The sequence below is a fragment of the Sphingobacterium yanglingense genome, from assembly GCF_004363245.1.
In the GTDB taxonomy this organism is placed as follows: domain Bacteria; phylum Bacteroidota; class Bacteroidia; order Sphingobacteriales; family Sphingobacteriaceae; genus Sphingobacterium; species Sphingobacterium yanglingense.
On the sequence record NZ_SNYV01000011.1, the window covers coordinates 980,416 to 1,441,788 of the forward strand.

Annotated in this window: 375 protein-coding genes and 2 tRNA genes (2 of these 377 cut by a window edge); 142 read left to right on the forward strand and 235 right to left on the reverse strand. The window is 40.8% G+C overall.

Annotated features, from left to right (window positions below):
- Together mrdA and rodA are read left to right on the forward strand one after the other, a co-directional pair.
- Window positions 1-1,910: the 3' portion of a penicillin-binding protein 2 gene (gene mrdA / locus CLV99_RS06475; protein WP_133583656.1), read on the forward strand. It extends 61 nt beyond the left edge of the window; 1,910 of the gene's 1,971 nt are visible here — the last part of the coding sequence; its start codon lies off the left edge, out of view; it ends in the stop codon at window positions 1,908-1,910.
- On the forward strand, window positions 1,897-3,171 hold the full coding sequence (gene rodA, locus CLV99_RS06480) for a rod shape-determining protein RodA (RefSeq protein WP_133583657.1): 1,275 nt from the start codon (window positions 1,897-1,899) through the stop codon (window positions 3,169-3,171). Before mrdA ends, rodA begins: the two co-directional genes overlap by 14 nt.
- A gap of 3 nt (window positions 3,172-3,174) precedes the next feature.
- On the opposite strand, the gene CLV99_RS06485 is transcribed toward rodA, so the two are convergent.
- Genes CLV99_RS06485 through CLV99_RS06495 form a run of 3 tightly spaced genes read right to left on the reverse strand, consistent with a single transcriptional unit; the run spans window position 3,175 to window position 5,500 of the window.
- Window positions 3,175-4,032: a nucleoside phosphorylase gene (locus tag CLV99_RS06485; RefSeq protein ID WP_133583658.1), complete on the reverse strand. Its 858-nt coding sequence runs from the start codon at window positions 4,030-4,032 to the stop codon at window positions 3,175-3,177.
- Entirely contained in the window at window positions 4,029-4,646 is a 618-nt protein-coding gene (locus tag CLV99_RS06490) for a YigZ family protein (RefSeq protein WP_133583659.1), read from the reverse strand. The genes CLV99_RS06485 and CLV99_RS06490 overlap by 4 nt, the downstream gene beginning before the upstream one ends.
- Entirely contained in the window at window positions 4,643-5,500 is an 858-nt protein-coding gene (locus CLV99_RS06495) for a DMT family transporter (protein ID WP_133583660.1), read from the reverse strand. Before CLV99_RS06495 ends, CLV99_RS06490 begins: the two co-directional genes overlap by 4 nt.
- A 584-nt stretch (window positions 5,501-6,084) precedes the next feature.
- On the opposite strand from CLV99_RS06495, the gene CLV99_RS06500 reads away from it, so the two are divergent.
- The 5 genes from CLV99_RS06500 (at window position 6,085) to CLV99_RS06520 (ending at window position 11,326) form a co-directional block, all read left to right on the forward strand.
- Entirely contained in the window at window positions 6,085-6,909 is an 825-nt protein-coding gene (locus tag CLV99_RS06500) for a prephenate dehydratase (protein ID WP_133583661.1), read from the forward strand.
- 45 nt (window positions 6,910-6,954) lie between these two features.
- The gene (locus CLV99_RS06505; RefSeq protein WP_133583662.1) at window positions 6,955-8,061 is read left to right on the forward strand and encodes a chorismate mutase; all 1,107 of its coding nucleotides are present in this window, start codon (window positions 6,955-6,957) and stop codon (window positions 8,059-8,061) included.
- Window positions 8,062-9,309 (forward strand): 3-phosphoshikimate 1-carboxyvinyltransferase, encoded by a 1,248-nt coding sequence (gene aroA / locus CLV99_RS06510; RefSeq protein WP_133583663.1) that lies wholly within the window; start codon window positions 8,062-8,064, stop codon window positions 9,307-9,309. It begins immediately after the preceding gene.
- A 75-nt stretch (window positions 9,310-9,384) separates the two neighbouring features.
- The gene (aroC, locus tag CLV99_RS06515) at window positions 9,385-10,482 is read left to right on the forward strand and encodes a chorismate synthase (RefSeq protein WP_133583664.1); all 1,098 of its coding nucleotides are present in this window, start codon (window positions 9,385-9,387) and stop codon (window positions 10,480-10,482) included.
- Window positions 10,469-11,326, forward strand: coding sequence for an ROK family protein (locus CLV99_RS06520; RefSeq protein ID WP_133583665.1), 858 nt, complete (start codon window positions 10,469-10,471; stop codon window positions 11,324-11,326). Before aroC ends, CLV99_RS06520 begins: the two co-directional genes overlap by 14 nt.
- A gap of 45 nt (window positions 11,327-11,371) precedes the next feature.
- Here CLV99_RS06520 and CLV99_RS06525 read toward each other — a convergent pair whose 3' ends face one another.
- Window positions 11,372-13,789: an alpha-ketoacid dehydrogenase subunit alpha/beta gene (locus tag CLV99_RS06525; RefSeq protein ID WP_133583666.1), complete on the reverse strand. Its 2,418-nt coding sequence runs from the start codon at window positions 13,787-13,789 to the stop codon at window positions 11,372-11,374.
- 283 nt (window positions 13,790-14,072) lie between these two features.
- Here CLV99_RS06525 and CLV99_RS06530 point away from each other — a divergent pair, with 283 nt between their 5' ends.
- Window positions 14,073-14,804: a hypothetical protein gene (locus CLV99_RS06530; RefSeq protein ID WP_133583667.1), complete on the forward strand. Its 732-nt coding sequence runs from the start codon at window positions 14,073-14,075 to the stop codon at window positions 14,802-14,804.
- An 81-nt stretch (window positions 14,805-14,885) separates the two neighbouring features.
- Window positions 14,886-15,347: an NUDIX domain-containing protein gene (locus tag CLV99_RS06535; protein WP_133583668.1), complete on the forward strand. Its 462-nt coding sequence runs from the start codon at window positions 14,886-14,888 to the stop codon at window positions 15,345-15,347.
- 242 nt (window positions 15,348-15,589) lie between these two features.
- Here the strand turns inward: CLV99_RS06535 and CLV99_RS23465 are convergent, their stop codons facing one another.
- The 4 genes from CLV99_RS23465 to CLV99_RS06550 all read right to left on the reverse strand — a co-directional run bounded on the left by CLV99_RS23465 (window position 15,590) and on the right by CLV99_RS06550 (window position 17,275).
- Window positions 15,590-15,721 carry a hypothetical protein gene (locus CLV99_RS23465; RefSeq protein ID WP_262708272.1) on the reverse strand — a complete coding sequence of 44 codons (132 nt, stop codon included), beginning with the start codon at window positions 15,719-15,721 and terminating at the stop codon, window positions 15,590-15,592.
- A 52-nt stretch (window positions 15,722-15,773) separates the two neighbouring features.
- Window positions 15,774-16,247 (reverse strand): 23S rRNA (pseudouridine(1915)-N(3))-methyltransferase RlmH, encoded by a 474-nt coding sequence (rlmH, locus tag CLV99_RS06540; RefSeq protein WP_133583669.1) that lies wholly within the window; start codon window positions 16,245-16,247, stop codon window positions 15,774-15,776.
- A 338-nt stretch (window positions 16,248-16,585) separates the two neighbouring features.
- Window positions 16,586-16,670 (reverse strand) — tRNA-Ser (locus CLV99_RS06545).
- 80 nt (window positions 16,671-16,750) lie between these two features.
- Entirely contained in the window at window positions 16,751-17,275 is a 525-nt protein-coding gene (locus CLV99_RS06550) for a YceI family protein (RefSeq protein WP_133583670.1), read from the reverse strand.
- 226 nt (window positions 17,276-17,501) lie between these two features.
- Between CLV99_RS06550 and CLV99_RS06555 the strand changes: the two genes are divergently transcribed.
- Together CLV99_RS06555 and CLV99_RS06560 are read left to right on the forward strand one after the other, a co-directional pair.
- Window positions 17,502-17,575, forward strand: a tRNA-Arg gene (locus CLV99_RS06555).
- 89 nt (window positions 17,576-17,664) lie between these two features.
- Complete coding sequence (locus CLV99_RS06560; protein WP_133583671.1) at window positions 17,665-17,856, forward strand: cold-shock protein; 192 nt, start codon at window positions 17,665-17,667, stop codon at window positions 17,854-17,856.
- 81 nt (window positions 17,857-17,937) lie between these two features.
- Here the strand turns inward: CLV99_RS06560 and CLV99_RS06565 are convergent, their stop codons facing one another.
- Together CLV99_RS06565 and CLV99_RS06570 are read right to left on the reverse strand one after the other, a co-directional pair.
- Window positions 17,938-18,696, reverse strand: coding sequence for an NYN domain-containing protein (locus CLV99_RS06565; RefSeq protein ID WP_133583672.1), 759 nt, complete (start codon window positions 18,694-18,696; stop codon window positions 17,938-17,940).
- Between the two features lie 63 nt (window positions 18,697-18,759).
- Window positions 18,760-19,236, reverse strand: a complete 477-nt coding sequence (locus CLV99_RS06570) for an Lrp/AsnC family transcriptional regulator (protein WP_133583673.1) — start codon at window positions 19,234-19,236, stop codon at window positions 18,760-18,762.
- A 79-nt stretch (window positions 19,237-19,315) separates the two neighbouring features.
- Here CLV99_RS06570 and CLV99_RS06575 point away from each other — a divergent pair, with 79 nt between their 5' ends.
- The gene (locus tag CLV99_RS06575; RefSeq protein WP_211348437.1) at window positions 19,316-20,260 is read left to right on the forward strand and encodes a DMT family transporter; all 945 of its coding nucleotides are present in this window, start codon (window positions 19,316-19,318) and stop codon (window positions 20,258-20,260) included.
- 17 nt (window positions 20,261-20,277) lie between these two features.
- On the opposite strand, the gene CLV99_RS06580 is transcribed toward CLV99_RS06575, so the two are convergent.
- Window positions 20,278-20,757, reverse strand: coding sequence for a GNAT family N-acetyltransferase (locus CLV99_RS06580; RefSeq protein WP_133583675.1), 480 nt, complete (start codon window positions 20,755-20,757; stop codon window positions 20,278-20,280).
- 218 nt (window positions 20,758-20,975) lie between these two features.
- Between CLV99_RS06580 and CLV99_RS06585 the strand changes: the two genes are divergently transcribed.
- The 6 genes from CLV99_RS06585 to CLV99_RS06610 all read left to right on the forward strand — a co-directional run bounded on the left by CLV99_RS06585 (window position 20,976) and on the right by CLV99_RS06610 (window position 27,310).
- A complete protein-coding gene (locus CLV99_RS06585) occupies window positions 20,976-21,278 on the forward strand; it encodes a hypothetical protein (RefSeq protein WP_133583676.1) in 303 nt (100 codons plus the stop codon).
- Between the two features lie 245 nt (window positions 21,279-21,523).
- On the forward strand, window positions 21,524-22,420 hold the full coding sequence (locus tag CLV99_RS06590; RefSeq protein WP_133583677.1) for a hypothetical protein: 897 nt from the start codon (window positions 21,524-21,526) through the stop codon (window positions 22,418-22,420).
- 4 nt (window positions 22,421-22,424) lie between these two features.
- A complete protein-coding gene (locus CLV99_RS06595) occupies window positions 22,425-24,413 on the forward strand; it encodes a TonB-dependent receptor plug domain-containing protein (protein WP_133583678.1) in 1,989 nt (662 codons plus the stop codon).
- A gap of 23 nt (window positions 24,414-24,436) precedes the next feature.
- Window positions 24,437-25,306, forward strand: coding sequence for an MbnP family protein (locus CLV99_RS06600; RefSeq protein ID WP_133583679.1), 870 nt, complete (start codon window positions 24,437-24,439; stop codon window positions 25,304-25,306).
- 64 nt (window positions 25,307-25,370) lie between these two features.
- Window positions 25,371-26,402 (forward strand): cytochrome-c peroxidase, encoded by a 1,032-nt coding sequence (locus CLV99_RS06605; protein WP_133583680.1) that lies wholly within the window; start codon window positions 25,371-25,373, stop codon window positions 26,400-26,402.
- A 107-nt stretch (window positions 26,403-26,509) separates the two neighbouring features.
- Window positions 26,510-27,310: a class I SAM-dependent methyltransferase gene (locus tag CLV99_RS06610; protein WP_133583681.1), complete on the forward strand. Its 801-nt coding sequence runs from the start codon at window positions 26,510-26,512 to the stop codon at window positions 27,308-27,310.
- 81 nt (window positions 27,311-27,391) lie between these two features.
- Here CLV99_RS06610 and punC read toward each other — a convergent pair whose 3' ends face one another.
- The 6 genes from punC to CLV99_RS06640 form a co-directional block, all read right to left on the reverse strand.
- Window positions 27,392-28,555, reverse strand: coding sequence for a purine nucleoside transporter PunC (gene punC / locus CLV99_RS06615; protein ID WP_133583682.1), 1,164 nt, complete (start codon window positions 28,553-28,555; stop codon window positions 27,392-27,394).
- 165 nt (window positions 28,556-28,720) lie between these two features.
- Complete coding sequence (locus CLV99_RS06620) at window positions 28,721-29,470, reverse strand: porin family protein (protein WP_133583683.1); 750 nt, start codon at window positions 29,468-29,470, stop codon at window positions 28,721-28,723.
- Complete coding sequence (locus CLV99_RS06625) at window positions 29,467-30,618, reverse strand: PCMD domain-containing protein (RefSeq protein WP_133583684.1); 1,152 nt, start codon at window positions 30,616-30,618, stop codon at window positions 29,467-29,469. Before CLV99_RS06625 ends, CLV99_RS06620 begins: the two co-directional genes overlap by 4 nt.
- A gap of 43 nt (window positions 30,619-30,661) precedes the next feature.
- Window positions 30,662-31,702, reverse strand: a complete 1,041-nt coding sequence (locus CLV99_RS06630) for a linear amide C-N hydrolase (protein ID WP_133583685.1) — start codon at window positions 31,700-31,702, stop codon at window positions 30,662-30,664.
- Between the two features lie 307 nt (window positions 31,703-32,009).
- Window positions 32,010-33,077 carry a 2,3-butanediol dehydrogenase gene (locus CLV99_RS06635; RefSeq protein WP_133583686.1) on the reverse strand — a complete coding sequence of 356 codons (1,068 nt, stop codon included), beginning with the start codon at window positions 33,075-33,077 and terminating at the stop codon, window positions 32,010-32,012.
- 180 nt (window positions 33,078-33,257) lie between these two features.
- Window positions 33,258-34,160 carry a LysR family transcriptional regulator gene (locus tag CLV99_RS06640; protein WP_133583687.1) on the reverse strand — a complete coding sequence of 301 codons (903 nt, stop codon included), beginning with the start codon at window positions 34,158-34,160 and terminating at the stop codon, window positions 33,258-33,260.
- 153 nt (window positions 34,161-34,313) lie between these two features.
- Between CLV99_RS06640 and CLV99_RS06645 the strand changes: the two genes are divergently transcribed.
- The 4 genes from CLV99_RS06645 (at window position 34,314) to CLV99_RS06660 (ending at window position 36,820) form a co-directional block, all read left to right on the forward strand.
- The gene (locus CLV99_RS06645) at window positions 34,314-34,961 is read left to right on the forward strand and encodes an NAD(P)H-dependent oxidoreductase (RefSeq protein ID WP_133583688.1); all 648 of its coding nucleotides are present in this window, start codon (window positions 34,314-34,316) and stop codon (window positions 34,959-34,961) included.
- A 2-nt stretch (window positions 34,962-34,963) separates the two neighbouring features.
- Entirely contained in the window at window positions 34,964-35,272 is a 309-nt protein-coding gene (locus tag CLV99_RS06650) for a putative quinol monooxygenase (protein WP_133583689.1), read from the forward strand.
- Window positions 35,254-36,237 carry an aldo/keto reductase gene (locus CLV99_RS06655; protein WP_133583690.1) on the forward strand — a complete coding sequence of 328 codons (984 nt, stop codon included), beginning with the start codon at window positions 35,254-35,256 and terminating at the stop codon, window positions 36,235-36,237. The genes CLV99_RS06650 and CLV99_RS06655 overlap by 19 nt, the downstream gene beginning before the upstream one ends.
- 175 nt (window positions 36,238-36,412) lie before the next feature.
- Entirely contained in the window at window positions 36,413-36,820 is a 408-nt protein-coding gene (locus CLV99_RS06660; RefSeq protein ID WP_133583691.1) for a hypothetical protein, read from the forward strand.
- Between the two features lie 21 nt (window positions 36,821-36,841).
- On the opposite strand, the gene CLV99_RS06665 is transcribed toward CLV99_RS06660, so the two are convergent.
- From CLV99_RS06665 to CLV99_RS06675, 3 genes are all read right to left on the reverse strand, one after another.
- Window positions 36,842-39,316: a tetratricopeptide repeat protein gene (locus CLV99_RS06665; RefSeq protein WP_133583692.1), complete on the reverse strand. Its 2,475-nt coding sequence runs from the start codon at window positions 39,314-39,316 to the stop codon at window positions 36,842-36,844.
- Window positions 39,317-39,670: 354 nt separating this feature from the next.
- Window positions 39,671-39,985, reverse strand: a complete 315-nt coding sequence (locus tag CLV99_RS06670; RefSeq protein WP_133583693.1) for a hypothetical protein — start codon at window positions 39,983-39,985, stop codon at window positions 39,671-39,673.
- A gap of 129 nt (window positions 39,986-40,114) precedes the next feature.
- Window positions 40,115-41,011: a helix-turn-helix domain-containing protein gene (locus CLV99_RS06675; protein WP_133583694.1), complete on the reverse strand. Its 897-nt coding sequence runs from the start codon at window positions 41,009-41,011 to the stop codon at window positions 40,115-40,117.
- A 218-nt stretch (window positions 41,012-41,229) separates the two neighbouring features.
- Between CLV99_RS06675 and CLV99_RS06680 the strand changes: the two genes are divergently transcribed.
- Window positions 41,230-44,391, forward strand: a complete 3,162-nt coding sequence (locus CLV99_RS06680; protein WP_133583695.1) for a SusC/RagA family TonB-linked outer membrane protein — start codon at window positions 41,230-41,232, stop codon at window positions 44,389-44,391.
- A gap of 11 nt (window positions 44,392-44,402) precedes the next feature.
- On the forward strand, window positions 44,403-45,824 hold the full coding sequence (locus tag CLV99_RS06685) for a SusD/RagB family nutrient-binding outer membrane lipoprotein (protein ID WP_133583696.1): 1,422 nt from the start codon (window positions 44,403-44,405) through the stop codon (window positions 45,822-45,824).
- A 192-nt stretch (window positions 45,825-46,016) separates the two neighbouring features.
- Here the strand turns inward: CLV99_RS06685 and CLV99_RS06690 are convergent, their stop codons facing one another.
- The 13 genes from CLV99_RS06690 to CLV99_RS06750 all read right to left on the reverse strand — a co-directional run bounded on the left by CLV99_RS06690 (window position 46,017) and on the right by CLV99_RS06750 (window position 64,072).
- Window positions 46,017-47,099, reverse strand: coding sequence for a dipeptidase (locus CLV99_RS06690; RefSeq protein WP_133583697.1), 1,083 nt, complete (start codon window positions 47,097-47,099; stop codon window positions 46,017-46,019).
- A 4-nt stretch (window positions 47,100-47,103) separates the two neighbouring features.
- Window positions 47,104-48,210 carry a D-TA family PLP-dependent enzyme gene (locus CLV99_RS06695; protein WP_133583698.1) on the reverse strand — a complete coding sequence of 369 codons (1,107 nt, stop codon included), beginning with the start codon at window positions 48,208-48,210 and terminating at the stop codon, window positions 47,104-47,106.
- 3 nt (window positions 48,211-48,213) lie between these two features.
- The gene (locus CLV99_RS06700; protein ID WP_133583699.1) at window positions 48,214-48,687 is read right to left on the reverse strand and encodes a RidA family protein; all 474 of its coding nucleotides are present in this window, start codon (window positions 48,685-48,687) and stop codon (window positions 48,214-48,216) included.
- 31 nt (window positions 48,688-48,718) lie between these two features.
- Entirely contained in the window at window positions 48,719-50,050 is a 1,332-nt protein-coding gene (locus CLV99_RS06705) for a gluconate:H+ symporter (RefSeq protein ID WP_133583700.1), read from the reverse strand.
- Window positions 50,051-50,332: 282 nt separating this feature from the next.
- Window positions 50,333-51,487 (reverse strand): peroxiredoxin family protein, encoded by a 1,155-nt coding sequence (locus CLV99_RS06710; RefSeq protein WP_133583701.1) that lies wholly within the window; start codon window positions 51,485-51,487, stop codon window positions 50,333-50,335.
- A gap of 14 nt (window positions 51,488-51,501) precedes the next feature.
- Window positions 51,502-52,695: a thioredoxin family protein gene (locus tag CLV99_RS06715; RefSeq protein WP_133583702.1), complete on the reverse strand. Its 1,194-nt coding sequence runs from the start codon at window positions 52,693-52,695 to the stop codon at window positions 51,502-51,504.
- Window positions 52,696-52,851: 156 nt separating this feature from the next.
- Window positions 52,852-54,297 carry a RagB/SusD family nutrient uptake outer membrane protein gene (locus CLV99_RS06720; RefSeq protein ID WP_162850039.1) on the reverse strand — a complete coding sequence of 482 codons (1,446 nt, stop codon included), beginning with the start codon at window positions 54,295-54,297 and terminating at the stop codon, window positions 52,852-52,854.
- A 20-nt stretch (window positions 54,298-54,317) separates the two neighbouring features.
- Entirely contained in the window at window positions 54,318-58,025 is a 3,708-nt protein-coding gene (locus tag CLV99_RS06725) for a SusC/RagA family TonB-linked outer membrane protein (protein ID WP_133583704.1), read from the reverse strand.
- Between the two features lie 86 nt (window positions 58,026-58,111).
- Window positions 58,112-59,284 (reverse strand): FecR family protein, encoded by a 1,173-nt coding sequence (locus CLV99_RS06730; RefSeq protein WP_133583705.1) that lies wholly within the window; start codon window positions 59,282-59,284, stop codon window positions 58,112-58,114.
- An 81-nt stretch (window positions 59,285-59,365) separates the two neighbouring features.
- Window positions 59,366-59,938: an RNA polymerase sigma factor gene (locus CLV99_RS06735; RefSeq protein ID WP_162850040.1), complete on the reverse strand. Its 573-nt coding sequence runs from the start codon at window positions 59,936-59,938 to the stop codon at window positions 59,366-59,368.
- Window positions 59,939-60,231: 293 nt separating this feature from the next.
- The gene (locus CLV99_RS06740) at window positions 60,232-62,508 is read right to left on the reverse strand and encodes a cation:proton antiporter (protein WP_133583707.1); all 2,277 of its coding nucleotides are present in this window, start codon (window positions 62,506-62,508) and stop codon (window positions 60,232-60,234) included.
- Window positions 62,509-62,625: 117 nt separating this feature from the next.
- Window positions 62,626-63,351 carry a LytR/AlgR family response regulator transcription factor gene (locus CLV99_RS06745; RefSeq protein WP_133583708.1) on the reverse strand — a complete coding sequence of 242 codons (726 nt, stop codon included), beginning with the start codon at window positions 63,349-63,351 and terminating at the stop codon, window positions 62,626-62,628.
- Complete coding sequence (locus CLV99_RS06750; protein WP_211348439.1) at window positions 63,344-64,072, reverse strand: histidine kinase; 729 nt, start codon at window positions 64,070-64,072, stop codon at window positions 63,344-63,346. The genes CLV99_RS06745 and CLV99_RS06750 overlap by 8 nt, the downstream gene beginning before the upstream one ends.
- 286 nt (window positions 64,073-64,358) lie before the next feature.
- Here CLV99_RS06750 and CLV99_RS06755 point away from each other — a divergent pair, with 286 nt between their 5' ends.
- From CLV99_RS06755 to CLV99_RS06770, 4 genes are all read left to right on the forward strand, one after another.
- Window positions 64,359-64,577 carry a hypothetical protein gene (locus tag CLV99_RS06755; protein ID WP_133583709.1) on the forward strand — a complete coding sequence of 73 codons (219 nt, stop codon included), beginning with the start codon at window positions 64,359-64,361 and terminating at the stop codon, window positions 64,575-64,577.
- Between the two features lie 105 nt (window positions 64,578-64,682).
- Window positions 64,683-66,008 (forward strand): amidohydrolase, encoded by a 1,326-nt coding sequence (locus CLV99_RS06760; RefSeq protein ID WP_133583710.1) that lies wholly within the window; start codon window positions 64,683-64,685, stop codon window positions 66,006-66,008.
- Between the two features lie 11 nt (window positions 66,009-66,019).
- On the forward strand, window positions 66,020-66,688 hold the full coding sequence (locus CLV99_RS06765) for an ankyrin repeat domain-containing protein (RefSeq protein ID WP_133583711.1): 669 nt from the start codon (window positions 66,020-66,022) through the stop codon (window positions 66,686-66,688).
- Window positions 66,689-66,699: 11 nt separating this feature from the next.
- Window positions 66,700-67,584, forward strand: coding sequence for a helix-turn-helix domain-containing protein (locus CLV99_RS06770; protein WP_246032707.1), 885 nt, complete (start codon window positions 66,700-66,702; stop codon window positions 67,582-67,584).
- 2 nt (window positions 67,585-67,586) lie between these two features.
- Here the strand turns inward: CLV99_RS06770 and CLV99_RS06775 are convergent, their stop codons facing one another.
- The 3 genes from CLV99_RS06775 to CLV99_RS06785 are packed head-to-tail and all read right to left on the reverse strand — an operon-like array spanning window position 67,587 to window position 71,106.
- On the reverse strand, window positions 67,587-68,018 hold the full coding sequence (locus tag CLV99_RS06775) for a hypothetical protein (RefSeq protein ID WP_133583712.1): 432 nt from the start codon (window positions 68,016-68,018) through the stop codon (window positions 67,587-67,589).
- A gap of 56 nt (window positions 68,019-68,074) precedes the next feature.
- Window positions 68,075-70,456 (reverse strand): endonuclease MutS2, encoded by a 2,382-nt coding sequence (locus CLV99_RS06780; RefSeq protein WP_133583713.1) that lies wholly within the window; start codon window positions 70,454-70,456, stop codon window positions 68,075-68,077.
- Window positions 70,456-71,106: a DUF4296 domain-containing protein gene (locus tag CLV99_RS06785; RefSeq protein WP_133583714.1), complete on the reverse strand. Its 651-nt coding sequence runs from the start codon at window positions 71,104-71,106 to the stop codon at window positions 70,456-70,458. The genes CLV99_RS06780 and CLV99_RS06785 overlap by 1 nt, the downstream gene beginning before the upstream one ends.
- An 83-nt stretch (window positions 71,107-71,189) precedes the next feature.
- Between CLV99_RS06785 and CLV99_RS06790 the strand changes: the two genes are divergently transcribed.
- Genes CLV99_RS06790 through CLV99_RS06820 form a run of 7 tightly spaced genes read left to right on the forward strand, consistent with a single transcriptional unit; the run spans window position 71,190 to window position 77,475 of the window.
- Entirely contained in the window at window positions 71,190-71,879 is a 690-nt protein-coding gene (locus CLV99_RS06790; RefSeq protein WP_133583715.1) for a YggS family pyridoxal phosphate-dependent enzyme, read from the forward strand.
- Window positions 71,880-72,335 carry a GNAT family N-acetyltransferase gene (locus CLV99_RS06795; RefSeq protein ID WP_133583716.1) on the forward strand — a complete coding sequence of 152 codons (456 nt, stop codon included), beginning with the start codon at window positions 71,880-71,882 and terminating at the stop codon, window positions 72,333-72,335.
- Complete coding sequence (locus tag CLV99_RS06800; protein ID WP_133583717.1) at window positions 72,336-73,139, forward strand: DUF3298 and DUF4163 domain-containing protein; 804 nt, start codon at window positions 72,336-72,338, stop codon at window positions 73,137-73,139.
- Between the two features lie 42 nt (window positions 73,140-73,181).
- On the forward strand, window positions 73,182-74,450 hold the full coding sequence (locus CLV99_RS06805; protein WP_133583718.1) for an aspartate kinase: 1,269 nt from the start codon (window positions 73,182-73,184) through the stop codon (window positions 74,448-74,450).
- Window positions 74,443-75,624, forward strand: coding sequence for a THUMP-like domain-containing protein (locus tag CLV99_RS06810; protein ID WP_133583719.1), 1,182 nt, complete (start codon window positions 74,443-74,445; stop codon window positions 75,622-75,624). Before CLV99_RS06805 ends, CLV99_RS06810 begins: the two co-directional genes overlap by 8 nt.
- A 53-nt stretch (window positions 75,625-75,677) precedes the next feature.
- Complete coding sequence (locus CLV99_RS06815; RefSeq protein ID WP_133583720.1) at window positions 75,678-76,667, forward strand: LLM class flavin-dependent oxidoreductase; 990 nt, start codon at window positions 75,678-75,680, stop codon at window positions 76,665-76,667.
- 13 nt (window positions 76,668-76,680) lie between these two features.
- Window positions 76,681-77,475 carry a hypothetical protein gene (locus tag CLV99_RS06820; protein ID WP_133583721.1) on the forward strand — a complete coding sequence of 265 codons (795 nt, stop codon included), beginning with the start codon at window positions 76,681-76,683 and terminating at the stop codon, window positions 77,473-77,475.
- Window positions 77,476-77,480: 5 nt separating this feature from the next.
- Here the strand turns inward: CLV99_RS06820 and CLV99_RS06825 are convergent, their stop codons facing one another.
- The 4 genes from CLV99_RS06825 to CLV99_RS06840 all read right to left on the reverse strand — a co-directional run bounded on the left by CLV99_RS06825 (window position 77,481) and on the right by CLV99_RS06840 (window position 81,591).
- The gene (locus CLV99_RS06825; RefSeq protein ID WP_133583722.1) at window positions 77,481-78,554 is read right to left on the reverse strand and encodes an acyl-CoA dehydrogenase family protein; all 1,074 of its coding nucleotides are present in this window, start codon (window positions 78,552-78,554) and stop codon (window positions 77,481-77,483) included.
- 5 nt (window positions 78,555-78,559) lie between these two features.
- Window positions 78,560-79,162 (reverse strand): nicotinamide riboside transporter PnuC, encoded by a 603-nt coding sequence (gene pnuC / locus CLV99_RS06830; protein ID WP_133583723.1) that lies wholly within the window; start codon window positions 79,160-79,162, stop codon window positions 78,560-78,562.
- A 179-nt stretch (window positions 79,163-79,341) separates the two neighbouring features.
- Window positions 79,342-80,835: a malate:quinone oxidoreductase gene (locus tag CLV99_RS06835; RefSeq protein ID WP_133583724.1), complete on the reverse strand. Its 1,494-nt coding sequence runs from the start codon at window positions 80,833-80,835 to the stop codon at window positions 79,342-79,344.
- Between the two features lie 342 nt (window positions 80,836-81,177).
- Window positions 81,178-81,591, reverse strand: coding sequence for a CBS domain-containing protein (locus CLV99_RS06840; RefSeq protein ID WP_133583725.1), 414 nt, complete (start codon window positions 81,589-81,591; stop codon window positions 81,178-81,180).
- Between the two features lie 284 nt (window positions 81,592-81,875).
- Between CLV99_RS06840 and fabG the strand changes: the two genes are divergently transcribed.
- A complete protein-coding gene (fabG, locus tag CLV99_RS06845; RefSeq protein ID WP_133583726.1) occupies window positions 81,876-82,619 on the forward strand; it encodes a 3-oxoacyl-[acyl-carrier-protein] reductase in 744 nt (247 codons plus the stop codon).
- A 39-nt stretch (window positions 82,620-82,658) separates the two neighbouring features.
- Here fabG and CLV99_RS06850 read toward each other — a convergent pair whose 3' ends face one another.
- On the reverse strand, window positions 82,659-83,171 hold the full coding sequence (locus CLV99_RS06850) for a hypothetical protein (RefSeq protein ID WP_133583727.1): 513 nt from the start codon (window positions 83,169-83,171) through the stop codon (window positions 82,659-82,661).
- Window positions 83,172-83,225: 54 nt separating this feature from the next.
- On the opposite strand from CLV99_RS06850, the gene CLV99_RS06855 reads away from it, so the two are divergent.
- The gene (locus CLV99_RS06855; RefSeq protein WP_133583728.1) at window positions 83,226-84,203 is read left to right on the forward strand and encodes a long-chain-fatty-acid--protein ligase; all 978 of its coding nucleotides are present in this window, start codon (window positions 83,226-83,228) and stop codon (window positions 84,201-84,203) included.
- A gap of 1 nt (window position 84,204) precedes the next feature.
- Here CLV99_RS06855 and ypfJ read toward each other — a convergent pair whose 3' ends face one another.
- The gene (gene ypfJ, locus CLV99_RS06860; RefSeq protein ID WP_133583729.1) at window positions 84,205-85,068 is read right to left on the reverse strand and encodes a KPN_02809 family neutral zinc metallopeptidase; all 864 of its coding nucleotides are present in this window, start codon (window positions 85,066-85,068) and stop codon (window positions 84,205-84,207) included.
- 152 nt (window positions 85,069-85,220) lie between these two features.
- Between ypfJ and CLV99_RS06865 the strand changes: the two genes are divergently transcribed.
- Window positions 85,221-85,799, forward strand: coding sequence for a PhnA domain-containing protein (locus CLV99_RS06865; RefSeq protein WP_133583730.1), 579 nt, complete (start codon window positions 85,221-85,223; stop codon window positions 85,797-85,799).
- A 44-nt stretch (window positions 85,800-85,843) separates the two neighbouring features.
- Here the strand turns inward: CLV99_RS06865 and CLV99_RS06870 are convergent, their stop codons facing one another.
- The 3 genes from CLV99_RS06870 to CLV99_RS06880 are packed head-to-tail and all read right to left on the reverse strand — an operon-like array spanning window position 85,844 to window position 87,466.
- The gene (locus CLV99_RS06870) at window positions 85,844-86,476 is read right to left on the reverse strand and encodes a Crp/Fnr family transcriptional regulator (RefSeq protein WP_133583731.1); all 633 of its coding nucleotides are present in this window, start codon (window positions 86,474-86,476) and stop codon (window positions 85,844-85,846) included.
- A gap of 8 nt (window positions 86,477-86,484) precedes the next feature.
- Complete coding sequence (locus CLV99_RS06875) at window positions 86,485-86,895, reverse strand: DUF6691 family protein (RefSeq protein ID WP_133583732.1); 411 nt, start codon at window positions 86,893-86,895, stop codon at window positions 86,485-86,487.
- Between the two features lie 4 nt (window positions 86,896-86,899).
- Window positions 86,900-87,466: a YeeE/YedE family protein gene (locus CLV99_RS06880; RefSeq protein ID WP_246032708.1), complete on the reverse strand. Its 567-nt coding sequence runs from the start codon at window positions 87,464-87,466 to the stop codon at window positions 86,900-86,902.
- Window positions 87,467-87,605: 139 nt separating this feature from the next.
- On the opposite strand from CLV99_RS06880, the gene CLV99_RS06885 reads away from it, so the two are divergent.
- A complete protein-coding gene (locus CLV99_RS06885) occupies window positions 87,606-89,726 on the forward strand; it encodes an ATP-binding response regulator (RefSeq protein WP_133583734.1) in 2,121 nt (706 codons plus the stop codon).
- 31 nt (window positions 89,727-89,757) lie between these two features.
- Here the strand turns inward: CLV99_RS06885 and ispE are convergent, their stop codons facing one another.
- Together ispE and CLV99_RS06895 are read right to left on the reverse strand one after the other, a co-directional pair.
- Window positions 89,758-90,564 carry a 4-(cytidine 5'-diphospho)-2-C-methyl-D-erythritol kinase gene (ispE, locus tag CLV99_RS06890; RefSeq protein WP_133583735.1) on the reverse strand — a complete coding sequence of 269 codons (807 nt, stop codon included), beginning with the start codon at window positions 90,562-90,564 and terminating at the stop codon, window positions 89,758-89,760.
- Between the two features lie 7 nt (window positions 90,565-90,571).
- Window positions 90,572-91,807 carry a DEAD/DEAH box helicase gene (locus CLV99_RS06895; RefSeq protein WP_133583736.1) on the reverse strand — a complete coding sequence of 412 codons (1,236 nt, stop codon included), beginning with the start codon at window positions 91,805-91,807 and terminating at the stop codon, window positions 90,572-90,574.
- Window positions 91,808-91,990: 183 nt separating this feature from the next.
- Here CLV99_RS06895 and CLV99_RS06900 point away from each other — a divergent pair, with 183 nt between their 5' ends.
- Both CLV99_RS06900 and CLV99_RS06905 read left to right on the forward strand, forming a co-directional pair.
- Complete coding sequence (locus CLV99_RS06900) at window positions 91,991-92,269, forward strand: DUF4342 domain-containing protein (RefSeq protein ID WP_162850042.1); 279 nt, start codon at window positions 91,991-91,993, stop codon at window positions 92,267-92,269.
- 159 nt (window positions 92,270-92,428) lie between these two features.
- A complete protein-coding gene (locus CLV99_RS06905; protein ID WP_133583738.1) occupies window positions 92,429-92,812 on the forward strand; it encodes a hypothetical protein in 384 nt (127 codons plus the stop codon).
- Window positions 92,813-93,095: 283 nt separating this feature from the next.
- Here the strand turns inward: CLV99_RS06905 and CLV99_RS06910 are convergent, their stop codons facing one another.
- From CLV99_RS06910 to CLV99_RS23160, 7 genes are all read right to left on the reverse strand, one after another.
- On the reverse strand, window positions 93,096-93,842 hold the full coding sequence (locus CLV99_RS06910) for a succinate dehydrogenase/fumarate reductase iron-sulfur subunit (RefSeq protein ID WP_133583739.1): 747 nt from the start codon (window positions 93,840-93,842) through the stop codon (window positions 93,096-93,098).
- Window positions 93,843-93,895: 53 nt separating this feature from the next.
- Window positions 93,896-95,812: a fumarate reductase/succinate dehydrogenase flavoprotein subunit gene (locus CLV99_RS06915; protein WP_133583740.1), complete on the reverse strand. Its 1,917-nt coding sequence runs from the start codon at window positions 95,810-95,812 to the stop codon at window positions 93,896-93,898.
- A 17-nt stretch (window positions 95,813-95,829) separates the two neighbouring features.
- Window positions 95,830-96,486: a succinate dehydrogenase cytochrome b subunit gene (locus CLV99_RS06920; protein ID WP_133583741.1), complete on the reverse strand. Its 657-nt coding sequence runs from the start codon at window positions 96,484-96,486 to the stop codon at window positions 95,830-95,832.
- Window positions 96,487-96,499: 13 nt separating this feature from the next.
- Window positions 96,500-97,930, reverse strand: a complete 1,431-nt coding sequence (locus CLV99_RS06925) for an anion permease (protein WP_133583742.1) — start codon at window positions 97,928-97,930, stop codon at window positions 96,500-96,502.
- 82 nt (window positions 97,931-98,012) lie between these two features.
- Window positions 98,013-99,161 (reverse strand): porin, encoded by a 1,149-nt coding sequence (locus CLV99_RS06930; RefSeq protein ID WP_133583743.1) that lies wholly within the window; start codon window positions 99,159-99,161, stop codon window positions 98,013-98,015.
- A gap of 151 nt (window positions 99,162-99,312) precedes the next feature.
- Complete coding sequence (locus tag CLV99_RS06935; protein WP_133583744.1) at window positions 99,313-100,518, reverse strand: NAD(P)/FAD-dependent oxidoreductase; 1,206 nt, start codon at window positions 100,516-100,518, stop codon at window positions 99,313-99,315.
- Between the two features lie 9 nt (window positions 100,519-100,527).
- Window positions 100,528-100,698, reverse strand: coding sequence for a hypothetical protein (locus tag CLV99_RS23160; protein ID WP_162850043.1), 171 nt, complete (start codon window positions 100,696-100,698; stop codon window positions 100,528-100,530).
- A gap of 212 nt (window positions 100,699-100,910) precedes the next feature.
- Between CLV99_RS23160 and CLV99_RS06940 the strand changes: the two genes are divergently transcribed.
- Window positions 100,911-101,378: a PA2169 family four-helix-bundle protein gene (locus tag CLV99_RS06940; protein ID WP_133583745.1), complete on the forward strand. Its 468-nt coding sequence runs from the start codon at window positions 100,911-100,913 to the stop codon at window positions 101,376-101,378.
- A gap of 68 nt (window positions 101,379-101,446) precedes the next feature.
- Here the strand turns inward: CLV99_RS06940 and CLV99_RS06945 are convergent, their stop codons facing one another.
- Together CLV99_RS06945 and CLV99_RS06950 are read right to left on the reverse strand one after the other, a co-directional pair.
- On the reverse strand, window positions 101,447-102,109 hold the full coding sequence (locus CLV99_RS06945) for a response regulator (RefSeq protein ID WP_133583746.1): 663 nt from the start codon (window positions 102,107-102,109) through the stop codon (window positions 101,447-101,449).
- A 4-nt stretch (window positions 102,110-102,113) separates the two neighbouring features.
- Window positions 102,114-103,178 (reverse strand): sensor histidine kinase, encoded by a 1,065-nt coding sequence (locus CLV99_RS06950; protein ID WP_133583747.1) that lies wholly within the window; start codon window positions 103,176-103,178, stop codon window positions 102,114-102,116.
- 414 nt (window positions 103,179-103,592) lie between these two features.
- Here CLV99_RS06950 and CLV99_RS06955 point away from each other — a divergent pair, with 414 nt between their 5' ends.
- Window positions 103,593-104,090 carry an RNA polymerase sigma factor gene (locus CLV99_RS06955; protein ID WP_133583748.1) on the forward strand — a complete coding sequence of 166 codons (498 nt, stop codon included), beginning with the start codon at window positions 103,593-103,595 and terminating at the stop codon, window positions 104,088-104,090.
- 57 nt (window positions 104,091-104,147) lie between these two features.
- Here the strand turns inward: CLV99_RS06955 and CLV99_RS06960 are convergent, their stop codons facing one another.
- On the reverse strand, window positions 104,148-105,035 hold the full coding sequence (locus CLV99_RS06960; RefSeq protein ID WP_133583749.1) for an SDR family oxidoreductase: 888 nt from the start codon (window positions 105,033-105,035) through the stop codon (window positions 104,148-104,150).
- 232 nt (window positions 105,036-105,267) lie between these two features.
- Here CLV99_RS06960 and CLV99_RS06965 point away from each other — a divergent pair, with 232 nt between their 5' ends.
- From CLV99_RS06965 to CLV99_RS06980, 4 genes are all read left to right on the forward strand, one after another.
- Window positions 105,268-107,478: a bifunctional alpha,alpha-trehalose-phosphate synthase (UDP-forming)/trehalose-phosphatase gene (locus CLV99_RS06965; protein WP_133583750.1), complete on the forward strand. Its 2,211-nt coding sequence runs from the start codon at window positions 105,268-105,270 to the stop codon at window positions 107,476-107,478.
- A gap of 38 nt (window positions 107,479-107,516) precedes the next feature.
- Window positions 107,517-109,322, forward strand: a complete 1,806-nt coding sequence (locus CLV99_RS06970; protein ID WP_133583751.1) for a glycoside hydrolase family 15 protein — start codon at window positions 107,517-107,519, stop codon at window positions 109,320-109,322.
- A gap of 162 nt (window positions 109,323-109,484) precedes the next feature.
- Window positions 109,485-109,823: a DUF7218 family protein gene (locus CLV99_RS06975; protein ID WP_246032709.1), complete on the forward strand. Its 339-nt coding sequence runs from the start codon at window positions 109,485-109,487 to the stop codon at window positions 109,821-109,823.
- A 2-nt stretch (window positions 109,824-109,825) separates the two neighbouring features.
- The gene (locus CLV99_RS06980) at window positions 109,826-110,890 is read left to right on the forward strand and encodes a DNA topoisomerase IB (RefSeq protein ID WP_133583752.1); all 1,065 of its coding nucleotides are present in this window, start codon (window positions 109,826-109,828) and stop codon (window positions 110,888-110,890) included.
- Here CLV99_RS06980 and CLV99_RS06985 read toward each other — a convergent pair whose 3' ends face one another.
- The 3 genes from CLV99_RS06985 to CLV99_RS06995 form a co-directional block, all read right to left on the reverse strand.
- Complete coding sequence (locus CLV99_RS06985; RefSeq protein WP_133583753.1) at window positions 110,891-111,124, reverse strand: hypothetical protein; 234 nt, start codon at window positions 111,122-111,124, stop codon at window positions 110,891-110,893.
- A 183-nt stretch (window positions 111,125-111,307) separates the two neighbouring features.
- Window positions 111,308-112,774, reverse strand: a complete 1,467-nt coding sequence (locus CLV99_RS06990) for a glycoside hydrolase family 130 protein (RefSeq protein ID WP_133583754.1) — start codon at window positions 112,772-112,774, stop codon at window positions 111,308-111,310.
- A 212-nt stretch (window positions 112,775-112,986) separates the two neighbouring features.
- Window positions 112,987-113,481, reverse strand: coding sequence for a hypothetical protein (locus CLV99_RS06995; RefSeq protein ID WP_133583755.1), 495 nt, complete (start codon window positions 113,479-113,481; stop codon window positions 112,987-112,989).
- 278 nt (window positions 113,482-113,759) lie between these two features.
- Between CLV99_RS06995 and CLV99_RS07000 the strand changes: the two genes are divergently transcribed.
- Entirely contained in the window at window positions 113,760-114,266 is a 507-nt protein-coding gene (locus CLV99_RS07000) for an RNA polymerase sigma factor (RefSeq protein ID WP_133583756.1), read from the forward strand.
- Between the two features lie 93 nt (window positions 114,267-114,359).
- Window positions 114,360-115,115, forward strand: coding sequence for a non-homologous end joining protein Ku (gene ku, locus CLV99_RS07005; protein ID WP_133583757.1), 756 nt, complete (start codon window positions 114,360-114,362; stop codon window positions 115,113-115,115).
- A gap of 3 nt (window positions 115,116-115,118) precedes the next feature.
- Here the strand turns inward: ku and ligD are convergent, their stop codons facing one another.
- The 5 genes from ligD to CLV99_RS07030 all read right to left on the reverse strand — a co-directional run bounded on the left by ligD (window position 115,119) and on the right by CLV99_RS07030 (window position 119,742).
- Complete coding sequence (ligD, locus tag CLV99_RS07010) at window positions 115,119-117,539, reverse strand: DNA ligase D (RefSeq protein WP_133583758.1); 2,421 nt, start codon at window positions 117,537-117,539, stop codon at window positions 115,119-115,121.
- Window positions 117,540-117,694: 155 nt separating this feature from the next.
- Window positions 117,695-117,913 (reverse strand): hypothetical protein, encoded by a 219-nt coding sequence (locus tag CLV99_RS07015; protein WP_133583759.1) that lies wholly within the window; start codon window positions 117,911-117,913, stop codon window positions 117,695-117,697.
- A gap of 5 nt (window positions 117,914-117,918) precedes the next feature.
- Complete coding sequence (locus tag CLV99_RS07020) at window positions 117,919-118,479, reverse strand: DUF4142 domain-containing protein (protein WP_133583760.1); 561 nt, start codon at window positions 118,477-118,479, stop codon at window positions 117,919-117,921.
- 261 nt (window positions 118,480-118,740) lie between these two features.
- Window positions 118,741-119,445, reverse strand: coding sequence for a type 1 glutamine amidotransferase domain-containing protein (locus CLV99_RS07025; protein WP_133583761.1), 705 nt, complete (start codon window positions 119,443-119,445; stop codon window positions 118,741-118,743).
- Window positions 119,446-119,535: 90 nt separating this feature from the next.
- The gene (locus tag CLV99_RS07030; RefSeq protein WP_133583762.1) at window positions 119,536-119,742 is read right to left on the reverse strand and encodes a hypothetical protein; all 207 of its coding nucleotides are present in this window, start codon (window positions 119,740-119,742) and stop codon (window positions 119,536-119,538) included.
- Between the two features lie 193 nt (window positions 119,743-119,935).
- Here CLV99_RS07030 and CLV99_RS07035 point away from each other — a divergent pair, with 193 nt between their 5' ends.
- The 5 genes from CLV99_RS07035 to CLV99_RS07050 all read left to right on the forward strand — a co-directional run bounded on the left by CLV99_RS07035 (window position 119,936) and on the right by CLV99_RS07050 (window position 125,953).
- On the forward strand, window positions 119,936-120,442 hold the full coding sequence (locus CLV99_RS07035) for an RNA polymerase sigma factor (RefSeq protein WP_133583763.1): 507 nt from the start codon (window positions 119,936-119,938) through the stop codon (window positions 120,440-120,442).
- Between the two features lie 87 nt (window positions 120,443-120,529).
- Window positions 120,530-121,147 carry a hypothetical protein gene (locus CLV99_RS07040; RefSeq protein WP_133583764.1) on the forward strand — a complete coding sequence of 206 codons (618 nt, stop codon included), beginning with the start codon at window positions 120,530-120,532 and terminating at the stop codon, window positions 121,145-121,147.
- Between the two features lies 1 nt (window position 121,148).
- On the forward strand, window positions 121,149-121,310 hold the full coding sequence (locus CLV99_RS23165) for a hypothetical protein (RefSeq protein WP_162850044.1): 162 nt from the start codon (window positions 121,149-121,151) through the stop codon (window positions 121,308-121,310).
- Between the two features lie 303 nt (window positions 121,311-121,613).
- Window positions 121,614-123,740 (forward strand): catalase, encoded by a 2,127-nt coding sequence (locus CLV99_RS07045; RefSeq protein ID WP_133583765.1) that lies wholly within the window; start codon window positions 121,614-121,616, stop codon window positions 123,738-123,740.
- Window positions 123,741-124,057: 317 nt separating this feature from the next.
- Window positions 124,058-125,953, forward strand: coding sequence for a PAS domain S-box protein (locus CLV99_RS07050; protein ID WP_133583766.1), 1,896 nt, complete (start codon window positions 124,058-124,060; stop codon window positions 125,951-125,953).
- A gap of 5 nt (window positions 125,954-125,958) precedes the next feature.
- Here the strand turns inward: CLV99_RS07050 and CLV99_RS07055 are convergent, their stop codons facing one another.
- The 6 genes from CLV99_RS07055 to CLV99_RS07075 form a co-directional block, all read right to left on the reverse strand.
- On the reverse strand, window positions 125,959-126,327 hold the full coding sequence (locus tag CLV99_RS07055; protein WP_133583767.1) for a response regulator: 369 nt from the start codon (window positions 126,325-126,327) through the stop codon (window positions 125,959-125,961).
- A gap of 86 nt (window positions 126,328-126,413) precedes the next feature.
- Window positions 126,414-127,475 (reverse strand): fatty acid desaturase family protein, encoded by a 1,062-nt coding sequence (locus CLV99_RS07060; protein WP_133583768.1) that lies wholly within the window; start codon window positions 127,473-127,475, stop codon window positions 126,414-126,416.
- Between the two features lie 48 nt (window positions 127,476-127,523).
- Window positions 127,524-127,646 carry a hypothetical protein gene (locus tag CLV99_RS23470; RefSeq protein WP_262708273.1) on the reverse strand — a complete coding sequence of 41 codons (123 nt, stop codon included), beginning with the start codon at window positions 127,644-127,646 and terminating at the stop codon, window positions 127,524-127,526.
- A 267-nt stretch (window positions 127,647-127,913) separates the two neighbouring features.
- Window positions 127,914-130,148 (reverse strand): glycosyltransferase, encoded by a 2,235-nt coding sequence (locus CLV99_RS07065; protein ID WP_133583769.1) that lies wholly within the window; start codon window positions 130,146-130,148, stop codon window positions 127,914-127,916.
- A 188-nt stretch (window positions 130,149-130,336) separates the two neighbouring features.
- Window positions 130,337-130,600, reverse strand: a complete 264-nt coding sequence (locus CLV99_RS07070; protein ID WP_133583770.1) for a hypothetical protein — start codon at window positions 130,598-130,600, stop codon at window positions 130,337-130,339.
- A 145-nt stretch (window positions 130,601-130,745) separates the two neighbouring features.
- Window positions 130,746-131,009 carry a hypothetical protein gene (locus CLV99_RS07075; protein WP_133583771.1) on the reverse strand — a complete coding sequence of 88 codons (264 nt, stop codon included), beginning with the start codon at window positions 131,007-131,009 and terminating at the stop codon, window positions 130,746-130,748.
- A gap of 186 nt (window positions 131,010-131,195) precedes the next feature.
- On the opposite strand from CLV99_RS07075, the gene CLV99_RS07080 reads away from it, so the two are divergent.
- Both CLV99_RS07080 and CLV99_RS07085 read left to right on the forward strand, forming a co-directional pair.
- Window positions 131,196-133,427 (forward strand): ATP-binding protein, encoded by a 2,232-nt coding sequence (locus CLV99_RS07080; RefSeq protein ID WP_133583772.1) that lies wholly within the window; start codon window positions 131,196-131,198, stop codon window positions 133,425-133,427.
- Between the two features lie 130 nt (window positions 133,428-133,557).
- Entirely contained in the window at window positions 133,558-134,667 is a 1,110-nt protein-coding gene (locus tag CLV99_RS07085) for a PAS domain-containing sensor histidine kinase (RefSeq protein WP_133583773.1), read from the forward strand.
- Between the two features lie 91 nt (window positions 134,668-134,758).
- Here CLV99_RS07085 and CLV99_RS07090 read toward each other — a convergent pair whose 3' ends face one another.
- The 4 genes from CLV99_RS07090 to CLV99_RS07105 form a co-directional block, all read right to left on the reverse strand.
- Entirely contained in the window at window positions 134,759-135,391 is a 633-nt protein-coding gene (locus CLV99_RS07090) for a YciE/YciF ferroxidase family protein (protein WP_133583774.1), read from the reverse strand.
- Window positions 135,392-135,508: 117 nt separating this feature from the next.
- Window positions 135,509-136,492: a YihY/virulence factor BrkB family protein gene (locus CLV99_RS07095; RefSeq protein ID WP_133583775.1), complete on the reverse strand. Its 984-nt coding sequence runs from the start codon at window positions 136,490-136,492 to the stop codon at window positions 135,509-135,511.
- Window positions 136,493-136,551: 59 nt separating this feature from the next.
- Window positions 136,552-136,935 (reverse strand): YidH family protein, encoded by a 384-nt coding sequence (locus tag CLV99_RS07100; protein ID WP_133583776.1) that lies wholly within the window; start codon window positions 136,933-136,935, stop codon window positions 136,552-136,554.
- A gap of 42 nt (window positions 136,936-136,977) precedes the next feature.
- Window positions 136,978-137,652, reverse strand: a complete 675-nt coding sequence (locus tag CLV99_RS07105; RefSeq protein WP_246032710.1) for a DUF421 domain-containing protein — start codon at window positions 137,650-137,652, stop codon at window positions 136,978-136,980.
- A 306-nt stretch (window positions 137,653-137,958) separates the two neighbouring features.
- Between CLV99_RS07105 and CLV99_RS07110 the strand changes: the two genes are divergently transcribed.
- Window positions 137,959-138,429: a PA2169 family four-helix-bundle protein gene (locus CLV99_RS07110; RefSeq protein ID WP_133583778.1), complete on the forward strand. Its 471-nt coding sequence runs from the start codon at window positions 137,959-137,961 to the stop codon at window positions 138,427-138,429.
- Between the two features lie 178 nt (window positions 138,430-138,607).
- A complete protein-coding gene (locus tag CLV99_RS07115) occupies window positions 138,608-138,835 on the forward strand; it encodes a hypothetical protein (protein WP_133583779.1) in 228 nt (75 codons plus the stop codon).
- 16 nt (window positions 138,836-138,851) lie between these two features.
- Here the strand turns inward: CLV99_RS07115 and CLV99_RS07120 are convergent, their stop codons facing one another.
- The 3 genes from CLV99_RS07120 to CLV99_RS07130 form a co-directional block, all read right to left on the reverse strand.
- Window positions 138,852-139,214 carry a response regulator gene (locus CLV99_RS07120; protein WP_162850045.1) on the reverse strand — a complete coding sequence of 121 codons (363 nt, stop codon included), beginning with the start codon at window positions 139,212-139,214 and terminating at the stop codon, window positions 138,852-138,854.
- A gap of 240 nt (window positions 139,215-139,454) precedes the next feature.
- Window positions 139,455-140,066: a PRC-barrel domain-containing protein gene (locus tag CLV99_RS07125; protein ID WP_133583781.1), complete on the reverse strand. Its 612-nt coding sequence runs from the start codon at window positions 140,064-140,066 to the stop codon at window positions 139,455-139,457.
- Window positions 140,067-140,095: 29 nt separating this feature from the next.
- The gene (locus tag CLV99_RS07130) at window positions 140,096-140,740 is read right to left on the reverse strand and encodes an OmpA family protein (protein WP_133583782.1); all 645 of its coding nucleotides are present in this window, start codon (window positions 140,738-140,740) and stop codon (window positions 140,096-140,098) included.
- Window positions 140,741-140,911: 171 nt separating this feature from the next.
- Here CLV99_RS07130 and CLV99_RS07135 point away from each other — a divergent pair, with 171 nt between their 5' ends.
- The 4 genes from CLV99_RS07135 to chrA all read left to right on the forward strand — a co-directional run bounded on the left by CLV99_RS07135 (window position 140,912) and on the right by chrA (window position 145,478).
- A complete protein-coding gene (locus CLV99_RS07135; protein ID WP_133583783.1) occupies window positions 140,912-141,448 on the forward strand; it encodes a DUF4142 domain-containing protein in 537 nt (178 codons plus the stop codon).
- Between the two features lie 264 nt (window positions 141,449-141,712).
- Window positions 141,713-143,404, forward strand: coding sequence for a BCCT family transporter (locus CLV99_RS07140; protein ID WP_133583784.1), 1,692 nt, complete (start codon window positions 141,713-141,715; stop codon window positions 143,402-143,404).
- Between the two features lie 16 nt (window positions 143,405-143,420).
- Window positions 143,421-144,269 carry a universal stress protein gene (locus tag CLV99_RS07145; RefSeq protein ID WP_133583785.1) on the forward strand — a complete coding sequence of 283 codons (849 nt, stop codon included), beginning with the start codon at window positions 143,421-143,423 and terminating at the stop codon, window positions 144,267-144,269.
- A gap of 78 nt (window positions 144,270-144,347) precedes the next feature.
- Window positions 144,348-145,478: a chromate efflux transporter gene (gene chrA / locus CLV99_RS07150; protein WP_133583786.1), complete on the forward strand. Its 1,131-nt coding sequence runs from the start codon at window positions 144,348-144,350 to the stop codon at window positions 145,476-145,478.
- A gap of 29 nt (window positions 145,479-145,507) precedes the next feature.
- Here the strand turns inward: chrA and CLV99_RS07155 are convergent, their stop codons facing one another.
- Window positions 145,508-146,185, reverse strand: coding sequence for a potassium channel family protein (locus CLV99_RS07155; RefSeq protein WP_133583787.1), 678 nt, complete (start codon window positions 146,183-146,185; stop codon window positions 145,508-145,510).
- Between the two features lie 4 nt (window positions 146,186-146,189).
- Window positions 146,190-147,572 (reverse strand): TrkH family potassium uptake protein, encoded by a 1,383-nt coding sequence (locus tag CLV99_RS07160; protein ID WP_211348441.1) that lies wholly within the window; start codon window positions 147,570-147,572, stop codon window positions 146,190-146,192.
- 149 nt (window positions 147,573-147,721) lie between these two features.
- Here CLV99_RS07160 and CLV99_RS07165 point away from each other — a divergent pair, with 149 nt between their 5' ends.
- The 5 genes from CLV99_RS07165 to CLV99_RS07185 all read left to right on the forward strand — a co-directional run bounded on the left by CLV99_RS07165 (window position 147,722) and on the right by CLV99_RS07185 (window position 155,934).
- On the forward strand, window positions 147,722-148,288 hold the full coding sequence (locus CLV99_RS07165) for an RNA polymerase sigma factor (protein WP_133583789.1): 567 nt from the start codon (window positions 147,722-147,724) through the stop codon (window positions 148,286-148,288).
- 54 nt (window positions 148,289-148,342) lie between these two features.
- Window positions 148,343-149,305, forward strand: coding sequence for a FecR family protein (locus tag CLV99_RS07170; protein ID WP_133583790.1), 963 nt, complete (start codon window positions 148,343-148,345; stop codon window positions 149,303-149,305).
- Window positions 149,306-149,447: 142 nt separating this feature from the next.
- Window positions 149,448-152,735, forward strand: a complete 3,288-nt coding sequence (locus CLV99_RS07175) for a SusC/RagA family TonB-linked outer membrane protein (RefSeq protein WP_133583791.1) — start codon at window positions 149,448-149,450, stop codon at window positions 152,733-152,735.
- Between the two features lie 26 nt (window positions 152,736-152,761).
- Entirely contained in the window at window positions 152,762-154,294 is a 1,533-nt protein-coding gene (locus CLV99_RS07180) for a RagB/SusD family nutrient uptake outer membrane protein (RefSeq protein ID WP_133583792.1), read from the forward strand.
- 203 nt (window positions 154,295-154,497) lie between these two features.
- Window positions 154,498-155,934, forward strand: a complete 1,437-nt coding sequence (locus CLV99_RS07185) for an alanine/glycine:cation symporter family protein (RefSeq protein ID WP_133583793.1) — start codon at window positions 154,498-154,500, stop codon at window positions 155,932-155,934.
- Here CLV99_RS07185 and CLV99_RS07190 read toward each other — a convergent pair whose 3' ends face one another.
- The 4 genes from CLV99_RS07190 to CLV99_RS07205 all read right to left on the reverse strand — a co-directional run bounded on the left by CLV99_RS07190 (window position 155,935) and on the right by CLV99_RS07205 (window position 160,668).
- Window positions 155,935-157,188 carry an outer membrane protein assembly factor BamB family protein gene (locus tag CLV99_RS07190; protein ID WP_133583794.1) on the reverse strand — a complete coding sequence of 418 codons (1,254 nt, stop codon included), beginning with the start codon at window positions 157,186-157,188 and terminating at the stop codon, window positions 155,935-155,937.
- A 1,001-nt stretch (window positions 157,189-158,189) separates the two neighbouring features.
- Window positions 158,190-159,203, reverse strand: a complete 1,014-nt coding sequence (locus tag CLV99_RS07195; protein ID WP_133583795.1) for an erythromycin esterase family protein — start codon at window positions 159,201-159,203, stop codon at window positions 158,190-158,192.
- Window positions 159,204-159,454: 251 nt separating this feature from the next.
- Window positions 159,455-160,069: a cysteine hydrolase gene (locus CLV99_RS07200; protein ID WP_211348443.1), complete on the reverse strand. Its 615-nt coding sequence runs from the start codon at window positions 160,067-160,069 to the stop codon at window positions 159,455-159,457.
- 44 nt (window positions 160,070-160,113) lie between these two features.
- Window positions 160,114-160,668: a nuclear transport factor 2 family protein gene (locus CLV99_RS07205; protein ID WP_133583797.1), complete on the reverse strand. Its 555-nt coding sequence runs from the start codon at window positions 160,666-160,668 to the stop codon at window positions 160,114-160,116.
- Between the two features lie 102 nt (window positions 160,669-160,770).
- On the opposite strand from CLV99_RS07205, the gene CLV99_RS07210 reads away from it, so the two are divergent.
- Window positions 160,771-161,094, forward strand: coding sequence for a MerR family transcriptional regulator (locus CLV99_RS07210; RefSeq protein ID WP_133583798.1), 324 nt, complete (start codon window positions 160,771-160,773; stop codon window positions 161,092-161,094).
- Between the two features lie 277 nt (window positions 161,095-161,371).
- On the opposite strand, the gene CLV99_RS07215 is transcribed toward CLV99_RS07210, so the two are convergent.
- Window positions 161,372-161,815 carry a hypothetical protein gene (locus tag CLV99_RS07215; RefSeq protein WP_133583799.1) on the reverse strand — a complete coding sequence of 148 codons (444 nt, stop codon included), beginning with the start codon at window positions 161,813-161,815 and terminating at the stop codon, window positions 161,372-161,374.
- A 309-nt stretch (window positions 161,816-162,124) separates the two neighbouring features.
- Here CLV99_RS07215 and CLV99_RS07220 point away from each other — a divergent pair, with 309 nt between their 5' ends.
- The 5 genes from CLV99_RS07220 to CLV99_RS07235 all read left to right on the forward strand — a co-directional run bounded on the left by CLV99_RS07220 (window position 162,125) and on the right by CLV99_RS07235 (window position 166,476).
- Window positions 162,125-162,901, forward strand: coding sequence for an ABC transporter ATP-binding protein (locus CLV99_RS07220; RefSeq protein WP_133583800.1), 777 nt, complete (start codon window positions 162,125-162,127; stop codon window positions 162,899-162,901).
- A gap of 6 nt (window positions 162,902-162,907) precedes the next feature.
- Window positions 162,908-164,581 (forward strand): hypothetical protein, encoded by a 1,674-nt coding sequence (locus CLV99_RS07225; RefSeq protein ID WP_133583801.1) that lies wholly within the window; start codon window positions 162,908-162,910, stop codon window positions 164,579-164,581.
- A gap of 109 nt (window positions 164,582-164,690) precedes the next feature.
- Window positions 164,691-164,864 carry a hypothetical protein gene (locus CLV99_RS23170; RefSeq protein ID WP_162850046.1) on the forward strand — a complete coding sequence of 58 codons (174 nt, stop codon included), beginning with the start codon at window positions 164,691-164,693 and terminating at the stop codon, window positions 164,862-164,864.
- Window positions 164,865-165,100: 236 nt separating this feature from the next.
- Complete coding sequence (locus tag CLV99_RS07230) at window positions 165,101-165,541, forward strand: hypothetical protein (protein ID WP_133583802.1); 441 nt, start codon at window positions 165,101-165,103, stop codon at window positions 165,539-165,541.
- Window positions 165,542-165,585: 44 nt separating this feature from the next.
- Window positions 165,586-166,476, forward strand: coding sequence for a hypothetical protein (locus CLV99_RS07235; RefSeq protein ID WP_133583803.1), 891 nt, complete (start codon window positions 165,586-165,588; stop codon window positions 166,474-166,476).
- Here the strand turns inward: CLV99_RS07235 and CLV99_RS07240 are convergent.
- The 7 genes from CLV99_RS07240 to CLV99_RS07270 form a co-directional block, all read right to left on the reverse strand.
- Entirely contained in the window at window positions 166,473-167,729 is a 1,257-nt protein-coding gene (locus CLV99_RS07240; RefSeq protein ID WP_133583804.1) for a WG repeat-containing protein, read from the reverse strand. The genes CLV99_RS07235 and CLV99_RS07240 overlap by 4 nt on opposite strands.
- Before the next feature lie 214 nt (window positions 167,730-167,943).
- Window positions 167,944-168,780: a glycerophosphodiester phosphodiesterase family protein gene (locus tag CLV99_RS07245; RefSeq protein ID WP_133583805.1), complete on the reverse strand. Its 837-nt coding sequence runs from the start codon at window positions 168,778-168,780 to the stop codon at window positions 167,944-167,946.
- Window positions 168,781-168,783: 3 nt separating this feature from the next.
- Window positions 168,784-169,983: a purple acid phosphatase family protein gene (locus tag CLV99_RS07250; RefSeq protein ID WP_133583806.1), complete on the reverse strand. Its 1,200-nt coding sequence runs from the start codon at window positions 169,981-169,983 to the stop codon at window positions 168,784-168,786.
- Window positions 169,984-170,001: 18 nt separating this feature from the next.
- Window positions 170,002-171,654, reverse strand: coding sequence for a SusD/RagB family nutrient-binding outer membrane lipoprotein (locus CLV99_RS07255; protein ID WP_133583807.1), 1,653 nt, complete (start codon window positions 171,652-171,654; stop codon window positions 170,002-170,004).
- An 18-nt stretch (window positions 171,655-171,672) separates the two neighbouring features.
- Window positions 171,673-175,317 (reverse strand): SusC/RagA family TonB-linked outer membrane protein, encoded by a 3,645-nt coding sequence (locus tag CLV99_RS07260; protein WP_133583808.1) that lies wholly within the window; start codon window positions 175,315-175,317, stop codon window positions 171,673-171,675.
- Window positions 175,318-175,440: 123 nt separating this feature from the next.
- Entirely contained in the window at window positions 175,441-176,400 is a 960-nt protein-coding gene (locus CLV99_RS07265) for a FecR family protein (RefSeq protein ID WP_133583809.1), read from the reverse strand.
- A gap of 65 nt (window positions 176,401-176,465) precedes the next feature.
- On the reverse strand, window positions 176,466-177,083 hold the full coding sequence (locus CLV99_RS07270; RefSeq protein ID WP_162850047.1) for an RNA polymerase sigma factor: 618 nt from the start codon (window positions 177,081-177,083) through the stop codon (window positions 176,466-176,468).
- A 191-nt stretch (window positions 177,084-177,274) separates the two neighbouring features.
- Between CLV99_RS07270 and CLV99_RS07275 the strand changes: the two genes are divergently transcribed.
- Window positions 177,275-178,303, forward strand: a complete 1,029-nt coding sequence (locus CLV99_RS07275; RefSeq protein WP_246032711.1) for a lipoate--protein ligase — start codon at window positions 177,275-177,277, stop codon at window positions 178,301-178,303.
- Window positions 178,304-178,424: 121 nt separating this feature from the next.
- On the opposite strand, the gene CLV99_RS07280 is transcribed toward CLV99_RS07275, so the two are convergent.
- From CLV99_RS07280 to map, 8 genes are all read right to left on the reverse strand, one after another.
- On the reverse strand, window positions 178,425-179,552 hold the full coding sequence (locus CLV99_RS07280; protein ID WP_133583812.1) for an efflux RND transporter periplasmic adaptor subunit: 1,128 nt from the start codon (window positions 179,550-179,552) through the stop codon (window positions 178,425-178,427).
- A gap of 7 nt (window positions 179,553-179,559) precedes the next feature.
- On the reverse strand, window positions 179,560-183,882 hold the full coding sequence (locus CLV99_RS07285) for a CusA/CzcA family heavy metal efflux RND transporter (RefSeq protein WP_133583813.1): 4,323 nt from the start codon (window positions 183,880-183,882) through the stop codon (window positions 179,560-179,562).
- Window positions 183,883-184,058: 176 nt separating this feature from the next.
- Window positions 184,059-184,415 (reverse strand): hypothetical protein, encoded by a 357-nt coding sequence (locus tag CLV99_RS07290; RefSeq protein ID WP_133583814.1) that lies wholly within the window; start codon window positions 184,413-184,415, stop codon window positions 184,059-184,061.
- 196 nt (window positions 184,416-184,611) lie between these two features.
- Complete coding sequence (gene pdeM / locus CLV99_RS07295) at window positions 184,612-185,259, reverse strand: ligase-associated DNA damage response endonuclease PdeM (RefSeq protein ID WP_133583815.1); 648 nt, start codon at window positions 185,257-185,259, stop codon at window positions 184,612-184,614.
- Window positions 185,256-187,706, reverse strand: a complete 2,451-nt coding sequence (locus CLV99_RS07300; protein ID WP_133583816.1) for a ligase-associated DNA damage response DEXH box helicase — start codon at window positions 187,704-187,706, stop codon at window positions 185,256-185,258. Before CLV99_RS07300 ends, pdeM begins: the two co-directional genes overlap by 4 nt.
- Window positions 187,690-189,291 (reverse strand): ATP-dependent DNA ligase, encoded by a 1,602-nt coding sequence (locus CLV99_RS07305; RefSeq protein WP_133583817.1) that lies wholly within the window; start codon window positions 189,289-189,291, stop codon window positions 187,690-187,692. The genes CLV99_RS07300 and CLV99_RS07305 overlap by 17 nt, the downstream gene beginning before the upstream one ends.
- Window positions 189,288-190,286: a ligase-associated DNA damage response exonuclease gene (locus CLV99_RS07310; RefSeq protein WP_133583818.1), complete on the reverse strand. Its 999-nt coding sequence runs from the start codon at window positions 190,284-190,286 to the stop codon at window positions 189,288-189,290. The genes CLV99_RS07305 and CLV99_RS07310 overlap by 4 nt, the downstream gene beginning before the upstream one ends.
- A 185-nt stretch (window positions 190,287-190,471) precedes the next feature.
- The gene (map, locus tag CLV99_RS07315; RefSeq protein ID WP_133583819.1) at window positions 190,472-191,236 is read right to left on the reverse strand and encodes a type I methionyl aminopeptidase; all 765 of its coding nucleotides are present in this window, start codon (window positions 191,234-191,236) and stop codon (window positions 190,472-190,474) included.
- Between the two features lie 127 nt (window positions 191,237-191,363).
- On the opposite strand from map, the gene CLV99_RS07320 reads away from it, so the two are divergent.
- From CLV99_RS07320 to CLV99_RS07335, 4 genes are all read left to right on the forward strand, one after another.
- On the forward strand, window positions 191,364-192,218 hold the full coding sequence (locus CLV99_RS07320; protein ID WP_133583820.1) for a helix-turn-helix domain-containing protein: 855 nt from the start codon (window positions 191,364-191,366) through the stop codon (window positions 192,216-192,218).
- A 77-nt stretch (window positions 192,219-192,295) separates the two neighbouring features.
- On the forward strand, window positions 192,296-192,658 hold the full coding sequence (locus tag CLV99_RS07325) for an MliC family protein (protein ID WP_162850048.1): 363 nt from the start codon (window positions 192,296-192,298) through the stop codon (window positions 192,656-192,658).
- A gap of 31 nt (window positions 192,659-192,689) precedes the next feature.
- Window positions 192,690-193,364, forward strand: a complete 675-nt coding sequence (locus CLV99_RS07330) for a suppressor of fused domain protein (protein ID WP_133583822.1) — start codon at window positions 192,690-192,692, stop codon at window positions 193,362-193,364.
- 17 nt (window positions 193,365-193,381) lie between these two features.
- Window positions 193,382-193,897 carry a GNAT family N-acetyltransferase gene (locus CLV99_RS07335; protein ID WP_133583823.1) on the forward strand — a complete coding sequence of 172 codons (516 nt, stop codon included), beginning with the start codon at window positions 193,382-193,384 and terminating at the stop codon, window positions 193,895-193,897.
- Window positions 193,898-193,901: 4 nt separating this feature from the next.
- Here CLV99_RS07335 and CLV99_RS07340 read toward each other — a convergent pair whose 3' ends face one another.
- Complete coding sequence (locus CLV99_RS07340; RefSeq protein ID WP_133583824.1) at window positions 193,902-194,681, reverse strand: aminoglycoside adenylyltransferase family protein; 780 nt, start codon at window positions 194,679-194,681, stop codon at window positions 193,902-193,904.
- A 266-nt stretch (window positions 194,682-194,947) separates the two neighbouring features.
- Here CLV99_RS07340 and CLV99_RS07345 point away from each other — a divergent pair, with 266 nt between their 5' ends.
- Window positions 194,948-195,358 (forward strand): SRPBCC family protein, encoded by a 411-nt coding sequence (locus tag CLV99_RS07345; protein ID WP_133583825.1) that lies wholly within the window; start codon window positions 194,948-194,950, stop codon window positions 195,356-195,358.
- Here CLV99_RS07345 and CLV99_RS07350 read toward each other — a convergent pair.
- From CLV99_RS07350 to CLV99_RS07360, 3 genes are all read right to left on the reverse strand, one after another.
- Window positions 195,348-195,617, reverse strand: a complete 270-nt coding sequence (locus CLV99_RS07350) for a hypothetical protein (protein ID WP_133583826.1) — start codon at window positions 195,615-195,617, stop codon at window positions 195,348-195,350. The two genes, CLV99_RS07345 and CLV99_RS07350, sit on opposite strands and share 11 nt — an antisense overlap.
- A 315-nt stretch (window positions 195,618-195,932) precedes the next feature.
- Window positions 195,933-196,997, reverse strand: coding sequence for a 3-oxoacyl-ACP synthase III family protein (locus CLV99_RS07355; RefSeq protein WP_133583827.1), 1,065 nt, complete (start codon window positions 196,995-196,997; stop codon window positions 195,933-195,935).
- Window positions 196,998-197,166: 169 nt separating this feature from the next.
- A complete protein-coding gene (locus tag CLV99_RS07360; RefSeq protein ID WP_133583828.1) occupies window positions 197,167-197,358 on the reverse strand; it encodes a cold-shock protein in 192 nt (63 codons plus the stop codon).
- Window positions 197,359-197,770: 412 nt separating this feature from the next.
- Between CLV99_RS07360 and glsA the strand changes: the two genes are divergently transcribed.
- Window positions 197,771-198,787, forward strand: a complete 1,017-nt coding sequence (gene glsA / locus CLV99_RS07365) for a glutaminase A (RefSeq protein WP_133583829.1) — start codon at window positions 197,771-197,773, stop codon at window positions 198,785-198,787.
- Between the two features lie 49 nt (window positions 198,788-198,836).
- Here the strand turns inward: glsA and CLV99_RS07370 are convergent, their stop codons facing one another.
- The 12 genes from CLV99_RS07370 to CLV99_RS07425 all read right to left on the reverse strand — a co-directional run bounded on the left by CLV99_RS07370 (window position 198,837) and on the right by CLV99_RS07425 (window position 215,626).
- The gene (locus CLV99_RS07370; RefSeq protein WP_133583830.1) at window positions 198,837-199,205 is read right to left on the reverse strand and encodes a hypothetical protein; all 369 of its coding nucleotides are present in this window, start codon (window positions 199,203-199,205) and stop codon (window positions 198,837-198,839) included.
- A 190-nt stretch (window positions 199,206-199,395) separates the two neighbouring features.
- A complete protein-coding gene (locus CLV99_RS07375) occupies window positions 199,396-201,021 on the reverse strand; it encodes a helix-turn-helix domain-containing protein (protein WP_133583831.1) in 1,626 nt (541 codons plus the stop codon).
- A 67-nt stretch (window positions 201,022-201,088) separates the two neighbouring features.
- A complete protein-coding gene (locus CLV99_RS07380; RefSeq protein WP_133583832.1) occupies window positions 201,089-201,496 on the reverse strand; it encodes a hypothetical protein in 408 nt (135 codons plus the stop codon).
- A gap of 143 nt (window positions 201,497-201,639) precedes the next feature.
- Complete coding sequence (locus tag CLV99_RS07385) at window positions 201,640-202,188, reverse strand: DUF1573 domain-containing protein (protein WP_133583833.1); 549 nt, start codon at window positions 202,186-202,188, stop codon at window positions 201,640-201,642.
- Complete coding sequence (locus CLV99_RS07390) at window positions 202,169-204,304, reverse strand: DUF4838 domain-containing protein (protein ID WP_133583834.1); 2,136 nt, start codon at window positions 204,302-204,304, stop codon at window positions 202,169-202,171. Before CLV99_RS07390 ends, CLV99_RS07385 begins: the two co-directional genes overlap by 20 nt.
- The gene (locus CLV99_RS07395) at window positions 204,291-207,107 is read right to left on the reverse strand and encodes a tetratricopeptide repeat protein (RefSeq protein WP_162850049.1); all 2,817 of its coding nucleotides are present in this window, start codon (window positions 207,105-207,107) and stop codon (window positions 204,291-204,293) included. Before CLV99_RS07395 ends, CLV99_RS07390 begins: the two co-directional genes overlap by 14 nt.
- Window positions 207,100-208,536, reverse strand: coding sequence for a glycosyltransferase family 2 protein (locus CLV99_RS07400; RefSeq protein ID WP_133583836.1), 1,437 nt, complete (start codon window positions 208,534-208,536; stop codon window positions 207,100-207,102). Before CLV99_RS07400 ends, CLV99_RS07395 begins: the two co-directional genes overlap by 8 nt.
- A gap of 14 nt (window positions 208,537-208,550) precedes the next feature.
- Entirely contained in the window at window positions 208,551-209,723 is a 1,173-nt protein-coding gene (locus CLV99_RS07405) for a HEAT repeat domain-containing protein (protein ID WP_133583837.1), read from the reverse strand.
- A 651-nt stretch (window positions 209,724-210,374) separates the two neighbouring features.
- On the reverse strand, window positions 210,375-211,490 hold the full coding sequence (locus CLV99_RS07410; protein WP_133583838.1) for a helix-turn-helix transcriptional regulator: 1,116 nt from the start codon (window positions 211,488-211,490) through the stop codon (window positions 210,375-210,377).
- A gap of 261 nt (window positions 211,491-211,751) precedes the next feature.
- Window positions 211,752-212,681 carry a nucleotidyltransferase family protein gene (locus tag CLV99_RS07415; protein ID WP_133583839.1) on the reverse strand — a complete coding sequence of 310 codons (930 nt, stop codon included), beginning with the start codon at window positions 212,679-212,681 and terminating at the stop codon, window positions 211,752-211,754.
- A gap of 629 nt (window positions 212,682-213,310) precedes the next feature.
- A complete protein-coding gene (locus tag CLV99_RS07420; protein ID WP_133583840.1) occupies window positions 213,311-214,618 on the reverse strand; it encodes a mechanosensitive ion channel family protein in 1,308 nt (435 codons plus the stop codon).
- A gap of 252 nt (window positions 214,619-214,870) precedes the next feature.
- On the reverse strand, window positions 214,871-215,626 hold the full coding sequence (locus tag CLV99_RS07425) for a hypothetical protein (protein ID WP_133583841.1): 756 nt from the start codon (window positions 215,624-215,626) through the stop codon (window positions 214,871-214,873).
- Between the two features lie 226 nt (window positions 215,627-215,852).
- On the opposite strand from CLV99_RS07425, the gene CLV99_RS07430 reads away from it, so the two are divergent.
- The gene (locus CLV99_RS07430) at window positions 215,853-216,080 is read left to right on the forward strand and encodes a PLDc N-terminal domain-containing protein (RefSeq protein ID WP_133583842.1); all 228 of its coding nucleotides are present in this window, start codon (window positions 215,853-215,855) and stop codon (window positions 216,078-216,080) included.
- Between the two features lie 17 nt (window positions 216,081-216,097).
- Here CLV99_RS07430 and CLV99_RS07435 read toward each other — a convergent pair whose 3' ends face one another.
- The 10 genes from CLV99_RS07435 to CLV99_RS07480 all read right to left on the reverse strand — a co-directional run bounded on the left by CLV99_RS07435 (window position 216,098) and on the right by CLV99_RS07480 (window position 234,045).
- Window positions 216,098-217,645: a SusD/RagB family nutrient-binding outer membrane lipoprotein gene (locus tag CLV99_RS07435; RefSeq protein WP_133583843.1), complete on the reverse strand. Its 1,548-nt coding sequence runs from the start codon at window positions 217,643-217,645 to the stop codon at window positions 216,098-216,100.
- Window positions 217,646-217,651: 6 nt separating this feature from the next.
- Window positions 217,652-220,837 (reverse strand): SusC/RagA family TonB-linked outer membrane protein, encoded by a 3,186-nt coding sequence (locus tag CLV99_RS07440; protein WP_133583844.1) that lies wholly within the window; start codon window positions 220,835-220,837, stop codon window positions 217,652-217,654.
- A 313-nt stretch (window positions 220,838-221,150) separates the two neighbouring features.
- On the reverse strand, window positions 221,151-222,398 hold the full coding sequence (locus CLV99_RS07445; protein WP_133583845.1) for a DUF3748 domain-containing protein: 1,248 nt from the start codon (window positions 222,396-222,398) through the stop codon (window positions 221,151-221,153).
- An 82-nt stretch (window positions 222,399-222,480) separates the two neighbouring features.
- Window positions 222,481-223,656: a sialidase family protein gene (locus CLV99_RS07450; RefSeq protein WP_133583846.1), complete on the reverse strand. Its 1,176-nt coding sequence runs from the start codon at window positions 223,654-223,656 to the stop codon at window positions 222,481-222,483.
- A gap of 82 nt (window positions 223,657-223,738) precedes the next feature.
- On the reverse strand, window positions 223,739-225,211 hold the full coding sequence (locus CLV99_RS07455) for a RagB/SusD family nutrient uptake outer membrane protein (RefSeq protein ID WP_133583847.1): 1,473 nt from the start codon (window positions 225,209-225,211) through the stop codon (window positions 223,739-223,741).
- A gap of 2 nt (window positions 225,212-225,213) precedes the next feature.
- Entirely contained in the window at window positions 225,214-228,261 is a 3,048-nt protein-coding gene (locus CLV99_RS07460) for a SusC/RagA family TonB-linked outer membrane protein (protein ID WP_133583848.1), read from the reverse strand.
- A gap of 30 nt (window positions 228,262-228,291) precedes the next feature.
- Complete coding sequence (locus CLV99_RS07465) at window positions 228,292-229,218, reverse strand: dihydrodipicolinate synthase family protein (protein ID WP_133583849.1); 927 nt, start codon at window positions 229,216-229,218, stop codon at window positions 228,292-228,294.
- A 21-nt stretch (window positions 229,219-229,239) separates the two neighbouring features.
- Window positions 229,240-230,790 (reverse strand): sodium:solute symporter, encoded by a 1,551-nt coding sequence (locus CLV99_RS07470; protein WP_133583850.1) that lies wholly within the window; start codon window positions 230,788-230,790, stop codon window positions 229,240-229,242.
- Window positions 230,787-232,430 (reverse strand): ribulokinase, encoded by a 1,644-nt coding sequence (locus CLV99_RS07475; RefSeq protein ID WP_246032712.1) that lies wholly within the window; start codon window positions 232,428-232,430, stop codon window positions 230,787-230,789. Before CLV99_RS07475 ends, CLV99_RS07470 begins: the two co-directional genes overlap by 4 nt.
- Before the next feature lie 4 nt (window positions 232,431-232,434).
- Entirely contained in the window at window positions 232,435-234,045 is a 1,611-nt protein-coding gene (locus CLV99_RS07480; protein WP_133583852.1) for a fucose isomerase, read from the reverse strand.
- Between the two features lie 153 nt (window positions 234,046-234,198).
- Between CLV99_RS07480 and CLV99_RS07485 the strand changes: the two genes are divergently transcribed.
- Window positions 234,199-235,068, forward strand: coding sequence for an AraC family transcriptional regulator (locus CLV99_RS07485; RefSeq protein ID WP_133583853.1), 870 nt, complete (start codon window positions 234,199-234,201; stop codon window positions 235,066-235,068).
- 48 nt (window positions 235,069-235,116) lie between these two features.
- Here the strand turns inward: CLV99_RS07485 and CLV99_RS07490 are convergent, their stop codons facing one another.
- From CLV99_RS07490 to CLV99_RS07545, 12 genes are all read right to left on the reverse strand, one after another.
- Window positions 235,117-236,238, reverse strand: a complete 1,122-nt coding sequence (locus tag CLV99_RS07490; RefSeq protein ID WP_133583854.1) for a TlpA disulfide reductase family protein — start codon at window positions 236,236-236,238, stop codon at window positions 235,117-235,119.
- On the reverse strand, window positions 236,231-237,571 hold the full coding sequence (locus CLV99_RS07495) for a RagB/SusD family nutrient uptake outer membrane protein (protein WP_133583855.1): 1,341 nt from the start codon (window positions 237,569-237,571) through the stop codon (window positions 236,231-236,233). The genes CLV99_RS07490 and CLV99_RS07495 overlap by 8 nt, the downstream gene beginning before the upstream one ends.
- Window positions 237,572-237,582: 11 nt before the next feature.
- On the reverse strand, window positions 237,583-240,879 hold the full coding sequence (locus tag CLV99_RS07500; protein ID WP_133583856.1) for a SusC/RagA family TonB-linked outer membrane protein: 3,297 nt from the start codon (window positions 240,877-240,879) through the stop codon (window positions 237,583-237,585).
- A 52-nt stretch (window positions 240,880-240,931) separates the two neighbouring features.
- Window positions 240,932-242,140 carry a FecR family protein gene (locus tag CLV99_RS07505; RefSeq protein ID WP_133583857.1) on the reverse strand — a complete coding sequence of 403 codons (1,209 nt, stop codon included), beginning with the start codon at window positions 242,138-242,140 and terminating at the stop codon, window positions 240,932-240,934.
- 148 nt (window positions 242,141-242,288) lie between these two features.
- On the reverse strand, window positions 242,289-242,879 hold the full coding sequence (locus CLV99_RS07510) for an RNA polymerase sigma-70 factor (RefSeq protein ID WP_133583858.1): 591 nt from the start codon (window positions 242,877-242,879) through the stop codon (window positions 242,289-242,291).
- Window positions 242,880-243,024: 145 nt separating this feature from the next.
- The gene (locus tag CLV99_RS07515) at window positions 243,025-244,995 is read right to left on the reverse strand and encodes an NHL repeat-containing protein (protein WP_133583859.1); all 1,971 of its coding nucleotides are present in this window, start codon (window positions 244,993-244,995) and stop codon (window positions 243,025-243,027) included.
- Between the two features lie 54 nt (window positions 244,996-245,049).
- A complete protein-coding gene (locus CLV99_RS07520) occupies window positions 245,050-245,682 on the reverse strand; it encodes a DUF4998 domain-containing protein (protein WP_162850050.1) in 633 nt (210 codons plus the stop codon).
- 102 nt (window positions 245,683-245,784) lie between these two features.
- A complete protein-coding gene (locus CLV99_RS07525) occupies window positions 245,785-246,999 on the reverse strand; it encodes a DUF5126 domain-containing protein (protein ID WP_162850051.1) in 1,215 nt (404 codons plus the stop codon).
- 20 nt (window positions 247,000-247,019) lie between these two features.
- A complete protein-coding gene (locus CLV99_RS07530; RefSeq protein WP_162850052.1) occupies window positions 247,020-248,936 on the reverse strand; it encodes a RagB/SusD family nutrient uptake outer membrane protein in 1,917 nt (638 codons plus the stop codon).
- 85 nt (window positions 248,937-249,021) lie between these two features.
- Window positions 249,022-252,471 (reverse strand): SusC/RagA family TonB-linked outer membrane protein, encoded by a 3,450-nt coding sequence (locus tag CLV99_RS07535; protein WP_211348445.1) that lies wholly within the window; start codon window positions 252,469-252,471, stop codon window positions 249,022-249,024.
- 222 nt (window positions 252,472-252,693) lie between these two features.
- The gene (locus CLV99_RS07540) at window positions 252,694-253,758 is read right to left on the reverse strand and encodes a FecR family protein (RefSeq protein ID WP_133583863.1); all 1,065 of its coding nucleotides are present in this window, start codon (window positions 253,756-253,758) and stop codon (window positions 252,694-252,696) included.
- Window positions 253,759-253,816: 58 nt separating this feature from the next.
- A complete protein-coding gene (locus CLV99_RS07545; protein WP_133583864.1) occupies window positions 253,817-254,320 on the reverse strand; it encodes an RNA polymerase sigma factor in 504 nt (167 codons plus the stop codon).
- A gap of 327 nt (window positions 254,321-254,647) precedes the next feature.
- Between CLV99_RS07545 and CLV99_RS07550 the strand changes: the two genes are divergently transcribed.
- Genes CLV99_RS07550 through CLV99_RS07565 form a run of 4 tightly spaced genes read left to right on the forward strand, consistent with a single transcriptional unit; the run spans window position 254,648 to window position 261,147 of the window.
- Window positions 254,648-255,193 carry a sigma-70 family RNA polymerase sigma factor gene (locus CLV99_RS07550; protein ID WP_133583865.1) on the forward strand — a complete coding sequence of 182 codons (546 nt, stop codon included), beginning with the start codon at window positions 254,648-254,650 and terminating at the stop codon, window positions 255,191-255,193.
- Window positions 255,194-255,225: 32 nt separating this feature from the next.
- Window positions 255,226-256,245: a FecR family protein gene (locus tag CLV99_RS07555; RefSeq protein WP_133583866.1), complete on the forward strand. Its 1,020-nt coding sequence runs from the start codon at window positions 255,226-255,228 to the stop codon at window positions 256,243-256,245.
- Window positions 256,246-256,267: 22 nt separating this feature from the next.
- Complete coding sequence (locus tag CLV99_RS07560; RefSeq protein WP_133583867.1) at window positions 256,268-259,618, forward strand: SusC/RagA family TonB-linked outer membrane protein; 3,351 nt, start codon at window positions 256,268-256,270, stop codon at window positions 259,616-259,618.
- A gap of 20 nt (window positions 259,619-259,638) precedes the next feature.
- Window positions 259,639-261,147: a SusD/RagB family nutrient-binding outer membrane lipoprotein gene (locus tag CLV99_RS07565; RefSeq protein WP_133583868.1), complete on the forward strand. Its 1,509-nt coding sequence runs from the start codon at window positions 259,639-259,641 to the stop codon at window positions 261,145-261,147.
- A gap of 204 nt (window positions 261,148-261,351) precedes the next feature.
- Here the strand turns inward: CLV99_RS07565 and CLV99_RS07570 are convergent, their stop codons facing one another.
- From CLV99_RS07570 to CLV99_RS07590, 5 genes are all read right to left on the reverse strand, one after another.
- Window positions 261,352-263,973, reverse strand: a complete 2,622-nt coding sequence (locus CLV99_RS07570) for an alpha/beta hydrolase family protein (protein WP_133583869.1) — start codon at window positions 263,971-263,973, stop codon at window positions 261,352-261,354.
- Between the two features lie 28 nt (window positions 263,974-264,001).
- Complete coding sequence (locus tag CLV99_RS07575; protein WP_133583870.1) at window positions 264,002-265,450, reverse strand: RagB/SusD family nutrient uptake outer membrane protein; 1,449 nt, start codon at window positions 265,448-265,450, stop codon at window positions 264,002-264,004.
- Window positions 265,451-265,464: 14 nt separating this feature from the next.
- Window positions 265,465-268,992, reverse strand: a complete 3,528-nt coding sequence (locus CLV99_RS07580) for a SusC/RagA family TonB-linked outer membrane protein (RefSeq protein ID WP_133583871.1) — start codon at window positions 268,990-268,992, stop codon at window positions 265,465-265,467.
- Between the two features lie 116 nt (window positions 268,993-269,108).
- Complete coding sequence (locus tag CLV99_RS07585) at window positions 269,109-270,218, reverse strand: FecR domain-containing protein (protein ID WP_133583872.1); 1,110 nt, start codon at window positions 270,216-270,218, stop codon at window positions 269,109-269,111.
- A gap of 130 nt (window positions 270,219-270,348) precedes the next feature.
- Entirely contained in the window at window positions 270,349-270,921 is a 573-nt protein-coding gene (locus CLV99_RS07590) for an RNA polymerase sigma factor (RefSeq protein ID WP_133583873.1), read from the reverse strand.
- A 282-nt stretch (window positions 270,922-271,203) separates the two neighbouring features.
- Between CLV99_RS07590 and msrB the strand changes: the two genes are divergently transcribed.
- The 3 genes from msrB to CLV99_RS07605 all read left to right on the forward strand — a co-directional run bounded on the left by msrB (window position 271,204) and on the right by CLV99_RS07605 (window position 277,685).
- Window positions 271,204-272,301, forward strand: coding sequence for a peptide-methionine (R)-S-oxide reductase MsrB (msrB, locus tag CLV99_RS23575; RefSeq protein ID WP_133583874.1), 1,098 nt, complete (start codon window positions 271,204-271,206; stop codon window positions 272,299-272,301).
- A gap of 387 nt (window positions 272,302-272,688) precedes the next feature.
- Window positions 272,689-275,961 carry a SusC/RagA family TonB-linked outer membrane protein gene (locus tag CLV99_RS07600; protein ID WP_133583875.1) on the forward strand — a complete coding sequence of 1,091 codons (3,273 nt, stop codon included), beginning with the start codon at window positions 272,689-272,691 and terminating at the stop codon, window positions 275,959-275,961.
- A gap of 11 nt (window positions 275,962-275,972) precedes the next feature.
- Window positions 275,973-277,685, forward strand: coding sequence for a RagB/SusD family nutrient uptake outer membrane protein (locus CLV99_RS07605; protein ID WP_133583876.1), 1,713 nt, complete (start codon window positions 275,973-275,975; stop codon window positions 277,683-277,685).
- 68 nt (window positions 277,686-277,753) lie between these two features.
- Here the strand turns inward: CLV99_RS07605 and CLV99_RS07610 are convergent, their stop codons facing one another.
- The 4 genes from CLV99_RS07610 to CLV99_RS07625 form a co-directional block, all read right to left on the reverse strand.
- Window positions 277,754-278,170 (reverse strand): hypothetical protein, encoded by a 417-nt coding sequence (locus CLV99_RS07610; RefSeq protein ID WP_133583877.1) that lies wholly within the window; start codon window positions 278,168-278,170, stop codon window positions 277,754-277,756.
- A gap of 158 nt (window positions 278,171-278,328) precedes the next feature.
- Window positions 278,329-279,186 carry a CHAP domain-containing protein gene (locus tag CLV99_RS23370; protein ID WP_246032713.1) on the reverse strand — a complete coding sequence of 286 codons (858 nt, stop codon included), beginning with the start codon at window positions 279,184-279,186 and terminating at the stop codon, window positions 278,329-278,331.
- Window positions 279,105-279,494 (reverse strand): hypothetical protein, encoded by a 390-nt coding sequence (locus CLV99_RS07620; RefSeq protein ID WP_133583878.1) that lies wholly within the window; start codon window positions 279,492-279,494, stop codon window positions 279,105-279,107. The genes CLV99_RS23370 and CLV99_RS07620 overlap by 82 nt, the downstream gene beginning before the upstream one ends.
- 174 nt (window positions 279,495-279,668) lie before the next feature.
- On the reverse strand, window positions 279,669-280,427 hold the full coding sequence (locus tag CLV99_RS07625) for a hypothetical protein (RefSeq protein WP_133583879.1): 759 nt from the start codon (window positions 280,425-280,427) through the stop codon (window positions 279,669-279,671).
- Between the two features lie 511 nt (window positions 280,428-280,938).
- Here CLV99_RS07625 and CLV99_RS07630 point away from each other — a divergent pair.
- Window positions 280,939-281,139 (forward strand): hypothetical protein, encoded by a 201-nt coding sequence (locus CLV99_RS07630; protein ID WP_133583880.1) that lies wholly within the window; start codon window positions 280,939-280,941, stop codon window positions 281,137-281,139.
- Between the two features lie 42 nt (window positions 281,140-281,181).
- Here CLV99_RS07630 and CLV99_RS07635 read toward each other — a convergent pair whose 3' ends face one another.
- Window positions 281,182-282,288 (reverse strand): cell division protein ZapB, encoded by a 1,107-nt coding sequence (locus CLV99_RS07635; protein ID WP_133583881.1) that lies wholly within the window; start codon window positions 282,286-282,288, stop codon window positions 281,182-281,184.
- Window positions 282,289-282,639: 351 nt separating this feature from the next.
- On the opposite strand from CLV99_RS07635, the gene CLV99_RS23175 reads away from it, so the two are divergent.
- The 5 genes from CLV99_RS23175 (at window position 282,640) to CLV99_RS07655 (ending at window position 285,283) form a co-directional block, all read left to right on the forward strand.
- Window positions 282,640-282,786, forward strand: coding sequence for a hypothetical protein (locus CLV99_RS23175; RefSeq protein ID WP_162850053.1), 147 nt, complete (start codon window positions 282,640-282,642; stop codon window positions 282,784-282,786).
- 42 nt (window positions 282,787-282,828) lie between these two features.
- Window positions 282,829-283,833, forward strand: coding sequence for a helix-turn-helix transcriptional regulator (locus CLV99_RS07640; protein WP_133583882.1), 1,005 nt, complete (start codon window positions 282,829-282,831; stop codon window positions 283,831-283,833).
- Window positions 283,834-283,957: 124 nt separating this feature from the next.
- Entirely contained in the window at window positions 283,958-284,281 is a 324-nt protein-coding gene (locus CLV99_RS07645; protein ID WP_133583883.1) for a hypothetical protein, read from the forward strand.
- 160 nt (window positions 284,282-284,441) lie between these two features.
- Window positions 284,442-284,969, forward strand: coding sequence for a MauE/DoxX family redox-associated membrane protein (locus tag CLV99_RS07650; protein WP_133583884.1), 528 nt, complete (start codon window positions 284,442-284,444; stop codon window positions 284,967-284,969).
- The gene (locus CLV99_RS07655) at window positions 284,966-285,283 is read left to right on the forward strand and encodes a hypothetical protein (protein WP_133583885.1); all 318 of its coding nucleotides are present in this window, start codon (window positions 284,966-284,968) and stop codon (window positions 285,281-285,283) included. Before CLV99_RS07650 ends, CLV99_RS07655 begins: the two co-directional genes overlap by 4 nt.
- 26 nt (window positions 285,284-285,309) lie before the next feature.
- Here the strand turns inward: CLV99_RS07655 and CLV99_RS07660 are convergent, their stop codons facing one another.
- The 3 genes from CLV99_RS07660 to CLV99_RS07670 form a co-directional block, all read right to left on the reverse strand.
- Entirely contained in the window at window positions 285,310-286,788 is a 1,479-nt protein-coding gene (locus CLV99_RS07660) for a TlpA family protein disulfide reductase (RefSeq protein ID WP_133583886.1), read from the reverse strand.
- Between the two features lie 11 nt (window positions 286,789-286,799).
- Complete coding sequence (locus tag CLV99_RS07665) at window positions 286,800-288,164, reverse strand: RagB/SusD family nutrient uptake outer membrane protein (RefSeq protein ID WP_133583887.1); 1,365 nt, start codon at window positions 288,162-288,164, stop codon at window positions 286,800-286,802.
- A gap of 80 nt (window positions 288,165-288,244) precedes the next feature.
- Window positions 288,245-291,616 carry a SusC/RagA family TonB-linked outer membrane protein gene (locus CLV99_RS07670; RefSeq protein WP_133583888.1) on the reverse strand — a complete coding sequence of 1,124 codons (3,372 nt, stop codon included), beginning with the start codon at window positions 291,614-291,616 and terminating at the stop codon, window positions 288,245-288,247.
- Between the two features lie 868 nt (window positions 291,617-292,484).
- On the opposite strand from CLV99_RS07670, the gene CLV99_RS07675 reads away from it, so the two are divergent.
- The 3 genes from CLV99_RS07675 to CLV99_RS07685 all read left to right on the forward strand — a co-directional run bounded on the left by CLV99_RS07675 (window position 292,485) and on the right by CLV99_RS07685 (window position 294,276).
- Complete coding sequence (locus tag CLV99_RS07675) at window positions 292,485-292,940, forward strand: transcriptional regulator (protein ID WP_133583889.1); 456 nt, start codon at window positions 292,485-292,487, stop codon at window positions 292,938-292,940.
- A gap of 106 nt (window positions 292,941-293,046) precedes the next feature.
- Window positions 293,047-293,574, forward strand: a complete 528-nt coding sequence (locus CLV99_RS07680; RefSeq protein WP_133583890.1) for an ORF6N domain-containing protein — start codon at window positions 293,047-293,049, stop codon at window positions 293,572-293,574.
- Window positions 293,575-293,682: 108 nt separating this feature from the next.
- Entirely contained in the window at window positions 293,683-294,276 is a 594-nt protein-coding gene (locus CLV99_RS07685; protein ID WP_133583891.1) for a hypothetical protein, read from the forward strand.
- 221 nt (window positions 294,277-294,497) lie between these two features.
- Here the strand turns inward: CLV99_RS07685 and CLV99_RS07690 are convergent, their stop codons facing one another.
- A complete protein-coding gene (locus CLV99_RS07690) occupies window positions 294,498-295,097 on the reverse strand; it encodes a hypothetical protein (RefSeq protein WP_133583892.1) in 600 nt (199 codons plus the stop codon).
- A gap of 923 nt (window positions 295,098-296,020) precedes the next feature.
- Here CLV99_RS07690 and CLV99_RS07695 point away from each other — a divergent pair.
- On the forward strand, window positions 296,021-296,845 hold the full coding sequence (locus CLV99_RS07695; RefSeq protein WP_133583893.1) for a hypothetical protein: 825 nt from the start codon (window positions 296,021-296,023) through the stop codon (window positions 296,843-296,845).
- Window positions 296,846-297,237: 392 nt separating this feature from the next.
- On the opposite strand, the gene CLV99_RS07700 is transcribed toward CLV99_RS07695, so the two are convergent.
- The 4 genes from CLV99_RS07700 to CLV99_RS07715 form a co-directional block, all read right to left on the reverse strand.
- Window positions 297,238-297,720 carry a hypothetical protein gene (locus CLV99_RS07700; RefSeq protein WP_133583894.1) on the reverse strand — a complete coding sequence of 161 codons (483 nt, stop codon included), beginning with the start codon at window positions 297,718-297,720 and terminating at the stop codon, window positions 297,238-297,240.
- Between the two features lie 560 nt (window positions 297,721-298,280).
- On the reverse strand, window positions 298,281-299,366 hold the full coding sequence (locus tag CLV99_RS07705) for a metallophosphoesterase (protein WP_133583895.1): 1,086 nt from the start codon (window positions 299,364-299,366) through the stop codon (window positions 298,281-298,283).
- A 167-nt stretch (window positions 299,367-299,533) separates the two neighbouring features.
- Window positions 299,534-299,755: a helix-turn-helix domain-containing protein gene (locus CLV99_RS07710; protein WP_133583896.1), complete on the reverse strand. Its 222-nt coding sequence runs from the start codon at window positions 299,753-299,755 to the stop codon at window positions 299,534-299,536.
- A complete protein-coding gene (locus CLV99_RS07715; protein ID WP_133583897.1) occupies window positions 299,755-300,396 on the reverse strand; it encodes a DUF2975 domain-containing protein in 642 nt (213 codons plus the stop codon). The genes CLV99_RS07710 and CLV99_RS07715 overlap by 1 nt, the downstream gene beginning before the upstream one ends.
- Window positions 300,397-300,946: 550 nt before the next feature.
- On the opposite strand from CLV99_RS07715, the gene CLV99_RS07720 reads away from it, so the two are divergent.
- Window positions 300,947-302,050: a hypothetical protein gene (locus CLV99_RS07720; RefSeq protein WP_133583898.1), complete on the forward strand. Its 1,104-nt coding sequence runs from the start codon at window positions 300,947-300,949 to the stop codon at window positions 302,048-302,050.
- Window positions 302,047-302,271, forward strand: coding sequence for a hypothetical protein (locus CLV99_RS07725; RefSeq protein WP_133583899.1), 225 nt, complete (start codon window positions 302,047-302,049; stop codon window positions 302,269-302,271). Before CLV99_RS07720 ends, CLV99_RS07725 begins: the two co-directional genes overlap by 4 nt.
- A 281-nt stretch (window positions 302,272-302,552) precedes the next feature.
- Here CLV99_RS07725 and CLV99_RS07730 read toward each other — a convergent pair whose 3' ends face one another.
- The 5 genes from CLV99_RS07730 to rhaT are packed head-to-tail and all read right to left on the reverse strand — an operon-like array spanning window position 302,553 to window position 309,512.
- A complete protein-coding gene (locus CLV99_RS07730; protein ID WP_133583900.1) occupies window positions 302,553-303,593 on the reverse strand; it encodes a GntR family transcriptional regulator in 1,041 nt (346 codons plus the stop codon).
- A gap of 21 nt (window positions 303,594-303,614) precedes the next feature.
- Window positions 303,615-304,967, reverse strand: a complete 1,353-nt coding sequence (locus tag CLV99_RS07735; RefSeq protein WP_317126624.1) for an FGGY-family carbohydrate kinase — start codon at window positions 304,965-304,967, stop codon at window positions 303,615-303,617.
- Window positions 304,968-304,979: 12 nt separating this feature from the next.
- Window positions 304,980-306,254, reverse strand: coding sequence for a sugar isomerase (locus CLV99_RS07740; RefSeq protein WP_133583901.1), 1,275 nt, complete (start codon window positions 306,252-306,254; stop codon window positions 304,980-304,982).
- 56 nt (window positions 306,255-306,310) lie between these two features.
- Window positions 306,311-308,425, reverse strand: a complete 2,115-nt coding sequence (locus tag CLV99_RS07745; RefSeq protein ID WP_133583902.1) for a bifunctional aldolase/short-chain dehydrogenase — start codon at window positions 308,423-308,425, stop codon at window positions 306,311-306,313.
- 13 nt (window positions 308,426-308,438) lie between these two features.
- Window positions 308,439-309,512: an L-rhamnose/proton symporter RhaT gene (gene rhaT, locus CLV99_RS07750; protein ID WP_133583903.1), complete on the reverse strand. Its 1,074-nt coding sequence runs from the start codon at window positions 309,510-309,512 to the stop codon at window positions 308,439-308,441.
- A gap of 170 nt (window positions 309,513-309,682) precedes the next feature.
- Here rhaT and CLV99_RS07755 point away from each other — a divergent pair, with 170 nt between their 5' ends.
- A complete protein-coding gene (locus CLV99_RS07755; protein ID WP_133583904.1) occupies window positions 309,683-310,858 on the forward strand; it encodes an alpha-hydroxy acid oxidase in 1,176 nt (391 codons plus the stop codon).
- Between the two features lie 95 nt (window positions 310,859-310,953).
- On the opposite strand, the gene CLV99_RS07760 is transcribed toward CLV99_RS07755, so the two are convergent.
- The 9 genes from CLV99_RS07760 to CLV99_RS07800 all read right to left on the reverse strand — a co-directional run bounded on the left by CLV99_RS07760 (window position 310,954) and on the right by CLV99_RS07800 (window position 326,595).
- Window positions 310,954-313,749 carry a family 78 glycoside hydrolase catalytic domain gene (locus CLV99_RS07760; RefSeq protein ID WP_133583905.1) on the reverse strand — a complete coding sequence of 932 codons (2,796 nt, stop codon included), beginning with the start codon at window positions 313,747-313,749 and terminating at the stop codon, window positions 310,954-310,956.
- Window positions 313,746-314,666 (reverse strand): alpha/beta hydrolase, encoded by a 921-nt coding sequence (locus tag CLV99_RS07765; protein ID WP_133583906.1) that lies wholly within the window; start codon window positions 314,664-314,666, stop codon window positions 313,746-313,748. The genes CLV99_RS07760 and CLV99_RS07765 overlap by 4 nt, the downstream gene beginning before the upstream one ends.
- 10 nt (window positions 314,667-314,676) lie before the next feature.
- Window positions 314,677-315,978: a hypothetical protein gene (locus tag CLV99_RS07770; protein WP_133583907.1), complete on the reverse strand. Its 1,302-nt coding sequence runs from the start codon at window positions 315,976-315,978 to the stop codon at window positions 314,677-314,679.
- A gap of 8 nt (window positions 315,979-315,986) precedes the next feature.
- Window positions 315,987-318,281 (reverse strand): NHL repeat-containing protein, encoded by a 2,295-nt coding sequence (locus CLV99_RS07775; protein ID WP_133583908.1) that lies wholly within the window; start codon window positions 318,279-318,281, stop codon window positions 315,987-315,989.
- A 10-nt stretch (window positions 318,282-318,291) separates the two neighbouring features.
- Window positions 318,292-319,596: an IPT/TIG domain-containing protein gene (locus tag CLV99_RS07780; RefSeq protein WP_133583909.1), complete on the reverse strand. Its 1,305-nt coding sequence runs from the start codon at window positions 319,594-319,596 to the stop codon at window positions 318,292-318,294.
- Window positions 319,597-319,606: 10 nt separating this feature from the next.
- A complete protein-coding gene (locus CLV99_RS07785; RefSeq protein WP_133583910.1) occupies window positions 319,607-321,214 on the reverse strand; it encodes a RagB/SusD family nutrient uptake outer membrane protein in 1,608 nt (535 codons plus the stop codon).
- A 10-nt stretch (window positions 321,215-321,224) separates the two neighbouring features.
- Entirely contained in the window at window positions 321,225-324,527 is a 3,303-nt protein-coding gene (locus tag CLV99_RS07790) for a TonB-dependent receptor (protein WP_162850054.1), read from the reverse strand.
- A 281-nt stretch (window positions 324,528-324,808) separates the two neighbouring features.
- The gene (locus CLV99_RS07795) at window positions 324,809-325,969 is read right to left on the reverse strand and encodes a FecR family protein (protein ID WP_133583912.1); all 1,161 of its coding nucleotides are present in this window, start codon (window positions 325,967-325,969) and stop codon (window positions 324,809-324,811) included.
- 62 nt (window positions 325,970-326,031) lie between these two features.
- Entirely contained in the window at window positions 326,032-326,595 is a 564-nt protein-coding gene (locus CLV99_RS07800) for an RNA polymerase sigma factor (protein WP_133583913.1), read from the reverse strand.
- 117 nt (window positions 326,596-326,712) lie between these two features.
- On the opposite strand from CLV99_RS07800, the gene CLV99_RS07805 reads away from it, so the two are divergent.
- Entirely contained in the window at window positions 326,713-327,567 is an 855-nt protein-coding gene (locus CLV99_RS07805; protein WP_133583914.1) for an SGNH/GDSL hydrolase family protein, read from the forward strand.
- 168 nt (window positions 327,568-327,735) lie between these two features.
- Complete coding sequence (locus CLV99_RS07810; RefSeq protein WP_133583915.1) at window positions 327,736-328,698, forward strand: SAM-dependent methyltransferase; 963 nt, start codon at window positions 327,736-327,738, stop codon at window positions 328,696-328,698.
- Window positions 328,699-329,034: 336 nt separating this feature from the next.
- Here CLV99_RS07810 and CLV99_RS07820 read toward each other — a convergent pair whose 3' ends face one another.
- From CLV99_RS07820 to CLV99_RS07830, 3 genes are all read right to left on the reverse strand, one after another.
- Window positions 329,035-329,892, reverse strand: a complete 858-nt coding sequence (locus tag CLV99_RS07820; protein WP_133583916.1) for an SDR family oxidoreductase — start codon at window positions 329,890-329,892, stop codon at window positions 329,035-329,037.
- 72 nt (window positions 329,893-329,964) lie between these two features.
- Window positions 329,965-330,540 carry a Crp/Fnr family transcriptional regulator gene (locus CLV99_RS07825; RefSeq protein ID WP_133583917.1) on the reverse strand — a complete coding sequence of 192 codons (576 nt, stop codon included), beginning with the start codon at window positions 330,538-330,540 and terminating at the stop codon, window positions 329,965-329,967.
- A 182-nt stretch (window positions 330,541-330,722) separates the two neighbouring features.
- Entirely contained in the window at window positions 330,723-331,025 is a 303-nt protein-coding gene (locus CLV99_RS07830) for a winged helix-turn-helix transcriptional regulator (RefSeq protein WP_211348448.1), read from the reverse strand.
- 132 nt (window positions 331,026-331,157) lie between these two features.
- Here CLV99_RS07830 and CLV99_RS07835 point away from each other — a divergent pair, with 132 nt between their 5' ends.
- On the forward strand, window positions 331,158-332,159 hold the full coding sequence (locus CLV99_RS07835) for an MBL fold metallo-hydrolase (protein ID WP_133583919.1): 1,002 nt from the start codon (window positions 331,158-331,160) through the stop codon (window positions 332,157-332,159).
- Between the two features lie 355 nt (window positions 332,160-332,514).
- Here CLV99_RS07835 and CLV99_RS07840 read toward each other — a convergent pair whose 3' ends face one another.
- Window positions 332,515-333,081, reverse strand: a complete 567-nt coding sequence (locus CLV99_RS07840; protein WP_133583920.1) for a dihydrofolate reductase family protein — start codon at window positions 333,079-333,081, stop codon at window positions 332,515-332,517.
- Between the two features lie 350 nt (window positions 333,082-333,431).
- Between CLV99_RS07840 and CLV99_RS07845 the strand changes: the two genes are divergently transcribed.
- The 6 genes from CLV99_RS07845 to CLV99_RS07870 all read left to right on the forward strand — a co-directional run bounded on the left by CLV99_RS07845 (window position 333,432) and on the right by CLV99_RS07870 (window position 342,956).
- The gene (locus CLV99_RS07845) at window positions 333,432-334,160 is read left to right on the forward strand and encodes an SDR family NAD(P)-dependent oxidoreductase (RefSeq protein WP_133583921.1); all 729 of its coding nucleotides are present in this window, start codon (window positions 333,432-333,434) and stop codon (window positions 334,158-334,160) included.
- A gap of 296 nt (window positions 334,161-334,456) precedes the next feature.
- On the forward strand, window positions 334,457-335,134 hold the full coding sequence (locus tag CLV99_RS07850; RefSeq protein ID WP_133583922.1) for an RNA polymerase sigma factor: 678 nt from the start codon (window positions 334,457-334,459) through the stop codon (window positions 335,132-335,134).
- 106 nt (window positions 335,135-335,240) lie between these two features.
- Entirely contained in the window at window positions 335,241-336,392 is a 1,152-nt protein-coding gene (locus CLV99_RS07855) for a FecR family protein (RefSeq protein ID WP_133583923.1), read from the forward strand.
- Window positions 336,393-336,657: 265 nt separating this feature from the next.
- Window positions 336,658-340,089 carry a SusC/RagA family TonB-linked outer membrane protein gene (locus CLV99_RS07860; protein ID WP_162850055.1) on the forward strand — a complete coding sequence of 1,144 codons (3,432 nt, stop codon included), beginning with the start codon at window positions 336,658-336,660 and terminating at the stop codon, window positions 340,087-340,089.
- 8 nt (window positions 340,090-340,097) lie between these two features.
- A complete protein-coding gene (locus CLV99_RS07865; protein WP_133583925.1) occupies window positions 340,098-341,492 on the forward strand; it encodes a RagB/SusD family nutrient uptake outer membrane protein in 1,395 nt (464 codons plus the stop codon).
- A 54-nt stretch (window positions 341,493-341,546) separates the two neighbouring features.
- Entirely contained in the window at window positions 341,547-342,956 is a 1,410-nt protein-coding gene (locus CLV99_RS07870; RefSeq protein WP_133583926.1) for a TlpA family protein disulfide reductase, read from the forward strand.
- Between the two features lie 229 nt (window positions 342,957-343,185).
- Here the strand turns inward: CLV99_RS07870 and CLV99_RS07875 are convergent, their stop codons facing one another.
- The 13 genes from CLV99_RS07875 to CLV99_RS23180 all read right to left on the reverse strand — a co-directional run bounded on the left by CLV99_RS07875 (window position 343,186) and on the right by CLV99_RS23180 (window position 359,776).
- A complete protein-coding gene (locus CLV99_RS07875) occupies window positions 343,186-343,977 on the reverse strand; it encodes a phosphatase PAP2 family protein (RefSeq protein ID WP_133583927.1) in 792 nt (263 codons plus the stop codon).
- A 75-nt stretch (window positions 343,978-344,052) separates the two neighbouring features.
- Window positions 344,053-346,464, reverse strand: coding sequence for an outer membrane beta-barrel family protein (locus CLV99_RS07880; protein WP_133583928.1), 2,412 nt, complete (start codon window positions 346,462-346,464; stop codon window positions 344,053-344,055).
- Window positions 346,465-346,569: 105 nt separating this feature from the next.
- Window positions 346,570-347,862, reverse strand: a complete 1,293-nt coding sequence (locus CLV99_RS07885; protein WP_133583929.1) for a sensor histidine kinase — start codon at window positions 347,860-347,862, stop codon at window positions 346,570-346,572.
- Window positions 347,859-348,533, reverse strand: coding sequence for a response regulator transcription factor (locus CLV99_RS07890; RefSeq protein ID WP_133583930.1), 675 nt, complete (start codon window positions 348,531-348,533; stop codon window positions 347,859-347,861). Before CLV99_RS07890 ends, CLV99_RS07885 begins: the two co-directional genes overlap by 4 nt.
- Before the next feature lie 70 nt (window positions 348,534-348,603).
- Window positions 348,604-351,174: a phosphatidylglycerol lysyltransferase domain-containing protein gene (locus tag CLV99_RS07895; RefSeq protein WP_162850056.1), complete on the reverse strand. Its 2,571-nt coding sequence runs from the start codon at window positions 351,172-351,174 to the stop codon at window positions 348,604-348,606.
- An 89-nt stretch (window positions 351,175-351,263) separates the two neighbouring features.
- Complete coding sequence (locus tag CLV99_RS07900; RefSeq protein ID WP_133583932.1) at window positions 351,264-352,634, reverse strand: AcvB/VirJ family lysyl-phosphatidylglycerol hydrolase; 1,371 nt, start codon at window positions 352,632-352,634, stop codon at window positions 351,264-351,266.
- A gap of 105 nt (window positions 352,635-352,739) precedes the next feature.
- Window positions 352,740-353,354 (reverse strand): class I SAM-dependent methyltransferase, encoded by a 615-nt coding sequence (locus tag CLV99_RS07905; RefSeq protein WP_133583933.1) that lies wholly within the window; start codon window positions 353,352-353,354, stop codon window positions 352,740-352,742.
- A gap of 204 nt (window positions 353,355-353,558) precedes the next feature.
- The gene (locus CLV99_RS07910) at window positions 353,559-355,208 is read right to left on the reverse strand and encodes a PepSY-associated TM helix domain-containing protein (RefSeq protein ID WP_133583934.1); all 1,650 of its coding nucleotides are present in this window, start codon (window positions 355,206-355,208) and stop codon (window positions 353,559-353,561) included.
- Window positions 355,209-355,210: 2 nt separating this feature from the next.
- Window positions 355,211-355,489 (reverse strand): hypothetical protein, encoded by a 279-nt coding sequence (locus CLV99_RS07915; protein WP_133583935.1) that lies wholly within the window; start codon window positions 355,487-355,489, stop codon window positions 355,211-355,213.
- A gap of 20 nt (window positions 355,490-355,509) precedes the next feature.
- The gene (locus CLV99_RS07920; RefSeq protein WP_133583936.1) at window positions 355,510-355,842 is read right to left on the reverse strand and encodes a hypothetical protein; all 333 of its coding nucleotides are present in this window, start codon (window positions 355,840-355,842) and stop codon (window positions 355,510-355,512) included.
- 66 nt (window positions 355,843-355,908) lie between these two features.
- A complete protein-coding gene (locus CLV99_RS07925) occupies window positions 355,909-357,141 on the reverse strand; it encodes a DUF4374 domain-containing protein (RefSeq protein ID WP_133583937.1) in 1,233 nt (410 codons plus the stop codon).
- A gap of 33 nt (window positions 357,142-357,174) precedes the next feature.
- On the reverse strand, window positions 357,175-359,532 hold the full coding sequence (locus CLV99_RS07930) for a TonB-dependent receptor (protein ID WP_133583938.1): 2,358 nt from the start codon (window positions 359,530-359,532) through the stop codon (window positions 357,175-357,177).
- A gap of 73 nt (window positions 359,533-359,605) precedes the next feature.
- Window positions 359,606-359,776, reverse strand: a complete 171-nt coding sequence (locus CLV99_RS23180; protein ID WP_162850057.1) for a hypothetical protein — start codon at window positions 359,774-359,776, stop codon at window positions 359,606-359,608.
- A gap of 532 nt (window positions 359,777-360,308) precedes the next feature.
- Here CLV99_RS23180 and CLV99_RS07935 point away from each other — a divergent pair.
- The 8 genes from CLV99_RS07935 (at window position 360,309) to CLV99_RS07970 (ending at window position 372,531) form a co-directional block, all read left to right on the forward strand.
- The gene (locus CLV99_RS07935; protein ID WP_133583939.1) at window positions 360,309-361,490 is read left to right on the forward strand and encodes a putative Ig domain-containing protein; all 1,182 of its coding nucleotides are present in this window, start codon (window positions 360,309-360,311) and stop codon (window positions 361,488-361,490) included.
- A gap of 242 nt (window positions 361,491-361,732) precedes the next feature.
- The gene (locus CLV99_RS07940) at window positions 361,733-362,401 is read left to right on the forward strand and encodes an RNA polymerase sigma factor (RefSeq protein ID WP_133583940.1); all 669 of its coding nucleotides are present in this window, start codon (window positions 361,733-361,735) and stop codon (window positions 362,399-362,401) included.
- The gene (locus CLV99_RS07945) at window positions 362,379-363,548 is read left to right on the forward strand and encodes a FecR family protein (RefSeq protein WP_133583941.1); all 1,170 of its coding nucleotides are present in this window, start codon (window positions 362,379-362,381) and stop codon (window positions 363,546-363,548) included. The genes CLV99_RS07940 and CLV99_RS07945 overlap by 23 nt, the downstream gene beginning before the upstream one ends.
- A 106-nt stretch (window positions 363,549-363,654) precedes the next feature.
- Entirely contained in the window at window positions 363,655-367,128 is a 3,474-nt protein-coding gene (locus tag CLV99_RS07950) for a SusC/RagA family TonB-linked outer membrane protein (RefSeq protein WP_133583942.1), read from the forward strand.
- Between the two features lie 9 nt (window positions 367,129-367,137).
- Window positions 367,138-368,550 carry a RagB/SusD family nutrient uptake outer membrane protein gene (locus CLV99_RS07955; protein WP_133583943.1) on the forward strand — a complete coding sequence of 471 codons (1,413 nt, stop codon included), beginning with the start codon at window positions 367,138-367,140 and terminating at the stop codon, window positions 368,548-368,550.
- Between the two features lie 8 nt (window positions 368,551-368,558).
- Window positions 368,559-369,251 carry a fasciclin domain-containing protein gene (locus CLV99_RS07960; RefSeq protein WP_133583944.1) on the forward strand — a complete coding sequence of 231 codons (693 nt, stop codon included), beginning with the start codon at window positions 368,559-368,561 and terminating at the stop codon, window positions 369,249-369,251.
- Window position 369,252: 1 nt separating this feature from the next.
- Window positions 369,253-370,182 (forward strand): DUF5007 domain-containing protein, encoded by a 930-nt coding sequence (locus CLV99_RS07965; RefSeq protein ID WP_133583945.1) that lies wholly within the window; start codon window positions 369,253-369,255, stop codon window positions 370,180-370,182.
- A gap of 9 nt (window positions 370,183-370,191) precedes the next feature.
- A complete protein-coding gene (locus CLV99_RS07970; RefSeq protein ID WP_133583946.1) occupies window positions 370,192-372,531 on the forward strand; it encodes a hypothetical protein in 2,340 nt (779 codons plus the stop codon).
- 47 nt (window positions 372,532-372,578) lie between these two features.
- Here the strand turns inward: CLV99_RS07970 and CLV99_RS07975 are convergent, their stop codons facing one another.
- The 13 genes from CLV99_RS07975 to CLV99_RS08035 all read right to left on the reverse strand — a co-directional run bounded on the left by CLV99_RS07975 (window position 372,579) and on the right by CLV99_RS08035 (window position 391,985).
- A complete protein-coding gene (locus CLV99_RS07975) occupies window positions 372,579-373,184 on the reverse strand; it encodes a DUF4303 domain-containing protein (protein WP_133583947.1) in 606 nt (201 codons plus the stop codon).
- Between the two features lie 498 nt (window positions 373,185-373,682).
- The gene (locus tag CLV99_RS07980; RefSeq protein ID WP_133583948.1) at window positions 373,683-375,440 is read right to left on the reverse strand and encodes a hypothetical protein; all 1,758 of its coding nucleotides are present in this window, start codon (window positions 375,438-375,440) and stop codon (window positions 373,683-373,685) included.
- 8 nt (window positions 375,441-375,448) lie between these two features.
- Complete coding sequence (locus tag CLV99_RS07985; RefSeq protein WP_246032714.1) at window positions 375,449-376,396, reverse strand: phosphodiester glycosidase family protein; 948 nt, start codon at window positions 376,394-376,396, stop codon at window positions 375,449-375,451.
- Between the two features lies 1 nt (window position 376,397).
- Window positions 376,398-377,678 (reverse strand): RagB/SusD family nutrient uptake outer membrane protein, encoded by a 1,281-nt coding sequence (locus CLV99_RS07990; protein WP_133583949.1) that lies wholly within the window; start codon window positions 377,676-377,678, stop codon window positions 376,398-376,400.
- 4 nt (window positions 377,679-377,682) lie between these two features.
- The gene (locus tag CLV99_RS07995; protein WP_133583950.1) at window positions 377,683-381,018 is read right to left on the reverse strand and encodes a SusC/RagA family TonB-linked outer membrane protein; all 3,336 of its coding nucleotides are present in this window, start codon (window positions 381,016-381,018) and stop codon (window positions 377,683-377,685) included.
- A gap of 36 nt (window positions 381,019-381,054) precedes the next feature.
- Window positions 381,055-382,146, reverse strand: a complete 1,092-nt coding sequence (locus CLV99_RS08000) for a FecR family protein (RefSeq protein ID WP_133583951.1) — start codon at window positions 382,144-382,146, stop codon at window positions 381,055-381,057.
- 60 nt (window positions 382,147-382,206) lie between these two features.
- Window positions 382,207-382,773, reverse strand: a complete 567-nt coding sequence (locus CLV99_RS08005; RefSeq protein WP_162850058.1) for an RNA polymerase sigma factor — start codon at window positions 382,771-382,773, stop codon at window positions 382,207-382,209.
- Between the two features lie 342 nt (window positions 382,774-383,115).
- Window positions 383,116-384,072: a TolB family protein gene (locus CLV99_RS08010; RefSeq protein ID WP_133583953.1), complete on the reverse strand. Its 957-nt coding sequence runs from the start codon at window positions 384,070-384,072 to the stop codon at window positions 383,116-383,118.
- 106 nt (window positions 384,073-384,178) lie between these two features.
- On the reverse strand, window positions 384,179-385,555 hold the full coding sequence (locus CLV99_RS08015) for a DUF5016 domain-containing protein (protein ID WP_133583954.1): 1,377 nt from the start codon (window positions 385,553-385,555) through the stop codon (window positions 384,179-384,181).
- A gap of 32 nt (window positions 385,556-385,587) precedes the next feature.
- Window positions 385,588-387,045 carry a RagB/SusD family nutrient uptake outer membrane protein gene (locus tag CLV99_RS08020; protein ID WP_133583955.1) on the reverse strand — a complete coding sequence of 486 codons (1,458 nt, stop codon included), beginning with the start codon at window positions 387,043-387,045 and terminating at the stop codon, window positions 385,588-385,590.
- A gap of 10 nt (window positions 387,046-387,055) precedes the next feature.
- A complete protein-coding gene (locus CLV99_RS08025) occupies window positions 387,056-390,277 on the reverse strand; it encodes a TonB-dependent receptor (protein ID WP_133583956.1) in 3,222 nt (1,073 codons plus the stop codon).
- Between the two features lie 103 nt (window positions 390,278-390,380).
- A complete protein-coding gene (locus CLV99_RS08030) occupies window positions 390,381-391,364 on the reverse strand; it encodes a FecR family protein (protein ID WP_133583957.1) in 984 nt (327 codons plus the stop codon).
- A 66-nt stretch (window positions 391,365-391,430) separates the two neighbouring features.
- A complete protein-coding gene (locus CLV99_RS08035) occupies window positions 391,431-391,985 on the reverse strand; it encodes an RNA polymerase sigma-70 factor (protein WP_133583958.1) in 555 nt (184 codons plus the stop codon).
- A gap of 182 nt (window positions 391,986-392,167) precedes the next feature.
- Here CLV99_RS08035 and CLV99_RS08040 point away from each other — a divergent pair, with 182 nt between their 5' ends.
- Window positions 392,168-392,557 (forward strand): (deoxy)nucleoside triphosphate pyrophosphohydrolase, encoded by a 390-nt coding sequence (locus CLV99_RS08040; protein WP_133583959.1) that lies wholly within the window; start codon window positions 392,168-392,170, stop codon window positions 392,555-392,557.
- A 3-nt stretch (window positions 392,558-392,560) separates the two neighbouring features.
- Here the strand turns inward: CLV99_RS08040 and CLV99_RS08045 are convergent, their stop codons facing one another.
- Both CLV99_RS08045 and CLV99_RS08050 read right to left on the reverse strand, forming a co-directional pair.
- Window positions 392,561-393,076, reverse strand: coding sequence for a hypothetical protein (locus CLV99_RS08045; protein WP_133583960.1), 516 nt, complete (start codon window positions 393,074-393,076; stop codon window positions 392,561-392,563).
- A 113-nt stretch (window positions 393,077-393,189) separates the two neighbouring features.
- Entirely contained in the window at window positions 393,190-396,066 is a 2,877-nt protein-coding gene (locus tag CLV99_RS08050) for a triple tyrosine motif-containing protein (RefSeq protein ID WP_133583961.1), read from the reverse strand.
- A 231-nt stretch (window positions 396,067-396,297) separates the two neighbouring features.
- Between CLV99_RS08050 and CLV99_RS08055 the strand changes: the two genes are divergently transcribed.
- The 5 genes from CLV99_RS08055 to CLV99_RS08075 all read left to right on the forward strand — a co-directional run bounded on the left by CLV99_RS08055 (window position 396,298) and on the right by CLV99_RS08075 (window position 403,979).
- Window positions 396,298-399,270: a SusC/RagA family TonB-linked outer membrane protein gene (locus CLV99_RS08055; RefSeq protein WP_133583962.1), complete on the forward strand. Its 2,973-nt coding sequence runs from the start codon at window positions 396,298-396,300 to the stop codon at window positions 399,268-399,270.
- A 61-nt stretch (window positions 399,271-399,331) separates the two neighbouring features.
- On the forward strand, window positions 399,332-400,918 hold the full coding sequence (locus tag CLV99_RS08060; RefSeq protein ID WP_133583963.1) for a RagB/SusD family nutrient uptake outer membrane protein: 1,587 nt from the start codon (window positions 399,332-399,334) through the stop codon (window positions 400,916-400,918).
- Window positions 400,905-401,723: a glycoside hydrolase family 16 protein gene (locus tag CLV99_RS08065; RefSeq protein WP_211348450.1), complete on the forward strand. Its 819-nt coding sequence runs from the start codon at window positions 400,905-400,907 to the stop codon at window positions 401,721-401,723. The genes CLV99_RS08060 and CLV99_RS08065 overlap by 14 nt, the downstream gene beginning before the upstream one ends.
- Window positions 401,724-401,912: 189 nt before the next feature.
- Complete coding sequence (locus CLV99_RS08070) at window positions 401,913-402,491, forward strand: hypothetical protein (RefSeq protein ID WP_133583964.1); 579 nt, start codon at window positions 401,913-401,915, stop codon at window positions 402,489-402,491.
- Window positions 402,492-402,707: 216 nt separating this feature from the next.
- A complete protein-coding gene (locus CLV99_RS08075; protein WP_133583965.1) occupies window positions 402,708-403,979 on the forward strand; it encodes an ATP-binding protein in 1,272 nt (423 codons plus the stop codon).
- A 28-nt stretch (window positions 403,980-404,007) separates the two neighbouring features.
- On the opposite strand, the gene CLV99_RS08080 is transcribed toward CLV99_RS08075, so the two are convergent.
- From CLV99_RS08080 to CLV99_RS08090, 3 genes are all read right to left on the reverse strand, one after another.
- Window positions 404,008-404,787 (reverse strand): hypothetical protein, encoded by a 780-nt coding sequence (locus CLV99_RS08080; RefSeq protein WP_133583966.1) that lies wholly within the window; start codon window positions 404,785-404,787, stop codon window positions 404,008-404,010.
- Between the two features lie 38 nt (window positions 404,788-404,825).
- On the reverse strand, window positions 404,826-405,821 hold the full coding sequence (locus tag CLV99_RS08085) for a hypothetical protein (protein ID WP_133583967.1): 996 nt from the start codon (window positions 405,819-405,821) through the stop codon (window positions 404,826-404,828).
- Window positions 405,822-405,945: 124 nt separating this feature from the next.
- A complete protein-coding gene (locus tag CLV99_RS08090; protein ID WP_133583968.1) occupies window positions 405,946-407,175 on the reverse strand; it encodes a BamA/TamA family outer membrane protein in 1,230 nt (409 codons plus the stop codon).
- A gap of 167 nt (window positions 407,176-407,342) precedes the next feature.
- On the opposite strand from CLV99_RS08090, the gene CLV99_RS08095 reads away from it, so the two are divergent.
- Together CLV99_RS08095 and CLV99_RS08100 are read left to right on the forward strand one after the other, a co-directional pair.
- Entirely contained in the window at window positions 407,343-408,077 is a 735-nt protein-coding gene (locus CLV99_RS08095; protein WP_133583969.1) for a DUF6882 domain-containing protein, read from the forward strand.
- Window positions 408,078-408,100: 23 nt separating this feature from the next.
- The gene (locus CLV99_RS08100; RefSeq protein WP_133583970.1) at window positions 408,101-408,589 is read left to right on the forward strand and encodes a hypothetical protein; all 489 of its coding nucleotides are present in this window, start codon (window positions 408,101-408,103) and stop codon (window positions 408,587-408,589) included.
- 75 nt (window positions 408,590-408,664) lie between these two features.
- Here the strand turns inward: CLV99_RS08100 and pepF are convergent, their stop codons facing one another.
- The 3 genes from pepF to CLV99_RS08115 form a co-directional block, all read right to left on the reverse strand.
- A complete protein-coding gene (pepF, locus tag CLV99_RS08105) occupies window positions 408,665-410,539 on the reverse strand; it encodes an oligoendopeptidase F (RefSeq protein WP_133583971.1) in 1,875 nt (624 codons plus the stop codon).
- A gap of 88 nt (window positions 410,540-410,627) precedes the next feature.
- On the reverse strand, window positions 410,628-410,861 hold the full coding sequence (locus tag CLV99_RS08110) for a hypothetical protein (protein WP_133583972.1): 234 nt from the start codon (window positions 410,859-410,861) through the stop codon (window positions 410,628-410,630).
- Window positions 410,862-410,964: 103 nt separating this feature from the next.
- A complete protein-coding gene (locus tag CLV99_RS08115; protein WP_133583973.1) occupies window positions 410,965-412,041 on the reverse strand; it encodes an NAD(P)H-dependent flavin oxidoreductase in 1,077 nt (358 codons plus the stop codon).
- A gap of 106 nt (window positions 412,042-412,147) precedes the next feature.
- Between CLV99_RS08115 and CLV99_RS08120 the strand changes: the two genes are divergently transcribed.
- The 5 genes from CLV99_RS08120 to CLV99_RS08140 all read left to right on the forward strand — a co-directional run bounded on the left by CLV99_RS08120 (window position 412,148) and on the right by CLV99_RS08140 (window position 416,415).
- Window positions 412,148-412,723: a Crp/Fnr family transcriptional regulator gene (locus tag CLV99_RS08120; RefSeq protein WP_133583974.1), complete on the forward strand. Its 576-nt coding sequence runs from the start codon at window positions 412,148-412,150 to the stop codon at window positions 412,721-412,723.
- Between the two features lie 63 nt (window positions 412,724-412,786).
- Window positions 412,787-413,263, forward strand: a complete 477-nt coding sequence (locus CLV99_RS08125; protein ID WP_133583975.1) for a carboxymuconolactone decarboxylase family protein — start codon at window positions 412,787-412,789, stop codon at window positions 413,261-413,263.
- A gap of 61 nt (window positions 413,264-413,324) precedes the next feature.
- Window positions 413,325-414,572, forward strand: coding sequence for a putative DNA modification/repair radical SAM protein (locus CLV99_RS08130; protein WP_133583976.1), 1,248 nt, complete (start codon window positions 413,325-413,327; stop codon window positions 414,570-414,572).
- Window position 414,573: 1 nt separating this feature from the next.
- Complete coding sequence (locus CLV99_RS08135; RefSeq protein WP_133583977.1) at window positions 414,574-415,344, forward strand: TIGR03915 family putative DNA repair protein; 771 nt, start codon at window positions 414,574-414,576, stop codon at window positions 415,342-415,344.
- Between the two features lie 81 nt (window positions 415,345-415,425).
- Window positions 415,426-416,415: a diaminopimelate dehydrogenase gene (locus CLV99_RS08140; RefSeq protein ID WP_133583978.1), complete on the forward strand. Its 990-nt coding sequence runs from the start codon at window positions 415,426-415,428 to the stop codon at window positions 416,413-416,415.
- A gap of 80 nt (window positions 416,416-416,495) precedes the next feature.
- Here the strand turns inward: CLV99_RS08140 and CLV99_RS08145 are convergent, their stop codons facing one another.
- Window positions 416,496-417,284, reverse strand: a complete 789-nt coding sequence (locus tag CLV99_RS08145; protein WP_162850060.1) for a DUF3575 domain-containing protein — start codon at window positions 417,282-417,284, stop codon at window positions 416,496-416,498.
- Window positions 417,285-417,629: 345 nt separating this feature from the next.
- Here CLV99_RS08145 and CLV99_RS08150 point away from each other — a divergent pair, with 345 nt between their 5' ends.
- The gene (locus tag CLV99_RS08150) at window positions 417,630-418,073 is read left to right on the forward strand and encodes a KTSC domain-containing protein (protein ID WP_133583980.1); all 444 of its coding nucleotides are present in this window, start codon (window positions 417,630-417,632) and stop codon (window positions 418,071-418,073) included.
- A gap of 87 nt (window positions 418,074-418,160) precedes the next feature.
- Here CLV99_RS08150 and CLV99_RS08155 read toward each other — a convergent pair whose 3' ends face one another.
- The gene (locus CLV99_RS08155) at window positions 418,161-420,029 is read right to left on the reverse strand and encodes an endonuclease MutS2 (protein WP_133583981.1); all 1,869 of its coding nucleotides are present in this window, start codon (window positions 420,027-420,029) and stop codon (window positions 418,161-418,163) included.
- 479 nt (window positions 420,030-420,508) lie between these two features.
- Between CLV99_RS08155 and CLV99_RS08160 the strand changes: the two genes are divergently transcribed.
- Window positions 420,509-421,342, forward strand: coding sequence for a sulfite exporter TauE/SafE family protein (locus tag CLV99_RS08160; RefSeq protein ID WP_133583982.1), 834 nt, complete (start codon window positions 420,509-420,511; stop codon window positions 421,340-421,342).
- A gap of 22 nt (window positions 421,343-421,364) precedes the next feature.
- Window positions 421,365-421,766 carry a DUF1634 domain-containing protein gene (locus CLV99_RS08165; RefSeq protein WP_133583983.1) on the forward strand — a complete coding sequence of 134 codons (402 nt, stop codon included), beginning with the start codon at window positions 421,365-421,367 and terminating at the stop codon, window positions 421,764-421,766.
- A gap of 217 nt (window positions 421,767-421,983) precedes the next feature.
- Here CLV99_RS08165 and CLV99_RS08170 read toward each other — a convergent pair whose 3' ends face one another.
- The 13 genes from CLV99_RS08170 to CLV99_RS08230 form a co-directional block, all read right to left on the reverse strand.
- Entirely contained in the window at window positions 421,984-423,111 is a 1,128-nt protein-coding gene (locus CLV99_RS08170) for a TlpA disulfide reductase family protein (protein WP_133583984.1), read from the reverse strand.
- Window positions 423,112-423,147: 36 nt separating this feature from the next.
- Complete coding sequence (locus tag CLV99_RS08175) at window positions 423,148-424,692, reverse strand: RagB/SusD family nutrient uptake outer membrane protein (protein ID WP_133583985.1); 1,545 nt, start codon at window positions 424,690-424,692, stop codon at window positions 423,148-423,150.
- 20 nt (window positions 424,693-424,712) lie between these two features.
- On the reverse strand, window positions 424,713-428,318 hold the full coding sequence (locus CLV99_RS08180) for a SusC/RagA family TonB-linked outer membrane protein (RefSeq protein WP_162850061.1): 3,606 nt from the start codon (window positions 428,316-428,318) through the stop codon (window positions 424,713-424,715).
- A gap of 227 nt (window positions 428,319-428,545) precedes the next feature.
- Window positions 428,546-429,715: a FecR family protein gene (locus tag CLV99_RS08185; protein ID WP_133583987.1), complete on the reverse strand. Its 1,170-nt coding sequence runs from the start codon at window positions 429,713-429,715 to the stop codon at window positions 428,546-428,548.
- Window positions 429,716-429,802: 87 nt separating this feature from the next.
- The gene (locus CLV99_RS08190; RefSeq protein ID WP_133583988.1) at window positions 429,803-430,363 is read right to left on the reverse strand and encodes a sigma-70 family RNA polymerase sigma factor; all 561 of its coding nucleotides are present in this window, start codon (window positions 430,361-430,363) and stop codon (window positions 429,803-429,805) included.
- A 129-nt stretch (window positions 430,364-430,492) separates the two neighbouring features.
- Complete coding sequence (locus CLV99_RS08195; protein ID WP_133583989.1) at window positions 430,493-430,810, reverse strand: DMT family transporter; 318 nt, start codon at window positions 430,808-430,810, stop codon at window positions 430,493-430,495.
- A gap of 75 nt (window positions 430,811-430,885) precedes the next feature.
- The gene (locus CLV99_RS08200; protein ID WP_133583990.1) at window positions 430,886-431,446 is read right to left on the reverse strand and encodes a Crp/Fnr family transcriptional regulator; all 561 of its coding nucleotides are present in this window, start codon (window positions 431,444-431,446) and stop codon (window positions 430,886-430,888) included.
- 102 nt (window positions 431,447-431,548) lie between these two features.
- Window positions 431,549-432,013, reverse strand: coding sequence for a GNAT family N-acetyltransferase (locus tag CLV99_RS08205; RefSeq protein WP_133583991.1), 465 nt, complete (start codon window positions 432,011-432,013; stop codon window positions 431,549-431,551).
- A 3-nt stretch (window positions 432,014-432,016) separates the two neighbouring features.
- Window positions 432,017-432,694 carry a CatB-related O-acetyltransferase gene (locus tag CLV99_RS23510; protein ID WP_317126625.1) on the reverse strand — a complete coding sequence of 226 codons (678 nt, stop codon included), beginning with the start codon at window positions 432,692-432,694 and terminating at the stop codon, window positions 432,017-432,019.
- Window positions 432,695-432,839: 145 nt separating this feature from the next.
- On the reverse strand, window positions 432,840-433,595 hold the full coding sequence (locus tag CLV99_RS08215; protein WP_133583992.1) for a porin family protein: 756 nt from the start codon (window positions 433,593-433,595) through the stop codon (window positions 432,840-432,842).
- 13 nt (window positions 433,596-433,608) lie between these two features.
- A complete protein-coding gene (locus CLV99_RS08220; protein ID WP_133583993.1) occupies window positions 433,609-434,901 on the reverse strand; it encodes a TolC family protein in 1,293 nt (430 codons plus the stop codon).
- Window positions 434,902-434,912: 11 nt separating this feature from the next.
- The gene (locus tag CLV99_RS08225; RefSeq protein ID WP_133583994.1) at window positions 434,913-438,011 is read right to left on the reverse strand and encodes an efflux RND transporter permease subunit; all 3,099 of its coding nucleotides are present in this window, start codon (window positions 438,009-438,011) and stop codon (window positions 434,913-434,915) included.
- A 46-nt stretch (window positions 438,012-438,057) separates the two neighbouring features.
- Window positions 438,058-439,206, reverse strand: coding sequence for an efflux RND transporter periplasmic adaptor subunit (locus CLV99_RS08230; RefSeq protein ID WP_133583995.1), 1,149 nt, complete (start codon window positions 439,204-439,206; stop codon window positions 438,058-438,060).
- 224 nt (window positions 439,207-439,430) lie between these two features.
- Between CLV99_RS08230 and CLV99_RS08235 the strand changes: the two genes are divergently transcribed.
- Window positions 439,431-439,892 (forward strand): MaoC family dehydratase, encoded by a 462-nt coding sequence (locus CLV99_RS08235; RefSeq protein WP_133583996.1) that lies wholly within the window; start codon window positions 439,431-439,433, stop codon window positions 439,890-439,892.
- 67 nt (window positions 439,893-439,959) lie between these two features.
- Here CLV99_RS08235 and CLV99_RS08240 read toward each other — a convergent pair whose 3' ends face one another.
- The 4 genes from CLV99_RS08240 to metA all read right to left on the reverse strand — a co-directional run bounded on the left by CLV99_RS08240 (window position 439,960) and on the right by metA (window position 443,428).
- Complete coding sequence (locus CLV99_RS08240; protein WP_133583997.1) at window positions 439,960-440,220, reverse strand: hypothetical protein; 261 nt, start codon at window positions 440,218-440,220, stop codon at window positions 439,960-439,962.
- 125 nt (window positions 440,221-440,345) lie between these two features.
- The gene (locus CLV99_RS08245; RefSeq protein ID WP_133583998.1) at window positions 440,346-441,125 is read right to left on the reverse strand and encodes a LytR/AlgR family response regulator transcription factor; all 780 of its coding nucleotides are present in this window, start codon (window positions 441,123-441,125) and stop codon (window positions 440,346-440,348) included.
- Window positions 441,125-442,147 carry a sensor histidine kinase gene (locus CLV99_RS08250; RefSeq protein ID WP_162850063.1) on the reverse strand — a complete coding sequence of 341 codons (1,023 nt, stop codon included), beginning with the start codon at window positions 442,145-442,147 and terminating at the stop codon, window positions 441,125-441,127. Before CLV99_RS08250 ends, CLV99_RS08245 begins: the two co-directional genes overlap by 1 nt.
- A gap of 333 nt (window positions 442,148-442,480) precedes the next feature.
- Window positions 442,481-443,428: a homoserine O-acetyltransferase MetA gene (metA, locus tag CLV99_RS08255; protein WP_133584000.1), complete on the reverse strand. Its 948-nt coding sequence runs from the start codon at window positions 443,426-443,428 to the stop codon at window positions 442,481-442,483.
- Window positions 443,429-443,620: 192 nt separating this feature from the next.
- Between metA and CLV99_RS08260 the strand changes: the two genes are divergently transcribed.
- The gene (locus CLV99_RS08260) at window positions 443,621-444,145 is read left to right on the forward strand and encodes a TlpA family protein disulfide reductase (protein ID WP_133584001.1); all 525 of its coding nucleotides are present in this window, start codon (window positions 443,621-443,623) and stop codon (window positions 444,143-444,145) included.
- A 51-nt stretch (window positions 444,146-444,196) separates the two neighbouring features.
- On the opposite strand, the gene CLV99_RS08265 is transcribed toward CLV99_RS08260, so the two are convergent.
- From CLV99_RS08265 to CLV99_RS08275, 3 genes are read right to left on the reverse strand one after another with little or no spacing between them, the layout of a single operon-like run.
- Window positions 444,197-445,423, reverse strand: coding sequence for a Glu/Leu/Phe/Val dehydrogenase dimerization domain-containing protein (locus tag CLV99_RS08265; protein ID WP_133584002.1), 1,227 nt, complete (start codon window positions 445,421-445,423; stop codon window positions 444,197-444,199).
- 34 nt (window positions 445,424-445,457) lie between these two features.
- Window positions 445,458-446,585, reverse strand: a complete 1,128-nt coding sequence (hppD, locus tag CLV99_RS08270; protein ID WP_133584003.1) for a 4-hydroxyphenylpyruvate dioxygenase — start codon at window positions 446,583-446,585, stop codon at window positions 445,458-445,460.
- Between the two features lie 30 nt (window positions 446,586-446,615).
- Window positions 446,616-447,773, reverse strand: a complete 1,158-nt coding sequence (locus CLV99_RS08275) for a homogentisate 1,2-dioxygenase (protein WP_133584004.1) — start codon at window positions 447,771-447,773, stop codon at window positions 446,616-446,618.
- Window positions 447,774-448,085: 312 nt separating this feature from the next.
- Here CLV99_RS08275 and CLV99_RS08280 point away from each other — a divergent pair, with 312 nt between their 5' ends.
- Together CLV99_RS08280 and CLV99_RS08285 are read left to right on the forward strand one after the other, a co-directional pair.
- Window positions 448,086-449,060, forward strand: a complete 975-nt coding sequence (locus CLV99_RS08280) for a fumarylacetoacetate hydrolase family protein (protein WP_133584005.1) — start codon at window positions 448,086-448,088, stop codon at window positions 449,058-449,060.
- A gap of 22 nt (window positions 449,061-449,082) precedes the next feature.
- The gene (locus CLV99_RS08285) at window positions 449,083-449,940 is read left to right on the forward strand and encodes a flavin reductase family protein (protein WP_133584006.1); all 858 of its coding nucleotides are present in this window, start codon (window positions 449,083-449,085) and stop codon (window positions 449,938-449,940) included.
- 42 nt (window positions 449,941-449,982) lie between these two features.
- On the opposite strand, the gene CLV99_RS08290 is transcribed toward CLV99_RS08285, so the two are convergent.
- The 5 genes from CLV99_RS08290 to CLV99_RS08310 form a co-directional block, all read right to left on the reverse strand.
- On the reverse strand, window positions 449,983-450,546 hold the full coding sequence (locus tag CLV99_RS08290) for a TlpA family protein disulfide reductase (protein WP_133584007.1): 564 nt from the start codon (window positions 450,544-450,546) through the stop codon (window positions 449,983-449,985).
- 21 nt (window positions 450,547-450,567) lie between these two features.
- Window positions 450,568-451,656 carry an efflux RND transporter periplasmic adaptor subunit gene (locus tag CLV99_RS08295; protein WP_133584008.1) on the reverse strand — a complete coding sequence of 363 codons (1,089 nt, stop codon included), beginning with the start codon at window positions 451,654-451,656 and terminating at the stop codon, window positions 450,568-450,570.
- A gap of 4 nt (window positions 451,657-451,660) precedes the next feature.
- Window positions 451,661-454,816 (reverse strand): efflux RND transporter permease subunit, encoded by a 3,156-nt coding sequence (locus CLV99_RS08300; RefSeq protein ID WP_133584009.1) that lies wholly within the window; start codon window positions 454,814-454,816, stop codon window positions 451,661-451,663.
- Between the two features lie 103 nt (window positions 454,817-454,919).
- Window positions 454,920-456,275, reverse strand: coding sequence for a TolC family protein (locus CLV99_RS08305; RefSeq protein ID WP_133584010.1), 1,356 nt, complete (start codon window positions 456,273-456,275; stop codon window positions 454,920-454,922).
- A 72-nt stretch (window positions 456,276-456,347) separates the two neighbouring features.
- Complete coding sequence (locus tag CLV99_RS08310) at window positions 456,348-456,731, reverse strand: hypothetical protein (RefSeq protein ID WP_133584011.1); 384 nt, start codon at window positions 456,729-456,731, stop codon at window positions 456,348-456,350.
- A 251-nt stretch (window positions 456,732-456,982) separates the two neighbouring features.
- Between CLV99_RS08310 and glmS the strand changes: the two genes are divergently transcribed.
- The 3 genes in view from glmS to CLV99_RS08325 are tightly spaced (at most 37 nt apart) and all read left to right on the forward strand, a layout consistent with a single transcriptional unit that may run on beyond the window.
- The gene (gene glmS / locus CLV99_RS08315) at window positions 456,983-458,824 is read left to right on the forward strand and encodes a glutamine--fructose-6-phosphate transaminase (isomerizing) (protein ID WP_133584012.1); all 1,842 of its coding nucleotides are present in this window, start codon (window positions 456,983-456,985) and stop codon (window positions 458,822-458,824) included.
- 4 nt (window positions 458,825-458,828) lie between these two features.
- Window positions 458,829-461,003, forward strand: a complete 2,175-nt coding sequence (locus CLV99_RS08320; RefSeq protein ID WP_133584013.1) for a DUF4954 family protein — start codon at window positions 458,829-458,831, stop codon at window positions 461,001-461,003.
- Window positions 461,004-461,040: 37 nt separating this feature from the next.
- A protein-coding gene (locus CLV99_RS08325) for an alpha/beta fold hydrolase (protein WP_133584014.1) crosses the window boundary here: on the forward strand, window positions 461,041-461,373 show its beginning. It continues 618 nt past the right edge of the window; the window shows 333 of its 951 coding nt (coding positions 1-333); its start codon is at window positions 461,041-461,043; its stop codon lies off the right edge, out of view.

The following is a 461,373-nucleotide window of genomic DNA, read 5'->3' on the forward strand; positions in this document are numbered from 1 at the left end:
TAATTATTGTAGCCCGTCTGTTCTATCTCCAAATTATAGATGAGTCTTACCTCCTATCTGCAAACAATAACGTACTAAGAAAAAGCGTTGTATACCCAGCAAGAGGGGTTGTTTTAGATAGAAATGGGAAAGTTTTGGTTCAGAATGAGCCGGTATATGACCTCTTGGTTATTCCCCGCGAGGTAAAAGACATCGATACATTATTATTGTGCCGTCTGCTTGAAATTGACAAAGAGGGCTTTATATCACGAATGAATAAAGCACGTTCGTTCTCCCCCTATAGAGCCTCCACTTTTGAAGGAATGATGAGTGCCGAAACATTTGCTGTCCTTCAGGAGCATTTGGATAAATTTAGAGGCTTCCAGACCCAACCCCGTACTGTTCGCCAATATCCTGATAGCGCTGCAGCACAATTTTTAGGCTATATCCAAGAAGTAAATGAAAAAGACATTGAGCGCTCCAACAATTTTTATAAACGAGGCGACTATATAGGTGCTTCAGGGGTAGAACGTTCTTACGAAGAGCTTCTACGAGGACAACGTGGGGTACGTAATCAGATGGTCGATGTATTTGGCCGTGCACAGGGGTCGTTCATGGATGGCAAGTTCGACACACTGGCAGTCTCTGGAGATGGCCTGATATCCTCTCTAGATAAAGATTTACAACTTCTCGCAGAAAAGCTGATGAAGAATAAATTAGGATCAGTTGTGGCTATAGAACCTTCTACAGGAGAGATATTGACCTATGTCAGTAGCCCAAGTTACAACCCTAATTTAATGGTTGGTAGACAGCGCGGAAACAATTACATGAAGCTACTGCTAGATCCGCATAAACCTATGTTTAACAGACCGATTCAGGCGTCTTATCCGCCAGGTTCCGTTTTTAAGGTTGTAGCTGCCCTCACTGCGCTACAAGCGGGCGTTATTACTCCTCAAACTATTTTCAATTGCCCAGGAGGATATCGTTATGGAAATGGTCGAATTATGCGTTGTACACACGTCGATGGCCCTACTGACCTGATCAAATCCATACAACGGTCATGCAATACCTATTACGGTTACGTCTATGCGCGCATGATTGATTCTAGAGGCATGTCCGGTCCTAAAGCTTATGAGCTTTGGCGCGAGGGGCTCAATAAGTTTGGCTTAGGCCATCCCCTAGGTATCGATTTGCCGGGAGAAAAAGGAGGAAACGTCTATCCGGCCAGCTACTATACAAAACGCTTCGGCAGTGAAAAATGGGGATCTAGCTACAGTATCTCCCAATCTATTGGACAGGGAGAGCTTGGTATCACCCCGCTACAGATGGCAAATATAATGGCTATCGTCGCCAACCGTGGTTTTTACTATCGTCCACATCTCATTAAAGGGATAGGAGAGAAAAAAATTATAAAAGAGGAATTTACCGAGAAGATCTGGGCTGGTGTGGACGCGCAACACTACGAATCGGTTGTCGAGGGAATGAGCCGTGCCGTCAATGCAGGGGGAACTGGAGCTTCTGTGCGCATCAATGGTATAGAAATGTGTGGCAAGACCGGCACAGTACAAAACCCACATGGTGAAAACCATGCAGTTTTCTTTGCCTTTGCACCCCGTGTCAACCCGAAAATAGCAATTGCTGTATTTGTCGAAAACGCAGGTTACGGTGGTACTTGGGCTGGCCCTATTGCTAGTATGCTCGTCGAGAAACATATTAGAGATACCATTACCCTACCTAAGCATTTACAAGACCGCATTTTGAATGCTAACTTATTGCCAAAAGTAAAAGTCAAAGCAACCGAGGTAAAGAAAGAGACTTCTCCAGCAAAAAAAGACAGTATACAAGCAACAAAACAGGTTGCTCAGAACAAGCAAAAACCTACCCTATTAGTTCACCATAGCCAAGTAAGAGGAAGATATGAACAACGCTAAAAATAGTTTTTTAGGCCGAATAGATTGGATTACTATCGCTATATGGTTTACCTTATGCCTAATAGGTTGGTTTAACATCCATGCTGCTGTCTATAATCCACAGTATCCTGACATATTTAATCTCGCAACCAATTATGGAAAGCAGGCTTTATTCATATTCACCGCTATAATCATCGGCTTCAGTATACTGATCATTGATCAACGATTTTTCATATCAATTACCCCGATTGTATACGGAGTAGTTATTTTATTATTGATTGCGGTATTACTTGTTGGAAAGAACGTAAACGGTAATCAGTCTTGGATAGACCTCGGTTTTTTTCGCTTACAACCTTCAGAGTTCGGAAAACTTGCTACCTGTCTCCTGCTCTCCTACTACCTCAGCACACAATCCAGTAAGACCCCAAATCTCAAATCCCTTGCTGTTGCATCTAGCATTGTATTATTACCTGTCATTCTAATTAAATTACAACCCGACACCGGTTCGGCACTTGTATTTTTCTCTTTGATTTTTGTTTTCTACAGAGAAGGTTATGTCAATACCAAACTATTATTACTTGGAGGATTAGCTATCATACTTTTTGTTGCGGCTTTAATACTAGAAAACGAATGGATACTAGCAGGAATTATAATAGCAATATGCTCATTATTAGCTTATTTCTATAGAGCAAAACGCAAAAACGTAATCAATATCGCCTTACTTTGTCTCGCTTCATCAATCTATGTATTGAGCGTAGACTTTGCTTGGGAAAACATCCTACAACCCCATCAACGCAGCAGGATTGATATTCTACTTGGAAAAGTGAATGATCCTCGTGGTGAAGGATACAACCTTAACCAGTCACAGATTGCGATCGGATCAGGACAACTATTTGGCAAGGGGTATCTTCAAGGGACCCAAACTAAATACAACTTCGTCCCCGAACAAAGTACTGACTTTATATTCTGTACTATTGGCGAGGAATGGGGATTCGTTGGTTCAGTGACCATAGTTGCGCTTTATATATTCCTTCTCTTTCGTATCATACATATTGCCGAAAGACAGCGAACAGCATTTGCGAGGATATACGCCTATTGTGTTGCTTCAATCCTATTTTTCCACTTCTTTATTAATCTCAGCATGACCATCGGGCTAGTTCCTATCATCGGTATCCCTCTTCCCTTTGTCAGCTATGGAGGTTCTTCGTTGTGGAGTTTTACAATTCTACTTTTTATACTGTTGAAGTTTGACTCGGCACGTAAAGGATTATCGCCAAACTAAGCGCTATATCCGGTTTAACACGTATTGTATTGCCGAATCAATGACTTCTGCTGGATTTGCACAAAACTCCTCATGCAGACGAGAAGCCAATATTGCATTAATAGATAGTGCCCGATGTCCAAACATATTGGACAGAGCATAAATACCAGCAGTCTCCATTTCCAGATTAGTAATATATAGCCCCTCCTTCGTAATAAAAGAATTGGCCTTCTGTATTAAATCAGGATACATATTATGTGTTCGGACAGAGCGCCCCTGCGGGCCATAAAAACCTGGCGCAGTCATCGTAATACCTTTTGGAAGCTCCATTGCAAACTGTTTTAACAGCGCCGGATTAGCACTCCCGATGTAGGGAGAAAAAGAAAGATTTGAAAAATGTCGATTTACCGCCTCAGCCAACTTCTGTTCCGCTGCCGTATATGATTTAACATAGAATTGCATCAACGTATCAAATCCCACTGCAAACTCACTTGCCAATAGCGTACCTACCGGAATATTTCCTTGTATTGAACCAGACGTTCCAATCCGTATAATATCCACCGACCTTAAATCCTCCCGTAATACCTTTGTTGTAAAATCCACATTGATCAATGCATCGATTTCATTCAAGACAATATCAATATTATCCGTCCCTATTCCTGTAGACAAGACAGAGAGGCGCTTACCTCTTAACATACCTGTATGTGTGATAAACTCACGTTTGCCCTTTCTAACTTCGATTGTATCGAAATACTTTGAGACAATAGGCACCCGCTCCGGATCCCCCACCAATATTATAGTATGGGCCAAATCCTCAGGCTTTAGATTCAAATGGTATATACTCCCATCTGCATTCAGAATCAATTCCGTGTCAGCAATCATAGTGTATGCAAGTATTTAAGGTTTATTTTTTCAATCTTATCCAATTTCGACAATACCTGATTGACCTGTGTCTTTCTGATTTCTATAGTTATAACACAATTATTGTCAAATTGTTGATTTAATATATTCACCCCTTCCTCCTTCAACACACGCATTACATCATTCATCTGCAAATAATCAAACCCAATAGCATAGATATCATTTACCGTCTTTTCTTCAATCTGAGCAACAGCCAAGGCTTCTAGCGTAGCATTTTTGTAAGCATTGATTAATCCAGGAACTCCCAAGAGGGTACCACCAAAATAACGAACGACGACCACCAAGACATTTGTCAGATCTTTAGATAATAAAACGTTTAAAATCGGCCTCCCTGCTGTACCCGAAGGTTCACCATCATCGTTAACACGAAAAACACTCCGATCGGTAGTCAGCCGATACGCCCAACAATGGTGCCTAGCTTTGGGGTGCAAAGCTTTCAGCTCTACAATAATTTCTTTCAGCTCCTTTTCATTTCTGAAAGGATACGCATATGCAATAAACTTACTTCCCTTATCTCTAAAAATACCTTCAGAACGTTCTCCAAGAGTTAAATAAGTATCTTCAAATAAACTCACAAATATTTAATTAGTAATATAGATATAACTGCCAATACTAAACCTATCTTATTGACAAGACTCAACTTTTCCTTAAACACCAACACGCCGATCATTGTTCCAACAACAATAACACCAACATTCATTGTAGTAAATACAATAGAAGGATTATCCGGGATAGCTCGATGGGCTTTCATATAGAAAAAAATATTCAAAAAATTGAACAACCCCAACAGACTTCCCCATAGAACGGTTGTCTTACTCGTTCCTTCTCCATTCTTCCATTTCTGAAACAACAATATACTAAAAGCTACCAACATCGCCCCAACAAAAACAAAGAACATCGAATCAATATAAGAAACCTCCTTATGTTGAGCCACTTGTTTAAACAAAACATCAATTATCCCCATACCTAGAAATACCACTGATGGATATAAAATACCGTTCGACTTTTGCCCATCCCCTCCTTTGTTCCAACTCACTGAAAAAACAACAGCCAACAAACCGACACCAATACCGATCAGCGTACCAAAAGAAGCCTGCTCATTAAACAGTAAAAAGGAGGCCAATAAAGGAATGAACAAGGACATCCTCTGCGCTACATCAGTTTTTACAATACCACTATACTTAATGGCTAAAGCAATAAAAATGAAAAGCGTAGGCAATAGTACCGCAAGAGGTATATAAAGTTGATAAGGCAGCTTCACCCATGGAACATCTGTCAAATTGGGTTGAAGCAGAAAATAAGTCAACAAGACAGTAACCGGATAATTCCAAAGGACGATTTGCTGTACATGCAAAGATCTGCTTCGTGCTATCTTTAACAACACAGCCACCGTAACACTACAAACCACACTTAAAACAACATACCACATAATCTATAACGTTAAAAGAGCTACAATACTACTAAAAACCATGGAATAATATCCTTTCGATTAAGCTATTATTTAAGTCTATTGATAAAACAGACTTAAATAACCAAAAAAACTAACGAAATAAACACAATAAACAACAATAAAAACAATCAAAAAAAACAACAAAATCAACGTAAAAAAAACAACAAAAAAACTACTTAAATAAAAGCCTAACACAATCATAAAACCGAATTAAAACAGCATTAAAACAGCAAAACAACAAAAACAACATCAAAAAACAAGAAAAATAACAACAAAAAATACATAAAATAATACACGAAAAACACCATAAAAAAAACAACAAAACACATCGTAAAACGAGAAATAAAATCAAATAAATAAAAAAATATTTGGATATTATTTTTCTATCACATACCTTTGAGCTATCAAAACAGAGACAATGAATACAATGACTACATACAACTATTTTTACTTCTTTTATTTTAGCGATAAGAGCCGGGGCTAGTATGTATAAAGTTCATTACATGAATAGAATATAAAAGGTCCCGGATTGAATCCGGGACCTTTTTCGTTAAGTATTAAATATGAAAACAAAAATTGCAATTCAAGGTGTAAAGGCTTCATTTCATGAAGAAGCTGCATTCAAGTACTTCGGTCAGGACATCGAAACATTAGAATGTAGTTCATTCAAACAGACCTGCGAGATGCTCAAACAAAGCAAAGCGGACTATGTAGTGATGGCCATTGAAAATTCAATTGCGGGGAGTATTTTACCCAACTACAACTTATTACGGGATTACAGATTCCACATCGTGGGCGAAGTTCACCTTAATATACAGCAAAACCTTCTGGCACTTCCGGGTGTCAAACTAAGCGATGTGCAATATGTCGAATCCCACCCCATTGCTATCCGTCAGTGCGACGAGTTTCTCTCGGACCATCCAGGCTGGATTATAAAAGAAGGCTTAGATACAGCAGGCTGTGCAAAAAAAATAAAAGAGGAGCAACTTACCAATACAGCTGCCATAGCAGGAGAATTTGCGGCTAAAATATATGGCCTTCAGATTCTTGAGAAAAGAATTGAAACGAACAAAAAAAACGCAACGCGATTCCTGATTTTGAGCAATGAGGTAGTTGAACAAAAGGGTGCTAACAAAGCTTCTCTTTCCTTCCAGACGGGCAATGCTGTAGGTGCACTAGCTTCCGTTTTACAATGTTTTGCGGAACAAAACGTAAACCTAAGCAAAATACAATCTATGCCCGTAGTAGGACGCCGCAACGAGTATGACTTCTACGTTGACGTGGAGTGGAAAAAGCAGGCCGATTACGACGCTGCGATCCGTAAGGTCCTGAAACACACCGTCAATTTCAGCATCCTGGGCGAGTACATCAAAAACGAAAAAGTATAACACAAACAACATAGTAAGTTTAAAAAATTAAAAATTGAAAATAAGATGAAACATTCATTAGACATCCTTCCTTTACAATCTTGGATAAACACTGGAGACAAACCTTTAATCATTGCAGGACCATGTAGTGCTGAAACAGAAGAACAACTCGTTTCGACAGCACACTTACTCGCAAACACAGGTAAGGTCAATGTATTACGTGCTGGAATCTGGAAACCCCGCACCCGTCCAGGTGAGTTCGAAGGTATTGGAAGTGTTGGTTTACAATGGTTGAAAAGAGCAAAAGAAGAGACTGGATTACTTACTGCGACAGAAGTTGCTACAGCTAAACACGTAGAAGAAGCTCTTGCTGCTGGTGTAGACGTACTATGGGTGGGTGCCCGTTCTACTGCAAACCCTTTCACTGTTCAGGAAATCGCTGATGCATTAAAAGGTGTCGATGTACCTGTATTGGTTAAAAACCCCGTAAACCCAGATCTATCTTTATGGATTGGAGCATTGGAACGTATCAATGGAGCAGGAATCAAAAAACTTGGTGCAATACATAGAGGATTCTCTTCTTTCGAAAAGACAGCCTTCCGTAATGAACCTATGTGGGACATCGCTATCCAATTGAAAACTATTGCCCCTGAATTACCTATTATCAATGACCCGAGCCATATCTGTGGTAACCGCGAACTAATTCCGTACGTTACACAAAAAGCAATGGACATGGATATGCAGGGACTTATCATCGAGTCACATATCGACCCTTCTGTCGCCTGGACCGATGCCAAACAACAAGTAACTCCCGCTGCACTTTCAGATTTATTGGACAATCTTTCAATCCGCCATGCAGCATCAAACAACCCTGCTTTCGACGATAAATTGGCCGAATTGCGTCAGCAAATCGACAAATTGGATGATCAAATCATCAAACAGATCGGTGATCGTATGAAGATTGCGGAGAAAATCGGAGAGTATAAACGTGACAACCATGTTACTATTCTTCAGGTCTCACGCTGGGACGAAATTGTTCAAAAACGTGTACAATTAGCAAGAGCATTAAATCTAAGCGAGGACTTTACGGTAAAATATTTAGAGCTATTGCACAATGAGTCAATCCGCAAGCAAAACGAAATTATGAATGAAAAAGTTAATGCGGAGGTATAAATGAGCCAAACAAGCATCAAGCTCACTCATTCTACGCGACAAATAAGCGGCACGGTACAGCTCACTGGTTCTAAATCAGAGAGCAACCGAGCGCTCATAATACAAGCCATCAGTAAGGGAAAGGTTGAAATAAAAAACCTTTCCCAAGCGGATGATACCGTATTATTAACCAACGCCTTGAAAACGGCCCACCAAGATAGTGATACGTCAAAAACCATAGATATCGGTCCTGCTGGCACAGCTATGCGCTTCCTGACTTCTTATCTCAACTTATTACCAGGCGACTTTATACTAACAGGAACTAAGCGGATGCAGCAGCGCCCGATAGGTATCCTTGTAGACGCTCTGAACAGCTTAGGCACAACTATCGAATACACACAGGTATCAGGCTACCCTCCACTACATATACATGGACCATTAGCGCAATCGGCTACGAGTGTAACTATAAAAGGAGATATCAGCAGTCAATACATATCCTCCCTACTTCTAATAGCTTCCGCTTTAAAGCAAGGACTAAGACTTGATATCCAGGGCGAGCTAACATCAAAGCCTTATGTCACGATGACTTTGGATATGTTGAGGGAAGTTGGAATACAGCACACCTGGACAGACAATAGCATCTATATCGCACCACAAAACGCTATACCAAGCACATTATATATTGAGCCAGACTGGAGTGCGGCCTCCTATTGGTACGCAATGGTTGCTTTATCAGAAAAAGGCGCAATCAGATTACCTGGGCTCAAGCGCTCAAGTCTACAAGGTGATATAGCAATTGCTGAAATCATGACGCATTTCGGTGTAAAGACTACATTTGAAGATAATTCGATCTATCTTGAAAAGGTCGAAATCACTTCTCAAAAGGAACTATTTGATTTCAAATCATGCCCAGACCTTGCACAGACAGTCGTTGTAGTAGCATCAGCACTAAAACGCAATGTTTCATTCACCGGTCTAGAGACCTTAAAAATCAAAGAAACTGACCGAATTGCCGCGCTACAGAAAGAAATTGCAAAATATGGCGCACGGCTTGAAGAAGATGGAACCACCTACCATCTCTACAGCGAGTATGTTGATGACCCAGGTGAGATTGCGATCGAAACCTATGAAGATCACCGCATGGCTATGGCTTTCGCTCCACTTGCTCTAGTATTTAAGCAAATTCGAATAGTAGAACCTCAAGTTGTAGAAAAATCTTATCCTACATTTTGGGATGACCTACGCGAGCAAGGATTTACTATATCCTAAACATTTATTGATATATCGTCTATATTTTTAGCTAAAGTATAGACGATTTAATATATTTACCACAATTATTAAATTATGGCAGGAAATTCATTTGGTGATTTATTCAGGATAACTACGTTTGGTGAATCCCATGGTGCAGCAATAGGTGTCATCTTAGATGGATGTCCCTCAAACATCACAATAGACGAAGCTTTTATTCAGTCCGAACTAGATAAGAGACGTCCTGGGCAATCCAAAATTACCACTCAGCGTAAGGAAAGCGATACTGCACAACTATTATCTGGCGTATTCGAAGGCAAATCGACCGGAACACCTATCGCAATTGTAATTCCCAATGAAGACCAGCGATCCAAAGACTACTCCCACATCAGTGACAAATTCCGTCCCTCCCATGCGGACTATACCTACCAAATGAAATATGGCATACGGGATTATCGTGGTGGTGGGCGCTCATCTGCAAGAGAAACTGCCGCGCGGGTAGCTGCAGGAGCTATTGCCAAGCTATTCCTCAAACAACAAGGGATTGAGATCTTTGCGCATGTATCCGGAGTCGGCAGTATAACATCTCCCAACTTAGATACAGCAGATCTAGCCCGTCTTTTAGAACTCCGCGAAGACAATATAGTCCGTTGTGCCGATCCTGCTACTGCCACCGAGATGATTACCTACATCGATGGTATACGCAAGGCCGGAGATACCGTAGGTGGACGTATCTCTACTGTCATCCGCAATCTACCTGTCGGATTAGGCGAACCCGTTTTTGATAAGTTACATGCTGATCTTGCTAAAGCAATGATGGGAATCAACGCTGTACATGGCTTTGAGTACGGATCCGGATTTGAAGGTTCTAAATATAAAGGTTCAGAACATAACGATATCTTCTCAAAAGAGGGTACAAAAACAATAACCCGAACCAACTATTCCGGAGGCATACAAGGTGGCATATCAAACGGAATGGATGTAACATTCAATGTTGCATTTAAGCCCGTCGCTACCATTATGCGTGACCAACCGACGCTAAACGAAGCCGGTGAAGAAACCGTTATTTCGGGCAAGGGAAGACACGATCCTTGTGTAGTACCTAGAGCTGTTATTATCGTAGAGGCCATGGCAGCCCTCGTTATTGCAGATCATCTATTAAAATATAACGCATATCTAAATGTCAAAAAGTAAGTCTAAATATATTTTAGCTTGTGATATCGGAGGTACACACATTACCTCCGCTATTATCACAAGCGATACATGGTCAATTCTTTCAGAAACAATTGTCAGAAAACCGATAAATTCAGCTCAAAATGCTAAATCGATTTTTCTATCATGGGGAAGTGCTATGAACGAATCTATAGCGCTTTTGGGGCTACCTATCAATCAGATCGGCATCGCCATGCCAGGACCTTTTGACTATGAAAACGGCATTTCTATGATGAAAGGTCAAAATAAATACGACGCACTTTACCAACTCGACATCACCGCAGGTCTACGCGATACACTCACTACACCTACGCTAGAGATACGTTACATCAATGATGCAGCAGCATTTCTACAGGGAGAAATATTTGCCACCGGACGCCATAATGAAAAAAAGATCCTAGGTATCACCCTGGGTACTGGTCTCGGTAGTGCAATATGGCAGCAAGGAGATAAGGCCATAGACGCCGACTTATGGGATACCCCTTATAAAGAACGTATTTTTGAAGAATACCTCGTGACACGCTGGTTTACTCGCAGATTTGAAGAAATCGCTGGACACAAAGAAAACGGATTGAAAGAAATAATAGAAAAGCATAATACCTCCGACAGCTTTCACTTATTAATTGCTGAATACAGAGCGCACCTCTATCAGTTCCTTCAGTATTTTAGCAGCGTAGAATCGTGCAACGACTATATCATAGGAGGCAACATCGCAAAAGCTTGGGATATCATCAATCAGGATGATTATTTCAAGGATTTCAACATCTCTATCGGTATATATGAAGAAAAAGCAGCGCTTATAGGCGCCGCTTCTCAATTTGAATAATATCTAAAGGGCAATTGTGCCCTATAAAGTCAAAAAAAATCCTTTTTAAAACAAATCCGGGAATTGTTGTGGGTTGACATCATTCATAATCTGATATACAGATTCAATGATATCATCCACAGCAGGTTTGGTAAAATAGTCTCCATCAGATCCATATGGCGGACGATGAGCCTTCGCACTCAACGTCAATGGTTGACTATCCAGATGATAGTATCCCTTTTGTTCCTCCAGGATCTGCTGCAATATAAAAGCACTGGCCCCTCCAGGTACATCTTCATCAACCACCAATAGACGATTAGTCTTTTGCAAAGAGTTTGCGCACAGGTGCGTCCGATCAAATGGTTGCAAACACTGTATGTCAATAATTTCTATAGATATACCGATCTTATCTAATTCTAATGCCGCTTCTTGCACCAGTCTCAAAGTCGATCCATACGACACCACGGTAACATCAGTTCCCTCCCTCATAATTTCCGCAATTCCCAATGGCACCGTAAAATCTCCGACATTATCAGGCATCTTCTCTTTAAGACGATATCCATTCAGGCACTCTATCACCAAAGCAGGGTCATCCGATTTCAACAAAGTATTGTACATCCCTGCTGCTTGAGTCATATTACGAGGCACACAGATATGAATTCCACGTAAAGCACCCAGCAGTACTGTCATTGGCGAGCCTGAATGCCATATTCCCTCCAGACGATGTCCACGAGTACGTATGATCACAGGAGCTTTTTGCTGTCCTTTCGTACGATATCCCAACGTAGCCAGATCGTCACTTAGCACAGGCAGAGCATATATTAAGTAATCCAAATATTGAATCTCTGCGATCGGACGGAGCCCTCTGACAGCAAGACCTATACCTTTTCCTATGATGGTCGACTCACGGATTCCCGTATCAAAGACCCGCATATCACCAAATTTATCCTGCAAACCTGCAAACCCTTGGTTTACGTCACCGATCTTTCCTACATCTTCACCGAAAGCCAAGATTCGCTCGTCCTTCTTAAAATTAGCTTCAAAACAAGCATTCAGTACTTCCCGCCCATCGACTATAGCTGCATTTTCACCATAAGCAGCTTCGACAACATCAACATGCAGCGGACTATTGTCCGACTCCACATAAAGCGAACTGTTATATCTATCTTCGTTAAGCTTTTGCTTTTCCTTATACCAGATCAACAACGCCTGTTTCTGTGGAGAATCTTTAAAACGTAATTCTCGTAGCACCTGTCTTACCGTCGAATACACCTCTTTTAAAGATGACTCCGAAGAGCTGATCAAAGTTTTTAAAGGCAACTCGACTACCTCTTCATTGATTTCCGAAAGTAATGAAACAGCCTCTTCAAGTTCACTTTGCAACATCTTACGGTAATCGGACCAAGCTCGACGCTGCTCAATTCGTACAAAATCCTTCGCTTTGTCCTCTATTTCGGTCAATTCATCTTCTGTAGCTATACCTGCATCCAACATCCATTGGCGCATTTTCGTATTACAGTCATAATCGACCTCCCACTGTAACCGTTCTTTCGTTTTATATCGCTCGTGCGAACCCGAAGATGAATGTCCCTGCGGTTGTGTCAGTTCAGTAACATGTACTATACATGGAATATGTTCCTCACGAGCAATTTTTGCAACCTTCTCGTACGTCTCACAAAGACCTGCATAATCCCATCCCTTTACCTTAAAGATTTCAAATCCATTCCCATTTTCATCCCGTTGAAATCCTTTCAGCACCTCAGAAATATCTCCTTTTGTAGTCTGTACTTCATTAGGTACCGAAATACCGTAACCGTCATCCCAAATAGATATTACAGCAGGAATCTGATGCACACCAGCTGCATTTATCACTTCCCAAAACACCCCTTCAGAAGTAGCGGCATTTCCAATATTACAGAAAGCAACCTCATTACCATTCTTCGAAAAATACCCTAGATAAGATAGATCTTTATTATTCCGATACAACTTCGAAGCTAACCCGAGTCCCATCGTACGGGCCATCTGCCCACCAGTAGTTGATATATCAGAAAATGAATTCTTTAGTGCAGTTTGATCTTTCCAGTTACCCTCTTCATCCAACAGACTAGTTGAAAAGTGCGCGACCATCTGACGTCCACCCGACGATATGTCGGCTTCGATATCAGGATTTGCGTACAACTGGGAGAAAAAATTATAAAGCGTACTTATTCCCGATACAAAAGCAAATGTCTGATCTCTATAATAGCCAGAACGCCAATCCCCAGGTTCAAAAACCTTAGCCAACGCTATCTGAGCTAACTCTTTACCATCTCCAAAAATCCCAAACTTAGCTTTACCTGTCAGCACCTCTTTGCGCCCCAACAAACTCACTATTCTACTCTGCACCGCAAACTCATAATCCTTCTTAATAATTTGACGAAAATCATCAAAACTTAATTTAGAGTTCGATAAATCTACGGAGACTTTCAAATCTGTGTTCATCATTAATTTAATGTTCTGTTTCAACAAAAGTAGCAATTTTACTTCTTACAATATAAGTATTAATTTTATTAATCACTTTATCCCCACTGCCAGATAGACTTACACAAATGACATCATTACCTAGCCCTTAAGCCATAGCATTATAGATCCTATACACCTTTCCTCCCTAGCTTTCCATCTATCATCAATTAAACCTTATTATTGTATTAATTTAAAAGAGACTTTAGAATATACGTTATTATTATGTACTTTTAAACGCAACTTTAACGTAATAACACATACATTAATGACTTTAAAAAACAGTGTGGAAAGCGCCGAAAACGGTCTAGGGGACTTAGAAAAAACAGTACTCATCAATGCTTTGATTCAGACGCCAATTAATGAGCGTGATCAAAACTGGGTGGCAACTTTTTTAGAAAACATAGCTGAAGCAAATCTTAAGTTAGGTGCTCCGGAAGTAATAATAGCGAGCGACGGCTTTCCTTACGTACAGCTGGAAACAGTTAATGCGAATGAAAACTTTCAGGCCTTTGTTATCAACAAACAATTACCCACCTTATTGCTACAAGGTTTCGGTATAGTGATCAATGCGCAGAATACCCAACCAGATTGGATATTTACGTATGGTGATATTGCCAACTTCGAACTGAATGACACTTTCTACAGTGATGATAGCATCTTTTCCGTTCACAAAGAAAATGTAGTGATCGGCAGCGACGAAAAGATACTTATAGGCCAACCTTCCGACAATATCCTACCAAAATATATCCGTAAACAACTTAGAGAATTCTTACAACATGCAGGAGTAAACGTACCTAAGACCATGCTTATTGCCCGAAACTTTGAGGACGAAGCACAGGTCAAACAGGACTTAGTTTTCAATTTCACCCCTGCCCAATTCGCAAGCGAACAAGATTTTCAACAGATAGGAAATACTGTAGCTTGGTTTCTGCCTCGCCACTACTCCATCCTATTCATTGATGATATGGCCGTAGAAAATGGTTTTGAAGCAATTTAACACGCTGATAGACCTATTAAGTAAAAAAGGAAATCCAATACGGATAGTACAATAAGATAATACAACAAACTATAAAGAACTATGTACCTGTTCAATGTAAGAGTGTATGGGATATTAATTGACGCAAATGACCGCGTCTTAGTCAGTGATGAACGCACACAGAGCGTAGCATTCACAAAATTTCCCGGAGGAGGTCTAGAATACGGTGAAGGACTATTAGATGCCTTAAAGCGTGAGTTTATGGAGGAATGCAATCTAAAGATTGAAATCGTCCGCCATTTGTATACAACAGATTTTTACGAAAAATCAAGCTTTAACAATAGCCAGATCATATCCATATACTATTTAGTTAAAGCTGTGGATACGTTGAATGTACCGCTAAAAGATAAAGCGATGGATTTCAACAGTGATAACGTACTTGAAAAAGAAGAAGTATTCAGACTCGTTGATTGCAATCAATTATTGAGCAAGCATCTAACCTTTAAAACGGATCAGGTTGCCTGGGAGGTATACAAAAACACAAGCAATTTTCGCAATAGTTAACTTAAGGCACAATCATTTTTTATTTTCAAAAAAGCTTGATTATTCTAAAAATGATTTATAATTTTATAACAACGAAATCAGCCTCATTTTTACATGGAGTTGATTCTCAAACTTGAAGCTCCTTTTCTAGGCGCTCCATTTTATAGTTAGTGTGATTATAAGGCGATATCCCAAATATCGCCTTATTTATTGTTTATCAATAAAATTAAAATTAAGCTCAATAACTTGTATTTCGTCTAATTTTAACCAATAAAATAGGCCAATGCTACGACAACCAATCCTCCTAGTATAATCAGCCATTTTAGGCCTTTTCCACTGTCAGCCCCTTCATCGCTCTTGAACCTGTAGTCCCTTTTATACTTATCCATATTCATACTTACCTCCTTTTATATATCAATGATGCGAAAAATACACAAATTTCACAAATTATTCATGATGATAGGGTTCGCCTTTCATTATTGTAAATGCCCTGTAGACCTGCTCAACGAAAAACAGACGCACCATCTGATGCGAAAACGTGAGCTTAGACAATGACATTTGCGCATTAGCCCTCTCCCTGACTTTTGCAGCAAATCCATAAGGACCTCCAATCAAAAAGACAACGTGCTGCACACTCGTTATCATTTTTTGTTGTAGATAGTCCGCAAATTCCACTGATCTGAATTCTTTTCCCTTCTCATCCAATAAAACCACAAAATCTGTATTTGTCAGATTTTTCAGAAAGAATTCAGCTTCTTTATCCATCTGCTGCATTGCCGACATATTCTTTACATTTTTTACATCAGGCAGTATCGAAATATTAAATGTTATATAATGTTTAAGTCTTTTGAGGTATTTATCAATCCCTTCCTGAATAAACTTATCATCGGTCTTTCCGATACACAGCAAACTAATTTTCATATCGCAAAATTGCAAATTAATAGCCAATAAAAAAGCATCATCCTTTATTGAAATATTTCCAACAGTAAAAGGACCTATACCATTTAATCCCTAGACAAGAGAATTTCCTAAATATGCATAGTAAGAAAAATCTCCAATGACTAGACCAAGTAAAGCGATAATATCGAGAGTAATACTGGCTATAGACCATCTATATAGAAGCTTAAGCGGACTTAAGGCGACTTCAGGGGACTTCAGGGGACTTGACCAAACTATAGAAAGTCAGACATAAAATTCTCCCCCCGATTTTCATCCCTCTAAACGCAAAAAACCTCCATCTTTCGATGAAGGTTTTTCTGCGGAGAGCGAGGGATTCGAACCCCCGAACCTGTGACAGTTAACGGTTTTCAAGACCGCCGCATTCGACCACTCTGCCAGCTCTCCGCCACAAAAGTAGAAATTCTAGGTTGATTTGCAAAATTTATTTCAAAAAAACGCATCAGCAAACCAACAAACCCTGATTATTAACTTTTTACAAACTGTAATTCACCTTCAAACTTAACCTCTTCAGACACCATTACGCCTCCAGTTTCCAATGCAGCATTCCAAGTAAGACCAAATTCGGAACGATTGATTGCTCCCTTTACGGTATACCCTACTTTATCATTTCCCCATGGATCTTTTGCCATACCACCAAACTCTGCTTTGATTACGATAGGCTTTGTTATTCCTTTTACCGTCAAATCACCATGGATCTTGAACTCATCCTGGACATCCCCAACTACGGATGTTGAAACAAACGTAATATCTGGATATTTCTCTGAGTCAAAAAAATCTCCTCCTTTCAAATGTTGATCTCTTTGCTCATTTTTAGTATCAATTGAACTCGCATCAATCTTTACCGTAACCACTCCTTTTGAAATATCATCCGATTCACTATTAATAGATACTTCAAAGTTTTTAAACTGCCCCTTTACTGAAGAGATCATCATATGACGTACTTTAAACTCAATTTCACTGTGCGCCGTATCTAAATTCCATGTTGCCATAATACTATTTTTTATAACTTGTTAATATAATAAACTGTTTTTATCCTTATTTGTTCTTGATAATACAAAGGTAAATACAAGAAATAGCTCCATTCTTAACCTAGATTAAGATTTTAAAAAAATTATACAACTGTAGAGCAAGCAGTTATTATCTAAGGGATAAAAAAAAGAACAATAATTTTGTATTTCACATCCAAAAGCCTACTTTTGTTGCGTTGAAAGCGAGGCGCCCATAGCTCAGCTGGATAGAGCAACGGTTTTCTAAACCGTCGGTCTCAGGTTCGAATCCTGATGGGCGTACAGAATACTCTAGATTACTCTAGAGTATTTTTTTTTGCCATTATTTACCATTTTTTTTACTTATCTTGCAATACTTTAAAAATAACATAATGAACAAAGGCAAAATTAAATTTTTCAATGAAACTAAAGGATTTGGTTTTATTACTCCAGAAGATGGAAGTGCAGATGTATTCGTACACGTATCTGCTCTAAAAAACCAAGTATCTGAAGGTGACGTTGTAACTTTCGATACAGAAAGAACTCAAAGAGGTATCAATGCAGTTAACGTGCAATTAGCATAATATATTACAACAATACTTTCTTAAAAAGGATAGAACATTATGATCTATCCTTTTTTTTGTATAACAATCAACAACACTAGCCTACTTCAGTCTCAAGTAAATATGTTTAACATGTTTATGCCCTCCAGAATCCCGTTCGTCAATTTCAAACTTATTAATGTATTTGATTAAATCATACAATTTATTGAAACCATAATTTCGAGGATCAAAGTCAGGCTTTTTCTTAGAAATAAAGCTACCAAGGGACCCCAAGAAAGTCCAACCTGTTTCATCAGCCAGGTCATCCACACTGTTCACAATAAGCGTCACTGTCTTCTTGTCGACCTTATCTATAGCTTTCTCTGTCGGCTTCCCGTTTTCTTTTACAACAGACTTGACGGCTACCTTAACATCCTCTTCTTTCTCTACAGGCTTCAGAATCTCCAGATAAATAAACTTATTACAGGCTGCAATAAAAGGCTTCGGTGTCTTACGTTCGCCTAATCCAATGACCAACATCCCAGCTTCCCGAAGCCGTGTCGCTAACCGTGTAAAATCGCTATCACTGGACACGATACAGAAACCATTTACTTTTTCAGAATACAAGATATCCATAGCATCAATTATCAACGCACTGTCCGAGGAGTTCTTTCCTGTAGTATAACTATATTGTTGTATAGGCGTGATGGCATTATCCAACAGTACATTTTTCCATCCCGAAAGATGGGGCTTTGTCCAGTCCCCATATATACGTTTTACGGTAGGAGTACCACTTTTAGATATCTCTTCAAGCATCTCCTTAATATTCGCGTAAGGAACATTATCGGCATCTATCAGTACAGCGAGTTTATGGTCTTGCATACATCTTTCTATTTTATGTTTATACTATATTAGTAGCAAAACACATACCATTTAACTCCTCTTCTAGGCTAATATCGTATCCAACGATACATCTAATCCTACTTTCACTAAATCCATCGCGACCATTGTCCTAAAGTGCTTTATATTGTCATTACCGAAGAAAATCCTTCTCGTGAGCAACTCATAATCATGCATCGAAGGAACCACAATTATCAATACAAAATCAGCATCTCCTGTCACATAATAACATTGCTGAACTTCTGGTGTGGCTCTGAATATCGCTTTCGTTGTATCGATATACTCCGCTTTTTCACTTTCCATAATCACCTCAACAAATAACGTAATAGGCCTTCCTATCTTCTCTCTATTCACCACGCTGATATTGCGTTGTATAATCCCCTCTTCCTTCATTCGCTTCATCCGTCGCTGTACAGCAGCCGCAGACAGCCCGACCTGTTGTCCAATATCACGTTGTGGGGTAAAATTATCTTGCTGCAATATCTTCAAAATTGCAATATCCAGTTTATCCAATATTTCCATAATTACGTAACAAATGAAACAAAATTGCACAAATACACCCAAAATTAATTAAAAAACACCGTTAGTATAATCTATTTTTGTGCGACAACACAAAAACAAGAGCATATGCTCGACTTTTATCAACTATATGGCGACATCGACTAATTTTAAGGGATTTGTACTAGCGATCACAGCAGCTACGCTATGGGGAGTTTCTGGCACATTTGGACAATTTCTATTTGAGCAACGTGCTATCAATGTCGAGTGGCTTATTTCTGTCCGAATGCTATCTGCAGGTATACTTTTCTTGTTGTTTTCCATCTTAAAAAAGGAGAATATCGGAGCCATATGGAGAGAAAAAAAAGACAGGCACCAACTATTCGTATTCAGTATCCTCGGAATGCTGGCTGTGCAGTATACGTATTTTGCCGCTGTAAAACAATCTAATGCCGCCACCGCTACCGTTCTACAATACCTAGGCCCTATTTTCATTGCTATATATTTTGCAGTAAAAAACAGGCGACTGCCCGCACCAATAGAGTACCTTGCAATATTTCTGGCTGTACTCGGCACCTTTCTATTGGTTACACACGGTGATCCCAGCACATTGGCCATTTCCAACACTGCCCTTTTCCTAGGCATAGCCTCCGCCCTAGCGCTAGCTTTCTATACGATATATCCACTACGTCTACTCCATAGACATAATTCAGCTTTAGTGATTGGCTGGGCCATGCTCATCGGTGGGCTTATATTATCATTTTTCAAAGCACCCTGGGATGTAGAAGGCATCTGGGATACCTACACCTATTCCTACATCGCTTTTATCATTGTTTTAGGAACCCTTATTCCGTTTTATGCGTACCTCACTGCCGTCAAACAGATTGGCGCCCAAAAATCAAGCTTACTCGCCTCAGCAGAGCCGCTATCGGCAACTATCGTAGCTGTCTTGTGGCTCCAGATCCCTTTCTCGTTAATCGATTGGATCGGAAGCTTATGTATCGTGTCAACTATATTTTTATTGAGCCTAACAAAGTCCAACAGTTAACCCTGTTCTTCTGGTATTCATAAATCCATCCGCAACATGACCATATCCCGTAGCTGTACACCATTTTCAACGATAGGTTGTTCATAGTTGTGGATGAAGAAGTCTTTCTTTATCCCATATTTAACAAAACCATTACGCTCATAGAATCGGATCTGGTCTACACCACAGTCTGCCGTGCCAACAATAAGCTCTTCATAACCTTGCGATCGTGCTATTTGCACGATTTCCTTGATTAATAAAGTACCTATTCCCTTCCCTTGCAGTTCACTACATACAGCAATATTCTTTATTTCGAGTATGCTCTCATCTATCTGATACAAGCAAAATACGGCGAGTTCATCCATGCCATCCCTTAGCACGTATACATTACTATCAAAAACATACTTATCTATCGCATAGCGGGTCTCATCAGCTAGCAATAATAACGAATAAGGAAGTTGAGAATTAGCCTCCACAAGTTCCAAATAGTAGGCAGGATTTAAAGATTCAATATACATCGGACCACTTTAACTCAGTTAAACACCAAACTTACATAAATCAGTTCTAAATAAAACATAATTGCATTAAACTTCCCTTCAATCCTTCCTTTTTATAAAATTCTTTCCGTAGATTTGGGGCACATTAGCAAGCACAAAAGCTAAATACTATTTTGAGACTTTTTTGTACATACATTCTACTAGCTGCGCTGACACTGCAATCTTTCTATCGCAGTATCATGGCTATGGAATATCAGATACACCTACCGGAGTACCTGGCCAAATGTATTAACAAAGACCGTCCTCAATTGCATTGTAATGGCCAATGTGTACTCATGAAAAAAATAAGAGAGAAAGAAAAACAAGAAACCAAAAAGAATCTTGTCGTGTATGAATACAGTGCACTTTACGTACACAAAGACTACACGGTTTTTCAATCTCAGCCCCAAGCTGAGGAACATCCACAAAACGCCTTCTCACCTTATTTGACTAACTACGCTTTTACATACCGTACTTCGGTATTCCGTCCTCCGATTGCTTAATCGAACCTTTCTTTCCAGGTAATACTGTTTTCATGTAGGCCATGCTGGCATTACGCGACCATGTACTTATGTTGCTCTTGCAACAGGTACCTGACCTGTGTTAAAACAACAGCAAGCCTCACATTGTAGCCGTATATATACCTGATTCCAAAATTATCTATTAAAGCTTCCGTATCCGTTGAATGGCACCTCTATAACGGTCTGTACAACAATCCGGAAAGAAAAAAATGATTAAAAATATTCTAATGGAAAAAATTATACTTTTTCTAACAGTGCTTTGCTATGCCCTTACCTCATGTACTAAAGAGAAAACAGACTATGAGGCAGAGATAAACACCATCATTCCCGAACGGACTCAATTCGAGGAGGTCGCCACCATTCAAAACGGCCCCTACACCCTTCGTATCGAGGCATTGGGAGGTAAACTATACAAAGGTTACAACGAGGTTCGTCTCAAGATTAGCAGTCAGGGACAACCTCGAGTATCCGAAGCGACACTCCTTCCGATCCAAACCGGCCTAGACGAGCAAACAGCCACCTGCCCACATCTTCATCAGCTCACGTACAAAGCCGACAACGACTACTTCGAAGGCTATATCGTATTTACAGACGAAAGCAGCGAAATGGCACGCTGGGACCTCCAATTTGGCTTTATAGCAAACAAGCAACAACACAACAGCATACAGCACGTAACGGTACAGAAACAAAGCAACAAAAACCTGAATATGATCAGCTTTATAGGTAGCGATGGAGAGCAGTATATTATTGCACTCGTAGCACCACAGAAGCCCAAAGTAGCCGAGAATGACCTTGTTGCAGGCATATACAAACTTAATAAACCCACTACTGGTTCCACACTGGCTTTCTACAGCCAAGCAGAGGGCTACACCCTAGAATTAGACCCCAGAATGCCAGAACCATCCATGGGCAATCACTCTTCTCCTAATAATAAAGACCTACTGCCAGGCGCAGACGGACTATACCACGGTGTGGTCAATTATACCATGACCGGCAATTGGACCTTAAACTTCATTCTCCTTAACCAGCAGGGGCGCATCATCAAAGGTACCGTAGTGCCCGACGATTTTACTCCAGGCGTAGCAGGTGTAAAAAGCGAACTACATATTGACATCTTATTCTAAAACTATGAAGTGGATATATATTGTTATAACCGTCTTATTAAGCATACCCAACCTCTATGCTCAAAGTACAATTGTACAAAAAGACACAACCAAAGTATTGCAAGAAGTCAACGTAAGTGCAAAGGGCAAGAAGAAGATAAAAACAGATACGAAGCTTGCCGTTTCCGTAGACGAATTTCTCGCGTCTTCACAAAGCATCAGCTTTATCAAACGGGGTGCTTACGCCTGGGAACCTATGCTCAATAACATGAGCTCTGAGCGCTCCTCTGTCACGATAGACGGCATGCACGTATTCGGAGCCTGTACCGACAAAATGGACCCGATCACCTCCTATGTAGAGACCAATAATTTATCAACCGTAGCAATCAAATCTGGGCAAGAAGGCAATCTACATGGAGCTACTGTAGCAGGAAGCATCGACCTGCAACGCAAGAACACCGCATTCGGCCTTGACAAAAAGATGAGTGGCAACTATCAAACTGGGTTCGAGTTCAACAACAAACAATACTTCAACCTCGCCGACCTCTCCTATTCCGGGCAGAAGTTTGCTGCCGATGGTAGCATCTCCTTTCGTAATGCTAAAAACTATTATGACGGTAATAATAAAGAAGTAAAGCATTCTCAGTTCAACAAATTCAACAGCTCCTTAGGTTTAGCTTTTAAAACAGGAGAGCGTTCTGCATTGCGTGTCGATGCTATTTATGACAAGGCTAAGGACGTAGGCTTTCCCGCTCTACCTATGGATTTGTGGCTATCACGCGCACTGATTACCTCGGCATCTTACAAACAGCTTTTTGAAGAAAGCCTAGTGCAGTTCTGGGATACCAAAATCTACTATAATGCCATCGAGCACTATATGGATGATACAACACGCCCTGAAAATCTAGTGCATATGGATATGCCCGGTTGGAGCACCACTTATGGTCTATTATCAAAAATAGCGCTTCAACGAGGAGATTATAGCTCCGAAATACAGCTCAATGCCTACGACAACCTCTCTATTGCCGAAATGCGTATGTATCCGCAGGATCGTAGCAACAGAACCATGTTTGCCTACAGCTGGCCATGGGTTACCACCCGTTTTGCTGGCCTTTCCAATAATAACTCATGGAATCTTTCAGCACGCAGCCATATCATAGTCGGAGGTTCTCTCGGTGTCAATTACAACTACTCCAAGTATGTCGAGTTCAACTGGATATTCCACCCGGGCGCTCCACAAGAAAAAACAAGACTATTACCGGGGCTACATGGCAGTTACCACATGAGTATAGACCGTTTCGATTTCAGCGCTGGTGTAGGTTACGGTCATCGGGCACCTTCCATATCCGAAGCATACGGTTATTACATCTATAATAGCTTTGACCGCTACGATTACATCGGAAATCCAAACCTTAAGAATGAAGTATCGTACGAAACCAACGCCAGCATAGGTTACAAAACAGATCGCTTGGGTATACAGGCCAAAGTGAACTACTTCTATATTCAGGGTTATATCGTAGGCAAGATACTAAGCATGGGTAGCCCCATGAACTACCAGTCCGTGGGCGTCAAGGGATATACAGCGCTAGATCATGCCAATATCTTCAACCTGGCCTTGAGCGGCCACTACGATATCCTTCCCACTCTTCACTGGAAAGGCTCCCTCACCTACGCTCGTGCTACTGATGGCCGCGGAGGCAACCTACCTTTTATCCGCCCATTGAGCTACCAATCTAGTTTACAATATCAACACAAACAATTTGGTATACAAACCTCTATAAACGGAGATGCCATACAACGTGATTATAGCCCGGAGTACGGTGAAGATAAAACACCGGCCTACCAGATCTGGAATCTATCGGCAGACTACAGCCTACCGATACGCAAAGTCAACCTGACCTTGCAGGCCGGAGCAGAGAATATATTGAACGCTTACTACAGCACCTACGCCGATTGGGGCAACATCCCAAGAATGGGTAGAAACATATTTACATCCTTAAAATGCAATTTTTAAAAACAAACTAAAATAAATAACAAATGAAAAACTTAACAAACATCCTATTCGCATCGGCACTAGCTGTAGCATTGACTTCTTGTGAAAAAAGCGAACCAGCTGCAAACAATGTAACCTTGCATTTCAACAACACCTTCAAGGACAAAACCATTGTTCTTGGCGACGCCAATTCTACTCAGGCTACGATCAATACATCAGCTAATGGACAGACACATCAGTTCTCCGAACTAAAGTATGTCATTAGCAATATTCGTTTAGTAAAAACAGATGGACAAGAGGTTCCCTACAACATCAATGATCTAGACAAAGGTGCTACTGTCATCGATCATTCTAAGGCAGCTACCCTAGATTATGTATTATCCAATATACCTACGGGAGACTACAAGCAGTTGAAATTTGGGCTAGGTATCAAACAAGAGATAAATACACTAGATGAAGTTCGATTTCCTAAATTTTATGCCACAGCGAGCGCCAATGACACCAAAATGATGTGGGAATGGGGCACTGGCTACCGATTCACCAAGATTGAAGGATTTTATGGTTCAGATAAGAAGCCTCTTTCTATCCATACCGGCAGTACCCTCGACGGGAAAAGAGAAGATCCTTCAACCTATATACCAGGTGTAAATGCCTATAGAGATATTACACTTTCTCTTTCCGAAACAGCTGTAGTGGGCAAAGGGTCACCTATGATCACTATCAAAGCAGACTTTGACAAATTGCTGAGCGGAAAGACGAACACAATCACCTTAACTTCTGGTCGCGGACCTAATGACAATGCAACCCCCAACATCCATACTGCGGATCAAATGGTCAAATTTGTTGATAATCTAGGTGGCAATAGTAAGAATGACAACTCGGGTATGTTCTCCGTCGTCAGTGTAAAAAACTAAATCACACAAATACCTCGGGTCGCCTATAGTACCTGTAGCGCGGCCCAATTTTATGCTTTAGCTTATGAAACCAACGATCAGCATTCTCTTTCTATCCTTGATTGTATTTGCATTGGCCTGTAGCCGCGAAGACGCAGAAGAGAACCTCAACATCGATAATCCCGAAATACAGCTCGCTATCCCTCTGGACTTCCCTTCATTGAACGAGGCGGTACACCGCAATCCACCTACCCTATACGGCGTCGAACTAGGCAAAAAGCTATTTCACGAAAAAAAGCTAAGCGGTAACAACACCATTTCCTGTGCCAGCTGCCATCAGCAGGCAAATGCCTTTGCCGACAGTCATCCACAAGCCATAGGTATTTATGGCCGTGTAGGTCTACGCAACACCCCACCCCTACAGAACCTCGCTTTTATAAAACACTACAATTGGGATGGCAACAAGCGTGAATTAGAGAAGCAACCCTTGGTACCCATCATTACCCACGAAGAGATGAATTCATCTATATTAGAGGCCATAGGAAAAATCAGCAAAGACCAAGCCTACCAGATACTATTCCGCCAAGCCTTTGGTGATAGTGAAATCACCCCCGATAGAATATATAAAAGTATCGCCCAATACGAATACACGCTACTATCGATCAATAGCAAATACGACAAGATAAAGCGCAACGAAGGCCTGCAATTTAGCGTCATTGAAGCGCGCGGTTATCAGCTATTCAAAAGCAAATGTGCCAGCTGCCACAGCGGCGAGCTCTTTACCGATCAAAGCTTTAGAAATATAGGATTCCCTCTAAATCCCAGCACGGAAGAAGCAGGGCGAGGACGGGTAACTGGTATTCCTGCAGACTATATGAGCTTTCGCGTACCTTCACTACGCAATATTGCATACACAGCACCTTATGGCAGCTTTGGTCAGTTCAAGACACTCCAAGCTGTATTAGATTATATGGCCGAAGACGTATTAGAGGCAGATAATCTAGATCCCATATTAAAAGCCAACGGTAATAGAATACCTATGACAGCGCAAGAGAAATCCGACATCATCGCCTTCCTACATACGTTGAGCGACGAGTCCTTTATAACGCCTCAGTAGCCTATTCTACTTTTTTAGAACACAACTTCACTTTATTGCTCAATAAGATGTAAATTGTGCTGCTGTTATCGCCATTTGGGGTGATAATAAGAACATAAAAGGGTAAAATGAGCACAGAACACAATTATCTGGCGGTGAACCGCCAGTCTTGGAACAACAGAACCGAGACACACCTAAAATCCGATTTCTACGATATGGAGGGCTTCTTGAAAGGAAACACCTCATTGAATAGCATCGAGCTAGACTTATTGGGTGACCTAAACGGAAAATCCATCCTGCACTTACAATGTCATTTTGGACAGGATAGCATCTCACTGAGCCGGCTGGGCGCAATGGTAACGGGGGTAGATCTATCCGACAAAGCCATAGACAGCGCACGCCAAATAGCACAGCAGACTAATGCCGATGCCAAATTTGTCTGTTGCGATATCTATGACCTTCCGAATCATCTAGATGAAACATTCGACATCGTATATACCAGTTATGGTACCATAGGCTGGCTCCCCGACCTAGACAAATGGGCCAAAGTCATTTCTAAATTCCTAAAGCCGGGAGGTAAATTCATCTTCGTCGAATTTCATCCTGTCATATGGATGTTTGATGACAACTTTGATAAAATTGGTTACCGATATTTCAACTCTGGACCTATTATCGAGTCAGAGGAAGGCACATATGCCGACAAGGAAGCCAATATCAGCCAGGACTACGTCTGCTGGAACCACGGACTGGGCGAAGTACTGAACAGCCTGATCAACAATGGTCTCGAATTAAAATCATTTAATGAATTTGATTACTCTCCTTACGATTGTTTCAACAAGACCATTGAGTTTGAGCCCAAGAAATACAGGATAACCCATCTGGACGACAAAATCCCAATGGTATATGCCTTGGTAGCCGAGAAAAAATAACCCGATCATTAGGGGGATATAAAAAGAGAGGGCTTTCGATATACCAAAAGCCCTCTCTTTTTGTATATTACAATACTTTTGCTATTTGGACAATCTAAAACCGATCAGTACAAAAGGTATCGTACCTACCATCACTAAAGCTGTGGTAAGTAATGCGGTACTGGAGAACAAAGACACAATACCACTTGCCAAAAAACACGTACCCAACTGTAAGGCATTCTGTAGTGCCGATGCTTTACCCAAGCTATTAGGAAAAAGCTTCATCGCCTGCGCCACGACAATAGGATAACAGGCGCCATTGGCCAGTGCCATCAAACAGAATGGTACCAATAACCACGCAAGTGTAGGTGTCATAGCCATCGTAACAGCCAATACCCCAATTACCGCAACAGCATAAAGAACCAACAGGAAAGGCAGAATACGTCTTCCTTCTATCTTATCCGACAGTGCCCTATAGCCATATCCACCCAACATAAAAGCGATAGTCTGCGGTACAAAACTAAAACCTATCTGCCCTTCGGTATAACCTAATTCTTTCAAAAAGAATGGAGATCCAGTAAGCCACGCAAAGAATGCACCCGAACAAACAGCATAGATCATCACATTTCCTACATAGGTTTTCGATTGCAACATCTGTATATAAGACTCCCCTTTTTTCTTCGTTTGGTCACCATAAGCAGGTCTTCCTGACTTTAATGTAAACGTATAAGCCATCAATGGTAAAGCAATAATAGCCAAAACAATAAAAATAGAGCGCCAGCTAAAATGATCCAATAAAAAAACTCCTAATAAAGGCGCCAACGCAGGAGATAGAGCCACCAAAGGCATAATAGTCGCAAACACCTTATTGGTCTTCTCGGCAGGATAGTACTCGATTACCAACGCCTGCCAGCTTACCGCAGCCGCACATACCCCTATCGCCTGGACCAACCGCAATACCATCAGTAAAGTCACATCACCAGTAAAAGATATCGCAAGTGAAGCCAATGTAAATATTCCCAACCCCATCAGTATTGATTGTGGCCTGCCAATTTTATCTGCCAGCGGCCCCCAAAGCAACTGCGCTATTGCATACCCCGCCAAAAACAACGTCAAACTGGCACCAATACTATTCTTAGTCGTATCCAAATCAATACGCATTTTATCGAATGCAGGCAGATACATGTCTGTCGCCAAAAAACCTATTACACTCAACCCCGCCAGGTACACCAAAAACAGGAAATTGTTTTTCTCTTTATTCACCATGTATACTATTCATTTTTAATCAAGCTGCAAAGGTAACACAAAAGAGCATCGCAGTCTCCATTTTTCGACCATTTTGACGTTAAGACAACCAAGTATCAAAAATAAAAACAAAAAACGCCACCCCAAAAAAGGAGTGGCGTTTCAAATAAAGTTTAACGATCTCGACTAATTGAACGGCAGGACATACCCTGCAGCAATAGTAAAGAATGTGTTATGCAGCTTGATGGGTAGATGGTCCGTGGGCGCATCAATAACATTGTTCACGCCATAGTTAAACACCCCACGTACCTGCCATGTTGGGTTTATCGCATAGACACCTCCTACATGAACACCAATATCCGTCTTGTTCACTAACTTAGACACGTCAAATGTAGCGCTTGATATCTCAATCTTAGTCGTCGTCGGATCTCCCAGACGTACATACGCATTGTGCACACCTCCTTCAAAAGAGCGGTGCAATGCACGAGCGATTGAAAAGCCACCGAAGAGCGACCATTTTTGATTCAGCTCATAGTGAGCAGACACCGGCAACTCGAGGTACAAATTATTGAAGGAAGATGCTACAGAACCTGTAAAGTAACCTATAAATCCAGGTATCGGTTGATTTTCAAACTCGATCATCGCTTTAAAATTCTCCGCAAAGGCCCTTGTCTTCATCCCTTTATTGACGAGATTCAAGCCCGAAGAAATCATAAGCTTGTCGTTAACCTTATAAAAAGGCACTTCGACACCTATCGAAAATGGATTCACAGGACGATAACTCTCTACCTCACGGATTTCTTGTGGTATAGAGGCCGGTGTCACACCACCGATATGCACCCCAGCATGTATGATCACGCGGTCTATCCCTACCTGCGCGTACGTCGATACAGCCCCCATACAACCTATTAATAGCAATACTATATATCTCATCATTTGATCGTAATCTTAATATCATCCACCAATAACACACTTCCTACAGCGCCCTGAAAGATATCACCATTCTTACTCGAGCTCAACACAATAGCTAACTTATACTTCCCTCCAGCAAATCCTTCCACCTGAGGCACCTTAAGGTACTTAAACGGAATATCGAAACTCTTAAAATCTTTCGAATCAGTCGCTATACCATCGTACAATATTGCCGTCGCAACAATACTCTTCTCTGTCTGCAGATTTGTCCCATCCAGATAGTCCACTCTAGTTCTAGACTTCAGTTCGTCCGCATCATAAAGCACGGCTACCAACGAACAAGTATCTTTCACATTAGGCATCGGTGCACTATTGTGGTCTATAACCTGTTTACCTGGTGTGTAGTGGTAGAATCCTGAAAACGATACAGGTGCCCCTTCTATAGGTCGTCCAAAATGTGTAGAGTTTAACGGGTCGCCCATCACATTCCCCGAATCAAATTCGCCGATGAATATATTACCTGCAGCAATTGGCTTCTTCGCTCCCGCTCCAAAAGTACCCGTAGATTTTGTTTCCAATTTTACAGCTGTCTCTCCACTGTGTGCTGTGGTACTAAACTGCATGGGGTAAAGACCAGGTTGTTTTTTGGCAATCGGCGATATACTAAATACGAAACCCGCATTTCCCGAGTCCCAGGTATCTTGCCTGCGTTCGTCGCGCAGCCCAAAGAACTCGGTGTACTTATTCTTATCGTGGATTGTGTAATGCTCAAAATTATACTCCAACGGCATAAAAGTAACGCGTTCATCGGTCATCGTGACAGTATATTTCTTACTGAATTCTCCATTTTCGGAAGTCACGGTATAAATCACCGGTTCTGTAAAATTCTGTACCGAACCACTTGCAGGCACACTTGTCGCACCCCGACTCAATCCAAATGTAAACGCATAAGCCTTTACATCCACTTTTTCATCGTTTGCAAATAGCTTGACCTCATTATTAGTGATTACCGGTTCGGCGAAAAAGTCACCCTCTTTAGATACTACGGATAGAATATCTGCTTCAATATTGGGCAGCGCTTTCTTGATACAACCTGTAAACAGGGATGGTGTCAAGAGCAACAGCATACCGACCAACGGCCGAAACAGATGTGAAAATGATTTAATGATCATTTGACTGTGCTAATAATTATGTTATAAGATGAACGATTCCTGATTAGATACCAACAAATTGGAAAGGCTTCGCTGCTTTAAAATTAGCATTAGACAATCCATTGAATGTCGAGAACTCTTTCAAGTCTAACATCATAGTCTTAGCTCCCTCAGCCAGATTAAATTTCTTAAGATCTACCCAAAATGTATTAGGCGTAAGCACTGTTTCAAAATAGTAGACCTTGTTTTTCTGATCTGCTACAGATCTCCAACGTGTAGATGATATATTAGGCTCTGCTTCAGAACTTATCCCGAATGGAACTGAACAGTTACGTATCACAGAAAACACACTCGCCACCGAGATACGCGTATCTTCAGTCTGTGGAATAGCATTAATATAATAAGAAGCCCGTACAAAACGATCTGCTGCACGATTAGTACCTGGCAACATTGCAGTTCCCGGTACCCCTTCCCAATACTTGTTCAAAGCCAACTGATCACCAAAAACCGGAGAGTTGGTCATCACGGTGTAGGTCGGGCTATGGTGTATCACCAATTTACCGTTGATATATTCTAGAATAGCGTTATCACCTGTTGCATCCGAGATAGACAAGTGCAGCGTCGTGAACTTTTGCGTCCCTGGGATATAATCACTCACCACAACAAACGACTCTTTCCCTAGATCAAGTACCGCTTCTTGCACTGTAGCATAATTATCTAATACATACTGCGCCCAAGCCGATATAGTCAATCCTTGCTTAGTTCCGGCTGGATTAAATTTCGCATATTCAGACTCGACCAACCAAAGTACATTGGCGACCAAACCTTTTTCGTTCAAACCATCTGTGGTCGCTATATCCCAAGCCGATGCGATTACCGAACCATACTTAGACTTCCATTTTACAGACTGTGGTCCAACTTGACCGTTACGTTCTAAGCCGCGTGGAAATACCCATAGATTAGCAGCAATATCATCCTTCCAGTCCATACTACGTGCTGTAATGATATTACCGTTTGGTCCCTTGTAAACTACGCGTGTACAAGCCCAGGCTTGGGCGCCCAATAAAGCGCAAACCGTCAATAGTGATGCGAATACTTTCTTCATATGTAAATCATTTTGTGACCCACCTACTAGTGGATCGGTTTGTTTTCAATGGTAACTTCTTTTTTAGAAAAATGTGATACCGCTAAACGCAACGATATCCCTTAACTACGACCAAAACTCATAGTCAACTTTCCAAGGCTAAATTAGTATTTTAATCGCATAGCCCATCGTTATTTTTCTACATTTTTAGAAGTATTTTTTATTATTAAGCAAAGTACCTAGCAAATACAGCATAGATTCTGGGATGAATCATCCTACACTATAAAAGGAAAGCCCGAATAAATTCGGGCTTTCCTTTTATAGTGTATTAACCTTTCTGTATATCAACTAGGATTTTCACCTCCGTCGGATCATTCACCAAAGCTTCAAATCCTTTTGCAACGATGTCATCTAGACCTATCTTACTCGTTACAAGCTTTTCCACAGGCATACGTCCACTATCGATAAGTGCAATGACATGTGGGAAAATATTACGATAAGCAATGATTCCTTTTATTGTAATCTCTCGAAGCACCTGCTCCAGGGCATTCGTACTCACGGGCTTTCCAAACAAGGCCACTAAAACTGCCGTACCACCATTTCTTAAACTCTCTATGCCATTAGTGTACGATGCTTGTACCCCGGCACAATCTAGAAAGACATCTACTCCCAATCCTGTAATAGCCTTTACCTTTTGTGGTATCCCATCCTCTTTCGCATTTATAATATGGGTAGCGCCAATAGCTTTTGCTTTCTCCAAACGCTTATCTGCGATATCCGTCACAATTACCGTGGTAGCCCCTGCTGCAAGAGCAGCTTGTACACAGAGCAATCCTATAGGACCAGCTCCAGACACCAACACTGTTTCCCCTATTTTAAGGCCACTTTGCAGCACCGCATATACCGCTACAGCAGCAGGCTCCACGAGTGCTCCTTTTTCAAAAGACATACTATCAGGTATCTTATGTACCATATAATCTTCAACCACCACATAGGACGCGAACCCTCCATTGCTAGAAAGGCCTATAAATCCAAGCGGTTCAGACAGATTGTATTCTCCATTCGGGATAAAAGGACTATCAAAGTTTTTGAAAAGAGGCTCTACAACTACACGGTCACCGGCTTTCAGGTGATGTACGCCCTCTCCAACAGATTCTACCACACCCGAAAACTCATGTCCTAGCGTAGTTACTCCCTGATGCCCATTCAATGGGTACGGTTGATCTACCGGAATCAACTGTGGTCCATGCACATATTCATGCAAATCAGAACCACAGATACCTGCAAACTGAACTGCTATCTTAACCTGCCCAGCTTTAGGTTCTGGAATAGTTGTAGACTCTACCCTAATGTCTTTTGCAGCATACCAGCGTGCTGCTTTCATTGTATTAGCCATATCTTTATCTATTTTATGGTGTTTATATAAAGGTATTGAGAAATAATCCGCTATGCCATGACCTGCTCCACAGAAATAAATGATTTTTATCACCTATTTCTCAAGGTCTGTCACTTGTCAAATTGCGCTATCTCTACCTACTATACAAACACTGCGCCCTGGCTTTTGTTCTTAGTAGAACTAGGCATTCCATTTCTCCTGAAGCAATCCCTCCAAAAGAGCGATTTCGGTTGCATACATCGTCTTTTTTCGTGTTCCAAAATATAATGTATTCTCCAACGGTACTACCCCCTCCCACACTAACTTTATCCTACCACTAGCAATAGCCTCTAAACACAAAAAATCAGGAACTACAGAAAACCCCGTCCCTCCATTCAGACAACGAATAATAGAACTAATATTCGGTACTATATAATTAGGACTAAAGTCGGGGTGCTCTTTAAAGTGCGTCAACCAAAAGTTTTTCAAATGTTCCATGTCCGCCGCTGTGCTATACCACAGCTGACTTTTTAAAACCTTATTTGCCTTCTTTATTTCCTTTTTGGCTAATAACCCTTCTATCTCCTTCGTGTCCGTTTCACTACCAGCTATAAGCACCAATCGTTCTTTTGAAAAAGCATTGTACTCTAAATTTTGCTGATTTCCTTTATGTGGAGTAATAATTAAATCCAACAATCCATTGTCTAGATCCTGCGTCATTTGCGGATACTCACCAAATTTGATAATTAAATTAAATGGTAATTTAGCAATATGTTCCTCCAAGGTATATTGAAAAGTCTCAAAGCACATCCCAACACTAATTGTTGCACGTTCCTCCTGAGAGCGCTTATGAAAATGCTGCTCGGCAAGCTCCAGCTTATTCAAGGGTTCTAGTACGAAATTGTATAATATCTTACCCTTTTCTGTAGGCACCATCTTTCTTGCCGAGCGATCAAACAATTTATACCCAACATACGCTTCCAGAGAGTTAAGGTGCAAACTTACTCCGGGTTGTGAAATAAACAACTCCTGAGCGGCGGCTGACAGCGTACCCTCCTCATATATCGCTCTAAATGTTCTAATCCATTCTAAATTCCAACGCATGATATATAATTTATATAATACAAAGGTAGCACTTTAATCATTAAAGACCGGAAACAACTATAATTAATATTATACATACATATAATATAAGTTATTTTAATGATAAATCATTTTGATTGAACTTTGTGGCATCGATAATTAAAACGATAAGAAATGAAAAAGATATTTATTATAAACGGAGGACAGACATTTGCACACTCAGGTGGTCTATTCAATAATACACTTACTATGTGGACACAAGATACGCTACAATCATTGGGGCATGAAGTTCGCATTACGAATATCAATACTCCTTATATTCCAGAGGAAGAAGCAGAAAACTACAAATGGGCCGATACAATTATCTATCATACCCCGATTTGGTGGTTTCAGGTCCCCAACGGGCTAAAGAAGTACATTGACGAAGTATTCACTGCAGGTCATAATAACGGTATCTATGCCAATGATGGCAGAAGTCGGAAAAACCCGGAAATCGACTATGGCACTGGAGGCCTGATGCACGGCAAGTACTATATGGTTACCAGTTCTTGGAACGCTCCTAAAACCGCCTTTACCTTACCTGGAGAGTTTTTTGACGAACACACGGAGGACGAAGGGGTATTATTTGGATTCCATAAAATGAATCAGTTCATCGGATTGAAAAAGATCAATGGCTTTCATTTTCACGATCTAGAAAAGAACTGTACAGCAGAAAGATTAGCAAACTATCACAGTGAATATATAGAACATTTACAGAACGAATTTACCGATAAAAAAGCCTATCAAACTCCACTCTCACGACTTCAAACAACAAGTAATTAATCATGAATATATACATTACCGCTATCATAGAAGCTAAGTCAACGCAGCGCCAATACGTACAAAACGTACTTCAGCATATGGTCAGAGAAACAAAAAAAGAAGAAGCTTGCTTACAGTATGATTTACATCAAGACAATTCGGATCCAAACCTATTTATATTTTACGAAATCTGGCGGGACCAACAGGGATTGGTCAGACATAATCAGCAGCCTTATATTAAAGAATTTGGCACACTCGTTGATTCCAAACTACAGAAACGCCCCAGTATATATAACACAGAAAATTTAATAAAATGGAATACAGAAAATTAGGAAATACAGATTTAAATCTATCAGTCATTACCTATGGAGCGTTTGCCATTGGCGGCAACATGTGGGGTGGTAATGAACAAAAAGACTCTATCAACTCTGTCAGAGCATCTATAGACCATGGAGTGACCACATTAGACACAGCACCTTTTTACGGATTTGGTTTAAGCGAAGAAATGATAGGACAAGCTATCAAAGGATATGACAGAAGTAAAATTCAACTATTAACCAAATTTGGTTTAGTATGGGATGGTAGCAACAAAGGCCATGGAGAACATTTTTTTGATGCCGAAGAAGCTGGTAAAGCCATTCCAGTATATAAATACACTTCTAAAGCCAATGTCATCAAAGAAGTAGAAGAAAGCTTAACCCGCTTACAGACAGACTATATTGACTTACTACAAGTCCACTGGCCAGACAACAGTACGCCCATTGCAGAAACCATGGAAGCTTTAGAGATATTGATCCAGCAGGGAAAAATACGAGCTGCAGGAGTCAGCAACTACAGTGTAGACCAAGTAAAAGAAGCCCGTCAAACTTTAGATATCGTAAGCAATCAAGTCGGTTACAGCATGCTAAATAGAACGATAGAACATGACCTAGTGCCCTACGCACTGGAAAACAACTTGGGTATCATCGTGTACAGTCCAATGGAAAGAGGTCTATTAACCGGCAAATACTTCAAAGAAGGGCAACTAAAAAACAATGACCACAGAAATGGATACTTCCAACAGTTCGATCTAAAAAAAGTCGAAGCCTTCTTAGCGACACTCACTCCATTAGCCCATGATAAAGGAGTTAGCTTAGCACAGCTGGTATTAAGATGGACAAGTTTACAGCCTGCAATCAGCATCGTCCTGGCCGGTTCTAGAAACGCTGAGCAAGCAATAATCAATGCGAAATCCATGGATATTAGCATTTTTCCTGACGAAATGAGCTTTATCAATCTAGCATTGGCAAAAATCTAATTAAAGAGCACTTAGTAGGAGCAATCAGCAGCTCCTTTGTCAGCACCACTTCATTCAAGTTGTGCTGACTTTTTATATACAGAACACCTATTGCCTTATATCTTGGCATCTTTTTATACAAAAATACGTCACCTGTCAACTACTTGGTGTAAGTTTGCAACTCAATTTTTAAGAAATGCCCTATCAAACTGTATTTACCGAATTCTGTGAACACGTAAAAGAGAGTATTAGTCAAGGAACATTTGCCAAATTAACTTTGGCTAAAACAATAGGCAATACCGAGCTTAAGAATATATACGTACGACTTCATATTTTAGAATCTGGAGGCTACAATTTTGCTTTAACATTCCGCTATAATAGCCATGAGAGCGAACATTTTCACAGCGCTGACGAAGTCTTTACGGTCTTAAGTACCTATATTAAAAATCCATTCACCAACGCATTGCTCTTCACGACAGAAATGGACCTTACATTTAAGGTTAACAAAAAGAGCGCAGGAAGCCTCGTCGAGCAGGCACCTACATTCAAACATGCTTCACCTCCCATGCTAGAGATGATAAAAAGAGGTATTATACAGCTTTAAGACACTCAGACTTATTTTCTGTTAGTTAGAGTCGATATCGAAATCATGTTCTTCGGCGAAGGCCTTCCATTTTTGAAATTTCTTTTCATTTTTAAAAGTTAGGTCTTCGCCATAATAATAAACCAAGCGCTGAGTCGCATATTCGTAATTCGCATAAGCATTCGCCTGTTCGTAGTACTTAATAGCCTTCTTCAAATCCGATTTCACACCCATACCATGTTCATAGATAATACCATAGTAAATACCTGAATACGACTTATCATAATCTTTCTTTAAGTAAGTCAACAAGCTATCATAATCCCGTTGCTGATAAAAAATCTCAGATATTTTATCATAATTATAGTACCGTAGCTTCTCTGCCTTCTGATAAAAGTCCAAGGCCAAATCATAGTTTTGCCGGATATGCTCTCCAAAATAGTATAAATCCCCTAGATTGCTAAGTGCCATTCCATCCCCCAATTCTGCAGCTCTTTCATAGGCTTGAATCGCTTTTTTCATATTAAAGGAATAGCCTATTCCATTGTGATACAAAGCACCAATATTATTCCAGGCTACAGCGTGATTTTGCTGCGTCGCTTTTTCATAATAGAAAATTCCCTTCTGCGGATCGAATAGTGGCTCTATATTGGGATCCGTACACAATAATCCCATTTCCACCCAACTATCTATATCGTCCTTTTGAGCTGCCAACTCAAATAGACGAAACGCTTCTTCATAATTTCTATCTTCTTTTGCTTCAAAAGCCATTTTTTTTATGGTCTCGATAGCCATATATTGCTCGGGATTATGACCGACTTGATCTTTCCAGCGGTTATAAAAGCTAACGAAGTATTCTAAATCTTTACCCCGAAAAGAATACCGATCCAGATAAATCGCACCATACTCAGTAGTCTCAACCTGATGAATACTTTTATCCTCATCCATCCTAAACATTTTGTCGCCCCGATATAGAAATAACATCCCTTCATCTGGTCTATAGTTTAACGGATGTGAAATATAATCATAGCATTCAGAAGACACGCTATCCTCAAAATCGAACAGTTGATAACCGTCTTCTCTTTGAATCGACAAAAATCCATGCTCAAGATAATGAATCTGCTTGATTTCCGATTGAGGAGCGATCAACCACCTATCGCTATTGGCATCAAAAAAGCCTAACCCATTTGCTGTTTCTAAAATAAAAACATTACTCTTGAACCACACATTTGATTCGGCTTTCACTTTGCTGATAGATTCTCCTTCCAGCAAAAAGCACTGTTTCAAACTATCGTAGATATGCCATCTTTTGTCCTTACGGATAGCCAAGGTTTCAAAGCTATCCACCAGAATTAGTTGATCCCCTTCCGTAAGAATAAGATTTCCCGCATTGTCGATCAACCGTCCCTTTTTGTCAAACTTATTTGGCTTTATCCAAAAACACGATCCTGACTTCACAATACTTCCCTCTAGAAATTCGCCCAGATAGACACCTTTTTTCGTATAGTACTTACGTTTGCTTGTACCATTCTGTTTCATAAAAAACAGTTCCGGAAAATAATCATAAGCATAAGCTCTTTCGGCTTCTATCGGAAGAATAAGTCCATCTTCATCACAATAAACACCGAATTTACCATCTTTCTCTACCCCAAAAAAACCATAACTAACTCTTTCTATAGCATCGTATTCAGGGGCAATCAACCAACTATTGGAATAAACTTTTAAAACACCACATTTTCCATCCACTTTTACCTCCCCCAAGGGTTCTTTTGCAAAATCAAACACCTCAGATGCCGCTTCATAGATTGGAGGAACCCTTTCTTTCCCATCACGTTGCAGATAGCCAAATAAATCGTCTTTCTCAACTACCGATATATTATAACAATAGTCAGCTTCAAAGATATCATCATAGATAGCAGGAGCTAAAACATTCCCTTTTGCATCTTTTAAACCAAACTTCCCAGTTTCTTCGAAGACAGAAGATGCAGCTTTCTTATAAGCATGTTCCTCAAAATAGCCAAGCCCATATTCAATCCAATCGGTCTCCAAAATTTCAATAAAGGAAGAATAACCATACCCAGAAAACAAGGTATCGAGCAGTCCAAGGTCTTGCACTTCAATCGCTTTTTTATAAAATACACTTTTTTCCTGTATATCCTCTAACCATTCTTTAGCCTGTACTTTATGTTTTTCTTCGTTCATATTGAACACATCTGTTGCGTTCACTACAAAAGAGTCGTAAGGCAACGCCTCCAAAAACTCAAACATAGTATTGACTGGTTCGTAGTATGCCTTTTTATAATGCAATTGATAGGTATCAGCCAGCAAGTTGAAGAATTGACGCAATAGAACTATCCCTTGCTCTCTATTGGAAAAGAACTCCACTCCTTGTACATGAATACCTTCTGTCAGTAACGGATATAGCAACAATGGGATTTCGTAGTTCCACTCTCCCAAATGAGTGTCAAACGTCTGATTGGTCTTCTGATCGTAATTGTATAAATAAATGCGATGTGCCATGCGCTAAAATTACGGAATTGCAAGCTTTTAAGCATCCCTTTTTACAGTGATTTTGGTCCATAGTCAAAAATGCGGGGCAACCTTCATCATAAATCTAACACAATATTGATTGTTTTTCTGAGCTATCAACCTCTCCAGCCGTCATTAGTTTTATTAATACACCAAGTCCCCTCAACTTCTCCAATATATCTTTTTCAATTCGTCGAGTTGACTTGATATGGAGAACATTAATATTATCATCCAAATAGATTGCTATAGAATGAATATAAGCGACCTGTGACTGTATTTCCTGCAAACATTCAGCCCTATACAAGAAAAACTTATTACAGACTGAAAACTCTTGAACAAAAGACCTCATCCCCTTAAGTTTCCTTTTGACCTGTAAGTAGATCCTACCAGATAAAACATCTTTGACAACTCATCTAAACTCCCTATGATTGTGACATCTTTACCCCTTGCTTCCAAAAGCAGGGCGAGATCATTAAGAAAGGACAAGTCAGAATCCACCAAAATAAAGGTATTAAACAACGACAAGTCCGCTTCAGTAATCAGCGGTTGCCCACTAGCGCTGGGGTCAATCAGAATACGCATCGAATTATTTCCTGGCAAATGACAGAAAATAGGGCCAAAATTAAGGAACAACAATTTACCTACCTCAGATGACTTCATATTAATTGAGTTATTTTGTGTTACAAAAATAGCCCTTTAGAAGTCTAGAGTCTCTTCATAAATGACTCCAAAAGATGGGAAAAAGACGCTAAATAAAATGGATATATAGTTTTTAAAAAAGCAAGAAAATCAGAATAATTCCTCCTTTTTATAGGCGTATGGGCTTTTCAGGGTCAATTTCTTGAAAAACTTGCTAAATGCTGCCGGTTCTTTAAAATTCAATAAATCCGCAACAAGACCAATATTTGATGTGCGTCCTTTTAACAGTACTTTCGCTTCGATCAGAATAACATGATTGATAATATCCTTAGGCGTTCGTCCCATAGTTTTCTTAACCACTTTACTCAAATATTTCCTACTGATATGCAATTGGTCCGCATAAAACTGTACATCATGATGCTTATTATAATACGACTGCACTAAAAGATAGAAATCAGTAGTGATCGTTTCCTCCCGGGAAGTTGGAATCGATGTACTTTTTGTTTGTCTAAAGAATTCTTCAATCTCATACATAATCAATGAAAACAGGTGCCAGATCATCTCATTTCCATAAAAAATAGTATTACGAATATCATTCAAGTGCGCTAGTTCTACAGTATAATTTTTTAAACGATTAAAAAACATCTGATTTCCCTTAATAAGATAGGAAGGGTGATTAGAAAAGCTCTTGATAATGTCGTTAGAGCGATAATTGAAACCTGCATCATTTACCATCTGTGTATTAAAGAAAAGATATTTTGCATTAAAATCCTTCGACACGAAGTGAACCTTAAAATTCTCTCCCGGTACAATAAAAAGCATATCCCCCTGTTCCATTTCATAACGATAATCTCCGACACTATAACAGCTCTCCCCAGCTTCAACCAACATAAGACCAAAATATCCCGTTTTATAAAATTGATTCAACATCACATCACTTTGAGCATCGGACTCTTCAAGGATTATAAAGTTCTTATTTCTATAGGCAGATATACCTGCGTCTAGCAAATCGGAGAATTTTAATAAGATGATGGGACTGGATTTCATAAGGCAAACATAAGGAAGAATTAAACTAATTTCGAGGTTAATGAAAAAATCTCCGCTTATAAAGAACTCCCGCTCGCTCAGCTAGAATGAGTCAAGAAATAAAAAGGAATATTCATTTGTCCTAAACTAGCTCCATAAAAAACTTTTAAGAAAATAAAGCAATAACTATTAAAATAAATACTTACCTTAAATGCGTACTGACAAACCTAATTATAAACATGAAGAACAAGCTACTAATAACTCTAGCGGTCTTAGCCTGCTCATACCCGCAGATTACCCGCGCACAGCAAGTCTCACTATCAGGCAAAGTAGTAGACGCTGACGGCACTCCTTTATCGGCGGTGACCCTCAAAGTCAAGAATAGCAACACCACAACCAAGACAAATGAAAAAGGCCTTTTTACCTTTAATGTTCCAAACCATAGTGTAATTCTCATATCTGCCATTGGCTACGTAACACAAGAAGTAAATGTTGCCGATCGCAATACACTGATGGTCACCTTACAAACAGACAACGCACATATTGACGAAGTAGTCGTTACAGCACTAGGAATAAAGCGTAATGAACGTTCATTGGGATATGCAGCACAAAAAGTTAGTGCTGAAGACCTCACTGTAAACAAGCAGTCTAATGTAGTAAATGCCTTACAAGGTAAAGTAGCCGGTGTTACCATATCCAGTACCGGAGGTGCGCCCGGACAAGGTGCCAAAATCCAGATCCGTGGGATAAACTCCATTGACCCAGAGCGCGACAACAACCCGCTTTTTGTCATAGATGGTATCCTAATTGACAACTCTACATCAACGGCTGGTAATCGGGCCACTGAACGTGGTATTAGCAATCGTGCTGTAGATATTAATCCTGATGACATTGAAACCATGAATATCCTGAAGGGCGGTGCTGCTACAGCGCTCTACGGATTGCGTGGTGCCAACGGTGTGGTTGTAATCACGACAAAATCGGGTAAGCAAGGTAAACTTAGAATAAACTATTCCGGATTAGCTGGCTTTGATAAAGCCAACAAATTTCCAGAGCTACAAAATGTATATACACAGGGCTGGGCCAACAAATACGACCCGACATCCTTCTGGCCTGCATTTGGCCCAACCATTGAAGAAGCCAAAGCAATGGACCCCAGTCATCCTGACGTTCTACGAAACCACTTTAAAGATGCCTTCGATACCGGCAATCAATTCAAGAATAGTATCGACTTATCAGGAGGAAACGAGCACATGACAACTTTGGTATCACTCTCGCATCAACAGGCGCAGGGTATTATGCCGGGTACCAACTTCAAAAACCTAATGGGCCGAGTAAACTCCAACTTCAAAGCCAGCGAAAAGTTGAATTTTGGCACGAGTCTAAGTGTCAATAACTCAGGAGGACTGCGCGGACGTGCCGGTCGCTATATGGAGCAACTCGTATATTGGTCGCATAGACACGATATACGTAAAGAGATTTTTAAACCCGATGGAACACCGGGTGGATATAGTAGTGACAACGTTAACCCCATTGCACAAGCGAAAACCAACCGCTTCAAAGACGATGTATTACGCTTAATAGGTAGCGTTAATACATCTTACAAACCGTTGAGCTGGCTAGACCTGAATTACCGGATAGGTATTGATGCTTATCGGGACAACCGAAGAGCCACAGCACCGGGCAAACAAGGTCTTTTAGGAGAATATTCGCTTGACAACAATGGTCTTGCTGCATCTCCTGGCACAGGATTAATAGGTATCTATGACACCCGTTTTCGTACGATAAATAGTACATTTATAGCAACTGCTACCAAAGAATTCTCCAACGGACTATCTGCGACATTGCGCCTCGGTCATGATTTATATGACAAAGCCACAGATACCGAAAATACAGAGGGAGGCAACCTGACTGTCTACAACCTCTACGACATGCGAAATGCCAAGATAGTAGACGCTTGGTCCGAGTCTTTGAAATATCGATTGATGGGAACCTTCGCCGAATTGGCACTATCTTACAAAAATTACCTATTCCTTAATGCCACAGGAAGACGGGACGTCACTTCTTCCCTGCTCAGTCCGAACAACGCATTCTTCTATCCTTCGGTCACAGGAAGCTATGTTTTCAGTGAACACATCCCTAATAAAGAGGTATTATCCTACGGTAAATTACGACTCTCCTACGCCAAAATCGGCAAAGATGCCATCGCCTACTCGACAAGTAATGGTAATGCTGCATATAAAGAGTTACCCACAGGATACACCGGATTCACCCGATCTAGCTTACTTGGCGACGAGAATCTCCGTCCTGAGTTTACACAGACCTATGAGGCTGGTTTTGAATTGAAATTCCTAAACAATAGACTGGGATTGGATGCTACATTCTATCACTCCATAAGTAAAGATCAGATTATGCTAACTCCCGTATCTTCAACAACGGGCCATGTCACTGCAGCTATTAATGCAGGAAATCTACGCAATCGGGGAATAGAATTAACACTCGATGCCACGCCAATCAGCAAGGAAAAATACCGTTGGACGTCAAGTTTTAACTTCTCGATGAATAGAAACAAAGTATTATCCCTTTATGAAGGACTAGATGAAATATTGGTGGCTCAGGAGAGTGGCTTCTTAAGCAGTGACGTTCAAATGAAATTGATCCCTGGCGAATCTTATGGCGTGTTATATGGACGCGCATTACGCCGTTACTATACCCCGGACGAAATTGCCCAAGGTTTGGATAAGAGTACACAGATCGATCCCGACCGTCCATTACTGATTGGTGCAAATGGATTTCCGGTTTTGGACAATGCTGCCAATAAAAAGAAACTGGGCAATGTACAACCAGATTGGATCGCAGGCTGGAACAACAACTTCAACTACAAAAACATCAGTGTAAACGTATTAATAGATGCGCGTATTGGGCAAGATCGTTACAATCAATTAGACAACTATCTCGCTTCGTTTGCCTACTCCAAGTATACATTAGACCGCAACGACCATCGGGTCTTCGAAGGAAAACTAGCTGACGGATTGGCCAATACCAAGGAGGTGTGGCTGGGACAGGGCGTTGATCCACAAACCGGAACAGACTACAAAAACGGGTACTACAGAGACTTATACCGCGGTGTATCGGAATACTTTGTAGAAGACGCTTCATGGGTGAGACTTCGCTCGGTATCGGTCAATTACAGCATACCAAAACGTTGGCTTCCAAGCAATAATACCATCAAAAATGCTTCCATTGGCTTTACAGGCAATAATCTAGCCTTATGGACTAAATATTCAGGATTAGATCCTGAAAGTAGCTCCACCCATAGCGGATCGAATATAGAAGGTTTTGCTGGTATGACCTACCCCGCTGTCCGTAGTTTTATAATGAGTATCAACATCGGTTTTTAAGTATTGAAATTATGAGAAAGAAAATAAGTTCCCCCCTATTATATACGCTTCTTTGTGTAGGTCTTTCGGTCAGCAGCTGTGGCGACTACTTTAAGTTAGATGAAAATCCCAATCTAGTCACTAAGCCCACTATCAACGGGCTACTGACGACTGCAACACACAAGGCTGGAATGAACAGTTATCGCGCAGCCTACATCACGACCAATTACATGCAATATACCGCCAGTGTCACACCCGGTAGCTCAAGCGACAACTATGAGCCCACCAACCCTGCCAGTGCCTGGGACAACCTATATTATTCATTATCGGATGCCTACGACCTGATGAAACGATCAGAAGAGCAACAAGCTCCCCACCACCTCGGGATCGGGCAAGCATTAATGGCTTATCAACTGGGACTTGTCGCTGATTTTTGGGGCAATGCCCCCTATTCCGAAGCATTTGGCAAAGTAAAAACATTACAGCCTAAATACGATACAGAGGAAGAACTATATAAAGCTCAAGTCGATTTACTTGATCAAGCAATCGCTAATCTAAAGAAACCCAACACCGTGCTGTTTAGTGACGGATCGGACCTCATTCATGCTAATAATTCGGAAAAATGGTTAAAAACAGCCTATGCACTAAAAGCTAGGGTATTGAACAAAGTGAGTAAAAAAACGGTTTACGATGGCAAAGCTATTTTAGCAGCTATCGACAATGCGTATAAAGCCAATAGTGATGATGCTGGAATGGCTACATTCAAAGGGATTAATCCTTGGGCACAAGTCGCAACAAACAACGACAACCTGAATCTCGATGGCTGGTTATCGGCCAACTTTATTGATCATTTGAATGGTAAGACATATGGACAGGAAGACCCTCGTATAGGTTTCATAACGGAAAAATCTGTGGTAGGTAATATTTACATCGGCACCCGTAATGGCCAAGGTAATACGGGGTCCAACACCATAAAAGATGAGTGTTATATCAGTAAAAAATCACCTCTGACTGCCCCTACTTCACCGGTAACCATAGTTTCCTATGCAGAGATTAAAATGGTCGAAGCAGAAGCAGCATTACGACTGGGAGAGAAAAAAAGAGCATATGCAGCTTATAAAGAAGGAATAAAGGCTCATTTTGAAAAGATTGGAGTACAGGCCGCAGAACTGACCGACTACCTGAGCCGTTCATACGTAGATGTTGGCGAGAATAATCTAAAACTATCCGATATTTTTCGGGAAAAGTATACCATCACCTACTTGAATCCTGAAGGCTGGAACGACTTACGCAGAAATGACTATCAGTTGAAGGACTTTCAGATGCCTGTAAATGCAAAACTCCCTACTTTCATAAGGAGACTGGCCTACCCTTCATCAGAACGTGCCGAGAATGGAAAGAACGTGCCAGAACAAGTATCCTTGGATACCAAACTTTGGTGGGATAAACCATAAATCTTATAAATACCGGAATTGTACAATCTATATAATTCCGGTATTTTAATACAACAGTCCGATTATAGTAACCTCCCCACAAAATAACTACACCTGCCCTTACCCCTTCTCCAATGCATCGCTATTCTCGCATTGAATATGCAATAGGATAAAATTAATTATGTTAAATAGTATAGAGGAAATAGTTCAAAACTATAATGCATTCCGCATGAAGCGAAGCCAATTGCCATTTGCAATTTTTGCTATATCATCGTTACTATAACCTCTATGCTCTAGGATTGGGAATACCTTTTGAATATCCGCTATCGTTTCTAAATCGTAGGGACACTGCTCTCTTCCAAAGGCGCCATCGAGATCACTACCTACTGCCACATAATCGGTACTCCCCGCTATCTGACAGATGTGATCTATATTATTGGCCATGATTTCCATATTACAGCCTGTACCTTTCGGCGTAGATTGTCCCCGCACCCAATTCGGCACCATCATCCAGGCATCCAGAGCTACACCAATCACGGCTTTCCTTTCGACCAATGCCTTGATCATATCATCACTAAATTGCCTATTGTGATCCACAAAGACCCGACAATTATTATGACTCGCCCAAACAGCGCCTTGATAACGATCCAATGCATCCCAAAAGGCATCATCATTGAGATGAGTCGCATCCAGTATCATCCCCAGTCGATCCATCTCTCGGAGTAGCTCGACACCGTTTGCATTTAACCTTCCCTGCGCATCCGTACCATTGGCATATCGTCCCGGCCCATAATGTGCTGGTCCGATAGCCCGTAGCCCATATTCATACGCTTTCTCTACGTAACTTATATCTACAATAGAGTCTGCTCCTTCCAAACTCAAGATATAACCTATAGGCTTGTCTGCATTGCTCGTTCCATCGCTCCAGCTTGTAACATGTTGATCTAGCTGTTCTCTATTTTGAATCATACGCATGTGACCGTCTGCTTCCATCGCCTTATACCAGGCCAACTGACCCTGCGTCTGTGCCCACGCCTGCTCCGCCGAATACCATCCGGGTAGACTACTACCGGGCTTTACATAACGCGCGATCTGTGTGGCCACTACTAAGCCGATATTACCGCGACGTAATTCGTCAAACGTCACTGTGGCCTTCCCTCGGTCAGGCTTATCCGATAGGCCTGCTTCTCTTTCATTAAGTTCGGTAATAGAAATACGTAAATCACGGTTCCATTCCATCGCGTTCATACTGAGGTCAAGGTGCCCGTCTATTAAAAATAGTTCTTGTCTGTTCATTCTTTTAAATATTAAGCTTCCTATTTCTAGCTATCACAGTCCATGTTTCCTTAACCGCTCCCTTTCCTACTACATACACTTGCTCATAGAGATTCACTGTAGGACATACATGCGTTGGCACTGCATATAACACGGTACCTATTGGATATTGCTGGCTATCTGGCACCGACAACACCATATGCTCTTCACTCTGAAATAAAACCTCGATACCGTCTCTATCCAAGAAACATACTCGCGGAAGTGGCGGGTCTGATGCTACGGCTTTATATCCTAAGTCTATACAGATTTTTGTTGAACTGATAACGGCTACGACTCTGGTCATCAGCACCGCAGCATAATCGAAGTTTTGTTCTGCGATACGCTGTCTGTATCCCCAATCCCAAAAAACAAAAGTTCCTGGGCTACAAACGACGTCCTTGCGTAATGCATGACTTGTAAATGAAGGGCTCCCTCCTATGACCTTATCCATTACCTTTCCATAGCGCTCCTCTAGATAAGTAGCGGCTTTGTTCAGTAGTCTGTAACTTTCATCGGCTTCCTGTTTGCGTATAGATACATCCGGATTACTAATGTGTCCGTCATAACCGTGTACCCCTTTCAACCTTAACAGCGGATGATGATCTAGGTGATCGCAGAGATCTGCCAGATTTGTTAGCGATACACCTGTACGCCCCATTCCCAAATCGATATCAAAATAAACAGAAAGCCTCAATTGTTCCTTTGCGGCATAGGTTCCCATCTGATCTAAGGCCGATGGATTATCCAAAACACAAGAAAACGTCGTATTGGGATAAGCCTGTACCAACCTTACCCATCTGTTTAACTTGGGACCTACAGGTTGATAAGCCATAAGGACATCTTTCGCATTAGCTAACGCCAGCATTTCTGCCTCCGCTATGGTCGAACATTTGAACTGTTCGACACCCTCCTCCATCATCATCCGACATACCTCTATCATCTTATTGGTCTTGACATGAGGCCTTAAACGCCCACACTGTCCATCAACCATACTTTTAATCCGTTGGATATTCTCTTTTATACGATCAGGATATACCAAAAGCGCCGGAGAGTCAACGCTATCCGGTTCTGCTATTTCATACCATTGCTGCATACCCTAATCTTCATATAGCTCAAAGAGCGCCTCGATTTCAACTGGAATATTATCCGGCAAAGAACCAAATCCAACCGCACTACGGGTTCCGATTCCATTTTCAGTACCCCATACCGCTGCAAATAATTCACTGCAACCATTGATAATATAAGGATGCCGTTCAAAATCTTCCGTACAGTTGACCATGCCTAAGACTTTGATTACCCTTTTAATCTTATTCAGTGAACCTAGGTTCGTTTTTATAGTAGACAGCATGGTCAGCCCTACCTGTCTGGCAGCATCCTTTCCGGCTTCCATATCTATATCCCGACCGATACGGCCGATAATTAAACTGGCATCGTCCTGAACAGGCCCGTGTCCAGAGAGATATAGGTATTTGCCATCAATCACGTAAGGCTTGTACACACCTTTGGGTGCCGGCGCTGGCGGAAGTGATAAACCTAATTTTTCAAATTGTACATCTGCGTTTTGTGTCATTTTTAGTGTTGTTTGTTTTACGATGATTTAATTATGCAATAATAAGAGACAATAATAGTACGGCAGCAAGTCCTACGATAGAAACGATTGCTTCCATAATAGACCATGACCGCAAGGTATCTTTCACTGTTAATCCGAAATACTCTTTAAACATCCAGAACCCGGCATCATTGACGTGCGAGAACATCAGACTTCCTGCTCCAATAGCTAATACCATGAGGTTTGCATCCACAGCTGTGGATTGTGTTAAGGGCAACAGTACCGTAGCTGCTGTCAACGCAGCAACCGTTGCAGAGCCTACACAACCACGTATAATGGCAGTTATCGTCCAGGCCAATATCAATGGGTGTATGGCGAGTGACTTAAGACTCTCTGCAAGTAGAAGACTCACTCCGCTCTCTTCCATCACCTGCTTAAACACGCCCGATCCGGCAATGATCAACAATATCATAGCGATATCCTTGACGGCATCCCCATACACTGACATCACCTGTACTATCGAACGTCCTTGTTTGATCCCTAATGTAAATGTTGCCACAAAAATAACGGCCAACATCACGATAGCAGGTGCTCCCAGAAATACAATAAGCTCTTGCAGAAAAGTATTGGAAGCAGGAATACAATAAGGGAGGATAGTAAAGAGTATCAAAAGGAAAACAGGCACCAATGCAGTCAAAAAACTGAGCAGGACTCCTGGTTTTCGAAATTGTGCTTCAGCTGTCTGCTCTGCATTGGGCTGAAAGATACTGTCACTACTGCTATTTATATTTTTTAAGGTCTTCCCAAATATTGGTCCTCCTATTATAATAGCCGGAATCGATACGATTAGACCATAGATCAATGTCAAGCCCATATTTGCATCAAACAATACCACTAGAGCGACAGGAGAAGGATGTGGAGGAATGAATCCGTGCGTCACTGATAGCGCAGCAAGCATCGGTAATCCAATATAAACAGCTGGTAGCTTGTATTGATAGACAATAGAAAATATCAAAGGGACCAATAGTACAAAGCCTACACCATAGAACAAAGGAATACCAACTATAAACCCGGTTACAGCCATCCCCCAAGGGAGATATTTTTCGCCAAATAGCCGTACCATCACCGTTGCAATATTGGAGGCGGCACCACTCTCTGCGATAATTTTCCCTAACATAGCCCCCAATACGATGATCAGCGTCAATCCCCCCATAATCGCAGCTATTCCTTTTTCAACCGTAATCGGTATCTTAGACAAAGGTAATCCTAATGCGATCGCAGTCAGTATCGACACAATCAAAAAGGAAAGAAAGGCATTGATCTTTAAATAGCTTATGCTGACAATCAACAATAAAAGGCTCAAAAGTACAATTAAGAATACCATCTCGTTTATAAATCAGTTATTGTGGTTTAGGTGGCATCAATTAGACACCTGTGGTTAATTATTTTCTCTAATATAATAATTATCAATAAAATATAGCAGAAAATAATTAAATATCACCCAGATGAGGCCGTTCACCTTTGTGATGGTTTCAAATGCTCCCCCCTATCCCCCGAAGAGCAAACAGATTGAAAAGTCAAAAATCAGCATACAATAATAATTTTTATTATGTTAAATTGGATCTTAATAATAAAGGGAGCAAAATTGCTCCCTTTATTATTAAGATTATAGTAACTCGCTTAATTTTCTTTCCAGCGCATCCCCATGAAGGTTCTTTGCGACGATCTTACCGTTGGGGTCGATCAGAAAATTCTGTGGGATTGCCTTGATGCCATACATCGCAGCGACCTCCGACTTCCAGCCTTTCAGATCACTGACCTGTTGCCAGGGCAGACCATCTTTCTCAATCGCATTGAGCCAATCCTGCTTCTTACCTTCCTTATCCAACGATACGCCAAGTATGGTAAAATTTTTATCCTTAAACGCATAATATGCTTTTACCAGATTAGGATTATCTGCCCGACAAGGACCGCACCAAGATGCCCAAAAATCAACCAAAACATACTGTCCTTTGAAATCCGTCAACTTCACGATATTACCGTTTGTATCAGGTTGACTGAATAAAGGAGCCTGTTTGCCCACGCCAACGAGCTTTGCTATAGCAATTTCTGACGCAAGTAGTTGTCCTTCTTGTCTTTCTTGTAACTGCGGAGACAAACTTAGAAACAATGGTTCTATGTAGTCTGTATCAATATCATATCCCGCTAGCTCTTTCAGCGCAAGAAGGCTAAAGTAAGAATTAGGATTTTGCTTGATATATACTTCTTTGGCCTTTGCTTTCTCCTCTTCCAGTCCCGCTAAGGCTTGATTCACTTTTTCAAGTTCGTCTTTTCCTTCTTCCTTCATCCCAAAGAGTGTGGATCGTTGTGCCATCAGCTTATCGATCTGAACATCTATAGGCTGCATAAAACTCCTGTAATGCGCAAATGCAGTCTGAATCACTGAACCTTTAATACCTGCTTGAGCGATTTCCTTTCCAAAGCTTACAGTAGTCGTTCCCTTATCAACGTATAAATCTACTTTATCTAGTCTTTTAGCCCGATTACGACTAAAAAAAGAATCACCCTCTGGTGAATAGTACAGATTTACTAACGTTGCTTCGTTCAGTTTATTTGTATAACGTTGTGCTTTACCATTGAACACCACAGAATCCAACACTAACTTTTGATCAGCAAAGTAACGAACAAAGACCTTTGCTGTCTTTGGCACATCCTTTCCTGGCTTTAATTTAATCGTGAAATCAAACTCCTGCGCCTGTAACTGAGCCATGGTCATTCCCCCCAATAATAGGCTCCACACGATATTCTTCATTGCTTTCATCTTGTTATACTCAGTTATAATGCCTGTGCCCTAGCTAATAAAGCATCTGCTATTTTTATAATCTTTGACGTCTCCAACTCTGCCAAAGCACGTGCTGCTTCAGCTGCTTTTACAGCTTCTTTTTTCTTTTTTAAGGTGATACAGATTTCTGCAAAGGTACCTTGGTTGGAATAGGAGTTTTCATTCAGCTGTACGGCCTTTTTTGCCAGCTTATAACACTGCTGTAACCGTGCTTTTGAAGGCGCGACATCCCGCTTTACCCCAGCATAACGTCTACCGATAAAACTCAATCGCTCATCGTTATCTTTCAAAACACCCTTACTCAAACGATTGGTCAACTGTATAAACTCTTTGTCCGTACCATATTCCCCCACCCATTCGACTTCAAACAATGCCGCATCAACCTGACTCGCTTCGTCCGATTTATTAAGGAAGTAAGCTAACCCTTCTTTAAACTGTGTCTCGTCCTTGGTGCGGATATAATCATACATTGCATATTTCATCAACTGCGTTTCTTTCTTTTCAAATGCTTCTGCAGATATGATTCCTTTAAAATAAGGACGATTGTCCATAAAGAATTTACCGTACTTGTCTTTTTGACTTTGACCAAAAAGCTCGATAACATTCCAACCTTCAGCAGATTTCAAAAAAGAGGGATCAGCGATACCATCTAATGCTTCCTTGGCCTCTTGTGCAGAAGCCGGATCTACCTTAGTCATCGTCGTAATATACGCGGCTAGAAAACTAGGACTACGCTCCCCTGCCTCATAACGGGCGCGGATTGTCGGAATCTGAAAATTGGGATCCAAGGCACGTTTACCTTCATTGATAAATTCCTGCATCTCCATTCGAGATTGAGACCGGTACAGGAGCTTGCCATCACTATCGATAAACAAATAAGTTGGAAAACTACGAATGTTGTACTGTTTTGCAACATCTACGCCTTCTCCGACTTCACAATCAAATTTGGTATTGATAAAATTAGCATTATAAAACTGCGCTGCTTCGGTTTGATTAAAGACATTGCCCTCCATCCACTTACACGGTGCACACCAAGAGGTATAACCATCTATAAATATGAGCTTACCTCTTGCTTTGGCCTGTGCCTTAGCTTCAGCTAATGATATTTTCTGGAAATTGATAGCTTCTTGGGCCTGTACAATTGTACAAGCCACAAGGAAAACTAAACTAAATATAATACGGTTCATAGGTATTAATTTTCGATTCAAAGGCCCTATGGAGTATTACTGATCCTTCCTCTTTAAATAGAAAGCCTCAGTAAATGTTCATAGGTATTAATTTTCTTTTAAAAAGTTTAAGGCGTACTACCTTTGCTCGATCTGCAGGGTAATACGCCTTTGGATTTATCTTTCGTACTGTGGCATTCCTGGGTTAAGCGACAATACCTTTGGTGAAATCGGAATAATCATCCGTGGATCACCAGAAGACATACGATATTCCTTGTCCTCTACTTTATGGACGATTTCCTTCGTGAGGTCTCCCGTACTATGTAATCTTTTCAAATCGACGAGGCGTGTACTTCCCACGTAAGGCATCTCACGTCTACGTTCGTCAAATACCATAGCGAGAGTAGCGGCCTTATCCAAACCTGAGACATGCACATTATTCTCAATACGCTTGTCACGTAGCGTGTTCAGTAGTTTTAATGCTTCTTCAGTAGACCCGATACGAGCCTCTGCCTCTGCAGCAATAAGATACAATTCTGGTGTACTAAATCCGGTATTGAAGTCGATATACGGCCCCCAAAGTACACGTCCAGGAAAATGTGTTACCGAACCTCCAAAAGAAGCCGAATCCCTACAGAAAAACAAGTCATAGCGCATATCCTTCGCGCCTTTCATGTCACGTTTGTAGGTAGCGATTAGATCACTGGATGCATACACCTGTCCATTAAGCGAACCATAAGAGGCAGCTCCCATACGTCCCCAAACGGTTTCATTATTAAAACGAATCTCGGGAAAAGGCTTGCTTGGATCTCCTTTATAATGCACACGTCCCCAGGTAGTCTTCAGTTTAGTCGTAAACTGACTGTAATCTTCTAGGTAAGCATTAAGTTTCAATGCTTCTTTGGCATTACTTAAGGCAGCGGCATAGTCCCCTTTGTAAAGTGCTACACGACTTAAGAAAGCAAAACCTACCGTTTTAAGCGGTTGGAACTTATTGGATGAACTCGTGGCTAGAAACGGTAAGGCATCTTCCAAGTCAGTCTGTATCAGTTCGTATACTTTTGCTACAGAAACTCGTTCGTACTTTTGATCGATATCTTCTACCAATATTAAAGGCACACCTAAATCCGTTTCAGCAGTAGCTCCATTATAATGCTTTGCATAGATATTCACTAAAGACAAATACTCAAAAGCCCTACCAATCTTCGCTTCCGCCCATAAACGCTTCTTTTCTGCCTCTTTGCCATCTGGAGCATTCAATACATTATTGATAACCACATTATAGGTAAAAATATGATTATATGCCGCATTCCAATAACTATCCCCATCCCCATCTTCCAGAACAGCACCATTCTTGAAGGTATAAAGGCTCCGTAACATGAAAGAATAATTATCAAAACTAGTAGATTGTGCATTGTCAGTCCGGTCTCCAGATTGGATATTGTCTGCCAAAAAATCAAAAGATGCAGGCAACGTACGTAACAAACCCGTATTGTTCAAGAGCTGTTCAAAATCTCCAACCAATTCTGGAATGGTGATTCCTTTGGGTTTAATATCCAAATAGGAATTACAACCCGATATTAATATAGAGGCTACAAGAGCCAAAGAAAAAAACTTCTTCATGTTCATTAACTATTTTACTATTACAAACCAATTGATACACCAAAGTTGTACGTTACAGGAGCCAATACCCCCCTAGAAGGCACCTCGGATACCCGAGTATCAGAAGGGAGGGTAACATCACCACGAATCGCACCATAGCCAGCCCATGATTCTGGGTCTAAATTGTGCTTATTGGCTGCCCAACGCCAGGCATTCATCACCTGCCCAGTAACACGGATATAACGTAATGGTGTTTTGGCAATCAATTTACTTGGCAGATTGTAACTCAACGAAATGTCTCTTAGCTTGATATAATCTGCACGTTCGACAAATCGACTAGCTGAGGAATAAAGATCCGTAACAGATGTAGAAGCTGCTGACATAAATCGTGGAGCGATATCTAGGTTAGCTTCATCACCAGGTTGCTTCCAATAATCTAACCACAGTTTGTCAAAATTGCTATTATAATTTAATTCAGCCAACTTGGTCAAAGGCTCTGGACGTACTGAGCGCATCACATGTCCGCCGTTAAAGATAAACATAAAGTTCAAGGAGAAATCTTTGTAATCAAAACCGTTACGCCACGCTACCGAGTAAGGAGGCACCGTCGTTCCATTGTAAATTAAATCCTCTACACTCAGCTGTTGGGTAGATTTCACCAATGTACCGTCTGCCTTACGCGCCTGTGGCTCACCTTTAGCATCTAACCCAGCATAATCAATACTATATAACGAACCAACTGGTTTGCCTACTCTGTTTTGTACTGTACTGTAATAAGAGTATGGTGTCTCTTCTGCGATAAATAGATTTGTAATCTTGTTTTGGTTATAAGAGAAATTCAATGTGGAATTCCATTTAAAAGCATCGTGGTCGATAACTTTACCGTTCAATGCGATCTCTATCCCTCTATTACGCATGTTGGCATAGTTGCGATAAGCTGAAGACCAACCCAATGTAGGGTCGATAGCAACACTTCCTAACAGATCTGACGTACTTTTATTATATAAGTCAATGCTTGCGTCCAGTCTGTGGAATACCGATACATCTACACCAAAGTTGAAGACATTCGTTTTCTCCCAGCGTAAGAATGGATTTTCCGGCGAGGTAATCGATGCCTGTAGGCCATTATTATAAGGGTTCATACTAGAACTCACACGAGAAATCAAATAAGGTCCACTTTTTGTAGATACGTTGCCATTAAACCCATAAGTCATGCGTACTGACAAGCGATCCAGCCAATCCTGCTCAAATGTTGGTAGTTTGTATAAACCTCCCACAGACCATAAGGGTTTATACTGATTCTTGATATCTATACCAAACAAATTGGACTGATCTATACGGATACTTCCACTCAATGTCAAATTACGGTTGTAAGTATAAGACCCGTTAGCGTAGAATGACACAAAACGATCCACTATCTCTTGAAACCCCTTCTCCATCTTATTGATCGTCACTCCCCCTGATACAGATTGCGTATTCTGTATAAAAATACCAAATAATTCCTCGTTCATCGCTTTGTAAGCTAGAGCACTTGGATCATAGCCATATTTGTACAAATCCGTAAAGCGATTTGTCATTTGACGTTGCTCCGCACCTGCTATTACATTAACCTCATGCTTATCTGCAAAGGTATTTTCATAATTTAACTGTCCACGTAAGGTATGTGAGTTGTTATCACTCCGCTTTTCCGAGAATTGCCCACCTTGGGGTACTAATCTTTTCACCTCTCCATTTTGGTTGATCTGCGTCGCATCATTAACCTGTGTAGGCACGTATATACCTGTTGAACCTGCCGACAAGTTCTGTGCATCTTTGGCATAGTAAGTACCATTATACCCTTCGGTACGTTCGGTCTGATACAACAAATCAAAAGTCAGCCCTTTCATCAACTTAAAGTTGGCACCGACATTGATATTGATGTATTTATTATAAAAATCAAGATGCGTCTTGCCCACCTGATCAATAGGTATGAAGGTTTCGTCTTCCAATCCAAGCGCATTCAATCGATCGATTTCAAACTGAGACTTCCCTAGGTACCACTGCGATGGACTACCATCGGGATTACGAAAAGTTAGGTAGGAAGCACGGCCTCCCATGTACTGATCATAAAAATTAAAGCCTGTATTTCCGGACTGACGTTGGTTCTTACCCAACACATTTAGGTTCACAGTTACCCAATCGGTCAATTTTACGTTATTCCGAATATTGAATCCTAAACCCTTATTCACTGGGCGACCTTTGTTATAATCGCCGGGCTGTGTATAATTCAACGAGTAGCTATACTTGTATCGATCGGTACCACCGGAAAGCGATAGATTGTGCTGTTGGTCCAAAATAGTCGAGTTCAAGAATTCGTCCATCTGATCGTAACGGCTACGGTTACGGTACACATCAAGCTGTTCTTCCATCTCTGCGGCCGTAATTTTGCCACCTTTGTGTTGGTATAAGATCTGGTATACTTCATTCATTCCCTTACGAGGATCGATGTTAGCAAAAGACCCTGAACGGTAACCGAACATGTCTTTCTGAAAATCAACCAACTCGGCCGAACTCATTTTATTTTGGTAAGAACGATTAGGTAGACCTTTAAAAGATAAAGTATTAGAATAATCAATCTTTGCAGGTCCTTCTTTCCCCATCTTAGTGGTAATAACAATAACTCCATTAGCTGAACGCACCCCATAGATGGATGCAGCAGATCCATCTTTCAATACGGTCATCGTTTCAATATCATTCGGGTTGAGGGCTGTCAAATCGCCTTGATAAGGCATACCGTCTACCACTATCAATGGAGACGCCTCTGCATATATAGTAGAACGACCACGAACTTCGATACCTAAAGTATTATTGTTATACTGCGGATTGGCATAGGATTTATTCAGATTAAGCGCCATACCCGGCAACAATCCTTCAGCACGTTCTAGAAAGCTGGTCTGCAACCGACCTTCCATATCTTTGGCTGTAATATGCGCAAAGGATCCCGCAGCACGTTCTTTACTAATTTTTTGATAACCTGTATTAAACACCACATCTACTGTTTCCACCTCGGCACTCAAATCATGAAGTACAATCGTCCCCATATTGGTAGAAGCCGTTACTTCCATCGATTTATAGCCTAGGCAAGAACATTCTAATTTTTGTCCTGCATCAACAGTCTGTGTAAACTTAAAGTAACCTTGTTCATCCGTCACGGTCCCCAATTCAGTTCCTTTGACACGGATACTTACACCACGGACAGGTTTTCCTTGCGCATCTACGATACGTCCAGATACCTGCTTTTGCTGTACTTCTTCAAAAGCCGTAACACGATTTGTAGCATTGTTTGAAGCAACTCTTCCTTTTTCCTTGATTACGATCGTTTTATTATCAATCTCGTAACTCAGATCAAGGCTGTTCAAAATCGAAACCAAAGCCTGATCTAGAGGTTTTTGCACGATATCGACCGAAATTTTGGTATTCGGATCCACATCACGGGCAGACCATACATAATGATACCCCGTCTGCTTGTTGATCGCCATAAAGACCTGGCGTACTGATGTTGACTTTGCTTTCAGCGTGACTTGCTGTGCTATACCACTAGCCGACAGCTGCATCATGCAGAAAGTCATAAAAATAGAAGTCAATGACACTCGCATAACTCTTCTCCTCCACGTTCTGCTACCTCTTAGTAGTTGGTAACAGACAAATTGTTTTAATCCAGCAAAATAACCGCTCGAGACACGGTTATCCTGTCCATAATTTTCATACATTTGATTAGGTTTTAAAAATTTGTTGTACTACAGTTTTAGGCCTTCGGGTAGAGGCGCCGCAATCGCTTCTACCCTTCCTTTTATTATTATTTTTCTCTTACATATATTTTTCTGTCTTCATAACGGAATTTAATCTTCTCCGTTTTTTGCAATAGCTCCAGCAGTTCTTTCAATTGTCCGAAACGAGGCACCATAACCTCGAATTTCTCGCTCTTTAAGTATTCCTTTTCAATGATAAAATCTACATCATACCAACGTCCTACCTGTTGTAAAATTTCGTCCAAACGTTCGGAATTAAAAACAAAATTCCCTTCTTTCCAAGCCAGAACGGTAGATGGATCCACCACCGCTTTCTTTATTGAAGCCCCTTCTACCACACTCTGCTCCCCTGGGACCAATACCACTTTTTCCTTCTCTGTACTGATCCGTACCGAACCTTCGAGCAGTGTTGTATAATTCCTGCGCTCACCGCTATAGGATTTCACGTTAAAATGCGTCCCCAACACCGAAATCTCTTGGCCATTGGTAAATACCTTGAATGGCTTTGATTCCTTTTCTTTCCCTTTCGTCTTCTTTAAGTTATGGGCTACCTCAAAGTAAGCTTCCCCCTCCATATCGATATGTCGCTCCTCTTCATCTTCTTGATAAGCTAGTTTCGTATCTGCATTAAGCCAGACCTTACTCCCGTCGGGTAGCGTCATCCGGTATTGTCCCCCTCGTGGTGTGCTCATTTCGAACGAAGAAAAATCAGATTTCTTAACACCTGCTACCGCCCCGCCATCTTCATAGGTAAGTCCATTATTCATCAAAAGCCCATCTTCAGCAGCACTCAAGGAGACCACCGTACCATCTGCCAGCTTAAGTGTGGCCTGATTTACGCCCGGCTGAATAGCTGCCATCGGCTCCTCTTGTACTGATTTCCCTTGACGTACACCAAATAGAACGATGCCTATCACTACCACAAGTGAAGCTGCCATGTACAGAAAAGGCTTCCATCTGTAGGTGTTATTTGAACGACCGGCTAATGGTACGGTATTAATCAAAGACTTATGCTTCTCCCAAGCCTGAGCGGTATCAAAAGAGTTGAGTAGTTGCAAATCCTTAGAAACATACACTTTACGCAATACCGCATCCAATACGACTTGATTACGTCCATCCTCCGCCAACCAGGCATTAATATATAATTTCTCTTCCTCCGTCCATTCTCTAAAATGTACAGCAGATAAAATCTTCGCAATGTGTTGAGGGTATTTCGCCATAATCAACTGTATAACAGAAAAAGGGACTAGAATCTCTAAAGATTTTTAAAGAAAAACACAAGAAGCTATAAATCAGCCTATTTATTTTGAAACAGACTGAACAACCGTTCCAAAAACAAGCATAAACACGAATAACTGATCCTTGTCTAAAAGATTCCTGAGCAGTTGTATACCACGCATTTTTTGATTGTAGACCGTACTACTTGTAATTCCCAGCTCGTCGGCCACCTCCTGCGGCGTATACCCTTCCACAAATAGAAGCCGTATTACGTTTTGGCATTGTTCGGGGAGCTTTTCTATTGCCAGGTGAACTTCGTGAATAGTCTCGGTATAAATCATCTGCTGTGTCACAGGGACATCAAACCACTCGAGGCTGTATTGATAGCCCTCTTCTTTGACACGTTGTCTCTTCTCTTTATCCAAGAGATTGAGCGCTGCGTTTTTACAACTTACGTAGAGAAAAGAGCGAATACTATGAAGTTCGGAAAAATCGCCATTCCTGTTCCATAACTTTAAGAAGCTATCATGAACAATCTCTTCTGCAACGAAGTTATCTAATCCCATTTTGGCGAGAAATAAGCAAAGAGGTTGGTAAAAAAGATAAAAAATGTCCTGGTAGGCTTCAGGCTTACCTGCCCGAAAATCGCTAACCATTTGGTCCATTTTATTTACTTCTATCACTAGTTGCACATCAAAATCTCGTCAAATCTAGTAATTATAACGTAAAAACAAGTGGGTTCGTGACAGTCGTTACCGAAGTTTTCGCTTCGCATACGCTAGATCCCCTAGAAAACAAGCATTCCGTCCAAATGAGCAAGTATTCCTCTTATTCTTTTCTGAAAGTGCCTGTCTTAGCTGATTCGATATTGTATTTCAACGCATCCAATAAGCTCTCTTCGTTCTGTTTAATGGACATCAGTAACTTTCATGAACCTTCAGCAAGCGGGTCATGAAAGCTTTTTCTTATCGATAAGTAACAAAGTCGAAGGGGCGTCTTTTAGCCACGTCACTTCTTTAGCGGCCAGATCCTCCCATACCGTCAGATTAATGAGCATCAGATCCTGCTTCTGCCACGTGTCCTCGGTCAACTCCTGCTCGCCATAGATGACCAAATGGTTCGGCACCTGTTGCTCTAATTGCCGCAACTTCTCCCGGAATACCTCGTTATCTCTCAACGCATTCTTAAAATCAACAACAATAACCTGTGAGTTGCTATTATGTATGAGTTTTTGAATGTAAGTTAGTAAAAACATATCCTGCGGCTGAAAAACAGGAACAATAACGCGGTCTACCGCAGTAAAATTTTTATCGATCAAAATACCTACAGCTGCAGTCACCCTTGCATTGATTTGATCATTACGACTGAAAGTCAGAAAAGGTGATTCAGCTTGCTTTACCGTATGCAACAGTCTCTCTGGATTAATAATACGTGAGGTGAAATCCAAAAACCGTCCTAAAATACTTCCTTCATATATCGATTCGCTCACCCCCAACAACAAGAGATCTGTTTCTGCTTCACGCGTTGTCTGAATAATCTCTGTATCAATATCGCTCGATATCTTAAACACAGACGACATCGATTGCTCCAGCTTCTTCGCCACTTCTTTAATATCCCGGAAGCTGTCTTCCTCCTGTTCTTCCACTTCATAGTGATGTAGTTCATTTGAAGGTGCTATATGCAAAGCGGTGATTACGGAATTATCTTTGGAATGTGCTGTAAGTGCGTTGGCCAACTTAAATAACGATATCCCGGTACTACTTTTTGCAAAAGAAAGAAGAATCTTATATTTTGTTCTGTCCTGTATCTTGGTTCCCATTGCACTTTTCTTAGGCTTAAACAAGCGGTTTATAAGATCGAGCGAAGGGCCTGTCATAAAGGTGGTCACCAAAGCCATCAATACCATCATAGAGAATAATTCGGCACTCAATACCCCTAGATCATACCCAATATTAAGCACAATCAATTCCATCAGCCCACGTGTATTCATCAATGCTCCGATACTCAAACTATCTTTCCAGCTCTGCCCTACAAAACGCGCAGCCAGCGCACTCCCCACAAACTTGCCTATTACAGCAACAAGTATGATTACCCCAGCAATCAGCCAATGCTCCAATTCATTAAGTAAGCCGATCTGTGTGCGCAGCCCCGTGAATACAAAAAACAAAGGCAATAGTAGTAATACGGCTACGTCTTCAATTTTCTCAATAAACATTGACCTAAACCGTGTACTTTCGGGCATAATGGCTCCCGCCATAAAAGCGCCGAACAACGCATGTATTCCAATCACCTCAGTGGCAAAAGCAGAGAGGAGTAATACGATAAAGAAGATGGCGACTTCGCGCTTACCCAGACTATCTTTGGAAGAATTAACTTCTCCCACACGGAGCAAAAAGGGCCGCACGATTTTAATCATAACCAATACATAAGCGACGGCTAGAAGTACGGTATAAATCGCACTTGTTGCTGCTCCCGCTTTCACAATAGCGATTACTACAGCTAGAATACACCAAGCAGTGATATCATCCGCGGCCGCACAGGTGATGACCAATGCACCCAACTTTGATTTTTGAAGTCCCCGCTCTTGGATAATCCGCGCTAAGACAGGAAATGCAGTAATGCTTAACGATATGCCTATGAACAAACTATAGGATAGAAACTCTACATTAGCTGGAGCATAATACTGATAAAGAAAATAAGCTAGTCCTACCCCCATAGTAAAGGGAATAACAATACTCGCATGCGATATCACCACGGCGTCATGCGCCTTATTTTTAAGCACACTCAGATCCAACTCCATACCAATGATAAACATAAATAGGATCAATCCGATCTGACTTAAAAACTGTAGGTTACTCAACGAATCTATTGGAAAAAGAACAGCCGAAATCTCTGGAAAATGTAAACCAAGCAAGGAAGGACCTAAAATTATTCCGGCCAACATCTCCCCAATTACAACAGGTTGTTTTATTTTGATACATACCCATCCCATAATGCGGGCGGCAATAATAATCGTTACAATCTGTGCCAACAGGATAGCCAGCGGATGCCTTAGGCTATGATGGATAGAATCTAAAAAATCTTGCCAAGCATTTGCGCTTGTTGCTTTATCAGCGATAGCCTCCGCATTCTGTAATTGTGTCCCCAGCATGATGACACCATACATCACAGCAAGTAGACCGCCTACCAAAATCACATAAAATACCGTATTCTTATAGTTCTTCATCTTACCTTTTTGATTGTGCTAATAATTTGATACACAAAAATACCATAATGTTTTAGGCCTTAAGATGTACCGCAAAATCTGGGTAAAAAAATGTAATGAAGCAGTAAAAAAATGTAACTAACCTCCGGTAAGGAGTTCCATAAAAGACTTACGGTACGTTTCCCTCAATCCTAATACCATAGGCTTATCCAATTGATCTTTCAGGGTGGTCACAATCTCTTCCGAATTAAAGAACTTCACAATACGTAGGGATATAATCTCGCGCTTGTTAATACGTACAAAATCGGAATCGGGCAAAACAGTCAACAGCCCACCAAAACTAATGTTCTTGACAGTTACATCGGTTTCATCCTCAAAAAATAGGATCTTGTCCCGGCTATCTACATCCGAATTGCGGATAAATAAAATCTTATCAAAATGGATCAAGGCCTTGCCCTTATCGGTATTAAACTGGGCATAGGTCAAGTCAGCTCCTTTTTTCGAAAACCGGGATTTGACTTTTTCCACAGCCTGCTTAAGCCGCTGTAACGAAATGGGTTTGGTAATATAATCTACAGCATTAATATCAAACGCCTCGCTGGCATACTGCTTATAGGCCGTAGCAAAAATAATGGGATAATCCCGAAGAATCTCTGCTATATCAAACCCAGTAAGCTGGGGCATTTCGACATCAAGTATACAAAAGTCGAATTCAAGTTCGCGGTATTCTTTGACGAGCATCAGTGGGTCATTGAAGACCTTGACGATCTCAATCCCTTCGAGCTGCCCCAACAGTATCTTCAAGAACTTTAGACTGGGCATTTCATCATCTAAGATAATACACTTCAACTTTCTATTACTCATACATTTTTATTTGTAAGTAAGCACTATAGATATCATTTTCAACAAACCTTTTCAGCTCATGCCTTCCTGCATAGTAGCGCACCAATCGCTCTTCAAGAGTTTTACTTCCTATCCCCCCTTTTCTTTTTGCTAAAGGAGACTTCTTAGAAATGGTATTGTTAACGGTAATCTCCAGCACTCCTTCTTGAAAACTGATGACGATTGCTATAAAAGAATTTTCACTTTGGATATCTGCATGCTTAAATGCATTTTCGATTAGATCAATGCTAATCAGCGGAACCATCACCGCCGATAAAAACAAAGGTTCATTTTCTTCATCTACATCGACCTTCACCTGTATATCAAACAATGGACTAAGCTTTACTTTATTGATTTCAATCAGATTTAAAGCAAACTCGATTTCTTCTTTGGGTGACACTAACTTATTTGGGCTCTCATATAGGACATAGTCCAATACCTGCGCCAATTTATCCATTGTAAAATAGGTCTGATACGCATGTGACAATATCGCATTCAGCGAATTCTTTAAGAGGTGGGGATTTAATTCTGTACGATGTACATCATCAAGACGATCGTGCATACGTTTATAAACGTCCTCCTGTCTCCTTCCCTCCATTCGTATTCTACGATTTTCCCTACGTAAAAAAAGACAGTACACCGATAGTCCTCCTAAGAGGATCCCAAGGACTCCAAAAATGGCATAAATGATATTATCAGACATAGATAACGGACGTATAAAAGCTCCTTTTATAGTTCAAACTTATGTAAAAAGAGGCGCATTCACGAATTCCAAAAGCAAAAACGAAACTTCTGGTGGGGACATTTTACAAAAGAGAACCCCGTTTGGAACTTATTACATTTTTCCACAGACATATTACATTATATAACCTAAGCAATAAATCTTCTATCAGTTTTTCTTAACTTAAGCATACTTCAATCAACAGTTCGGTGATATACATCGACTTTATCGGACACTTTTAATGTCCCACACTAAAACTTTAGTAATCATGGAAAAACTCATTTTCGAAACCAACATCAGGACTCCCCAGTCTGCACAAAAGGTACAAGACGCACTACAACGGATTGCCAAGATCCGTCATTGGAAGATAGATTTTGATTCTATCTATAACCTATTGATTATAGAAGGGATACGATTAGACCATATTGAAATAGTTTCTAGCTTGGCCACACATGGTATTGAAGCCTCCCGCTTATACGAAGAGTAATCGCGCCGCACACCCCTAAGCTATAAATCGTACAGGTAATGTTATAAAATATACCCACACTTTAGGTCAGCTTGTTTTATTTTTGTATAAAAGCATATAACGAACATGGGACACCTATCACGGAAAAATTTCATTCGAAGCTCAGCGCTAGCAGTAGCGGGGCTATCTGTAGGTTCAACTATACTAGGGGCAAATCGCCTGGACAAAGCACACAAAGTCATGACAACAAACAAGCTTAAGTTAAAAAATGTCCGACTGGAGACCGGATTTGAGTATGACGGAGAGACTATTATCGCTACCAAGACAAGCCTCTTTTCCATTGAAATAGAAAATGGAAAATTCACCAAAATAAGTAGCGAACAGCAGAATATAGCGGACGCTATCGATGCCAAAGGCATGTTGCTTTTACCTTCCTTCAAGGATATGCACATCCATTTGGACAAGACGTATTATGGCGAGCGTTGGCAAGCTGTAAGACGGGGTGCCGGCGGAGTCAAAGGTATGATTGCACTCGAGCAGCAGATACTTCCTGATCTATTGATAAAATCTACATACAAAGCGGAAAAGCTTATTGAGCTATTACAATCCAATGGTACTGGATTCGCTCGTAGCCATGTCAATATAGAACCAACCTCGAAGCTCGATTCTCTTAAGAATTTACAGCAGGCATTGGAAAATAAAAAGAATGGCTTCGGTGCCGAACTGGTGGCATTCCCTCAACACGGAGTCTTCTATACGGACAGTGCCCCTTACCTAAGAGAAGCGGCCAAAATGGATATTGATTTTATCGGCGGTGTAGACCCTTACACCATTGATGGAGCAATCGAGAAGACCATGGACTTTACCGTTCAGCTCGCTCTCGATCACCATAAGGGGATCGACATACACCTGCATGAATCAGGAGAATCGGGATTACAAACGGTAGAATATCTAATTGAAAAGGTTAATGAAAACCCATCCCTCAAAGGTAAGACTTACCTCAGTCATGCCTTTGTTCTGGCGTGCATCGACAAGACTAAGCAGGAAGAGCTCGCTGAAAAACTGGCCGAATCTCAGATAGGAATTGTATCGACAGTACCCTTTGGTGGTCTTACTATGCCTATTCCGACACTCTTAAAACATGGAGTCAATGTCATGTTAGGCAATGACAGTATAGTCGATCATTGGAATACGTTCGGTAGTGGTAGCGTATTGCAAAAAGCCAACCTTGCAGCACAATTATATGGGTATTCGAGCGAATTTGATCTTTCCCGTGCTTTAAAACTAGCCACCGCAGGTACTGCCCCACTAGATGACAAGGGTCAACAACAATGGCCAAAAATCGGAGATCAAGCGAATGCTGTACTCGTCGACGCCAGTTGCTCGGCCGAAGCGGTTTCAAGGATTTCACCTATTACATCCTTAATTCATAAAGGCAACCAGGTTTATTAATTTCAAGCACGATGAAAACGTCCTTACTTCTACTGGCACTTGCCCTATCGACGGTCTCTTGTCAAGCGGAATTACCCGTACAAAATCAAGACAATATGCAGACACAATCCGATATCCTATCTGCGGTAAACAAAGCAGATACTATAGCTCTCAAAAATGCACTCTCAAAAGGTGCTGATGTAAATACAAAAGACGACAGTGGAAGATCGCTTCTACTCATTGCGACCAATAATAAACAGATAGAAATCGCCAAGATTCTAGTTGAAAACGGAGCAGACGTCAACCTACAGGCTCACAATCAAGATAGCCCGTTCCTATATGCAGGAGCCAGTGGGCAGACCGAATTGGTCAGGTTATACCTTGCTCATGGTGCACGCTTCGACATTTTCAACAGATACAACGGCACCGCGTTGATTCCTGCCTGCGAACGCGGTCATGTAGAGACTGTACGTTTATTGGCCTCAACCAAAGGCTTTCCTATAGACCATGTCAACCGTCTCGGCTGGACTGCCCTCATGGAGGCTGTTATATTAGGAGACGGCACCGAACGGTTTCAACAGATCGTTCAACTATTAAAAGATGCTGGCGCCACCTTAGATATCCCTGACCATGACAACCGGACTCCCTTACAACATGCAGAAGCAAAAGGCTTTCATAAGATTGCCCAATTACTAAAATAATATGTTATTTTATGCCTATTTTTATAGAAAACTATAACATAGGTATGCTACAGGGTTCAGACTTCTTTCCCACTTTGGGTATCCAAGAGTTTAATGAAAGGCTCGTTCCTAGTAAAAGCGTACTTTATCATGAGCTCCGCGGAGAGCGTCTTATTGAATCTCCCCACAAGCACGACTTCTTTATTATTATGCTCTTCGAGAAAGGAGGAGGTACGCATTCCATCGACTTCGTAAATTATCCTATTGAAGATCATCAGATTCATTTGCTCTTCCCTGGACAGGTGCACGAATGGAAGATAGAAGAAAACAGTATTGGCTATCAACTTATGGTGAGCCGCGAACGGTTCGAGCGTCTTATTCCGTATTTAAAATTCGCAACATCTTATTACCAAAATCATCCTGTGATCACCATAGATGCCAAAGAGTATAGTTTACTGTTACAGGAGTTTACCGCCATCCATGATGAGATGTCAAAAAAAGAGATACTATGGGATATCATCCAGACGCGTATTAATCTGATTGCACTTCTTGTGAGCCAATGTGCGGCCGCGAGATTTGAAGACTTCGCAAAGTATAGTGCTACACCGCTCCTATCTCGTTTTTTAGCTTACATAGATCGCTATTATACCGAAGAAAAGTCCGTCTCCTTCTATGCTGAAAAACTTAACATTACCCCAAATTATCTTAATATCCTAAGCAAAAAGACACTCGATGTCTCTGCCTCCTCCTTAATCCAGGACAGGTTAGTATTAGAGGCAAAGCGACTACTCAAAAGCTCTGAGCTTTCTATGAAGGACATTGTATATAGCCTTGGCTTTTATGATCATGCCAACTTTGCTAAGTTTTTCAAGAAAAAAACAGGAATGACTCCCTCCGAGTTTAAAGAAGGGAGCTGATCTTATTTTCGTTGCAGAATCATGCCATGGTCGAAACTCAGATGATCTTTATCACTGAATATCATCTTACCATTACTTTCTTCTATTTCACCATAGCCTTCTACTAGGCCCTGATCCGTCACTCTAAAAACAACCTGCCGGACAGAAGGAACTCCTTCCGATACAAAACTATAGTCTCCCGTGATCAGGCTATCCTTCAATGTCCCGTTTATCTTTCCAACATTTCTATCCTTACCCGAGAAAGCATATTTCAACTCTCCGAATACCGAATCTTTCTGTTGCTGCAGCGCCAGACTTATTGTATCTCCCTCCGACAGGAATAGATAATCACCTGCAAGACTATTCTTTTGCTCTATTGAACCCGAAGAATTACACCCCACAACAAGCCCCGTCAGTCCCAACATGAAGAAAAAACCTTTAAAAACAAATCCCATAATTCGTGTTTTAGCGTGCGTTAAAAATTAATAATATAGAAAAACAAACACCGTGCCTATCCGATATAAGCGTAAGTTATACCATCCCCTCCACGATCAGCATGCTCATCCTCAAAGCGACTTACGTGATTATATTTACGTAAATAATCCCGGATAAATTTACGCAATATTCCGTCACCCTTTCCATGTACGATTTTTAAAGATGGATAGCCGATCATTACGGCCCTATCCAAGACAAGCTCTATTTTATGAAGCGCATCCTCTGTACGCATACCACGCACATCCACTTCTGGATGAAAATCTGCAGCGGATGTCGCGGACACTCCAGAAGTCCGCTTAATCGCTTTTGACTTTTCCTTACTTCTCAACTTCGTTACCCGATTCATTTTAACAACAGTTCGCAATTCACCTAAAGCGACAATCAAACTATTGTTTTTTGTGATCTCGATAATCTCTCCTTCAGAACCCGAATCATCTATACGTATCCAATCTCCCACCTCAAATCCTTCAGGTTCTTTCTTCACCACCGTTTTGGTCACTTTAGGTTTCGCCGTCGCACTGCTGTGTTGATCGAGAGATGCATTGAGCTTAGACCTTATCTCTTTTGTCTTTTCCTTATCGGCCTTCACCGAACGGATTTCCGAAATCGTATTTTCAACCAATCGATTGGCATCCTTTAGGATAACCTTCGCCTCTTCCTTCGCCTTTTTTAGTATTTCTTTTTTATTCTCTTCGATATAAGCCTGTAGCGACTCATACCTAGCCTTCAATTCGATAAGCTCTTTTTCTCGTTTAGTGACTGCCACCTTCGTATCCAGCACCTCCTTTTTATCACGCTCTAAGTCCACCAAAAGCGTATCAACTTTCTTCTGCTGAACCCCGATCTTGTTCTTGGCCGACTCCAGTATTTCTTTCGACAACCCTATTTTCTGCGCAATCTCAAATGCATAAGAGCTACCTGGTTTTCCCACCTGCAAAATATACAGGGGTTTCATTTGTGTATTATCAAATAGCATCGAGGCATTTTCCAGTCCTGCCGTATGACTCGCAAACAGCTTCAAGTTGGAGTAATGTGTCGTTACTACCCCTCGCACCTGCTTCTTATTCAACTGCTCCAATACCGCCTCTGCTATCGGTCCTCCAAATTGAGGATCTGTCCCTGTTCCAAACTCGTCAATCAAAATCAACGTACGCGCATTGGCAAACGTCGAAAAATGCTTCATTTTTGATAAATGGGCACTATACGTACTCAAATCACTCTCGATAGACTGATCATCCCCGATATCCGCAAATATCTGCTTAAATATTCCCACCGAGGACGTATCATCGGCAGGGATCAACAGTCCCGATTGCAGCATAATCTGCAATAACCCCACCGTCTTCATACACACCGACTTACCACCTGCATTGGGGCCAGACACTAAGATAATCCGGTCTGTATCATCGATCTTGATATTCAAAGGTACCACCGTATGCGATTTATCGCGCATCGCGTTCAATAACAGTAAGGGATGCTTCGCCTGAACCAGATTAATACCCGCCTCTTTCGTCAAGATCGGCATATTTGCCTGTATGTCGATAGCGAATAGCGCTTTCGCACGCACAAAATCCAGCTTAGTTAATAGCCCATGATAAGACAGCAATAAAGGGACATGAGGCCTCAGTTCTGTTGTCAGATCCGTAAGTATCCGAATCACCTCTCTCCGACGTTCAAACTCCAGATCCCTCACCTTATTATTCAGATGAAATACTTCTTCAGGCTCTATGTAAGCTGTTTGACCAGTAGCTGACTCGTCATGGATCAATCCCTTCACTTTTCTTTTATTCTCAGCAAGGATAGGAATACACATCCGACCATCTCGGATGGTCAGGTTGCCATCGACAGTCCATCCCTGTGCCTGTGCCTGTTTGAAGACACTGTCCAGACGTTTACGCGCTTCTTGCTCACTCTTTGAGATTTGCTGTGTCAGGTCCAATAATAACCGTGAAGCATTATCTTTCAACTTGCCTCTATCGTCCAATACCTGTTCGATCGAGCGAACAATAGCCTTTTCTATCGGAAGATGCTCAAATAGCAATTCCAGATGCGCATACTGTCCTTCGCGTTCGTTAAAGTATCTGATAATAGCATATACAGTCCTTAACGACAATAAAACCCGATAGAACTCTTCTTCACTAAGAAAAGCTCCTTCTACCTTAGCTTTCTCTGCCAAAGGTTTTATGGCATACATATGGTCCACCGGAAGCGGAGCATCATGTATCAATAAATTCTTAAACTCGTTGGTTTGCTTTAAAAAACGATCAATTTGATCTGGCTTTATCTGAGGCTGGATTTTATCGACCATCTGCCGACCTGCCTCACTTAAACATTTCTCTTTAACTAGTTCACGGATTTCCGCAAAACCTAGCTTTTCTATCGCATTCTGAGGGTAAATCATTAATTAGTAGGTTTTCGCAGCACCTTCTTTTTGGGTATTGTATCTAATTTCTCTCCTGTCGCGGCGGTATCAGCTTTCACCTCTTCCTCTTGCTTGGGCACGGCCGGCAAGGGTGGTGTTATGACAGGGACTTGAATACCATAGGCATTCAGATGAAGTTCTGCTTTCGTCAGAAAATCCGTTCCAGAAAGCACATAGGTATACGAAGTCGTATCCCGATGTACATTGGAAATCATCTCCTTCATCATCGCTGTGTACCGTTGCAAACGCATAACCCGCTGCATACTATCTTGTACCACAGCATTACGGATAGAGTCTTCACGTTGATACACCTTATCTTCTTCCGCAAGTGCAGTATTGATATTCGTATATATCTTTTCCGTCAATAGCGGATTTCCGAGATAATAGTCAAGGTTTTGGACAAATGATACGGAATCCAACTTAAACTTCTCGAAAGCATGATTATACAACACCGGCATCACCTTACGGCCACTATCTATTGGCAAGGTGTTCAGATAAGCATCAATAAGTGATACCTCCGTCATCAGTTCTGTCATTTCCTTTTCTGACAGAATACCTTTTGGCTTTTGTTTGCTACAAGAACTAAACAAAAAAAACAATAGAATAATGGTAAAATATAAGCGCTGCATTATTTAAATTTGTACAAATTTACAAAATGCCTTTGTAATAGGTACCTTTGTAGATCATATCTCCAAAAATAATTTTCGAATACATGGACATTACTGCAAATATTCAGGAAGTACAACAAGAATTAAATCCTATAGGCGTCACATTAGTAGCTATTTCTAAGACCAAACCTGTAGAAGACATACAAGAAGCTTACGACGCAGGCCAACGGATATTTGGCGAGAATATGGTACAGGAACTTGTTGAAAAACAGGAAAAACTTCCACAGGACATACAGTGGCACCTCGTAGGGCACCTGCAGACCAACAAAGTAAAGTACATTGCTCCCTTCATTACGTTAATTCAATCGGTCGACTCTTTAAAGCTGCTGATCGAAATCAACAAACAGGCAATTAAGCACAATCGCGTCATCGACTGTCTTTTGCAGGTAGACATCGCACAGGAAGACACCAAGTTTGGACTTGACCATCCCGAAGTCATCGAGCTTCTGGAAAGCGAGGAGTTTAAAGCGATGAAAAATGTGCGCATCCGCGGCCTGATGGGGATCGCAACCAATACCGAGAAAGAAAAAGAGATAAAAGAAGAGTTTTACGAACTCAAAATGCTTTTTGATGGTATTAAGGTAAGCTACTACCGCAAAGAGGAAAGTTTTGACACCCTATCCATGGGTATGTCTTCCGATTACAAACTAGCAATAGAACAGGGTGGCAACATGGTGCGTCTGGGTAGTACAATTTTCGGCAAGAGGATTATAAAACATTTTAAAGCAAAATAAATGGCAATCACAATACGTACAGCTCGAAAGGAAGATTGTGCGGCGATGATGACGCTGATTCATGAACTTGCTGTATTTGAAAAAGCTCCCGATGCTGTAACTGTCAGCATGGAAGAATTTATAGAATCTGGATTTGGCAAAAATCCCGTTTGGTGGGCCTTTGTGGCTGTCGACGGCCTGCAGGTTGTAGGAATGTCCCTCTATTACATTCGATATTCCACCTGGAAGGGCAAACGGCTTTACCTCGAAGATCTAATCATCAACGAACCTTACCGTGGCAAAGGGATAGGAAAGATGCTTTTAGACCGTACTATTGCCCATGCCAAAGAAGAAGGATATTCTGGAATGATGTGGCAAGTCTTGGACTGGAACACACCGGCCATCAAATTTTACGAATCCTATAGTGCGACACTCGATGGAGAGTGGATTAACGTAAGTTTAAATTTTGACAAGTAAATGCGAATTGGTATACTTCTAACCCTTCTAGCTTTTACCCTATCCTGCGCCAATGAGCATAACAGGAGTACACAGCCTGTAGCCGCCACAGAGACCTCTCTGCAGGATACGCTCAACTATACATACCATACAAAAAAAGAAATCAGTTATTATTTTCTCATTGATTCTACCCGTACAGACACTGCTTATTACAAGATAACACATCCTATCTTTGAAAGTACAAATATGAATGAACTCATCAATCCATCCATATTTGTCGAACGGGAAAACAATGCCGAAGAAGCAGCTCATTCATTCTTGGACGCTTACAATGAGTTTGTCGAAGAAAACAGCACCAGCTACGTCAATGCTGTTTGGTACAAAGATTCCGATAGCCGGATTGTACTCAATACACCGCTATTTCTCACACTGAAAACTTCGATCGATCAATATACAGGCGGAGCACATGGCAATCACCTCACTTTTTTCTCAGTCTTTGATTTAGACCTCTTCAAAAAAATGGAGCTGACCGATCTTATTGTCACCGGAAAACTCAAAGATCTGACCAAATTGGCAGAGAAGCATTTCCGGAGACAGGAAAACCTATCGGACACCAGTAATCTTTCTAAAGATTTTTTCTTTGCAGATGGAATATTCGCATTAAATGATAACTTTGGCCTCACGAAAGATAAGTTGATTATTTATTACAACGAATACGAGATAAGGCCTTATGCTGATGGGATTACAACAATAGAAATCCCCTATGAGGAAGTCATGGAAATTCTAAATGCACGGGCCAAAAGGTATATTAAAAGTATTCAATAATACATAGCTTCAACTAACCGGAACTCTTATATAACAACATTAATGCAGGTTTTTAAATTTGGTGGCGCCTCTGTAAAAAGTGCCGATAACATTAAAAATGTAACTTCTATATTATCGAAATACAAGTCGTCCGAGCTACTTGTCGTTGTCTCTGCGATCAATAAGACGACAAATAAACTGGAAGAGCTTACCAAAGCCTATTGTACAGGAGAGAGAGATCCTTTTGAACTATTGGCAGAGGTAAAATCAGATCATTTTACCATCTTACAGGATCTATTTGAGGATCCTAACCACCCTGCATTCGATGATATCAACAATTCCTTTGTAGAGATAGAGTGGATTTTGGAAGAAGAACCACAAGACTCTTACGATTATCTTTTTGATCAGATTGTGTCGATCGGAGAATTAGTCTCTTCAAAAATATTGGCCGCTTACTGCACCCACATCGGTATCCCTACGCAATGGGTAGACGCCCGTAACTATATTCAGACGGACAATACACACCGTGAAGCACAAGTAAACTGGGAACTCACCGAAGAAAAAATCAGAAGAGACCTCCCCTCTATCCTAGACCATCAGGTTATCGTTACACAAGGCTTTATTGGATCTACTTCGGAAAATTTCACGACGACATTGGGTAGAGAAGGTTCGGATTATTCCGCAGCTATCTTTGCTTCCTGTCTTAATGCCGAAGACATCACCATATGGAAGGATGTACCGGGCGTATTGAATGCGGATCCTAAATGGTTCGAAAAAACAGAACTCATCCCTGAGCTATCTTATACAGATGCCATCGAACTGACCTACTATGGGGCTACGGTGATCCACCCAAAGACCATAAAACCGCTGCAAAACAAGAAGATAACACTCAGTGTGCGTTCATTCTTAGATCCAGAAAGCCCTGGTACCAAGATCAGGACCACCAATCAGACACTACCTGTCCCCTCATTTATCTTTAAGGTCAATCAGGTATTCATAAGCATATTACCACGAGATTTTTCCTTTATCGTAGAGGACAATCTCAGTCATATATTCAATCTCTTTCACCAACACCGTATCAAGGTAAACATGATGCACAATAGTGCCATTAGTTTTTCTGTAGCTATTGATGATACTGGAAAAAACATAGATACCTTATTGGTCGAGTTAGAGAAAAGGTATAAAGTATCGGTAGCACGTGGACTCGAATTAATCACCATCCGGTATTACAATCAACAAACAATTGATCGAGTATTAGTAAATAAAGAAATAATTCGCGAACTTAAGGACAGTTATACCTGTCAAATGTTAGTGAAAAATATTGATGAATAACCATATACTGGATAAAGACGTACAAGCACACATTAGGGCGAATCGGGAGCACTCTCCCAGTGATATCGCCTTAAAGAAAAGCCCATTCAGCAGCGTGAGTTCTTCCGAAATCGCAGCTCAGATCGATGGCTGGCAACGTGCTGTAAAAAAACTTCCAACATGGGCTTTCTCTTCCCTAATCTATTATCCGGACAAAATCAATCTCGAACAATGCTCTTCGGAGCATACCGCACTGATCAAACAGACCCTGATCAAGAAGGGCAGTAAAGTCGTTGACGTAACGGGAGGTTTTGGCGTTGATAGCTGTTACATGGCCCAAGAGGCAGATATCGTCGTACATTGCGAGCTCAATGAACGACTGTCGGAGATTGTTAAGCACAATGCTACTGTACTCGGCGTACCTAATATCGTATGTATTGCCACCAATGGCGTTGATTTTGTCCAGGCACAGGCGGACCAGTCTTTAGATTATATCCTAATCGACCCTTCGAGACGGGTCAATCATGCAAAGGTATTCTTACTAGAAGATTGCGAACCTAACATTATAGCAGCACAGGATATGTTCTTTCGCAAATCCCGCTATATTATCTGCAAACTGTCTCCATTACTAGATATCAGCACCGCCCTCCAAAAGCTTAAACATGTCAAGTTGGTCTACGTCATCAGCGTAGATAGCGATTGTAAAGAGTTACTTTTTATTCAAGACTCCACCTATACCGGTGAGACCAAAATAGTCGCTATACGCTTATTTACAGATCAGATACAGACCCTGACCTTTACACAAGAGGAAGAAAAGCAAGCCTTGATACGCACTTCGCAGCCACTCACCTATCTCTACGACCCAGATGTCAGCGTGACCAAAGCCGGAGCTTTCAAAACAGTTGCCAAGCGGTTCAATTTATTTAAAATACACACCCATTCGCACCTCTATACTTCCGATAGCCTAGAACCAGACTTTCCAGGCCGGGCGTTCTTGGTTAAAGAAGTTTTCGAATTGTCTGCTTTCAAAAGAAGAACCTCTTTAGATAAAGCGAATGTAGCTACCAAAAACTTCCCGATGAAGGTCGAGGAAATAAAGAAGAAGTTCAAAATCAAGGATGGTGGAAATGAATATTTATTTTTCACCACCGATTATCTAGGTAATCCTATTGTCATACATGGGCATAAAGTCTAAGAAAAGACAAAGCCATTACAATTCCTGTTTTTCATTTCTTGTATCTTTATTCTATGGAAAAAATAAAGATTTCTGCACTAGAATTGGCCACAATTTGCAAGAACAGCAATGCCTCTGAGGCGATACAGCGCGCTGTAACCGGTGCTCAACATATAGAAGATTTGGGTTTTCACCGTATCTGGCTTGCCGAGCACCATAATATGCCCCATATCGCCAGCTCTGCCACAGCTGTTCTCATCGGACATATTGCAGGTAAGACGTCCAAAATACGAGTGGGCTCTGGAGGGATCATGTTGCCCAACCACACACCATTGGTTGTTGCCGAACAGTTTGGCACGCTAGAGAGTATATATCCCGGAAGGATCGATATGGGATTAGGTAGAGCTCCAGGTACCGATCAGCTTACTGCCATGGCTTTACGTCGCAATAACCTAAATACGTCTTTCTACTTTAAAGATGACATCCTTGAACTACAGCGTTACCTTGACGAGAATAACGTAGATGCTAAAGTAAGAGCTTTCCCTGGTGAAGGACTCAATATACCGATCTATATATTAGGTTCCAGTACAGATAGCGCCTACCTAGCAGCAGAACTAGGCTTACCTTATGCCTTTGCGGCACACTTTGCGCCCGCCATGTTAGAACAGGCTTCCGAAATATACTACAGCAATTTCAAGCCCTCTCCGACCCTCGCTGCACCTTATTTTATCATCTGTGTCAACATCGTTGCCGCAAAGAGCCAGGAAGAGGCACAATTCCTATCAACGAGTCTCTTCAACATGTTTGCAGGTATATTGACCAACCTCCGCAAACCATTGTCTCCACCGACCGAAAAACCCGTTTATCATGGCATTCCAGAAATTGAAGAAGCCGTAAACAGAATGGTAAGCTGTACATTTATAGGAACAGAATCAACCATCAAGTCTGAAGTCTCCGCTTTTGCGAAAAAATACAAAGCACATGAAATAATGACAACAAATTATATCTTTGATGAAGCGAAGCGATTGGAGTCTTTCGACATCATCGCTAGCGCATTATTGTAGATTTTATATACATATGAAAAAATACGGCTATCTCCTTCTGTTCCTGACAACTGCTTTTGCCTGTCAGAATACTTCAAATGACAAACAGCAACAAGTAGAGATACCTGAGCAGCAAGATTCTATTGGAGAGCATATCCAGACAGATTCGCTTTCAGCTTCTCCCAAGGAGATAATCACTACCGCAGAAGTCGACTCGATTATAGATGGCCGTATTTTAATGCCTACGACCTATAGGGTGTGGGAAAATGAAGTGGTTTCCAAGGTAATCAATAAAAACTGGCTCGAACTGCACCATAAAAATGGTTCCTACCACGTACAATCGGTTTCTTACCACATTGAAAACGAAGATGAGGAGCCTTGTTCTGGTTTACCCACAGAAACCATAGTTCCAAAAGAAGATGTCCTTGTCTTTTTCGACATCCCTTCTATACAGAAAGGAGCAGTAGATAGCGTAGCGTTCAAAAATAAAATAATAGAGCCAGGAAAACCTTTTGAATTCACCTACAAAAACCAAAAGTACAAATTGCAGGCGACAGGCATTCTATTTCATAAAGATCAAGAGCGCAACAATCCAAATGCCCGGTACACATTAAAGTTATACAAAGACGGGACCTACCTCCGTACCATTATAGATCAGACAGCCTATAACGATACTTCTACCGAACTAGAATTCATCGGCGACCTCGATAAAGATGGCTTACCAGACTTTATTTTCTCTAGTCCCCGCGACTACGAAGAGCGACGCATGATTATCATCCTATCTGCTAGTCCCTATGCTTACGATGGGAATGTACAGTTTGACTGTTAGTATACTTACAAATTCAGTAGGCTGTGCTGGCTCGCCGTAAATATATTTCTAAATACGGTATTGATCTCCCGTCCATTTTGTGCGGCATTAATACCCAATAAAGGAAATAGCGTAACGACCTCCGCGAGGATGTGTTTTACAATTCCGCGCGCGGTAGATGTAATCTCGGTTGTCAGCACCGTATCTAAAGGATTATCTTGAAGTGCCAACAACCACAACTGATCCGTTAGCTCTCCGACTTTAGCCCTATCCGATTCCAACTGGACTTGCAATCCATCTACTTTCTTAAAATACTCCTTACCATATTTTGCCTGCCAGTTCTCGTCTGCCGACTTTTCAAAAAAGAACTTCTCCACTAATGTCAAGTACCTTCTATACATCCCCATATAGTTGACCAACAGCGTTAATTCGGCAAAAGGAATAAACGGGATACGGTACAATGTATTGTCATCAATTCGATGCTCCGGTCTAATTTGAAAAGCATGATTAGCTTCTACGACCGTATTTTCCAGCGAAAAACTATGGCTCGCCGTACTCGCCAACCCAAAAGAATCCCAGTCATAATGAACCAACACCTTATCTCTGGGTACAAAGAAAGAATAAAAAATAGGGTTTCCTTCCGCGTCCAAACGAGGTTCATCCCCGTCGTATATAAAACTATTCAATGTAAAATGCGATAGATGTGGTGCTCCTGTAGCAAAGCGCCAAAATCCCGTTATCTTATAGCTTTCACCGTCCCATACCGCTTTTCCTGTAGCACGTCCCGAGCCACCAAAGCAAACCTTTCTATCCGAAAACACCTCCTTGGCCAAATTACCATCCAAGTAACCAGCAAACATATTCGCTCCAGCACATAACGTTACCGTCCAGCCTAATCCACCATCCCAATAGGCCAGTTCCTCCAACAAGGCCAATCCCTCTTTTAAATCCAGCTCCCCTCCTCCCAATACTTTAGGCACCCAGATATTAAACCAGTTATTATCGTATATCAGGGACAATTGCTGCGCTACTAGCGTCTTCGCATGTATAGATGCAGCTTGACTATCTTTTATCAGCTGTATAGCTTCTTCACTTATCATCGTTCTCATTTTGTGGTAACCATCAGCTTTCGCCAATTAAAATAGCCGAATATAGCGACTATAAATAGAAAAGTCGTCAGTGCGGCAAATAAATAGAGTTCCTTATGTATCAATAACGGAATGGCAAAAAGGTTACTGATATTTAGTAGAATCCAATTCTCCAACTTACGTTTGGCCAGTAACCACATACCCGCCCATGCCGTAGCCGAGACCCAGGCATCCCATGCAGGCACATCGGAATCCGTCACATGCTCTAAAATAAGATACAGAAGGCCAAATCCTAAGAGACTGATCGACGCGACCACCTGCCAATCTTTAGCGCTGCAGCTACTTATCGGCTGCTGTCTCGCTTCCATATTGTGCGTCCAGTACCACCAACCGTAAATACTCATTATCAAGTAATACATATTCAATGCAATCTCCGCATAGAGCTTCGCACCGAATAGCACATACATTCCGGACACGATTCCCATAATGCCGAAAAAATAGTTAGATACCTTATTATTTTTGGAAAGCAGTACCTGTATAATACCACACAGTACTGAAAAACGCTCTAGCCAGGAAGTCTGTAGAAATGCGTTACTTATATTTTCAACAATAGTCTCCATAAATGATGTATTCAAAGACACAATCTATGGAGATGCTATTTCGAAAAAATTATTCCCTACGCCAGCATTACCTGGATCAGGTTCCTCCTACCGAAGTAGAATTGGGTATAATCTCAGCTCTGCTCCGTATCATTAGATGATACCGAACCGCACCCCATAAAATGTCTATTTTATTCTTATTAATCCAACTGCAGTACACGATGCGTATGCGCGCGCATCTCTGCGCAAAGCTCCGGATTATCGTTCAATGCCTGTCCCCAAGAAGGAATCATTTCACGCAATTTCTTGCGGTACTCATCCGATTTTGCACGTTCGGGGAAACAGCGTTTCAATAGCTGGATCATAATCGCAACCGAAGTAGACGCTCCTGGAGAAGCTCCCAATAATGCCGCAATTGAACCATCAGCACTAGATACCACCTCAGTTCCAAACTCTAACACTCCACCATGCTTAGGATCTTTTTTAATAACCTGTACACGTTGTCCTGCCTTTTCTATCGCCCAGTCTTCTAGTCGTGCTGTAGGCATAAACTGCTTCAGGGCATCCAATTTGTCCTTCGGTTTTTTCATCACCTCCGTAATCAGATATTTTGTCAACGGAAGGTTATCCAATCCAGCGGACAACATCGGTTTTATATTCGATAGCTTTATAGAAGCCGGTAAATCAAAATACGAACCTTGTTTTAAGAACTTAGTCGAAAAACCAGCGTAAGGTCCAAAAAGTAATGCTTGCTTACCGTCAATATAACGGGTATCCAAATGCGGAACAGACATCGGAGGTGCTCCTACAGATGCTTTTCCGTATACTTTCGCACGATGTTGTGCAATGATATCTGGATTCGTACAGCGCAACCACTGTCCTCCTACCGGGAATCCGCCATAACCTTTAGCCTCAGGAATACCTGATTTTTCCAAAAGCAATAAAGAGTGTCCACCAGCACCAATAAATACGAACTGCGCTTTAATCTCTCGCTTATCACCCGTTTTAAGGTCTTTCACTTCTACCTCCCAACGGCCATCATCCTCACGTTCGATATCTTTTACCTCTTGGTGCAAAGACAATTTGATATTACCTTTAGTACTCAAATAATTGATCAGATCCTTAGTCAACGCACCAAAATTCACATCTGTACCGATATCCATTCGGGTCGCAGCCATAGGCTCATTTGCAGCCCTATCCTTCATCATCAACGGGATCCACTCCTCCAACAAGGATTTATCCTCGGTATATTTCATTCCCTTGAATAACGTTTCTTTTTCCATTGTTTCGAAACGCGTCTTCAAAAATCGGACATCCTTCTCGCCAAACACCGCACTCATATGGGGTACTTGACGGATAAAATGAGTTGGGTCTTTTATGACACCCTTCTCTACTAAATAAGCCCAAAACTGTTTAGAAACTTCAAATTGTTCCGCAATCTTTATGGCTTTATCCACTTTCACTGAGCCATCTTCCTGCTCAGGGGTATAATTTAATTCACATAAAGCCGAGTGCCCTGTTCCTGCATTATTCCATGCATCCGAACTCTCCGCTGCAACAACATCCAAACGTTCAATAATCTCAATATTGATATCTGGATTCAACTCATTGATCAGAGCTCCTAGCGTAGCACTCATGATACCACCACCAATCAGAACGACATCAACTTCAGTATTTTGTTTTTTCTTGCCCATGACTTATTTAATTGTTGCAAAATTAACATTCGTTTTTGGTTATTACGAATCATTTTGTCAAAATTCTCTCATTTCCACTACATTTTATTCGAACAAAGCACTTCGTTTTTGCAAAGTAAAAATTAGAATAACGACTCAAACAAGTCCTAATAGCCCAATTAATTCAAAGTTGTCCTTGGAATCGAATCGGAACCTTAAAAACTAAGAAAGATACGTTTTCACGGATTGCCAGTTAATTAATTTAACTAGCGTATGCTGGGAGGAGAAAAGCAAGAAATCCATTTGACGATCCGTCCTTCGCTTTGGACGGAGGACAGACCATCACAACTGAAGATACAGCTACTAATATTGATCAATAAAATACTTCAATAAATCCGTTGTAGTTACGATGCCTACCAATTCTTCATCTTTAACAACTGGTATCGAATGGAAAGTAACACCGGATAGTATCTCCGTTACTTCTTTAATCGTTGCATCAGGACCTACAATAACCGGTGATTTGGCCATCAATTGAGGAATAGTGTACATATCATACACCACAGCTTCAATATCATTCTCTTCTGTTACATCAGCGTAGCTGATTTTTAGTAGATCAGAGTAACTTACAACACCGACCAACTTCTTGTCTTCAACAATAGGAAGATGACGGATATTATGTTTCTTGAATAGCTTTTCTGCGTCATACAAGCTGTCTTTCGGAGTTAAGGTAACCAACTCTCTTGTCATAATCTCTGATACTGGAACTCGCTGTTTCATACTATTTTATTTAAATGATTTCCTTTATTGCTATACCCAAATATCAACATCTTTAGGCATAAAAAACAGGACACATATCACTTAAAAAAGTGATTTACAAACAGGTATAGATAATATTTTATTCGTAACTTGAAATCTGGTCTTGTTTTATTCTGTGCCTTATAAGCTTTATCAAAATCGTTTTTTAATAAACTTAGCGTTATGTCAAAATTTACCTATTTTTGCGAACTACAGATTAAATTATCATTTTGTCTCAAAGAAATAAGTTAGAAATTAATACACATATGAAACTACTTGAAGGAAAAACAGCGTTAGTTACCGGAGCATCAAAAGGGATTGGCCGCAAGATCGCAGAGGTATTTGCACAACATGGTGCCAACGTAGCTTTTACCTACCTATCCTCTGTTGAGAAAGGTCAGGCCCTAGAAACGGAGCTACAAGCTTTTGGTACGAAGGTAAAAGGATACCGTTCGGATGCTTCCAAGTTTGATGAAGCCGAACAGCTTATCAATGATATCGTTACCGAGTTTGGCACATTAGACATCGTCGTTAACAATGCCGGAATCACAAAAGACGGTCTTTTGATGCGTATGACAGAAGAAAACTGGGATGATGTAATCAATATCAACCTTAAATCCATCTTCAACGTTACCAAAGCAGCTTCTAAGGTAATGATGAAAAACAGAAAAGGTTCATTTATCAATATGTCTTCGGTAGTCGGTGTACAAGGTAATGCCGGACAGGCAAACTACGCTGCTTCAAAAGCAGGTATTATTGGCTTTACAAAATCTGTAGCAAAAGAATTAGGCTCTAGAAACATCAGAGCCAATGTAATCGCTCCAGGTTTTATCCGTACAGAAATGACAGACGTATTGGATCCAAAAGTAGTCGCAGGATGGGAAGCAGGTATTCCTTTGAAACGCGGTGGCGAACCAGAAGATGTAGCTAATGCATGTCTTTTCTTAGCATCAGATCTATCCGCATATGTTACAGGCCAAGTGCTTCCTGTAGACGGCGGTATGTTATAATACACATAGGTCCTTTTGACATAACAATCAAAAGGACCTCTATTTAGAAACAGCTTTTTCTCCAAAAAAGCAAACACTTTGGGCGAACCAGTGAATACTTCTCGCCAAAAGGTAATCACTAAAACCGAACAAGAGAACACTTCTCACCAAAAGGTAATCACTAAAACCGAACAAGGGAACACTTCTCACCAAAAAGTAATCACTAAAACCGAACAAGGGGCCACTTCTCACCAAAAGGTAATCACTAAAACCGAATAAGAGAACGCTTCTCGCCAAAAGGTAATCACTAAAACCAAACAAGGGAACACTTCTTGCCAAAAGGTAATCACTAAAACCGAACAAGGGAACACTTCTCACCAAAAGGTAATCACTAAAACCAAACAAGGGAACACTTCTTGCCAAAAGGTAATCACTAAAACCAAACAAGGGAACACTTCTTGCCAAAAGGTAATCACTAAAACCGAACAAGAGAACACTTCTTGCCAAAAGGTAATCACTAAAACCGAACAAGGGAACACGTCTCACCAAAAAGTAATCACTAAAAGCAAACAATCAGTCACTTTTTTACCTTTTTTTCTACTTTTTTCGATTAAGTTTGCACTCGATATGCATAGGGATCAGGTTTTCAATATACAGACAGAGCAGGACTTTAACACAATAGCCCTCGAAATTTTCAACTTTCAGGCACAGCATACACCTGTATACAGAGACTATATACAAGCCTTACGCATCGCGCCAGAGACTATCGTCGACTACAGACAGATTCCCTTTCTGCCGATTCAATTCTTCAAGACACACGCTGTTGTTGCAGAAAACCACTCGCCCGAAATTACCTTCAGTAGCTCTGGCACTACTGGTATGATTACGAGCAAGCATCCTGTGCCCGATCTCTCTTGGTACACCGATAGCTTTCGAAAAGCGTTTGATTTATTCTACGGTGATGTCCAAGATATTGCTATTCTCGCCTTACTGCCTAATTACCTCGAACGCGAAGGATCATCACTTATCTATATGGTGGATGACCTCATACAGTCCTCACAGCAGACCGAAAGTGGGTACTTTCTATATAATCATGATGACCTCTACAACAGCTTAAAGCAGCTACAGCAAAAAGGAACAAAGACAATCCTTATCGGTGTCACCTATGCCCTGTTAGATTTTATTGACAGTCACCAAATAGATTTCCCCAAATTGATCGTTATGGAGACCGGTGGAATGAAGGGAAAACGCAAAGAAATGGTACGCGAAGAGCTACATGAACAATTAAAAATGGGCTTTGGTGTACCTCATATACATTCAGAGTACGGAATGACCGAATTACTATCTCAGGGTTATTCTTATGGTGACGGTATATTTCAAACGCCACCATGGATGAAAATCCTTATTCGCGACACCAACGACCCACTTACCTTGCTGACAGACAAAAAGACGGGCGCTATCAATGTAATCGACCTGGCCAACTACTACTCCTGCTCCTTTATCGCGACACAGGACCTAGGCAAGATACATGCTGACCAGTCTTTTGAGATCCTGGGCCGGTTTGACAATGCCGATATACGTGGTTGCAACCTTCTAGTGCAATAGCTTACTTCAGACTACGGTCCTCAAACGTATTTCCTGCGTTCAAATCGCCTGTATCATAGCCCTTCTTAAACCAAGCTGTACGCTGCTTTGAAGTGCCATGCGTAAAAGACTCTGGGTTACTATGCCCTTGGGCTTGTTCCTGTATATGGTCGTCACCTACCGCTGCCGCTGCCTGCATTCCATCGACAATATCCTCGTAGGTCAACTCGATATCCGAATTTTTATTGACATAGTGCGCCCATACCCCTGCATAAAAGTCAGCCTGTAGCTCAGTCATCACCGAAATCTTGTTATACTCCCTTTCACTCATTTTGGCACGCAGCTCATTCGTCTGCTTTAACACCCCTAGAATATTCTGTATATGGTGTCCCACTTCATGCGCTATTACATAAGCCAAGGCAAACTCTCCTTTGGCACCAAAACGCTGTTTAAGCTCCTCATTGAATGTCAAGTCCATATAAATCGTCTGATCGGCCGGACAATAGAACGGTCCATAGGCCGATTGGCCCATACCGCACCCATCTGTCGGTGTATTACGATCATAAACGACCAACTTGGTAGGCGGATAATCCGCATTCGCCTGTTCTTTGAACAACTTGCCCCATACATCCTCTGTGCTCTGTAATACCACGCGCGAAAATGCGGTCAACTTTTGCTCCTCTGCACTCAGCTCCCTCACTTCCCCCGTTGCCACCTCTTGGTTCGCTCCCATCTGCTGCAGCAATTGCGCTGGGTCGCCGCCCATAAAAAGACCGATCAACAAAATAATAACACCGCCGATACCACCGACAGCTACTTTTCCACCAGAAGACATCCCTCTTCTATCTTCAAAATTACCGCTTTGTCGACCACCTTGCCATTTCATAATTTTCTTATTTAAGTTAATTTATTCTAAGCGATAGCACAAAATCTCTGCCAAAACAGAGCCGTTTCAAAATGATATTATAAGTGCGTCACTCCCCCATACAAATATCTGAAGCCCCAAAGTGTTGCGTAAAAAATTCGTATCTTTGCCCTATGAATTTAGAGAACTTATTAGCCGAAAGAAGTGGAAATCAATGTGAGCTTTGTACAAGCAGTTCAGACTTATCCAAGTATGAAGTTCCGCCGACTTCCAATGCCAACCTGGATAACAGTATCTGGGTTTGTGAAGTATGTAAATCCCAGATAGAAAAAAGAGAGCAACTAAATCCATCACACTGGAGAGTACTATCGGACACCATGTGGTCAGAGCATGCCCCAGTACAAGTGGTTGCTTGGCGTATGTTGAGCCGTCTACGCAACGAAGCCTGGGCCGCAGACAACCTAGAAATCCTTTATCTTGATGATGAGAATCTAGAATGGGCAAAGAAAACAGGAGATCATGAGCAGGATGGCACGGTAGACTTCCACCAAGACTCTAATGGAGCAAGATTACACGAAGGAGACACCGTTGTATTGATCAAAACCTTAGATGTAAAAGGTTCTTCATTGAATGCAAAACTGGGTACAGTAGTCAAAAACATTCGTTTAGTACCCGACAATACCGAACAGATAGAAGGCAAAATAGAAGGTCAGACTATCGTCATCCTGACGAAGTACCTTCGTAAAGGATAATACAAAAGCTGTCCGAAAAAATTAACCTTTTCGTACAGCTTTTATTATTGAATCGTGATTACATTTCTGTTCAACACCAGAAAACCATCCTTCTCCAGTGATTTCAACAGGCGCGAGATTACTACACGCGAAGTATTCAACTCATTGGCAATCTCCAAATGGGTCTTATTGACCACCTTTCCCTTATTTATTGTAGCCACATTCAACAGATAAGATTTTAGCCTACCCGACATATCCTTGAAAGCCAAGTTGTCTATCGCCTCTAGCATCTCATCCATTCGATTATTATAGCTATCGAATACATACTTCCGCCATGAAGGATATTTGGCCAACCAATCCTCCATTTTCTGTACCGGAATCATAAGTACCATACCATCAGTCTCCCCTATAGCACGAATATTACTACGTTTATCTCCTAGACAACAAGCCATCGTCATTGCACAGGTATCCCCTCTCTCCAAAAAATACAGCAACAACTCGCCTTCATCATAATCGTCCCGCATAATCTTAATAGCTCCTTCCAACAATATAGGCATAACCGTAACAGTCTGCCCCATATCGATCAGAATATCCTGTGCCCGAAAATGCTTTAACTGTGCTACATCAGCGATTTCTTGAACAAGTCCCGGTTCAAACTTCTCAGGGTAATAGTTCTCTAAAATTTCCTCTATCTGCATATTAGTCTCTAGTGCGGCAATTTATCTTTTAGTACACCGTAGATAAAGGTACCAAATAAAGCGCTCACTATCACTATGAGCATAGGTAATACTCCTGCCCCCAATAGTACAAACATAGGTCCCGGACAAGCCCCCACCAATGCCCACCCCAATCCAAAGAAGATCCCTCCGACCAGATAACGCGTTATAGACTTTTGCTTAGGAGCTACAGCGACTCGCTCTCCGTCCACATTCTTGGCCGAGCGTTTCATCCATTGTACCCCTACAATCCCTACAGCCAGTGCACTTCCCATAAAACCATACATATGGAAAGATTGAAAATTAAACATCTCATATATCCGGAACCAGGAAGCCGCCTCCGCTTTATACATCACTACACCAAAAAGAACACCTAAAACTATAAATACAAGTTGTCTCATAAACTTAAAAAATTAGGGGAAACAAGCCATGAACCATCAGCAAGCCTCCGATAAAAAAACCAATCACCGCAATCAAAGAAGGCAATTGCAGATCACTCAATCCCGATATGGCATGTCCAGAAGTACAGCCTCCTGCATAGCGCGTCCCAAATCCGATCAATAGACCGCCTACAATCAACAGCAACACATTAGACAGGGACATATCACCATATATCTCTGTTGGCACAAAAGTAGCACCAGCACTCTCAAAGTTCATCGACTTCAACTGGGCGATTGTTTCCGTAGAGATTGCAGGAACCTGATTGTCCGACAAATAGTGTACAGAGACGTAACCTCCCACTATCGACCCCAGTAGGAACAATAAATTCCAACGTTGGGTCCGCCAATCAAAATCAAAAAAGCTACAGGACTTGCCGGCTCCTGCCATCGCACACATTGTCCGAAAATTTGAAGAAAACCCAAAACTTTTCCCCAAGTAAATCAATGCCAGCATAATCAATGCAACCAAAGGGCCTCCCACATACCAAGGCCAAGCGTTATAAATCCATTCCATATGTAAAAAATATTTCATATTTGCACAAATATAATCAGTGCACTTAATTTCCTCGGTTACTTTTGTTACATTTGCCCCGTTAGGAATCAACAATTAACACACAGTATATTAACCGTTTAATTCCAACATGTTTTTATACTGAAAAAAGACGTAGTCCGTGTCAGACAAATCAAATTTAACTTTAAGGAGAATAGTACTATTCAGCCTTATTTTATCATTCGCTATACTAAGTACGATATTTATCTATCAATACTTACAGTACAAAAAAGTAGAAGGTAGACTCAATGCCGCCTACTCCTCTGGAAACCTACAATCTCCAGCATTATACAAACTATTTTCGACATTTACAGAGGCCGACAATTTGTTTCGATTGTATACCATAAACTTTGACGAAAACGACTTCACAGGCTACCGCAATAAATTGGACACGATCAAATTGGTCGTCGACTCGCTGGCAGCCCTACCGATAGACAGCAATCCTATCAATAGCAGTGCTGGCAACAGCATTACCGAAGGTAGCTTGGCACTGCAATATGCGCATCTCAAAAAACAGGTCGACGATATCGTCTACTATGCCCAAGACTCGCTACAGACACTTACATCAAGAACACATACCACATCACAGAAACCGAGGATTACACAATCGGATTCTATCATCAGCAAAATATTAAGAGATACCCTCAAAGTTGCACAAGAACAAGATACCGTAGTAAAGAAAAAAGAAGGTCTCTTCAACAGAATATTTAAAGCAAAGAACGATACCTTGGTCAATCAAAAGACCAACGAAGTATTGAATGTAAATCAGATTGATCTTGTCCAACGTAATATAGACCAACTGATATCCACCAATGAGCGGATTTATAGAAACAACCTCCGTGATCTCCGTGCTGTATTCGGAAAGTTACAAGAAGCCGAAAAAGAGCTGATCACCTCCAATTACGCTTTGCTGAACAGTTTAAAAATCGGCATCGAAAACTTAAGACAGATAGAGCTGGATGGAATCCGTCAAGCGGAAGAACAAGATTTCGCACTCTACAAAGAAAACTCCACCAACTTCGGTAATCAATTAATTATAGCATTAGCCATTATGCTGCTTATGATTGTCTTCCTTGTCTATTACCAGTATCAAGTAGCTTCATACGAGCGTAAGCTTCTTAATGAGAAGGAATACGCATCAAAGATAGCCGAAGAAAAGACAAACGTACTCGCCAATATCAGTCATGAGGTGCGTTCGCCCCTCGTATCTCTACAGGGTGTGGTCAATATATTGAAAAACAATAATGATGCGAAGACCATTGACAAAGAGATTATACAGACCATCGACAACGACATCAATGTAATCAATAGTACGGTCAATGATATCCTAAATCTGAGCAAATTAGAAGCAGGCTCCCTGGATATCAAATTTGGTTATATATCCCCTTATAAGCTTATCGAGGATAGCATAGGATTACATCAGTACCAAGCAGAGACAAAGAAGCTAGAGTTAATCAACGCAAACAAAGTCGCCCCTCAACTGATGATATGGGGAAATGCTTTCCGTTTCAAGCAGGTAATTTCAAATCTTATTTCCAATGCGATCAAATACACGCAGAAGGGATCCATAACTGTTACAGCCGAAGTAAAAAAAGTAGGTGACAAACAGCGTATCGTTATCCGTGTCATCGACACTGGAATAGGTATTAGCGACAATAAAAAAGACCAGATCTTCCGCAAATATTACATCGCTGACAATAAAAATAAATCTGGAGGTTTTGGATTAGGCCTATATATCTCCAAAATACTGAGCGAACAGATAAAAGGTTCCATATCCTTTATCAGTGAAGCGGAAAAAGGAACAACCTTTATCTTCGAAGTTCCTATAGAGAAGAGTCATATGGAAGCGAACGAATCACAACAGCTTACGGTATCGAGCTTACCTCAAGATATCAGAATCGTCTTTATCGACGATAGCCGTATCGGACTGTTCTTTATACAGCAACTGTTCAACAACCATCAAAACGTACGCTTGTTTGACAACAGCCAACAGGCTTGGGCGTACCTTGCCTCAAACCCGGTAGATATTGTCGTGACCGACCTTATCATGCCTGAATTGGATGGTTGGGGCATATTAAACCGTATCCGCTCGACTCCTGCGATAGCCCACACAAAAGTCTTTGTATGTACTGCAGAGAATATGCTTCTAGAAGGAAAATCTAATCAGAAATACAGCTTCGATGGAACCATAAACAAGCCGATCAACGAAAACAATCTGGTAGCGACCTTATTAAAGGGATAGCCGCAATCGATATATCCAATGGAATGGTGTACTACAGATCAACTGGATAGTACACCGTTCCCAAATTTTTTAAATCCTCGAGTTCCACTGCCTCCTCAAAAATCCCAAACACCGCAGATCCAGATCCCGACATAGCCGCATAGATCGCTCCTTTCTCATACAGCGAATGTTTTATTTTTTCAATCTGCGGATACCGTTCAAAAACACCGATTTCAAAATCATTCACCAAATGATATTTCCATTCCTGTATAGGTAGTTGAATTGCTCTTTTCAGGTCCAGCGCTGGAGTCTGCGGCATGACACACTGATAGGCTTCTACCGTAGAAATATGGATGTCTGGTTTTATTACCGCGATGAAATAGCCCGATAGATCTAACGTGACATCCTCAAAAGTCGTCCCTATACCAGAGGCAAATACAGGCTTATTCTCCAGAAAAAAGGCACAATCGGCCCCCAATCGCTCTGCATAAGGTTTAAGTTCCTCCATAGAAAGACCTAGACCGTTGACCTCGTTCAACATCTTCAGCACATATGCCGCATCCGACGATCCGCCCCCCAATCCAGCACCTATCGGAATATTTTTCAAGAGATGTATATGCATCGGACTAATCCCATAATCCGCATCCAACAGTTCAAAAGCCTTTTCACAGAGATTAGTTCCCCCACCAGGAATAGACAGTCCATCCACTTGGAATGTCATCTTTTCCGCAGGGGTTAGCTCGATCACATCATACAGTTTGATCGGATAGAAAACAGTTTCTATATTATGATAACCATCCGATCTCTTTTCAGTGACCAGAAGGCCCAGATTTATTTTCGCATTTGCAAATGAAATCATACCTGTCTTATTGGGAAGAAGAAGCCTTTTTGGGTCTATTAAAATTCCCCTTTTTGTTGAAAGGCTTTCGTTTTTTCTTGTTATTACTCTTCAATCGAGGAGCATAAGCAGGTCCTTCTGCAAATCCTTCAGGCAATGTCTCTTTACGGATTTCATATTCCACCAGCTTTTCAATAAGCGCAAACTTACCCTGGTCTTTGACATTTATAAAAGTAATTGCTGTCCCCGTGGTCGCAGCACGCGCAGTACGTCCCACCCTATGCACATAATCCTCTGGATCTGGAGGTACATCATAATTGACCACCAGACTGATCCCCACAATATCGATACCTCTGGAAATTACATCTGTACCGATCAATACATTGATCTTTTTAGCCCTAAATCGCCCCATGATATCTTCACGCTCCGACTGATTCAGATCCGAGTGGAATCCTTCTACCGCGAGACCACTTTTATTCAGATCCCGTGCCAGTGTTTTGACGATTTGCTTCTTGGATGCAAATACAATTGCGGTACTATATTTCGGATCTCTCAGAATATGCTGCAACAGCGCATTTTTATGCTCATCATACACAAGGTATGCATGTTGATCTATTCCTTCTGAAGGCTTAGAGATTGCGATATTTATTTCCTTTGGATTATTCAGGATTTTCTTTGCCAATCCCCGGATTTTGGTAGGCATCGTAGCAGAGAACAGTAGCGTCTGTCTCTTTTGCGGCAGATAGCTTATAATACGGATAATATCATCATAAAACCCCATATCCAACATCGTGTCTGCCTCATCAAGGATAAGATGTTTTAATTGGCTAAAATCAAACTTACCTGAGCTCATATGACTGATCAACCGACCAGGTGTCGCTACGATAATATTTGCGCCTTCACGAATAGCTCTTTTTTGTTGTTCGTACCCCATACCATCTCCGCCACCATATACAGCAATCGAAGTCGTGCCGGTAAAATACCCGAGCCCCATCACCTGCTGATCGATCTGCAATGCCAATTCCCGCGTCGGCACCAGTATAATAGTGTCCACACGCTCTCTTGGTTCCAGCCCATTCTTATGTAAGATAGGCAATAGATAAGCCGCAGTCTTACCTGTCCCCGTCTGAGCACAGGCGATTAAATCTTCATTGTCCAATATAACCGGTATGGTCTGTTCTTGTATGGGTGTCGCTTCTACAAAGCCCATGGTGTCGAGCCCTTCTTCCAGTGTAGGGATGAAGCCAAATTCGTCAAATCTCAATGTATTGAAATATCTATATTATAAAATTAATCGAAGTTACTAATTTTTAGGCAATAATCACGCGCTCTTTACCGACCAAAATTCTACGTTTACCGACTATCTCTACAAGCTAACCTATTTGCCATGTGCTGGATTCGTAGTTCCTGCTACCTTTGGAGTATACAAACAATAAAACAAAAAGATATGGCTACTAAAACAACATTCGATTTCAATAATGAAAACATTACAAGCGGTGTTCAGAACATCTTTAAAGTAATACAAGAGAGCAAACTTACAGTATCTTCCAACGAAGGCAAACAATGGTTAAGTATTCCTTTAATATTTGGTTTGCTGATCGGTATTATCTTCCCTTTCATAGCTATCATAGCAGTGGCACTGATTTTACTTCGTGTCATCAAGGTCACAGTCGAACGCGAGATACAAGATAATATCAATGGGCAGAAAGCACTAGATTCTAAGTAGAAGGCCTGTTTACAGACTCGGATAAGCCCATCTTTATCGAAAAGAAATAAAATTTCGTTAATTATGTGTTAATATCAACGTCTCTGTGAACCTAATGGCACATCGCTTGTCCTATGCGTGTGATATCAGTTTTGTAACGTACAACTAAATTACACACATATGAAAACGACAATTAAAATCTTGAGTCTACTGTTTATTGCAGTATTTACATTGACATCGTGCAGTAAAGATGATGACCCCGCGGACAATGACCTATTTATCGGCAAGTATGAAGGTACAGTCTCCTTTAAAAGCACACAAGACGGCGACAGCGATGTCCCATCAACCAACGGTTCAGTGACCGTTACCAAAGTTGGTGACAGCTACTCGTTCAACTTTTCAAATGGAATTCCGACCATCAAGGATATCACCATGAAAAAAGGGGACAACAATACCATTATGTTCAGTGATAATGGAATAGGTACCATCACCGTAACGGCATCGAAACTGTCAATAGCTTTTACAAAAGACGGTAGAGGTTGGCTAGCCGACTGTAAACGTTAAGCCATATCAAAAAAAATAAAAAAATATTTTACTTAGTGTAATTAATACACTATATTTGTAGCATCATAATTTAGGTTTATAATTGGTTATTAAAGGTTTTCATTCTCCCCGTTTGAAAACCTTTATTTCAAACTTCAAACCTACTGATACACAAAAGTTAGAATTAGATTTTTCAAAATTATACATGTTTAATAAGTAGATTTCTGTGCGTTGGAAAGCTACAAAAAAGAGGAAAGCGATGTAAGTCACCTTCCTCTTTTTACAAATTACTCCCTTAGCCTATTTACTTTCTACGAGTGAGTGCCCGGTTATATTCATAGTTCATCCGTGCGATATTCAGAACCGATATACCCTGTGGACATTCCACCTCACATGCTTCCGTATTCGAGCAGTGTCCAAACTCCTCTGCATCCATTTGCTCGACCATCCGGATCACCCTTTCCTGCCTTTCCTCCTTCCCTTGCGGAAGCAGTACCAGATGGTTTATTTTTGCTGATGTAAACAGCGCTGCGCTACTATTTTTACAGGTAGCAACACAGGCACCACATCCTATACAAGCCGCTGCATCAAATGCCTCTTCCGTAACCTGATGGCTAATGGGCAGTGCATGCGCATCGGGAGCCTGTCCCGTATTAGTAGATACGAACCCGCCACTGGAAATAATCCGATCAAATGCCGAACGATCCACACGCAAGTCCCTTTTTATCGGGAAAGCCTGCGATCTAAAAGGCTCTATAAAAATAGTTTCATTGTCGGTAAAAGATCGGAGATGCAATTGGCAGGTTGTGGTATTCTGCAATGGCCCATGCGCAATACCGTTTATCATCATTCCACATTGCCCACATATCCCTTCCCTACAATCGTGATCAAATTCGACAGGCTCATCACCGGTCAGTATCAGCTTTTCATTCAAGGTATCCAACATTTCCAGGAATGACATGTGTGGATTCAGATCCTCTAAAATATAATCGACTAATTTACCTTGTGATTCCCGGTCCTTTTGACGCCAAACTTTAAGATTTAACTTCATATATATAATTCCTTTCTGAGCTGTCTATTGACAGATCGGTCTGACTTTTTATTTTATTTATAACTGCGCACAATAGGCTTTAATACTTCAAACTTGAGCTCTTCTTTATGAAGAACCGGATCAGCCCCAGCTCCTGCCCATTCCCAGGCCGAGATAAACTGGAACTCCTCGTCGTTGCGCATAGCCTCGCCTTCTGCTGTTTGATATTCCTCTCTGAAATGAGCACCACAGGACTCATTCCTAGTCAGTGCATCAAAGCACATCAGCTCGCCTATCTCGAGATAATCAGCTACCCGTCCCGCCTTTTCCAACTCGCTATTCATAGCCTTCGTATCCCCGGGTATCTTGACATTTTTATAAAAGTCCTCCCTCAGCTTTCTAATCTCCGTGATAGCGCCCTTCAGCCCCGCTTCATTTCGGGCCAGCCCACAATAGTCATAGAGAATCTTGCCCAATGTCTTATGGTAATAGTCTACCGTCTTACTTCCCCCAATAGCCAAGAGCTTCTTTAGATTTTCCTCTACCGCAGCCTGCGCCTTATCAAATTCGGGATGTTGATCATCAATCTTTCCAGTGTGTATATCGCCAGACAGGTAATTGGCTACGGTGTAAGGTGCTATAAAATAACCATCTACCGAAGCCTGCAACAATGAATTGGCCCCTAACCTATTGGCCCCATGATCTGCAAAATTCGCCTCACCCAATGCAAATAACCCGGGCACCGTCGTCATCAACTCATAGTCTATCCACAGCCCACCCATAGAAAAGTGTGCAGATGGAGAGATCATCATCGGCTCTTCGTACGCATCAAACCCCGTAATCTTGCGGTACATATCAAACAGGTTACCATATTTTTCTTCAATCTTGCCCCGTCCTTGCTCTTTGATCGCTTTCGCAAAATCAAGATACACCGCATTCTTAAGCGGACCTATACCAAAACCAGCATCGATCCGTTCTTTCGCAGCTCTAGAAGAGATATCCCTTGGTGCAAGGTTTCCAAATGCAGGGTATCTTCTTTCTAAATAGTAATCCCGTTCATTTTCTGGGATATCATTCGGTTTTCTTGTTTCATCCGTTTTAGTATGCACCCATATCCGGCCATCATTACGTAACGATTCAGACATCAAGGTCAGCTTCGATTGGTAATCTCCGGACTGAGGCAAAGACGTCGGATGTATCTGTATCCAGCTCGGGCTGGCCATCAAGGCACCTTTTTTATGCGCCCGCCAGATCGCCGACCCGTTACAGCCCATAGCCAATGTCGACAGGTAATAGATCTTTCCATAGCCTCCCGTCGCCAAGATAACCGCATGCCCTGCATGTCTTTCCAAGGCTCCGGTATCGAGATTACGGACAATAATACCTCTGGCTTTGCCATCGATCATCACCAGATCCAACATCTCGTGTCTCGAGTACAGCTTGACGGTTCCTTTTCCTACCTGCCGCATCAAGGCCTGATAAGCACCCAAAAGCAACTGCTGGCCAGTCTGTCCCCGTGCGTAGAAAGTACGGCTCACCTGCACCCCACCAAAAGAGCGGTTATTAAGGTATCCCCCATATTCGCGTCCAAAGGGCACCCCTTGCGCCACCGCCTGATCGATCAGATTCAGCGAGCATTCCGCCATACGGTACACATTCGCCTCACGCGCTCTAAAATCTCCTCCTTTTAGCGTATCCACAAACATACGATACACACTATCACCGTCATTTTTATAATTTTTTGCCGCATTCACGCCTCCTTGAGCTGCCACGGAATGCGCCCGCCTTGGACTATCCTGAAAACAAAAAGATTTGACCTGATACCCCATCTCCGCCAGCGAAGCTGCGATCGAGCTTCCCGCCAGTCCAGTACCAACGACAATAACCTCCAATTTCTTACGGTTTGCTGGATTGACCAACTTAGCCGTTTTCTTAAAATTCTCCCATTTTTGTTCCAATAAACCTTCAGGGATCTTAGCATCTAAGTTCATTCTATTCAATCTTAAGTTTAACCCCTAGTGATATATACGTAAATAGGCATCAGCGCAAATCCCACACACACGACGATAGCATACACCGTACCGATGACCTTTATCCAGCGTACATATTTGGGGTGAAATACCCCCAAAGTACGTATAGCACTATGTACACCATGTATCAAGTGATAGCACAATGCCACCATCGACAGCACATAAATAACGACATACCACCATTCCTGAAATGTAGTGACCACCAACTGATAGAGATCTTTATTCCCATTGCCATCTAATGGTAGTGTACCAAATTTATAGACGTACCAAAAATTCTGAAAATGGATAACCAAAAAGATCAATATAAGCGTACCCAGTACCCCCATATTACGGCTGTACCATTTACTGGCGCGCCCTCTGTTATCCTTTTGATAAGGCTTAGCGGCCTTTTTATTTTTCGAGGTAATAATCAGCGCATCTACCACATGCACGATAATACTAAGATAAAGCACATAGGAAACCATCTTTATCAGCGCATTGCCTGATAGAAAATGAGAATACCAATTAAACTGAAGTCTAGCCTCTTCTTCGGGCAGGAACAACTGTAGATTTCCCAATAAATGTATGATTAGGAAGAAACCCAGAAACAGCCCTGTCAGACATAGAAGCATTTTACGAGATAATGTTGTCAACATCGCCTTACATATTTTAATAATAACCAATTACTTTCATCCATAGTCCACCTACAGCCATGTAGATCACCAATAGAAGCACCCCTATCTCTAGCCCCCGTAACCACCAGGCTTTCAGCTCGACATAACCGCTACCAAAATATACCGGCGCAGGACCGTGTCCATAATGCGTCAATACCCCATAGATAGAGCCCATAAAACCCAGCATCATAGCCAACAGCATACCTGGAATCCCCAAGGATATCCCTACACTCAATAGCGCGGCATACATCGCTGCCACATGAGCCGTTGCACTTGCAAAAATATAGTGACTAAAAAAGTAGACCAATACAATAACAGGGAAAGCGACCGTCCAACTCAGCCCTCCTATCTGTACCTTCACCAGATCACTGAACCAACCTATAAAGCCAAGTTCATTGAGCGAACTGGCCATCATCACCAAAACAGCAAACCATACAATCGTATCCCAGGCTCCCTTCTCGGCCTTCACATCTTCCCAGGTCAGTACCGAGGTAAGCAACAACAGGGTCAGCCCGATAAAAGCCGTCGTCGTCGCGTCGATAGAAAGTGCACCACCAAAGATCCATAGTGCCAGTAATACGAAAAAAGCCAGCAACATCAACCATTCATTGACTTTTATCGGCCCCATCTCCTTCAGTTTCTCCGTAGCCATCTTAGGCGCATCGCCCGTCTTTTTCAACTCTGGCGGATATATTTTATACATCACCAGTGGTACGATAAAAAATGCGGCAAGCCCAGGTACAAATCCCGCTGCTGCCCAGGACATCCAGGTGATATCGACCCCAAGATTGGCGGCAAACTTTTGACACATCGGATTACTTGCCGTCCCGGTCAAGAACATGGACGAAGTAATCAGGTTCATATAATAACTATTGAGCGTCAAGAAAGAACCCAGCTTACGATGCGTCTTCGGATCATCAGGGACAGAGCCAAAGCTCATCGCCATCGATTTCATGATGGGATATATGATCCCTCCACCACGGGCTGTATTGCTCGGTATCGCTGGTGCCAGGCACATATCAGCCAATCCCAGTCCATAGGCCAGTCCGAGCGAACTTTTTCCAAAGATCTTGATAAACAAAAAAGCAATGCGATTTCCCAGCCCCGTTTTTATAAATCCCCGGGCAATAAAGAACGAGATACCGATCAGCCAGATCACCTTATCACCAAAGCCGCTCAGCGCTTTCACAATAGAAGCACTCGGATTGCCTGGCGCAAGCACCTGAGTCAATGCGGTAAAGCCGATGGCCATCATACACATCGTCCCCATAGGGGCTGCTTTAAGAATAATACCAAGGATAGTAGAGGCAAATATGGCAAACAGATGCCAGGCCTCGGGGGTCACTCCCTCTGGTGGAGGGATAAACCATAGTGACAAAGCGATTAAGAAGGTAATACCTATTCTTTTGATATCGATCTCTTTCATAAGTAGATAATTAATACATGAGCTCGCAAGCTCGGTTTGATTTTTATGTTCCGCCTATTGACGGATTGATTTATTCAGTTCATTAAAGACGACTTTGCACCTGTATGATAAATAAGTTACCATTGTGCGTAGTCGTATTAGCCAGTTGATGCTTATAGCGATCCATCTGCATCCCCACCTGTATCCGTGCTCCGTAATCCTTCAGGAATTCGAGTCCAAGCATCGGTGTCCATGTCTGCCGGGGATTAGAATCCCTACTAAAGCTTCGATCTAAATACTCGTAACGGCAGGAAGCTTCTATAGATCCCAAGTTCTTATGCCTGATCTGATAGCGTAGATTGGGCAAAAAGTAAAATCCCCGTACGAGGTAACTATTGATATCATTGGGTCTATCTTCCTCCGGAATAGTCTTATACAAGGCATGATTAGTAGCCTGTTTTCCTTCCAATTGCAAATCCAGATTCCACTTGGCCGAAAACGGCACATTCCCCACAATATCCGCTCCCCATGCATACACATTCTTCTTGATCACCTCCCCTACACCACCATTCAACCCGATATTCACACCGTATTTTTTAGACAGGCCAAATACCAATCGCGTCATATACTGCTTTCCGTTATCGCTATCCGAGACCTGATTTTTACCGTTGCCATTCACGACCGATACCGCGTATTGAAAAGGCATCTTGCCGACATGCAGCGTTCCTCCGATCGAAGCCCCTATTTGGAAACTCGTCCATCCTAACTTTCCAAATTCACTATATTGATTCGACCAGTCCAGCGACTTAATAATATCTGCCGGAATTGTCTCTTCAATACCGAACCAAGGCCTAAACTGCCCTACCGTAATCGCTGCTTTTGGGCTGAACGTATATTTCAGATACGCATTTTCCAAGACACGGCTTTTCGGGTCATTCTTAAAGTCCGCCAGATTGACCAAGGCTACAACCTCCGTCCGTTGGCTTATTTTAGCCTGCACCTGCGCACGCATATATTTCAGTGCAAACGAATTGCTGGTTCCCGAACCATCCTCATGATGCTGCCCTCCCACATCGACATCCTCATTGGCACTCACTACATATCGAGCTTGAAAGAGTCCTTTAAACTTAAATGTTGGGTAATTTTCAAATTTCTTGCCCCAGGTACTATCCGGCACCTGTGCATAGGCCGCTATAGGAATACCCCAGGCGATTGATAAACAAGAAACAAGGTAAATACAAGCTTTTTTCATAGGCTAATGCACAGTTACAGTTTTTTACATAGTAGTTGGTTATAGTAGATACACCAATTGTCATCAAATTGTTTTAAAAAAATATTAATTATAAAAAAAACCGTTACGGTATGTAACGGTCGACAAGCAGAAATAGCGCTTATGCGGGATATTATCTACCAAAGGCGAATGCCTCCTGTAGGGGATGGGCCTTCCCTCTGAGCCAAAAAGAAAGCATTTGCATTCCCACCACAGAGAATGTAATCCCATTACCTCCGAATCCCAATACAAAGTAGGCCTCTTTAAAGGAGGTGTGAGTCCCGATATAAGGTAGTCCATCTTTGGTCTCCCCAAAAGTACCCGTCCATGAAAAGTCCGTATAAAATGTCCTCTTAGGAAATAGCCGTTCAAAACTCTTACTGAGTTTACCGGCCTTACGTGCCAATAGGGCATCCCTCCTTTTAGGGTTGCTAAATTTTTCGTCCCCACCTCCTATCAATACCCGCCCATCGTCAGTACAACGCATATAGATATAAGGTGCATCTGTATTCCAAACCAATAGATTTCTAATCGGTTTACAGGCTTCTGCATCAACCTCTGAGACAATGGCATAAGTACTCAATAAGTCCACGAACCGTTCTTTGATCATACTTTTACTTTCGTATCCAACGCAATACACCACTTTCTGCGCCTGAATCTTTGCTCCTGTACCTACTGCACAATGACTATAGCCCTTACGATGCCTAACCTTTTTGAGTTCGGTCCGGTCAAAGACCCGCAATCCCCGCTTATGATTATAAGCCAGTAATTCATGCAATAGACAGAACGCATCCACACTGGCCCCTTGCTGAGACAGAATCCCGCCATAGGTCTTTTCTAATCCAAAACGTTGGGATAGATCCTCCTTCGAAATCCATTCTACATCAAAACCAGCCGCTGCACGCGCTTCGAGTTCCTTTTTCAAACCAGCGACATCTTTCCGCTTTGCAGCGAAATACAGGGACTCTTTACGCACAAAACCAGCTTCTGAAGTTATTTCTTTGGCAATGTCTTCCAATTGGTCGATCGCACGCGAACAGGCCTTATAACTCGACACCGCCTTCTCCGCACCGATGAGCTCACACAGCTTGTACAACGGCACGTCAATTTCATACTGCAACATAGAGGTCGTCGCAGACGAACTCCCGTAACCAATCTCCCGCTTGTCGATCAGGACAGTATCGTAGCCATCAGCAATACACTGATGTGCAATCAACGCCCCAGTAATCCCTCCGCCCACAACCAAGATTTCGCAATCGATATCTTCTTTCAAAGAAGGATAAGAATCTAACAATCCATTTTTTATAAGCCAAAAAGGCTCCGGTGATTTCAAATCCATAAATTTTATCTAATCAAAGCCAACGTCATTTTTAAAAAACATAAAATAGATAATGACCAATATAACTACCGCAATAGCAATCGCCCACATAATCCCTTTCCCGGCCGGCTTATCATCAGGTTCATTCTTTACTACATCAGGCACCTGTCCCTCATATTCTTCTTTCTCGTTCGTTTCCATAGTTTCTAGTTTTTTGTCTCAGATGAACAGCTCAAACCCTATTTTAGTTTTCCCTGTCTCCATTAGGTGCATCTACTTCGCGCTTTCCACAGTTAATACGGTACCTCAGACCGAACTTCCCCCCGTTGTCCGCCAATTAATACCCCTATTCGATTAAGTCATAAACTATATGCTTATATAGCTGTCCTCTATGCAAACAAAAAAATAACGATATGGAAAACTTACATCAAGACACAGCAGACCTTTTGAATCAACTTATAGAAATCAATAACGACCGGATCGAGGGATATGAAAAAGCGATTTCTTTATTGCCCGAAGAAGGCAACTATGGTTTACAGGATGTTTTCGAAAAATACCGAGACCAATCCATTCAGTTCAAAAATGAACTGAAACCGCTGGTTATCCGCGAAGGCGACATGCCTACCGAAGAGACACGTACCAGTGGCAAACTATTCAGGACATGGATGGAAATCAAATCTGCCGTCGCTCCTTATACCGTGAAAGCTATACTCGAGAGCTGTGAGCGTGGAGAGGACGAATTCAAGAAAGTCTATAAAGAAGGAATAACAAAATATGGACATGCATCCCCCACAATTGTTTCGATTATCCAAAGCCAAGCGAGCCTACAGCTCGAGGCCCACGACCACATCAAAGAACTACGGGACAATATAGATATGTAGCTCTTTTTTCATACAGACAACAGCATATTACCACTTTATGGATAAACTGTAAAGTGGTAATATCTTTTTTAATCCACCAGTCTATTAACAACCGCGTACTTTATTAAAGAAGCCGAGTTCTTTACCCCCGTTTTCTCAATCAGATTCTGCCGGTGCCCTTCCACAGTTCGTTTGCTCAAGAATAATTTGTCCGCTATCTCCACATTGGTATATCCATCACTGATCAATTGCAAGACCTCTACTTCCCGATCACTTAGTTCAATTCCATCTGCAGCTCCTTCCCCCTCATATCCCCCAAATGCCGGAGGCTGTGCGATTACCCGTTCAAGCAAAAGCATCGCGAGCTCCTCACAGAGGTAGCGTCCCCCATTGCCGATATGCGCAATCGCAAAGAGTAACTCGTCATAACTGACATTTTTCACGAGATAGCCTTTAGCGCCTTTCTCAAATGCCTGCGCGACGTTCTGTGTATTGTTCAACATCGACAATACAATAATTTTTATATCGGGATATTGTTCCACCAACTTTTCAGTCAACTGCAGTCCATCCATCCCAGGCATATTAATATCTGTAATAATCACGTCCGGAATACTTCCTTCCGCCAGATAAGCAATCGCCTCCTTACCATTGTTAGCTTCGGCAATCACTTTCATATTTTCTTGTGTATCCAATAATAACTTAATTCCATTACGGACCACCAGATGGTCCTCTACCAAAATTATCTTAATCATACTGTTAGTTATACATTGTTATAAGTACCTGACTGCTCTCTGAAACACGATTTACCTCCAAAGTTCCGTCGTATAGACCGATTCTGTTATGCACATTATGCAGCACAGCGTCTGGATAATGCTGAAAACTCTCCTCACCAAGACCTCTAGATTCACTTAAGTTAATATTTATTTTATTTCCTTTCACCGTAATTATCAATGAAGCCTCGTAGGGGCGAGCATTTAGCTTCCAACTTTGCAATAAGGCCTGCACCACACGGTAACAGCAAAACTGAAACTCGGGCGATTTGTCCGCTATACGTGCATCGATTTTATAACGAAGATCATATCCCAACCGTTTTATACCAAACACCATATCCTCCATTGCCGGCAAAAAACCGACATGCACAAAGACATTCGGCAACAGCTCATTAGAAAGTTCTGTAATCTTTCTGATCGTATCATTTAACCGTTTCTTGAGCACCGATATTTCATCCTCGTAGCCGTTTGAGATTATAAAGTTCTGCATACTCACGCGCAATGCATAGAGCTCCTGTGCCACATCATCGCGCAAAGTCAATCCGATCTGCGCAAGCTCTGCCTCATACATATCAAAAAACGAGCGGTACAGTGTATCGAATTTATCCTTGGTCAGCGTTGCAAAACTATCTTCTTCATCCAAAAACACCACACTATACCCTACGCTATTTTCTTCCAGTTTTTCCTTTTTACTGTATAAGCTGATCCACTTTGTCCCTTTTTTACTTTTGCGCAATTGTATATACGATAGAACCTTAAGGTACTCAAAGTTGGTATGCGTAAAAAAATGCGACAGACGCGCCTTTTCCTTGCCTACAAAAAGATCAAAAAACACCTTGCCTAGTACATTCCTTTTATCGGTATATCCCATCTGTCCTAATACCTGCCCATCGGCCTCGATTATCTCAAAGGCATCATTCAACAACACCCTTCCCTGTGCCCCATGCGGAAACACCTCCTTCATTACGAAAACCTCATTTGGCGGATGGTTTATCATCAGCTTTGATCGTTCGAAGAGTTCGTGTTCCTTTTGTTTTCTATTTATCTCCATCCAATCCAAAGATTAATACCTTCTCCTATACCTAGCAAAGGAACGGAGCAATGCGATAGAGAAGCAAAAACCAAACCTATTCTACCCTATTAAATACCTGTTATTAATTTATTTTTTTGCGGTTTATACGTGCTCTAAAATATTTGTACCTGATATCTATTGCAAAAACACCTCTTTTAAAAATCATGCTTCCATAAAGATATTGATAAACGCGATAGTCACAAAGCACCAAAATAGACACAATATACTAATTTACAAACAGATACACCAAAACAGCTATATATACCTGATTGACCGTATTTTTCCCTAGGAACCTTAATGTGCCTACGCGGTGCCTCTTTTTGTTAATAATCCTGCACCATATTTGATGTATTCCAATAACAAATACACACTTACAACTTAGAAAATATCGATATGAGAACAGCACAATTAAACTTGACGATTTTAGAAAACAGCCCTATTCTAAATAGTATAGCGCAGAAGTTCACTAGCGATCCGTATGAAAAGGAAGAGTTGGTCCAGGAGACTTTCATACGTTCTCTAAATTATTTGGAGAAGTTTGTTCACAATCCCAAATTGGTCGCTTGGTTATATACGATAATGAAAAATATATACATCAATAAATACCGTAGACAAGTCAAATACAGGACTATCGAATCCGAACTTCAACATATCACGCACTTCGAAAAGACATCTTGGAATAAAGGGGAATCCAAATTCGTTATGGAAGATATACAAGAAGCCCTATCCAAGCTACCTCCTTCCAACTACAAAGCCTTTACCATGTTCGTGGAAGGTTATAAATATAACGAGATCGCTGAACACCTACAGGTCCCTGAGGGAACCGTGAAAACAAGAATACACATGGCCAGAAAGCTGCTCAAGGAAAACCTTAGCGGATATGTATCTTAATACGGATAGAAAGTAATGTAAAATGCCCTTCTATAGAATTATAGAAGGGCATTTTATTTAAATCGTAACTCGTCCGCCAGTAACTGGAATAGTCGCTCCAGAAATATAGGACGCAGCATCTGAGGCTAAAAATACATATACTGGCGCAATCTCTACAGGTTGACCAGGTCTACCTATAGGCGTATTTACTCCAAATTTTTCATGATCAGGTATGGTACTCGGAATCAGAGGGGTCCATACCGGACCCGGAGCTACTGCGTTGACACGTATTCCTGAGCCATCCTCTAAGAATAGTTGTGCTAAGCTAGCTGTAAAATTCTGAATCGCGCCTTTACTCGCTGCATAAGGCAAGAGCGTAGGGTTCGGATCATATGCATTCACGGAAGTCGTATTTATAATACTACTTCCTGGTCTCATATATTTTTTCGCCGCTTTTACGAGATAGAACATCGCACTCATATTCGTTTCGAAAGTTTTATTCCATTCTGATGCACTGATTTCTTCCACAGTTTTATACGTCATCTGATATGCCGCATTATTAATCAAAACATCGACCCTACCCAATTCAGCCACACAAGTACGAACAATAGTCTCACAGTGTGATTCGGAACGAATATCTCCGCGAATCAATACACAGGTACGACCTGCTTTTTCTACCCAACTTTTGGTATCAAGAGCATCTTCATCCTCAACTTCTTCTTTGTACGCGACTACAATATCTGCACCTTCCCGAGCCATAGCGATTGCGACGGCTTTACCTATACCCGAATCTCCTCCTGTAATAAGAACGACTTTTTCTTTTAACATCTCCCTACCTTCATAGGATTCTTCGCCATGATCAGGAACTGGACTCATCGCACTAGAGATACCGGGTACAGCTTGATCCTGCTTTTCAAAGGGCGGTTTCGCGTATTTATCAATTGGATTATTTTCTTCTGGTTTCATAGTGTTTTATTTTAAGTTCAAAAGTTAACAATGAACAGCTCCAACATCAAATTGTTAATAAAATTAGCCGTACAAGTATTTACCCCTAGCGACAGTACCGTAATAAATACCCCTTTCGTCCTTTATCCCTGAATCGCCACCGTCTTTTACAAACTATTCCTACTAAGAGACGTTAGAATAAGTATAGTATTACATCTATTTAGGTCAATTTCGACCTATCACCTTACCTTGTATGCAAACAAAACGAACTATAATCATCTCCAATCGATTGCCTATACGTATCGAAAAACAGGATGGTAAATTACTTTTTATTCCCAGCGAAGGCGGTCTCGCCACCGGTCTTGGCTCTTACTATAAAAAAGGCGGAAGTATCTGGGTCGGTTGGCCGGGATATATCCCAGAGAGCCCAGAAGAAGAACAACTCATTCGAGAAGAACTGGCCAGCCATAACCTCATCCCCGTTTTCTTGAGTGCCCAAGAACTGGAAGACTACTATGAAGGATTTTCAAATGAGATATTATGGCCCATCTGTCATTACAGATTATCCTACGCCGTATTTGATAAGTCCTACTGGGCAGCCTATCAACAAGTAAATCAAAAATTCTGCGATGCCACGCTAGCACAGCATATCACCGAAAAAGATGAGATATGGGTTCATGATTATCAACTGATGCTGCTTCCCCAATTACTACGACAGCAGAACAATTACCTGACCATTGGCTACTTTCAGCACATCCCCTTTCCTGCCGACGAGATTTTCAGATGTATCCCTTGGCGCAATGAATTACTAAAAGGTCTGCTGGGGGCCGACCTCATTGCCTTCCATACCTATCATGATGCCCAACATTTTCTCAATTCCTGCTTAAATCTCCTTCATCTCTCGCCCAAAAATAACAGCGTACGTTGTCGGGACCGCAGGGTACATGTAGAGGTGTTTCCGATGGGTATCGATTTCGAAAAATTTGAACAGCTGTCCAAATCTGCCGACGTACTCTCTAGAGTACATGTGCTACAGGAGCAGTATCAAAATCGCAAAATCATTCTTTCCATCGATCGACTGGATTACAGCAAGGGCATTCTCGAACGGCTAGCTGCCTACGAGAATCTCTTACAGACCTATCCCGAGTTACGCAACCGCGTAGTTTTATATATGCTTGTAGTCCCTTCCCGCGACAATGTAGCGCAGTACAAATTACTGCGCGACGAGATTGACCGAATGGTCGGTCATATCAATGCCGTGTACGGTTCGGACGAATGGACACCGATTACCTACTTCTATAATTCGCTGGCCATCGAAGACCTGTCTGCCTTATATGTTGCTGCAGACATCTGCTTGGTCACCTCCCTGCGTGACGGAATGAACCTGGTCTGCAAGGAATATATCGCGAGCAAATCCCAACGACAGGATGGCGTGCTCATCCTCAGCGAATTTGCAGGTGCTGCCAAAGAACTTCCGGAAACGATACAGATCAATCCCTATTCCATCGAAGACATCACCCAGGCTATACATCTTGCCATCTATATGCCCCATAAAGAGCAGCAGCAACGGATGAAAAGCAATGTCGCTCTGGTCAAAAAATTCAATATCAGCCATTGGGTAAAATTATTTTTCAACCGCCTGCATGAAATCAAACGGGAGCAAAAAACCCATGCCAGTAGAAAACTACAGGGACCTACCCTCAAAAAGATCACCGATAGGCTTGCCCAATCCAAAAGAAGATTACTTTTTCTTGACTACGATGGTACCTTGGTCGGATTCCAAAAAGAGGCCAATGCAGCACGACCCACCGCAGCAGTGCTTCAAGTCCTAGCAGACCTCCAACATGACCCTGCCAATCAGATTACGATCATCAGCGGACGGCCGCATACCGATTTGCGCAAATGGTTTGGCGACACCGATTACTTCCTCATCGGCGAACATGGGGCATGGAGCAATTTTCCCGATGGGCAGTGGCGGGATAAACCCGATATGCCTACCGCCTGGAAAACTCCAGTACGCCGTATCATGTCCAAATTTACCGACCGCACCCCTGGAGCAAATATTGAAGAAAAAAACTATTCCCTGGCCTGGCATTATCGAAAAGTGCATACCGGACTAGGTCTGATGCGTGCCCAAGAGCTAGCAGATGCATTACGCTACCTGCTACCCCAATATGGTCTGCAGCTTCTTATGGGAGACAAAGTGATTGAAGTAAAAATCAATGTGCTGAACAAAGGAAAGGCTGCTTTGGAAATCGTAGAACAATACCAGCCCGATTTTATATTCGCCATCGGTGATGACTCTACAGACGAAGATATGTTTTTCGAGCTACAGGACTCGGCAGTGACCGTCAAAGTCGGCACCAAACAGACCCTAGCACAGTATTACATCGAAAAACAGGAGGATGTCCTTGACTTGCTCAGCCAGCTCCGCGTACCACAGAACAAGAAAACAGCGCTATAAACGGATTCCTAACACCTTTCATACTTAAACGATACAATATGACAAAACAGAAGCATCTTTACAACAGTGGAATTATCGGAAACTGTGCTTATATAGCACATGTAGGCAAAGACAGCAACATCAACTGGTTGTGCTGGCCTTCTTTCGAAGACTCTTTTGTATTTGGTACACTGCTGGATGAACATAAAGGAGGACGGTTTAGTATTACTCCTCCTGGAGATATTCTCCACTCCAGCCAGCACTATATCGAGAATACAAACATCTTATGCACGACTATAGAAAGTGCCGAAGGAAGCTACCGCATCACCGACTTTGCGCCCCGCTTCGAGCAATACGAACGCTACTATAAGCCCCTAGTCTTGATTCGAAAGATAGAACCTATCTCAGGGCATCCCAAAGTAAGGGTCATCTGTGACCCTAAATACCAATACGGTGAAGCTTCCTTTCAAAAAAGCAGAGGCAGCAACCATATCCAATTTGAATCTGGCGATGTCAAGATGCGGCTAGCGACCAATATGCCCATCAGCCATTTCTTTAATGATGTCAGCTATCTGATCAATAAGCCTGTATATTTGATCCTCACATTTAGCAATTCTTTTGAGGCCCCTATCGCCCGTACCGCCGAAGACTTCTTGACCCGTACCCGTCAATATTGGCACCGCTGGGTGAAGAATGCTTCCATTCCAGCTTTCTATCAAAAAGAAGTGATCCGGTCTGCACTTGCCCTTAAGTTACATCAATACGAGGATACGGGAGCCATAATTGCCGCCAGCACCACCAGTCTACCCGAACACCCTGGTGCCGGACGTAACTGGGATTATCGATTCTGTTGGGTCCGCGACAGCTATTACGTACTTACCGCCCTGAGCCATATCGGTCATTTCGAAGAGATGGAACGCTATGCTTCCTACATTGCCAACATCACCCAATCGGACCCTGGTCGGTTACAACCTCTTTACGGTATCCTCGGCCAGTCTGACCTTGAAGAGAAAATACTAGATTCCCTAAATGGCTACCAGGGCAACCAGCCCATCCGCATAGGCAATCAAGCCTCCGAGCATATTCAAAATGACGTTTATGGTCAAGCGATGATAGCCCTGCTCCCCCTATTCACCGATCATCGGTTCCGCCACCAAAACACCGGGTTCGCAGCCGAATGGACACGTTTTATACTCCGCAAGATGGAGCTCACCATTGATGAGAAAGATGCAGGCATCTGGGAATTCCGGAATATGGAAAAACGGCATTGCTATTCCAACCTTTTTCAATGGGCCGGTGCCACGGCGGCATTAAAAATAGCAAGGCAATATGATCTAGAAGACATCAATAGGCAGGCAAATGTAATCCGCGATAAAGCCGCACAACACATCGAGAGCTGCTATGACAGCGAGCGCATGGTCTATACCAATGCCCACGAGAGTACGGATCTGGATGCCTCGACCTTACAGCTTATCATGATGGGGTATCTCGACCCCAACTCGAAAAAAGCCAAAGAACATCTCAAACAATTGGAAAAAGTACTGAAGGGAGACCAAGGATTATTCTACCGCTACCTTCACAAAGATGACTTTGGACGTCCACGGTCCACCTTTTTGGTCTGTGCATTCTGGTATGTAGAGGCACTGGCCTGTGTGGGTAGACTCGACGAAGCCCAGAAAGTCTTCAAGCAGTTACTGTCCTTTGCCAATCACCTCATGTTATTCAGCGAAGATGTAGACGATTATGATGGCAGCCAATGGGGTAATTTCCCGCAGGCCTATAGCCATGTTGGACTGGTCAACGCAGCCTATCGCATTGCTATAAAGCTCGATAGCCCCACTTTTTTCGATAACACCAACAGCTAGCACGAGTTTTGATTGCCTTCCGCTGTTACGGTTTCTACGTCACTACTGCGACAAATACCCAGTTCCAAAAGAGTAGATTTTGAGGTTAAAACAAGTATTCTACACCGCCGTTTCGGTCTGTTTTTTGAAGTTAGTATAGCGTAAACAACTCAACATACTATTATGGATATACAAGATTTGAAAATTACCGCAGGACAGATGAGAAGCTTGATCATTGCGATGATCAATGTAGACACACAAAATAATAAGAGCATGACAAAGAACCATGGAAAACAGATAAAAGACGATGCCAAGTACGAAGCATTACGCCGTGGAGGGGCCAGCAAAGAAAAAGCCGCCCGCATTGCCAATTCGCCCAATGCCAGTAAAAAAGGAGGTAAAAGTAGTCCAATGGAAGAACGTACCAAACCCCAACTTCTAGAAGAAGCAAAAAAAATTGGTATTAAAGGACGATATAAGATGACAAAAGGTGAATTGATTGCTGCTGTTCGTAATCACTAGTTATGCCAATAGCAGATAATTTAATATCAGATTCCGAAGCCTTGCACGAAGCAGGGCTTCGTTATGTTTCGTGCAAAGAGCGAGGCTACCAGCGCGTGCGCCGTGGAAAAAAAATTAAATACATCGATCAGGAAGGTAAGCCGATTCAAAATCCGCAAACGCTGGCCCGTATCCAAGCTTTAGTGATACCTCCTGCTTGGAAAAATGTTTGGATATGTCCTCTTTCTAATGGCCATCTACAAGCCACAGGCAAGGATGAACGTGGACGCAAACAGTATCGGTATCATCAGTTATGGACTGAAATACGTAAACAGCAAAAATTCAGCAATCTATACATCTTCGGCAAAAAGCAAGCTCAGTTAGAACGACAAATAATAAAAGACCTAGAATTAACTAAATTCTGTAAAGAAAAAGTATGTGCTTTAGCTTTAGCAGTTATGAGTAGGACTTACTTCCGTGTGGGCAATACTATTTACGAGAAGGAAAATAAATCCTACGGACTCACTACCTTACGTAACCATCATCTAAAACAACTCTCTACCCATAAAGTATTTTTTAAATTTATTGGGAAGAAAGGGATACAGCAGCAGCATTTTTTGAAAGAAAAATCCCTGATCCGTTTATTGAACAAGGTAAAAGAAATTCCCGGTCAACGACTATTTCAATATTATAATCATATGGATCGGATAACACCTCTTGATTCGGGAAATCTAAACGATTACATTCAAGAAGCGACCAAGACCGATTTAACATGCAAAACACTCCGCACATGGTACGCTTGTATATTGACGCTTTACTATATGGGTCAATCGATACCCTTGAAAAATCAAACTGAACGTACGACCCAACTTTTGAGGGTTATCGACTCCGTAGCACACCAATTAGGGAACACCCGAGCCGTTACACGTACACATTACATACACCCCTCTATTCAGGAAATATACCTCTCTGGCGATTTAAATCAATGGATAAAGCGGGTCAATAAACAAGAACATCTAAAACCAGCGGATAACTTATATAAACGCAAATTAATGCAACTACTCCGCTATACTATCCAACAACCCTAGTTACCTAGGAGCTAGTCGAACACTATCTTGTTGGGCGTCCATGCTATCTAGGTTGGCAGAATCTAATGTCCCATACCTCAGTTCATCTGTAGGATTCAAGTTATACCGGGACTTATCGGATTCCGTCACAGGCCCTGGTCCTGACTTTCCACTTACTTCCTTTGTACTACTCCTACACCCTATCATCAAAAGCGCACTTAGCATCGTAATGAAAAAATAATCGTATGTTCTCATAATGATTTGATTTAACTTATACAAAGAACATATCAAATATAAATTTGTTAAAAATCGGGAGTAATTAAGGTAATAATACGGTTTCAACGTAGTGGTAAATACTGTCTTTTCGACGTTAAAGTTTAATTGACAACGCAGTTGTTGTTTTTCTGATCTTACAAGTAAAGACAAACGCAAAGCTAATTACGTGTTTGTCAATTCTTCTAATAAGTCATCAAGGCATATTGTTGCATACGTAGAAGCATGATCGGACATCGCATATGGAATTACTAAATGCCCGTTATGCACCATTTGTCCACAAGAATACACCACATTGGGAACATAACCTTCTCGCTCATCCGCATTGGGATACAATAGGGGTTCATTGAGCTTTCCCACTATTTTAGTGGGATTGTCCAGATCCAGCAATAGTGCTCCTAAAGTATATTCACGCATGGGCCCCACACTATGGGTCAGTACCAGCCATCCTTTGGAAGTTTCTATTGGAGACCCACAGTTGCCAAGCTGCACAAACTCCCAGGGAAATTCCGGTTCTTTAAGTAAAGTAACTTCCTGATGCCAATTAATGATATCCTCCGAGAAAGCAATAAAATTGCTTTCCCCATCCACTCTGCAGACCATCGCATATTTACCATTAATCTTTCTGGGAAAGAGCGCAGCGCCTTTGTTCGCAATTTTACCATTAATAGGCTGCACTTTGAAATGTACAAAATCTTTGGTTGACAGCAATTTGGGAAGAACCGTAAGTCCATCATAGGCCGTATAGGTTGCATAATATGTGCAGTGCCCACGTTCATTTATAAATCGAACAAAACGGGCGTCTTCAATCCCATTTTTTTCAGTATCTGAAATAGGAAATATAACCCTTTCGGAAAGCGCTGTATCCAGCGAATAGGTCATTTCATAATGCGACGAAGCCAACCAAGTCATATGCGTCATCAGGGTCTGTCCCTCTATATCTAGGTCATTCTCTTGCTGTATCTCCTTAACATAGCGAAGCAGTTCTTCATAAATAAAACTAGAGCTCAGCTTTGCATTGATCACCTCCAACATATCTTTTCCAGGGTCGTGTATCTGCAGCAGTTTGTCTATGAAATCAGCTTTTTGATAGCGATGGTTTTTGACCTGTTTAGGTTTCTCCAATAGTTTGCCTACTTCATCTACATGTATATTCAGGTCACTATCGATAATTGCTGATCGGAACACAATAGAAGAAACATGCCCCTCGCCAGTTGCCCTAAAGCTCAGAATCACTCTTTTCTCTCCATATCTAAGCTGCGTTTGATCGGGCGATTGGACGACCGAAGGATTGAAAAAAGCCGCTGCTTCTACCGAATATTCCATCGTAAAATATGCACCGATCAACAGCCTCTCCTGATGCGAATAATCCCGGTTGCGCAATTCCAGATCCAGTAGCCTCGCTTCGGTACGTTTAAAGTTTTGTTCCCAGATATCCAAAATACTACGATGTCGTTTAGAGAAATTACGAAGAAGCTGGTTCAGTACGTCGACCTTTCGCTGTTTAGTCGAGTTGAGTATACGATAGACAACCTTAGTCGTACGGTCGATGTTCAAGTTGAAATATCGCGCCAATACTCTTTTAGAATCGGGTTTAAAAAATATATTCTTACGGATTAGCTGCAAAGACATAATTACTTTTACTAATAACCATGCATTGGCACATTTTGTTTTCCTGTTGGATACTCTTTTTATTTTTTTAATTGAATTTGTCCGTCAGCCACTTAGACAGATCGTTAAGTATACCATTACAGGTTTTTATAATTATCTCCGCAGCATTTCCAATATATTTTCTCTTATATACTAAATGGTAAGATCTGAAAAAAAGAATATTTAGGAGCAACCTACTTTTTCTTTAATTTACGCATCTCTTGTTGCAGGTTAAACAGTTCGGGCAAAGCCTTAAAGGAAAAATAAGAGATATCTTCCCATGCGCCGTCCTGGACCAGTTGGGTATAGAATGCAATACTTTTATTGATATGCTCCTCACAGACCTCCAGATAGGCTCCTTCTTTTTTCGCATCATAACCTTCAAATCCCTTCTGCAACCGTCCGTATAACAACTCAAACTCGGCCTCCGCCAACTGTAGGTCCTTTCCCGAGCAGAGCGCGACTGCATCGGGTTGTGTAGCGGTATAATAAGATTTAATCCGACTGCACAGTTCCCTTATCTTTTTGTCTTTACTATGGTTATAAAAGAGCTCAGCCATCCCCAATCCTTCGGTACGCATAAATACGATATTCCGAATCACACTATTCTCCACCTCCTCATTTTGCGCCTCCGAGCGCGGTATAGGGACTATAAACAGAAAAAAGAGTACAAAAGCTTGAATATACATAATTAGCTGTGATCTACTCCCTTAGTAACAAACGATGTACCGTATTGTTCAGCTTAATTGTGCGACAGTGAAATCTCCGTATTTTATGAGCAAAAAATGACATAAACACCTATAATATAACAACTAACACGCACATAAGAGACCTAAGCTAGGGTATTTTCCCTAGCTCTCGCCGTATATATATCATTTTTGGTTGTGCGAATACCCGAACGTGCCAAATCAGATGCTTCTCGCATCTTTTTTGTAACAGATCTAGTACATCTAAAAATAGCTTCAACATGGAAAACAAAGATTTAAACTTACAGCTCAATGAATACCGCTCGGTATTGAAGAATCTTGCTTACAAGTTTACCAATGATCCAGAAGACATACAGGATCTGGTACAGGAGACCTTGCTACGCGCACTAAAGTACATTGATCAGTTTTTTCATAACCCCCGCGTGGTCTCTTGGTTGTTTGTTATTATGAAGAATATATACATCAACCATTACCGGCATAGTAAGCAGAAATACCGCTATGAAAACCACAAGGCAAATGAATATCAAGACCTGGGTTGTCATGAGCCATTTACCGAAAACACGGTCGAAAAGAGCCTTGCTCTAAAAGATGTAAAACAAGCACTGACACAACTCCCCAAAGAACACAAAGAGATGTTTGACCACTATATCAATGGGTATAAGTACAAAGAGCTATCGGATCTCTATGGCATACCTGAGGGTACAATAAAATCCAGGATTTTCCTCATTCGCAAGGCACTGCAAAAGCAGTTTCCTCAATATAGGTAACACCTAAATCACCTTAAATACGAGTGAAATGCGGCCTGGACAAAACCAACCCGTATTTCACTTGTTCAACTAACATATTAAACAGTATATATTATGAGAGCCATATGGACAGGAGCGATCGGTTTTGGTCTGGTCAACATACCCATTAAAATTTATAGTGCTACACAGAGCAGTTCATTAGACTTGGATATGTTGGATCGAAAAGATAAATCAAACATTAAATATAAACGTGTCAATGAAAGTACCGGTAAAGAAGTAAGCTGGGACAATATTGTAAAGGGCTACCTACTGAATGATCAGTACATCGTGTTGGAAAGTGCCGACTTTGAGGAGGCCAGTCCCGAAAAAAATAAAATGATAAACCTCCATTCTTTTGTTAAAATAGAAGAAATAGACAGCATTTACTTTGAGACCCCCTATTACCTAGAGCCAGCCAAAGGAGGTGAAAAAGCCTATGACCTTCTTTTGAAAGCTTTAACAAAAAGCAAGACCGCCGGGCTCGGTTCATTTGTGATGCGTAATGTAGAAAATCTTGCTTTAGTCAAGCCGCATGGCAACTACCTGCTTCTGAACAAGCTTCGCTTTGAAGAAGAAATCCGCAGGAGCGATGAACTCCGTCTGCCCCAGAATACAAAAATTAAAAAAGAAGAAATGGATATGGCCCTACAATTGGTAAAGCAACACTCCCAGCCTTTTGATATCTCGAAATACAAGAACGAATATACCGCCGAATTACTCAAGATCATCAAACAGAAAGCCAAAGGAAAGCATACCTCTATCCGTAAGATTAACGTAGAACACACCAAGTCCGGTGACCTATTAGCCAAGTTAAAAGCCAGCTTGGCCTAATTCTCACAATCTAGCGAGTGCCTGCTTAATGTTAACGGGCTTATCCCAAATTGAGGCCCACGGGTCTTTCTTATCTTTAACACGCTTTAGCATACTTCGGATATTGAAATCCTTAATTTCCAGACCGGCCTTCAATTCTTCCCAAAATAAGGGTGCACTCGCTGTAGCTCCTTCCTTTGGCCTTAATGAATAGGGAGCTGCTATGGTCTGTCCTCTCCTGTTTTGCAGGAAATCCAGATAAATCATCCCTCTCCGCTTTTTCGGATCTCGAACGATACTCGTCGTTTCCAGATGCCGTTCGTGGAGTATGGATGCCAGCAACTGCACAAAATCGCGCACAATTTCGTAGTCATACTTCGCCTTTACATACAGGTAGATATGTAATCCTGTCGATCCCGAAGTTTTCAGAAATGCGGGTACACCTATCTTATCCAATAGCTTTTTAGCATCTTGAGCAATACGGATTACTTCACCAAAGTCCGCGCCATTAGGATCAAGGTCTAATACCGCAAAATCAGGCTTTTCCGGCTTTTTATAAGTCGCCAACCAAGGATTTATTTCAATAGACCCCAGATTAGCGATATACAACAACGTCTGTTTGTTGTTACATACTATGTAATCGATTTCCTTCCCCGTACTTTCTGCATAGATAGGTACTGTTTTGATCCAACCGGGTATTTTATCAGGATCCACGTCCTTTTGAAAAAAACCATCTTGATCGATTCCATTCGGAAAGCGGTGCAGCGAAATAGGTTTATCCTTAAGATAAGGTAATATCCACTCGGCCATCTCCTCATAATAGGCAATCATTTGTCCCTTTACATAGTTATCCTTGGGCCAATAGACCTTATCCAGATTGGTCAGCTCTACTGTCTTGCCTCCAACCTTAAGCGTTTCTTCTTTTTTGTCTATACCCATAACTTCTTCCGTTTTAATCTCTTTTGCTTTTTTGTCGTCCCGTAGCATCTTGAATACAGGGTGCCGTAGATGGCCTTCCTTTGTCCATTCCGAATAGTACACCTCTGCAATCAATGTCGGTTTTAACCAGGTCACTTCTTTCTCTTTAGCCACCTTTGTCCCTCGGGCAAATGGCTTCCTTCCATTCTCCAACCGTTGCATCGCTGTATAGAGCGACTGCAGCAAAGCATCACTAAATCCCGTTCCACAGTTACCGATATAAACCAGTTGATCTTCCTTATAGAGGCCCAGCACCAATGCCCCGAAAAAGTCTCTGTTGCCCTGAGGTCTGGTGTAACCGCAAATGACAGCCTCCTGGCTATGCCTCAACTTGTATTTCACCCAACTTGTACTCCGCGTTCCTTCGAGGTAACGGCTATCCTTCTCTTTGGCCACTATCCCTTCCCAATTGTTATCTTCCGCAATCCGCTGTACATCCTCACTATCCCCCTTCAGTGACTCTACTTGCTGTATAACCTTCATCCCATGCATCCTTTTAAACAGCAGTTTTAGTAAATCCCTACGCTCTTCCAGCCGATAAGCGGTCACTGCCTCTTTCTCCAAGCGGAGTATATCAAATACATAATAATGTAACTCCAATGCACTAGGAATAGGCTCACCACTGGCAATCAGCTGAAAATGGGCGTTTTTATCCTTATCTTCAATAACAAGCTCTCCATCCAAACAGACTTCCCGGTCCAGTTTAGCTATTTCGTCTACCAAGGAAGGGAACAGATAGTTCATCAGCTTCCCATTACGGGAGTAAAGATAGGTGCCTTGCCTATCATGTACCGCCAGTATGCGGAATCCATCATATTTTTTCTCATACAACCATTCCGTTCCCGTAGGTAGCTTTTCAACCAGCTTTGTCAACATAGGTTTTGGAGGAAGACCGCTCTTGAATGCCAATCCAGCGCTTTTTACCGGTTCAGCCACGACATCTTCGCTATTATAGGGCTTATCCGTAGCATACTTATCTTGATGCTTAATCAGCAACCATGCTTTCTCATCGTCCCCGTTCATGCGTACTAAAGCGAATTCACCCCGCAAGATATGTCCCATTAGTCTAAACTTAATCGATCCCTTTTTCCAATTTTTCAAAAACCCCTTTTCATCATCCGTATCCGAAAACTCATAATACCCTGAATCGAAAATATGCACCGTTCCAGCCCCATAATTCCCCTTGGGGATATTACCTTCGAACGACGCATAGTCCACAGGATGATCCTCCACCTGCATTGCCAGACGTTTGTCTTTAGGATACAGGGAGGGGCCTTTCGGTACTGCCCAGCTTTTGAGAACGCCATCCAGCTCCAGCCTAAAATCGTAGTGTAACCGTGAGGCGTGATGGCGCTGTACCACAAAACGTAACTTGTGCTTACCTTGCTTTTTAGCTGGGCTCTTTCCTCGGGGTTCATCCGTCCTATCGAAATCTCTTTTTTTGGTGTATGCTGCTAATTTGGCCATATTCTCTTTCTTTCACTTCAGAACGCCTAAAAGGCTTATAAGGTTCAAAAGGGCGACCAACTTTTTATCCGACTAAGTTGAAAATCTTGAGAATTTTAAAAAAACGCGCCGGCATTAGCCGACGCGCTTCCCATTATAACAGCTATACTCGGAACCTAGGTTCCTTTTTCTTTATGCCGTTTTTCGAGCGGTCTATCCGTTGGATCATTGGGCATATCATTGAGTTGCTCCTCTTGGGCATCCACTCCTGCCTCTGCATCGCCGTCTTGTGTGACATCTACATCTTCAGAGACCTCCCCCTTGCTGCTCAAACGTACTTTTTTCGTCTTTTGCATCTTATTGCCTACTAATTTATTTTCCTCCTTCGTCGCCATGATACTTACATTTTATTGTTCCTGACAGTATCTATAGTCGGAGGTACCTGATTGTTTATCGGAGCGGTATCATCCAGTTTTAACTGCTGGGCTTGGCTCAGGTGAGACTTTAAAGTAGGCAACTTATCTGCTACCCATATCTTCAATGTTTCATCAGTCATTGCATTATTTCCATTGACGGCTTCATACAATGCGATCGAATTTTCATGCGAGGCCACCGCTGCATCTTTAAAAGCCTGATTATACCGATCCACTTCAGTTCCTTCCAACACCTCCAATTGCCCTTGATGTGTTTGATCTAAATCGGTAGATATTGTCCAGCCTTTAGCTTCAGCATACTGTCTCAGCTCATTCAAAATCTGCTGATGTTCGTCGACCAGCATACGTGAATAGGCTTTGATGCTTTCATTTGATGATCGTTGCCCTGCTTGTTGCGCCAGTGCTACTTCATATTGATTGGCCATAACGGCTTTATTAACAAAATCCTGCTCCGGATTTTGCTGTCCGAAAGACATAACTGTTATAATCCCTAGAATTACAACGGCCCAGTTTAAATACTTTTTCATGGAGTTACTTTTTATAAATGTTAAACTTCAATTACTTAATTTACAGTCTCGAACACACTAACAAAACATTCGTTGCTATAAATTATTTTTCGAGTATTTATACGTCCCCCTCCTGTACTTTACACCTTTTGCTTGTTTTTCATACGTTAAAAATAGACGGGATGACCTGAAATACAACAACAGATGAAAGAATTTTTCGTTTCCAATCAACGGCTCAAAGATCGTATATACCTTAGCACTCTTCTTTTAAACCTTTATCCCTCAAAGGTTTTTTGGGAAACGAATCAGTTCAATCAACGTCTTAGCAACTGGAGTTGCCGATAGAGGGTTCTGCCCCGTTATGAGGTTCTCATCCAACACTACATGGGCCAGAAATGGAAGCGTAGCATGGCTAAAGTCTACACCACTTTCCATCAACCTAGTTTCGAGCTCATACGGAATTTTATCTTTTCGCAGGACGAAAGACTCTTCCATATTTGTAAATGCCGTAAGACGCCTCCCTTTGAGATAACCAGGTCTACAGTACTCCATGGCAAGCAAGGCCGCTGGCCCATGGCATACTGCCGCTATCGGCTTTCCCTGATCAGCAAATTCGCACAATACCCGTCCCATTTGTGGATGCCTGGCCAAATCCCACAGCGGGCCATGTCCGCCTACGACAAATACCGCATCAAAAGCACAAGCCTTTATATTTTCTAGTGGCAGTGTATTTGCAAAGCGCCCCAGGGCCACCTCATCTGCCAAAAAACGTCTGTTGGAAGCCGTAATATGTTCAGTCAGTTTACTCATAGGATCTATAGGAGGCGCTCCGCCCAATGGGCTACACATCGTCACCGTAAAGCCAGCGTCCGCTAATTCGTAATAAGGGGCTGTCATCTCTCCAAACCAAACTCCTGTTTTCTCGTCACTATTATCCAGTCTATCGTGCGAGGTTAATACGAGGAGCACTGCGTTTCTCTTTTCCATTTTTTCTAAATTTGATGATCGTTTACGGACAAAAGCGGAACCTTGTCTATAAACAATTGCTCCGTTTTTTTATTAACATTAAATAACTGACTACATCATCGGCATTATAGGCGTAGGCGGGATAAGACTGTCAATACTGTCTTTTGTCGATATCACCGAAGTATCGATCGGACTGTCATAGTTATTATCTGGCATACGCTCACGTCTATCCGTTCCGTTGGTATTATTTCTATTTCCACAGGCTGCTGTTCCAAAAACAATAAGCATTGTTGTTAGACTGAATAAGATTCGTTTCATAGCTATCTTCGTTTATAATTTTTCTTATTGAACAATGCAGTAGAGATAGCGTTGAAACAAAGAAAAATTAGGGTATTTTCCTCATGTCATCCGTATATGTATCCTTTTTCGGGCGACGAATACCCGAAGTACAGCCATTCTCAACACCTCGCATCCTTTTTGCAACGCATTCTGTACATCAAATAACTTCAACATGGAAAACAAAGTTTTAAACCTACAGCTTATCGAATACCGTTCGGTATTAAAAAGTCTAGCCTACAAGTTTACCAACGATCCAGAAGATATTCAGGATTTAGTACAAGAGACATTACTTCGGGCGTTAAAGTACGTGGATCAGTTTTTTCACAATCCGCGTGTTGTATCCTGGTTGTTTGTTATTATGAAGAATATATACATCAATAACTACAGGAATCGCAAGCATAGATACCTATACGAGCACAACACCGCCAGTTCTTATCAGGATCTCGGCTGTCGGGAACCTTTCACAGAAAACACCGTCGAAAACAACCTAGCCTTAAAAGATGTACAAAAAGCACTCACAAAACTCCCCAAAGAATATAAGGAAATGTTTGATTACCACGTAGAAGGCTATAAGTACAAAGAACTCGCTCAGCACTATGGCATTCCTGAAGGCACTATAAAATCTAGAATATTTTTAATTCGGAAAAGTCTACAAAAGCAATTTCCTCAATATAGATAGCCATTTCAATAGATATCAATATGAGATACACTATTAGGATTTAAAGACCTAAACACTGTTCATACTATACATAAAAACAGCAATACCATGGCACAACATATTCCTCAACAGATTACCGGCAAATCATTAGATTGCTTCGAAACAATAGACACAGCGTCTACTGTCGATGCTCAACAATTGTTCGATAAAATCAAAACCAAGATACTACAGGTAAACAATTGGCATCAGATTACGGGTAAGGCCTCTGCTGAATTTGCAGTCATGGATGAGCACGGTCTAGATCTGAAGCGTTCTGTCCAAAAAGGCGACTATATACGCATTGACATCCCTGGCCCGGGCCTTCCCTCTGCCAATGGCTATGACTGGGTGCAGGTCGAAGCCATACGTGAAGAATTCAAAGAAGGTACCCGGCGTTTCAGTCTCACCCTAAGGCCCAGTCCAGACCCAAGTGGCGACAATACCGATACGGCCCATTTTTTTAAACAGATATCGAGTTCATCCATCCTATTAGAACAAAAAGAAAACCACCTTGCGTTACATTATGCAGGTCGCAACGAAGTAGTCAATACTAGCAACAGTGCTATCCTGGACAATTTAAGGAATTTTATGGTAGGCTTAGGTGCTAAGATGGGGGCTTCCTTTCCCCAATGGAGAGCATTGATCGAAGGATTAGCAAATCTATATCCCCAAAAAACAATTAAATAAAATGAAAACACAAAAACACAACGATTTATCCAAGGATAAAGCCAAAGACAAGCAAAGTCCCCCCAAAAAAACAGACGTGGAGAGCGGCACTGGAAAACGGCCGGAGAAGGATACCAATCCACTTCCACCCAATCCCAACAAAGTCGATAATCATGAGGACTAGGAAAGAGGCCAAATTTGACTACGGGTCATAAATACAGCAGTAAATAGGTACCCAGAATTCATTATACGGCCGAACGCGTTCCTTTTCTAGGAGCGCGTTTAAGTTTTAGTGTAGACATACAATAACCAATGTTCCTTCTATGAGATGATTAAGCGAACCATTATTGATTTCAGCTGTTCAGAAAGAAAGCGGATTTTTAAATTACCTCCATTTTAAGCAAGCACCCACCCCAATACTTGAAATCTTTAATAAAAAACAGAAATACGATCATTCCTAAGAAACATTATTCATCCCCCCTTAAACATGAACAACAAAACCCCTAACAAAAAGACTGAAATGATCGATAAGAACCTTATCGATAACAACAGCAAAGGGATGACCACCAATGATGGTGTGTATATCCACGATAACAACAATACGCTGAAAGCGGGCGAACGTGGCCCCTCCCTGTTAGAAGATTTTATATATCAGGACAAGCTAGCTCATTTTGATAGGGAGCGGATTCCGGAACGTGTCGTGCATGCCAGAGGCTCAGGCGCTCATGGCGTATTTGAAGTTACTGCAGATATATCAGCCTATTCAAAAGCACATTTTTTGAAAATGGGAACCAAAACCCCTGTATTTACACGTTTTTCTACGGTAGCGGGGTTCAAGGGTTCTACCGACCTTGCTCGGGATGTCCGAGGTTTTTCTGTCAAGTTCTATACCGAAGAGGGCAATTATGATTTAGTGGGTAATAATATACCTGTGTTTTTCATACAGGATGCAATGAATTTTCCGGATGTGGTACATGCTGTTAAGCCCGAACCAAACAATGAAATGCCACAAGCAGCTTCGGCCCACGATACTTTCTGGGATTTCATTTCACTGATGCCCGAAGCTGCACACATGTCCCTATGGATTATGTCAGACCGTGCTATTCCTCGATCTTTTAGGATGATGGAAGGTTTTGGCGTACATACGTTCAGACTCATAAATAAAGAAGGCAAATCGACATTTGTAAAATTCCATTGGAAGCCACGGCTCGGTGTACATCAAGTGGCCTGGCAAGAAGCCCAAAAGATTTCGGGATATGACGCTGACTTTCATCGGAGAGATCTTTGGGAAGCAATCGACAAAGGTAATTTTCCACAATGGGACTTGGGCGTACAACTGATTCCGGAAGAAGATGAACAGAAATATTCTTTTGATATCCTAGATCCTACCAAATTAATCCCTGAGGAATTGGTACCCGTCCAGATAATAGGTACTATGACATTAAATAGAAATCCCGAAAATTTCTTCGCCGAGACCGAGCAGGTCGCTTTCGACCCCGGTCGCCTTGTACCAGGGATAGACTTTAGCAATGATCCCTTGCTACAGGGGCGGATGTTTTCATATGCAGATACACAAAATTATCGATTAGGTGGTCCCAACTTTCATGAACTCCCCATCAATAGACCCCTCGCAGGAAAATCTAACAATCAAAAAGATGGCTTTGGAAGACAGGATATACTCAAGGGCAAGGTCTCCTATTTTCCAAACAGCTTAGGTGGTGGTTGCCCTTATCATGCCTTATTAAATGGCGAAAAAGGATTTGAATCCCATAATGAAAAAATAGATGCAAAAAAAATAAGAGGTCGTAGTATCTCATTTGCCGATCATTTTACTCAAGCTAGGTTATTCTTTCAATCGCAAACAGCCCCCGAACAGAAACATATCATCAATGCGTTCAGTTTCGAACTATCGAAGGTAAACGAAGTAGCTGTAAGACAGCGCGAATTAGCAATATTGTATCAAATAGATCCCGCACTTGCAAATGCTGTAGGGAAGAATCTGGGGCTAGATCCCTCCAAGAGCTTGGACGAATTGACATTGCAATTTGCGCGGCACAATCATCCCGACTACCCCATTAAGGCACCCCAACCCGAAGTGACCTTTTCGGCGGCGCTAAGTATGGCCACAAAGCCAGGCCAAGGTACTATCCGTACACGCAAAGTCGCATTTTTAGTTGCCAATGGTGTGAGCAAAAGTAGTGTGGATAACTTAAAAATAGCGCTGGAAAAAGAGGGGGCTGAGGCTGTGTTAATCAGCACTACAGTGGGGCTATTGACCTATCAAGAAGGAGGCCAGGAGGATATACAACATAGTTACCTTACAGAAGCATCGGTTTGTTATGATGCTATTTATACCCCCGGGGGCGATTCTGTTCATTTATTGGCGCAGGAACCAGACTACGTGCAATTCATAAACGAAGGATTCAGGCACTGTAAAGCGATTGCATTTGCAAAGCAGGCCGAAAATCTGATAAAGCTCACGATGATTACCAACAAAAGAATAGACAAAGGTATAGTATTGGAATCTCAAGGCGATTTGGTCGATAGTTTTATAAACGTTTTAAAGGGCCACAGGTTATGGGAACGTGAAGAGGAACGGAAAGTAGCCGTTTAGATTTAACCCCCTTTAGTCAGGTGACCTAGCCTAGGAAGGTTACCTGACTTTACGTTTAATATTCCGATACGATTCATCTTCTATCCCGTATACATTATTTACCTCCGATTTTCCTTTTTTGCTTCAGGCAACACATGTCACATCCAAACTATGCTGCAAATATTTATCATTATTCTAATGATATATGCGTTTTCACATTTTAGGGCAAATCAACCAAAACACAACAACCCGTAGAAAAATAAAAGAGCTTTTATACACACCATACAGTACTAATATTCAGTATCTTCATACTTAATAATAACTTTCTCCCCATAAACATGGAAAATACCAATGCAATGAGCAACATACTGGCGCAACTTAAATTAGAGAACAACAGGCTCCGAGAAAAAGTCGATGAACTCGGCGATTGCTTAGAAAATGCGACGGTCCCCATACATTGGGTCGATGAGAACGGTATTATTACATGGGCCAACACTGCTGAATTAGAAACACTTGGATATAGTAAGGAAGAATACATAGGTTCATCTATTTTGGATTATCACATCGATAAGAATGTTATATTTGACATCCTCGTTCGGCTAAAATGCAATGAAACTATCCGCAATTATTCTGCCGACTTACGCTGCAAAGATGGGTCAACAAAACATGTGTTGATCAGTACTAATGCCCTAATGCGGGATGGAAAATTCATTCATACACGTTGTTTTACAAGGGATGTTACAGATACCGTGAAAGAAAAAAACTATAAAACAAATCTGCTCCTAAGGCTTGATGAAAGTGAAACAAGATTGAAACTCGCTGTACAATCTACAAAAATGGGTACTTGGTACTGGGATACACACAGCAACGATATCTATATATCCAATGAAGGACGTGAGATTTTAGGTTTACCAGCAGAAAGTATTATAGAAAAAACAACATTTTTACAATACATACTTCCCAACCACCAAAATGTACATAATAAGCATAGCATAAAAATACTAGAAAATGGCAAGGAGGGGCATTTTGATAGCACACATAAAATTCACAAAATAGACGATGGCACCTCCCGCACATTACGCGTACAGGGAGCAATACATACTATCAACGGGAATTTGCCCCGTTTTATCGGGACAGTTTTAGATATTACAGATATCGTAACGGCACATGAAACCGACAAGCGTCTAGCTGCTATTATACGATCTTCAAATGATGCCATTGTAGGAAAGACTGTAGATGGAATAATAACCTCCTGGAACATCGCCGCCGAGCGCATATTTGGGTATAGCGAGCAGGAAATGATCGGTACTTCTATATTCAAGATCGTACCCGAAGACAAACGACAAGAAGAAGAACATATATTATTTCGCTTAGGAAGAGGCGAAACTATGGAACACTTTGAAACTAAACGATTGACCAAATCGGGTAAACTTATCGATGTTTCGCTCACGATATCTCCTATACAGGATATGGATGGAAAAATTCTCGGTATCTCAAAAATAGCTCGTGACATCACTGAAAAAAGACAAGAAGAAAAGCGAAAGCATGATTTCGTAACAATGGTAAGCCACGAAATTAAGACACCACTGACTTCTATCTTATTGTATGTTCAAGTACTATTGAAAAGCTTTAAAGCCGAAGAGAATGACAATGCATTGAACATTGGGATAAAAATAGAGGCATTGACAAAAAAAATAATAATGATGGTAAAAGACTATCTAAGCCTTTCTAGAGTTGCTGAAGGAAAAATTGATATTTACAAAGAAGAATTTGAGCTTTCCTCCTTTTTACAAGAAATAGTCGTAGACACCAAGTTTCTAACGAATAAGCACGACATATCAATCGATGGCTGTGATGCAATCTGGGTCTTTGCCGACAAAAGCAAGCTAGAACAAGTATTTGTAAATTTACTAAACAATGCTATCAAGTACTCTCCTGCTGGAGGGGATATCGTAATAGAATGTAGATCTAACACTGATAAAGTCACCATATCCATTATAGACCAAGGTATAGGTATACGGGAAGAAGATCAGAAAAAATTATTCAAAAGATTCTACAGGATTAATAGAGAAAACACAAGTACCATATCTGGATTCGGCATTGGTCTATACCTAGTTGCAGAGATTCTAAAAAATCATGGAAGCAGTATTCATGTAATAAGCCATGAGGGGTGTGGCGCCAGATTTTATTTCGATTTAGAGCTAAAAAAAACTAACGTCCCGGATTTGACCTGAGACATCTAACATTTAGTAATTAACTCTCCTATTACTTTTTCTAATTGATCAATATTAAAGGGTTTGGCCAAAAAGCAATCGGCTCCTGCTTCTTTCGAAAGGATTTCTATATTACTATTGGCAGAAATATATACCACCGGAATATTAACAAGTTTCAAATGTTGTTTAATAAGCTGGGTAGCCCTGATCCCGCCAATATCCGGTATCCAATTATCCATAATAATAACATCAGGATTGGCTGTTGTTACTTGCGCTACAACATCGACTACATTAGCAGAAGTGACGACGGTATACCCTGCAAATTCCAATATCATCGTACAAACCTCTAAAATCTGAATGTCATCGTCAAAAAGCAACACAGTTTTGCTATCCATAATTTTAGCGGTATATAACTTTGTAAAGTTTACGAAATATAATCAATTATTAATGTAAGAAGCTATTGTACAACATCCCAATATCTCTATATAGACATTCTCTTTATCGCTAGGAGATGCGACTTAAAAGCACTCCCAAACGTCTTGAACTCTACATATTTCACTTCAAACTCCTTACACGTATCTTTTACGATTTTATTAATAGCCGGATAGTGCACGTGGCTGATGCGCGGAAATAAATGATGCTCAACTTGAAAATTCAAGCCGCCCAACAGCCATGTCAACACCTTATCACCGATAGCAAAATTGGCGGTAGACCTCAACTGATGTACCATCCATTCGTCCTCTATTTGACCTTCTTTTACTGTAGCCACGTCTACTCCTTCCACGACATGTGCGAGCTGGAATACTACAGCCAGACAAATACCACACACTCCCCCTGCTATCAAAAGCCCCAGCAAAGCTGGTCCTAGCCCAACGAAGATTATGGGTATGACGACAAACAACGACAGATGTACCATTTTACTTGTCCAAAATATAATCTTCTCTCTAATTGGCATTTTAAACTTCTCCGATTTCCGGCCTAGTCTTTGGCGGAAGTATTTTTCATAATCCTGGAAGAAAACCCACGCTAGATAGGATATCCCATATAGGAACACGAAGTAAAAGCGTTGGAATTTATGGTGTTTCTTCAACTTTTGATCTTGATGAATACGCATAAACTTGATTTCGATATCATGGTCCTCTCCTTCAATATTTGTATAGGTATGGTGTGCTATATTATGCTTCAGCTTCCAGAGATAGATATTTCCTCCAACTAGATTCAGCGTGTAGGAAAACAAGTTATTAACGCTTGCTTTTTTAGCGAACGAATTGTGTCCTGCATCATGCATGATATTAAATCCTATCGCAGCAATGTTGACCCCCAGAATAATACACAGCAGTATACTAATAGGCCAATAAGGTTGTACAGTGAGCAATAGGGTGTATAATACAGCCATCGACATTAATAAGATAACCGCTTTCAGAAATATCCTCCAATCGCCAGTCCTTGACTTTCCACTCGCTGTAAAGTAACCGTTCACTTTACGTCTGAGCGATTTTGAAAAAGATGTGTCTACATTACTAAATTTTATTGGTGATTTCATTATTTTAATATTAGAATGGGGACATTGTTATTGTCCCCATCGTTTTGTCTATTTTTTCTTTTTACTAAATACACTCGTAGGAGTATCTTTAGATGTTGAATCTTTATCCTGTTGATAAGAAGACTGCTTCTTTTCTTTTGTACTTTTCGTTTTCTTCTGTTCTTTACTCATGATGTATAATTTTATGATTGACACTATCGTGGCCCAACAGCATCCCATTATTAAACTATAAAGGGGCGTCAAATTGTTGGGCTAATATTTTAATTAAAGGATTGGACAAACTGGATATAAAAATGGGTTGAATTTATAATTGTCAACTTCCATCGTAAGAAGCGTTCATCTAATGTAAAGGGTAAGTCTGCTAATGGGTTAAGTAATGTGCAGGCCGCTATTGTAAATATACCATTATTTATTTGATATTCAATGGAATATTTTTTTTCAAAGAACCGTCTTTGTAGATGGCATAGCAGTATATTCTTCCCGTGTTAGCCTGGCCAACAAATAACTCAATGTAGATTCCGCTCCCTGATTGATATTTATTGTCTCTTTTTCAAGTCCGTCAAAACACCCGCCCGTTACCGGATTGTACATAATCTGCCCAAGATGATTTCTTCCTAAAAACCACTCAAATGCTTGTATCAAGAATTGCTTGTATATAATATCCTGGCTTTCTTTATAAAAACTGTCCAGAGCGATAATAGTATAAGCTACATCTATAGGTTGCTCACCACCTTGAGGTTCGTTTGATCGCTGTCCTCTGCGTATCCATCCCTGATTTGAAACAACATGTATTTTTCCGTTTATCATTATCCTGCTCAGCAGAAAATCAAAAGATCGATAAGCCACCACCTTATAGATAGCCCGTCCCGTCTTTAAATAAGCACAAAGCAAGGCTTCTGGTATAACACTGTTTGCATAAGTAAGATAACTCTCATACCATTGCCAATTGGGTGTACTCTCGTGCTCAAACATTGCGCACAGACGATCCGCCAGCGTTTCTATCATCTTTTGATGACTATCTTCCTTTAGAAGTCCCAACCCTTTGATGATAAAAGCCATAGCCCGGGTAGAATGATATTGCAACAGGTTCTCAGATGCCTGATTGATGAGGGATGTAGCTTTTTCCACAAGACTTTTGGGCAGTATTCCACTCATTCCGATTATTTCTCCCAATGCCCAGATAGCACGGCCGTTAGCGTCCTCCAAATTTTCATCTCGATTTTGTGAGGTGAATACCCCTTCTTTATCCACATAATTCAGAAATGTACCGTTTCTAAGCATGCAATACGCAATAAAGTCCAGATACTTTTCTATATAAGACAGATTCTGCTCTTTTGGGTATTTTTGGTAATGATGGAGCATCGCAATGAGCGCTCTCGCATTATCGTCCAGTGTATAACCACTTCCAATGTCCGGTCTACTTCCTTGTGCAAATTGGATAAAGCCTCTGTCTGTCGTCATGCGATAGACATGTGAAAGGTTAATTTTTGGAAGTGAATACACGAGACCCGTCATCTTTTCGCCCAATAATTCTTCAAATAAATTGACGTGTGCTATGGCACTATTCTGCCATGAGGTAGGCAAGGTCTTTTGAAGATTGACATGCCGTATTCGATCTAAGCGTGACTCATCCGCCAGAATTTCATTTACAGCATCTGCCAATTGATCAGGCGCAGCAAAGTCTATGATAATTCCCATATCTTTATCCAACACCTCAAGAACGTGAGGTATAGGCGTAGATACGATGGGGCACCCTGAACTAAGCGCATAAGCAAATGTACCGCTTACGGCCTGTAATGGATTGTTTGAAGTAAATAGGTACACATCCGTGACTAACAGATAATCAATCAGTTCCTCTGTCGAAAGAAATTTATCTACGAAACGTACATACTCCCCCATATCCTGCTTTTTCACCATTCCCTTCAACATATCCCTATACGCTTCTCCTTCCTGCAATATCAGATTAGGATGTGTCACACCGATGATCAGAAAAATAACGTTTGGTGTTTTTTCTATTATACTAGGCAAAGCTAGCAGCGTAGTTTCAATACTCTTTCCTGGCCCCAACAATCCAAACGTACTTAGCACTTTCCTCTCTGTCAGTGCCAACTCATCGAGCAGAGCAGGCTTATTACTTGCTGGTGCCAAATGGGTTCCATGCGGTATAACCCGGATTTTATGAGCCTCGATACGATAATCATCTTTTAAAATGTCTGCAGCATTCTGCGTCATCACAATTATCTTTTCACACTTATCTGCTATCATGGATACTTTCTCCGCAAACCATTTTTCAGGGTGGGGTAATACCGTGTGAAAAGTTATTACTATTGTTACATTTAGCCGTGCCAGAAAAGAAAGAAATGCAGTTTCCTTTTTTTCAAAGAGTCCAAATTCATGCTGTATACACAGAACATCTATATTGGACGAGGTATTTAGCATTTTTGATAAGCATTCAAAAGAACCGACCTGCCACAACTTCAATCGATACCAAGCTTCAAAAGGGTACGAATAGTGTCTATCATCATTTTCGATTGGTATAGCTAGCAATTCATATGAAGCATCAAACTTATCATCAATAGCTTGCATTAAATCCGTAGTATAGGTAGCTATTCCACAAGCACGAGGGGGGAAAGTAGAGAGGAAAGCTACCACTCTATTCTTTTTGGGTGTCATTATTTTATAATTAAATGAAAGGTCCTTGCATACTGAGGTCTTATATCCGTTACAAGGCGTGCATGTTGAAGGGTATGTAAAGATACCAATTAATAAACGAACAATAGCATAAGTATAAACAGAGCTCGACTATTGATAACTAGACTCTGCTTTGCTATCCAATCCATCTATTTTCAGGGTCCCTTCTTTCAATGCTCTTTAGCTCCTGTTTCCTGATCGTGCCCTTGAGTCTTTACAATCTTATTATAAATACCAAACAACAGAAAGGGGGCTACCCATTGCCCTACAAAAAGTGCAGTATGTTTATGCCCCATACATTTGAGCGTTAGTGAAGCCGCCATGGCAGTCAATGCTGTACACAGATATACTTTGGAAGGTACTTGTGCCGTTTTGCTTTCTATTGCTTTGGTCATTTGACCTTCTTCTATTTTTTTGTTTTCTAAATTTACCATGATCTCCGTTTTTATAATTTTGAAAGCAACCCATTATGCGTTACTGTAGGTATATACAGTCGACCTGCCAAAACGTTGTCCTCAAACAAAGAAAGGGGTAGTCTCCCCTCCTTTTACCGTACTAATACGCTACTATCCGACCTTGCTATCTTACACATTTGCCGTCATAGCGTACAATACCATTAAAACGTCTTGCGGGCACCTCAGCCTGTAAAACGTCATCTATGAGCAACAGCGGCGCATCTTCCGAGCCTATTACTTTGCAATGTAACATATAATCCTGCAGACTATCTGCTTTTTCCGGAAGCCAGTATGTTTCTGAATCCCGTGCTCCAACATAGGCTTTAAGGATATCATATCCTTCCATTTTAAGGTTGACCAAGAGGTCTCTAACACGTTTCTTTATCATATTTATCAGCTTAATTGTTGCTTTAAGAACAACTCAACGTAAAAAGAGTTCATTCATTTTAGTTTTTTGCAGAATATTTTAACAGTACAATAGTAAAAGGGCGCTATTCATTGTTGACTTACGTCAATGCACGTTCCTTTGAAAAGTAAATAAAATAGACTATATTTAACTCTTGAAGGTCTCATTATGGATAAAGTATCATTGCGCTGTGAAGATGAACCGATTCATCTTTGTGGTCGAATTCAAGAGTTTGGTTTTTTATTGGTATTTGATTCGGACCTCTCCTGCACTGCAGCAAGTGAAAACGTAGTACAGTGGCTGCGCCTCTCTGCCCAAGAGCTTTTGGGATGCGCACTATCTTCTTGCTTGGACAAGCTATCCATCTCCCCGTTTGATGTCAAGCAACTCTTTTCTTTATTTGAAAAAGATCCCTTATTCCGAGAAGTATCCGAAGTTACCATCCAAGGCACCCTCTTCTATCTCAGTATACATCAACGAGGAGGCCTATTGTACCTGGAGTTTGAGCAGTGCAATCCCTCCAAGCCGAGCAGCACCAAATTATACTCCCATGCCCGTTATCTAGACGCAGCGACAGAAAACCTTTGGTTTGCCCTGTGTGAGAGCATCTATCACGTTATTGGTTTTGACCGCGTCATGATCTACAAATTCATGGATGATGGCAGCGGTCAGGTGATTGCAGAGAAAACTGCCGATGATATGTCTTCGTTATTAGATTATCGCTATCCCGAATCTGATATTCCGGCACAGGCCCGACAGTTGTATAGCCAGTTTATTGCGAGACATACCGTAGACGTCAATGCCGATACCTATGCGATTCTAGGCCGGGATATCGATGCGCTCGACCTCGGACGATGTAGCATACGTGCCCTATCACCAATACACTTGCAGTACCTACGTAATGCAGATGTAGCGGCCAGTGCCAGCTTTTCCATTTTGGTAGACGGACATCTGTGGGGACTGGTTGCCTGCCAGCACCGCATCCCTAGAATGATAGACCTAGGACAACGTCACCTCTGCGTATTCCTTGTCCAATACACCGTAAACAGGCATTTAGCCTATCAACGTAACTTAGATCTACAGTACAACAAGCGCATCAAAACCCTTGAATCAGATCTCAAAGAAACACTACTCGTAAATCCCGACATCCTCGCCGTCTTACGCGACCATGCAGGTCCTTTGTGCGATATGGCAGGTGCAGATGGCCTTATCATCAAGCACCCAGAAGGCACTTACCGCTATGGCTCATGTCCGAATCGGGAACATTTCGAAAACATACAGCAGGTCATTAGTCTACGCGGCACAAAAGAACTGGCTGCCTATCAGCAGCTACAAGTAGACAGTCCACAGGGCTACTTATTTCCGGGCGTAGCGAAGGTCGATATCCTAAATATCCCAAAGCTCACCCTCTATTGGTTCCGAAAAGCAATCGAGGCAGAAGAAACCTGGGCAGGCAATCCCGAAAAACACTACCGCTATGACACGAGTACCGGGCTGAACTACCCTTCCCCCCGCACCTCTTTTGAAGCCTGGAAACGCACCGTACAAGGGCAATCCCCTTCCTGGAAAAAGCGAGAGCTTTTATTTATGCGCAGAGTAAAGTATACCGTGCAGGACGCAGTTATGAAACGCATGTCCGAAATCCAGGTACTCAACGAAAAGCTCGTCGAACTGAACAGCACGCTCGATACCTATAGCTATACCCTGAGCCATGACCTCAAAAACCCACTTTCGGCAATCAAACTAGCTGCCCAGATCATCCAACAGCGAAACAATCTTCCTGACGATTTTCTAAAAAAAATAAGTGGCAATGTACTTGATGCCGTCGAACTCATGTCCAGTATGATCCATCGGATTTCTGAGTTTTCAAAATCCAAGAGCTTTGACTTTACCCCGCGTATCGTCGATCCTGAGGTATTGATACATAAAATCATTGCAGACGGTAAGAAAGCCTATCCCAATGCCGCTATGGATATTAAAATCGGTACGCTCCACCCTTTCTTAGGTGAAAAGAACCTAGCCTATCAGTTATTTTCGAATGTGTTGACCAATGCCATCAAATACAGCAGTAAAAAGCAAAGTCCCAAGGTCCATATAGAGAGCCACAAAGCACACGGACATATCGTGTACCATATCATTGACAATGGTATCGGTATTCCGGCAGACGAGCTGGATACCATATTCGAAATCTTCAAACGGACGAGCAATGCAGCAGCATTTGAAGGAGCAGGCATAGGGCTTTCTATTGCCAAGCGTATCGCCGACCGTCTCGGAGCGCAATTGGCAGTAAAGAGTGTATTAGGGTGTGAAACTATATTCATACTGAAGTTTAAAGCTAATGTAGGCGAGCCCTTAATGAACTCAAAACCGTCCATTCGTCCTCGTTTAGCAAAAGGGTGATCGTCAGTCGAACAAAAAAGGACAACATTTTCATTTTCAACAACTTTATACCAAAAAAACCAAAACAAACACCTTGGCATTGGCATGATTTGTGTCTTATATACAATACATGTACCCCTAACATTAAGCTATGAAACATATTGATCTGGATTTTTTGCTGGTTTTGGAGCACATGCCCTTAGCAACCGCTATTTACGACAATTCCAATTTACGCATCGCTTATGTAAACGAGGCTATGTATAGAATGTGGTGTGTCGGTCCCGACATCATAGGAAGAGGGTTTGCAGACGTATTTCCAGGCTTTGAAAAAGAGGGGTTTGCCAGTATACTTAACAAAGTATGGGTTAGTGGCATCACCTACCGGGCGAGCGATACGCCTGCTGTGATTGTAGAAGGTAACGAAAAGCATATACGTTACTTTGACTTTGAATACAAGGCACTCCTAGACCACGCTGGCAATACCTATGCCATACTTCACACAGCCATAGACGTAACCCAGCGTAAATTAACAGCTCATCAGCTCCTATTACAAAACGAGCATCTATCTTTTAACAACGATCTTGAGACATTGACTTATACGCTCTCACATGATATCAAAAATCCTTTGTCCATAGCCAAAATGGGAATTTCTTACCTAAAGCAACAAAAAGATGACTCCTGCACCAGTTATCTCCAATGGTATACCATGATATCCCAGGCCCTCACTAACATCGAGAATATAATTAACCAGAGTTTGAAATTAAGTGCCGCAAGATCTATTGCAAATACGCCAAACATAAATGACCTGACCGCTCATATCCCCACTTGGTGCGAAGAAGTCAAATTGCTTCATCCAACATTTGGAGGTAAGATAACCACTGGGCGACTATTGCCTATTTATGGTGACCTCGGGGCTATTTATCAGATTTTCAGCAATGTCATTGGCAACGCTGTCAAATACAGCACGACTATACCGTACCCATACGTAGAAATCTACAGCGAACAAATTGATCGAGGGGTAGTTTATTTTATTAGGGATAATGGGATTGGTATCCCTGAAAAGGACTGGGACGACATATTCTGCAGCCACAAGCGGGGCAGCAACACAATAGAGCACCGAGGAAGCGGTATTGGCCTGTGTCTAACCCGGCGTCTTATCGAACGTTATGGTGGAACAATTGATATCTCCAGCAAAGAAGGCAAAGGTACCTTAGTGCGTCTCTTTTTCAGTGATCCGGGGATAACCACTTTTGAAAAATAAACAAAAATAGGCCACCTTCGATTCTTCTTTTTAATGTACTGCGTAAAACAAAAATAGAAGCGAATATCAGGTGACCTATAGGGGTTGTACGTTATTCTGCTTTTGAATTCAGATTAGTATCTGCCAAACCAGTTAGCAGCTCATCGCACTTCTTCTCTTCTTTCAATGTCTGCAGCAATAGTTTCAATGCTTTTTCGAGCTCCAATACCTTTGCAAATGCAGCTAGCGTACCATAGGTCGCTATTTCGTAATGCTCTACCTTCTGTGCAGCTGCAATGATGCCGGCGTCGCGAACAGCCCCCACCTCGGTTTCCTCCATGATACTCTTTCCCTCTTCTATCAGACCGGCCATGGCATCGCATTTCTCTGCTTTCGCCTTTTGCCCCATACTTTCAAAGCATTGTTCCAATCGCTGTACATGCATTTCTGTTTCTTGGATATGCTGTGTAATGGCTTTTTTCAACCGTTCAGAAGTTGCATTTTTCTCCATTTTTGGCAATGCTTTCAGCAATTCTTTCTCCGCCCAGAATATATCCTTCAGTCCATCTTCAAATAAATCCTTTAGGTTCTTTGCAGCGCCTGATTTAGCCTTTTCCTTTTGCCCTGCTGCCTTTACAGCTGATGTTGCACTTGTTGATGCAGTCTTCGCTTTAGCCTCTGTGGCCGAATCGCTTGTCGAAACCTTTGTTTGGTTTTTTGTTGGGGTCTTTGTTGTCGTAGCCATAGTTCTCGATGTTTAATTTTTTAACACTTATCATTACTTAGAGAACACCTAGTTGGCCTTAGCGTTGAGCCGGTCGAATCAAATCCGTATTATTTGCATAGGATTACGTACAAACACCTACATTTTATCCCGATTTCCCTTTGCTTTGTCGGCATCTGTCAATGGAGCTGGTGGCACCACATTCACCTCGCGTTCTATCTCCCTCACCTCTACATAAACCGCAAATTCGGAAGGCTGTATTGGTGTACCTTTGACAATCGCATACTCCCGTGTATACACTGCTCCAAAGTAGAGTATCGCCGATGTATAATACACCCACAGCAGGATAAGTACAATGGCACTGGCTGTTCCGTACGTGCTCTCGGTATCTGAATTTCCGATATACAGGCCGATCAGGAAATGGCCGATCACAAAGAGTACTGCGGTAAACAGGGCACCCGACCGTACGGTACGCCATTTGATATTGACGTCCGGCAGCACCTTAAATACAATACAGAACATGAGGAATATAATTCCGAAAGACACCAAGAAATTAATCCCATTAAAAAGTTGCACTGACGTGTCTGGGAAGAAACGCTGCAAGCGGTCCGTCAGCGCCATCACGATACCATTTACGATCAATGTGACCATCAATAAAAAGCCTAGCCCGATTACAAGCGAGGAGGATAATAAACGGTCCTTTACAATCTTGAGCCACCCTTTCTTAACCTTGGGTCGCACATGCCATATATTATTAATAGAATTCTGAATATCACCAAATACCGTCGTAGCTCCTATCAATAAGGTCACCACACTAATGATCAGCGCCATATTCGACTTGCCGGAGAGCGAAAGGTTTTTGATAATATCCTGTACCTGCAGGGCAACGCTACTGCCAATCAATCCCCTGAGTTCCGTAAATACCCTTCCCTGAATCGCCTCCTCACCCAAAAATATACCGGCCAGCGAAATCATCAGCACCAAAATGGGCCCTACTGAAAAGACCGTGTAATACGCCAGGGAAGCACTGTACTTGAGCGCCGACTCGTTCATAAATCCGAGTACTGTATTCTTTAAGATCGTAAAATGCGTCTTGATTATATTCTTATGTTCTTTTGCCATAATTATTCCAGGTATGTCATTTACAGAACCATTAAAAGCCCTGAATAGTTCACTAACAGTTAAAAACTATCAATGAGGTACCAGCTCAGGATAAAACCAATCACAGCAACCAGGATGGCTAGTACGCTGATGATCGACGAACGAGGCATAAACTCCCCCTCCTCGATTTGTTTGCCTATCTTACGGTACTTGAGGTAGGCCAATAGTGCTGTAACAGCCCCGATAATAACAATTGCCGTCCCCACCTCGCTGGAGTAGCCGTGAGGAGCAAGCTCGCTCTGCTGCGGGCTCAGCATAGCTGTAATCTGTCGCATGAACAGCGAAAACTTGACGACCACAAAGCCAAATCCCATAATCCCTAAACTGGTACGTATCCAGGCCAGAAACGTACGTTCGTTGGCCAGGTGGTCGTTTACCTTCTTTGAACTGTTACTTTCTTTCATATAATATCTAATATCTATTTTTGCTTAAATCAAAAAGGAGCATTAGGCATATCGCGCTGTATTCAGCGCCTTTGCCCAATTTTTCTTGTGGCAACGCATACATCCTCGGGACTCGTTGATAATATGCGCTAGCACATAGCCACAATACATACAGGCAAACGGCCCCTCCGTAGTACAGACATTTACTTTTTTATACGATGCCGGAAACAAGGGCAGTCCGTACCTCACCTGTTCATCCGGATAAAACAGCACGCTCAAGGTTCCATCCACCTCCAGTACCGCATCACGTACCTGTCCCAGATGCTCCACATTGAGATTGCGCAGCTCCGCAAAAAACTCCATTTTGGAAAAGTTATTATCCTCTTCATGCTGCAGATCGAATGTACCGTCCTTTACGACAGACAACACCTTACCTTCCAGTACATGGGTCAGTTTTTCTGAACGGGATGCCAGCCAGGTAATGGTTTTATATATCAGCATGACACAAGCAAAGACAATGACTGCATACACAATCGGTAGATCTTTCTGAAACATCGGATCTCCTGCTGCCGAGCCTAGGCTAATGATGATAGCCACTTCAAAAACTGTCAGCTGGCGTACTCCCCGTCTTCCTGACAGCCGGAGGATAGTTAGTATCAGTACAAACATGATAACCGTCCGGATGGCTATCTCTAACAGAAAAGCTCCTTGAGAATCTGAGCCTATAATGTCGTCCATTTCAATCATAGTATTTGCTTCTGTACAAAAAAGTGGTGTTCCGATAAGAAACACCACCAATCATTAATACTGTTTTAAACTTTGCTAACATCGCGTATTAGGTAAAGTCTAGGAGAATATCCCATCTATAGGCTATACTCGTAAATAGAACAGTCCTCTGCAATAAACGTTCATTTATTTTTTTTATTTTCTTACTATCCTATTATACGGATTTACTCTTATAATCCAACTAGACACAACGAAATCAGAAATCAGCTGTTCCATATATAATATAGAACTTGAAAGCATTTTACCAAGAAAAAATATATGGAACACACATCAAACAACAATAGTGTTTTAATTAACAAACTGATAGAAATCAATAATGACCGTATCGAAGGCTATGAAACTGCTATCACTTTGCTTCCTGACAAAGAAACCTCGGGGGCACGAAAAATCTTTGAAGCACTACGGGATCAATCGCTAGCCTTTAAAAATGAATTGGCCCCCTTAGTGGTACAATGCGGGGGCAAACCCACTGAAACGACGCGGGATAGCGGCAAATTATTCCGGGCCTGGATGACCTTAAAGTCGACCCTATCCGCACATACACTAGCATCTATACTCGACAGTTGCGATCAGGGAGAACAGGAATTCAGTGAAGCCTATTTTCATGCACTAGAAGATTCTATAGGTGCAGGACTAGACATTGTAACGATAATAGAACGGCAATCTAACCTACAACAGGAAACCTACAATAAATTAAAGGACTGGAAAGACAGCAATATTGAGGAATAGCGGTGATGATCTGTGCTTTATCATTTGTTGCTAAGTAAAACTAAATCAGCACTCGGTTGTTATTACTAAGATACACTCGGATGACAGGCGCCCGCTCTCGGGATCAATATATCTTTATAGCTTCGAAAATCGGATAACTATACACTTGAAGACCCTTTGTAGACAAAAAATAAATACAATGGAAACTTCAAATTTACAGATGGAAATCCTTCATAGGCTGTACCATAAAAAATCAATCTGGGAACTGGAACCGATAGAAGGCTTTGACAAGGTGCTTAAATCCCTTTTTAAAATGCGTCTTATCTATACTACTCAAAGTAGACAATCCCCTCAATCTTATGATCCTTACTCAACCATAAAACTAACACCCTATGGTATCACACTCTTTGTCAAAACTGTAGTCTGAAACCGAAACGTACAACCTAAAGGAGAGCCAGAATCACTTCGGTCATTAATTCATCTAGATCCAGGGGCTTGCCCAAAGACACATCTGCTCCAGCAGCTAACGACAGTCGCATTCCCTGTGCGCTAGCGGATATTGCAATGATATATATGCCCTCACAATCCGCGTCATTACGTATATCATGCATCAGCCTATCGGCCTTTATATTGGGCATCCCCAGATCGGCAATCAATACATCTGGCTGCTCCCGGAGTACTCGTACATAGACATCTTTAATACAGGTTTCTGTCAGAATATTTGCAGGTGTAAACTCAGATAATATCGTTTTGAGAACTTGAACTAAGCCTTGATTATTATCGCAGATAAGTATTTTCTTTTCCATCTTCATTCGGATTCAGCGTTAAAACATCTCAACCCGATATAAGAGATTTATCTTAAAAAAAACAGGGTAATTCGAGTTATCTAGTATAGAGCGGGAAATAGAAGATTTAGTTTAAAAAATATTGCCTTTTAATTAAAAGGAGTATAAATACGGGCTAGGACTCCCGTAATATCCCGTATTTAAACAGTTATCCCACTTTTGCTGACGAATCAGCGCAGTGGGATAGACATGCTAACAAATTTAATACCGTCGTGGACTGATATGCCCAATATTTGGTAGTCTTTGCCCATTAAAATGTGGATGATCATAGAATACTTCAGGATCATACTTGCCAGCTGCAATAACAAAATTTTGTACAGCCGTACTTTCCAATACTTTGCGTATGGCAATCTCATCGCTCGGGCTTACAAAATCCCGAGCGTAAGATGGAAGCTGCATTACCTGCTGCAGCGTAACAGGTACCACTACCATATCCTCCTCACCATCTGACGCATACGCCACCTTACTTCCATCATGCAGTGGGATATTCTCTGGGTGGACCGAACCATCCACCAATGCCGACGGCTCTTCATCTGCATTATCACTCCATTCCTTACTAAACTCCGCTATGCCAATAGGTATCAGGATTTGCTTCTGCAGCCCAGCCGAATAGTTGTCATAGTCCACCTCTATCACGATATAACGGACACGTTGTGACACTTCGTCAAATAGCACTTCATCTACATCTCCTATCCTTTTTCCCTGTGGATCCTTTACCTCCCAGCCCCTGATATCAGGCTCACCATCTACAATCTCGTAGTCACTTCCTGTCAACTCGACAAGGCGGTTGTTTCTTATCTCTTGCTGTTCCATAGTCTTATACTTTACTAATTATCTACTATTTAACGGGTTGCATCTTCAAATACCACAATCTGTACATTGCGATTTTGCGCTCTCCCTTCTATTGTCTCATTGCTGGCGATAGGCTGCCGCTCACCTATAGAATGAACAGAAACCTTCCTGTAATCTATCCCGCCATGGTCTACCAACCAATTTTTAACTTCATTGGCGCGATCGGCCGCCAGTGTTCTATTGTGAGCGAGGCTTCCGGTAGAATCGGCACTACCATATACACCTATGTAGGCACCATCAAACCGCTTTTTAAGAACCGTGGCGATAGCTCTCAGTTTCGCTTCCGAAGTAGACTGTATATTTTTTTGATCTTTTGGGAACAAAATGTTCTCTCCCAAGGTATAAATACTATAGTCCGTCCCCTGCCGTATCGATATATCCGGGTCCGTAATCTCGGAATCAGTAGCTGCCGGAGCATTGAAATCAACACTATTCCAATCGGGCTCCGTGATAGCAATAACTTCCGCTTGATCAGAAACCAGGTCGGCCATACTGTCCACAGCGGCCGCGGCAGCAACAGTATCTTTACCACGTCCGCGTATCCACATCATCATTACAATCAGCGCAACTACCACCAGTAACAACCATAGCAACCAGCCCGTCCTTTTTTTTCTTTTTACTTCTAAATGTGCCATATCAAATCGTTTTTAAGAGTCATTTTAAGAAATGAACAGGAACAGAGGATAAAAGTTCAAAACGATTCTTGATTCGAGGCAGAAATACAATTAACTTTAACAATCTGATAATCAATATTGAACTTTTTCAAACAGCAGCTGTTATACCCAATGCACACTAACTGAAAAACTATGGATCTGATACTTCGAACAAAGCTTACAATCTACTATCTTACAATAACGCTGACTGCATCGGGCATCTTATTTGGCTGCCATGATGGGGAGCGGGAATATAATGACAACCTGGCTTTTTTAACTAAAGCGAGTAGCTCTAGCAGTCTAAAAATCGCTGCAGGCAACCTAGCCGTGCAGAAAGGCCAAGCAGACAATGTTCAGGATTATGGAGAAGAAATCATCAAAGAACACAGCAGTATCTCCGAAGAGATGAAAGAACTGGCAGTGGCCAACAACTGGATCATCACAGACGATTTACTTTCTGCCCACAAGCAACAGCTTAGTCAGTTACAGCAGCAACAGGTTTCGGAATTTGATCTGGCTTTTGCCAAACTGATGGTAAACGCGCACGAGGAGGCAGTGAACCTGTTCCGAATTGCCAGCGTAAACGAGAATGAAGTCTACGACACCGATGTACAAACATTTGCCCAAGAAACCCTGCCCATACTCGAATTACACCTTATCGAAGCAAAGGAGATCTTGGAGCAGAAGTAGCCGATTTTGTTAATCCCCAGCCTATAATTGACAATCAGCTCCTAAAACCCTATATTTGCTGACAATCTATAACAAAATGCCTTTTGGCATGCTCTTATTATGTTTAGTATCACATTGATCTAGACATTCTTTTTAAACCGAGTTTCATCACTGCTTTACAAAAGTGTTTTTCTGTATGCCTGCATACGGGAATATATTTTTTTTAGCCCGATCTACCTACGGTACTCGTGTTTTCTATGCCGAGAGTTTAATAAAATAAAATCTATGTCTGCAAAAAAAACATCTTCAACACCCCAAAAAACATCAAGATTTGTTGTCCACAAACCGGTCTTCATTCCCACGCTGATCATTATTGTTGTCAGTGTGACCCTCGCCCTATTATTCCACAAAGAATCCGAGATCGCCTTTGCCCGCATGCAAGATTTTGTATCTGACAAAGGCGGTTGGATATACACCTTATCGGTCAATTCCTTTATTTTATTCTGTCTGTACCTGGCTTTCAGCAAATACGGTGAGGTACGCATCGGCGGTCCCGAAGCCAAGCCCGAGTTTAAAGGGATAGCCTGGTTTGCCATGCTATTCAGTGCGGGGATAGGCAATGGGCTTGTGCTATTCAGTATCGCTGATCCCGTTCGGGACTTTGTCGCCCCTCCCCGTCTCGCTGCGGATGCAGACCCCTCACTGATCGCGCAAGAGGCTATTAACTTCTCCTTTCTGCATCACGGTATACACGGCTGGGCCATCTACTCGGTAATCGGTCTGGCACTTGCTTATTTTACGTACAATCGCAAGATGCCCTTAACCATACGTTCGGCATTCTACCCTATTCTTGGCGATAGAATCTACAGCTGGATAGGCGATGCCATTGATGTTGTAGCCGTCGTAGCCACCCTATTCGGCCTAGCCACGACACTTGGCTTTGGTGTGGGGCAGATCAATGCCGGAATGAGCCATGTATTTGGTATCCCTACCTCGCTATTGTTCCAGTATGGTATTATCCTCGCCATCACCGGTATTGCGACCATATCGGTCGTATCGGGGGTCAATAAAGGTGTCAAATTTCTTAGTGAACTCAATATCGGTATCGCCGTTGTGCTCTTCCTTCTCGTTTTATTCCTCGGCCCTACCTCTTTTATATTGAAGGGATACATACAGAATATCGGTAGCTACCTCAGCAACTTTGTAGACATGGCCACCTGGTCTGGCAACTATGGAGAAAACAACTGGCACAATAATGTAACTCTCATGTACTGGGGCTGGTGGGCGTCTTGGTCTCCCTTTGTAGGTACCTTTATCGCCCGTGTATCCCGTGGGCGTACCATCAAGCAATTTGTCCTAGGTGTACTGTTGCTACCGGCTTTAGTTACCTTTCTGTGGTTTTCCGCTTTTGGAGGTACGACCATGAAAGGATTGATCGGAGGCGATTACGCACTAGTGGATGCCGTCAAAGAGAATATCTCCACCGCATTGTTTGTATTCTTCGAAAAATTCCCTTTCGCTATCATCTTCAAGATCCTAGGCATGCTCCTTATCTGTAGTTTCATTATCACCTCTGCTGACTCTGGTGCCTTGGTGGTAGACAGCATCACCTCAGGCGGTCAGCGCCGCACGCCAGCCATACAGCGGGTATTATGGGCCTCCCTATCGGGCATTATAGCCGCAGCACTTCTGACGGGCGGAGGTCTCGATACCCTACAAGCGGCAGTTACCATTTCGGGCATGCCCTTTGCCGTCCTATTAGTCATCATGTGTATATCCCTACTGATCGGTATACGCGAAGACTACAACATGGAGCAGCGCCGTACCAAGATGAAGCAGACCGAATCGTACAAAGCCTCTATCAGCAAGATCATGCGTGAAGAACAGGTCGCGATAAAAGAAACTGGTGCCACCCAATCCACTGCGATTGCTGAGAACCTAGACGCTAACACGTCTATAGACAACACGAATAAATAATTAAAACGACACAAGCATGAACAAGACACTAGTAGTCGCCTTAGACCTTACAGAGCACGACCATACGCTGATTGGCTACGCCAAACAGCTGCAGTCCCACTATAACATCAAGCACATCCATTTTATACACAACATTAAGGTATCAGAGCTCGACGAGCTCCTTACCGAGATGCTAGCCGATGTACAGATTGTGCCCATCATACAGCGCAACCTCGAGAACAAAGTCCAACAAATATTCCAGGAGCAGTCCAGCTACACCCTGACTCTTTTGGAAGGCGACAATACCGAGTTCGGTATTAATGAATGGGTGAAGAATCAGAAAGAACCTGCCACCATCTTGCTGGGCTGGAAGAGTGCCGAAAACGGGACCGGCGCTATGGCCCAAAAGTTGATACGGCTGTCTCAGGCTGATGTTCTATTGGTTCCCAAAGATAGCACCTTCGGCATCAATAGGATACTTATTCCGAGCGACTTTAGCCCTACCTTTTCCAGGGTAAAGAATAAAGTAGATGCACTGGGAGGACAACAGGTGCAGGTACTAAAAGTATATCATATACCGAGTGTATTCTTCCCCTTCATCGATGATGAGGCAACCCAACAGAAAGCCGAAAAGCTAGCAAAGACACAGTATGCAGAGCTCAGTAAAAAACTGAACATAGCACCCTCCTGGCAATTAAAAACCCAATATCGAAAAGAGAAGAGTGTTGCGGATATCATTGCCCGGGAGAGTAGGTTATTTCGGGCAGACCTAGTCGTTCTAGCTGCTAAGGGCAGTAACAGTATTCCGTCTATTTTTCTAGGGAGCACCACCAATGAGCTGATCAACAAGGAGCCCTTTCAATCGGCGATATATGTGGTCAAATAGTATGTAAACAATAACTTAACATACAATATTTGTCCAAGGGGATGAATTTATGTAGGTTTGACAGATCAAAGACATCTTATGCACGAACAAGTTCGCCTTAGGGAAATCGCCCGACTTTTTCTAAAACTCGGTATCATTGGATTTGGTGGGCCCGCAGCCCATATCGCCATGATGCGGGATGAGGTCGTGCACAAGAGAAAATGGATGGATGACCAAAAGTTTGTTGACTTACTGGGAGCGACCAACCTTATTCCCGGCCCCAACAGCACCGAGCTTGCTATCCATATCGGCTATGACAAAGGCGGGTGGCGCGGACTTATACTGGCCGGCATATGTTTCATCCTACCGGCGGTACTGATCACTGGTGTATTTGCCTGGCTCTATAAAGAATATGGACATCTTCCCCTGGTACACCAGTTTATCTACGGAATCAAACCTGCGATTATTGCCATAATAATCAATGCCCTGCTGCCCCTCATCAAGACATCTTTCAAGAACACTTTCCTCCTCGTCATAGGAGTTTTGGTTTTTGTGCTGTCATTTTTAGGCATCTCTGAGCTCTACCTTATGTTCGGAGCTGGCATATCGGCCCTCGCAATCCATTACTACCAGCATCATAGCCGAAACCAGCTAAGCAGTATCATCCCCCTATTGTTTGTCAGCAGCTTTCACGAAGGTCTATTCAGCCCTAAAAATATAACCTTGTTTTGGATATTCCTTAAAATCGGAGCTGTGCTGTATGGCAGTGGGTATGTACTATTTGCTTTTCTGGACACCGAATTGGTTGCTACCGGCATGCTCTCCCGCCAACAACTTATAGATGCCATTGCTGTAGGACAATTTAGTCCGGGTCCTGTATTTTCTTCTGTCACCTTTATAGGTTATCAGATCAACGGATGGACCGGGGCCCTCCTATCGACCATCGCTATTTTCACTCCTTCTTTTTTATTGGTAGCCCTGCTGGTTCCCTTGCTCAAAAAAATGCGCAATTCAGCCGCCTTCTCTTCCTTTCTAGATGCTGTAAATGTAAGCGCTATCGCTATGATAGCCGTTGTATGCTTCGAAATGGGTAAAGAAACCATCAGTAACTGGCAGACCATACTCATTGCGTTGCTCAGCATGGCTATACTGCTTCGCTTCCCAAAAATGAACAGCGCATTCATCATTATAGGAGGAGCAGTCTTGGGCTATTGCCTAACCCGGCTATAATCTGCTATTATTAGAAGTGCCCCAAAATTCTACAAAAACGATTTGATGTGGTCATTGTATCCATAGATTGCCAGTATATCCCCCGGTTCGAGTTTTGTATCCGGTTTAGGGATTCCGTGCAGGACAGTAGTCACCACACTCCGACCGAATGTAGTTTCTTTTTCTGTACTCTTCAAGATCGTCAAGACCAGCAACTCGTATTTTTCACGAAAGCCAATCTCCTGAATAGTCTTACCGATATATTTTTCAGGCACGAGTGCCTCTACAATAGAATAATTACTGTTCAGTTCAAAAGAATCCACCAGCCCCGACATACATAGCCTTTTAGACCAGCGTTCGGCCGATTCCTCTTCTGGATGGGCTATCTCCGAAACGCCCAATGCCCCCAGCACCTTTTCATGCAGTCTATTCACCGCCCTACTGATCAGCCGTTTTACATTTGCTTCTTTACACAATGCCGTGACCATGATATTGGCACCTTCATCCTCTCCGATCGCTACAATAAATACATCCGTATTTTTATGCGGCAAAGAATAGAAGGCCGCCTCATCTGTTGCGTCCAGACATACGGTATGCGTTATCTTCTCCTTGAGGGCCGTCACCTTTTCCAGACGGCGATCCACTCCTATCACCTCATTGCCTTGCATAGTCAGCTTTTCTGCCAGCGAGGCTCCAAAATTGCCTAAACCTATAATTATAAATTTCATCTTCTTAATATATTGTAAGCTCTTCTGGAGCGTATCTATAGTGTATATAGTTAACCTTTTTTATAAATGCGATCAATACCGACAGCATCGTAACACGACCTATAAACATCAGCATGATCAAGATAATCTTGCTGCCTGTCATCAGTCCACCAGTTATATTAAGCGATAGACCGACTGTACTATAAGCCGAAAAACATTCAAAAGCAATATCCAACAAAGGCCTTTCGGGCTCAAAGAATGATATCCCGAAAACAGCCAGACCTATCACCATCAGCGACAAGAACATCGTCGCAAAAGCCCGCTGTATCGTGATTGAGGCTATCTCTCTACGAAATACATCCGTACGATTCTTACCTCTGGCTATACTCCACACATTCAGTACTGCCACGGCAAATGTACTCGTCTTGATACCACCCCCTGTCGAGTTGGGCGAAGCCCCTATCCACATCAATAACATAACGAAGAGTATACTCGAAAAATGGAGTTCAGCAAAATCTATGCTATTAAAACCGGCTGTCCGCGGGGTAGTCGCAGTAGCAAATGCGATAACCAGCTTGCCCAGCCCATCATGTCCGGTCAATACATGACTATATTCATTTACATAGAGTACCAAGGTCGCCACCAATGTAATCAATCCTGTCGTAATCAGATTGATCTTACTATTCATGGTCATCACCCAAGGGCGGTAGGAATTGACATTGAGTGTCCATTTCTTCAACAGCCTATTGACCACATGCTTGAGGTATTTGAGCACATTGATAACGATAGGAAAACCCAATCCCCCAAAAATATAAATACAGGCAATGATAAACTGAAAACCATAATTATGAATCACTGTACCATCCATCAGCCCCAAGGGCAATGTCGAAAAACCAGCATTACAGAATGAAGAAACCGCATGAAATAGAGAGACAAAGACCTTTTCCCCTACCCCCATATACGACAGACTATCCAGACTCCAGTAAATCGCTACTGCACCGACCAGCTCGATACCGAAAGTAATCAATATCGTCCGCTTCAACAGTACAAATACCTCCCCCAGACGCTCCGTATTCGAAAAATCACGTATGGCCAACTGATTTTCATAGGTGCTCCCTCCTTTCAAAAAAAAGGTAAACAGCCCTGCAAACGACAGGATACCTATCCCACCAGCCTGGATCAACAACATAATAAAGAGGTGCCCCCAACCCGTAAAATGAGTAGCCGTATCCACAACCACCAGCCCTGTGACACATACCGCACTTGTGGCCGTAAAAAGTGAATCCACCCAAGAAATCGGTTCATTCAGCGCTATGGGAAGTTTTAATAAAAAGGTTCCAAAAACAATCAGTCCTAAGAAACTGGAAATGAATAGTTGCGCTGGGTTAAATAGATGTTTTCGAATCACAGTTTTCAATTATACAACAAATCTAGAAAAATATCCCAACTAACCAAGTCCTCAACCAGATAGAAATCAAGGTTAGGAAAATTTTGCATTATTAGCGCACTTGTGTATCTTTCGGAACAAAAACCGAATTAAGATCAACGTTATTAGGGATGGCACTATTCTCACATCACCGTGTTATTGAAGAAGAAAGCAATTCTTCCTTCAAATCCCTTTTCGAACAATATGCTCCCCGAATTTATAGTTTTGGTTTTTCGTACCTCAAATCGGTTGAAGACACCGAAGAGCTCGTTCAGGATGTATTTTTCAGGCTATGGCGACAGCAACAGCATCTCGATGAGTCGCAGAACATAAAAGCATACATCTTCAAAATAGCGGTCAACCTCATCTACGATCAATTGCGCAAACGCAAACTCGACAAACTCGTCAGTGAGCTTAACAGCATGGGCTATTCCGACGAAGACGACACCACCTGGAACACCCTTCGTTGCAACGAGCTTCAAGACCAGATAGACGCCCTGATAATGCAACTGCCTGAGCAGCGAAGACTGATATTCACCATGAGCAGAATCGAAGGAATGAGCTACGATGAGATTGCAAACAAATTAGGCTTATCCGTACGCACAGTAGAGAACCAGATATACCGGGCTCTTTCCTTTTTAAAGAAACACATCGACAGCAAATACATGCTCTATCTTATCTTTTATTATTTTTCTTAAAAAAATTGCATACCGCGTGAGTACTTAGGCCGACAAGTACGTATAAGATTATATATGCAACATCAAGATTTAGAAAATAAGATAGACCGTTCCTTTGAAGACCCTCGGCTTGAGCACGAGGTCAAGCTGGATTTAATCCGTTCTCTGGACAATCTTACCGCTATAAACACATCAGCAGACGAACTGAGCCATGTCTACGACAATCTCATGTACTACATCGATACTGCCCAACGTACAGACAGGCGCCACAGGCGGATCAAGCTTTTTAGTATGATCGCATCCCGAGCAGCCATCTTTGTGCTAGGTATCATCAGCGCCCTTGTCATTTGGCGTTTATGGGCGTCTCCTGTCGATCAGGAATCGCCACTGACTGTAATAGCTCCCTCCAATGCGGTATCCCAAGCCATACTTCCTGACGGCAGCAAGATCTTTTTGAATGCTAACTCAAAACTAACTTACGTAAAGAATTCAGCTAGCCATGAACGCGAGGCTGTACTCGAAGGAGAAGCCTGGTTTGAGGTAACCAAGAATAGCGAAATGCCCTTTACCGTAAAGACATCCGCCTATAAGATCCGCGTACATGGCACCGCCTTTAACGTGCGTTCTTTCGACCCGAAGCATCCTTCGGTCACCACATTACAACACGGTTCTATCGAGATACTGCCACTGGATGATCGCAAGAATAGCGTACGTCCCCTATTTCTTACTCCTGGTCAAGAGTATATTTTTGATCCGGCGACCGATCAGGTACATATTTCAAAAGTCGACGGAGACCTGGCTTCCCTATGGAAAGAGAACGAGATAAAATTCGAGAATAAAAACTTCAGAGATCTACTCAAAATATTAGAAGGCCGATATCAGGTCCAATTTGACGTAAAAGACCCTGAACTATTTGACTATCACTACGACGGCACCATAAGAAATGAAACACTGACAGCGGTATTAGACATCCTAAGGCTCACATTACCCTTCCAATATCGTGTCAAAGCCAATGGCATTATAGAAATCAAAAAATAATATAGAGTACGTAACCCTTAATAACCGACTTATGTAAAATAAAAAGCATTTTAAAAAAAATGCCGAAAGGCCCTTCAAAAACTCTTTCGGCACCAAAGACCAATTAATAAAGGATTTATAAAACTAATCTTTACTTAAAACTATGCAAAAAACACAAAAAAAACAACGTTTTTTCTGCAAAGGCCGTAATGGACTTTACGTCCTATTGACCGTACTCTGTATCAATAACGGTTTTGCCCAGCAAAGAACCTCACTCGATCTTGATTATGACAAAGTCAACATTATCGATGTACTCAAAGCTATCGAGCAAAAGACATCTTATCGTTTCTTCTACCAACGAGAGCAACTCAATACAACCAAAAAGGTAAGCATACACGCACGCAATAACTCCATACAGGAAGTTTTATCTATACTGTTTCCGGATGAAACCATACAATATGAAATCAAATCCGATGGCCTGATCGTCCTTACCCCAAAATCGAAGCTTACCAAAGGCAAAGAAAACAGCCAGCAACGGAAAATAAGCGGTATAGTTAGTGACGAATCTGGCTCACCATTAGTCGGTGTCTCTGTCAAGAATACGTCCAACAACTCGCATGCCAGCACCAACAAGGCCGGATACTATGAGATCAACGTATCCGACAACAGTACATCCCTTCTTTTTTCCTATGTCGGTATGTCCAGCCAGACAGTGGCTACCACAGGCAAGACTAGCCTTAATATCACCTTAGACAAATCGGCCGTAGGCTTGAGCGAAGTTGTCGTTTCTGTCGGATATGGTTCGGTCAATAAGAAAGACCTTACCGGGTCGATCAGCTCGCTCAAAGACAAAGATTTCAACAAAGGCCTCGTCACCAACCCCGTAGAACTCATGCAAGGTCGTGCCCCAGGTATCAATATCATTACCAACGGCGGTGAGCCGGGTGCAGGCGCGATGGTCCGTGTACGCGGTTCCAATTCCGTAAGATCCGGACAGGACCCTTTATATGTTGTGGATGGTGTACCTTTAGACATCACGGATGTACAACCTTCAGGGCCTACTATCTCCGGTGCAGGCAGTAATGCTGCAAAGAACCCTTTAAACTTTCTCAATCCCGATGACATCGCCTCTATGGACATCCTTAAAGACGCTTCGGCTACAGCCATTTATGGATCCCGAGGAGCTAACGGTGTAATCATTATCACGACCAAAAAAGGGAAAAGTGGCAAGGGTGTGCTCAATATTTCTTCCAATACCTCTATCTCTACTCTTCCCAAGCAATTGGATGTCATGAATGCAGAAACATTCAAATCGTACCGCACCTCCAAAGGTATATCAGGAGGGGATTATGGTGCGAATACCAATTGGCAGGATCAGATTTATAGAACAGCTCTTTCCCAAAATCACACCCTCTCTTACGGAGGTGGGAATGATAACGGTACGTACAGAGGATCGCTCAGTTTTATGGACCAGGAAGGAATCATCAAAAGAACGGGGTTAGAAAAGCTTACTGCCAGGTTCAATATCAGCCAGAATCTAATCCATAATCGACTCAAGATCGAAGCAAATATTACCGCAGCACGCACTAAAGACCAGCGTGTACCTATCGGAGAAACTGGTGGGTTCGAAGGCGATGTCATTCTATCCGCATTAAAAAACAACCCTACACTACCTATTTACAATCCAGAGGGAGGTTACTATCAGCACAGTAAGGATGTACGCAATCCGCTGGCGATGATCAACCTCACCAACGACAACAATCAGAACGACAGGATTCTGGGCAACATCAGTGCATCCCTGGACATCATCCAAGGATTAAAATACAAAATCAACCTGGCCTCCGATCACTCGACCGCTTCGCGCAAAGTGATGCAGCACCACAGCCTTATCTACCTTACCAATAAAGGGACTGTAGATATCAGCAACGTAGAGCAAAACAGCAGCTTAATAGAGAATTTCCTGACCTATGATTTTAACCTCAAAAACAGGCACCGATTCAATCTCCTTGCAGGGCACTCCTACCAACAGTTCAAAGCACAATCGCATAAGCTGTCCGAAGAAGGATTTACGATTGATGACTTTGATTATGTCAATGATCTGAGTCTGGGCAATTCTAAACAAGCTACCGTCAGTTCAAGCATTCTAAAAAATGCTCTCCAATCTTTTTTTGGACGTGTCAACTACAACCTTTCCGACAAGTATCTCCTCACCGCTACGATGCGTGCAGACGGTTCGACCAAATTTGGCAGCAACAATAAATACGGATACTTTCCTTCTGCCTCGGCAGCATGGCGCATGCAGGACGAACAGTTTATCCAAGATCTGAATCTATTCAGTAACCTGAAACTGCGTGCCGGGTGGGGAATTACCGGTAACCAAGAGATCCCCAATAAAATATCACAGCTACTATTAGGTTCATCTGGTGGAGCCATCCTTGATGGTTCGAGCAAGAATGTCATTCAAGGGGTGACCTTGACCCGTACTCCAAATCCGGACATCAAATGGGAAAAAACCAATCAGGTCAATATCGGTGTAGATTTTGGTTTCCTAGGAGGCCGATTGAATGGTACAGTAGATCTATTTGATAAAACAACAAAAGATGTGCTCTTGGAGGTCTTCTCCATTTCTCCAGCTCCCACCACCCGTGTGTGGACCAATGTAGAAGATATGCGGATCAAAAACAAGGGGGTGGAAGTCTCCCTCAATGGTGTACTTGTAGAGAAGAAAGATTTCAGTTGGGATCTTGGTTTCAACTTCACCACGATCAAAAACCGTGTATCCGGTCTACCCATGAGTCAGATCACGACAGGCTCCCCTAGCGGTCCAGGTATCACCGGCTATTCTTCGCAAATAATAACAAATGGACACGCTATCGGCACATTCTGGGGACGGAAATTTTTAGGTTTTGACGAGCATGGCGACAGCATGTTCGAAAAAGATGAAAATGGTATCGAACGCCAACAGGCACTAGGTTCGGCACTACCACGTTATTCCTATGGTATCAACACCTCATTAGTGTATCGCAGTTTCGATCTTAACATAGCCTTTAATGGTGTGCATGGCAATAAGGTTTATAACAATGTAGCCAATATCATCAATCAAAACACACTCATCGCCAAAGAGTGGAATGCCAGTAATGCGGCCATCGCCACCGATGAGAATCCCAATGGCACATTGACCTATAGCAGTCGATTTATCGAAGACGGTTCCTACCTGCGATTATCCAATGCGACCTTAGGCTACAACCTCAAATTAAGAAACGTGGATTGGATCAATTCCATACGTTTTAACGTATCGGCCAACAATTTATTTACGATTACCAAATACACTGGTTATGACCCTGAGGTCAACGCCGATCACTCCTCTGCCGGTGTACCTTCTATCGGGATAGACTGGACGACGTACCCCAAGGCTCGAACATTGCTATTCGGTGTTAACGTAGAATTTTAATAATGGACTCTCTTAATTCAATCTATATGAAATCTTTATCGCTGCTATTCATCAGCCTTTCACTATATACACTACATTCCTGTAAAATCGAAGAACAGATTCTCGATGAGGTCAACGGCAATAAATTGGTCACCAATCCCGCCAATGTAGAAATGATCGTAGCTCCAGCATATGCCTATATGCGCGATATTCAGAATCGCTCCGGTGTATGGGGTACTCTACTATCCACCACCGACGAGCTAGCTTGGCCTGCCCGTGGCTCGGATTGGGTGACTCCCGACCTACAGGCGCTATTCACGCACGACTATACACCTACCAACACCTACGTGCGCAATACCTGGAATAGCTTTATGCTCGGTATCACACGCTGCAACGTGGCCCTGCAATATTTATCTGCATTTGCCCCTACTCCAGAGACCGATCAATACATCGCCGAAGTAAAATTCATACGTGCCCTGTGTATGTTCAAGCTGACCGACAATTTTGGGCAGTTTCCTTTCAGAGAGCATACCGAGACAGACTACTCCAAGAAACCGATCATCCTGGACCGTGCCGCGGCAGTGCAACGAATGGTTTCTGATCTATCCGAAATCATCCCCTCACTGAAGACCAAATCCGAGGTACCTTATGGACGGGTGACAAAAGCGGCTGCACAAATGCTATTGGCTAATATTTACCTTAACCATCAGGTATTCTTAGGCACTCCAAAATGGAAAGAGACCATTCAACAGTGCGATGCCATCATCACACCTGGGCAATACACCTTGGCAGATGACTATTGGGGGATGTTCCAGTACGACAATGCCAAATATCTGCACAGTACAGAATCTATCCTCTCCATCATCTACGATGAGACCATCGGTCTTACCGGCTCCGTATGGATCCCCATCACCCTGCACTACAATCAAAAGTTTGGCAATTTCACCAGCTTATGGAACGGTTGCTGTACCACACCTACATTTGTAGACACCTGGGATACCAGCGACAAACGCTACTCTGACAAGCGTCTTATTGGTCAACTCGGCTTCAATCAAGGTCTCCTGATTGGACAGCAATACTCACCTACCGGAGTAGCACTTAAGACACGTACAGGAGCACCGCTTGTATTTACCAAAAACTTCAGCATCAAGAATTCGTCCGAAGAGGCCGGTGTACGGATTGTCAAATTTGCTCCCAATCCATCGACGACCAATACTAGTAACGCAGGAAATGATTTTCCTTTATACCGGCTTGCAGATGTTTATCTCATGCGGGCTGAGGCAAAATTCAGATCTGGAGATGTCAATGGTGCACTACAGGATATCAACTACCTGCGCCATGACAAACGCGGCATGCCTGCATATACCAGCTTGGATCTAGACAAAATACTTAAAGAGCGTGGCTACGAGCTGTACTGGGAAGGTGGCCGCCGCACTGACTTAATCCGTTTTGACAAATACCTTGATGCTCGCGAAGAGAAAAATTTTGTGACACCAAGTTATAAATTACTTCTACCCATCCCTATCAGTGCTATCGAAGCCAATGCCGATCTGGTACAGAATCCGGGTTACCCAAAATAATATAGTCCATTGCACCAGTAAAGGTTTATACTGGTGCAATTTATACCTCAGTTCTTTTTACTAGGCATCACCTAGGATTGGACATCATAAATATTAGATATACATTTTCTGCTACACCATAAACACAATCTATGCGGTAATTCGGAGAATGCCCGACTGTTTTGCATATTTTAGCAGATTATGAACCTACTCTAAAGCAATACATGGAAGATCTGATAAGCAAAGTTTATAATGTGGTATGGAGTGATGCGTTGGTCTATCTTTGTCTTATCACCGGTATCTATTTTACAGTTCGATTTAAATTTCCGCAGCTTACACAACTCCGGGAGATGGTACGTCTCCTTTTTAAAGGCAGTAGTTCGGACAAGGGGATTTCTTCTTTTCAGGCCTTTTCGTTGGCCATCTCTGGCCGCGTAGGTACTGGTAACATTGCAGGAGTAGCCACAGCTATTGGTATGGGCGGACCCGGAGCCGTATTCTGGATGTGGATCATTGCATTTTTGGGAAGCGCCTCGGCAATTGTAGAAGCCACTCTCGGACAGATGTACAAGGAAGTAGACCAAGGTGAATATCGTGGGGGACCTGCCTTTTATATTTTAAAAGGACTACGTTCAAAAATATTTGCCTGGACTTTTGCCATTGTCACTATAGTAAGCACCGGTTTCCTGCTGCCTAGCGTACAGAGCAATAGTATCAGCGTCGCTGTAGAGAAGGCATTTGCTATTCCGCCACTGTTTACCGCCCTATTTTTAGCCGGACTGCTGGGCATCATTATCATCGGTGGTGTAAAGCGCATCAGCAAGGTAGCCGAATTTGTCGTTCCTTTTATGGCAGGCGCCTATATTCTGATGGCTCTGGTAATCATTGCACTCAACATACAGGAAGTACCGACTATATTAGCACTGATTATCAAATCGGCCTTTAATATGGAAGCTACTTTCGGCGCTGTGGCTGGTAGTGCTATAGCCTGGGGCGTAAAACGTGGAATATATAGTAATGAAGCGGGGCAAGGAACCGCTCCCCACGCTGCTGCCGCCGCAGAAGTATCCCATCCAATCAAGCAGGGACTTGTACAAGGGTTTTCGGTCTACGTAGATACACTTTTTGTATGCACAGCCACCGCATTAATGATACTATTCACTGGCCAGTATAATGTACAGGCGCCCGAAGGTGGTTTTATTGTCGAGCATATCCCAGGTACAGAAATGGGACCTGCCTACACGCAGCAGGCAGTAGCGCACCACTTTCCTGCATTCGGAAATATATTTGTGGCCTTAGCGCTCACTTTCTTCGCTTTTACCACAATCATGGCCTATTATTATATCGCCGAAAGTAATGTCAGTTTTATCAGCAAGCAATCCTCAAAACGTATTATTGTATGGCTGCTGCGTGTACTCATCCTTATATCAGTATATATGGGCTGCGTAAGCACTGCCGAGTCTGCATGGACGCTGGGCGATATAGGTGTAGGGATGATGGCATGGCTCAACCTTGTTGCAATCATACTACTCCACCATAAAGTACATAAACTCTATAAAGACTATCAAGACCAACTGTCACGCAAGGAAGACCCTATATTCGACAACAGCAGATTCAATTTTAGAAATATGGACTTCTGGGCTAGAAGAAACAAAGAATGATTATTCTCCAGGCGCTGAAGGGCTTCTAAACATACCATTATCAGCTAATATCAGCGGGTCGGCATTACTGATGCCATTGAGTTCGGCATTAAGCCATACGAGTGCACCATCACTCGCATTCAATGCCAATAGACCTACAGATTCACCCTGTGCTGCTAAATTATTGCCGTAGGCATACAATCGCCCATTGGCGTATGTCGCTGAGGCATCCAGTCCGATATTATCGTTCTGCCATAGCTTTGCGCCGTCTTCCAGCCGCACCAGATAAGGATGACCGTCAGCATTAACCGTGCTTCCATTTTCATAGATTCCGAGAACATATTTACCGTCGATAACGGTAGGCGTATAATACCCCACCATATCGCCTCCACTATCCTTTTCCCATATCACCTGGCCATTGCTGATATCTATACAAAAAAGCTTACCGCCCATACCTACACTACGGCTCCCATGCAAGAGTGCTTTGTTACCTGAAATAATCGGGGTACCTGCTCCATAGCTCGCATCGGGCATTGGTACACGCCATGACTCCTTACCGCTAGAAAGATCGATCGCCACTAAGTCATTCATCGGCACTAGTAGTGTATTTCCTGAAATCTTAGCCCTACCGGTTACAGCCGTCTCGGCAGCAAGAGTAAATGTCTGTATAGGTTTACCATTAGTTTTATCCAATAGGTATAGCTTATTACGTTCGTCACCCCATAATGCGGTACGACTTGAGCCTACAATCACATATTTATCCTGCACACTCATGTAGGTCGGATAATAACTATTGCGTGTACCATCAAAATCCGGATCCAAGGAGCGCGACCAAAGTATTGTACCATCTTGTCTTAGCGCAACAGCTATTCCAGAGTATCCTATACTATAACAAACACCATCTTTGAAGCTAGTCTGCACCTCGCTGGCAGTTATTGACTCCTCTTTAAAGAAAGACTTTCGCCATATAAGTTGTTTGCTATTCAGATCAATAGCATTGATCGTATTGCTTTCATCTCCGTTATAGATTTTGGCACCATCCGAATCCATCCCCGATACATCATTCTGTCTTCCAAAATAAAACAACATCTCAGCCTTACCATCACTGGCACTAACCTGATATACCTTTCCATTACTACTGGTAAGGATAGATTTATTAGTTCCTCCATTATCAAATATCGGTTCATTTTCTCCACCATGGGAATTATCCTTGCTACAGGATATTAGAGCTGGAGCTAATACAATAACAAAAGATGCGACTAAGATTTTTCTCATAGGTAACAGCTTGATTGAATAAAAGTAACGTTAGTTTATATCACTAGTTATATAACGTAAAAAACCTGAGGATTAGTATATTACAAACTATATTTTTCAAATAGTGAGCAGCATTACTTGTAAAATCAAGGAAGTTGTTTTTATTTGATCAGTTTACACTGGGTAAACTATATATTAAAAGCAAAAGGGTTCAGAATAATCTGAACCCTTTCTAGCTTTTTTACAGATACCCTTTTTTTCTGTTTCGACGTTTCTTTTTTCGAATAAACCCTATGTCTATTCTTTGCGGGTACTATAATCAAGCATTTATATTATAAAAGACATCTCCTACTCGAGGAGCCATCTGTTTTGTGCTGCTCTTTGTTATAATAACGCTGCATATTTTATATTATTGTGTCAGTTAATATTTTTATCCAAAATATTTCTTGTGGTACAGGTCCTTCATCTTGTTGTAACGGTACGGATGCTCTTTGGTCACATGATATCCGCCACAGTGCTCACAACTATATTCGTATCGTTACCTCGATTAACTACTCAAATCAATTATTTCGCGGAGTTCGGCCATGAACCAAAGGAATGCTGTGAGCACTATTTTTAATGAATCGACGCTAAAATATATTTGAAAACCATAATGTTTTTTAAAATAAGGGGGTGCACACCCTTCCCCCCCCCCCCTGCGGACCACTAAAAACCATCCAAAAACCGCGTTTAGACTCCATAGACCGTGTTTTGCATAAGAAGCCGAAAAGCAGCAGGAATCACCTTTTCGCACCCCCACCCCTTTTCATTGGCCAGAAACCGCGTTGCCCCCCTCAAATCTCAACCCTCCAATCACCTCTTATTCGTTATACCTTTGATTTATAATGTTACAGAGGTTACAGGGTTATAAAGTTATAAGAGAAAGCCTTCATAACTAGATAACAGGCATAGTGAAACGGAGTCCCGACACGGTCGGGAATACTAAAAAGCACTACTCGAGACTGTCAAATAAACAAGACTGTTTAATTTGCCAACAGTCGTTCGCATTTACTTCCTTTATCCACGTTAATCATCATATCATATTTAGCATCCAGCGAATGGATATTGATTGCTGGATAATTCTTATCACTGTCCGATTCTGAAACTCCAATTATCAAGTACTTTTCGGGGTAGTTTTCTTTGAGAAAAACACCCAACTTCTTATATGCCACAAATTCCGGGTCGTTTTCGATATGAAAGTTATGTGCCCATACCACCGCACGCGAGCCAGCAAATACATGCTGTTTGAGATTCTCGTACATCATAGAATCCCTTGGAAAAGTAGGATCATCCCATAAGTTTGTAAATTGCTCTAACTCTCGAAAAAAAACACTGTTTTCTTTATTTCCAATCTGCTCTTTCAGAGCCCTTACGTTATACTTCGCTTTTTTAAAATGATTAAGCCATTCGGTAGTCTTTATTACTAAGACACCACTGTCGAGAATAGAGCGAAGGCTTTGATTTATCAATTTTTGAGTCTCACGTATTTCTTCCAACATTTTGAGGTCGTCACCTACGTATTTCTCAATCTTGGATAATGGGATAGAATAGTTCTGACAATCTATACCAACAATCTTTACCTTCCTGTAGTTGCTTGTGTTATGTTGTTTTAACCATTCCAACATTTCTAGAATCTCTACAGTATCAAAAAGACCAATCCCCTGCAAAGAATAAGGTTCATTCAGAGAGGCTAAAATACCTTTGGGATCCAGCTCTATCTCACCATGAATATAGCTATTGAGGATATCCGCTACACTCATTGAAGCTTCTAGGGCAATAATATCTATGATATTATGTTGCACAAAATGTTTTATCAATTCAACTTTCGACTTGTAATATCCTTGACGAAAATGTTCTGCCTCACCCAAACCAATAATGTCATACTGCTTCATATTATCGGAAAGCGCATTTAAATCCTTGTCTGAAAAGGACTGAGCCGGGGCTCTTACAGTAAACAACATGAGTAATGCGGCTAATATAAGTCGATGCTGATACATAATTTATAGATTAGATTGTTTTCCTATATGATGTCCTAAGTTAGGTATTTCCATAACAGTAAAACAAAGTACCTGCTAGCGCTCCTTTGTATAAGGTGTGCTTTTCACATTTGCCCTCGCTAGTATCCTACTAAAACTAAGCAGAAATATGAAGATATAAAAAAGCACTACTCAAAGGAATAGTGCTGTATAGCAATACAGAACGCAAGGGTTATCTGCTAGATTACACTTACCATAAAAAGTCAATGGTTTTATTTTTCAATAAAATCTTTTGTTGTAAGCTGTTCTCCAAAATGATGCACGACCTCATTAAGTACATAGTCTTGCTGATACTTATTGAAGGCAGATGTCGCATCGGAAATCAGGAAGGTATTGTACCCCCGTTCGTGGGCATCACGCAACGTACTCTCTACACAGACATGAGTAGCGTAACCGACCAAATACAGGTTTTCAATCTTATTGTTACGTAAGTAGACATCGAGATTGGACCCTGTAAAACCGCTAGCCCCTACCCGTCCAGTAACTACAAACTCACCACTAGCGGGCTTTACCGTATCATAAAACTGAGAGCCAAATTCATTGATGGGAAATGTACCTGCATTGGGGATAGCCTTACGAAGCCCACTCTTTCCGTTGGCTATCTCCGGGTATCCTTTTTCAAAACGTAAACCGACATGGATTACCTCAATACCTTCGAGCCGTGCATAGTCTAATGCTTTTTCTATATTTCTGATTGAGGTATGCATCATCTCCTTGTCGGTGACCAGCGCCCTGTAAAGTTTCCCGTCCGAATGCATCCATTCGTTCTGTGTTTCGATAAGAATCAAAGCTGATTTTGGCTTTGTCTGTCCGTGAATGTCTTTCATTGTCAAAAGAGTTAGGATAATTAAAAGTATTGTTCTCATTTCAATTAGTTAAAATCAAGTTGTAAAGGATTGTTAATATGTTCGTGGGATACTTTGGAAACAGCCTGCCAACCGTTCGGGTACTTTATATAAGACAGGTAATCCGTGATTACCAACTCACCTACCCTAAAAAACTGCACCTTCACGACCGCTGTACGACCAGTGATGTCCAATACATCAATCTTAAAGTCGAGTTTTCTAACCCCGGATTTTACTTTTGCAGGATCATTTTTATAGGCTTCTACCACTTTCACCCAATCGGAAAGTCCTAGCCTCATTAACCCACCCTGCTGAGGTATGAGAATCGCAAAATCGCGATGAAAACCTCGAAACATAGCCTTGGTGTCCATTCGGTTTAGAGCGCCATTTACAAATGTTTCTTCGACCAGGCATTCTAATACTTGCATCTCACAAATACTATCAACGGGCCTTTCTACCTCAGAATAAACACAGCATTTTTGATCGACAGACAACACTTTGGCATGATCAGCGACCGCTTCCTTGGGCACTGTTGTCGATATTGTTACTAATACAAGCATACTCATAATTGCATCTTTCATACATTAATTGAAGTTAATATTCATAAATTGTAAATAATCTACAATTGCAAATTAATGTCTTAATTTTTATATTTACAACATTAATTGTAAATAAATTACAAAATGAGCAAAAACGAGGAGAATAAAGATCTGTCATTTGACTTTGATTTTTTGGATAAATTAGTGGTAGGGATAGGTGAGGTATCTCAGATTACCAGTATTCCCACTCGCCAAATCCGCTATTGGGAGGATAAGAATATTATAACCAGCCTAACGGAAGAGGAAGGTAAAAACCGTCGCTATAACTATGAAAATATAAAGAAAATGCTCCTGATAAAGGAGCTGATCGACGAGGGCTATACACTGGATGCAGCAGCCGAAAAAGTCAAGAAACGAATGGAAATGATTGCCGATACGTTGAACAAATTACAAAACAAGCTAGGATAACTGATATTCTAGCTCTAACATCGTAAAACTGTGGGCCTATCATAGCAGAATTTAATGATGGCTACCACATGTACCCTACTCATATGACAAGGTCAATACAATAACCAAGAGATCATAGTAGCAGTAAATAATAATGATACAATAAACACAAAATCGCCACCTCTAGTTCTTATCCTAATAAAAATAAGCCAATAGATGAAAAAAGCACTACTCGAAGTGCATAGTCTTTCACCTATCCTGTCACTTTTACAAAACAGCTGTTAGTATACGTCTTTTATTAATCTTTATACTTAGCTTGCTTTTTAATCACATTGATAAGAGCAGCGACAATTTCACTTTTAGATAAACGTTCCTTCTTAGAATAAATTAAGAAGTCTACTTCGCCCCTTTCTTTTGTTAGGATTGTCACATCTGCAAAACCCCTTTCTTTAATTAATATATCAATATCTCCAAAGCCACTTTCTTTAATTCTAACCGAACGATCACCAAAACCTGAATGCTTTATAATATAATCCGCTTCCAACTCATTGTTAGTTACTCTAACACTAAAGTCTCCGAATCCAGAATCTTTAAATTGAACAGAAATATTACCGAAACCACTTTCTTTAATTCGGATTGACATATCAGCAAACCCAGAATCTTTGATTATTACAACCTCCTGGCTAAAGGAAGAACTTGTACTAAATAGAACACATAGCAATATTAATATTTTAATTTTCATAGTTTTATTTTAAAAAGCTTGACCCAATGATAGCGTAAACTAATATATAAAATATTTCACTAATCTTCCTTCATTTTTCCCTATATAGGATAAAAATATAGTCAGATTTAAAATCTATGTTATTTTTAACCGGCCTACCCTACATAGATAGTGAACTACGGCAAAACTATCGCAATGAATTTTGCTATGATACAAAAAGCACTACTCAAAGTAATCGTGCTGGCCTACACATTACATCTAAACCTGAAAATCTAAGTGTCGAAAGTATTTTCATTATATTTTATATCTTTAACTCATAAAGTCTTTTTTATGGAAGTCAGCAAGCCAATTATACAGATTTCGGATCTTCGGAAGTCATACGGATCAAAACAAGTACTAAAGGGAATAAACATTGATATATATCCGGGACAAGTCATTGGTTATATCGGGCCTAATGGAGCAGGAAAATCGACTACTGTCAAGGTGCTAACGGGCTTGATTAATGATTTTGAGGGACAGGTTCTTATTAACGGTATAGATATTCAGTTGGATCCTCTTACCGTAAAAAGTCAGATTGGATATGTGCCAGAGAATGCAGAATTGTATGATGTATTGACGCCGATAGAGTATCTTGACTTTGTGGGCAAGCTGTACGGGATGGATGATGTACTAATCGAACAACGAACACTACAATTGCTCAAAGCTTTTGGCCTTGAGGCGCAGGCCAACAACAGAATGGATACTTTCTCTAAAGGAATGCGCCAAAAGATACTTTTGATATCGGGTATAATCCATAATCCGCAGATTATCATATTGGACGAACCACTTTCTGGATTGGATGCAAACGCTGTAATCATCGTCAAAGAGTTGATTTCGCTATTAGCGAGAGAGGGGAAAACGATATTCTACTGTTCGCATATGATGGATGTTGTTGAAAAGGTCTCAGACCGTATTATGCTCATCTCGGAAGGTAATATTATCGCGGACGGTACTTTTGAGCAATTGAAAACCAATCAATCGGATTCGCTGGAACAGATCTTTTCGAAGCTCACAGGCAAGGAAAACGGAAATAGCGAAGCCTCTAATATTATTTCAGCTATTCGTTAATCTAAGATGCAGAAACTAACGTTAAGATTTATCTTGCTTTTCAGCAAATTATGGACTCGGATGGGGATTGATGTGGCTCAACTAAGGCTAATCATAGAAACAAAACTGACTATCGATGACCGTAGCCCGCTAACCTCATTTGGAAAGAATCAAGATAAAAAACCGTCCAAATATTCCACTTGGTTTCAGTTTTTCATCTTTATGCTGATGGGTGCCATATTCTTATCATTTGTATACACTATTCCAGATAAGTTCTTAGCTACATCGATATTCCTGACATTGATACTGTCTATGTTATCGCTATCACTCATCACGGATTTCTCTCCTGTACTGCTGGATAATAAGGATCAGTATATTATTCTACCGAGGCCTGTGAATGATAAAACGCTGGCCTTCTCGAGAGTACTTTATATGCTGATAAAGATATCGACGCAATTATTAGCATTGTCTTTACCTACCATCATTTACATCGCTATCAATTGGGACATCGTACCTGTAATCATCTTTTTAATCCAACTGGTCTTAAGCAGCTTAATTGCCGTCTTTTTTGTTAACATTTTTTACTCCTTATGTCTACGGTTCTTATCTATTCAAAAGTTTAAGGACCTGATCAGTTACATTCAGATATTTTTCTCGATTTTCGTCTTTATTGGTTATCAAATCGGACCTAGAGTGATGGCCAACGTAACAGAAGGAACGAGTAGTGTGCATCAGCTGAAATTACTTTGGCTTTCACCGGGTACATGGATTGCTTCATTTCAAGGCTTATGGCTACAGGATTTTAGCATGATGACGATCAGCTTCTCGGTATTGAGTATACTGCTTCTCTTGGTAGCCATTTCAGGATCCTCACAGTTATTTTCTAAGGATTTTAATAGTAAAATCGCACGGTTAGCTGCTGGTGATACACCTGTAGAAAGAGCGGAAAACGTCAATGTCGACAAGATTCCTTTCTACAAAAAGATTGAAAAGTTAGTAACGAGCACTCCTCTGGAAAAAGCTGGATTTTCAATTGTGTGGCTCATCACTGCCCGTTCGAGAGAGTTTAAGATGCAGCTATACCCTACTCTTGCCTATCTGCCTGTTTACTTTTTATTTCTATTCTCACAGGGAAAAAAGAATTCATTTGCTGCGAAAATAGACGACTTGAACACATCAGGGCTTTATATCATGATGTTCTATTTGTCACTTTTGACGGTACTAACGGTGTTTCAGCTTGTGACGAAGAGTGATAAATATAAGGCGGCATGGATATACTATGCAGCGCCTATCGGACAGACTGGAGAGCTTATGTCTGGCGTACTAAAAGCTTCTTTCTTGAAATATTTTCTGCCGTTCAACCTCATATTTTTACTGATCTGTGTTCCCTTATTTGGTATACATGTAATCAATGATATTTTACTGGCAACGGCTATAGGTGGAGTGGAATGTGTACTGATTACGCTTTTCTTGGTTAAAGCATTTCCATTTTCGCAGGCCGTACAGAATGGCAAAAGTAAGGTCTTAGTCAACCTTATCGTACTTGGTCTTTTGGGCCTAATAGGTTATCTGCACATTATGCTTCATCAATATGAAATGGCAATCTGGGGGACAGCTCTACTGATGTGGATTGTATTTTTCTTTCTCATTAAAGTTCTAAAGAAGGAAAACTGGAAGAGCCTTGATTTCGAGACGGGCTAATTACATTTGCCTCCTCCGCTCGGATACTCAATGAAATTAAACATCTATAACAAAAAAACATCCGACATTCGATAAAGATAATGTCTCAGTTTAAAATAAAAGCACTAATATGAATACACTGACTGTATATAACGTAATCAATAAAAGCACGGACCTTGTACTTGAAGTTGGTGAAGCAACTGTAAGCTTGAATGAGCAGGATCTAAATATATTGGTTTCCTTTCCTGAAAAATATACTATGGATGACCAGGTCTGGGATATGCGACATTTGAAAATACGATAAGTATCAACAAACGGAATAATGAATATCTCCTAACATGGACGGGATTCGTTCCTGATATTAATTATCACGATTTTTATAAATCCATGGAGCAACGCTTCGCTTTTACACTAATCACCACCTGTACATTGAAGTGATAAATTCGGCAAATTGGATATATGTTATTGAATTGCTTCAAAATGACTATATTTATACATTAAACTCTTGTTTTTAACTAGTTATAGTATAATTATCGGATTATGAGTAAAAGATTATTTTTATATGTGTTTTTTGTCTTGGCTGTTTCCTGTAGTAAGGAAAGCTCGGATGAGTATGCCGCTGGAGACAATCAAAAAGGTATTGTTGGCAAATGGAAACTAGTCGAAACCAGAACCAGTGATGGAACTGGAAAAATTCATGTTGTTGATAAAACGAGTGAAAACCGGACTATCTCTTTCGATTCAAAAGGAAAAACTACTGATGATCGTTTTTTTTGTGGAGGCGAATATACGTTTGCACCAAAAGAGCCTAGCGAAATTAACGGTGCGAACCTAGTAATTTCATTTGGATGTCGGAATATGGATATTGCACCTACATCTGCCAGATATCATGCTTTTATCAAGGACAATAATCATCTGACTATCAATGATGAAAATTGTGACGAAAGCTGCGCTGAAGTTTATAGGAGACTAAAGGAATAAGCTTCATAGCGATACAGCAGGTTATTCAATAGAAAACGTAGAACATGAAGTATTTAATAACATCACTTTTATTATTAATTGGTATAGGCAACAGCCTTGCCCAACTACCGAAAGGTCTCGCTAAAAGCGACTCAACGCTTCTTGAGAACTTCAATTATACGCTCGATGCTCCGCGCCCCAATGAAACCAAAGGAGTTGTAGTTCTATTGCCAGGGTTATTCGACCATCCGCTATCGGTTTTCTTTGAATCAGATCTTCCCGCTGTACTAAATGAACTAAATTATAGTGTTATCATTCCTGTTTTATCCCAAAAGGGAGACAAGTTTGATTTATCGGAGCAGTCTGTGCGTAACCTTGGTAAACTAATAACGCAATACCTAGAAGTGTCTAATCTAAGGCTAGATACTCCTGTTATACTTGGTGGTTTTTCCATCGGAGGTACAAGAATTCTCAAATCCTGTGCAATCGAAAACAGTGCAATGGCAGCCTTAAATATTAGTCATGTCTTTGCTATAGATCCTCCACTGGATATGAGGCGTTTATTGGCATCGGATGCTAAATACAACCAAAACTTCTTAAAAGAAACACTAGAAAATGAGGTGGGAGAAATAAATGAGGAAAAATTGGCTTTACTATCACTGGTAGACATTAACAACATAGGGAGTATCCCTCCTCTAAATATAAAAGGTGCTAAAGTAAGGATCTACAATGAGCCCGCACTCGAATGGCAGATTGGAACCCGCAAAAGAGACTTATTGGATTTGAACTTATTGGATCAGTCGGTATATGTAAACTTTATGAACAGAAAGTTCCCTGACACTAACATTGAGCTTATCCTTAGTAAAATCGAAGGTACTAGAAAACAGACCGGAGACAGGAATCCACATTCTTGGAACATAGTGGATACTGATGAATTTATTGACTGGATAAACTAGTCGCCCATCATCATCACTGGTCTTTGTTCATGCATAAGTTCGCGGATGACATTTGTTGATTTATCCAAGAGATAGGTCTTGCCACCAGACTCTACAACAAACTTTCCGTCAAACTGTATACCGGCATTGTAGTACTTGTTTTCGAGCACGATATTTCCCTTCTTGTCGATTATCCCCCAAAGATCGCTTGTATAGTGAGCTCCTGAAGAGGTTGCTCTCTTTCCATAGCTAGCGTATCCTTTATAAAATCCTTCAACGACACCGACAAATTTAAAATCAATAGCCGTAGCTCCTTTCTTATCAATAAAGCCCCAGTATCCATCTTTTAAAACAGCAGCCAATCCTTCAGAGAATGGTTTTGCTTCTTCATAAATTAACGGAATAACGACCTTGCCTGACTTATCTAAAAAACCACTTTTACTATCCTTGACAACTAAAAAGAAACCTTCAGAAAACCGCTCTACCTTATCATAGCCTTCGCCGATAATGGGCTTACCCTTTTTATCCCAGACTACGTCCTTATATCCATCCTGCCCCACTCCATAGACAAACCCGTCTTCGGCAGCGTACAAACGCTTATAATCGGCCGGTATGAGTATCCTTTTCTTCATGTCCATTAACCCTTTTTTTCCGTTCTCTTCCATCGAATAGGTAACGGAATACCCATTCACGCAAGTCGATAAAAATGGATACTGAAAATCTATAAGAACATTTCCCTTGGTATCGATCAATCCATGTAATCCATTCTTTTTCGCTACAGCATTGCCTTTCTCAAAAGCATAAATAACCTCATACTCTAAGGGGACAAGGATTTGATTGCGAGAATCAATAATTCCGGATTTATTGTATCTTTCCACTACGAATTGATTTTTCTTGTCCGCTATCCGGACAAAACCATCATAGAGCGGTTCTATCAAATAGGCTCCCTTTCGATCAATGAGTCCATATTTGTCGCCCATACACACTATAGCGGTACCGTCCTTAAATTCGTCGGCATAATCATAGCGAAAAGGAAAAATAGCTTTCCCAAGGGTATCAATAAACGAATACTTATCGTCAAGCCTAACAGGTATCAGGCCCTCTGAACAACTACCAATATAATGGTAAATACAATCGGTCAATGGTACTCCTTCTTTATTCAATATTCCTTTCTGCTCGCTAGAACCATATAGATAGTAGTGGAACTCGTCTTGGGCAAACGTAGGAAAACTAAATAGGGAGGCTGTAAAAGCCAGTAATAATATTCTAAACATCGATTGAAATAAAGAGGAAAAGTAGCAACTTTATCTCTAAATAATATATTTTTTTTTCGACAACGGCTATTTATAATTTTTCTGTCGACGCATAACTACATGTGAATGCTAGTGCCCTTATCTTCTGAAAATAAGTTGAAAGATTATGACACCAAAAAGCCGTTCCGAGTTCGGAACGGCTTTTTAAAATCATCTCTTTATGAAGGCTAGGTATTTATAACGTGTCCCTCCATATTTCGGGGTGATCAGTCTGAATAATCCGTATAAATGGATAGGTCTTCAGGAAATCGGCATAGATGGCCTTACCTTTGGATAGCGCCTGTTGGTCAACTTCTCCGAGGCTATTAAGCCAAAGGTATATCCCTTGCTCCTTGAGCTTTGAAAGACTTTGGATGTCTGTAAACGATTCATCAATGTGGATTATCTTGGTACGCCCCTCTTTTAGAATAGCATTCAGGTCCTGCATGTTATTGGCTCTAGGAAACAGTGTGATCTCTTTATTGAGTTTAGATGCGGAGGCCATATCCTTGTAATCGTACAAGAAAAATAATACCTGATCCTGCATACCTGCCGCTACAATCTGATCAAATGCGGTCCGGATATAGGCTCTATTTTCTTCCTTGAAGTCTATATCTATGATACACTTATTTTTACAGATCGCTAAAGCTTCTTGGAATGTCGGGATCTTATGGGCCGAGATAGCTCCATGTGCAGTCTCCCTAAGGTTCAGTGCACTGATTTCGGCATAGGTTAAATCGCTCACCTTTCCCTTCCCTGTCGTCGTACGATCTACAGTTTTATCGTGCATAAGGATCAACACTCCATCCTTAGTACTACGGAGGTCAATCTCTACTATGGATACGCCTAGGCGGATAGCTTCCTGAAGAGAAGCAATGGAATTTTCGGGGTATTTATTATGTGCACCTCGATGTGCGGCTATATGGAATTCCTGCTGGGCCAAACGATCCAGCAATATCTGGGACTGCCCATAAACGGTCAGGGCAAAACTCCAAACAACTGGGATCATTAAATAGCGAAAATATCTGGTCATGATTTATTTTTTTTGAAGTTCAAAAGAGTCGAACAATTGGCCATTTAACTTATAGCTTGAAAAGTGAAGCTTATCATCTGTAACACGGATAACCTGGTAGAGTTGTGTTCTTGAAGCGGATACTTCCATCCATCGGTCAGAATCCGAATCGTACATCTTGGGACCAGCTACGGAAAGAAGGTACACAGGACGTTCGCGTCCGGCAGTTCCTCGGGCATAGGTATGATCATGTCCCTGTAGTACGAGATCAACACCGTATTTTTCAAAAATGGGTTTAAACCGCTCACGAAGGATCGTGTTATCCCTGTTTTTGGCCGTAGAGTATACGGGGTGATGCATTAATACTACGTTCCATTTTTTAGTGGAGGTTGCCAATACTTCTTCCAGCCATCTTGCTTGAGTCTCAGCTACGACCGAATCCAGCATGATCAACTGTGAGTTTAAAGATATAACCCGAAGATCCTGGTAGTCGAGGTAGTACACTGCATCCTGTAGATTCAAGGGACCATTTGTCGGTAGATCAAACTGTACCTTCCAGTGTGGATCTAGTACCAGCTGTCTTAATGAATCACGCGTATACTCATGGTTGCCCGGTGTGGGCACCGCCGGAATCATCTGATGGATAAACCCTGCTGCTTCATACCACTCGCCCCATTCGCTATCCGTGTTGGAGCGATTGATCAGGTCTCCGGCATGCATAATAAACCGGGCATCGGGGGTCTGCTGAAAGGCTCTGCGGATACTACGTGACCAGCGTGAACGTAGGTCATTCTGAGCATCGCCAAGGTAGATAAAAGAAAAATCACCCGAAATATCTGCTGTACGGAACTGATTCCACGCACTCCAATGCTCGCCATCACCTACGCGATAAGCATATACTGTCCCTGGTTTTAGATTGGTAAAAGTAACCCGACCATACTTATCCTGCTGTCCGGCACCACGGTCGAGACTGAGGAAGGTTCCACTGACTGAGCGTGCCTTCTCTTCCAGGTCAGGACTACTCTCTTCTTCAACGACCTGTCCAACAAACCTGTCTACAGTTGCATCTGCACGCCAAGTAACAGACTGCGTGCTGGCAGGATTATCTGACCAAGTCAACATAATCCGATCAGGCAGTTTTGCAACGGATTTCTCCTGCGCATAACTACAGGACAGGACAGCGCTTAACACAACGCTGAAAAACAATTTAGATACTATACTCATATTTATTTACTTAAAAAATTACCAAGGTTTTCCAGTACCTTGTAGTAACCAAGGTTTTGACCAAGCACTATTTTCCTTATCAGCCTGTGAATGGGCGGTCTTTTCTATGCGAGATAAGGCCTCTTCGGCATTTTTCTGATTGACTGTCATCTCGTTCTGCATGTATGGGATACGTAAAGGAAGCTCCGTACGTATCGCCGCTGGCCCGGCTTTCAACTGTGGATAGCCTGTCCTTCTGTAATCAAACCATGCCTGCGTCGCTGTAGACCAGTTGGATATCCATTTTTGCTCCATAATCTGTGCCTGAGTATTTGCAAAGGCTACGCCCGGTTGTTGCATGTAGCTCGTATAGTCCGCTGCCTTGCCCCAACTTTCCAGCGATAGATGGATTGCTCTGTCGTAGTATGCTTTTGTCCCCTCGGGAGTTGCCCAACCTTTCCATGCAGCCTCTGCCAGGATAAAGGCGACTTCGGACGCTGCGAGCAGACGCGCCTTAAGAAGGGGACCTTTGGCCTGACGGTAGATATCATTAAGATAGGATACATGTGGATTCATTGAGGTTTGCCCCGGTGTTGGATTCAGGTTATAAGCAGATGGATTTTTCGAACCACTTGCAGGCAGTCCGACATAGTTCGGATCGGTATCCACGGGGATCCCCTGTACCACATCGGGAGATACGATACGTGTACCATTGACAATCTTATCGGTATTAGGCGGCTCGCTGGCACGCACTTCAATAGGAATCTCTACCCGTTTGGCCCATACGGACAGGCGCGGATCACGGAGCTCCTGCAAACGGTCCACGAAGGTCGCACACATCTTGACCCGTCTGAAGTTACTGCCGCTGGCGTCGAAGATAGCATTGGAAGGCCATGAATCGCCTGAATTGCTTCCGATGAAACCCATCGTCACTTCTTGGTCTACGGAAGTAATCAATGGAAACTCATTTGGATTGACCAATATATGTTCGATTCCCTGCTTGGCGAAAGTAGCCTCTTTGTCTGCTATTCGCATATAGTAGCGCAAGGCTAATGAGTTGGCAAAGCGTCTCCATTTGGATACATCGCCATTAAAATACAGATCTGCTCCAGCCAGTACATCATAGGTACCATTGGGCTTGGAAAGAATCGCATTTGCTTGCTTAAGCTCCTCGATAATCCCCTTATAAATAACATCCTGACGATCAAACTTTGGAAAGTTGTACTGCGCCCCGCCAAGATCGGCTTTGAGTGCATCCGTGTAGGGGGCATCTCCCCATAGATCAGTAATCAGTCCAAAGAGGTAAGCTCGCATAACAAGTGACACACCGTGATGAAAATCAAGGCCCAACTCTTGCGAACGTCTCAACATCAATTCATTGTCGCGAAGGTAGCCATAATAACCCTCCCAGCTCAAAATCCCTCCGGTCCATTCGTAATCATTATGTGCTCCAAACCAGGCGTCCAATTGGGTGTACTGCACTACTCCGGACATATCGCCAAAACTGAGATCATTGTATTTACTGGCCGCCCCGCTCAATACGGTAGGAAGCAACAGATTGGGATTAGCGTCTTTCTCACTGATGTTATTAGGGTTTACATTTAACTCAGTCAAGTCTTTACAGCCTACTAGGGTCAGCGTGAGGCCGAACACTATTATATATTGTTTGAGATATATCAATTTATTCTTCATGTTATAAAACTTGATAAATTAGAAGGTTAAGTTTAATTTGAATCCTATTGGCAGCGACCAAGGTGTAACATTATAGCGTTCTATTCCTTGCTTAAAACCTACGCCTGTCTCCGGCTGGAAAGCCATTTCTGGATCTATCCCTACATTGGCCTTGGTCCATAAGATCAGATTGCGTGTATATATCCCTACGCTACCTGAACCGATCCCCATCCGCTTCAACCAAGCGCCGGACACATCGTAACTAAAGGATAGTTCTCTAAGCTTGATAAAAGAAGCATCAAATGTAGCCGCATTCATAAAATCCCAAGGGTAATTGTCCGAATAAGCAATGTATTTGGTTCCTGCCCCTCCTAGATTTTCGGTGTACCCTGTAATGTTACCGTTGGCATCGTACTGGGCGATCACCCCGGGGTTGAATACACCAAAGTTGCCCACAGCACCGCCTACATTGATCGGATAACCTCCGTACTCATCGCCCGGTCCTCCAACAATTGGGTAATGGTTGCCCTTTACCCTGACTAGATCATTTTCGATCAGATAGTTGCGCAGCGCATCTCCTGTCAGACCATTGGGGTTGATCAGTTCATCCAAAAAGCGCTGGGTAGTCAGGTTGGACTCAAAGTATCGGTATGTCTGGGACATAAACTTGCCTCCGAAACGCATATCTGCGGCCAGATGCATACTCCACTTATTGTAACGCAGAGTAGATTGTATGCCCATAGAGAAATCGGGATTAAAGTTTCCGATCTTATTACGACTGTTGTTGATACGTATGGCCTGCCACGCTCCATTTTTATTGAGAATAGGAAAGCCGAAATAAGGAGATGAAGGATCTTCGACAGTAACCAGCTTGGAATCGTACAGATCACCTATCTCTTCGCCTACGTAAGTCCTCGCTCCTCCACGACCGTCAGTCCAGAAGGTATGGAACTCAGCTCCCTCAGACAATTCAACAATACGTGTACGGTTACGATGCCAGTTGACTCCGATGTCCCAGGTCCAGGTATCGTTTACGATGGGGCGTCCTGATAGCGCGAGCTCCACCCCCTTGCTACGAAGTAGGCCGGCATTCATATTTTTAGACGTAAACCCACTAGAACTAGGTAAGGCTGTCGAGAATATCTGATTTCGGTTATCAAGCTTATATACGGTAGCTTCTAGCTTTAAGCGATCGCGGTATAATCCAAAATCTACTCCGTACTCGAAAGAGGTAGCGATCTCAGGCTTCAGATCCGGTACCAATAGGGAACCTGAACGTGTAAGACGTAACACCTCGCCCCAGCTGCCTGGGTTGGATACCACATTGTACAGGCGATAGGCATTGGTGTCATTACCAGCCCTAGCGATACCGCCACGAAGCTTGAACAGGCTGATAGCTTGCGGCAATGGCAGCAACTGATCGACCAATAAACTCAATGATGCCGAAGGGTAGAAATAGGATCTATTGTTGACGGGTAATGTACTGGACCAATCGTTACGTGCTGTCAGATCCAGGTATACCATATCTCGATAACTAAGGTTCAACAGTCCATACACACTGTTTACAGCTTTTTCGGAAATAGCGCTGTAAAAGTCGAGATTAAGCGGGCTGATATTCGTAAGGTTATATAGTCCTGGTGTAGTCAGTCCTGCTCCGTTTTTGGACATGTTCTGTACGGAATTACCTTTGTAATAACGCATGTTGCCTCCTAAAGATCCTGCTGCTCGGAAGTCACCCATTTTACGGGTGTAAGAAGTAAGGAAGTCTACATTTTGCTCCATATTGGTCAGGTTGACTATACCGTACGCGCCTCTTGGTTCATTGGTGTAGCTATAAGGAATTTTGGTCTCCCTATTTTCCCAGAAGATATCATTTGCATAACGCAACATCAACGTCCAATCTTTCTTGATCTCCCAATCGAGTCTAAGGTTTCCGAATGCACGGTCCCGTACGAATGCATTATTCACGCCATAAGCCAAAAAGTAAGGATTGTTGTGACTCCCGAAAGAAGGTGAACGCTGTTTGAGTTCTTTCTGTCCGGGAAGCCAGTAGTCTTTCAAATCCAATATATTGATATGAGGTGCAATCTCATATGCTGCCTGAAGAGGGTTCGTCCCTCTATTTCCAGCGGGGCGATTGTTGGAGTTGTTACGACTCGCATCTAGTGAAAGTCCCAAAGAGAGGTTGTCCCGTAGATGCATTGTGGAATTGACATTCAAGGTATTTCTGAACAGATCAGAATTGGGTACAATTCCCTTGTTATTCATATTTGAATAAGAAAAGCGGTAGTCTAGGCTCTTACTTTTATTCGCTAGCGATATACCATTGGTGGTCGTGATTCCAGTCTGCACAAAATTTTTGATATTATCCGGATAGGAACGTAGCTCTGTCGGTATAGGATTGCCTTGAGCATCCAGTGGACTATTCCATTGGATGGCTTTATAACCTTTGTCCAGTGCTGGCCCCACCATATAGCTGGAACTCTCATCAATACGGAGATCTCCGGGCTGATCACCTGGCTTCCAAGGCATGGTACCACTGGCAAACTTATTATGGAGCTGAATGAATTTATATGGAATATCAAATACGGTATTACTATTGACCGCTATAGTCATTTTCTCCGCATTCTTCCCGCTTTTTGTTGTAATCAACACAACTCCATTGCCTGCTCTGGAGCCATACAAAGCTGCCGCGCTAGGACCTTTCAGCACAGAAACACTTTCAATATCCTCGGTATTGATATTCGAAATAGAATTTCCGTAATCAACCTTATTATCATCCCCTATCTGACCTATGTTGGCCAGACCACTAGTAAGTGGTACGCCATCCACAACAAATAAAGGTTGATTGTCGGAACTCAATGATGATGCCCCACGGATCACCATACTCACTGAAGATCCTGTCGGTCCTGTCGAGCTGATCGACACTCCTGGTACCTTACCTGCCATCGCTACCATAAAGTTGTCGTTACTCACGCGGTTCATATCATCTCCTTTGACCATACCTACGGCATAGCCTAACGAGCGGTCTTTACGTTTAATCCCCAAAGCGGTGACAACGACTTCACCCAATTCACTCTCTTTGGTCTGTAATACCACATGCTGCGTCGGTGTGCCCTCTCCGATATATAGGTTCTTTAATTCTTGATGATTATAACCAATATGATTTATAGTGATCGTGTATTCGCCTTCGGCTAACGTAAGTTGAGCATTTCCCTTAGCATCTGTCAGCGCAGTTTGCTTAGCAGAGATGACTTTAACAGAAGCTCCGGCTATTGGCATTTGTTGTGCATCGGTCACGCGCAATCGAAGGACAAAAGATTGCTGCTTTTCTATCCGTGTAAGTACAACGCCTCCATTTACTGGTCTAAACTGAATATTGGTATGGCGCAGAATATAATCTAAGACCTCTTCAAACTTTGCGTTTTGAAATAACTTTTCATTAACCCGTATCCGTTCTAATTGTAGTACCTTCTTGTCGTAGCCGATGGCGTTTCCGCTGTGCTGCGCCAATAAGGATAAGGCCTGCTCTGCATTACCTGTCTTTAGATGTATGCTAATACGTTGGGATGGATATGATGCTTCTCTCGCACTTGTAGTAGTGGCCTGTGCTACACCAAAGTGTACTAACTGACATAACGATAAGGCTACTGCCAGTTTTGTAAGCTTAACAATTTTATACATATATTTGTGAAAAATGTTTATTTAAACATAGTTTTAATGGTGCTCACTGGTCGATTTTGCGGTTTGCCAGATGAGCACTTTCTTTATAAATAGTTTTTGGGAACCATACTAAGTATCCCAGAATCATCGATACAGTGTTATCTCATTTTTATCCCTCCTGAATTTTAATTGGTGAATATTACATATCATGGTTATGACCTGCTCAACGGTATCTACCTGAGGCATCAGGAGTGAGTACCGGAAGCTACGGGTATCTATATTTTCGGCTTTCAAGATCACGCCATAGCGTGATAACATCAGGTTAGCTAACTCTTCAAAGGTCGCTCCATCTAACGTAAAACCACCTTTGGTCCACATATTGGCATATTCGGCATGCCTATCAAAGCATGTAAATAGTCTTTTTTGTGCGTCGTAACGAAGGCTCTTTCCGGCGGTAAGAATATGGGATTGCTGCTCCTTGCTGGTAACACGCACTCTTCCGCTCTGCACATCGACCGACACCTGCTGCAATGAAGGTGCATTGTGCACATTGAACGAGGTCCCCAATACACGGACATCAAGTGCATCCATAGCAACCGAGAAAGGGTGCTGTGTATCATGCCGTACATTGAAAAAAGCTTCCCCCTGATCGAGATAGACCTTTCGCTCTTTATGAAATGAAACTCGGTCAAAACGTAACCGGGTATTGCCACTGAGAAATATGGTGGAACTATCGGGAAGGACAAATTCACGCATTTCGCCGGCTGCTGTCGTAACCTGACTCAGACTGCTATTGAAAATGAACGGGAATAACCTTTCATTTTGATAGAAAAACAGACTGCTCGTGACCCCAAGGAGTAGGAATACCGCGGCAATAGACAACCATTTTCTTTTTTGTTGAAGCTGCAGTACAGGTGTTTGTTTTGGAATAACTACGGACTGTATCTCCGCTCGTACCTTATCCCGATGCTGGCTATCTGTAAAGGGAGACACCTCCTCGGACGAAACTATCTCGTACCAAGAATCGACTGTCTCTTTGCCCTCCTGTGATAACCCATTGTTAAGGTATTTTTGTACTATCTTATTGAATTTTTCTGAATCCACCTGCGTTATGATTTTACATATACTACAGCTAGAAACAGGTAAAGTACTTTAAGAAACTATGTTCTTTACATTAAGAAATCATGAATAAGATGATAGGTTATTAAAAGAGTCAATAGGTTGTCGTGATCGGCAAAACGTTGTGTCAGTTCTTTTTTTAAAATTGCACGGGCTTCGGAAAGGTAATTTTTTACGGTCTGCTCGGCAATGCCAAGCTTCTGAGCAATCTGTGTTATAGAATAATTGTCGGTACGCATTTGATAGACCGTCTTCATCAAGCCGCGTAAGTTCGCAACGGACTCTTCTACGATATGTTCAAGTTGACGATATACCGAACTAGAATCTCCCGCGATAACTGTATTTTCCATGCGATACAACATCTGTTCAACGACTTCTTTACGTACTTTCTCACTTGCATAGTAGTTCAACACCTTATTCTTCAAGACCCTAAAGAAATAGGGACGTAACGAGAGGTAATCACTGTTGATCAGGTGCCTTTTCTCCCAAATCTGAATATACACTTCCTGAACTAAATCCTTGGCAGTATCCTCGTCGCGCATGTGCCGGTAGGCTACAGTATATAGTTCTTCCCAATAGCAGTTAAAAAAATAGGTAAATGCCTCCGGATCTCCACTTTTAAAAAGGGATAGATAGGTAGATTCGTCCTTGGTATTGGTCTGTGTCACGATGTAAAAGTAAGGCAGCAAGATTAGGCAAATATTAAGTTTACGTAAATATTTGCCCCACAACATTTCCCTCTCCCTGATACCCGCTTCCCCAATCTCTATTCATTTTTACAATGCAATACACCAATGGTGATTTAAAAAGTAATTGCAATCGTTCAGGCGATTCATAAACGTTAAGTTTTGACAGATCGATGGCAATATTTTCAGTAGTTTTGAGTCAAATAAACAAGGATATGCTTATTATCGACTCTCCTTCTAATGATGCGTACTTCAATATTGCTTTAGAAGAATACTTATTATACAAATACCCTACACAGGCCATATTTTTACTCTATGTAAATGCGCCTTCAATCATCGTGGGAAAGTTTCAAAACACTTTAGCGGAAGTCAATCTAGATTATGTAAAGGAAAAAGAAATTAAGGTGGTACGCCGAATGTCGGGTGGTGGTGCTGTGTATCATGACTTGGGAAATCTAAATTTCTCCTTTCACTCCAAGCTGAATGAAAATGAGTTTTTGGACTTCGCTACATTTACACAACCTGTGCTAAATGTACTACATCAATTTAATATCCCCGGCCAATTGGAAGGTCGTAATGATCTACTGGTCGATGGTAAGAAGTTCAGCGGTAATGCAAAATTGGCCAAGGGTGGTAAAATGATTCAGCATGGCACTATATTGTTTGATTCCGATATGAGTGTATTGTCCGATGCGTTAAAGATAAACCCTTTAAAATACAAGGATAAAGCTGTAAAATCCAACAGGTCCCGTGTGGTAAATCTAAAAGAATACGTCTCTGATCATGTGGGCATTGAAGATTTAAAACAGGCACTCATCAAACAGATGATAGATGACAATCCCCAGACAACAATATACGAACTGACAAAAGACGATACCCAATCGGTTGAAAAGTTGATTGACGACAAGTACAGCACCTGGGACTGGAACTTTGGCTTTTCCCCGAAGTATAATTTCAACAATGCGATCAAAATCCCTGCTGGATATATAGAACTTCATTTGGATGTCTTACAGGGCGGAACAATCGATAATGCTAAAATATTTGGCGATTTCTTTGCTTCCAAACCTATTGAGGACCTAGAGACAAAGCTGGTGGGCATGAACCATAATGAAGAAGATATCCGCACATTTCTAAATTCAGTAGATCTTTCTGCTTATTTTGGGAATGTAACGGTAGATGAAATAATAACACTGTTCAAATAAAAAGTCACCTGGATAATACCAGGTGACTAATAAAATATAAACTATAGCTGTCTGAATTATCCTGACGTAGGCCAGCTGGATAAGATCAGAGCTCCTTAAAATACAGTAAATCCTATTCTCATTACTCTTCACCTTTGTTTTTTAATGCCATTAATAAGGTGTAGGCTCCCTGTAGGGCAATTTTCTTATTCCGCAATTGCTCGCTATTGACAATAGACACCCAACCGTCGCCATGATCACCACATTGTACACTGATCATCTTAAACTTATTTCTATCTATTATTTCGAACACATACTTGCCTCCTTCAAAGTCAACTACACTTTCTTCTGGTAATGCAAGAGCTGTAGTTTCGGGAACTACTACAGCTCCATTCATATACATCCCTGGAATAAGGGTTCCTCCCACCTCATTAAGACGAACGCGGATATCCACTGCCCTATCGGTTGATATGTTTTTGCCGATAAGAATGACCTGTCCCAAGTAAGTCTTGCTTGGATCACTGTTAGCGTATGCCGTCAATTGTTGTCCGATTTTTATTTTGTTCCAGTCTTTTTCAAATACTTTTAGATTGAGATGCAGGTCGGATGGATTCACTAACTCGAAAAGAACTTCCGATGCGGACACGTACTTACCTGTATTGACAAACACCTGTGACACAAATCCATCAAAAGGGGCATATAGATGTACTGTCTGTTTAATATTACGGACATTCAACTGATCTGGATTAATATGAATAAGTTTTAGTTTTTGAGCCAATGCCTGTTGATTAATCTGTAAAGTCTGATAATCGGCCTTGGCTTGTAAATACACTTTATCACTGCTGGCTTTGCTCTGGTTTAATTCGCGCTGACGGAGATATTCTGATTCGGCATTTTCCAATTGATTTTTTACAATAAGATAATCCTGCTGAAGTTGAATAAACTGATTGTCTTCTAATTCTGCAATTCTATCGCCTTTCTTAAAAAACATTCCGGGCAATAGTTTGATCGATTTGACATAACCGCCTAATGCACTACTGACAGAAATTAAATTTTGAGGGGGTACCTCGATTTTACCATTTAATTTGAGCGTTTGTGTAATCTTCTTTTCCTCTACTGCGGTAGATGAAAGTGTAAAGGATGCCAACTGGGCATCTGAAAGCTCCAGGATATTTTCGGTTCCTGAAGTCTCTACCGGTTCATCTGTAGCCTGTCCACCACCACAGCTAAAGAATAGTAACGTTATTAAAATGCTTGCTAAATATTTCATCGTTTGTTTATTTTGAAATGATATATTGGATCTGAATTGCAGTTTGATTAAACTGTAGGACAGCTTCGTAATAGTCGTTCTGTATTTGAACGGCCTGATTATTCAACATAACCCATTCTAGATAATTGATCTCACCATTGGTAAATTGCTCTTGTGCAAGTGCTATTATTTGCCCGGCATCACGCAATTGGTTGTGCTCAAAAACAGTAACTACAGCTTGTTGAGCATGAAAGTGCTTTAATAACCCTGCATAATCGCTTTCTAACTGCTTCTTTTTAGCTTGCAGTTCGTTCTGAACGTATAGAACCTTCTGCTCCTCGGCGCGGATCTGTGCTTTCTGCCCATGGTAAAATAAAGGAATACCGATGCCTATCTCTACAGAACTAAACCGATTGCGATTTATGTCATTGAAGCTTTGGTTGAAATATCCGATCGATAATTCGGGCAAAAGTCTCGCTTTCTCTAATCGCACATTTGCTTTTGATTTCTCAATTTCTTGAACTTGCAACAATAACTGTGGATGCTGGTCTAAGGCTACCTCGGTAAGTCCTACGGCTGTTCTATAGGTTATAGTAGAGGCAGACGGTTCATAACGGATGTCGCTATTCAGTAATAATTGCAATTGGATCTTCGCTGTTTCAATCGTCGCCGATAGCATTTGACGTTGAATGAGAATGTTTTCTCTTTGTACTGCAGCAGCCGTTCGTTCTAATTGATTACTCACTCCTTTTTCCAGTTGTAGATTGGCCTTTTCCAAAAAGCGAGCATACGCGCTATCAAGCTGTATCAGCACCTTCTCTTTTGCACGTAGAACAAGGATGTAATAGAACAATTCGGTTACGTTCTTTTTGACTTCCAGTATACTGAGGTTTACGCCAATAACAGCAGAGTCCCATTCTGTATGCAAAACTTTTCTTTGCTGTGTATATACTGTAGGAAAGCTGATAGATTGCGATAGGCCAATGCTATTATCGAACGCAGGACCATTTATTTTTCCGAACGTCGTCCGGAGCGCAGTCTGTGGAAGACTAGCTGCTGTAGCGATTCGCTTTGCGTGGTATTCGGCCAATAGGGATTGGCTTTTTGTAGACAGATTATTGTTTGCTGCTATTTCCAATGCTTTATCTAATGAAATATCCTGAGCCTGGAGGCTAAGGCCTATCCCTAAGAGAAAGAAAACAGTCACGGCCCGTTTGCCGAAACCTAGCCTGGAAAAGTTAAACCGCTCGAATCCGATGTATAAAATGGGGAGAACGTATAAAGTCAAAAATGTAGCGACCATTAATCCGCCGATAACTACGGTCGCCAACGGACGTTGAACTTCGGCCCCCGCCCCATTACTGATAGCCATAGGAAGAAATCCGAATGATGCTACAAATGCGGTCATCAAGACCGGTCGCAAACGGATACAGGTACCTTGGACAACAATTTTCCGCAAATTGGTTTCCCCACTTTCCCTTAGACGGTTGAACTCGGTGACTAATACAATACCATTGAGCACGGCAACACCAAACAAAGCAATGAAGCCCACGCCCGCACTAATACTAAAAGGCATCCCACGCAACGCTAAAAAGTAGATCCCCCCAATAGCTGACAAAGGAATAGCAGTGTAGATAAGAAGACTGTATTTGACAGAGTGAAAGGCGAAATACAGAAGGATGAAAATCAAGATGAGTGATATCGGCACGGCAATCATCAATCTATCCTTCGCTTTGTTCAAGTTCTCGAATGCACCACCATAGGTCACGTAATAACCGGGAGAGAACTTCATCCGTTTATCAACTTTGGCCTGGAGCTCATGAACAATTCCCTGTACATCCCGTCCCCGGACATTGAATCCCACAACAATCCTTCTCTTTGCATCCTCACGCTGAATCTGGGCCGGGCCATTCTCTATGGCAACATCGGCCAACTCGTACAATGGGATCTGACCTCCACTCGATAGGGGAACAAGCAGATTACGGATATCTTCTAGGTTTTCGCGTTGGCTCTCTCCCAGACGAACAGTAAGATCAAATCTCTTTTCGCCCTCATAGATCATTCCGGCTCGCTGTCCGGCAAATGCTGTATTTACAATTCTATTAACAGTCGCTATATTCAAATTGTACTGGGCTATACGCGCTCGATCATATCTTATAATGACCTGTGGCATGCCCGTAATAGGTTCAATATACAAGTCTTGAGCCCCTTCTACCGTCTTTATAAGTTCTCCAAAACGGCTGGCATAATAACTGAGACTATCCAAGTTCTCTCCAAATATCTTACAGACGACATCTTGCCGTGCCCCAGTCATTAGTTCATTAAACCGCATCTGTACTGGATACTGAAATCCCGTACTGATACCTGGAATAGATTCCAGAGATTTGCTCATTTTATCTGCCAATTCGGGGAATGACTTAGCCGAAGTCCATTCTTTTTTGTCCTTAAGAATGACCATCATGTCGCTCGCCTCCATAGGCATTGGATCTGTAGGCACCTCGCCGCTTCCTATTTTCGTAACGACTTTCTCTACCTCTGGATAGTTTTCTTTGAGAATATGGGCTGCTTTCTGGGTATACGCTATCGTAGTCTGAAGATTACTACCTGTCAGTACGCGCGTATCCACCGCAAAGTCTCCCTCCTCTAAGGCTGGAATAAATTCTCCGCCAAGGTTGGATAAAATAATAACTGCTCCTGTAAATAAGACCAAAACGGCACTGATAATCAATTTGGGGAAATGCAGTATTTTATCCAACAAATACTGATGACCTATTTCAATACGTCTCATCACTCTGTCCGACAGGGTTGGGGTTCCTTTTATCTTTTTGCTCAAGATCAAAGAGGTCATCATAGGCACATAGGTCAGTGAAAGAATAAAAGCTCCCATCAGTGCAAAGGCTATAGTTTGCGCCATCGGTTTAAACATCTTACCCTCAATGCCTTCTAATGTAAATAAAGGCAGATATACGATGAGAATAATCACCTGTCCGAACACGGCACTACTGATCATCTTATTGGCTGAACTCCCGACCTCCTTATTCATCTGTGACTGCGAAATAGCTTTAGTTCCTACAAATCTCTTATCATAGTGAAGCTGATGTAAAGCCGCCTCGACAATGATGACAGCACCATCGACTATCAGTCCAAAATCCAAAGCACCCAAACTCATCAAATTGCCACTGACACCGAATAAATTCATCATGATAATAGCAAAGAGCATGGACAGGGGAATAACCGAGGCGACCAATAACCCTGCTCTAAAATTGCCGAGAAATAGGACTAAAACGAATACAACGATCAACGCTCCCTCTGCTAGATTGGTCTCTATCGTACCGATTGCATTGTTGACCATTTTCGTGCGATCTAAGAATGGTTCCAACACAACTCCCCCTGGTAGTGTTTTTTTGATATTTTCAATACGTTCTTTTACATCTTTAATCACTTCGCTACTATTTGCTCCCTTGAGCATCATGACTACCGCACCGGCTACTTCGCCTTTATCATTGTAGGTCATCGCTCCATAGCGCGTAGCATAGCCTATTTTTACTTCCGCAACGTCTTTTAGCAAAATAGGGGTACCATCACTAAGGGATGTTATAGGAATCTTAGCGATATCTTCTTTATTTCCGATCAATCCCTCACTGCGTATGTACAATACAGTAGGTCCCTTTTCTATATAGGCTCCACCGGTATTTTGATTGTTGTTTTCTAATGCAGTAAATATATCGGATATGGACAAACTATGGGCTTGCAGCTGGTTCGAATTGACAGCTACCTCATATTGTTTGAGCTTGCCGCCAAAACTACTTACCTCGGCAACTCCTTTTACACCGAGCAGCTGACGCCTGACAATCCAATCTTGGATGCTACGTAGTTCAGTGACATCATATCGGTCTTGGTATCCTTCCTTGGCACGTATTACATATTGGTATATCTCGCCCAAACCTGTAGATATAGGACCTAGCTCGGGCACTCCAATGTCTTCCGGAATTTCGCTTCGAACTGCCTGCAAACGCTCGGAAACCTGCTGTCTTGACCAGTACACATCGGTATTATCATCGAAAACAATGGTAACGAGGGATAGTCCAAAACGGGAAAAGCTCCTTATTTCTTTAATGCCGTTGATATTACTATTGGCCTGTTCTATGGGAAATGTAACCAAGCGCTCAATGTCTGTGGCCCCCAGTGATGGAGCTACTGTTATGATCTGGACTTGATTATCTGTAATATCGGGCTGAGCATCAATAGGTAACTTAGTCGCTTCATACAAGCCTATACCAGCCAACGCAAGAGTCAACAGCCCGATGATGAGTTTGTTCCGTATGGAAAACTCAATAATCTGATGTAACATATTATCTGTATACTATTTAGTAATTAAAGGGAATAATGTGATGCCGACACCGTCTGGAGAATAAGGATAGATAACGAATGCCTTAGACCAATAGTCTAATCACAGACGTGATTATCATCTCTTATATATAGAAACGATATCAACAAAGTTGAGTGTAAACTCAATCCAATAAAAAACTAAGCGTATTTTGGGGGTTGCCAGATGGTAGACAAGAAGGTGTTGCTACTGAAGATATCATTGTATACCAATCTTTTCAATTCGCCGGATTGGGGAATTCTGTTCTGAAGTTCAAATAAGAAATTGGGAACACCGGTACAACAGACTGTCAGCACATTATTGTGTGTAATAAATGGAAGCTTTTTATCTTGATCATAATCATCATCTTCAGGATGATTGTCTAAATGATCACCATTATAGTGAAGCGTCATAAACTCTAAAATGGTTATGTCCGAATTATGAGCTTTATGTTCTGCATAGTGCTCTACAAGTACAGGCAATTTCAACAACTGAATAAGCTCTGTTGTTGAAAGCATGTAGGTGATTAAAAACAATATAGCGAACATCTTCTTCACAGATACAAAACTAGTCAAAAATGTAAAGCCTTTTATTTAAACTCGTAATTTGAAATTATTAAAAATTAAAGTTGTCCCATAATTCCCTCGAAACTTCCTTTCTTTGAGCTATGCTGTAAATGAAAACTGTTGTCCCATACGAAGAAGTGTAAATAGTCTAGGTAAGCTCAATGACATCATTGCCAACTATGGGAAACAATCGATTATCTTCGGTCTTTTTGATCATATACAAGCCTGTCCACTTCCCAAAAGCGGGGAGTGTAAGCACATTAGAATTTAAATAGAAACAGGGCAATCGGAATTGTTGTCTTCCTTTAGTATTAACCCCGACACCAGGATGAATATGACCTACAATATTCAAAATTGTACTGGACAGCCCAGCAATAGGTTCATGGGACAATATAAATACATCGTCCAGCTTGAGGTAATCCAGCACTTGGAGAGAAGACTGTTTTAAAAATACCGAGGATAAAAGGTCATGATTACCCTTTGTCAAAATAAAATCTATATGCGGAAATTGCTTAAGATAAGCTTCAAAGTCATCCCATTCTCGGTTCCATACGGAATGAAATAGATCTCCTAAAAAAATGACTTTTTGAACTGTCTCTTTTTGGAGCAGCTGCCCTAGACGATCGAGCTCGTCTTGAACCCGCATCGGCGGTACAAATAGACCTTCCTGTCTAAAGTACCCCAACTTACCAAGGTGCCAGTCTGAAATAACCAATATCTGATATTGTGGAATATACAATACCTTTTGGGCCAAAAGATCCAACATTATTCCTTGCCATACTATCCGTTGTTTCATGAATCAAGTTTCCCCTCCAACTGCAATTTTAGCTTTTCTAATCGACTCTGCCAATCTTCATTGCTGTATTTTTCACGGAAAGACTCGGAAAAGATAGGGAATGCGAACGGAGTCATCCTATTCGGAAAAGTCAACAGGATTTTGTGTGTACTAATGCGATCGAATGCGCGTTGCATCCTCCCTTCTTCCAACTGAAAATCAAAAACCTCGTCGTAAGCTTGACGAAGCAACAGATTGTGCGGATCGTAGTCTTCGAACACCGAGAAAAAAAGCCCTGCATTGGCCTGCAGGTGCTTACCTTTCATCTGCCTCCCTGGATAGCCCTGAAAGACAAGGCCTGCTATTCCTGCAATGTCCCTAAAGCGTCTGCGTGCCATTTCCTGTACATTGATACCGGCTGAAATATCTTGATGAACATGGGCGGGAGACAGCAATTGAGTGATTAGGTCCAGGTCAATAGAAAAAGGTGTAGGCGATAACAACTCAAAACCGTACTCATTGCTAGCTATACTGAAGCTTATAGGCTGTAGTTTCCCAAGCCTGTAGGCTAATACTTGTGCGACACCTTCATGTACCAATTTACCATCAAAAGGGTAAACAAAGAGATGATAACCATATCGCGTATGGATGTACTCCACGAGAAGCTCATCCTCTTTAGGGAGTCCAGAACGCTTCTCTTGCTCTTTAAATAAGGGATGTAAAAACCTAATCTCACGACTTTTCCCAGACTTTTTATGAATATGGCTGAAGCTATGCCGAATGGCTATGCCCAAGTCAGGTGAAATGGAAAAACGCCCACCCATCCAGGAGGGCACAACTCCTGTCTTGCGACTACTAGGCTTTACCACAGCTTCTAGATTGCGCACCTGGATTAATTCGAGCTGCCTGCCTGAAAACCAAAATACATCACCGGCTTTTAGTCGGGAGATAAAATACTCTTCGATACTGCCCAAGTACTTGCCTGACATAAACTTGACCCGCATCATAACATCTGAAACAATAGCTCCAATACTGAGACGATGCCGCATTGCTAACTTACGGCTTTCTACTTTATATAAACCATCGACCTTCACCAATCGGTGGAAATCAGGATACGCTGACAACGAGTTTCCTCCATGAATAAGCATGGCCATACACTGTTTGAACTCCTCGTTGCTGATACTCTCATAACAATGGGTTTGTTTTATTTCTTGAAAAATAACCTCAGCATCAAAACCATCTCCTACTGCCAAAGTTGTCAGGTATTGCAAAAGAACATCAAAGCTACGAATGTAGGGAATTCGCTGTTCGACTATTTGATGGGACACGGCATATTTCAACGAATCCCCCTCAATAATTTCAAGGGAATTTGTAGGAACATAGTAAATATACGAAGTCTCATAGGGTCTATGCCCGGATCGACCTGCACGTTGCAAAAAACGAGCGATACCTTTGGGCGAGCCAATCTGTATAACACAATCGACAGGTCGAAAATCCACGCCCAGATCTAAACTGCTCGTACATACTACTGCTTTTAGTTTCCCCTCATGTAGAGATTGCTCGACCCACTGCCTGATTTCATCGCTCAACGACCCATGATGAATAGCTAACACACCAGCAAATTCGGGATACTGGTTGATAATATGCTGGTACCATATTTCAGACTGGGAACGGGTATTGGTAAAAATCAATGTGGTACCGAATCGATTAACAATATCCACTACCTTGTCCAACAATTTGATACCGAGGTGTCCAGCCCAAGGAAACTTCTCTAAACTATCAGGCATAACTGTTTCAATAACGAGCTTTTTTTGTATATCCGCTTTCACCATAACCCCCTCATGCCCTTTTCCTAACAGAATTTCTTGTGCCTCGTCAAGATTGCCGATAGTAGCGGATACACCCCATATCTTTAAGTTCGGATTGATAGCCTTCAATCGGCTTAATGCCAACTCGATAAGTACCCCACGCTTACTTCCCAGTAATTCGTGCCACTCATCCACAATGACAAATTCCAGATTTTTGAAATAGTCTGCTGCTCCTTTAGAAGCTAGGATAAGATGAACGCTCTCTGGCGTAGTGATCAAAGCTTGTGGAGGAGATTTCCGTTGTTTTTGGCGTGCGGAAACTGGTGTATCTCCCGTACGCAGTTCGATCCGGTAATCCAATTCAAGATCTGCACTGACCGCCTGAGTGGCTTTGTATATTTCTTTGGATAAGGCCCGCAATGGGGTAATCCATAAGGTATGTAGCTTAGGTCCCTTAAGACGTTCTCTTTGTTTCAAAAACCGCTTGTCGCCATAATAATGTTGCAGTACACCGAACCATAAGGCAAAGGTCTTTCCAAAGCCCGTTGGTGCATTCAATAGCCCTGACTTTCCTTTGGAAACGGCACTCCAGGTTTTCTTCTGAAACTTATGCGGTTGCCACCCTTGATTAAAGAACCAGACATCAGCGATTGGATTCATTTCGGGTATTTAGAAGTGTTAATAAATCTTGTTTGGTATTTGCTTCTTGAGCTATTTTATCCCGACGCAATCGTAAAATCCGTGGAAAGCGCAATGCAATTCCAGACTTGTGCCGTGTACTCAAACCAATACCTTCGAAGGCTAATTCGAAGACTAATTCAGGTTTTACTCTGCGAACTGGACCAAACTTTTCAAGTGTATTTCGCTTTATCCATTGGTCAACCTCTGTCAATTCTCTGTCTGTCAAGCCCGAATAAGCTTTGGTAAAGGGAACTAGTACCTCTTCATCCCATACGGCAAAAGTATAATCGGTGAATAAGTTAGCACGGCGCCCATGTCCAGATTGGGCATAAATCAAGACTCCATCGACCGTCATGGGATCTGCTTTCCATTTCCACCAATTGCCCCGCTTACGACCAACTTCATAGGGGCTATCTCTATGCTTGAGCATCAACCCTTCGGCATTATGTTCTCTTGAAGATATTCTGAAAAGTTCGGCTTCCTGCCAGCTTTGAAAGGACTTAATAGTGGATAGCTTTAGTATAGGACTAAGAAAATCCGCTTTCAATAGTTCTTCGAGTAGACGACGACGTTCGTGGAGCGGTAGACCGCGGATATCTTCGCCGTTCCATTCCAACAGGTCGTAACAAACCATTACCAACGGGACCTCTTCTAGATTGCGTTTGCTGACTTGCTTTCTTCCAATACGGGTCTGCATCAACTGAAAGTCTAGTGGATACCCATCCTTCCATGGAATTATTTCACCGTCCAATACGGTTCCATTCGGAAGAATTGAACGGAGTGGCTGAAATTCGATAAACTTGTCGGTCATCAAATCCTGCCCTCGACTCCAGACAAACACTTCATCTTGTCGAATGATAATCTGGCCACGAATGCCGTCCAACTTGGGTTCCAAGATCCACTCTTCTATATCAGCCCCCTCAAAGAAACTCGGCTCTACCGGATAGGCCAAAAAAAATGGATAAGGTAAAAAGTGCTTTTCTTGAAGAAGTTGTTCTTGAAACAGAGTCTCAAAACTCTCTTGAAAAGGATCCCATTTGCCCATGATACGATGTTCGACGACAGGCTCCTCCATAGTTAGATACCTAGATAGCGCTTTTACAACCAATTTTCGTGACACACCTACTCTAAAATTGCCTGTAAGCAGCTTATTGAACAGAAACAAGCTTGTCCCACTAAACATAGACCAATAGGATTCAATTACCTGTCGCTGTTGCTCTGTAGATTGTTTCTGTAGCATTATAACATCCTGTACCAAGGGACGTAGGTAAAAGGGGTGACTGTCATTATCTTTTGTCAAAACAAGTCCTAAAGTCTCTGCTAAATCTCCTACAACATAATAAGATTCCTCTAAAAGCCACAATGGAATACCCGCAACCTGGGCAGCCCACTTTCTCAAATCTGTAGTTTTGATGGGACGTTTAGGTTTATACCCCATTAATAACGCTATTCCTAATAGTTTCTCCTCTTCCTCAGCAGATTGAAGATAATTATAAATGATTTCTGTTTTTTCAGATGTCTTGGTCGTCGCATCAATCCGTTCAAACAATTCTACAAAGTTCATTCTACATCCTCCATTCCATCATTATAAAGGGTTTTTAGAACGGATGCCTCCAGGACATAGTTCTCACTTATCCAACGGGAAAAATTATCTTCATAGCCATGGGTGAGGTAGACCTTTTGGGCTCCAGTGGCTATAACAGCGTCATTGAGTTGTCTCCAGTCGCAGTGATCTGATAATGGAAATCCCTTATCTACGGATCTCCGTCTACGTGCTCCACGTAACTGCATCCAACCGCTACACATCGCCTCCCGATAAGGCTTTAGCTTTCTCAGCCAAGGGCTACCATTTGCTGAGGGTGGCGCTATAATAACTGCTCCCTCTATCTTACTCTTTTCCATGTCGGACCGTAGATGTACGCCCGGAAAGCTATAGCCAATAGTGGCAAGTGCCTCATTTACATTTGCTACGGCGCCATGTAGGTAGATATCGCCTATGGATTGGTCCAGATGTGCTAGTATATTCTGCGCTTTACCCAGCGCGTAACCATACAGAACAGTATTGTACCCATCCTGTGCATTGGATCTCCACCAGTCATTGATTTGCGAGTAAATATTCGAACTTTTAGGAAACTGATAAATTGGTAACCCAAACGTACACTCAGAAATAAAATGGTCGCAAGGCACTAACTCAAATGGTTGGCTAACACCATCGGGTTCGGTTTTATAATCACCAGTAAACACCCACACTTCGCCTCTGTATGACAATCGAATCTGTGATGAGCCGATAATATGGCCCGCAGGATGATAGGAAATTTCTACGCCGTTGATTTCAAATGACTCACCATATTCCACTCCCTGAACAGACTGGTCAATACCTAACCGCAGTTTTAAGATAGGAATGGTATGCTGATGACAGATATAATGCTGCATCCCCCAACGCATGTGATCGCTATGACCATGGGTAATCAATGCGACCTTTACAGGTCGCCAAGGGTCTATATAAAAATTCCCTTGCCTACAATATAAACCATTTTCATTGACAGTAAGTAAGGACATAAGCTAGCAGTGTAATCATTATTCTGTTTCATTATGCTAACAAGCGACGAGCATTATTGTTTAGAACGAAGTGGCTTAAGAGAATTATTAAACAGTATGTATATATGGCTAAAAAGCGCGTTTATGAAGTGCTACAAATTCTTATGAAGCTCTTAACTACTCGAAGAACCTTTACAAAAAATCATTTAAGCAAAAATCTCATTTTTGCTGGTTAAAATAAGTGGTATACCGTCTGTCACAACGATGGTGTGCTCATGTTGCGCCATATATCCCCCCTTATCTCCAACCATAGTCCACAAATCTGACTGCTCGACTGCATAGGATGAGGTCGTGGAAATAAATGTTTCAATGGCAACTACTGCATTCTTCTTGAAACGCCGCTGGTCATATCTATTTTTATAATTAAGTAATTCATCCGGGTCCTCGTGTAGACTATTTCCAATTCCATGCCCTCCTAGATTCTTAATAACCTTAAGCCCTCTTTTACGGGCCTCGGTGTCCATAATATGTCCTACCTCAGCGATTTTCACTCCACCTTTGATATGATTAATTGCTTTACGCAAAATCGCTATAGAGGCGTCGACTAAGGGTTGATGTTTATTAAAATCATTCCCTACTACAAAGGAGGCACCATTGTCAGCCCAAAATCCATTTAACTCGGCAGAAACATCAATATTTATTAAATTACCTTCCGTTATTATCCGAGAATCCGAAGGTACTCCATGGCAAAATTCATTGTCAACACTGATACAGGTACAACCAGGAAAACCATAGGTAAGATACGGTGCAGAACGTGCTCCAAATCCAGATAGAACTTTTGCACCGAAATCATCTAGCTCCTTGGTTGTCATTCCAGGCTTTACATACTCCTTCATTGATTTTAAAGTATACGCAACAGCATCGCTGACACGCTGCATACCGATTAAATCTTCTTCTTTCTTTATTAGCATGGTTTGTATTTATTTCTATTAATGGGTGTTATACTTTACAAAGGTACAGTCAAAACTAAATTGACACTAGTAAAAATCGGACATTTAGAAACTTAGCTTATTTTATTTCGTATTTTTGCAAGTGGATATGCCGATAAATTTTCTGCAAAATATTAAGTCATCTCCACTGGATGCAATAGCTTTAGTGGGTAATGGATTTCTCTCAAGAGACGGGGCTAATACTTCCGCTATCTTAGCTATCCATACCTTTTCTTGTTTGGATCTAAAAGGCAAACAACCAATATTTAATGATGGAATACCATCGCTTATTCTAATGCCCAAGAAGTCGGATACCGCATTATTAAAGATAAATAATGTACCTGTCTTATTTGACTCCGCCTGGCTGTGCTGTGGCACTATTAAAAGAACCTATTGGGAGTTACCTCCCGAGCTGCAGTATATTTTGGTAATTCGTTTTAATCCTGCTTTTTTTTATATTTTTTTCAATATATCGCCAGCTGTCTTTGCTTCAAAACCCATTTGTAATCTAAAAGACCTGGCGGCGGATAAGTGGATGAAACTATTCGATCTCATTTATAATAAAGAGACTGTAGAAAGTCGGATTTCTTTCATCGAGAAGATTTTTTCTCCCACTCGCATTGATGACACCCGACGCAACAATTTTCCGCAACTCGTAAGCGCAGCACTTGAGCTGATAGATATGAAACAGGGAAATACAACTGTAAATAGTGTACTCCAACAGATAGGTATACCTGATAATCCAAAATGGCTTCACCGTAACTTTGTAAAATACATGGGAATATCTCCTAAAAGGTATATTGCTCTCCAACGTTTCATCTATGCTTATGAGCGATGCCAAACAAATAATGTAAGAGACTATTTTGGTACAGCACTACATTCAGGATATTACGATTATAATCACTATCTCAAAGATTTCAAACAGTATATCGGGGTCTCTCCCACTCAGCATACATGGGAGTAAATGTGGAACGGTAGGATATAGGGCCAAAAGTAAATCCGGACTTTTTTCCTAACTTTACGATAAATAAAATGTTTACCATGGATAGAAGATATTGCAGCATATTGCTAATGGGTGCCATAATAGGCACTACCGCTTGTCAAAGTAATAACAAACAGGCTTCGGACAATCAATCGACTTCGATTGAGCATACTGTTGGCGCTGATGAAGCCAATATAGTTCTTGATTCGTTGAAGGATGATAAAGGAAATATATTGAACATGAAATTTGATAATGCTGCTGGGACAGCAACGTTCGTCTTTCATAAGGACACGATACTCCTAACACAGGATACTACCGCTTCGGGCGTCCAATATAGCAATGAGAACTATACATTTACGGAGCACCAGGCAGAAGCCATACTCACAAAAAATGGCACTGTAGTATTCTTCAAGAGTAAATAAAGATTGGACTATCGTATAAAGACTGTAAAAAATGGACCAAGAACTTATCGAGAAAATACACGGTAAAGAACATTATTACGAAAATATTGAAGCGCTGGAAAGTCACCTCGATCGTTTCTTCGAAAGTGATGAGATCAGTGTATTCCATGAAATGGTGTCGCTGGACTTCCATTTGGATGTCTATTTTATACAACCAAAAGATAGAGAATATAATCTGCTTATTACCTCAGGCATGAGTCTACTGGAAATGCAGGTTCCTGACAGTATTGAAAACAAGGAAGACTATGCCTTTGCCGAGCTGATGCTACTGCTTCCCAAAGACTTAAAGTTTGGAAAAGTCTTTCCCAATGAAAGCAAAAATGACTGGATAATAGGAATGATGAAAGATATGGCCAGATTTCCGCATCATCGGGATACTTTTTTGACAGAAGGCCACACGCTACAAGCATGGTACGATATCGCTGAACCCTATGACGAATCCACCTCTTTTACCAGCTGCCTACTCCTCCCTTCGGCTACTTTTGACGAAGATTTTATGGAAATAAAAAGTGGCGATCGGATCATTAATATCTATAGTCTGTTTCCGCTATACAAAAGCGAACTAGAGTATAAGATACAGCATGGGTATGGTAAACTGTTCGATTTATTGGTCGAAGCCGATGTAGAAGAAATACTGGATAATGAGCGTCCAAATATTGTCGAATAGGATATTCAGCAACTGCTATGGAACAGAATAAACTAACATATATTAAATATACGGCAACGGATTTTAGTGCTTTCGAGACTTTGGTCTTTGATGACGATATCATGCGGTACATTTCGGGCAAAGCACTCTCAATGGAACAAGCAAAGAACAAGTTCAAATCTATTTTGACCATCAATGGTCACGAAGAAAACTTGGGATATTTTAAAGTCTATGATGCGAACGATAATCTTTTGGGAGATTGTAAATTAGAGCGTTGTAAACAAGATACGTCCAAACTCGAAATAGGCTACATTCTTAAGAAACGTTACTGGGGGCAAGGATATGGCACACAGTTCTGTACGGCAATGCTAACCTTAGCAAATGATTTTTATCCGAACCGAGATATCATTGGAATCATAGATCCCGACAATATAGCATCGAAAAAGCTTCTGGAAAAATTTGGTTTTGAGCGTTTTTTTATCGGTATAGAAGATGAACTACCTACCGAAAAACTAATCCTGAAACGATCTACAGTAAACGAGATAGAAAAGTAATGCTTTAAGTCAGGAGAATTGAACGTATAGACTGTTTCGCAAAATTGATAAATGCAAGCACCTCCTTCGGATCCAGCGTCAATTCCCCCTTCTCTCCTATTAAGTACTGTTGTCTAGCCTGAGCAACCAATGACTGATAGGCTCTTGGAAGGTGACTGATCAGCCAACTGGATGCATCTTCCTTAGAAGCAATTTCTCCCGCCGATGCACTAAACCAGATACGGGCTATCGTGAGGATAACGTTTCTTTCGTCGCCCAGCCAATCCTCTTCTGTATTCCATATGTCCAAGGTGCTTTTGAGAGTACGTAAGAAATCTCCTTCTGGTACAGGTTCAAAAAACAGAGAAGCATCTGGCCCCACAATAGGAACACTCACTGTCCTAAGTTTCTTGATCAGTATACATAAATCTATATCTGTAAGAGCTGGTTCAACAACACCCGCCAATATATCTTCCCTCAACCACTCACCGAATTGCATTTGCCGTCTCGGCGGATATTTCCAAGGTACAACATCCTGATAATTGACTACAGTAACTTCCAATGCGCGTGTACTAGACTCGGCACCTGGAATTGCGGAGTAAGCTAAAAGGGCCTGCATAAGTTCAAGACGTACGTCATCGGTCATCGGTCTGTCTATAGTCACAAACAGATCAATATCACTATACGGCTTCAAACCTCCCTCTACAGCCGATCCATACAGATGAATAGCCATTAAGGAATCTTCAAGATAGTTCTTGATCAGTGAACACGCTTTGACAAGCTGTTCGCTATCAAACAAACTCATATTTAAATCACTAAGCTGCCGGTATAAATGCATTAATTAAGAAATAAGTTCATTTTAAAAATGATAGGGATATATCATCTGTTGGCTAATATAATGATTAAAACTCTGATTCTACACCGATAGGATACAGACCTGCGCAATTGTATTGTGTGTAAAGGCGAATTTATGTAGGTTTGATAAAGAATAACTTGCCATTTGCCAAGTTTTCCTATTCCTGACTTCGTTAAATTTGCTTCTAAGGAACTTATTCATAAACAATAAAGAATATGGCAAATATAGAACTGGTGAATTACATAAAAGCACCTATTTCAACCGTATATCAGACACTCACGACTAGGGAGGGACTCGCTCAAATATGGACTAAAAGATTGAATGTCAAACCACAGGTAGGCTTTATAAATGAATTCGACTTTAATGAACCTGAGCTCACTAAAATGAAAATTTTGGAACTGGAGGAGAATAAGAAAATCGTATGGGAATGTATCGAGTCAGACAAAGAATGGGTAGGAACGACGATTTCTTTCGAGCTATCAGAGCGGAATAACAAAGTCGCAGTACTATTAACACATGCTGACTGGCGAGCAATCACTGAATACTATAAATGGTGCAACTACAATTGGGCTATGTTTCTCCAACGACTGGGAAACTACTGCGAACACAGTTCGATCAACCAATAACTTCGTCATGGATAAAAACTTCTCCAATTAATTCTTCATCGGAATTATTGGCCAAAGCATCATCTATCAGTAAAAAGTGTTTTCCCACCAATGGCCCGGATATTTTAGCGATTTCCTCTGTGTCTAATTCAAAAAAACGAGTGACATCCACATAGTCTGGAATCCATGTGGGGTTTACATCAGAAAGATAAGAAGTGGAACGAAGAATATTGTACCCTCTATCTTTCAGTGCCACTAACACACTAAAATTCAACTTCATGAAACCTATCATACGCTTTCAATTATTATAATGTACACAGGGTTTAAACTCCTTTACGCTCTAAATTATAGCTGAGAATTTCTCCGCTGTTTATACCTTAAATCATTTTTTCAAAGTAGAACAGCGCAACACTAAAAATGTTCAAAGATTGAATATTTATCTCTTGTTTAAGTAGGTAATTAGGTGTGCGATAGAACGCAAACGAGCAGTGCTCCCTGAGAAGAGGGAGCACTGGCTAGCATTAATGCACTAAAATCTTTAGGTAGCTAAGTAGTGGAAATACTACGGTCGCCCGAATTATTATTAAAACGAACGTTACCACCTGTAGGTAATGGCATTTATATTCATTCCGGCACCCACCGAAGCAAACATAATCAGGTCGCCACTATTCAAGACGAATGAACCGATTTCTTTATTTAGAACTTGATGAAGCAATGTAGGAACGGTTGCTACAGAACTATTTCCCATATAAGAAATATTCATAGGCATGACATGCGCTGGTAGTTCAACTACATTGTACAACTCAAAAAATCTTTTAACAATTGCCTCATCCATTTTATCATTTGCTTGATGGAGAAAAATCATTTTGAGGTCCTTGATATGCTCTCCACTCCGATCAAAGCATTCTTTCATTGCTTGAGGTACATATTTGAGTGCATATTCATAAACTTTGCGGCCTTTCATCTTGATGAAGCGCGCTTCCTTCTCTTCTCCACTGTTCTCTCCTGCAGAGCTGATATAATCCAGTTCAAGTCCTGTATCGGATCTTGCTGCTGTATTGATGATACCAGATATTCCCTCAGTACTGGCTTGTACAATACACGCTCCGGCTCCATCCGAAAAAATCATGCTATCTCTATCGGAAGCATCTAATACCCGTGAAAGGGTCTCTGCTCCAATCACCAAACATACGCGGGCGTCACCACATCGAATAGCCATATCGGCCTGAATCAGTCCTTGTACCCAACCTGGACAGCCAAAGATGATATCGTAAGGTATACATGAAGTACTCTGAATACCCAATTTGTTCTTAATCCTTGATGCTACAGAAGGAACCATATCGCGAGGAGCACCAGGATATTTCATCTCGCCATAATTATGGGCTACTATAATCAGATCTATAGATTCCCTATCAATTTCCGAAATTCGTATAGCCTCTTCAGCCGCAAATGTCCCCATATCGGAAGCTGCTATTCCTAAGGGCGCATATCTTCGCTGCTCAATTCCAGTAATAGCTTTAAACTTACGGATTATAGTCTCCGTAGGTTGTTCTATTTTGTTCTGGTCATCTGTAAAGAAGTTACTGCTTAAAAAATGTTGATTATCAACTATTTCTGTCGGAATATATGCTCCTGTAGCAATTATCTTTGATCGAATCATTTCTATAACTATTTAATCTTTGAAAATAATTCTTCTCAAAGCCTCTAAAAATTTGAATTTAATAAAAACTAACGGTATTCATTTGCAATAATACAAAAAAAAGAACTATATAAATAGAAAAAGCCGTTCGTATAAGGAACGGCTTTTACAATATATGCAAGAAAAATATTTAAATCAACTTAACATTTACTGCGTTGGGACCTTTTTTCCCATCCTGGATGTCAAAAGATACGTGATCATTTTCGCGTATATTTTGTGTGAGGCCTGATACGTGTACAAATACCTCATTTCCTCCATCATTTGGAGTAATAAATCCGAAACCTTTAGTTTCGTTAAAAAATTTTACAATGCCTTCGTTCATGGCCAATTTAAAAAAATAAAAAAATAATTAATTATGTAAATATAGAATAAAAAACTCATTCTTACTCAAAATAAATAATACGTGTCTTGCCGATGACACACAAAAGCCACTGATGAACAAGGAGAATCGTTCTAAATCAAACGGAAATAACGACAAAACCTTCCAGGTTCTACTTCCTCGTATTCTCTTAGGCTTCCTCTATCCAAAGCAATGAAGGATGATTTAAAGGCGGTTTATACATCAACACTTTTCACGTAACTTTTTCAAAGTTCACCATATGCTATTAATATAGCAGTCTACATCGAAAAGCATTTAGCCCAATTTGAAATCTATCCAGAATACCAAAATTTTGTATTTTTACAATTCCAGGAATAGCCCATTGGCTAAAAAACAGACTTTCAATAGAAGAAAAATGAATAGAGATCAAACGCTACATCGCCTAAAAAACGTACTTACCATTATACTTATTATCCTCGTTACAGGTTCCATAAGTTTTGCCCAAAAAAGTAATACAACAGCTATCGATGTAGCATCGCTATCTGTTATACTCGAAAAGAATAAACATTACTATAAGGAAGGGGTAGTTGCTGATTATATACCCGAATTAGGTAAGGTAAACCCTGCCGCCATAGCTTTCGCTATTGTAGATAGCAATGGTAAACTAATCAGTGTAGGTGACCGTGATCATAAATTTACTATGCAGAGTGTTTCCAAAATCATTGCTCTAATGCTGGCCGTGATGGAAAATGGTGAAAAATCGGTTTTTGAAAAAATCGGGTATTATGGTACAGATCGCCCATTCAATCATTTTGCAAATCTAGAGACCATGGGCAAACCATTAAATCCGATGATGAATGCCGGGGCTATTCTTACGACCAGTATGATCTCAGGGCAGGAAGATAAGCCTTTTATCAAGATTCTAGAAATGATCCGCTATATCACGAATAATCCATCGATTACCTATAGTCAAGCGGTATACCAATCTGAAAAAGAAACGGGTCATCGTAATCGGGGAATGTTCTACCTCATAAAAAATACCGGAGCCATTACTGGATCCGAAGATCAACTGAACAATTATTTTAGACAATGCTCGATTGAGCTTACCACAGAAGATCTCGCCAAAATTGGTTACTTTTTTGCAAACGAATGTAGACGTTATGACGGGGACAATAGATATGAAAACAAAAGCCTAGCAAAACTGATCCTATCGCAGATGTTGATCGCAGGCATGTATGAATTCAGTGGAGAATATGCACGTACCGTCGGGCTGCCGAGCAAATCGGGAGTTGGCGGAGGTATAGTCGTCAGCGTACCCCATTGTATGGGAATCGGTGTTTTCAGCCCAGCCTTAGACAATCACGGCAACTCACTAGCAGGCTATCATATGATTTTGGATCTCGCTAATGAATATGGCTTGAGTATCTTCTAAAAGAAGTAAGGCCCTTGATTGCACAAGGAGCCTTGATGTATTCTCTTGACTACCTAGACACTATAGATTGGCTTATCTCCATTTCTAAAACAGAAACCTTCTTGACCAGATAGGCCTTTTCGGCATTCAAGATTCTATTGGCCTCTTCCAGTTCCTGTATTTTTTTATATATCTCAGCCACAAGAAGGCTCTCGTCCTTAGCATTTCGTTGATCTAAGAAATCATCAGCTCTATGCAAACCTGTCTCAACCTCCGATCGATATTCTTTAATCCAGTTTATAATGCTGATTTCATTACGAATACCGTACTTGGTCATAGCCTCTTCCAAAAAGAGCTCTCCAGAAAGAATGGCATACACTATTTCCAGTTTCACTTCCTTACTTACCCTATTTCTTTTCTTCACTCCAGTCGCTTCCATTATTTCTTTTTTAGTGGCAACAATCATAATCTATCGACAAATTAAACAGAACTATTCCACACTTGGAGAACGCAAAAACTGTCTCAATTCCACAAAGAAGAATTAGGTCATGAATAGGCTTTAGAACACGGCTTTAAAAGCTTTAATTTTCGACAAAAGGAAAATGTTTCTTACTATAGGAATAGACTTTCTATGAAGATTTATCCTCCAGCTCTTTTTTTATGAAATGGACATAAGCCGAAGGGGGCGTCCCCGTCACTAGTTTGAAGGCTGTCGAAAACTTACTGAGCGAAGTAAAACCACACATATCAGCTAGATAAGACAGCTTATAACCGAGTAATTCTGGGCATTTATGTAATTGGTCGATTATATACTCGATACGCTTGTTCTGTATATACTCATAAAAATCTTTTCCCCTATAACGTTGAATAATATAGGTCACATAACGTGGATTTGTTCCCATATTGCTGGCCAGCTGATTGAGTGTAATGCTCTTTTCGAGGTAAAAATGCTCTTTATCCAGTTTATCTAGCTGCTCGCATAGTCTCCGCTCAGTATCCTTAGAAATATTAATATCTTTCACTTTGAGAGCGACAGATTGCCCCTCCTCATCGATACGCTTTGCTATATCAACTGTCGGAGAGGACATACCAGTCTTCAAGCTTTCTGCTCCAAGAACTGTTTCCCCTGCAGCATCGACATACCTTGAGATCGCAGGTGTGCACCGCAGCTTGTACATATTTTTACGACGATAGATACATAACAGGGCGAATGTAGTCGCCACAAGCACGAAGAGTATACCCGCAATAGCATAAATATACCTGATTCTATATTCCTGCTTCGTCGAATGGAGTCGGATAATCATTTCGTCTGACAACTGTTTCGCGACTTTATCTCTTTTAGCTTTTATTTCACTGGCCTTCACTCTATGTCCTGCCGATTTACCCAAATTTCCGATCTTGTCATAATATTTGGCCCAACTAGTGTAAGTAAGCATTGTTAACTCTTCTACTTCGCCAGAAGTAAGATAAGGTGTAATTTTGTCCAAATATTCTTTTGCTTTTACTATCTGGTTTTCCGCTAGAGCAACTTCGGCCTGCATTCTATAGATATAAGGTTTGAGGTTACTCTCGACTTCTCCAATCTTATCTAAAGAGCGATTAAAAAAAATACCTGCTTCGCTAAAATTGCCCAGATGAAATTCGCAGACTCCCATCAGCTGGTCATTTGTTGCTTTTATCAATAGGGCGCCCTTATTCTCCTTGCCGTCCATATCAATAGACGTGGTTGCTTTTTTAGCATACTGCCGAGCCTCTTCATATCGGCCCTGCTCTAGACTATGAAAAACTCGTTCATGAAGAATGTTGACCTGTGTAAGGTTTTGCATTTTTTTGTCATCCTGGCTTTCATTTGCACGCGCTGCCTTTTCCAAATACCCCATCGATACTCCAAACAATCCAATCTGCCGAAAAGCTGTCGCTAGAAAGCCAGCTGTATTACTTTGCCAAGAAAAGTTCATTGTAGAATTAGCGATCGTATCGGCTTTCATCCCGTTGTAAATGCTCGTCCGTATATCACCTTGATTCTCGAAGATCTTAGCCAGTAGCATTAATGATTTAATCTTTTGTTCATCGGTACTTGCGACATTATACAGGGAATCTGCAGCCCTGTGGGCCGCGTGTATATCGGTAGCGACAAGGGACACAATAACTTCAACATATCGCTTATGGAACGAATCTCCACCGGTCATGCCCTGACCATAAACAGATGACAGTAATACTGTCAATCCTAATAGGAAACAACAAATTAACTTCATACTTACTTGCTAACGCTTCTTTTTCTATCAACTGAATGAACAGAATTCTTGAAAATCCTTTTGGATACTACCAAAAGAACAGCGTGACAGTAACGAGTAATCCAATTGTAAATGCTATCAAAACAAGCATGTGGGTATTCCAACCTTTTTTCCTGACCGACTCCTCTCTCCTACCTGTACCATGAAATGTATTAAAATCATGAAAGGCGCGAAGATTGTTGGAGTCTACCACAACACCGATTGTTTTTTCCAATTCTCTCTGGAGATGTAACAGAGCCAACTGAGAAGACAGATAAGCCACTTGATCGTCTGTTTCATTCTTAAGTTCTAAAAACTCCTCAAGTGCTTTGTCCAAATCTTCGGAGAGTGCCAATTCTCTATCCGGACAATGCTTATCGATCGAACACTTTAGCCTACCTTCCAATTCCGTCAAGGTAGACAGTATTTCTTTTGGATTATAAGATACTGAATTCATACGTAGATATTTAGCATCATTAGCTGGCAAAAATGATGCAACCTGCGCTAAATATCCGCAATTCTATTCATTAAAAAAATTATTAAACCACTATTACGATTAAAAATTTAATACTCAAGGCAATAAAATCCCTATGGAAAAGCCTATTTATTGTCGTGTATACTTTTACTGAAGTCTTCGTCCATATAGTATCCTTTATTGCTTGCATCACCATCCACAAACTCTTTGAATCCTCCCTGTCCTTTGATATCGTCCGAATAAAGCTCTTCGTAATCTTTGGTATACATCGCATTGGGCACCACATTGATATCAAATACCAACTCCTTGTAAAGAGCATCCTCAAAATTTCCATAGAGAGTGATATAGTGTTTGACGTAGCCGATATTCTTAGCGCTATTGTAACTTAGGGTTAGTAGACGCTCTTTACCAGGAGGAACAGTAAAAGCTCCCGCTCCCTCATCAACCTTCAGGCATCCACATGAAGTGATAATATCGGTAATCATTAACGGATTCTTGCCGACATTCTTCAATCTGAAGGAGAGATCTTTTTGCTGCCCTGCCAAAATGGGATAATAATGACGTTCGTTGTCCTCGACCTCCATCGTGGTCTTACGCTTGGAAAGGTCTACACAAGAAGTGAAAATGAAAATCACTCCAACAATAAAACAATAACTAATATAACTGTACTTCATCACACGCTATTACTGAATTTTTCAACTCTTTACTTTTATAAATCTTTATTTCTAGATCTGTATGATCTGACAAATCAACATCCTTTTTTAAAGTTGCTATATCCTGCAACAGTACAAAATCTGAAGAGGTAAACTCCATGATCTTTATCCCTCCATTCCATAGCTCGACCCGGTCGGGCACATACATACGATGTCTGGGATTCAACAGAAACCGCATCTCCAACCTTACAGGTCCTTGCCTTTTATTAAGATTATGGCCTATAGCCCTAATATCTTCTCCTGCCAAAAGCCAACCTTGATTAAAGTCTGAAACAAAACCTAATTTATTATCGCTCAGCAAATGCGCTTCGTCCAACAGTTCTCCGGAAGATATTCCACTCGCCTTACTTATCTTAAATTTATTGACTGGTATTACGCTGCTTTTCAATTGCTCCCATTCCCTGAGGTATAGGTTTATACTCCCCTTCTCTTCTTTATAGTTCGTTATCCCTTCTTTTTGGGATTCGCGCAACCTACGTATAAAGAGGTCATTCCGATTAGAAAACCGGCACATATCATTCTCAATCTCCAAAAATCCATTAGCTAGATTCCCCTGATGGTAGTCTAGCTGTAACTTGGTATAGCTCAAGACATCTATCAACCTCTTAATTCGGTAGCGTTCTTCTCCACTTAGCTGAGGTTCTAATAACACAAGATCTGCGTAGAATTTATTGAACCGATCTGCATCTAGGCCGTATTTCATTAACTGACGAAATGAACTATATATGGCTATATCGCTATTGTTATGATCCAGCCTGTCCTCTATCTCCAAAAGATAACTGGTCAATAGATCTGCCGAAACGGGGTAGAACCGTTGATGGTATCTCTTCACCAAATCGGATACGGACAAAGAAGGATCAATCATAACCGCACTCAGCACATAGGTTTTGATATCGTCAAACGGTGAATAATCGTAACCGCTTCCATTAAGAAATAATCCATCGACCCCCATTTTCTTAAAGTAGGCTAACTGTCGCTGTACCCGACGCAACACGGGGAAAGGCGTGATGTAATCATCGAAATTGGATATATAGTCCCATAGATAAATATGGGAAGTTTGTGCCTTCCAAGACTGCAACAACGTGGTAAACTCCCTTACCGAAGGTGTCTCCATTTTCAGTTGAGGTGATTTTGGAAGATCTATCGTGCTCAGAAGCACTCCGGCACGTTCGGCCAATCTAATCTTGGGAGCTTCGCGGGTCGTACGATAAGCCGTAGTATAAAAATAATCCAGCGGAAACTCCTTGGTTAGTCTATTTAAGAGCACTACAATTGCCGCTGTGGCGCTCTTTGCAGTATTCCCTAGCTTTCGACAAGATGCACAAGTGCACACTTTGTCATTGTCGTTTGGCGCAATCATAAACCACCTGGCATCACGAGGCCCTCGCCCATACTCTTCAAGGACAAATGCTTTGATGGCCTGATAGGTCTTTTCTGAGGAGAAACAATATTGTTCGGAATCCCGTCTCCCATCTACCAAAGCCATCGCCTCAGTTTCAATGCCTTCTACAAATACCTTTCTTAGATTATGTCCCCATAATCCCCAGTCTCGATCTACATTGTGTGTTAAAAGAATTCCGGATAGATCCTGATTCAGATTAGGCTGTAAGTGTGGATCCCTGTATCTGAATGCAAAATCTACTTTACCAGTTTTAAAATCTATATAACTAGGCGGGATATCAGCAATATCCAAGCGATGATAGTCGCCCAGTCGGTCGATCAACATATAAGATAACCAACGTAGTACTGCCCGATTTCTTCCGAATAGTGATAAGCGCCCTTCTTCATTGATTATTTCGTAATCGCTTTCCAGATCTTCCACAATCTCAACGTAGACAATCCCACCCCTAAATCCTTCGAGATTAGTATCAGAGCGCTGGATACGGAACTTAGACCTGTCTGTATTTCGTTTATCCAGGTGCCCAAATAAGTAATCTGCTGCCTGTGCACTCTCTTTATCTCCATTTGAAAGGATCAATAGCTGTGAGGTAGCAAAATCAAAAGTAGCAGCTTTACAGCTCGAAGATAAGAGAGAAAACATCCCCCATAGCCACACAAACCTCTTAAAACGACACATTCAGCTGAAAATATAGGTTATAGAGATTTCTATAGTTTGCAGTAACGACAGTTTTTTCAGTCTGGAAATTATACCATGTTCCCATAACACTAGCTCCTATATTTTTGGTTATAGAACGTCCTATTCCTGCTCCCACCATCGCATTAAATACGTTGAAACTGTTATAGAATTGGGTATTCAGGAGGTCAATATCCGGTGAATTACCTATACTCCCTATCGCCAATAGGTAGTTTTTGGGGTTATTCATAAAGTATTGGGCTTTTCCTCCCAAACTGTATAGATAAATACTTTCGCCTTTATTCTCTAGTAGAAAATTACTCCATTTTGCAGATAACCTAAAATCGTCAATATCCTTGGAAACGCCCAGATTTAGATTGAACAGATTCTCTCCTGTAAATAACCTTCTGTAACCTAGGCCCCCTTCTGCTTCCCACGTAGGTTTGAAGCTATAAAGTGCGGCAGCATTTACAGTCAGTTTGGCAAAGAACTTATTTGCCAGCGCAAGGTCAAAACGCGTGGACAGCTTTTCTGTCCAAGGAGCGGACCATTCAACCTGTCCCTGTACACCTTTCCCTTCTTCCCTACCAGCATAATTTAATCGTCCTATATAAGCTGCTCCATTATGTAACAGACGGCTGTACTCTACCGTCGAAATCGATGTAATCGCATAGTCATCTCCATAACGGGCGCGAACATGGGAAATTCCGACATTATTCCGATAAGACTTTTGGCCGAGATAATCGAGATGACTCTTAAAATCGGCAAACTCTAACAGAGAAGGTTCATAAAACTGTTGGTAGCGATATGCTGAATCATATTGTTTCAAGCCTTCGTAAGCCAATCCCTTCATATACTTGAGTGTCTTATTGTCTTCCTTATAAGACAAAGCTGTATCAATCACCGTCAATGCCTGGAGATGCTCCTTCTGTTTTAATAACTGACTCGCATATTCTTCGGTCGTATGGCTAAATGTATTGATCAGAGGTTCATGATAAGGATTCAATTGCACCTCCCTATGTAACAAAGCCCAGGAGTCGGGTCGCTTCTCTGCATTATGATTCATCGCTTCAGCAAGTTTAATCTTAAAAGCGATATCATCTCCATAACGGTCTTCCGCAATCTGAGCATAACGTAGCATAGCAGCTTTGTCTTTTACCTGATAGCAGATATTGATCATATACAACAACGCCTCTTGATTCTTATCATCCACAGTCAACCAGCGGTCGCATAGCTGCCGTGCTTCAGCCAACTGATACCGTTCTTTTAAACTCTTGACCCAAGGTTGCACCATCTCACTGTAGCCACTCATAAGGCGATCCCTATCTTGCTGAGAAGCGGCTCCTAAGACCTGCTCATATATACTTAGCGCATACTCATAACGTCCGCCTTTATTATACAGATCGGACTTCTTCAGTAACAGATCCATATTCCCAGGCTTATCCAACAACATATCGTCCAATATCATGATTGCTTCCTGATAGCGCTTTTCGGTTACATACGCATTATAAAGACCATTCTGGGCTATGGCTATAGATTCCTCACCTCCGTGCTGTATAATGTCTTTCCAGTCGCTGATAGCGTTGTCTATTTTTCCATCTAGCATATTGGCCTTTGCCTGTTGCAATGTCACGGCTACATACGAATCTCTCAGTTCAACATCGGCTGGATATTTGATAAAATACGTTCTCGTCAATGCGGCTACCTTTTCCTCGTTGCCCATCCGCTTATAGGCCATCAGCTCTTTCATATCAAGCTCTTTGCTTACTCCAACACTATGTCTATGTTTATGTAATGCCGCAATCGCTTCCTCGTATTGCTCCTTAGCTATTCGATCATTAAAAACATAATCGAAAGCTTCCTTATTACTCGGTGAGCCTTCAAATATTTTACCATACAAACTCGCTGGATCATTGTTTTTCGCATTTCGAGCTGCCTCCAGCAAAAAGTAATTATACTGTGAACGCAAACTACCGCCACCTCTTTTCATCTGAAGCTCTAAAAAAGATAGAATTTCTGGATAACGCTGCTGGTGTTCCAAAATTGCAATTTTCTTCTGCACGAATCCCCCATTGCCGGGAAATTCATTTAATGCCCTTTCGGTATAAACGAGTGCATTATTATAATCTCCCGCCTTTATATAATTATCGATAACAGCAAAGTAACTATCCTGCTGCCGAGGTTGTTCGTCAATACGCTTTTTGGAGACCTCTATAGTCTCATCAATACGCCCCGCTTTAGCAACGGCTACTGCACGTTGTTCTTGAACATAGGCCTGATCGCCTTTCAACTCACTGTCTTCCGGATAGATCTGGGAGATACGCTTCAATAGGCGATCCGCTTCTACGTGATTACCCATCGTTCTATATAGCTCTATTTTCTTACGCCACAAGCCTTTCCAATAGGGATTTACTTCTAGGAGCTCATTGATATAACATATTGCACTAGAATAGCGCTGTGTTTCGGTTTCTACCGTAACTAGCATATGCTTAGATTCTACATTTGCCGGAGCATATTCTAATGACTTGACCAACTCGTACCGAGCTTTGTCATATTGTTGCCTATGGGTGTAATATTTACCGACCAACATACGCATGTCTGAGTCTTTAGGATTTTTCTTGAGATTTGCCTCTGCTTTATTCTTTCCCTCTTCCCATTTCCCTTTGCTATAGAGGTCATTGATTTCTTTGGCTTCCTCATTACGCTCTATTGTAGTACCTGCACGCTGCGCCTGCACGGGTTGATAGTAAGATAGCGTCCCAAAGAAGACAACTAGTATTTTGGCGTATTTAAATTTCTTAAGCATTATTATGTACGGTATTAGCATTTTTCGACGGAGAGAATCCCTGTCTTGTCATTTGTCCCCATTTGAAATTCTTACGGGTCAAGTATTGAACGTATCCCCTTAGCGTGAATATTACGACGAGAGGGTGATATAAGATAGCCTCAAACGCTGAAAACAAGACCAGCTTGAGGTATTCCCAAAAGTTTTTGTAAAGCTTGCCCAGAACTAAATCATAGGATACTGTGACAATCGATACAGATAGCCCAATCAAATAGGCATAAGCAATCATCATCCAGAATGTATCAAAATTTACCTGATTCGTAAATAGGAGAAACAAAAGAAAGAGGAATCCCGTGAATTCAATAATTGGAGCAAGAAACTCAAAGAAAACAATATAAGGCATCACAAGAAACCCCAATCGACCATAGTCCTTATTGAGAAAGAACTTTCTATGATCAATAATGAACTGAAGCATCCCTCTCCCCCAACGTGTGCGCTGTCTATTCAGCACTTTTATATTGGGAGGTCCCTCCGTCCAGCAAAGACTGTACGGACATTGTACGATACGGTACGCTTTCTTGTTCTCACGCATATATGCCACCATGCGAACAGTCATATCCATATCTTCAGCATGTGAAGCAGAGTCAAAACCTCCGGCAGCCACCACCACATTCCGGTCAAATAATCCAAATCCTCCCGAGACGTTAGGAATTGCATTCACCATGGACCAACCCATCTTTGCTACAAGATAAGAACGCAAGTACTCGGTTTCTTGGAAAAGGGGAATCAACCGGTTAGGAGGTTTTACACGTGTAATACGCCCCTTGTCGATGGTACAACCATTTACCATACGCATGGTAGCTCCTACAGCAATTACATGTTTGTCTGAATCCAGAACAGGGAGAATAATTTTACTCAATGTATCCTCAGCAAGAATACAGTCCACATCTGTATTGATGAAATAATCATATTGGGCAATATTCACTCCGGCATTCATTGCATCAGCCTTTGTTCCACCGTTTTCCTTATCTACCACTTTCAATTTGCTGTACGCCGGATTTTTTGAACGAAAGATTCGATGTACAGGTCTACAGTACACCTTATACGCATAGTAATAAGGCATCTCCTCTAATTCAAATTCCTCTATCAGAATATCTAATGTCTTATCCTTACTTCCGTCATTGACAATGATAACCTCAAAAGTCGGATAGTCTAGGTTCAGTAATGAATTCACACTATCGTAGATAATTACCTCCTCATTGAATGCAGGAGCAACGATAGATATACCTGGAGCCTCCTCAGGAAAATCTTTGAGATAACTCTCTTCTCTTTCTGTATACCTATACCTGTAGCGTAGGGTATTATAATAACTCATAATCATCAGCCCTAAATAGAAAAGAGCTAGAGCAGTAGCATAAAAATAAATCAGGTACGTAAAAAAATAAATCATTGATGTGCAATTATTTAGACGGGTAAGACTACGGCTTCGGAAAACACTTGATTCAGCAGCGTATTTTCATTTTCATTAGACTGGACATGTGCTTCTTGCTGCAGCCGCAACAACTCCTGATTACCCTGTTCGCCATGATTTTTAATTGCTCGGGCAATGACTAGCTTCGAGTTTACATCTTCGGTGGAACGATAAGCTTCTACTAGAAACCGTAAACTCTCCCCTCCCTGCAAATGTCCCATTGTGGTGATTATTGATTCTCTTACGATATTTGTCTCAAGATGGAATCTATCTATTAGAACCGAAGTACACTCAATATATTCGAGTGCACCCAAAGTCAATATAATCTGCGCTCTTACATCTCTGTTTTCCTGTCTATCCAACATCCCCATTAATGTTGGCGCAGCCTCATATTGTTTAAAAAAACCTATTTCTCGTAAAATAAAAACAATGTAATTCGGATTTTTCGAATTATTGATCCAGCGCAACAGATTCGGAAGACGCCCTTCCTTAGATCGCTTAACGAGTGTCGAATGTAGACGCAGTTTGTCCAACTGAGTAAAGGCCTCGTCAAAATTCTCTTCCATAAATCGAAATGGATTATAACTATCCTGACTCGTATGTAGGTCACGCGCAGTTTTCCGTAAGTGCTTATTTTTATGGAAGGTAGACTTGGAGAGAACACCACTATTGACACCATTATCCATCGCACCGACTATCTGTAAAGCTTCCTTACGCTTCTCTGGACCAGATGTACGGATTCGTTTCTCCCAAAATCCCATAAGACGTAAAGCTTCTATACAGTTCTTGTAGTTAATTTCATTCAATTCTCCTTTCTTATAAACTGAATTCTTAACAGTAAGCACTACGTCGGTCAATACATCAGCCTTCCACCGCTTAGCTTTACTTGTATCATACTGTAGTAATTCTTGGATTTCATCGACTTCATAATTTATTTTATTCTGCATGACGAATGTCAACTTCTCCTCAAAGTGATCCTTTGTATTTTTTTTGGTTTCGTCTTTTCGGTTTATTCTATAGCCAATATATAGCAATCGAAATACACCAAGCAAAGTGATTGCAGCAAGTACCATCACCATCACTACAGTGATGCGGATAATCAATGGGTATCCATTGTACAATGAGCTCAGGTAGCTCAAATAATACAAGTAGTAATCGTAATACATAACGTCTGTCTTTACTATTTTTAATATTTTGTTCTTAGATTAGTAAACACTACTTTCTGGCAGCAACCTTGCATGTTTATGCATGTTTAAAACAATTTGCTCCCCACAAAATAATGATTAACAAAGTTTGCAATTGCTGTAAACAATAGCGTCTCAAAAGCCTACAGCTCCAAGTGGACATCCTGTACAACTAAGCAAAAAAAACAAAATAAGACACCTCCACAAAAACAATAAACATCTGAAAAACAGAAAATTAACAAAACAACGAGTATCTCATAAAAACAAATATGAAAATTGTTTTTTTTCGCTAAAAGGAAAATGTTTCTTTCTTAGATATGGCACTTTATGGGATAAAATAAGACGATAAAAAAGAAGTTTTCAATTGGTGTGGACAGAAAGCCACAAGTGCATTTTATAGCGGAAAGGATAAATGCATCTGGACAAATATGGACGGAACAAAAATACGATAAAGGCATAAAAATTTTAGCTATTGCAATACTTAGACCTATGATTCACGATAATAGGGAATAACAAAGCTATACTATCACAGCAATTAAAATGACCTCATATACTAGCCCAGGAAAGACTAATATTTAATCTCGTAGCTATAATGTAGACAGGAAGGGAATTAATAATAGGACGTTTTTAAACTCAATTCAATGGCTCTTCATAGTCCAAACGGTATTGATGAGGGGAACAACCAAATTCAGCTTGAAAATTTCTATAAAAAGAGGCGCGGGAATTAAAACCACAGACCATAGACAGATCTTCTATCGTATACATCAATTCTTCACTTTTAAGCTGTCGTATAGCGTAATTTAGACGCAACTGATTGACAAATGCATTAAAACCTTTACCAAACTCCTGTTTGAGAAAGGGGGCGATATGATGCACCGGAATCTCCAACTGACTGCTGAATTTGTCTTTGTTAAGATCACTATCCAAATAAGCCAATGTCTGTATGAATAGCTCAATCCGGCCTCGATAGGAAACCTCCTGATCCCTTGTAAGAGGAATCAATGGGATTGTGTATTTCTCCTTATTGTTATTCTTCTCCAGAGCGGAAACATCTCGCTCCTCGTTACTTTTTTCAATGGAATACCACATTTTTTTCAGCCTCCTTTGGGTAAAAAAAATGAACCAAGCCCCTAGCAGGAACATACTATATAATAGAAGGGAAATAATCCTATGGATATAAATATTTCCAGCATCATTGATCATATCTTTCAAGGAAGAGAACAAACTTGCAATCAAAATCAAAAAAGACAAGTACCATGCTCCTTTTGTAATCTTATTTTCCTTAATACGTCCCCGCAGTATCCTTGACACACTCGGTCTAAGATATAATAAGTAACATCCCAAATGAAGTGTAGTAATAAACAGCATAGCCATGGTGTAGTCTAAACTATAACGATAATGCAGATCAGAATCTTGGACAATGATCGAATAGATTATTAAAGCCACAAAGAAGGGGATCAGGTGTAACCAAATAGGTTGAGTCGGAGTATGGTTTTGAGGTAAGTTATGAATCAAAAGTAGCAATCCTGGGCCGTATAATAATCCTATCGGAAACTCCAAAACGAAATGTAACCATGGCGATGCTAATACCTGAGATACATATTCTAACATTAGAGAAAATACACCCATTAGAAGCATCAACAACAAATAGCGATTGAACACAATTTTTTCCTTTCCCATATTTAGAAAAATAAAAAAAGCGCTCAGGATTAGCACCGTAAATGTCGAAACAGTTAATAAAATATTCATTTCAATAGCGTGTTTAGGTACTGTAACTTTCGGAACCACCAATTCCCTAGAGACATAACGATTTCATGTCTTACGGTTAGAGGTTTTTCATAAGTTGTGACTAAACACCAAAAATAACCGAAATAACAACTTTAAGAACCTAAATATCAACTTGAAATTACAAATGTAGTATAACAACTACATTTATTGTATATCAACACCTAAAATACGAGTATGATCGCTGTTGTAGTATAGGAAAAGTACAACAGCGGCAATACTGCGCTAACTTGAAAAAAGATAACGAGGATAGACTCCTGACTCTACAAGTTCCATTATAGACCGCTGTACATTTATCTTATCCTCTTTATATGTAACCCCAAACCATTTGGCACTGGTACCAACGACCTCAAAATTTGCCAGAGAATTACGAATCATATAATCAGCTACTACAGGTATAAAAAACTCAGCTTTAGGATTTTCCAAGTTCTGTTCGACAAATACGGTAAACAAATCTAAAGCAACTTTGAAAATTTTTGGCGTGAAGCCCCAAAAATTCATAGAGACCTGTACATCAGCTCCGAGACACTGCTCAACATCATTTTCCTTATAGATAATCTCTTTAGCACTACCATTTTCCTTATAGTATATCTGAGTTCGCTCAACAATTGTCTCTAAGTTGCCACTGCTGTTAACTCCACATACTCCCCGTGATACGGTTCCATGTTCTGATAACGTATTGGCCAATCGAAAGCCTATCATCCCCATATGCATATGCGAAATCTTCGTACGCAGAAAATCAGCCATTTTCTGAAAGGCATCCCGTCCATAGAAATCATCTGCGTTGATCACAGCAAATGGTTCATTAATATGTTCAAAAGCACTAAGAACAGCGTGCCCTGTCCCCCATGGCTTAATGCGTTGCACTTCCTGGTTAATACCAAATTTCTTTAGATCAGAATCCTGTATGGCATAGCGCACTTCAATCTTATGAGACAGCTTCTCTTCATACAATGTACGGAGTGTAGGCAACGACTGTGCCTGAACTACAAAAACGACTTTTCCAAACCCTGCTGCTATAGCATCGTAAATCGAATAATCGAGAATTGTCTCTCCGGTCGGTCCGAAACTATCAAATTGTTTCAGCGTACCATAACGGCTTCCCATCCCTGCTGCCATAATCAGCAACGTCGGTTTACTCCTGTTTAAATCCATATATTACACTAGTTACTTCTTTATATACTTCTTGGAAGACTAATTTGTCTTGCATGAGGACATCGTCCCCCAATCCTAAATATTACCGCTGTGTATTACACCACCATATCTCTTTGCAGTCCCTAGCTATCCCTGATCCAGTGGTCCCTCCGTATGGATAATGCCTCTTACCTTGTATCTAATCCCTTAACACCAAAATTTTATTTCCCTTTTAATCATAAGGAAGGAGTGCCCAAAATGGCCACTCCTTCATACACGATTTATGAAAATTTATAACGGTAATAGAAAGTCTTACATCCTAATATTAATACCCGTTCAAGTATTACAGGGCACGAATTAATGAGAGCGAAGGTAATGATATGATTGAGAACAAGAAGCTTTTTGCCTCTGTCTCAAATTGACCACAAACCATATTTTATTGTTCAAGTAAATTCATCATCGCTCCTTGGCATATTAAGTATTAGATTCACACGTCAAGCACAATGAAGAAAAAGGAGGAAAGTTTTCGGCCAGCGTCAAAACTTTCTCTCATGGAGTACTACTTCAAAAAGACTATTGTATAGATTTCCTCTCGTTAAGACTTTCGGAAATAGGACGAGAAGAAAGAAACGCGAACCTTAAGAAACAAATTATAATGAAGCCCGTTCTGCCACCACACGACGTAGATCATCTGAGGCAGGCAGCTCAAAAACTTCAAGATGAAAATATTTAATAGCAGCAAAGAGATGGTCAAATAAATCAGACGTTGTATCTTCAAAAAATGCCCACTGTGTCCCCTTAGTAAACATATATAACTCTAACGGTAAGCCATGCTCTGTAGGTGCTAGCTGACGGACCAAAAGCGTTAGCTCTTGGTGAATCCCAGGATTATTTCGCGCATAGGCCATTGCATAAGCACGAAATAATCCAATATTGGTCATCCGTCGGCCATTGACCAACACACTGTCGTCCACACCTTCTTTTTTATTGAAGGCAGCTATCTCTCCTTCTCGTTTTTCAATATAGGATTTTAAAAGGGCAATTTTCTTGAGCTCTTCAATTTCCTCCAGAGTTACATAACGTATGGAAGAGATCTTAATATTAATCGGCCGCTTTATACGTCGACCACCGCTCTCCTGCATACCTCTATAATTCTTGAACGAATCGCTGAGTAATGTATAGGTTGGAATAGTGACAATAGTTTTATCCCAATTTTGAATACGTACATTATTCAAATTTATCTGCAGCACATCTCCATCTACTCCATATTTGGGCATCTCAATCCAATCCCCTACACGAACAGAATCATTGGCCGACACTTGTATACTCGCTACAAAACCTAGAATTGTATCTTTAAACACCAACATCAAGATTGCAGATGCAGCACCTAGGGACACTAAAAATGACCATGGGGATTCGCCCGTTAACAACGATACGACCAACATACCAACAATGAATATCAAAAAAATCTGTACGACCTGAAGATAACTATCAACAGGCTTGTCCTTAAACACCTTCGTACTCCGAAGAATATCCCTCATAGTACGCAATACACTATTGACCAATGCATAGACAGCAAGTATCATCAGAATCGCCAAAAAGGTACTCAAAGCACTACTGAATACAGGAAAGCCCATAAATATAAAGGGGAATACCTGCTGCGCAATAAGGACTAGGATCAACCGGCTCAGATGAACCTGTACTCTATTATCGAGCAAACGGTCATCCCAATCGGTATTTGTTTTTTTTATAAATCTGCTTGCCAAGGTATTGAATACATACCTTGTTATATAATCAACGATTGCTAAAAGTACACAGGCGAAAAAAAGTAATGCTCCAGAAGCTAATATATGATTGATCTGTTCCGCCAGTCCAAAGCTTTTGATCCAATCAAATGTCTGTTGGTAAATTGCACTGGTCGATTGTTCGCTAAAATTCAGTATCGTCGTTTCTTCCATATTCTTTTTACGTTTCTTTCTATAAAGCAGATACCACAAAAATCTTCCTTATTCGAATTGGGTTCTCCTAAAATAGGTAGTACTGATTGATCAAGACCCTCCCCAATTTCAAAAAAATGGTAGCTCCATCAATACAGTCAATCGACTAATATAACATAAATATGCGGGCATTCCCTTAATAAAAATATCAGGAGATCAGTTTGACTTTCCTAAAGCAGAAGAATAGGTAGATGTAGCCCGTTAGCAATAATTTTATTTTTTGTAAATGAAATATATCCCTTTGTCTCCATTCAATGCTTCCGTATTGGCTAAAGTCAATATCATAGCTTGATTTTTGGAGAACGCAGTTGGCACTTCAAAAAGCTTGGCTTCAAAATTATATCCATTTTCCTTATTACTTGTTTCTGTTTTAAAATCAATTGCTCCGTCTGGCAGGTTCAATCTAAGATAGGCTATACCATCCCAATACCATTTTGGCTTATATCTAGGATCTGTAGAACCGTAAATATCGAGCGGATTAAGTATACTCCAGTTAAAATGATTTCGTTTGAAATGAACTACTCTTAGCCTGTCATCTGAGTCATCCCAATCCGCATCCTCTACTTGAAGCTTATCTTTTAGAAATATTCCTCCACTAGGTGGTTGTTGGTTTTCAGAAAGACGCTTTATGGTATTTCCTTCAAAATCTATTTGTAACCAAGAGGACACGCTATAAAGGACATTCTCGCTTGCATTAGCAATAGATAAATACCATATACTATTGCCTTCTGGATCTAGATAAATAGCATCTTCATCTACTTTATTTCCCAACAATAGACAGGGCACATAGTCCAAATCGGCACTCGTCAGTCTTTTTATGATATATGGTCCGCTCTTTCTAATCTGAGACAGATAGCGATAGTTTTGATAAAAAATCTTATTACTACCCTGAGGATATACATACCACATAATCAATGAAACAGTAAAAAGTAGAAATAGTAAAATAATCTGTTTAATCTTGAGTTGCATCTAATTTGTAAATATTATAAGTATCCATTTTACTTATCTATACACAAAAGCTTTAAAATGTTACCCTAGCTTTCAGGTTTTAACGCACAACTCGCAAAATGAGATCTCAAATCAACAAGGCCTACGCCTGCTTTACGGTTTCCCATATTTTGCGGAATACTTAAATCTTATCTTTGACAGATTGAAAAACTGAATATCATACGTTAATAATATATACTTGCCATTTATGGAGAATATAGAGCTCTTGACCCTAATAGTTCTGCTATTTGCTATTTTTGTTTATACGCTGTACCATGCGGTAAACAATCCTAAACTATATAGCCACGAACGATTATTCTGGGTATTAATTATTCTTCTGACGACATTTTTTGGATGGATCGCTTATTGGAGAATAGGTAAAAATGGCAGTAGCAGATCACAGATTCTTCTAAACAAAAGAGCCGATTACCCTTAGTAATCGGCTCAAAAAAACTAATTGTTTCTGTTCCACCATACCCTTGTACTGACAACATCGTCCCCCTGTCGCTCAAGAGCTTCTCTATATTTTGTTCTATTCGTACTCTGTTCCTTTAGCGGATAAATAAAGCGGCTAGGAATCCCATCTCCTACCTCGGGCAGGAACGGGTAAGACACCTGAGTTCCTTTGACTACGCCAGACCATACAACATCTCCCTTTTTAACTAAAAACAGCGGATACCCCGTTCGACGGATCTCTGACCACCCCTCTATTCCTTGGTTAAACAAGGCTAGATATTTTTGGCTTAATACATTCTCTTTATTAGCGATGGGCAGTAAACTCAAATAACTGTCGATATCATTCTGATCAACCTGCCATTTTTCCAAAGACGCACGCACACCTTTTTTGTATGTCTGGTCATCCCATCCTTTTATTTCTGAGATCAGAAACTGTACCTCTGCATATTCCATTAAAACTTCACCATAGTTAGCCGCATTTATAACCGTACCAGGGAGTGACACAGAATCTACAGGAAATAAATCCGCTGCCGCCAACGGTAATCCATAAGGTTGACCAAAGTACACACCTTTACTATTCGGCTTCGCAAACACTTTCAGACGGGGATCTACAATACCAAAAGGTCCTCTATCTCCCTTCAATACATCCACAATAACATGTGAAATAGCAAAATCTTTTCTATTGGCCGTAACCGTCGCCTGATAGAGCGGAGCTTCATTCGGAGAGGAATTCGAATATTTAAACACCGCATTGTCCGCGTTAGATTCAAAAACACCCTTTTGCAAAGCGTCATTTATATGCTCCGCAGCTAATCCTGGCAATTTATGCGCAACACGATTAGCCAATCGCAATCTCAGGCTATTCGCAAATTTGGCCCATTTCAGATTGTTGCCATCATATATAATATCCGAATTCTTAAAAGTCTGTAATTCTTTATACTTGAGCAATGTATCCGCCGACTGTTTTAACTCATTTAGAATATCGGTGTATATTTTCTCCTGCGGAGCATACTTTGGAGTAAGATTATCCGGGTTCTGTTGTAATGCTTCAAAATCAGGATCCTTACTGCCATAAGATTGATAAGGGATATCCCCGAATACATCCGTTAGATTGTGAAAAGCGTACGATTTCAATATTCGGGCTATTGCTATCTGATTAGCATTCGTACCTACTCCACCCGTAGTCACCCATTCTTTCGTTCGTTCGTCCACATTCAACTTTATAATCTCATTGAGGTTATTCAATGCTCGATTTACCCCAGTCCAAAATGCATCCGAATAATTTACAGGTATCATATAACGCGATTGGTCGGTATAGATATTCTGACTAAAATACTGCGCATACAACTGCGCTCCGCGAAGATTCAGATCGGGATTCCTGACCGTATTTATCAAAAGCCGTTCACCACCAACCAGCAAACTTGACGTGCTTACGGCAGCCGGCTTATTAGGATCCGTATTGATTTCTTCAAAAACGCGATCCGAGCAACCTGCAAACTGTAAAGTTGCCAACAACAATCCTATTATATATTTATATCCTTTCATCTTACTCTAAAATTTAACGTTTATATTAAAACCATAAGTTACCGGAGTAGGAATATTTCCCCCTTCTATCCCCTGCACATTCCCTCCACTGGAAGTAAATTCTGGGTCGATATATTTGCTTTTTGTATAGATGTTCCAAAGATTACGGCCATACAGAGATATCCCCAAATCCCTCACCGCTTTCGCTTTATTGATTTTGAAGTTGTAGCCAAGTGTCACCTCACGTAATTTGACGAAAGTAGCATCAAAGATGGAGAATGCTGTAGGACCATTGTATTCATTCCTCGCCCACTGCTGTGCCGTAACCCGGGTATCGTTCTCCTTTACATTACTAACCGTATAAGTTCCGTCTGAATTGAAATTAACATCAGCTTTTACCCCATCCAACACTACCCCCGTCTCCCGGATATTATTTGCAGCCGTCTTGTCCAATATTCCTGCATACATCCCTACTTTATACGTTTGCGAGAAGAAGCTTCCTCCAACCCTGCCATCAATTAAAAAACCTAGATTAAAACCTTTGTATCGAAATTGGTTCTGAAAGCCAAAAATATACTTTGGCAAAACGGAGCCTAGTGGCGTTAATTGAGAAGTCTTCATATACAGTCCATCTTTATCCAATACTTTACGTCCGTCGTCTGTATATACGAAATCATACCCTAAGAACTGACCATAAGTTTCTCCTTCTCGCGCTACTAGATTAACCAATGCATCACTTAGGGTCAACGTATTGACCATATCATCGATTTCCACAATTTTATTTTGGTTTCTAGACCAATTCAACATTGTATTCCATTCAAAACCGCTCCGTTTGATAGGTGTTCCTGTCAATGTGACCTCAATTCCTTTATTATTGATCTTACCGGCATTGAGAACTTTGGTCTCATAACCAAAAGAAGAAGAAACCGGAACAGCAAGTATTTGGTTTCGCGAATCATTATTATAATAGGTTACATCCACTCCCAAGCGATTACGGAATAACTGCAACTGGACACCCGTCTCCCACGAGCTCGTCATCTCCGGCTTTAAAAATTCATTATTCAATTTTTGAGACAAACTATTGGCAGGTCTGCCATCAAATGCTTGCTCTACGTCATATGTTTTGGCCAATTGATAAGGTTCTGTAGCGTTACCCACCTGAGCCCATCCCAATCTTACTTTTGCAAAAGAAAGCCAATCCAATTGCTTTAACCCCTCTAGCTGGCTCAATATAACACTTCCGGTCACCGAAGGATATAAGAAAGAGTTGTCTTTAATAGGTAGAGTCGAAGACCAATCATTCCGTACTGTTGCATCTAAGAATAGGTAATCTGCATAACCTAAAGATACACTACCATACAAAGAGGGCGTTCGCGTGTGGTAACGGAAATTATCGACCTTCACTGAAGACGCATTTTTTAAATTATAATAGTTAGGTACGACCAGACCTCCCTGCGTGATTGCATAATCTACTTTTCGTTTTTGATCCCTCAGATTGGCACCTGCATTAGCGATCAAAGACCAATTGTTCCATCTTTTATTTGCTGTTGCCAAAAATTCATAATTATACTCATTCAATGTATTGGCCGATTCTTCGTACTGAGAGGTACTTCTAGAGTACACAGCTATCCTATCTTGAGATCTGAAATTATAGATATCACCATGTGCTTTTGCATTCAGCGTTAACCAATCATTGACCTCATATTGTAATCCTACATTACCATAAAACCGATCTCGTTGCTCCTCTAAATAACTCTCGTAAGCTGACCAAAATGGATTATCGATAAAACGTGTCGCTTTTCCAGCAGGTGTATTTTGCCATCCCGTTCTGTTCCACGCTTTTGGGGTACCATCGGCGCGCTTATAGTCTTCCAATAGTTTATAATCAACCTGTACCGCCCCCCATTGAAATGCCTCCAACATGATATTTCTATTCGAAGCACCTGACCAAGGTTTACCAACAGAGCTGTTCCTTACATAGTTTAAGTTTGAAGTAATACGAAGTTTACCAAATTGCGTTCCACCAGAGAAATTCAGCGTGTTCCTATTCAACGTCGCATTGGGGACCGTACCACGGACATTTCGATTGGTATAGGAGAATCTATAACTTGTATTTTCGCTAGTCCCTGCTATTGCCAAGTTATTGGTATTTGACAATCCTGTTCTGAAGAAATAGTTTACATCGTGCTTCGGGTATACCCAAGGAGTAGTTTTCAGATAAGCAGCTTCATCTTCAGGATCTAATCCGTACCATTGCAATACTTCCCGTCCATCTAAACGAGGTCCCCAACTTTCATCCGAAGCATAATCTACTATCTGATAGTCCTTTCCATTGATTTCTTGCGTTTTAAAATCCGTAGAATAGCCCTGTCCATATAGTTTCTGTCTCTTAGGCAAACGCACCACATTTTCAAATTCCAGTCCCGTATTCACAGAAATATCTACGCGCTCTCCTTTAGCTGCTTTTTTAGTAGTAATTAGAATCACTCCGTTGGCAGCTCTCGAACCATACAATGCCGCAGCTGTCGGCCCCTTCAAAACCGTTACACTCGCAATATCATCTGGATTAATGTCTTGGATCAGGTTTCCTACATCCTTTCCTGCACTACCATTGATAGTCGATGTCGTATTCAGATCACTATTATCAATAGGTGTACCATCAATGACATAAAGTGGCTGATTATTTCCAGCGATAGAGTTGATCCCTCGTAAGAGTACACGAGAGGAACCTCCCATATTACCACCAGAAGAAATTACCTGAAGACCGGCAACTTTACCAGAAAGAGCACTAACGGCATTCGTAGGCCTTGTCTGTAATTCTGTACCTTTCACTTCTTGTACAGCGTACCCCAAGGCTTTCTTCTCCCGAGATATTCCCAAGGCCGTGACTACCACCTCATTCAGTTGCTCCGATGCAGGAATCAACGTAACCAACAAATCTCCTGAAAGGGAAAATCCCTGTAGAGTTTGTTCTTCATATCCTATATAACTAACACTAACACGTGGTTGATCTGCCTTGATACTCAATAAAAATCGTCCATCGGCATCGGTTTGCGTTTTGACGAGTGTAGCGAGATCCGTAACTGTGGCTCCCGCGATAGCCTGCCCCTCTTGGTTAACAACTCTTCCGACAAGGGAAGATTGGGCATAGATTTTTCCTGTCCCCAGGGCAATAGTCGCCCAGACGAGGCTTATATGTAAAGCTCTGTTCATATTAAAAACAATAATATTAATGGTTAAAAATTAACGGCTGATGTTTTTGGGAATAATCCGCGCTCCCTCTTGATTACCCCCTCAACACATTCGGAAAAAGAATTGCTGTATCATGTTTCATTATTTAAAAAAACAAATATACATATAATCCACCTAATTAGTAGTCTTTTAAACAAAAACAAAACAACTGATTGATAATCAATGAAAATAAAAAATGCAATCTCAAATTGAAATTGCATTTTACTACTTTTATATATTTAAGAAAAAGTAAACCCCATCGACACGGACTTAACAACACTACTCCTATAGAGCCTCAATTAAGCATATCAACTAGTTTAATTTGAATATACTCAATCTCATTTTCGATGACAAATTGATTAAATGCCACCTTATCGTCTCTTCTCGAAAAAACCGGGGCTCCAACAACTTTTAAATCTGCAGGACTATTAGAGGTCAACTTATCAAGCTTTTTGGATGCTAAACTGAGTACATACACATTATTATCAGCAACAAATGTAACCTTGTCTCCCTTAGAACTGATATTTATTGGAGAAGAAATAGAAAAATCCAAGTCTGTCAAATAGGTAGTTTCCCCTGTCGTCACATTACATTGCACCACCTGATTACGCCCGTGATCATCTTTGGCTAATGCATAAATAGTACTACCGTCAGGAGACGAACGTAGCCAGTGCCTTAAATCGGAAAGTCCCTTAGCTGTACGAGACAACCTCCGTTGCTTGATTCCTTTGGGTACCTGGGGACGTTCTCCTAATTTCCCAACAGCCATTGTATCATCCAAAATTGACTGAGGATCTATTCCTACGGTAAAAATCTCTGTTACAGTCTCTCCCTTATCGTTACGTGTATTTCCTTGAAAGGCTATTTCATATCTCCCCTTAATTTCCACCCAACATTCATCAAAAGCTTTAGAAATCTCATCCGATCCCCACTTTGGTTCTCGTACCACATCGGTCACTACTGTGGCATACAGCTTTCCGTTATTGTTGCCTTTCCCTTCTGGCACTACTACTCCCCTTTCGTGAGGCACCATCACTCCGACCACACGCAAATCAGGATCAACAAACTCATCGTTGTAAGTAAAACTAACTAACCTACCATCTGCACTCCAACAATGTGAATGCGTCCCCCCCCGTAGTGATCCGGCAGTATAAGGAGACACGATATCACGAGCATCCATGTGTATCCCTACCATAGGACTATCGGTATCTATCGCCAAGCCAAAACGTCTAGTCATATCATATGGCTTATTTTGATTAGCATCATACAGGCCATGAATAAACAACACCATATTTTCTTTGGGGCTAAAGGAGGCAGCTCCTACGCCCGGCCCATACTTTGTTTGATTATTAGTCTTGTAAAGGATTTTCTCTTCACCAGTCTTTATGTTAACCATTCCAATTGTTGAAGTCTCTCCAATTTTGGTATCATCATTACGACCATCGAACACAATCCATTCATCATCCGGAGAGAATGCACCATTATGGTGTATTGTATGGCCGCTGGCCGTCCGTGTTAAGGTTGTAACCTTAAATTCATGCATACAGCTATAGAAACTAGAGGGTAAAAAACATATTAATAAATATCGGGACAACAAACTCATTACATACTGTAATTGGGTGACTTTATAATTTTCTAAAACCTTCAATACGATGAAATGTTAAAAAATTAGCATCATGGTTATTTTTTGCATCTACTTTTCCATCGTTGTAAGCTGTTCTACACAATACAATCATATCATTGCCTTCAAATAGCCAATCTACATATTGAAAACCATGATTGGCAACGTCTTTATGTTCCAAAATCACTTTCACATCTTGCCAATTCTGCAAATCTTTCGATTTACGTAACATTAGTACGTTTCGATAATTGGCGGGGTTGGTTCGCTTAGGATCCACTTTCCTATATCTCTCCGGGATTGAATTGGTCAATGTATAATAGTAGGCACTTTCCTGATCATACTTGATTACAAATTTCTTACTTCCTCCGTCAAACGGTATAAAACCTTTCACAGGATCAAAACTTAATTCCTTTCCGTCTGGCGAAATCTTCACCATAGCTGCCTTTTCATCAAGTGTAGTTTTATCATCCACTCGCAACATATTCCACATTTGTTTATCTGGTCCCACAACAAAATTTCCTTCGAGCCACCCTGTGAAATTACCATTTAGGTAGGTCTTATCAAAAAACAATGGCGTACTCGCCTGCCACGACTTTGCGTTCATCAAATCGGCATCAATTGGTGCCGACATCACCATTGCTCCATAACGTTCACCCCACTTTAAGACAGGACCGTGTGCAGTCTCCATCGGCCTCCACAAGCGACCATTATACTCTACCACTGGCATCGGAGCACAGTGAAATTCACCAGTTAATAGCACACCGTTTTCTTTATTTGTTGGCTGAGTCCAAGACTTTCCTCCATCTAGAGATTTACGGATAAGCACAGTACCATGGTGTCTATCTGGCCCAAGCAAATACAGCTCTCCCTTATGCACAAATAAAGAGCTCCAAAATGCGCCATTGATTTCACAGGACTTTTTCCAAGAACGTCCTTTGTCTTTTGAACGATAGATAGTCGTCACGGCCTGTTGCCATTCGGAGCTTTGGGGGCCAAAAAAATCGTGCGATGCTACATAATCACCATTTGGTAATACAACCAAACTGGGTGAACCTATATATTTTTGTGTACTCGCAGATTGGTAGTGAACCACCGTACCTGGTACATTCGAAAAACGTTGAGCGAAACTTTCGGTACTTGTCAGTAAAAGGACAACGTATAGAAAAAAAAATCTTTGCATAATATAACTTATTTGATATTCCGTATAACTAATTTAGAGTTTTCTCTTTAGCATAAGCAGTGCTTATAAAGAAAAAAATCTATTAAAAATTCTCATTTTGTTTAATCTGTGGATCAGAGTCAATTACAACCTGCGGTATAGGATGAACCAGATGATGTGATTTTGCGTTTTTACCACGTCTCACAGCATCAGAGATAAATTTCCCCATACGGATCATATCCATACGGCGATGCCCCTCATTGTAAAATTCATGTCCCCGTTCTAACAAAATTTTATCTCTAAACATCTCTTTACTGGTCACCTCAACAACTGTCAGATCCGATAGTCCCGCCCTTTTACGAACTAGATTCAAATAGTCAAAAGCCTGTTGATTAGGATACTGTAATTCATTGAGTGCTTCAGCATAAGATAAATAAATATCAGACAATCTAATTTCTGGAATATCATTACCGTGGGCAGCTCCGACATGATTCTGATCTGGCCAGTATTTAAATGACCGCACATTATCCGATCCCAATAGCATTACTGTTTGGTCAGCATTATTGATATAACTTGTAATCATCAGATTCTTTCGTTTATCATTCGCTTCAAAGGAATTATAAAACTCATCGTAAATCCTAAACTCATTTGGCCAATTTAACCAACTGGATTTAAAGGTAAGTCCAATCTGAGGGGCAGATTTAAAATTTTCTGGAAACGCCACATTACTCCAACTATTAGCAGTAGCACGATCAGAAGACGCAATAGCAGGACGCACCCAAATAAATTCTTTATTATTTTCATTTTCAACCTTAAACAAATCTTTATACTCTGGGTATAAGGTGAAGTTAAAATCATTTAAAAACTCAGCCAGAACATCCGTCGCTTTTTGCCATTGATGTGTATTCAAATAGAATTTTGCAAGATAACCTTTTGCGGCTGCTTTATGAGCTCTATATTTTTCCTTTTCAGCACCTGGATTAGGTAAATCAACAAGAGATGCTGATAACTCATTTTCAATAAAGCTTTTCATCTCTTCTTCCTTAGCTCTCGGCAAACTCAACGATTCCGTGGTAGAGGTACGTAAAGGTACTGGACCAAAAAAGAAATACAATTTATAATAAGATATAGCTCTTAAAAATCGAGCTTCAGCAGAATATAGCCTTTTTTCCTCATCAGAAAGATTAGAGGTTGGTATATTCTCCAAAAGAATATTACTATTACGGATACATTGATAGGGTGAGTCCCAATTCTGAATCAGAAAATCCATCGTTGGGTCCCAATTAAAATCTCTAAAATTCCGAATGCTAGCTTCAACGTTATCACCACTTTGATAAAGTATATCCGTAGCAAATTCTTGTGGACCTAAAACATAAATAGAATTATTACTATTCATGTTAGCCGCTTTAGCATATCCTTCATACAGTACAGAAGTGAGTCCTTCTTTAGTCTTTAGATAGTTGGCAGGCGATAATTGAGAATACACTTCTTCTTTCAGAAAATCATTGCAAGACTGAACGGTGAATGTTGTCGCAAAAAGAGCGATATATAATAATGATCTGTTAAAAGTCTTCATAACTATAAGTTTAAGTTGATACCAAACATAAATGTACGGGCCGTAGGATAGGCATTCCAGTCAATCCGGGCTCCACTCCCATTAGGGTTGATAGACGGATCATATCCCGTATAATCTGTCACAGTCGCTAGATTCTGTCCTACGACATAAAGATTTACTCCTTTTACATATTTTGTGTTTTGAAGCGGAATAGTATATCCTAATTTAACGGTATTCAACCGCACGTAGCTTGCATTCTCAACCGTATACGAGTTCACCTCCTTCTTTCCTTGTTTTAATGGGTTTACGAAAGATGGATATACCGTCGAAGGATTCTCTTCGGTCCATCGATTGAGCATGGGATCGGCCAAACGATTTCGTTTTAAATTTGCCGGAAAATAAGTATCTACCAGATTATTATTTAACATACTAACCCCGAAAACGCCATCGATAAAAATATTCAGGTTAAAACCTTTATAATTGAAGTCATTAGTCATCGATGCCGTATATTTTGGAAACGAATTCCCTAATACCAAACGATCATCTGCATTTACAATCATATCGCCATTAATATCCCTATATTTAAAATCTCCAGCTACGACTGCATCCTTAGTCGTGGAGAAATCATCACCTTTCTGCCAGACTCCATCTATTTCATAACCAAAGAAAGAATATATTGGTTCCCCCACCTTGATAATAGACACATTAGAAGTTCCTCCTGCAGATCCACTATAAATAATGGTATTGGTACCTAGATCTTTGACGATATTTTTCAACCAAGCAAAATTCCATGTTGTCTCCCAGTTAAACGCTCCTTTTACATTCTGTGTATTCATTAAGAACTCAATACCGGAGTTTCTTACAGCCCCAACATTGGTCATCATCGTCGAAAAACCAGTAGTACGTGGCACTGCGAGATTTAACAACATATCTTTGGTGTCTTTGTAAAACACATCGACACTCCCAGAAATTCTATTATTCAGAAAACCGTAATCCAACCCAAAATTGAGTTGTTCCGAAGTTTCCCATTTTAAATTTGGATTTGCGATACGACTAGGAGTAGTCGTACTGACTTGTCCATTTCCAATTACAGCCTTTTGTCCACCGGCATAAGTAGAGATCGACTGATAATTACCAATTTCCTGATTACCGGTCCGCCCCCAACTAGTTCTAAGCTTTAACGTATTAAAAACATCCAAATCTTTGATAAAATCTTCTTCTTCTAATTTCCATCCAAAAGCAAAAGAGGGAAACACCCCAAAACGATTATTCTCTCCGAACCGTGACGATCCGTCAATCCGTAAAGATGCCGTTAACAAATATTTATCATACAGATTATAATTTGCACGTCCTAAATAAGACAGAAGACTATTCCGTGTCCGACCACTGCTAACAATAAATTTTGTAGGATCAGCAAGTCCCATATTATTAGTTCCTGTCGCATCCGATGAAAAACCACTTCCTTGAGAAGAAGATGAAATATCGTTAAACTGCTGTCCTGTTACCCCCACTAAAAAATTTAAATCGTGTATATCAATTTTCTTCTTATAACCAACCGTAAATTCTGCTAGATAACTCGTACTAGTCCCGTGCAAAATACTAGCTATCCCTCCATTAGCACGTCCTTCGATCGTTTGTCTATCGACATACGTATCACGTCGTTGATTTGAGATATCTGCTCCAACATTTAGTTTTGCAGTAAAATCTTGTAGAAAATTCATTTCTCCATAGATAGTTCCTAATGTCCGATACAAGTTGGATTGTGACATCTTACCATTAGCAATAGCTAGAGGATTGTCGATATTCATATCTGGAGACAGTTTGTAAGTTCCATCAGCATTATAAATAGGCAATGTCGGATCATAGGCGATAGCAGCATAAATAATTCCTGCACGCTCATTCAAATCCATACCATTAGCGACATAATTATCTTTGATATATGAGCTTGTGATATTGGTTCCCAATTTAAAATTTCCTGTCGTATGCTCTAGATTTACTCTAGCACTATAACGCTTATTATCTGAATTGATTAGTAAACCATCCTGCCCAAAATAATTTAGAGATGTATGATACTTTGTATTTTCATTTCCCCCAGAGAAAGATAAATTATGATTCTGCACCGGTGCATTCTTAGAATACATCTTAGACAACCAATCCGTCCCTTCATCTATGTTACCTACGCGTTGGCTTGAGGTTCCTTCGCCTGCATCAATCAAACCATTAATAACGTCTTTATACTGTTGCGTCGAAAGTATTTTAATATCCCGCTGTATATTTTGTGTTCCATAATAGGCATCATAGTTCACATTCAAACCGCCAGTTTTCCCTCTCTTTGTCGTAATAATCACAACACCATTTGCACCACGAGACCCATAAATTGCAGTCGCCGATGCATCTTTCAACACCTCGATAGAAGCAATATCATTAGGGTTTATTGCATTTAGTGGATTACGGGCCGACTTCATCCCGGTAAAGTTGGCTCCAGTTCCCCCTACTGTTGCCGAATTGTCAATAGGAAAGCCATCCACTACATACAATGGTGAGTTGCCTGCATTGACAGAACCCACACCACGTACGTTCACCGATATCCCTCCACCGGGCTCTCCGCTACTTTGTACAACCTGAACGCCGGATACTTTACCCGCAATTAGCTGCTCGGCAGAGATATTTGCACCTTTATTAAAATCCTTTTCGTTCAGACTACTAACACTCCCCGTTATATCTGACTTTTTGGATGTACCATATCCAATTACTACTACCTCTTCCAATGCACCTTCTTGAGCAACCAGACTGATATCATAGTGTGTGCGGGAATCAAGCTGAACGCGCTGCGATTGATAACCAACATAGCTGACGGTAAGACTCTTATTACCATTTACACCAGACAGACTAAAACGCCCTTGCGCATCCGAATTGGCTACTCCCGCTTTGTCCCCTACTATAGTAGCCCCGACAATAGGATCACCAGTGGTCTGATCTTTGATCAGACCGACAATCTGTTGTTGCGCATTTACCTGATAACAAATCAATGTCAGCACAAACAGCATCAATTTTTTAAGTTTAACTATCATAACTGTACCTTTTATAAGTGGTTCATAATTTTATTGAAGAATCTCTAATTTTAATTTGTCATAATTTTCCTTTAGGTCATTCAATTTAACTTTTGTTTCTCCATCAAGCGGTTCTATATCATCTCGCCTACATGTTGTTCCCATCCAACTATACGTTCCTTGTAGGTAGTATTTGGCTGCAGTGGGATACGCATAGTGCATGACATCCATATTATCAATTAGGAATTGTTGCACTTTATCGATCTTATTTTTTTGAGAAGCATCATTATAGTTATTACATATCCAAACGATAAGCTCTGGAAAATAATTACCTTGAATACAGGATAAACCTTCCGAACCGGCCTTGAGCGTATCAACAGCATGAACCATATAGGCATCGTACAACCCAAAATCACGTACAACCTCCGTTGCCTTAATTTTTGCTTGTATATTCTCGATATCAAGAGACGTATCTTTATGGTACGTAATACGACCAGTTTTAACTAACTCTCCTAAAAAGGCTGGATCAATCACTCGCTTATAAGGTACAGGACATTCGTAAAAACCTAAAGGCACATCGTCTGTCAAAGTCAACAACTGTTGGATATTAGACCTAAATGTAGCTTCATCATCCTGCTCTTTGGCCATTAGGCTTGTTATCACAATAACAGCCTGTATACCTGTCGAGTATATTTCTTTCACGAACGCGGCTTGTGATTCAATAGATTCATCGAAGGTTCCAGTAGCGACAACAGGTACTCTTCCGTCCACTTTTTGTAGGATAAATGAAACCGACTCTATCATTTCCTGTTTCGACAAATGGAACATTTCGCTCGAAAGGCAATTGGCAAATAACCCCTGTGCACCAGCACTTAAATAGAATTCAATAAGTTTTTCTAGCGCACCGTAATCAATACTCTTATCCTCACAAAAAGGCATGAGCATTACGGGAATAAACTTTTTATTATTCCTAATCATAGTATTTTATATGTTGTTAGTTTATTTAGTTCTTAATTTTCGGCTTATATTTCCAAATAAAAATATAGTTAATGTACCCACCACAATAATCATGTTTGCATGCAACGGATTACGTAGATAAGCCATATTTTCAGGGATGAGGTAAGAAAATGTCATCCAAAGAATCACACAGATCCCTACAATTGTCCCAACAATAGCATCGCTATTAGAAGCCTTCTTACTGATTAGGCCCAGTAAAAATAGACCTAGCATTCCACCAGCAAAAATACCAGACAATGTCCACCAGACATCCAAAAGACTTTTGATTCCGATCATAGCAATGCCACAGATCATACCTATCACACCTACGATCACTGTTGCGATATATAATACTTTCAAGCTGTTTGTATCCGAAGAATCCTTATTAAAATACCTTTTATATATGTCCTCCGTAAATACTGTAGCCGAAGCATTCATACCTGAACTGATGGTACTCATAGCAGCAGACAAAATAGCAGACACGATCAGACCAAGCAGGCCCGTAGGAATCATATAAACCATAAAATGAGGCATAATCTTGTCCCCATAATCCGCAGGTTTCAATGTTTCTGCCAGCTCGGCGACCTCTGGTGCCTGTACCCCCAGTCCAAGTTGCTCGGCAGCGGCCTGTAATCTTATCGTAGTTAATAGCTCTGGATGCTGCATATAATAAGTATAAAGACAGGTTCCAATAATAAAAAACAATAAGGAAACCGGCACGTAGATCCATACACACAACCATACGGACTTATTTGCTTCTTTTGGACTCGACGCTGTGTGGTAACGCTGTACATAATTCTGGTCCATACCGAAATTGTTCAAATTGATAAAAAAACCGTATAGCAATACAACCCAAAAAGACGAGTTAACAAAATCAAAATCCAATGTCCCAAGGCTAAATTTATTTTCAGCTATTCCAACATCAATAATATCCTTAAATCCACCAGGTACCTCCTTAACTACCAAATAAATGATGACAATTGCTCCTACGGTCTTCAATATTCCCTGCACCACCTCAGTCCATATTACCGCTTCAATTCCCCCCATTACAGTATAAATAACGATACATATTCCTGTTACGATCATGATAACAACCATACTGTAACCAGTCAAGGCCTGTAATGTCAAAGAAATCCCAAAGAAAATAGAGCCAATACGTGCCAATTGGGTCAGTAAAAAACAAACCACCGCGTAGGTTCTGGCCCATGTACCAAATCGTTTCTCTAGGTTTGTATAAGCAGATACCTCTCCTGTACTTCTATAAAAGGGGACAAAATACTTGGTGGCTAACCATGCTGCCAACGGCATGGAAAGACTAAATGCAAAAGCGTTCCAGTTTCCTCCAAAAGCTTTCCCAGGAACTCCCAGAAAAGTATTTGAACTTAAAAATGTAGCATAGATCGATATCCCTATCGCCCATCCAGGTATCCGACCAGCAGCTCTAGTAAACTCATCGGCCGATTTATTCCTCCTCGAAAAATAAACTCCAACGAGTACCATAGCCAATAGATAGACCACGATTATGGCAATATCAAGTATGGGTAGATTCTTCATAATTCTAATTGTGTTAATTCTTTATAAGCTTGGTATAATTTTCTATAGATAGTAGCATGTTCAGGATTACAATGGTACGTTTTTGAAACTTTAGCAGCAAGTTTTATTTTAGCTGCATCAATATCTGGGTAGACCCCAGCTAGCACAGAAGCAAATATCACAGAACCCAATGCACAAGTCTGATCACTATCTACCACCTGTACGTCACAGCCAAGTACATCGGCCAACACCTGTACCACGTAGGGTGCTTTGTTGGGTATGCCACCTGTAGCGATTACCGTTTTTATAGGAATATTATAAGATCTGAACCGATCGATGATAGCCTTAGAACCAAAGGCGGTTCCTTCGACCAAAGCCTTAAAAATATGGCCAGCTTCAGTAGCCAACGTGATCCCATGAGCTGTTGCTACCTTTGTAAAATCCGCATCCGGTGTCCGTCGTCCGTTGTGATAATCAGTAAATACCATATCAGCAGCAGTCAAAGGGATAGCAGCAGCCTCTTTCGTAAGATAGTCAAAGAAATTGTTTTCCAGCACCTCGCGTTGTTGCTCTGAAAGATTCAATCCCTCCAAGCCCAGAACAGGCTTAAGCATCATCTTCTTGAGCCAATTATAGATATCGCCAAATGCAGATTGTCCGGCTTCAAAGCCGATCATCCCTGGGTCAATAGATCCATCCACTTGCCCACAGATTCCTTCTACCAAAGGAGGATTGTCTCCTTTCGGGACCACCAACATATCACATGTAGACGTACCGATTACTTTAATCAACGTATAAGCTTCACTCCCAGCACCAACCGCACCATGATGTGCATCAATAGCTCCTACTGTAATCAACGTATTCTCATCAAATCCATACCTCTTCACAAAATCCTCTCCTATTCTTCCATACTCTTGATCCGAGGTGTATGTTGTTGTATAAAACCTATTGACCAAATGATAAAATGACGAATCTAACGAACAGAGAAACTCCGAGGAAGGTAGACCTCCATGCGATTCGTTCCACATCGCTTTATGTCCCGCGGCACATCTGTTACGCTTTATTTCCGAAGCTTTATTCGTTCCCGACAAATAGGCTGGTATCCAATCCGACTGCTCTACCCAGGTAAATGCAGCCTTGACCACCTCCATATCATTACGGTTTACATGAAGGATTTTCGACCAAAACCATTCGGAAGAATAAATCCCCCCACTAAACCGAGTGTAGTCTATAGGCCATTTTTTAGCCAGTGTATTAATCTCGTCAGCCTCCTTAATAGCCGTATGATCCTTCCAAAGTATAAACATCGCATCAGGATTCTCCTCAAGTCCTTTTGATAAGGATAATGGCCGACAGCTTTCGTCCACAGCCACAGGTGTGGAGCCTGTGGTATTTGTTCCTATAGCCTTTATCCTACGTATAGACTCTGGTGACAGGTCCTTTAATAACTTCGTAAAAATATCATCTATAGATTCGACATAGTCCAAGGGGTGCTGCCTGTACTGATCTTTTGCCGGATTACAATACAAACCTTGTTTCCAACGCCTAAAATAAGACACTGCTGTCGCTTGCACTGTACCTGTAATCGAATTGACCAATAGGCCGCGAACAGAATCGGTACCAAAATCCATTCCTATTACCAGTTTCTCCTCCATGGCCATAGTTCTAGTTTATTCCGCAAAAATTGACTTTGATACCCATCGCCTCTATAGCGGCAGCTTTTATTCTAGCAGCACGTTCAACCTCAAAATCACCATCTACATAAACAACCTGTATATGATTAGCCTTGTGTTTTGCCATCATTTGATCCCGATTTACGCCATCCAACACCCCATGCATAATCGGCCATTGTCTATCCGTCAGATTCCATCGGCGTTCAGTTTCCTCTTTAGGCAATTCGACAACCTTTCCTGTACCAATATCACAGAACAATTCATTGTTTTCAATGTATATCCTACTCCATACAATCTTCCCAGGACGACTGATCCCGCGCAACGTGCCTCCTCCTTTTTTAAAGAACATAGCCGGTTGACGTAAACTATCAGCTCCTTGGTAGCCATCAATAAAGTGTGAAGCAGGAGCCGCTCCGGAAATCAGGAATACCCAGACAAATTCATTTACACCATTCACTATATAGTCTTCGCCATAGCGCAAATCATGAAGCGTATTGTCTCCATCTAACCCCAATGCATTCCACAGATGATAAGTCAAATATCCATCTATACCGGCGCATTCATCCACCTCATTAAAATGCGGCAATGCCTTACCCGGGTACAATTCTACCCCAGACTCGTTATACACTGGCGGTCTATCGGTATTGTTTAAAAGTCCTTCCACTAAATCGCTAGCAGGCACAAGATCCTTTAATCCTTGTTGATATTGAATACCTATAGTATCACAGCCAAATTCATCTGCCAAACGCAATGCAGCAATATACATTTTACATTGTTCTATTGTCTGCTCCCGAGTCAATTCCGTAGCCCCATCCTGCCCCCAATCAAACGACATTCCTTTGGCCAACATCCAATCCAAAACATGCTCTGCATCAGAATCTGATATTGTCAACATTTTTGCATACAAAGTAGATTGGCTTAATCTTTCCTTAAATATTCCCAACTTATGAATCAGCGCATCAGGTACAATTGCATTGAACATTCCCATGCAGCCTTCATCAAATACTCCCATCACAATTCTGTCTTCAAGTATGTTATGCGCAAGCTTCTCTGCGATGTCCTGATCTTCATTCGTTAGATTTTTGCCATCAAAAGGCTTTACATGCGAGTAGTCATGTGTTATTCTTCCTTTTTCGGTCCATTCCTGCAGCTTATCCATGAAGAACTTATCCGTAAAGTCTCTACTCCACAAAAAACTATATTCTACTTCAGCTTTTGTAAGCGACCCTGTCAGGTTCATAGCTCCTACCAATCCCGGATATGTACCATCCCAATTGGCTACGACTAATATCGGACCACGGTGCGCAATCAATCCAGCTAGTACATGATGACTATATTGCCAGACACTCTCTGCTACTATTAAAGGAGCATCCTTATCTATATCCCGAAATACCTTGATTCCCTCATGCTGATAGTCTATAAATCCATGTCCTTTTTCAGCGTTATAGCCGTGTGCTCGTTTTATCGTCCAGTTTAACTTCTGAAATGCCGCTTCCAACATTTCTTCCATTTTTTGCTGCATCGGCCAGCAGTTCAGATTTGCTGCTGGTCTTAGATCTCCACTACATACAAGGATCGCCTGTTTATTGTTTTTCGCTATCATAATTAATCTTATTTATAACCGGTATTACAAATATCAGGGAAGATTGGAGGGGAATTGTTTAATAATTTAGCTACTTATTCCCATATATTATCATAAAGTTGATTATATCAGTTCATTTTAACAACTTTAATAAGAAAACAAGATCCCTCTATTATGAAAGCGAAATTTCACCAGGTTCCTAAAACCAGTGACCATACGTTCAAGATCCGTCATGACGTACTACCTCATTTCGGTACCATATGGCATTATCATCCTGAGATTGAATTACATTACCTCATCAAAGGGGAAGGAATCCGATTTATCGGGGAAAACATCGCGAACTTTGAAAAAGACGAACTCATACTACTAGGAAGCAATATTCCACATACCTGGAAATGTAACCTTAAATCTGATAGCGAATACTATGTTGAAGCACTCGTATTACATTTTCATCCCGAATCATTAGGACACAACTTTTTGAGTCTACCTGAAACACTAAAGATTCAAAAGCTACTTACACTAGCCCGCCAAGGTTTGATCATCCAAGGTCATTCCAAACAGAAGGTCGTTAAATTGATGAATAAAATGAAAGAATCAACAGGCATCAATAAGATTGTGTATCTGTTAAAAATATTTGACCTATTGAGCGATAATGCCGAGTACGAGATTATCTCGCCCAATTATGCCGGTTCATCCTCCAATAACTTTGATGACGAGCGGATAAACAAGATATTCAACTATACTTTCAACAATTTTCAAGACAATATAACACTGGAAAAGATGTCTGAACTGAGTAACCTCAGCATCACTTCTTTCTGTCGTTTTTTCAAAAATCTAACCCAGAAATCCTACTATGACTTCCTAACGGAAATCCGTATTAATCATGCCTGTAGACTATTGATTAATTCCAACATGAAAGTAGGGGCCATTGCTGAGGAAAGTGGTTTTGAAAACACATCCAATTTTTACAGGCATTTCAAACGGTTTAAGGACAGCACCCCTAGTACTTTTAAAAAAGACTATCTAAACGACTTCGGAGAGTGAGAGAAAGGTAATTTGAAACGGCTCCGATAGAATCGGAGCCGCTTCAACTCAATTATTGATGAATTTGGCTAAGGCCATTTCCAATTCTTCGCCATGCAGCCCGATAGCTACAATACGTCCATCAGGATCAATCAGATAGTTCTGCGGCACAGCCCGGATAGCATACTTCACTGCTGCTTCATTCTTAAAATAGCCTAGATCGGATACGTTGGTCCATACCAAGCCATCTTTCTCTACAGCATCTATCCAAGCTTTCTTCTTAAAGTCTAAAGAGACACCCAATATCGTAAAGTTCTTATCCTTGTACTTGTGGTAGGCCTTCACAAGGTTCGGATTATCCTGCCTACACGGCCCGCACCAAGAAGCCCAAAAATCAAGTAAAACATATTTACCGCGATAATCTGACAGCTTTATAGGTACACCTGCTGTATCAGCCTGTACAAAATCTGGTGCCAATCCCCCTATTTTAAGTATTTTCATTGCCTCAATCTGAGAACGGAGTTCCCTACCTTCCGGGCTATTTCGCAATCGCTCTGTTAGACTTTCAAAAAGTGGTTCCACCAATGCTACGTTTACCGTTCCTCCGCTTATATAGTTCAAAGCATACAAACTGAAGTAAGAATCGGGATATGCAGTAACAAATTTTGCGTATCGTTCGTACAGATTGTTGACAATAGCACGTCGTCTCTCCTGAATCCTATTAAGTTCAGCCTCGTCCTTAGTTAGTTTAGCTCTGCTTGCCAAACGTTTAGTTTCTTCAAGCCCTACGAATTCTCTAAATAATACATAGTCCTTACTTTGGCTTCCTTTTACAAAATCTGCGTTCAACAAAGAGTCCTTAGCCACAATCTCTACTATCCCCGGCTCTAAAAAGCACTCCTTGGTATCAAAAACTCCTGTTTGTTTCCCATTCAAGTGTTCCAGTCTAAGCGTAGCTGGCACAGCCTCGTCTACATCTACTTTAAAAGCAAATTTCCCTTTTTTCAAATGAGTGGAGTCACGAAACATGACTCCATCTACATTATAACTCAACCACACTTTTGCCCCAGTTATTCTCCCCACCTTTCCTTTTATATGGGTTGTATGTTGAGCAAACACAAACAATGGCAGAGATAGGAAACTAAACACAATAAGTTTTCCATACCACACACACATTTTAGCCTTAATCATAACCTTCGTTTTGGCTTAGGTTAGGGTTCAATTGTCTTTCTCTATTCGGAATCGGATACAGTACATCCGTCTTCTCCCAAAACTCTGGCTTCAATGCCCCAATTACTTCATCGACACGATTCGTACGTTTCAGGTCCAACCAACGATGTCCCCATTCTGCAAAATACTCTACTCTACGTTCTCGCTCAATAAGAGACAAGGCTACTTCTTGGCTTGGCATCTCTACCTCTCCAAGTTTTGCACGCTGTCTCACCTTATTCAGATCCTCCTTTGCACCAACAAGATCCTTCAAATGAGCTCTTGCTTCTGCACGGATCAAATATTGCTCAGAAAGGCGCAATACCACATCAAATTCATTTCCAACACCCCCTCTTACTTTATATTTGAACGGGAATGCATATCCTGCCGAAGTGCCAACCCATGCAGCCTTCCTTGCGTCACCATTTTCAAACAAGCTCAACAGCGAAGGGTGTATCACCAAACTAGGTACACTTCCTGATGTAGGAACTGTATTCATTCCTACAGTAGTATATCCCAAATGAGACACATCGAAAGCAAAAATCACATCTTCTTTATTCCCTTGGATAAAGATAGATCCCAAGTCATTACTTAAGCTATACAGCCCCGTCTGCTTTATCACCTCCGTAGAGAGTTCTTCAGCCTCCTTATATTTTTCTAAATACAAGTACACTCTGGCCAACAACGCAGTCGCAGCCCACTTGTTTACACGCGTACGTTGTATTTTTCCTACCGGATAAGTCACGGGTAATAACTCTATAGACTTTTGTAGATCCTCCACAATCTGTTTATAGATTGCCACTACAGGTGTACGTTCTACAACTTCATTTTCCTTTCTATCAATACCTTTAATCAACGGCACCTCGCCAAATAAATTGACCATATAGAAATAATAGAAACTTCTTAAAAAGAAAGCTTCTCCCAAAGCCTGATTTTTGACAGCATCAGAGAAGGTCGCTGTCGGTACACCATCCAATATCGCATTAGTACGATATATCCCCACATATACTTCAGACCACAGGTCTCCGACTGTAGACTCGTTAGATTCTAGACTATTAGTCGTATATTGATCGTACGCCATAATCGTTGCATCCAGATCATCTGCTAGCATACTCGTATGCAAGGATAGCAGACCTAGTGCATTTGAATTTCCACCGTTGTACATTCCAGCAACCGCAGCCTGTAGACTCGCTTCATCTTCAAATATAAGAGACGTTTTGACCGCATTTTTCGGATCACCCACGTCCAGCCATTTCTCACAGCTAGAGAAAAGCAAAGTGCTTAAAATAGAAATAAATATAATAGATTGTTTCATGATAAGATCGATTATAAAGTAGTATGAAGTCCGATAGTATATACCTTCAATGGCGGAATTCCTGCCATTCCTTGAGTCTCTGGATCAAAACCTATGTATTTACTCGCAGTCCAAAGGTTCTGTCCGCGCAGATAAACACTTAAATTTTTCAGTCCCAAAGATTTCACCCGTTTAGGCTCAAACTGATAAGTCAAAGACACATTTTTCAAACGGATATAGGAAGCATCTTTAAATGTACCATCCGATGCCCGCCATCTATTGTACGAGGTAGCAGCCTCGCCTCCACGCAGAGTCGTAAGTCTAAACGGTTGATTTAGCACATCTGCAACCGCATTGTAAGCATTGCCCGGTATATAAGGCATCCCGTCATGATAGATATTAAAACCATCTTTCTTTACAAATGAGAATAAGAAATCTAACGCAAAACCTTTATAATTGAAGCTGTTATTTACACCTCCAAAGAACTTAGGATCTGAATTCCCCAATACAACTTCATCCCCTTTCCCAGTAGTTTCATAAACTCCAGGTGTGATATTGCCATTGCCATCCATATCCTGGAATTTGGCTATTCCATTTTCAAACCCTAACAAGTGATATCCTAAAGCAACTGATAGTGGCTGTCCAACAACATACGTACTATTCAGAGACGATTTTGCCAGACCAGGATAATTCAACAGAGTATTCTTTGCAGCAGTAAAGTTGATTGATGTGCTCCATGAAAAATTGGTTCTATCAATATTCTTTGTTGTTAGGTTGAATTCCCAACCTTTATTTTGTACCAAAGCAGGCAGATTCTCCAAATAGGTTTCAAAACCTGTTTGCGCTGCTACCGGAATATCGATCAATAAATTATTGGAGCGGTTTCTGTACCACCCTGCACTAAAAGATATTTTATCCTGCAGAAAGTTAAGATCCAATGCAAAATCCAATTTACGGGTTACTTCCCATTTAAAGTGTTCATTTGGCAGTGTTTCAGGAACCAAGGAAGCTACTCCATTATAATGAGTGGCAAAAGAACTCGCCGCATAAGTCGCCAAATAAGCATAGTCTTGATTCGGATCATTACCTATCGTACCATAACTTCCACGTACCTTACCGAAGCTTATCCAAGGTAGATTCTCTTTCATAAAGTGCTCTTCTCCAAAAATCCAAGCTGCACCAATACTTCCAAAGTTTCCAAATCTATTACCTGGACCAAATCGGGAAGAACCATCTCGTCTAGCATTCACATTTAGGATATATTTATTCGACATCACATAGTTAAGACGTGTAAATGCCGAAATATAACGCGTCGAAGCATACCCACTCAAAGAAACCTGACTATTAACAGAAGCCAAATTTCGATATAGCGCATCATTGGTAAAAGAACCGATTAAAAACAAAGGTTGCCCTGCCACAGAGTTCAGGTAAGTTCCCCCTATAAGCGCTTCCATACGTCCTGGCCCCAACGTACGTTGGTACGTCAGCTGTGGTTCGATCGAGAAGTTCTGATTGTAATTATTGTTGTAAGACAATTGCCCAGTAGACATTGTATTCGGATTTCGAGAGTTTCTCGTCATCGCTCTATAATTTTCATTATTGATCCTATTGAATCCCAACTCCGTTTTAAACTCCAATCCAGGTATAATCACATACTTAAGCGAGCTATTCAACAATATATTATCCGTTACAGACTCCATTGGCCCTAACAAAGCTGCTGCTGGATTAACGTATGAATTGTGCCAATAAAATGATCCATCATCTTTATATAATGGCAAGTTTGGAGGTAGCGCATATATTGCAGAAAGGCTAGCCGAAGGGAGATTATTGATATTCTTTGTATAACCTCCGGAGAAATTCATAAAGAATTTAGAATTTGCCGATTGCGTCTGCATGTTAAAGCGAATCGTGCTTTTTTTATCTTGGAAGCTCTGTGGAAAAATAGAGTTCTGGGTACGGTGATTTGCACTGACAAAATATTGATATTGATTAGACCCACCCGATACCGTTGCCGTTGCATCGATCATACCTGCTAGATTGCCATATACATAATCAATAAAATCTGTTTCACCATCGCCAAAAGTCAATAAGTCTGGCGCGTTGGCAGCTGTTGGTTTTAAATTATCATTCTCAAAAGCCTTTTTACGAACCGCTATGTACTCGTCTTTAGATAACATCTTCAACCTATTTGCCATCTGGCTTACTCCAGAATAGATATTAGCCCCAATCTTCATCTCACCCGCCTTGCCTTTCTTCGTCGTAATAATGACTACACCATTTGCTGCACGCGAACCATAAATTGCTGTTGCATCGGCATCTTTCAAAATATCAATACTCTCAATATCACTACTTGGAATATTGTCTAGTGGACTAAACCCACCACCTACTATCCCATTAACCACCGGATTGCCAGAAGTTTGTTCTGTAGGTGTTGCCGAAAAAGGAACACCATCTACAATATATAAAGGATTCTGACCTGCCTTGATCGTATTTTTACCACGGATCTCCACCTTCACTTGGCTTCCTGCTATTCCTGACCCCTCACTAATATAAACCCCTGCTACTCTTCCTGACAATGCTTGTAGCGGGTTGGACACGGGTTGTTTCTCCAAATCTTCAGCACGTACTGTAGCTACAGCGCCTGTAGTCAATCGTTTTGACGTCTTACCATAGCCTATCACCTGTACCGCATCCAGAGGGTTGTCCAATACCGTCAATACAATATTTCCCAACTGTGGTCTGCCTATCAGTTCTTTGGTCAAATAGCCCACATACGAGACCACCAATATTTCACCATCCTGCACATTTTTCAGCACAAAACTACCATTGGAATTGGTCTGCGTACTCTTGTTCATACCTTTGACCGATACCGTAGCACCGCCCAATGCTTGTCCATTCTGCCCGACAATACGCCCTTCCATATCTACCGTAGCCTGCACCTCTTTCACGTTGATAGCTGTAGCAGCCTGCTGTCCCTTACGAATAGTAATTCCTTCGCCAGTGACCTGATACGACAAAGGCAGACCTTTTAGCGCAACTTCCAACACCTCTTTGATATCTGCATTTTTCAAATCTACAGAAACCTTATAGCTATCGTTGAGCGTCTTTGCATCATAAAAGACATCCATATTGCTCTGCTTTCTTATCTCTTTTAATAAGGAAACTATCGTTACGTCCTTCACTTTCACAGTCACCCTTTGGCCAAAAGCCATAGCATTCGCTTGCATGAGGCAGACTGTAAGCACAGCTGCTCCCAACTTGGTTCGCCAAGCCTGCGGCACGCCCCCTAGCATCCGCTTGGACCACATGTTGTTTGTTGATTGATTCATTAAAAAATGGTAAATTATTGTTAGTTAATTAAATTCCTTTAATCCAGTCTGATCAATAGCGTGTCACATAGACTTTTCGCCCGTCCACCTTGAAGCGCACCATCTGTGTCGACTCGATAAACCGAAGAACAGATGACAAATTCTTTTTCCTCGATATCCAACCACCAGCTTCCAAATCCTTCGGCAACGACTCATCGTATATCATCTCCACATCATACCATCGTTCGATCTTGCGCAGTGCTGTGCGGAAGTCTACCTGCTGGAATGCAAAATCGCCATCTTTCCAGTCGGTTATATTCTCCAGATTTACCGCTCTTACCCGAACTTGCCCGTCCTTATTAATCGCCTGCTGTCCTGGCTGAAGCAAACGCTGCTCCCCACCCGTGTGCAATCTAATGGCACCTTCGAGCAGCGTTGTAGCGACAAAAGGTTCATCGTCATAAGCATTGACATTAAAATGTGTGCCTAGCACCTGTACTTCCTGATTGCGAGATCGTACAACAAAGGGGTGATCAGTATCCTTTGCAATTTCAAAATAAGCTTCTCCCTTCAGCTGTACTATGCGCTTTCCTGATTCTATCAATTTAGGACGATAGGTCAATTCAGACAGCGCATTCAGCCACACCTTAGATCCATCAGGCAGCAACACCCTATACGTCTGCCCCTTGCCTGTAGCCAATACATGCGGATATTGCGTATCCCCTTCCGTATCTGCGACACGATAGGTCAGTTCGCCATCCTTTCCCTTCTCTACCATTATACCAGCCTCAGACGCTATTTCTCCACTCGCCGTAGCCCCTAATGCAATGGTGCGACCATCTGCTAACCGCAGAGTAGCTCCCTCCGCACCGCCCGGAATATCCTGTACCACACGTTCTCCCGTCTTGATATCGTCTACATCTGGCACCGAATAGTACCACCAAGTACCCACACACAACAAAGCCGCTACTGCAGCCGCTACAGAGATACGTTTCCATATCGATCTTGATAGCGTGCGCACCTTTCCTATCTCCTCCTGCTCATCGTCCGCTGCGAAAATCAAACCCAAGATTGCATCAGCCCGGCATTCGTCCAATCGCCCCTCACTCAGATCCAGTGTAGTACTATCAGGAATTAAATCCTTAACCTGATCCTGATAAAAAGGGTCATTGACATAATTCCAAAGCTCTTCCTGCTCGGCCTCATTGATACGTTGCGCAAAATAAAGAATCATTAAATCCTTTAGTCGCTGATGAGATGATCTATCCTGATTTGTGCTCATATGTAAGGTTAGTTTTCCCTATTTAATTGTATTGACACCATAACAACAACAAATGGGGAGATGAAAAGTAATATTTTTTTAAAAATCGACAGAAAAACAAACAACAGACTGAATGTCAGTTATTAAAAATTAGTTTTAAATAGAAAACTTAAGAGAATAACAGGGCAAACAATAACGTATAGGTAATTCCCATCGTTTTAAAATGATTTCGGATCTTCTTTATAGCTTCCTTCATGTGCGAATGCACTGTCTCGTAAGATACCCCCATCTGCTCAGCTGCCTCCTGATATTTCAGTCCCTGTATATGGCACAGTTCGTAAGCAATCCTTTGCTGAGGAGTCAAGGTGTGTAATGCTTTTTCCAATACGGCTGTAGCCTCCTTCCAATGTACAGTATCCTGAGTTGGATTAATATCGATCTCCGTCTTACGGATGATCTGTTCTTTAGACTTCGACTCCTGTGCCATTTGTCTCAGGATATTGAAAGAATGATTCCGAACGATACGATTCAGGTAGGCTCCGAAGTTATCGATATCAACCAGTCGCTCCCGTTTTTGCCATATCTTAAAAAAGATATCCTGCACGACCTCTTCTGCCCAGTATTCAGAATGCGTCAACTTTTTACCGGAGAGATAAACGTAGTTGTGATACTGTTTAAACAGTAGCGTAAAGGCATGCCTATCACCATCCGCTATTTTTAACAGGAGTCTCTTTTCTTCTTCTAGTAGGTTGTCAGCCATGTGATTTGCTGTCAAAACTACGAAAAAGTTGCTCATTCCATTAAACGAGCGATAAAAAAATAGCGGAGTCTTATCGAAACTCCGCTACCTTATAGCTAACAATCATCTGTTAGGTCAATCAAAACTCGACAAATAGTGCTATAAATTAATTTGATGGCGTATAGCTCCATAAATCGGTACCCTCCCTGAAGTATATTTTATCGTTCGTTCCCAGTACCATGAGACTGGCATTTTCCCTTAGTTCTTTCAGCTCATCCTTTATAGGATCATAACTATACAGTCTATCGGTAAGCGTAAAATAAATTAGACCATTGGGATGTGATACAGCTAGACCATTTCTCCAAATGTGGCTTGGCTTGTCCTTGTAACTATAGATTTCTCTTTTAAAGAGCGTTTTTTTTGATTTCGGATCATATTTTATTAGCGCACCATCAGCAAAGCCCCACAGCCCCTTATCCGGACCTATAAAAAGTCCTGATACTGACCAATAATCTGCTATAGAATCGGTCCATAGCACCTTCTTGTTTTCTGGATCCCACTCGAATATGCGACCTTTATTTTCCACCGGTACTGACCCCAAGCCTCCAAAGATTGTAGACCCACCGATAATATGCCCATCAAATTCTATAAGCGAAGTAATCGCTTGGTTTGGAATGACATTAACAAAACTTTCCAATTTTTCGGTACCAACATTTAGATGCGCAATTGCTCCTCCCAACTGGCCATAACCTGTAATTGTCCCAAACAACACCTCGTTTCGGCTTTTCACAGGAAGTACTGCAAATGGCCTATCTTGATTTCTAATAGCGCCCAAGAATTTAGGATTCCCTTGACTGGTACTCCATGGCTTGGTCACGTCATAGGCAAATACCTCCGCTTTCGTATAGTTGCCAAAATAAATCGTATTCCCCATACTATTCATTCCTTCGGTCTGATGAAGACCTGGATAGTCTGCATGCTCTTCGGTATTAGGGTCAAAAGTACCGTGGTTTCCAGCTAGATACCCAGCGCTCCAAATTTTCCCATCTGGTCCCCAAAAAATCGACTGTATACTAATAGGTGCTTTAGGGACATCCAATAAAACCTCTCTTACTATTTGTCCTGTTTTCACATTTATAGTCAACACTTTATGTGTACTGGTCAACACCTTATAATGCCCCTGCTTATCCAAGAAACCAGCCCTCCCTCTACCTTCTATTTTTGCAATTTCTTTAGCGATTGGCTTAGCGTGTGCAAAATCCATTACATACAGTTTTCCACCAGCAGCATAATATACGTTCTGCGTTTTATCATCCCTCACCATTGATTTTATCTCGATTGAAGGAAGGCGCTGTTCATATTTACCCGAGTTCAGATTATAGACGAAGGTTTCTAAGCCTTTTGCGCTATTTAACCAAGCAAAGATCCTATCCCCTCCTTTCAGTCCAGGAATTAACTCCATATCATACACAAACTCATGGTCCCTATCTTCCTCTGCCAATAGGTCTCTTTTTTGCTTTGATGCTACATCTAACGCTACAAAAGCAGCATGTGAACCCAAACCTGCATATATTGTATTGTTCTTTTCATCATAAGCAATACTTCTTACATACTCTTCGTTGGTTTTCAAAGCACCATTTCCGACATCCTTAAATCCAGCATTAGGATCATATTCAAACACTTGAGCTCCCGGATAAGTACCTCCATATATCCTTCCATCTCTCCCAGCCACCAAATCCCAGATCACCTTTTGGTTAGGTAGAGCTAGCCCTAGATCCTTCGCCTCTACATCCCCTAATGTATAGGAATACATCTTGCCGTTTCCCGAAATGTAAACTCGATTATCAGATGAAACCTCCATATCCCAAGCCCCATCGGTACCTGGCAACAATGAATTGACAATCATCTTATTGGAATCCAGTTCGTACCCGATTAAACGAGCAGGAACACCACGTACCACTGTGAATACATACTCCTTCCCTTTACTATCGCTCAGAAAATGACTCCCCTGTATAGCCGCAGCAAACACCTGTGGGCCATGATTCTTAAACTGCGCTATAGATTTTGGGCCCCAGCTGCTTAGGGCAACCATCATAAGCATCACTCTACCAATTTTAAAACTCTTTATTTTTAACATTTAATTTCTCCCGTGTTTTTGCACAATAATTACTCATTTATACTATCATTCAAATCAATAGGCCACTTTCAAGGTACTAATCGGACTATAGAATGTATCAATACATAACGTATCTGGTTTGTATAGTGTTTTGTACTCCAAAACACTATGTTGCAATAATCTCGTATAGCTCGAACTATTTGTTTTCACCCCTACAACAAATTCCCTTGGATCATTATTGATATTGATATAGCTCACCTTTGTACCGATCGATGTACTCTCGCTACTTCCCCAATTCATAACTATCCCCTGATTTGCGGGGGTCCAGGAATGTGACAATAAGGCCCGGTTCATCAACGTACTTACATAACTCGGTCCGTAAGAGGTACTGCTGACATTAGCTGCCAACGAACGTACACCATCTGCATGAAAATGCACAACGTCAAAACTATACGCACCTTCCTTCAATGGGATTATAACTGATATAGTATCTATCCCCGGACTTCTGATAATCGGAACTTCTATCGAATCCGATTTATTCCGCCAATAGATTTTTGCTTTGTTTATATTCTGATCCGATAAAATCTGCCACTGCAACTTGACCCGTTCATTCCCAGGGAAAGCCTTTAGCAATTCGGGTTTTGCCGCATATCGAATTTCACCTGTTTCTAGATACTTGGTATAATCGTTTGATTTAGTACAACTCAAAACGCTCCCTATTATTAACAAGTACGCGAATTTTATACAATTTTTCATATATTTTTTTGTCTTTGATACCCTTAAAGCCAACTTCACATTTAAACGCTACAATTAATTACTCCCCCAAAATGTTATCTCGTGAAAGGCAAAATTTGCACTTCCAGCCCAGTTAGACAACACCTTGAGACGGATATACCGTATTGGCCCTACATCAGTCCTTAGACTTACCATATCACCATCTAACCAATACTTCTTATCCTCAGCTGTAACAGGGCTTACCCCCGCAAGATTACCTGATGGTTTGAATTGTTCATGTTCTCCTAGCTTTACCCAACCATTCCAACTGCCATCTGCCGGCGGTGGTCCAGGATGTCCCCATACTTCATATTTTTTTGGATTACGATCCGAGAAACGATAGTAATTATTCAGCCTCATCCTAGACAATATATACTTGTCACCGATATCAATAGTGATATGCTGTGGCAAAGCTGCGGCATTTGATGTAACAAAATACCGAGAGTAGTACGAAGATGAATAAGGATTGTCATAATCAACCAACACTACATCATCCCATAAAAATTGCCATTGCACGTAGGATAACCCCGGCCAGATAGGAGTGTCTCCAGGGAGAAGGACTTCTTTAAACTTCGATTTCGGCACTAGCTTTTCAAACAACGGTTTCATTTGGGCATACAAAGTATCCGAAGTATTTCCAAACCGATCTTTAATAAATACCCCAAACTTGTTCTCTTCCGATTTCATACCTCTAAATGAATGGCTTAACTTCTCTAATGTGGAATATTCAGAAGCATACTGTACAAAGTCCCCAAGCGAATCATTGTGCATAATAACCATTCCCAAGCGAGCTTCAGAATCATTCCCATCCCACTTTACATTAATCCCTCCAAAGTCAGGGGAAAGCTTGAGACTTTCGTACACCTTTAGATAAGGAGGTTGTAAACAAGCGAATTCGACCTTTTCGGCCACAGATTTATGATTACTTTTATTTACTGCGTAAACATCAACCTTGTATGTATCAATCTTGGGTAACCCTTCTATTTCGATCGTTGTCGTGTACTGCGAAGAAACAAACTGCTTTGTCTTTCCATCTGGCATGTGTACCTCTGCCACCACATGGGATAATGATTTACTAGTCGGCAAGGTATAAGTTACTCTCCCTCCTCCCCATGTAGGTTCTACCCTTACGTTGCTGACTGGCCCAGTAGGTGCCGCATCTGCTTCTATCGGTCCATGCTTTTCCTCCGAACATCTTATCATCAGTCCCCCTAGCACTATAATCATCGTATATATGAAAATCTTATTCATTGCTTTTAACATTAATTAGGTTACCATCCTGGATTTTGAACCAGATTAGGATTGGTTTGTAAATTTGATTCCCGTATTGGCCAAAAGTAATCTCTAGGTGCATTAAAGGTCATATTGTGCAATGTACGTACTCTATAGTAATCTATTTCCGTACTTCCTAGATAGTTCCAGCCCCTGACGGGTTGATTTTGTAAGGTTTCTGCAGTTTTCCATCTACGCAAATCCCAGATACGATGCCCTTCAAAAGCCAATTCAATCCCTCTCTCCTGCATAATTATCGCTCGTAATCCTTCCTTTGTATTCGGTTTACCTGGATTTCTAGAGTGATTGGTCCAAGACTCGACTACCCCTTTCAGCCCTGCTCTTGTACGTATCATGTCTAGATACCTTATAGCTTCCTCTCTTTTATCGGTCTCATTACAAGCTTCTGCATACAACAGATACAAGTCTGCTAGCCTCATTTCAGGTCTAGGATACTTTTCTGTAGAATACTTCTGTGTACCTATACCAATCTGCTGAAACCTCCAATTGACTAGCTTTTTCGCCCAGTACCCTGTCACGTTATAATACATATCTCTAAGCTTACCACTGGGTTGTCCGTTTTTTCCCCTTACATATAGTGCTGTTTGTTCATCGGTGGCACCTGGAGCATTGGCCATGAACCACTTCGCTCCGTCAAACGCAATAGAACCATAGAATCGGTTCTCCCTATTAAAATTCAACTTCGCTGTGCGGTAACCTGGCACAATATTGAAACGGTCTGCTACCGTTGCAGCCTTCACTTCAAACCGCCCTGCATAATCATAATCCAAATCTTCATTGATAGGTACACCATTGTCGGTATAGAACAATTCAGCCATACGCATCGTCACGGACAAATACGAGGTATAATCGACAGGTGTAGTGATTCGACTATCGATCTGCCCTGCCAAATTAGCATTCTGAATATCGCCAATAACCGTTTCACTATGATTTGTCAGTCCCCATATCAATTCCGAATTCCATTTCTCTGTTACCGCTCCGCGGGTATTCATTTGGTAGGTTGTAGAGTCCGAAAGCTTATACCCAAAATCACTAAAATAGTATAATTTATGATTTCCGGCTTCAGCGGCTTCAATGGCTAATTTGCCAGCTTCAACAGCCTTTTCCCATTTTGATTGATCGTAATTGGCATTAAACAAAAGTTGTCCATCCTTGTTCTTAAAATTATTATAGTCCTGATTTCCATTAAAAAGAGGACTTGCTGCCATTACCCAAAGCTTCGTTTTTAATGTCAATACTGTTGTTCTACTTATACGCCCCGCCTCCGTAGTGACATTTACGATACCATCGGGCAGCTTGGTCGCAGCCTCATCCAATAAGTTTGAAATATAATTTACGACCTCATCAACGGGCATTCTTTTTACCCGCATTGTCTCAGGCGATTCACCGATAGGAATAGCTTTATCCATAATAGGAATAGGCCCATACATGCGCAACAGACAGAAGTGAAAATAAGCTTTCAAAAACTCGACCTCCCCAATCCACCGTTTACGATCTTCAGGCAATAGATCCAGTACCTTACGCTCATCCTTTATATTCTCTAAAAAAATATTACATTCCCTGATCGCCTGCCAAAAGTTAGAACCATGCTTGTCTCCGTCCCAAAAGTTCACATAAGGTCTAGATACATTCTGTTCACCCAGCGCTATTTTCCAAGGCGAATCCAAATCATATGTTTCTCTATAGGTCCACATCTCGTCCCCACCTGTAAACATGATATTCGCTACAGCCACACCTCCAGCGTGAGCTCTTGAAAAGGTATACGAATAACACTTATGCAAAAACTTTTCGGCTTCATGCCTATTTGTAAAAGCATGATCGATTGTAGCCAAACCATCTGGCACCACATCTAGATAATCTTTGCAACCACTCGTTGCCAATATTAACAATGCCATTACAGTTAGCTTTTTTATATTTTTCAATGATCTTTTCTCCATTTTCATACGTATCTAATTATTTCTTGAGTTATCTATCCGGACCTTAAAAGCCGATATTTACTCCGATATTATATACTCTTTGCAGCGGATATCCCAATCCATTCCCTCCCATTTCAACATCCCACATTTTAAACTTACTCCATACAAAAAGGTTAGATGCATTGGCGTATATCCTCATGTTACCGACCTTGATACGTTGCAGCAATTTAGCAGGCATGTTATACCCTAGCTCAACAGATTTTAACCGAAGAAACGCACCATCTCGCATCCACCAGGTCGATGTTTGTGTATTATTAGTGACCAACGTACTTGACAGCCTAGGAAAAAACGCATAAACATCACGGTTACTTTCCGACCAATGACTATCCGCAATCCCCTGTAACAAGCCATTCTGCATACCACTATATTTAGGATTTACATCCATTGCAAAAGGGGTGATATTGGTAGGGTTTATAAAGAAAGATGATCGGGCAGACCCTTGAAAAAACGAACTAACATCAAAATCCTTATAACCAAAACTAAAACCAAAACCATAGATCACCTGAGGTGTAGTTGGCATACCAATAGGCACCCTGTCTAGCGTAGTAATCACACCATCACCATTTATATCCCTATATTTAATATCTCCTCCTAGGTAATCACCAAATTGTTTGGGCGAATTCATCACCTCGTAATCATCTATAAACAAGCGCTCAGCGATATAACCATATACCTGGCTTACGGGATTCCCAATACGGGACAAATGACTATTCTCTGGCAAGTATTGCGGTTCTTCGTAGACATCATACTTACTGGTTGCATATGTAAAATTACCTCGGACAGTCAAAAACATATCATTTCCGAAAGTTTTATTATAATCCGTTGCCACCTCAAATCCCTGCGCCTTAGCCTCTCCCACATTGGCCTGTACTGCCGCCGTAAGCCCGACTTCATTGGGTATAGAGCTCCTCGTCATCAAAATATTTGTACGTCTTTCCCGATAGGCATCAAACTCAATATTCAAGTTCCTGAATAGTCCCATTTCAAAACCAATATTAGATTTGTATGAAGTCTCCCAGGTAATATCTCTATTTTCATAACGGTCTACCTTTACACCAGGTTTTGTGTAATCATAGTTATACCCAAAAGAATAACCAGGAGCATTCAAATCCACCAGTGATAAAAAGAAAAAACGATCGGATTCGTTTCCGATTTGATCATTACCGACCAAACCATACGTTCCTCTAATTTTAAACTTATTAACGACCGAAGTAATACCGCTAAAGAACTTTTCATTATGAGCGTTCCACGCTAGTCCGATTGAAGGAAAAAAACCATACTTCTGATCTCCCCAAAAACGTTCAGAGCCATTGTAGCCAAAATTGAACTCCGCAAGGTAGCGCATATCATAGCCATAGGTAAAGCGTCCCGACACACCTTGATTTCGTTTTGGAAGCGACAATTGAAGTTTTTCAATATTGGAAGTTACTGCTGTACCATCAGCTCTTACCTCAGGATTTGCAGTCTGGTAATGGGAAGCCAAATAGATCAACGTTGCTCCAATATCATTTTTGCCAATGGAGGTATTATAATTTAATGCAGCCTCCACATAATTGAATTTATTGACAATCTTACTTCCTGCAGCATAATCAAGATATTCCCTTCCTCCTTCATCATTTAGTAATTTTAATCCTGTATACCCCTGCTCTTTATCAAATACAGCACTATAATAGAATGGTGAATATTGCCTTGTTAGTGAGTGTTCCGAATTACGACGCGTATATCCCATAATGCGTCCTGTCAGTCCCTTTAGCAGAAAGTCAAAATTTTGCTTGATCTCTCCTTGTACCGTGAGGTATGATCGCTCCGTTAGCTGATATCCAGAAACTGCTTTAGCATAGGGATTGTTATAAAATGCTCCATCCCCTGGTCTTCTGGCATTCCCAAATAAGACATGGTTTGTAGTGGGGCTCAACTCCTTAGGAAAATAAGCCGGGAACGCTACCGGGTTGGACCATAAAGCTTGATTGAATACAAATCCACCACCACCCACTGGACCATTATACTCGTAGAACTGTCCTTGAGTACGTACCGTAGCATCTGTAGATGGAGTCAGTTTAAAATTGACATTGCTTCGCATTTCATAATTAGACGCTTTCACATTACTATTGAAGTTTTGGGATTTGACCTCTCGTATTACACCATTATCAATATTGGCGGTACCAGATATATAATATTGAGCTTTAGATCCACCTCCACTTACGTTACCATTCACTCTCGTATTATTGGTATAATCTCTGATCAACATATCTATCCAATTGTTATTCGGGTACAAATAAGGATCCCGTCCTAGGCCCGTCATATCAATCTTACTCTGCGGATAAGGTTCCTCAAAGTTTCTTGTTCTTGCCCCCTCATTAGCCAAGGTCATATAGGTTATATTATCGGCAAGCTTAAAATTATCGGTATTAGAAGATATTGAATTCTCTACCCTTATGTTAAACTTTGTAGGTCCATCTTTACCACTTTTGGTCGTAACCAAAATTACTCCATTAGCTCCCCGGGCGCCATATAGTGCAGCAGCCGAAGCATCTTTCAAGATAGAGAATCCTTCGATATCATCAGGCTGTATACGTGCTAGTTCATTAGAAGATATTTCCATCCCGTTCAAAAGAATGAGTGGATCTACTTTACCCGTACCAAAACTGGTAACACCACGAATAAAAAACTGTGCATTATCCTGTCCAGGCTCGCCGGACCGTTGATAAGCAATCACACCAGCAACCCTTCCTGCCAACATCGTAGTTAGGTTAGATGTCGGACCTTTCAGCTCCTTGGGATTTACATTACTTATAGAACCAACCAGAGTTTCCTTTTTCTGCTGACCAAAAGCGACCACAACCACCTCACCTACATCTTCTGATCGCTCCTCTAGTGTTATATCCACAATCGGTTGAAAAGTATAGTTGACCTGTTGGGTCTCCATGCCCACGATACTATACACAAGTTTTAATGCAGATTTACCCTTCGCTTGGGCTTTCAGGACATAATTTCCTTCTAGCCCCGAAGATGTCGTCCCGATTGTTCTATTTCCTTCATCTAGCATCACAATAGTAACACCGGATAACGGACTTCCAGTTCCACTAATCACCTTACCCTGTACTTCGACAGTCTCACTTTGAATTTTTCCGTCGGTGTTTTGATCTTTCTTTTTTGTGATAACAATATACTTTCCGTCTCCTTTCGTCGTGTAGTTGAGCGGAAATCCAGCTATCACCTGTTGCACCGCTTCAGTAGCTTTCTTGTTTTCAATCTGTGTGCTCACTTTATAACGCTCGATGTCTGCGTATACAAACTGAATTTTCACATTCGAGACTTTCTCAATCCGCTTGAATACAGTGGACAGGGCCTCATCCTTAAAGACAAGCGATACTCGCTGTTCCTGTGCCCAACTGCCATAGATGGTAAACAAAAAGCAAAACAGCATCAAGAGCCTTTTTTTTCTTTCTTTCATTCTTTAAAATGGTTAGTTATTAGTTAGTTTTAGTTTCTCCATGCAGAGATCCAAGCTCATTTGATACCTAGTACGTACTACAGTCCAAATAGGGTACGTTTATTTTAAGTTATTTTAAAACAAACTACCACAAAACACCTAAAACGTTGATTCATAAGTATATAAAAAAACGCAAGAATCTTGGCAGATCTTACGTTCTATCTTGATTATTAATCAATACGGTTAACGTTGCACAACGATTGTGTTTCCTTTAATCACGATCTTGGCCAATTTAAAATCATTCATCAGCTCTATAATAGTCTCCAACGATTCTTTTCTATCCGCAGTAAAACGAATTTTAAGTCTGTCTACACGCGCATTTTCAAATACGACATCCTTATTATACCAACGTCCCACTTCCCGTAATACTTCTCCTAGCGAAACCTGATCAAAATAGAAATAACCTTCGTACCACCTATAGTATGTATCGAGATCAATCTTACTAAGTTTTACTGTCCCTTTTATATCTCTTAAAAACTCATCCCCGGGAGTAAGTATCATCCCCTGTTGTGCTCCGCCGTCCAACACCTCGACCTTTCCTGTCAGAAGTGTCACCTGCGCCTGCTGCGTATTACTACTCTTTACATTAAATTCCGTACCTAACACTTGGGTCGACAGATCTTTTGTCTCAACTATAAAAGGTCTGTTTTTATCCTTTGTCACTTTGAAAAAAGCTTCCCCTTCTAGTTGTATCTTTCTTTCATTGCCAACAAAACGATTAGGGAACGTAATTTTACTTCTGGCATTGATCCAAGCCTCTGAACCATCTTCAAGGATAATCTTAACCATTTTTCCATTGGGCACAGTTAATACCTCTTCCTGGACAGCCACTTGCGGTGATATTGTCTTATAGGATAACCCTCCTTCGATCAGAATAGGATTATTTTTTCCATTCAAAACACGGGAACTCACGGCTTCCTCTATATTAATAGCTTCTTTATCTCCCGACCTTAATAACACTTCATCTACAGTAGAACGCTCTTCGTACACCAGGTAATCTGAAGTAGACGAGGATGGATCTGCATGCAAAAGATATAGATAAGCAAAAGCAGCTAACAACATAGTTGCCGCTATAGCAGAACCTATAACAACTATCCTTGTAGAAATCCACTGCTTCTTGACATGAAAGCGCTTTAGCTCATCCTCTACATCCGGTACATTATCATACTTCACAAAATGTTCACGGAGCAGAATCTCTTCCTTTATAAAATCGGACGGGGTACCATCTTGTTTGTTTCTCTCTTCCATTACTTCTTCCCTTTATAAGTTATAGTACGAACCAAACCCCGAAACAGGTATCATTTTATTATTTTTTCTCATTATAGATCGTCCTCAATAATTTAAGTGCTTTTACAATATGCTTCTTTACGGTATCTGGACTTATATCCAATTGTTCCGCTACTTCACTGTATTTCAATCGCTGAAAATAACATAAGTCCAAAATATGCCTTGTATTTTCAGGCAATTGGCTTAACATCGTTTCCACGAGTTCATCCTGCTCTCTTTGATCTGCTAACTCATCATAGTAGCGTGAGAGTGTATTCAGATACTCGTCCATATACTTGTTATGTAGTGTATTCTTACGTAAAAAATCAACACAACGATTTCGCACACTCACCTTTAGATAGGGCTTTGCTTTTTCTTTATCAAATCGTTCTATATTTTTCCAAAGGCTTTCAAAGACCCCACTCACAATATCCCTACTCTCTTCTTCATCACCTGTAATATGGAAGGCATATTTATAGAGATAGGTATAATTTTCACGGAATATATGGTCAAATGTCTTCTTGTTAAAGAGCCTTTTTAACATATTTATTTTAAGTTATACTGGTTTTACGCGTCCAAATATAAATGAATATTAACCTATTTTTAAAATTTAATTAGCAATTGAATTACCCGATCAACTTCTCTTATCCCCAAGACAATCAAGATCGGCTAAGTTCTAGATAATCATTCGCGCAGTTTAGATCTATAGCAATCTTTACGAAGGATAATAAAAATAAATTTCTGATTGATTCGTATTAAATTATTAACTTGAGTTACCAATTCATAAAAACTTCATATAAACTTAACAGGTGTGCGTCATCTAAAAACAGCTTTAATGGCTAATTTCGGCAAACATTCGATGTCCAAAAACATGAGTGAACACAACGCTATAACACCCGCTGATTTTGAAGAATTATTTCTGATCTGGAACAGAAAGATCTATTATTACGCCTTATCCAAGACGAACTCTACTTATATTGCTGAAGAAACTGTACAGCGTGTATTTATAAAACTGTGGCACAACCTTCATCACAACGAGGTAAATATAAAAATTGAAGCTCAGCTCTTTTGCATTGCAAAAAGTGTCTTGCTCGATATTATCAAAGAAGAACGACGTAGAGAGTCCGATACACTAAATAACGATTATCCAGCAATACATCACCAAACCCCATTAGAGGTATACCGGGTTAAAGAACTAGAACAACAACTGGACGATATCATTAATAAGATGCCCATAGCCCGAGGAACCATATTCAGGATGAGCCGCTTCGAGAACCTAAGCTATAAAGAGATCGCGCAACAATTGTCCATCTCTCCGAAAACCGTCGAGAACCATATCGGCCTTGCCTTACAGACTTTGAAACGTGCTTTCTATAATTTTCTGCTTCAGATTACTATTATTTTCATTTTCTTTTAGGGGTATTGGGCATTTGCGTCGTATTCTATACGATGAAGATAACCAAACAACTCGTAGATCGCTATTTGCAGGGGAAATGTACCACTGCCGAAGCTTCGGCTATCGAAACCCTACTCGAAACAGACCCTACAGCACTAGACGATTTCCTTCCAGAAGAGGAGTGGCTGAATAGTCCTATCGATCGCCATTATGAGGGACAGGATGAAGCTTACAAACGTCTAACGCAGCAGATATACCCCAAAGCAAAGACTCACATACGCTATCTTGGTGTAGCAGCCTCAATAGCGGCAATATTCATCCTCCTATTTGGTATATACCGTCAGCAATACCCATCCATAAATCCGTCTGATCGTAGGATGACCGTGATCAACGACAGTATACATCCCTCTGCCAGCAGCCTGTATTACATCAATTCTGGTTATGAAAACATGGTCCTAACAACTAGCGATGGCTCTACAATTACACTTTATCCGCACTCCGAGATTCGCTATGCTGAAGATTTTGCACCACTTTCCGAACGTGTGCTACACCTTAAAGGAAGAGCTAGATTTGATGTCGCGAAAGATAAATCCAGGCCTTTCCATGTCGTGTCCCAAGGTATAGTGACCACTGCATTAGGAACAATATTCGTCGTCGACGAGTTCAAAGATTCCAAAACCCGTGTCCAATTGTTAGAGGGATCCATACAAGTCGTCTCCCAACGCAAAGTCGACGCAGAAAAGGTAACAAAGACATTTAAGCCCATGGAAGAAGTGACTATTGATCATCAGCAGGGACAAATCATTGAAGAGAAAAAAATAAACAATACCCTACATAACCGCGAGGCCTATTTTACCCAGAACGCGCAACGTTTACATTTCAAAAACCTAGCACTACATGATGTCGTCAGCATATTACAACAAAACTACGGCATAGACCTACAGTACCCTGCCCAGAGTCTCGACGGCAAATATTACAGTGGTACCTTTCCAGAATCTGATCAAGTATACAAGGATATTATCAAAGAAATAAACTACTTACACCATATTAACATTACGTACACCAAGAAGTAATAAACAATAAAAACAACTAAATATGAACAAGTATTTACCCAACAAGAAGCAGCTTATCACGATGCTTCATCTCCAGCTGAAAACTCCTGGAACGCATTGGAAACTACGATTAGGTCTATTGGGACTAGTCTGTGTCTCCAGTCAGGTAGTGATGGCCCAATCTACTGCAACAGTGAGCGGTGTTGTACGGGATGGCAAGGGGGCTAGTCTAGCTTCTGTAACCGTCACAATCGAAAACCCATCCACCTCCTTTCGTCAGGTAAGCAGGACCAAAGAAGATGGAACATTCAGCTTTGACCGTATACCCGAGGGACAAGGTTACAATATCCGACTCAATTCCTTAGGCTTCAAACCAAAAACATTGAGCGATTATAACATTAGCGCCAAAGACAAAGTTGCGATATCTATCACATTGGATCAAGAAGCCGAAGATCTCGAAGAAGTTGTCGTCACCGCTCTTGGTATCAAACGTGACAAAAAAGCGCTAGGTTACACCGTTGCCGAACTCAAAGGAGACGAACTTACAAAAGGTAAAGAAAGTAATGTTGCCAATGCCCTATCTGGTAAGGTAGCCGGTGTACAAGTAAGCCGTGCGGCATCTGGAGCAGGCGGATCCGCTAAAGTGGTAATCCGAGGTAACAACTCATTGATCGGTAACAGTCAACCGCTCTATGTCATCGATGGTGTACCCATCGACAATCAGAATACTTCTGCGCCCAACCAATCCGGCGGTACTGACTACGGCGATGGTATCGGTAATATCAATCCTGATGATATCGAGAGCATGTCCGTATTAAAAGGGCCGAATGCCGCAGCATTGTATGGCCAGCGTGGTAGCAATGGTGTCATATTGATTACTACAAAGTCCGGAAAAGCCGGCAAGACCTCCTTCCAGTTCAACAGCGATTACGCAATCGGCAACGCTTTAGTATTGCCTGATTTTCAAAATGAATACGGTCAGGGACTCAATGGTACATTTACCCATTTTCGTAAAGATGATGGCACTATCGTGCCGATGAGCCAGGCTTTAGCCAATAATTTCACTGGTATGCCCAAGATGTCTGCAGGACGTGACCGCACTACCCGAGCGAGTTGGGGTGCACGTATGGAGGGACAGACCTATGAAGATATGTATGGTAATATCTTACAACTCAAGCCCGAACCCGATACCTACCAAACATTTTTCCAGACTGAAAAACAACGGGTCAACAATCTCAGTGTAGATGGTGGGAATGAAAAGCTCAACTATCGTTTTTCTTTTGCTAACACAAATATCGATGGCTACATCCCTACCAACACACTGAACCGCAATAACTTTGGCTTACGTACTCAGGCTAAAATCACGGATAAGTTCCATATCGACGTAAAAGCAAACTATATCATGCAACAGGCCGAAAATAGGCCAACGCTATCGGATGCCTCTGACAATCCAGCTTATCTATTTATCAGTCAGCCCCGTAGTTTGAGCAATAGCATCGCTTCACAATACAAATGGACAGCCAATGAGGTAGCCCGTCAACTCGGATTCTCAGGGATATATGAAGGCCTTGAAAAAACCTATGCCACCAATAGTTCGACCGCCAATCCATTTTGGACCATCAACGAAAACCATAATGAAGATCGCAGAGACCGTATCATTGGTATGTTACGACTTAGTTATGACTTCTATCCTTGGCTTAAACTTTCGGCCACAGGGGGCACCGATTTCTATACCGATCAACGCTTTCGCTATCGCCCAATCAACACCTACCAAAGTTTGAATAAAAAAGGTGACATGCGTGAAGAAGTATTACGCTCGCGCGAGGATAATTATGATATCTTAGCCAGCTCAAATTTCTCGGCGACAGACGACATCAAACTAAGCTTTAACTTAGGAGCCAGTCATCAGAATCGCTATTTCCGCATGACAGGAAATACCGGTAATCAGTTTATAGTCCCCAATCTATTTGTAATAAATAACACAACGACCAATTCTTATCTGTTCGACCTCGTTGAATCCCAGATCAACTCTGCTTATTTTTCTGGGCAGTTTGGCTTCCGGGACTTTTGGTTTGTTGATTTCTCTGCCCGTAATGACTGGTCATCTACATTGTCCCAAAAAAACAACTCGTTTTTTTACCCGTCAGTTAGCAGTAGTTTAATCCTTACCGATGCCTTCAAATGGCAGTCTCCTGTTTTATCCTACGCCAAGATTCGTGGTTCATGGGCACAGGCAGGTAGCTCGGGAAATCCCTACCAGCTGACCGGAGCTTATTCGCTCAATCAGTATACTCATGGCGGTATACCTATGGCTTCCTATACCGAGATTATCCCCGATCCTAATCTAAAAAATGAACTGACGACTTCCATTGAGGCTGGTTTAGACTTACGCATGTTACAGAATAGATTATCATTTTCCTTTACTTACTATCAGGCACGTACCAAAAACCAGATTTTGGATGTACCAATTTCACCATCCAGTTTATATGTCAAAAACCGGATCAATGCGGGTGAAATTTCAAACAAGGGCTTTGAATTCGTAATCAGTGGTACCCCAGTTAAAACGGCTAATTTTGAATGGACCAGCCAGTTTAACTTTAACCGCAACCGCAACAAAGTAGAATCACTATATCCAGGTGTAGATGTATTCTTATTAGGAACCGACAGAGGTGTCAATGTGGTAGCCGAAGTAGGTAAACCTTTTGGACAGCTCAAAGGCACCCAGTTTGCTTGGATCAAAGATGACCAAGGCAATCGTCTGATTGATCCCAACACTGGATTGCCATTACGCACTACCGGTCGCGTAGAGACCGACCTTGGCAATGCACAACCAGATTGGATAGGTGGATTTGGCAATACATTCAATTATAAAGGAATCAGCCTTTACGCCCTAGTAGATATCCGTCAGGGCGGTATTATCTTTTCACAGTCTAACCGCGAACAGATAATATATGGTACCAGTAAGAAGACTCTTGAAGGACGGGACGGTACATATGTAGCTGACGGAATCGTAGGTCTCGCTGATGGAAACGGACAATGGAGCAGTACCGGCGTTAAAAACAGTAAGCAGGTTACCGCCCAAGATTACTGGAATATGGTTGCCAGCGACAAAGAAGTGATGGTATCCGAAGAAATGATCAATGATATGAGTTACATCGCAATGCGCGAAATTGCCCTATCATACAGTTTACCAAAGAAATGGATGCCACATCAAGTAGTCCGCAATATCAAGGTAGGACTATATGGCCGCAATCTCTTCTACTTCCAACGTAAAACCGATGGCTTTTCACCCGAGTCTGCAGCATTCAACGTACACAACTCATCTATCGGTATCGAGTCGACCTCACTACCTATGATGCGTAATTTCGGCATCAACCTTAATATCGGTTTATAATGTATCAAAAGACAATCCAAATGAAAACACCTATCTTCAAACATATTCTTTTCTTGAGCATGGGCACCGCAGCAATGCTGATGAATAGCTCTTGTACCAAAGATTTCGAACGTATCAACACACCTCCTACCTCAGTCACCACGGTCGACCCTGCGCTGTTATTGTCCCGTATCCTTCGCGACGGCACGTTTCAAGAGTCAGGCGAACTTCCGAACAATAAATTCGGATCCTGGGTACAACATTGGGCCGGAGGGCCGGTAGTCCCCGTCTCGCGTTACTTCGAGGGGCCCGAAAATCTAATATGGGGTCAACATTTTCAACTTTTACGTAACATAAGCCAGATCAAACAAGAACTCAAAGGACTTGAAAATGATCCTGCAGGCCGTAGTAAACTTGCCATCGCAGAAATCTATGAAGTATTCCTTTACCAGCGCCTCACGGATCTATTTGGCGACGTTCCTTTTTCGGAAGTTACGCAGAACAGTGGAGCCATCAACCGTACACCAAAATTTGACAAGCAGGAAGATATTTATCCTGCTCTGGTACAACGTCTAGATCAATCACTTGCCAAACTCACAACTGGTGATGCCAGCTATGGTACTGCAGATTTTTTCTATGGTGGTAATATCGATAAGTGGAAAAAATTCGGTAACTCTCTTAAACTCCGTATAGGTATGCGCATGCGTTATGCCAACAGCAGCCTTGCCCAACAAACCGTGACCTCGGCACTATCATCCAACTACGGGCTATTGGCAAGCAACGCAGACAATGCTGCTGTAGCGACCTTTAACAATGCACAAGCCGAAAACCAAAATCCAATTTTGCGTCAATTTACTACTGGAAGTGCGGATTTACGCTACTTAGCCAATACTTTGGTCGACAAGCTAAAAGCCGATGACGATCCACGTCTCCCTATACTAGCTCATCCGGTCACAATAGGAGGCACGACCACCTACCAAGGAATAGGTGTCTCGCTTACCGACAATCAGTTATCACAGCTTATTCGTGCAAACTACTCTACGGCCAATAGAAATACATGGTTTAGTCTGACGTTTGCACCTATCCCAAGCTACGCACTGACTTATTCAGATGTCTGTTTTTACAAGGCAGAAGCCGCACTTCTAGGTTGGGGATCCACCAATAGCCAAGCGCATGGTCTATTTGTGGATGGAGTCAAAGCAGCTTTTGCATTACCTCCTTACAATTTATCGACCCTACCTACATCCTATGAGCAAGGCATTCTAAGCTTTAACAATTTGAGCGATTCAGAAAAAATGGAGAAGATAGGTACGCAGAAATGGATACATCTTTTCGGCCGTAATATGGAAGCATTTGCCGAGTGGCGCCGCACAGGCTATCCGCAGCTTACACCGGGTCCAAATCCGGGCTCGACCAACGGTCAGATACCTAGACGTGGTATCTACTCGAGTGAAGAAGCCGAACTGAACCAAACAAACTACAAAGAGGCCGTAAACCGTATGAGCAATGGTGACTCTTTCCTGTCCAAAGTATGGTGGGATAAAAGATAAAAAAGAAATGAAGACCAATTACTCTCCCGTGTAGCGAGCGCACCAAGACCAAGTCAAAAGGAGACTGTAGAATTGCTCAATAAGGTACTTTCCAAATCCTAATTTATACCAATAGGGGCCGATTGTCTATCGGCCCCTATTATTGTAATCTATTAAAATCTCGAACCTCTTACTGATACCACAGAAAGCAGTTCGACCTGTGATTTACATCCAGCTCGGTTTAGGTTTATCTTTAAGATAATGGTCAAAGAAGTCCGTTACCTTCACGGTAAAGTCATCCTTATTTTCCTCCTTATTCAACAAGTGTCCTTCGCCCTTATAATTGAGCATCCAAGCAGGTTTACCCAGTCGACGCATTCCCATAAACAACTCAATACCTTGCTCCCAAGGCACTGCTCCATCCTGATCATTATGCATCATCAATACCGGTGTCTGCACGTTCTTCAATCCGAAAATTGGTGAATTGTCAATATACAGCGCTGGATTGCTCCATAAATCGGTACCTATCCTACTCTGCCCATGCTCATATTGCGACATACGGCTTTGCCCGCTTTCCCAACGTATACCACCATAAGCGCTCGTCATGTTCGAAACCACCGCGCCGGCTACTGCCGCTTTAAACAAATTGGTTTTCGTCAACAGGTAAGCTGTCTGGTACCCTCCCCAACTGTGCCCATTCAATCCTATACGGTCTTTATCAATGTAATCATGTTTCATCATAAGCGCATGCACACCACTTACGATAGCATCATACGAACTCTCTCCTGGCTCTCCAACCCTAAATTTGACATCGGGTATAAACACGAGATAACCATTACTTACCATATATGACCAATTGACCACCGATTTGATTGCAGCAGGCACATTATACCGATTCACCAAGTCACTCCGCGTTTCATAAAAATAAACGACCATAGGATACTTTTTGTTCGGATCAAAATTTTCGGGCTTACATAAAATCCCCTGTAGTGCATCTTTATTGAAACTCTCCCATTCCACCAGTTCGGATGTCCCCCATATGTACTTCGATTGTTGCGGGTTTGTCACGGTGAGCTTCTTCACTTCACTAAAGTCAGTTTTGGAATAATACAACTCCGGATAATTGATAAAATCTCCCTTTCGCCAAAGTAGATGTTCACCTTCCTTAGCTAACGTAAGCCCTGCATACACATGATTTGACATAGCCAACTCCTTAAATTGTCCATCCTGGGTCCTTACGAAATAACCATCCTTTTTATCAACCTCGTCCAAAGCTGTAAAATACATCGGTTTCCCTGTAGCCACATAACGCTCGGACTTACTGGATTTCACATAGCGAAATACAATCCCTTTCTGTGCTCCCAGTCCTTTAGTAAGGTTAATTGGCGCACGTTTGCCCGTTGGATCTATCTGCCATACATCGTACTTACTATGCACCAAAAAATCGTGTCCACTATCCGTCCAGCCTAGATCCGTATAATGTGTGGAGTGCATGGGTTTATCCAAATCATCATTATAGAATACAGCAGGAATCTGCTTCGTCAGGTTTATATCCTGCAAGGTCTTTGTATCCATCGCATGCCATGAACTATCAGTAGATTCATACCAGCTTACAAAGCGCTTGTCATACGATACCCTAGGTGTACCAAACTTACCTTTTAAAATCAATTGCCGCTCACCGGTTTTTAGGTTGACCAAATACGAATCATACTGCCTATCCGCTGTGATCCCCACCAGGTGTCGGTATGGAATATCGCTGAAACCAATAGTCACATCCTCAAAACTCCCCTCAGGAAACTGTAAGAAAGGCATGCTACTATCCGTAAGCTGTACGGCTCTTTTGCTGCCGAGTGTATACTGGTAGAAATCACTTTCCACCATTTTTCCTCCTTTATTCATTGGAGGTATAGCGTCTGCATCCCATTTCCAAATATCCAGTTGCACCTTTTTCTTAACAGTAGCTGTATCTATGGGCTGTACGCGCTTCGCTTTGAAGTATACACGTCCACCATCTGCCGACAAGCTAAGCTGTTCCATCGGCGACAGCTGAAAACCCGGAGCAATCCCCGCAGTAGCCCTTGTCACCGAATCAAGAAGCTTTCCCGTATACGTAGATACCACATAAAGGCTGTTGATTGTATCCTTACCATTGACAGACTCCTGTATATAGACCAATCTGTCCGACTTCCCTCCAAAATTCGCAAGGGAATAGTTGATATTTCCTTTTGCCAAGACATGTGCACGTTTGGTTTTCAAGTCCATCAAGGATAATATCCTGATACTATCCTGCCGTTGCAGATAGAGCACATGGTTATAATCGGGAGAGTACCTATGCTTAATCAGAGAAGGGATTACCAAAGAGTCTCCCTGCGACATTGTCGTTAGCACCAATTTTGTGGTAGGCAGCCATTTCTTTTTTACCGCAACCGAATCCAGGGACTCTTTGTACACCTTTTGCAATAGAAAGGGCGTATTCCCATTTAGAAATGTCACCGTCTGCACAGCTGGGATCAGCTCAATCTGCCCCGTCGTCAAACTTCTCAAGTAGAAGTCTCGTTTCTTCTTGTCATCCGACGCCTTCTGAAACAAGGCGTACTTGGAATCCACGCTAAACTGTAAAGCGCTCCCATTACTTATCGAATCGACAGTCTTCTCGTTACCAATATAAAGCTGTTGAAAATCTTTTTTATCCTTTATCTCATAGGAAAACCACAATCCATCATCCGTTATTGCTTCAGCCTGGATCGACCTCCACAAGTCATAATCTTGATGAGTCAATGGTTTTTTAGTCTGTGCCGTGGCAGCGATCCCCCAACCTAGACACGCGCACAATATCGTATATCGCATATTATTATTTATAAAACACTAAATCTTATTATCCCCGGTCATATTGTTGTATGCCTTGGTTTACTTCAATCACTTTGGGTGGCAGCGGCAAAATATACCGCTTATCATTAGCAGGCAATACCTTCGTTTCGGTTCCTACCTTATGGCTGATATCTTTCTTCCAATCCTCCTCCCTATTAAGGCGTTTTAGATCGATCAATCGCATGCTACCCCGGAAAGCAAATTCCCGACGACGCTCTTCCAACACCATTTTTAGAGCCTCTTTAGCAGAACCCGCTACTAAAGGCATATTTTTCAAAATCCGCTTATCCCTAAGCTTATCCAATAGTTTCAATGCATTGGTTGCGTCTCCTTTTCGAGCATATCCCTCCGCAGCTATAAGATAAAGCTCCGCAGTACTGAATCCGGCATTGAACATAATATAAGGCACCCACATACTTTTACCCGGAAAACTGTAGGTCTGTGTATATAGCTTAAATGTATTGTCAGCAAAAAACAAAGCTCTACGCTGATCCGTACTACCCGCAGGCAATTGCGACTTATAGGTATTCAACAAATCTTCGCTAGCGTATACGTTTCTGGACAATCCGACAAATGCATCCCCATAGCGTGCATAGATACTCTCCACATCATCTTCGGGCTCTGGGTAAGGTTTGGAGGTACTCGCATCATAAATCCGTCCCGTACCGTTACCTGCCGGATTGATGCTGTATTTGGTCATATCAATCAGTACATTATTTTGCAGAAGCGCTTTTTCAGCAAACTCTCGAGCCTGTTCGTAGTCGCCCATATAGAGATACATACGAGCCATAAAGGCATTGCCGACCTGCTTGGATGGTTTGAATGCATGCTTAGGCTTATCCGCCAAGTGAGGTAAAGCCTCCGTTAGATCTTTAGTGATATGTTGGTACACCTCTTCAACCGTATTTCTAACATAGACCTTGTTAATATCTTCAGATAATAACAAGGGCACCCCTAGATCCGTAGCTGCCGTAGTCTTATCGTAATCCCTTGCATAGGTATTGACGAGCATTAAATACTCAAATGCCCGACCGACCTTAGCCTCCGCTGCCAGCATCTGTCTTTCCTTTTCCGTTCCGTCTTTACACAGCAGTACATTATTGATTACGACATTAAAAGTGTATATTCTCTTATATGCAGCCTGCCAGAGTTGATCGTCAGCACCAGCACTAAATACAGCGCCTGGGCTAAAATCATATAGATTACGTTGATTTTCCTGTGCCTGCTCATACTGACCAAAAGGCACCGACTTGTCGCCCAATAAGATATCATCCGTAATGAAGACCGTATACGGATTATCCGCATTCATCATAGACTTATGGTTCAACAGCTTGACATAATCATCATAAAACTCAGGAATCTGAATTCCTTTTGGCTTGATATCTAAATATTTGTTGCACGACTGAAGTACTAGCAAGCAACAAATCATACCTATTGTGGATATTTTGTTAATCATGTTCCTATCGATTTTTAAAAATTAAGAGATACCCCCAGCGTGTATGTCGTTGGAGACAATGTACCCCGTGTTGGACTTGTAGAAGTACCATTCCACACCTCTGGATCTAGTCCTTCACTATTCGCAGACCATCTCCATGGATTTTGCACCTGCGCTGTCACTCTCGCCTGCGACACTTTATACCTATCCAAGATTTTGGACGGTAGTGTATACGACAGGGAGATATCACGAAGTTTGATATAATCTGCTTTTTCAATATGCTTATCGGCCGATACCCAAATGTTTTTCATATTCGCACTAGCTCCCTGCTTGAATGCCGGAGCCTTTTCGGGATCAAGCTCATCACCAGGCTTGGTCCAGAAATTGGCGGTCTGTCTATCCACATTCGCCGATATCCCTGTTCCTACAATATAGTCTCCCATTATACCGCGCATCACATGCCCGCCATAGTGTACAAACATGAAGGATAGGTCAAAATTACGGTACTGAAAATAATTGGAAAAAGAAGTCGCATAAGGCGGCAACGTTGTACCGGCATATACTAAATCATCCACAGCCAATGTGGCAAAAGATTTCGTAATCTCTCCTTTTGCATTATAGGCCTGTGGCGCCCCAAGTTCATCCAGCCCTGCCCATCTGACAGCATACAATCCATTCAACGGCTTATCCTCCCTGATTTGATTAGCCTGAATATAGTATATAGGTGCCCCATTGGTATTCTCGATACGTGTCAGCTTATTCTTGTTGTAAGAGAAGTTAAGCATAGACTGCCAACTGAATACCGCTGTCTTTATATTCGTCGAGTTTAAGTTCACCTCGATACCACGGTTGTACATATCACCATAGTTCAGCGTAAGCTCACTCCATCCATAGGTTGGATCAGCTACCTTTGCCCGTAGCAAATCGGTTGTATTTTTATTATAAAGATCGATACTACCGTGTAGAACCGATTTCAATATCGAAAAGTCCACACCGAAGTTAGTGACATGCGTCTTTTCCCATCTCAAACCCGAGTTTGGCGGAAAAGTAACCTGAGATGAAGGTTCATTGATATAATCATTTATCCCCGAATCAAACACCGTAAGAAATGGTCCGCTCATCTTAGCAATATTACCATTGATACCATGCGTCGCCCTTACCGACAACCTATCCAACCAACCTTCAGGATCTTTAAAGATATGGTAAGATGTGCCTAGAGACCATAATGGACGATATTGATACTTTGGATCTGTTCCGAATAGATTGGACTGATCCATACGTATACTTGCATTTACGGTCAACCGCTTATTATAGGTGTATGAGCCATTACCATAGAAAGACACATAGCGGTTTTCCACATCGGTAAATCCACTTCCCATATTACTATAGGAGAACGATCCGCCCAAGGCCTCTGTCCCCGTCAGCCTAGCGATAGATTTCTCATCAATAGCTTTATACGATAGACTGTGGTCATCGTACCCCACACGATAGGTCGTAGTTCCGGTATTTCTCACTTTACGTTGCTCCGCACCAGCGATAGCATATACCTCATGCAGGTCATTCCATGACTCATTATAGTTCAGCTGCGCCCTTAGGGTGTGCGAACTCCTGTCGCTGCGCGTTTCTTTGATCTGTCCTCCTGTAGGTATGTTCTGGATGATGTTGCCATCTTTGATCTGCGTGGCATTGTTGATCATGTTGCGTACGAACCAAGAGTCCTTTCCATAAAACTGCTTAGAATAACCATTTCCGATTTCTTTCTGATATCTTAGATCTAGCGTCAGACCTGTCATCAATTTGAAGTTAAGACCCAGATTTAAATTATGGTAATTATCTTTTTGATTATAATGCTGTCTTTCCAGTTCATCCATGGGATAGTAACTTTCGTCCAGCAATCCCAGTCCTGTCAACCTATTCAGCTCCGTCTGCGATTTGGCCTGATACCAGGGTAGTGCATCTCCATTCTCGTCCCTAAAGGTGAGGTAAGAAGCCTTACTCGATCCATTGTACACACTCATGCCTAGGAATCCATTGTCGTAATCAGCTTTGGTGAAGCTACCGATCAGATTGGTCTCCATACGCAGCCACTTGGTAATATCCAGCGTATTCTTGAAATTATAACCTATTCTATCATTGGTCTGTGCCTTTTCATAGGGTGCACTCTTCATGTAATTTCCAGAAAGCGCGTATTTGTGTTTGGCCGTACCACCACTGAACGACAGGTTATGCTGCTGATCAAGCGCATGCGAACGTAAGAATTCATTCTGCAACTGGCTACGACGATCCCTAGCGCGGTACACATTCAACTGCTGCTCGAGTTCATCATCATTAATCTTAGCCGCAGCATGATCAAAGAACAATTGACGCACCTCATTGACATAATACCCTGCGGGCATAGTACCCGGATTGAGCTTAAACAACTGTTGCTGAAAATCAATAAATTCACTGCTCGATAATAGGTTATTGTAGGAAGGATCTGGAAGCGGAGTCCATTTCATACTACTGTTTAGAGCAATACGCATCGGTCCTTCGGCCCCCGAACGGGTATTAATCACGATTACCCCATTAGCCGACCGCGCTCCATAGATAGATGCCGCAGTAGCATCTTTCAATACCGTTACCTGTGCTATTTCGGATGGATTTATGGCGTCCAGACTACCTTCATAAGGTATACCGTCTACCACATATAGTGGAGAAGACACTCCAGACAGTGTCGATTTTCCTCGTACCTGCATCGTACCTTTGTATGAAGTAAGCCCTGCCACCTGCCCTTCTATCCGATCCAGAATATTATCCTGCAGTTTTCCCTTCAGGTCGTTTGCGGTCACGATACCATATGAACCGGTAGCTCTTTCTTTAGAAATATTCTGATACCCTGTATTATAACTAACCGCAACTTCCTCTACCTGCACAGGCATCAGTCTCATACGGATATTATTTTCAGCTTGCTTCACCTGCAATTCCTGCGACGTATAGCCAAGACTACGGAATACCACCTTAGATCCTGCCGGTAGCCCTTTCAATTCATACCTCCCGTTTTTATCTGTCGTAATCTGCTTCCCTGTAGCAATCGCATGTACTGTCACACCGCCCATAGGCTGCTGCAAACTATCCAGTACTACGCCGTACATATCGATGGTCTGCTGTTTTGTCGCTCCCTGCTTTTGTGGAGCGTCCGACTTCGGAAGAATAGAGATCACCTTACCACTAATTTGATAAGTGTAGGATTGATCATCAAATATTTCATCCAGTGCCACACGCAAGTCGGTATTCTTGAAATTGACCTGCGCCAATCTCGACTTACTGACCGCTGGATCTGTATATAAGAATGCATATCCGGTCTGTTTCCGGATTTCCTTAAATACATCTCCAAGGGTTTTATTTTTCAACTGCAGATTCACTTGTTGAGCGACTGCATTACCCATAGCCTGTACCGAAAAGGCAAGGCAAAGAAAAAGCGTGAGTTTCATCACTATGAGATACTTTAATTGAGGTCTATGTCTATCTGCGCGTCTAGCCATTAGAATAGCGTTACGCTCATTGACCGTACCATTTTTATTCATAAATTTGTTAGTTAGGTTATTTAAATTGTTAATCCAAAATGCCGTTTAGATGCCTAAACTCGACTGGGGGTGTTTGCAGCACTTCCAGTCTTCTAATCAAAATAACTAAGTTTATACTATCGGATCGTCACCCTCCTTCCTTCCAATTGGAATGTTATATTATAGTGTAATTTCAGTGCTTTCAAAAACTCATTGAGACTGATATTCCGAGGTATCTCGCCCGTTAGTTTGGGCAAATGTCCCAGGTCACGGTCTACCACCACATCCACATCATACCAACGGGAGATATCGTTCAGTATATCCCGCAGATCATCTTGTTGGAATACTAAAATATCTTCCTTCCAGGCTGTCACATCTTGGGCATTGACCTCCACAACGTGAACACCGTCCTTAGACCAGACCATCTGCTGTCCCGGTTTGAGCACTTTCGAAACATGAAATTCTTCGGCCCTCACTTTCACCTTTCCTTCCAGCAAAGTCGTCCTATCAACTTCCCTTGGGTAGCTCCGCACATTGAACTTCGTCCCCAGTACTTCAATAGTCTGTTTGTCGGCTACAACCTTAAAGGGCTTATTGTCCTGATGAGCCACTTCAAAATAGGCCTCTCCAGATAATATGACAGACCTTTCCTGACCGAATACCTGAGGGTATTGCAATTTAGAAGCTGCATTGAGCCACACTTTGGTACCATCAGAAAGCGTGACCCGATAAGTACCCCCTCGAGGCGTCTCTAGACTGACCTGTCGATCCTTATGATGCGCGTCTGAATCGTCCTTGAAAACATCACTTCCGTCCTGGTATACGATATCCTGATTCATCACTATCCCCTCTTTCCCCTCTTCGAGTGCCATTGCGCTGCCATCAGAAAATGTCAGGGTCGCCCGGTTTCCACCAGGAGCGATTTCGTGCTGAGTCAGGTCGACAACAGGCTCAGGACTCTCCTTCAATTTCCAAACACTAAGGCCAACTGTAAATACCAATACCGCAGCGGCTGCCCAATACCAACCCCTAGATTTCGATTTTGACCGTTTGGCTTCAGCATGCTCTATCTCATTGAGAATATGGCGATGGGTATGAATGTAAGAATCATTGACCTGTTGACTAGAAGGTATAGACCTTCTTTCATCCAGATAATGGAGATAATGGGACTCGAGCTTTTGCCTTTCCTCTGCTGTACAACGCCCTTCCAAATAAGCGTCCAATAATTCATCTATTCTTTTATCCATTTTATATCTACCTCCGACATACAAAAGCACGTCTAACAAATAAGAAACCTTAGGAGCACAAAAATCCCGAATTATTTCACATAAAAATACAAAACAATGAATTTCAGAGACATAATCTCAAAAAAAAGAATTACCCCATCAGAAGAAAGACCGCTATTGCGAGGCCCAGCTTGAGCCGTGCATCTTTGATAGCTCTGGAGTGGAGGTTGCGTACCGTTTTCTCGGATACATTAAGCATCTCGGCAATTTGGGAAACCGAGAGGTTGTCAAAATAGGTGAGCACAAATACCTGACCAGCCTTACCGGGCATCTCTTCAGCCAGATCGTGCAGGCGTCTGACCAACTCTTTTTCAAAGACCTTCTCTTCGGCATGGGTATAGCCCTCCTGTAGATAGGCATGTAGACTTTGCTTATATTGAGTCACCACAGACTTTCGGCGTTCCTCATTCAAAAAACCATACTTGATACCTTGGTGTAGGTAGCTCAATACACTTCCCTTAATCTGTAGATCGTTACGCTTTATCCACAGATTGACAAAAAGTGCCTGAAGAATGTCTCTGGACGCAAACTCATCATTGGTCAGCTTATAGGCATAGAAAAACAAAAAATCGTGAAAGCGGGCATAGATTTCATCAAAAGCCTTCTTATCGTCGCTCTTGAGAAGTGCCAACAACTCGTGCTCATCTAATCCTTGATAATCCATGTAATGCTTCGAAAACGTTAAAAATCGGCACTGTTCTTATTGATTGCCGAGTAAATATAGATGTTTTCATTTATATTACAATCTCAATCGCAGTAGATGGACCCAAGCGGCCGCCAGCGAGCAAAGCCCCTCTCCGTCATTCCCTTTCGTCTTTCTATTGTAAAAAGAGCGTTTCATACTAATTCATGTTGTTTTTTTAGCAAATTACACTCCTCAAGGCATTATCTTTGTATACCATACGGGATAAGATCAATTACGTTCTTATGGAAAAGTAGATAGAAAATGAAACAGCTATTAGCAGTCGTTGCACTTGCCATCGGCATATTTTTGCTCAGTAAGATCGGCTTTTCGCAGAAGACACAAACTATAAAATCGTCAAAACAACATATTATGAACACTACAGATACGACAGACCCACACCATCAGGTTATATATTTTGCAGGAGGATGCTTTTGGGGCACCGAGCATTTTTTCAAGCAAGTACGTGGCGTGACGGCGACAGAGGTCGGCTATGCCAATGGGAATACGGAAAATCCTTCTTATAAAGATGTCTGCACCGGTAATACCGGATTTGCTGAAGCCGTAAAGGTAAGCTATGACCCGACGGTAATCGACCTGAAGCTCTTAATCGATCTATTCTTTAAAACAATCGACCCTACCACGCTCAACAGACAGGGCAATGATATCGGAACACAATACCGCACCGGTATATACTATACCAATGCGGCAGATATACCAGTCATCGAGGAGCGTCTAGCGGACCTTAAAAAACAGTACAATGCTGATATCGTTGTAGAGCTAGAGCCACTGGAGAACTATTTCGATGCTGAGACCTATCACCAAAAATACTTGGACAAAAATCCAGGAGGGTACTGCCATATCGGACCTGATTTATTTGAAATAGCTCGACAAGCCAACCCGGCCCCAGCTGCGGCTTATAAAAAGGCAGACAAGGAGACTTTAAAGAAAACCTTGACTCCTCTTCAATATGAGGTAACCCAAAATAATGCGACAGAGCGTCCTTTCAGCAATGAATACGATCAAGAGTTTAGAGAGGGCATCTATGTCGATATCACCACTGGTGAACCTTTATTTATTTCTACAGATAAATTTGATGCCGGTTGCGGATGGCCTGCTTTCTCCAAACCTATTGACAATGGCCTCATCGAGGAAGTATCTGACAATTCGCACGGGATGCGACGAGTAGAGGTCCGTAGTAAGACGGGCGATGCGCATCTTGGTCATGTGTTCGAAGATGGCCCCGCAGATAAGGGTGGACTTCGTTACTGTATCAACAGTGCGTCACTCAAGTTTGTCCCTAAAGATCAAATGAAAGCAGCGGGCTACGAAAAGTACCTACCGCTCCTGAACAAAAAATAACATTACAAGGCCCGACACAAAATATGTCGGGCCTTGTTGCTTTAAACCAACCAACGCTCCTGCTCATCAGAAGCCGTCGTCCCAAACCCCACCTATTGGGCTTTCCTCAATTTCAATTCCTTCCTCACGCCACGCTTATTTCAACAAAACACAAATTAAATCCAAACAAAAAGTATTCAAAACAACCTAACATACAATAGGTTACAAATCTTGTTTTACATTTTATTTTACTTTTTTATTTTTTATTAAAAAAATAAAAACATTAATGTAACAAAAACGTTATAGCATATAACAACGAGACCTATCTCTACATTTTAATTTCATGAACAACTAATTTATATGATCTAGATCATTATAACTCAATACTTATAAACTTAAAATGACATCATGATTAAACAACCAAAACTTAAAACTGGTCGCAATGATGCTGCTCAAAAGACCTTACGGGGTACACTCCTCGTGTCTGGAGCACTGCTTCTCCTAGGGAATCCCCTACTCGCGGCACCCGTGTTTTCTTCAGACCTGATTATGAATGTACATCTCGCCTTTCAGGAAAACGAGATTCAGGGCACTGTCAAAGACAGTGACACAAAAGCTCCATTAGCCGGAGTCACTATTAAAGTTGTAGGCAAGTCAATTGCTACTTCTACAAACGATCAAGGGGCATTTCGTATCAAAGCCTCTCCTAACGACGTTATTGAGATCAGCTACATTGGTTATGAAACAACAAGGAGAACCATTCCCTCTGGTGCGGGCAACCTGCAGATCGAACTAAAATCCGACGCCAGTAGCTTGGAAGAAGTCGTAGTGACGGGATATGGTACCCAACGTAAGAAAGATCTTACCGGTTCTGTTGCGATCGTCGATGTAGCCCAACTAAAGGCCCAACCAGCTGCCACAGCAGTAGAAGCATTGCAGGGAAAAGCCGCCGGTGTACAGATTGTCAATGATGGAGCTCCAGGTTCCACTCCACAGATCAAAATCAGAGGTTATAGCACCATCAACAACAACGAGCCTTTATATGTCATAGATGGTGTACCTTACGAAGGAAAACTAAGCTGGTTCAATCCAAGCGACATTGAGACTATGCAAGTATTAAAAGATGCCTCTGCTGCATCTATATATGGATCCCGTGCCAACAATGGCGTAGTGATCATCACGACAAAAAAAGGCGCTCCCGGGAAACCACAGATCAATCTCGATGTATATGGCGGAATCCAGACACCACAATACAGTCGCTATCCCAAAATGATGACACCACAGCAGGTATATGATATGGACAACAAGCTCAACGGCACCAACCTGCAATTACCGGATTACTTGCGTGCCGGAGCCAAAACGTCCTACGATATCACACCCGCAGATGTAGATATGTCACTTTACAATTACAGCAGAGACCCCGCTACCTTCTACCAGATTACCAAGGCAAATAAGGAAGGTACGGACTGGCTTCGTGAAGTCTCTAGATCAGCTCCTACCCAGAGCTACCAACTATCCGCTACAGGTGGTGGTGACAACGCTACCTACGCCATGTCCGGAGGATACCTCAACCAAAAAGGAACTATTATCCATTCTCAATTTGAGCGGTTCAATGTACGTAGCAATACCCAATTCAAAGCTTTTGACCAAAAATTACGTTTTGGTCAGAACATGCAATACAGTTTTACCAAGGGAGTCGGTATGGGAGTAAACCCTAACGCGGCCGGAGGTTATATGGGCGATGCCAGTGTCGTTGCCTGGGCCCTTCGTGCTCAAACGATTATTCCGGTTTACGATGAAGGCGGTAATTTTGCTGGTAGTAAAGGTAAAGACCTTGGAAATGCCCGGAATCCAGTAGCGGAAGCTTTTAGACGTAAAGACAACGTCAATAAGAGCAACTTCTTCTTTGGCAATGCCTTTGGCGAATTCGACATTATTGACGGTCTGACCGCCCGGACAAGCTTTGGTTTACGTTATGAAAACTGGGGAGGTATCTCTATTACCTATCCCGACCCCGAGTTTTCAGAGGGCTCTACCACCAACAACTCCATGAGCGAGAGCCAGGGCTACAATTCGGAATGGACCTGGACCAACACTTTAACTTACAATAAGAAATTTGAAAAACACAGTTTAAACGTTCTTGCTGGTACCGAGGCTATAAACAGCAATGCCCGTGATATATCAGGCAGTAGAAATAGCTTTTTTACCTTAGGGAGCTTGGATTATTTCTACCTTAACGCTGGTACCACCAATTTTGGAAACACAGGGACAGGATCCGTAGGTTCGTTGTTTTCTATCTTTGGAAAGGTGGACTATAGTTTCGACGACCGCTATATATTAAGTGCTACTGTACGTAGAGATGGATCCTCCAACTTTGGCCCTAACAATAAATATGGTACCTTCCCTGGTATCAGTGGAGCATGGCGTGTTTCTTCCGAACAGTTTATGGAGTCTGTAAACTGGATCGACGACCTAAAAATCCGTGCTGGCTATGGGGTAACAGGTAACCAACGCATACCTGCTTACAATTATATTGCACGCTACGCAAGCTCCATCACGCAATCTTCTTACCCTATCGGTGGCACTGTACAGAGCGGGCTATGGCAGAATTTTTACGCCAATGAAGATGTCAAATGGGAGCAGGTCAACGCCTTTAACATCGGTCTAGATTTTACGCTTCTACAAGGAGATCTAGATGGTACATTTGATTACTACGATAAGAAGACCAAAGACATGCTATTTAGGGTCCCCCAGCCTGCAACAGCAGTAGGTCGTGCGACAGCACCTTATATTAATATCGGTGATATGCGCAATCATGGCGTCGAATTCTCCCTGGGCTACCATTATGGACGCAGACAGCAGAAGGATTTCACCTTAGACCTAACCGGTACCTTTAGCAAAAATATTAATAAGGTCGTAGCCTTGGCCCCTTCCGTATCCCAACAGAATTATGGTAAGTTCAGAGCGCTAGAGACAACCGTCCTTAAACCAGGCGAAGTGTTCGGTGCTTTCTATGGCTATCAGGTAGCAGGTGTATACAAAGATGCAAATGACGTAGCCAACTCACCTAATTACGCAGATGGGAAAGCCCGTCCAGGAGGCTTAAAATACGTAGACCAAAATGGAGACAATGTAATCAATGGAGCCGATCGTACCGTAATCGGGAATCCACATCCGGACTTCATCTACTCCCTAGCTGTCAATGCGGGGTATAAAAACTGGGATTTAGCCATGTTTTTCTATGGATCCCAAGGCAATGATGTTTTTGATGCAACAGCCTATTTCACAGATTTCGGCACTTTCAATGGCGCACGCAGCGTACGCCTTCTTGATGCATGGAGCCCAGAAAACACTAATTCTTCAATGCCATCTTTAACGAATAAACCTTCTGAGCACGAATCTGCCACATCAAGCTATTATGTAAAAGATGGCAGCTTCCTGAAGATGAAAAATCTTCAGCTCGGTTATACCCTACCTGTAAAAGAGCTTTTTGGTCAAAACAGTAATCTTGGCAAGCTACGTATCTATGCCGGGGTGACCAACTTATTTACGATAACCAAGTATGATGGCTTTGATCCTGAGGTCACAGCAACACCAAGTGACTATCCTGCTATAGGGGTCGATCTTGGGGTATATCCGCAGTCACGTCAATATCTGTTAGGTTTAAGTTTAGGCTTTTAAAAAATCAAATCATGAAAAAAGAAAAATTATATATAGCACTGATATCTACAGCTTTTCTCTTCGGGGGATGTAGCAAAGATTTTCTCACAAAGGTACCCCAAGGGGAGCTTGTAACGGAACAAATCACCAGCGGAGATGGAGTCGAAGCATTATTGCTTGGTGCATATGGAATTATGAACGGTAATGTCAGCGGGACATGGGGCAACTATGCATCAGCTCCCAGTCAATGGGTATTTGGAGAGCTAACCTCCGATAATGCCCACAAAGGATCTGATGAAAAAGATCAGCCGGCGATGAATAATCTAGAATCGCTGAAACCTAGTGCGATCAACGATCAGCTTATCGCAATGTGGCAGGTATATTACGAGGGAGTAAACCGTTGTAATGCTACTTTGCGATTACTCAAACAGGATCAAAGCAGTACAAAAGAAATCTCTGCCCAACGTGCCGTTGAGATTGAGGCAGAAAGCAAAATGCTACGCGGTCACTATTATTTCTTCTTATGGCGGGTCTTCAAAAGCTTGCCTTACATTGATGAAAACACCACATTCGATGAAGCAAAGGTAAAACCAAATGATACCGACATCTATGATAAGATTATAGAAGACGTCAAATTTGCTGTCGACAAACTCCCTGTGACCAAATTCAAAGGCGAATCTGGGAGGATGGACAAAAACATCGCAAAAGCATATCTGGGTAAGCTCTACCTCTATCAAGGCAAACATGCGCTAGCCTTACCGTTATTTGAGGAAGTAATCGGCAGCAAGGACCTCCTGAGTATGCCTTTCCAGAACAATTTTGATATTGACAAGGAAGATGGTCCAGAAGCGATCATGGTATCCAAACATGCCATCAACCCCAACGGATCGGGAGACAATGCGAATGTAGGCGATATGCTCAGCGGATTATACGGCACATCTCCAGTCGGTTGCTGTGGCTTTTATCAACCTACAATAGACCTCGCAAACGTATATCAGGTCGATGCCAATGGACTTCCCTACCTTAATGGAGAGTATCGCACCACTCCCAACACATCCGATATGCAACTGACCGGCAAAGCCAAAACAGATTATAAGGTGGATGTCACATTACGAGTCGATCCTCGTCTCGACTATACCGTAGGTCGTCGTGGTGTGCCTTATCTGGACTATGGAATCATGCCCGGTGATGACTGGATACGTGACGCCTCCTTTGCAGGTCCATTTGTCGGCATGAAAACCATGATCAAACAAAGTCAGTTTCCGGGCAATGTTGTTGCTGGAGAAAACTACATCACCGGACTAGATGTTAATATCATACGTCTGGCCGATGTTATCCTGATGGCAGCAGAATGTGCGGTAGAAGCTTCAGACCTCGAAAAAGCACGTAAATATGTCAACATGGTCCGCGAACGCGCAAATACCTTGCCCCGTAAGCAAGTTGGAGGTGTAGATGTAGCGAATTACCTTGTCAAGCCGTATCCGACCTTTCCAGACCAAGCCTATGCACGCAATGCTGTACGTATGGAACGTCGTTTAGAGCTTGCACTAGAAGGCCACCGCTACTTCGATCTCGTACGCTGGGGTATTGCCAAGCAGGTACTTGAAAGTTACTCCGCATTCGAAGCCAAGTTTTTACCATACTATGGTGGGTTGACCTATCAGCCACACAATGCCTATTTTCCTATTCCACAGACTGAAATCGACCGCAGTGGAGGGACATTGAAGCAACATAAAGAATATTAAGAGGAAATTGACTTCCGCTTAAACTAATTTTAATTTGAGCCGATCGACAATGTTGATCGGCTCAAATGCTATAAGCGCTTTCCCTTTCTTCCATGCTTCCAAAACAACCATCCCGCTATCACTATCGGTATTGACAGCAACCACCACCAGCTCCTAGATGGATACCGTACACTGGTGCTACGCGTATCACTTTGCGACTTGCTATCTTCGACCACTAGACTATCGTAAGCAATACCCAGACTGGACCGACTCTTTTCGATGCTCTCTTGCTCGATGTAAGCGACTTTTCCACTTCGACCCCACAATCCCTCATCAGGATGAAAATAAAAGCTAGAATCGCTTAAAAACATCCAATAACGAGAAGTGCTCCCCTTATCACCGAACTGCATCCACGATGCGCTAGTACCGACCCTAGTCTCGGACAAGGCCTCTTGTTGTACCGTTTTGATTGTTTCTCTCTTTGACCGGCAGCCATAAAGAGCCATAAAAAGAGTTAAACAACACATAAATAATTTATACACATAAACAATCATAATAAATTGAAAATTAAAGACTATAAAAAAACAAACAATACTAAACAAAATATAATTTGGCCTAAAAACTTCAGGTGAATCCCCCATTAATCATTAATAATTAACCATTATCAATTCACCCAATCAGCATACCTATACACGGTATTGACATGCCTTCGTCTGGATTCGACCCGGTCGTTGCTATTCCCTTCTACCGTGAGGATATACTGCCCCTGCCTCTCCTTCACCAATCCCACATGATGGATACGCTTTAGCCTGGCGCTGTAGATGCCGAATAAGTCTGCAGATTGTACCCTATCCGTTTCCTTGTAGCTTCTTGCTTTGGGAAACAGCGCAGGGCTCCATGGATTACGAGGCGCCGACAACCCGGCCTGACCATAGCACCAGCTTACAAAGGCGGCACACCACTCGTAGCCCTTACCCAAGTTCGTATAGCGAAGGTATTCTTCAACACGGGGGCCGTCGTTGTTGCCCGTAGCTTCACGGACGCCTAGTTCTGCAGAAGCTATTTTAATGATATTATCTCTGTCCTCCATGCCGGACGGGCGTGACACTTTTGACCGCAAAAGTGTCCAAAACTCGTCGCTGGATATTTTTAAAACAATGGATTGTGCCTCCCCCTTCAATTTTTTAAAAATATCGAAGGCGACATTTTTCGATATTGTACAGATAGAGCTATTAGCACTACCCAAATAAAACGGCCTAGGTTGCGCAAGGCGTAAAGAATTGTCGATTATTTCTGATAAGCAATCAGACTTGTCTGAGCGAAGTGAGTTGGTCTTATTGCCAGAAATAAGAAGACAATTTAGCCGAGCAACCAAGCCTTGATTTTTTGCTTCGTTTTGATCAAGCAAAACGAAGATGCCCTGCGCCGGCATAGAGGCGCCTACATTACTACTCCCACTGCCACTATCACTGCATAGAGCATTAAGAAGAAAACCGAGAAATAAAGAATACATTGTTGCCATGATGTCAATTGATTAAAATGTGAAAGAAAGTCCTTGCGGAAAGTTTTGAAAGGTTGCCATAGCAGTTCCTGCAACCATAGGCTACAGAGGATAGCAGCGAGCCCTACAGCGAGGCCAAATAGGCCTACCGTAAGGATTCCCAGATCAAGTACTCCGACTGCTGGATCTAGCGCCGAGAGCATTTTTGATAGTAAAGCAAAAGATAACATAAAGCAAATCAATAAACTTATTATAAATGCTTTAATATTACTAGTATAGATTTTCTGTACGTTATAAAAACATACTTTTTCTGTTGTTAGCGTTTCCATTTCTGTTAGTATTTTATTGTTAGTATTGTGATTTGAGATATGAGATATGAGATATGAGATATGAGATTTGTGATATGAGACTGAGTGAAACGAAGTCCCAAACTTGCTTCGGAATAAGTGAAGAGTGACGCGCGAACCTTGTTACTTCGTCACTCTATCACTATGTCAATTCCCTTACGGTATATCCACATCGACAATACTCATCGTATTGTATGGGTTATCCATTAAGGGGTAATACACCTCATTGACATGCTGATACATATCGATACCTATCATCATGTAGATTACTTTGGTCGAATCTGCCGGCACATTTACCGTCAGCGTCTCTGCTTGATGGTCGCCGATCAATGGGATGTAATCTGTTTCGATCACCTCGGGGCGCGGTATCTCCATTGGATCCAGGGTCTGCTCTACTGCGGCCAATGTAAAGCGCATGTGTGTAGCGCCGGGCAGCAAGGTCACTGTAGACCGAGGATTGAAGGCCGGAATTGCCAAAGAGACCTCTCCCCTAACACGATCGAATGTGACAGGAAGATTTAAACCGATCATAAACGTCAAGCTACTGTTCAGATTGAACTCCAAACCTTTAAGAAGTAATGAATTTTCAGGTTTGAATACCCGTTCGCCACGTGCACTGACACTATCTGCCTTCTGTATGCGATGCACGACAGAGGTCAATCTATTGCGCAGCGTCTTGTCTCCAAAGCGCATCATCAGGTTGTTGAGCTGTATACGGATCAGCTTGGCGACAGATGATGCCGAACCGAACTCGGCCATATTCTCCCTCGTCCGTTGAAAATTTGGATCGGTCATGATCCGCTGCTTGTCCGCTCCACCAGGCGTACGCACCTCGTAGCCACGTGTTCTGCTCTTGCTGAAAGAAAGGTCTCCTACCTTCCCTTGCATTTTGATAAAACTCTTTTGTTTTGCCATGATATTTAATTTTTGTTGACAATCCAAAGGTGCAATAGCCCACAACGGGGTCTGTCCAAAATGGCAGGATGTGACAGGAAAAAGCAGGAAGAGACAGAATGATTCGTTAACTTCTTAACTCTATAACTTCATAACTCTATAACTTCTTAACCTGACAACTCGATAACAAAGTACTAGAAAGGTACTGGAGAGCTACTAAAAAGGTACCCTAAAGGTACTAAAGAGGTACTAGAGAGGTACCTAAGAGCTACCAGGCGCCGTAGCTCTATCGGCTGTCATCTCTGGAAAATGAGACCAATCCCAGTGTCTTGTGCTCCGATTGCGAAAACAATAACTAAAGAACTATGTTACATCAGTATTATTAACTTTCTCCAATACAGAGCCATTGTATAAATCATTCATGGTAAACAATTGGGAGGTATCTTGCTGACAGGAGGATCATGGTCTCACCATGGGCAGCCCCAGCCAGGCCTTATATTGCCTAGCCCCTGCCCTCTCTACCCATGCCATTATGTCCAAAAAACCAAGACTATGCATATACCCCAAGGATGTCGAAATCATATTAGACCTCAGCCCTAGGCAGGCCTATAGACGCTACCAAACTGTCAAGGATGCCTATGGAAAGCTCAAACATCAGGAGCTTACTTTTCGCGAATTTGCCGAATACTACGGTCTACCGCTAGGCGATGTTTATGATAAACTACAGCCTTAGCTGCAGCAAAACATCCCGCTAGGAGCTGTTATTTTTCACGCATTATTCGTCCTCTTCTTTCGTATTCCGTCCCCTTTCCGACAGCTCCTTTGCTTTGTTCATCGCACACTCCAATTCCTCTAGATAAACACGCAAGCGCTCCCAATATGCCCTACCGACATCCACCTTCTCGTCACCATAAAGATCAAGATATGACCTATCATCTCTGGTCTCCACAGCACGTATCGACAGCACATTGATCAGTTCGTCTGATTTGTTCTTCATCAATATAGATGGACATAAACTCTCCAAAGCCGACAACGCGCTAATAGCTAATAACACCTTCCTTCCATCAACCAATAGGGCATAAAACAACTTGACACCATCCTCTTTCTCTATATATACCTTAGACAGAAAACGCACCGGCATACTCACAAATCCTACGCTGTCGAAGCTCACTTCTATCTTCTTGTCCATATCCGACAGTATGCTCCAGGCATATATCAAGTGTAGTGCACAATCCCCACAGCCTGCCCGCTGCGACTCCAATTCGGCCTTTGCTTCTGCCAGCTCCCCTTTCAACCTTTCGTTTGCATGTTCCAATTCGACAGCCTTTTCTTCACTCGCCGACAGCTCAGCACGTAATCCCATAAGCTCTACTTGAAGAAGCTCTCTTGCTTTCTGCAAACCGTATACAAAATAATATACCTGCTGCAATAATACACAGACCATCACCAGTACAAAATCCCGCTCCATATACCCTATTTCAAAGAGATCTGCATTAAATAATCCTAGATAGATCCAACGCACCATATGCAGTACAACTGCGCCTAGAACCGGGCACAACATCCAGAGCTGGAATATCCATCTACCCGTTTTGTACCTGCTCCAATATGGGCTCTTATCCAAGCTATACACCGTCATTCCGACCACCAGCACAAGCGGAACCATCAGTATGATATTGAGCAAAAAAGTCATCACATACCGCTCCAGCAAGAGCCATTTTAACACGGGAACTGAAGTCGTATAAAATGTCACCAGCAAAGCGGAAGACAGCACCATTATACTCAGCGCCCCCACACGCCCATACCAAGAACCGAAAAAAGAAACCGCGAACCGGCCTAAAGAACTAGCCCAGCCTTTGACAGACTTGAAAAGAGATTGCATCATAATCGTATTTGTATTTAGGTCGACCACAAGTTTATACAAATAACTTAGTACAAAAAATGAGCATTATCACTCTTTTCTATGATATATCCCCAAACTCGCTCTCACTGAAGCATTTTTATGATTACAAAAGGGCTTTTCAGGATTTCAGACAGAATTTTTATTTTACCCTCGGGAAAATAAAAACATCGATTAGGCTCCGTAAACACAGATTTTTTCACATCGAGAATTTCTCCAAGCACCTCCAGGAAATATCCTTCAGATTTACTTCTTTTCATCTGCCTTCAATTATACATTAGTACAGGAGACATCAGAACCATGTCTATTATTAAGTACAATTAAAACCCTAACAAAATGAAAAATCATCTTTTTACACCAGAAACGGCCTACGAGTCCCCACAAACCGGGCAGGCCAGTGCTCCCGAAAAACCATCCGATAGCGAATCCAAAAGATTGGCTGGAAGCATATTGACCACACGTACGAGCTATCGCTCACCTTAAAATCACAGTAATATCTCATACCGCCATGTGCTATACCTCCGCATGGCGGTTAATGAGCAACTAACTCCAGCAGTAATGATCCGAAGCCTAATTGTCCAGCCCCAGCGCTACTACCCCCATGCCCGAGAGAGCAGTGAACTACCGCGAGGTAGCAGCTACCGTATGGGTTATGCCGAGGCCAAGAGCTGGCAGATCGACGACAGCTGGTGTAGTATACAATGGTACAAGAGTAAGTACATCCTACCCTATTGTATCGAAGTAGAAGCTAAGGAACCGCTGTATCTTCCTATTACATTCGTGCACCCTGATATACACTGGCAATATGCACTGAAGGGCGGCTATGGCATCGAGGGGATAAAGCACAACAATCCTATCCTAACAGAAGGCCAGCACCATAAGCTTTATGCAGTCTGCGGCGATTTCACTAGCTACATGCCTATAGGTCGGCACCTTATTATAGGGTACAGTATTGCGGCAAGCTGGCTGGAAAAACACAGATCTACCCATGAACTATGTACCCAGGATATATCGATCACACTATTGGCCGACAGCCTCTATCATAGCACCCCCGCTCCCATTACGTCAAATATGCTTACCGAGCTTTATTATATATTGGAACACCCTCGGATAGCCGGCATACAGCAGGACACCAACGTCTATGCGGCTGTAGGGCGTTTGCAGAGCCTGCACGAGCAACAGGAAAATTCCGATCCGGCCCCGATCGCCCCACAAACACAAATAGTAGAAGCCATACGGCTTCATATCGAGCACTGCTTAGCAAACAAAAAGCTGATACCCAGCATCCGAGAACTAAGTACCAAATATAAGATCAGTCAAAAATGCCTGAATAAAGCCCATAAGAAACTATACGATATGAACCTATCGCAACACATCAGCGATAGGCGACTAGAAGAGGCAGCTCTGCTGCTAAAAAGCGGCTCCAGTGTAAAAGAAGTCACCTTCATCCTACACTACCACGATATCCCTGCCTTCAGCAACACGTTCAAAGACAAATACGGTGTAGCACCCAGTCAATATCAGCAATAAACCAGCACAGTCCATTTTTTACAACTGATTGGGCCAATTATTACAACCAAGCTCCCTGCTTTCGCAGCTAACTTTGGTTTATCAATACAACGAAGATCATTGTGCGTAAATAAACAACAAGGTTATGATTATTAAAAAAGACATAAAAATAAAGATACTAGTGACAATACTATTTTTAGTAGCGCTAGCTATAATCATCTTACCAGCTTATTTCAACCGCAATAAATCCTACGCCTGTACAATCCAATTTGTAGACTCCGTCAATGGTAAAGTTGTCATGAGCTTCGATGCAACCTGCAAAGATGATGGTCAAGAAACAGAACGAGACCCCTATTATACACACCGTGTTTACAGCTTTGAGACCTATAGTGTCGAAAAGGAAAAACAGCAAAACGATACCATCCACGAAAACACTTACTACAACATGGATACTTATCAAGCGGAATAGAGAAAAAATATAAGAAGACATGAACATCGAAAACATCAAAAGAAAATTCAGCGTATTCCCCCGGTAGGCGGGCAGAAAACAAGGAACAGGAGAAAGCATCTTCGGTAGAAGGTCATCTCACAGCAAAAATCTGAGAACACAACCATAAAACAGAGAAGACATGCAACAGCTTAGCAATAAAGCGAAAATAGCATCGGTTATTGACCGCATAGTCCAATATAGTGCCATACAATGGCTCCGTGATAAAGGACTATGGGTATATAAAAAGCTTCCATTGGGGATTACCTACGGATATGCATTTCTATATATGTATACCGGCTATGATAAGCTTCGGCATGTGGAGGTGTTTATAAAAGGGAATCGTAAAATACCACTTATAGGACATTATGCCGAGCTTATTGGCTGGGGTATTCCCCTATTAGAGATCCTACTAGCAGTACTATTGGTATTTACTTTTGGGAGGGCACGACAAATCGCATTAAGAGTATCAGTTATCATGATGGGCATATTTACTTTGTATCTGCTTTTAATGCTCCTGTTTGTACCAGATCGGATCTGTCATTGCGGTGGTGTGATCGAATCGATGGACTGGACGACACACCTCATTTTTAACCTAGTTTGGTTGGGTGCTGGAATCTTTGCCATCAAAAAACTCAATAATTATAAACGACTAAATTTAGAGTCATGAAAAATCAAATTAAAAAATTAGTTAATACAGTATTGTTCGGTGCAGCAATACTTGGTGGTGCCATTACGATGCAATCGTTTAGTGAAAAAGAAGTTAGTGGACACTTAGTAAACAAAGGAAGTGGAAGATTTGAATTACGCAGTAGTGTCAATCCTATGAACTGTACTCCAACAGAGCCAACGGCTTGTACGTATCAAATCTTATCTCCTGAAAACATCCCAACTCAGGATAGCTATACTGAGAGTGAATTAGCGACTTTTGAAGCTAATGGATGGATATCGCCATCTAGTTCTAACGGTGTATATCAAAACTAAAGGATGGGGGGAAATCCCCCCTCCTTTTATTTGTTTTTTAAACCGAGTAGCATTTCTGTAAAATCTTTTCTACCGGTTACATTGATAGGACGGGGCGGGTTATAAGAAACTAGCTTTCCTTTTCGGTCTACAATCAGGAGTTGTGGGAAAGAAAAGAAACCATAGAATGAAGCTATATTAGGCTTCGGATCTATTACTCTCAAATTTACACCTTCTTTCGAAGTATACTTACCACTTTCTAAACCCCGAAGCCATTTATCCCTCTTTACATCAACATTTACACTGATAAAAAGTACTGATTCATCATTTAAACTACTTTCGATTTTTACTAATTCTTGATGTAGTAGTGCGCAACCTGTACAACCGTTGAACCAGAAGTCTAGCACAACAATTTTATCTTTGAAGGATTCAGGTGTGTAGATGTTTCCGTTTATATCTTCTAAACGAAATGGATAAACATCATTTTTCACATAACGACTTTCTTTGATCTCCTTTAAATATGATTTTATGCGATCGTCACTCACATATTTTAATGCCTTGTCAATCGCTTGCTCACCACCAATTGCTGCTGTGCCGTAACGACTAAATAAGAATGCAGTAATATTATCTCGATTTTCCTGATCTAAATTCATTTTCTGAAATCGATCAAGTATTAGATTCAAATCGATAATCGGCGCAGACCTCGGATGCTCAACATATTCTGGTATTAAGAACCCAGCCGTTAAAACGTCGATAACATAGTCTGTATACGATGGGCTTTTGCCCATGTGGTATTTTGTTTTACTTATAGCAGAATAATACTGTTGCAGAACATGGTTCTTTAAAACATCTTGATAGGGAGCACCAATTTCGACAGCTCCCTGAAGTGTCCTTATACGCATGCTTTCCGTACTATAAACACATTCATCTTTGATATAGGAATACGAGGAATTACTTATTTTACCGCGTTTTTTTTCTAACACATCTAGCTTTCTCTCTCTTAAGGAATCATAAAAATCATTTGTTACAGCATAGTATTTGTCTATATCTCCAATTTGTATATAATGCCCCAGCCAACCACTACCTCCGCTCCTGTCCAAATTTGAGATTCGCTCCCTTAATCTATTCTTTTCATTATCGTCTCCATTTGCTTGCATCTTATCACTTACATAGAATGATAAACTATCATCCGGTTCTATTAAGAATAATTTGTTTGGAAATAAAGACAGCAAAAGTTCACCATCATTAAACACCTCTATCTTCACAAGCGATATGTCTTGCTGCAAAGGAAAAACTACCTCAATTTCTTTTGTTTCGCCATTCCACTTGTATTTTTCATCATAGAGATCACTGGCCGTGACATGGTAATGGGAAAAGACTGAAATTTCTACAGTTATGTTTCTATTTTTTAGCAGTGCATCATCAAAGGAAACAATCACTTTGGCTGTGGGATCTAACTTTCTTTTTGCATATACACTATCCACTGCTACGGCTAGTAACAGCGAAATAAGGATAATATATCTCATTTTTTAAAAAATTAAAATAGATGTATCAATTCATTTTCTGGGATAGGGAATGTAGCATTAGCGTTGTCAAACGAAAGTTCATATACCTCGCCCTTGAACTCGCGTTGCAACACTGTTGTATGGCCCAAGGCATTTAGTCGCTTCAATTCTGTCCATCGAACTGATCTCCAGACAAGCTCTTTACGACGCTCTAAAAGGACTCTTTCTATCAAATCGTGCTGATCCAATTTATCAATTCCGAAATTATGCCCCTTAGGGAATCTCTTTTGTAATAATTGTAATAATGTGTTTTTCGATTCTACCAAATCTCCGATACGTGCAAGACTTTCTGCTTTAATTAGATAGATTTCATCTGTTGCGAGACCTGTAAACGGGTAAAGATTATTGGAGACACTGCCATACATCATCTTTCTATAATTTCTTCCTTGACTGTTTTTATTAAAGAAAACCTGAGGTCGTATATCGGCTGGCTCGTAAAGCTTTACAAGTTCAGTATCCATCCCGATATAATTTCCAGTAAGTGACCCTACGCCTGATGTCGTTGTATAATCCATTACCTGTGTTGTATAATAAATTACATCAGCATTGTTTCCCTGAAAAGGCTGATCAGTATTAGTCTGTAGCTGATTAAAATCTGTAATAGTAGAATACAAGCTGAGGCATGTACTTGCGTAAGTTTCTGCTTTTTCAAAATCTTGCATAAAAAAATACACTTTAGAGAGCAAAGCATAAACTGCTGCTTTGCTCTGTCTTGTCCGTAAACCTGGCGGCGTTTTTGCGGATATTAACTTAGCTGCCTCGTCCAAATCGGTAATTATCCTTTCATAACACGATTTTACGGTTGCTCTTTTTTCAGTTTGGTTAACATCTGCCGAAAGCCTTATAGGTACACCGTTATCTATTGTAGCAGATTTGGTATCGTAAAATGGAGCAAATGTATTGACCAAATCGAAAAGTGCGTATGCTCTTATGAATAAAGCTCTCCCCCTGATGTCACTTTTTCTCTGTTCTTCACCATCAATTCTACTGAGCTCGTCCAAAACACTATTTGCATAGAATATGGCAGTATAAAGATTATCCCAATCTTTAATATTGGTTTCCCCTTCATAAAGATCCGCTTTCCATAGATAAGCATTACGTTGCGTCGAACTAAATAACCCCTGCCATATTTCTGGGCTAGCGATATAATACTCGTCCGATGCTATACGTTGAAGCACACCTGAAACATTTATAACAAGATTATTATCAAGCATCTGCTCTAAATCCTCTAGGGTTTGAGGTCGGATAATATTGGAACTAGGCTTTACCGATAAAAACTCTTGTTCGCATGATGTAACCATCATTCCTAATATTAAGATTATAAAGATTCTTTTCATATGTGTATAATTTGATTTTTATCTGTCATATGGAATACTCATGGTTTTTTGTGCTTCGCTAAACATGAGTATTTCATGTTTTAAAGTGTTAATTGAATACCTAGTGAATACGTAGTCCTGATAGGATTACCATTGATGAATTGCGGATCAATTGATTTATTATTTTTAGTCCAAAGTATACCTAGATCACTCGCGCTGAAAATAAGTCGTGCTCTGTTAAGTGATTTTACTTTTATTAGCGATGACGCATCGTAGGACAACTGCAGATCCTGCAGGCGAACATGCGCAGCTGGCTCAATCAATAGATCAGCGTACTTATAGAAGTCCGATCTGTTTAAATTATTTGGATATACCAGCGACGGCACATTAGTAAACTGCTCGTCCCCGGGAGATTGCCACCGTTTTTCGTAATCCCAAATGGTATAGCTTCCATTATACACAGCAGCATTGTCAAGTGAGTTTCGCCTAAAATAATGACCTGCATACCATCTAAGTGAAAACGAAAGCTCAAAGCCAGCATAACCAAATCGGTTCCATAATGTGCCATGCAATGTGGGGGTAGATGATCCCATATAAGACATTTCCGAAAGATCTTGACTATTCTTTATTGCACGGTAGTCGTTATTCTCCTGTCCGCCAAGATAACCTATCGGACTGCCCGTGTCATCAAGACCTTTCATTGGAAAAGCATACAACGAAAAATGCGGGTAGTCGATCTGCGGATAATCATTAATATTTGACATAATTACGAAGTTCGTTGCAGGAACCACGTGGTATGCTAACACCCTGTTTGTCACTTTACTCAAAAATAATTGGCTCGACCAGATAAAAGGCCCATTAAGGTTCTGCGTCGTCAAGGCCATATCTACACCCTTTGAAAGCAGGGATGCCGTATTCCCGGTAAAGCCGGCAACACCAGTCTGTGTAGGTGTGGGCCGCTTCGCAATTAGATCCAATCCTCGTTTTTGCCAGTATTCAATAGTAGCAGAGACACGACCGGATCGAGATGCTACGTCTAGGCCGATGTTGACATTTCGAACTCTTTCCCATCGAAGTGCAGGATTGGGTGGATTCACAATTTCGTAATATGGCTGTCCATACATAGAAATCGATGTCCCCTGTCGTGCAGTCAAATAACCTGATACACTTCGGTTTAAATTACCATTATATCCGTAAGAAGCACGAAGCTGTAACTTAGATAATAAATCTTCAGGAAAGAAAATCTCTTTATGAAGATCCCAAAGAGCACCTATCGACCATAATGGTACGAATTTTTGGTTGGTTTGTACACCAAACAAATTCGATCCATCACGTCTGAGGCTGCCGCTCAATCGATAACGATCTTTATAGGCATACATAAGGTTGGAATAGTAGGAGACGAAACGATCCGTACTTGACGATTGATCCGTCAAAGTGGAGATCTTTGAACTCTGGCCGCTATGCCACATCTTGAAAGGCGTTACATAATTGACCAAGTGGTTTTGGCTTGTTTGGTTTTCTTCATCATATCCATACAGTCCATAAGAAGCATTCCATCCTGTATTCTCCCTTATCTCCGTACCTACCAAAACATTCAACTGATGCTCTTCTGGAAAACGATTATCGTATTCTATTTGAAAACGCCCTATCTGATTTCGTTCCTTTCCCCTACCTACCTGTTTAATTGCCCCCAAAGGAATACCATATTCCAACCCACCTGCAGCGTTCAGATAGGAAAAACTGTTGATTTGATTACGGGTGTAATACGACTGTAGTCCATAATAAGAAGGTGAATCACTGTACAGCTCTTCATACAGATAAGATACCGAAGCCTTAAGCGCATCTGTTAACCTGCCATCCAGCTGTAAGCTATTCCGAATCTGTGCGACACGGTGACTGCTATAGAAATCACTATTATTCAAATCATCCATCGGTCGCATATACCAATCCAGTAATCGATTTTCAGCAAGATTATCAATATAGGACAGCCTTAATCTGGAAACTTCGGGTAAGTGCTCTCCTGATTCATTTATATATTGGCTGTAAGGATATCTTGGAGCAGTGGGTATAGCATATGCTTCCTGTCGATCATTTCTGTTGCTATAGAGTATACGATGAGCGAGCGTAATGCGATCGCCCAAAAATTTGAATGTATTTGCAGCTTGCATTGTCCAACGCTCAAAGCTATTGCCCACTATTTGGGGGCGATTTCTATCAAGACCTATGGAGATGAAGTAATCGTGATTTGCTGTAGCTCCTCTAGCAGAAGTATTATATTGCTGATTAAAAAGCGGTTGGTTAAAATACATGTTATACTGCTTTTTTGCATCTTGCTTTGCAATGTCAGAAATCAAAGCCGCCCCCTCCTCCTCTGCCAATTCCTTTGATTTGATACGAGCTAGTATTTCCACAACGGGCGACACGGGTTGCCAGCCTGTATTCAGATTTGCATTGTAACGACCACGGTCAAAAAGGAATTGCTCTACTTCTACAAACTGTGCAGAGCTAAGTAGCGGTTGATCAAATACATTCCGTTTTCCCGCAAACGACAAATTAGTATTGAATTCAATTACCGGACGTTTTCCCTGCTTTGCAAATTTGGTCGTAATAACGATTACACCATTACTGGCACGCACCCCCCAAATAGAAGCCGCAGCCGCATCTTTCAATATCGTAATATGCTCAATATCATTTGGATTTAAAGACTCTAGCTTACCTTCAAATGGGAAGTTATCTAAGACGATCAATGGCTCACTATTGGAGTAAAGCGTAGACCTTCCACGGATTTCGATATCTCCTTGCCCCCGTTGCTTCTGCTTCAAATTTGTCAAAATACCTGGTGCCATACCATCTAAACGCTGAATAACACTCGTAGACACCCTTCTATTCAACTGTTCATTGTCAATCTGCACAAAGCTCCCTGTAGCTCTTTCCTTTGGTATCTTCTGGTATCCGGTAGATACCACCTCGACTTCTTCGATCTGTTTTTCATTGGCCTGTAGGGCGATAATTAATATAGTAGACGTATTCTCATAGGCAACCCGTTGCTCCTTGTATCCGATGTGTTTTATTGTTAATAGTCCTGTAGGCTTATCTACGCTGATCGTAAACCTCCCCTGCCTATCCGTGCGTGCGTGCTTCTTATCCACGGAGACCGAAGCCCCCTCTATCGGCTTTCCATCTTGAACAGATGAAACCACTCCTCTCAGTACTATCTGATTTAGGCCTTTGGCCTCCTGCCCGAAAGCAGGAGAAACCAAAAGGCAACTAAACAACACACAGAATATTATTAATAGCATCTGCCTCACTCTCCCCCCGTCATTTCGACCGTAGTGGAGAAATCTCTCACATTCTAGTACATACTTACTTTGTTCTTTTGGGCGACTTGAAAGGTCTTGATAACTCGTTAACATGTTAACTCGTTCACTCTGCCCTTTGGGCAGTTCTCTCCCACCCCTAAAAAATTGTCTCATTTTTCGGTTACATTTTGCAATAGCAGTAAGCCATTGCAGATTCAAAAATCTAGTACGATTTCTGAATGGATCTTACGGTTAATATTGGTTTATAATCGGTTTTTGACCATCCATTCGCGAAATAAATAAAATACCGACCTCCTTAGATATTGACAAACAATATCTATACAAAGCATTTTAGTTGGTAGGCAATAAAATCTGTGCTATCTTTAAGCTTCGAAACAATAAGATAAAACGATTCTTCGGGCCTATGCGGGCTATCTGCTGGATACTTGGAGGTCGGAATACAGACTGAAAGAGACTGATTGTGCATCTAGCCTTATCGGATACATCCGATATGTGACGCTATTATAGTTAGTGTGATATAAGCCCCTTCTGTCTGTAATGTCTTGACAAAGCTTACTCCGGTGATACCGGGACGTTCTTTAAATGCAAAGATTGGGAATACCATAATGACCGATGGTATATCGGTGTTACGTAGATTTTGTTGGTTTTAAAATTCGTTCTCATAATCTTACAAAGCTTATATGAACGAGCTCCGCAAATCACGTAAGGGATGAAACCCTGCGATCCACCACTCTTCTCACAAAAGCCAAAGGCTCTTGTGCAGCCCTAAAGCAATTGCCTTAGGTGGTACCTGGAAGCGGTTTCACAGCAAGGCTCATCCCTACGTTTATATACAAAGATATAGAATTCGTAGGAAATGAGCTAACCTTACCGCCTCCTTCCCAGGTACCAAGTGAGAAATTGGAGACTCGTCAATTAGTTAATAGTGCTAAAGCAACTAACAATCAATCGTTAAACTCAAGGCAAATATAACACAAAGTTTCCTTGTTTCAAAATACACAATCAAAGAAACAAAAAAAACATGATTCATAAGATAGATTACTACATAAATACTAGTCTTGATAGACTTAAATGGCAAGATAAAGTCTTGGTCGATAGTTCTGGAATTTCAAAAGGTCAAATCAGCAAATTAAAAAAAGGACAAGTAGAAAGATTAACCGCTGAAGTGTTTTATCAAATATACACTGCTTTTGGTGACTCATGCTCTAAGGCTACCAAAATAGTCTATCCTGGTTTAAATTTGAAACAGGAAAACTACAATCCGAAGGAAAGAAATGCTTTTGGCACATTCATGGAACAGTTTGAAACGAGCATCAACTCTATTGAAGAAATTTCGGTTAAGACCGGTATTGATGAAAATAGGTTAAAAGATTTATATTTCCGTAAAGGATCATTAGAAGCTTATGAATTGGTTTTAATTGAAAAAGCTATTGGTAAAAAGGAAGGAGAGTTATTTGAAAAGCTATTCGAGAAATAAATTTACCCGCCTAAACAAATGACGTAAAAATAAAGCTATCTGTGAGAATAAGAAGGCGAGCTAGAATAACTAACAATGCAGTGATTTTTAACCAACTTGGGAAATTATGAGTAAGCAACAAACGGGCCTTACCCCTACCACAATAGCAGACGACGTACTCGTAAACAAGATTTACGAATTTCGAGGGCAGAAAGTGATGCTCGACAGCGACCTTGCCGAATTATATGGTGTCGAAACCAAGCGCCTAAATGAGCAAGTACGTAGAAATGCTACTCGCTTTCCTGAGGATTTCATGTTCACGCTCAATAAGGATGAAGTAGAAATCTTGAAGTCGCAAATTGCGACCTCAAGTTGGGGAGGCCGTAGAAAAGCTCCTAATGTATTTACTGAACACGGTGTATTGATGTTATCAAGTGTTCTGAATAGTGAGCGAGCTATCCAAGTGAACATAAAAATCATGCGGATATTCTCTAAGATACGTCAATTTATTACTGAGAATACGGAAATGAGACTAGAAATAGCTGAGATAAAATATACCGTAGAACAGATCGCAAAAAAACAGAAAGGTCACGACCAGAATATCGAATTGCTATTTGAATATATTGACCGACTACAAGAGAAGAAAGAACGGTGACAAAGCAGGACCTTAAAGGTGAAATCGGATTTAAGGTCGGGGGAAAATAAAGATGTGAATCTCATGATATTTATGGAAAAACCGATTGAATATTAATCTAATTTAAAAATGAAACATATAGCTCTAATCTTATTATTAGTTTTTTCAACGCTTACAAACGCACAAACTATTAAACACCTTAGTGATGTGGGAAGCAAGGGTACTGTGCCAAATGGTCAGGCGATTATCTACGGCAACTTTATCCAAAGACTAGGATTTGCCAGCGGTGGTTTTGCTCAAGATATTCGGTTGATGAATATTGACACCAAAGAAGTGTTTGCATTTCGAGTCAAACCAACTTTCAAGTCTTCGAAAGAGAACACCTTTATATATTTTATCGAACCGGGTAACTATGCCATACTCAATTATTGGTGGACACATAGTAAATGGTACGGCGGAAAAATGTTTACAGAATCTATTTTCAAAGGTATCGATGCTACAGAAGGCTTTGAAGAAAGGATAAACTCTGGTGAAGTCGATGTAAATGCATTGCATCGCTACACATTTACTATCACTGAAAACTCGCTAAACTATCTAGGCACCTGGCATTTTGATAATCCCGTTGTTTCTTTTACAGATGACAAAGAGGTATTTGATGAAAAAGTTAAAAATAAATACAAGAAACTAGACTTCCTGGAAGCTCGAGTAGTATTACCAAATTAGACCTAGCTGAATGAATATCAAAAATACTTACTTAGCATTACTGGTTATATTAAAACGTAATCATACCGAAACATCTGGTACTAACTGTTGAAAAGAGAACTCCATAGTAAGCGTAAGATAACGAACTTGTAGAACAGCTTTTGAACAATTTGTAGACTTATCTATGTGAGATTAGGTTAACTATCTAGCGACACCATTACCTTCTCGTTAATGACCCCAAATTACTTCACTTTAATCTCCAAATCTGCAGTTAACAGCCCCATGAATTTATCTGATTTACCCAATCGATTTCTATACAATAGCGAACCACTGACCGCATTCTCAGGAACTATTATTTTCAGTGTATAATTGTCTCCGTCAACAATCTTGCCCACGATATAATCTCCATTGGAAGTCGGAAATAAAATAGAAAGATCTTTTTTAAAGTGGAGGTGATCCCCCTCGATAGTAATCGTATCTCCAGGATAAGCCCTTGCAGGTATGATTTCCTTAATGATCGGGTATTCAGGGCTAAATATCTGCTTCTGCGTACTACCAAATGAATTTGAAAAAGTTATCATCCGTGCGAATGTATAATCATTAAAGATATCCTCATTCATAGATACCACAAATAAATTCCCTCTCTCCCGGACAATTTCATATGATACTACTTCTCCATCTATTTCAATTTGGTTTTTACTACGGTCGTAAAGATTGAAATATCTAACCTGCAAAGTCAACTCGCCTCCTTTTACAATCGCGGTATCTATTATTGGCGACGGCAAAAACTGTTCTTTCTTACTTTCACATGCATAAAAAACAATGACTAAAACTATCCACATCCATTTATTACAAGAAACAATCATTATTAGATATTTATAATTTTCTCAAAGGTAAGATTTAAAATCTCCATAAAAAAATCCTGAGGTTATAACTCACTCATAAGGCTGAAATGGCAAGATACCCTTCTGATTCTTCAATTTTTGAAGCCTATTATCCAGACAGCTCTCCAAGAAAAAGTATCTGTTCTCTTTTTGCTCAAATGCTCATGCAACAAAGCTAGCTGATATCGTTGTAATGAAAAACATGTACTTCGTCAAGCACATGCGTAGCACTTAAGAAAGGTTCTCTATATCATCTTGATCTTTAGGCCTATTACTGTTTCCCTTAGCTAAAATAAGTTGATTTTTACGAATTATCCTCTTGTCGAAGCCGAAAATTTAAACTTGTCCATCCGAGGTGGATTATCCAAAGTGAAATTAAATGCGATGCTATTCAAATAGTATGCTATTTCAAGTCTTTCTTTCCAACTCAACTTCGAATAATACGTTGAATGATTGGACGCTTCTTAGCTGTTTGTCCTTTAAACGCAGTTCTATCTAATCGAAATTTACCCATATTTCAAATTTAAGTATTCCTAGCTTCTTATAAAAATTATCTTTCAGCTACCGTCATTTTCTAAAAAATAAGGATAATAAATACCCAAGTCAAATTCAGCAACCACTTCTCTGTTGGTCCAGCTTTGTTAGCGGAAATGGATAAGTAGCAAGTGTACAGATGCTCACTTAAAAGAAATCGAGAAAATTGCCGCGCAAAAAGTCTCCACTTTCAAGTATAAACTCCATTATATTCCGTCAATTGCGAACGCAATCTCTACAACCGCATTAAATACCTAGCCTTAGGTATTTTCCTAAAATGAACGTTGTGCTATATTTGATCTATGAGTGCTACACCAAATTATATAACACTTAAAAGAAGCGATGCCATGAAAAAAAAACACTATATCTGGACAAAGATCACGATCATCTTGATCATGTTGTTTTCTTTTATCAACCATTCCTGTGTAAAAGATGAAGCCACCGATTCCTCTACCAATAAAGAGTTTCGCTGTGGCACAACGCTACCGATAGGCTACCAATGTATTTCTTTTGGAGGTGAATCTGCCCCTACGACTTATGATATTCCTGAGTTGATCGGTTATTGGGATGAAAATATTAGTGACTTTTGTATTCAATATAAAAGTGATGGTACGGGGGTGATTACCTTTAAGGCATCTGCTTTTACAAAAGCCACTACACAACGGATCAAATGGGGAGCTTTGATCACCTCAAAAGGGGCAGTGGAAACCTCCAATACAGGTATTATTAGGATCGTTCACCAATCGCTAGAAGGCTCTCTAGATCCTCAAATAGCCTTACTCGCTTTTAAGCGCTCGACAAAAGAGTGGTATGGTTACGATCTGAAGCGGGTGGCTGCCTGTGGAACAGGGAATTCGGGTAATGGCGGTTCGGATGGCAATGGCAGTGGCAATACCAACGCGTATCCTTCGGGATCTGGTGCTATCTCTTTTTGGACGAAAACCGACTTGGGATGTGGCAATATCACTGTTTCCATTGGGGGGCAAAGCAAGCTGATTTCGCAATATTTTGGAACGATGCCAAATTGTGGTGCGGATGGTACAGCAACTTTTATCCTACCGGCAGGGAACTATACATTTTCAGGATCGTGCGTTAATATAACTTGGAATTCTACCGTAACCATCAGCGCCGGAGTCTGTACAAGGATGCAACTGACGAGCAATAAGAAATAAAAAAGTTAAAGGTTTTCTAATTTCATAAACAACACTCTGCTCATCCAACAAGGATTATCACCGAGGAACCGTGTTATTGAACTGAATAAAGTTGCTATCACGCAGATGAAATCTGCTGCTGCATAGCGCAGTCAATTAAAAAAATGAAATAATACTAGTTATTATCTTTTTTGTACTAACTATGATTGAATACTGGGCATGAGGCAGAAAAGGGAGTAATAAAGTTGAGCAACAATTACTTGTCAATAGATCTCCCCTAGTCCTGCTTTTTAAGCGGGAATGGATATATAGCAAACGCACAGATGCTCACTTAAAAGAAATCAAGAAAATTGCAGCTATAAAGGTCTCTACTTTTAAGATGCAATTCCATTATATGGATATAAAAACTTTTATCATTCTTTAATTAATACATAATGACTGAAATTCACAACGTCTTCTTTGATTGAGACTTGCTTTTCACCATCTTTAAAAAGATCTGTCAGTGTAATCCGATTGTTTGAAACATTCCAGTTAGTTTTTAGGATATGTTTTTCTGAATCCCCCATTAATTCCTCATTCTGTATCGTATAAATCAATACGTTTACCTTATCATTCGGCAAGGTAGATGAATTTATTTTGAGAAACTTTTTGTTGTTCATTTCAAAAACTGAATAAACAGTATTTACTGTCTCGCCTTTCTCGGTACTTACTATTACATCGGTTTTTAATTTATTGATATCAAAGTCATTTAATAAATTCTGCCCATTTTTGTCTTTAAACTCTAAGAAGTGCTCATACATATTGGGAACAGCATCAGGGCTCTTTTTACAGTTTGTAAAAGTCAACATAAGTAATATGCTTCCAATTAATACATTAATTTTTACTAAATCGATCATCTTTTTAAGGTTTTGCTATATATAAGTTTTTCTTTGAATATTGATATAAATTGTTGGTTTGATTCTCAAGATGCATGCTACGAAATCAACCATTATAATCAGAACCCCAATTTACATAATAAAAAGTAAAATAATCTCTTGATTAAAAATATTCAATACCGCCTGTATTGTATGTATATGAACCCATTTGCCATTCTATCCTGAACGCTTTGTTATTTTGCGTTTGTTCCCCACGTCTACAACCCAAGCTGGCCCTAGCTGGTGCTTCAATGCTTGGAGTGCCTAATAACAGTTGCACTAGCACCCCTTTCCGGAAAAGGAACAATTAAGCTATATTTAAATAGCACGAGTTAACAAATAAAGAAATAAACATTATACAAGATAGCCCCTGCAGACTGCACGGGCTATGCTTAACCGATATCTCCGCAGGGATGCGGATTCTTTGATGATTACTAAAGATAATTTTTATACACCTATAATACAACAGAATACAGAACAACATTAACAATCTACAAATGGAAAGAATGTATACACCTTCTGAATTAGGGATTTTATATAATTTATTTGGAATCTAGCTGAAACTCAAACTCATTATAGGGAGCTCGCTCCCAGGCAAACTGTCGAGTCGTGGGAGAGATAGCAAAGAAGGGGGAAAAAGTTTTTACTTTGACCGTTCTTTTATCTGGCATAAATTCCATCCACCGCAACCAACCATCGCCCCCATTGCCATGCCAGCCACCGCCAAGGGCCTGTGCATTAAATGTCATCTGGTGTACGGTACGGCCTGCACTATTTTTGTCGGTACGGTAGCCTACATGCCCTTCAAAATCATCTGGTGCACCAATGTGTCCTGAAAATACCATTTCGATATTGGAAGATGGCTGTACTAGTTTTTCAAAGACTGCCCTACCGTAATTGCAGTTCTCTAGAGGATAGTTTTCTTTTACAATATGTTCATTTTTTGAATTAAGGTAAGAATGGGTCAATAGTACCACACGGTGGCTTTTGTATTTGTTATCTCCTATTACTTTTTTTGCCCACTCGATTGTTTCATCTCTAGGCGCGAACTCCAATACCAAGAACAAATATTTTTCATTAAACGGACTTAAAAATTCATAAGCTGCATTTACCAATGATGGTTGATTGTCTGCATTAAAACCGGCCTCTTTAAGTAAACGTTGACTTAATCTATTTCGATCCACAGGAAAAAAATCATCGTAATATGTCTTACGATTTTCGACACTCTTTATTCCATAATCATGATTTCCGGTCGCATTCAAATAAGGTACTCTTCCATCAAGTCTTTCAAACGCACGAGATGCGGCTTTCCACTGTTGTATTCCCGCTTGATCGGCTTGTTTGCCATCGGGGCTGAGCCAACTGTTATGCTCTACTAGATCGCCAGTACTCAGTACCATTTGAATATTTAATGGTTCTATTTGTCCGCTAACCCAACCCGTCATCAATTCTAATATACCATGGTTGCGCTCGAATTTGACATAGCTTTGTACATCTGGGACAAGAATCATCGACCAGGAATCGGAATTCGTAAGTTTCGGGGGGCGGTAACTATCTGTTTGAGCAAAAGAAAAGGTCACAAAAAGACAGATCTGTAAGAATAATGTTAGTTTTTTAATTGGGTTCATGGTTGATTATTTATTTTCTGTCCTTAAACCTACATAAATTTGCCTCTGTACGCAATTAAATTGCATTGGAATATTAAATTTTGCAGCTCTCTTCTGCCGATAGTGTAGTCTATAGACCTCTTACAAATTCACCATCAAAAATCAGTTCAACCTAGATACCGCACTAATCAAACACCTCCCTCACTATCTGGCACATAACTTAACAAATCACCTGGATTACACTCCAATACTGCACATAACGCATTAAGTGTATCAAATCGGATTCCTTTTACTTTGCCATTTTTTAATAATGAAAGATTGGTCATACTCATGTCTAATCTTTCAGCTAGTTCTGTTAGCGACATTTTACGTTTCGCCATCTGTACATCTAAATTTACAATTATAGCCATTATACAAATTCCTTATTTTCCTGTTCCACCACCATTCCATAATCAAATATGCTCGATATAACATATATAATTATTCCCAATATTAGCATATTGGGGTCAATTTCTTTTTGAACCCAATAGATTTGGTTGGGGGCAGCGATGGAGTCATGGAGAATCCATACATCAAATAAATAATTAATCAAATGAACAGGCACATAAAGAATAACCGATAGGCCTATCCATCGGAGTCTTTTCGTATTTTCTCGGGAGAATGGCCGCTGAGCTTTAAAACTGTTAAGTATTTTCCTCATGTTGTACAAGAAAAGGATTAAGATACTTTCTATCAGTACAAATTGCACAATCAATAAGGAGAGATGCTTTATGGTAGGTTTTAATTCGATCTTCAATACACCTATATTGATAGTTGCAGATGCCGTTTTAGCGTTGTCTATAATCGTAGCTACCGGCGAAGAGTCTACCGTATTTGCTATCTGCACCGCTATTGTAGAATCTATTTTCCCATCTGTCACCACCTTGTAACCAACAACGGCAATGACAAAAGGAATAAGAATAAAATTAGCATACCACACGAAGTTAAAAATTGCTCCTAATATTTTAACCAGTCTTAGTGAACTTCTAGGAATAAGATTAGCTGTTTCCATAATGTTTATTATTGATTTTTACACATAGACAAAGATAAAACACATTTTACATAAAACATATATTTTTTTAAATAAAACATAAAATAAATATAATAAATCATAAAAAAACAAGGATATTAAATTTCGATAGGTAATAGGCTCGATTCGCCTAGCTAGTGCTCCTTTCCAAGGAATTCCTTCCCCATGATGGTGCTTCAATGCTTGAAGTACCTAATGAGTAATTAATCCCTAAAGAGCATCTGCTGGTAAGTGAAGGAGATACGAATTACAGAAAATAGCTCCTATGGACGCAAGGTTATATTTAGGCAATTATACATTTATAGTAAGATCTTTTAAATCGCACAGAATTGGTTGCTTTCTTTTTCACCGAAGAAATAGCCCGTTGTACCTAATATTTAAGTCTATTAACCTAAAAACACATTAGCAATTGTTAGAACAAGGTTATAATTGTATATCAATCTGAAAATATGCATATAGCAACTATTTGACGAATAATATATCATCCAAACTTTAGACTTTTTTCTGCCTTTGCATAAAATCTATATTTATTATGAATAGATCTACTCAATTCTTGAATTATATTACGATTACTGTTAATACACTTTTCATCTTGCTCCTCGTTACTTCTAGTAATACGATGGCACAGACTATCCATACGAAAGATGTAGTCAACTTTTGGAATGCTTATGACCAGATTCATCAAACCAATTCGCACGAGAAGCAATTGGACATTATAAACACAATATACCTGAATCCTGGATCAGATGGGCTGAAAAAGCTCTGTCAAACCATGAATTACAGCGACTCAACCTTTGTTCGATCTATAGTTACGTACCCTAAATTCTGGAACTCATTACGGGTCAAAACGGAATCCTTACAACAGGAAAACCTAAACATTCAGAAGCATGTGAAGACTTTGAAGTCACTATATCCTGATCTACAACCATCAAATCTATATATGTGTATAGGATTGGGTAGTGCCGGTGGTAGACCTATAGGTAAAGACCTGGTCATCGGGCTTGAACTGGCATTGGGAGACTCTTCAATAAATACAACTGAACTGAGGTCGCAAGATAAGAGAGATTTCTATAAGTCGGCCCAGTCCAACGGATTGGAATTTATAGCTGTCCATGAATACATACACACGCAACAGAAGAAATCGAGCAGTAACTATGTGCTGAAACAGGCTATAAGAGAAGGTTCCTGCGACTTTATGGCCGAATTGGTAATTGGAAGGCCACTAACCATTAACTATATCAAATATGGCTATGCCAACTACCAGAAGTCATTCGACTTGCTGAGGAAGGATCTGGTCAATCCGAATCTGAACAATTGGTTTTATAACTATGATGTGTCGACGATAAAAGATCTGGGCTATTTTATGGGGTATGTGATATCCAAAAAGTACTATGAGAATAGCTTAGATCCATCGCAGGCCATCAAAGAGATTATTGAGTTGGATTATGCTGATGATGAAGCTGTATTTAGCTTTCTGAATAAGTCTGGTGTATTTGATGAGTCTCTGGATTATGCTGGAGAGCTTATTAAATTCAAATCGGATTGTCCCACTATAGAAAGTATAACGCCTATTGGAGAGGACAAAGTGATAGCCTCTACTACGAAAAAGATAGGGATTGCTTTTTTAAGCCGATGAAAAATGGCACTTCGATGAGGGTTTCTGAAAAAGGTAGAGCGTACTTTCCACTGGAAAAAGTCATTGGATTTAGCGAAGACAAAAAAACGCTTTGGCTTGAATTGAATATCCAAAAAGATAAGGCTTACGAATTTGTGGTTACAGATAAAGCATTCCAGTCGGAAGATGGATATCCTCTAAGAGAAACAACATATTTAATTCAATTTGAGGTAAAAGAATAATGAAAGGGTAGCTACAATATGGTAATTATTTCTAGCTTGTGCAATTACTTAGCACCATCAATAAATCCTCCTCGCGAAACCGTTGCAGATCGACATCCACCAGTAGATCTATATAGGCATGAAAATAAAGCGAAATACGCTGTAAAAACTCTATAGGTGACTCGAAAGCCCCCTCCTAGTACTTGGCATACCTCGAACGGGCAATGATAAAATCATCACTAAAGGGACCAAATAAATATTCTAAAGAAAGACTTAAATCTGTGGAGAACCTATTCAAAAAATTAAATAGAAGATCTGAGCGTTAAATAAAATGGAGCTTCAATATGCTGTTTTGAGTTTTCTTTTATCAATTGGGCAGCGGTTTTGCCCATAAACTCAAAATCTGTAGAAATTGTTGTAATACCGTCCAAAATAAATTTCTTAAGCGGAGTTTCATTATAAGAAATAATCCCCACCTCTTTGCCTATGCTTTGTTTCGTTTGAATAACCTTATCGAGTAATTTAACAAGATCGGCCTCTTCTAAATTAATATAGCATGTCCCATTTTCAATTTTTTCTTTTTCTAATTCGGACACCAATAAATGATCAAATGCATACTGTTGACAAAACTTATAGAATCCCTTAATAATAGCCTTCGGATAATCACTATGGTCTGGAAATATGAGTTTTAAAGAGTGGTACTTCGACAACTCTGGGAGTGCCTTTTCTAATGCGGAGTATATATCTGCTTCATAATTTTCGAACACTGCGGGATATTCTCCTTGAATCTCGGGTAAGTTTTTACCAAGAACCAATAATTTTTCAATCGGGATTAATTTACTGATAACTTCGGGAGCACGGTCCCGTCCCTCTTTAAAATGTGGAAAAATGACATAGTAGTCGTAAATCTTCGTTAAATTCGTTAACAATGACCTTAAATAAGATACGTCGCTATTATACACAAAAAGGTCTATCGATGCTATTTCTACTATCTCCTGTGAAAAGGCATCGTACACAATTTTCTTATGAGCACTTAACTTATTCAATAGAAATGCTATTCTTATTCTCCTCTTAAGATCTGTAGTAGCAACAAAATATCCTTTACCAGGAGAAGATGTTATTATTCCTTTTGCTTTTAGCAGCTTATAGGCTTTCTCTACTGTATCGCGTGATATATCTAAATAAGTACTCAGTTCGTTAATCGAATTTAGCGGAGCCTCTTTCTCTAAATAGTTATTTTTTATCCCTTCAATAACAGCGTCGGCTAATTGTTGATACTTTGGCGTAGATGAGAAATCACTAATTTCAATAGTTCTCAAAAATTCCGACGCTGTCTTATTCATAGGTATTTATCTTAATTCTAATTAGTTTCTATAGTACGTTAATTCTATAATATTATTGGGTATGGCACATGTGTTCCAGTGATCGTGTATGGCTAGTGCTGCACCAATCGCGGTAGCCTGCGCCATAGAAGCCGCAAAAACCTCCATTTCAGAAAACTCATATGCCAATAGGTTCATGTATATATTATTTTTACTAAATCCGCCATCCACAAAAATACGAGATATGGGTTGCCTGCCCAAAACCAATTTTGTAGCCTTTATCTGTACCTTCACTAAGTGTAACATCAGGGCGTGATAAGCATGCTGAAAGCTATCATACTCTTTTAATTCTATCTGCTGGAAATCCTGCAATGCATTGCCTAGATTCTGATCTCTTAGCATTGAGATCGTTTCCCAACAGATATCGATATGCTTAAGTTTAGCTTGGCTTTCATTAAAATGATCAGCAATACGTTTCGCTTGTCTATCGTGTTCATAACCTGCAAACAGCCGCGAAGCTTTTACCGCATTACCTAAGTAAGAATAATAAAATAAGCAATCTTGATCAAGATCTGCTTTACATAGAATATCAGCATTAAATGGATTAAATGATATACACCAGGTTCCTGTAGAAATCAAAATAAATGGTTCATGAAAATTCAGCAGGTAGGGAATCAAGGCCGAAGAGCTATCGTGCAGACCAACTCCGATTTTGATGGTACTACCTGGAAATGTGGCCGGATATACTGTATTGGCGGCTACTATAGGAGCTAGCTTCCTATCCACCCCCTCGTCAGTAACCCAAGAGTGATAATCATTTCGTTCGAAATCCCATAACGCCGTATGGCAGCCTATACTCGTTTTATCAGTATAGGCTACCCCTGATAATAAAAAGCTGAGGTACTGTGGCAGGTGAAGGGCATAGCTTATATGTTCATAAACAGCTCCATTTTCTCTTTTTAACCTATACAGCTGTAAACCTGAATTTAAACTACCTAAAGCAGGAGATGCAGTGGAGAGGCAAAATGCCTCTTCTCCTTGGTATCGATCATAAAGCTCCGTGCTGAGCTCTTCAGGATAAGGCTTCAGGTAATTGTACAATGGCGCCAAAGGGTGACCGTTTTTATCGAGATAGACTAAGCTTGCACCATATGAAGCAAAATTGATTGCTTTGATTTCATATTGTGTACTCCTAAAGATCTCGTGCAACGAATCAAATATTGATAACCGCAAACTTTCCAGATTTTCACATGGATCCCCGTCTTCATCGCTTACTTCATTGAATCGTGCAGATCTTTCAAACAGTAGTTGGTATTTCTCATTAAACAGAAACAGCTTCTTATTGGTTTTCCCTACATCAAAAATGGCTATAACCGGAATTCGTTTACTCATCATTATCCTCGCTATTTATAAACCTGTAGCAATAGAGTTTTCTCCTCTCTCGGTAATCAATAGGTTTCGAATCTCAAGTTCTTGATATAGCTTCACCGGATCTAAAGCAGCGTGATTGCGTAGCCGTGCTTCTGCTACTACAGCCCGTACATCCGTACGAAAAGCATGTTGTAGAATCTCTTGTGCCTGAACTACATCATTAGTTAGCTGCGCCCGCTTTAGTGCTGCTCTATCAACCAGTAGTGCTTGGGCATAAGCTATCATAATGGCCTCTACCGACTGTAATAGGTCCAACAAGGGATCTTTCAGATTGTGTGAGGCATCGATCATCCAGCCTAATGCGGTAGCGTGATCCATACCATTATGATCCATCCCTTCGACAAGCTCATTAAAAATCAGGAATAATTGATAGGGTTTGATACTGCCTGCTGTAAGATCATCATCCGCATACTTGCTGTCATTAAAATGGAAACCTCCGAGTTTCCCCTCCATCAATAGCAGAGAAACAATTTGTTCAATATTTGAATTGGGGAGATGGTGCCCTAAATCTACAAGGGTATATGCCTGGGGGCCTAACTTGGACGCCAATAAAAGAGACTGTCCCCAATCCGCTATTGTAGTACTGTAGAAATTAGGTTCAAAGGCTTTATACTCCACAAACATTTTCCAATCCGGAGGAAGGTTCTTGTAAATTTCCTGAAGACTGGCTAACGTATTTTGAAATGCCTCTCGAAAGTTCAGTTGTCCTGGGAATGAAGAACCATCTGCCAGCCATATCGTCAATGCTTTGGAGCCCAACGTTACGCCATGCTGTATTACAGATACATTATGATCTATGGCCTGTTTTCTAACAGCTGGGTTAACGTCCTGTAGAGAGCCGTATTTATAACTGTGCTTTTGTCCCTTTTGGTCTTGAAATGTATTGGAATTTACAGCGTCAAACTGTAGATCAAGTGATGCAGCCAATTCTTTGATCTTTTCGACATGCTGTGGAATATCCCATGGGATATGTAACGATATAGCACCACTGCTCTTATTCAGCGCGTGCAAAAGACCTACATCTTCTATCTTTTGCTCCAAGGTAGCAGGCTCACCTTTTCCAGAAAACCGACCAAACCTGGTTCCTCCGGTTCCCAATGCCCAACTAGGGATCGCAATCTGGAAGCGTTGAAGTTTCGAGACCAGCGATTCTACGGTATCACATTCCTGTTTAAAAAAGTTAAATTTTCTTTGGTGCTGTTCAAGTAATACAGCGTTATGCTCTTCTATTTTTTTCTTTTCAAGTATCATAGTTTATATTGATTACAGAAAGATAGTAAATATCTTCGAATGACATAATAGGTCTTTTAGCGAACGAAAGACATAGCAATGCCTCCATCTACATTTAATACATTTCCAGTGGACTTCTGAAGCGCTCCCCCCACAAATGCAAAGCAGGCATTCGCAATATCCTCTGGTAAGATAATCTCATTTAGCAAAGTCCGTTTGGCATAGTAAGCCGGGAGCTCTTCAATCTGGATACCGTATGCTTTGGCTCTTCCCTCTGCCCAGCCACCGGACCATATATTACTATCCGATATCACCGCATCCGGATTTACCGTATTCACTCTCACTTTATAGGGGCCCAATTCTGCCGCAGTAAGACGACTCAGATGCAATTGTGCTGCCTTAGCAGATCCATACCCCGCATTATTAGGACCTGAAACTAACGCATTCTTGCTTACGATATTAATAATATCACCTCCTATTCCTTGAGCCTTAAATATTCCAGCAACAGCCTTACTCATGAAAAACTGACCTTTGACCAATACATCATATAAGAGATCCCAATCCTTCTCGCTATGCTCTTCAAGAGGCTTTGAGATGGAAAGGCCTGCATTATTTACGATAATGTCTATGCCACCAAAAGCCAATAATGCTGTTGCTAATGCGGCTTCTATCTGTTGCTCGCTAGTAACATCCAATATGGCCTTCTCCACGGTGTCCTTTCCAAAGGTCGCTACGAACTCCTCTTTAACGACATCTAACCTTTCCTGATTAATATCATTCAACAAGACAACCGCTCCCTCCATCACGAACTTTTTAGCTATTGCCTTTCCTATCCCCCCCCCACTGCCTGTTACTAAAGCGATTTTGCCCGATAATGGCTTCGCTTTTGGCATACGTTGCAGTTTTGCTTCTTCAAGCAACCAGTACTCAATGTCAAAGGCTTCTTGCCTCGGCAACGAAGTGTATTCGCTGATTGCCTCTGCCCCTTTCATCACGTTGATAGCGTTGATATAAAACTCTGCTGCGACTCTGGCTGTCTGTTTATCCTTAGCAAAAGAAAACAAACCAACTCCCGGATAGATTATGATTACGGGATTTCTGTCCCTTATGGCTGGACTATCGATATGCTTACAAGATTCGTAATACGCCTGATACATTTGACGGTAACCTTCGAATAACGGCGACAGCTTTTCCTTCAGCGCTATTATATCGGACAGGTCTGCATCTTTATCCAGATTCAAAATAAGTGGTTGTATCTTCGTCCGCAAGAAATGATCGGGGCAACTAGTGCCTAGCGGAGCCAAGCGATCTAAATCATTTGAGTTGATAAACTCCATCACGGCATCGCTATCTGTAAAATGTCCGATCATCGATCGTTCTTGTGAACAAAAGCCCCTCAATAACGGTGCAATTGCGGCAGCCTGTTTAAGCCGTTGTTCTTTCGATAAGCTATCCATTTTTTTGCCCGCAAATATGGGAGCTTTTTTACCTAAGTTGGACTCTAGGTAAGCAGCGCATTGCTCAATAACGTCTAAAGAATTGACATAACAGTCATACGCTGTATCCCCCCAGGTAAACAAACCATGCGACCCCAACATAATTCCTCTAATATGAGGATTTTGCGCCAAGCAGTCCCGTAATTGAAGACCTAGATCGAATCCTGGCTTTTGCCAATCTACCCAGCCTATTGTGCCACCAAACAATTCTTTGGTGATACGCTTTCCATCTTTAGCCGCTGCAATCGCAATGGCAGCATCTGGATGAAGGTGGTCAATGTGTTTGAAAGGTAAAAAGGCATGCAAAGGTGTATCTATAGACGGCGCTTTAGAGTCCAACTCAAAAATACAGTGGTTAAATAAAGCGACCATCTCGTCTTCGTATGCAAGACCTTGATATACATTTTCCAGCGCACGCAACCGCTGTACATACAATGCCGCTAAGCCACTTTTAGTGAGCGTACCAATATCGCCACCTGATCCTTTGATCCACATGACCTCGACCTCTTCTTTCGTCAAAGGATCACGATCAAATGTCTTACAAGACGTATTTCCTCCTCCATAATTCGTAATCCGAAGGTCAGCCCCCAATAAATTGGAACGGTAAAGTAGTAAAGCGACCTCGTCTCCCATCAGGGAATTGGCCTTATCCTCATCCCAAAGGTAGTTTACGTGTTTATAAATTTTCTGTTGCATAATTGCTATATGATTATTCTAATGTTTTAGCCAAACCTACTACACAGATCGACAGGATGATGACGATAATTCCTCCAATAATTGATCTGTATGTTTTTTTACTTACCAGCTTCCATTCCTTCAGAAATATCCCCCAGGCATTAGATATTAAAATGATAAATGCCATATGTAAAATCCAAGAACTGGCTCCATTGCCCAACTTGCTCTCACCCATACCATAAAAGAAAAACTGCAGGTACCATGTCGTACCAGCTAATGCACACAATAAGAAATTCTTGCCTAAAGGTGTCTTACTATTTCCATAGTCTGTTATGGTTTTATTTTTGAAAAGTAGGTAAATACAATAAAGAAAATTGCTAGTAAAACCTCCCCATAGAATGACTACATATGTCACATTATTCTGATAAAGAAACTCCCCTTGGGCTGGATTCACCGTTTTCCAAATGGTATTAGCTACGTCAGCCATAGATTTACCTGATTCAATACCAAAATTGAAGCAGGCACTCAGCAATCCCGATACTAATGCCACAAGAATACCTGCACCAAAATTATATTCGGAACGGCCAGTTTCAATCGATTCCTTCAAATCTTTATCCTTAGACATACCTGCTTTAGCACAGAGATAAATACCGAGTACGCAAATACCCAAACCTGTTAATACACAAAGTCCCGCTCTAGTAGTGAAGAAATAATCTAATCCATGCTTGCCCGTGACGGGCAAGAAATAATAATAAACAGCTGGCATAAGGGCTCCCAGAACCATACTCAAGCCCAAAATAATACTACTCCCTAAAGATACGCCTAAATAACGCACCCCTAGGCCGTAAGTCAATCCACCAATCCCCCACAATACACCAAACATAAATGTGTATCCAATTATGGATGAATCTGTCTGCTGAATGATGTGGAAAAAATCCGGAATGGTAATCCAAGCCGCAATGGGTGGAACAAGGATCCAGGAAAAAACTCCGCCAAGAATCCACATGGATTCCCAGGACCAACCCTTGACTTTCTTATACGGCACGTAAAAACTCCCAGAGGCAAAACCTCCAATAAAATGAAAAAAGACTCCTAAAATTGCATTCATAAATTTCTCATAATTGATTAAAGCCCTAGTTTAAACTTACTATCAGATTCAAATATATCCCAACACATTCAATAAACCATACTGCGGTATCCTGCAACGATTAGCAGCTGAAAATTTGGAACTAAACAATAAATACTCCTATTATTACAGCGGACAATTAACAAACGCAAATGGATAAACCTATTTTTACGTACAATAAAAAATACCCATCAGTCAATGACTTAAAAAGCAGAGCAAAAAAACGGATACCCAAGTTCGCATTCGATTATTTGGAAGGAGGCTGTAATGAAGAGTTGAACTTACGGGTTAATGAAGAGGACTTACAACAGATTAAATTAATGCCTTCTTACCTCAAAAGCCATTCTGGTGTGGACATGCGGGTAGAACTATTTGGACAGATATATGATGCGCCCTTTGGTATATCACCTATTGGTCTCCAAGGCTTAATGTGGCCCAAATCGCCCGAAATTTTAGCAAGGGCAGCAGTAGCAGAGAATATTCCTTTTGTACTTAGTACAGTTTCAACAAGCAGTATCGAAACGATTGCTAAAATTACCAATGGAAAATTTTGGTTCCAGCTATACCACCCGACTAAGCAAGAAGTGCTTGATGATATATTAAATCGATTGGAACGTGCGCAATGTAAAGTCCTAGTCGTATTGATCGATGTCCCTGTATTTGGTTTACGATATAAAGAGATCAAAGCAGGCTTATCGATGCCTCCAAAAAACAATATACGGAATTATCTACAGGCAGTAACTCGGCCCCTATGGAGTATCCAAACGCTCAAAGCCGGTATTCCATCATTTGCTTCGCTAAGCCCATATATGGACAAAAATATGGATATTAAACAATTAGGGAAATTTATGGACAGCACATTTACTGGGCGTGTTGATATTGATAAATTGAACTATATCCGTCAAAAATGGAAAGGGACACTAGTAGTTAAAGGGGTCGTGAATGAAGTGGATGCTGATCTATGTGCTCGTATAGGAGTAGATGGCGTCATCGTCTCCAATCACGGCGGCCGCCAGATCGATGTTGGAGAATCTACCATTTCTTCTTTGCAGAGACTTCGTGCGAAATACAAGAATAAATTTACCATAATGATTGACAGCGGGTTACGATCGGGTCCCGATATTGCTCGTGCCCTAGCCTGTGGTGCCGATTTCACCTTTATGGGGCGACCATTTATGTATGGAGTCGGTGCACTTGGCGATACTGGAGGAACACATACCATCCGGATGTTGAAAGCACAATTCTATCAAACTATGCAACAGCTAAGCTGTGAAAAAAACAAAGACTTACCTGCCACGCTGATCATGTCAGGATCTAAATCTTTATAGTTAAATATGAAATACAATCGAATATAAAAAGCTACCTTATTAGGGTAGCTTCTATCTATATATTTACAATATTCAGCGATTCACGCTATCTAAGTTTAAAAATTATAACTACCAGAGGCCAATTGGTAAATACGTTCTTTTTTATCTTCTCTTATCAGTTGAATATGTTTGCCATCAACTGGAATAACTATCTGATCTGCCGTTTTTAGCTTAAGTATCGCATTAGTGTTTACAGGAACTTCAATTTCCATTGCTAATTGTCCAGCAGTCCTTTTCCAATTGGAGCGAATAGTGCCGTAAGGAGATTCAAAGTGGGCCTTGACCCAGGTCAAATGGGTAGAGGTTGCTGCCGGTGGCTCGATAACAAATTCTTCATAGCCGGGCTTATGGACTTTGATACCTGCGACACCATCCATATACCAAGCTCCCGGATATAAGAAGGAGCTGTGTAACAGGGAGTGACCAGGCAGATCTTTCTCCCACATTTCCCAAATAGTGGTTGCATTATTGGCTTTCATATAACCCCAACTGGGATAGGTATCTTTGGAGGTCATGCTATAGATCAGGTCATTACGGTTGTGGTCGCGCAGCAGTTTGAACAACATAGCCCCGCCAGTAATGCCTACATGGATATGCCCTTTACGCTGGACAATTATCTCTCTTTCTAGTTGCTCCCAGATATTTTCTTTATAGTCTTGAGGAACTACATCTGCCAATAGTGCCATAGTAGTATTGCCCATAGCCCCATCAGCATATTTTACAGTTTTAGTATCAAAGTAAGCTTCATTAATAGCCTCGGTGTATTGCTTAACCTGCTGTTCCCATAGTTCGACTTGTTGGTCTTGCCCAATAACCCGAGCAATCTCGATAGCGGTTTTCAAATTATATATGCGGTAAAGGTTGTTGAAACAGAGATTTTGAGGACTATCGTTATTCATTCCTTCCTCGGTGGCATTGGGCCATAGCCAGTCACCTAGAAAATCCCATTTGCCTCCGAAACGTTGTAGTAAGCCGTCTTTGGTATGGCTATCCAAAAATTCCATCCAATTTTTTATGAGATCATAATTCTCCTTTAGTATACGGACATCATTGTATTGTTGGTAATAGTACCAAGGCAACGATACGACAATCCCGCCCCAGGCAGGCCCCCCCCCTCCCATATAAGTGGGTGCAGTATGGGGAAGTATGCCTTTGTGTAAGGCTCTTCCTCCCATGACAGCCTTACGAGCAAAGCTGGCATCATACATATCCCCCACAATAGACTCTGTACCGGCAACATCCCTCCAATCTTCCATCCACTTTCTGTAAAAAGCTGCCGTACCGTAGTTCAACATTCCTGTCTCGCAAGTAGCATGCGCATCTCCGCCATACCCTAGCCGCTCGCGCTGTGGACAATCTACGATAAAACCACCCAATGATAAATTTTCATAAGTCCATTTCACTGTATTGTATATCCAGTTATGCAAGCTATCCGAACAGCTAAAGCTGGCATGATCAGTATAATTAGTACGTACAAGCCATCCTTTAATGTCATTTAAATCTGGCTTTTTGGTCAGCCCCTCGATGGTAATCCATCGCCCAGAACTATAATTAAAACGATTGGTAAATGTACCTTTACCAGTTTTATCAAAAATGTAACCACTACGTATTCCGAAGGTCATCTTCTCCCCTTCTCGCTCTGAAAAATAAATATTAGCTCTCTGACCTGGCTTACCTTCTAAATTCAACGAGGTCCAGCCTGCAAAATTAACTCCCATATCGATCAAATAACTACTGTCATTGATCATACTTATAGAAATGGGGCGTATCTCGTCTAATACGCTATTGCCTTCCACCTGTTGCCATGAAAGCTTTAATTTTGGATTGTACTGTACTGCCTTTTTCCAGTCCGTATCCTTGTATTTGGAGGTATTCCAATCGGGATCTTCCTCATTGGCATCCCAGAGTTCCCCGCCCATTTTATGAGTATCCCACGTCCCTAGCAGCTTATTGGGACTATGTTTGTATTTCCAAGAGGAGTCTGTCGATAAACGAAAAAAGGGTTGGTCGAAGGCTCCAGGATGCCTGTGCGCATAACAAGCTAACTGTGCGATAACGATGGGTGTATTGGGGCGGTGTTTACCAACATATGGACCATGAATAGACCATCCTGTCCCAAGCCATATGCCGATCACGTTGACTCCTTTCTGTAAATAGGGGCCGATATCGTAACTAACGTAACGTGCTCTCTTTGTGTGATCGGTAACCGCTGTGGCCATGACGTCTGTACTTACCTTTTTACCGTTTACAAATAGATCATGAAAACCTACAGATGCAACGTGAAGGAAAGCTTGCTGAGGCTTCTTACTGAGTTGAAAAGATTTCCTAAACCAGGGATCCACGATGTTACAATCTTCCTGTGCTGGATCAAACAAGGTTTCAGAACCGATCCACTCTGCCTTCCAATCGGACTGCTGCAAGAGCCCCATGTGCCAATGGTTGCTGGGGCTCCAATCGGCTTCATTACCGTTTTCATCTTTTACCTTTACCTTCCAATAATAACTGCGGTCAGACTGTAAGGGTTTGCCCTGGTATATATGTTGTTGGCTTTGGCCTGAATTAATCCACCCGGTATCCCAATAGTCTCCAATATGCCGATGTAATAGACTTTCTTCACTAGCAACTAATATTCTATAGGCAGTTTGCTTCTGTCCATAGCGATTTTTATCCAGACTTTTCAATTTCCAACTTAACATAGGGTTTGGATTGTCCACCCCTATGGGATTGGATAAATATTCTACGAGTAATCCGCTTGTGCTGACTGATGCCTTAGCGAATAGTGTTATTGGGCAGGTCAATAACAAAAAAGTTATTAGACAGAGTAAGGGCCAGTGTATTTGTTTATTTCTCATGTGGAGGGCTTTGGTATGATTAATTTGTCTATAAAATGGATGCAATTAGGAAACCAATGCTGAAAATGTGGCCAGGTCAAAAAACCGTGTTCACCTGCGGCATAAATATGCAGCTCTGCTAGCACCTGTTGCTTTTGCAACTGTGCAAAATAGTTCAAACTATTATGGACCGATACGACTTCGTCGGTTTGATTGTGAAACAATAACGTCGGCGAATTGTCTTTTGTGACGTGGTCTTCATTGGAAAAAAACGAAATGACCCTCGCGGTTGTATCCGCACCTATTAGGTTCTGCCGAGACCCTTTGTGCGTCCACTCATCTTTAAAGCTCACAATCGGATTGACAAGTACTAGAAAATTGGGCTTAAGAGAAGTATTCAGTTTATTGGGGATAAAATTGGCAGAAAAGTGTGACATAGATAGTGCCGCTAAATGTCCGCCAGCAGAAAACCCCATGACTCCTACGCGATTACTGTCAATAGCTAGGGTCTCGGCATGTTCTTTTACCCATTTGATAGCTGCCTGAACGTCTTGCAACGGAGCTATCGATTTGTCCTTCATCAATGTATCATTGGGTAATCGGTAATCCAAGACGATGGCAGTGATACCGCTTTGCTTAAAAGCTCGTGCGATATCAGTACCTTCTCTTTTGTGTAACAACAGATGGTACCCCCCACCTGGACAGATAATTATCGCAGTTCTTTTGTTGTTTTCCTTTTCAGCTTTGAAAATCGCAATCTTTGGTTTATTGACCGAAAACAGTAAGGTATCGACAGTTTCATCATATTTTCTAAAAGAGACGTCTGCTCGTTTAATAAAATTGGGAATATCCTGATCTTGGTACAAATCAAGTTCCTGCTGTGCGAACAAAAAGCTAGATGTCAAAACAAAACAACAGATAATCAAATAGCTATGCATAATGTACAAATTAGTTTAGTTTAAACAACTTTCCTTCACCTGGTAAAAAATCAGTTTGAAAACTGGAATTGCTCAACTGTATGTCACGAAGTCTGCCATCTTGTTTAGATAGCTCACTTAAACCGCTGGCTTTGACTTGAAAACTTAAAGATTCGGTATGATGCAACGATTTATTGACCACCATAATGTAAGTAGTTTTATCCTTTGCATTTACAAATTCGGTCACGAGAATATTTTTATCGGGTTGCTTGCAAATCAAAGGAAAACTCTCCGGATACTTTACCGTGTTCCGGGGCACGTTGGTACCAACATGGTACACATTTATTGCGTCCATTTTCAATAACTCGGGTCCGATTTGCATCATTTCTTTATTAATTTGTGCGAAACTAGGGTATAAATCAGTCTTATTACCTTGGAGATCCACAATGGCTGAGGTGAATTTTTCAGTTCCTCCGCCGGCTGGAGTCCAGTAGGTAAACCAGACAGGCAATTTAATACCGTAGGCCAGATTTGTATAAGCACTGTAACGCAGTTCATTGGCATTAGGCCTGCGTATGCCTATCGATGTACCTATACTCTGTAAGTAAGCCGACGTCTTCACTTTATATTTTAACCCCATTCTTCGGATAACATCCAGATCATGATAATATGGATCTTCACGCAATACGTCATTTTCAAGGAAAGGATAATTATCGAACGAAAGGTATTTTAAGTTGTTTGCCCCTATTAAATTGATCAATTTTTCGACATACTCCTTTTCGTAATTTATGCTGCCCAATGCGCCAGTAGCGTAGCTAGGAAAAAGATTTACGTGCGGAATCGAAGCAGGGCTTGCCTCCAACACCCGTTTATAACGAAAAGCAGCGTCTTGCAGTTCATTGACGACAGGCTCATCCTTGATATAATAGCCGATAGTCGATTCAAAATCTCTATAGTCGGCGATCAGTGCCTGAATATCTTTTTCTGCAAGATTCATTCGATTGTCTGCAACTATCATTTTAATATTATGCTTTGCTGCCATCGTAAGCATAGTTCGCTTATCTGCTACAGTATAATGAGCAGAAATATCCTGAATGAGATTGATATTAGCGTCGGCAATCGCTTTATAATGAACATCGGTGGTAAACTCTTTGGGAGGGGCGACATAAATGCCAATCAGAAAGGGATCATTATCCGTAACGACCGGAGTTTTTTTCGTTGACTCAGGCTCTGTTATTTTATCTTTAGCATTACAAGATACATTACAGATAAATGCACTGATACATAGCAACTGTAGTAGTACTACTTTATATAAGGATTTATTATTCAACATGGTTCTCATTAATTTACTAATCGTATACGTGTGTTATTACGATCGAGGACATAGATTTTTTGTTGGTAGATAGCGATATCGGTCGGAAGATTAACTTGAGCAACAGTAGTCGTCCCATTTACATACCCAGCACTTGCGCCCCCTAACACGGTAGATACCTTGTCACTATTGACATCGATTTTTCGGATGTTAGAGCCTTGAGCATACACTCCAGGATCGTCAAATTTATTTCCTGCACCAGCAACATAGATGTTATTATCTTGATCAACAGAAACTCCCCATGGATGGTAGAAACGTGCCTGAGTACCAATACCATCTGTGTAGCCATGACTTCCCGATTGACCAGCAATTATTTCTGTTTCCCAGGATGATCTATTCACCCGAAAAACCACAGAGCTCCCATTATCCACTATAATTAAATCTCCCTTTTTATCGAGGGTAATTCCTCCAGAGACAATAAAGCGGTCTAATGTACGTGTGGTGAGTGCTCCACCCACTGTCAATTCATAGAGTTTGCCATTACTCGCACTTGGCAAGGCGCTAACTAGATATATTTTACCTAAGATTTCGTCAATGGTAATCCCTTGAGGAAAGGGGATAACCCAACCAAGTACAGTGGTCACAACGCCAGCTGGTGTGATTTTGCGTACTGCCCAATTCCACGTATCGGCAACATACACATTACCTTGACTATCAACGACCAAATCGGTAGGGTGATTAAAAAGTGCAGTACTACCAGTCCCATCTGTATTGCCAATGACGCCAGGATTGCCAGCTAAAGTGCTGACATTACCATTGACATCGATTTTTCGAATACAGTGATTATTTATATCGGCAATGTAAACATTCCCTATATGATCTACCCCCATCCCGGTATTGGTTGCAAAATTAAATCGCGCAGCAGTAGCGCCCCCATCTAAATGTCCCACCTGACCGCTTCCAGATAACGTTGTCACTGTACGGGACGGAACATGCACCGTGAGGGGAAACAACCTACCTTCGCCCGGTAATAAAAGACTACTAAATTGAGATGTGCTAGGGTTAAAATCGGTTGCATTGACACTTCCATTTGTTTTAGAAACCCATTGCACATTAGAAACAGTATTATTTGTTAAAAATGCGGCATTTACAGCAGTTGTCAATGATTTATTCACGATCATAATGTACTCCTGCGCAGTGACCGGATTTAAAAAGTGACTGATAATAAGGTCAAGAGAAGTGTTAACCGGCTTAATAAGAAAATTAATGGGTACCCCTGTCGCTCCTGTTGGAATATTACTTCCACTATGGTATACCGCAACCGCCTTCAGATCCATAAGATGATTACCCGTCATTTTCAATTCAGCATTTAGAATTTTGAAAGGATCATACAAGTTGGTCTTGGCTCCTTTTGGATCGATAATAGCATCTGTAAAAACTTCTGTTTCGTGTTGGGGAGTCCAATAGGTAAACCAAACAGGGATTTTAATACCGTATGCTAAATTACTGTATGCACTAAACCGTAGCTCATCTGTACTAGGCCTTCTAAAAACTCCCTGGACGCCCACGGATTGCAAATAAGATGATGTTTTGATATTGTATTTATTTCCTAGTCGCCGTATAACATCTAAATCATGATAATACTCTGTGGCGCGGAAAGTTCCGTTCCATAGAAATGGATAATTGTCCATTGAAATGTATTTTAAGTTGGCCGCACCTACTAGATTGATCCACTGTTTTACATAATTGTTCTCATAATCTATATTGCCTAGCGCACCTGTGGCATAACTCGGAAACAAATTTACATGGGGTATTTTACTGGAATCATAGGCTAGAACCTTGTTATATCGTGTTGCTGCATCGGCTAGTTGACTTGGTGTAGGTTCGTCTTTAATAAAATATCCTTTTACGGCAGGATGCAAATGATAATCATTCATCATGTCAGTAATCTGCAGATCAGTACCATCGATCCTATTATCTGCAACGATCATCTTTAAACCTGCCTGGTGTGCCATATCTAACATACTTAGCTTACTTGCCAGCGTGTGTTGTCCTGAAATATCCTGTATAAAATCTATATTCGCTTCTTTAATCCATTGATAATTTGTTAAAGTCGTATAACTAAAGGGAGGTGCTAAATAGACACCTATCTCCATCGTTTCGCCTGAGGACAGCGTGCCCATATCAGGAGGTACTATAGCGCTTAATTGCTCATCAATATTGGGTTGAATGAACTCCAACTGTTTACAACTGTAAAACAATATAAAAAGTCCGAACAACATCCCTACATAAGGGATGTTGTTGAATGGTATCGCTCTCATCATACAATAATTACTATTCGGTGATGATTTTACGTATACGCAGGTTTCCTTTATCTAATACATAGATGACACCACTAGCATCAACTACAAGATCTGTGGGAACGGCAAACTTTGCTTCTCCTCCTAATCCATCAAAAAAACCCATAGTACCGCCACCAGCGATGGTACTTACTTTATTCGTCCCGGCTTCAATCATCCGGATATTCGATGCATTAGTAGCGATATCAGGATTATCAAATAAATGACCTGAACCTGCCACATATATATTATTGTCTTTATCTACCGCAACTCCCCAAGGGTGGTTGAAACGAGCTTGTTCGCCCACGCCATCTTGCCATCCCTTTTGGTTTTCGGATCCAGCAATGATCTCTTTTGTCCAAGTGGTAGGGTTGATGCGGTAGATAACCGATTTACCATTATCTGCAATGATAAGTTGATTGTTTTTATCTAAACAAATACCTCCTGATACGATGGGAACATCAACTGACCGCTCCACAAATTGTCCATCACCTTTTAATTCAAACATCTTCCCCTGTGAGGCGGCAGGAAGCGCACTTACGATATAAAGCGAACCATTGCTTCTATTGAAGGTAATCCCTTGGGGGAAGGGTACTACCCAAGCCTTTACGGTAGAAACCTCACCTGCTGTAGAGACTTTACGGATGGCCCAGTTCCAAGTGTCGGCGACATACATATTATCATCGGCATCGAAGGCGATATCGGTAGGATGATTGAATAAAGCAACTTGAGTAGACCCATTGACATTACCTTCTTGTCCAGATATACCAGCATAGGTAGAAATCTCGCCCGAAGCACTAATCTTGCGGATACAATTATTAAATACATCTGCCACGTAAAGATTGCCCTTGGAATCAATATCCATACCAGCATTAACGAAAAAATTAAAAGTAGCACCATTGCCACTGAGGGCATAGGTACTTACCGTACGCTTTAAAGCATAAATAAAGGAATCCTTACTTTCAATTTCTTGATTTCCAATCTTTATTCTAATTTTACCCGTACCTGTACCTTGTGGAATTTTAACAATAATACGTTTTTTATTGGCTCCTAAAATGGGTACTTCAACACCGTTGACTAAGACTTGAATTTTGCTAATGTCTGTACTAAAGTTATCACCATCTATCGAAATTTCGGCAGCTTCACTCCCCTCCATAGGAGCGAATGATGTTAAGACGATGGGCATCGATACATTATGCACATAGCTTTGATCGATTTGTTTGAACACCTCCTCTTGACATCCCATCCATAGCAACGGCGTTAAAAGGCCAAATATGAAATATTTATGTATATTTTTCATTTTTATAGTTTTAATTGTAACCTACATTTTGATGCATATTCTCATTTTTATTTATTTCCGGTTGCGGGATGGGAAACAAATTATAGGTATTCCGATATATCCTATTTTCGACTAAAAAAGGTTCGTAGCTATACGTAGCACCATTTTTAAGTATACGCATCCCCATTGCTTTGGGCATAACTTCTTCGCCGATCTTCCACCTTCTTATATCCCAGAAACGACTTGATTCAAAGGCTAATTCTATCTGCCGCTCTCTACGGATCCGCTCTCTCATTTGAATTTTGTCTAAGTTGGGAGGTAAATTGGGCATTCCTACGCGGGAACGCACTCTATTTATAGCCGCGTGCGTAGCATCATCGGGTGCCGCTAGTGCTTCATTAGCTGCTTCTGCATACATCAATAAAACATCTTCGTATCGCATATATATCCAGTAATGATCACCGGCACGGTAGTCAGGGGCTACGGCAGCATTTTCATCAATCAATTTACGCAGATAGTACCCTGTTTGGGTCAAACTTCCCTCGGCTGAAGTAAGCCCATCCAAGCCTCCTACATAAGTTTGAACTGTTTCGCCTTTCCAAGTACTCCCGTTATACAGGATAGATAGATAAAATCGTGGATCGCGCCCGACATATGGATTATTGATATCATAACCTGATCCTGCTTCCTGGATAGATAAACCATTTTTCATTTCATAGGCATCCACCAAGTTTTGTAAAGGCTGTATCCAGGCAACACCATGCATACTAGGTATAAACATATTTTTCACCCAACCATCGTTGTTAAAATTAGACTGAAAAATTAAGTTTTTAGCACTTCTCTTGTGAAATAGTCCGCTATAATCGGCATCTACATCATATACGTTAAGATCCATGATCTCTTTGGCAGCATGAGCCGCCATCTGCCATTTAGACTGATCATCTGTGGGATTGTGCAATGGACTTGCTGCCAACAAATAGGTGCGCGCCTTTAGCATTAAACTGGCACCTTTGGTGGCTCTACCTAAATTATTCGACGAATGAACCACTGGAAGCAATGGAATTGCAGCCTCACAGTCTCCTACAATGAAGGCTACTACTTCGTCAACTGTATTGCGAGGTAGACTCAGATCGTCGGAAATCTGCAATACACGATCTATAAGAGGAACCTGCCCGTATCTTTTAAACAATTCAAGATAAAAATAAGCCCGTAAAAAATGTGCTTCCCCCTTCATACGTACTTTGCCATCTCTTTGTACACTATTGACGGTAGGTATTTGATCTATTTTATTAATAAACCGGTTTACTTTTCGGATAGATGCGTATAGTGCATTCCAGTTATCTATTGGATTGTATGTAGGTGAGAGCAATCCCCTAGTGTATACCTGTGGGCCATTGAAATAAATTACTGGGCACTTTGCTTCATCAGATGCGGCGGCGTAGGTAAAACTATTTGCCGGCATCCAGTCGTTTGCAAGATCGCCGTAAATGTTTGCTAAAAAGCGTTCGGTTTGGATGTAATCTCCAAAGACCTCGTCTTCGGTCAATCCGCCAGTCTCTGCTTTATCTAGGTAGCCGTTAAAGTCACAAGAGCAGAACAATATGGCGATTATAAAATATAAGTTTATGCTAAATTTCATCTCTATAAAATTAAAAACCAACTGTTAAACCAAAATTCATAATCCGCTGTGCGGGGTAGATAGCACCGATGGTGTTTGCTGCCCAATATTCAGGATCCATCATTTTTTGTGCTCTGGTCCAGGTATATAAATTCATACCATTGGCATAAATACGTATTGAAGAAAGGTTTGCTTTCTTGATAAAGGGTACATCTTTAAAGGTATATCCTAGCTCCAGATTTTTTAAGCGGATATAGCTATTGTCTTCGAGAAAAAATGAAGATGACCGATGGTTATTACTGTTACCACCGTAGTGCAGAGCAGGCCAGGTGGCATTCTCTGCGTTTTCGGGGGTCCATCGATTGAGGTGCTCTTCGCGTACCTTTCCTCCTTCGTAAAATTCCCACGCCATACCACCCACCAATGTACGACTGCTATTGCCAGCACCTTGGAAAAGGAAACTTAAATCAAAATTTTTCCAGTTAACTCCTCCTGAGATACCAAAGAAATACTCCGGGATATTACTTTTTCCAATAGGCCCCATATCATTGTCATCGATAACACCATCTCCATTTCTATCCCTATATTTAACGTCTCCAGGGATTAATTTTCCATATTGAGAAGGACTTAAACGTATATCCATCTCATCTTTGAAAAAACCAATTGCTTCTAATCCCATAATCTGACCTAAGGACTTCCCAGTTGCACGCATATAGTCATATGGTTTATTCTCTTCGTCCATAAAAATGATTTTGTTCTTAGCGTAGGACATATTAGCATTAATGAAATAACTTAACGCATTGATTCTGTTTTTATGCCCCACTTCGAATTCGAAGCCGGCATTATCGACTTTCCCAAAATTTGCAGGGGGAAGATTTGCTCCTGACATGCCAATAAGTCCTGGTACCGAAGAGCGGGTAATTAAAATATTGTTACGTTTCTCACTGAAAACGTCTGCCGTTACACTAAATAAATCGTTCCAAAGTTTAAGCTCTACTCCCACATTCGCTTTCTTGGCTGTTTCCCAGGTTACATCTGGATTGGCCATGGCACCTTCATAGATCCCTTCAACGCCGTAAAGCTGTTCGCCAAATAAATAACCAGAGGCTTGGTTGCGTATAAATTCGGAATTGAACAACCATCTTCTACCGTTTAGCAAATCGCTACCAGTCAAACCATAAGAACCTCTTAACTTTAAGAAAGAAACAACTGTGTTTTGTTTCAAGAAACTTTCTTCAGATAGCACCCATCCAGCAGAAAACGCGGGAAATATACCATAACGCTTATCTGCGGCAAAATTGTCTGTACCATTATACCCAACATTTGCTTCGAAGAAGTATTTGTACATATAATTGTAAGTAAGTCTAGAGACAATTCCCTGAGAAACATAGGGAATGGTATTCCCTAAAACTTTTTGCGTGCGATTGACAAGAAGTAAACCAGTTACATCGTGGTTTGCAAATTTACGTTGGTAATTTAAGGATACATCCATCCAGATATCCCTATTTTGATTGAAAATTGATGTCGGCGCAGAGAGTGGAATATCACTACCTAAATAGGTGTAGTTGTTCTCGTCATTATAGTCGCCGCTTCCTTTGTAAACTGCTCTTCTAACCTGCTTGAGGCGACTAAAATTATTCTGAAAGTAACCGTCGAAGGAATAATTTCCTTTTACAGATAATCCTTCCGTAATAAAGTTAAGCTTACGTGTTGCGGAAAGCATACCCGACAATGAAGAGTTATATGATTCTCTGTAACCTGTCTCATTTAATAGGCGTGCAGGATTCAGAAAAAAGCCATTTTCGGCATAAAATCCCGTAGGATACATAATAGGAAAAGCATTAGGAGGTAATTGATTTAACGTCCAGAATAAGTCAGGAACAGACACATTTGGATCCCTTTTATTCTCGATAGCACCATATAGGTTTAATCCCATAGAAAAATTAGGACTAAAATCTACGTCAATGTTTGAGCGAAAATTATAACGCTTGAAGTTAGACCGAGGGTTATACTGCTTATTTTCTGTTGTTTTATAAATACCGCCTTGGTCGGTAAACCCTATATTAACAAAATACCTTGCTAACGCACTACCGCCGCCGATATTAAAATTGGCCTGTGTCTGTAATGCTGGTTTCATCATCGCATCAAACCAATCTATATTTGGATATTTTAAAGGGTCGGAACCAGTTCTATATGCTTCCAGAGCTTCACTATTATAGGGTGCTGTACCCATTGGGTTGTCGTTTAGGTATGCTTCATTTGCTAAAAGGGCATATTCATAGGACCCTAAATATTTGGGCAGCCGGATGCTGTTTTGAACCGCCGTCTGCACACTTGCGCCAATGGTAGGCTTCCCTTCTTTGCCCCTTCTAGTAGTGACGATAATGACACCATTAGCACCTTTAACTCCATATATTGCAGTAGCCGATGCATCTTTTAAAATCGTTACATTTTCAATTTCATTGACATCCAGCAATCCTATTGCACTATAATCTTTCTGTACGCCGTCGATAGTAATCAAAGGTTCAGCACCATTGAACGATGCTCGCCCTCGGATCAACAACTGGGAACGGTCGTTACCTGGTTCGCCACTGATCTGTATGGCGGTCAGGCCAGGCAACCTGCCCGCTAGAGCATTTGTTACATTGGCTGTGGGGCTCTGCTTCAATTCCTTTAGTCCAATCGAAGCTATCGCACCCGTTTGGGCGATTTTCTTTTGCGTCTGCCCAAAACCCAGTACTACCACTTCTGATAAAGTAGAGTTATCAGCAGCTAGGATTATAACTAATGGACTATACGCTGTGATAGTCTGTTGATAAGGTTTGTACCCTAAGATACTAAAATTCACCTGGTCGCCTAGATTGGCTTGCACCGTAAAGCGTCCTTCTCGATCTGTGACAGTCCCTATCTCTTTTCCCTGTATGCGTACAGATACCCCTGCAATGGGCGATTGTAATGAATCAAGCACCTGTCCTCTGATTTCCTGTTGGAAAGCTTTAAGATCACTTAGGAGATCTGCCGAGGCATTTCGTGTTTTATTCTCTCCTCGCTTTAGCACGATTATTTTATCATGAATTTCATAAGACATAGCCTGCCCATTAAACAACTTATTTAAAGTTTGTTTAAGTGGTTCATTTTCCGAATGAATAGAAATCGGCGACATACCTTTGATATCCAAATTATTATAAAAAAAGGTATAACCTATTTGCTTTTCAATTTTCTGTAAGATTGACGCTATTTTTGTATGCTTTTCATTCAAATTGACTCGTTGACCAAAGACGTTCGCAGAAATCTTCATACACGATATCAGGATCAACATAATTACTATTTTCATCCTCATAATTATAAATCGGAAATTAGTTGATGTTAGAGTTAATACAATTCGATCATGTAAACTACTAAATAGCTGTAATACACAATATTCGAATTTCTGTTTTAAATTCATATTTTTGTGATGTTGTTGGTTTATAAATGTTCATTCCATTTGGAGGTTGTAATGTCTAACAATACAACTGGATAGACCAATTAACTAAACAGGTGTGGTGCAAACACACCTGTTTCTATGTCTATATTAAGATTTACTTGTTTAAGCTCTCATATTCCTATTTAGTTTATTTAATTAATAATAAGTTTATTTCCACTCAAAATATAACGTACTCCTGTCGTTTTCAGAACTTCGAGTGCTGTTTCAAAGCTGGTGTTTCGTGGTATCTTTCCCACAAATTCAAAGTTCACTTTTGAGCTATCATATTCGACTTCGACATTATACCAACGACTATAAGCGTCAAGAACAGTTTTTAGATCAGCATTCTCAAAAAGGAAATAACCATCTTTCCATGCAAAAATTGGATTTAACGACACTTCTCTTATAAAGGATTTTCCACTCTTACTATTATACACATGTTGTTCGCCTGGCTTTATTCTACTTTTACTATTTTCAGCATCCCCCCCAATTTGAACGGAACCTTCGAGTAAGGTAGTCTGGACCTCCTGCTGATCGTACGCATTTACATTAAATAACGTTCCTAGTACTTCTATTATCTGTTCACCGCTCAGCACATAAAAAGGGACCGATTTTTTACCTTCGGCTTGCACTTTATTAACCTCAAAGTATGCTTCCCCTTTCAACAGCTTTACTTCTCTCTTGTTTGTAGAAAAGACCGAGGGAAACTGAAGTGTACTTTCAGCATTCAACATAACACGAGAACCATCCGCCAATTGTATCTTATATTCCCCTCCCGCAGGAGTGCTAATATTATTAATGAGGTTATTTTGCATCGCCTTTTCATTGTCTGATATATTGATTATTATCTCAGAATTGCCCTTTTTAACGATATGTATACCATTTGTATGAAGTAATTCACCATCCTTCAGTTGATCTAAATTAAACTGTTTGCCGTTAGACAAGGAAAGTAGAGCTTTGGGCGCCCCTGGAGATATAGCCTGCTGAATAGCTTTCTCAGTATTCATTTTAGCGTGATAAATAGTTATACCTAAGGCACTAACTAACAGAATTGAGGCAGCAATAAGCACAGGTTTAAGTCGCTTTATTCTAGATAATTTAGGAGTAGTACTATCCAACGCAATCTTGCTTAATACCTTTTCCAAAATCCGATTTTGAAGCAATTCCTCATTTTCCGCAAAATCGGGTGGAATGTCGATATCCTCTTTATTATTTTGGTTATACCAATTTGCAAATTCGGCCTTTTCTAAATCTGAAATCGTTCCATCAAGCCATTTATTTGCTAATAATTGATAATATTCTGGAGTATGCATAATAAGGGTCTTTATAATAAGAGTCCCTTGTGCCACCACAATCCCTTAGTCCAAAATAAAAATTATAAAAGAAAATTTAAAAAGGTAGAGAGTTTTCCTTTTAAGACTTTAATCGCCTTTCCAATATGAGCTTCGACCGTTTTTTCCGAAATTCCCAATTCTTGTGCAATTTGACGTTGAGTAAGCCCCTGATCTCGGCTAAGCTGAAAAACCAGTCTGCATTTGTCTGGTAATTCATCTACATATTTGGCGAGTTCCAACTTCAATTCCTGAAAATCCAGCAATTGCTGAGTACTGTTATCAATATATACATTCTGTAATACACTATCCAAGTAGTCTTGCTGTCTTGAGGATTTTGCTATAGCTTTTATTATTCGATATTTCGTCGATACTGCTAAGTAATTCTTTAACTCTCCTGTTATCTCGATTGCCTTTCTCCTCGTCCATAGACTGTAAAAAATATCCTGTACGATTTCCTCAGCATCTTCTAAGGACTTTAGTTTATAATACGCTAAACTGAAGATTTGCTTCCAATACCTATTATAAATCAAGGTAAATGCATGCTCATCATCATTTTTCAGCTGCTGAAGCAAATCAAAATCTGATTTATCAAGTTTTAAGGGCATCAGAATTTTTAGCGGTTTATAAAATCTTGTTACTAATGGACTAAAGGTATTATAAATATATAAATACTACAAAATTTATATATTTTTGTCGTTATAAAAAACTAAACCTAACATTTTATGACTTCTACCAAATTCAGGCTGTATAAGTTTTTCACCTTATTAATTTACCTCCTATCACTTACTAATACGTCTCAAGCACAACAGGTCGAAAAAAAAATATTGGCTAAAGATGAAATCAACCATAATACGCATTGGAAGGGAAAAAAAGTTGCTTTCCTAGGAGATTCAATGACAGATAAAAGAAGAATTGGCACAAGTTATATTTACTGGGAATACCTCAGAGATATGTTAGGTATTGAACCATTTATATATGGTACAAATGGACATCAATGGGATGGTATCTTTCAACAAGCGGAAGAGTTAAAAAAAACTGATATAAAAAATTTAGATGCTATTTTTATTTTCGCTGGCACTAATGATTATATGGCCAACGTACCCCTTGGAAGTTTTTATGAACTAGTTACAAAACAAACAAATTATAATGGTAACAATGTTAAAAGAATATTCAAGCAAAAACTACTGTTAGAAAACACATTTTGTAGTCGTATAAATCGCGTACTCGATTTTTTAAAAAAGCAGTTTCCAGAACAACAAATTATTTTACTGACACCTATTCATCGTGGTTTTGCAGAGTTTAACGAGAGTAATATTCAACCCGACGAGCGCTATACTAATGCCAATGGCAATACGATATCAGAATTTGTCGATACTCTAAAGAAAGCCTCATCCTTGTGGTCTGTTCCTCTCGTTGACTTATATACTATATCAGGATTGTACCCCATGTCTCACGCTCATCAAAGATACTTCACTGACAAAAAAACAGATATGCTACATCCCAATGCCCTAGGTCACTACCGAATAGCAAAATCTTTATATTATCAACTACTACAGCTACCATCGAGTTTTTTATAAGATATCATTCAGAATGAAATAACCCTAATACATACCTACTATCAACTTCATTTATCAAAAAACTCTTTGTCTTTTAGTATATTCAAGCATCAAAAAAAACACGCAGGATACCAAAAGAGATGTTATGAGTAAATTAGACAACCAAAAGATTTACGACTAATTCTATTTATGAATCAGAAAAGCCAACTCCAGCAACTATTAAAAAGTTATTCGGATGATATCCTTTTAGATCAACTATTTCATGACAAACTCGCTCCAGCTGTTTTAGGGCTTTCTGAATTTCTGTTTGAATTAGCGGATATACAACAATCAGATAATCAAAGAACCCATCTTAGTACTCCATCGGGAAATGCCATAGGTCCCTTTTGGGCTGCTAGCTGTAGTAAAGAATTGTTTCGGACACAGCGATTTATTAAGGCCCTACACCAAGCTATTGGAGACAAGCTCCAATCTGTTGATGGTCCTATACATGTATTATACGCTGGTACTGGTCCCTTCGCTTTACTAGCTTTGCCTATTATGACTCAATTTTCACCTGAGGAAGTTCAATTTACACTTTTGGAGATAAATCCCATTAGTTTTGAAAAAATGAATAACTGTATCTCAGAACTAGGGCTAAAGGATTATATAAACGCCACGCATTGTGTTGATGCTGTAAAATACAAACTCAACGAAAAAAATATTGATATCCTTATTAGCGAAACAATGTGTAATGGACTATATAAAGAACCTCAAGTAAGTATCTTACTGAACTTAGTATCACAGTTGGATCAAGATTGTACAATCATCCCTGAACTGATCGAAGTAAGTCTCTCCGAAGAAGATTCGTCCAATAGTTTATCAAAAATAGCATCACTGATGAGCTTTGATCGTAAATACATTGACGATGTAATCCTCAACTCTTCTCCTATTTGTTGGGCGTTTCCTGAAGTATTCATCCAACATACGTTCAATACTACCACCAAATATTTCCTTACAACAGATATTCAGATCTATAAGAACCATACATTAACACTGAACGAGTCAAGCTTGAATCTTCCCCGTAGATTTCATGTTACTACAGAAAATTTGAATAATCCACAATCAATCCAATATAAAATCGGTGAAATTCCAGAATTCCGTTTGGCATAAAGCCTCTTTTTTATAATCCTATTTTCTCTGTTTGGGTTTTGCTTTCATTACCGCGTAATAGGAAAAAGTAAAAGCAGAAAGACTTTGATAACCGATCTTATAGGCGATCTCACTTAGCGTGTACTATTGGGTATCTATAAGCTCAATACTTTTTATAATATTGATTTAGCGAAGTTTCTAAAACACTGGTGTTATCATCTCTCCGCGAATCTTTTTTAGGAAATCTCGATCTTATCGTAAAATGAACTGTTATAGTAGAAATACCGTAATCGGCTTATTGGGTACGTACTATCCCGCCTAAAGAATAGACCAAGAATTGGTTGAAAAGGCAAGATATCACAAAGCTTTTTCCTTAAAAAAATCCGCTAGATGTTTCTGTCCATATTGAGGGGCGATATTATCGTCGGCCATAGCGGTTAAAAAAAACTCGTACGGCCCATAGGTCTTTGAACTGGTAAATGTTCGTAGCAACTTTATAATAAATATCCGCAAGAAATCTGGTAGGCAGATTATTTTTATCTTCTTGTCTAAAGCAGTTAATGCCAATTGACCAATCTCACGATGACTCAATATATCGGGTCCTCCTACTGTACATTCTCTCTCGCTACTTTGCATTTTCAGGATACAAACCTTGGCCAGATCCTCGCCGTCGATTGGATTCAGTCTTTTATCCCCTTTACCAAATAACCAGACATGGCCTGTCTTTGCCATTTCGAAAAAATCACCCATGTCTGAAAAAAAACCATTGGGTCTAATAATACTATAATTCAAACCCGAATCCTTGAGTTGATCGACAAACCGCTCTTTGGCTTCAAAGATCTTTAAATGCCTCAGCTTGTCTCCATTAATAGCTGATATGTACTGAAACCGCTCTACAGATGTCGACATCGCTTCTTTTAAAAGATTCATATTGCCCTGATAGTCTACGTCCATATAAGTCATTCCGTCTTTTTGCCTTGTAATACCAATGGTGCTAATGACAAAATCTATGCTATGGGTAATACCTTTTATAGTCTCGGGCTTCGTGACTTCTCCAATCAGGATTTCATCTGCCAATGAGACCCGCTCGCGCTGGGCATCGGATCTAACGAGAACTCGAACCCAGTATCCTTCTCTTTTTAACGCGCTCAGCAAATAATTTCCCAAGTAACCTGTTGCACCAGCTAGTAATACACGTTTGCTTTTATTTGTCATGGATCAAATGATTTAGTTTTCTACAAAACTAGGTAGCCCGTGGCGCAAATCTCGTTGACAATCGTCAAGAAATCATTTTTTCGCAATGCGTTGTTTAATTCGGCTCAGGGTCTCGGGAGATACGCCCAAAAATGTCGCTATATAATGCTGAGGTATACGTAAAAATAATTCGCCCCGGCGTTCCAACAGATCGGTATACCTATCCTCTGCTGAGAGCGTAACGAACGAGGCTATAATGCGCTGGGCGGTCAGCAACTCATTCTCAACCGCGATTCTTGCAATATTTTCAAAAGTCCCGGATCGCTGCAGGAGCTTTTCTATAGTCGTTTTCGAAAGTATACACAATGTAGTGGGTTCCATAGCCTCATAGTTCTCGACCGCCGGCTTATTAAATGTATAACTCTCGCCTGCACAGATAAATTGTCCTTCGGTATAGAAAAATGCGGTTTTATCGACAGCATCTACATTATAGAATAGACGTACGCACCCTTCCAGTACAAAATAGATATCGGTCGAAATCTCTCCTTCGCTGAATATTATAGCGTGTTTGTCAAATTGCTGAATCTCGCTAAGCTCTCGCAGGTCATCTTTTTCTGTAGATGACAATGGTGTGTATAACTCGATATAGTCTATTAGTTTATCAATCATATGCTACCAATGGATATAGTCCCAACGCGGATATCAAAATTGGCTTTACAGTCGCAATCTGTTCCATCTCAGGACCTGCACTTATATAGTTTTTATATCGAAAAAACTTAAAAGTTTCGCACTAATCCCAAGCGGAATGCCTTATTTTGATAAATAGGTTTTATCTAATCTTCTTTAAGCATCTAGCCCCTACTCGTTTTTATCCTCATATCACTAGCCGCAGCTCCTTCTCCCCAATCTGCGATAGACATCAACAGAGGTATCAAAGTCTTGCCAAATTCTGTTAGCTCATAATCAACTTTCAAAGGTGCCTTATTAGTATGAACAGTCCTAATTACTAAACCATCTTCTTCCAGTTCTTTCAATTGAAGGCTCAATGTACGTTCGGTAATAGCAGGACACTCTCTTCTCAGTTCGCTATAACGTTTCTTTTCAATCAAATGCAAAAGAATTACAGCCTTCCACTTACCACCTATATACCTCATAGTCAAACTGGTACTACAAGGAAATTCTTTATCATCTATACAATACATCTGTTACTATCTATCTTGACCGTTATTGTAAAGATATAATACTATACATAGTTTTGCAACTATATAAATTATAGTATAAAAATTATGAACAGATCACGAGTATCCTCCTTACGATTATTGGCCTTGATCGGCTTATCATTATCGGTATTTCTTTTTAGTTTTAAACCTATTGATAGAGACAAAACAACCGACCGACCCCGTGCTGCATTAAAATTACTCATCGGCAACTTGGAAACTTATATATTATCCGATGGTGTTATCTCTTTGCCTTCCATTCAGCCAATTTTTGCTCCCTTTATAAATCAACAGGAGTTTAATGTAAAGCTAGAGAAAATGCACCTTCCTACAGACAGGCTGGAAGTGAGTTCGAATATCATGTTGATTAAAAAGGACAAAAAAGTCATTCTGATCGACTCTGGTAGCGGGCATCATATGGGTAAAAATGGAGGACAACTAAACGTCTCATTGAAAACGATAGGCATCCTTCCGCGAGACATTACCGACATCGTCATAACACATCCCCATGTAGACCATATAGGTGGTATTCTGGATAAGAAAGATAGATTTATATTTCCAAATGCAAAATATCACATTGCTCAGAAAGAATACAATTTTTGGATGTCAGAAAACCCGATGTTCCCAAATTCTAAAGATAATATCTCCAATACGGATGCCGGCATATCGTTTGCACGAAAAACACTCGCTAAAATCAGTGAGCGTCTGCAGTTCTTCGAATATGGTCAACATCTTTTTGGCTGTTTAATACCTGAACTCGCAGAAGGACATTCTCCAGGACAGACCATATTGACTCTATATGCAGGCAAAAAATCATTAAAGCACATAGTTGATGTGATACATACTCCATTTTTAGTCTCAAACCCTGAGTGGGGTACGCTCTGGGACGGCGATTTTGAAAAAGCTGTGAACACAAGAAGAAAGATAATAGTAGAAGGTGTAGAACAAGGCACTCTTTTCATGACCAGTCACTTACCCTGGCCAGGCCTCGGTTTTATAGATAAAAATGGCACAGAACATCGATGGACAATTTTTCCTTATTCGGATCCTATAAATATAGTGGTCAAATAATCCGGAGAAAACTGTCATTAATAATTCCACGGAATAAAATCCTTATTCCGTGGAAAACCATTACACTCCTTTACTGGCATGAAGTTTTCAAGTCGTGATATGTTTATAGAACTCTTATTTTACAAATTAATATGCCAGTAGTTTAGATTCCATAGACGGCCAAGTCAAAAAGAATAATTCTAAAAAATCAGCTTCTCGCCTGATCTAAGGTCGCAAAAAAGCGCTTTGACTTAAAACCGATAATATCTATTGTAAGCCTTAGAAAATCGACAATAAATATACCTGTGTAATGTTTGGATACCGGTAGACCACATCCATTTATTGGGAATAACACCATTGACAATAATATACTATGTCAAAAATAGTATATCCAATTTTGCAGTCTTTCATAATACAGTATGACTGCACCAGCACTAAATGCTTTTGTCTTTATGAGTTTGAGACTAATTTTATTGCTAATGTTCTCAAATAATGGCAATCTACCACCTGCAATAACAGGATGGATACAAAGTTGATATTGGTCAATCAGATTGAGTTTCGTCAATGCTACAATCAGACTTGGGCTACATACAAAAATGTCCTTGCCAGACTGTGCTCGGAGTTGTAAAACCTCTTTGTCTAGATCTTGCTTAGCTAATTTTGCAGTATCCCAATCAACCTGTTTTAACGTATGCGAAAAAACAAGCTTAGGAGTACTATCTATAGCAACTGCAAAATCGTCCATAGCCCTATTGCCAGTTGGATTGGAAAGCACTGTCCGCCAAAATTCCATAAGCTGATAAGTTATTCTACCATATAAAGCAACATCAGCACTTCGCAACAGATCTGCATAATGCTGATGTATTTCTTCGTCAGGAATTCCGGAAGTATGATCGCAAAATCCATCGACCGTCATATTCATTGCTGCTATTACTTTCTTCATACTATTCTAAGTCTATATCTGCCCAACTGGCAAAAGGCTTTCTATTATAAGGATAATCATTCATGAACATCGTCTGATTTTAAATAACCTATTCTTTTACAAGTATATAAATAGATGTTGTAATAATATTTATCATAAGGCAAGAAATTGAGTAACCTGACCAATAGTCGTGGCGTCTAAAAAACACCTATTTTCAGGGTAACACGCTATCATACAACAAGAGTATTAGAGTAAAGTTTATTTAAATGAATAATTTCTGAAAGGTACATGACTATCTGCCATTGAGCAATTATCGGATTTTTTCACTCTCATCAATCACCTAGTTTTGTTGCATACTAAACACAAAATATATGCAGATTTTTAAAGACCGCGTCATTCTCATCACAGGCGCTAATAGAGGTATTGGCAGATCACTTGTAAAAACTCTTCTAGAGCATGATGTAAAGAAAATATACGCAACATACAGGGATTTGAAGCAGATGCCAAGTTTTAATGACGATCGAGTTGTTCCCTTACCGCTGGATATAACCAACAGCTCGGATATCGCCAAGACTATAATAGACACAAGTGATACCGAGATCCTGATTAATAATGCTGGAGTATTGAGCTCAGGAACTATCCTAGAGGGAGATCTGAATGGGATGAACTATGATATGCAGGTCAATTACTTTGGTACTATAAACATGATGCGGGCCTATTCTCCAATTCTAGTCAAAAACCGACCAGCTAGGATAATCAACATAGTTTCTATTGCAGCGTATTCACCGTTACCAACTATCGCTGGTTACGCAGCATCTAAGGCGGCTCTCTTTTCAGCTACACAGTCTGTGCGAATAGAACTTGCTAAAAAAGGAATCACTGTACACGCTGTCAATCCAGGCGCTATTGGTACAGATATGAATAAAGGAAGTGATTGGGTGATGCCCACCCCCGATAGCGTAGCGATCAGGATACTACAACAGATAGCCCTCGAAAACCTGGATATTATACCCGACGAAATAGGTCAGAATATGTACAACGCATGGAAAGAAGACCCCTCTAAACTGGCAAAGATATTCTCTGACATTTACCATATGTAACCTTTCAATCTTTTTAATAAAGCGTAGGCCTCTTTATGTCAAGGCCTACGCTCTTTAGTATCCACTACTATTATTTTTCAAATATGTTTGGAGCCTATAAATATAGTTCTCAAATACGCCTGAGAAAACTGTCAGTCATAATTCCACCGAATAAAATGGTTGTGCCGTGGAAAAACATTACACTTCAATTGATAAAAGACCAATCTAGGTAGATCAAGCACGAGTCAATTGCCCAAATAAATTTGTAGCTTTGCTCAACCCTAATCTATTGCGATACGATGAGCAAAAGAATCTAGATGGAAGATAACGTTTATAGCAAATATACAGATACGGATCTTATAGCCATGCTCTATAGTGGTGATCATACGGCCTTTCGAGAAATATACCAACGATACTTTCCGGTGCTCCACATCCATGCTTACAAACGTATATCAGACGAGGAGGTAATCAAAGACATACTACAAGACATCTTCGCTTCGCTATGGAGCAAAAGGGAAGACATAGACCTGAAACACACATTGTCTGGCTATTTGTATGCGGCTGTAAGTTATAAAATCACCAATTACTACCTAAAACAAAAGACAGAAAACAGGTACCTGGACTCACTCCAGCACTACCTGGATACACCGGACAGTGTACGTACGGACTTCTATGTACGTCATAAGGAACTACATCAAATTATTGAGTCCGAGATCAACGCACTACCGCTAGCAATGCGACGGATATTTATTATGAGCCGGGTAGATCTGATGCCGCACAAAGAAATAGCTTCGGTCCTGAAACTATCGGAGCACACGGTGCGCACACAGATCAAGAAGGCCTTACGTATCTTACGGCAAAGGCTTCCGCTATTTACTTACATGATCCTATGTTCCGAAATCGGCTATTCGTTAAAAAGTTGGTCTCATCAGGATACCAACACCAACCAATCAGATAAATACAAGAGTACAGCTCAACAGGATTCTATCAGGTAGATATTAGATAATCGATATTTTTTCATTTTCGGATACCCCATACCCATTACTTGTTTGCCTTATATATAGACAGTGATATTGTCACTATGTCCTGTATTGTCAATTTATGGAAGAGAGAAAAGCAACGGTATTAGCCGAAAAATATAAAAATGGGACTTGTAGCCAAGAAGAACAGGTACTGATTGAACAATGGTACAATCAGCAAGAAGTGTCTGACCGCTATCCTGACATTCCTCATATTCAAAGATCTATGGATGAGGTATGGAAAAAGATGGATATTAAGAATCCCTCAAAAAGAACGAACTGGAAGTCGTATGCGGCTGTATCGGCATTGGTAATCGGTATACTATCAATATGGTTGTACAAGGCCGATAATGCTATCCCTGTATCCGCTTTCCAAGATGACGTAATACCTGGTGGACAAAGAGCAATACTTACATTGGCAACAGGGCAATCCATACAGCTATCGGCAGAACATGGAGGCATATCTTTCCAAAACAATACTATAAGATATGAAGATGGATTCCCCATATGGGGATATACACCACTATTGTCTTCTGAACCAAGGTCGACAAACTATGTAATAATCAACACTTTTAACACGCTTGAGGTTCCTCTGGGCGGAAACTATAAAATAATACTGGCTGATGGAAGTACGGTATGGCTCAACTCGGGTTCAAAAATAATATTCCCTACTACTTTTAGCGCCACACCACATCGTCAAGTCAGCCTATCCGGGGAGGCTTTCTTTGCTGTAAGTAAGGATCCCTCACACCGGTTTACAGTAACCACCAAAACCCAGCAAATCAACGTACTGGGCACCCAGTTCAACGTCGAAGCATACCCTAATCAGCAGAATAGCAAGACCACGCTGCTGGAAGGATCGGTTGAAATTGTAAATATGCAAGTAGGAGAACATTTCGGTAAAAAAATCATACTGACACCTCATGAACAGACCTATCTGGATGGAAATAATATCGAAAAGGAAAGAGTCAATCCCGAAAAAGCCATAGCATGGAAGGATGGCTTGTTTGTCTTCAATGATGATCGTCTTGTGGATATCATGCAAACCCTATCGCGCTGGTATAAAATCGACGTTGACTACAACAGTATACCAGACAGCCGTTTTAACGGACAGATAAGTAAACAGGCGAAACTTTCCGAAGTATTGGAAATGCTTGAAATTACAGGGCAGGTCACTTTTAAACTCGAAAATAATATAATCCGAACCTATGCTAAAAACAGCAATAGCCACTGAAATAGGTTCAACTGATAATAATTAATGATATCATTATACATGAAAAGTTAAAATTTCAACACAACCACGTTTGAAATAATAAAGCCAGCAGTGCGCCAACACTGCTAGCTGTAAAAGATCAACGGATATTTTCACAACGCAATGCAATAATTGACCCACTAATCATTTCAAATTTATGAATTTACACAAGAAAAAACAATGTGTAAGGAATGGCTCTGTGTTCGAACACAAAAGCAGTTCCCTACTACCTAAACCCGCTACTATTATGAAGCTTTCAACAGCACTACTGACTTTTGCTTCCCTACAGGTGAGTGCTTATAGCTACTCACAACAGGTGAGCTTGAGCAAAAAAAACAGCTCATTGAATCGAGTCCTGCACGAAATACGTGAACAAAGCGGCTACAATCTCCTGTACAACTCGGATCTTATCAATAGCAAAGGTGCTGTCAATATCAATTTGAAAAACGCATCGGTGGAAGAAGCATTACGTCAGACTTTGGCAGGAAAAGGATTGGGCTATTCGATCAAAGATAAGACAGTATTGATCCATGAGCTGAAGGCTGACCCGACCAATAACAGCCTAGAGCAACAGCAACGGGCACTGCGCGGTCGTGTGCTGTCTTCCGACAAGCAACCGATACCAGGAGTATTGATAACTGTATCGGGCACTAATAACAAAACCCAAACTGACAAAGATGGTTATTACAGTCTAAAGGTATTTCAGAATGCGCCAACTATTGAAGCCTCCTATGTGGGCTACGAAACTGTAGTCAAAACCATATCAAAGGATCAGCAGGAGCTTAACTTTACGCTAATTGTCAAGCAGAACGAATTAGAACAGGTGGATGTCATCGTATCTACCGGTTACCAAACTTTGCCAAAGGAAAGGGCGACAGGCTCTTTTTCGTTTGTAAGCGAAGATAAACTCAAACTCACGAATATGGCGGCAACAGACTTTGCTAAAGGTCTAGAAGGTATGGTACCAGGCCTCTTAGTAGGACCTAGCGGTGCTTTGGAAATCCGTGGAGCGGCTTCTCTACGCGCGGGTACTCGTAAAGTATTGATTGTAGTCGACGGATTCCCGGTAGAAAGTGGTAATTTCACTATAAACCCGAACGATATACAGAACATCTCTGTTCTGAAAGACGCGGCTGCCTCTTCGATATGGGGAGTACGTGCCTCCAATGGGGTCATAGTCATCACAACAAAAAGTGGCATGAATACGGAAGGTAAGGCTGTATTCGAGATATCGTCCAACCTTTCTTTCGATACAAGTCCTGACTTTGGAAAGCTCAGACCGGCAAGCACTTCGGAATTTATTGATTTTGAAGTGGAGACCATAAAAAAAGGATGGATCAACTTTAACAACCTTGGCAACAACAACTATTCGCCAGTCGCGGGTCTTTTCTACCAGAAGCATTTGGGACAGATCGATGATCAGCAGTTGGAAGCGGGTCTGAACATACTAAGATCTTATAATAGCCTAGACCAGAAGGATCTCTTCTACCGTTCTGCCGTTCAAAAACAGCTCAACCTATCTATTAGGGGCGGATCCGAAAAATATAAATACTTCTTATCCTCTTTTTATACAAACCAACTAACCTCATTGGTAGGCAATAAAAACGATAATTTTAACTTCAACTTCAAGAATGACCTACAAGTTCTTCCAAATCTAAATCTATCTTTGGGTGTCAACTCAACGTTTATCAAGAACAACATACCAAATGATGGCTATAGTTTTATAGACAGTAGACCATACCTTAGGTTTTTGGATGATAATGGTAATTATGTACAGCACAGTTCACGGATAGGAAGTCATCTGCAACAAGGATACTATGACAAAGGGTACCTAGATTGGGGATACAACCCTTTGCAAAACATGCGCGGTACCGATAAAACATCTGAAACGTTTGCCTCCCGCATTCAGGTAGGTGCTGAATACAAGATCATCGAAGGTCTAAAGTTCTCCTCACAATATCAAACTGAGTTGCGTTTTATAAACGGCGAAAAATTACAGACACTGGACACGTACTATGCGCGCGATATGGCCAACTTATGGCGTGTGTATAACCCTACGAAGGGCAGTTATGACCAGTTATTCCCTAAAGGAAATATCTTTGACAAGGATAATGGCAAGCAAAACAATTGGACATTCCGTAATACCCTAAATTTAGATAGACAGTTTGGAACAGACCATACCTTGTCTGCCATCGCGGGTGTAGAGTTACGTTCTATCTTCAATAGAGGTAACAATGAGCGCTATTACAATTATGATCCACAGGCACTGACCTCAGATGTATTTAATGTATTGGCCCTATCTACCTTTACGCAAGACGCATTGGGCGGATACAATTCGTACACCTGGAATCCTGCTTTTTTCAGCCGTACCGACAAATTTTTCTCGGCATTCGGAAATGCAGCTTATACTTACCTATCCAAATACACCGTGTCAGGTAGTATACGCACCGACCAATCGAACCTATTTGGGACCGACCCAAAATACAGATACCAACCCTTATGGAGTGTGGGAGCGAGCTGGAATATGAGCCGTGAAAATTTTATGAATAATGTGGATTTTGTAAATCGACTGATTCTTAGAGCTACCTACGGCCTAAATGGTAATATAGGCAATTCAAGTCCCTACCCTATTGCAAACACAGGAAAAAATTTCCAAACGCAGGAGAATATGCTGACGTTCTCTAATCCGGAAAATCAATTCCTGCGTCCAGAGAAAACAGCTACGTCCAATATTGGTATCGACTTCTCTCTATTCAACAAACGTCTCAATGGTAGCTTCGATTATTACAATAGAAGGAGCTTTGATTTGTTGAGCAGATCTATTCTAGACGCAACGGTAGGCTTCGGTTCGGCAGACCGAAATATTGCAAAAATGTCCAATCACGGGGTAGAACTCAATCTAAATGCGAATATATTGAGGGGACCATTTAATGTCGATATAGATCTCAACCTGGGGTACAATAAGAATAAAGTAACTGATGTACTAGCTCCTAGTAAGACCGCAACTACTTATCTAAGTGGCACGCAACCAATCAAGGATATGCCTCTAAGTTACCTCTATAGCTATAAATGGGCGGGACTGTCTGAAAAAGGTGAGCCACGGATATTCGATGCCGAAGGAAACATCAAAAGCTGGAAAGATGGCCGTATCACCGACATTAATGCATTAGCCTATGCAGGGACGATGGTTCCGCCATTTCACGGTGGTATGTTCATCCATATGCATTACAAAGGATTTACGTTGAGCCCACAGTTCACATTCAAAGCGGGACACAAAATGCGCCTATCAACGACTCGGATGGATATGTTCCCACGGATTACAGCAGATATCGCTAATAGGTGGCAAAAAACGGGCGACGAAGCCATTACTGACATCCCAAGAACGTATGACACAAGCTCACCAGGTCCTGTATGGGACGACTATTATCGTAAATCTGACCGTTGGATAGATGATGCCTCCTTTATTAAATTAAGATCATTAACCTTAAATTACAGGTTGCCAAGCCAATGGATACAATCGGTGTTTAGCGATGTCAACATGTCGTTCCAGGCCAACAATTTCTTACTATGGTCTGCTAATAGCCAAGGAAGTGACCCTGATTACGTCGACCTGAATACCGGATCTATCGGTCTTCCTGCATCGAAAAACTATGTATTTTCATTAAACTTTAAATTTTAAGAACGATTATGTCAGTAAAAAATATATTCAAACTTGCCCTAATACCTGCTGTCTTAATGTTTGGGTCATGTGATAAATTTTTGGACGAAACGCCCAAAGGTGTCGTCATACCTAAAACATTGAATGACCTGGAAGGCTTATTAAGCGCACCTCTAGTCGTCGGCGTAATGCCCAATAACATGAACTACGCGACCGATGAGATAGATCTACCGGAGGCAAATCGAGGTCCAGCTACAAGCTACGCCGGCAGAAATGCCTTAAATATCTATGACTATAAGCCTGAACACTATGACGAGAGTGAAGATGATGCCGACTGGAACAGATCTTACCAAGCAATATATGTCTACAATACGGTACTCCAAGAAGTAGAACGTAACACAGAAAGTGATCTAAACAAAAAGAACAGACTCAAGGGTGAGGCATTGGTACACCGTGCATACACTTACCTGATACTGGTCAACCAATACGCCAAACACTACAGCAACACGGCGGCTCAGGATTTAGGGGTACCTCTCCCACTAAAACCAGATATCAATGCCCTGTCAAAACGCGAATCTGTAGAAAAGGTCTATCAACAGATTGAGACTGATCTATTGGAGGCAATAGATTTATTACCTAACACGCCTACTTACTGGTACCGCCCGAGCAAAGTTGCAGCTTACGGGACGCTCGCACGAATGTACTTGTATCAGGCCAAATGGCAGCGGGCCATGGACTATGCAAGCAAGGCATTGGCAATCAAAAGTTTTTTATACGATTATAATACCTTTTCGTATGCAGACCCAAACAATAAACTGGCTAATCTAAAAGGATATCCGGGTAGCTCGATTGAGAAGAAGCAATTTATCTTCCATAAATACCAATTGCGGGCAGGTGCATTTTACTTTGAGTTCTTGATAAATCAGGATTTTTTCAAGCAATATACAGCCGGAGATCTACGCGAAATGTTTGGCACCAGTAATAAAGGCTACGGAGGTGCAAACCTCGCTGGTGTAGGTGTGATCGAAAACGCTGGAGCCTATGACTATAACAATGGTGGTATCACGACACAGGAGATGTATCTCGTGCATGCCGAGGCCGCAGCTAGACTGAACAAACTGCCTGAGGCACTGGAAAGCCTTAATGTGCTTCGAAAGAATAGATTTACTCCGTCGACCTTTACGGTGTTAAACAGTGGTGAGCAGACAGAGGTATTGGAATGGGCTTTACAAGAGCGCATGCTTGAACTGGCCTTCCAAGGGCACCGCCTTTTTGATATCAAACGCTTGCACCTTCAAGGCAAGGATATCAATATTAAAAGGGGTACACAAACCTTTGGACCTACTCATCCGCTGTTGGTATTCCCTATCCCTGCGAAAAATATAGTAAATAATAATAACTTGGAACAAAACCCAAGGTCTTAACTTACTGAAGCGTCCGAAACTGAATTTTCGGACGCTTTCTTTAAAACAATATTCATGAAGCATATTTTATTAGTTCCAGTTGCCTTATTGTTATCGGTATGGTGTTATGGCAAAAGCATATTAAGTGGCGTTCTCCCTAAAGAAAAAAATGCATCTTATAACCTGTTTATCAAAGAGCTACGCACAACATCAGCGATCGATAATCCAATTGAAATGGAGATCACAGCAGGTCCCAATAATAGATATCAGTTTGACGTTTCGATCAACAAGCCAACATTCTTCAACTTGAGTATTGTGGTAGAATCTAACGACGGTCATAAGACTAACAGCAATACCGTTTTATATCTTGAACCTAAGCAACACTTAAAGCTTTCCTACCTTATGCAAGGTAACATGGTCATCAGACCAAACTATCAAAAGGTAAATAATAAAAACAATAAATTACTGATCGAGATCCAACATAGATTAATGGAACTGAACCGCGAGCTATATTATCAGAAATTCGAGCCTATTCAGGGTAAGACTATGCTGAACCGTTTCTATCAGTTGAGTGACAGTATACTGTCCAAACATAGAATACACCCTGAAGTGCGAAAATACATACAGTTTTATACTTTTGATGAATATAATGCTGCATTATACAGAAATAGTATGGAACTGTCCAAAAAAGAGAAAGCTGATAATAGCACCTATTATACACAACCTAAAGATCCCTTGTATTTTTTCAATGATCCAATGCTTTTGGGCTTTTATACAGGTATCAGTAACATTATTAACTATCTCGATATAGCCTGTGGTATGAGACCTTATAGCCAACGAAAGTCATTGGCAGAAATAAAAAAACAGTATGACATATTGGACAAATTGATTACGAATGGAGAAACGAAGGATCAGGTATTAGCTCGCTTGCTAGGTAATTATGTAACGCGATATCAGGCGGGGGATTCGTTTGAGCAAGATCTGGAAGCTTATAAAGAAACGGCTGTAAACATTAATAATGAAGAGCTCCGTACACAGAATATAAGGAGCTTTGAAAATTTGCGCTATACGTTGCCTGGTGCAGACTGCCCCCCTATACCGCTTATCAAGAGCTCTGGCGACACCTTATCACTGAACGACTATAAAGGTAAATATCTACTGATTGATCTATGGGCCTCTTGGTGTGTACCTTGCATAAAGATGATGCCCCACCTACAAGCTTTGGAAAAAGCATACGCAGACAAAAACATTGTTTTTGTTGCCTTATCTATTGATTCTGATCGGTTGAAATGGTTAAATAAGATCAATGAACTACATCTGGAAGGACATCAACTATTAGATCAAAAGAGCGAATTTGCTCGGCTTCTAAATGTGACGGGAATTCCACACTACATGTTATACGATCCACAAGGTAAATTAATCCACTATAAAACTGCTACGCCAGACTCTCAACAATTTAAAGAGTTGCTGGATAGTTACCTTTAAAAAAAGAGAAAAAATCAAATAAAGAAGCCGTCCCAAAATAAATTTAGGACGGCTTTAATTATTATGTTTCGTGTTAGGCTCTGTCTAGAGCTCTTCGATTTCTTTTGGCTTAAAGGGCTGGTATAATGCATGATTAATTCTCAGGAAGTCCATCCTTTCTCAATATACGAACACACTCAATACTTACGATCACCTTCTACCATCCCTTGGGCATGGCCTAAAGTTGTTCTTAAAAGTTTCGTACCAGCCCTAAGCCGAATGCCTTATTTTGATAAAAAGGTGTTATCATAGTTGAGGTTTGCTTTTCTTTACCAGACAGTAACCCATTGACCTTAGGGTATAGCCAATAGGCTAATTCGGTAGAGAGAATACCAAACCCAGCACCTGCTACCACATCATTGACCCAATGCCTATCATTCACAGTCCTATATACTCCGGTAAAAATGGCAAAAGGATAGCCAGAGATACTCAGCCAAAAATTGGTATCCTTATACTCTCTGAACATAAATTGCGCAGAAGAAAATGCAGTCGCGGTATGTCCCGAGGGGAACGAGAGGTTATTAGACCCATCGGGCCTTTCTTCACCGATAAGATGCTTCAGCGGAATGACCATTGCTGCAGAAATCATTTGTGATGTCGCATAGATGATGCTCCTATCCCTGAAATTGTGCTTTCCTTTTATTCCTAGCGCATTTAAGCCATACACCATTGCTGCCGGAGCGTACTGTGTATAGTTATCCAATGTAATGCGCTTGGGTTGATGCTCGTATATTTCATCCTGAGTGGAGGTATTGAGTTTCTTTATGGCATCACTATTCAATCCTACTATCCCAAACCCGATGAATACCGTAGGGGCAATAAGATATTTGTAATTTAACTTATAGGTGTTGTCTGTTTGAATCGAGACAATGCTATCCTGAAAAGTGCCATCAGCATTTCGAAGACTGTCCTGTGCAGCTAATCGATAGGTTGTCGCGAGGAGCAATACTAAAGTTATCACATTTTTGTTTATTCCTAACATTTCGATGAATTTGCGTTTGTTTCTAATCTTTAATTATTTACTTTATTTAAATATTTTCAAGCACAGCCCTGCCTTCTAAAACTTATAGCTGTACCCCAACCGAACGACTTGTGTTTCGTAATAGTCATTACTTGTATAATTAAACCCCAGCCCATCTATTTTTCGTCGGACAGTCATCGTATTAAAGACATCTGTGGCATTAACGAATAGCTCGCCCTTGCCTTTTTGCACGGATTTTTTCAACCCTGCATCCATAGAAAATCGGGATTGGATCTTACCCTGCGGTATAATATCCGGAGCGAGATAAATCGCTGTAAGCTGCGCATCCCAGCCGCCAGCAAAACGGAAATTATTGTTCAACTTGAAATTTCCGGATAGAGCCGATTGACGGTCGGCCGAAAAAGTATTGGGCCGAGGATACAGGTTGTGGACGGTAAAGGCATTTATCTGGTTTCTGTACACATTGCCGTTGATATTAAAGGAATAGACCGGAGAAACTTTTTGGTTCAAAATTACTTCCAAACCCGAGTTATAACTTTTACCTGCATTCTGGAATATAGCATATATCAAGGTACTGCCTGGAACCGTACTTGATATTCTAGTTATAGTACCATCTGCCATGCGATGGTAGAATGCAGAGTAGAAATAACCGCTCTTCCAAGTATTCTTGTATCCTAACTCTATTGAATTTGTGAACTGAGGACGTAACGCTGGGTTTCCGACCTTGATGATTTCGGCATCATCGTACTTTGGAAAAATACGGATGTCGACTTCATTTGGCCGATCTACCCTTCGGTTGTAGAATAGGGATACCTTATTGTTGTCATTCAGCTTATATGCCAATCGCATATTCGGGAATGGCTGTGTATAATGGTAACCATCACTTTTGTATGTACTATGATCAGGATTTACATCATACTGTATCTTCACATATTCTAGACGAAGACCAAGTTCGGCTTCCCATTTTTCATTTTCGAACACATAATTGCCGTACAAAGCAGGTATTAGCTCCTTATAATCGGCCCATCCTCCCGCCTGCATATCTAGAACAGAGTTGACGCCAGATCTGAAATCCATGTTTGTAGGAATATTTCGGTTGCGCAATTTGACGCCCGTTTCGATACGCCCATATTTAAATGGTTTGACGTAATCTATATTAAAGTCATAAACCTGTTCGTCCGACAGCAGCTTAAAGGCATCTGTACCTGTAGATGACGACAGGTAATTATCATAAAAATACTGTTCGTCCTCTCTGTGAAAGGTGTAGTTAAAACTGGTGTTCAACACGTGTCCTGGCTCTTTAAAGCGGTGCTGATAAGAAGCAGTAACCATTGCAGTAGTTTTCAATTCATCTTCCAAGAATTGCCAAAGCCTTAACCTCTGTGACATATCTCCGTTAAAGAAGGGTTGATCTCCCCTATCGATAATCTTCTCGCTACCGTACATCCCGGAGAGGGTCAGCATATTCCGTTCGTCCATATTCCAATCCAATCCCGCTTTGGTGGTTAGGAAATTGGTATTACGGTTTCGCTTCAATTGCGAGTGGATGACTGTACCATCGGCGTAGTTTCGGGTTACAAACTCGTTTTTATTCAGGGTCTGCGTATATAGATTGTCGGTCTGTACAAAGACATTAACTTTATCCTTTCTATAATTAAGAGATACTGAAGGGTTGATTTTTGGAGTAAAAGTATATTGCGGTCTGATCATCGGAAGATTTTCCTTCCGTAGCCACAGCGAGCCTAGTCCTGCCGTGAACCCCACCTTCCCGTTAAAACCTTCTTGCTTATTCTTCTTCATGATGATATTGATGATTCCCGCGTTCCCATTGGCATCATATTTTGAAGAAGGATTGTTGATGATTTCAATTTTTTCGATAGCAGATGCGGGGATATTATCCAACCCTGCCTGATTACCAAAACCCGTTAGTGCCGTCTGCTTACCATTGACCAGAATCGCTACCTTATCATTGCCCCGTAACTGTACTCTACCATCCTGCACCGTAATGCCAGGCAGACTTTGCATACTCTGCAAGACTGATCCACCATTTTGGCTGATATTGTCGGCTAGGGTGTAGGTCTTCTTATCCAGCCTATTACTTATACCAGCAGCTTGGGCGCTTACCGTGACCCCTTCTAGCTCCGTTGCAGCTGCTTCCAGCTCGATAACGGGAATATCCAAAAATGACGAAAGACTACCGACAAACAGAGGTTGCTCCTCGTTCTTAAAGCCCATAAGTGTGATCACCAAGCGATAGTTACCTGGCTTGACGTTTGTTATAGAATACCTTCCCTCCTCATTGGTCATCACTCCAGTGACAAAAGCGCTATCCTTTTCACTTTTAACCACCACATTCACGTAAGGCAAAGCTAATCGATCCGCTTTATTTTTGACCATACCAGATAACGTCACTGTGCCTACCTGAGCGTTCGCTATCGCAAATATCATTGTGAAAATCCATACAAAAAGAAATTCTACCTTATTCATTACTTTGCTATTAAATGCACTTAAAAATCCAGACAAAGGGCTGGAAAAGCATAAGGACATCTTCCTATTGCTAGTAACAAACTTCAAAAAGGATTTAGAAGAAATTTAGAATTTTAAAGTAACCAAGAAAATATGTTCTCCATTTTCAAAACGGTATGACGCATTCCAACCGTGAAGGCGGCTTATCTCTTGAACAATAGACAAGCCCAATCCGCTCCCATTACTATCGGTAGACATTCTAGAGAATCTTTTGAACAGCAAATCGGTACGGAGTGCCTGCACTCCTGAATTACGAACTTCAAATTCCGATTTTGACAATGTCAACGTTATGGAACCACCTGCCGATGTATGTCGTATCGCATTTATGACAAGGTTATTGATCATGACTTCGGTCAATCCCCTGTTACCCTCCACTACTATACCTGCTTGAATAGCAGTACTGAGACTTATATTTCTACTAACAAAATACTCCTGTAGGCCATCTATAATCTGATGAACCAAGACGTCAAACGGGATAAGTTCAGTTTGATCAAACTGGTTATTTTCAATCTTGGCAAGTAGTAGCAGATTTTTATTGATGCGCGCACTTCTTATCAGCGCTTTGTTCATTTCCTCTGCAATGTGGTATTGACGTTCAGTCAGATCACTACTTTGCAATAGAATATCCACCTGATTTTTCAATATGGCTAAAGGAGTCTGCAATTCATGCGAGGCATTCTCGGTAAATTCCTTTTGATTTCTATAAGCGGTGATATTGTGCTGAAGCAGCTTATCCAATGTCGCATTCAACTCCACAAACTCCGTGGTATCGGTTGGCAGAAAATCAATCTGTTTTTGACTGTTCAACTGGAATGACTTCAATTTATGCAACGTATCCTGAAAGGGCTGCCACAGTTTTTTAGAAGACCTACGGCTCAAAAACCAAAAGCCGGCCACCAAAATCAGAAAAAACACTAAGGTAAGCATGGCAATGTAGGCTACAGTTTCTTCTGTTTCTTCCACATTGGTCTCAACTATGAGTACATAGTCCCTATTATTGATCTTAATATTCGTCTTTAAGCCCCGAAACCGATCTATTACATCTTTCCTAGTCGCATAGGTGTTTTCCCGTGTTATGGTATATAGACTATCTTTTGATAAGGGCTGCTCTGTATATTTTATCTGACTTACAGGCTGTATTTCATTCCAAAATCGGATGCTCCCTTCGAGTTTCTCATCACTAATATTCTGCTCATTAAATTCATTTTCTATACGTTCGGCAATGAGATGGTTGTTTTCATCCAGCTCTTTCAGCCAGATCCAATCCACCAAAAGAAAATACGAAGGGACACTCAATGCAAATACGACAAATGCAAAGATAGTGAGCTGCTGCAGTGACTTCTGTAATAGATTTTTCATCCTTCCCATCTGTAACCGGTGCCATAAACGGTTTTTATATATTGTCCGCCTCCTGCATCCCCCAATTTTTTCTTCAGGTTCTTGACATGCGCATATACAAAATCATGATTATCCAGCATGTCCGCAAGATCGCCTGAAAGGTGCTCAGCCAAAGTACTTTTGGAAAGAACCCGGTTTCTATTCCCGATAAAATAAATAAGCAGATCAAATTCCTTTCTCGTGAGCGCGATAGATTCACCATGTATCGCAACTGTTTTTGCCAAAAGATCGATTTCCAGCTCGCCCTGCTTGATCGTATTGGTATTGTTAAAGCGTTTTCTCCGTATCAAGGAATAGATACGGGCAGTCAGCTCCGACAGATGAAAGGGTTTAGTCAGATAATCATCTGCGCCAAGTTGCAGTCCTTCAATCTTATCGTCGACCGAGTTTTTTGCAGAAATAATAATAACGCCATCTTGCTTATGTTGTCTCGCCAGCTCTTCTAGAATCTTCAGTCCACTGCCATCGGGCAGTGTAATATCCAATAAGATACAGTCGTAATCGAACATCGTTATCTTGTGCAGCGCCTCTTTAAAAGAAGAAGCCACCTCGCAGAGGTAGTTTTCTTCGGAAAGATACTGTACAATGCTTTTAGCAAGTTCTTTTTCGTCTTCTATTATCAGGACTTTCATGTTACAAATCTAAAGATACAATTTTGAAGAAATTTGGAATTCATTTCAATACTTATTGTCCAACTGAAAACTATCTTTTGGTAATTTTACTGATGACCATAGGCAATGAAGCTAGATCATAATGGTTTTCGTATATCATGTATTTGGCAGTCCAAACGGGCGAAAACTTATCTTTAAACTCATAAAGCCCTTGATAATGCTTGAACTGTGGTAGCTTTTCATAGGCAAATTTTATCGCCCACTCAGGGAATCCCTTGGGATTTTCGATTCCGGACATAGCGGCCATTCCCATATTAAGATACCGTAAATTTTGTTTTTTCACTTCTCCAATTAGAGCCACAATCAAGGCATCCATCACACCGGATGGAGCATCTTCGGTTCTCCGGATAAGATCGTAAGTAAGCTCTCCAACTACGTAATCTGGAATAATATTAAGGAAAGCCACAATCATCTCGTCTTCGTTTTCGACGGTAATGATTTGTTGTTGTTTTAACTCATCCCAGTTGAATACACCCGAGGAGAAGAAAAGCTCGTGACGCCCCGTAACCGATAACCAATTGTCTGAGACAAACTGTAATTTTTGCAATATTCCATCTTTTATAGGTGGTTGGAGCAAACAGGTTTTGAATCCCTTTTTGGCAAGGGCATTCATCGTATTGCGCAGCGATTTACGTTCCTTTCCTTCCAATGTAAACGCTGTCGTATCCACGATGGCTTCTAATCCTATCGGCAAAGCTTTTTTTCCTAGTGCTTGAAAAACATTTATTCTTTCAGCAGCGATTTTATAGTATGCTGTCTTTAAGCCATTGGAGAAGCAAAACTTTTCAAACTCCTTTATTAACACGGTCACCGTCTGATGATCATCGGGGCAAACCGGCTCTCCAAGTGCCACAGCATAACCATCCGCAGACTTATAGGCTACAAAGCCAGATACCGTAGTAGAGAAAAAGAACGACTTATCATCGTAACTTTTGAAATAATCATCAGCACTATGCCCATACTTCTGAACTAATGCATAAGCATCCTGTCTTTCCTTTTGTGCAGATTGGCTTTTAAAGACATAAGGCTTGATAAAGACATAAACAAGAAGCACAATAGACATTGTCCCTAGTAGGTTAATGGAGTAAATGAATCCTGTTGCAAATCTACTGATGGGCTCGGGAACTGGATCAAGTAATAAAAAGCTACGGAGGGTACTAATAATAGCAGATTTTAAATCAAAGTCTACACCAAACTCTTTTTGATCTAAAAAATAGAACCCTATCACACCATATATCAAAACTGAACCCAAAATAACTGCAGCGGTGAGCAGACCAAAATTTTGTAGTCTTGCATCTCCCTTTATATAGTAGTTTTTGTGTGTTGCCAATAATATTAATAATGTAAAAAAGGCTAAACATGCTTCTTCATAATCCACTCCCTTTGCGATATTACCACAAAGTGAGAGTATTGTAAGAAATACAGCCATCCACCATGCATTTTTAAAGCCTCTGAACAGGAATGCTGCACAACACAAAATCAATGCTCCTGTAATCATTACGGCTATATTTGAAAAATGGATAACGCTTAAGGGTAAAAATTCACGTAATAGATGTAAACGGTCCTGTAAAGGCGGGGTCAATACGGATAACATATTTACAATTCCAAGAACGGAAAAGAGTAAACTGGGTAGAAAGCGCATGAAAATATTACCGCGTACAAAAAAGAATGCGCCAATCCCAAAGACTAACGGCATCCAGAATTCAAAAATACGATACAATAACGTGACCGAAATTGCTTCCACACCATTGATCCCATAACGTTGTAACATATAAATAAGCGATACCTCAACGGCTCCTAGACCACGTAGAAATGGTGAAACTGCAAAGAATAAGGTTGCTATTGTGTAACCGGCCACACACGCTTCAAATGAAGCGTGCAGTCCTAGTGCACGCATTGCTATGTACAAGTGAAGTATCCCTGTGACTTCAATGCCAATAGACCAAAATATAGTCCAATAAATACTTTTCAAGGAATACTGTCCTGACTCAATCTCGTGATACAGTGTCTCAATCTGTGGACTAAGTTTATACAGAATATGAAATACCCAGCCCCGCTTGACAAAGGAATGGGTAATAAGGAAAACCAAAAGCATACATCCTCCTATAACAGCCAACGCTGCCCATGTATGTTCTGTACCTTCTCTAGCTATGGTAAGATAAATGATCACTGGAACAGCTACAATTGCTAACGATACAAAACCGACAACGGCATAGATATAAGAAGCAAAACCGATCCTACTCCTACTCACCCCCGTTCGAACAAGCTCCTCATTAAAGAACATTAAGGATGTGACTCCTCCTCCCGGGAGAAAAACACTTACTAAATTTCGCTTCAAAAAAAGTCGTAATGCCTGACCTATCGTAATAACCCGCTGCACAGCCTTAAAGGAATACACATACATTAAAGCTTGTAGAAATATGTAAATAAACGTTATAACTACGCCCAAAATCAAGAAAGCACCATCGGCATTAGAAAGGATATGAGGTAATTTTTGGATTTCATCACGTTCCTGCTTAAGAAAATAGTACGCTAGAATCAAAAAAATGAATGCTAATATTTCTTTAAAGTAGTACTGCTTTGCTTTTAGATGTGAGAACATAGGCATTAGTCTGTACGCATTGCGAGATTAACAATTGCATTAAAGTTATTGTCGAAATGATGTCCCCCTGGCAATACTTTGGTCGTCACTCACTGATGAGAAAAGGCCTGAGATAACCCCGGATCATCATCACTGCCAAATATGCATAGTTTAAACAGTTTTTTTACGTTTTTGACTTCATCAACCACATTATAGGAAGATTTTGTTTGACTTAAATTTAACATATCGGCAACGTGTATCTCGAAATCGCCATAACGATCAGGAGCGAGAAGAACCAAATTACTGATAGACTTAAAAGTAATTGGACTCAGCCGCTTAGCTACAAAAGGAACAACACAGGCTCCAAATGAATACCCCATCAATGTAACACGTAGATCTGGATATTGCTGTAGGTAATGTACCAAAACATTATCTATTTGTTTGGCCGTCTCTTCGGGGGTCTTTTTATTCCAAAAATACTTTTGCGCATCTAAGCCAATAACATTAATATTTTTGGATGCAAAACTTTCCGCCAGACCTTGGTCGAAACTTGTCCAGCCACCATCTCCTGAAATCAAGAACAATAGATGCTTCCAGGAATTATCTCCTGCTTTAACTATCCGAACCGGCAGCTGGGTCTTTAATTGACCCGTAAGAGCTAACGCCGATTGATGTAATTCTTGCTGTTTTTTTAATATATCTTGGTAGGAGGCTATATAGTCTGGGAGCCAATTGTCTGCTATGGAGAACCCATGACCTACTTTAGGCAAGCTTATTAACTTCGTATTTCCAATGCCTTTCAGAAATTCTGCGGTCGCTTGATAGTTGCAGGTTTCATCTTTTAGTCCATTCAAGACAATAAAAGGATTGGGTAATTGGGGGACCTTATTCAAATAATATGATTTACCCGGTTTTAGTACTTTATAGGACAGACCATTGCCTTTACAAAGCGGAAGTGATAATTCTAAATCAGGACAGAATCCCAGTGCAATACCACCGGAAAATGTCCCTGCAGGCGCTTGAGCTAAAAGTGCGTATACAAATGTAGCTCCATACGAATAGCCTATAAGTAACGGCTTTTGATATATCGAAAAATTATACTTGCGTTGCAAAAACAGGCTCAACTGTTCGAAATCAGCTGCTGGATATAAACAACCTTTGGTTTGATGACCTAGATAGCTCCTATAAGATTTTGCATCTATCCCTACTACCAGTGCCCCTTGTTTAGCAATAGCACGAGCCATATTGACAACACCATACTCCCAACCTCCATCACCAGAAATAAACAAGACTAAAGACTTAGCCTCTTTATTTGGGAATCTTTCGGGGCTGTAGATAGTCAGTTTTCCGAACCGGTGGTCTTGTATAAATTCTTGTGCTGATACCCCGTAAATAACAAACAGTAAGTATAAAAGGGTCAACAGTGTGGTTTTACGTAAACGATCCATTTCTCCAGCTTTTGTCCAGTCATTTAGAATCATGAATATCCCCTGATAGCTAACGCTATATACTTATAAATTTACAGTTAAAATCTAATATAATTCGTGTTTTTCAAAAAGTGTGATAGAAATATTTATTCAACCAATTCATATCTTCTTAAAACTACAGAATACGAAGTTTTGTTCGGTACCGAAAGGTGTCACATGATTTTCTCTAAGACAGGAGCGCCTATCAAAATGCCCGTGGAATATGTCTCTCAAAGTATCTTCTGTGTATCGTTTAATTTCCAGCCCACTACATTTTAATGGTCCATTCTCAGAAAAGGTTCCTATTATCATATGCCCGGTTACGGATCGCTGCACAATATCAAGATAAGCGGAAAGTTGTTGTTCTGCAGTTAAAAAATGAAAAGCAGCTCTATCGTGCCAAAGATCATACATTGCTTCGGGTTCGAAAGTTGTAATGTCAGATTCTATCCATTTCACCATTTTGGCACGGTCTCCCAGACGAAGCTGTGCTCGCTCCAAAGCTTTTCCGGATATGTCTAACACCGTAACATTCTCAAAACCTAAGTTCAATAAATGATCTACCAAATTGCTATCTCCCCCTCCTACGTCTATAATAGCAGCGTCCTTGGCCAAACATAAAGAAGAAATAAACGTTAGCGAGGTCTTTGGAACAACTTGTGTCCAGCTCACTTCTTCTGCTTTTTTAGTATTATATACATTTTCCCAATGTTCCTTGACGATATGATCCTCCATAGTATTACATTTTCATCATTTAAAAATTACTATTGACAAATTGCCCATTGGCTAAGTTATGTATATATATATTATTAATAAGTTACTTTTGTTACTATACATCCTTTTCTGAGTATATCGTTTAAACTTGACAATATATTCAGAATATTAAGCTTCTACACATACCATCGGGTACAAAGCTAGTCGATGTGGATGAAGCAAAAGTTAGTTTCTCGTCTGATCTAAGGTCGCAAAAAAGCGCTTCGACTTAATAAAAGCAATCATTCCGATAGTACCTATCGTAAGCCACAGAAGATCGACAACCAATATATCTGTGTGACGTCTCGATATAGTAGACCACACCCAATTATTGGAAATAACACCATTGACAATAGGAATACAGTATGCTAAAATACTGCCGGATAAAAGCGTTTCTCTATTGGTCCGATTGATATCTTTACGTAGCGTGTAATATAGGGTGAGTATAAGCCAACTGTAAAAATAAACGCTGTAAATAAAATGCTGATTAACTTCCGACTTTAGCTTAATAGCAATAAATGTAAGTGCTGTAACAGGCAACATGGTCAGGCATGCAGCCATAAACAAGTTGGCCATCCACAGATTGAACTTCCGCTTTCTCGGTATAACATTATTCTTGTTTCGAGCTACCAGCCATATTAATATGCCGGAGGTGATAACGAGACAACCCATAATCCCCAGTACAAAATAGATGGTTTTTACCGGATAACCGCCATAATCTCCGAAATGTAACCGATACAAGAGGCTTTTGACCTTATCGACGTAGGTAGGATGATCCATAGGTGATTTTTCTTCTACAACTTGATCGTTATGGATCTGATAATCAATAATGCCAGTACCAGCAAAACTCTTGTTAAAATGTGGTTCAAACTCTGCTAGGATATGCATATTAGAATCGGCATAATTCTTAATATGGATGCGCTTCATCTCCGCATCAGGCCATTTCTCCTGTGCCAGATCCAGATAATGAGCTACCTGCACTTCCTTTACCATTGGTTTGTATGAATATTCGTGCTTTATACTTCTGGAATAGCCTAATTCCTGATACATTTTGTCCTGATCTCCTCCATAGAGTAACTTTCCGAAAGGAATAGCTAACACAGAGTTTATAATCAGGAATACACCCGTCACTGCATATAAAAACTGAAAAGGAAACCCGACTACGCCTAAAGCGGTATGCATATCGGTCCATACGGTCTTCCATTTTTTAAAGGGTCTATAAATGAAAAAGTTGGACACAATCTTATCCCAGTGCAGCATCAGCCCTGTAATCAATGCGAATAGAAATAAAAAAGAGGTAATCCCTGCGACAAAGTAACCGAAAGGTGCAATACCAACTCTAATCGGAACTTCATTCAACTGCGCTAGAAAATGTAAACGATAGAGAAACTCCGACATATCGTAATTACTTGCATAATCGCCTGATTTGTGCTGTACAAAATCATAAGAAAAATACTTGGAGTCTGTATTACCTCCGCGGCCACGTCCTTTTTTCTGCTCCTTAACAGGCTTCTTTTGAGCCATATTCTCCTTATTCAGGATGGAATCATTGGATGCCGAAATATTGACATAAGTTCCTGTACCTCCTTGATTAGGATAGAAGGTGAGATCACGTCCTCTCAAATCCATCTCGCGCCCTAATGAGTCAATCAGCTTATCGTAATTTGCAAAGTCCTGTTCATACTTGGCGTAAGAAGTTCCTTTTTGCCAGGCTGCGATTTCATCTCTAAAAAATGAAAAGGAGCCAGCAAAAAAAATCACGTATAGTAAAGCGCAAATAATAATACCACTGATGGTATGGGTATTGAAGTAAATATTATAATTTCTGATGTTCATAATTAGTTTTTGAGAAGATATGGTAATGCAAAAACCAAGGTTAGAACAGCATAATAAAGCCATACCTTCCATCCATTTTTTGCTAGAAAGGCAAGTAGTAACAGTACCGCCCAAAGTGTATAGCCGGTAAATGCAGCAGTGATAATCAAATTGTTCTTTTCGAAAACGGTTGATAATAACAAATGAAACGATAGCATAACGCTATATCCTCCGACAAAACCTGCAGACATCTTTAGGAATCGCTGAAAAGGAGTACTGAGATATTTTTTGTTTGCGGGCATAAGGACAAATAAGAGAATCTCTAAAAGACAAGTAATTCCAAACTCAAACAAAGAACGAATATCGCTGCAAGTTGATACCAACGGAGTAATCCATAAGGTACCAAAAGAATAGTGACGCTAAAAGCAGCCATGATATATATCGTCAAAGCAAAGATACCAGCACCTATTCCCTGAGTTTGAGCCAAAACAAAACCGGATAGAATGAAAAGCAATATGCTGATCGATCTTAACGTTTTTTTATATTTACTCCATTTATTCAACCAGGTGGGCCTACATGAAAATTGAACCTTTTCACTGGAATGATAAAATAAAAAGGATCCGATCAGAATCACCGATAACAGTATACTATTCATTGTATATTAAAAATGTTAAGCTCTATCGCCTATAATCAAGACCATAGAGCTTTTGAGGTTATTGAATTAATTTAAGTGTTCGATAGCAGTGATCGTACCGCCTTCAACTTTCAACCCTCTGCTAGCGGTAGCTGTGGTAGCATCTATTTTATAGATATAACTGACCCCTGAAGCTAGATTGACACCGATATAACCTGTACGGCCATCTTTGGGAGTATAGTTGTTACGCATAGTATAAGAGCTGATTTCACTCGCAACAGGTAGGCCTGTTATCTTTTTATATGTTTTATTCGCGACATTGATAACTCCTAGGATATTGCCTGTTCCATAGGCATCTTTATCCGATTTCTCATTAGAATACACGATGAAATTGTGGTTGCCTACATACAGCCATGTCGTGATATTCAATCCTCCTGAAATCTGTTCAAAATCGAAGAAATAGGACTTATCAAACTCTCCTGTCGCTGTGTTGATTTTTACCACTGCTGAAGGCTTAGTAGAATTAAGCTTCGTACCATCTGATGCGACCGCACTAGAGAATGCATACGCTTCTCCATTGCCTGTGAGCTCTAGCGCATCAATAAAGTATCTTCCGATAAAACTAATTCTATCGTCTTTAATAACTTTTTCCAACTTCATATCGGGATAAGAATAAATGGCTACCCATGCCTGATCGGGATAATCTGTTCCGAAGGTTGCCTTACAACAGGCTTTTATGGAGAAATAAGGTGCATACACTTTGTTACCGACCTGTTTGATCCAAGAAAAGAATGCCAACTCTCCTGGAGCCCCATTATTGGCAGCCAACTCCGCCGAATTAATGTTTCCTTGTTTGTCGATCCTCAGGGATGAAGTGTTAAATCCATACCAGCTAATCGTAGGGTTGGTTACGTTTCTTGATATTTTAGTCATCAATATATCATCGTTGACTGGTGCAAATGCTTGGACGGTCTCGGTGACTGCATTTGCCAATTTACTTAGCCCTCCATTCTGGAGTTCGTAAACTGTTACGGCTCCCGGATTGCCCTGCCCATAAAGCATGCTATAGAAACGATTCTTATGAGTCACATAATACCTGTAGGTACCATCCTGCTCTACTCCCTGTCCCTTTGTAGATATTGTCCCCTCATCCAGGCTACCAGCTGTGAGTAGATAATCTGCTATCTCGGTTTCGGCTTTAGGCGTTACCGCAACAATAAAATTGCCAGGTGTTTTATTGATGACTTCACTATCCTTGTCTTTGCAAGCAAAAAGTGCCCCTACTGTGGCCAATGCGAATAATAGGTGTTTAGATTTCATATGTTTGATATTATTTTATGATTGTTTATTTTATTAAAATTTATTCCTGTTCAAGAAGTATCTTAGATTAAGGTAAAAAGCACGTCCAGGCTTTTGCATTTCAAAATTGTCTACCAACTTGGCATCTGTGATATTACGGGCTTCTAGACTGATGTTATATTTACCATTTTTTAAGCTGTACACGACATTGATGTCATGACTAAACTGCGTAGGAGTGATTTTCTTCTGACTAGAATTCTCAAAACCTCGACTAGGCCAGAATAACCAAAAGGATTTCACATAGTTTACGTTATAGCCTACGTTTAGATCGTTATGCTTGCCGGCCATATCATGGAATGAGAAAGCAACATCGGCGTTCCAAAAGTAATACGGTATGTTAGGCATTCGGTCTCGATAGACATCACTCGGAGTTTCAACTCCTGTCTGTGGATCTCTATTGACGCGCTGCATGTTACACAGGAACTGATAAGTCATACTACCTCCAGCTCGAATGAAGTTTTTGTAGGAATAGCGAATATCGGCCTCTCCTCCATAAGTCATTACGCCATCTCTATTATCAGCGATATATTTGCTTTGATTCTGATTGAGCCTTTGATAAATAAAATCTTTGGCATCACGGTAAATCAGATTAGGAGTAACGGAAAAATTGTGACTACTTGCTAAACTAAAACTATAATTCAAGCCGACATTTAAATTATTGCTCCCCTCGGGCTTTAGATTTGGGTTGGCTTCTTGGTTTTCAACATCTCCGAAAATCTGATAAGGTGTCGGCATTTTATTGGTAAGCTCATAGGATGCTTTCAACTGTGTACGGGGATTAATGAAATACGATGTAGCTATACCATATCCCAAACGAGTCATCTGTTGTCCGTGCGTATCTCCGTTTTTATTATGCTGACTGTAGTGTTTTGCGAAAATAGAGGTACTCCATCGATCAGCAACCTGATACTGATAGCCAAAAGCCAATATATTCTTCTGTGTTTTCTTAGCTAATTCATATTGATCATTTCCTGGGTTTAATTCATCGCTGCCTTTTCGATTGAAATTGGAAAAGACATTATTCAAATTGAAACTATGCCTTTCGTTCACCGAATAACTGGCAGTAGCTGTTACCAAGCCTTCATTATTGCTATACTTGTAGAGACTACGGTTGCGTTCGCCAGCAGTAGGTGGCAATCCGGCTTGAGTATCCCCAAACCAATCAAATCGTTTTGCGACGGTATCGATGTTCTGCTCTTTGCCCAGATTAATATTGGCGTTCAGAATAACGTCTAGCCCTTGAATAAGATTTTTCTTACTGTATTTTAAAGTCGGCATGACGGTACTTCCTCTTCTGTGCCAGCCACCAAATACGGCATCCATCCGCGCTCCAGTCTGTATCTCTTTATAGTTTTGCCCTAAAACTATTCCAAACAGTAGTCTATCTGCATAGGGCTTATCGACTACCCCAAAATTGGCAATTATGGACTCATTGTGATACGTATCGTGGAAGCGAGATATGCGGGTGGGTTTCGTATAGTTATCTAAGCGATTATTATGTTTTGCAATATCAACTTTGTAGTTGTTGTCCGAATAGTTTTGAAAAGCATTGAGCTGCAATGTGAGCCCATACTTATTGGTCACTGCTGTATTGATCACTGTTCGATGGGTATTGAATGATCCATAAGAGTAGGAGACGTCTACATAGTTTTGTTTCTTATTATTGGTCACTATATTGATAGCACCACCCAATGCATCAGAACCAAGCCATACAGGCACTACTCCTTTATATACTTCGACTCGTTCGGCTAAATTGATCGGGATATTATTTATCTGAAACGAGCTACCAAAATTCTCCATAGGCACACCGTCCAAAAAATAACGTACATGCTCTCCAGAGAAACCGTTTAGTAAAAGATTGAAACTGGATCCTAAACCTCCATTTTCCCTGACCCGGACGCCAGCCACGCGGTCTAAGGCCCCAGCTATATCTAAGGTCGTATTGTAAAGTTTAGTTGCATCAATGGCCGTTACATTGTATGCCTGACGATTGACTTCTTCGGTCTTGGTCAGCCCCATCACTTGGACTTCCTCAATATATTTATCATCTTGTTTTAAGTTAAAATTTAGATAGGTTACGGTGTCTTTTAGCGCTAGAGTTTGTTCTTGAGATTTGAATCCTAAAGCTGATACATGAATCCTAACCTTTCTATCTCTTAGGCTTCGGGTAGCATAGTATCCTTTGCTATCCGTAATGATAACAAGATCATTGACCCTAACGGTAGCGTGTTGGAGAGGTTCTCCTGTTAAAGATTGTACATTACCTTTAAGTTGAAAATGTGATGTCTGTGCATCCACATTTATATACCATCCTGATACCAATATCAAGATGACGTATTTTAAAACGTGCATTTCTTATAGTTTTATCGTTCTTGGGAGAATTTGTTACTTACTCGCAGACTGTAAAAACAGCCTTGATACGGCTTCAATTAGGAGCGTAATAACTTGTAACTCCTCGATGTGTATACAATCGAGTTTCGTCTTGATCGATAATCTCTCTAACGGTAGATTCAATCCACGGGTTATGGATAAAAAACGAAGGTCCCATAAAGACCAGAGAAGGTAATACTAACAATTGATGTAAAATGTACTTCATAACTTGTTGAATAATTTAATTTTTAAATCTTCTTCAACCGATTATGAAAGGAGTGCAAGTCTTTTTATTTATCTTGCACTGCCTTCCATATTTTCTGTATCGGGGCAATCTGTCTTATTAAACAGATTTTCTATTAACAGTTGCTGCTGTTATTAGATTTTGCGTCATGCTAAGATTGCTGTCTTATGCATGACGCTCTTTTTTATCAGTTATACAATCAAACTAAATTGTTTATTTAGACTGATTAAAAACAATAGCCAAAGATAGAAGGTTTTCTCTCACATTTGCAACAATTATTTTACTTTTTTACACCCTCCGTCTAAAGTTTATAGGTATTCATATGGTTCTAAACATTATTCGGAGCGTAGGAAAAATAGAATAGTACGCCTTTACGACTTCAAAATTAAGAGGGTTTGCAACCGCTTGATAGCGATAGACTACTTGATCAAAATTTAAGTATTTATTAAACAAATCGTACAAATTTCATTTATATTTAATGATAATCAAATTGAAGCGTCAAATTAGGACCACAATGAACAAAGCTATTCTGTTATCTACCGCTAGTATATTATTTTCTGATTGTACTCCATCGACTAGATCTAGAGATTATTTCGGGCAGGCTCATCCAGATACAATTCCTGTGATTTTTGCTCCAGATATCATTTCAAAGAAAGGGAGATTGGAGCATGGAATTTCATTTACACCTAGCGGAATGGAAGTGGCATTTGGTATATTAAATAAGGATGATTACAGTGGAAAAATTTTTTATTCCGAAAAGGTTAATGAAAAATGGACGGAACCATTACTTTTCGAACCATTAAAAAACGGATCGGTGTATCTACCCTATTTTTCTCCGGATGGTCAATTTATGCTTTATGCCCAGAGCAAATCGACTATAGACTACTTCAATACAGATATCTGGACCCTCAAAAAGATTAATGGAGTTTGGAGTTCTCCAACAGTATTATCTGACACTATAAATTCTAAAAGTAGAGAAGCTAATGCAAGCATGACTTATGATGGCACCATCTATTTTTCATCCAATAGAAATTGCTACGAAAAGGATAATTGCCACACAGCCGATCTATTCTATTCCAAACGAGAGGGCAATCTCTATCAAAAGACAGATATCGTCTCCGAATTATCTTCATCGAATGACGAGGAAAGTGTCTTTATATCGCCTGAAGAAGACTACCTTATTTTTTGCAGACATACAGACAATAAAACAGGGGTTGATCTGTATATCAGTTATCGTGATATTAATAACAATTGGATAAAGCCTCAACGGGTTGATTCGACCATCAATTCGAAAGATTGGGAGAGAAGACCATTTGTAAGTATCGACAATAAATTTCTCTTTTTTACCCGTTTACAAATTGTAAACAATGAAATAGTCGAATCGGATATATTTTGGGTAGGCACTTCAAAACTTTTTAAACCCTTTGTCTTTCATCCTATTCCAGACATCGTCACTCAAATTGGAAAGAAATTCGAAATACCTCTACCTAAAGATTATTTTAAAGACATTGATGATAAAAAACTAAGGTACTCCATAAATGTAAATCAATTAGAATGGGTAAACTTTGACCCAGAAAAAATGAAATTATCAGGACTGCCCATTAAGGAAGGAGAATTTGAATTGATCTTAACAGCTACTGACAATTCATCAAATAGAACGGATAGTAAAATTAGAATCAATGTTAAAACAAAATAGCTCCGACTTAGATTCTAACCAATTAAATTATCTACTATTAAGGTCCTAGAAAAAGACCTAATATTTTAAGCACAAAATATTAAGATGAAAAGAAATCTATTTATGGCAACCAGACTGAGGGCAGGCTTGCTAAACTAAATACCGATAAACTTATGATCGAGAAAATAAAACCTATTACATCTTAGAATAAAAGATTATTTTCGGCATTTTATAACTAATGTTCGTACCTCAATTAACTTAATATGTCTGCATCTTTTCAAGAAGCAAATCAACTCTTACTATTTGAGCGTATCAAAAATGGAGACGAAAGGAGTTTCAAGCTACTCTATGACCTTTATTGGGAGCCTCTCTATATACATGCGCTAATCATGATTGAAGATGAAGATCTAGCAAAAGACATTATCCAAGAGCTTTTTATTCAACTATGGGACAAGAAGGAAAAGATAGATATCAGGCAAAGTCTAAAATCTTACCTTTATACGGCCACGAGAAATCTCGTAATCAGCAAAATGAGACAGATAAACCGCCGAAGCCGACTCGAAGAAGAATTAGAACGAGGTTACACCGATTTTGATCTAAATACTTTAAAACAAATAGAAGAGAAAGATCTGATCCGAGTTATAGATACCTGCATCGATAATCTACCTCAGAAGATGAAAGAAGTTTTCGTATTGAGCAGAAAAGAACATCGGACAACCAAAGAGATAGCCGAACTATTGGGAACTGCAGAAACCACGGTTAAAAAGCAGCTATCTAACAGCCTAAAAGTGATACGTATTGCTTTAGAGAAACTCTTACTTTTCAGCTTACTGATAACTTTTTTTATATTTTTTTACAACCGGATACTCCTAACCCGTTCCGACAAGCGTCTTACCTTAAATTCACAACATGAACTCGCACAAAAAAAATAGTAAAGAGCTTTTGCGCCGCTATGAACAAGGAACATGTTCTGATGAAGAAAAACTATGGATCGAATCTCGATACAATGAGGTGGCAAGTCGCAGTATTGATAAAATGTATGAAATAGATCCGACCGAAACACAGGAAGAGATATGGGGACAGATAAAAAAACAAACCAGCCAACGACAGCAGAAAATAAGAAGACTTAGAACCATCGCTGCCGCAGCATGTATACTAATGGTTGTGGGTGCAGTCGGACTAAGTATATGGTGGAAGAGTCCAAACGCTGTAGAGAACGTATATACAGCTGACATAAAACCTATGAAGATCGAGGAAGTTCGTATATCCAAAGTTGAAGTAGTGGAGAAGAAGAATAAGGTGGAGGATCAAAAGATAGTACCACATATTCTATTGTCAGATGGAAAGGTAATTCCTCTCGTTGATTTTAACGAAGGATTGCAGGTGCAGGAAGATGGCATTTATTATGTACAGGGCAAACAGATAGAATTTGGTAACCAACAGGCCAATATGCATACACTCACTACCCCTAAAGGATTTGATTGTAAGTTTACCTTGTCGGATGGTACCATTGTATGGTTGAATGCAGAGTCTTCTATTCGTTTTCCCCTAGCATTTGCAGCGAATAATAGAGAGGTGGAACTGGAAGGTGAAGCTTACTTCGATGTATTCCATGACGCCAAACGTCCATTTATTGTCAAATCAAAAGATCAATCTATAAAAGTATTGGGTACCGAGTTTAATATTAGGGCCTACCCTAGAGAACAGACTGTGAAGACCACATTAGTCCAAGGTTCGGTAGAAGTGTTGACAAGTAAGCAAAGAGCTCTTTTGAGCCCTGGTCAACAGCTTAGCCTATATGAAGACAAACTGAACATAACCGAAAAATTTGATATGGAATCGGTTGTAGCTTGGAAGAACGGTTACTTCCGATTCAATGGCGATCTGAAAGAAATCATGACTGATCTAGCGCGTTGGTACGACCTAGAACTCGATTATAAAGTCCCGCCCAACTACAAAATTGACATAGAAGCAGCTTTATCGAAAAGCAAAACAATACAGGAAATGATTGAATTAATTCACGTTGCAACTGGACTAAAACTATCTATAAAAGAAAGGAGACTATCCATCATGAAATAATAAAAATATAAATGATATACTAACTAATCAAAAAGGGATCTTAATCCCAAAAGCTAAGTGTCGAAAAAAGCGCATAGCATTCTAATTACCTAAAAATTATTAAATTATGTATAGTAAAATGAACCTTTTTCGTTCATATGGGACTTCTATTGCCCAATCGAAATCAATTACTTTACGTTATGTAAGGTGCTTTACTGTATTACTGTTTACTTTTATCTTTAGTGTAGCATCGTCCAAAGCTCAGACTGTCAAATTTGACGGGAAGCAGCTTTCTATGGATGAGATCATACAGGAAATAAGGAAACAGACCGGGTTTGATTTCATTTATAAGAAACAGGCTATTGAAAGCTTCCCTACCCTATCGCCTTTGGCCATAGACAAACCACTTAATTCATTTTTAAACGAGCTATTTAAAAATCTACCGGTAAGTTTCGAGATTAAAAATAAGACTATAGTTCTGAAAGAACTAGAACAACCAGAGGGAGTATGCCAGGTATATGGATGTATCCGCAACAGTGATGGACAACCGCTACAAGGAGTTTCTATAAAAAGTAAGAGTAAAGCTTCGGGAACTTCAACAGATCAAGAAGGTAGATACCTACTGAAATGTGGAAAAGGCGAAACAATTACCTTTAGTATGGTGGGTTATTTGAGCCAAGAGGTCAAGGTACAGGGATCAAAAATGGTAGATATTACGCTTTCAACTACAGATAATATGATGGAAGACGTGGTCGTAATCGGATATGGCACTAGGAGCCGCGAAAAGGTAACGGGGGCAATCAGTAGCATTTCTGCTAAAGAGATCGAAAACCTGCCAGCTACAAGTTTTCAAAGTATGTTACAAGGCCGTGTACCAGGTTTGAATGTATTAAACTTTACCGGAGAACCTGGGGCAAGTAGTATTGCATTGATAAGAGGCCTGTCTGGCTCATCCAGAGATGGACTGCCTGCAAATACCTCCCCTCTTTACGTCATCGACGGAATGCCTTACAGCATGGAAGATATGGGCGCAATTCCCTCTTTGAAAGGAGCTAAGGTAACCACTTCAAATATTGACCCGCTATCTATGATCAATCCGGATGACATCGAATCTATCGATATCTTGAGAGACGCATCTGCAACAGCCATCTACGGCTCCAGAGGTGCAAACGGGGTTATCATTGTCAAAACAAAAATGGGTAAAATAGGTAAACCAACCATTACGTTCAACACGAACCTAGGTCTGAGCTCACCTCCAGCATTTAGATCGACATTGGGCGGGAAATTGGAAAGAGAGACGAGAATGCGCTATATAAACAAGTATGCAGAACTCGATGCAGACTTTCATACCATTAATAATGCAGCCTTTCTGACGGATAGTATCAACCCCTTCTATAACAATGCTACAGACTGGCAAAAACTATACTATAGGTATTCAAGAATACAGAACTATACCCTAGGTATTAGCGGTGCGATAGCTGACCAACTTAGCTACCGTACCAACTTAGGTTATTCTGATGAAGGTGGAATCATGAAAGCAACTGGATATAATAGGTACACGCTGAGTACGAACATGATATTCAAACCCAGTAAATCGTTTGATATCAACCTGGATATCGCTGGTACTTTCTCAGAAAAGAAGAGAGGCAATGGCGCGGACCAGAACGCTATGGGAGCAGGAGGTAATTTTAACACGTCTCTCTACCCTACACCAGTTTCCGATGAACTCAGTAATTTCTTTAAGGCATTTGACCTTCTGGACGAAGTCAACCAAAATGGGAGCGTTCGCTCGAGCTTAGGCTTAACCTATAAATTGGGCGATTCGTTCCGCTTCACCAACAATCTTAGAATGAGCTATGGATTGGATGAACGTAATACCTTTAAACCATCGGCACTCAACACTAATAACAAGCCTTCGCTGAATAATTATTTTGGTAAAAATACAACCTTACTTAATGAGCATGTACTGACCTACTTTACATCTCTGGATCATCATAACTTTATCGTCGACCTAGGTTTTTCTAATGATCGGTTGATACGTAGCTATACACGGACAAACGCACTGGATGGGATATCGGATTATATGAAGGCTATTAATGGTTTTCCTAAAGAACGGGTAACAACCATTGAAGAATACTCAAAAAGTGTGCGACTCTCCTATTTTGCACGACTCAATTATGATTTCGCTAGTAAATATATTGTCTCTGGATCAATACGTAGAGATGGTTCTTCTCGATTCGGTGATAATAACAGATGGGGGTACTTTCCTGCTGGAGCAGTAGCCTGGAACATCCACAAAGAAGAATTTATGAAAGAAGTCGATTGGGTGAATAACATGAAGCTCCGTTTAAGTTCAGGGGTTTCAGGGACTGAATTTTCTTTTGATTACCTAACGCAAGGGCTATATGATATAGGTACAGCTGGTGAGATGTATAATACCACTACAGCACCTACCTATAACAATGTTATCTCGGCCAACCCTTGGTACCAAAAGGGCTTGACAAACCCCGACTTAACCTGGGAAAAGTCTATTGATAAGAATGTTGGTTTCGATGGTATGTTCTTATCAAACCGCTTGGGGGTCAATTTTGACTTCTATTGGAAAGAATCCAGAGGTAAACTATTCGATCTGGCATTGCCAAATACCTCAGGATATAAGATGATCTATAGCAATGGGCAGGATGTACTGAACTATGGATACGAACTAGCGATATACCTGGACCTAATCCGCAAATCACCAAAATGGAAGTGGTCAATCAATATGAATGGCGCCATTAACAGAAATGTATTATTGGGTATCGGTGAAGAGGGAAAGGATGTGTACCTGCGATCGATGGAAAGACTTTTGCGCGTAGGCCGCCCACTGAATGATTTCTATGTACATCAAACTTTAGGGGTATATGCTACAGATGAAGATGTTCCTGTAAACCCTAAAACCGGCTATAGGTTAACTGGGAGTAATACTCAATACCCTTTTAAAGCGGGTGACATCATGGTAGCTGATCTAGATGGAGACTACCGCGTCGGGTATGAGGTTAGTAATGCGAATGGCGATCTGATCAGTGGAGATAAGATCTTTGGAGGAAACCCTAATCCGACTATTACCGGTGGTTTTAGATCAGACCTACGCTATGGTCAGTTCTCGCTATCTACATTCTTCGTGTACTCTGTAGGAAGACAGATCATCAACAAGACGCTTGCAGACCGTCTCAATCCCAATACACTATTGGCTCCTAATAGCTTACCAGATGTCAGCGAATTTGATTTCTGGGAGCAAAGTGGCGATCAGGCAATGTATCCAGCGTATAATCCTTTCAACAAAAACAATTATATAAACTACAGCTACCAACAAACACTCTTTGTAGAAGAAGGATCCTTCCTCAGGTTAAAGAATGTACAGCTGTCCTATGAATTGCCAAGTGCCTTAATCAAGAGATTTAAACTTAAAAGGTTGAACATATTTGGACAGATGGACAATGTATTTATCATCCAAAAATTTAACGGCCCTGATGCGGAAAATGTAGACTTCTCCGGTATAGACCGAGGTGGATTCTACCCTATCCCTAAAAAAATAACTTTTGGTCTAAATGTTCAATTATAAGCTTACACGATGAAAAATATTAAAAACATAGGAATATTGCTAATGGCAATAGGCATGCTCGGTTCCTGCGAGAAGAGCTTGATCCAAGATCCAAAAACTACCATAACTGTAAATACAGCCTGGCAGAGTGAAAGTGATGTACAGGCAGAAATTGCTGCCGCATACTCGTTTTTTAGAAGTCCGTTGACAACCTATTACGCGCACTATGCCTACGGCGAATTCAGAGCTGGTGATGTTAAAACCCCAATAGCTTCCAATCTAGAACGTAATGACTTAGGAACGGACTATTACACTATCGACAATTGGAGAGACTGGGGCAAATTCTATAGAGCAATCGCACAGTGTAATTTAATCCTCGAAAAGACAGCGACGATGGATGATGACTTGTTTAAGACGAAACAAAAAGCGTACTATCATGCTGAGGTGCGTTTCTTAAGATCATATATATATTTTTATATGACTCGAATCTGGGGAGATGTGCCCTTAAATCTGGAAGGAGTCAATAAAAAACCGCTACCTAGGCTAGCAAAAGAAAAAATATGGGATTTTTGTATCCAAGAAGCGGAAGCAGCCTACGACGCCCTTCCACTGCAGGTCACTGTAGCGAATGAACGTGGTGTAAAGCCTACAAAAATAGCGGTATTAGCCCTTATATCCCACATTCATATGTTTAGCCGTAACTATGAAGCCGCCGAAAAAACACTTCGGCAGATACAGACAAATGAAGGTGCAGCAGGTTTGGAATTACTTCCCTTCAGTAAATTTAAGGAGGTGATTAAAGGTCGATCAAAGGAAAGCATTTTTGAGATCAACTTCAATGATAAAGAAGCGTCTACATACTCGACGTTGGGTGCAGCATTCGCTAGGCCACCTGAAATAAAAACAAAAATTTGGGAAGCCTGTAATATTCCCGTTAAAGTAGCGGATGAATTGTTTCCTGTGGGTACCTCAGACTTGCGTGTGCAATGGGTTACAAACAGATCAAACACATTGGATATTACATTGAACAAATTCGATGTGAAGGCTCCTGATTTTACGGTCACAGCGCCTAAATACGAAGCAAATATAATCTTGTCACGCTACGCAGAAATACTGCTACTCCATGCGGAAGTACTCGCACGGAACAATAAACCCAATGAGGCGATCACTCAATTGAATAGAGTACGAGCTAGATCAACAGCGGCTCTGTATGATGCAGCAATAGAGCCAGACCTACTAAAAGCTATTCTCAAAGAACGCCGCAAGGAATTAATTGGTGAGGGTTACCTATGGTATGATGTCGTGCGGACCGATAGGGTTCCGGAGTTCAATAGCTACATCACCGCAACTCACGTAGAGGAAGGAGCTACCTATTGGCCAGTTTCAGCCTATTCGTTTGATGGCAATCCACATATGGTACAAACTAGTTTTTGGTCTAAATAACAAAGGATATGAGAAAGATAGTATCAGTTTTATTATGCAGTCTTATTTTACTAGCATGCAAAAAGAACTATTTCATAGAGGAAGGTATACATGTAGGAAAATTCGACATGAGCACCTACGATTTTCTAAAATCTAGACCGGATGTTTTTGACTCGTTGGTCATGGTGATCGATTATGCAGGAATGCAGGATTACTACAAAAATGAAAACATTACCCTAATGGCACCCCACAAGAAATCGATCTATAGTATGCTAAAGACGGTAAACAATTACCTTAATACACCACTGAAGTCAACTCCCGGTTTAAAAGTTAAGGACTCTTTGCACTATACAAAAGATACCGTTCTGATGGAGGATATCGACAAAGAGGTATGGAAGTCTCTACTGCTCAGTTACACGCTGTCCAAAGGAAGAAAAGTGGCAGACTTCGCAGATCCGATTGAAGAAATCAAAAGTCTTTCAGGCGAAGCGACGCGGACTGTAATCAGAAAATCCTCGTGGCAAAACGTACAAGATGCCGGAGCAAAAACACTCAACTACCAATTTTTTAGACCATCGCAAAGTATTGTCGGACGAATTGACACTCTGGAAGTACGTGTATTGACCTCCGATCTACAAACAACAAATGGAATTGTACATGCACTAGATAGAACGCATGAGTTCGGTTTAACCTCTGGTATGAATGTAATAAAAGCAAAATAACATGAAAAAGAAAACTGCAGGAATAATAATGAGCGGGATATTATGTAGCGCAATTGCGTTGATCTGCTCCTTAGGAAATATCTCTTGTTATAAAGGAAAAGAAGGTTATATCGCCGATTCCATTATGTATACACCACGATTGATTACGATCATACCGGGTAAAACGCAGATATTATCTCCTTCATTAAATGGAAATGGATCGTCCAAGCCGCTGACTATCTCTATCCACAAAATACACGGCGTATCTGACGGACAAGACTATACGCAACAGTTTCTCCAAGAAGTACCAGTAACAGAATGGATAGCAGAATATACAAGAAAAGAGAAAACAATTGAAGAGGTCTTAAAAAAGCGAAAAGATGTGATGCGCCCCCTTCTGGAAATGAACCCAGTCTCAGGAAGGATAACCGTTAATGAAATCCGTGAAAATGGTATTCTGCCTGTAGGTGATTTTTGGCTTGATATTAAAATCAAAAATATATCAGGAGAACTGATATCTAAAAAAGCAATAAAGCTGACCACTAGAGCATACAATACGCATATGGTAAGTATACCACGAGTAGGTGGAGAGATTAAATCTGCTGATGTAAAAGTGGTTAGAAAAGGTGATGGCACAGCGCTAAATGTAAAGGTTATAGAGAGTGATGGCACGGTAATCCCACTAGATTCATTAACTTATATGCTGGATAAATCTATGACATTCGATGCCTTTAAAAATTTTGGCAAGTCTGTCAAAGATGGCGTAAGCACCTATCAAGTGCTTTTCCCTTGGCCCGAATTTGGTAACCAGAGAATATTTATGCAACGCGAACAGATTATCAAAGATCCTGTAACTGGAGAGAGTAAAAAAGAAACCAAGTACTATTTCGATTTTACTTTTAATATAATACCTTCGGGAAATTGGGATATGACTATTGAACTCAAAAAGTAAACTTAATAAATGAGATTTTTCTTCAGCCTACTAGCTTTATTAAATGTATTCTCTACGTATGGACAGGGAAAAGGCCCTGAATATATAGAATCACAATTTAATCAATCTTCTAAGATCTATAATGAATGGGTATACTGCCATGTCAATAAAAATGATTTTACAGCAAATGAAGACTTATTTTTTCAAGCTTATGTTTTAAGGGAGGGGGATAACTTCCCCTCTCCTTTTGCCAGCAATCTAATTGTCGATATTATCAACGAACAAGGCAATGTCGTACTACAAAAAATATTCTATATCGAAAACGGAATTGCACCAGGGCAAATCTTCATCTCCAACCTTCCTTCTGGAAAGTATAAATTTGTTGCCTATACCAACTGGATGCGAAACTTTATCAATAAAAACGCCTTCACAACTGCATTTAATGTAATAAAAGAACAGGAACAAAGCCGTTCCAATTTCACTACCAATGAACTAAATGTACGCTTACATGCGGAAGGAAACACTTCTTTGGCCGGTGTAGAACAAAAGTGGTATGTCGCATTGGAAAATTGGAATAACGAATTGGTGAAGATAGAAATAGTAGATGATAAAGACCAGATAAAAGCGACGCTAGACCTAAGCAAACAACTCAGCACATTCTTCTTCGCTCCAGATCCTGCTAGGGTATACAAATGCAATATACTTTCCAAAGATGGAAAATTATTAAAACGTGTTGCATTACCAATTAACGAATCGGGGGTAGTACTGGCTGCAAACATATTTGAGCCGCAGTATATCTCACTCCAAATAACGAAAAGAAAAGAAGATATCTCTTCAGACCCCTATTACTTAGCCATTCATGGAAAGGGTAAACTCTTTAAATTACAACAAATCAACGCCTCCAAATCAATAGCAAACATTAAAATACCGACAAATGAGCTAAAGTCAGGAATTTATCATGCATCCCTATTCAGTACAGAAGGTCAATTGCTCGCAGAAAGGCCATTTTTCGTAGCTTTAAAAAGTGATAGTGAAGCAAAATGGGATATTATTCGAGAAGGCGATAAATTGATAATCGCTCCAAAGAAGGACGATATTGACAAAAAAAGTTGGACTTATTCTCTGACCTTTATTCCCAACAAAATAGCATATAGGCAATTTGATCTAGATGCATTTGCATACTTCTTTAAGGATATCGATCTGGGTTGGACTGACAATCTTCATTTTGCAAAAGATGCATTCAAAAGCAATCTTGAAGAAATGGATCAACTACTGCAGTTGTACTACAGTCGGCAGTTTTCTTGGTCTACGGTAGTCTCACAAAACGATGCTGATTTTGATAACGACTATGAAAGAGGGTTTACGATTAAAGGTGGGGTAATCGGCTTTAAGCAGGAAGATATCGACAAGGGGACGGCCATACTTAACTCTATCGACAATTCTTTTTCACTCACAAGCAGCCTAGATAAAAATGGAAAATTTCAATTCGATAAATTACACTTAATAGACTCCTCTAAAATCTCATTGCACACGGAAGTCACGAGGGGCAAAAAGTGGGATAGAAAATGGAGTTTGGATACCGTTGCATATAGCTTTCCAAAACAATTATCAACTCCCTTCTACGTACGCAATTTATCATTAGGTTCAGCCTTAAATGAGACTCCACCAATAAAACAGTACCATTTGGAAGAAGTCCAGGCTAAAATGAAATTGAAAACAAACCGGAATATCTATGCAGGGGTCAATGATGATGTTTTTTTGATTAATGAGCAGAGCTTTAAGAAGTACAATTCCATAATTGATGTGCTGCGTTCCCGCTTTATGATTCAAATCAATGAATTGAATATGGGAGCGCTAGAAATTAAATTTAGAGGCGGGATGTTAACGATGGATCCATCAGGAGGGCTTCAAACCAATAATCCCGCCCTCGTAGTCGATGGTATGATCGTCAACGATATGAATTTGCTTCGCGACCTACAGATCACGGATCTAGAAGAAATAGCCATCAATAAAGATGGAATAAACTTGTTGGGACCAGCAGGATCTAACGGTGCAATATTTCTTAAAACAAGATCTAGACCTCTTAATTTTGATGTTAACCAAGATAGCGGTGGTCAGGCAAAATTTAGGTATTTCATAACTAAAGGATACACGCTACCAAAGCCCTTTAAAGCATTAAAAGTAGACAAAACGCTACCGAATGATATATCTTGTCTACACTGGGAGTATGGTAAAATATCGGCTATCAAAGATAGAATTGAAATCAATATACAAGACTTCCCATCGCAGTTTGTGGGAATTATTCAAGCTATTGACAACCAAGGAACCATCATCAGCCAAACCTATAGTACAGACCATAGTTTTAAATAGAAGAATGAAATCAAGGTACAGTAACGATTACTGTACCTACCTTACTATTATGAATTACGCCAACTCTTCATCCACTCCAGATATTCTTGTCGATAAGGATTATCGTTCAATAGGGTAATCATCTCCCGCAGTTTGGTTCGATCATACTCATAATCCGTGACCGAGAACATTAAGAAGATATCTTTGCCAGCTAGATTGTTGAAAAAATTCTCCTGTTTTAATTTCAATAGGACATCAATACAGGTTTGATACAAAGTCTGCTGAAACTCTACGAACTCTTCGTCTTCCTCATCTTCGTCCTCACTATCTTCCTCTTCATAACTTTCGTCCGGATTATCCCAAAAATCTCCTTCAATTGCATCGTACAGTTTACTACATATTTCATTAAACTCTGCATCTGCCCCATCGGCTTCATAACGCCACTCGGCCGGTTCAAAGGTATAATATACGATATCGTTTTGAGGTGCCGTCGCCAGAAACTCCAGGGTATTGGTTGACGGACAAACCGTCATCGCCCCCTCGTCACTGTATAGTGCAAAAGCGTAAATTCCTTCGTCAGCATGATCAGTCACCATTTCCTGAAAAGCTTTACGCGTTGCAGCTTCTATCTCTACTGCTAACTTTTTAAAATCAAAATCCTTTTTTTCCGTCATTGTAAGTTACATTTATATCCGATCAGACACCGTTATTGCCCCTCCAAAAATTACATGCATATCCTTTGGTATTACCAATAGCCTTCAAATCTGCTTTCACTATATAAAACAATATTAAACACTAATCCTTAAAAAGGCAATCCCAATTATCAGCTATAAATTAAAAAAGATATTCCTCTAAATACGCCTAAGCAAACTGTCTTTTCAAACTGTAGTATAGGGCTCCAATGTAACCTTTTTGTTGATATTAAAATTCGTCATACTATCGGAGTCAGTTTTAACGTTATATCAGTATTCATAATTTAGGTTAATAATTGGTTAGTTAAAAAGACCTGTAGCTCCCCGCTTCAGGTCTTTTTTGTGGAATGACCGGAACGCCAACTGGCATATGATCGACAAAGGCTCTGCACTAATACTCGCAATTGTAGATTGGTAACCTGTTAGATAAAAAAGGCCAGCTTATTAATACAAGCTGGCCTTTTTTATCTAATCAAGTGACTATTTGATAGAGACATCTGCTCCCATCACTCTTTTATTGGATCGGGAAACACTGTTCTGATCTATAAGCAACTTCGCTGCTTCTAGCCCTTGTAAGTTATTAGCTAGGATCTCTAACTGTAGCGCCGATAAACCCTCGGTCGTAGCAGCCGAAGTACCTTTGAGAGGAAATGTTTCTCCAAAGCCTCCGTTTTGTCCAAATGCAGCGAACGAAGTTTTCGGATCAAACGGAATAGGAGTTGTCTTACCATCAGCATCTAGTACCTGAGAGCCCAGTATGGATGCTGTAACGGAATAACCAGCATAGGCACTCCCCCCCATATCTGGCCAACTCCCGCCCAGATTGCCTGACACGATAGAATTATAAATATGAAGATTGTTATTATTGGCAGATGAGTTGTGAATCCCTACCCCACCGGTAGCGGTGGCAGTAATCCCTGCTTCATTGCCCGAAACGGTCGAATTGATCAGATGGAAAGTGGTGGCACCATACAATGCTATACCTCCACCAAAACTAGCACCTCCAGCTTTATTACCATAGATTGTAGAGTTGACGATATAAAACAGCGATTTCTCACGTGCGTAAATCCCACCTCCTACGGCATTATTACCAAATATTCCACAGGTATTTTTAGCGATGGTAACATTGTAAAGTATATTGACACTTTCGACAGCCGTATTCAGACTATACAGCCCCGCCCCTACACCACCGATTCGATTTCCTACAATCTCTGAATCGTACATCACAAGACGAGATCCGTCATTCCAAATACCACCACCATTGGAAGCAGCTATGGTCGTATAATTATTCTTGACGGATACGTGATCCATAGTAACATCGGCCTGTGCTGTTAAATAGATACCTGCGGCATGATTAGCTGAGCCGTTATCAATTACAGAAACATTGGTCAATTGTACTTTTGCTTTAGAAACAAACAAGCCGCCACCATATTGCCTGCTAACTGTGGTACCTGAAGCACTGACAGAACCTGTCCCCCCTGCCATGCCTTTGGTAATCGTAATTCCACTCAACTCGACGTGTTGGCCCTGGGATTTGGGTGCAATAACGGTAACAACATGGATAGATTTATTATTACCACTGAACTCGGTTTTATGTAGCTTAGGATCCGCAACAGCTCCACTAGCGGCTTGAGCAGCATATCCTCCTATGAGATGTACATTCTCCGCAACCTCAAAAGTAGCATCCTGAGCCGAGGTGCCCCCTGTCAATATCTTGGTTGGAATGTATGTCCCTGCAGCAATATGAATATAGTCTCCATTTACAGCTTCATCCAATGCTTTATGAAGCGATGTTGCATTACTCCAAGAGAGCCCGTCGGCAGAATCCGGCCCATCTACACGTACATAAAAATGTCGAGTAACATCTGGTACAGGATCTCCTGCAGCTTGCTTAATCTCTATCTCGGTCTGCACAGCATCGGTGATATAAGCAATGACTTTACCCACGCGGGTAGTAAGGTCTCGATTTCGTGCTGTAATAATTCCTACTTTTTCGGAAGATGTACCATTGGGCTTAACAAAAGTTAGCCAATTAGCATCTGTTTTCAACCGAAAAGGTAAATTACTCTTCACATCTACCCAAAGGGTATCTAAAATATTGGCAGCATCCAAAGATGCGCTACTAAAGCTAATATCACCTGCTGTTGGAGTAAAACTCTCGATATCTATTTCTTTACAAGAGATAAGACTAAACAAGCCACAAATAACTATTAAAAAACTCTTTACTATACGATTCATAACCTATGTTACTTTGCTATTAACAATAAACCATTTGCCACAGCACGTTCGGCTCCTCCATTATCGGAAGGCCAATTGCGTAGCTGAAAGCGATCTGTATTAAAATCGGGCGTATTACGCTGGAAGTAGGTACTGGATCCTCCACCATCAAGATTAATCGCATCGTATGCTCCAAGTGCCTTAAGACATTGGCCTAGCTCTTCATAGCTCATACCATTGGAATAATGAAATCTACGACCATCTACGACCAACATATACACCTTGCTTCCATCCTGAGAGACACCAATAGCGGTACGAGGTTCTAATACGGCTGATGTCTGAGGTTGCAATATACCATCGCTAACTAATGTAACACGACCGCCAACAGCCTCTTGGATCTGATTCTTTACATTTGCATAATCGGCTTGATCGCCGACAAAAGCTTTTCCATTTTTTAAAATGGCAAAAAAGGTGTTGATCTGATCTGTCACAGTCGTCTTGATAGCAACCCCTTCTTTATAAACAATTCCTTGTGGGGTGCCATTGGTCATATTATAAAAATCGGCATTTATACCGCCCCATACTTTATGTCCTTCAAAATCTTCAAATGTCGCCTGTTTGGTCATAGGCTGCATACCGAACTGTGCAGAGTTATTGGGAGTAGACACTTCGATTCTAACTTTGGGGTTAGTCAAATCTGTCTCGATGACAAATATCTTCTTTGCCAAACCTGTTTTTGAGATGTAACTGATCTCTGTTGCTGTAACTCCATCCACAACTGTATAGGCACTATCTTGATGGATGTGTACCATTAGATCAGTATGCTGAACAATTTTCTTCGCAACTTCTGAAGTAGGTACAAGAGAATAAGTATCCTCTACTCTTATAAATTCTTCTTTATTGCTACAGGATAGTATGGTCAGAGCTAGTCCAAGTACCGTAGCAGATAGGGTCTGTTGTATCTTAATCATCTTCATTTTAATATCCAGGATTAGGTTTCAAATTTGTATTGCGCTGCAGTTCACTTCCGGGGATCGGTAAAAGCGTCTGATAAGGTAAAATACCTAATGTACTTACGGCCTTTCCGGTACGTATTAGATCGTAATATCTAAAATTTTCTCCCAGTAGCTCGAGCTGCCGTTCGTGAAGTAATGCGGTAAGAAAATCGGCCTCTGAAGATGGCGATACAATAGGTAGTCCTCTAAATTGACGTAATGTATTTAGATAGCTCAATCCATTAGATAGACCAAGTGATTCAGCCGCTATTAGATACATTTCTGAAATACGGGAGATGATAACGGGATCTCTTCCGGTCTGCCCACTAGGATACTTATTGACACAGTCGGTACCTGCAATATTCACGATGGTCATATTGCGTCTTTTGTCTGTAGAAGCGAATAAATTGACCGTTTCGGTAGTGATCCTATAATTCCCTTGCCCTTTGTTAGGGTGTGCATAAGAATAAAATAGGTCCGAGATATTGATTGAAGATTCTTCAGAGAGGTTTTCAAATGCAAATATAACTTCCGTGTTTGCCTGCTTTCTGAATATTTTCTCAAAACTATCCAATGCATACTTGCCCGAGGTAATAAGTGACTCGGCCGCTGCAGCTGCCTCTGCCTTCTTACCCTGCGCTAGGTAGACACGCGCTTGCAAAGCCTTGACCGCATCTGCTGAAATGTAGTAATAAGATTTGGAGGAGCCTAGGTATTTCGCAGCCTCGGCAAGGTTAGATTCAATAAACGCCCAGACCTGTTCTTTTGGATCCCGGAAAGGCTTCTCCAATGTATTATCTGGCAACACCGGAACATCGCCCCAACGGGTTACGAGATTGTAATAATTTAAAGCTCGAAAATAATAAGCTTCGCCTATGGTCAAGTTACGGATACTGCTCTCGGGTTGGGCCTGACATATGGATAATACGTTGTTTACCTGATACAACGAACTATAATAGCCGTTCCAACCTCTGGAAACTATAGAATTGAGCGGAGAAAGAGTTGAGTTGATCAGATTGATTGGTGAACTATTGGATCCTGTCTGCAAATCACCCCCTAAAAGATCAAAGATGATAAAATTGTGTACCCCTGGGTCATTTTGCATATTGTTATACATACCTAATCGCAAAGCGGGTATATCATTAGCTGTTACCGCATCTGGGGCCATGGCCGAATGGGAATACAGGTCTAGCTTGTCTGCACAGGAACTAAATACTGACAGTATACTTGTACAAGCTAATATATAAAGGATTTGAAATTTCATGTTTTTATAGATTTATGTTTACACCAAAACTAAATGTCCTAGGTTGAGGAACACCAAAAAGGTCAACACCGTAGAACCTTGGATCAAGGTTAGTATTGACCTCAGGATCCCATCCTGAATAATTGGTCAACAGAAACAGATTGTCTGCAGTAGCGAATACTCGAAGACCGTTTAGTTTGATCTGTCTGATCAATTGCTTATCAAAATTGTAAGCTAATGTCATAGAACGTAAGCGGATAAAAGACCCGTCTTCAAGAAAGCGTGTTGAATTCTTGGTATTATGCCCCAATCCGACCAATGCCCGCGGATATACGTTTGTACTACCGGCTTCTGTCCATGCATTTTCGACGTAGCTTAAATCTTTAGCGAAATTTGCTCCTAAATTGGCCATTCCAGTTGATTTCCACTGTGCGTAGACATCAGCTCCATAGGCATAGGTAAACAAGAAATCTAACTGCACCCCTTTGTAGGAAAAAGAGTTATTCCAACCACCTGTGAATTTAGGATTTGCATTCCCAGTGACAACACGGTCGTTATCATTTATAATATTATTACCGTCTATATCACGCCAGCGCACATCCCCTGCACGTACCCCCAACTCAAACTGTTCCTGTGGTACTTCACCATCATATTGAAATAATCCATCCCAGTCGAACAGGTAGAATGCTCCAATGCTCTGTCCTACTTTTAAGGCCCTGTTATCTCCGATTGCTATGGGAGCCTCATCCTCCAATAATGAAGTAATACGATTCGTGTTGTGCGCAATATTGAACGTAGACTTCCACTGTACTTGACCTAATGGTATATTCGTATTGATTCCCAATTCCAGACCTTTATTCATCATGGAACCAACATTGCTGACAATACTGGTCATTCCAGTTGTAGCATGAATAGGCATACTATAAAGAAGATCGTAAGTTTTTTTATAATAGGCGTCAAAGACCACATTCAGCTTTCGCTTGAAGAAGGAGACATCGAAACCTACATCGTACTGATTCGCTTTTTCCCAACGCAAGTCCTTATTACCAAAGGAGGAAACTGATATACCGGACTCATTACCGTAGTTCTGACCGCCTGACATAAGTGCCTGATAAGCGTACTGTCCAATACCTTCCTGATTACCCGTGACGCCATAACTTGCCCTGAATTTCAGGTCATTTTCATTTAACCCCATAAACTCTTCATTGGAGATATTCCAACCAAAGGAAAGGGAAGGAAAATACCCCCAACGATTGTCTCTATGAAATTTGGAAGAACCATCGGCACGCAAAGTCGCCGTCATCAAATAACGATCTTTGTAGGAGAATGTACCTCTTCCAAAATAAGATTCTAATGCATACTCTCCAACACCACCGCTAGCTGCAAAGATCTCAGAAGCTACAGAGATCACCTGCAAGGATGGGGTCGGAAATCCACGTCCATCGATGGACGACGAACGACTCATTTGCTTTTGGTAAGAATGTCCCAACATCGCAGATACGGTCAAATCGCCGAACGAATTATTATAGTTCAGCACATTATCAAACACCACATTCTGGATCAACCTATTATAATCCAAAAGACGTCCTACACCTGTGCCATAGGGATGTTTTTGGTTGTAATAAGTATAGTCGTAGGTATAACCTATATCGGCACTAAAAGACGATCGGAAAGAGAAATGATCCAAGAAATTGGCCTGTCCATAGTAGGTCCCAAGGTATCTATAATTATCTACGTAAGCATCCTGTTCGTTCAAAATCTGTAAAGGATTGTGACGCGTCAGCTCGTCAGTACCGCCTACATAATAATCTCCATTAGGCTTAAATGGACGATCAAATGGTCTCTGTTCGATAGCTCTGGCAATAATGGTAGAACCTAAGTTTGCTCCGGGGACTTGGTTATTTTTAATAAAGTTGCCCATATTATTTGCGCCTACTTCCAACCACTCCGCAAACTTATGACTGACTTTTGTATTAAGGTTGTATTTACGAATGGCGTTATTCTTGACGACACCGGATTGATCGGTAAGACCTAATCCGAAATAATAGTTGGTTTTTGTATTTCCACCTGACAATGCAGCATCGTAATTTTGAAAATAACCGGTCTGTAGAACCAGCCCTAGCCAATCTGTGTCGGGAAGTCCCTGGTAGGGATTCTGTATGTGTATCTTATAATCACTATCTCCAATCTTTCGACCGTATTGTTTATTATAATTGTCCACTCCTGCATTAAAACTCGCGATATACTGCTCCGAATCCGCCAGTTTTATTTTATTCTTATTGGCAAACTGACTGAAACCAGTTGTTAGATTAATCCGAACATCATTCCTACCAGCTTTACCTGATTTTGTGGTGATAAGGACAACACCATTGCTGGCACGTGAACCATAAATCGCTGCTGAAGCTGCATCTTTTAATATTTCAATAGATTCGACATCTGCGGGATTGAATGCGGCCAATGGACTATAAGACTCTCCGAACGAAAACAATGCCATATCAGACGTATTGATAGGCACACCATCAACGACATACAAGGGGTTGTTTCCTGCACTTATGGAAGAATTACCACGGATTGTGATTTTCTCTCCAGAGGCTAGATTGCCGGACCCCATAGATACATTAACTCCTGCAATACGACCTTCGAGTAAGCGGGTGGGGCTTGCGACCTGTCGCATATTGGAATCGTCTATTTTAAGACTACCTACCGCACTAGTGACCAAAGATCTCCGCTGTGTACCATACCCTACAACGACAGTTTCTTCTAATAATTTTTCTTCAATGTTTAATATAATCCTAGGAGCCTCATGCATCCTGATCGTAACAACCTTGGATTCATAGCCCGTAAAACTGACGCGCACCGTAGCCGAACTCGCTGTGATAGGTAAGTTAAAATATCCCTTTTCATCTGTCTGCGTAGCCTTCCCCCCATCGACCAACTGTACGGATGCTCCAACAAGAGGTACACCAGTTTCTGCTACAATGAATCCAGCCACAAATTGTTGAATAACATCAACCTTTCGCGGAGCAGACATCACTCTAGCTTTGTCTTTTATGACAATAACGCCTTGATTTAATTCATAATCGAAAGGCTGTCCTTTAAAAACTTCTGGCAGTAGGTCTGCAAGTTCTACATTCTGTGCTTTGATGGACACCCTATTTGCTTCGCTACCATACTGTCCATCGAAGAGGTATGACACATTGGTCTGCTGTTTTATCTTCTTAAATACATCGACCAACTTTTCGTTTTTAACGTCTAAAGATACCCGTTGTAGGGACACCGCGCTTACAGAAGGCATCAGTACGCCCACCTGTAGCGCCAAAGCAAGCCACAGTGCTCCTTTTCTTCTTTTAAAAAAACTCATGAATTTGATTGTTTAATTAGGTTGATTACTTGCATATTATTTTCCTTGATTTGTCGCAACTGTGAGTCGGCCGTTTTTGACAATGATCTTGATATTGGATGTGGTTTCAATCAGATCCAACAGCTTATTTAACGGCACATTTCTATCTACCAATCCGTTCAATTTATTATTTGGAAGATTATCTAAGTCCACTTCGATGTTGTACCAACGGCCTATCCGGCTCATTACTTCGTCCATTGGCGTATTATCAAAGAAGAACTCCCCATTACGCCATGCTGCCACATCCTCCGCATTGTCCACTGCTATATAGCGTATATACTTACCTATATGCGCCTGATGGCCGGGAGTCATCCGTATGGATTCATTATGCTGTGAGGAAGCTTCTACCGAACCTTCTATTAGGGTTACAATATCGGTCTGTTGACCTTTGTATGAGCTGATGTTGAATTTTGTCCCCAAGACTTTTGTAGACTGTTGATCAGTATGGACAATAAAAGGAGCTGATTTATCATGCGTAACATCAAAATAAGCTTCTCCTGACAAAAACACTTCCCGCTTATTTTTTGCGAAATGAGTAGGAAAACGTATAACAGTAGCCGCATTAAGCCATACCGAAGTACCGTCGGGTAGCACCAACTGATAATAACCTCCTTTTGGGGTCACAATCTCATGCATCGCTGTCTCAACTCCGCTTTCTTCCCGATAAATACCTTCACCTTCGAGCTTAGCCAAATCTTCTAATGACGTAAGGGAGTATACTTGTCCTCCCTCAGTAATTAGATTGGCACCAATCTTACCTGGTCCAACTTCGGCTAGATTAATCTCGGTAGTATCACGTGTACTCAGGTAGTACCCTCCTACAAGCAACAGAGGCAAGACAACTGCAGCGGCCCAACGTAGATAAACTCGCCTAGAATGACGCAACGTATTGATTTTGTGATCCTGTTGGATATTTGTCCACATACGGGATTCAAGCTCTTGAAGCTGCTTTTCAGACTTTTCGTTAGTAATATCTATATCAGATTGTAAATCTTCATAGTAATGGTCTACACGATCTTTTTCTTCTTGATCTGCACTACCCAAAAGATATTTCTGTACAACGGTTTTGAGATTTTTTTTCTTTTTCATCTTTCGCTCTTACTCTAATGACCGATGAAAGACACGAAAGCCCAGTGGCTACAAAAAAAATTAAAAGAAAAGAAGAATAAGAAACTTAAGAATGCTTCGAATCGTAGAAATAGCCTTTCCCAGGTGATTGCGTACAGTTTTTACGGAGAGCCCCATTATTGTAGCAATCTCATCCGTGGATCTATTCTCTTCGTAACGCATGGCAAAGGCCGTCCGCTGCTGTGGAGGTAGAGAAAGAATTTTCTCATTGAGGTTATGATAGGCTTCTTTGGTTAGTAATTCTTTTAGAGGTGATGAATCGTTGGAAATACTCTCCTCATAATCCGTGATTAACGTCGGCTTATTCTTAACGATAAAATTAAGTGTTTTGTTTTTGGTAAGGACAAATAGGTAAGCTCTAAAATTTTGGATGGGCGCTTTAGTCCGATTTTCCCATACGGTCGTAAAGATATCCTGTGTGATGTTTTCGGCGTCATCTTGATCACGGAGTCTCTTGTAAGCCTGATTATAAACAAATACCCAATGCAAACGGTATAATTTCTCGAAAGCATCATGACTACCCAAAACGAGTTGATCAAGCAGATACTGTTCTGCTTCGTCAGAGCTATTCAATTGATTTGGATTCACATTGGCAAATTTAGATGACCTGATATAAAGCTGATGTTATATCTAGGTTAAGTTATCAATACTTTAAATTTATTGCCATAAAAGTATTGAATAAAAATCAAGAAAAACAATCTCTAATTACGTTGTGTAGGTAGTAACACAAGTAAAATCCTATCCAAAAATTCAATTCCCCCTATGATTAAGCTTCATAAAACACACAAAATGCAACATTTACGCTAAAATGATAGAGATTTTAAAAAACAGGCATAGCTTTTGTAAAGCTATAAGTATTCATATTTAGGTTAATAATTGGTTAGTTAAAAATACCTGAAGCTCCCCGCTTCAGGTATTTTTTTGAGTTGATTATTTCTTTTCAAAATAACAGGGTCCCAGTTGCTGCCTCGAAGAGTTTATACCGGGGTTATACTGATCCATGGAATAGATATCTCCAGTATTAACATTAGCAACGTAGAGGTCATATCCTCCTTTTGTATCTGGACGGGTACTGCACAGTACAACCCAATCTGCATCGATTGGATAAGCATCTGAATAATTTCCATCATTCGCATTGAAAGGCAGCTTATAACTACGCAAACCACTCCAATAACCGCGGTATACCTGATCCACTGTATTTGTTTTTGATAGCCCGACAGAATAATAAAAGGAATTATGATCGGCATTGATTGGATAATAATCTTGTACTCCTTCGGCGTCGTACACCGTCTCCCGGATTTCTTTAGTCTTGACATCAATGATAGCAATCGAAGAGGTCGCAGCATCGCCCTGTGTGCAAACAACCTTGGTACCATCATAATTATAATAAGGGATGCCGTACCCTTTGGGAGACAAACGAGTCACCTTACGAGTACCAAGATCCATCTCAACAATACGGGAATCTTGCTTGAATACAATACGATTCCCATCGGGAGAGAACTTAGGATCTTCGTCTCTGGTCTGTCCAATCCGAGTCAAGTTTTCAGGCTGTTCGCTCGAGTTCAACTCGTACATAAAGATATCCCAACTATCGGTATCTTCACTGATTCCCATGAATACAATATGGGATCCGTCCGGTGAAATATGGGCATTCATAGGATTCTTAATTGTCCAACTGGAACTCAAACTCTGAATCTTGTTACTGCTAAAGTCATACAGAAATATCTCTGAGTCATTGGCGCCATAATTGGTATATGTGTGGTACAGAAGCTTTCCTTTAAAATGAGTAGGCAACTCCGCTTTCTCTATTTCTACCACATTGTTATCGCTGCACCCTAAAAAAGGGAGCAATCCCAAACTTAATGTAATGATTAGTTTATTTTTCATATGTATATAATTTGATTTTCAAAGGTCATATGGAATATCCAAAGTATTTTCGTCAGTGTTTGTGCAGCTCTGCTACATTGATATTTCATATGTGTATACTTATTTCTTAATCAATCTTGGTAATATGTACGGTTGCCTTCTCTACCCCTTGTCCTAGGTCGAGAACAAGTTTATAATAGCCAGGAACAAAACCGGGAGCATTGGTAATACTGATGGATTTCCCTGGTTTACCTGCGATAGGTGCTCCGATAGAAAATCCTTGTTTATCACCCTGTATTGAAGCTGCTGAAAACTCGGCTGGCACAGCATCCCAGGTTCTATTACTATAGAACTGGAACTCAAAACTTTCCCAGTCGTGTTCATTGGATATGAAGACAGTAGCCTGATAGACTTTGTCTTCAATTTTCCGTGCATAGGCTACCTGCTTGAAATCATCTAGATCCCATCCTATCCCCTTGTAATCGGCATGCCAGATAGTAGCGGTGGTAAATCCATGCCCTACAACCCAGTAGTTTGTCGGGGCCTCGTCCTGTAGTCTGGTAACCCAAAGTCCTTTATATCTCGGCGAGTATATTATCTCCCAATCACCATCTTCACCGAGGAACTCATAAATCTTGCTGGAAGCACTGTGATTGAAAAAGTCTGGATTAAAATTACTTTCCATATTGACCCCTATAATCTCGAGAAACTGTCCTTTTTTGAGACTTACGACAGCAGATTTCATTTCACTATCTGCTGCATCGACTCTAGGATTGAGGGTAATCTTGGTCGCGACATCCCCCTTTACATCAATCAAAAATGTCTGTGCATCAAAAATAATCTGCTTTACGATCATCCCCGTATAATCGAACTCGATGTCATCCCCTGTACTACTTACTATAGCAGACTCACTCTCATAACGTCCTTTTCCCCAGATAAAATCCGCATCGGCAAGAGGGCTCTCTGTGGCGATCTTGCCTGATATCTTGCTCTCAAATATGCCTTCGGTAGACTTATAAACAAAAGGATCCTCAGTCGAGTTACTCAAGGGAATAGAGGAACCTCCTTCAACAAGATAATAAAGGGTCGAGGGTAGTACTGGCCGCGAAGCTTTAATAATAATATCTTTTGTAGCATGATCTCCATCGATATTGATACTGTTAAATCGTACCACAACATCTTCGACTGGATCCATATCTTTTACAAATGGAATAGCAATGGTTTCATTTTCGACCTTGGCACTATTTCCCTTCGTACGGATGGATTTTGACTCAACCACAAGATCATTGATCAGAACTTCGATCTCTAATGTAGACAATGGCCTCACTGCATCCTCTACAGAAACATTGAAACCCACAGTACTAGGCACAGTTACTGCTGTAACAGCGCCAACCGTCTCGATACGACTGATGGTAGGAACTGACTTTTCTATATGTAGCTCTTTACTACAGGAAAAAAAGATTGCCAACAAAAGTATCAAGGGCATATATAAAATCCTTTTCATTCTTAAATAATTTTAGACGTTTATGAAAATTATTAATATCCTGTGTTCTGAACTAGATTCGGATTGGAATCTTTCTCATTTTGTGGGACAGGCCACACCAACCTGAATTCTTCTAACACAGGAACAAGCAGCTTGCCATCCTTGTACTTATGATTGGTCATCACTGGTATCACACGTTCATTACGCAAGAGATCAAACCAACGATGCCCTTCCATATACAGTTCAAGCTGACGCTCTAGCTCTACGATCTCCCTGGCCGTCCCTTGCGCGGGCAGCCCGGTAATATCTAATAATCCTGCCCTCTTTCTTATTACATTGACAATGCTCATCGCTTCACTTATGTTATTAAGCTCGACTAAAGCTTCAGCTTTCAGTAGTAGAACATCGGCTAGCCGTAACAACTTTATATTAGAGACTTTATTTCTAATTTTATTTGAAATCGGATACTTTCCCTTCGGATAATGTGTATCATAATCTACCGATTTGTAAACGATGGATGACTCAAAACGCTTATCATTGGCTGTATATTTGGCTATCAGTTCATGTGTCGGTGTACAATATCTTCTCCAGGTAATTTGTCCATCGGCTTCACTGAATAACACCCAGTATGCCCAGTTTGGCCTTTCATTCTCGTAGTTGACTTCAAAAATACTTTCGCTGGTAAATTTAATCTCAGGCTTCCATAAATCGTCAAATTCATTGACCAACTGATAGCCTTCGCTAATCACTTTATTACAATAAGCAACGACTTGATTATAATCTCGGTTGCTCTTTGTGCCCCGACTGGCGTAAGCCTTGGCCAATAATAGGTAAGCTGCACCTTTGGTCGCACTACTGCTTCCTTTGGAGGTACTGGCCAAGTGGGGAATAGCTTCATTCAGGTCTTTGACAATCTGATCATACACTTCCTCTTTGGGCGCACGTACAGGATAAAGTAAAGGACGTATCTGTTCTAGGTTTTCAGACGACATAGCTGGTATCATCTTGAGCAATAGAGGAACATCACCATATATACGGACCAGATCCAAATAGGCATAGGCACGAATAAACTTTCCCTCGGCAACAATTTTATTCCGTGTCTGAGGATCGATTGACTTGGCATCCATCAACTCAGTATTATCGATCACGATATTGGCATCACCAACCATCTTAAAGTACTCATTCCATAATATTTTCACCTTATCATTGTCCGGATTGAGCTTAACAGCATCCATTTCTTCACCAGGAACACCATCTCCACCATGATAACAGTTATCAGATTGGATATCATTATATCCGAACAAATCAAACTGGAAGGTATTATTTCTGAAATTTTCGTATAACCCGGCTGCTTCACGCTGGGCGTCTGCGGCTGTCTTGTACGCTGATGCCTGTTCGACTTTGTCCTGTGGCTCTCCGACCAAAGCTGCAAAACTTTCGGTATCAAGAAAACTACAGGAACTAAACAAACTGATTCCTAGAATGAATAATATATACTTTTTATTTTTCATGACTCTGCGATTAAAATTCTACATTTATACCTAACACGAAGGTTTTAGCCTGCGGATAAGTCCCATAATCTATTCCTAACTCTAAAGCACTGGAACCATAAGCGTTTACTTCGGGATCATAACCAGAGTATTTGGTCCAGGTCCATAGGTTTTGGGCGGTAAAGTACGGTTGTAGCTTTCGGACACCCAACTTGGACAATCTTCCTTTTGTATCAAAATCATAGGTGAAACTCAAACTTTTAAGTCTCAGATAAGAACCATCCTCAATATACCGATCAGAGTTCCAAATATTCTCTCTGTTTCCGGGTCTCGGAACGTCTGTAACCATCCCTGGCCGTTTCCATCGGTCTAAAACTTCCAAAGACTGATTTCTAAAGTCTTGCATGCCGGTCATATCCATCTTTGAAGCGTTGAAAATATGATTACCATAGGATCCCTGAAAAAATAAAGACACGCTAAAATTGGAATAGGTAAAAGTATTGGTGATACCTCCGGTAAATAAAGGCTGTGCATCGCCAAGTATCGTTCGATCCTCAGGAGTAATACGGCCGTTACCATCGAGATCCTGATAAATCACATCACCGGTTTCAGGATCAATCCCTTGTGTACGGTAGCCAAAAAAGGTTCCTAAACGACTTTTATTCTTCAAAATAATAGCAGGTTGATTATTTGAATACATCGTAGCATAATACTCCACAGGGGTGATACCTATATTTTCTGCTCTATTTTTATTGAACGAGATATTGAATTCCGAATTCCATTTAAATTTAGGCTTAACGACGTTCTTGGAATTTATAGCAATCTCCAAACCCTTATTGCTCATTTCGCCCATATTGGTCAATATATTGTAGGTGCTTCCAGCTGTCCCTGGGGGATAGAAAGTTTTTAACAGATCATTGGTGTATTTGTAATAGACATCAACTATAAAATTGAGTCGGGAATTGAAGAAACTAGCGTCTAGCCCAACATTATACTGGGTCGTTTTTTCCCATGTCAATCCTCTATATCCCTTTGAGGAAAGTCCCGTGTTCATACCTGGCGTTTGATTTTGATCTTCGGGTTTAGGTATGTTGCGACTCGCCCAATAAGTTGCCATCCAATCATAATTACCAATTCCCCCTTGATTACCAGTCTTGCCCCAACCTACACGAAGTTTCAAATCATCTAGATAGTCTACTGTGGATTTCATAAATGGTTCTGCAGAAATCCTCCATGCCGCAGATGCAGAAGGAAATACCCCCCATTTATGCCCAGGGGCAAATTTGGAAGAACCATCGGTACGCATATTCGCACTCAATAGGTATTTACCATCATAATCATACGACACACGTGCGAGATAAGAAAGTAACGACCAAGACGCCTTATTACTCCATGACTGGTCAGGATTAATGATATTCACAAGGCCTAAAGAAGGACCTAACACGTCGTATCCACCACCACCATTACCCTCATTAAAGGCCTTTTGCATGGTCGCCCCTCCAAGGATGGATAAACTATTTTTATTGAATTTGGTATCATAAGTAACTAAGTTTTCTAAAAGCCACTCAAAGTTCTTAGAAGCGGAAACAGAATACATACCATTATAAGAACGACTTTCACCATTTGCACCAGGTGCCAAATAATTCTCACCTGTAGAACTGTCCTCATCAATACCAAAGTTGATTTTGTAATGCAGACCTTTTCTTATCGTAAAATCCAGATTGGTTAACCCTACAATGCGTGACGTTTTGTAGGTATCGTCTGAAGCTGAGGCCAGAAAGGGTGAAAAAAACTGTGATCCATACGTAAACTCATCGTAAGCACCGGGGTTAAACGGATCCCATTTTTGCATGTAGGGAGGTGTATTGATCACGGAAAGAATAGATCCACCACGCATAGCGGTCTTATTGTGAGGGATCGTGCGCCCATTAGTACGTGTATAACCAATACTAAAGCCCAAACTTAACCAATCAGTCTGCTTGTTATTCACATTAGCCCGGAAATTATAGCGTTTAAAGTTAGCTTTTTCAATGATCCCTTTATCCTCCATATAGCCTCCTGAAATATAGTATTGTAGCTTTTCAGTACCATCTGTCAATGCCAACTGATGGCTTTGGTTGATACCCGTACCAAAATATTCATCATTCCAATTGGTATACCGATTTTCGTCATCGGGTATTAGGGTCGTTGTTGGCACCTGTTTCTTCAGGTCTCTCAAATACTCTTTATACTGCTCAGTATTCAAGGCATCAATGGTATTACCTATTCTAGAAATACCAGCATAGCTACTAAGGCTCAAAGAGCGAATACCACCTTTTCCACGCTTTGTAGTGATTACCACAACCCCATTAGCTGCACGTGCGCCATAGATCGCTGCAGAGGAGGCGTCTTTTAATACCTGCATGGACTCGATATCGTTAGGACTCAGATTAGCGATATTATTCATCGGTAATCCATCTACAACATATAACGGTTCATTTCCAGCCTGAAACGATGATGTACCCCTTACGCGTACCATAAGTCCTCCGCCAGGTTCGCCAGAAGGCTGTACGACCTGCACCCCAGCAGCCTTACCCTGTAGAGCCTGAGCGGCTTGCGTTATGGGACGCTCATTGATATCTTCCGTAGAAACTACAGCTACAGCTGTAGTCAAGTCCTTCTTCCGCACAGTAGCATAACCTACGACAACAATTTCTTCGAGTTCCTTGGCCTCTTGTTGTAAGGTAATTGTTAGTTTTTCATTACTCCCTATTCGCACATTGCGACTGATAAATCCAACATAAGTAACCCGGACCGTAGCATTAGCGGGGACATTAGCTATTTTGAAATTACCTTCAGTATTGGTAACAGTAGTGATATCTTGCCCCAATACCGTCAAAATAGCTCCTATAATAGGACGCCCCGTGGAATCTGAGACGCTTCCGGTAACTGTTCTTTTTTGCACATCGCCTTTGATCTCTTTAGGAGTGATAATGATATGCTTATTCTTAATTGTAAATGTACAATCAGTCTGCTGAAGTATGATATTCAGGACTTCAGCCAATGGCTTGTTTTTGACCGATAGATTGATTTTTTGATCTACATTGAGAGTTCCTTCGTCGAAAGCGACAGCGTGCTGACTCTGTCTTTCAATTTCATAGAGTGCGTCTCGGATGCTAATATTCTTTTTGGAAATACTAATACCTGATTGTGCCAGTGCATGTCCCATTAGGATCAAAAAGAACATACAACATACTAATAGATGTTTTTTCATAACATTAGCTGCGGTTTATAATTTAAAATAATTGGTTGCGATCTCACTGCTAAAAGGTATCTCTTTATGACAGCAAACGCATAGTAGGTTTATACTTTATGAACTAAAAAACAAAAATTGTTTTGTCCTTTATTTTAAAACGGAAGTCCTTGTTCACTTCTTTCAAGACATCCAACATGCTTTCTAAACTTTCATCAGGCGTGAATTTTAAAGTAAAAAATCGATTTTCATATTTGGAGGAATCGTAGTTAAATACAACTCCATGTTTCTTTTCAATGGCATGCAATATTTCGACAAACGAAGCTTCCTGAAAAACCAGATATTGATCCTTACGTAAAGCTATACGCTCGACATTAACTTTTCGTCGTGTAATATGTCCTCCCTTAGCATCATATATAATTTGTTCATTGGGGGTAAGAAATACGGAGCTAGATTTGTCGTCCAAAATACCAACCCGTACTTTCCCTTCTTCGAGCGTAACTGTCGTTTTGGATAGATCCCGATAGCCTACCACACTAAATATGGTCCCAATAGCCTCTACTTCTATATTATTTGCTTTCACAACCAGACGTTTATTCGGATCCTTAGCTACTTTGAAACTAGCCTCTCCATTCAACGAAATATTGCGTTCATCTCCTAGAAATTGTCTAGGGTACGTCAGGATCGAACCTGGGCTGAGCCACACCAAAGTTCCATCGGACAAAGTAACCTCTTTTGTCTCGCCGAAGGCAGTAGTACATTCGATTATTGTAGAATTGAAAATATAATACTCTTTGGTGTAATGATAGGTGGCTAAGGAAAGTAGTAATGGAAGGGCGATGCTGGCAGCAACCCTACCCAAACGATAAACAAGTGGACGCCTTTTTGTATTTGATTCGGATAGGTTCAGCCTAGCATGTAGTTTCTCCAGATCATGAAGTGTACTATCATCTACTTGTGCATCCACTTCGTTCCACAATAGCTCCATCGCTTGAGCTTTTTGTTCGCTATCCGAATCATCAACAAGCCATTGTCTGAACAAGGTATTTACCTTCTCCGAGTGCTTATCTTTAAAATAAAAGCTCGTTAACTTATAAAACTTACGCATATTCTTGGTTATCTAATACAATAGACGTACAATGTCAACCACACACGTAAGCAAAAAAAATATTTTTTATAAAATAAGTGCTTGAATAGAAGAAATGAACTCGCGAAGTTCTTTTAATGCGTTGGAAATGTGCGTTTCCACAGTTCGTTTACTTAATCCTAATTCTTTAGAAATTTCTTCATTGCTGAGCCGTTGGTTTCGGCTCATTTTAAATATAACCTGCCGCTTTTCGGGCATTTTGTCGACAAGACCATGAATCAAAATCTCCAGTTCTCTAGCATCCAACACATCATTTAACTGCCAAGAGATCTCATCCACTTTCATCTGCATCTCTTCCTGCGCGTATTTTTCATAAAGGGATTTTCGTCTAAAAAAATCAAAAATTATGTTTTTTGATATCTTAAACAAATAGCCACCAAAAGAAGCAACATGTATCAAGTTTGCGCGGTTGTTCCAGACTCTAACAAATGCATCCTGAGCGAGATCCAAAGCATCATCTTCGTTTTTTACAAAGCCAAATATGAATACCTTGATGCGGGGATAATATAACAAGAAAAGGGCATCGAACGCTTGTCTATCACCTTCGGAAAGTCTTTTGATGTATTCTAGCTCTTTGTTCATTACCCCACGATATCTAGTAGAATTTGGCGGTCTATTTACCGTAAGCGAATGTACATTATTTTAAACAAAAAAAAAGAAACCTACATGAGAATATACCTCCCGATATGGGCCTGTTGCTCTATAGGATATAATTAATAAATGAAAAAACTATCTTTGCATGATTAATAAAAACTTAAACCAGTATGCTCCAAGTCACCTGTGCTATTATAGTCCATCGTAATAAAGTTTTAATCTGTCAACGTTCAGAAACCATGAAGTTACCGCTGAAATGGGAGTTTCCAGGAGGAAAGATAGAAACAGGTGAATCTAAGGAAGATTGCCTACGGAGAGAAATGCGCGAAGAACTTGGTATAGAGGTGTATATTGGTAGTGCTTTAACTCCTGTGGAGCATCAATATCCTACTTTTACACTCCATCTCTATCCTTTTATCTGTACAGTAACTTCTACTTTATTACAGCCTACAGAGCATGTTCAGGCAATTTGGGTCTCTGCTAGTGAACTATCGGACTACGACTGGGCGGATGCAGATATCCCTATTGTAAACGAGTACCTTTCCCTTCAAAAAAAGTAGGTGTTACTGAAATAAGCTTGCGAAGCCGTCCTTTTCTATTTGTGTATTGCTTGCTTTTGAAGAAAACAATGGATGTCCCTTCAACAAACGTATCGTAGGGGATTCAAATTTCCAATTCATTGGTTTGTCTAGAAAATAAAACTTCTTACCATCAGTCGTTTTGATTTCAACAAGGTATAGATAGTATTTATCTAATCCATTGCGAAGTCCGATGCTTGACACCAAATCGATCTGCTCTGCCTGATAAGTGATATCATCAATCCTTAGCATATTTCCTTCCAATATTACTTTCGATAAACAGATATTTTTCTGGAGACGTAAGTACTCTGATATCCAAAGAAAAGAGATTGAAATAACACAGGTAAAAACAATGCAAAGTAATAACACGAGGTCTTTATCTTCGGAAAGGATATGTATAAGTAAAACGGGTACAAATACCAATAGCGCTATCGGCCCAAATCGAGCACAAAAGAATGCGAAATAGGTTGGACTCAATGTATTTGTACGCTTGGTAATCATATTATCTGCTAAAATAGCTTTTTTATTTAAAACTATTTCAGCAGATGTCAACTCCCATTCCTTATCAAGAGAGTAATTAAAAACACTTTTTACAGTCGTGTATCTGATTCCATTTATTGATTATTGAAGCGGCTCAGATAATCGAAAAGTCCCTCTTCTGTATCTAGCATTAGCTTCTTACGGAGGCGATAACGACTTACCTCGATAGCTTTTCCTGTGACATTCAACAGCTGCGAAATTTCCTTGTTGTTAAAGTTGAGGATCAGATAAGCACATAGTCGCAAATCATTTGCAGTAAGACTGGGGTGCTCCTTTTTTAACCTGGACAAATAATTATTATTGACCTTATCAAAATGCGAGACAAACTGCTCCCAATCCTGGTCTGACCGTTCTGCATTTTTAATAAATTTGGACATACGTTCCATCACCAAGTAAGGATCCTCATCTCTGTTTTTTAAGGCCGGCCGTAACTCTTCATTCAACGTAGACAAAAGTTTACCACGTTGCAGAAGATGCATAGTATTGAGTGAAAGCTCTTTGTTTTTATACTGTATTTCGTTGACAAGCTTTTCTTTTTCAAGTTCTCCAATAAGTTGTTGATTCGCTTTAAGTTCTAGATCATGCAGATACTGTTGATTTTTTAAGATCCGCTCATGTCTTTTATTTAAAAATCGAACAAGATAATAGAGCGCCCCCATTGTCAAAATAACATACAATGCTTTAGCAAGTATGGTCAGATACCAAGGAGGGAGAATTTCGAAACTAATAGTCTGTATAGGCGACAGCTGATCGACATTATTTTTGGCGCGCACCTGAAATTCGTATTTACCCGGAGGAAGATTAAAATAACTTCTTTTTTGCTCCGTACTCCAAAAAGACCAGTCCTTGTCCACTCCTACCAACAATGAGCTATACGTCACATGATACTCCTGCAGCCCGGGTACTGCATATACAATTTCGATGGCATTGTCAGCGTAATCTATAGGGTGCGAAATGGTTAAATGGTCTTGCTGCAAGTTAGCTTGAATAAATCCACCGTACAACACTTTTTCAACGGCACCGACTGATTTTACAGACGACACCGATACTCCAAACAAACCATTCCGTTTTCTAAATTGATCAAAATCAAGCTGAAATAGCCCCTCATAACCTCCAAATAACACCTTATTACTGGAAACAGGATTGATTTTCTCAAAGCCGGCAATCAGACGGCCAGTAAGCTCAGGAAAATAGTAAACCTTTACATTTTCCAAACTCCTATTTCCATCGAAATATACAACACCAACTTTCTTTTCATTAACAAACCAAATATTTCCATCAGAATCTTCTTCAATATACTGAACTAGCTTGTTACCAAAGATACTATGATAGAAATCAGACTTAACAAATCTATCTCTGTCTGCGCTATAGGTATAAAGTCCATCTCCTGTTGATACCACCAGCTGTCCCTGAATATGAAACACATAATTGTTCATATCGGAAGGTAGACCATCAGCGGTGTGGTAAGTCTTAGCGGATCGAAAGTTACCTCCTGAATCGAAATTAATTTTAGTGACTCCACGATAAGGGTGGGACAACCATACCATATTATGGGATGCATCATACCACAAAAAGCGAGTAGACATCTGTACCTGATCGGTTACCGGATATTCTACAGAAGATGCTACACTATGGAGTCCAAGCCAACTAAGGCCCTGATAAGTTCCAAGCAAATGGAAACCTACTTTTTGCTTCACTTCTTCGGAAGATAACATCCAGGTGCCCTTACCTTGAACAATTTGACGTAATTGACGCCCCTCAACTTCAGCCAATCCATTTTCATAAAAAACAAAAAGCTTAGAACCAATCTGTTGAAGATTCCATACCTCGCCTATCCTATCATCCAGTTTTACATACTGCTGATCTTCGTTCAGCCTCAATAGACCATGTGCTGTCGCCAAATAAAGAGTACCTCCGTAATAGGATGCATCATATATTTTCGTGGGTTGTTGAGTATTGGGCACAATCATCTGTAATGGATCATCAACACCAATATAGGCTACACCGACGTCCGTACCAATCCAAATATTATTCATTACATCGGCAGTTACACTCCGAATAGCCCCCATTTTCAAACCATTGTCCTTGTTTAGTTTCTTTAAGAGGATCCCATGATCATCAATAAGAATAATCTGTCCATCCATTGTGCCTACTGCCCAAACGCCCTTTCTAAGGCTCCCCACCATATTGACCTTAAGTCCTCGCAACGCACCGGATGCCAACGTTACCCCCGAAATAACTTTTCCATTTTTCAGTAATCGATAACAATCTCCGTTATGGGTCAGTATCAGGTACTCCTCATTTTCCTGTCGAATCACACCACGGATTCCCTTCGTTTTCCAATCGGGATGTGTACCAAAAACTGTCCAGCCTCGCTCTGAGTACCGTAACAATCCCTTGGATATATCATGTAGGAGTAGTTCACCATTTTCATGACTTAAAAAATCGACCTTATTCTCAGGATCATAGCTTTCAAACCCCTCCTCACTATAGATAAGCACCTTTTTATTGGTCTGAAAAAATAACTTCCCTTGGAAACTATGGATCGACCATACATCTTCAAAATAACGATCCTCTTCAGGAAGAGAATTCAGCAGGGACACATAACACAAGTTGCCGTCTGGACCAATTTCAAAATAGCCTATTTCATCTTGAGCTCCAACATAAATTCGATTCAAATTCGAATCAATATGTATACTTCTAACAATCGTTTTATTAGGTGTCTGAAATAGTTTCCAAACGGCACCATCATACACCAGTAGTCCTTCGTTGTTCGCAACATAAACTCGTCCATAAGCATCCAATTCGACTTCCCAATTCTGTAATCCAGCATGGTAATCGTAACTCATAAAGGCCTTAACTTTGGGCGTCAATATCTGAGCCATGGCAATAGTGCTGATCATAAAGAACAGTGCCGCAACGCTAGATATAATCACCCTAAAAAACATCATTCAGAAACAACAATTGATAATCAACACTTTACACAAAACTGTAGTGCTTTTGTAGTGATTCAAATTTAATAAAATACTTATAAAATTGTAGAATATAACCAAGGTAATACATCTTTGCAGATGTTGACGTATGCAGCATATGATCCTGTGTCTTATTTGACCTGATCGTGCGCCGTAACCTGCAAAACAGATTACACAAAAAATTATGTCATTAAATCAAATTACAAATCTATGAGGTCACATCACCTATCTTTATTAGTGCTCTTCCTCTGCGTTAGCCTTAATTCATGGGCTCAGCAGCGCACTTACCAAGGCACTGTCAAGGAAGCTTCTACCGGTAGCCCTATTGCAGGTGCAACGGTTCAGATTGTGGGCAAGCGTCAAAGTACTTCCTCTGATCGAAATGGTCAATTTAGCATCGAAGCTAATTCTACTGATATTCTACGGCTCACATCAGTCGGATGGAAAACAGTGACCGAGACACTAGGCAATCAACAGACTCTGCTTTTTCAATTGGAACCCGATGAGACCTCTCTTGGAGAAATTGTGGTCGTCGGCTATGGTACCCAACGAAAGTCTGATGTCACTGGATCGGTATCTACGATACAAGTCGACAAAGCAACCGCAATGGCTACAACCAATGTCAATGAAATGCTGAGGGGGCAGGCCCCAGGTGTTCAGGTCACCCTACAAAGTCCGAGACCTGGAGGCAATAGTAGTGTCCTCATACGTGGCACAAAATCTATCCAAGGTGGCAATTCGCCACTATATGTATTGGATGGCTATCCCATCGATGATATCAATCAAGTAAACCCGGAAGACATCGCATCTCTAGAAGTACTAAAGGATGCCTCTTCGCAAGCCATCTATGGAGCGAGAGCCTCAAATGGAGTGATCTTGATCACCACAAAAAAAGGAACAGCTGGTCAAAGTCGCATCAGTTATAGTGGTTATTTAACCACACAGAAGCTCTCTAAAAACTTTGATCTGTATTCTCCTCAGGAGTTTGCACAGCTACGGAGAGAGGCTTGGAGAGCAAAAAATGCGCCCACCTTCGATTATCCTGAAGACCGCGAAATGTTTGACGATTTTGAACTAGAGGCACTCAAAAACAACACTTACGCCGATTGGGAAAAACTTGTATTACGCAATGCACTGATCCAGAATCATTCCATTGGATTTTCTGGAGGAACAGACAAAACTAAGGTGTACACCAATGCTACCTACTTCAAAAATAGAGGATTAATCATCGGTTCGGATTATGAACGGCTATCCCTACGTAATAACCTTAGCCATTCTTTGAATGATAAGTTGACATTTGAATCAAATATCACTTTCAATATCGACAAACAAGACATTGAGTCTAGCGGGCTAAACGTCATCAGTCTTTCTCCTCTAGCAAAACCGTTTGATGAGAACGGCGAATTGGTAAAATACCCATTAGGACCCAATAGTCTAACCATAAACCCATTATGGAACCTAAGGGAGTCTACTAATGAAAGGAAGACCAACCTTCTCAATCTCAACCTAGCGCTTAATTACCAAATTGCGCCAGGATTAAAATATAGATTAAATACGTTATTGGCTAGAGATGCCGGAGAAAAAGGAACTTACCTCACGAGACTGCATTCGGCAGGATCCAATACCAATGGCTCAGCCTCAATCGTGGACAACAAACGTCGGGAATATCTGATTGAGAATATTCTGACCTATGAAAAAACTTTCAATGACATCCATCAATTGGACCTAACGGCGGTACAAAGTGTGAATGAAATCAACTATACCACGACCAATATGACTGGCACCAATTTTCCGAATGATATTTTAGGTTATCATGGTATTTCGGATGCACTCAATAAAAACACCATTCGTACAGAGACAAAACGAAACATAGCCTCTTTTATGGGACGCGTACGTTATGGTCTCTTGGACAAATACCTATTCAGCGCTACAGCACGATATGATGGTTCGTCTGTATTTGCAGAAAATGAAAAATGGGGCATCTTTCCTGCGGCTTCTTTTGCCTGGAAAGCACACAACGAACCCTTCATTCAGAATATTTCAGCAATCAATGAGTTAAAAGCCAGAGTCAGCTACGGATCGGTAGGTAATCAGGCTATAGCACCTTATCAAACGTTAGGGACTGTAGGGTCAAACCCCTATATATTCGGTAACGAAATTGTAGGGGGTAATATAACAGGCTCAAATCTTCCAAATCCATTTCTCACCTGGGAAACCTCTACGACATTCAATGCGGGTATTGATTTTGCACTATTGAACAATAGAATAACCGGAACCTTTGAATACTACAACACCCAAACCAAAGACTTGCTCGTTGACATTTCCTTGGCTGGAGGAACAGGATTCTCTTCTACAATTACAAATGGAGGAAAAAGCGAAAACAAGGGTATTGAATTGGCTTTGACAGGTCACCTCATCCGTAAAGAAGGCTTAAATTGGTCTATCACCACGATGTTTTCTCGCAATAGAAACAAAATACTCGAAACAGGAATATATGATATCAATGGAGAAGCAAAGGATGATATTGCCCGCTATCGATTTGTAGGACAACCTATCAATGTTATCTATGAAAAGAAATTTGATGGTATCTTCCAATCAGAAGAGGAAATCAAAGCGTCAGCACAGGCCACCCAAAATGTAATTATGCCTGGATCTATCCGCGTAATCGACAAAAATGGAGATGGCAAGATTGACGATCAAGATAACTTCGTATTTGCTCAAGATCCCAAATGGATCGGTTCATTTTCAACAACTCTACAATACAAAAGCTTTGATCTCTATGCCGATCTATATGTTGTCCATGGAGCGACAAAACTAAATCCTTACCTCGCTCAATATGAAACAGGAGGATCGTTACAAGGTATTCTCAATGGAATAAAAATTCCATATTGGACTCCCGAAAATCCATCGTCGGAATATCCTCGCCCATACCGTGATACCCAAAGTCACCTCTATTCGTTGGCTGTACAGGATGCCTCCTATATCAGGCTACGTACAGTGACACTAGGTTACACTCTACCCAATATGTGGAGCTCAAAACTAAAAGTAAACAACCTGAGATTTTACGTAATGGCAAATAACCTATTCACAATAACAGACTATAAATCATACAGTCCAGAAGTAAACCCAGACTCTTACCCAGATGCAAAAGCGTTTACAGCAGGACTTAAATTTGACTTTTAGTCGCTAGTGATATCAAGTTAAATAGACAAAATCATATAGGCATGAATAAAAAACCAATAAGATGAAAAGATTTAAATCATTATATATCGTCGGTGTGGCAGCAATAGTGCTAGCTAGCTCTTCCTGTAAGAAATACCTAACGGAAGATCCATCGACTTCCTTTTCTGCGAACTTTGTATACAATACCCCCGAAGGACTAGATATGGGTGTTGTAGCATTGTACAACCTCAATCGTTCATTCTACGAGAACGGTGAGTGGAATTTTGCAGTCCCCTTCTTATTACAAGCCAAAACAGATCTGGTGCTGGGTCGCACAGGGGAAGCATCACTTTATAGTACACTTGCTTGGGGAGCCACATTAGGCGACTTCGGAACTACCCGTTACAGCCATTTCTGGAAGACGTACTACAAAATAATAGATCGAAGCAACGCCATTATAAAATATGGAGCTGCTGTACAGATGGATGAGAGCAAAAAGAATGAACTACTGGCACAAGCAAGATTTTTCAGAGCTCACTCCTACTTTATCCTATATAAATTATTTAATAATATTTATATAACTACAGAACCTACAACCCCTCAAAATGCGGCAAACATCATTACAGATAAGAGTAGTAAGGAAGATATTTTCAAACTGATTGAAGAAGATCTAGATTACGCACGTACGCATTTGAAATGGGAGATTTCTCAACCTGGTAGAGTAACCAAGGGCACAGCCACCCATGTACTAGCTCAAGTTGCGCTTTGGAAACAGGATAACCAGAAGGCCCTAGACTTGGCTAAGGAGGTGATCGGATCAGTACAGCATGCATTATTGCCAAGTACTGCGGAGGTGTTCAAGGGCACATTAAACCATAAAGAATCTCTATTTGTTATTCAGTATAAAGCACAGACATTTGGCGGTGGTGTACCCCATCGGTTTAACTTTCTTTTGTTGCCTCAATATGGAGCAACTCCGGGTGCGCAATATGACAACACCATGGGTGGACGTGGGGCAGGATTCCTGTTATTGAATGATTACTTTAGAGATCTATTGAATCAAGATCCTATGGACGATCGTGCAAAAGGCAGTTACTACATATCTACATTTTATTTTAACAACCCAAGTACATTGCCTGCAGGCAAAAAAATAGGAGATGTAATCGATACTTATGATGAGATGAGTTCTAATGTAGCCGACCGGAATCTCTTCTATGCACGTTTAAATCCTGGATGTATCAAATTTGCGAATGAGACAGGTTTGCCCAACGAAGTAGATCAATCTAAAAATATCATGGTCTATAGAGTAGCCGAGACCTATCTAATAGCAGCAGAAGCTGCCTGGAAACTGGGACTTGATTCGGAAGGGCTCAAATATATCAATGCCATTCGAACACGAGCCAAAGCTGCTCCGATAACAGAACTGACATTAACATCAATTTTGGATGAGGACGCTAGAGAGTTGGGTTTTGAAGGACAACGCTGGTACACCCTGAAACGCCTAGGCGTAATGACACAACAAATGACCAAGTATGCGGGCAATTCGAGAAATGGATTGTACCAGGCCAATGCGCGAACATTGTTTAAAAATCATATGGTCAATTTGCCTATTCCGCAGGCAGAGATGAATTTACTAGGTCCTAAATACCCACAAAATGATGGTTATTAAAAAGATAAAATATATGCTAACAGGAATCATAGCTTCACTAGCGATGACCTCTTATGCGCAAGAACAACAATTTGAAAGCACGCCTACCTGGTCTGAAGAATTTAACTATGAAGGTCGACCTGATAGCTTAAAATGGGAATTTGACTACGGAACTGGTCAACATGGATGGGGGAATAATGAGCTACAATATTATGTGAATACTGCTCAAAATATCATGGTCAGTAACGGTACCTTAAAAATTCATGCAATCCACGAGGCAACAAACGGTATGGCGTATTCTTCGTCCAAAATCAAAACACTCGGAAAAAATGGATTCAAATATGGACGTATCGAGGTATCAGCGAAGGTTCCACCTCAAGTGGGAACTTGGCCTGCGGTATGGATGATGCCAGTACACAATACCTATGGTGGATGGCCTAGATCAGGAGAAATAGATATCGTAGAACATGTCGGTTATGACCCAAAACAATTGCATATCACTGTTCATACGTTAGATTATAACGGTATGAACAACAATCAGAAAGGAAGTAACACATATGTTGAAAAGGCAATATCAGAGTTCAATACCTATCGTATAGACTGGACAGAAGAGGGAATCACGGGTTATATCAATGACAAAAAGGTGTATGAATATCCCAATACGGGAAAAGGCTACACCTCTTGGCCTTTTGATCAAGAGTTTTACTTGATCGTAAACCTTGCCGTTGGAGGTGATTGGGGAGGCCGAAAAGGTGTTGAAAACGAAACCTTCCCCGCAACATTTGAAGTGGATTATATTCGCTACTACCCGTTAAAATCCAAGTAAAACAGATCTACCAATATAAGAAAAGACGTCATTGCCACTACCGGATTTAAATAACGTAACTCAGGTAGTACAATGGCGTCTTCCTTTAAGCTATGGCCTTGTACGAATTCTACTAGCAGAAACATTAATATTACAGAGGAAAATCAAATCACGTATCCAAAATTGATTAACTTGTAAACATTAATTCAAATGACGCTTGTAGATATGACGAAATTCTTTTTTGTACTATTGATGGTCTGTAGTGTCCATACATTTGGCCAGACTCTAAAAATCACACCGAATGGTTTTGTGGACAGACGAGATAGCTCCAAAAAATACATAATCCTAGATTTCCCAAATATTTCAAAACGGGAGCTTTTTAAGGAGACCATCAAATATATCAATGCAAATTATGAGCATCCTGAAGAAATCACAAATCTACTAAACGACGAACAGATTGTAATTACTGATTTCGAATTGATAAAAGTGAATGCTGGCTTTTTAGGAGGTGGTAGTATCGATCTACAGTATTACTACAAATATGATTTACAGTTTAAGGATGGTAAAATTCGCTTCGACCCAAAGTTTGATTTTCTGAAGTATTGGGATTCCAATACAATTATAAGTTTGATAGGAGAGCGATCCTTCGCTGCAGGAGCTACAGGATTATTTAATCGTAAGGGAAAAGCGACCAATGATAAAATGGTTCAGGCAGTTGAAGACAAAACCAATGCGTTTATACAATCGCTAAAGGAAAGGATAAATTCGCTAAATGATAGTAACTGGTAATAATTTTTAGGGTTAGCCCAACAGTGCTAGAAATTCCGTCCAATACGTTCAGAAAAATCATCCACTCTTCAGCAAAGTACAATGAACCTGCACACCTTACCCTACTTATCGGACAATCTAACTAACCAAAGAGATCAAGGAAGTGATAGCGCTTTTTGGGTCGATATGAGAAGCTACAAGATGAAATATAAACATACAATTTTGTATTTTTAGAACATGAAGAATAGTACTAAAATCACAAATGCGAGTATTGAATCAGCTGGATTGCCCAAAGATGCGAAACAGGTCCTTGCGGAGTATATATGGAACGGTTTTGATGCCAAGGCAACTACCATAACTATCGACATCACAAGCAATGAGCTAGGATATATAGAACGTATTCGCATTATGGATAATGGTGAAGGTATACCGCCAGATTTACTTGATTATTCTTTTGGTAACTTCTTGGACTCGCTGAAGAAAGCTGTCCCTAAACGTTCTTCGTATACCCGTGGCAAAAAAGGAAAAGGACGTTTCTCTTTTTCACTCTTTGCTACACGGGCCAAATGGCACACTACAGTCGTTATAGAAGACAATCTGATGGAATACAGCCTGACCATCGATAGGGCCTCTAAAGAGGAGTATGAAAGCTCTGATCCCGTTCTCTCTAATGCACAGCATACAGGCACAATAGTGCTATTAGAAGGTATATTTGGTCTCCAGGCAGGGATACTCGAGTCTGACGATTTCATGGATTTTCTGGCCCAGGAGTTTGGCTGGTTTCTACACCTCAACAAAGATGCTGGATATGCGATCTCCATCAATGATAAACTCCTTTCCTATGATCAACTAATTCAGGAATCTGACACAACTGAAGTGACAGTATATGGACCGGAAGACAACTCATACCGTTTTAAAGTCAACTATATACGCTGGAAATATCCTATCGGAGATCGCTATTACTATTATTTTTTAAACAGCTACAATATTGAGGTGGCCAAACTACTCAGTAGCTTCAACAATAATGCGATTGATTTTCACCACTCTGTCTATGTAGAATCAGCTTTTTTCAATCACTTCGAACAATCTGACATGGTACTATCGACAGAAAGCAACCTCTTTAGCGAGCGGGAACACCAAGTGGTATACCGCAAACTGATGGCAGAACTACGTGACCTATTGGACCGCAAACAAAAAAAATATGTACGTGAACAGGCCGTAGAAATCAAGATGCAAGAATTATTGCAGAAGAATCTACTTCCTAGCTATGACACATCAGACGAAGACAAAAAAAGAAAAAACACCTTATTGCTGTTAGTACAAGAACTATACATTGCCGACCCCCGGGCTTTTGTTGGTATCAAAGCCGACTTAATACGCACCTATATCGGATTCTTAGACCTCCTATTGCAGACGGAGCGAAAGGCAGAAATACTTCCTATCGTACAGCAGGCTATACCTTTGTCTGACAAGGAAAAAGAACGTATTAAACAGATACTAAAACAGTAGCGAACTATTCCGTCTTGAATAGCTTCGCTTACTTTCGTACCAGCTCTTTCATCGACGGAGAACCTGTAGGATATAAAAGTCGATCTTCTTTAATACGTATATCATAGGCGCTACCGACATCGGCAGGCAACATCCGAAGACCAATATTGCGGTTAAAACTATAAATGTTCTTAATCTTTAAAGCAGGGTAACTGGAGTTATAATTCCAGGTGCCTAATTCCCAAATACCGACTTCCTCATTCATAAAGAAATAGCTATCACGTTCATTGGAATGTCTACTATGATATATCTTACTATCATCCAATTGAATTGTTGTGGTCCCTCTGGAGAAATTGGAAGAAACAGTATACGTTCCAATATACTGCTTTTCAGTTGCACTAGGTGTCCGTTTAATACCTATCAACTGCTCAAAATTATCTTCTAAAAACAAATCATTCGTAACACTCAAAACCGCTTCATCCTTATCCAAAGAATCCACGAGATCAAACAATGCAATCAGATTGATACGATTTTGTGCTACGAATACGGTATCCTTATTACCTTTCAATGTATGTGAAAAGTACAGGAATTTATGCGCTCTAAGCTTGTCCTCTTTGAATTGTATGCTATAGGAGTTAAGTATCCTATTACCTTCTTTATTACTTCTATCGATTTGAATAAACTGTTGTGTATTAAATGGCTGTTCATCGAAACGATAATACAATGTTTTGATTGTGGTTTTACACACAGCCTTTCCAAAAAGATTGATATCCTGTCCTTGGGCTACATGCAATAACAAAAGGCTAAAAACAGTAAGTAGATATTTCATATAAAGTAAGAATTAGGTGTTTTTATATAGTAGCTTTTTTAATCACTTCTGCCAGGGCCAGCCTGGGTGGGATAATCCTGATAAGCCATTCCGGATAGATTGAATTTATTGTCTCCGCCATAATAGATAAAATCATAGCTAAGGGAAAAAATAAACTGAAAATACGCCGGTGTATTTTTTACCTGGTTAAGCTCTTCCGGCGTATAGAACGACGGAGCAACAGGAACTTTCTTATACAAAGGTACACCATTCACATAGCGGAGTATCTCTTCTTCTTTTTCCAATTCTGAACGAAATACTAAAGTGGAATAGCCGTGACCGTATGTTCCTCCGACAGATTGCATTTTTTTATTCTTCCCTACATAGCTCACTTTAAAGTGAATATCATCTATAAACTCAATTTTATAAGGTTGCTCTTCTTGGGTAAGCACCATGTTGATTTTATTCTGTGACGAAAAAGAGGTGGATTCATCATACTTGATGTTGAAATACCAAGTTGTATGCTGTAAAGGGAAAATGTCATTGACCGGAAATGTAAATCTTTCTGTGGAAAAACTAAACTTGGTCTCCTGAGGATACTTTAGTACAAAACGCACTGGGTGTAGCACAACATTGTCGACTAAGGTATCCTGGCTGATAATAAATGCATTACTCACGTGTCCGAATATCGCTTGATAGTGATTCAAACTCAATTGTTCAAGATAGGAAGACTCATCCTGCAAACGTGCCCGGAACTGATCTAGATTATTACTGCAAAAGTAGTACACAACCAACTCATTCATGCCACTAATCTGTTCCGTGGAAAGTAAAACGCGTTCATGAGACTGAGGATGTACATACAAGCTGTCATTTACATATTCAAATCCTTTTCTCGAAAGATAATTCCCGTTGAGACGAGCAATCTGGGAGGACTCTACTCCCTCATCTGTAAACAACTCTCTAAAATGTACCGGGTAAAACTCTTGAGCTTGTGTTACGATGCTAAAACTACAACCGAGCACAAATAACAATCTAATTATGTAAAGTCGAATCATAGGCCAAAATTAGTGATTGTCGCTAAAAAAATAAGAGCTCTTTACGATTCGCAATATCGTTTTTACAATACGCAATACACCAGAATATTAACCAGACTTCTCTATAGTATAGCGAAAAATAGCCTTAGAATACCTCACCTAATCCCAAGCGTAAGCCTCGATATCCCTTACTAAAACCGTAATCAATAGCGATATTAGTTCCCGATTTTTTATTAAACTTTATGCGGGCTCCCGTCCCTGTGGCAAAGTTCCAATTGCCAAACAACGAAGACTTAGGACCACTTACCGTAGTGGCATTGGCAAAAACAACAAATCCTAACAGTCCATTTGCTGTGATATCCCGACGATATTCTCCCTCCAAATAATAAAGCGATTTTCCTCTGTACCTGCTTAATGGAAGGCCTCGACCAGAACTGTTATAGGGATCCCAGCTCAAATTTGGCAAATCAAGATACGGGGTCTTAGAATTGAATACAGTCCAAAAGAAATTGCGGAAGGCCAACATGTTCTGTTTATTGAGATCATCGGTTAACCTATAGTATTTCCGAACTTCCATATACAGGGAACTCCAATTGGCAGAACTCCCCATAAAAGTGGGGTTGACACGAAATTGAAGATTAGCATAATTACCATCCAGTGTGTTTATGGAGTTTGACCGGGTATCAAAAATCAAGTTCAAGCTAAGCCCGGAGGAGATACTAGACCCGGCTTCAGAAGTTCCCCAAGAATAACCGGTAAAATCAGCCAACGATTGGTCACTCTTACTCCGAATATTGACACGGTAGTCCAAATCGTACCCCATCCCCATAAAAAAGCCCCCACGGATGCGCTTCAATACATGTTGATAAAACCGTATATAAGTATAATCTAGATTGATCTTCTCACTTTGGCCATGTTCCGTACCTAGCCCCCAGGTCTCATGCGGATACTTAAGCAATCTAATATCGCCATCGATTACCCATTTATTCTCTTTAAGCCACACATAAGAGCGAATAGGAAAGCCAAAGCGCTTACCAAAATTAGTGTAAGGGGTAAATGTCACACGAGATAGATACGTATCATTCCGATCTCCAAGATAGAAACCCGCTGTAGTTGATGTGATTAAAGCGGTACCACCACCAGGTACACTCGTGGAAAAAGGCAAAAATGAAAAATACATCTTCTTTCCTGTACTCTTCTTCCCCTCGGGCGGTCTGATATCTAGTATCTCTCTACCTATATCAATCAAATCCCGCTGTCGGCTAGTATCGGACTCGAAGGAAGTTTTCTCAATTTCATTGACTAGACTCTGTGCCGAACAGACTGTCGAAAATAAAAAAGTAAACGGAAAAAACAAAAACAGGCACTTACTCATGTAATAACGATATAGCAACACTAAACTAAGATACACTAACCATACCAAAGACAATCCAAAAATTATACAGTTTTAAAAATACAATAAATATGAACAGCTTTACATCTTCTTTGATCTATTCCGAATTATCGTATTTTTCTTAATTTAGTTCTTATAAAAAATATATCATGGGATTTTTAGATAAACTGTTTGGGAAAAACAACACCAAAAATACGGAGGTGCCAATTACAACGACGGAAGTACAAACATCTTTTCCAACACAAGAAGGATTGTTGGAACAGTATGGCGGAATTGCGCTCGAAAAACAGCTTGACTTTGGAGAACTAATCGGTGATAATAATTGGAATGTAGATATGACTGCAGGAACCATAAGCTTTGGTGATACACTGCGATTCCCACTACAGGTACTGGGCACATTCTCCCATTCTTCAGAAACATGGCTATGGGCTTGGGCAAATCAACAATCAGATCTTCCCGATGCTATCCAACAGCATGCCCTGCAATTAAAAAAGTATGGAGAAGATAATGAGATTGATATTCTTAGAAATTCAAAATTTGATTTTTCAACAAATGAGTTACACCTTATGGGAATTATAGCAACAGGTATATGTCATGCAGATGCCTATTACATAGCAGACTATGGGCAAGGAGCAATGCTATTAACCGTAACAGACTCCCGTATTAAAGAAGTGCGCAATGATACACACGATAGAGTACGATTTGTCTTTCCTCAGTTAATCAGTCAATTTGAGATGAATCACAAAAATGCACTGGTATCCTATCTCCGCATGAAAGGATATAGTATACAGGAAACTAAAACAAGTTTGATGGCAACAAAAGACAGTGATACTATCCAGGCAGAATTCGATGAGCTGTCCAGATTAACCAATCTCAAGGGTTAAACAAATCTCCAGTTTTAGGACTTATGAACTTCGAGATTAAAGAAATCGCTACACTAGAAAAGGTAATTTTAACAGATACAGTTCCTGTTCAAAATTTCCCAAAATCGTTGGATTTCCCTTTTTCAGATTGGTACAGGAGTATAGTAACGTCGATTAAAACCATGGTTATTGCAGGAGATAGTATACTATACAATGCTCAAGAAGCAGTTAATGAGTCTAAAGAGTTTAATACCACGACACTCTGGTGCTTCGCTGGTAGTGGAACTGGAGACCGATGGTTATTTGATGAAGATGAAATGGTATTCTATTATGACCATGATTTCGATGAAGGTTTTATTCCCCTTTACATTACGCTGAAGCAATGGTTACAAATGTCTTTTCTCTTCCGCCAACTAGAAGATTATATAGATAGTGGACAAAAAACAACACCTACCCTAATCACGAGCTTCAAAAACACACTAAAGAAAATACATCCTGATTTGGAAAAGAACTATCCCTACCTGATCAGCTAAACTATGTAAGAAACTTATAAAACACAAAAGCCGTATTTATTTGATACGGCCTTTGTTGTTTAAGGAGAATAACCTTTATTTACCCAATCTAGTCAAAATCGTTTCCATCTCAGCCATTACCTTATTGATTTTAGCAATGGTTAGATCGAACGGCTCAGAGGTGTTCATATCTACTCCGGCATCTACCAAAAGATCTACTGGATATTTGGTACTACCGGATGAAAGGAAGTTAAGATATTTTTTACGATCCTCATCTGTACCACGTAATACTTTTTCTGAAAGTGCTGTTGACGCAGTGAAAGAGGTTGCGTACTGATATACGTAAAAGTTATAGTAGAAATGTGGAATATAAGACCATTCTGATTTTACATTATCATCGACGATACAAACATTCTTATCATGTCCATAGTAACGGCGGGTTAATTCCAAATACATCTTATCAAAGTCTTCACCTGTTAAAGCTTCCCCTTTGGCAACACGATCATGAATCATAGATTCAAACTCTGCAAATTGGGTCTGACGGAATAAAGTTCCTTTGGCTCCTTCAAGATAATTTCCTAAAATAGCCAACCTTACTTTGTCGTCTTTGATCTGCTTTAACATATAATCATTCAACAGTTCTTCATTCAACGTAGAAGCCACTTCGGCAACGAAAATAGAATAATCAGCGTTGGCAAAATGTTGCTTCTTATTGGTCAGATAACTATGCATGGTATGCCCCAACTCGTGGGTCAATGTAGACATATCATTATACTTGCCATTATAGTTCATCAGGATATAAGGGTGCACATCATAGGCCGACCCATTAGAATATGCTCCAGAACGCTTACCTTCATTAGGATACATATCAATCCAACGCTCACTGAAGGCTTTATTCGAAACATCGACATAGTCTTTCCCTAGAGGTTTCAAGGATTTTAAAATATTATCCACAGCCTCGTCTACCGTATAAGCCAAATCTACCTGCTCCACTAAAGGTGCATATAGGTCATAGTAGTGCAGTGTATCAATCCCCATCATACGCTTACGAAGATTGAGGTAACGGTGAAAAGTATTCAGGTTTCCATTCACATTCTTCACGAGATTATGATAAACCGCAGTCGGAATATTACCATCATCTAGGGCGCGCTCCAAGGTACTGTTATAGTTTCGTGCCTTGGTTGCAAACAGTCCTGCATTGATATTACCGTACAGTTGTGCACCAAAAGTACGTTGAAACTCATTCAACTTATTAAAATACGCATCAAATACTTTGCTACGGATAGCTCTATCATCGCTGGCTCTATATAATGCAAAATTAGCGGAATTAAGTGTTATCGTTTTCCCATTCAGCTCAATTTCTGGATACGGAAATTCTGCATTAGAGAACGTGCTGAAAATATTGGCTGCATTGCCTGACATCAATGACGAGTAAGCCATTATCTTTTCAACTTCTTCGGAACCACGATGCGCGCGCTTACGCAGTAGATCCATAAGATAAAACTTGTACGTTGCCAATCCTTTCTCTGCTGCGAAAAAAGTATTTAATTTGCTTTCTTCTAAAGTCAACAACTCTGGCTCCATATAAGATACCAAGGCGCCATACTCCGCAAAAAGTTGCTGTAACTCTTGCTTCATTCCTGCATATTTAGTCACGCGGGTATCCTGATCGGATTTCATCGATGCATATGAGGACAATCGGACCATTTCTTTGGCCAATCCGCTGTTCAGCTCCAAAGCCTCCAAAAGCGTAGCTGCGGACTGAATGAGCTTTCCCTTATACGAGGCTGCTTGTTTCATTTGTTGCTGCACGCGCTCCTTCTCTACTTTCCAGCTTTCATCTGTGGAATATAGATCGGTCAGATTCCATTTATATTTTGCGGGGACTTCATCGCGAACTTTCATCTGGCTAACGGCTATTGAAGTTGAAAATAACATCACAGCGGTCATTAATTGTGTTTTTTTACGCATAATTTATGATTATATAAAATGCTCCTAATTTACGAAAAATCTATTCGACTTTATTAAATCAGATGAGCGGGGCTGTACTGATTGCTTTTTACAGGTTTCTATCTTCACCGGCTAACGAAAACTTTATCGCCTTTTGCGGATACTCTTCAACACTCTTACCGCTGGTATTACTTACTATTTTTTTTATACTCACTTTGTCTCCCAACTTAAAACTTGATTCGGTGAGCTTGTAATCTAATAAGTAAGGACCGCAATAATAGTTTCCTTTTTCATCCCGTTCAACTATTCCTTGATATAGTCCTCTCTTTGTTTCTCTAGCCATATTCTATCTTGTTAGATTGCAAAGATAGGGAGATTAAAAATATTTTTCTGCTATTATAACATGCACTTAATACGTACATGATTTTGAATCGCTTAAGAAACGTTTAGATGCTGTATTTCCTATAGTGTTCGACATCAGCCAACAACTGCTTCAGTATATCTGCTGTTGATCGCTCACTAAACTGAGGCAATGACTGTCCCGTCCATAGATTCAAAAAATCTACGTTTTCATTACGTTTTGCTACAGCACGAAGCACTCCCGTAATTTTATTTTGATAGGGATAGGGAAGAATGTAACCACTATTGTCTATCGCTTCTGTAAACGTATTTTTTATCCCCCTTGCATATCTACCGGAGAAACTCTTCGTAAGAATAACATCTTCTTCTCTAGCACTGATCAATCGTTGTTTCTCAAAATATTTCAGGGAGCTTTCAGCAGCAGCACATAATAAGCTTCCGATCTGAAAACCTTTTGCTCCCAAAACCTGAGCAGCTAATACTGTCCTCCCGTTGGATATTCCTCCAGCATAGATCAAAGGTACATCTACCGTATCATACACCTGTGATAATAGCGAAAATCCTCCAATCTGTGGAATCTCCTCATCAACAAAACTGCCTCTATGCCCTCCGGCTTCGATCCCCTGCACACAAATAAGATCAATACCAGACTTTTCTAAAATCATGGCCTCCCGCACGCTAGTACATGTACCAATCAATATACATCCCACAGCTTTGAGACGTGCAATGCTGGTTTCATCTAAGTTTCCAAAAGTGAAACTGACAATCTTGCAGTTCTCTTCAATAATAACGTCAACTAGGCTATGATATTCATTGATCTTGAATGCGGATAGTTCGGGGATAACAACATCAATACTATGCTGAGCTGCAAAAGTCTCTAAAAATGCTTTGACCTCTCCATACTTTTTTACTAATTCGGGGGTAACTTCTGGTATGTGATGCACAAATAGATTAACCGCAAAAGGCTTATCGGTGAGCTTCTTCGTCGCCCGAATCGCCTGTACCGCTGCATCTTCATCGATATCAGCCAGCGCCAATGAACCCAAACAACCTGCTTGTGTTGCTGCCACTGCCATATCAACGGTAGAAACCCCAAACATCGGTGCTTGTATTAACGGATATTGTATTCCTAGTAAATGTGTAAATTCCTCATCCCAATGCATATGTGAAAAATTACTTGTCGCCCGCTAGAGGTGTTCCTACAAAAATAACACTATTTCGCTCAAGCTTTCTTCCTTCCCAAAAAACATTTTTAACGTATCTTGCATAATGGCAAAAGATTTATTCCAACATATCAATCAATTTGTAAAAGTCGAAGAAGAGGAATTTATAGAGATGATTCCCTATTTTGAGCAGGAAGTCTTCCATAAAAAAGACCTTGTGATGCATCTAGGTGAACACCATCCTAAAGAATATTTTGTCGTAACAGGTTGTCTTCATATGTACTTTGTAGATCCACAGGGAATAGAACATACGGTTCAATTTGGTTTGCCAAAGTGGTGGATAGCAGACTACCTTGCCTTACAAAAAAAACAACCTACCGAATTTTATATACAAGCAGTAGAAAACACGCAATTATACAGCATCACCACAACAAAAAGAGAAAAACTACTAGCCACTTTTCCAAAAATGGAGTCTTACTTCCGAACGGTATATCAGATAGCTTACGGTGCCTATCAAACTCGCATGAAATACATCTTAAGCTACAGTAAGGAAGATATATATCTTCAGTTCAAAGATGCCTTCCCAGACTTCGTAAACAGTGTTCCGCAATATCTCATCGCGAGTTACCTCGGACTTTCGGCCGAGTATGTCAGTAAATTAAGACGTAAAATCACTTCTTGAACCTGTTCAAGTTTTTAAACGTGTCATCACTGTACCTTTGGTATATCAAAAAAATAATAGATCATGGCACAACGATTAAACTACAGTTCTTTCATTCCTGCAACCTATGGCAAACTAATAGAACTAGATACCCTAGCAGGCAATTCATCATTAGACAATCTTCTTATACATTTGGTGCGTTTGCGGGCATCCCAGATAAATGGGTGCTTATTCTGTGTTGACATCCATGCTAAACAAGCTGTCCGCGATGGTGAAAATCGTCTTCGTTTATTACATCTCACAGACTGGCAAGAGTCTGACCTATTTTCAGTAAAAGAGAAAGCGGCCCTGTTATGGACAGAAGCTCTGACGCGCCTTAGCCCAGAAAGCACAAACGATAACCTATACCAATCTGTAAAAGCACATTTCTCTGATGCAGAGATGGCTCAATTGACGATGATTATTACTCTTATCAATGCGTTGAATCGCTTTGGGGTAGGATTCCGTGCGCAACCTGGCACATTGGATAAAGTATTGGGATTGGATAGCATAACGCTATAAAAGAAAATTAAAGATAAAATAATACATCAAAAATACTAATATTATTAGTATTTTTGATGTTATGGAAAGACTCGAAGAAAAACTAAAAATTCTTGCTGATGCCGCAAAATATGATGTGAGCTGCAGTTCATCGGGATCCAAAAGGAAAAATACAGGGGGGATAGGTGATGCCTCCCATTCAGGGATTTGTCACACCTACACAGAAGATGGGCGATGTGTATCCCTTCTAAAGATACTTTTGACCAATCATTGTATCTATGACTGCGCTTTCTGTGTCAGTAGACGTTCAAACGATATTCAACGGGCAGCCTTTACTGTCGAAGAAGTTGTACAACTAACAATGAACTTCTATCGACGCAATTACATTGAAGGGCTGTTCTTGAGTTCCGGTATATTCAAAAATGCTGACTACACTATGGAAAGGCTACTCCGTATTGCCAAAAAGCTTCGCACCGAAGAGCGCTATAATGGATATATACATCTCAAGACTATCCCCGGAGCAAGCGAAGAACTCATACAACAAGCTGGACTATATGTAGACAGGATGAGTATTAATTTGGAGCTCCCTACGGACGAAGGTTTAAAACTCGTAGCCCCAGAAAAAGACCACGATTCAGTTAGAAAACCATTGGCTTTTGTCAACGACAAATTAAAACAATATAAAGACGAGAAAAAGAGTCTCAAACATATCCCTTCTTTTGTTCCTGCAGGACAAAGCACGCAGATGGTAATTGGTGCGACTCCTGAAAATGACTACCAAATTATGCAAGTAGCCGATGATTTCTATACCAACTATAACTTAAAAAGAGTGTACTACTCTGGATATATACCGATTGCGAATACAGATAGTCTACTCCCACAAATAGGGACGAAACCTCCCCTTGTTCGAGAAAACAGATTATACCAGACCGATTGGTTAATGCGGTTCTACGGATTTAAGATTCACGAGATTTTAAATCCTGAATTTCAAAACCTTGACCTCGAGATAGATCCTAAATTAAGCTGGGCACTACGTCACCCCCAGTTATTCCCAATCGATATAAACACAGCAGACTACTGGACTATCATACGTATCCCTGGGGTAGGAAGACAATCAGCAATGAAAATAATCCAAGCACGAAAATTTGGAAAACTACGCGAGTATCAGTTAAAGAAAATGGGCATAGCCTACAATCGCGCCCGGCACTTTATGATATGTGCAGACTCCCTGATTACTTTGGGCGATATAAAGATGGAACATGTGCGCAGGCATATTCTACAGGGCACGCCCCGCAACCAGCCTTCAGTAACACAACTATCTTTATTTTAGTATGATCTATAGTTACGACGGCAGCTACCAAGGGCTTCTTACAGCCGTATTCACCGCTTTTGAATACAAGGAGTATAATGTAAAACTAGCCTTAGATTCTGATTTACAAGGCGCATTGTTTGATCAAATCAAGCAGATCAGCTCCGATCCTGCAAAATCAAACCGTGTATATCAGGGATTGTATAAAATACTTTCTCAAAACAAGGCTATGGACTTTTGGCGGGCTTTTCTTTCCGAAGACCCCGAAATACGGCAGACCATCTTCGAATTGATAATACATAGTTTTAAAGACGATATTTCCATCCTTCAAAATTATGGTGACGACAGGGTATTAAGATTCCATCAGGCACTACGAAAAGTCAATCGAGAACGTCATCGCATGAAAGCTTTTGTCAGATTCCAAAAAGATGCCACTGGGATGTACGTCTCCATCGTAGAACCGGACTTTAATGTCTTACCCTTAATCATTTCCTTTTTCAAAAACCGATACGCCGATCAACCGTGGTTAATATATGACAACAAACGCCAATACGGTATACTTTATGACCTGCACACAGTAACCGAAGTGACAATAACCAAAGAACAGTCAAAGGCATTACAACAGCCCGGACAGCATATTGAAGTAGATGCGACGGATAGCCTATACACAAAATTATGGCAAAGCTATTTCAAAAGCACAAACATCGAAGCTCGAAAAAATCTAAAACTACACCTACAGCATGTCCCCAAAAGGTATTGGAAATACCTACCGGAAAAATTAGATAAAGATTAAAGCAACGGAAGTCTGCACCGACCCTTCTTTTTTTGTAGATTCGCTACTTCAAACTTAAACACTAATTTTTCAATTCTTAACATGAACAATAAAGCTAAAGATATTCTGAGAATAGGTATTGTGGGGTATGGCAATCTCGGAAAAGGCGTAGAAAAAGCAATTAAGCAAAATCCCGATATGGAGCTTGTCGCTGTATTTACAAGAAGACCTCCTGCAACACTCAGTTGCGAAGGGCCAGCGGTCGCCATGGACTACATAACAGACTATCAAGACAAAATAGATGTAATGATACTCTGCGGTGGTTCCTCTACAGACCTTCCCGAACAGGTATTGGAAGTTTCTAAATTGTTTAATACTGTTGATAGCTTTGATACACATGCTAAAATCCCGGAATACTTTGACAAAGTAAACGATTGTACCAAAGCATCTAATACGTTGAGCCTTATCTCTACGGGATGGGATCCGGGGCTATTTTCCTTAGCGAGACTAATAGGACAAAGCGTACTCCCCGAAGGTGAGGATTATACCTTCTGGGGCAAAGGGTTGAGTCAAGGGCATTCGGATGCTGTAAGAAGAGTAGCCGGTGTCAAAAATGGCGTACAATATACCATACCTATTGATAGTGCGTTGGAAAAGGTCCGTTCGGGAGAAAACCCGATCCTGTCAACCGCAGAAAAACACAAACGTGTATGTTATCTAGTTGCAGAAGAAGGGGCAGATAAAGAAGCTATTGAAAAAACGATAAAAACAATGCCCAATTACTTCGCCGATTACGACACGACAGTGCATTTTATCAGTGAAGAAGAGCTGGTACAAAACCACAATACAATGCCACATGGAGGAATCGTATTCCGTTCTGGCGTATCCGGCAGCGGAGCCAAGCAACGTATTGAATTTAGTTTGACACTGGAAAGCAATCCTGAATTCACAGCCAGTGTATTGGTAGCATGTGCTCGTGCAGTAGGCAAAATGGCTAAACAAGGACAGACCGGTGCCCGTACCGTATTGGATATACCTCTGTCTTATCTATCTCCAAAATCTGAGGAAGAACTACGCCGTACATTACTATAGATGTAGTATACTCCCCTAATATTATTATTAAGAAAATCGAGACCTATAAGCTTAGTCTCGATTTTCTTAAATTAAGGCTGTTAAAACCGATACCCGACTGATAGTCCCGAACGAATACCTGCCCATGGACTATTCGACACCTTCACATCGACACCTTCTCCATGCACCTCATACTTCATTTTAACAGATACCGGCAAATCGGATAAAGCATCCTTGATGTCATCCAATTCTTTGCGTATTTGTTCTTGCTCATCTGCTGTAAGCTTCTTCTGTCCACCCAGACTACCTTTTGCAAACCCATATCCCGGACCGATCAACCGCCAATCCAAATTCAAATTATCCGTTAAGCGAAAGTTAAACCCTATCGAAAATCCTGCGGTATAAGCATTCAAACTACCCTTGACAGGTATAGAACCACTTTCCTTAAACGTCTGCCCACCAGCAGTCAACTCAAGGTCATAGTTCAATGGCGCTCTCAGCGAATAGTTTGTATACTTAAGATAAGGAGCAACATAGAATCCACGAAATGGCCCACGCTTAGAAGTATAAAACCGAGCTTCTGGAGTAATAGAAAAATTACCGCTCTTGAAGCCATCCAAAAACTCATTCAAGTCATCGTTATCAACGATATCCCGTACCGTAGACAAAAAAGGCAACCCCTTGCTGGGTCTAAAACTGACAGCTCCCCCTACAGTAATTCGATCCTTGATCATACGTTCGTACTCAAACGCAAATTTTCCACTGATTAATGGAAGCACATTCAATTTGACCATGTTTTTAGGTTCCGAATCGGTCTGCTGACCGAACACTGAAGCCCCAGAAAACAGTATAAAAATACTGCTAATAAAAAGTAAAGATTTCAATTTCATATTATTGCTATTTGGTTGCGCCAAATATAAGTAATACAAAAGCATACACACATACCTATAGTTGGGTATTTATAAAGAAATAATAGGAGACCTAAAGAGTACTTCCGCAAAACGACGTTTAAGGGAATAAGACAAAATAATGGGATTTTAACTGCAAATCGTCATATTGACAATCCCCCTCCTGTTGTACAAAACCTTTTGCTTCAAAACTAGAGATCAAAGGACTTTCTGTATACTCATTAATCCAGATCCCCTTAACCTCCAACCTAATCCCGACAACTATACTTTCTTGTATTTTTTACAAATCACCTGATTTACTACATGAGAATCATTACCTTTGCCCCCATGAAAAAAATAGCAGATTACAGAAGACTATTGGACGTGGATAGCAAAGTTGACCTTAGCACATTGAAGGCCCGCTACCGACAAATCATGAAGGAATGTCATCCGGATCGATTTGCCAATGATCAAGAAGGCCTGGCTGCGGCAGAAGAGAAAAGTAAAGAAATGATAGAAGCATACCATTTTTTGGTAAGTATATGTCCAGAAACCTTGAGCAATCAGCTTCCTATATATCAAGACACAATAACAAATTCAGCAATAGTGGACTTTGAATGGGAAAGTCAGGTATTGACGATTACATTTCTAAACGGTAGCAAGTACGAATATTTCAGTGTGCCGAAAAACGAGTATATTAAATTTGTTAATGCAGATTCGCCAGCTCGTTTTGCAAAACGTCACATATACCCCAAATACACGTACAGAAATATACTAAAGACCACTGCTTAACATCATAAGCTCCATTATTTCAGCTTTTAACAGACTGAAATAATGGGGCTAAATAAATGGTAAATAGCTGTCTAACGTCCCTTACCTCTAATCAGAGGCTAATTCAAGACGATTCAACTTGATATTGCTCTGCAGCTCACCAAAAGCAACTTTTCCTAAGCTACCCTGCATTTGCATTAAGACACCTACAATTTGTTGTCCTTTTACACGCACCCTATCTCCTTTCTTTAATGGCCGTATCACTGGAGTTTCCAAAATATTCTCTATAATCATGGCATCAGTCAAATCTTCTTCGGTAATATCGACTTCAAGCATTTCAACACTATCCTGAACCTCCTCAGTAACCGTGCTTACCGGTGAGTCCGCCAACACGAGATCTACATCACCTACCCTATCTGAAGCTTTTAATAGTATATCTTCGGGCAAACCTATACGCCGTGCTACTTCAAAAGCAAAAGAGCTTCCAGCAGTGCCGATAGACAACCTATACAACGGACGCATACCAACCACGTCGTACAACATCGCTGCATTTCGGACACCTTCTGCTTGATAGGCATAGCGTTTCAAATTCTGAAAGTGCGTGGTAATCAATCCAAAACTTCTTTTCGAATTAAACCGTTCCAATAATGTTTCAGCTATGGCACCACCTACCTGTGGTTCGGTACCTCCTCCAAACTCATCGATAAGGATTAAGCTTCGATCATCATGATATGACAAAATATTACGCATATGAGTGAGGTGAGACGTGTAAGTACTCAAACTGTTTTCCAAACTTTGCCCATCCCCAATATCCAAAAATAAACGGTCGAAAACACCTCCTTCGGCATTCTTACCAACAGGAATCAAAACACCACATTGAAGCATGTATTGTAATAAAGCCGTAGTTTTTAGACAGAGTGATTTACCTCCAGCATTTACCCCCGAAATAATCAAGATGCGATGTTCTTCCGTAAGATAAATTCCCAAAGACTCGGCTCTCTTGTTTTCTTGCCGTAACTTCATATCCAGTAAAGGATGTATAGCCTGATGCCAATAAACGTGTGGTCTATTTTTCATCAATGGCATCGTGCCATCTATACGTATAGCAAAAAGAGCCTTTGCACGGATAAAGTCAATAGTTCCCATAAAAGCGTAAGCTTGCAGTAATGCAGTCAACTCCTCCCGCACCAAATTGGTAAAAACCATTAATAAACGAGCAATCTCCCGCCGTTCGTCATTTTCCAATTCGCGAAGCCTGTAACTAGCCTCTACAACAGCTTCGGGCTCTATAAAAAAAGTCTTCCCACTACCGGAACTATCCCGCACTACACCTTTAATCTTACGTTTATTAGATGCAGTGACTGGGATCAAGAAGTGCCCACCTCGCATATCAATAGGCACATCTTTAGTCACAACCCCCTGACTATGTGCACTTCGAAGTGCTGCCTGCATACTTCTCGCAACATCTTTTTCCGCTTCTATTTTACGCTTGCGGATAGAAGCAAGCTCACGGGAAGCATTATCCCTAATATGGCCAGATTTATCAAGAAGTCTGCTCCCCTCCTCAAGAATAACAGGAAAAACGGCAATTCTCTCTGCTAATTTTTTAAGCTCAGGATAAACACCACTTGTGGTCAGTAAAACAAAAAAGTCGACAATAGATGTTATCGTTTCTAAAGAATTCACTAAATCTCCCACCTCTTCGGCCGATAGCCAGGTAGACAAGTCACGCTCTACGCCAAGCAGTGTATGACGCATATCCAAAAAGTAAGTTGTCGGAAAATCAGCCTTAGAATGAATGATTTCCACAAATTCTTGGGTTTGTATAAGATTTGTTATTACTGTTTCATAATCTGAAGAAAATGACATAGCAAAAACCAATTCTTCACCCAGAGGGCTCAAACATTTGGCTACTATATGTTCACGGATTACGTCAAAATTCAACTTCTGTTCAAAGTTTTCCGGATAAATATTCATCTCAAATTCTAGTATAAAATAGCCTATTCTACAACATAAGTGCTGTAGATCGACAGTAAAAAAAATAAATTATAAAAAATTGAGTGGGCCCATATCGAATCGGAGGTCCGATACCTTATCTCTCGACAAGAGATAGCAGTATAGCCTCGACACCCCTAGGTGTGGCGTGTAAAATTGCGATATGGTAATTATGCGGAAAGAAACGACATAACAGACATTACTTAAAAATCAAATGCAAAGGTAACCTATTTTTCTAAACTCGGCAAGTACCAAAATTGATTAAAGTAAGCTTGCTGCTCCTCATCTCCAAAAAGAAAGGATAGTCCATCTTATCGAACTCATCTGCATTAGACATGTAACAATTGTATTTATTCCTCTTCCTTTGTTTTAAAAACAATAAAATCCCACTAAGTTTACCCCGACTTTAGGACCACTTAGTTTTATTGCACAAAGCAATCGAATCCCATAAAACGATAAATATGACAATACTTACTTTTACACTGATTTTATTTCTCGGAACCTTCATTGCTGGATTACTGGGCTCACTCACAGGGTTGGGCGGAGGCGTTGTTGTTATACCGCTTCTTACTCTACTATTTCATGTTGACATTCGCTATGCCATAGGTGCTGCCTTACTGGCTTCCATCGCCACATCCTCTGGCGCAGCCACAGCTTATGTAAAAGAAGGAATTACCAATATCAGATTGGGAATGTTTTTAGAGATAGCGACAACAATAGGTGCTGTAATAGGCGCATTAATAGCCATATACATGCCGACCAACACCATCGCAATAATTTTTGGTGTAGTGCTTATCTTTTCTGCAATCATGACATTGCGCAAGAAAAATGAACACGCCCTAGAGGGCGGATCTCCCCTGGCCGAAAAACTAAAACTCAATAGTACCTACCCTGTAGATGGTCAAAAAGTTCCCTACAAACTTACGAACATTGTTGGAGGCTTTTCTCTTATGGGAGTAGCCGGGGTACTATCAGGACTCTTGGGTATAGGTTCTGGATCGCTAAAGGTATTGGCAATGGATGGCTTAATGAAAATCCCTTTTAAGGTAAGTACTACTACAAGTAATTTCATGATTGGCGTAACAGCTGCAGCTTCAGCGGTAGTGTATCTGCAGCGAGGTTATATGGATCCAGGTATTGCTTTTCCCGTCATTCTAGGCGTTCTTTGTGGCGCTATCACGGGTTCGAAACTTTTGAAAAAAATGAACCCCAAAACACTACGTTTAATATTTGCTATAGCCATCACCCTGGTTGCATTGCAAATGATTTATAATGGCCTTCAAAACAAGTTCTAAACAACCTAAAAACCAAGCACCTATGAAACATGTATTCTCAAAAAACTACTGGAATGATAAAGACATATCCCTCTTAGTAGGGCAAATTCTCCGTATTGGAGTTCTACTAGCCTCCATCACCCTAATAATAGGCGGTATGCTCTACTTAACGGTACACGGCAAAGACCCTATCCCCAATTATACCGAATTTATTGGAGAGACAAATGCAAACACCACTATATCGGGGATAATATCGGGTGTCATGCAAATCAATGTGCCACAGATTATACAACTTGGCGTTCTATTTCTCATCTGTACGCCTATAGTTCGTGTGATTGGATCACTTGTAGGATTCATTATTGAAAAAGACACCATGTACATTATCATCACCCTGATTGTACTAGCAGTAATAGTAGGAAGTATAATTAGTGGTCTAAAAGGGTAAAGCCGACTAAAATGTTAATATAATTTCACCAAAATAAAATATTACAAAATTAAATACCATGTAACAAGCATGAAACAAAACAAACATTAACAATATCTTAACACTTCAAAACAGATTTCTGTCTTATATTTGTGTATTCATAATTTAGGTTAATAATTGGTTAGTTAAGAACGCCTGTAGCTCCCCGCTACAGGCGTTTTCTTTTTGTAAAAGTTCCCTAAGGCAAAAGCTCTGCAAGCTTATTATCCAAATCATCACCGTGAAGATTAAATGCGACAATTCGCCCATCAGGTCCTATAAGATAGTTTTGAGGAATCCCACGTACACCATACAGCGTAGCCGCAGCATTCTTCCATCCCAACAGATCGCTCACATGATTCCAAGGTAATTGATCTTCCTCTATCGCCTTGATCCAATTCGCTTTCTTACCTGGACTATCCAAGGAAACTCCCAGTATCGTAAAATTGCGCGACTTGTATTTATGATAAGCAGCTACCACCCGAGGATTTTCTGCCCGGCAAGGTCCACACCAAGAAGCCCAAAAGTCCAAAAGCACATACTGTCCTCTGAAATCAGAAAGCTTAACGACCTTATCATGGATATCATACTGAACAAAATCAGGCGCCATCACTCCCACCGCCGTAGTTTTAGCAACAGCAATACGCTGCGCGAAAACCTTTCCCTCAGGAGAGTTTCGCAAATCCGCAGGGAGTGCTTCAAAAAAACGAGACACTAAGGGTACGTCCATTTCTAAACCAGCCACCTCCTGGAGAGCTACTAAACTAAAGTAAGAATTAGGATGCGTCTTGATATACTCCCATTGAATGCCATACTTTTTCTCCCGAATAGGCTCAGTCAACGTGGTCAACTCGTTAATAAAATCTTCGTCATCACGCAGTTCCATAGGGGCATCGTACCAACGTTGCTCAATAGCACGGATAGCATTTACAGGCTTTTCTATTAGCTTAGAATAGGCAACAAACTCTGTAGACAACTGAGGTCCTATCAATGTAGCATTTCGGATAGAATCATCTGCGTTCAAACGTACATTGCCCTTATCCAAATAAAGAATATAGGTATCCCCCATTCCACTTCCAAAATCAGGTCTTTGCGGAGCTACAGTGAGCGATATCCGTGTCGGACCGTTCAATATACCTGAAAAGGTAAATTTGCCTTGACGAATATCCGAGCTATCACGTACATTTTCTCCATCAAGACGATAAGACAAATACACTTTATCTCCCGGAGTCGACTTCTTAATAGCTCCTTCAATTTTATATTTTTCATTTTGTGCAAACAGCAGCGTTGGCACACACAATAGCACACTTATAATAGTTTTTATCATCGGATTAAATTATTATCATTTATATAGTTATTAGTCCTAAAATGAAGCGGGTAAATAAGGATCATTATTAGGTTGCAAACCCCATTGTGGGTTGAAGGAAATAATCGAATTACTGATCTGTAAGGTATAGTATTTACTCTTCACATCCGCAGCATAAGACTTTCCATCAATGACATGTTCGATACGCGTCTTGCACCACGGCTTTCCACTATCCAAAGCCAGACGCTTTATATCCAATACACGCTGGAACGAAGCCATTGGGAGTTCCCTACGACGTTCTTTTAAAATCTCATACAACAAGGCATCTTTATCTAATGAACTACCCCCCGCCAAATCAGTGGTATTTCCGCTATACCTATATTTACGCAACAAATTAAGGTCTTGTAAAGCGAGTCCTAACCTACCATTTCGGGCATTGGCTTCCGAACGCATCAATAAGAGTTCTGGGTAAGTCAATCCTGCATTGCTGATCATCTTACTATCCTTCATATAATACCGCTGTATCCCGTCGTTGTAACGCACACCACCCACAGTAGTCGAATAGCCCAATTTCTTCAGGGCAAACAACTTATAGCGCTTATCACTATTCGTATCAAAAAGACTCAAAAACTCATCAGAAGGATAACTATTCGTACCTACAGGTCCCGTTCTAAAGAGAAGAAATTCGCGATTATTGGTCTGAAAATGCAAATTATCAGGCCCTTGTAGATCTAACACCGTCTCCACGTCCGTACCTGGAGTTGGTGTCGCATTGTCATCTGGTCTATAAAAGAAGTCATTGTAATTATAGATAAGATTATCGGCATTTCCCTTCGCGCTTAACGCCTTCGTCCAGGCTAGATCTGCATGTTCCGACATCTTTACCCAATCCCGCTTATACATATACAGTTGTGCCAAAAGTGCATGTACCGTAGTAATACTCGCACGTGATGGGTTAGCAACATGAAGAGGGGCATCTAGAGCCTCCAATAGATCTCGTTCTACTAAATCCATTATTTCACCCGTAGTCGATAATCCAGGATGCGGTTCATTTGGAGAGCTCGCTTTGCGATAAGGTAATACTCGGGTATCATTACTCCCACTTGGATCAAACATAGGACCATAAGCCAAGCCACCCACCATATAACTCCACGCTCGACCTGCCTTCGCTTGGGCGATAAGCATTTTACCTAAATCCGAATCCTGAGCATTCAATTTCGTAACCTCATCAATCACAACATTAAAAATGCCCGCAGCTTTATAGATTGCATTGTCCCAGGTAGGAGCTGATTTATTCGGATCAAAGTAAGGATAGTAAAATTTATATGCAGCTAAACGCTCTACATTAGGATTCGTGTTCAAAAACAGATATTTGGCCTGATTATCACTAATCCTTAAATTATCTCCTAAGTGAGCATAAAAACTACCTCTGTTATTATCAACAAAAAACAGTTCAACTGTATTATTACTGTTCAATAAATTCTCCAGATCTTCGACCTTAGTAGGTATAAGTTGACCTACAGGTTTCACATCCAAAAATTTCGTACAACTACTATTAATCAAAAGACCCGTCAATAGAATCGTTAATATATTTCTTCTCATGTCTAATAATATCTTAATTGTTAGAAACCGATTTTTAAACCAATGAAAAACTCTCTTGGCACAGGCAGAGAACTAAAGGATTGTTCCTTTTCGTAGGTGGCACCTCCAGAAATATTCTGCTCGGCAGTCTCCGGATCGATATCCACTCCCTTAGCGGTCACATAAAACAAATTACGTCCCTGCACATATACCTGCGCATTGGGGATATGCAATGATTTCGTGTACCGGCTCAAATCATATGTCAGAGTCACATCGCGTAGTTTGGCATAACTTGCATTCCCGATAAGACGGTCTATAAAAGGAAAATAAAACATATCCATATTCCAACTTTGTAATACAGGATAAATCGTATTATTGGTAGAAGATTCAGGATTCCAACGTTGCCCTACTGTCCTAGTTTGGATATTCGAACCCGCAAACCCATCCTTACGATATTTATGGCCAAGTTTAGCAATCATCATAAATGAAAGATTCAGATCTTTATAAGTAAAATTATTAGTCAATGCCATATCCCATTTAGGTCTTAGCGTTCCTTGATATACCATATCCGGAATTTTTGCCCCACCGATAAGAATGATCTGACCATCTTTGTTATAAACCTGGGTCTGTCCAATATCGTTCAATCCAGCAAATTTATATCCCCACAAAGACGTTGCAGGATACCCCTCTACAAGTACTCCGGCACCAGCAGTCAAATGTATTGGAGATGTACGGTTCACACGATAGTAATTCACCTTATTAATATTCAAAGAGACATTCGGTGACACCATCCACCGAAAATCAGTTCCCTCTACAACCCGTACATTCAAGCCAAGCTCAATACCATGATTACGCATCGCCCCCACATTTCGGACCAAAGAACCATATCCAAAAGTTGGGTCAATAGCATCGCCAGTCAACAGATCTGTACTCTCCTTGTTATAATAATCGAAAGAGCCTTCCACTCGGTTTTTGAATAAACCAAAGTCTATCCCGATATTCGCAATAGTCGTCTTTTCCCAACGAAGCTGATCATTAGGAGGGGAAGCTACATTATAAGCAATACCGCCTGTAGTTGGTGAATAACTTCCTGCCCGTAAAATCATTGATGGACCATTATTCAAAGAAATATTACCATTTATCCCATAAGACCCACGCACAAATAACTTATTCACAAGTTCGCTATCCCAGAACTTTTCATTACTCAACTTATATGTCCCTCCCAACGACCACATCGGTTTATAACGATACTTCTTGCTTGTACCAAAGAAGTTGGTCATATCCATACGGATACTACCGCTAAGGATAAAACGATTATCATACTCGTATGACGAATTACCATACCAGGAGACAAAACGAGTATCCCTGTACTTAAACTCACCATTCGTCATACCCGGAAAAGTTGCTTCAAACAACATGTCCGAATCATAGAGTCCTCCCAGATAGTCTTTAATATTCACAGGGATAAAACTTCCAGCGATAGGATTATATCCAAATCGTGACGCTAGCTCATTATTATCAAAAGTTAACTTTCTAACCTCATTTCCAAATAGAGCATGAATACGATGCTTCCCTTCCCCCAAAATGGTATTATAGTTCAATTGCGACCTCAACGTCCAAGACTCGTTAAGATTCCTATTCTCGTTAATCACGCCCCCCTCTGGCAAATAATGTAAGGCAGGATTAGACCGAGAAGTCGCATCATTATAAGCGATACGGATATCATAAGCATCGCCTGATTGAAAACCCTGTGTCAAGGTATTACCTTTTTCCCAGTTTCCACCGATTTCTGCAGTAAGACCAGCCAGCAACTGAGCTCGTAAAAATCCAGTAATACGAGACGAGAACGACTTGCCGGTATAACGGCTTTTATCAAAATCCTCTATCGGGTTATAATCCCAGCGTTTCATACCTGGTGTATTCCGATACGTTTCCTCTTTATATTGGCTCAATCCCCAGACTGGAGCAGGATTTCCTGCTTCATCCCATAAATTGGTATACGGCTGTAGCATAGTTTGCAGAGACCAACTTGTCAGCGCTGAAAAATCATAACCGACAGGATTGGTACCCCATTGATTCGTCACCAACATACTACTCGACTCCGAGTTATTAACCACAAAATTAGCAGACGCTCCGGCCGTCAGGAATGAAAAAGGTTTCCATTCGTTCTTCAGATCAAAAGTCAACCGCTTACTATGATTGTTGATTATATTCTGTTGGGATGCCAAATAGTTAACAGCAATATTATAAGTATATTCCTCACTACCTCCACCAATACCTATATTATGTTGATGGTTAGTCTCTGGACGAAAGAAGGCTTGTTCAATCTGTTTCAGTCCATCTACTTTTTTCAGTGATTCAATTTCTCTATTCGCTTCCTCTTCTGTGATTTTCCCCTCACGTACCTGCATCAATAAATAGGTCACACGGCTCATATTGTAAGAGTCCATAGGAGATGCGGCATCTGGATCAAGATTAAACAATTCAATCTCCGCATCGATGTAATCTGCCGAAGACGCTTTGTTCAAGCGTCGGAGATTAGGACGTTGCACAGCATTAAAGAAACCCGAATAATGTAACCTCGGCTTACCCGAAAGCCCATTCTTCGTTGTCACTACAATAACACCATTTGCCGCTCTAGAGCCATAAATCGAAGCTGCGACACCGTCCTTCAAAACAGTAACACTACTGATATTCATCGGATTCAAATCCTCAAGACGTCCTTCGATAGGATAGCCATCAACGACAAGAAGCGGAGTCATCTGTGCCGTAAAAGTAGAAACCCCTCTAATCTCCACATTCCCGGTACGGTCTATAACCAATCCCGAAATCTGTCCTTCCAACGCATTCTTAATGCCCGTGGCCAGCTTTCGTTCCAATTGTTCACCACTGACATAACCAAAAGCTCCCGTCATCCGTTCCTTAGAAACAGTTTGGTACCCCGTATTAATCTGCACAGTAGCTTCTTCTAGCGTAGACTCTTGAGGAGACAAGACAATCGTCTCCATATTAGCCATAGCACGCAATGTGCGGGATTGATACCCTACATACGTCACCAACAAAGACACCTCCGAAGATCCTACAGTCAAAGCAAATACTCCATTCCCATCTGTAACTGCGCCTGCACGCTGTCCTTGGACAGAAATAGTAACACCAGCCAACGGCCGTCCATTTTCGTCTACCACCTTTCCTGTAATACGTTGCTGCAGATCAGAGGCCTCATCGGCCTTCATTCCTACTACATCGGTCTTTGTTTTTGCAACCTGACGGTTCAGGCTAATCAATTTCCCATTTACAGTGTAAGTCAATGGCTGCCCTGCAAATAGTACAGGTAGCACTTCTAGTATATCCTTCTCCTTAACCTCAAAATCTACAGGTTTAGCATCCTTAAAATCCTGATCGCTATAGATAAACGAATACCCACTTTGTTTTCTAAGTTCCGTCAATACTGACTTTAAATTGCCCTTTTTGACAGAAAGAGAAACACGCTGAGCTAATAAACTTGCCGAAGCCTGAAGAGAAAAGGCAAATGTCAAAAAGATAATTAACTTCATAATAACACCAATACCTGTCGGTTTACATGTGACAAATCGAGCAATACATCGCCACAGCAATGTCCGCACCTTGTCAAGGTTTCTAAGATTCATAAATTTAAATTTCCCCTGCAAAAGCAATCCTAGTGAATCCACATCATAAAATCCTACAATACACATCAAATTAGCTATTTATGTTCACGAGGATATTGATTACTTTTGTCAGGTTAGGTTAGTAAAAAAATTCTTTCAACATAATTTTTGATATTCCCTGACACTCGGTCGTAGGTGTTGGTAGCATCTACGGCCTCTCTCATGACAAAGAATAGTAGTTCTAGTACCTAATTCTTAATCATAAACCTCCTTCCATTTTGCTCAAATTTAATATTCAATTGCCCCTCGATGCCCTTCAAAAGCACATCGATAGGAAGCTTGTTCGATACCTCCCCAGACATCGTTTCTATCGGTAGATTGGTCTTTCCAGTAACAAACTCAACATCATACCATCGCTCTATTTGTTTAAGAACCTCTTGTATATTTTGTTTCTCCAATACAATAACACCATCTTTCCACGCAGTATACTCTTCCACATTAACCCCGGTTTTAACACGGACACGACCATTCTTTGTCAAGGCCTGCATGCCAGGTTTCAGCTGAAACTGTTCGTCCATGTCTCTCACTCCCACCTGTACACTACCCCTTACCAATGTGGTTGTCGTGGCTTCGTCGTTTTCATAAGCCGATACATTGAACGCTGTACCCAAAACCTCAATATCCTGACCTTTGCTTTTCACAATAAAAGGCCTATCCACCATATGCTGTACATCAAAAAATCCCTCACCCTTCAGATGGACAACACGTGCAGTACCCGTAAAAGTAACAGGATATGTCAACTCTGACTCTGAATTCAACCAAACTTTACTTCCATCCGGCAATATCAACTGATACTGACCTGCCCGCGGCACACTAAGAGTCGCAAAGGTCACCTCCTGAGAAAGAGAAGACACAGCAGCGCCACTCGCATAACGGATCCCCTTATCATCAATACGAATTCCTTTTTCATCCGCATCCAACACCATCTTATCGCCGTTGGAAAGAGTCAGAAGAGCTTTGTTCCCTCCTGGTACTATGCCATCTGCTATAACCGCATCTTCAACAGTATTCCCAACTTTAGTCTTTAGTAGAAAGTAGCCCCCAACGGTCAAAACCAAAAAGACCGCAGCTGCTGCATAGCGCATAAAAAGTCTATTTGACCAAAATCTATTCCTCACCTCTTCCTTAATCAAGTTATGTTCTCGCGCCTTGCCCATAAAAGTATCCCAACTTCCTTTGCAATCCAACTTCTCGTATACAGTTAGGGCATCGGCAGTTTCTTCAACTAAATGTTTAAGCTCCTTAAACTGCATTGACTCTGCAGGTGAAAATTGACCCTCTAATTGAGAATCTGAATTCAGTTGCTCAAGAAACTTATCCCAATCGGGCTCTTCGGGGGAAAACTTTTTTGACTCCATCGTAACTGTAAGTCGCAAAAAAACACAAAAGATGTGACAGCTCTTTGAATAAAAAGCACAAAAGACTGATTTACAATATGATTATTTTTAAATATATGTCAATAAAGCAAGTAAAAGTAGCCCAGATGCGGACTTCCTTAATGAACTATAGGCCCTACTTAGTTGGGTTCGGACCGTGTTTATACTTACACCTTGCGCATGAGCGATTTGGAGATAGCTCATTTTATCTAAAGCATGGAGTTTTAATATTGTTCTCTGTCCCTCAGGAAGTTCTTCCAAAAGTTCAAAAATCCGTTGCAGGCGGTCGTAATAAGAAGATTCTTCCTCCTGTTCTCTTGAAGGGTTATAAGCAGGTTCCACATTAGAAAACACTTCCGCTTTTCGTTCTTTCACCTGCAGCCTTCGACAATAGTCAATTCCTAGATTCCGGACAGCACGCATCCCATAATGCTTAAACTCCTCAGGACGTCCCATCCCCTGTTTCCGACGCTCCCAATAATTAATAAAGAAATCCTGAACCAGATCTTTAGCTACATCGACATCGTGCACAACACGCAATGCCTGAACACAGAACACAGCGTAGTACATTCTAAAAAGAGAACCAATCTCTTCTTCGTCTACCACTTGCTCTGAATAATCGTTGCCCATTATATTTGATTTCTATACAGCTAAATAAAGAAATCTTTAATTAAAAACCAATTCTTTAGGACATCCGGAAAAATCAAAAAACGCCATGCTTCCCCTTTTTAACACCTTAGGAGAAAGCATGGAAAAAATCTAAAACACTTTCAACCCAACAATTCCGGCTACAATTAATACAGCAGAAAGCAATCGAAAAATACTAGCAGAATCTCCAAAAAATGTGATTCCGACCAATAATGTACCTACGGCTCCTAATCCTGTCCATACCGCATATGCAGTACCTATCGGAATAGTTTTTTGAGCGTAAAACAACAATGCCCCACTAATCCCCATAGATACAATAGCTAAGAGTACCCAACCGGCTTTACTTCCTTCACCATTTTGAGCCATTTTTAAACCTAGGGGCCAACCAATCTCAAAAATACCGGCAGCAATCAACGCGATCCAATTCATTTTCAAACAGTTAAATTATAAAGCACAAAAATAGAGTCCAAAAAGGCAACATTTTTTGATGTATATCAAAATCAACTAATATCTCCGGATTCGACTCAAGGTCTCCTGAGTAATGCCTAGGTAAGAAGCAATATGTCCAAGGTTAACACGACTTAGCAGTCTAGGTTGCAAGCGAATCAACGACTGATATCGTTCAGTAGCAGATTCGGTATGGAGTGAGATACTACGCTCTTCTAAAATTACACAAACCTCTTCCGCTATCTTACGTCCTATTAGGTTGAGTTCGGGATACAACCGATACAGCTCATTCAAATCCTCTACAGAAATAGCATATACCTCCGAATCCTCTAAAAACTGTATATTCTCAAAGGAAGGCCGATTCGTGTATATAGGTAGTATAGAGCCAAAAATCTGATTTTCTTCACCAAACCAAGTATTCACCTCTTTATTATCTCGATAAAAGTAAGCGCGAATCAAGCCTTTTTCCAAAACAAAATAACTTGACAACACCTGTCCTGATTTCAGAAAATGATCATGCTTCTTCTTAAAAAGACACTTGGTTCTATCCTCAATAGCTTTCTCAGCTTCTGAACTGAGAAAACCATACCTTTTAAACTGTTGAATAATGGGATTCATTCAAATAGTAAAACATTATCTAACCTTTAAAAGTAATCATAGATTAGGAAATAAAAAAACTACGTCTAAACAAACGTAGTTTTAAATATATATAATGATGTATTACAAAACCATACGCATCGACATACTGAACGGTAGAAGCCCTTCTCGTTCATAAAGAGCCATCGCAGATCTATTGCTTGTCAACACAGTGAGTTCAAAATAATCAACCTGATTGAATCTTCCCCAATCTTTAACTTGCTGAAGAAGTGATTTCCCAATGCCCTTACCTTGCATATCTTCCGCTACGACAATATCCATTAGATACACAGATTTCAAAGGCTTCAAACAATTGTAAGGATCGGTAGACTGTAGTTGGGCCACAGCCATTCCAAGCACAACTCCCTGTTCTTCGTAAACGAAACCAATAAAATTATCTTCACCTGCAATGACTTTCTTTATAAAAGCTTCATCCTGTCTAGCAGCATTCATATAATTAGGTTCATAAACCGCCATCTGCTTGAACAACGAAAGATAAAGTGCATCTAGCGTCGGGAGATCAGTCAATTCTGCTTTTCTTATATTCATATATTAGTCTTTAGAAGGTATCTTCTCATTAGCGTCGTAAGTTTGAACGCGTTTAAGCAACTCTGAAATATCATTCGAGGTCAGATAAGGACGAAGCGCTTTAAACTTGGCGCTAGACCATTCATAAATATGAAGAGCTGACAGCTCTTCGATCACCTCCGGTCCAAAACGGTAACCAATAACCTTCGCTGGATTCCCTCCTACAATCGCATAAGGAGGTACATCTTTGGTCACTACAGCAGCAGCAGCAACTACAGCTCCCTCACCGATATGAACACCTGGCATAATGATAGAACGAATACCAAGCCAGGCCCCGTCATCAATACGGGTATCTCCTTTCTGCTTATAAGATTCCAGAATCGATTCTGTAAAAGGGTACAAACTGAACCAATCAGTTCTATGGGTATTATTACCCCCCATTAAGATAAGTACCTCAGCGCCTATACATACATAATTGCCAATATACAATTGATCAATATCCCAGGCAGGCTCCCAATTAGCAACACTATAGGGATCCCCATATAAATAACGCACTACACTTTCTTCAAATGAGCCGGTCCAAGCATTGCTATAGTAACTTTTGGTTCCTCGAATGTGAATATTACTATTCGTAACCACCTCATGCAAATACTCGACCTTTGACCAATGTTTCTCTACCTTATCTTTCATATTGTTATTCATTGCACTGTAACCTTTTCAGATTACGATCAATTACATCCCTCAAAAATACATCATTTCCAAAACAAGACGATAGGCATTCTCTAGGATTAAGCATTCCATTTTAAATATTTCCAAGAATCTATCATAGCACAGTTGATTTATTTTTCTATAAGGTATAAGCCAAGGAAAAAGAAAAGCCCCTACTAAATACTCGAATATGATCTTTAGAATCACCAACGTCATAGCTACTAGCATATTGGAACATACTTGATAATCCTTGTGTGTAATTAAGTCCCAATAAAAAGCGGCGATTCAATTGATACGCTATTCCGGTATTAAACCCCATCTCCATCTTCTGCAAATACTTATTCCCCGATTCATCATCTCCAGCACTTCCATAAATCTGTTTATCCTTAAACCAAGTACCGTCTTCATCTCTACGTTGGATATCCGCATACAACAATGTACTGACATAGGGTCCTGCATAGATATGCACCCGGCCGACGGCATAATCTACATTGATAGGCATTAGGACAATAGAGCCCGTAGCGATTCTTGAACTATAATCTCCCCCATCATCAGAGAGTAAGACACCAAATTTCCGTTGGTTAAACATTAGCTCATGTCCTAATGTAAACCGCTTATTCAATGCTGTTCGGACAAAGACTCCTCCTTGAAAACCTACTTTATAAGTGGATTCATCATTGGAAAACAAATAAGCCATATCCTTACCATGCAAATTGGTATAGTTTACTCCAGCCTTCATCCCCCACGACACCCTACCAACGGCCAAGATATCGTCGACAAAAAATGCCGTAGAATCGTCCCCTTTATCTTTTGTCCCATCCTGAGCAACCACCATCTTATGGCAGAACAACAAACTAACCAACCCTAGGAAAAGTATATTTTTCGTTACTTTCATAACCAATTGTTTTTTAAAAATTAATATCCCAAATTCCCACTGCACGCTCCAATTCAACCAATGCAGCAGCACAATTATACTGCGTCACATAATAGTTCTGCTGTACCTCAATATAGGTCCGTTGTGCATCCAACAATTCCAATAAAGAACTCTCGCCCCGTTGATAACTATATATTTTACCATCCAAAATAGCCTGTGCATCCGTTAAGAGCCCCGCTTCAAACTGTGCGACTTGCTTTTGAGCCGCCTGATAGCCGTGATAAGCCTGAGTTACTTCACTTTGGATGACCAAAGAGGTTTGCTTGTGTTCTTTCTCTGCCTGCAACATTCCCCATTGAGCAGAGCGAACCTCTGCAGGATGCTTGTTTGAAAATTTGAGTGGCACACTGATACCGACTTTTACAGTAGTCATCGATGGAGTAGGCGCTATAACATTATTCACGTACGAGGCATAATCCATACCTAAGGATAGCCCTAGATCTATCGCCCTATTGGCTTTAGCTAATTTCAACAAACTTGCAGAAAGGTTTTTCTGCTGTAAGGCCGCCTGCAAATCTGCTCTATTCATTTTGGCTTCGCCGATTATTTCACTTAATACAAAATCACGACCTAAGCCCTTCAAATCACCAGTAGGATTCCAAAGAAAATCGATTTGCTCATCACCAAGAAGTGTTGACAAATCTGCTAGAGCACTTTTCCATTCCGCTTCTGCAGCAAATACCTCATTCAACATTGTAGAAGCCTCCAGTTTCGACTGTCGTGCATCGACTTGTGAAATACTCCCCAGTCGATATCGGATACTATCAGCCTCCGCAAGTTTCTTCATCTGTTCATAGGAAGTCTGCTGCACATCCAATAGCATCTTGTTCTGTAGCGCTGTCAAATAGGCCAAGGTCGCGTCAGCCCGTAGATTCCTAAAGTAATCCTCCAATAGTAATCGAGTCACCTGTACCTGATCTTTGACTACATCCAATCGAGCATGGCGTTTACCGCCAAGCTCTACGGTCCAAGATAACTCAGAAGCGAAACCATATCCCATCTTCATCCGTCTTTGCCCGTTATCGGACGCCTCAAATGACAGTTCTGGATCTGGAAAAACCCGTGCCTGTAAAATTTCAGCCTCAGCGATATCAACATTGAACTTCTCCGCCGAATAAGCTAGGTTATTTTTTCCTACCAAACGTACAAACGTAGTATAATCGATCTCCTTATAAGAAAAGGAAGAGTCCAATACCTGGGCCGACACCTGAGTAGTACCCACAGATAGTAAGGCCAGACTAAATATGATATTTATATATTTTTTCATCTCCGTATAATTTAATCCTGTTTAGAAGCCGTATAGTTTTTTCCCCATTTGCGTTCCACCAAATAATACAATGCCGGTAATGCAAACAAGGTAATAATCGTAGAAAACAATAAGCCATATACAATCACTGTAGCCAACGGACGTTGTACGTCAGAACCTATTCCAGTAGCAAGCGATGCAGGGAATAGTCCAAGTACAGCTACAGTTGCCGTCATCAGTACAGGTCTGAAACGATGGGCAGCCCCCTCGATAACCGAACGAGAAAGATCATACCCTTTTCGTCGTAGTTCATTAATATGCGATATCATAATCACTCCGTTCTGGATAGCTACGCCAAATAAAGCAATGAAACCAACAGCTGACGAAACATTTAAAGACATGCCACGGACATTCAGGGCTAACATACCTCCAAATAAAGCCAACGGAACAATACTCATCAAAAGACCTGCTTGACGGAACGAACCGAATGCACTATAGAGGAGAATAAACATAATCGCTAACGCAAGCGGAACTATGACAGCCAAACGCTCATATGCCCTGTTCTGATTTTCAAACTGTCCACCCCAGCTGATATGATACTTATCGTGATCGTATTCAACATGCTTATCAATCGCTTGTTGTGCTTCCGCCAACAAGGAATTCAGGTCTCTATTACGCACATTCAACTTCACGGTCAAGTGTCTCTTATTCATTTCACGGGTTATTGTGCTCTCTCCAGTACTCAACCGTACATCAGCAATCTGAGATAAAGGGATCTTCGCACCGGTTTGGGAAGTCAACATAAGATTAGATATTTTCTCCGGAGTATTCCGGCTTGCCTCGCTGTAGCGACATATAATATCATATACTTTATGTCCAATAAACAACTGAGATACAGCCTTACCTCCAATAGCAACCTCTATCAGTTCGGCAACATCAGATACATTAAGACCGTACTGTGCTATTTTATCACGATCTGCATGGATCTGCAGCTGGGGTAAAGGCGGTTCTTGGTCAATATCCAGATCCACGGCACCAGGAATCGTAGCCAAAGTTCCGAGCACTTCCTCCGCAATACGTCGTGTCTCTTTAAAATCATCACCATACACCTTGACCACAAGCTCACTATGTGCTCCTGAAATCTTATCCATTACCCCATCGATCATCGGTTGCGAGAATCCAACCGTAAACCCTGGCATGCTATCATACACTGCTGCCAACTCGTCGATCAAATCATACTTAGTCTTTCCTTTAGGCCATTCTTTATAGGGTTTGATACCTATAGAAACCTCAAAATGAGAAGCTGTCCATGGATCTGTTCCATCATCATTACGCCCTGCCTGAACCATAATATAGGTAACCTCATCAAACTCCATCGTCCTTGCCCGCAATGTATCACTCATCTCGCTCGCCTTTTGCACGGAGATACCAGGAGGCAACTGTACCTGCAGCCAGATAGATCCTTCATCAAGAGGAGGTAAAAAGTCCTTTCCCACTCGTACAGCCAAAAAAGAAGTTGCAGCTAAAATCAAAATCAGAGGAATAAAAACCTGCTTCGGCTTTTGCATGATACGTTTTATACCACTGGAATAGGAATCTGAAATCTTTTCAAGCCATTTATTATGATAGATTTTTTGTGGCTTTTTATAGATAACGTAAGCAATACCAGGAATAACCAATAAAGCTACCGCCAACGCACCCAACAAAGCATACCCAACTGTAAATGCCATTGGCGTAAAAAGCTTCTTCTCCACACGCTCAAAAGCAAATAACGGCAAGTAGGCAGTAATGATAATAATCGTCGAGAAGAATACAGGTTTAGCTACCTCTGCTGCCCGCTGTGCTATACTTTTTTCCGCTAACTCAAGATCTGGATTATCCTCACGTTTCTTGAGAATAGTTTCCAGCATCACGATCGCCCCATCCACAATAATACCAAAGTCGATAGCGCCCAGTGATAATAGATTGGCTGGGATATCCGTAAAGTGCATCAGAATAAAGGCCGTTAACAACGAAAGAGGAATCGTAACCGCTACTAAAAGAGCACCCCGCCAACTACCTAAAAAGACAATCAATACGATAATAACCAATGCCATCCCTTCCAACAAGGTATGTGACACCGTGTTCAAAGTTGTATCAACCAGATCCGTACGGTCTAAAAACGTATGAATATGTACACCTTCCGGCAATCCGCCATTATTCAGTTCTTCAACAGCCTCGTGGATTCCTTCCAAAACCGAAGAAGGATTCTGTCCTTTTAGCAATAGCACTATCCCCTCCAAACTATCCGAATAATCCCGTTCACGGTCTGTATAGCCCAATACTCCTTTCCGTTCCAACATACCATATTTCAGCTCTCCGATATCCTGCAAAAAGATGGGCACTCCCTTTTCAGATTTTACGACGATTTTTCCCAGATCTTCCAAATCCCTTACCAATCCGATACCACGTACTACATACCCCAACTCGCCACGAGGAAGTACACTCCCACCGGCATTGATATTGTTATTTTCAATAGTCTCAATAACTTCTGTCAACGTGATAGAATACTGTTCCAACTTACGGGGATCCACCTCAACTTGAAACTGTGTCGTAATACCACCAAAATTGGTTACATCCGCTACACCTGACACCTGTTTGATACGAGGCATAATGGTAAAATTCTGTAGATCGGTAAGAGCCCTCAAATCGTGTCCCCCACTGCTCTCTACAATATAACGGTACACCTCTCCTGTTGGTGAAGTAAGAGGGTCTAATCCAGGGACTGCATCATAAGGTAGTTCTACCTCATTCAATCGTTCCTCAATTCGTAATCTCGCCCAATAATCATCTACCCCATCCTGAAAAACAATCGTGATAATAGATAGACCAAATGTGCTCTTACTACGCATTACATGCATACCAGGCAGTCCATTCAGAGCACGTTCCACAGGAATAGTAATTTGCTGTTCAATCTCCTCTGCTGCTAGCCCCGGCACCTGGGTCACCACTTGGGAAGTCACATCTGCAATATCCGGATAGGCTTCAACAGCGAGCTGCTTCCACGAATAATATCCAAAAAAAGCAATAAGGGTAAACAAAGCCACCATTACCCAGCGCTTAGCTACACCATTATGTATTAATTTATTCATCGCTTAATCCTTAATCTATAAACTGTTCACTATATATACCTTGAGCCTAGTAGCTTCTCAACATTAACGACCCACCACTCGTCACAATAGTCTCTCCAGTACCAAGACCAGCGCTTACTACGACACGCTCGTTTGAAGTTCCTGCGGTATGGATTTCTCTTTTCACAAACCTGCTATCTCCCTCTTTTACAAAAACAAACTGCTTATCATTAGCCTGAAATACCGCACTACTAGGCACAAGAATAGATTTCTGAGGCGTATCTCTAAAAAGTACGGTTACATACATACCTGGCTTTAGCTCATGATTGATATTATCGCACTCGATCAGTACCTCAACGCTACGTGTCTCTTCATCTACAATTTCATTAACATGGTATACCTTTCCTTTTATCAGATGGTCTGGATAAGCAGCTACTTTAACCTCAACTTCGTCCAATTCATGGATAAAACGGATATCCTTTTCTTTCACCTGTCCCACAATCCATACTTTAGAAAGTTCTGCAACTACAGCAATAGGTTCAGCATCTTCCTTCAGATATTGTCCGATTACAATATTATTATCCACAATTTCTCCTTTGATAGGAGACCGTACAATCATAGGCTTCCCAAGAGACATCTTCTCCGGATTAACATTAAATATCTTTAAAGCGGACAACGAATTTGATAATGCAGATTTCTTGATCTCATAATCAGTTTCTGCATCCTCCAGTTCCCGCTGTATACCTACCCCGTTTTTTAAGAGATCTTGTTGACGTTTCAAATTCAATTCAGCTTGACGAAATTCTTGACGGGCGTCCGTATATTCTTTCTCCGCATTAAAGTAGTCGGGAGAACTCAGTTCAAAAATTGGCGAACCTGGCTGTACCTTATGTCCCAAACGAACAAACGAACGTAATACCCGACCTGCAAATGGTGATGCAATCTCCGCATAGGCATTGGGAATTGTCTTGACCGTGCCAGCACTTGTCATCTCCAAAACAAAATCTTCCTCCGCTACAGTTTCAAAACCCAACTTAGCATGAATCGGAGACCCCGCTGTCAATAAGACCGCATCCCCTTCAATACGATAAGCCTTATTATCTTCTTCTTCTTTCTTCGAGGTACTGCTACATGAAGAAAGCACAAAGAAACTAATGCCTATAAAAAACAATAGTTTTTTCTTTTTTAGACGGATGTCCTTACTGTTAATTTTCATTGTTTTGCCTTTAATTGATTTCATATTCAAATTAATCTGGCACAAAATTGAACATATTAATGCCGCTAGGCTGTTAGAGGAGCAGTAGAAAAATATTAGAAATTTATTAGATTCTTTCGCGGGAACGATTAAATTAAAAAAGAAATAACTAAGGCTAAGGAAAGTTTTGCTAACTTACACCAGAAATATTTACAACTATAAATATTAAATACAACTTTCTTAAAATGGTAGTAATAAACAATTACGAGGAGTACAAATCGTTTGAAGGAAAACAATTAGGCTCTTCCGATTGGCACAAAATCGATCAAGAGCAGATTAACAGATTTGCAGACGCCACCCTAGATCATCAATGGATACATATCGATCAGGAAAAAGCAAAAACAGACAGTCCTTTCAAAACTACGATTGCCCACGGTTATCTCACCCTTTCTTTGATTCCTTACCTTTGGAAACAGATAGCAGATGTGAGAAATCTGAAAATGGAAATCAACTATGGAATTGAAAATTTAAAGTTTGGACAAGCCGTATTGGTAGATAGCGAAGTACAACTACAGGCTAAGGTTAAATCAATACTAAACCTAAGAGGAACAGTCAAAGCATCTATAGAAGCTACGTTGGTAATTAAAGACAATCCCAAACCAGCTTATGTGGGAGATGTAGTATTCCTATACCATTTCGAACACTAAAAATATATCTTAGTAAGAGTATAGCACGACTATACTCTTGCTAAAAACAATAGATTATGTTATCTGCTTAGGATAACGACATGCTACGCAATGGAATTCCCATTAGGAAACTATCCAGTTCCTCACACTTAAAGTTACACTCATCCACCTTACTCACGACCAGAGGCACCACGTGTTCATTAGATTCTACACGCAAGACTCGATCCTCGTCTTCTAGGTCCAAGCTCACAATAAGGGGAATTTTCAAAGACTGTAGTCCCTCTAATAGAAGAATCTTATCAGTCAATGTTTGGACATTCGTCTTGAAAACACTTACAAATTTATACATAGTCGCAATCGTTGTCATCACCATACTTGAATAACTACAACCCAAACTTCATAAAAATTACCGAATTATTTAACGCCTTTCCGCGCCAAGCGGACAAAATAAAGGACGAGCCGTCCGCTTCACTGTTAATCCAACTCTTTCGCCTCTAGCCAACGTAGAAAAGTAGAAGCTTTTTCCCTACTCACGTAAACCCGGGAACTATGTGCTATAGCAAGATCCAGTGACAGCTTTCTCGACAACGTATAACTAGCATGACGCAATGCTGCTCTATTAACCAGATGTTGTCTATTCGCTCGAAAAAAAAGACCACCCAACGTCTTTTCAAGATCATCAAGACTCTTATTTACAGCATATTCCTTACCATCAAAAGTTTTAACAAAAACGTTCTCGTACTCGATGTAACAAAGAGCAACATCCTCAACAACCAACGGAATAATCCGTCCATGGTGATGGACTACCAAAGCACTTTGCCGGGATTGCGTCTGCCCCATCAGATCACTAAAGAGCCCATTCTTTAAATTATGATTAACCGGCCATTGCGAAAGCTGACGTTGTAAACCGAAATATTTTTGCATAGTAGATTCAACAGCTCCGTTAGAAATTGGCTTCAAAATATAATCGATGCCATTCGTCTTAAAAGCTTCTAACAGATAATCATCATAGGCCGTACAAAAAACAATAGGTGCAGAAACCAAGACCTCTCTAAAGATTTCAAAACTCAAGCCATCTCCCAACTGAATATCTGAAAAAATAAGATCGACTTTAGGATTATCACGGAAAAAAGAAATCCCCTCCTGTACAGATTGTATATATTTTACAATCTCTACCTGAGGCAGTACCAAACTCAACGTTTGAGCCAAGTCTTCTGCTGCTAAGCCCTCATCTTCTACTAAAACCACTCTCATCACACAATCTTAATACGTACCTCAAAAAAAGTTTCTGACTCTTCGATTTCAACCCCTTGCACAAATAAATACTTATATCGCTCTATCAGATTACGAAGACCACTACCGTTAGAATCCACTTTCTGATACTTAATATTTTTATTATTACGTACAGATATCCAACCATCACTTGCTGCAACACTAATCCGTACAGGATCTGCCACCGTAAAGGAATTATGCTTTAAAACATTATCGACTAATGGTTGAATAGAGAAAATAGGCAGTTGCTTCTCCCGTATATCTGCAGAAATATTCACCTCATAATGCAGCGCCTCTCCAAAACGGATCTTCTGCATATTCAGATAATCCTCACAAAGCTTGATCTCTTGATCAATGCTAGCCAACTCCCCATTCTTCACAGAAGCAATTGTAATCCGTAAAAAATCAGAAAGCTGAACCAAATAATCCTGAGCCATATCCGGATTCTTACGGATCAGTGTTTTCAAGGTAGCAAGAGCATTAAACAAGAAATGAGGTTGAATCTGTTGCCGCATCATGAGATTGATCGCTTCTTCACGAGAACGTTCCAGCCTGGAGCGTTCCAGCTTATGATGTGCCTTTGCATGTTCAGACATTAAAAAGTAAAGCCACAGCAGTACTACAACATTCAGTAAACTCCCTTGAACACTGATAAATGTAAAATTACGAACAGGATTTTGAATCAGGAAGCTATGTAGTCGATGATCCAAAACACCTAGAAAACGCTCGATATAATGAAAAACCCAAATAATTAAAATGGCACTTCCAAAACTAATAACCTTAACGTACAGAGGTGACTTAACAGGATCCTCTACTCTAAAATAAACATGAATACAGATATTATTGAAGGCAACAATCAGAATAACTAAAAATGTGATGCAGATCTGTACAACACTACGGGTACTCATGAATCCTCCTGTAAAAGAAGCTAGCGCGATAAGCAAGGTCGCAGTCAACGCAAAAACAAAGCTCTGCTTGATCCAAAGTCCAAAAGGATAATCCATATGCTTACATCTCATCATTAATACATTACGTTAAATATCAATACTATAAAATGCTTAATGGAGTGTTATAAATTGATCAAACGAGATACCCCATTTATCAAACATTTCATCACTTAAAACATATAAAAGATGAATTAATTGTAACAAAAGTAATTGATTACAATAAAAAATTGTTACTCAACACAATAAAAACAGTTAACCATCGTTTTACTTGTAATTCATAATTTAGGTTAAAAATGGTTAGTTAGAAACGCCTGTTGCTCCCAGCTTCATGGCGTTTTTTTAATATAAGACATCTCGCATTACCACCAGCCTTCACCAGAGACTGTTGCTTTAATGGTTATTGTCTCTTAAATCACCTAAATTAGGGACATTTTTAAGATCAAACGGAGTCTCCTGATACACAAAGTAATTAAGCCAGTTATTGAATAATAGATTAGCATGGCTCACCCACCTGACTTTAGGAGACAATGACGGATCATCATTCGTGTAGTAATTTAGTGGAACATCTATTTCCAGCCCCTTTTCGACATCCCTAACATATTCCTGATGCAACGTATACGGAGCATACTCCGAATGTCCTGTCAGATAGAATTCTCGTCCTCCTCGCGAACTTGCAATTGCAATCCCTGCCTCTTCTGATTCAGAAAGGACCTCGATATCATTATTCCTTTCTAGATCTTCTTTCGAAATAGTAGTATGTCTACTATGTGGAATAAAGAATTCATCGTCAAAGCCCCTAAACAAAGGATTTGTTTTATCCAAAGCAATATGGTTAAAGACACCAAAAAGCTTCTTATCCAAAGGTTGTTTCTCAACACCATAAAAATGATATAACGCTGCTTGAGAAGCCCAACAAATATACAACGTTGAAGTTACGTGACTACGCGCCCAATCAAAAATACGGGTCACCTCCTCCCAATAGGTCACCTCCTCAAAAGGAAGCATTTCTACTGGAGCTCCAGTAATGATCATCCCGTCGTAAAAATCATCAGCAACATCTGAGAACCCCTTATAAAACATTTCCAAGTGTTCCGCTGGCGTATTTTTGGAAGTATGAGACTCTAGATTCAAAAACTCTACCTCGATCTGCAAAGGATTATTTGACAATAAGCGGACAAAATCTGTTTCTGCCGAAATCTTCAAGGGCATGAGATTCAGAATAACAAGTCGAAGGGGACGAATATCCTGCTCATTAGCACGAAGATCACTCATCACAAATATACTTTCGTTTTTTAGCAGCTCTATGGCTGGTAAGCTATCGGGTATCTTAACTGGCATACGATATGTACTGATTTCACCTTATAATAAATGGTAAAAATACCAAAATTAGCAGGAATAAAAAATGCATATAACTTTACATTACAATTCACTGAGATAACAATGCCAATGTAAAGAGCTCGTTATCTTCTTGTGGAAAGACTAAAACTATTGTAAATTGTGCCCAGTAACCTAATAAAAAAACTTACAGAAATGCATAAAAAACTAATAACTAACACACTAGCGATTCTATCACTCTGCTTGACTTTTACACTTAGCCAAGCACAGGAAAGCAATAACGGTAAAAAATTATGGGCTAAATCAATCTTGAATGAGAAAGCACCTGATCTTCAAGTTGAACAGTGGCTTTCTGATGCGCCCCAAACTAAAGGAAAATTTGTACTCGTCGACTTCTGGGCAACTTGGTGTGGTCCATGCCGCAGGGTTATTCCTGAATTAAATGAATGGCAGGAAAAATACAAAGATCAATTGGTTATTGTAGGAATATCCGACGAAACTGCCGAAAAAGTCCAAAATGCTAAGGACATAAAAATAGAGTACTATAATGCAATAGACACGCAGGCGAGACTTAAAAAAGAGCTAGAGGTAAAAGGAATACCACACTGTATACTATTAGATCCTCAAGGCATTGTCCGCTGGGAAGGATTTCCAACACTCGCTGAGCACGAACTCACAGCAGATGTTCTGGAAACAATCATTAAAAAATACAGCAAATAAATAATCGAAAACAAAAAAGGGACTTTAATACTAAAGTCCCTTTTCTTTTGACTAAATCAATTGCCGTAAAGCAATCTCATAAGCGTTGGACGATAACTGTGTCCGTTCTTTCGAAACATCGTAAATCGCTTTCAGCGCCTGTTGTATCACTTTTGAAACGTCAGAAAACAAAGCATCATCACTAATTTCAATACTCGGCTGCATCAAATAGGCAAATACCCGCGCCATACCACAGTTGGCCACAAAATCTGGAATTACAGCCACCTGCTGATCTGCATACTCCATCACAGGGCCATAGAAAATCTCTTTATCCGCAAAAGGTACATTTGCACCACTAGCGATTAGCTCCAAGCCGTTATCCACCATTTGCTGTACATGAGCCTTGGACACCAGACGAGAAGCAGCAGCAGGAATAAAAATATCAGCTCCAATAGACCATACCTCTTCTTGCAACTTATCCGAAGGAATCATATCAGAAGAGACCAACTCATTGCCGTTACGATTAAGGAACAAATCTGTTATTGCATGCTCATCAAACCCATCTGTATTAATCAAGCCCCCCATACGATCTATAATACCAACGATACGAACCCCCATTTTAGACAGATAAAATGCGGCGGCTGCAGCCACATTCCCCCAACCTTGAATAATCGCTTTCTTACCTTGACACCCAGATTCATAGAGATCATAAAAATGACGGACAGACTCTGCAACACCGAAGCCAGTAATCATATCAGCAACTTTATACTTACGCTTTAGGTCTGGGGTATAAAATGCATCCTCCAAAACCTTAGATACACCGTACCGCAATTGTCCGATTTGACGGATACGCTCACTCTCACGGACATTAAAATGCCCATTCAACACTCCCTCTTGAGGATGCCAAAGACCATACTCCTCCGTCATCGGGATTACATCATGGATTTCGTCGATATTAAGATCTCCACCTGTACCATAATAATTTTTCAACAAAGGTGTCACAGCCTTGAACCAACGGGCCAACACCTCCTTTTTCCGAGGATCTTTAGGATCAAAATTAATCCCAGATTTAGCACCCCCTATAGCTGGTCCAGATACCGTAAATTTCACTTCCATTGTTTTGGCAAGCGACTCTACTTCATTCCGATCCAATCCGGCACGCATTCGTGTACCACCACCTGCTGCTCCTCCACGCAATGAATTGATTACAATCCATCCTTCTGCCTCAGTCTCACTATCCTTCCATTCAAATACAATCTCCGGTCTTTTGTGTTCAAAATCCCTAAGTAATTCCTTCATATTATTTTTAAAACCCTAAAATAGACACCTTATCTTATAAATTACCTCTTCGTTCCTGTTCGCGTTCTATAGCCTCAAACAACGCTTTAAAGTTCCCTGCACCAAAACTCTGCGCACCTTTTCGTTGTATGATTTCAAAAAATAAAGTAGGACGATCTTGGACTGGTTTTGTAAAAATCTGAAGAAGATACCCTTCCTCATCTCTATCGACCAGAATACCCAAATCTTGGATGATTTTGATTTCTTCGTCAATTACCCCCACCCGGTCCGGCAACATATCGTAATAAGCCTCAGGAGGAGCACCTAAAAACTCTACACCACGAGCCTTTAAAGCTTTGACCGTGGAAACAATATCATTGGTAGCTAAGGCTGCATGCTGTACCCCCTCACCTTCGTAAAACTCAAGGTACTCTTCAATCTGAGACTTCTTCTTTCCTTCTGCAGGCTCATTGATCGGGAACTTCACATAACCATTACCATTACTCATCACCTTACTCATCAAAGCCGAATACTCTGTGTTGATCTGTTTATCATCAAAAGAAAGAATATTCACAAATCCCATCACATTTTGATACCACTCAACAGTCTCATTCATTTTATTCCAATCGACATTACCCACGCAGTGATCTACATACAAAAGGCCAGTCTCTTCAGGATTATAATCGCTAACCCAAGGCTCGTATCCAGGTAAAAATGCGCCTTTGTAGTTTTTACGCTCGACAAACATATGTACTGTCTCTCCGTATGTATAGATACCCGCTGTCCAAACCTCCCCATGTTCATCTTGTGTACACAATGGTTCCTGGTATACCCGCGCTCCGCGCTTAGTGGTTTCTTCGAAAGATTTCCGTGCATCATCAACCCACAAAGCCAATATCTTGACGCCATCACCATGCTTTTTGACATGCTCCGAAATAGCATGATCCGAGCGCAAAGCAGATGTCAATACCAGTCTGATTTTATTCTGTTTCAAAACATAGGATGCACGATCCCGAACTCCAGTCTCTGGACCAGCATAAGCCTCCGACTGAAAACCAAAAGCTGTCTTGTAATAATGCGCAGCTTGTTTCGCATTCCCCACATAAAACTCAATGTAATCCGTACCATTAATAGGAAGAAAATCTTGCGCTGTCGCAATTTTCTCCGCAAAAGTTTGTGCCATGATAATATATTATTGTTTATTAATTAGTTACTAATTCATCCATGATTTGTAATAATCAGGATCTTCCAATGCTAACGCATCCTCCGTCAACATCAACGGTCTAAAAGGATCGATCATTACCGCCAATTCATCTGTCCGTGTTTGCCCGATACTTTTCTCAACCGTACCTGGGTGCGGTCCATGTGGTATCCCTCCCGGATGCAACGTAATCTGTCCTTTCTCCACCGACTTACGGCTCATAAAATCGCCATCCACATAGTACAAAAGTTCATCAGAATCGACATTACTATGATTGTAAGGAGCCGGAACCGCTAATGGATGATAATCGTATAAGCGAGGGCAAAAACTACACAATACAAATGCATCCGTTTCGAAAGTCTGATGTACCGGAGGAGGTTGGTGCAACATCCCCGTGATAGGCATAAAATCGTGAATAGAAAAAGCCCATGGATAGTGATAGCCATCCCAACCAATAAAATCAAACGGGTGGCTGCCATACACATACGGATAGATCAACCCCTCTTTTTTTATCTTGACCTCAAAATCCCCCATTTCATCAAAGGTCTCCAGATTTTCAGGCACACGGATATCACGTTCATAGAATGGAGCGTGCTCCATCAATTGTCCAAATTCATTGCGGTAACGCTTTGGCGTACGAACTGGAGAAAAAGACTCTACGATCAACAAACGATTTGCCGTATCCTCAAAGTGAAGTTGATAGATCGTACCTCGTGGAATAACCAGATAGTCCCCATAAGAAAATGTAATCTGACCATATCCCGTTTTTAAAACACCTCGTCCCTCATGGATAAATATGATTTCATCAGCCTGACTATTCTTATAGAAATAGTCTGTCATCGAATGTCGGGGAGCAGCCAAGGAGATGTGCAGATCATGGTTCACCAATACGGGCTTACGGCTTTCCAAATAATCATCGACCGCGGCCAATGAAAATCCTTTCAAACTGGTATGCTTCAGATGCTTCTCCCGTGCAATTTTTGGAGAAACATCATAAGGTTCTCTTATCTGTCGCACCAATGTTGGCGGATGACAGTGATATACAAGGGAGTAAACACTGGAAAAACCATGTGTTGAAACCAATTCTTCGGCGTATAAATCGCCATTTTCTTTTTTAAATACGGTATGTCGCTTGTTGGGGACTTTCCCGAGCTTATGATAAAATGCCATAATCCTCTGGTTTAAAACAGTTAAAAAACAAAAAATGAAATACTCGATAAGCCTAGTTACGAGTTAAATGGAATAAGGGGCTTAATACTGTGCAAACACAATCTCTGCTAGCATCGCTTTTATAAAAGCAATCAATCCTAAGGATAACTTTGGGGTATATACACAAAGATTGTACATAGCAGGGTTTATAATATGGTATAAAGATAAAAATATTTTCCAATATTATCCGACGAAAAAATTTAAATATTTATAATCATATGTATATTTGCACGGTAAATCTATAATTGAACCCTTTTTAATGCCGCTCTTTTTATGAGAATTGTAACCTGTCTTCATGACAATGCCGAACATCTCGCTATTTTAATAAATACAACAGTTTACCGTTGCACCGAAATCAGCGATCAACTTCCCACCTCAATGCAGGAATTCTTAAATGGAGGCCCTACAACTATGCTTGCCTTACAGCAAGCAGAAGCAAAAATCAAAAATGGCACCATCAATATAAAGGGAATAAACATAACAGACGCTCAATTAATGGCACCTGTCCCCCACCCGACTTCCTGTAGAGATGCTTATGCTTTTAGACAGCATGTAGCGACCTCCAGACGAAATCGTGGCTTGGAAATGATTCCTGAGTTCGATCAATTCCCGGTATTCTATTTCACAAACCATAACGCGATTTATGGCCCAGGAGATATTCGCTGTATGCCACTACATATGCAACAATTGGACTTCGAACTTGAGGTCGCGATAGTCATTAATAAAAGAGGAAAAAACATTAAAGCGGCAGAAGCAGACGACTATATTGCAGGTTATATGATCATGAACGACATCAGTGCCCGTAAGCTACAGATGGAAGAAATGAAACTAAATTTGGGTCCTGCAAAAGGGAAAGACTTCGCAACCGTAATAGGACCTTATTTGGTCACAAAAGACGAATTACTAGCGTATAAAATACCACACTACAAAGGTCACACTGGCGACTCATATAACCTAGAAATGACATGTAGCGTAAATGGACAACAAGTCTCCCTTGGGAATTTTGCAGACATGGACTGGACATTCGCCGAAATCATAGAGCGTGTTTCCTATGGCGTAGAACTTTTCCCTGGTGATGTAATAGGATCCGGAACCGTAGGAACCGGTTGCTTTCTCGAGCTCAATGGCACCGCACGCCTAGCAAACCCAAATCATACAGATCAATGGCTACAAGATGGTGATACCATTACGCTTGAGGTCACAGGACTTGGCCTATTGGAAAACAAAATAGTATTAACAAACGAGTAACGACCTTAATAAAGAGCAAAAAATGAGTAATATTATAAGTTTTGATCCAAAAAAAGATCAAGCTATATTCGACAACTTGATCAAATATGCAATTGCGCCAAGACCTATATGTTTTGCCAGTACCATATCAAAAAGTGGGCAGGTCAACCTTAGTCCCTTCAGCTATTTCAACCTCATGTCGCACCAACCACCGGTGTGTGTATTCTCTCCGTTGAGACGTATGCGGGATGGTTCAACCAAACACACGCTCGAGAACATTTTGGAAGTGGACGAAGTCGTCATCAATATCGTAAACTACGATTTGGTACAACAACAGTCCTTAGCAAGCACAGAATATGCCGAAGGAATCGACGAATTCGAAAAAGCAGGTCTTACCCCACTTCCTTCAACCTATATAAAACCACCTCGTGTGGCAGAGTCCCCGATTCAACTCGAATGCAAGGTACAACGTGTAATACCACTCAGCGACCTTCCCGGCGCAGGAAATCTAGTCATCGCCGAAGTATTGGCCATGCATGTACAGGCCCACCTTCTAGATGACAAAAACAATATCAAACAGCATGAATTGGATCTTGTTGCTAGACTTGGAGGCGATTGGTATTGTCGTGTGACACAGGACAACCTATTCATCGTACCCAAGCCGCTCCGTAATTTAGGTATTGGCGTGGATAATCTGCCCGAAGCGATCCGCCTTTCTAAAGTACTGACGGGAAATCACCTAGGTTTACTGGCCAATGTAGAAGTAATCCCATCTCTAGACCATACGATAGAACTAGATATCGATTATAGTAATCCAGCAGGCGTACATACCTTTGCTGCACAATTGCTAAACCAAGGCCAACTACAAGAAGCTTGGCAAGTGCTACTACGTAGTTTATAACTGAAAAAAGGTCAGGTAAAAATTCTCACCTGACCTTTTTTCTTATTCGGCAGCCAGCTTTAGCAAACCATCTTTGATATTGGGATTACCAAAATCCACCATACCTGTATGCTGCACGGCAACCTCGCCACGTTTATCCAAAATCACAGTCATCGGGATTGAGCTCGTCTCCAATTCAGAAGGTAATGGGCCATGTAACGTATACAACGGGAGATCAAATTTATTCTTAGCCATAAACTTGGAAGCCCCCTTAATATCTTCATCGACATCAATCGCCATAAAAACAATATCCCTGTTAGACTTTAGGTCCAAGAACAACGTGTTCAACGAGGGCATCTCCCGGATGCAGGGAGGACACCAGGTCGCCCAAAAATTCATAACGACTACCTTTCCCCTAAGAGAATCCAAGGACATAACCCGATTATTGATATCTACAAAACTTGCACGCACTCCAGCAGCGACCTCTTTCACACCCGTTCCTACTGTTTCCATAGCGAGCGAATCTTCGGGGATAGTACCTCCCTCATCACCAACCTCTTTAGCATTATTCGCACAACCAATAACCAGTAGTGCACCAGCAATCATCAACAACAATTTTCTTTCCATACCTTTATAATATTAATAGTATTACTTCATTAAAGCCTTAACAATTTTTCCATCCGTAAGTTCCTCCGAAGCACGATTTACAATACGATCCTCTGTCGTAATAGCCCCAAACACTTCCACAAGATTTTCATGCGAAATGCCTAGACGAACCTGCACACGTTCTGTTTTTCCATCTTCGCCTATACGTATTACAAACACGCCAGATTGCGCATTCACAACAGCTTCCTTGGGGATAAAGATAGTATGTTGTGCCCGTTTCAACGACAGTTGTACATCAGCAAAATCCCCTCCAATCAGACTCTTATCCCCATTAGGAACCTCAAACTCCAAACTCAACGAACGCGTCGTCGGATCGATGAATTTAGCATTTCTTTTCAATTTAGTTGTAAACGTTCGGTTAGGAATACTCAACACTTGAAATTCGGCTACGGTGCTATCCGACACCGCTTGCCCATGAACCTCAGGTACCACAACTTTCAACTTCAGTTTATCATTGGCCACCAAATTGAACATAGGTACACCACTATCACCTAGCAACGCTCCCGTAGAAAAATTACGCTGTGTAATAACCCCTGAAAAAGGTGCACGGATCAAGAGATAATCTTCCATATACTTTGACTTTTGATAAGCGCCCCCAGCTTCCACAACCGCAGCACTATCCCGTAGCATATCGCCATAAGCACGCTCTAGCTCCAATGCGGATATTGCACCTTTCTTGCGCCCATCAACATCATGTAAACGCTTATAACGCAATTTACTGACCTCATAATTGGCCAGCAACTGATGCTGCTTTGCACGATCAGCTGTGCTCTGCACATCCATTTCGGGAGCCTCCATCCGAGCGAGCAGCTGCCCTTTTTGCACATAATCACCTACATCGACATGAATCTGCCGCACAAAACCTTTTACCTTTGAAAATAAAGCGACCGATTCCTGAGGCTGTAATTCCCCCGTCAACTTAATACGATATTGAGGTTGCAACGATTGAGGATGAGAGACAGCCAACTCCAGTGCTTCTGCTTTCTTCTCTGTTTGCCCCTCCTTATCATTGCCTTGTTGCTGACAGCCAACGAATACAATGAAAACTAACAAAAAACTATATCTTATCATCTTTTTAATTATTATAAAACTTACTATTTACATCATCAGGATCTAGGGAAGGTTCCAAATACGTAGCCTTCTTCATCATCAGCGAGAAAATAAGAGGAATCATCAATAAAATCACTAAAGTAGAACTAATCAAACCTCCAATTACCGCTTGGCCAAGAGGGGCAATCTGTTCGCCTCCATCCCCCATACCCAATGCCATTGGAATCATCCCTGCCACCATAGCGGCCGCTGTCATCAGAATAGGACGCAAGCGGGACTTCGCTGCAATAATTGCCGCAAAACGCGCTGAAATAAAATATTTCTTACGATTCTGTTCAGCTTGATTTACCAAGAGTACCGCATTAGAAACTGAAACCCCAATGGACATAATAATCCCCATATAAGACTGCAGGTTCAATGTACTTCCAAATAACCAAATGAAAAAAGAACTACCCGCAATGACAGCCGGTACAACGGATAGAATAACCAGACTTACCCTTACCGATTGATAGTAAGCACTCATCATAAAGAAAATAACCACGATTGCAATCGAAAGCCCAACCAATAGCCCTGACAAAGTTTCTTCCAATAAAGTCAACGTTCCTTCCTTCCAAACCCGCATCCCCTTCGGGACTTCTCCTATTTCGCTAAGCGCTTTATCAACAGCCTTATTCGCTGTGCCTAAATCAGTATGATGAAGGTCTGCCAAAATCGTAACATAACGATTCGGTCCTCTACGATTCACCTGTCCCGCTACAGTACTATGCGTAATAGTAGCCACATCCTCCAATATCGGATAGCTCTGGCCTTTTTTCAAAGGTATAGCACGCACATCTTCAACAGCTTGTATTAAATTTTCGGGAACCTGAACCTGAACCTGAAATACCAGTCCAGATTTTGGATCCACCCAAAGATTTTTATCCGTAAATCGAGTAGAAGATGTAGTCGCTGAAATATTACGCGACACTTCTTGAACGGTTAGACCATACTGTGCAAGACGCTTACGATCCAGCTTAATATCAATAACCGGATAATGCAAAGGCTCTGCAATCTGTACATCTCTCAAAAAATCGTAACTAGACAGTTTAGACACCAGCTTTTTAGCATAAGATTCGGCCGCCATAAGCTGTGGCGCACTGACCTTCACTTCCACCGGAGTCATTGATCCCTGACCGATAATCTTATCCATCAACTCCATTGGTTCGAAGTTGATCTTCACTGAAGGAAAATCCGCGCTAATCCGTTCCCGGATCTGTTCTTTCAATACATCATTCTTTAGACCGATTTTCTTTTTATCCAGAGATAATTGCAGTACTCCTTCTCCTGTCGTGCTATTAAAAAGGAAAATAGGGTTAATAGGATTTGCAGAAGGGTGCATACCGACAAAAGCAGAACTTATCTTCACACTATTCTCAGGCAACATTGCGGTTATAGATTCTCCGATTTTTCGAACGGTCTCTTCGGTATGTTCCAAACGTGTGCCTTCAGGAAGCCGTATACGCAACTGGAAATCGCCACCTTCAGAACGAGGCAGAATATCCGTACCTAACAAGGAGAACATCATAAATATGGCAGCAAAACTTACGACCAGATAACCTATTGTAGGCACCATTGAACGTCGGACCAGACGACGGACCAAATAGGCATACTTCACATTCACTCGCTCCATAAATGACCGCTTCCGACGAACGAACTGTCCATGCACTTTAGATTTCATAATCCAATTGGCCATGATAGGTACAAAAGTCTGCGAAGCAATAAAAGAAGCGATCATCGCAAACGCAACCGCTAGCGACAACGGCATAAACATATCTCGGGGGATACCACTCATCATAAATGCCGGAGTAAGCACTGCTAGAATACTTAATAGAATAAGTAACTTAGGCGCAGAAATTTCTAAAAGAGCATCCAAAATTGCCCGGGCCTTCGATTTTCCCAATTCCATATGTTGGTGAATATTTTCGATCGTAACCGTAGCCTCGTCGACCAAAATTCCAATCGAAAGTGCCAGACCACTCAACGTCATAATATTAACACTCTGCCCAAAGAAATAGAGCGTTATCACAGCGGTAATAATAGCAATAGGAATTGTCAAAACGACAATTAACGCACCACGCACATCGCCTAGAAAAAGAAAAACCATTAGCCCTGTCAGGAGAGCGCCTAGAGCGCCCTCAAAAATCAGGTTAGATAACGAACGGGAGATATACACCGACTGGTCAAAAGCATAACTAATCTTAACCCCTTCAGGCAATAAATTCTCCAACATGGGCAACGATTTCTTAAGGTTATCTACTGCCGTCAACGTCGATGCATCTGGCTTCTTGATAATTGGAAGATAAACAGATCGCTTACCATTGATTAGGGCATAACCTACAGTTTGGTCTGCCGCATCCAGCACGGTAGCCACATCGCCCACCAACAATGTCCGATCAGCAATAGTCTTGATAGGAGTTTGAAGGAACTCATCAACACCATCCGCAATAGAATTGACTGGTGCCATAAGATTTTTGTCTCCCAATCTCACATTACCTGCCGGCGAGGGAACCGAGTTTTTAGTAATGGCCAATGTGACCTCTTCTGGGCTCAAGCCTGCGGCCTTCATCTTTTGGGGATCAATATTCACGACCAAACTACGCATATTACCTCCAAATGGAGCTGGAGCTGTAATACCGGGTATATTGACAAACATAGGCCTTACTTTAGTAATCGCCATGGTCTGAAGTTCCGTCACGGAGTGCTTTTCACTATCAAAAACCAATTGTCCTACGGGAAGAGAGCTCCCATCAAAACGGACCACCATAGGTGGCACGGCACCGGGTGGCAAAAAACCCATGGCACGCGACACCTGCATACTCAGCTCGGCCGAAGCCTGGGACATATCCGTACCAGGATAAAAAGTCAATTTCATTAGCGAAAGACCTTGGATACTTTTAAAATCCAATTCCTTAACACCATTGACAAAAAGTAAAACCTTCTGAAACTCGTTCGCCATAAAACCGTCCATATAGGCAGGCGAAAGCCCCCCATAGGGCATCGCTATATACATAGCAGGCGACTCAATCTCTGGAAAGATATCCACCTTAATCTTTTGAATGACCGGCCACGAAAAATAAGCAATCGCTATGATAACCATAATGAATGCAATAGGCTTCCGAAGCGCTGTTCTAATAATATTCATATGTAAATAATTTGTCTTTTAACGGTCATATGGAATATCCAAAGTATTTTCATTCGTCTTTGTGTAGCCAGCACTACTGGATATTTCATATGTGTATTACGATTTAAAAATGTTGGATAACGGGGTTAATATTCGCCCCCAGAAAAGCACGCTTTAAGACAATATTCCAATAGTTATAATACTGCAATAGATTTTGCTTCTCATTCTGAAGTAAGATAGCTTGAACCTGTAAAAGTTCGGCCAAATTAATAAGCCCACCTTCATAGCGTACCTTATACATCTCATAAGCCTCAGAAGCTTGTTGTTTACTACGATCCGACTCCACCAAACCGGCAGCAGTCTGCCGCTCCTGAGTCGACAGATCCAGTAAACGCTGCTCCAATTCATTATCCAACAATCGGTATTCCTCCTCGACTTTGCTCCGCTTGGCTTCGAAAATCTTACGATTAGACTTAGCCGTAAATAGCTGTTGTAAATTCCAGTTCATCCCTACGCCAACAAAATAATTATGGGCATAGTTCTGAAACATATCTCCATAATTATTGGAGGCCACACCTGATGACGAGACTCCCGAACTCCGGCTAGAAAGAGCACCTATCCCCACAATTTGAGGCAATACTTGTTTGCTGGATTTCTTGACCAATTGGTCTAGTTTTTCCGTTTCAGTCTTCTTGATTTCTAATAAGGGTTGGAGTACATCTCCCCCTGTTTCCGCTTTCAACAAAACAAAAAAACGGGCCACAGACTGAGCTGCTGGATTGACTGCTCCTCCCACAAATTCCGAAAGCGCATAGACACCACCTTTCAACTGTCCTGAAACATGAGATAGCTCGGACTGCACATTATTCAACGAAGAAGATACCAAAAGCGTATCGGCACTGGGTACAATACCACTGATCGCCAGATCCCGAGTGAGTTCCAAAATATCCTGATACCTCTTCAGGTGCTCATGATACCAATCCGAAAGAATCTGGTAATACAGGTAATTTATATAGCGTTGAGAAAGTTCATTCTGTACCAATAGCGTATATTGATTTGCTTCCCAGGTAGACTGTTTTATCGCTGTAGACCCTAGAGCTTTGTCTAGATTTTTCCGTCCAAAATTGACCAAATCCCAATTTACACTACTTGTCGCATATTGATTGAATGTATTCGAAGAACCACCAGAGGTATTTGAGCCACTGATATTAAAAATGCCCGGCATAGGATAAAAGGCTCCCGAAACATTGTTCAACGAGCTTAATCCCTGTTGGTACTGGAGCCATACCTGTGGTTTATAACGCTCCAATGAAGACGCACTATCCAACCGGGAAATACCGATCTCCTGGTCTTTTATAGAAAATCCTTTATAATTTGCCTTTGTCTGCTGCCAATAGTCCTCGAGTACTTGACCATGCACATTATTAGTGATAAGTCCTGTCCCAATGACGAGCAAACAAGCACATAACTTGTTGATCATCGATTAAAATTTATAGTAAAAAAACAATTAAAATAAAGAGCCCATGAGCTTAACTTTAACAGCGTTTTAATCCTATAAATTGAACCGTCTTATAAAAAGGAATAGATTATTAGAACCCGAATAATGGTTCCTTGGCAGGTGCACCCTTGAAGAATTTTGGGAAACACCTAAAAATAAAAAACACAAGAAAGCCAACAACAATACCGAAGGAGAAAAATCGATATCAGAAGAGCCTACTTTTACTACGTTTTCTTTAGTCTCCAGTACACAAGGAACCTCCGAAGAAGTGACTATTTTAGATTGTTTGATTGTCAATCCAGAAGATGTCTGTGATGCCGAGCTATGTTTAATAGATGCCTTTATAGGGCAAGAAGTCAGAATAAAGACCATAAAAATACCCAATATTCGCATAACACATGCAAATGAGCTACTTTTTATGGTGTATAGATTATTCATTAATACAAATATAGACTATTCCTCCTCAGAATAAAATAGATGTAACGCCTATTTTACCTTTTCCAGGTCCCATTCGACATACTAGAAGTATCCTACCCAATAAGATATTGACAGCATTAACTTTCAAAACTTTCCATTTTGTCATCTATACCACTAAAAAAATATCTTTTTGAAAAAACGGCTTATGCAATCGATTGTTTAGAAGTAATTATTTACTTTTGTTGTCCTATTAACAGATTAAACTTGATACTATGTGTGGAATTGTCGGCTATGTAGGCCATCGACAAGCATACCCTTATTTAATAGAGGGATTGCGCAAACTAGAATACCGCGGATACGATAGCGCAGGAATAGCGCTCCATTCTCAACAACAATTGCTAATAACCAAGACAGCTGGTAAGGTAGCTGCATTAGAAGAGTTGACAAAATCATCGGACCTTTCGGCCAATACGGGAATCGGACATACAAGATGGGCCACGCACGGTGTCCCCTCCGATCAGAATGCCCATCCCCACCGTTCACAAAATGGAAAATTAGCATTGGTACACAACGGCATCATCGAGAACTATGCGACCATAAAAGAAGAACTGCTAAAAAAAGGCTATACCTTCAAAAGTGATACAGATTCCGAAGTGTTGCTCAATTTCATTGAAGACATCAAAACAAATAATACCTGTACACTCGAAGAAGCAATACGTATTGCCTTAAAACGTATTACCGGAGCTTATGTCATTCTTGTACTAGACGAAGATAGCCCAGACACTATTATAGCAGCAAGAAAAGGCAGCCCTCTCGTCATCGGAATCGGCAATGGAGAACATTTCTTGGGTTCCGATGCCTCTCCTATGTTGGGGCACACCAGAGAAGTCGTCTATATCAATGACTACGAACTGGCCATTATAAAACCCGATGAACTAATATTAAAAAACTTAGGCAACGATACCGTAACACCCTTCGTACAAAAATTGGACATGGAATTGGCCAGTATAGAGAAAGCAGGCTACCCGCACTTCATGTTGAAGGAAATATTTGAGCAACCCAAAGCGATTCAGGATTGCTTAAGAGGACGACTGGACAGCACTACCCATCAGATTACCTTAAGTGGCTTAGAAAAAGTAAAAAATAAACTTCTTGCTGCACAGCGCATCATTATTGTCGCCTGTGGTACCAGCTGGCATGCTGCCCTTCTAGCGGAATATTGGATAGAAGAACTATGTCGTGTCCCTGTTGAAGTAGAATACGCTTCTGAGTTCAGATACAGAAACCCCATAGTAGGCCAAGATGACCTAATCATAGCCATATCACAAAGTGGAGAAACTGCAGATACACTCGTAGCACTTGAAAATGCAAAACTACACGGCGCCACGATATTCGGCATCGTCAATGTTGTTGGATCATCTATTGCACGGCTATCTGATTCCGGTATATATACGCATGCTGGACCAGAAATAGGGGTAGCCAGTACAAAAGCTTTTACAACCCAACTTGCTGCGCTTTTACTATTCGCGATCAAACTCGCGCAGTACAAACAGACAATAGATACGCCTACAAGCGATACCCTCATCAACGAACTACATGCCGTACCGGATAAGGTACAGGAGATACTAAACACCCAACTCGAAAAGATAAAGCGTATCGCACATAAATATGTGGACGCAAAAGACTTTCTATACCTGGGTCGCGGCTATAACTTTCCAATAGCATTGGAAGGCGCACTAAAACTCAAAGAAATCTCTTACATCCATGCCGAAGGCTATCCGGCTGCCGAAATGAAACATGGACCGATTGCATTAGTCGACGAAAACCTACCTGTGTTATTCATTGCTACAAAAGATAAAATACAGGAAAAGATAATCAGCAATATGCAAGAGATTAAAGCCCGTTCGGGACAACTCATTGCGCTGCTGTCAACGGATGATACTTTAGTTTCTTCTATGGCCGACGACAGTATAGAAATACCCGAAGCACACGAAATCATAGCACCTATACTATCCACTATCCCGCTACAATTATTGGCCTACTATATAGGTATTGACAGAGGCTGTGATGTAGACAAACCTAGAAATCTAGCTAAATCAGTAACGGTAGAATAAAACGATGACATTCATTTCAAAAGAACCGCTACACAACTTGGGGTATGGTTTTATACCTGAAAAAGAGGTATCACACCCAACAAACGAGTACGATATACGTAACCAGCAGTTAGGAACAGACAACGAATTCAGGGAACTGACGTCCCAAGAAATACAACAGCTGATCAACCAACTCAATTACAGCTCGGACTGGTCAAAGGTACGGGTTAGTGACCCCTTCTTTCCAGAACAGATTCAGCATTCCAAATTTTATGGATTAGTGAGACTAGGTCCTATGGAACAGACTTACCTCTCCTATAGAGATTTACGCCTTCCAACAGGGATCTACAGCTCGACGATAGTGAGCTCCGATATCGGAGCATGTTGCGCTATACATCATGTACGTTATATGGCGCATTTCATTATTGGAGAACAGGTTATACTCTCCAACATCAATGAAATGGAAACCAGTAATAACGCTAAATTTGGAAATGGTATCCTCAAAGAAGGAGAATCTCCAGACAAAAGGATTTGGATGGAACTATGTAATGAAAATGGGGGGCGATCCGTCGTCCCCTTCGATGGTATGCAGGCTGCTGATGTCTACCTATGGTCACGCCATCGCGAAGATAGCATATTCCAAAACCGCTTGTTAGAAATAACGGACAGACACTTTTCCGTACAACGAGGACACTATAGCACCATAGCTGACAATGTGGTATTGAAGAACTCAAATACCATCAAAGACGTCAAAATTGGTTCTTATGCATACATAAAAGGAGTAAACAAACTAAAAAATGTAACCGTAAACTCAAGCAAAGAAGCGTTTACACAAATTGGAGAAGGATGTGAGATCGTAAATGGAATAATTGGTTACGGCTGTCGTGTTTTTTACGGAGTCAAAGCAGTTAGGTTTATACTATCGTCACATTCCCAACTAAAATATGGAGCCAGACTGATCAATTCTTTTTTAGGTGACAACTCAACCATATCCTGTTGTGAAGTACTCAACTCACTACTGTTCCCTTCTCACGAGCAGCACCACAATAACTCCTTCCTCTGTGCAGCATTGATAAAAGGACAAAGCAATATGGCTGCGGGAGCCACAATCGGTTCCAATCATAATTCAAGAGCTGCAGATGGTGAAATAATAGCTGGAAGAGGCTTTTGGCCTGGTCTATGTGTCAGCATCAAACACAACTCAAAATTTGCATCTTACACCTTACTCGTAAAAGGCGACTTTCTACATGAACTCGATATCAGAATACCGTTCTCTCTTGTCAGCAATGAAGCCGATAAAAACCGATTACTGATAGTTCCTGGATACTGGTTTCTATACAACATGTATGCGCTAATGCGTAATACAACCAAATTCAACGACCGCGACAAACGAACACTCAAAAATCAATATCTTGAGTACGATGTTCTAGCTCCAGACACGGTCAACGAAATGTTTAGCGCACTACACGAGATAGAAATAGCGGTAGGCAAGACCTGGGCAGATACAGCACTTGAGACCACCCCACAGCTACTTGGGCGAAAACTCCTGATGGATACCGGCTTTGATCTAAACAAACGCGAGATATACCTCACAGACACCGAATTCTCTAATCGTAAAGTCGTACTAGTGAAAGCGAGAGAGTGTTATCAAACATTCAAACGTATGATTCATTATTACGGAGCAGTACACTTAGCAGATTGTCTTGAAAAAGGCACATGTGGTACTCCAGAGTCAGGCATTTCGCCTAAGGAAAGAGAGCAATTTGATAATATAGGCGGTCAACTGATTCCCCAACAACATATCACAACCCTCATCCAGGACATTAAGACCGAAAAAGTCAACTCTTGGAATCAGGTACACCAACGGTATCACATTTGGAGTAAACTATACCCACAAAGTAAAACCGATCACGCTTTAGCCTCTTTAGCAGAGATTACACAAACATCACCCACAGACTGGGATATAGATTTTATCAAGCATGTATTAGCACAGAGCCTCGACACAAAAAAATGGATTTATAGCGAAATCAAAAAATCAAGAGGAAAAGACTATGAAAACCCTTTTAGAATGCTGACCTATAACTCCAAAGAAGAAATGGAAAAAGTAGTCGGAAAATTGGAGGAAAATAGTTTCTTGATTAAGCAACAGGAAGAGTTCAATCGCTACGAAGAAAAAATTATTAAAATAACAACAAAATAAATATCGTACCTTAGTCTTATCATAAATTAAGCTCACGATGTTAAATACAAGTACAGGCCATATCAAAGTTGGAAGCCCCCAAGATGCTGCAGCACCATATGGCTTGTACACGACTTATGTCACCCCAAGTAGCAAAGAATTAAAGGGATCGGTCTTGGTCCTTCACGGGATGCAGGAACATAGTGGCAGGTATATACAATTTGCAGAATACCTCGCTGCTGTTGGATTCGCTGTACTGCTTTATGATCATATAGGTCATGGCAATACCGCGATTGATGATACCGCACAAGGTTACTTTCAAAAAGAAAGGCCTCAAGAAAGACTAATTAACGATGCCATAGCGCTACATCGCCACTTAAAGGATAAACAC

Excerpts from the sequence above, each read along its gene's own strand:
- rodA (WP_133583657.1), top strand. The coding sequence starts at position 1,897 with ATGAACAACGCTAAAAATAGTTTTTTAGGCCGAATAGATTGGATTACT.
- CLV99_RS06485 (WP_133583658.1), bottom strand. The coding sequence starts at position 4,032 with ATGATTGCTGACACGGAATTGATTCTGAATGCAGATGGGAGTATATAC.
- CLV99_RS06495 (WP_133583660.1), bottom strand. The coding sequence starts at position 5,500 with ATGTGGTATGTTGTTTTAAGTGTGGTTTGTAGTGTTACGGTGGCTGTG.
- CLV99_RS06500 (WP_133583661.1), top strand. The coding sequence starts at position 6,085 with ATGAAAACAAAAATTGCAATTCAAGGTGTAAAGGCTTCATTTCATGAA.
- CLV99_RS06505 (WP_133583662.1), top strand. The coding sequence starts at position 6,955 with ATGAAACATTCATTAGACATCCTTCCTTTACAATCTTGGATAAACACT.
- aroA (WP_133583663.1), top strand. The coding sequence starts at position 8,062 with ATGAGCCAAACAAGCATCAAGCTCACTCATTCTACGCGACAAATAAGC.
- aroC (WP_133583664.1), top strand. The coding sequence starts at position 9,385 with ATGGCAGGAAATTCATTTGGTGATTTATTCAGGATAACTACGTTTGGT.
- CLV99_RS06520 (WP_133583665.1), top strand. The coding sequence starts at position 10,469 with ATGTCAAAAAGTAAGTCTAAATATATTTTAGCTTGTGATATCGGAGGT.
- CLV99_RS06525 (WP_133583666.1), bottom strand. The coding sequence starts at position 13,789 with ATGATGAACACAGATTTGAAAGTCTCCGTAGATTTATCGAACTCTAAA.
- CLV99_RS06530 (WP_133583667.1), top strand. The coding sequence starts at position 14,073 with ATGACTTTAAAAAACAGTGTGGAAAGCGCCGAAAACGGTCTAGGGGAC.
- CLV99_RS06535 (WP_133583668.1), top strand. The coding sequence starts at position 14,886 with ATGTACCTGTTCAATGTAAGAGTGTATGGGATATTAATTGACGCAAAT.
- CLV99_RS23465 (WP_262708272.1), bottom strand. The coding sequence starts at position 15,721 with ATGAATATGGATAAGTATAAAAGGGACTACAGGTTCAAGAGCGATGAA.
- rlmH (WP_133583669.1), bottom strand. The coding sequence starts at position 16,247 with ATGAAAATTAGTTTGCTGTGTATCGGAAAGACCGATGATAAGTTTATT.
- CLV99_RS06550 (WP_133583670.1), bottom strand. The coding sequence starts at position 17,275 with ATGGCAACATGGAATTTAGATACGGCGCACAGTGAAATTGAGTTTAAA.
- CLV99_RS06560 (WP_133583671.1), top strand. The coding sequence starts at position 17,665 with ATGAACAAAGGCAAAATTAAATTTTTCAATGAAACTAAAGGATTTGGT.
- CLV99_RS06565 (WP_133583672.1), bottom strand. The coding sequence starts at position 18,696 with ATGCAAGACCATAAACTCGCTGTACTGATAGATGCCGATAATGTTCCT.
- CLV99_RS06570 (WP_133583673.1), bottom strand. The coding sequence starts at position 19,236 with ATGGAAATATTGGATAAACTGGATATTGCAATTTTGAAGATATTGCAG.
- CLV99_RS06580 (WP_133583675.1), bottom strand. The coding sequence starts at position 20,757 with ATGTATATTGAATCTTTAAATCCTGCCTACTATTTGGAACTTGTGGAG.
- CLV99_RS06585 (WP_133583676.1), top strand. The coding sequence starts at position 20,976 with ATGGCTATGGAATATCAGATACACCTACCGGAGTACCTGGCCAAATGT.
- CLV99_RS06590 (WP_133583677.1), top strand. The coding sequence starts at position 21,524 with ATGGAAAAAATTATACTTTTTCTAACAGTGCTTTGCTATGCCCTTACC.
- CLV99_RS06595 (WP_133583678.1), top strand. The coding sequence starts at position 22,425 with ATGAAGTGGATATATATTGTTATAACCGTCTTATTAAGCATACCCAAC.
- CLV99_RS06600 (WP_133583679.1), top strand. The coding sequence starts at position 24,437 with ATGAAAAACTTAACAAACATCCTATTCGCATCGGCACTAGCTGTAGCA.
- CLV99_RS06605 (WP_133583680.1), top strand. The coding sequence starts at position 25,371 with ATGAAACCAACGATCAGCATTCTCTTTCTATCCTTGATTGTATTTGCA.
- CLV99_RS06610 (WP_133583681.1), top strand. The coding sequence starts at position 26,510 with ATGAGCACAGAACACAATTATCTGGCGGTGAACCGCCAGTCTTGGAAC.
- punC (WP_133583682.1), bottom strand. The coding sequence starts at position 28,555 with ATGGTGAATAAAGAGAAAAACAATTTCCTGTTTTTGGTGTACCTGGCG.
- CLV99_RS06620 (WP_133583683.1), bottom strand. The coding sequence starts at position 29,470 with ATGATGAGATATATAGTATTGCTATTAATAGGTTGTATGGGGGCTGTA.
- CLV99_RS06625 (WP_133583684.1), bottom strand. The coding sequence starts at position 30,618 with ATGATCATTAAATCATTTTCACATCTGTTTCGGCCGTTGGTCGGTATG.
- CLV99_RS06630 (WP_133583685.1), bottom strand. The coding sequence starts at position 31,702 with ATGAAGAAAGTATTCGCATCACTATTGACGGTTTGCGCTTTATTGGGC.
- CLV99_RS06635 (WP_133583686.1), bottom strand. The coding sequence starts at position 33,077 with ATGGCTAATACAATGAAAGCAGCACGCTGGTATGCTGCAAAAGACATT.
- CLV99_RS06640 (WP_133583687.1), bottom strand. The coding sequence starts at position 34,160 with ATGCGTTGGAATTTAGAATGGATTAGAACATTTAGAGCGATATATGAG.
- CLV99_RS06645 (WP_133583688.1), top strand. The coding sequence starts at position 34,314 with ATGAAAAAGATATTTATTATAAACGGAGGACAGACATTTGCACACTCA.
- CLV99_RS06650 (WP_133583689.1), top strand. The coding sequence starts at position 34,964 with ATGAATATATACATTACCGCTATCATAGAAGCTAAGTCAACGCAGCGC.
- CLV99_RS06655 (WP_133583690.1), top strand. The coding sequence starts at position 35,254 with ATGGAATACAGAAAATTAGGAAATACAGATTTAAATCTATCAGTCATT.
- CLV99_RS06660 (WP_133583691.1), top strand. The coding sequence starts at position 36,413 with ATGCCCTATCAAACTGTATTTACCGAATTCTGTGAACACGTAAAAGAG.
- CLV99_RS06665 (WP_133583692.1), bottom strand. The coding sequence starts at position 39,316 with ATGGCACATCGCATTTATTTATACAATTACGATCAGAAGACCAATCAG.
- CLV99_RS06670 (WP_133583693.1), bottom strand. The coding sequence starts at position 39,985 with ATGAAGTCATCTGAGGTAGGTAAATTGTTGTTCCTTAATTTTGGCCCT.
- CLV99_RS06675 (WP_133583694.1), bottom strand. The coding sequence starts at position 41,011 with ATGAAATCCAGTCCCATCATCTTATTAAAATTCTCCGATTTGCTAGAC.
- CLV99_RS06680 (WP_133583695.1), top strand. The coding sequence starts at position 41,230 with ATGAAGAACAAGCTACTAATAACTCTAGCGGTCTTAGCCTGCTCATAC.
- CLV99_RS06685 (WP_133583696.1), top strand. The coding sequence starts at position 44,403 with ATGAGAAAGAAAATAAGTTCCCCCCTATTATATACGCTTCTTTGTGTA.
- CLV99_RS06690 (WP_133583697.1), bottom strand. The coding sequence starts at position 47,099 with ATGAACAGACAAGAACTATTTTTAATAGACGGGCACCTTGACCTCAGT.
- CLV99_RS06695 (WP_133583698.1), bottom strand. The coding sequence starts at position 48,210 with ATGCAGCAATGGTATGAAATAGCAGAACCGGATAGCGTTGACTCTCCG.
- CLV99_RS06700 (WP_133583699.1), bottom strand. The coding sequence starts at position 48,687 with ATGACACAAAACGCAGATGTACAATTTGAAAAATTAGGTTTATCACTT.
- CLV99_RS06705 (WP_133583700.1), bottom strand. The coding sequence starts at position 50,050 with ATGGTATTCTTAATTGTACTTTTGAGCCTTTTATTGTTGATTGTCAGC.
- CLV99_RS06710 (WP_133583701.1), bottom strand. The coding sequence starts at position 51,487 with ATGAAAGCAATGAAGAATATCGTGTGGAGCCTATTATTGGGGGGAATG.
- CLV99_RS06715 (WP_133583702.1), bottom strand. The coding sequence starts at position 52,695 with ATGAACCGTATTATATTTAGTTTAGTTTTCCTTGTGGCTTGTACAATT.
- CLV99_RS06720 (WP_162850039.1), bottom strand. The coding sequence starts at position 54,297 with ATGAAGAAGTTTTTTTCTTTGGCTCTTGTAGCCTCTATATTAATATCG.
- CLV99_RS06725 (WP_133583704.1), bottom strand. The coding sequence starts at position 58,025 with ATGTATGAAAATTATGGACAGGATAACCGTGTCTCGAGCGGTTATTTT.
- CLV99_RS06730 (WP_133583705.1), bottom strand. The coding sequence starts at position 59,284 with ATGGCGAAATACCCTCAACACATTGCGAAGATTTTATCTGCTGTACAT.
- CLV99_RS06735 (WP_162850040.1), bottom strand. The coding sequence starts at position 59,938 with ATGGTTAGCGATTTTCGGGCAGGTAAGCCTGAAGCCTACCAGGACATT.
- CLV99_RS06740 (WP_133583707.1), bottom strand. The coding sequence starts at position 62,508 with ATGAAGAACTATAAGAATACGGTATTTTATGTGATTTTGGTAGGCGGT.
- CLV99_RS06745 (WP_133583708.1), bottom strand. The coding sequence starts at position 63,351 with ATGAGTAATAGAAAGTTGAAGTGTATTATCTTAGATGATGAAATGCCC.
- CLV99_RS06750 (WP_211348439.1), bottom strand. The coding sequence starts at position 64,072 with ATGTCTGATAATATCATTTATGCCATTTTTGGAGTCCTTGGGATCCTC.
- CLV99_RS06755 (WP_133583709.1), top strand. The coding sequence starts at position 64,359 with ATGGAAAAACTCATTTTCGAAACCAACATCAGGACTCCCCAGTCTGCA.
- CLV99_RS06760 (WP_133583710.1), top strand. The coding sequence starts at position 64,683 with ATGGGACACCTATCACGGAAAAATTTCATTCGAAGCTCAGCGCTAGCA.
- CLV99_RS06765 (WP_133583711.1), top strand. The coding sequence starts at position 66,020 with ATGAAAACGTCCTTACTTCTACTGGCACTTGCCCTATCGACGGTCTCT.
- CLV99_RS06770 (WP_246032707.1), top strand. The coding sequence starts at position 66,700 with ATGCCTATTTTTATAGAAAACTATAACATAGGTATGCTACAGGGTTCA.
- CLV99_RS06775 (WP_133583712.1), bottom strand. The coding sequence starts at position 68,018 with ATGGGATTTGTTTTTAAAGGTTTTTTCTTCATGTTGGGACTGACGGGG.
- CLV99_RS06780 (WP_133583713.1), bottom strand. The coding sequence starts at position 70,456 with ATGATTTACCCTCAGAATGCGATAGAAAAGCTAGGTTTTGCGGAAATC.
- CLV99_RS06785 (WP_133583714.1), bottom strand. The coding sequence starts at position 71,106 with ATGCAGCGCTTATATTTTACCATTATTCTATTGTTTTTTTTGTTTAGT.
- CLV99_RS06790 (WP_133583715.1), top strand. The coding sequence starts at position 71,190 with ATGGACATTACTGCAAATATTCAGGAAGTACAACAAGAATTAAATCCT.
- CLV99_RS06795 (WP_133583716.1), top strand. The coding sequence starts at position 71,880 with ATGGCAATCACAATACGTACAGCTCGAAAGGAAGATTGTGCGGCGATG.
- CLV99_RS06800 (WP_133583717.1), top strand. The coding sequence starts at position 72,336 with ATGCGAATTGGTATACTTCTAACCCTTCTAGCTTTTACCCTATCCTGC.
- CLV99_RS06805 (WP_133583718.1), top strand. The coding sequence starts at position 73,182 with ATGCAGGTTTTTAAATTTGGTGGCGCCTCTGTAAAAAGTGCCGATAAC.
- CLV99_RS06810 (WP_133583719.1), top strand. The coding sequence starts at position 74,443 with ATGAATAACCATATACTGGATAAAGACGTACAAGCACACATTAGGGCG.
- CLV99_RS06815 (WP_133583720.1), top strand. The coding sequence starts at position 75,678 with ATGGAAAAAATAAAGATTTCTGCACTAGAATTGGCCACAATTTGCAAG.
- CLV99_RS06820 (WP_133583721.1), top strand. The coding sequence starts at position 76,681 with ATGAAAAAATACGGCTATCTCCTTCTGTTCCTGACAACTGCTTTTGCC.
- CLV99_RS06825 (WP_133583722.1), bottom strand. The coding sequence starts at position 78,554 with ATGATAAGTGAAGAAGCTATACAGCTGATAAAAGATAGTCAAGCTGCA.
- pnuC (WP_133583723.1), bottom strand. The coding sequence starts at position 79,162 with ATGGAGACTATTGTTGAAAATATAAGTAACGCATTTCTACAGACTTCC.
- CLV99_RS06835 (WP_133583724.1), bottom strand. The coding sequence starts at position 80,835 with ATGGGCAAGAAAAAACAAAATACTGAAGTTGATGTCGTTCTGATTGGT.
- CLV99_RS06840 (WP_133583725.1), bottom strand. The coding sequence starts at position 81,591 with ATGAAACAGCGAGTTCCAGTATCAGAGATTATGACAAGAGAGTTGGTT.
- fabG (WP_133583726.1), top strand. The coding sequence starts at position 81,876 with ATGAAACTACTTGAAGGAAAAACAGCGTTAGTTACCGGAGCATCAAAA.
- CLV99_RS06855 (WP_133583728.1), top strand. The coding sequence starts at position 83,226 with ATGCATAGGGATCAGGTTTTCAATATACAGACAGAGCAGGACTTTAAC.
- ypfJ (WP_133583729.1), bottom strand. The coding sequence starts at position 85,068 with ATGAAATGGCAAGGTGGTCGACAAAGCGGTAATTTTGAAGATAGAAGA.
- CLV99_RS06865 (WP_133583730.1), top strand. The coding sequence starts at position 85,221 with ATGAATTTAGAGAACTTATTAGCCGAAAGAAGTGGAAATCAATGTGAG.
- CLV99_RS06870 (WP_133583731.1), bottom strand. The coding sequence starts at position 86,476 with ATGCAGATAGAGGAAATTTTAGAGAACTATTACCCTGAGAAGTTTGAA.
- CLV99_RS06875 (WP_133583732.1), bottom strand. The coding sequence starts at position 86,895 with ATGAGACAACTTGTATTTATAGTTTTAGGTGTTCTTTTTGGTGTAGTG.
- CLV99_RS06880 (WP_246032708.1), bottom strand. The coding sequence starts at position 87,466 with ATGAAATATTTTTTACATATGGAATGGATTTATAACGCTTGGCCTTGG.
- ispE (WP_133583735.1), bottom strand. The coding sequence starts at position 90,564 with ATGATTTCATTTGCAAATGCGAAAATAAATCTGGGCCTTCTGGTCACT.
- CLV99_RS06900 (WP_162850042.1), top strand. The coding sequence starts at position 91,991 with ATGGCTACTAAAACAACATTCGATTTCAATAATGAAAACATTACAAGC.
- CLV99_RS06905 (WP_133583738.1), top strand. The coding sequence starts at position 92,429 with ATGAAAACGACAATTAAAATCTTGAGTCTACTGTTTATTGCAGTATTT.
- CLV99_RS06910 (WP_133583739.1), bottom strand. The coding sequence starts at position 93,842 with ATGAAGTTAAATCTTAAAGTTTGGCGTCAAAAGGACCGGGAATCACAA.
- CLV99_RS06915 (WP_133583740.1), bottom strand. The coding sequence starts at position 95,812 with ATGAACTTAGATGCTAAGATCCCTGAAGGTTTATTGGAACAAAAATGG.
- CLV99_RS06920 (WP_133583741.1), bottom strand. The coding sequence starts at position 96,486 with ATGTTGACAACATTATCTCGTAAAATGCTTCTATGTCTGACAGGGCTG.
- CLV99_RS06925 (WP_133583742.1), bottom strand. The coding sequence starts at position 97,930 with ATGAAAGAGATCGATATCAAAAGAATAGGTATTACCTTCTTAATCGCT.
- CLV99_RS06930 (WP_133583743.1), bottom strand. The coding sequence starts at position 99,161 with ATGAAAAAAGCTTGTATTTACCTTGTTTCTTGTTTATCAATCGCCTGG.
- CLV99_RS06935 (WP_133583744.1), bottom strand. The coding sequence starts at position 100,518 with ATGGATTTGAAATCACCGGAGCCTTTTTGGCTTATAAAAAATGGATTG.
- CLV99_RS23160 (WP_162850043.1), bottom strand. The coding sequence starts at position 100,698 with ATGGAAACGAACGAGAAAGAAGAATATGAGGGACAGGTGCCTGATGTA.
- CLV99_RS06940 (WP_133583745.1), top strand. The coding sequence starts at position 100,911 with ATGGAAAACTTACATCAAGACACAGCAGACCTTTTGAATCAACTTATA.
- CLV99_RS06945 (WP_133583746.1), bottom strand. The coding sequence starts at position 102,109 with ATGATTAAGATAATTTTGGTAGAGGACCATCTGGTGGTCCGTAATGGA.
- CLV99_RS06950 (WP_133583747.1), bottom strand. The coding sequence starts at position 103,178 with ATGGAGATAAATAGAAAACAAAAGGAACACGAACTCTTCGAACGATCA.
- CLV99_RS06955 (WP_133583748.1), top strand. The coding sequence starts at position 103,593 with ATGAGAACAGCACAATTAAACTTGACGATTTTAGAAAACAGCCCTATT.
- CLV99_RS06960 (WP_133583749.1), bottom strand. The coding sequence starts at position 105,035 with ATGAAACCAGAAGAAAATAATCCAATTGATAAATACGCGAAACCGCCC.
- CLV99_RS06965 (WP_133583750.1), top strand. The coding sequence starts at position 105,268 with ATGCAAACAAAACGAACTATAATCATCTCCAATCGATTGCCTATACGT.
- CLV99_RS06970 (WP_133583751.1), top strand. The coding sequence starts at position 107,517 with ATGACAAAACAGAAGCATCTTTACAACAGTGGAATTATCGGAAACTGT.
- CLV99_RS06975 (WP_246032709.1), top strand. The coding sequence starts at position 109,485 with ATGGATATACAAGATTTGAAAATTACCGCAGGACAGATGAGAAGCTTG.
- CLV99_RS06980 (WP_133583752.1), top strand. The coding sequence starts at position 109,826 with ATGCCAATAGCAGATAATTTAATATCAGATTCCGAAGCCTTGCACGAA.
- CLV99_RS06985 (WP_133583753.1), bottom strand. The coding sequence starts at position 111,124 with ATGAGAACATACGATTATTTTTTCATTACGATGCTAAGTGCGCTTTTG.
- CLV99_RS06990 (WP_133583754.1), bottom strand. The coding sequence starts at position 112,774 with ATGTCTTTGCAGCTAATCCGTAAGAATATATTTTTTAAACCCGATTCT.
- CLV99_RS06995 (WP_133583755.1), bottom strand. The coding sequence starts at position 113,481 with ATGTATATTCAAGCTTTTGTACTCTTTTTTCTGTTTATAGTCCCTATA.
- CLV99_RS07000 (WP_133583756.1), top strand. The coding sequence starts at position 113,760 with ATGGAAAACAAAGATTTAAACTTACAGCTCAATGAATACCGCTCGGTA.
- ku (WP_133583757.1), top strand. The coding sequence starts at position 114,360 with ATGAGAGCCATATGGACAGGAGCGATCGGTTTTGGTCTGGTCAACATA.
- ligD (WP_133583758.1), bottom strand. The coding sequence starts at position 117,539 with ATGGCCAAATTAGCAGCATACACCAAAAAAAGAGATTTCGATAGGACG.
- CLV99_RS07015 (WP_133583759.1), bottom strand. The coding sequence starts at position 117,913 with ATGGCGACGAAGGAGGAAAATAAATTAGTAGGCAATAAGATGCAAAAG.
- CLV99_RS07020 (WP_133583760.1), bottom strand. The coding sequence starts at position 118,479 with ATGAAAAAGTATTTAAACTGGGCCGTTGTAATTCTAGGGATTATAACA.
- CLV99_RS07025 (WP_133583761.1), bottom strand. The coding sequence starts at position 119,445 with ATGGAAAAGAGAAACGCAGTGCTCCTCGTATTAACCTCGCACGATAGA.
- CLV99_RS07030 (WP_133583762.1), bottom strand. The coding sequence starts at position 119,742 with ATGAAACGAATCTTATTCAGTCTAACAACAATGCTTATTGTTTTTGGA.
- CLV99_RS07035 (WP_133583763.1), top strand. The coding sequence starts at position 119,936 with ATGGAAAACAAAGTTTTAAACCTACAGCTTATCGAATACCGTTCGGTA.
- CLV99_RS07040 (WP_133583764.1), top strand. The coding sequence starts at position 120,530 with ATGGCACAACATATTCCTCAACAGATTACCGGCAAATCATTAGATTGC.
- CLV99_RS23165 (WP_162850044.1), top strand. The coding sequence starts at position 121,149 with ATGAAAACACAAAAACACAACGATTTATCCAAGGATAAAGCCAAAGAC.
- CLV99_RS07045 (WP_133583765.1), top strand. The coding sequence starts at position 121,614 with ATGAACAACAAAACCCCTAACAAAAAGACTGAAATGATCGATAAGAAC.
- CLV99_RS07050 (WP_133583766.1), top strand. The coding sequence starts at position 124,058 with ATGGAAAATACCAATGCAATGAGCAACATACTGGCGCAACTTAAATTA.
- CLV99_RS07055 (WP_133583767.1), bottom strand. The coding sequence starts at position 126,327 with ATGGATAGCAAAACTGTGTTGCTTTTTGACGATGACATTCAGATTTTA.
- CLV99_RS07060 (WP_133583768.1), bottom strand. The coding sequence starts at position 127,475 with ATGAAATCACCAATAAAATTTAGTAATGTAGACACATCTTTTTCAAAA.
- CLV99_RS23470 (WP_262708273.1), bottom strand. The coding sequence starts at position 127,646 with ATGAGTAAAGAACAGAAGAAAACGAAAAGTACAAAAGAAAAGAAGCAG.
- CLV99_RS07065 (WP_133583769.1), bottom strand. The coding sequence starts at position 130,148 with ATGACACCCAAAAAGAATAGAGTGGTAGCTTTCCTCTCTACTTTCCCC.
- CLV99_RS07070 (WP_133583770.1), bottom strand. The coding sequence starts at position 130,600 with ATGGTAAATTTAGAAAACAAAAAAATAGAAGAAGGTCAAATGACCAAA.
- CLV99_RS07075 (WP_133583771.1), bottom strand. The coding sequence starts at position 131,009 with ATGATAAAGAAACGTGTTAGAGACCTCTTGGTCAACCTTAAAATGGAA.
- CLV99_RS07080 (WP_133583772.1), top strand. The coding sequence starts at position 131,196 with ATGGATAAAGTATCATTGCGCTGTGAAGATGAACCGATTCATCTTTGT.
- CLV99_RS07085 (WP_133583773.1), top strand. The coding sequence starts at position 133,558 with ATGAAACATATTGATCTGGATTTTTTGCTGGTTTTGGAGCACATGCCC.
- CLV99_RS07090 (WP_133583774.1), bottom strand. The coding sequence starts at position 135,391 with ATGGCTACGACAACAAAGACCCCAACAAAAAACCAAACAAAGGTTTCG.
- CLV99_RS07095 (WP_133583775.1), bottom strand. The coding sequence starts at position 136,492 with ATGGCAAAAGAACATAAGAATATAATCAAGACGCATTTTACGATCTTA.
- CLV99_RS07100 (WP_133583776.1), bottom strand. The coding sequence starts at position 136,935 with ATGAAAGAAAGTAACAGTTCAAAGAAGGTAAACGACCACCTGGCCAAC.
- CLV99_RS07105 (WP_246032710.1), bottom strand. The coding sequence starts at position 137,652 with ATGGACGACATTATAGGCTCAGATTCTCAAGGAGCTTTTCTGTTAGAG.
- CLV99_RS07110 (WP_133583778.1), top strand. The coding sequence starts at position 137,959 with ATGGAACACACATCAAACAACAATAGTGTTTTAATTAACAAACTGATA.
- CLV99_RS07115 (WP_133583779.1), top strand. The coding sequence starts at position 138,608 with ATGGAAACTTCAAATTTACAGATGGAAATCCTTCATAGGCTGTACCAT.
- CLV99_RS07120 (WP_162850045.1), bottom strand. The coding sequence starts at position 139,214 with ATGGAAAAGAAAATACTTATCTGCGATAATAATCAAGGCTTAGTTCAA.
- CLV99_RS07125 (WP_133583781.1), bottom strand. The coding sequence starts at position 140,066 with ATGGAACAGCAAGAGATAAGAAACAACCGCCTTGTCGAGTTGACAGGA.
- CLV99_RS07130 (WP_133583782.1), bottom strand. The coding sequence starts at position 140,740 with ATGGCACATTTAGAAGTAAAAAGAAAAAAAAGGACGGGCTGGTTGCTA.
- CLV99_RS07135 (WP_133583783.1), top strand. The coding sequence starts at position 140,912 with ATGGATCTGATACTTCGAACAAAGCTTACAATCTACTATCTTACAATA.
- CLV99_RS07140 (WP_133583784.1), top strand. The coding sequence starts at position 141,713 with ATGTCTGCAAAAAAAACATCTTCAACACCCCAAAAAACATCAAGATTT.
- CLV99_RS07145 (WP_133583785.1), top strand. The coding sequence starts at position 143,421 with ATGAACAAGACACTAGTAGTCGCCTTAGACCTTACAGAGCACGACCAT.
- chrA (WP_133583786.1), top strand. The coding sequence starts at position 144,348 with ATGCACGAACAAGTTCGCCTTAGGGAAATCGCCCGACTTTTTCTAAAA.
- CLV99_RS07155 (WP_133583787.1), bottom strand. The coding sequence starts at position 146,185 with ATGAAATTTATAATTATAGGTTTAGGCAATTTTGGAGCCTCGCTGGCA.
- CLV99_RS07165 (WP_133583789.1), top strand. The coding sequence starts at position 147,722 with ATGGCACTATTCTCACATCACCGTGTTATTGAAGAAGAAAGCAATTCT.
- CLV99_RS07170 (WP_133583790.1), top strand. The coding sequence starts at position 148,343 with ATGCAACATCAAGATTTAGAAAATAAGATAGACCGTTCCTTTGAAGAC.
- CLV99_RS07175 (WP_133583791.1), top strand. The coding sequence starts at position 149,448 with ATGCAAAAAACACAAAAAAAACAACGTTTTTTCTGCAAAGGCCGTAAT.
- CLV99_RS07180 (WP_133583792.1), top strand. The coding sequence starts at position 152,762 with ATGAAATCTTTATCGCTGCTATTCATCAGCCTTTCACTATATACACTA.
- CLV99_RS07185 (WP_133583793.1), top strand. The coding sequence starts at position 154,498 with ATGGAAGATCTGATAAGCAAAGTTTATAATGTGGTATGGAGTGATGCG.
- CLV99_RS07190 (WP_133583794.1), bottom strand. The coding sequence starts at position 157,188 with ATGAGAAAAATCTTAGTCGCATCTTTTGTTATTGTATTAGCTCCAGCT.
- CLV99_RS07195 (WP_133583795.1), bottom strand. The coding sequence starts at position 159,203 with ATGTATCAGCATCGACTTATATTAGCCGCATTACTCATGTTGTTTACT.
- CLV99_RS07200 (WP_211348443.1), bottom strand. The coding sequence starts at position 160,069 with ATGAAAGACATTCACGGACAGACAAAGCCAAAATCAGCTTTGATTCTT.
- CLV99_RS07205 (WP_133583797.1), bottom strand. The coding sequence starts at position 160,668 with ATGAAAGATGCAATTATGAGTATGCTTGTATTAGTAACAATATCGACA.
- CLV99_RS07210 (WP_133583798.1), top strand. The coding sequence starts at position 160,771 with ATGAGCAAAAACGAGGAGAATAAAGATCTGTCATTTGACTTTGATTTT.
- CLV99_RS07215 (WP_133583799.1), bottom strand. The coding sequence starts at position 161,815 with ATGAAAATTAAAATATTAATATTGCTATGTGTTCTATTTAGTACAAGT.
- CLV99_RS07220 (WP_133583800.1), top strand. The coding sequence starts at position 162,125 with ATGGAAGTCAGCAAGCCAATTATACAGATTTCGGATCTTCGGAAGTCA.
- CLV99_RS07225 (WP_133583801.1), top strand. The coding sequence starts at position 162,908 with ATGCAGAAACTAACGTTAAGATTTATCTTGCTTTTCAGCAAATTATGG.
- CLV99_RS23170 (WP_162850046.1), top strand. The coding sequence starts at position 164,691 with ATGAATACACTGACTGTATATAACGTAATCAATAAAAGCACGGACCTT.
- CLV99_RS07230 (WP_133583802.1), top strand. The coding sequence starts at position 165,101 with ATGAGTAAAAGATTATTTTTATATGTGTTTTTTGTCTTGGCTGTTTCC.
- CLV99_RS07235 (WP_133583803.1), top strand. The coding sequence starts at position 165,586 with ATGAAGTATTTAATAACATCACTTTTATTATTAATTGGTATAGGCAAC.
- CLV99_RS07240 (WP_133583804.1), bottom strand. The coding sequence starts at position 167,729 with ATGTTTAGAATATTATTACTGGCTTTTACAGCCTCCCTATTTAGTTTT.
- CLV99_RS07245 (WP_133583805.1), bottom strand. The coding sequence starts at position 168,780 with ATGACCAGATATTTTCGCTATTTAATGATCCCAGTTGTTTGGAGTTTT.
- CLV99_RS07250 (WP_133583806.1), bottom strand. The coding sequence starts at position 169,983 with ATGAGTATAGTATCTAAATTGTTTTTCAGCGTTGTGTTAAGCGCTGTC.
- CLV99_RS07255 (WP_133583807.1), bottom strand. The coding sequence starts at position 171,654 with ATGAAGAATAAATTGATATATCTCAAACAATATATAATAGTGTTCGGC.
- CLV99_RS07260 (WP_133583808.1), bottom strand. The coding sequence starts at position 175,317 with ATGTATAAAATTGTTAAGCTTACAAAACTGGCAGTAGCCTTATCGTTA.
- CLV99_RS07275 (WP_246032711.1), top strand. The coding sequence starts at position 177,275 with ATGGCAATATTTTCAGTAGTTTTGAGTCAAATAAACAAGGATATGCTT.
- CLV99_RS07280 (WP_133583812.1), bottom strand. The coding sequence starts at position 179,552 with ATGAAATATTTAGCAAGCATTTTAATAACGTTACTATTCTTTAGCTGT.
- CLV99_RS07285 (WP_133583813.1), bottom strand. The coding sequence starts at position 183,882 with ATGTTACATCAGATTATTGAGTTTTCCATACGGAACAAACTCATCATC.
- CLV99_RS07290 (WP_133583814.1), bottom strand. The coding sequence starts at position 184,415 with ATGCTTTCAACAACAGAGCTTATTCAGTTGTTGAAATTGCCTGTACTT.
- pdeM (WP_133583815.1), bottom strand. The coding sequence starts at position 185,259 with ATGAAACAACGGATAGTATGGCAAGGAATAATGTTGGATCTTTTGGCC.
- CLV99_RS07300 (WP_133583816.1), bottom strand. The coding sequence starts at position 187,706 with ATGAATCCAATCGCTGATGTCTGGTTCTTTAATCAAGGGTGGCAACCG.
- CLV99_RS07305 (WP_133583817.1), bottom strand. The coding sequence starts at position 189,291 with ATGAACTTTGTAGAATTGTTTGAACGGATTGATGCGACGACCAAGACA.
- CLV99_RS07310 (WP_133583818.1), bottom strand. The coding sequence starts at position 190,286 with ATGTCCTTACTTACTGTCAATGAAAATGGTTTATATTGTAGGCAAGGG.
- map (WP_133583819.1), bottom strand. The coding sequence starts at position 191,236 with ATGCTAATAAAGAAAGAAGAAGATTTAATCGGTATGCAGCGTGTCAGC.
- CLV99_RS07320 (WP_133583820.1), top strand. The coding sequence starts at position 191,364 with ATGCCGATAAATTTTCTGCAAAATATTAAGTCATCTCCACTGGATGCA.
- CLV99_RS07325 (WP_162850048.1), top strand. The coding sequence starts at position 192,296 with ATGGATAGAAGATATTGCAGCATATTGCTAATGGGTGCCATAATAGGC.
- CLV99_RS07330 (WP_133583822.1), top strand. The coding sequence starts at position 192,690 with ATGGACCAAGAACTTATCGAGAAAATACACGGTAAAGAACATTATTAC.
- CLV99_RS07335 (WP_133583823.1), top strand. The coding sequence starts at position 193,382 with ATGGAACAGAATAAACTAACATATATTAAATATACGGCAACGGATTTT.
- CLV99_RS07340 (WP_133583824.1), bottom strand. The coding sequence starts at position 194,681 with ATGAGTTTGTTTGATAGCGAACAGCTTGTCAAAGCGTGTTCACTGATC.
- CLV99_RS07345 (WP_133583825.1), top strand. The coding sequence starts at position 194,948 with ATGGCAAATATAGAACTGGTGAATTACATAAAAGCACCTATTTCAACC.
- CLV99_RS07350 (WP_133583826.1), bottom strand. The coding sequence starts at position 195,617 with ATGAAGTTGAATTTTAGTGTGTTAGTGGCACTGAAAGATAGAGGGTAC.
- CLV99_RS07355 (WP_133583827.1), bottom strand. The coding sequence starts at position 196,997 with ATGATTCGATCAAAGATAATTGCTACAGGAGCATATATTCCGACAGAA.
- CLV99_RS07360 (WP_133583828.1), bottom strand. The coding sequence starts at position 197,358 with ATGAACGAAGGCATTGTAAAATTTTTTAACGAAACTAAAGGTTTCGGA.
- glsA (WP_133583829.1), top strand. The coding sequence starts at position 197,771 with ATGAATAGAGATCAAACGCTACATCGCCTAAAAAACGTACTTACCATT.
- CLV99_RS07370 (WP_133583830.1), bottom strand. The coding sequence starts at position 199,205 with ATGGAAGCGACTGGAGTGAAGAAAAGAAATAGGGTAAGTAAGGAAGTG.
- CLV99_RS07375 (WP_133583831.1), bottom strand. The coding sequence starts at position 201,021 with ATGAAGTTAATTTGTTGTTTCCTATTAGGATTGACAGTATTACTGTCA.
- CLV99_RS07380 (WP_133583832.1), bottom strand. The coding sequence starts at position 201,496 with ATGAATTCAGTATCTTATAATCCAAAAGAAATACTGTCTACCTTGACG.
- CLV99_RS07385 (WP_133583833.1), bottom strand. The coding sequence starts at position 202,188 with ATGAAGTACAGTTATATTAGTTATTGTTTTATTGTTGGAGTGATTTTC.
- CLV99_RS07390 (WP_133583834.1), bottom strand. The coding sequence starts at position 204,304 with ATGTGTCGTTTTAAGAGGTTTGTGTGGCTATGGGGGATGTTTTCTCTC.
- CLV99_RS07395 (WP_162850049.1), bottom strand. The coding sequence starts at position 207,107 with ATGCTTAAGAAATTTAAATACGCCAAAATACTAGTTGTCTTCTTTGGG.
- CLV99_RS07400 (WP_133583836.1), bottom strand. The coding sequence starts at position 208,536 with ATGATTTATTTTTTTACGTACCTGATTTATTTTTATGCTACTGCTCTA.
- CLV99_RS07405 (WP_133583837.1), bottom strand. The coding sequence starts at position 209,723 with ATGTATTACGATTACTACTTGTATTATTTGAGCTACCTGAGCTCATTG.
- CLV99_RS07410 (WP_133583838.1), bottom strand. The coding sequence starts at position 211,490 with ATGAATATTTTATTAACTGTTTCGACATTTACGGTGCTAATCCTGAGC.
- CLV99_RS07415 (WP_133583839.1), bottom strand. The coding sequence starts at position 212,681 with ATGGATTTAAACAGGAGTAAACCGACGTTGCTGATTATGGCAGCAGGG.
- CLV99_RS07420 (WP_133583840.1), bottom strand. The coding sequence starts at position 214,618 with ATGGAAGAAACGACGATACTGAATTTTAGCGAACAATCGACCAGTGCA.
- CLV99_RS07425 (WP_133583841.1), bottom strand. The coding sequence starts at position 215,626 with ATGCAACTCAAGATTAAACAGATTATTTTACTATTTCTACTTTTTACT.
- CLV99_RS07430 (WP_133583842.1), top strand. The coding sequence starts at position 215,853 with ATGGAGAATATAGAGCTCTTGACCCTAATAGTTCTGCTATTTGCTATT.
- CLV99_RS07435 (WP_133583843.1), bottom strand. The coding sequence starts at position 217,645 with ATGAAAGGATATAAATATATAATAGGATTGTTGTTGGCAACTTTACAG.
- CLV99_RS07440 (WP_133583844.1), bottom strand. The coding sequence starts at position 220,837 with ATGAACAGAGCTTTACATATAAGCCTCGTCTGGGCGACTATTGCCCTG.
- CLV99_RS07445 (WP_133583845.1), bottom strand. The coding sequence starts at position 222,398 with ATGCATGAATTTAAGGTTACAACCTTAACACGGACGGCCAGCGGCCAT.
- CLV99_RS07450 (WP_133583846.1), bottom strand. The coding sequence starts at position 223,656 with ATGCAAAGATTTTTTTTTCTATACGTTGTCCTTTTACTGACAAGTACC.
- CLV99_RS07455 (WP_133583847.1), bottom strand. The coding sequence starts at position 225,211 with ATGAAGACTTTTAACAGATCATTATTATATATCGCTCTTTTTGCGACA.
- CLV99_RS07460 (WP_133583848.1), bottom strand. The coding sequence starts at position 228,261 with ATGATAGTTAAACTTAAAAAATTGATGCTGTTTGTGCTGACATTGATT.
- CLV99_RS07465 (WP_133583849.1), bottom strand. The coding sequence starts at position 229,218 with ATGATTAGGAATAATAAAAAGTTTATTCCCGTAATGCTCATGCCTTTT.
- CLV99_RS07470 (WP_133583850.1), bottom strand. The coding sequence starts at position 230,790 with ATGAAGAATCTACCCATACTTGATATTGCCATAATCGTGGTCTATCTA.
- CLV99_RS07475 (WP_246032712.1), bottom strand. The coding sequence starts at position 232,430 with ATGGCCATGGAGGAGAAACTGGTAATAGGAATGGATTTTGGTACCGAT.
- CLV99_RS07480 (WP_133583852.1), bottom strand. The coding sequence starts at position 234,045 with ATGATAGCGAAAAACAATAAACAGGCGATCCTTGTATGTAGTGGAGAT.
- CLV99_RS07485 (WP_133583853.1), top strand. The coding sequence starts at position 234,199 with ATGAAAGCGAAATTTCACCAGGTTCCTAAAACCAGTGACCATACGTTC.
- CLV99_RS07490 (WP_133583854.1), bottom strand. The coding sequence starts at position 236,238 with ATGATTAAGGCTAAAATGTGTGTGTGGTATGGAAAACTTATTGTGTTT.
- CLV99_RS07495 (WP_133583855.1), bottom strand. The coding sequence starts at position 237,571 with ATGAAACAATCTATTATATTTATTTCTATTTTAAGCACTTTGCTTTTC.
- CLV99_RS07500 (WP_133583856.1), bottom strand. The coding sequence starts at position 240,879 with ATGAATCAATCAACAAACAACATGTGGTCCAAGCGGATGCTAGGGGGC.
- CLV99_RS07505 (WP_133583857.1), bottom strand. The coding sequence starts at position 242,140 with ATGAGCACAAATCAGGATAGATCATCTCATCAGCGACTAAAGGATTTA.
- CLV99_RS07510 (WP_133583858.1), bottom strand. The coding sequence starts at position 242,879 with ATGGCTGACAACCTACTAGAAGAAGAAAAGAGACTCCTGTTAAAAATA.
- CLV99_RS07515 (WP_133583859.1), bottom strand. The coding sequence starts at position 244,995 with ATGTTAAAAATAAAGAGTTTTAAAATTGGTAGAGTGATGCTTATGATG.
- CLV99_RS07525 (WP_162850051.1), bottom strand. The coding sequence starts at position 246,999 with ATGAATAAGATTTTCATATATACGATGATTATAGTGCTAGGGGGACTG.
- CLV99_RS07530 (WP_162850052.1), bottom strand. The coding sequence starts at position 248,936 with ATGGCATTGTTAATATTGGCAACGAGTGGTTGCAAAGATTATCTAGAT.
- CLV99_RS07535 (WP_211348445.1), bottom strand. The coding sequence starts at position 252,471 with ATGAAAGAAAGAAAAAAAAGGCTCTTGATGCTGTTTTGCTTTTTGTTT.
- CLV99_RS07540 (WP_133583863.1), bottom strand. The coding sequence starts at position 253,758 with ATGGAAGAGAGAAACAAACAAGATGGTACCCCGTCCGATTTTATAAAG.
- CLV99_RS07545 (WP_133583864.1), bottom strand. The coding sequence starts at position 254,320 with ATGTTAAAAAGGCTCTTTAACAAGAAGACATTTGACCATATATTCCGT.
- CLV99_RS07550 (WP_133583865.1), top strand. The coding sequence starts at position 254,648 with ATGAGTGAACACAACGCTATAACACCCGCTGATTTTGAAGAATTATTT.
- CLV99_RS07555 (WP_133583866.1), top strand. The coding sequence starts at position 255,226 with ATGAAGATAACCAAACAACTCGTAGATCGCTATTTGCAGGGGAAATGT.
- CLV99_RS07560 (WP_133583867.1), top strand. The coding sequence starts at position 256,268 with ATGAACAAGTATTTACCCAACAAGAAGCAGCTTATCACGATGCTTCAT.
- CLV99_RS07565 (WP_133583868.1), top strand. The coding sequence starts at position 259,639 with ATGAAAACACCTATCTTCAAACATATTCTTTTCTTGAGCATGGGCACC.
- CLV99_RS07570 (WP_133583869.1), bottom strand. The coding sequence starts at position 263,973 with ATGCGATATACGATATTGTGCGCGTGTCTAGGTTGGGGGATCGCTGCC.
- CLV99_RS07575 (WP_133583870.1), bottom strand. The coding sequence starts at position 265,450 with ATGATTAACAAAATATCCACAATAGGTATGATTTGTTGCTTGCTAGTA.
- CLV99_RS07580 (WP_133583871.1), bottom strand. The coding sequence starts at position 268,992 with ATGAATAAAAATGGTACGGTCAATGAGCGTAACGCTATTCTAATGGCT.
- CLV99_RS07585 (WP_133583872.1), bottom strand. The coding sequence starts at position 270,218 with ATGGATAAAAGAATAGATGAATTATTGGACGCTTATTTGGAAGGGCGT.
- CLV99_RS07590 (WP_133583873.1), bottom strand. The coding sequence starts at position 270,921 with ATGGATTATCAAGGATTAGATGAGCACGAGTTGTTGGCACTTCTCAAG.
- msrB (WP_133583874.1), top strand. The coding sequence starts at position 271,204 with ATGAAACAGCTATTAGCAGTCGTTGCACTTGCCATCGGCATATTTTTG.
- CLV99_RS07600 (WP_133583875.1), top strand. The coding sequence starts at position 272,689 with ATGATTAAACAACCAAAACTTAAAACTGGTCGCAATGATGCTGCTCAA.
- CLV99_RS07605 (WP_133583876.1), top strand. The coding sequence starts at position 275,973 with ATGAAAAAAGAAAAATTATATATAGCACTGATATCTACAGCTTTTCTC.
- CLV99_RS07610 (WP_133583877.1), bottom strand. The coding sequence starts at position 278,170 with ATGGCTCTTTATGGCTGCCGGTCAAAGAGAGAAACAATCAAAACGGTA.
- CLV99_RS23370 (WP_246032713.1), bottom strand. The coding sequence starts at position 279,186 with ATGGCAACAATGTATTCTTTATTTCTCGGTTTTCTTCTTAATGCTCTA.
- CLV99_RS07620 (WP_133583878.1), bottom strand. The coding sequence starts at position 279,494 with ATGGAAACGCTAACAACAGAAAAAGTATGTTTTTATAACGTACAGAAA.
- CLV99_RS07625 (WP_133583879.1), bottom strand. The coding sequence starts at position 280,427 with ATGGCAAAACAAAAGAGTTTTATCAAAATGCAAGGGAAGGTAGGAGAC.
- CLV99_RS07630 (WP_133583880.1), top strand. The coding sequence starts at position 280,939 with ATGTCCAAAAAACCAAGACTATGCATATACCCCAAGGATGTCGAAATC.
- CLV99_RS07635 (WP_133583881.1), bottom strand. The coding sequence starts at position 282,288 with ATGATGCAATCTCTTTTCAAGTCTGTCAAAGGCTGGGCTAGTTCTTTA.
- CLV99_RS23175 (WP_162850053.1), top strand. The coding sequence starts at position 282,640 with ATGAAAAATCATCTTTTTACACCAGAAACGGCCTACGAGTCCCCACAA.
- CLV99_RS07640 (WP_133583882.1), top strand. The coding sequence starts at position 282,829 with ATGGCGGTTAATGAGCAACTAACTCCAGCAGTAATGATCCGAAGCCTA.
- CLV99_RS07645 (WP_133583883.1), top strand. The coding sequence starts at position 283,958 with ATGATTATTAAAAAAGACATAAAAATAAAGATACTAGTGACAATACTA.
- CLV99_RS07650 (WP_133583884.1), top strand. The coding sequence starts at position 284,442 with ATGCAACAGCTTAGCAATAAAGCGAAAATAGCATCGGTTATTGACCGC.
- CLV99_RS07655 (WP_133583885.1), top strand. The coding sequence starts at position 284,966 with ATGAAAAATCAAATTAAAAAATTAGTTAATACAGTATTGTTCGGTGCA.
- CLV99_RS07660 (WP_133583886.1), bottom strand. The coding sequence starts at position 286,788 with ATGAGATATATTATCCTTATTTCGCTGTTACTAGCCGTAGCAGTGGAT.
- CLV99_RS07665 (WP_133583887.1), bottom strand. The coding sequence starts at position 288,164 with ATGAAAAGAATCTTTATAATCTTAATATTAGGAATGATGGTTACATCA.
- CLV99_RS07670 (WP_133583888.1), bottom strand. The coding sequence starts at position 291,616 with ATGAGACAATTTTTTAGGGGTGGGAGAGAACTGCCCAAAGGGCAGAGT.
- CLV99_RS07675 (WP_133583889.1), top strand. The coding sequence starts at position 292,485 with ATGATTCATAAGATAGATTACTACATAAATACTAGTCTTGATAGACTT.
- CLV99_RS07680 (WP_133583890.1), top strand. The coding sequence starts at position 293,047 with ATGAGTAAGCAACAAACGGGCCTTACCCCTACCACAATAGCAGACGAC.
- CLV99_RS07685 (WP_133583891.1), top strand. The coding sequence starts at position 293,683 with ATGAAACATATAGCTCTAATCTTATTATTAGTTTTTTCAACGCTTACA.
- CLV99_RS07690 (WP_133583892.1), bottom strand. The coding sequence starts at position 295,097 with ATGTGGATAGTTTTAGTCATTGTTTTTTATGCATGTGAAAGTAAGAAA.
- CLV99_RS07695 (WP_133583893.1), top strand. The coding sequence starts at position 296,021 with ATGAAAAAAAAACACTATATCTGGACAAAGATCACGATCATCTTGATC.
- CLV99_RS07700 (WP_133583894.1), bottom strand. The coding sequence starts at position 297,720 with ATGATCGATTTAGTAAAAATTAATGTATTAATTGGAAGCATATTACTT.
- CLV99_RS07705 (WP_133583895.1), bottom strand. The coding sequence starts at position 299,366 with ATGAACCCAATTAAAAAACTAACATTATTCTTACAGATCTGTCTTTTT.
- CLV99_RS07710 (WP_133583896.1), bottom strand. The coding sequence starts at position 299,755 with ATGGCTATAATTGTAAATTTAGATGTACAGATGGCGAAACGTAAAATG.
- CLV99_RS07715 (WP_133583897.1), bottom strand. The coding sequence starts at position 300,396 with ATGGAAACAGCTAATCTTATTCCTAGAAGTTCACTAAGACTGGTTAAA.
- CLV99_RS07720 (WP_133583898.1), top strand. The coding sequence starts at position 300,947 with ATGAATAGATCTACTCAATTCTTGAATTATATTACGATTACTGTTAAT.
- CLV99_RS07725 (WP_133583899.1), top strand. The coding sequence starts at position 302,047 with ATGAAAAATGGCACTTCGATGAGGGTTTCTGAAAAAGGTAGAGCGTAC.
- CLV99_RS07730 (WP_133583900.1), bottom strand. The coding sequence starts at position 303,593 with ATGAATAAGACAGCGTCGGAATTTTTGAGAACTATTGAAATTAGTGAT.
- CLV99_RS07735 (WP_317126624.1), bottom strand. The coding sequence starts at position 304,967 with ATGATGAGTAAACGAATTCCGGTTATAGCCATTTTTGATGTAGGGAAA.
- CLV99_RS07740 (WP_133583901.1), bottom strand. The coding sequence starts at position 306,254 with ATGATACTTGAAAAGAAAAAAATAGAAGAGCATAACGCTGTATTACTT.
- CLV99_RS07745 (WP_133583902.1), bottom strand. The coding sequence starts at position 308,425 with ATGCAACAGAAAATTTATAAACACGTAAACTACCTTTGGGATGAGGAT.
- rhaT (WP_133583903.1), bottom strand. The coding sequence starts at position 309,512 with ATGAATGCAATTTTAGGAGTCTTTTTTCATTTTATTGGAGGTTTTGCC.
- CLV99_RS07755 (WP_133583904.1), top strand. The coding sequence starts at position 309,683 with ATGGATAAACCTATTTTTACGTACAATAAAAAATACCCATCAGTCAAT.
- CLV99_RS07760 (WP_133583905.1), bottom strand. The coding sequence starts at position 313,749 with ATGAGAAATAAACAAATACACTGGCCCTTACTCTGTCTAATAACTTTT.
- CLV99_RS07765 (WP_133583906.1), bottom strand. The coding sequence starts at position 314,666 with ATGCATAGCTATTTGATTATCTGTTGTTTTGTTTTGACATCTAGCTTT.
- CLV99_RS07770 (WP_133583907.1), bottom strand. The coding sequence starts at position 315,978 with ATGTTGAATAATAAATCCTTATATAAAGTAGTACTACTACAGTTGCTA.
- CLV99_RS07775 (WP_133583908.1), bottom strand. The coding sequence starts at position 318,281 with ATGATGAGAGCGATACCATTCAACAACATCCCTTATGTAGGGATGTTG.
- CLV99_RS07780 (WP_133583909.1), bottom strand. The coding sequence starts at position 319,596 with ATGAAAAATATACATAAATATTTCATATTTGGCCTTTTAACGCCGTTG.
- CLV99_RS07785 (WP_133583910.1), bottom strand. The coding sequence starts at position 321,214 with ATGAAATTTAGCATAAACTTATATTTTATAATCGCCATATTGTTCTGC.
- CLV99_RS07790 (WP_162850054.1), bottom strand. The coding sequence starts at position 324,527 with ATGAAAATAGTAATTATGTTGATCCTGATATCGTGTATGAAGATTTCT.
- CLV99_RS07795 (WP_133583912.1), bottom strand. The coding sequence starts at position 325,969 with ATGCATACTCCAGAATATTATCAATTATTAGCAAATAAATGGCTTGAT.
- CLV99_RS07800 (WP_133583913.1), bottom strand. The coding sequence starts at position 326,595 with ATGCCCTTAAAACTTGATAAATCAGATTTTGATTTGCTTCAGCAGCTG.
- CLV99_RS07805 (WP_133583914.1), top strand. The coding sequence starts at position 326,713 with ATGACTTCTACCAAATTCAGGCTGTATAAGTTTTTCACCTTATTAATT.
- CLV99_RS07810 (WP_133583915.1), top strand. The coding sequence starts at position 327,736 with ATGAATCAGAAAAGCCAACTCCAGCAACTATTAAAAAGTTATTCGGAT.
- CLV99_RS07820 (WP_133583916.1), bottom strand. The coding sequence starts at position 329,892 with ATGACAAATAAAAGCAAACGTGTATTACTAGCTGGTGCAACAGGTTAC.
- CLV99_RS07825 (WP_133583917.1), bottom strand. The coding sequence starts at position 330,540 with ATGATTGATAAACTAATAGACTATATCGAGTTATACACACCATTGTCA.
- CLV99_RS07830 (WP_211348448.1), bottom strand. The coding sequence starts at position 331,025 with ATGAGGTATATAGGTGGTAAGTGGAAGGCTGTAATTCTTTTGCATTTG.
- CLV99_RS07835 (WP_133583919.1), top strand. The coding sequence starts at position 331,158 with ATGAACAGATCACGAGTATCCTCCTTACGATTATTGGCCTTGATCGGC.
- CLV99_RS07840 (WP_133583920.1), bottom strand. The coding sequence starts at position 333,081 with ATGAAGAAAGTAATAGCAGCAATGAATATGACGGTCGATGGATTTTGC.
- CLV99_RS07845 (WP_133583921.1), top strand. The coding sequence starts at position 333,432 with ATGCAGATTTTTAAAGACCGCGTCATTCTCATCACAGGCGCTAATAGA.
- CLV99_RS07850 (WP_133583922.1), top strand. The coding sequence starts at position 334,457 with ATGGAAGATAACGTTTATAGCAAATATACAGATACGGATCTTATAGCC.
- CLV99_RS07855 (WP_133583923.1), top strand. The coding sequence starts at position 335,241 with ATGGAAGAGAGAAAAGCAACGGTATTAGCCGAAAAATATAAAAATGGG.
- CLV99_RS07860 (WP_162850055.1), top strand. The coding sequence starts at position 336,658 with ATGAAGCTTTCAACAGCACTACTGACTTTTGCTTCCCTACAGGTGAGT.
- CLV99_RS07865 (WP_133583925.1), top strand. The coding sequence starts at position 340,098 with ATGTCAGTAAAAAATATATTCAAACTTGCCCTAATACCTGCTGTCTTA.
- CLV99_RS07870 (WP_133583926.1), top strand. The coding sequence starts at position 341,547 with ATGAAGCATATTTTATTAGTTCCAGTTGCCTTATTGTTATCGGTATGG.
- CLV99_RS07875 (WP_133583927.1), bottom strand. The coding sequence starts at position 343,977 with ATGTTAGGAATAAACAAAAATGTGATAACTTTAGTATTGCTCCTCGCG.
- CLV99_RS07880 (WP_133583928.1), bottom strand. The coding sequence starts at position 346,464 with ATGAATAAGGTAGAATTTCTTTTTGTATGGATTTTCACAATGATATTT.
- CLV99_RS07885 (WP_133583929.1), bottom strand. The coding sequence starts at position 347,862 with ATGAAAAATCTATTACAGAAGTCACTGCAGCAGCTCACTATCTTTGCA.
- CLV99_RS07890 (WP_133583930.1), bottom strand. The coding sequence starts at position 348,533 with ATGAAAGTCCTGATAATAGAAGACGAAAAAGAACTTGCTAAAAGCATT.
- CLV99_RS07895 (WP_162850056.1), bottom strand. The coding sequence starts at position 351,174 with ATGTTCTCACATCTAAAAGCAAAGCAGTACTACTTTAAAGAAATATTA.
- CLV99_RS07900 (WP_133583932.1), bottom strand. The coding sequence starts at position 352,634 with ATGATTCTAAATGACTGGACAAAAGCTGGAGAAATGGATCGTTTACGT.
- CLV99_RS07905 (WP_133583933.1), bottom strand. The coding sequence starts at position 353,354 with ATGGAGGATCATATCGTCAAGGAACATTGGGAAAATGTATATAATACT.
- CLV99_RS07910 (WP_133583934.1), bottom strand. The coding sequence starts at position 355,208 with ATGAACATCAGAAATTATAATATTTACTTCAATACCCATACCATCAGT.
- CLV99_RS07915 (WP_133583935.1), bottom strand. The coding sequence starts at position 355,489 with ATGCCCGCAAACAAAAAATATCTCAGTACTCCTTTTCAGCGATTCCTA.
- CLV99_RS07920 (WP_133583936.1), bottom strand. The coding sequence starts at position 355,842 with ATGAATAGTATACTGTTATCGGTGATTCTGATCGGATCCTTTTTATTT.
- CLV99_RS07925 (WP_133583937.1), bottom strand. The coding sequence starts at position 357,141 with ATGAAATCTAAACACCTATTATTCGCATTGGCCACAGTAGGGGCACTT.
- CLV99_RS07930 (WP_133583938.1), bottom strand. The coding sequence starts at position 359,532 with ATGCACGTTTTAAAATACGTCATCTTGATATTGGTATCAGGATGGTAT.
- CLV99_RS23180 (WP_162850057.1), bottom strand. The coding sequence starts at position 359,776 with ATGAAGTACATTTTACATCAATTGTTAGTATTACCTTCTCTGGTCTTT.
- CLV99_RS07935 (WP_133583939.1), top strand. The coding sequence starts at position 360,309 with ATGAACAAAGCTATTCTGTTATCTACCGCTAGTATATTATTTTCTGAT.
- CLV99_RS07940 (WP_133583940.1), top strand. The coding sequence starts at position 361,733 with ATGTCTGCATCTTTTCAAGAAGCAAATCAACTCTTACTATTTGAGCGT.
- CLV99_RS07945 (WP_133583941.1), top strand. The coding sequence starts at position 362,379 with ATGAACTCGCACAAAAAAAATAGTAAAGAGCTTTTGCGCCGCTATGAA.
- CLV99_RS07950 (WP_133583942.1), top strand. The coding sequence starts at position 363,655 with ATGTATAGTAAAATGAACCTTTTTCGTTCATATGGGACTTCTATTGCC.
- CLV99_RS07955 (WP_133583943.1), top strand. The coding sequence starts at position 367,138 with ATGAAAAATATTAAAAACATAGGAATATTGCTAATGGCAATAGGCATG.
- CLV99_RS07960 (WP_133583944.1), top strand. The coding sequence starts at position 368,559 with ATGAGAAAGATAGTATCAGTTTTATTATGCAGTCTTATTTTACTAGCA.
- CLV99_RS07965 (WP_133583945.1), top strand. The coding sequence starts at position 369,253 with ATGAAAAAGAAAACTGCAGGAATAATAATGAGCGGGATATTATGTAGC.
- CLV99_RS07970 (WP_133583946.1), top strand. The coding sequence starts at position 370,192 with ATGAGATTTTTCTTCAGCCTACTAGCTTTATTAAATGTATTCTCTACG.
- CLV99_RS07975 (WP_133583947.1), bottom strand. The coding sequence starts at position 373,184 with ATGACGGAAAAAAAGGATTTTGATTTTAAAAAGTTAGCAGTAGAGATA.
- CLV99_RS07980 (WP_133583948.1), bottom strand. The coding sequence starts at position 375,440 with ATGAATCGTATAGTAAAGAGTTTTTTAATAGTTATTTGTGGCTTGTTT.
- CLV99_RS07985 (WP_246032714.1), bottom strand. The coding sequence starts at position 376,396 with ATGAAGATGATTAAGATACAACAGACCCTATCTGCTACGGTACTTGGA.
- CLV99_RS07990 (WP_133583949.1), bottom strand. The coding sequence starts at position 377,678 with ATGAAATTTCAAATCCTTTATATATTAGCTTGTACAAGTATACTGTCA.
- CLV99_RS07995 (WP_133583950.1), bottom strand. The coding sequence starts at position 381,018 with ATGAGTTTTTTTAAAAGAAGAAAAGGAGCACTGTGGCTTGCTTTGGCG.
- CLV99_RS08000 (WP_133583951.1), bottom strand. The coding sequence starts at position 382,146 with ATGAAAAAGAAAAAAAATCTCAAAACCGTTGTACAGAAATATCTTTTG.
- CLV99_RS08010 (WP_133583953.1), bottom strand. The coding sequence starts at position 384,072 with ATGAAAAATAAACTAATCATTACATTAAGTTTGGGATTGCTCCCTTTT.
- CLV99_RS08015 (WP_133583954.1), bottom strand. The coding sequence starts at position 385,555 with ATGAAAAGGATTTTATATATGCCCTTGATACTTTTGTTGGCAATCTTT.
- CLV99_RS08020 (WP_133583955.1), bottom strand. The coding sequence starts at position 387,045 with ATGAAAAATAAAAAGTATATATTATTCATTCTAGGAATCAGTTTGTTT.
- CLV99_RS08025 (WP_133583956.1), bottom strand. The coding sequence starts at position 390,277 with ATGAAAAAACATCTATTAGTATGTTGTATGTTCTTTTTGATCCTAATG.
- CLV99_RS08030 (WP_133583957.1), bottom strand. The coding sequence starts at position 391,364 with ATGCGTAAGTTTTATAAGTTAACGAGCTTTTATTTTAAAGATAAGCAC.
- CLV99_RS08035 (WP_133583958.1), bottom strand. The coding sequence starts at position 391,985 with ATGAACAAAGAGCTAGAATACATCAAAAGACTTTCCGAAGGTGATAGA.
- CLV99_RS08040 (WP_133583959.1), top strand. The coding sequence starts at position 392,168 with ATGCTCCAAGTCACCTGTGCTATTATAGTCCATCGTAATAAAGTTTTA.
- CLV99_RS08045 (WP_133583960.1), bottom strand. The coding sequence starts at position 393,076 with ATGATTACCAAGCGTACAAATACATTGAGTCCAACCTATTTCGCATTC.
- CLV99_RS08050 (WP_133583961.1), bottom strand. The coding sequence starts at position 396,066 with ATGATGTTTTTTAGGGTGATTATATCTAGCGTTGCGGCACTGTTCTTT.
- CLV99_RS08055 (WP_133583962.1), top strand. The coding sequence starts at position 396,298 with ATGAGGTCACATCACCTATCTTTATTAGTGCTCTTCCTCTGCGTTAGC.
- CLV99_RS08060 (WP_133583963.1), top strand. The coding sequence starts at position 399,332 with ATGAAAAGATTTAAATCATTATATATCGTCGGTGTGGCAGCAATAGTG.
- CLV99_RS08065 (WP_211348450.1), top strand. The coding sequence starts at position 400,905 with ATGATGGTTATTAAAAAGATAAAATATATGCTAACAGGAATCATAGCT.
- CLV99_RS08070 (WP_133583964.1), top strand. The coding sequence starts at position 401,913 with ATGACGCTTGTAGATATGACGAAATTCTTTTTTGTACTATTGATGGTC.
- CLV99_RS08075 (WP_133583965.1), top strand. The coding sequence starts at position 402,708 with ATGAAGAATAGTACTAAAATCACAAATGCGAGTATTGAATCAGCTGGA.
- CLV99_RS08080 (WP_133583966.1), bottom strand. The coding sequence starts at position 404,787 with ATGAAATATCTACTTACTGTTTTTAGCCTTTTGTTATTGCATGTAGCC.
- CLV99_RS08085 (WP_133583967.1), bottom strand. The coding sequence starts at position 405,821 with ATGATTCGACTTTACATAATTAGATTGTTATTTGTGCTCGGTTGTAGT.
- CLV99_RS08090 (WP_133583968.1), bottom strand. The coding sequence starts at position 407,175 with ATGAGTAAGTGCCTGTTTTTGTTTTTTCCGTTTACTTTTTTATTTTCG.
- CLV99_RS08095 (WP_133583969.1), top strand. The coding sequence starts at position 407,343 with ATGGGATTTTTAGATAAACTGTTTGGGAAAAACAACACCAAAAATACG.
- CLV99_RS08100 (WP_133583970.1), top strand. The coding sequence starts at position 408,101 with ATGAACTTCGAGATTAAAGAAATCGCTACACTAGAAAAGGTAATTTTA.
- pepF (WP_133583971.1), bottom strand. The coding sequence starts at position 410,539 with ATGCGTAAAAAAACACAATTAATGACCGCTGTGATGTTATTTTCAACT.
- CLV99_RS08110 (WP_133583972.1), bottom strand. The coding sequence starts at position 410,861 with ATGGCTAGAGAAACAAAGAGAGGACTATATCAAGGAATAGTTGAACGG.
- CLV99_RS08115 (WP_133583973.1), bottom strand. The coding sequence starts at position 412,041 with ATGCATTGGGATGAGGAATTTACACATTTACTAGGAATACAATATCCG.
- CLV99_RS08120 (WP_133583974.1), top strand. The coding sequence starts at position 412,148 with ATGGCAAAAGATTTATTCCAACATATCAATCAATTTGTAAAAGTCGAA.
- CLV99_RS08125 (WP_133583975.1), top strand. The coding sequence starts at position 412,787 with ATGGCACAACGATTAAACTACAGTTCTTTCATTCCTGCAACCTATGGC.
- CLV99_RS08130 (WP_133583976.1), top strand. The coding sequence starts at position 413,325 with ATGGAAAGACTCGAAGAAAAACTAAAAATTCTTGCTGATGCCGCAAAA.
- CLV99_RS08135 (WP_133583977.1), top strand. The coding sequence starts at position 414,574 with ATGATCTATAGTTACGACGGCAGCTACCAAGGGCTTCTTACAGCCGTA.
- CLV99_RS08140 (WP_133583978.1), top strand. The coding sequence starts at position 415,426 with ATGAACAATAAAGCTAAAGATATTCTGAGAATAGGTATTGTGGGGTAT.
- CLV99_RS08145 (WP_162850060.1), bottom strand. The coding sequence starts at position 417,284 with ATGAAATTGAAATCTTTACTTTTTATTAGCAGTATTTTTATACTGTTT.
- CLV99_RS08150 (WP_133583980.1), top strand. The coding sequence starts at position 417,630 with ATGAAAAAAATAGCAGATTACAGAAGACTATTGGACGTGGATAGCAAA.
- CLV99_RS08155 (WP_133583981.1), bottom strand. The coding sequence starts at position 420,029 with ATGAATATTTATCCGGAAAACTTTGAACAGAAGTTGAATTTTGACGTA.
- CLV99_RS08160 (WP_133583982.1), top strand. The coding sequence starts at position 420,509 with ATGACAATACTTACTTTTACACTGATTTTATTTCTCGGAACCTTCATT.
- CLV99_RS08165 (WP_133583983.1), top strand. The coding sequence starts at position 421,365 with ATGAAACATGTATTCTCAAAAAACTACTGGAATGATAAAGACATATCC.
- CLV99_RS08170 (WP_133583984.1), bottom strand. The coding sequence starts at position 423,111 with ATGATAAAAACTATTATAAGTGTGCTATTGTGTGTGCCAACGCTGCTG.
- CLV99_RS08175 (WP_133583985.1), bottom strand. The coding sequence starts at position 424,692 with ATGAGAAGAAATATATTAACGATTCTATTGACGGGTCTTTTGATTAAT.
- CLV99_RS08180 (WP_162850061.1), bottom strand. The coding sequence starts at position 428,318 with ATGAATCTTAGAAACCTTGACAAGGTGCGGACATTGCTGTGGCGATGT.
- CLV99_RS08185 (WP_133583987.1), bottom strand. The coding sequence starts at position 429,715 with ATGGAGTCAAAAAAGTTTTCCCCCGAAGAGCCCGATTGGGATAAGTTT.
- CLV99_RS08190 (WP_133583988.1), bottom strand. The coding sequence starts at position 430,363 with ATGGGCAACGATTATTCAGAGCAAGTGGTAGACGAAGAAGAGATTGGT.
- CLV99_RS08195 (WP_133583989.1), bottom strand. The coding sequence starts at position 430,810 with ATGAATTGGATCGCGTTGATTGCTGCCGGTATTTTTGAGATTGGTTGG.
- CLV99_RS08200 (WP_133583990.1), bottom strand. The coding sequence starts at position 431,446 with ATGAATCCCATTATTCAACAGTTTAAAAGGTATGGTTTTCTCAGTTCA.
- CLV99_RS08205 (WP_133583991.1), bottom strand. The coding sequence starts at position 432,013 with ATGAATATAAGAAAAGCAGAATTGACTGATCTCCCGACGCTAGATGCA.
- CLV99_RS23510 (WP_317126625.1), bottom strand. The coding sequence starts at position 432,694 with ATGAATAACAATATGAAAGATAAGGTAGAGAAACATTGGTCAAAGGTC.
- CLV99_RS08215 (WP_133583992.1), bottom strand. The coding sequence starts at position 433,595 with ATGAAAGTAACGAAAAATATACTTTTCCTAGGGTTGGTTAGTTTGTTG.
- CLV99_RS08220 (WP_133583993.1), bottom strand. The coding sequence starts at position 434,901 with ATGAAAAAATATATAAATATCATATTTAGTCTGGCCTTACTATCTGTG.
- CLV99_RS08225 (WP_133583994.1), bottom strand. The coding sequence starts at position 438,011 with ATGAATAAATTAATACATAATGGTGTAGCTAAGCGCTGGGTAATGGTG.
- CLV99_RS08230 (WP_133583995.1), bottom strand. The coding sequence starts at position 439,206 with ATGAAAATTAACAGTAAGGACATCCGTCTAAAAAAGAAAAAACTATTG.
- CLV99_RS08235 (WP_133583996.1), top strand. The coding sequence starts at position 439,431 with ATGGTAGTAATAAACAATTACGAGGAGTACAAATCGTTTGAAGGAAAA.
- CLV99_RS08240 (WP_133583997.1), bottom strand. The coding sequence starts at position 440,220 with ATGTATAAATTTGTAAGTGTTTTCAAGACGAATGTCCAAACATTGACT.
- CLV99_RS08245 (WP_133583998.1), bottom strand. The coding sequence starts at position 441,125 with ATGAGAGTGGTTTTAGTAGAAGATGAGGGCTTAGCAGCAGAAGACTTG.
- CLV99_RS08250 (WP_162850063.1), bottom strand. The coding sequence starts at position 442,147 with ATGGATTATCCTTTTGGACTTTGGATCAAGCAGAGCTTTGTTTTTGCG.
- metA (WP_133584000.1), bottom strand. The coding sequence starts at position 443,428 with ATGCCAGTTAAGATACCCGATAGCTTACCAGCCATAGAGCTGCTAAAA.
- CLV99_RS08260 (WP_133584001.1), top strand. The coding sequence starts at position 443,621 with ATGCATAAAAAACTAATAACTAACACACTAGCGATTCTATCACTCTGC.
- CLV99_RS08265 (WP_133584002.1), bottom strand. The coding sequence starts at position 445,423 with ATGAAGGAATTACTTAGGGATTTTGAACACAAAAGACCGGAGATTGTA.
- hppD (WP_133584003.1), bottom strand. The coding sequence starts at position 446,585 with ATGGCACAAACTTTTGCGGAGAAAATTGCGACAGCGCAAGATTTTCTT.
- CLV99_RS08275 (WP_133584004.1), bottom strand. The coding sequence starts at position 447,773 with ATGGCATTTTATCATAAGCTCGGGAAAGTCCCCAACAAGCGACATACC.
- CLV99_RS08280 (WP_133584005.1), top strand. The coding sequence starts at position 448,086 with ATGAGAATTGTAACCTGTCTTCATGACAATGCCGAACATCTCGCTATT.
- CLV99_RS08285 (WP_133584006.1), top strand. The coding sequence starts at position 449,083 with ATGAGTAATATTATAAGTTTTGATCCAAAAAAAGATCAAGCTATATTC.
- CLV99_RS08290 (WP_133584007.1), bottom strand. The coding sequence starts at position 450,546 with ATGGAAAGAAAATTGTTGTTGATGATTGCTGGTGCACTACTGGTTATT.
- CLV99_RS08295 (WP_133584008.1), bottom strand. The coding sequence starts at position 451,656 with ATGATAAGATATAGTTTTTTGTTAGTTTTCATTGTATTCGTTGGCTGT.
- CLV99_RS08300 (WP_133584009.1), bottom strand. The coding sequence starts at position 454,816 with ATGAATATTATTAGAACAGCGCTTCGGAAGCCTATTGCATTCATTATG.
- CLV99_RS08305 (WP_133584010.1), bottom strand. The coding sequence starts at position 456,275 with ATGATCAACAAGTTATGTGCTTGTTTGCTCGTCATTGGGACAGGACTT.
- CLV99_RS08310 (WP_133584011.1), bottom strand. The coding sequence starts at position 456,731 with ATGAATAATCTATACACCATAAAAAGTAGCTCATTTGCATGTGTTATG.
- glmS (WP_133584012.1), top strand. The coding sequence starts at position 456,983 with ATGTGTGGAATTGTCGGCTATGTAGGCCATCGACAAGCATACCCTTAT.
- CLV99_RS08320 (WP_133584013.1), top strand. The coding sequence starts at position 458,829 with ATGACATTCATTTCAAAAGAACCGCTACACAACTTGGGGTATGGTTTT.